Genomic DNA, 368,305 nt, shown 5'->3' on the forward strand with positions numbered 1-368,305 from the left:
TGAGGTTTTAGCAACTAAAGGTGTAATTACCCAAAATACAGGTTATTAATATTAGATAGTTAGTTATAGTTTGATTGAAAAAGCCTTACTAAATTTAATTTAGTAAGGCTTTTTAGTATATAATAATTAGGTTAATAAAGCTATTTATTTAACCTTCTTTTGTAGTTTGGCAGTATCAGAAAATGTATTGATAACAATTTTTGGATTTTGATATAAATAGATAGAACTCGAGCCAGAGGCATCAATGGTAATGTTTTCTAAAACCTCTAAATGTGCATCGCTACTTATATTGCAAACTACATTACAGGTGTTTATAGTGAAGTTTTTTCCGTTAAACTCGGTATTATTATCAAGCTCTATTTTTGCTGCTTTGCTAGATCCTTCAATATTAGCATCGGCACGCTGGTATAGTGTAGCAGCAAGCTGAGATGAGTTTATAAGAGCCTCGAGTTTGCTATATCCACTCATGGTTAGAGAGCAGTTTTCGGTTGTTAAATTTAATTTTACTTTAGATTTATCATCAGTATCAACATTAAAATTATTAGATTTAATGGTTAATCCAGCTTTAGATGATCCTCTTGTTTTTAAAGAACCATCATTAAGTTCTATGGTTGAAAGCGATAATATTTCTGCATCATCAGTAGTTACAATGTGTTTTAAAGCATCGTTATAAGTTACTTTTATTTTTAGTTTCTTTTTTGATGTAATTTTTATGGTTTTATTAAATGTAAGTACACTATCAATAACTTGAAACTCTAAAAATTCATGTAGATTCTCGTCGGTTTCAATTTGTACGTAAGGGTTTTTATCGTAAATAACTTCAATTTCAAAATCTTCATCAAGTGCAATGGTATGGAAGGTTTCAATATTGGTTTGTTGTATAGTAACATTTCTGTTGCCTTTAATTTTTTCGGTGTTTTGGGCATTACATACCGAAAACGAAAAAGTGCTAATAAAAAGCAGAGTGAGGAATTTATTCATTATGTAAACAGATTAATTGTTATGCTTTTAATACTTATTAGACTACTAAAAGTAAAAAAAGTCACTAACAAATATAAAACAAAAACCACTCCAAACTTTTATTATAAAAGCTTGGAGTGGTTAAAAAATAGTTGGTTGTTGTTTAAGGTTTATTTTTGCTTAATGCTTCCAGAGGCGCTATCGCTTTTATCAACTTTTTCGGGGTTGCCATAATATTTAATATCGCCGCCACTTGTAGCTTTAGCGGTTAGTGTTTTTGATGTGTTTACAGTAATATCTGCACCGCTAGTTGCTTTAACATCGCTAAATTTTGCCATTAAATCTGCGGCTTTAATATCGCTTCCGCTTGTGGCTTCGGCAACTAATTTATTGGTTTTTCCAGAAATTGTTAAGTCGCTACCACTAGTAGATTTACAATTTAATATTGTGGTATTTACATCAAGTTTCATATCGCTTCCGCTGGTAGATTTTAAATCTAGTTGTTCGGCTTCAATAGTGTTTGTAGAGTAAACATCGCTTCCGCTAGTAGATATTATACTAGAAATAGTTTTAAAGCTAACGTGTACTTTTTTCGATGTGGCTTTACCAATGTTTTCTTTAGTATGAATTCTTAAAACACCATCTTCAATTTCGGTTAAAATAAGGTCGTGTAAATTTTCATCGGCTTCAATACTAATGCTTGTGTTGTTGCTTTGTGTTAGGTAAACATCTAAACCTTCGGTAGCTTTAATACTTGAAAATGTTTCGGTAAGTGTTCGGTTTTCTGTAATTACGTTTCCGTTTCCTCTAGCGCCTGAGTTAATATTCATGTCGAAGTTACACGAAAAAAGCGTTAAGCTTAATACGGTTGCGATAATAAATTTAATTAATGTGGCCATGATTTTTGTTTTTTGATGATTATTTTGTTGCTCAAATATCTAAACTTTGGTTGTGTTCGATTAATTTAAATACCCGAGTTGTTATATTTTATAACTGAATTGTTAATTTTCGGCTTCTATAATTTCTACGCCGTCAGAGTTAATGTTTACTTTTATTTCGTGCGATTCTGCTTCAACACCATTTTCATTTATTTTTAAGCTACCATCTTCAGCATTTATTTCTACTCCATCGTCATTAATTTTTAGTTTAGAGGTATCAATATTTACATCAAAATCTTCGTCTGGGCAATCTAAGCATTCAGAATCTTCATTTAATATTTTAATAAAATGGTTGGTATAATCTCTAGAAACAATATTTCCATCGTAAGTTCTGTAGTGTAAATGGTTTTTAGTTGTATTGTTAAAATATGCTACAGAGTTTTCGGGTAAATAAAGTACAACATCAATTTGTTGGTCGCTAAATTTATTATTAGGGTGGGTTGTTAAATAAGAATCTAGTATTAATGTATTGTTTTTAATATCAAAATTGTAATTTATATTTTTAGCACGTTCAATAGCTTTTTCGTAATCTCTGCCGTCGGCTCTTTTTCTTATAGCTATTTTAGCTACAGAATCGGTTGTAGATTTTACAATTATATCTACATCAGATGAGTATAACACCTTGTCGCCATTATCATTATAAGCTAACTTAAATCTGTCGTGGCGGTAGCGGTCTGCGTTAAAGTTATCGTTACCCGCCATTTTAATATTTAAAGTATCATTAGCAGTAATGTGTAATTCTGTTTTTTCGGTATAGATTTCTTCAAAAGCATGTTCGCTAGCTTGTCTTATACCAATTACAACTAGAGCTATCATAGAGAATAGCCATAAGCCAAGTAAAGAGAATTTAGCAATATTGCCAATAGACTTTAAATTGTTAATTAAAATTTTTAATCCTAAATAAAACAAGAAAAAGAAAGGAATGCCAATAGCAAAAAATGAAAATAATGAGACTAACCAGATAGGGGTTTCACCAGTATTAGCAATCTCAACAAAGTCTAACCCAGGGATATGAATTATATCTGCAACACCTAATGAAAACAGACCAATAATTAGTCCTATTAAAGCAGAGGCACCAACAATAATAAGTAAAACCCCAATAAACTTGGCAAATATTTTAAAGAAAAACATAAAAATATCGCCAATAGTATCAAAAAAAGTTCTTGACGAAGATTTTATAGAGTTACTCGTTTTTTTTACATCTACACTTTTTGCGGCATTCGATACCGAGTCCGATACATTTTTAGCGACATCGCTTACTGTTTCTGTAACAGATTCGAATCCATCTTTAATTTTTTTTTCAATGTTACTAATATTAACAGGCTCGCCTGTCATCATTATTTTTTCGGCAGTAGTTTTAGCTTCAGGTACTAATACCCAAAGTAAAATATAAAGTAAAAATCCAGTTCCTGCACCAAAAATTAATAAAATCCATGCTAAACGAATCCAAATAGCATCAATACCAAAGTAGTGTGCCAATCCAGACGATACCCCGCCAATGTAAGAGTTATCTGTATCTCTAAATAATTTTCTAGATTTTGATGATTTAGCTTTGTAAGTAGGCTGAGGTTCGTCCTCAAAAATCTCGTCATCAACAAGATAATCTTCCGGTTGTCCCATAATAGAGATAACTTCATCTACTTCTTTAATACGTATAACTTGTTTGTCGTGTTGCACGCGCTCGGTAAAAAGTTCGGCAATACGAGCTTCAATATCTGCTATAATTTCAGATTGACCCTGAGAGTCTGTAAACGAACGTTTTATAGCCTCCAGATAGCGTTGCAATTTTAAGTATGCATCTTCATCAATATGAAAAAATATACCTGCTAAATTTATGTTGACTGTTTTATTCATTTTTTTGTTGTTTTTTGGCTTGTTACTATTGTTACTGCATTATGTAATTCACTCCAAGTAGTGTTTAATTCTTTTAAAAATAATTTACCGGTTTCGGTTAAACCGTAGTATTTTCTTGGCGGTCCGGAGGTAGATTCTTCCCATCTGTAATTTAAAAGACCAGCGTTTTTAAGTCGTGTTAATAACGGATAAATAGTACCTTCAACTACCAGCAATTTGGCGCCTTTTAAGGTGTCTAGAATTTCTGCTACATAAGCATCTTCGTCTTTCAAGACCGATAATATGCAGAATTCTAATACGCCTTTACGCATTTGTGCTTTAGTGTTTTCTATCTTCATATTCTTAAGCGTTTAAATGTTGTGAAACTGTTCATTTTTTGATTGATTTGATTGATGATTATTTTGATGAAATGTTATCTTCTTTTATGGCGTTACCACAAGGGTCGGGCTTTACGTTACAAGTCCTCGCACCTCCTACGTCGGGCTGTGGGCTATCCACTACAATCCCTAACGCGTGTAAACCAGCCAACTTTATACATATTTAATATTGTTTATTTTAAAAAATTAATAGTAAACGGGTACCTATAATCTTGCCCATCTCTAGCCTTTAAACTAGCATTAACTATTAAGGCTAACTCTATAATAAAACCAATAACGGCAAGCACCCCTAAAGCACCACCTATATATAGCAATGGCGAAGGTTTACCTATATTAATATGGAAACTCTCAAAACCATTAAAATCTATAAAGTCAATACCATTAAAAATTTTAAAAATAAAAAACGGAATAGTTATCGTACCTAAAATTATAGCATACAAAAACACACTTATCTGGAAATTAATAATTTGTTTACCGTGGTTGTCAACAAATTCACTTTTATCTTTATTAGCAAGCCATAATACAATAGGCCCAATAAAGTTTCCAAACGGAATAAAGAATCTGCTAAACGTAGATAAGTGAATAAATGTGGCAATGTTTTTTTGATGATTACTTAACATGATTTTTTTTTGATTGATTAAAGCATATAATAGTTTCTTATGCAAATATATGTCTAAAAACAGGTACTTTGTTACGCATAGTACTAAAAATTAACAAAAAATTAACATTTACAAATGTGTAATAATTTTATAACTTAGTGAAAAATTAAAATATATAAAATGACGTTAACACCAAGAAAACTAAATACTTATACAATGTTTAAGCTGCCATCGGCATATTTTTGTGGTATAAGAACAAAACATATTGATAATGAGAAGTGTATAGTAGGTGTTAAACATAAATGGATAAACCAAAACCCATTTAAATCTATGTTTTGGGCCGTGCAAGGTATGGCTGCAGAGTTTTCTACTGGTGCCTTAATGATTAGTAAAATTCAAGCCTCAGGTAAGCGAGTTTCTATGCTAGTAACATCAAACAATGCCACATTTACAAAAAAAGCGACAGGGAAAATAAAATTTACATGTAACGATGGTAAAGCCATAGATGAGGTTTTAAAAAAAGCTATCGAAACCGGAGAAGGCCAAACGCTATGGATGCAATCTATAGGTGTAAACGAGCAAGGCGTTGTAGTATCTACGTTTAACTTCGAGTGGAGTGTTAAAGTAAAAAGTTAGTTTACAGTCTTAGTATCTAATAATTTATGTTATACTTTCGGTCTTGATACCTTTACACGATAATTTTTTTAAACAGTCTAACTATTTGGAATTAGTTTTTTTCGAATTTGGAGTTTTTTAAATATATGTAACAAAATCTATAATAAAACAACATATAGGCAAGCAATCCATTTAACCTAAACCTTTTAAACATGACAGCACACGAGATAGATTATAGAATATACGGCGAAGAAATGCAATACGTTGAAATAGAATTAGACCCGCAAGAAGGCGTTGTAGCCGAGGCAGGCAGTTTTATGATGATGGACGATGGCATTAAAATGGAAACCATTTTTGGAGACGGATCCCAAAAAGACACTGGGTTTTTAGGTAAAATTCTTGGCGCAGGAAAACGTATTCTTACCGGCGAAAGTTTATTTATGACCGCTTTTTATAACGATCTTGTAGGTAAACGTAATGTATCATTCGCATCGCCCTATCCAGGTAAAATTATACCAATAGATTTAACACAGTTTGGTGGTAAATTCATTTGTCAAAAAGATGCTTTCTTATGTGCAGCAAAAGGCGTAAGTGTAGGTGTCGAATTTTCAAAAAAACTTGGAAGAGGCTTATTTGGTGGCGAAGGTTTTATTATGCAAAAACTAGAAGGCGATGGTATGGCGTTTGTGCATGCTGGCGGAACCATGGCAAAAAAAGAATTAGCAGCTGGAGAAACGCTTAGAGTAGATACAGGTTGTATTGTTGGTTTCGACCAATCTGTAAATTACGATATCGAATTTGTAGGAGGTATTAAAAATACTGTATTTGGTGGCGAAGGCTTATTTTTTGCAAAGCTCCAAGGACCAGGAACAGTATTTGTACAATCGCTTCCGTTTAGCAGATTAGCAGGACGTGTTTTAGCTAGCGCACCTAGAGGAGGCGGAAAAGATAAAGGCGAAGGTAGTATTCTTGGAGGATTAGGAGATTTACTAGATGGCGATAATAGGTTTTAACAGTAATAAAATTATATAAATAAAAAAGGTTGTGTTTTTTAACGCAGCCTTTTTTATTTTAGCTGTAAATTGACGTTAATTGTCAAAAATATTTTTCAGTTGAAAATAAAATGGCTCCCTTTTTTAGTACTTTTTATTAGTGTTATTAACGCTTCTGTAATAGCGCAAAATAAAGCAATAGAATCTTATGCAAAGTATATCGACTCTGCCAATAATCATATAGATAACCGGCCTAAATTAGCCAGTACATTTTTAGATTCAATTCCAAAACCTATAAACCAAAACATTACAGGTAAAATAGCAGATTATTACTATTTAAAAGCTGTAATTAGTAATCAACTCAATCAACAAGCAGAAGTTTATCATTATAATATTTTGGCACTTAAACATGCCGAAAAAGAAGAAAAGTATGATATAGCTGGTTCTGCTTCTTTAGAGTTGTTTTACAACCTGTATTTAGTTCGTAAAGATTCGGTGGCTTTCGATTACTTAAAAAAAGCCCAAAAGTTTTATAACCTAGAAAATGATCAAAACGGACTAACGGAAGTTATGCAAATGGGAGCTTTTGTCGAGTTCTACAATAATAATTACAAAAAAAGTAATGCCTTAATTGAATCAAAACTAGATCACTATAAATCTATAAAAAGTGATCAGTATTATTATATGTACGCGTTATATATGCTAATTACTAATTACATTCATTTAAATGATGAGTTAAACTACAGCGCTTACTTCAATAAATTTAAAAACTTAGAACATGATACTACTATATCGCCATATCTTTATAAAAAGCATAAGGTTACTTTGTATAATAGTATGGCAGAGCGATATCTAAACAATAAATTGCTGGTTTCGGGACAGTTATATCTTAATAAAGCTGGTACTATGCGAGCATATATGAACGATTCTGATATAGAAGATTTTTATAAAAACCATATTACTTACTTCAATATTTCTAATAATTTAAAGATGAAAAGTAATTATATCGATTCATTAAAAATTTTTCAACAAAACTTGATTCATGAAACTGTTGATGCCAGTTTTAATATTAATGAATCCTTAATTGAAACGGTTCAAAGTTTAGAAGAAGAAACAGATAAGAAATATGCTAACAGGAATTGGATCATAATTTTGGTTGTGTTGTTACTTGGTTTTGTAGCTTTTGTTTTGGCGCGATATAAACACATCAAAAACCTTTTAAACGATTTTTCTAAGCGAAAAGAAGAATATTCATTTCTTCAAAATAATCATGAAAGATTAAAAGTGAAACTTAAAGGAATGGAAGGTTATCTTTCAGATGTAAAAAAAGAAATAAAAAATATTTCAAGAATTAACGATAAAAATAATCAGCACTACCGTGTTAAGGAATTGTATAAAAATCTACATCATAATTCTGCAACATTACTGTCAAAAAGTGAAAATCATTTAGAGCTAATCTGCGACCTTAATGTCGAGTTTTTTAATGAGCTATCCAATAAGCATCCTAATTTAAATGCATCAGAAGTTATTACTTGTTACTACCTGTTTATGGGTTTTAAAAGTAAAGAAATAGCGGTTTTTTTAAATACTTCAACTCGAGCAATAGAAAGTAAAAGATATCGTATTTCAAACAAGTTAGATGTCAAATCGCTAGGTTTAAATCTAACAGATTATTTAACTAATTCCTTTCAGTTAGAGGTTGATAGTTAAAATAACGTTTTAAAAAAGCTTGTAACCCCTTGTGTTTATTATTACGTGTGGTAAGTGCGTAGTTTAATGTAGTTATTGTATTCCTAATCTTATTCATATTTGTGGAAACATTAATTTACTATAAATATGAAAAATTTCTATGTTCTTGGGTTAGCTTTATTTTTCTCAATTTCAGCGTTCGGGCAGGACGATAAGAGTTGGACAAAAATGGGAACAAGTAAAAAAGAAACGTTTTACGACGTAAAAACAAAGTTTAATAAATATTGGAAAAATAAAACGCCACAAAAAGGACAAGGCTATAAAATTTTTAAACGTTGGGAAAATCAAATAGAAGATAAAATTTACCCTTCAGGAGATATGTCTTTACCTGCTAATACATATCCTAATTTCATATCGTGGCAAAAAAAATATAATGATAATTTAGCTAAAAATGCAAATAGCCAAAAGAACGCCTTAATAGCAACTTCAAGTTGGGTTTCTTTAAACCAAAATGCTATTGCTTCAGGGTACGATTCTGGTTCAGGAAGAATAAACTTTGTAACCTTCGATCCTATTAATCCTTCAACAACAATGTATGTTGGCGCACCAGATGGTGGCTTATGGAAAACAACCAATGGCGGAACGTCTTGGACAACTAACACAGATTATTTGCCAATTATAGGTTGTTCAGGTTTAGTTATAGACCCTAACAATACACAAGCAATGTATTTAGCAACAGGAGATAGAGAGAGCGACCGAACAAGTATTGGTGTAATGAAATCTACAGATGGTGGTGCAAACTGGAATACAACAGGATTGGTTTGGACAGTTGGTACTAGTGGTGTTGCAGATAATTATAGAATTTCAAAAATTGTGATGGATCCAAATAATGCACAGGTTATGATGGTCTCTACCGATGGTGGCGTATTTAGAACTACCGATGGTTGGGCAAGCAGTACTTTAACAACACCTTTTGTAGAAGCGTTTAGCGATATTGAATTTAAACCAGGGAATTCTAATGTTGTTTATACTGCTAGTACAGATGGTTCTGCTGGTTATATTTATAAGTCTACTGATAATGGGGTAACTTGGGCTACAGCTACTGGAATTCCAACGTCAGATGTTCAAAGGATTGAATTAGCAGTTACTGCACATGATAATACTTATGTTTATGCTATTGTTGGGAATAATGATGGAGGTCTTAAAGGCGTTTATAAATCTACAGATAGTGGAGATACGTTTTCATTAGTTTATGAAACTACGGCAAGTACTCCTAATATTTTGCACTCTGATGCGAATCCACCTGCTTCCCCTACCGAAGGTTGGAACGGTGGTCAAGCATTTCATGATTTAGCTATTGTGGTTTCTCCTGTTGATAAAAATAAAATAACTATTGGTGGTATTAACCAATGGCAATCTACAAATGGCGGTACAAGTTGGACACGTATAACATCGTGGTTAGGTTTTAATCCAGACTATCCTGATAGTAATAGAGATCCAGAGCCATATATTCATGCAGATATTATATATATTGAATATATGCCAGGTGGAAACAATACAACCTTTTTTACGACTTGTGATGGTGGTATATCTAAAACTACAGATGATGGTGCTACTTGGACGGATATTACAGCAAATATAGCAGTGGGGCAACAAACTAGTATCTCAACATCTGCAACAAATCAAGATATTTTCTTTGCTGGATTGCAAGATATTGGTTCTTTAAAATATAATAATGGAAGTTGGACAGTATTAAGCGGAGGTGATGGAGAAGACGGATTTTTTGATAGAGTTGATGCTAACAGCGAATTTATAGTGTCATCTACCACAAATGGACAGTTTTTTTATACTACAGATGGTGGTGTTACTTCTAATGATATTCCGTGGGATTCTCATCCATACCATATGTTTCCTGATGGTTCGGAAACAGAATGGTTTAGTCCTATTCATCAAGATCCAAGTAATGCCGACCTTGTTTATTTAGGAGGAAGACCATTTTTATATAAATCATCAGATTTGTTTTCGGCAGCTTCAAGTGGTACTGCTTCTTTTGAAAAAACAGGAACTACAGCGCCAAGTCCTGGGGCAAAAAATATTTTAAGATTTGAAATTGCGCCTAGTAATAATTCAATTATCTATGTAATTAAAGAAAATATAATTTCTAAATCTACAAACGCTGGATCAACTTGGAGCGATATTTCATCAGGATTGCCAGTTAGCCTAGCTAAATTGAAGAATTTAGCAATTTCTAATACAGATGAAAATAAAGTATGGGTAGTGTTTTCTGGATATGCAGATGGTGAAAAAGTTTATAAAACTACAGATGGTGGTGCCAATTGGATAAATATGTCTAACGGGTTGCCAAATATTCCAATGAATACGGTGGTTTATAGAAATGATAGCGTGAACGATGAGATTTATGTTGGTGCAGATTTAGGAGTATATGCTATCGATAATCAGATAGCTTCTGCTGTTCCTTTTTTAACTGATTTGCCAAAATGTGCAGTTCAAGATTTGGAAATATTTTACACATCTTCAACTACAGGAAAACTTAGAGCAGCTACTTACGGAAGAGGTAGTTGGGAAACAGATTTAAGTAACTCTACACTTACAGCACATCATGTTTCTTTTACAGACACAAATGCGCCAATTTTATATCCAAACCCAGTATCAAATGGTATTTTAAATGTTAAACTATCAAATACTGATAGCGCAGAGTATTATGTGTACAATTTGATAGGAGAACAGGTGCTTAAAGGGGAGGTTAATACATCTAATGCTGTGATATCACTACAAGATAAATCTGCTGGAGCTTACATATTAAGAATGATTAGTAAAGATAAAATATATACCCAAAAAATTATAGTAAAGTAGTTAATGACTAGTATTGTATAGTGCATCTAAAAGCCTAAAATTAAAATTTTAGGCTTTTTGTTTTGTGTTAATTTTATGTAAAATTGTTTTTGTTGATTAATTTTTCACTAATTTAGACAGGAATTAAGCAAAAGCCTATTAAACAAATCTACTATTATCAAAACCCTTAAACCTTAACACAATCATGGCAAGAGCAATGCTAGAGTATACTAAAACTGTACTTAATAAAGTTAGTTTTGACGCTACGTTGTTTTGCAAAGAAGTACAAAAGGCACTACAAAGATTATTGCCTTACGAGATTGAAGAGCTTAAAATTTATATTCATTCTCTTGTACAGCAAAACCCGGAGCTAAACCAATGTTTAATCTATTTAAAACAATAACAAGAAGCGACTTAAAGGTCGCTTTTTTATTTTAACATAATTTGGTACACGTATTTAAAAAAAGCATTTAAAAGTTATTTATCTTTGCATTCTATATTTTTAAAAATTGAAAAAGCTATCCATTTTTATACTATTACTTGCCTTTACTATAAAGCCAATATATAATTTGTGTTTTTTAGCTTACTACCAATTAAACATAGAATATATAACCGAAGTATATTGCGTAAATAAAGAAAAAATTGAATTAGCCTGTAATGGTAAATGTCATTTAGCAAAGCAATTACAACTTGAAACTAAATCTCAAGAAAAGGATAATGCATTTAAAATAACTTCAGAAGTTTTCTCATTAGTTTTTTTCGAAAATCTTTCAAATTTTACGATTAATACGAATCTACCATTATTGGATAAAAGAGTTAAACACCTATATAATCAAAGTTATAGTTATAGTTTTAATTATAAGTGTTTTAGACCTCCAATGTGTTAAAATTTTTTCCAGATAAAGCTATTCAGCTTTAAAATTTAAAATATTTTACAACAATTTAAGCATACGCATAAATAAGCGACTTGTGCTTAAAACTTATACAAACAAATGAAATTCTTAAAATTTACATTTGCGCTTTTGTTATGCGCAATAATAGTGTCATGTAGTTCAGACGACGATAATACAAATAATTTAACAGGACAAACAGGTAACCTAGTTTTAAAATTCGATAACGGAGTAGAAGATCAAGACTTTATTTTTGGTACATCTTACAGTAAATCAAACAACGAGTCTTTTAAACTTGAAACCTTAAAATATATAATAAGTAATATTCGTTTAAAAGATACAGACGGTAATATATATATGTATCCCTCAGAAAAAAATGCCTTTATAGTTAATGAAGCAAAAGGAAATACGGCAGGCGAAATAAAGGTGACTTTAAGCGGTATAGATGCCGCAAATTATACCGAAATTACTTTTGGAATAGGTATAGACCAAGAGCGTTTTGCTTTAGGAGCAGAAGGACAAGGCAATTTTTTAACCGAAGCCGAAACAGAAGGTATGTTGTGGAGTTGGGCAACAGGTTATAAATTTATAAGGCTAGATGGTACATACTCTACAAGTACATTAACAGACGAAGGGTTAAACCTTCATATGGGAAGTGTAGGAACCTCTTTAGATAATTATAAAGAAACCACTTTAAGTTTACCAAATAATGTATTGGTAAGAGAAGATAAAACACCAGAGGTGCATATTAAAGCAGATATTATGAAGGTATTTAATGGTGTAACTTCTGTTAACTTTGTAGATGGTTACGATCAAGTTCATGTTGATGAGGTTGAAACTCCAATTATTGCAGCAAATGTAGCGTCTATGTTTTCTGTACACCACGTACATAACGAATAAATTTAATAAAGTCCATTGACAAGGAAAGCTTTTCAATGGACTTATTTTCTTATGAAAAAAATAATTTTAATTATTGTAACACTTGGTGTTGTTGGATGCTCTAAATCATCAGATATTAATACGTATGTTCCAGTACCGTTAGAGGTTGAGTTACCATTAAACTTCCCAGAAATAGTCTATAATTTGGATAATAACCAAGTTACCGAAGCTGGTTTCGAACTTGGTAAAAAACTATTTTACGAAGGTAAATTATCGGCTAATAATGCCATACCATGTGCCTTTTGCCATGAGCAAGCCTTTGCTTTTACGCACCATGAACATACAGTAAGCCATGGTTTAAATGGTGGTATAGGTAGAAGAAATGCGCAGCCTATTCAAAATTTAGCTTATCAATCAGAATTTATGTGGGATGGCGCAGCTACTCATTTAGATTTGCAACCTATTATACCACTAACAAGCGATGTAGAAATGGGAGAAACTCTAAGTAATGTAATTGCAAAATTAAAGGCAGATAATTATTATAAAAGCCAATTTGAAAAAGCATTTGAAAACGGCGAGATAAATAGTGAAAATATGCTAAAAGCTTTATCACAATTTATGATTATGATGGTGTCGTCAAACTCAAAATACGATAAATATGTAAGGCAAGAGGATAATGTAACCTTTAATCAAACCGAATTGGATGGGCTAAAAACTTTTAAAAATAAATGCGCTACATGCCATGCAACCGATTTGTTTACAGACCAAAGTTATAGGAATACAGGATTGCCCGTTAACCCTAAAATAGATGATGTTGGACGTTTTGCCATTTTTGAAAACCCCAACGATTTATATAAGTTTAAAGTACCAAGCCTAAGAAATGTAGAAGTTTCTAAACCTTATATGCACGACGGAAGATTTTCTTCTTTAAATGCGGTATTAAACTTTTATAGCTCTGGTGTGGTAGAAAATGGTGGCGATGTTGATGCTGTTTTAAAAAGAGAAGATGGTAGCCTGGGTATAACACTAACAGAATATGAAAAAGAAAGCCTTATCGCTTTTCTGAAAACACTAACAGATAATGAATTTTTAACAGATGAAAGATTTTCAGAATTTTAAACAATACATATTAATATTTACGTTATTGCTATCTGTATTCACAGTACATGCACATAATATAGACCCGCCATGCGAAACACATGTTTATAAACCATTAAGTCCAGCCTGCGATTTGTGTGGCTGCTCTACAAGTAGCGGTAGTTTTGGTTTTGGTACTTTAAGTAATGCTAATTTTATTGGTTTGCGTTACATTTATCAAAATTTCGAGTCTAAAGACGGTATTTTTAATAATTCGCCAAAAAGTGAAGAGACTTTTAATAATTACCAGCTTTGGGCACAATTGCCAGTAAATAATTCTTTTTATGTAAGCTTAAATGTACCTTATCAAGATTTAAGCAGAAAACGTGTAAACCAAAACACCGAGAACTTAAATGGTATTGGAGACGCTAGTGTAATAGGCTGGTATAAGCTAAAATTTTATAAAAAAGAAAGCGACTCGTTAACATATAGTACCGAGCGCGAACCGTCAGGTCATTCCATTCAATTTGGTTTGGGTGTAAAATTACCAACGGGCAAGTTTGAAGAAGCCTTAGCCAATAATGTAAACCCTGGTTTTCAAGTAGGAACAGGAAGTTTTGATGGCATTTTTTCTTTAGGTTATAATTATGGTACCAATAAGTTTGGAGTAAATACACTAGTAACTTACTATGTAAAGGGCGAAAATAAAAATGAGTATCAGTTTGGAAATCAGTTTAGTTATGCTACAAACTTTTTTACTATGTTTCCTAAACAAACTTATAATATCATGCCTTTTGTTGGGGTTTCTGGCGATATTTATAACAAAATAAAGCAATACGGAGAAACCTTAAAAGATACCCATGGCAATATTGTAAATGCAACCATAGGGTCTGAGCTGGCTACAGAAAAATTTATTTTTGGAGCACATTATACTTTACCCATTTCTCAAAATTTATTTGGTGGTAATGTAGAATCTAAAAACAGGTTTTCTTTGTATGTTAACTTTGCCTTATAATGGCATTAATAAGCCTTTTACTTTTTTGGTAAAGGGCTTATTATTTTAACATTTTGAAAAGCAATAGCGCCTCTAATAATACCAGAAATAACATCTTGTAGGGCTTCTATAATTTGCATTTTCAATTCGCTTTTATGGTAAATTATACTAACTTCTCGTGCAGGTGCAGGCTCGTTAAAATAATGTAAATGTTCTTTTTCTTTAATATCTAGGGTGTGTAAATAAGGTAGAAGCGTCATGCCTAAGCCTTCATCAGAAAGTTTAACTAAAGTTTCTATACTACCACTTTCTAGTTGAAATTTATCATCGGCATGGTTTTTAAATGCTTTACATAAATTAATAACGCCATCTCTAAAGCAATGTCCATCTTCTAGTAATAGCATGTCGGCTACATCTAAATCTGAAACTTCAATTTTTTTGTTGGTATGTAAGCGATGTCCTTTAGGAATGTAGCTTACAAAAGGCTCGAAATATAGTACGCGCTCTTTAATGTTTTCGTCTTCTAAAGGTGTTGCGGCTATTGCAGCATCTAAATGCCCATCTTTTATTCTGGTTATTATTTCTTCGGTAGTAAGCTCTTCTATTTTAAGTTTAACTTTTGGATGTTTTTTTATAAAACTTTTTAAAAACATAGGAAGTAAAGTTGGCATTACCGTAGGTATAATACCAAGTTTAAATTCGCCACCAATAAACCCTTTTTGTTGGTCTACAATATCTTGTATACGGTACGATTCGTTTACTATATTTCTAGCTTGGGTAACAATTTTTTTCCCTACTTCGGTAAGTTCTATTGGTTTTTTACTGCGGTCGAAAATTTGAACATCGAGTTGGTCTTCAAGTTTTTGAATTTGCATACTTAATGTTGGTTGCGTTACAAAACATTTTTCTGCAGCTTTGGTAAAGTTTTGGTTTTCGGCAACTGCCAAAACATAATATAATTGGGTAATAGTCATTGTTATCAATTTAGGCTATAAAAATATAAAAACTATCAATAAAATTTATAGAATTAAGCGTTAATTATAAAATAAATTTGTGGTACCAAATAAATATATAGATTATGATAACACTAAATAGTATTGGTTTAGATACCAACAAAACAAAAGATGTAGCAGCCGATTTAAATAATTTGTTAGCAAATTTTCAAATATATTACCAGAATTTACGCGGCATACATTGGAATATTAAAGGAAAACGTTTTTTCGATTTGCATGTTAAGTTTGAAGAGCTTTATACCGATGCTAACATAAAAGTAGATGAAATTGCAGAGCGTATATTAACTTTAGGAGAAACACCATTGCATACATTTAACGATTATTCTGCTAAAGCACAGGTACCAGTTGGCAAAAATGTATCTGAAGATGAGAAAGCAGTTAAATTAATTGTAGATTCTCTTACCGAATTATTAAAAATTGAAAGAGAAATTTTAGATAAATCTGGTGATGCTAATGATGAAGGTACAAATGCTTTAATGAGCGATTTTATTACCGAGCAAGAAAAAACGGTTTGGATGATGAAAGCTTGGTTAAGTTAAACCGTCTAAATTAAAGAATTAAGGTTAGTTTTTACGATTTACTACTGATTACTAGCTAATTAAAGCAATCATGAAAATGGTTGCTTTTTTTATGCTGTGTTGTAACGAACTGTTTAAACCAAATTAATTTTAGTTGATTTTGTAAAAAAAATCAGCTAAATTAGTTTGCTGTAGGATATGAAACATTAAAATAATTTTGTGGCTATAAGCTATTAATTAAAATTAACAATATGAAAAAAGCAAGTAGATTATTAAGCATCCTTATTTATTTTTTAGTTTTCAATATTGGAAATGCGCAAGGCCGACCTGAAACTAAGTTTGATACTCCTTATGGTAATAACCAAGAGATAGGAACTTATGTAACTATTAATGGAGCAAAAATATACTATGAAGAATACGGGAAAGGTAAACCTCTTTTACTAATACATGGTAATAGTGGCGATATAGCATCTATGGGTAATCAGATTGAATATTTCAAGAAAAAATATCGTGTGATTGTAGCAGATGGTAGGGGACATGGTAAATCGGAGTTGAAAACAGATTCTTTAACTTATACCCAAATGGCAAAAGATTGGGAGGGACTTATAAACCATTTAAAATTAGATTCTATAAATGTAATAGGATGGAGTGATGGTGGAATTATTGGCTTAATGATGGGAATTTCTTCAAAACATAATTTCAATAAAATGGTTACAATGGGCGCAAATTTAAGACCAGATACTACTGCTGTTAATTCTTGGGCAATTACTGAAGTTTCAAAAATGATGGATTTTATTGAATATAAAATTCAAGTTAAGGACACAGCTAAACCTTGGAAACTGGGGAAACAAGTTGTTGGGTTATTGTTAAATCAACCGAATATTGAAACATCTGAATTATCGAAAATAAAAGCCAAAGTATTAATTATGGCTGGCGATAAGGATGTTATTAAAAATGAACATTCGGTTGAAATATTTGAAAATATTCCTAACGCTCACCTTTGCATTATGCCTGGGGAAACTCATTTTACACCTAGAGAGAATCCAGATTTATTCAATAAAATAGCTGACAATTTTTTGTCTAAACCTTTTATTAGACCAGATTCTAATTTTACTAAAGGAAAAAACTAACTGTAATTAAGAAAAATAAGTTATAAAAAGTATAGCAGAATTTAATATTATTTAAATGAAACACAGGTAAGGGTGTTTTATTGTTACGGTTTTAACACATAGTTTAATGTTGTTAAATTTTTGTTTTTATAACTAGCTTTATGAAAAATAGATAAGCGAACCTCTAAAAAAGGAAAGCCAACTTTAAATTAAATACATAGGTTAGCAAATAAACTTGCGTTAGGGATTGAACGGCGTGTTTGAGCTCCCCGACGTAGGAGGGAGCGAGTAGTGAAAGCCCGACCCTTGTGGTAACGCCATAATTAAAAAGTGTTTTTTATTGTTTTAAAGTAACCCTCGGGCTTTTATTTCTAGGTATTTGTTTATGGTATTTATGGTTAGTTGTTCGGGGGTTGTAAGAATTGAGTGAATACCGTATTTTTTTAATTCGTTTACTATAAGGCGTTTTTCGAATGCAAATTTTTCGGCTATTACTTTGTTGTATACTTGTTCTGTTGTTTGGGCTTTATTATGTATAAGCGTATTTAATTCTGTGTTTTTAAAGAATATAACAACCAGCATGTGGTTTTTTGCAATGGCTTTTAAGTAGGGGAGTTGGCGCTCTAAACCGTCTAGAGTTTCAAAATTGGTATACATTAAAATTAAGCTTCGGTGCGTTATATGTTTTTTTATATTGGTGTATAATCTGCTAAAATCGCTTTCAAAAAAATCTGTTTTAATATTGTAAAGCGCTTCTAGAATTAATTGCATTTGCGTGCTTCGTCGTTCTGCAATTACAACATTTTCTATGCGTTTTGAAAAAGACAACATGCCTGCTTTATCGTGCTTTTTTAAAACCACATTACTTATAACAAGTGAAGCATTAATGGCATAATCTAAAAGGCTTAAGCCATTAAAAGGCATTTTCATAATCCTGCCTTTATCGATAATGGAATATACGGGTTGCGATTTTTCGTCTTGAAATTGATTTACCATTAATTGGTTTTTCTTAGCTGTAGCTTTCCAATTTATGGTTCGTAAATCGTCTCCTAAAACATAATCTTTTATCTGCTCGAACTCCATGGTATGTCCTAAACGGCGTACTTTTTTTAGGCCGTATTCTAATGCATTTTTATTAATGTTTAGTAATTCGAATTTTTTAAGTTGCTTAAAACTTGGGTAAGTTGGTACCATATTGCCACTTTGAAAAGTGAATCTTTTAGCAACTATGTTTAAAACCGAAGATGCGTAAACATTTAAACTACCAAAATAATATTCGCCACGCTCGGTTGGTTTTAAATTGTATTGAATGGTTTTTTGTTTTCTGGTAAAAATTTTGTCTTTTATTTTAAAATCGCGTACTTGAAATTGTTCTGGTATTTCATCTATAACTTCAAGGTAAATAGTAAATGGATAATTGTTATTAATATGGATTGATACTTGATTTTTATCGCCATTAGAAAACTTATCGGGTAAAACCCGCGAAGCTTCAATTTTATTTTTTCCAATGAAAACAATTAGAAAATCTAATATAAAAAGCAGTATTAAAACTAAAATAGAGAGCTGGGCAATATTAAAAAGTATAGGAATAAAATAACTTAACGCAAATAATACAACAATGCCAATGCCTGCATAAAAAAAAAGGGGTTGTATGTAGAAGGGTTTAAAGCGTTTCAAATTTTGTTAAAGTTAAAGCTGAATATTTACCTAGGTATCTCAACAGTTTCAATAATTTGTTTTATAATTTGTTTACTTGAAACACCTTCCATTTCACGCTCTGGCGTTACAATTACTCTATGATGCAACACAGGAATTGCTGCACGCTTAATATCTTCTGGTGTTACAAAATCGCGACCACTCATGGCAGCAAATGCTTTACTCGATTTTAATATGGCTATGGATGCTCTTGGTGATGCGCCTAAATATAAAAATTGATTACTTCTGGTGGCCACAATAAGTTGTGCTATGTATTTTAGTAAATGCTCTTCTACCAAAACTTGCGATACTAAATTTTGGTATTCAGTAATTTGTTTTGCTGTTAAGAACGATGTGATTTTATCGGTTTTTACTTTGTCTTTCAGCTCGTGTTCTCTAGATAGAATTTCTATTTCTTCTTCTAGATTTGGGTAGTCGACATCTATTTTAAAAAGGAATCGGTCTAATTGAGCTTCTGGTAATCTGTATGTTCCTTCTTGTTCTACAGGGTTTTGGGTTGCTAAAACCATAAAAGGTGAATTTAGAAAAAACTTGTTGCCATCAATAGTAATTTGTTGTTCTTCCATAACTTCAAATAAGGCTGCTTGGGTTTTAGCTGGTGCTCTATTAATCTCGTCAATAAGAATCATGTTAGAGAAAATAGGGCCTTTTTTAAACTCAAATTCCGAATCTTTAAGGTTAAAAACCGATGTTCCTAAAATGTCGCTTGGCATTAAATCTGGGGTGAATTGAATTCTGCTAAAACCAACACTTAACGATTTTGCTAAAAGTTTGGCTGTTACTGTTTTTGCAACACCAGGAACACCTTCTATTAGCGAATGTCCTTTGGCTAAAAGCGAAGCAATTAGCATATCTACCATGTCTTTTTGTCCTACAATTACTTTACCAATTTCTTGTTTTATTTTATTAACACTTTCTTGAAGTTCAGATAAATCTAAGCGGTTTTTAAACTTTAAATCATCACCATTAGTTAACGCGCTATCATCAATTGATGATACTACGCTTTCTTGTTTTGGTAAAAAATCTTCGTGGGTTTTGTCTTCGTTCATAATTATTTTGAATAAAATGCTTCTATATATGTGTTAAGTTTAATGAGGTTTTCTTCAGTAAACTCCTTTTTTTGTCTCATTAAATTAATGTAATTCACAACTGGTTTTACATTGTCTTTTTTCTTGCCGGTTTTTGTGGCTAGCTTTTCTATAAAATTGTCGTCTAACACATTGGTGTTTAAATTTAAATCGCGACGTATTTTTTCTAAAAAGTACGTTATTTTTTTGTCAATGAGGTTTTTATGGTCTTTAGTATCAAAGTAGAGGTTCGATACGGTTTTAACAAAGGCTATTGTAGTGTTTTGTAAAGGTTTAATAATTGGTATTATGCGTTGGCGACGTTTGGCATTAAATATCATAAATAAAATACCAAAAACTATAGCGGTATACCATGCCCATTTAAAGGGTAATTGTTCTAGAAACCAACTTAGGTTCGATTCTTTTTCAACATTGCCATTATAACCTGTTTGTATTTTTGTATAAGAATCGAAATATACATCGTTATTTGGTAGATACGATAATGCACCTTCAATATATTTATATCGGTTGTCTTTTAAAATGTGGTAATTGGTAAAGGCTTTGGGTTCTAGATGAAGATAAATATTACCATGACCAAACGGAACTTTTAAAAAATTAATATGTTTATAGTCAATTTTAGAGTGCCCTAAAACGGTGTGTTTTAAAGTATCGAAATCAGAGAAATACTGGTCGCTCGTATTTTTATCAAGTTTTATGTTTTTAATATTAAGATGCTTTAATGATAAATATGAAATACTATCTTTTTCGTTTTTAATATAATCTACACTAATATTTAATGTGTCATGAATTTTTTGTGGAAAGTAATAATCTGAAATAAATAGTGTATTTCCAGCATCAACAAAACTTAATAATTCATCAATAGAATCGTCTTCTAAATAATCGGAATTTCCAATAATAATGTAACTACCCTTAGCAATATGCTCGCCAAAGCCATCTTTAGAGTTTGCATTTAAATAACTAGCAGGTTGGTGGTAAACGGTTCTTACCTTATAATTTTTAAATAGTTTAGGCAGTTCTTTGTAAAGCACGCTTACTCCGTAAGGTTTATTACTTTTTTCGTTAAAAGACTCTTCCCAGTCTATGGTTTTGGTGTGTTTAGTGCCAATAACAACAGCGGTTGTAATTACTAGAGCAACAAGAATTATAAGTACAGGGAAAATTTTCTTCATTATTTAACCTGTTTTAAAAAGCTAGAAAAATTATGTTTAGCCTTGTTGTACTTGTCGGTATTTAAAGGAAACTCGCCATACCAAATGTAATTGTATAGATAAGACGTATAGGCAAAATCTTTACTAAAGGGCTTGTTGCTTACCTCGTTTAAGTATTCATTATTGGTTTTATCATCTTCAAATTTTATATGTTTTTTTAAGCTTAGTGTTTTTAAAACAAGAAGGTAATAATACCTAATAGCAAGCCTATAATCATTATTGTTTTCGGCTTTTGTTATTAGGATATAAATATCTGTGTTTTCAATATTATTGGCTGTTATCTCGTGGTAATTGGCAATAGGTTTACTTTTATTGCGTGTAAATAAGTTAGAGCCTCCTTCGTTAATTAAAATGTAAACTAAAAAAACTACAGCTAAACCAATGGCTAAGTAAAATAACCATTTGTAGGGGCCAAAATTAATATTTAAATAGTCTTTGTTGTTTTGTTCTTTACTATAAACTTCGCCTTTTTTATAATCTTCATAATTACCAGAACCTTTAGGAGTGTTTGATGTTATTTTTTTACCCTCATAGTTAAACGTACTACTGTTATAGCGTTCTTTAAAATCATCGTCAAAAGCTCTGTTATATTTAGGGTTTTGTATTGTGCTTGTACCAAAAGATACCCGTACACAACAAAGTGTTAAGAATAAAAAAAAGAATATATGTAAACGATTTATTTTCAAATATACGACGGACTTAAAATAGAGGTTTTACTAATTTTTTTCAGGATTTTATGCGGGTAAATTAAATAATAATAGCTAATAATACTTAGCGTTATTAAAATAATACCAACCGATAGCCAATGCGGCATAACATTAGAATAGCGAGTAATAAAACCTTCTAAAAAGCCAGCAGCAAAAGTAAAAGGGAATGTGCTAATTAAAATTTTAATACCAGTTTTAGCCCCTATTTTAAACGATGTGTATCTAGAATGTGTTGCAGGAAACAAAATGCTAGCGCCTAAAATTAAACCGGCAGCACACTCAATAACAATAGCAAAAATTTCCATAGCGCCATGAATCCAGATACCGCGAACACTTTCCCATAACACCCCTTTTTCGTAAAAGAAATATTGAAAAGAACCTAGCATAATACAGTTTTTAAACATAATATAAAGTGTGCCAATACCCAGAAAAACACCTAAAACAAAAGCAATAATACCAACCTTTAAATTATTAATAGTTATGCCAATAAAGCTACCCCAATTACTCCCGCTTTTGTATACAGCAACAGGATTACCAGCTTCTATGTTTTCTAAAGACATGTTTACGTAGTTATCACCCAAAACCGAGCGTACAAATTCCCCATCGTTAGCTGCCGAGATAGCCCCAATAAATGTAAAAGCAGAAAAAATGATAAAAGCTATATAAATAAATTTTCGGTATTGGTAACAAATTAAAGGCACTTCGGTTTTCCAAAAAGAAATTATTCTATTGGTATCCGTACTTTTTGTTTTATATATTTTTTGGTAAGCATTAGCAGATAACTGGTTTAAATAAGCAATAACCTTACTTTTAGGGTAATAAGTTTGCGCATAAGCCAAGTCGTTTATAACATGTATATATTGCGAGGCAAGTTCATCAGGATTGTTAAAATCATTATTAACAATAGCTTTTTCAAAACTCAACCATTTTTCCTTATTTTGCTTAATAAATGCAACTTCCCTCATATATTTGATAAAATAAATTATAAAATGTCAGAGTTACAAATTAACACGACTCAAAATGTGAAAATAACATTTAAAGCCGCAGGCGCAGGCGAACGGTTGTTAGCATTTTTTATAGACACAGCCATAAAAATAGGCTACATGTTAGTTTTAAATCAGGCATTTGGCGCGTTCGATAACATGGATCAATGGTCGCAAATAGCCATAAACACCATGTTAAGTTTTCCAGTTATGTTTTACTCTTTAGTTTTAGAGTCGGTATTACAAGGGCAAACCTTAGGCAAGCGTATTTTAAAAATACGAGTAGTAAAAATAGATGGCTATCAAGCCTCGTTTTCAGACTATGTAGTGCGCTGGTTTTTCAGAATAGTCGATGTTTATATTCTCGGGCTAGGCTTTTTCATTATGTTATTTAATAAAAAATCGCAACGTTTGGGCGATATGGCAGCAGGAACCGCTGTAATAGGATTAAAAAACAAAGTAAACATAAGCCACACGATTCTAGAAAATTTAAAAGAAAACTACAAGCCCACCTATCCAAACGTTATAAAACTATCAGACAACGATGCCAGAATAATAAAAGAAACATTTAGTGTAGCAAAAACAACAAAAGACTACCAAACATTAATTAAATTGCGCCAAAAAATAATAGAAGTTGTAGGTATAAAACACGTAAAACAAAATAGCGATATAGCGTTTATAGATGTTATATTAAAAGACTATAATTTTTACACCCAAAATATGTAAGTTACACCCATTAATATGATATTTTAAAATTAAATTTTAGGGCGTTACCACAAGGGTCGGGCTTTCGGCAGTCGCTTTTTTGTGTTGCATAGGTGCAACAACACAAAAAGAGCTTCAACAAATGCCTCAATCCCTAACGCAAAGCACAAGAAAATTAACAGAATAACAAAACCATTATGTTTTATATCATAGATATTTTAGGAACCGTTGCATTTGCCATTTCGGGGGTATTAATAGCAATTAGTAAAAAAATGGATCCATTCGGAATTCTCATTATAGCCTTTGTAACCTCGGTTGGCGGAGGCACTTTACGCGATTTACTTATAGGAAATACACCTGTAGGTTGGATGAAAGATATCACATACGCATACGTAATATTAGGTTCGGCAATAGCAGCAATAATTTTTAAAAGTAAAATTAATTATTTAAGAACTTCGCTCTTTTTGTTCGATACCATAGGAATTGGCCTATATACATTAATAGGTATTGAAAAAGGGCTACAAGCAAACTTGCACCCCTTAATTTGTATAGCTTTAGGAACCATGACCGCTAGTTTTGGCGGAGTAATACGCGATATACTATGCAACGAAATTCCAGTTATTTTTAGAAAAGAAATTTACGCAACAGCCTGTATTTTAGGAGGTGTTACTTATTTTGTTTTGCGCGAATTTCCAATACAAAACGATTATGTTTTTATAATCGCAGGCATTGTTGTTATTCTAGTTAGGTTGCTAGCCGTAAAGTTTAAAATAGCATTGCCAACAATATATACAGAAAGTAAAACGTAGTTTATTAAATTAGTTAATCAATAATTTCAACATTTCTAATAAAAATATTTTTGTCTGGCCAGTCGCCATCATCCGTTTCAACAGCAGCAATTTTATCAACCACACTCATACCACGAATAACATGCCCAAAAATAGTGTAATCGCCATCTAAATAATGAGCACCACCTTTTTGGCAAACAATAAAAAACTCATAAGGCGAAGCCAGTTTGTGTGGATTTCTAATTTCGCTACTAGGCATAGAAATAACACCACGGTCGTGTTTGTAACCTCGTTTAGTATCGGGAGGTAGTAAATATTTTCCAATATACGATCGCTTTCTAGCCGTTTTAACATCATCACTATTTCCGGCTTGAATCATAAAATTATCAATCACCCTATAAAACTGCGTATCGTTAAAATACCCTTGTTTAGTAAGCCATATAAAATTCGATCTATGAAACTTAGTATCCTTATAAAGTAAAATATCAATCTCGCCAAAATCGGTTGTTATACGTACCTTATTCTCTTTGTGGTGTTTGTCGTACTCTAGAAAAAACTCCATAGCGCTTTTAGAGTTTAACTTCGGGAATTCGCGTTTAGGTTCTTCATTGGTAACCACCTTAACCTCCTTTTTAATAGGTTTTTCAACTTCTATTTTAGACGTATTTTTCTTTTTAGTTTGTTTATCTTCACAATTTAGAAGTAACACAAAAAAACAGAAAAATAATACGGCACGCATAGACTATGGAATTTGAAAAGTTTTTAAAATCAGTTTCAAAAATAAAAAATATACCACTACCAGCCGAAACATCGCACTTTAAAATGGTGCCACCATTTCGTCAAGAGCTATTAAAAAAGCAAGGCAATGCAATTAAACAAGCCAAGCAAGCAGGCGTTTTGGCATTATTTTATCCGAACAAAAATAATCAAACCACATTTATTTTAATATTAAGAAATACTTATAAAGGAGTACATTCTGCGCAAGTAGCTTTTCCAGGAGGTAAGTTAGAAACGCAAGACGCCTCATTACAAGACACCGCATTAAGAGAAACTTTTGAAGAGGTTGGAGTACCTATCGATACGGTACAAATTGTACAAAAAATATCGCAAGTTTATATCCCGCCAAGTAATTTTTACGTGCAACCTTTTATAGGAATTACTCCTAATACACCAAAATTTATTAAACAAGATAAAGAGGTAGAGGCGCTAATAGAGGTAGATTTAGAGCACTTTTTAGACCATAAATCGTTAATGTCAAAAAAAGTAAAAACATCTTATAGTGTTGAGGTAGAGGTGCCTGCGTTTAAATTAAACAATTATGTAGTTTGGGGGGCAACCGCCATGATGTTAAGCGAAATTAAAGACTTGCTAAAACAACTCTAGTTTTACTACATTTGTAACCTAACCAATTTTGACGCGTGATTTTATGGGATTGTTTAAAAAAAATCCATTTGGGCATATACTATTTTTAAAAAAATGGTTAATTAGAATTTTAGGGGTTATGACGCATAGGCGTTTTCGAGGGTTTAACGAATTGCAAATAGAAGGCTCAGAAATTATTAAAGATTTACCAGATAAAAATGTATTATTTATATCAAACCATCAAACCTATTTTGCCGATGTGGTATCTATGTTTCACGTATTTAACGCTAGTTTAAGTGGTCGAACAGATTCTATAAAAAATGTAGGTTACCTCTGGAATCCTAAATTAAACATTTATTATGTGGCAGCAAAAGAAACCATGAAAGCTGGTTTATTGCCTAAAATTTTAGCTTACGTAGGATCGGTAAGTATAGAACGCACATGGCGCTCTGAAGGTAAAGATGTAAAACGCCAAGTAAGAATGAGCGACATATCTAATATAGGCAAAGCTTTAGATGATGGTTGGGTAATTACCTTCCCGCAAGGAACAACAACACCATTTAAACCCATTAGAAAAGGCACAGCACATATTATTAAACGTTACAAACCCATTGTTGTTCCTATAGTTATAGACGGATTTAGGCGCTCTTTTGATAAAAAAGGATTAAGAATAAAAAAGAAAAATATACTTCAAACCTTCGAAATTAAAGCACCTTTAGAAATTGATTACGAAAACGAATCTACAGACGAGATTGTAAAAAAAATAGAATATGCCATAGAGCAACATCCTTCGTTTTTAAAAGTAATTTCACAAAAAGAGTTAGCTGCTCAAGAAGCGTTAAACAAAGAAAGAGAATGGTAAAAAAATAATTTATTTCTCATTTTCAATTTAATGTTTCTTTCATGTCAATTACAAAAACAAATAAATTACTATTTGAAAACTTAAAGACATATTTTGGTTACGATAGCTTTAGGTCTAACCAGCAAAGTATAGTCGAGACCGTTTTAAATAAAAAAGACTGTTTAGTAGTTATGCCAACAGGAGGCGGAAAATCTATATGTTTTCAGCTTCCGGCATTAATGTTTAAGGGTGTAACTATTGTTATTTCGCCATTAATTGCCTTAATGAAAGATCAAGTAGATGGCCTAAATGCTAATGGTATTTCGGCATCTTATTTTAATAGTAGCCAAACCCCAGAGCAGCAATCTATAATTATAGATCGTGTAGTAAAAGCCAACTTAAAATTACTTTATGTAGCTCCAGAAAGTTTATCAGGTATTCAAAATATATTAACAGAAACTTATGTTAGTTGTGTGGCTATAGACGAGGCACATTGTATATCTTCTTGGGGGCACGATTTTCGGCCATCCTATCAGCAATTAGGCTTTTTAAAAGCCACGTTGCCTAATACACCAATAATTGCGCTTACAGCTACAGCAGATAAAGCAACTAGAAACGATATTAAAAATCAACTTCGTATTGAAGATTCAGAGCAATTTATTTCATCTTTCGATAGGCAAAATATAGCTCTAGAAGTAAGACCAGCAAACAATAGAATTTCTCAAATAGTTAAATTTATAAAACAAAGACCCAACCAGTCTGGAATTATTTATTGTTTAAGTCGAAAAACAACCGAGAAATTGGCCGAAAAATTAAAAGCAAATAACATTCCAGCAAAAGCCTATCATGCAGGTTTAAATTTCGATAAACGTACTAAGGTTCAAGAGTCTTTTGTTTTCGATAAAACACAAATAGTTTGTGCAACTGTGGCTTTTGGAATGGGAATAGATAAGTCTAACGTGCGCTGGGTAATTCATTATAATATGCCTAAAAATATTGAAGGCTATTATCAAGAAATAGGCCGTGGAGGACGCGATGGGTTAAAAGCACATGCGCTACTATTTCATAGTTACGCCGATGTTATTCAATTGCGAAATTTTATAAACGGAACATCTAACGAAGAATTTCAAATTGCGAAATTAGACCGAATGAAGCAATTTGCAGAAGCAACCACCTGTAGGCGTAAAATACTTTTAAGCTATTTTGGCGAATTGTTAGCTAATAATTGTGGTAATTGCGATGTTTGTAACAATCCGCCTCAGTTTTTTGATGGAACTATTATTGCACAAAAAATCCTTTCTGCAATTTATCGATTAAAAGAAAAGGAAGCAATGGGAATGGTTATAGATGTGCTTAGAGGATCTCAAAATGCTACCGTTTTAGAAAAAAACTATCAAAACATTCTCACCTTTGGTGTAGGAAAAGAAATTTCTTGGAAACATTGGCAACATTTTATTATTCAGTTAATAAATCAAGGTTATTGCGAAATAGCATTTCATAAGCATAACGTCTTGCAGTTAACCGAATTCTCAAACCACGTGTTGTTTAACGGTGCAAAAGTAGCTTTAACAAAACCTGTTAATGTTCCAGATATAAAAACTGCAGCTAAAGAGAAAACAACAAAAATAAAAGAGGATAAAGTTAAGGCAAGAAAGCGTTTAACAGCCGATAGCTTGTTTGAACGTTTAAGGTTGTTACGCTATAAAATTTCTCAAGAAGAAAACATACCAGCGTATTTAGTGTTTAGTGATGCAACATTAAAAGAGATAGAGCGAGAACGTCCATTAAGCGAACCAGATTTTTTAAGTATAAGCGGTGTGGGGCAACGTAAATTAGAAGTGTATGGAGATGAGTTTATAGCAGAAATTAAACGCTTTATGGACGATAAATTACAGAAGCCTAAAAAGAAAAACACCACTCTAGTAACTTACCAGTTGTATAAACAAGGTAAATCTATAGAAGAAATATCTATGGCGCGTAAATTAGCAATAACAACCATATACTCGCATATAGCCAAATTATATAGTTCAGGAAAAGACATTAATATTTTCGATTTTATATCTAAAAGCGATGTACAGGCTGTTAAAAAAGCCAAAGCAAAACTAGATTCGCCAAAAGCATTGCGCCCTTATTTTGAGTATTTCAATGAAGATATGGACTATTTTAAAATACGATTAGCACTTAGTGTCGTTGAAAAAGATTAAGTCCCATTTTTTAGTTAATAACTCTTAATAATTCTCTTTTAAAATCGGCATCAAAAGTTATATTTTGCATCTCTATTTTAAGTTACATAAATGAAAGTTTGTATTGCCGAAAAACCAAGTGTTGCCCGCGAAATTGCTACTGTATTAGGAGCAAATACGAAGCGCGAGGGATATTTTGAAGGCAACGGGTATGCCGTAACTTACACGTTTGGGCATTTATGTACACTTAAGGAGCCTGTAGATTATAAGCCCTATTGGAAAAGCTGGGATTTAAATAATTTACCCATGCTACCAGAAAAGTTTGAGGTTAAAGTAGCATCAAACTCAGGAATAAAAAAACAATTTAATATAGTAAAAAGTTTATTTGATAAAGCCGATGTTGTTATAAACTGTGGCGATGCAGGGCAAGAAGGAGAACTTATACAGCGTTGGGTAATTAATGAAGCAAATTATAAAGGCAAAGTGCAGCGCCTCTGGATTTCTTCACTTACTACCGAGGCTATTAAAGAAGGATTTCAGAATTTAAAACCAGCATCAGATTACGATAATTTATATTATGCCGGATTTTCTAGATCTATAGGCGATTGGTTATTAGGTATAAATGCAACAAGGTTATATACCGTAAAACATGGTGGCTACAAGCAAGTGTTGTCGGTTGGGCGCGTACAAACCCCAACTTTAGCCATGGTTGTAAATAGGTTTAAAGACATAGAAAACTTTAAACCGCAACCTTATTGGGAATTGCAAACGCTATATAGAGAAACACTTTTTAGTTATGAAGATGGGCGTTTTCTTAAAAAGGAAGATGGCGAAGCTTTAGCGAGCAAAGTAAAAGAAAGCGATTTCGAAATTAAATCGATTACTAAAAAGAAAGGAAAAGAATACGCACCTAAATTATTCGATTTAACAGGCTTACAGGTGTATTGTAATACAAAATTTGGGTTTTCGGCAGACGAAACTTTAAAAATTGTACAAACCTTATACGAACGTAAAGTAGTTACTTACCCAAGAGTAGATACCACATTTTTACCTAACGATGTATACCCAAAAGTGCAGGGAATTCTCCAGAAATTAACAAATTATGCCGTACTAACACAGCCACTTTTAGGAAAAAAAATAAAAAAGTCTACACGCGTTTTTAACGATAAAAAAGTAACCGACCACCATGCCATAATACCAACCGGCATGCAAACCAATTTGCAATATAACCAGCAACAGGTTTATAATATTATTGTAAAACGATTTATAGCGGTGTTTTATGACGAGTGTATCGTATCGAATACCACAGTATTAGGGCACGCAGCAAAAGTTGTTTTTAAAACAACAGGAAAAGAAATTCTTGAAAAAGGATGGCGCGTTGTTTTTGAAAACCCCGAGAAAAAAGAAAAAGAATCGGGTATTTTACCAACTTTTGAAAAAGGAGAAAAAGGTCCGCACGAGCCTTCGTTTTTAGAAAAAGAAACCAAGCCACCAAACCAGTATACAGAAGCATCGTTATTGCGTGCCATGGAAACTGCCGGAAAACAGGTTGACGATGAAGAGTTACGAGATTTAATGAAGGAAAACGGTATTGGCAGACCATCTACACGAGCCAATATTATTGAAACACTTTTTAGAAGAAAGTATATAAAGCGAAATAAAAAACAAGTATTGCCTACAGTAACAGGAATACAATTGATTGATACCATTCAAAACGACTTATTAAAATCGGCAGAGTTAACAGGCTCGTGGGAAAAGCAATTAAAAGATATTGAAAAAGGCGAGTTTAGTGCTGGTGCTTTTATTAAAAACATGAAGCGTATGGTTGATGCTTTAGTGTACGAAGTACGAAGCGAAACCAAACGCGCCAATATATCGCATGCAGCTACAGTAAAAAAACGAGCAGCAAAAGTAGAAGCCAAAAAAAATGCTGGCATTACTGCAGAAACCTGCCCTAAGTGCAAACAAGGGCAAATTATAAAAGGAAAAACAGCGTATGGTTGCAGCCAATATAAATTGGGTTGTAATTTTGTTATGCCGTTTAGTTTTGCTGGTAAAAAAATATCAGAAAAGCAATTTATACGATTGCTTAAAAAAGGCTCTACAGTTAATTTAAAAGGGTTTAAAACCAATGCAGGTACAGTTGAAGGTTTGTTAAGATTTGATGAAAATTTTAAACTGAAATTAGAACCTAAGCAAAAGGTTGTAAAAACTAACCCCGATGAGTTAATTTGCCCTAAATGTAAAAAAGGAACTGTTATAAAAGGAAAAACAGCTTATGGGTGTACAGCTTATAAGTCGGGTTGCAATTTTAAAGTTACTTTTAATGAAGTTAGAACAAAAATGAACGGGCAAACGCCTACAAAAGAATTGGTTTATAGTATTTTAAATGGAAGCCTGTAAAACCAAACATAAGCATTTTAAAATATTTAAACCTTATGGGTATTTAAGTCAGTTTGCCAGTAACGACTCCAAGCAACAATCTAAAAAGTTTCTTGGCCGTTTGTATAATTTTCCAGAAGGTATTATGGCTATTGGTAGGTTAGACGAAGCATCAGAAGGGTTATTGTTACTTACTACAAATGGAAAAACGAGTGCGCTAATAAATAGCCAAAAAGTTGAAAAAGAATATTATGCGCAAGTAGATGGTAGTATTACCGAAAACGCTATAAAACAACTGCAAGACGGTGTTGGTATTACGGTTGATGGTTTAGCGTACAATACAAAACCTTGCAAGGCTTTTAGATTAAATACTATTCCAGATTTACCAAAACGTGCTAAAAAAATACGAGACGATAGGCATGGCCCAACCAGTTGGTTGTCTATTACTTTAACAGAAGGTAAGTTTAGGCAAGTAAGAAAAATGACTGCCGCTATTGGTTTTCCTACCTTACGGTTGGTGCGTGTTAGAGTAGGAGATTTTACAATTAATAACATGCAAGCTGGCGATGTTGTTGAGGTTTTTAAACTTGAAGTTTAAAACGGTATATTCTTAAATTCCAATTCTAGCCGATTAGTTTTTTGCCATTAAGGGCAAACGTAATTTAGAAAAGTATTTAATTTTGTAAAAAAAACAAACTAATTTCGTTTATCTCTATATGTAAGAAATTGAAATGATTTTATGTTTGTAAATCTTTTGTACACAAGCATCTTAAATGCCAACAGAGCAGCTAAGCACATTTCATTTTGCTTGTGCTTCAGAAAACAAAAAAGCTTGCCTTTTCCCATCGCTGATTGAAAATAAAAACTAAAAGTTGATATAAAAATCGCAATTTATTTTTACATTTGCTAAAAATGGGTCAAATGACAAGTTTCGGAAATTATATCAAGACAGAAAGGGAAAAACGAGAATGGACTCAAACCGAACTCGGAACAAAAATAGGAATCAATACAAGTGCGATTTGTAGAATTGAAAATGGAAGTCAAAAATTCAGCAAATCGAAATTGAACAAACTCGCTGAATTATTCCAAACTGATTTACAAATAGTTACTGACTTATATTTTGCTGACAAATTTGTCAAAGAAGCATTAAAGTATAAATGCTCTGAATCAATTTTTTCAGTAGCAGAAGATACCGCTAACTACTACAGAAACGTCAATGTAAAACAAGGAAAATTAGAATTATGAAAAAACCATTAACATACATCAGCCTTTTTAGTAGTGCTGGAGTTGGATGCTATGGCTTCAAACTTAATGGTTTTGAATGTATTGCTACTAACGAGCTGCTTACTAAAAGACTTAAAATACAATCTTTCAACAATAAATGTAAATACGATAGTGGATACATTGATGGAGATATTACCAAACAAGAAGTTAAACAAAAACTTCTTAATGAATTAAAGTATTGGCAAGAGAAACATAAAATTAAAACACCAGATGTTTTAATAGCAACACCACCTTGTCAAGGTATGTCTGTTGCTAATCACAAAAAAAATGACGAAATATCAAGAAATTCTTTAGTTGTTGAATCAATAAAATTAACAAATAAGATTCTACCAAAGTATTTCGTTTTTGAGAATGTTCGAGCATTTTTAAATACTACATGTACAGACATTGATGGAGTTATAAAACCAATAAAAGAAGCAATTAAATATAATCTTGGAGGCAATTATAATATTTTATACAAAATTGTAAATTTCAAAGAATATGGTTCTAATTCAAGTAGAACAAGAACATTAGTTATTGGAGTAAGAAAAGATATTCCAAACATAACACCCTATGATATATTTCCGAAAAAGCAAAAATCAAAAACTTTACGACAGCTAATTGGAGATTTACCATCATTAACAGAAATGGGAGAAATTTCAAATGACATTTTTCATTCTTATCGAGAATTTGACCAAAGAATGCTTCCTTGGATTGAAAATTTAGAAGAGGGTCAATCAGCATTTGAAAATTCCGAGCCTGAAAGAATTCCTCACAGAATTATTAACGGAGAAGTTGTTTATAATAAGAGTAAAAATGGAGATAAATATGCTCGTTGGTATTGGGATAAAGAAGGTCCTTGTGTTCATACAAGAAATGACATTTTAGCAAGTCAAAATACGGTTCATCCATCAGATAATAGAGTTTTTTCAATAAGGGAATTAATGAGAATGTTATCTATTCCAGAGTCTTTTGAATGGTCGCATTTTAAGATTGGTAAACTTAATGAGTTTGCAGAATTAGAGAAAAAAGCTTTTTTAAAAAAGGAAGAACTTAATATAAGACATTGTTTTTGTTTGGGCGTTTCCCTAACGGGTCGGGCTTTCCGTTCCAATCTTTTGCTCGTTCCTCACAATAGGATTTCCTCTACAATCCTTAACGCATACAGACAAGTAGCTTAAATATGGAAGAAGAGGAATTAAACAAAGAAGATAGACAATCAGAAATAATGAATCTAATCGGTTACGGATTAGCGAAATTTGATTTGGCTTTCACAAATGAGTTTGGATTTAATACAAAAACATCCTTTAACAAATATATTGTTCAATTAGGTTTAGCTAAAACTGAAAAAGCTGTATCTAATCGTCAAGATAGTTTTGACCCTTATTTTGATAATGGCAGAAAAGGATGGTGGCAAAGAAATCAACGAGAGCATATAAAACTTTTTATTGATAGTTTATTTGGTACTGAAGATGCCAAATCATTTGCAAATATTGTTAAATTGTTTATTAAGAATACAGATAAGAAATTGATTTTGCCTACTCAAGAAGTGCAACCAATTGTTAAATCTAAATTCAAGCAACTTCAAGAAACAGGAAATGAAGCTGAATTCTTTTTTATGAGCAATTATAAGTCAATCTCGACTTTTGAAAATGGATTGTTAGAAGATGCTAGACTATGGGGAGATGGTTACGATTTTCAAATTCAGTTAACTGAAAAATTTGTTTTAGCCGAAGTTAAAGGTGTTAGAAATAAAAATGGAGCAATTAGAATCACTCAAAATGAGTTTGATAAAGCAGAAGAATACAAAGATGATTATTACCTTATCGTAGTGAGTAATCTTTCAAAAACACCAAAATTGAATGTAATTGATAATCCACTAAAAAACTTAAAATTCAATCGTAAAGAATTGAGTTCGGTTCAAATAAACTATCATACTAAACATTTAAATTGGTAAATTATGAAAGGCAAAACTATGTACGGTGTTGAGCATTGTTACTATAACAATGGTCGTTCAACATATGAAATTTTTGAGAGCAAAAAACAAGCTGAAAATTTTTGTAATAATGCTTCAAATTGGAAAGAGGATAATTTTCCTCTCTTTGTTTTTAAAGCAAATTTTAATCAAGATTTGATTTTCAAAGAAGAAAATGGGAGTTGGAATTATGATGATTTTGGTAATACAATTCTTGGCAATTATAAAGTCATTCAAATGATAAATAAAGAAATTTACGAAGAACTATATCGTTCTTAAAAAAAATCTTTATTCAATAGAAAGTTACGCCAGATGTTATATCTGTTGTTTCTGAATGTGTGTTAGAGTTTTTAGGAGATGATACAGAAAAAGAATTTACAAAGAATGATATTTGGCATTCAGATTATGCAAGTGAAATAATCCCAAGTACTTTTAACAAACCAGCTTTAAATGAGCCTAAAGCTAAAAAAGAATATAATAAATTCTTTAATCAACCTTTGAGAGCTTTAGCTTACGGAAAAGTATTAGAGTTAGAAAAAAGAGGAACAACAAATTATTTTAAAGTTCTAAGAATAGATATTCTAAATTTCATAGCTTCGAGAGAAAGAAATGCAATCATCTATTTAAATAAATATTTGCAAAAGATTATTGCAGATAGTAGTTTAACACCTGCATTTGATGACTTCTTTGAAAAACAAAATAAGAATTCATTAAACAATTTAAGACATACATTACATACGTTTTTGATTGACAATACGGGTATAAATCGACCTGATGAACCACCAAGAATTTATAATAAAATAATCAACATTCTAGCTTTTAACAAAAAAGTAAAAGGAACAATAAAAGGTTCTATTTCAAAAATAATATTGCCTATTGAGGAAATTAGATATAACCGTGTTAATTGGAGAGATGTAGGAAAAGATAAATCGATAACTAGACAAGAGTTTTCAAAATTACTAGAAAAAGAAAGTGACTTAACTGGGTTCTACAAGTATAGTGTACAGAAAGCAAAAAAATTTGTTAGAAAACTACATCAATTTAGTGAAATACATAGGTTTGAACAATATCCTGGTTTACAAGCTCACCATATTTTTATGGAGAGTGAGTTTCCACAGATTGCAGATTCACCTGAAAACATAATTGTTTTAACACCAAATCAACATTTTTATCGAGCGCATCCAAACAATAAAACATCTGTAATTGATAAAAAATATCAGACAATTTGTTTAATATCGAAATTAGACTCGATTGAGATTAATAATCGTGCTGGTCAAATTGATTATTCGCTTGAAGAATTTGTGAACGTACTGAACGTTGGATTTGAGACTGATTATTTTAATATTGGAATGGATTATGAAGAGATTAAACATCAAATTATGAATCACATATAAATCAAGGTTCATGCGAATTAAATAATATATAACGTAAAACCAAGCTGAAAAGTAAAAAGCACTATACATAACAATGTGTATGAAAAATAGCGATTTTTGGTACTTAAACGAAAATAAATAAACATAAAAAAGGTTTGTATTTGCTAAATTAGTTATTGAAACCCACAACTATTCATACACAAAACACAGCAAGTAAATCTTCAAAAAAAAGAATGAGATAGTTTAAAAAGGAAATCTAGCAAGTAAACCCGCGTTAGGGATTGCAGCGGCATCCTTTTTTGCCATTAAAAGCAAAAAAGATATAGCGTAAAGCCCGACCCTTGTGGTAACGCCCAAATATTTAAACTTCTAATTTTTTAAGTTCTTTATAATTTCTGTTTAGTCGTTTTAATAGAATACCATAAATTAACCAATAGAAAAGCAGAAGTACACCAATGGCTAACGCTAAAATTAAAATGGTTACCATAATTATTACGGCGTAAAATTTAAATACCTCGCCGTTGGCAGATGCTGTTGCCAATTCGCTTGTAAAATTTGGGTTGTGGTTAAAAGCATAAAATGCACCTATGCAAGCGCCAATAACTAATGATGCTAGGTTGAAAGCTACATAATATTTAACAGTACGGCGTGTTTTTATAATGCTTTCCATTAGGGTTTTAGAGTTGTCTGTAACAGAAATACGCTTGTAGTTTTTATAAAATAAAACAAAAAAATACATTAAAACGCTATATGTAATAATTGTAATTGGTATTAGTATATGGTCTATATCTAACTCGTCCATTTTACCAGAATATGCGCTTCCTTTTAATAGAAAGGATAAACCAATCCAAAAGGCAAACTCTAGAAGGCTTATAATGAATATCCACTTTACAATGGATGACGATTTTTTTAAAATCATCTTATAAATTTCGTCGTAAGACAGTTTAGGGTACTTGCTTTCGCCTTTATTCCAGTCTTTTTTTAATAAATCTAATTCATCCATAATGTTACGGATTTAATATGGTTTTAAGCTTGGTTTTTATCCTGTTCATTTTCACGCGGGCATTTACTTCGCTTATACCTAATGTTTCGCTAATTTCTCTATAGTCTTTGTCTTCTAAATACAAGAAAACTAATGCTTTTTCAATGTCGTTTAGTTGGTGTACGGCTTTGTAAAGCACTTTTAGTTGTTGTTCTTCGGTGTCGTCATACTCTTCTGCTTTTATTTTAAATTCTACACCGGCATAATCTTGTGTGTTTATTGTGCGTTTCGATTTTCGGTAAAGTGTTATTGCCGTATTTAATCCAACACGATACATCCAGGTACTGAATTTTGCATCGCCACGAAATTTGGGGTATGCTTTCCAGAGTTGAATGGTAATTTCTTGAAATAAATCATTATGGGCATCATAATTATTGGTGTACAAACGGCAAACTTTGTGCACTATATTTTGATGCTTTTCTAATAATTCTACAAAACTATGTTCTAGTTCTTTATTCAATGGTATGGTTTAGTTACTATAGTATGTAGTTAATTTTTTTAAAATGTTACATAGATATGAAAATAAATTTAAAAATAGGGTATTTTCAATTCGTCATGTAAAATTTACAGTTCGGTAACTAAGAGTTTTTAAAATTAAAATGGTGCAGCATTTTTGTTCTGTTAATACGAATTTAATAAAAACAATCAATCAAAAATCGAACAGTAAAATTTAGTTAATCATGAAAAAAATAGTTTTCATTCTTATCGCTTTAATTAGTGTTAAAGTATCTGCACAAACCGTAATTAGCGGGAAAGTTTTAAATTTAAAAAATGAACCTATAGAGGGCGCAAATATTTATTTAGAAGGAACTTATGATGGTAGCACATCTGGTACTGATGGTACATTTTTATTTGATACTACAGAAACAGGAACACAAACCTTAGTGGTCTCGTTTATGTCTTACGAAACTTATACAATGGTAGGCGATGTGTCGTTTATGAATGCTGTAACGGTAAAACTTCGAGACGATGTAAGTACTCTAGATGCTGTTGTGCTTTCGGCAGGAACATTTTCGGCGGGCGATAATAGTAAAGTAAGTGTATTAAAACCGCTAGATGTAGTAACTACAGCAAGTGCACTAGGCGATTTTGTTGGTGCTTTGCAAACATTGCCAGGAACCACAACCGTGGCCGAAGATGGTAGGCTGTTTGTACGTGGTGGTGGTGCCGACGAAACTCAAATTTTTATTGATGGTATTCGTGTATTTACCCCATATACGCCTACAACTAATAATGCGCCTACAAGAGGCCGTTATTCGCCTTTTTTGTTTGATGGTATAACCTTTTCTACAGGTGGCTATTCTGCCGAGTTTGGGCAGGCTTTGTCTAGTGTATTGCTTTTAAATACTATTGATGAGCCAGACCAAGAGAAAACCGATATTGGTATTATGAGTGTTGGAGCAACGCTAGGAAATACTCAAAAATGGAATAAAAGTTCGTTAAGTGTTAATGCTTCGTATATTAATTTAGAACCTTATAATGCTATTTTTAAAAATAGAAACGATTGGATAAAACCTTTTGAAACCCTATCTGGTGAAGCTGTTTTTAGAAAGAAAACCAACTCGGGTTTATTTAAATTGTATGGTGCTTTTGATGCATCTAGTTTCGAATTGATTCAAGAAGATATTAACCAGCCTGATGGCGCATATTTTAAATTAAATAACAATAACTTTTATTTAAATGGCTCGTATCAAGGCGTAATAAACGATACATGGTCTGTTTTTGGAGGCTTAAGTTATACACATGCTAATAATAATTTAAATATTGTTGAAAGCGATATTGATAACACCGAAAACTCCATTCATACTAAGGTAAAGTTTAAAAATAGAATTAGTAACAGACTGAAACTGTATTTTGGAGCAGAATATTTTGCTACCAATTTTGATGAAACTTACCAAGACCAAACTATTAATAAAACAAACTACGGTTATAGCAACAATATAGCCGCCGCTTTTGCCGAAGCCGATATTTTTATTTCGAAAAATTTAGCCTTTAAAGCAGGGTTGCGAGGTGAGTACAGCGAGCTGTTTAAAGATTTTAATGTAGCCCCAAGATTATCTTTAGCCTATAAAACAAATAATAAAAGTCAAGTATCTTTAGCCTATGGAAATTTTTACCAAAACCCAACAAGTAATATTTTAAAGTTTAATAAGGCTTTAAAAGCCGAAAACACATCGCATTACATACTAAATTATCAATATAATGCAGATAGGAAGATATTTCGAGCAGAAGCTTATTATAAAAAATATAATAACTTGGTAAAATACAATACAGAATTTGCAAGTTTTGATAGTGATTATAATAACAATGGTAATGGTTTTGCAAAAGGTGTAGATTTATTTTGGCGAGATAGTAAAAGCATTAAAAATTTCGATTATTGGTTAAGTTATTCATTTTTAGACACCAAACGAAATTATCAAAATTACACCGCTAAAGCCCAGCCTAATTTTGCAAACACACATAATTTATCTGTAGTGGGTAAATATTGGATAGATAAGTGGCGCAGTCAAGTAGGTGTAAGTTATGCCTATGCTTCGGGCAGAACGTATACAAACCCTAATACAACAGGTTTTTTAAATGAAAAAACAAAAGCTTTTAATAGCTTAAGCTTAAATTGGGCATATTTAATTAGCCCGCAAAAAATACTGTATGCTTCTGTAAATAATGTATTAGGTTTTAAAAATATTAATGGCTACCAATATGCAAATGCCCCAGATGTAAACGGAACGTTTAACAGACGTGCTTTGCAACCAGCAACCGATCAGTTCTTTTTTATTGGTTTCTTTTGGACCATTAGCGACGATAAAAAAAGTAACCAACTTGATAATTTATAATACGTTTGCATAATATTCTATTAATTAATAGTTAGTAAAAAGCACAGTTTAATTAAACTGTGCTTTTTGTTTTGTGTATTATAAAATGATTTTTAGAGGTTTTATCAATATTAAAATTCTAAATCGGCCACTAAATCAAAATCATCATGAATGGCTTTGTCTTTAAGTCCATCAAAGAAACTAGCAGAGCCATATTTTACACCAAATTTAGTTCGGTCTATTTTTAAAGCGGCATTCGCTTTATTACCATTAACAGAAATATTTAATGTTATAGATTCTGTTTTGCCTTTAATAGTTATATTTCCTGTAACTTGATAAGCATTTTTTTTAGAAGCCTTTACTTTTGTAAAAACTAAAGTTGCTGTCGGGAAATTTTCAACACCAAAAAAATCGTCAGATTTTAGGTGTCCTTCTAGTTTGCCTTTATACTCGCCTTCTAAGTCTGTACAAGCCATACTTGTCATGTCTATTACAAATTTACCGCCTGTTAATTTGTTGTTATTAAAAATTAAGTGTCCAGACTTAATATTTATAATACCTTCATGAGAACCGGTTACTTTATAACCTTTCCAAACAACTTTACTGCTTTCGGTTTTTATTTCTTTTTTTTCTTCTTTAGTGTTTGTAAAAGATAGTGTTAAAATAGATACAATAGCAACAACCACTATGTTTTTAATTGAATTTTTCATTTTTATTAATTTAAAATTTGTTTTGCAAAATTCTAAAACAATATAGCTAATTAAAATAAAGAAGATTAAGAAATGATGTTAATCTAGTTTAATATTTATTGCGTTTTAGCAATTTGGTTTTTAATTTTACTTAGAAATTCTTTAGTAATACCAAGGTAAGAAGCAATCATGTATTGGGGCACGCGTTGGTCTATTTTAGGGTAGGTTTCTTTAAAAATAATGTAGCGTTCTTTAGCAGAAAGGCTAAAGTTTCTAATAATTCGTTTTTGTGATGCTACAAAAGCACGTTCAACAATTTTTCTAAATAGTCGTTCTAGTTTTGGGATTTTAGCATATAATTCCTCAAAGTTATCAAAAGTAAATTGAATAAGCTCTGTGGGTTCTAAAAACTGCACATTAAAATCGGCAGGAGATTGAGTTATAAAACTCCCCAAATCTGAGGCCCACCAATTTTCAATAGAAAACATAATAATATGCTCCATACCATTATTATCCATATAAAATGTTTTTGTACACCCCGAAATAATAAAATTAGCACTTCTGCATACATCGCCTTGTTGTACTATATATTGGTCTTTTAAGTATTTTCTATATGTAATTTTAGATAGTAAAAAGGCTTCCTCTTTAGCAGTTAACTTTATGTAATTATTTATATAATCTAAAAAAGGTTTGCTATGCATAAACTAGGTTTAACTGAAATCTGAAAAAAATAAATAGTGTATAACGAAATTATACTTTTTTAATCATTAAATCAAGCTACGCAAACTTACATTAAAGCATGCCATTTTGGTGTTTGTAATGTGTTGTAAATTGATAGGCAGATTTTTTATTGTGATATGACAAATGTCATAGTAGTTTTTATCATGATATGATAATTTTGAGTAATGAAATTAAGATGATTAATTCAATCAATTAAAACTAAATGTCATGGAAGCAAAAAAAAATCCAAACCTAGAAATAGGACGAAATAGCAGCATTTATTTTGCTATTGGGCTAAATATAATGCTGTTTTTATCTTGGCAAGCTTTAGAATACAGAACTTACGAAAAAAACGATATAACCATTGATTTTGTTGAAATGGAGAGTGAGTTTGAAGAAGAAATTCCAATAGTAAACACAAATACACCGCCGCCACCGCCACCACCAGCTGCCGTGGTTCAGGAGTCTATACAAATAGTAGATGATGTAGAAGAGGTTGAAGAAACCGTTATTGAAAGTACCGAAATAGGGCAGGATGATGCCGTTGAAGAGCGCATTATTGATGTTACAGAGGTAGAGGTTGAAGAGATCGAGGAGGATGTTCAAGTCGCTTTTGCTGTAATTGAAGATGTGCCTGTATTTCCGGGTTGCGAGGGGCTTTCAAAACAAGCAACTAAAGATTGTTTTCAGAAAAAAATGCAAGAACATGTTGCTGCTAATTTTAATTACCCCCAAACAGCCTTAGATTTAAGAATTCAAGGACGAGTATCAGTAGTATTTATTATAGATAAAACAGGGCATATTACAGGAATAAGATCTAGAGGTCCAGATAAAATTTTGCAAAACGAAGCCGAACGTATTATTCGTATTTTGCCTAAAATGAAACCAGGCTTACAACGCGGGAAACCTGTAAAAGTAGCTTACGCTGTGCCTATTTTTTTCAAATATCAAGAAGGCTAATTAGTAAAATTAAAATTATGTGTGGGGAAAAGGTAGTCTAAATTTTTTTTAGGCTGCCTTTTTGTTTAATTCCAATGTTTTACCGCATCGTTGTGTAAAATTACTTTCCTAAAATCTTTTGGTTTTTTATGGTTCATTAACTTTATGCCACCACTTTGTTTAATAAGTTTTTCAAAATTATTTTCGCTGGCATTATATAAAGCTTTGTTTTTGTAAGTTGTTATTAATATAAAGCTATAAGGTGTTTTTGGGGTAGATTTAGTTTCTAAAAGGTTATAACTTTCTATATATCCTTGTTTTATGGCCTTAATGCGTAATTGTTCCCAATTGTTTTGGTAATAAAATAAGGCTTCAGTTTTGTTGTTGTTTAAAACTTCAACATAATCTATCATAGACAGGTTGCTGGTTTGGCTATAACTAAAAAACGATATTAATAAAACAAATAAGAGCAAAGTGTTTTTCATGAGTATTTATTTAAAATAAGTTTCAATTTAAACAATTGATACTTTAAAATATAAGGGTTTAACATTTCAGCAACAAAAAATAACAGTTCGGTAAATTGGTTTTTAAAAACCTTTATTACTGTTAGATATTTGTTTCATCAATAAAAAACAAACACTTATGAAACATTTTATTTTAATTGCAACATTATTAATTTCTAGTTTGGTAACCGCTCAAACTAATTATGAAAAAGGGATGCAAAAAGCTTTTGATTTATGGACAAAAAATGAACCTGTAGAAGCTGCAAATTTATTTGAACGTATTGCAAAAGCAGAACCCGATAATTGGCTGCCACCTTATTATGCGGCGCAAATTAATATTCTTTATAGTTTTGGGTTGAAAGATGAAGAAAAGCTGTCTGCTCAATTAAGTAAAGCACAAGACTTAATAAACGATGCTACAGCCATTTCAAAAGAAAACCCAGAGATAATGGTTTTGCAAGCGTTATTACATACGGCTTGGGTGGCTTTTGATGGTGCTACTTATGGCATGACATTGTCTGGTAAAGTTGTAGAAATTTATACAAAGGCAGGCATGTTAGATCCAGAAAATCCAAGAGTTGTTTACTGTAAAGCCGAATGGGATATTGGCGGAGCAACATATTTTGGGCAAGATACTACGCCGTTTTGTAAAGAACTTGACCGCGCCTTAGAACTTTTTGCTAACTTTAAACCAGAAACACCTTTTTACCCTAATTGGGGTGCAGACCGAGCAAAAATGCTTGCTGAGTCTTGTGGAAAGTAAAATTAAATAGAACTTATAATTATTATGACTAAATCGACTAAAAATATTATTATAACCTTTATAATAGGCTGCATAGTTTTTGTAATTGGCAATTTATTATCTGGAGGTTTCGATTTTAAAAATGTAAACGATTTTTTAGTCGATTTTGGTTTTTATCAATTGTATGCTTTTGTGCTGGGGTATTCCAATATGTTTTTTTTCGATTATATGGAAACCAGACCATGGAAAAAGAAAAGCAGTATTAAACGTATTGTTATAGGTATACTAGGCGCAACTCTTATAACCTTAATTGGGTTGTTTGTGTTAAGAGCTTCAACTTATATAGTTTATGGCGGAACATTTAGTCAATTTATAGAAAATGAAAAATTTAAGCATTATCAATTTGGCTTATTGGTTACATTAGTAATAGTTGTTATTTTCCATTTTGTATACTTTTATAATAGGTATCAACAAAATAGGATTAAAGAACAAAAGGTAATTGCTGGTACGGCAAGTGCTAAGTTTGATGCTTTAAAAAATCAATTAGATCCGCATTTTCTTTTTAATAGTTTAAATGTTTTAACAAGTTTAATAGAAGAAAATCCGGTTAGCGCTCAGAAATTTACAACATCACTATCTAAAGTGTACAGATATGTTTTAGAGCAAAAAAATAAAGAATTGGTTACTGTAAATGAAGAGTTGCAATTTGCAAAAACATATATGTCTTTACTTAAAATGCGGTTTGAAGACAGTATTGTTTTTTCCATGCCTGAGCAAGCCATAAATCCAGAGGCCAAGGTCGTGCCATTATCATTACAGTTACTTTTAGAAAATGCTGTAAAGCATAATATGGTAACCTCTAGTAAACCTCTTACTATTAAAATTTATGAAAACCAAGGCAACTTAGTTGTAGAAAACAATTTGCAACCCAAACAAATAGTAAAAAAGAGTAGCGGCGTTGGGTTAAGTAATATAAAACAACGTTATGGTTTATTAACCAATAAAAAAGTAAATATAAACAAAGAAGCAAACCGTTTTGCTGTAGCAATACCTATGCTTACTAAAAAAATATCAGTCATGAGAACAGAACAAACCACATCAAAATTAGACGACAGTTATGTGCGAGCACTAAATTATGTAGACGAGCTTAAAGGCTTTTATTATAGCTTAATATCTTACTGTTTAGTTATTCCTTTTTTAATTTTAATTAATTATAAAACCTCATGGGATTTTCAATGGTTTTGGTTTCCTATGTTTGGTTGGGGTATTGGGTTAACTATACAAGCTTTTAAGGTATTTGTAAACGATGGCCCTTTAGGAAGAAGTTGGGAAAAACGCAAAATGGAAGAGTTTATGAATGATGATAAAAACAACTGGGATTAAAAACAAAGATTATGGAAAAATTACCAGATTTAGAAACCGAAAAAAAATACGAAAGAGCACGAAAGCGTATAGCCAAAATAAAAGGGTTTTATCAACATTTACTTGCTTATTGCTTGTTTACTCCTTTTACAATTTTTATAAATTATAAAACTTATTGGGATTATAAATGGTTTTGGTTTTCGGTAATAGGATGGGGCATAGGCTTAGCAATTCATGGCTTTGTGGTTTTTATGCATAAAGGTAAGCTAGGTAGCCAATGGGAAGCGCGTAAAATAGAAGAATTAATGCGTAAAGACGAACACAAATGGAATTAACTTTTAAAATTATGGAAACAAATAAAATAGAATTATATAATACAAAAGAGCATGAAAAAGAACAAGCTTATGCTCGAGCAAAAAAACGAGTAAACGAGCTAAAAGCCTTTTATTGGCATGCCTTTTGGTATATTGCAGTTAATGTTTTTTTAATTAGCATAATTGTTTTAAACGGTGGTAGTTTATGGCATTTTGGAACGCTTTCTACGGCCATTTTTTGGGGTATTGGTTTAGGATTTCATGCGTTAAGCGTTTTTGGTAAAAACTTAGTATTTAGCAAGTCTTGGGAAGAAAGGAAAATTAAAGAATACATGGATAAAGATAAAAAACAATGGAAGTAATTATTATTGAAGACGAAAAACCATCGGCAAGGCGTTTACAGCGTATGCTTAAAAATTTAGATTTAAATGCCGAAACCATGTTGCATTCTGTTGAAGAATCTATACAATGGTTCCAAGATAACAAGCATCCCGATTTAATATTTCTTGATATTCAGTTAAGTGATGGTTTGTCTTTCGAGATTTTCGAAGCTATCGAAATAAAATCGGCCATTATATTCACAACAGCTTATGATGAGTATGCGCTTAAGGCTTTTAAGTTAAATAGTATTGATTATTTACTAAAACCTATTGACGACGACGATTTGGCTATTGCTGTAGAAAAATATAAAGCACGAGCGCCGCAAAAGCAGGCAGTAACACTCGATTTTAACGATATAAAAAAGCTGTTAGTAAACCCATTAGATAGAGCGTATAAAAAACGATTTTCGGTAAAAGTAGGGCAACATTTAAAACTTATAAATATAGACGAAATAGAGTGTTTTTTTAGCGAAAATAAGGGCACATACTTACATACAACCGAAGGTAGAAACTATCTTTTAGATACAACCTTAGAGCATTTAGAAAACGAGTTAGAACCTCAAACTTTTTTCCGTATTAATCGCAAGTTTTTTGTAAACATTAATGCTATAAAGGATATGGTAAGTTATACCAATTCGCGTTTACAAATAAAGTTGAATTCTTATAACGAACAAGATGTTATTGTAGCTAGAGAACGTGTAAAAGATTTTAAAGGCTGGTTGGAATAATAGGCTATAATTAAATTTAATACAGAGTTTAAATAGCTAATTTTAATTCCATATTTTGTTCGATTTGGTTAAGATAATAGGAGATTTATCGGTTATTAATATGGTTTGTTCGTGTTGGGTAATATAACCTCCTTTGTTTCCTACTAAAGTCCAGCCATCGCTTAATTCTAAAGCAACTGTAGATTTTGTAGCGATAAAAGTTTCAATAGCTACTGTAGTGTTTTTTTTAAACCTTTCTTTATTGGTTTTAACACGGTAATTTAAAATGTTTTCTGGGGCTTCATGTAAACTTCTTCCAACACCATGACCTGCTAAGTTTTTAATAACCTTATAGCCGTATTTTTTTGCTTCTGTTTCTATTAAATATCCAATATCAGATATTTTTACACCACCTTTTATATTGTAAATAGCTTTACGTAAAATGTTTTTGGAAGCATCAACAAGAGGTTGATGGTTGTAAATGTCTTTACCAAGTACAAAAGAGCCTCCATTGTCAGACCAAAACCCATCAAGTTCTGCAGAAACATCAATGTTTATTAAATCTCCTTCTTTAAGTATTGTTTGTTTTGAAGGAATGCCGTGAGCAGCTACTTTGTTTAAACTAATACATGTATAACCAGGAAAACCATACGTTTCATACGGGGCAGATTTAGCACCATAACTTTTTAAAATTTCGCCACCGTATTCATCTAATTCTTTTGTAGACATACCAACTTTTGCATATGCTCTCATTAATTTTAGTGTAGTTGCAACAACCTCACTAACTTTTTTCATTCCTTCTAATTCAGATGCTTTTGTTATTGACATTCGGATGTGTTTTATGCGAATATATTATTTCTTTAATAAATACCTTTTTATGTTTTATAAAATTAAGAGTTGTAATGCTATTTTTTAGCAAGTCTTCTCATAACTACCCATTGTTTAAGCATATCTCTAGAGTCTTGTGCTGGGTAGCCTAAAACTGTAGCTCCGGCTTTAACATCGCCAACTACTCCAGAACCAGCGCCAACAGTAGCTCCAGAGTGAATGGTTGTGTGGTCTTTTATAGAGGCAGAGCCACCAATAACAACACCATCACCTAAAGTTACAGAGCCAGCAAGACCACTATGCCCTGCCATAATGCAAGAGCGCCCCATAACGCTATTATGTGCTATTTGTACTAGGTTGTCTATTTTGCAGCCATCACCAACTATGGTACTGCTAAATTTGGCTCTATCAACACAAGAGTTTGCACCAATTTCAACATAATGCCCTATAATAACATTTCCTATTTGAGGTATTTTTGTTAACCCATTACCATCGTCGCTAGGTCTGTAACCAAACCCATCGGCTCCAATACTAACATTGGTATGGAATATACAGTAGCTGCCAATAATACAGCGTTCTCTAATAACGGTGCCAGACCAAGCTATGGTACTGTTACCTATTATAGTTTCGTCAAAAATACAAACATTTGGGTATAGCGTTACATTATTTCCAAGTTCAACATTTTTACCTATATAGCAATTGGCCCCAATTTTGCAGCCACTACCAATTTTAGCAGTTTTGTGTATTACTGCTGTTGGATGAATATCGGTTTCAAAAACAGGAGCAGGCGGATTAAATAACTCTAAAACTTTTGCCATAGCCAAATCTGCATTTTTTACTTTAATTATAGCTCGGTTTTCACCAGGTTCTATGTCTAAGTTGTCATTTACTAATACCGCGCTTGCCTTAGACTCTGGCCAGTATTTAAGATATTTGCTACTTCCTATAAAAGTAATGTGGTTTGGTGTAGCGTTTTGTAGTTGTTCTGGGCCTTCAATGCATTGCGTAGTGTTGCCAATTAATTCACCTTTTAAAAGGTTATTAATTTGCTTAATAGTGTAAGATATCATGTAAATGGTTTAGTTAGTGTAATTGTAAAGCTAATAGAAAAAAAATAAAAATTAGTGTTTTTTACTCATCAATTCTATTTTCATCAAATGCAGAAGGTAGTAATTTAGGAATAAATTTTACAACTAAGGGTAATAATAATGCACCGCCAGGAAGTAAAAAAATAGCGAGACTGGGTATAGATTTAAAAATATCTAGAAGTTGTTCTTGTACTTTTTTCTGTTCGTCTTTATTTAAATCTCTAACGGTAGATTGTGTAAGTAAAACCATAAGCTCCTTACTGTCTTTTAACTCTTGGTATAAACGTTTGCTGTTCCTGCTAATAAGTTTATTAACCATTTTACTAGAGTTATTGTAAAAACTCTGTACAACGTTTTTAGAGCTTAAAAGGGCTATGTTGTTTTTATTAACGGTATAAAATTTATTGACAACTTTTATAGATTTGTGAGTTTTTGTAATACTTAAATTTAAATCGTTACCAAGCTTTTCTAAAAAATGTTGTTCTTCAATATCAATCATTTGGTCGCTCCAAGTGGCCATGCAAGCAATGTCTAGTATATAATATTTTTCAAGTTTAGTTTGTACGTTTTTAATCGCTTTATTATAGCCTAGAGGTGTGTTGTTTTGGTAGCGTAAGGACGATTCGAAAAGTTTAATTAAACTATCATCGTATTTACTTTTTATTTCTTTAGCGTTTAATACGTCTAGAGAAATTGATGTAATTGATGCTTCAATTTTTTTTAAATACTTTATAACTAATATATTTTTGTTTTCTATAAAAGTTTTATAAGCTAAAACATCTACAAATAAAAGTGCATTTATAATAAAGTAATTAAAGTTTTTGGTAAGTACATTAGCATCAATTTGAATACGTTTATGTATTATTTTTTCTAATTGCTCTTCAGATTTATTGCCGCCTAATAAACCTTGAAGAAATGATGTTTTAATAGAATCGATACTTTTGTAAAAGTTAATAACGCTTTCAATAAAAGGTACTTCGCATTTGGCATTACTATGGGTATAAAAAAGAGCTAAGCATAAATTTGTTTTACATAATTCTTCTTCTGTCAAGTCTTTTTTTAAAACAACTTGATTTACAACATCTAAATTGCTGCCATAAATAAAACCGCAAGACCTTAAAGATTCATAAAAAATATCTTCATTGTATTTTAAAAAGCGATCATTTTTGGCAATCTCTTTAAGTAGCTTTTTTATCCAACCAGAAGATGAAGGGTTCATAACTTAAATTTCATAATAGAATGTAAAATTAAACTTTTAACTGAATAAACAAGTTCTTTTTTCTTTAACATAATTTTAACAAAACCGCTATTTCTTTTTTTTCGTAGGTATGGCAGAGAGTGAAATTAACAATAACAAAAATCTCAAAAACATGAAGAATTTAAAAAGAACATTAGGAATTGGAGTAATAGCGGTAGCTAGTTACTTTATTATTGCTGCAGATCATATTGATGCACCAGCAGTACAAGGCGGTAATAGTGATATTACAGACTTTTATGCCTTTCAAGGTGAAGATACAGATAATTTAGTTTTTGTAGCAAATTTACAAGGCTTGTTAAGCCCAATGAATACTGGATCTGCTACGTTTAACGAAAATGTATTAGTAGAGTTTAATATAGATACCAATCAAGATAATATTGAAGATTTGGTAATTCAAGCCATTCCTAGAAATGGAAAAATGTATTTCTTTGGTCCAGTTGCACCATCTCAAACAGGTTTAAATAGTACCATTCAAACCAGTTCTACAGTTGGAGGTGTTGTAGATATAACTGCTTATGGCGAAGCTGCAAATATAGCAACGGTAGGTGGCATGACCTTTTTTGCAGGCCCTAGAGACGACCCATTTTTTATGGACTTTACAAGATTTACTCAAATTTTAACACCAGGTGATGACGATGGCGATGGCGAAGAGGAAACAGGTTTTTTACCAGAAGGATCGGCAACCGATACTTTTGCAGGCACCAACGTTATGTCTATTGTTGTAGAAGTGCCAAAAGCTATGATTGGTGGCTCGGGTAAAATTAATACTTGGGTAGAGTCTAAAAGAAAATAATTGAAATTAACCTTATTTAAACTATATAATTATGAAAAATATAAAAATATTAACCTTGGTGTTAACCGCTTCGCTAATGGCATTTAACTGTACAGATAATGATGATAACGATAATGTTGCCATGTTAGGCCCAGACTTTTCAGGAACATACATGCAAGAAGACCAAATGGGTAGACCTGCAGTAAATACCGTATTTAATGCAAGTGCAGATAAAGATGCATTTAATGTAACAGAACCATCTGCCCAAAACGCAGCATTTCAAAGTAAATTTGAAGCTAATTTATTAGGTTTAAGTCCAGCTTATGCAGATGGCGGATTAAATGCACTTGGGCAAGATGCAGCAGCATTTACAGGGCTTTTAGCTACCGATGTTTTAAACGTATCTCTAGATGGCAAAACCACTTTTTATGATGGTGAACCTGCAAACACACTTTCGGGTAGAGCTTTAGCCGATGATGTTATTACCGTAGAATTATTGTTAATTTTTGGTGGCGAAGATTTTTCTGAAAACCCAGGATTGTCTAATGATAATGTGAGTGCAAATGATAAAGACTTTTTAATATCATTTCCTTATTTAGCTTCCCCTCATTAGAAGTTAAATATGACTTCTGAAATATGATGTAAATCGTATTTCAGAAGTTTTTAAAATCAAACAAACATAAAAACATTACACACATGAAACATCACACACATATCGTATTTATCTTTTCTTTATTGCTTATAGTAAGTTGTAATAAAAAGGATAAGCAAATAACAAATACAGCAGATTATTCTAAATATATAGCACAAGTAGATAACGAGATGTTGCAAGTTGTTAAAGAGGATTTTAAATTCTGGGAAAAAAAGCTAGAAAAAGATCCAATACAATTTCCTTATTTAGCTAAAGCTGCAGCATCTCAATCTCAAATTTTTAACAAAACAGGAAATATTAAAGCTTTAATTAAAGCCGAAACTTTGTTAATTAAATCTAATAAGGCTACACAATATAATAACGCTGGTTATTTAAGGGCTTTGGCTAGAAATTATGTGTCTCAGCATAGATTTAAAGAAGCACTAAAACTTTTAAAAAAAGCAGAAACCAATGGCGAAGGTTTAAAAGGAACACAAAAAATGTTGTTTGATGTACATTTAGAATTAGGACATTTTAATGAAGCTAAACAATATTTAGAAAAAATAAGAAGAAAATCAGATTTCGATTATTTAATCCGATTATCAAAATGGGCAGATCATAAAGGTAATTTAGAAGCAGCCATAAAGTATATGGAGCAAGCAAAAAATATTGCCGAAGCATCAAACGTACCAGCAACAAAACAATGGGTGTATACTAATTTAGCAGACTATTATGGTCATGCAGGAAAAATTAAAGCTTCTTATAATCATTATTTAAAAGCTTTAAAGTTAGATCCAAACAATGCTTATGCCAAAAAAGGCATTGCATGGATTGTATATTCTTACGAGAAAAACCCAGATCAAGCCCTTTATATTTTAAATGAAATAAATAAAACATACAATGCCCCAGACTACCATCTTTTAAAAGCAGAAATAGCAGAGTTTAAAGGCGATTTAGATTTAAAAGATAAAGAGTTAGAATTATATTTTAAGGCTGTTAAAAATGCTAAATATGGTGTTATGTATAATGCATACAATGCTTTACTGTATGCAGAAAATAAAAAACAAACAGCAAATGCACTAAAGCTTGCAAATGTTGAAATTGAAAACAGACCAACACCACAGTCTTACGATTTGTTAGCGTGGACTCATTTTAATCATGGCGATGTAAAAGAAGCATTAAAAATTATAGAAAAGCATGTGGTTGGAAAAACCTCAGAGCCAGATGTGTTGTTTCGTATAGCACAAATATATAAAGCAAATGGTAAAACAAATCAAGCTAAACAGTTAAAAGAAGAATTACTTGAAAGTGTTTTTGAGCTTGGACCACTTATGGAAGCTGAAATAAAGAATATATAAAATGTTTGGTTTGTTTTTAGAAAACCTTATTGAAGTTTTGATATTTTGAGGGTTTTTGTTTGATTGGAAGTGCTTGGTTACAGAAATGTAATGGAGCACTTTTTTTATTCAATAAATACAGATTCTAAGGCTTCTGCAAATGCATCCATTTTTACTCCAGATTTATTGGTTAAAACAGCTATAACTAAACCTTCTTTTGGGTAAATTAATAGTACCGTAGAGGCACCAACACCACCACCTGTGTGGTAATACTTGTAAGTGTTGTTTTTGGTAAAATTAACAGAAAAACCAATGCCATAACCAGTAGATTTTCCAGATTTTAATTTTTGTGGAGTTAGTATTTTAGACAATGCTTTTTTAGATACTGTTTTAGGCAAGATGATTTCTTCTCCAAATTTAATTAAGTCTTCAGAGGTTGATAAAAAGCCTCCGCCAGCTACCTTATACTCATTGGCTACAGGCGTAGAAAGTTTACGTTTTGCTCTGTAGAAATGAGTTGTATTTGGGTTGTTTAATTTAGAATCATCTAACATTGTGTTAGTCATACCCAAAGGGTTAAAAACTGTATTTTTAACTAAATTATTAAAATCTGTTTGGGCTGCTTTTTGCATTATTTCGCTAAGTAAAACATAGCCAAAGGTGTTATAAGAAAATTGAGTTGATGGTTTAAATAACAGCGAGTCGTTTTTAAATAAATTTAAACCTTCGGTTATCGACATTTTTTTGTTTAAAGTAAACTCATTGCCTTTGTAATGCCTTATGCCAGCTAGATGCCCGCCTAATTCTTTAATATTAAAATCGTAAGTGTTCTTGGGGTAATTTGGTAGGTAATTATAAATACTATTATTTAAGTTAATAGTGTTATTATCTACAAGTTTAGCAAGAGTTAAAGCTGTAATAGATTTTGAAATACTTGCAATTCTAAAAAGTGTTTTATTGGGTTCTACTTTGGTTCTTGGTTTTCTTTTAGCATAACCAAAACCTTCAGACCAAATAAGTTGTCCTTTTTTAGAAACAGAAATAGACATTCCAGGAATACCTTGTTGTCTTAAAAACTTTTTAGCTTTTTTTCTTGCGGTTTTTATTTTATAATCTGTTGTGTTGGTATTAAGGTTAAACCCAACAGAAGTTAAAAAAAGTATAAGCGAGGTTAATAATGTTTTCACAGATATAATAAATATTTTTTTCTAGTATTTTTAAAATTTTCTAATTCAGTTTTCCAAGAGGCTTTAATCTCGTTTTCGGTTAAACCAGCTTCAATTTGTTGTTGTAGTTTATGGGTTCCTGCATGTTTTGTAAAATTATCGGTGTTAAAAAACAACGATTTGTCAGTTGCGTTTTGGTAGGCTTCAATAATCCATTTAAGTGTCATACCATTATTTAAAACGTCATCTTTTAAATCTTTACCATAACAAATGGAATTTTTATGTTTTGGGTGTTTAGCACCAAAGTTAGCTATAGGCGTATAGTTAAATTTATACACTTCTTTATTTAAAAAGGGTGCGCCAAATCTTTGAAATTGAAACTCTGTTCCACGCCCAGCATTTACATTAGTGCCTTCAAATAAACCAAGACTAGGGTATAGTTTTATAGATTGGTCGTTAGGTAAATTGGGAGACGGCCTTATAGCCAAACTATAAGGCGTATTATGGGTGTAATTCTTAATAGTAATAATATTTATATTGGCCGTTACCCCATTTTTTAGCCATTTTTCGCCATTAATCATTTTTGCATATTCTCCAATAGTCATACCATGCACTAAAGGAATAGTATGCATACCTAAAAAACTTCTATTTTCAATTTCTAAAGTAGGTCCATCAATATAATGCCCATTTGGGTTAGGTCTATCAAATATTAAAACAGGTATATTTTGTTCTGCACAAGCTTCCATAATATAATGTAGAGTCGAAATATAGGTGTAAAACCTAACACCTACATCTTGTATATCGAATATAACAATATCTAAATCAGTAAGTTGCTCTTTAGATGGTTTTTTGTTTTTTCCATAAAGAGATACAATTGGTAAATTGGTTTTAGTGTCTATACCATCTTTAACCAGTTCGCCAGCATCAACTTTACCTCTAAAACCATGCTCTGGCGAGAATACTTTTTTAACATTAACGTTTAGCGATATTAACGAGTCTACCAAATGCGTATAACTAGTATTAGTCTTAAAAATAACAGACGTTTGGTTAGCAATAATGCCAACACGTTTCCCTTTTAAAATGGGTAAATAAGCAAGGGTTTGGTTAGCTCCAACCACAACCATGCTGTCGGTTTTAACAAGCTTTACAATTTCACTTTCGCTATTCATGGTATTTTTTGCTTTAGAAGCACAAGAAATCATGACTAAAACAAATAATAAAACTGTATTTTTGAAAATATTAAATCTCATAGAGTATCTTTTGAATTACGAGTTTTTTATAGCTAAACGCATTATTGGTAGTAAAGCGTATAAAAGTAGCATATCGGCACCAATAATAAAAATTGGTATTGCGGCAATTGCTATAGGTATTATAGTTATGATGGTAACAGTAGCTATAAGTTTAGGCTTGCAGCAAAAAATACGCGATAAAGTTGCAGCGTTTAATGGGCATGTAACCATTACAAATTACGATAGTAATAACTCTCAAGAAAGTGTACACCCAATATCTATACATCAAGATTTTTATCCAGATTTTAAAGCTGTAAAAGGTATAAAGCATGTGCAAGGAGTAGCATCAAAATTTGGAGTTATTCGTACCGAAACCGATTTTGAAGGCTTGTTTTTAAAAGGTGTAGGCGCAGATTATAATTGGAGCTATTTTAAAAATTTTCTTGTAGAAGGCCAATTACCCGATTACACAAAAAAAAGAAACGAAAATGTTTTAATCTCTAAATACCTAGCAAACCGATTAAAATTTAAAGTAGGCGATAAGTTCCAGATGGTTTTTGCTAAAAACGACCCCGAAAAACTCCCCAACATTATAACATATACCATTTCCGGAATTTTTAACTCGGGCTTTCAAGACTTAGATGCCCAATACCTTATAGGCGATATTCGTCATTTACAACGCATTAATCGTTGGGAAAAAGATCAAATAGGCCATTTCGAGGTTTTTATAAATAATTATAACGAACTACAAGAAAAAGGCACACAAATACACCAAAATATATCATCGTTACTAGATTCGCAAACCATAACAGACAGGTATGCTTCCATATTCGAATGGATTAAAATTTTCGATAAAAACACCTACGGCATTATAGGTATTATGATATTAATAGCAGGGTTTAATATGGTAACCGCATTACTAGTTTTAATTCTAGAACGTACCAATATGGTAGGTGTTTTAAAAACACTAGGAAGCAGTAATTGGAGCATCAGAAAACTATTTTTATACAACGCCTCTTACCTTATTCTATTAGGCCTGTTTTGGGGAAATGTATTAGGTTTAGCACTCCTATTTGCACAAAAATATTTTAAATTTTTCCAGTTAAACCCAAGTGTTTATTATGTAACAGAAGCCCCAGTATATATAAGTTTAGGGTATATATTAGCATTAAACATAGGCACGTTAATACTCTGTTTACTTATGCTGCTATTGCCATCGTACATTATTACAAAAATAGCGCCAGTAAAGGCAATACGTTTTAATTAGTATTTTTTTTGGGCGTTACCACAAGGGTCGGGCTTTCACTACTCGCTGCCTTCTAAGGTCGGCGAGCTCAAACACACCGTTCAATCCCTAACGCACATAATAACTAACTTTTAACATTTATCAACGGGCTTTTTAGTACTTTTGAAACATTATAAAAAACTATGGATTACGCAAAAAACATACTAGAAACAATAGGCAATACGCCATTGGTTAAGCTTAATAAACTAACACAAGATTTACCGTGTTTAGTGCTTTCAAAATATGAAACCTTTAACCCAGGAAATTCTACAAAAGACAGAATGGCTTTAAAAATGATAGAAGATGCCGAAGCCAACGGAAACCTAAAACCCGGAGGTACCATTATAGAAGGAACATCTGGAAATACCGGAATGGGCTTAGCCTTGGCAGCCATTGTAAAAGGTTATAAAATGATTTGTGTAATAAGCGATAAGCAAAGTAAAGAGAAAATGGATATTCTTCGTGCTGTAGGCAGTAAAGTTGTAGTTTGCCCAACTAATGTAGAGCCCGAAGACCCAAAATCGTATTATTCAACCTCAAAAAGATTAGCCGAAGAAACGCCAAATTCGTGGTATGTAAACCAATACGATAACCCTAGTAACGCTCTAGCACATTACGAAAGTACAGGCCCAGAAATATGGAAACAAACCCAAGGAAAAGTAACACATTTTGTAGTTGGAGTAGGTACAGGCGGAACCATTTCTGGTGTAGGTAAATATTTAAAAGAGCAAAACCCAAACGTTAAAATTTGGGGTATAGACACCTACGGGTCGGTATTTAAAAAATATCACGAAACAGGTATTTTTGATGAAAACGAAATATACCCATACATAACAGAAGGTATAGGAGAAGATATATTACCAAAAAATGTAGACTTTAGTGTTATTGATGGTTTTACAAAAGTAACCGATAAAGATGCTGCTATCTACACGCAAAAATTAGCCAAAGAAGAAGGCATGTTTCTTGGTAATTCGGCAGGAGCAGCAATAAAAGGATTGTTACAATTAAAAAAACATTTTACGAAAGACGATGTGGTAGTCGTACTTTTTCACGATCATGGAAGTCGTTATGTAGGTAAAATGTTTAATGACGAGTGGATGCGAGAACGTGGTTTTATAGAAGACAATATAACTTCGGCAGCAGATTTGGTTGCAAGCCACTCAGAAAAAGGATTGGTTACAGTAAAAACAGAAGAGCTCGTATCTCATGCCATAGAACGCATGAAGGCACATAAAATATCGCAAATTCCAGTAGAAGATTCAACAGGTTTTGTAGGTGCTATTGATGAGGCCGATTTGTTAAGAAAATATATTGAAAACAAAGACATATCCAACTTGCCCATTAAAGACGTTATGCATAAACCATTCCCGATAGTAGAAAAGCATGTGCCAATAGAAGATATTTCAAAATTATTTAATAAAGAAAATAATGCAGTTCTTGTTAAGCTAGAAAATGGTAAATATCAAATTATTACAAAGTACGATATTATTAGTGCGCTGTAAATAGCTATTAGTTATTTAATGCATAATTTAAATGTGTTGTTTATGGCTTAAAATTGGTAAAGCAGTATTTTATTTTTACATAAGTTCATCATTATTATAAGCTAAATTAATTCTTTACAAAAATCTACTGTTATTACTAGTTGGCTATAATCTGACCAAAAAATCGCAAATGGGAATATTTGACTTTTTCAAAAAGAATAAAGAAGAGACTGAAAACAGGAAAGCAGAAATCCGAATTTTAGAAAAACCTGATTTTACACAAATTGACATTGAAAAATTGGAGGATTATTATGATTGGACGTTGAATTATGGAAAGCGGAAATTGAACTTGGATTTAAACTTTGAAACCGAGTCGACAAATCAAGCTGAATTAAATCAAATTATAGAATTCGTAAAAAAGATACCTGAATTTGATAACCAAAATTGGAATTACATAAAATCGGACTTTGAGCAAGACGTTAGTATGACATCAGACTATCTGAATTTTTATCTTGACGAACTTGATGAAAGTGAATTAAGTGGAATTATTGACTTGAAAAATCGAAAAAAATCGAGGAATAGTCTTTTAATGGAACAACTGAACTTAATAAGAGTTGGAATTTATCCACAAGCTTCTTATTTCGCAACATTTGACTATTCGATTGACATTGACGGAGAACCTTGCAATCAGCTTTTAGTTTTGAATATTAACCAAGATGGAACTTTAGACTATATAACGTGGGAAAGTTGAGAAGACTACAGCTAACAATGTATAACCGCAATTACGGCGGATTCGACTACGTCAGAATCCACTCGGAATTGCTAACGTCTGTGCTAAACCGAAAAATTTACGTACTTTAATCCGTAACTGACGGTTATACGAAACCGTTGTGTTTAATTATAACCCGTCCTGAATAAAGGTTACATAATTTTAAACATTATGTATAAAATGTACTTGCTATTAGCTAGATTGATTGTAAAAGCAACGTAATTACTCATAGCTGAAATGGCTATATATCTTTGATTGTAGATAGTAAAGCTAAATTAACCAGCACTAACAACACCCAAAGTGTATAATTGATTCATTGTTGGTGTTGGGCTTCCGCCAGCAGGCTCTAAAGTAATACCAAAAGCTTCACTTTTATTTGGGTTTTGTATTTCGAATATTTTATTAGTATCGGTGCTAAAACTATCAATAGTTCCTAAACTGGTTGGTGTTAAAGGTGTTAATGTTAACGACCAAACTTGGTATACTTTGCCTTCTGGTGGGGTTGGTAATCCTTGAGCATCTAAAAAAATACGGTCGGAGTTTTTGTCCCAATACACTTTGGCGTAAGTATTAGTAAAATTGCCTTGACCAGCCAATGGTACTTTAGTAATATTATCATCACGTAAAACACTTATTAAAACGTTAGCTTCATCTAAACTGTTTTTAGAGTTTGCTATTTGTGTTTCTAATAAATCTTGTTGTGTTTTAGAAATTTGAATTTCAGATTGCAATTCGTTGTTTTGGTTTGTAGTCCATAACAAGCCAGCCGCTAATATAATTGATGCTGCCCAACCCGTATAAGTTATCCAATTGTATTTAGGTTTAGCTATAGAAACAACTTTAGTATCATTATTATTAAAGCCTAATACATGTTTAATGCGTTGTAATATATGATTGTTGTCTCTTTGCGATGTAGAAGCTGTTAGTTTTACTATGGCAGCTTCAATTTCTAAAACTTCTTGTAAAATTTCAGGATGTTTTTGCATAAGCGTGTAAACCTCTTCATTTTCTTTTTCAGAGAGTGTTCCTGCTACGTATAGCTCTAATATTCCAGATTCTATGTATGTCTTTATATCCATGTTAATTTAATACCATGTTTCTAAGTTCTTGAATACAATTTCTATTTCTTGTTTTTATTGTGCCTATGGGCATATCAAGAGTTTCAGATGCTTCACTTTGCGTATATCCTTTAAAGTATAATAATTCAATAACTTCTTTACATTTTTCGGCAAGTTTACCAACAAATTTTTTAATACCAATGGCATCGGTTTTATTGTCTAAATTTTCATTGCCTTCAATAATATCTACGAAGAAATCTGAGTTGAGGTTTTGTTTCGTATTTTTAAATGCTTTTGATCGTGTTTTATCAATAGCAGCGTTTCTAGAAATATTTAAAATCCAAGTAAAAAATCTACCTTTTTTAGCGGAGTAGCTATCTGCTTTATGCCAAGCTTTAATAAAAACATCTTGCATAACTTCTTCAGCAATATCATGGTCTCTTACAATATTGTAAATAACACCATGCATGCTATCGCTATACATATTGTATAGGGTTTCAAACGCTTTTTCGTCTTTATTCTGAAAATTTTTTACAAGAGTTTCTAGTTGCATTTATTAATGCTTTTCTTTTTATAGATTTTTGGTGAAGTTAACTTTTTATTTTTTTGAAAACAAAAAATACTAAGTATCAAGACAAGGTTTCTAAATGCTTAACTAGGTTTTTAATCATGGTTACGCCTTTATTTAGTTGGTCTTTTGCAATAAATTCGTTGGCTCTATGGGCTTGTTTTATAGATCCTGGTCCGCAAATAATACTTTCGAAGCCCGCATTGGAAAAATGGCCAGCTTCTGATGCGTAAGAAACAGTACTCCATTTATAGTTTCCTGTTATTTTACCTATTAGTTTTACGGCTTCAGATGTTTCGTTGGTATTTAAGGCTGGAACTATAGGGTGGTTTTCAACCACATCAATTTTAAAGTTAGGAAAAATAGAGCGTTGTAGTGTTTCTCTGTTTGTACAGTAGTTTAATAAATCTTGGTGTAGTTGGTTGGCGTTATCTTGAGGTAAACAACGAATGTCTATAGATAGAGTAGCTTTGTTTGCAATGATGTTGGCGGCAATACCACCATTTAAGGTGCCAACATGCAATGAGGTGTGTGGTGGTGTAAAGCGTTTGTCTTTACTAGTTTGTATCAGGTTGTTCATTTTCTCTTCTGCCCAAAGTACTATTTTTGCTGCTTCGTGTATGGCACTTACTTCTTGTTTTATACGGCTGCTGTGGCCTTGCGAAGCGTTTATAGTAATATCTAATATATGAATGCTTTTTTGCCCAATAATAGGTTGTAGCATTGAGGGTTCTCCTATTATGGCAAATTTTGGTGTTTCAGAATATGTTTTTTTTATATTCTTAATAAGAGCTTCGGCGGCTAAACAACCAATTTCTTCATCATAAGTAAAAGCAAAATAAATGGGTTTTTGTAGTGTAGTTTTTGTCATTTGCGGCAAAACCGATAGGCAACAGGCCAGAAAACCTTTCATGTCGCAACTACCTCTTGCGTATAAATTTCCGTCGTTTTTATCAACCAATTTAAACGGATTGGTAGCCCAAGGTTGTTCGTTTACGGGAACCACATCGGTATGGCCAGAAAGAATAACACCGCCATTATTTGCAGGCCCTATTCTACAATGTAAAGATGCTTTGGTATGAGTTTCATTAGGAACTAACGTCGTGGCAATACCAAAGCTTTCTATGTAATTTTTAATCCAATTAATAATTTCTAAATTACTATCGCCACCTAAAACAGGAAATGATACTAATTTTTCAAGAATTTGTTGGGCGGTCATCAAAGGATTTTAGTTTTTTCTTAAATAAGTACTTACTTCTATAGCAACATCCTCCCAAGTTTTACTAACACCATCTGGACCTTTGTGCAAATCAAAACATACTTTGTTTAAAGCTTCTAGGGCGTTAAGGGCATCCCAGTCTTTTAAATTCATAACACCATTTAATGTAACACGTCTTTCTTCTGTAATTTTAACATCTAAAGGTAAGTTGTTAGTAACCCCATTCATTGTTAAAGTTGCTATATAGTTGTTGTTAGTAACTTTAATAGTACCTTTAATAAATTCTGTATCTAGCATAGAACCAAAAAACGATTCTTTAATTTTGGCATCTCTTGTGTTAGTAGCATCATTAGTAAATAAACTACTTATTGGGATAGAGAATTTTAAATTGTTTAAGGCTTCTTGAGCTGTAGAACCAGACTTAGCATCAAATTTTATTAATTTAAATATGCCTCCAACCCCTTTCTTTTCTGTTGTTTTATAGGCAGTCCATGTAATAGATGTTGCTTCGGGTTTAACTACAAATTTTTTTGTTGTAACTACTTTTTCTTCTGTAGCTTTAGTGTCTTTTTTATTGTTTTTGCAAGCAACAATTAAGGTTAATGCTAATACTAAAAAGCTAATTTTTTTCATTTCGATTATCGTTTTTTGAAGTGTTTTTTTGGGTTTAAAATACTCTTGAAAGGTAATGAATATTAATAAAACTACAAGCATGGATATGATATATGTCATATTTTAAAATAAACTATTGGTATAATTTTGACTTATAATTATCAGGTATGTTAAAATCATTAGTAAATAAGTATAATATTGCTGGTCCGCGTTATACCAGTTACCCAACAGTTCCGTATTGGAATAACGAGACCTTTTCTTTAAAAAACTGGAAAACTTCTTTAATACAATCTTTTAAGGAAAGTAATGCTAACGAGGGGATAAGCCTTTACATTCATTTACCATTTTGCGAAAGTTTATGTACGTTTTGCGGATGTAATAAGCGCATAACAAAACAACATAGCGTAGAGTCTCCTTATATAAAAGCCGTTTTAAAAGAGTGGCAATTGTATTTAGAGTTGTTTAATGAAAAACCAATTATAAAGGAGTTGCATTTAGGTGGAGGTACACCAACTTTTTTTAGTCCAGAAAACTTAAAGCATTTAATACTCGAAATATTAAGAAGCTCTGAATTAGCAGATAATTACGAATTTAGTTTCGAGGGGCACCCAAATAATACAACACGAGAACATTTACAAGCTTTGTTTGATGTTGGTTTTAGGCGTGTAAGCTACGGTGTGCAAGATTATAATGAAACTGTACAAAAAGCAATACATAGAATTCAACCATTTGAAAATGTAGAACGTGCTACCAAATTGGCTAGAGAAATTGGGTATACATCTGTTGGCCACGATATTATTTTTGGTTTACCATTTCAAACCTTAAAGCATGTAGAAGATACTATTTTAAAAACAAAGGCATTATTGCCAGACAGATTAGCATTTTATAGTTATGCTCATGTACCATGGATTAAAGGAAACGGGCAACGAGGGTTTAATGATGATGATTTACCTACAGCAGCATTAAAACGAAACCAATACGAATTGGGTAAAGCATTATTAGCCAAAGTGGGCTATAAAGAAATAGGAATGGATCATTTTGCATTAACCACAGATGCGCTTTATAAATCTATGGGAAATGGAAAATTACATCGCAATTTTATGGGGTATACGGCTTCTAAAACTCAATCTATGATTGGTTTAGGAGTATCATCAATTAGTGATAGTTGGTATGGTTTTGCCCAAAATGTAAAAGGCATAGAAAGTTATTATAACCTGTTAAAAGATGATATTATACCGGTTTATAGGGGGCATATTTTAAATGAAGAAGATCTTGTAATACGTAAGCATATACTTAATTTAATGTGTCAATTTAAAACAACTTGGACAAAAAATAGCCTTTATTTTAACGATTTACCAGATGTTTTAATACGCTTAAAAGAAATGGAAAAAGATAAGTTGCTCCAAATCTATTCTAACTCCATTGAAGTAACAAAAAAAGGACAGCCATTTATTAGAAATATATGTATGGCTTTTGATGTGTTATTGCAAAGAAAAAAACCTAACACACAGTTGTTTTCTATGACTGTTTAAAAATTTAATTATGAAAAAAATTATTATACCTATCGATTTTTCTGAGCATTCTGAATATGCTTTAAAAACAGCAGCTAAAATGGCAAAACAATATAATGCCGAATTATTAGCATTGCATATGTTAGAAATGTCTGATATTATGCTGTCTGCTTCAAACGGGTTACAAAACCAAAAAACAGCTTATTTTCTTCAATTAGCACAACAACGATTTGAAGATTTTTTAAAGAAAGATTACCTGAAAAATGTAAAAGTAACCCCTATAATTAAACATTTTAAAGTATTTAGCGAAGTTAATGATGTTGCTTTTAAGCATGATGCCGATTTAATTGTAATGGGTTCGCATGGTACAAGCGGATTTAAAGAGTTTTTTATAGGTTCTAATACAGAGCGTGTTGTACGTAATGCAAACATTCCTGTATTAGTAGTAAAAAATAATGTTAACGATATTAATTTTAATGTTGTTGCCTTTGCTTGCGATTTTGCAGAAGATACCATTAAACCATACTTAAATGCAGTAAAAATGTTTAATAAGGCTAATACTAAAATGTATTTGGTACATGTTAATTTGCCTAACGATAGGTTTAAAAGCTCTTTAGAAATAGAAAAGAAAGTGGTTAACTTTTTTACAAAAGCCGAAAAAAAACTGGATAAAATGAAGGATGTGCATTACGTATCTGATTATACGGTTGAGGAAGGACTTTTAAATTGTGCTAATAAAATAGGAGCCGATTTAATTGTTGTGCCTACTCATGGCAGAAAAGGATTAGCGCATTTTTTTGAAGGTAGTATTGGCGAAGATGTTGCAAACCATTCTACATTACCTGTTATGACCTTTAAGATTTAGATGATGATGCTTTTTTTTGTATTCTAAATTTAAAATTTAGTTAAACGTAATTTCAGAAAGAGCTAAAACATTAAATAAATTAGCTTTTGTTTTAAAAAAGCTATTTTCAATATCAATAGCTTTAAGCTTGGCATCAATTAATTTAGATTCTCTAGAGTTTACTAAAAAGAGAGAGCTTTCACCCAAAAAGAATTTACGTTCTTCGGCTTTTAGTAATTTAGAATAATCATTTACAATAGTTTTAGTATACAAATTTTGTAAAGTGTAAGAGTCTAATTCTTGATGAATCGCATTTATTTTGTTTTTAAGACGTATTCGTGTGTTTTTAATATCAAATTCTGTGTCTTGTAGCTTTATTTTAGCTAGTTTTAAATCGCCACGCTGCTTTCGTAAAAATAGCGGAAAACTTACATTTAAGCCACTTTTATAAGCAGATGTACTAAACGATCTGGCCACCTCTGGTGTTTGCGATAAAAAGTTATATTGTAAATCTATTTGTGGTAATAAATTATTTTGCTTTAAACGTTTTTCAATAGTCAAGCTTTTAAATTTATAGTTTAGCGATTGTAATTTTGGGTGGCTTTCTATTTTAAAACTCTCAATATCTAAATCGGATGTGTTTAAAGTTGAGTTTATGGTTTTAATTGTATTAATGTCTGGAATAATTCCTTCTTTAATTTCAATTGGTGTATTATTATTCAACCACAGGTAATTTGATAATTCTAAAGATGATTTTATAAATTTTACTCGAGATTTTTCTAAATTTAGTTTTCTATTATTTAAAGCTATTCTTGCTTCTAGAGTATCGATAGCTGGTTTATCTCCAGTCTCGAAACTTTTTTTAATACCGTTAAAGCGTATTTCTACATTGGCTAAAAATGCCTCGTAAACACGTTTTTCATTATAAGATTTTAACCAATTAAAATAACTAACAGTAGCTTGATATAGAATGTTGTTAATTAATAGTTTTCTGTCTGATTGAGCTTGTTTTATATATAAACGAGACTGTTTTAATATAGCCATGCGTTTATTAGTTAATAAGCCTCTAGCTACAGGTATAGAAATGCCAGCGCTATATAATCCATCTGTGGGAACAGAAGATTCTGGATTTAAGTAATTGCCTGTGTTTTCTTCAAAGTTTCCTTTTAATTCTATACCAAACCAAGTTGGTATTTTAAACGAGGCATTTAGTTTGTTGTAATATTCTGTGTTTTTAAATTTTTTTCTATCGTAATCAATTTCCAATTTAGGATCAAAAGCACCACGCGCTTTCATTAGTTTTGCTTCACTTTCGTTAATTACTAAATGGGCTTGTTTTACTATAGGGTGAAAAGATTTTACATAGCCTAAATACTCAGAAAGTGTTATGACTGAGGTCGAATCCTGAGCTGATAGTAAGCTGCTAAAAACGATTAGGATATATAATATTGGGGTTTTCATTTTATTCTTTTTTTTGGTTGTTTTTAGCGCTTTTAGGCTGATAATAATTTGGCGGAAAACTGTTTATTTGACGCCATAACTCAAACCAAATTGCAACGTCTTCTAGCAATGCAATAGTTTTTGCGCCAGATCCTACACGAATAGCTTCTGGCCATTTGTAATCTGTTTCGTCTGGAGCTAAAAGAACTCTGTATTTTCCGTTATCACTTATAAAGCGTTCAATAGCCATTACTTTTGCTCCGTAAGTTCCGTAAGAAGCGTTTGGCCAACCACTAAAAACAATAGCAGGCCAGCCATCAAATTGTACACGTACTTTTTCTCCTATATGTAATAATGGTAAATCTATAGGTCTTACATAGGTTTCTACAGCAAGATCTATGTGAGCAGGCATTATTCCAACCAACTCTTCGCCTTCTTTAAAAGTAACTCCAATACCTCCTTTTAAAACCTTATTTATATAACCGTCTTGTGGGGCAGTTATATATAATAAATTGTTACGTCGTTTATAATTTGTTGATGCATTTTCTAGTTTTAAAACTTGAGCTTCGGTATCAAAACCACTAGATTGTGCCGTATACATATCGCTTTCGGCCTTAGAAATTTTATCGGCATACGAGGCATTGGTTCTAGACAATTCTAAACGAGCATTAATAACCTCGTTTTTACTTGCTAAAAATTTGTTTTCTTGCGATATATATTTAGCTTGAGATTCCTGTAGCTTAAGCCGTTTTTCTTCAACATCTTTAACAGCTTTTAAACCTTCTTTTTGCAATGTTTCTATTCGGTTAAATTGAGTTTCTGCTATTTTTAAATTGGTTTTTGAAGCTGCTAGGTCTATACTATCACTTTTTACTTTTAATTTAGATTGTAATAGTTTGTTTTTGCTTTGTTCTAGCTTTAATTGCTGCTCATTTTTTAAAGCAGAAATTTGCCTCTTTAATGCTTTTACTTTTTCTTGATAAGCCGCTACCGATTGTGTTTTAGACTTAATTTGGTTGTTGGTACGCTCAACCAACCTATCATCAAAATAATCACTTTTTATTTCAGATATTCTTAAAATAGTATCGCCTAGCTTAACTTTATCGCCTTCTTGAACATACCAAGCTTCAATACGTCCAGGTATTTGCGATTGTATATGTTGCGGGCGTTGGTTAGGTTTTAAAGTGGTTACTATACCTTGCGCAGTTATATTTTGTGTCCATGGTAAGAAAAGTACAATTACAAGTATTATGGCAGCAATAAGTAAAAATCTATTAAAGTATTTGTAATACTTGATATTCATGATTTTTTTACCAGATTTATACGTTGCTAAATCTACATTTTTGTTTAGTTGATTGTTTGATATATTTAGCATAGCTTAAACGGTTTTAGATTTAACTTTTCCCTTTTTTAGTGTAATTATTTCGTTACATCTATCCATCCATACAGAACTAAAACTTACTACAATAAGTGCCCAAGGTCTATCTTTATGTGATAAATAATCTACGATAGCTTTTGTTTCTTGTCTGTTAAATCTATCAAGAGCGTCTTCAAGTATAAGGACTTTAGGTTTTTTTAAAATGGCACGTGCTAAAACTATTTTTTTAGATAAAGAATACGACATTTGTTTGCCTCCAGGGTATAGTATTGTATTTAATCCCTCGGGTTGTTCTCTTAAATAGGATTTAAGTCCTACGATGTCTAGTATTTTATAAATTTCTTCATCAGAAATATTAGGGTTCGAAAATGTTAAATTCTCTCTAATTGATGCTTCAAAAGGGCTTTCATCAGATAAGGATAAGCCTAATTGAGAACGATAAAAATTTAAGTGCAAACTACTAATAGACATGTTGTTAACGTAAATATGTCCACCTGTAGGTTCTATAACACCCGCAATTAATCGTAATAATGTCGATTTTCCAGAGCCACTTTCGCCTTTAATTAAAATTCTGCTTTGCGAATCTATTCTTAACGAAATATCTTTTAAAATGTGTTTGTCTCTATTGTTAATTTCGAAAGCAACATGTTCTAATTCAATTTCTAAACCTTTATTAAAATGTGGGGTTTCTCCTGTTTGACTTTCTAAATCTTTATCTACTATTTGTCCAATTTTTTCTAAAGATGTTAACGTATCATAAAAAGCTTCTAAACCTAGAATTAATTTTTCAACCGATGCAATTACTAATAATATAATAATTTCTGCAGCAACAAACTGCCCAATATTCATTTCTTGATTTAAAACTAAAGCGCCTCCTATTAATAATAAACTAGCGGTTACAATAACTTTAAAACTTATCATTTGTATGTATTGTAGCATTAAAACTTTAAAATGACTTTCTCTTGCTTTTAAATAATTATTTACTAGATCATCATTTTTATTAATGCCTAAACTTGTACTTCCAGATAGTTTAAAACTAATTAAAGAGCGTGCTATTTCTTGAATCCAATGCACTACTTGGTATTTTTTTTTAGATTCGTTTAAGCTTGTTATTAGTCCTTTACGAGCTGTGAATTTAAAAACAATAAAAATTAGCCCTAAAAGTAAAAGCCCGAATATGATAAAAAACGGATGATAAAATGATAGCAAAATAAGAGCAAATAATATTTGTAAAATGGCCGCAGGTACATCAATTAATATTTTTGATAAACTTTTTTGAATGGTTAGTGTATCGAAAAATCTATTTGCTAACTCTGGAGGGTAAAAGTTATGTAGTTCCGACATTTTAATTTTTGGAAAACGATACGAAAATTCAAATGAAGCTCTTGTAAAAATACGTTGTTGTATAGTTTCAATAATGCGTAATTGCATAAGGTGTAATGCGCCAGAAAAAGCAACACCAATGGTTACAATTATAACTAAAATAACCCACGAGGTAGATATTTGTGCACCTTGTATTAAATTAATAATGGCTTGAATACCAAGTGGTAACGAAAGTGCTACTAAACCAGCAAATATGGCATAATAAAAAATTTGAAGAATGTCTCTTTTTTCTAATTGGAGTAACCCTAGTAAGCGCTGCCAAGGCGTTTTTTGTATGTTTTTCATTGTTATACTTTAAGCGTGTTAAGTACTACGTTTTTTATAAAGTCGGTTGGGGTAATATTATTATTACAATCTGTAATGGATATAAAATGGTCTTTTAAATAATGTTGATGCAAACTAGCTTCTAATATAGTACTTGCTAAGCTAGATGAGTATTTGTAGCTTGGATTTATTATCTTAATAATATCTCGTAAGCGGTAAACAATACGTTTGTATATAATAAAATAACCATCTTTGTTTTCTTGATCTACCTCTTTAGTAAGAAAAGATTTAGAGTTTTCATTTATTATAATTTTATTTAAAATTACCTCATTGATATGTGAGTAATTAGAGTCTTCCTTTACTGTTCTTGTTACAATTTCTATGGCTTTTTCAATTTTAGCTTCAGGTTGTAAATTGTGAGTTTCAAAAACTAACTGGTACTCAATCCAAGCCCAATACCAAGAAGATAAGTAAAGCAAGAGTTTATGTTTACTTTCAAAATACCTATAAATAGAACTCTCGTTAGAACCAATTGTACTTCCTAATTTTTTAAAAGTGAAAGATTCAAACCCAATTTCATCAATTAAAACGATACTGTGTTCTATTATTTTTTTTCCTAGACTTGATGATTCAGGATCTTTTAAATATATTTTTTCTGGTACAGTAATTTTTATATTAGAAAACAATTTATCCATTACTAATAAGTTTATTTGCAAAAATAATAGTATTACTATTAATAATGAATATAAAGCTATTGATTTTGTCAATACAAATAATCAATAAATATTATAGTTTAGAATTTATAAAAGGTAATTAATGATTTTAATGACAATCTAATCCGTTAGAAACCAGATTGTAAACTGGAGCAGGAGAGAGGTAGGGTATACCTAAGCCTAAACCTCGAATAATAAATAAAGCTCCTATAATAATAACAAAAACAGGAATAATGTTTTGAATGTGTTGCCTTGCTTTACCCTTTAATACGTGGCTAAAATAAATGGCAGTAGTCATTAACGGTATTGTGCCTAAACCAAAAACAACCATATACAGAACACCGTTTGTGGCATTTCCGCCAGCCATAGCAGCAAACAAAGCCATATAAACTAAGCCACAAGGTAAAAAACCATTTAAAAAGCCAATAGTTAAAAAAGTATCCATGGTTTTCCTTTTAAACGCAGTACCTAAAGCCAATTTTACTTTATAGATAATTTTATAAACAGGTTTAGAAAAGTTGTATTTGTTAAATGTTTTTTGAGGAGTAATAACTATCAAAATCATTAAAACCCCAATAATTATAGATAGCTGTTGTTGAAAACCAAAAATAGACAAACCCTTGCCAATAAGTCCAAACACTAACCCTATTAGACTGTAAGCAAAAAGTCTGCCTATATGATAAATTGTAATTTGATATGTTTTTTTAACAGCATTTGTACGGTCTACAGGCAGCATAAAAGCAATAGGCCCACACATGCCTATGCAATGAAAACTACCCAATAAGCCTAATATAAACGCCGAAAAAAGCATGTTAATAATTTATAGATTCTTTAAATAAATAAGATTTTCCGTTATATTGCCAATCTATTTTTATGTTCCAACGACCATCTACCAAACGATTGTCAGGTATGAGCAAATTTGAGTTAGACAACGAGATAGCAGTCTCAAAGTCTAGTTGTTTGTTAGATGGTCTGTATAGGAACAATTTTCCCTTAATGTTTTTGTAATCAAGTGTTTCAGGGAATTTAATTAGTAACCCGTTAGTTGTTTTTTTATAGCTAATATTTTCAATTAAAGTTTTAGTGTTTTTTAGCTTATTAATATCATTTTGGTATTGTAATTCATCAGCATAATAATTATCGCTAACCAAATCATGATCGTATTTGTTATTTACATTCATCGTTATAATAAAATACATGATAAACGAAATAAACCCAATAAATGCCATTACTATCCCAGTTCCCCAATTAAATTTCATAACTCCTAATGTTTTATTTTTAATTTTTTTTATGGCATTACCCTGCGGGTCGGGCTTTTTGCTATATCTTTTGCGAAAAAGCAAAAGGATGCCGCTTCAATCCCTAATGCACTAATTTGCCAAAGCTATTTTTACTCTTTTTAGCTTCTGTTTTTATTTGTAACTACGAGGGCCTAAAAAATTAGCCGTAGTGGTTTCAATTAACTTATTATCTTTATAAACACCAATTTTAATTTTATTTCTATCGCCAGATAAAGCTGCATTATTAATTTCAATAAATAAGGTGCCTTCTGCAATACCTTGGCTTGGTACAATAAAATTATCGCTTGTCGATACGAGTTTTAAAGTTCCTTTATGGGACATTAATTTAAAACTTACGTTTTCAATATCTGTAGTTGTTTTATTTACCAATTTATATGTAAATACATTGCTAATAATGTTGTTTTCTTTATGTTCGTATAGTTGCCCTGGTAATCGTAAAACGTTAGCCTCAACATCGTTTCGTAAAAATAGCATGCCAATAAGTAGCCCTGTTAAAATTGAAAGTACAGCAATGTAACCTTTAATTCTAGGGGTTAATTTAAAAGGTGCTTTTTTTTCTATATTTTCTTCGCTAGCATACCGTATTAAGCCTTTAGGTAAATTAATGCTTTCCATAATATGGTCGCACTCATCAATACACGCCGTACAGTTTACACATTCTAACTGTGTGCCATTTCTTATATCTATACCAGTTGGGCAAACGTGTACACATTGCATACAGTCTATACAGTCGCCATGGCCTAAAGCATCTCGATTTTCGTTTTTTCTAAATTTTTTTCTACCATTTTCTGCCTCACCACGTTTATGGTCGTAAGCCACCACTATAGATTTTGTATCTAATAATACACCTTGTAACCTGCCGTAAGGGCAAGCTATTATACAAACTTGTTCTCTAAACCAAGCAAAAACAAAGTAAAAAACAGCTGTGAATATGAGTAACGAAATTAAAGTACTCATGTTTTTGGTAGGCCCTTGTAATATGTAATCTATTAATTTATCGCTACCAATTAAATACGCTAAAAAAACATTGGCAATAATAAACGAGATAATAAGAAATATGGTGAATTTAAGTCCTTTTTTTCTAATTTTTTCGGCATTCCAGTTTTGTTTTGCTAGTTTGCGTTGTTTGTTTCTGTCGCCTTCTATCCAATACTCAATACGCCTAAAAACCATTTCCATAAAAATGGTTTGTGGGCAAATCCATCCGCAAAATATTCTACCAAACGAAACCGTAAAAAGCGCGATAAAAATAACGCCAATTAGCATAGAAATTACAAATAAATGAAAATCTTGTGGCCAAAACGGAAACCCAAAAATATTAAAGCGGCGTTCTATTACATTAAACATTAAAAACTGATTACCGTTTATTTTAATAAAAGGCGATAGTAATAAAAAGGCTAATAAAAAATAACTTACATACTTTCGGTATTCATAGAATTTGCCGTTAGGTTTTTTAGGAAACACCCATGCACGTTTACCATCTTTAGTAACAGTACTAATCGAGTCTCGAAATGTTTCGTTTTCTGGAGTTTCCATTTTGCTTTTGTTTTCTACAAGGTTTCTGGAACCTTGTAGGTATTTGTTATTAGTTTTTTATAGACCTACAAGGTTTTAAAAACCTCGCAGGTCATGAAAAATAGTTTAGTTGATAAAGTGCTATTAATCAGTTTTACAATTAGTTTGCAGTAGGAGTATCTTCAGTTTCACTAACCCAAATGTCACCTTCTGCAGGTTTCGGTTTAGCTGGTGTTGTACCTTGAAAACTCAATACATAACTGGCAACTTGAGCCATTTCAGAAGGTTTAAGTTGTGCTTTCCAAGCAATCATCCCTTTTCCAGAGCGCCCACCTTCAGATATGGTTTTAAATACATTTTTAACGCCACCGCCTAATATCCAATGCTTATCGGTTAAATTAGGGCCAATACCGCCGCCGCCATCGGCCATATGGCAGGCTACACAATTGGTTTCAAAAATAGTTTTACCTGCACTTAAATCGGCAGTATCTGTTAATAGCGTTACTGTATTAAAATCTACTAAATCTTTAGCGGTTTTCTTGTATTCTTCTAAAGCTATTCTAGCCTCGGCAAGTTCTGTTTCTAACTCATCAATTTGATTGGCTCCATCAAAAACATGATATTTTAATAGATAAATGGCAGCAAATATTATTGAAATATAAAAAGAATATACCCACCACGGTGGTAAGTTATTATCTAGCTCTTTAATACCATCGTAACTGTGGTCTAGAATAATTTCGCCTTCTTGCTCAATAGGTTTAGAACCCAAAAGTTTTTTATAGGTTTCTTTTATCCATGTTAGTTTTACCGATTTTTCTTTCTCGGCTATAAAGCGTGCTTTTGCTTCTTTATCTAATTTTTGAAGCATTACATTTTCTAGTGCACCAACTATAGCTTCAATAGCAATAAGTATTAATAATACAAGAAGTAAAAAAAGTAATACGGTAGGATATTCAATAAAAGCTGGTTTTTCTCCAGAATCTATAAAGAATTCTACAGCACCAAAAATAATAAAGAAAGCTACAGGAACACGAACCCAGGATGGTATTAAATTTCGCATGATATATTGTCGTTTTGGTTGTCTAATGGTATGTTGCTTACGTTTTTTATGTACTCTTTTTTTGCAGTAATAACCCACCAAAATAGAAATACAAAAAAGGTAAAGAATATAAGTAGAGATATCATAGGATATATTTCTATTCCTGTAATGCTCTCCATATGGTTTTTTACAAATTTTAGCATGGTTGTTGTTTTTAAAGTTATTATTGGTTAGTGTTTTGCTAATCAATAACGGTATAGTAATTAGTTAGTTTAGTTGTTGCTCTGGTTTAACATGTATATCTGTGCCTAGTCTTTGTAAATAGGCAATAAGGGCAACAATTTCTCTATTTTTCATTTCTATAAATTCTTCGCCATTATCAATAGCATATTGTTTATCGGCTTTATAGGTTTTAGCAAAATCTGGGTCGGCATGTAGGTTTTCCTCAATTTTAGCACCTTGATCTAGCATACTTTGTTGAGCGTTGGCTATATCGTTTTCGGTATATGGAACGCCTAAGGTTATCATGGCCTCCATTTTAGCTTCGGTCATCGATTTATCTAACTTGCTGCTTTTACCTGTAATTAACCAAGGGTATCGTGGCATGATGGAGCCCGACGAGGTGCTTTGCGGATCGTACATGTGGTTAAAGTGCCAATTATCTGAATATTTTTCGCCAATTCTATGTAAATCGGGTCCGGTTCGTTTGCTTCCCCAAAGGAACGGATGATCGTAAACAAACTCTCCAGCTTTAGAGTATTCTCCATAACGTTCTACTTCACTTCTAAACGGACGAATCATTTGCGAGTGGCAACCCACACAGCCTTCGCGTATGTATATATCGCGTCCTTCTAGCTCAAGTGGTGTATAAGGTTGCACACTTGCAATAGTTGGAATGTTAGATTTTACCATAATAGTTGGTACAATTTGAATAATACCGCCTATTAAAATAGCTACAGTAGCTAATATGGTTAGTTGTATTGGGCGTCTTTCTAGCCAAGTATGCCAACCTTCGTTTGCAGTACGTTTTTTTGTTACACGTTCTAGTGCTGGAGCTTCGGCTAATTCATCTTGAACTTTACTACCGTTTTTAACAGTAATAATAATGTTGTAAACGAGTATAAACATTCCAAGAATGTAAAGCGATCCGCCAATGGCACGCATCCAATACATAGGCATGATTTCTGTAACGGTTTCTAAAAAGTTACCATAAACTAATGTGCCATCAGGATTAAATTGTTTCCACATGCTGGCTTGGGTAAACCCAGCAACATACATAGGTAAAGCATATATAATAATACCTAAAGTGCCTAGCCAAAAGTGAAGATTAGCTAAACCTAAAGAGTATAGTTTTGTTTTGTATAATCGTGGTATTAAGTAGTAAATAATACCAAAAGCCATAAACCCATTCCAGGCTAAAGCGCCAACGTGTACGTGTGCAATAATCCAATCGGTAAAGTGAGCAATGGCATTTACGTTTTTAAGCGATAGCATTGGGCCTTCAAACGTAGCCATTCCGTAGCCAGTAATAGCAACAACCATAAATTTTAAAACAGGGTCTGTACGTACTTTATCCCAAGCGCCTCTTAATGTTAAAAGCCCGTTTATCATTCCGCCCCAAGAAGGCATTAATAACATAACAGAAAAAGCAACACCTAAATTTTGAGCCCATTCTGGTAAGGCTGTGTATAATAAGTGGTGTGGTCCTGCCCAGATGTAAATAAATATTAACGACCAGAAATGCACAATAGATAATCTATAAGAGTAAACAGGCCTATTGGCAGCTTTAGGTACAAAATAATACATTAAGCCTAAAAATGGCGTGGTTAAAAAGAAAGCTACTGCATTGTGGCCATACCACCATTGCACTAAAGCGTCTTGAACGCCAGCGTAAACCGAGTAACTTTTCATACCGCTAACAGGTAATTCTAAACTATTAAAAATATGAAGTACAGCAACCGTAACAAACGTGGCAATGTAAAACCAAATGGCTACATATAAGTGGCGTTGTCTGCGTTTTAATATGGTCCAAATCATATTTACCCCAAAAACAACCCAAATAAGAGCTATGGCAATATCGATAGGCCATTCTAATTCGGCATATTCTTTCGATGTGGAATAGCCAAGAGGTAGCGAAATAGCTGCGGCAACAATAATAAGTTGCCAACCCCAAAAGTTAATATTGCTTAACAAGTCGCTAGCCATTCGGGTTTTTAATAAGCGTTGTAGCGAATAATAAATACCAGCAAACATGGCATTACCCACAAAAGCAAATATTACAGCATTGGTATGTAATGGCCTTAATCGACCAAAACTAAGCCACGAAATGCCATCGGTTAAGTTTGGGAATAAAAATAAAAAAGCTAGTAGCAAACCTACTGCCATACCTACAACACCAAAAACTATAGTGGCGTAAATAAATTTAGTAACGATTTTATTATCGTAATGAAACTGTTGCATTTTCATAGTTCTAATTTGTTATTCTTCTTTGGTTAGTATCGTTTTTTCTGGTTTCTCTTTAATTAATTCGTCATCAAATAATATGCGTACAGATGGCGTATAGCCATCATCAAATTGTCCGCTTTTTACCGCCATTATAAAAGCTACAAAAAAGCCAATGGCTACTATAATGCTTATAGTTAATAAAATATATATAACACTCATACCTACTTGAAGTTATGGTTCAAAAGTACCTTTAAGCTTATTTTTAAAATATGATATTTATCATGTTTCATTATTTTGTTAGTTTTTGTTTGAGTGGTATTATAAGTGGCGAGCTTTTATTTAACTCTATTTTATATTAAGGTGTTTATTAACATAAATGTTTTGTTACAAGTTTTGGTAGTTTAATGTTGGGTTTTTTAAGCCATTTTTAACGTCGTTATCTGCAAAATTCAGTTTTGTTATCACTTTAATTTTTGTCCTAAAACATTTGTGCAAATTGTAGTAAATATTACAATACTAATAGAGCTTAGAGGCATTAAAATGGCTGCGATTACAGGAGCTAATTGCCCAGTAACTGCAAAATAAAGCCCAATACTGTTGTAAATAAAAGACAGTAAGAAGCTCCATTTTATAATTTTAATGGCCCATTTAGAAGCTTTAATAAAACTATTAAGCTTATTAAATTTTGTAGCATCTAAAATGGCATCGCAAGCAGGCGAAAACACATTTACATTTTCTGAAATGGCTATGCCAACATTACTTTGTGCCAAGGCACCAGCATCGTTTAAGCCATCGCCAACCATTAAAACCTTTGCGCCAGAGTTTTGGTGGTGCTTTATGTACTCTAATTTATCTTCAGGTTTTTGGTTGAAAAATAGTTTGGTTTTAGCTGGTAATAGTTTGGTTAAGTTCTCTTTTTCGCCAGGATTATCGCCAGAGAGAATAACCAAATCATAATCTTTTTTTAGCTTATTAAAAAGTTTAGAAAGTCCTTTTCTATACTTGTTATAAAAAGTAAATTTACCTTTGTAAGTATTATTGGTACTTACATGAACAGCCGTATTTAATGTTGGTGTTTCGGTAGTTAAGCCAACAAAAGCCGCAGATCCAATTTTTATAGAATTTTGGTTGTGTTTAGCAGTAATACCTTTACCAATATGCTCTTTGTAAGCATCTAAAGTTACAATATTGTTTTTGGCTAAAAGTGTGTATAAAGACCGGCTTAATGGATGGTTAGAGTTACGTAAGGTGCTTGTTAATAAAGCCTCTTCATCATTAGTAAATTTGTAACCATTATAAGTAATAGCGGTTTCTTTATTGGCTGTAATAGTGCCAGTTTTATCGAAAATAATGGTGTTAATGGTAGCTAATTGCTCAATTACCGAGGCATTTTTGGCATAAAACCTTTGTTTTCCAAAAATGCGAAGCATATTGCCAAATGTAAAAGGCGCGGCTAAAGCAATGGCGCATGGGCAGGCAATAATTAAAACTGCAGTAAAAACGTTTAAAGCCTTAGCAGAATCTACAAATAACCAATATCCAGTTGTAATTAAAGCAATGCTTAAAATAATAAAAGTAAATTTTTTACTTATGGCATTTGTTAAGTTTGTAAAGCTGTCTTCTTTATTTTTATTAAATACATCGTTACTCCAAAGCTGAGTTAAATAACTCTGTTTTACAGTTTTTAAAACATCAACTTCAATACTGCCATTTAATTGTTTTCCGCCAGCAAAAAGTTTGTCGCCAGATTGTTTAGAAACCGTTTCAGATTCGCCAGTAACAAAGCTATAATCAATACGTGCTTCACCTTTAATTAAAATACAATCAACAGGAATAAGTTCTTCATTTCTAATTAAAAGACGATCTCCTTTTTTAATATCATATACTTGGATGGATGATTCTTTGTTATGAGCTTCAATTTTGGTTATTCCAATTGGGAAGTAAGATTTGTAATCACGCTCAAAAGACAAAAAGTTATAGGTTTTTTGCTGAAAAAATTTACCAAGTAATAAAAAGAAAACTAAACCAGCCAAACTATCAAAAAAGCCAGTACCTATATCAAGCACAATTTCTGCGGTACTTCTTAAAAATAACACCGAAACACCCAAGGCTATAGGAACATCGATATTTAAAAGTTTTGTTTTTAAACCTTTATAGGCAGAAGAAAAATAATCTTGCGAACAGTAAAAAACAACAGGCAACGAGAAAGCAAACATAAGCCACCTAAATACATGTTTATATTGTTCTAACCAAAACTCGGTAGACTGAAAGTATTCTGGAAAAGATAAAAACATGATGTTGCCAAAGGCAAAACCTGCTACACCTAATTTGTAAATTAGGCTGCGGTCAACATTTTTTTTACCAACCGAATAATCGTCCAAACTAATAAAAGGTTCGTAGCCAATACTGTTTAATAGTATTACAAGGTTTTTTAAAGAAATGTTTTCAGATTGGTAATTTATGCGTACTGTTTTTTTTCCAAAATTTACTATTGAAGCATTTATAGAAGCATGTAGTTTGTTTAAATTTTCAAGTATCCAAATACAAGAGCTGCAATGAATATGAGGAATATAAAGTGTTACTATTTGTGTGTTTTTATCATTAAAATCTAATAAACTTTCAACAATTTTAATGTTGTCTAGAAAGTTATATTTACCTTCAACCTCTTTAGGCGTTGCACCTGGAGCGTGTTGTAAATCGTAATAACACGTTAAATTGTTTGCAGAAAATATGTCGTATACCGTTTTGCAACCGTTGCAACAAAACGATTTGTTATCATATTTTATTTCAGAAATTGTAGAATCTAATCCACAATGGAAACATGTTTTATGTTCCATAATATTTGCTCATTTATACCTGTTGCAAAAGTCTAAAATGAACCCAGTATTAAATATGATATTAGTCATGTTTTGTATATTTTTACATCTTACAGAGAAAAATATACTTGAGTTTAAATTTAAGATATTCATAATAAAAAAAGATGTTTCAGAACGATAAAGATGTGTTTAATGTGCTTTTTGAGGCCGTATCAGAAGGCGTTATTGTTGTAGATAAAAACCAGAAAATTGTATCAACAAATAAATCTGCAGAGCAAATGTTTGGTTATACAAAACAAGAATTGCTTCATGCACACCTTCATGTTTTAATACCACAACAATACCACGGTAATCACGGTGCCCATTTTGATGGCTTTATGAAACATAGAGAAAGCCGACCAATGGGGCGCGGTAGAGATTTATATGGAGCTCATAAAAACGGACATGCTTTTCCTGTAGAAGCAGGGTTAAACCCGTTAGAAATTAACGGAGAAACCTTTATAATGGCTTTGGTTATAGATATTTCTATTCGAAAAAAACAAGAGGCAGAGCTACAGGAACTTAATAACGAGCTAGAAAAAAAAGTAAAATCGCGCACCCAAGAGTTAAGTACAATTGTAAAAGAGTTACAGATTGTTAACAATGAGCGCGATATTGAGATTAAAAAAAGAATTGAAGCTCAAAATAAAATTAGTAATGCTCTTAAAAAAGAAAAAGAACTTAATGAGCTAAAAACTAAGTTTTTATCTTTGGTGTCGCACGAATTTAAAACACCTTTAAGTGGTATATTAACTTCGGCTATGTTGTTAGGAAAGTACAAATTAGCCGAGCAACAAGAAAGAAGAAATAAACATATAAAAACCATTACCGATAAAGTTCATTATTTAAACAATATTTTAAACGATTTTTTATCTATTGAAAAATTAGAAACAGGAAAGATAAATTATAAATACAGCAGCTTTAAATTAAGCAAGGTTATAGATGAGGTTATTTATAACGCGAATATGCTTTTAAAGGAAGGTCAAAAAATAAATTACCCTGAGAATATTGACGAGTTTTCACTTTATCAAGATGAAAAAATTGTTGAATTAGCCCTTTCTAATTTAGTACATAACGCTATTAAATATTCGCCAGAAAACACAATTATAAATATTAAAATCACACAAAATAATAACGACACTACCTTTGTAATATCTGATAATGGAATAGGGATTCCTAAATCCGATCAAAAACAAATATTTAACCGTTATTTTAGAGCAGAAAATGCCTTGTTAACTCAAGGCACAGGTATAGGACTAAACATTGTTAAAAGCCATTTGGAAAATTTAGGTGGAACCATAAGTTTTTCTAGTGAAGAAAATAAAGGAAGTACATTTATAATTACATTAAAAAATAAAGCTGAATAATGAAAAGAATATTATTAATTGAAGACGATACTATTTTAAGAGAAAACACAGCCGAATTATTAGAACTATCCAATTATAATGTAACAACAGCTCCTAACGGTAAAGCAGGTTTAGAAACTGCGTTAAACACTATTCCAGATATTATTGTATGCGACATCATGATGCCCGAACTAGATGGTTATGGCGTTTTAGAGGGCTTAGCTAAACATGAAAACACAAGGTATATCCCATTTATTTTTCTATCTGCAAAAACAGAACGTAAAGATGTTAGAAAAGGAATGGATTTAGGAGCCGACGATTATATTACCAAACCGTTTGATGAAAATGAGTTAATAAGCGCTATAGAAAGTAGATTAGCCAAAGCTGCTATTTTAAAAGATATTAGAGAAAAAGCAGAAGACCATATCGAGGCAGAAGACGATATTAGAACCTTAAACGATCTTAAAAATTTTTTTGATGATAATGGCGAAACTATTACGTTTAATAAAGGTGCAGATATTTATGTAGAAGGAGACCACTCCAATACCATTTATTTAATTGAAAAAGGTTTAGTAAAATGCCATAAACTAGACGAACAAGGAAAAGATTTAACAACAGCATTGCATAAAGAAGACGATTTATTTGGTTACACATCGTTTACACAAAATACAACTTACAAAGAAACCGCCACAGCCATTCAAGATACCACTTTATTAGGTATTTCTAAAAATGAACTTAAAAGTGTGCTAAATAGTAACCATAACGTAACCCTAGAACTTATACAATTATTAAATGAAGATTTGGTTGGGGTAAAAGACCAATTACTCCAAATGGCTTATAGTTCGGTTAGAAAACGCACAGCAACTACTATTTTAAAATTCGCTGAAAAATTAAATAGAAAACCAGAGCAATTTATTAGAATTTCAAGAAACGATTTGGCTAGTGTTGCTGGTATAGCAACCGAAAGTTTAATACGTACATTATCTCGTTTTAAAGACTTAGGGATTATAGAAATTGAAGGCCGAAATATTAAAATTCTAGATATCGAGCAGCTTCAAAACATAGAATAGGCTTTTTAAAATATACCTTAAATATGATTTTGGTCATATTTCAGTACATATCATACTTATAAATTTGTGGTTTAGTCACTTACTATAAATATGAAAAATATTTTAATACCTACAGATTTCTCTGATAATGCATGGAATGCTATAGCGTATGCTGTAAAATTTTTTGCTAAATCGTCTTGTAGGTTTTACTTGTTACATGTAAATACTCCAAATAAAAATAGAGTTGCCCTAATCGATAAAAATGCGTCAATAAAATTAAACAAAACTCTAAATAAAATAAAAACCGATTTGCCTAAAAGTAATAGGCATAGATTTTTTACAATTTTAGATAACAATTACCTAATAAAATCTATTAGAGATCAAGTAGAAGAAAAACAAATAGATTTTATTGTAATGGGAACCAAAGGCGCATCAGATATTAAACAAATACCTTTAGGTAGCAATACGGGCAATGTTATTACAAAAGTGCCATGTTCGACACTTGTAGTGCCAGAAAACGCAAAATATTCCGAGCTAAAAGAAATAGCATTTCCTACAGATTTTTTAACGTTATACACGCCAAATACATTAAGCAATATTGCAAACATAGTTGCAGAAAATAAAGCATCAGTTAGAGTATTACACATTAAAAATTCGAAAGCGGTTTTAAATGAAGAACAACAAGAAAACAAAGCTTTTTTAGATGACTATTTGGGGTATAATGAGCATAGTTTTCATTTTTTAACAAATACCCAAATTGAAAACCAAGTTCAGCGTTTTGTAGAAAATAAGCATGTTAATTTAATAACCATGTTAGCTAAAAACTTAAACTATTTTCAAAAAATATTATTCCATCCTACCATACCAGAAATTAAATATTATACAGATATTCCATTTCTAGTGTTGCATTAAATACTAAAAGTGTTGCTAATTTAAAATAACCACGTTAAAATTATGAGTAAGTGCGAACAATGTATTATTAAACAATTTAATTCGTTAAAATCTTTAACTAAAAGTGAATTGGTTCGTATATCGGCATGTAAAACATCAAAAGTTATAAAAAAAGGTGAAGTTATTTTTGAAGAGGGCGAAACCTTAAATGGTGTGTATTGTGTAAAAGATGGTATTTGTAAACTCTCTAAGTTAAGTGAAAACGGAAAAGACCAAATTGTAAAAATGGTTGTAAAAGGGCAATTGTTGGGTCAGCGCTCGCTAATTAGTAATGAGAGCTCAAACTTACAAGCGGTTGCTTTAAATGATATGGAAGTTTGCTTTATTCCTAAAAATGAAATTATTGCCGATCTTAAAAAAAATCCTAAATTTTCTTTTGATGTGTTACAAGATATGGCTCACGATTTAAAAGAAGCCGACGATATTATTGTTAATATGGCGCAAAAATCTGTAAAACAACGTTTGGCAGAAACTTTAATTTATATTCATGATAATTTTGGTGAAAACCCAGATGGTACTTTAAGTGTATTATTATCTCGCGAAGATTATGCAAGTATTGTTGGTACAGCAACAGAATCTGCAATACGTGTACTTTCTCAGTTTAAAAAGGAAGGTTTAATTTCTACCGTTGGTAAATTTATAAAAATAGAAAACATATATGGTTTAAAACGTGTAGAGTAAAACTCTGCTTAAATAAATATTTAAACAGAGTATCTCTAACGTTTTTTTAATGTACTTGTTTGTAGGTATTTGTTGGTTTAAATGGACTTAGTTTCAAACTTTCCATTTCATTTTTATAGGTGCTCCACGTTTTATTAAAAAAAGTGTTGGTTTTATTAACACCATCGTTTAATGCGTTTTCGGCATGTTTAATTAGCGTTTTTTCGGTTGAGGTCAACCCGTTTTGTCTAGTCCTAACATAGCTATTTGCTAAACTTAAACGGGTGCTTACTGTAGGTAGTGGATTTCTAATAATACCTTGTCGTTTATCTTCTTTACCTAAAAATAAATTAATTACAGTATCTATTTCTTTTACTATATTTTTAGAAGCTTCAATTTGAGTTTTATATTTTTCTTTATTTAAAGTTTCTAAATCAGATTTATATTTTTTAGCAATGCTTTTACTTTCTGCTAATTGCTTAACCATATCGGCCATGAGTTGATACATAGATTCTATATGCTTTGAGGCATCATATAATTCATTAATAGTTTCTGAAGATTTATTTAATCGAGGATCGTTCTCAACTGTAATGAATTGTTCTGAAACTTGATCGCCAAAATATAATTTTATTTTATATGTTCCAGCTTTTACACGAACACCACTAGGTTCGTTTTTCGGTTTATTAATAGTTCTAGATGCTCTGTCGGCTCCCTTTTCTGTTAAATTCCAACTCCATTTGTGTATTCCAGTTTGTTTAGGTGCTTTTTGTTTTAATGTTCTAATTAAGCGCTCTCCATCATAAATTTTCATAGTTATAGAGTCCCATTTTATAGTATTATTTTTAACAGAGGAATCTGGCGTGTTTTTAGTTTTTGTTAAATCTTCGTTGTTTTTACTTTCATCATCCTTTAGGCTTTTTTCTTTTTCATTAATAGTTATATAATATGGTATTTGAGCACCGTATTTTCTGTTTTCGCCATGATATATAGCATCGGCACCAAAACGGCTTCCTGTTGGTTGTTGGTAGGCTGCCAAGTAAGCTGTTGAAGGTTTAAAAAGTTCTAACTTATTGTTTAATACTGCTTTGTTTTTAGCAATGGCTCGTAATGGACGAATATTGTCTAAAACCCAAGCTGCGCGACCAAAGGTTCCAATAATTAAATCGTGTTCTCGAGGGTGAATTACTAAGTCTTTTACAGAAACCGTTGGGAATCCTTCAGTCCATTTTGTCCAAGTGTTTCCTGCGTTAATAGATATGTAAAGTCCATCATCAGTTCCTAGAAATAGTAAGTTAGGGTTTTCAATATCTTCAACTATCGATAGCGTATAGCTTTCAACATCATTTTCGTTAACAATACGCTCCCAAGTTTTACCATAGTTTTTTGTTCTGTAAGCATAAGGTGTATAATTAAAGCGTCTGTAATCATTAGCAATTAAAAGTGCTTCGCCTTTGTTTTTGTTTGATGCTTTTATTTGCGGAATCCAACTGCCTTCTGGCAAGCCCTTTATATTTTTTGATACATCTGTCCAGTTGTTTCCGCCATCTTTAGTAATGTGTACTTTGCCGTCATCTGTACTAACCCATAACACATTTTTTTCTACGCTAGAGGGCTCAATAACTAAAATAGTACAATGGTTTTCGGCTCCTGTAGCATCAATAGTTAAGCCACCGCTTTCGCTTTGTTTTAATTTTTCAGGGTTATTGGTTGTTAAATCTTCAGAAATGATAGTCCATGTTAAACCTTTATCAGTAGATTTATGTACAAATTGGCTTCCAAAGTAAATGGTGTTATTGTTAAAAGGGTCAATATTTATTGCCGAATTCCAATTAAACCTAAGTTTTACATCTGGGTTTGGGTGTGTAGGTTTTACACTAAAATTATTACCCGTTTCAGAATCGTAATAACTTACATAACCTTGCTGGCTCATAGACCAACCAAAGCGTGCGTTGTTTTTATCTGGAACCACATCAAAACCATCACCAAAACTAATTTCTTGCCAATAAGAATTTCTAATGCCTTGAGAGCGCCAAACGTAAGCAGGACCTTTCCAAGAACCATTATCTTGCATGCCGCCATATACATTGTAAGGAGTTTCGTTGTCTACATTTATATGGTAAAACTGTGCCACAGGTAGGTTGCCAATAAAACGCCAAGTTTTGCCGCCATCTTTAGTTATGTTTAAGCCGCCATCGTTACCATCAATCATAAAATTTCCGTTGTTAGGATGTATCCACCATGCATGATGGTCTGGATGTACGCCATTATTTGCACCATAGGCAGGCATAAGTTGAGAAAAGTTTTTTCCGCCATCTTCACTAACATTAACATAAGTAAAAACGCTATATACACGGTTTTCGTTTTGCGGATCTACATAAATTTCAGAATAATAAAAAGGACGGTTTCCAATATCACTTTTATCATTTATTTTTTTCCATTTAAAACCTCCATCTTCACTTTTATATAGTGCATTTTTTTTAGCTTCAACTAAAGCATAAATTGTATTGGGTTTGTTTGCAGCAATAGCAACACCAATACGCCCTAGATCTCCTTTTGGGAAACCATCGTCTTCACTAACTTTTTTCCATGTATGCCCTCCATCATGTGTAATATGTAACCCCGAACCTGCACCGCCAGAATTAAAAAACCAAGGTTCGCGTTTATGTTCCCACATGGCAGCAATTAGCTTGTTTGGGTTTGTTGGGTCCATTATTAAATCGGCAGCACCAGTTTTATTATTAGCAAATAGTATATTTTTCCAAGTTTTGCCACCATTTATTGTTTTAAATACGCCACGTTCAGAGTGTTCTCCCCATGGCGAGCCTATAGCAGCAACATAAACTATATTTGGGTTTGTAGGGTCTATAATAACACGATGGATATGTCGTGTTTTTTCTAAGCCCATAAGCGTCCAGTTTTTACCGCCATCTAAAGAGCGGTATATACCATAACCACCATTTAAACTATTTCTAGGGTTGCCCTCTCCAGTTCCTGCCCAAATTACACTAGGGTTAGATTGCTGAATGGCTACTGCACCTATAGATGCCGTAACTTCTTTATCGAAAACGGGTTCCCATTTTATACCGCCCGATGTAGATTTCCAAAGACCGCCAGAGGCTGTGCCAACATACATAACATCTGGGTTGTTATGTACAACATCAATTGCCGTAACTCTACCAGACATGCCTCCTGGTCCTATATTTCTAGGGTGCATGTTTTTTAAAATATCCATAGATAAGTTTTGGCCAAATGTTGTTATTGTGGCTAGAAGAAAAAGAAGATAAAATGATTTTGTCATGGGTTGTTAATTTTGGCTTGAAAAATAAAAAAAACTTATTGTAGTATTATTTAAATAGTTGTTAATATTTATTAGTGAATTACTAAAGAATTGTTTTTTTTATGATGATTTAGATGGAATATGAATTTCTTGTTATAAAGTTTAAGAAAACTTTTGCGTTTTTTTGAAGATAAATAATTTGAAATTTTAAAAGAAATAATGATTAAGGGAACATTGAGTTTTTACAATACCTACCAAGTATCTCTATTTTTAATATTGTTTGCACATAGCTCTATTATTTTTTCTATGCGTTTTGCTTTTGTGTGTTCTCGTTTTGCTTGATTTAACCAATATAAGTATCCTTTTCTGTAGGAAGGTGCAAAGTTTTTAAAGTTTTTATAAGCTACAGGGTTGTTATTAAAAGCGGTTTTTAAGTCTGCCGGAATAATGCCTTTTTCAACTTGATCTAATGCAGACCAGCTGCCATTTTGTTTTCCTATTTTAATAATATTTAGCCCAGCTTCATGCATTAATCCTTTTTCGGTTAATGTTTTTATATATTTTTTATTTAGAGCGCTCCACACACTTTTTGGGTTTCTTTTGCAAAAGTATTGACGCCGTTTACCGTTACCTAAACTTTTTACTGTAGAATCTATCCAACCATAACATAGTGCTACTTTTACAGCTTCTTCCCATCGCATGGAGGCTTCTTTATTTTCAACTTTATAAAAAATTAAATAAACTCCATTGTTATTATCATGGTTATTGTGTAACCAAGTTCGCCATTCTTTAGGTGTTTTAAAATAGAGTTCTGGGGTTTCCAAACGGTTATATTTTATTTGATTCTACATAAAAATCTTTATCTATTTCGAAACTTTCAATTTTAGAATCTAAATTTATGTTATTCCATTCGGCTTTAGGGAATAACCATTTTTCTTGGTTGTTAATTTTAATTTGAATGGGCATATCAAAACCGTTAACAATGTTTGTCCATCTATATTTTAAGGTTTTGTTTTTTATAGAGTACTCTAATGTTGGAATTTTTATGGTTCTTAAATATTGATTAAAAAACTCAGTTAAATCAATACCGGTTTCTTTAGAAATAAAGTTTTCAATTTGTTGCGTGGTTACAGTTTTATGGTAAAATTCAACGTTCATTTTGCGCAGTATTTTTCGCCATTTTTCATCATCTTCAATAAGTTGTCTTAGTGTATGTAACATATTGGCGCCTTTGTAATACATGTCTCCAGAGCCTTCTTCGTTAACATTATAATGCCCAATTATTGGTTTGTCGTTTTTTATGTTAGAACGAGTTCCTATAACATATTCGGCTGATGCTTCTTTACCAAAATGATAATCTAAATATAAGTTTTCGGAATAGGCTGTAAAGCTTTCATGAATCCACATATCGGCAATGTCTTTATTTGTTATGTTATTGGCGAACCATTCGTGTCCGGCTTCATGTATAATAATAAAATCGAATTTTAAACCCCAGCCAGAACCAGATAAGTCGTTACCTAAATATCCGTTTTGGTAGCCGTTACCATAGGTTACGGAGCTTTGATGTTCCATACCTAAATAGGGGGCTTCTACAAGTTTAAAACTATCTCTATAAAATGGATATTGACCAAACCAATGCTCGAAAGCTTTTAGCATCATAGGTACTTGTTTAAATTGTTCTTTAGCTTTTTCTAGGTTATAGCTTAATACATAATAATCTAAATCTAAATTTCCTGCCATACCATCATAAACTTCAGAGAAGTTAACATAATCGCCAATATTTATGTTTACACCATAATTGTTTATTGGGTTTTTTACTACCCAATGAAAAGTTTTTGTATCTCCAATACGTTCAACAAGTCTAAGTCTACCATTGGATACGTTTGTTAGCTTACTAGGTACATTTACGCTAATTTTCATACTATCAACTTCATCATACATATGGTCTTTACACGGCCACCAGACACTAGCGCCTAAACCTTGACAAGATGAAGCTATAAAATGATTTCCGTTTTTGTCTTTTTTCCAAGAAATTCCACCATCCCAAGGCGCACGTACAGCTTCTTTTGGGTGCCCTTCATAATATACTTCTAAATTATTTATTTCATTAACATTTTGGTTGTCTAATAGTGAAATGAAATGCGCATTACCATCATGTTTTATATTTAGTGTTTTGCCATTTTGTACGGCTTTTAACAATTGCATTGGTGGTTGTAAATCAATTTGAAGTACAGAATCTTGCTTTAATACTTTGTACTGAATAGTGTTTTTTCCAGAGATAAACTTTTTTTCTGGATCGACTTTTATATCTAAATGGTAATAGGTTAAATCCCACCATTCGCGTTCTGGTGTAATACTGCCTCGTAAAGTATCCTGCCTTGTAAAAGTATTTTTTTGAGTTAACAGGCTTTGTGCGCTTAAAGCGTTGAATGATAATGATAAAGTGAAAAATACTAGTGCTCGTAGCGTTTGTTTAAACATGCTGTAAAATTTTGTTTTAAAAATAGTCAAAAAAAAACGCCTCGAAAATTAATTCGAAGCGTTTTTTAAAAAATTGAATTAGTCACTCTTCAATATTGTCCTGTTTTAATTAAAAACAGTACTTGTTTTCTGCTTTAACTTTTTCAGCTATTTCTATACGTAAATCTACAATATCTGGATAGTTAGTGTATTTTGTAAAACGCTTTAGCCCCATAAGTAACATGCGTTGCTCATCGCCTTCGGCAAATGAAATTATACTTTCTTTTCCTTTTTCTTCTACAATATCTACTGCATGATATAAATATAATTTTGCCATAGCAATTTGTGCAGATTGCTCTTTTTCGCTAGTACGTTTTACGTTTTTCTCTGTTCTTAATATAGCAGACTCTGCCATATATATTTCAATTAAAATATCTGCGGCTGCAATTAACAGTTGTTGATGGTCTTCTAATTTAGGACCGTATTTTTGAACAGCACCACCGGCTACCATTAAGAAGGTTTTCTTTAGTTTCTTAATCATTTCTTTTTCTTCAGAAAATAATTCAGAATAGTCTGGTGTTTCAAACGAAGGAATACCCATTAACTCTTCCTGTACTTTTTGTGCAGGCCCTAATAAATCAACATGACCTTTCATAGCTTTTTTTACAAGCATACCAACGGCTAACATTCTGTTAATTTCGTTTGTTCCTTCATATATTCTAGCTATACGTGCATCTCTCCAAGCTGCTTCCATTGGTGTTTCTTCAGAGAATCCCATGCCACCAAAAATCTGAATACCTTCATCGGCAGCATTTTGTACATCTTCTGAAACGGCCACTTTAAGAATAGAACATTCTATGGCGTATTCTTCTACACCTTTAAGTTCTGCTTCTTGATGAGAGTTTCCAGCAGCTTCGCGTAAAGCAATTCTATCTTCAATATTTTTAGCGGCTCTATATGTTGCAGATTCGCCAGCATAAGCACTAGTTGCCATTTCTGCTAATTTTGTTTTAATAGCACCAAAATCTGCAATTGGTGTTTTAAATTGTTTACGTTCGTTGGCATAATTTACTGCTGTGCTTAAAATTCTTCTTTGAGAATCTAAACAAGCTGCAGCTAATTTAATACGCCCAACGTTTAATGCATTCATGGCTATTTTAAAACCTTCGCCACGACCAGCTAGCATATTTTCTGCTGGTACTACGGTATCGTTAAAAAATACTTGACGTGTTGATGATGCACGAATACCTAATTTGTGTTCTTCTTCGCCTAAAACAATACCGTTTGGATTTGCTGCATCGTACTCTACTATAAAACCTGTTATATTTTTATCGTCTTCAATACGAGCAAAAACAATCATTAAACTACAGAATCCTGCATTTGAGATCCACATTTTTTGACCGTTAATTTTATAGGTTTTGCCATCTGCAGATAGTTCGGCTGTTGTTTTTCCAGAATTAGCATCAGATCCTGCTCCTGGTTCGGTTAAACAATAAGCACCAAACCACTCGCCAGAAGCTAATTTAGGTACATATTTTTGTTTTTGTTCTTCTGTTCCGTAAAGTGTAATTGGCATGGTACCAATTCCTGTATGCGCGCCAAATGCCGTGCTAAAAGATCCTGTTCCAGAAGAAATATAATCGCAAGTTAATACGGTTGATACAAACCCCATTCCCATTCCGCCATAAGCTTCAGGAACAGCAACGCTTAAAAAGCCCATATCTCCTGCTTTACGCATAACGTCTTCTGTTAAAGCGTAATCTTTAGCTTCAAAACGTGTTTTGTGAGGTATAATTTCTCTATCATTAAATTCCATTACAGAATCTTTCATCATGTTTTGTTCTTCAGAAAAATCTTCTGGAGTAAACACATCTTCACAATTTGTTTCTTTTACTAAGAATTGACCTCCGCGAAGGATATCTTTTTCTGTTGCTTCCATTTTTATTGTATTGTATTAAGTTTTTTAGTTTAAAAATTCGAATATTCCACAAGCACCTTGACCCGTACCAACACACATGGTTACAGCACCATATTTGCCTTTCATGTCTTGCTTACGCATTTCATCAAAAAGTTGTACAGATAGTTTTGCTCCTGTGCATCCTAATGGATGTCCAAGTGCTATGGCACCCCCGTTTACGTTAATGATATCTGGGTTTAAGTTTAATTCTCGAATTACTGCTATAGATTGTGAGGCAAAGGCTTCATTTAATTCAATAAGCGATAAATCGTCTTGTTTTAAACCTGCTTGTTTTAATGCTTTTGGAATGGCTTTTACTGGGCCTATTCCCATAATGCGAGGTTCTACACCAGCTGCTGCATAGTTAACCATTCTGGCAACGGGCTCTAAACCTAGTTCTTTTACCATGTCTTCACTCATTACCATTACAAATGCTGCTCCGTCACTCATTTGTGAAGAATTTCCGGCAGTTACGCTTCCGCCTGCTGCAAAAACAGCTCTTAGTTTAGCTAAGGCTTCTTTGTTAGTTCCTTTACGTGGCCCTTCATCTTTAGTTACAGTATAAGACTTAGTTGCTTTTTTTCCGTTGGAATCGATATAGGTTTGTTCTACTTCAATTGGAACAATTTGATCTTGAAAACGATTTTCGGCTTGTGCTTTTAATGCTTTCATGTGCGAGTTGTAAGCAAATTCATCTTGATCTTCTCTAGATACTTTAAATTGTTTTGCTACAGCTTCGGCAGTATTACCCATGCCCCAATAATAATCTTCATGCCCAGCTTTTACAATGGCATCATAATTTAATTCGGGTTTAAAACCAGTCATTGGAACACTACTCATACTTTCTGCACCTCCAGCTATAATACAATCTGCCATACCAGCTTGAATTTTTGCTGTAGCCATTCCTATGGTTTCTACACCAGATGAGCAAAATCGATTTACAGTAACTCCAGGAACATCAATAACATTTAACCCCATTAGAGAGATTAAACGGGCCATGTTTAATCCTTGAGAACCTTCTGGCATAGCATTGCCAACTATAACATCGTCAATACGTTTTGGGTCTAGATTTGGCAATTCCTTCATCATATATTTGATGGTTTCGGCAGCCAATTCATCGGTTCTTTTAAAACGGAACACGCCTTTTGGTGCTTTACCAACTGCGGTTCTGTATGCTTTTACTATATATGCTGTTTTCATATTTTATGCTTTTGGCTAGTAGCTTTTGGCTATTAGCGTCTAAAAATTATACATTATAACTACCCCTAGCTAAAAGCTAAAGGTTAATTGCTTAGTAATTTTTAATTACGTAACGGTTTTCCTTTGGTTAACATGTGTTGAATTCTTTCTAACGTTTTACGTTCTGTACAAAGCGAAAGGAAAGCTTCTCGTTCTAAATCCAATAAATATTGTTCGCTTACTAAAGTAGGCTCAGATAAATCGCCACCAGCCATAACATAAGCTAGTTTGTTTGCAATTTTCATGTCGTGTTCGCTTATATAATTAGAGTCTTTCATAGAGTCGGTTCCTACTAAAAACATACCTAAAGCTTGTTTACCAAGTACTTTTACATCGGTACGTTTTACGGGTTGTGTGTAGCCAATGTCTGCCATTAATTTGGCGTGTTGTTTTGCAACTGCTATTTGGCGATCTTTATTAACTACAACGATATCTTTACCTTTTTGTAGGACTCCTAAATCAAAGGCTTCGTAAGCAGATGTTGATACTTTTGCCATTCCTATTGTTAAGAAATATTCTTGCAATGTATTTAGTTGTACATCTCCTTTTCTAAAAGTGTCTGATGCTCTTAAAGCCATTTCTTTAGATCCTGCACCACCAGGAATTACGCCAACACCAAACTCTACTAATCCCATATATGTTTCGGCTGCGGCTACAACTTTATCGGCATGCATTGATAGTTCGCAAGCGCCACCTAAAGACATACCGTGTGGTGCCGATATTGTTGGAATAGAGGAATAGCGCATACGCATCATGGTGTCTTGGAAGTATTTAATGGCTCCGTTAAGCTCGTCATATTCTTGTTCTGCAGCCATCATGAAAATCATTCCGATATTTGCACCAACAGAGAAGTTTGCACCTTGGTTACCTACTACTAATCCGGCAAAATCTTTTTCGGCTATATCGATGGCTTTATTTAATCCTGCAAGTACATCGCCGCCAATAGTATTCATCTTAGATTGGAATTCTACATTAAGTATGCCATCGCCTAAATCTTCAACAACAACACCAGAGTTTTTAAATACTTCGTTAGATTTTCTAATGTTGTCTAATATGATAAAGCTGTCTTGACCTGGTATTTTTTCTTGAGATTTTTTAGGAATATCGTAAGCGTATGATGCTCCATTTTTTACTGTATAAAATGATGAGCTTCCAGATGCCAACATATCGTTTACCCAAGCATTTGGTTGTAAGCCTTCTGCTTTCATGATTTCTATTCCGGCTTCAACACCAATGGCATCCCATATTTGAAAAGGACCGTGTTCCCAACCAAAGCCAGCTTTCATGGCATCATCAATTTTATATAAATCGTCTGTTATTTCAGGAATTCTATTTGATACGTAAGCAAATAATGCAGCAAAACTTTTTCTGTAAAACTCTCCTGCTTTATCTTTTCCTTTTACTAGTACTTTAAAGCGATCTACTACTTTATCAATAGATTTTGTTAATTCTAAAGTGGCAAACTTTGCACGTTTTGATGGACGATATTCTAATGTATTTAAGTCTAACGATAAAATTTCTTTTTTACCATCAGCCGAAACGTGTTTTTTGTAAAAACCTTGACCTGTTTTGCTACCTAACCATTTATTCTCCATCATTGTATTAATGAAGTTAGGTAATTTAAAAAGCTCTAAACGTTCGTCATTAGGGCAGTTTTCTCTTATTCCATTTGCTACATGAACTAGTGTGTCTAGTCCTACAACATCTACAGTTCTAAAAGTTGCAGATTTTGGGCGTCCAATTACGGGGCCAGATAGTTTGTCTACTTCTTCTATTGTTAAATCTAAATCTTTAACAGTATGGAATAAGCTTTGAATACTAAAAATACCAATTCTGTTTCCTATAAAGGCAGGTGTATCTTTTGCTATTACAGAGGTTTTGCCTAAGAATTGTTCTCCATATCCGTTTAAAAACTCTAAAACCGATTGGTCTGTTTTTGGACCAGGAATAATTTCAAATAATTTTAAATAACGAGCAGGGTTAAAAAAGTGAGTACCACAGAAATGTTTTTGAAAATCATCTGAACGGCCTTCGCTCATAAATTTAATAGGAATACCCGAAGTGTTACTTGTAATTAAGGTGCCAGGGGTTCTATATTTTTCTAGTTTTTCGAAAACTTGCTGTTTAATATCTAAACGCTCTACAACAACTTCCATAATCCAATCGACATCTTTTACTTTTGCAATATCGTCTTCAAGGTTTCCGGTTGTAATTCGTTTTGCAAAGCTTTGATGATAAATAGGAGAGGGCTTAGATTTTAAAGATGCTGTTAAGGCTTCATTTACTAGTCTATTTCTAACTGCTTTGTCTTGTAAAGTTAAGCCTTTGGCTTTTTCTTTGTCATTTAATTCTCTAGGCACAATGTCTAACAATAAAACATCAACACCTATGTTGGCGAAATGGCAAGCAATACCGCTTCCCATAATTCCTGAGCCAATAATGGCTATTTTTTTAATTCTACGTTTGCTCATTTTTTAACTATCCGTTTGATTGTATATTTTTTTATTACAAACCATATCATTAATAACTTCGGCTACTTCGTAAAAGTGTTTTAATTTTTCTTTCGAAATATTACTTTTAATAGCTTCATTAAATAACAATACTTTTTCTTTTGAGTATTCTCTTTTTTCTAAACCAAAATTGGTAAGACTTATTATTACACCACGACCGTCATTAGGGTTTGGCCTTCTGGTTATTAGCCCTTTTTTTTCCATGGTTTTTAATATTCTGGATAAACTAGTAGCTTCCATACCCATTTTTGGACCTAATGCAGTTGATGGGGTGCCTTTTTCTCGGTCTATACTTAGTAGAGTAAAACCAGTTGCCATAGTGCTTCCAAATTTTAAAGCTTCTTCGTTATACATTTTTTGAACCGCTAACCAAGTGGTTCTTAATATGTAATCTATGGTTTTGTCTTTCATATATTTTTGTTGATGAGTTCAAATATATGAAAAATTTATTATGCATGCATAATAAATTTTAAAAAAAATAGCTTATTTGTATTGTTTATATTTTTTTAGGAATGAGTTTTAAGATGGCCTATAAATTTTTTCAATTAATTCTGAATACATGTTTTTAATTATGGCTCTTTTCATTTTCATGGTTGGTGTAAGGTGACCAGAATCTATAGACCAAATGTCTGGGGTTAATTCAAAACGTTTAATTTGTTCCCATTTTCCAAACTTTTTATTACAGGCATCAACTTCTTTTTGAATTCTAGCTTGAATGATTTCTGAATTGCAAATGTCTTCGTATGAGTTTTCTATAGATAGTTTTTTTCGTTCTATCCATTCTTGAATAAATTCGAAATTAGGCTGAATTAATGCGGCTGGCATTTTTTCGCCTTCGCCAATAACCATTATTTGTTCTATGAAGCGAGATTGCTTAAGTTCGTTTTCTAGAAGCGTTGGGATTATATATTTTCCTCCAGAGGTTTTAAACATTTCTTTTTTACGGCCAGTAATTTTTAAGAAACCATCGGCATCAATTTCTCCTTTATCGCCTGTATGAAAATAATTGCCAGTCATTACACTTTCTGTTTTTTCTGGGTCTTTATAATAGCCTAGCATTACGTTTGGTCCTTTTATTAATATTTCTCCATCATCTGCAATTTTAACTTCTACATTGTTAATTGGAATACCAACACATCCTACTTTAAACATGTTATCTGCATATTTACCTACAGATACAACAGGAGATGTTTCTGTTAACCCGTAACCTTCCATAACTTGCATACCAGCTGCCGAAAAAATTCGTGTTAGGCGAGGTTGTAGTGCTGCGCTACCAGATACCATAGTATGCAGCTCGCCACCTAGTGCTTCTCTCCATTTACTAAAAATAAGTTTGTTGGCTATACTAAGTTTTAACTCATACCATGCCCCATTTTTTTTATAAGGTTCCCATATTTCTCCTAAACTTACTGCCCAATAGAATAAGGCTTTTTTTATGCCTGTTAATTCTTCGGCTTTAGCCATAATTTTATCATAGACTTTTTCTAGTAACCTAGGCACAACACTCATCATGTTAGGTTTAATTTCTTTAGCATTATCTCCAATTTTATCTATGGCTTCTGCATAATATATAGAGTTGCCAGCATATTGATAAACGTATATTAATACACGCTCAAAAACATGGCATATAGGTAAAAAGCTTAAAACTTTTGTTGTTGTACCTTCTTTAAAAGGCACTCTTGGAGAGCTGTCTAGCGCATTACTAGTTATATTCCAATGAGATAGCATTACGCCTTTTGGTTTTCCTGTGGTTCCTGAAGTGTATATAATGGTTGCTAAATCTGATGGTTTAACATCGTTTTTTCTAGCTTCAACTTCGTCTTGGTTTAGTGTGTCTTTGCCAAGTTCTAATAATTCAGAATAGTGCTTGCAGCCATCAATTTTGTTAAATGAGTAGACTTCTTTAATAGAAGTATTCTTTTTTACTTTATTTACTTTCTCTAAAACTTCTTCGTCTGAAACAAAGCAATAAATAGACTCGCTATGATTTAAAACATACTCATAATCTTCGGCACTTATTGTTGGGTATATTGGAATGTTTTGTGCACCAGTTTGTAGTATGCCAATATCCATAATATTCCATTCGGTTCTATTTGTGGTAGAAATTAAAGCAATTTTATCGTTTTTATTTACACCAAGTTTTAATAATGCTCTACTTATTGCATTTGCTTTATCAATATATTCTTGCGTAGATGTTTTTATCCACTCGCCATTATACTTTGTTACTAAAGCTGCATTGTTAGGGTTGTTTTTTAACTGGTGGTAAGGAAAATCGAATAGTCTAGTTACTTCTGTCATTTTTACTTTTTCATTAGTAGGATGCAAAGTATGAAATATAATCAGAATTTCAAATAATATAAAAAAAGGAGCTAAACTTTATGGATAGCTCCTTTTTATTATTAGATTTTTGTAAAATATTTAATTTCAATAGGTTTAACGTTTGTAATAAACATTTATCCTATGCTTTTAAATCTATTATTTTTTTATCAATTTTTTTACAGCTGTTCTATTATTTGTGTAATCTTCAATTTTTACTACGTAAATACCAGAACTTAAGGATTTTGTTGAAAATGCATTGTTTTTAGTTTCTAAAACAGCTTTTCCTAGTGAATTATAAATGGTGATTGTTGACACATTAGAGTTAACGTAAACCATATTAGAGGTTGGGTTAGGGTACATTTTAAAATCTTTTTCTAGACTTAAATTGGTGTTGCTTAATGTGCTTGTTATTGGAAATGTATAGGTTTCTGTATTGCTTCTTGTCCAGTTAGAAATATCTAAAATAGCTGCTTGTAGTGCGCTTTTTTCTAAAGTCATGTCGCCAGAGTAATAGCCGTTATCGTAGTGGATTGCTCCGTATTCAACCTCGTAGCCTGTTGCAGGGTCTTCTGAAGCAGAAGAGGTGAATTGGCATGTGGTTAGTGTGGCATCCCAAGCACCGTCGTCGTAATGTATGGAAGCAAGCATGTTAGCAGATGTAACTTGGTTGCTACCATTAATTGTGCCTTGAAACGCATGTACAGCTTCTCCGCCACTTGAAAGACTCATAGCATAATTTTGACCTTGTGGGTTAACTACAACAGCTACTGTGCCTATATTGCTTGTGGCACCACTTACACCATCAATTCTTACTCGAATTACTAATTGACTTCCAGCAGTAACAGTACTGGTTGCGGTCCATTTTACCATGCCATCGCTAACGGCTCCGTTATTTCCTGTATCAGAAGGGCAACCATTATTTGCGTTTTGTTGAAAGTAAGGTGCCGAGTTTCCTGTGTAGCCCATATCGGTAAAGTAGATTTCTGTACCTACTGTTACAGGTTCTAAAAATAAAATATTAAACTCATCGGCTGTTGGTGATCCAGCAGGATCGGCGTTAAGCCCCACAAACATAATATCTCCAGGGTTTAATGTGGTTTGTGCAAATGTAAATGCTGTATAACAGCATAAAAGTGTAAGTAGAATTTTTTTCATAATTAAAAAGGGTTAAATTTTTTCAAATGTAAGAAAAAAATGCGAAAAAATCCGCATTTAATCTGTGTTAAATGCGGATTTGTCGATGTTTTTAAGGTTGTGTAAATATTTTAATTTTTATAAAGTAAAATATTTATTATTTGTTTTCAATCCAAAGTCTAGCATTTATAAAGGCTTCAAGCCAAGGCGATACTTCGTCTTTTCGTCCTTCTGGGTAATTTGCCCAATTCCATTGGAAAGTAGAACGCTCTATATGTGGCATGGTTACTAAATGGCGTCCTGTTTTATCACACATCATGGCTGTGTTAAAATCTGATCCATTTGGATTGTGCGGATAGTTTTCATAGCCATATTTTGCAACAATATGATATTTGTCTTCTGTATATGGTAAATTAAATTTTCCTTCGCCATGCGAAATCCAAACACCTAATGTCGATCCTGCAAGTGTAGAAAGCATAACAGAATTGTTTTCTTGTATTTTTACTGAAGTAAATGCGCTTTCGTGTTTTTGCGAGTTGTTGTGAAGCATTTTACCATGAACTTCGTGGTCTGGATTAATCTCTTCTAACTCCATGAATAATTGACAACCATTACAAATACCTACAGATAAAGTATCTTCTCTTTTAAAGAAATTTTTAATGGCTTTATTGGCTTTATCATTATATTTAATAGCGCCTGCCCAACCTTTTGCAGAGCCTAAAACATCTGAATTAGAAAAACCGCCAACAGCACCTAGAAACTGAATGTCTTCAAGGGTTTCTCTGCCTGTTATTAAATCTGTCATATGAACGTCTTTTACATCGAAACCAGCTAAATACATGGCATTTGCCATTTCGCGTTCAGAGTTACTTCCTTTTTCTCGAAGTATAGCAGCTTTTGGTCTTGTTCCTGTATTTTTAGCGAGTTTTCCTGTAAAATGTTTAGGGAAAATGTATTGTAAAGGTTGGTTTTTATAATTATTAAAACGAGTTTTTGCTAAGCCATTGGCTGTTTGTTTTTCGTCTAATAAATATGATGTTTTATACCAAATATCACGTAAACGCGAAACTGTCATGGTAAAAACTTCTGCATGGTTTATAAGGCTTAATGTGTCGCTTATAGTTACTTTACCTATGTTGAAAAATTCTATATTAGCTTCAGATAAAACGTGTTCTATAGAGTTGTTTTTAGCTTGAATTACAATTCCTGAGTTTTCGGCAAATAATAATTTTAATGAATCTTTTTCGTTTAAAGCTGTAACATCTAGTTCTGCTCCTAAATTATTATCGGCAAAACACATTTCTAAAAGGGTTGTAATTAATCCGCCAGAAGCCACATCGTGTCCAGCAATAATTTGTTCGTTTTTTATTAAATTTTGAATGGTGTTAAATACGGTTTTAACATAGGCAGCGTCTTTTACATTAGGGGTTTCTTTACCAATTTTATTTAGTACTTGAGCAAAAGAGCTTCCTCCTAATTTAAAATTATCTTGCGATATGTTTAAGTAATATATATCACCACCGTTTTTATTAAACACAGGCTCTACAACTTTTGAAATATCGTTGCAGTTGGCTGCCGCCGAAATAATTACTGTGCCTGGAGAAATAACATCTTCATTAGGATATTTTTGTTTCATAGAAAGAGAATCCTTTCCTGTAGGTACATTAATTCCTAAATCTATTGAAAATTCCGAAATGGCTTGAACGGCTTCGTATAAACGCGCATCTTCACCTTCGTTTTTACATGGCCACATCCAGTTAGCAGATAGAGAAACCGATTTTAATCCATCTTTTAAAGGTGCCCAGATAATATTGGTTAACGATTCTGTAATAGAGTTTCTGCTTCCAGCAATTGGGTTTATTAATCCTGAGATAGGAGAGTGGCCAATAGAAGTTGCTATGCCTTCTTTGCCTTTAAAATCTAGCGCCATAACACCAACGTTGTTTAGTGGTATATGCAAAGGGCCAACACATTGTTGTTTTGCTACTTTACCACCAACGCATCGGTCTACTTTATTTGTTAGCCAATCTTTACAAGCTACTGCTTCTAGTTGAAGTACTTGGTCTAAATACTTATAGAAATCGTCAGAGTTGTAAGTAACATTGCTATAGTTTCTTTTTACAGTTTTATCGGTCATTACAGTTTTTGGCGAGCTACCAAACATATCTGCCATGGCTAAATCCATAGGTTTATTGCCTTTGGTTTTAGATTGGAAAGTAAATCGGTTGTCGCCAGTAACATTGCCTACTGTGTACATTGGCGAGCGTTCGCGTTCTGCAATTTTATTAAGTGTTTTAATGTGCTTTTCTGCAATTACTAAGCCCATGCGTTCTTGCGATTCGTTACCAATAATCTCTTTGTCAGAAAGTGTTGGGTCGCCTACAGGAAGCGCATCTAAATCTATTTTTCCGCCAGTATCTTCAACCAATTCTGATAAACAGTTTAGGTGTCCACCTGCACCATGATCATGAATGGAAACAATGAAGTTCTCATCACTTTCAACCATGCCACGAACAGCATTAGCAGCTCGTTTTTGCATTTCGGGGTTAGAGCGTTGTACGGCATTTAGTTCTATGCCAGAAGCAAAGGCACCAGTATCGGCCGATGAAACTGCTGCACCTCCCATACCAATACGGTAGTTTTCGCCTCCTAGAATTACAATTTTATCGCCAGTTTTCGGTGTGTCTTTTATGGCTTGGTTTTGTTTGCCATAACCAATACCACCGGCTTGCATAATTACTTTATCGAAACCAAGTTTTCTGGCATCTTCTTCGTGCTCGAAAGTTAAAACAGAACCACAAATTAAGGGTTGCCCAAATTTGTTACCAAAGTCTGAAGCGCCGTTTGATGCTTTAATTAAAATATCCATTGGTGTTTGGTATAGCCAATCGCGTTCTGCAACACCATTTTCCCAAGGGCGGTTTTCTTCTAATCTAGAATAAGACGTCATGTATACGGCTGTACCTGCTAATGGTAAAGAGCCTTTTCCTCCAGCAAGTCGGTCTCTAATTTCGCCACCAGAACCTGTTGCAGCACCGTTAAATGGCTCTACAGTTGTTGGGAAATTGTGTGTTTCTGCTTTAAGCGAGATTACAGAATCAAAATCTTCAGTCGTGTAATAGTCTGGAATATCGGCACGTTTTGGAGCAAACTGTTCTACTTTAGGGCCTTTTATAAATGCCACATTGTCTTTATATGCCGATACAATATCGTTAGGGTTTTGTTTCGATGTTTCTTTAATTAATTTGAAAAGTGATGTTGGTTTTTCTTCTCCATCAATTACAAAAGTTCCATTAAAAATTTTATGGCGACAATGTTCTGAATTAACTTGAGAGAATCCAAACACTTCAGAGTCGGTTAATGGTCTGCCTATTTTTTTTGAAACACCTTCTAAATAATCAACTTCTTCATCACTTAAAGAAAGGCCTTCTTGCTTGTTGTAAGCGGCAATATCTTTAATGTTTAAAATAGGTTCTGGCTGAATATTTATAGTGAATGATTCTTGATTTAGCCCATTAAATTTTTCAGAAATCATGGGGTCGAAACTGCTATAATCTTCACTTACAGTTTTAAACTCTTCAATCCGGATAATGTTAGAAATTCCCATGTTTTGGGTTATTTCTACCGCATTGGTACTCCAAGGCGTAATCATGGCGGCACGAGGTCCAATAAAAAAAGCATCTAGCGATGCTTGTTCAATTTTAGGCTGGTTGCCAAAAAGCCATGTTAATTTAGAAATAGTTTCAGTTGATAATTCTTTTGTTGTTTGAACAGCAAATACTTTGCTGGTTACGTTTCCAAAGAAATGAATCATTGTATCTAGATTTGTTAGTTTAATGAAAGTGCAAATTTACTTTTTTTAAGTGTAAATTCATCTAAATATGTTATCGAAAATTTTGAGTTATTCAAGAGTTTTAAACATAAAAAAAAGCGACTTCTTGAAGTCGCTTTTGGTTTTTATATTGGTTTATTGTTTTTTCTTTTCTAATAAAGCCATGTAAAACCCATCGAAACCAGAAACGTGTGCTAATACTTTTTTGTCTTTTATTAAAGTGAAGTTTGCACCGGCTTCAGACTTTAAAAAGGTTTCTACTTGGTTTTGATTTTCTGATGGTAATACAGAGCATGTTGCGTATACTAATTTGCCGCCATTTTTCACCATTTTAGAGTATTGCTGTAATACTTCTTGTTGGGTAATTCTAATACGGTTTAAAAATTCGGGTTCTAGTTTCCATTTAGCATCTGGGTTTCTGCGTAAAACGCCTAAGCCAGAACACGGCGCATCAATTAATACACGGTCTGCTTTGTTGTGTAGCTTTTTTATGGGCTTTGTTGAGTCTATAACTTTTAAATCGACATTATGTACGCCATTACGACGCGCTCTTACTTTTAGTTTTTTTAGTTTGCTTTCGTAAATGTCCATGGCAACAATTTGCCCTTTGTTTTGCATTAATGAGGCAATATGTAAGGTTTTACCACCTGCGCCTGCACAAGTATCTACAACTTTCATGCCTGGAGCTACATCTAGAAAATCGGCTACTAATTGCGATGATGCATCTTGAACTTCAAATAATCCGTTTTTAAAAGCATCAGTAACAAATACGTTGGCGCGTTCTGTAAGTTTTAATGCAGAGTTGTAACCTTTAATAAACTCGGTTTCAATACCAACATCGGCTAAAATGTTTTGTAGGTTTTCTTTAGTTGTTTTAAGTGTGTTTGTTCTTAAAATAACATCGGCTTGTTGGTTTTGCATGGCTATCTCTTTGGTCCATTTGCTTTCTCCTAGTTCGGCTAAACCAACTTCATCAATCCAGTCGGGAATAGATTCTCTTAGCTTTCTAATTTGCGAAAGTTCATCAAACCTACCTTTAATTCTTCTTAAAGGGGTGTTTTCAAAATATTTCCAATCTGGTAGTTTTATGCCTTTTAGTGTAGCCCAAACAGCAAACATACGCCACAAGTTATCACGGTTATAAGGTGCTTTAACTTCTGCTATTTCTGCATAAAGGCGTTTCCAACGTACTATATCGTATGTGGTTTCTGCAACAAAACCACGATCGCGAGATCCCCAGCGTTTATCTCGTTTTAGTAATTGTTGTATTACTTTATCGGCATATTTGTCTTCGTTAAATATTAAGGTTAAGCCGTCTATAACTGCAAAGCAGAGGTTTCTGTGTAATCGCATGATGTTTTTATTGAAGGTGCAAAGGTACGTTTTATATGTTTAATTGTTAATTTGTTTATGCGTTTATAAATGTATTTTTTGTTAATGATTTTTGTACGGAATACCTTAGCTTTTTAATAAAAGTTAGATTGTTTATTTGTAAAGCTTTTCTATTTTTATGAAAAATTAAAATATATGAAACTCTTTAAGTTATTATTTTTATCTGTTGTGTTGTTGTGTTCTTGTGGAAAAAAAGAAGTTTTAAAAAAAAGACAAATTGATGAAGTTGAAATAAAAACAATACTACAAGATTCTTTATTGAATGTAAGAGCTTTAGAAATTGTGAGGTCTGAATTTGATATTCCAGTATATTTAACTTCAAATGGTAAATTTGGAATGTTGTTACCAAAAGCAGCCTTTAAACATATAGATTCTTTAAAAGATAAAACGGTTTATAATCATATAGTAAATTTATCGACAGATCCTCTTAAATTGAATTTTAGAGCTATGGCTATTAGAAAGGATAAAGGTTTTGGAATTACCATTGGTAATCCTGCTTTGATATATAGTTTAGATGCCGATTTTGAAAAAAATAAGATTGTTTATCAAGAGCATCATCCTAAGGTGTTTTATGATGCTATGGAATTCTGGAATGACGAGGAGGGCATTGCTATTGGAGATACAACCGACAAGTGTTTAAGTGTATTAATTACCCGCGATGGCGGAAATACTTGGGCTAAATTATCTTGCGATGAATTGCCTGTTGGTATAGAAAACGAAGGTGCGTTTGCGGCTAGCGATACTAATATTGCAATAGTTGGAGAAAGTACATGGGTAGCTACAAATACGGGGCGCGTATACTTTTCGCCAGATAAAGGAAATACTTGGCAGGTTTTTGATACACCAATTGTAAAAGATAAAGAAACCGAAGGCATCTATTCGATTGATTTTTACGATGCTTTAAATGGCTTTGCTATAGGTGGCGATTATACTAAGCCCGAATTAAACTCGGCTAATAAAATACGAACTCAAGATGGTGGCAAAACTTGGCAACTAGTAGCGCAAAATAAAAATCCTGGATACCGAAGTTGTGTGCAATATATTCCGGGTAAAAAGGGTGAAGAGCTTGTTGCTGTTGGTTTTAAAGGTATTGATTTTTCTAATGATTCGGGTGAAACATGGAAGCATTTATCTGACGAGGGATATTATACGATACGTTTTTTAAACGATTCTGTTGCTTATGCTGCTGGTGCAGGAAAGGTTTCTAGGCTTACTTTTAAATAATAAAAAAAAGAGAAAAATTAATTTTTCTCTTTTTTTCGCTTTTTATATTCGTCAAACATTTTTCGTTTAAAATCCTCTTCCGCAACTTTAAATAAGATTATTTTTTTGGGAGATAAGATTTTTAATAAATTTTTAGAAAAACGTATTCTTAATTCATGCATATTTGTTTCGGCATTATTTAGTTTTTGTAATAATTCTTTTGCCTTTTCATTGTTTAAGTTGTCTAGGTTGCTTTTTATTTCTTTTCTAATGTTTTTTATTTCATTATGCCTAATGGAATAATAGGCTTTTTCGTATGCATTATAAACTGGCCAAAACTCTTGGGCTTCTTTGGCTGTTAAGTCTAATTTTTCTGTTAGAAATGATACTTTTAAAGATTTTATTTGTTCTCTGTTTTTATGTTGTGCTGTTAGGTTAAATGATATTAACAGCAGTATTATAGGGAGTAATGTTTTCATTTTTAAGTTTTTTTATTCTATTAATAATGCTTCAATGTCGGCATTGTCAATTAGGTATTCTTTTATATTGTCTTCATTTAAATTATAATCTACAATATTATCTTCTTCAATTATTTCGTTGTTAAATAAGGAAGCTAATTCGTATGAGCTTAAGTTTTCGTTTTCTATGTAGCTTTCAACAGTTTCAATGTCTAAACCATCAAAAGAGTGTTTGTTGTTAAAAATAGATAAATTAAATAATAATAATATAGCTGCAGCAATGCTAGATAAATAAATAATATTTTTTTTGTTGATTAACGGAATTACTTTAGCGTTGTTTTTATTTATAGTATTGTTTAAAATGTTTTGGTTAAGCGATTCAAAATAATTGTCTGGTACTTTAAATCCAGAATCTTTAATTTCATCTAATGGGGTTTTAGTGTTTAGTTTATCAAATATTTTATTATCAAACGATTCAAAATAATTTTTAGGGCTTTTAAAACCTGATGAATTAATATGATGTAATTTTTTGTTTTTCATTTTTTTTACTGTTACTTATTTGACTTAAATGAAACCGAAAGGTTTAATTTTGAGTTAAATAGGCTTCAATTTTTTTTACTGCAATATGGTATGATGCTTTTAAAGCGCCTTCGCTAGTTTCTAGTATTTCTGATATGTCTTTGTATTTTAAATCTTCAAAATATTTCATGTTAAATACTAATTGTTGTTTTTCTGGTAATGTTGCTATGGCTTGTTGCAACTTTAATTGAATTTCATCGCCTTCAAAATAAACATCAGAAGTTAAATTGTTTATGGTTAGTTTTTGTACTTCTTCATTACTTATTTGTAGACGTTTTGCTTTTTTGTTTATATAGGTTATAGATTCGTTTGTTGCTATTCTATACATCCATGAAAATAATTTACTATCGCCTTTAAAGTTATCTATATTTTTAAAAATTTTTATAAATGTATTTTGTAGTACATCATCTGTATCGTCGTGAGATTTTACAATGTTGCGTATATGCCAATATAAGCGTTCTTTATAAAGGTTTAGTAACACTTTAAAAGCTTGGTTTTTATGGGTTTTAGATTTTAGCTGTTCTAAGAGCTGTTCTTCATTAATCACTAACAATTGTTTTCTCTTTAGACTATTAAATATACTAAAAGTTTAATGGTTTTTTTGTTGTTTTTATCTGTTTTTTAAGAGGTTGATTTTTAGAGAGTTATTTGTTTTGTTATCGATGAAATGTAATTTAATTACGATTAAGTGTATTTTTTCTTGTAGGATAAAGTTTTATGTTTTATGTTTGTAACAGAAACCTACTTATGTTGTTAGTCGTCCCCATGTCTAACAAAAACTAAAAAAAAAGGATAGAAGTCCCCAAATTCTATCCTTTTTTGTATTTCAATGTATATGTTATTTAGTATTTATTCAAAGCTTTGCATATCTACTAGTTTTTTATAAACGCCTTTTTTTGCAATAAGGTGGTCGTGTTGTCCTTGTTCAACAATTTCTCCTTTATTTAGAACAACAATATTGTTTGCATTTTGAATTGTTGAAAGCCTATGTGCTATAACTATTGATGTTCTGTTTTTCATCATGTTATTTAAAGCTTCTTGAACCACACGTTCGCTTTCGGTGTCTAAGGCAGATGTTGCTTCGTCTAAAATTAAAATTGGTGGGCTTTTTAGCACGGCTCTGGCAATGCTTAGTCGTTGTTTTTGGCCTCCTGAGAGTTTATTGCCTGCGTCTCCAATATTTGTATTTATACCTTCAGGTAAATCTTTTACAAATTCCCAAGCATTTGCAATTTTTAAGGCTTCTATAATTTCTTGATTTGTTGCTTCTGGTTTACCTAATTTTAAATTATTTGCTATGCTTTCATTAAATAAAATAGCATCTTGGGTAACAATACCGAGTTGTTGCCTTAGCGAGGTTGTGGTTAAATCATTAATATTAGTGCCATCAATTAATATATTTCCTTTGCTAACGTGGTAAAAGCGTGTTATTAAATTGGCAATTGTAGATTTTCCGCTACCAGATTGACCAACTAATGCTACTGTTTGCCCTTTAGGAATGGTTAACGAGAAATCTTTTAAAACATACTCGTCTTCGTATTTGAATGATATGTTGTTGAAGTCTATTTTGTTATTAAAATTTGTTAATTGTATAGCGTTTGGTTTATCTTTTATAGGGTTTGGCGAGTCTATAATTTCTTGAATACGTTCTGCAGCAGCTCCTCCTTTTTTAATATTATATATGCCTCGCGTTATAGCTTTTGCAGGCGTAAGAATATTATAGGCTAGGCCCAAATAAACTAAAAATGTGCTACCTTCTAAGTCTGTATTTGAATGGCCTGTTAATATTAAATTACCGCCGTACCATAGAATGCCGGAAATCATGAAAATACCTAGGATTTCGCTTGTTGGTGATGCTAAATTTTGACGGTTTAATAGTTTATTTGAAAAATTATAAAACCTATCGGTTGATGCTTGAAACCTTTTATAAAATATTTCTTCTGCATTAAACCCTTTAATTATGCGTAAGCCTGTTAATGTTTCTTCTAAAGTAGATAGAAAAACACCTTGTTCTTTTTGTACCCGTCCAGATTTTCGTTTTAAACTTTTTCCTATTCTTGAAATTATAAATCCCATTATTGGAATAAAAATAAATACAAATAATGTTAATTGCGTGCTTATGTACAGCATTGCAACTATAGTAAAAAGTATGGTTAGGGGTTCTCTTACCATGAGTTCTAGAACAGGTAAAAAAGAGTATTGAAGGTCGTTAACATCGCCTGTAACACGAGCTATAATATCTCCTTTTTTTTGTTCTGAAAAGAAGGATAATGGGAGTTCTACCGTTTTTTTGTATACTTGATCGCGTATGTCTTTAATAACTCCATTTCGTAAAAAAACTAAAAAATAATTGGCTAGATAGCCAGCTATGTTTTTAAGAATAAACATAGATATAATTAAACCTATTACAAATACCAATGCTTTTGCTTTATCTCCGCCAGTAAAAATATCCATTTGATAGATGAGGTAGTTTTCAGCAAAATCGTCAATATTATTAAGTCCGGTATATTCAGGTATAGAATTTGGTACTTTTTTTTCTTTGTCGAAAATAACATCAAGCATAGGCTTTAATGCAATAAAAGAAAGTGTACCAAATAAAGCATAAAACACGTTAGAAATAACGTGTCCTATAGCATAATTCTTATAAGGTTTAGCGTACCTTAATATATTTGTAAAGTGGCTCATTAAATGAGATTCATGTCTTTTAAAATGGTTTCGGCTTTAGAGTCTAAAGTAGTTTCTGTGGTTTTAAAGTTTTCAATAGAATCTAATTTAGAATTTACACTCACATAAAATTTTATTTTAGGCTCTGTTCCACTTGGTCTTAAAGCTACTTGGCTTCCGTCTTCAGTATAGTAAATAATAACGTTAGATTTTGGTATGTCTAGCGCGGTGTTTTTACCTGTAAGCATATCTTTTGAGGTTGCAGAATCGTAATCTTCAATTTTTACAACTTTAGATCCATTAACTATTTTAAGAGGGTTTTCTCGAGCATCTGTCATCATTTGTTTAATTTCTTCAGCACCTTCAATACCTTTTTTAGTTAATGCAATTAATTTTTCTTTATAGCATCCATGTTCTACATAAAGTTTAACAAGTTCGTTGTAAAACGAGCTGCCGTTAGATTTGGCTATTGCTGCAATTTCGCAAGCTAATAACGTAGAGGTAACAGCATCTTTATCTCTTACAAAATCGCCTACCATAAAACCAAAACTTTCTTCGCCGCCACCAATAAAGTTAAGCTCTGGATAGTCTTTTATTAGTTTTGCAATCCATTTAAAACCGGTTAAAACAATTTTGTTTTCAACTTGGTAGGCCTCGGCAAGTTTTGTAAGCATAGGTGTAGATACTATAGTGGTTGCTATAAATTCTTTTCCTTTTATTTTATCTTCAGATTTCCATTTTTTTAATAAGAAATCTACCATCATTACCATGGTTTGGTTACCGTTTAGTAATTGTAGGTTTCCTTCAGAATTTCTTACTGCAACACCTAATCTATCACAATCCGGATCGGTGCCAATAACAATATCTGCGTTTTCTTTTTCGGCAAGCTCTAAAGCCATTTTTAGAGCTGCAGGTTCTTCGGGGTTAGGCGATTTAACTGTTGGAAAACCGCCATCTGGTACTTCTTGTTCTTTTACAATTGAAACGTTTTTGTATCCGGCACGTTTTAAAGTTTCAGGTACAGCAGTTATTGATGTTCCGTGTAGCGATGTGAAAACAATTTTTAAGTTGTTTTTAGCTTGTTGGGTTGCTCCAACACTTCCGTTTTTAACAGATGCATTAATAAAGGTATCATCAACTTCTTTTCCAATGTAGTGTATTAGATTGTTGTTGGCTTCAAATTTTATGTTAGAGTACTCGATGTTGTTAATTAGGCTAATTACCTCACCGTCATGAGGTGGTACTAACTGCCCGCCATCTTGCCAATATACTTTATAACCATTATATTCTGGTGGGTTATGCGATGCCGTTAAAACTATACCGCAATGGCAATTTAAATGTTTAACAGCAAACGATAACTCTGGAGTAGCTCGTAAATCTTCAAATAAATACACTTCAATACCATTAGCCGAAAATACATCGGCAACAACTTTTGCTAGTGTTTTACTATTATGTCTACAATCAAAAGCAATTACAGCTTTAGGTGTTTCATTTGGAAATTGTTTATGCAAATAGTTGCTTAGGCCTTGTGTGCTTTTTCCTAGTGTGTATTTGTTTATACGATTTGTGCCAACGCCCATGATACCTCTCATTCCGCCAGTTCCAAACTCTAAATCTTTATAAAAACTTTCTTGAATGTCTTTAGGGTTATTAGCAATACTGTTTTTAATAGTGGTTTGCGTATCTTCATCAAAAGTAGGTGTTAGCCATGAGTTAATTCGGTCTAAAATCTTCGGATCAATGTGTATCATATTGTCAGTTTTATAGAAACAAAAATAAGAAATTCATTACTTGTTAAAGCTTGTATTTAGGTTAATTTTAAAGAAGTTAACTATAAATTAGATTCTTCTTTAATTTGGTATCTTTTTTTATCTGTTTTATTACGTAAAATGAGTTCTCCTAAGAATCCTGCAACAAAAAATTGTGTTCCAATAATCATTGTAGAAAGAGCTATGTAAAATTGTGGTCTTTGGGTTATTAGTCTTCCTGTAGGGTTTAAAAATAATTTATCTATGCCTAAGTAAGCAGCAAAGGTGAAGCCTATGGCAAACATAATAAACCCTAAAGCGCCAAATAAATGCATAGGACTTTTGGCAAAACGCGATAGAAACCAAATGGTAATTAAATCTAAAAAGCCGTGTATAAATCTATTCATGCCAAATTTTGTTTCTCCGTATTTTCGCGCTTGGTGTTGCACAACTTTTTCTCCAATTTTGCTAAAGCCGGCATTTTTAGATAAAACAGGAATGTAACGATGCATTTCTCCATTAACATCAATGTTTTTAACAACATCTTTTTTGTAAGCTTTAAGGCCACAGTTAAAATCATTTAGTTTAACACCAGATGTTTTTCTGGCAGCCCAATTAAATAGTTTCGATGGAATGTTTTTGCTAATAACAGAGTCGTAACGTTTTTTTTTCCAACCAGATACCAAATCGTAACCGTTTTTGGTAATCATATTGTAAAGTTCAGGGATTTCATCTGGGCTATCTTGCAAGTCGGCATCCATGGTAATTACTACTTGACCTTGAGCTTTATCGAACCCAGCGTGTAAGGCTTGCGATTTTCCAAAATTTCTTAAAAAGCGTATGCCTTTTACAGATTTATTTTTACTTGAAAGATGCGAGATTATTTGCCATGAATTATCAGTACTACCATCATCAATAAATATAATTTCATAAGAAAAATGATTGGATTGCATAACGCTTGCAATCCAATCATATAATTCGGTTAAAGATTCGTCTTCGTTTAGTAGTGGTATAACTACAGATATATGCATTTAGAATAATTTCAAAATAATATTCAAAAATACAGAAATTATGCTTGTTCTGGGTTATTTTTTTTCATTACTGCAGCTACAATTAGCCCAACAACACTAAACCCTATTAATTGAAAAACTAAAGATTGTAAGGCATTACCAATAGCAAACATGTTACCTTGAGCTTCCATTTTTTCCATAGTTTCATCAATAACTTCTACAGGAACATTGTAAGCTTCTAAGCGTTCTAACTGCGAATTAATTACTTTTTCTTGTAGTTCTGCGGCAGCTTCAGGATCAATAACATTAAAAATAATAATGCTAACAACGGCACTAATTATTAAGCCTATTAAAATGGTAATAAAGTAAGAGGTAAACGCATTTTTAAAACTTAAAAAGCCACCATTAGCTTGCTTTGACTTAACAACCGAAATGATGCCAAAAACAATAATCATAGCTAATAAGCATAAGCCAAACCATATTTTTGTATATAAATCTAGGTTAACAGCGTAAGCCATTACGGTTATTAAAGCTAAAGTTATACCTAAATAAAGACCGTAATTTGTAGCAATAGATTTTAAAGATTTTTCCATAATATTTTAATTAATTTGTTAGTTGTACAGTTAGTAACCAAAGATAGTAAAACGTTACATTTGAAAACAAAATAAAAAATAATAAAAAGTATTGTAGGTTTGTAAAAAATACTTAAATTTGCACTCCAAAATTGAAAGTAATAAAAAGCATATAGCGATGAGAAAAGGTATACATCCAGAAAATTATAGAATAGTAGCATTTAAAGATATGTCTAATGACGATGTGTTTTTAACAAAATCTACTGCAGTTACTAACGAAACTCTTGAAGTTGATGGTGTAGAATACCCATTAGTGAAAATGGAGATTTCAAGAACATCTCATCCATACTATACTGGTAAATCTAAATTAGTAGATACTGCTGGTCGTATAGATAAGTTTAAAAACAAATATGCTAAATTTAAAAAATAAATTTAGCCAAAAAAAGATATTAAAAAAAGCCTTTCTATGTAGAAAGGCTTTTTTATTTTTACAAGAATCAAAATGTTAATTTAAGTTTCTGACTATAAAACAGTTGGGATTTATAAACCTTTAACTTTAATAATGAATTATATTCTTTTTGATGGACCATCGCGTAACAATTTGTTACCATTTACCTTTACAAGACCAGTAGCAGATATTCGAATAGGAATTTTAACCATAAGAGAAAAATGGGAAGCCTATTTAAAAACGACTACAACAACAGTTACAGAAGATTATTTATCAGATAAATACCCAATGGTGGAAATGGAAGAAAACATTATGATTAATGCTTCTTTTCTTCCTAATATAGCATTGGTTGAACTTATAAGCGATTTAAAAGCAAATCAAGCCATTTTTAAAGGTGAAGATGTTATTGCGTTTTATGCAACCGAAGAGCAAGATGATATAGATTTTGAAAAATATCAGGCCATAGAATTTTCTGAAGACATTATTAAAATAGAAAATACTTGGGATATTTTTTCTAAAAATGATCAAGCTATAAAGCACGATTTTGCACTTATAACCAAAGATAAAATCTCGCAAGCTATACCAAAAAGTAATAACACAATAGCGCCAGAAAACATATTTATAGAAGCAGGTGCTAAATTAGAGTATACAACATTAAACGCTAGTACAGGCCCAATATATATAGGTAAAGATGCAGAAATTATGGAAGGCTCTGTAATAAGAGGACCTTTAGCTCTTTGCAATAATGCAGTAGTTAAACTAGGCGCTAAAATATACGGGCCAACTACTATTGGACCCTACAGTAAAGTATGTGGCGAGGTAAGCAACTCTGTTATTTTTGGTTACTCCAGTAAAGGGCACGATGGCTATTTAGGAGATTCTGTATTGGGTGAATGGTGTAATATTGGTGCAGGTTCCAATAATTCAAACTTAAAAAATAACTACGCTCAAGTAAGGTTGTGGGATTACAAAACCGAAGGATTTGCAAAAACAGGATTACAATTCTGTGGTCTTATGATGGGCGATCATAGTAAATGCGGTATAAGTACAATGTTTAACACCGGTACAGTAATAGGAGTAAACGCTAATATTTTTGGTAGCGGATTTCCACGAAACTTTATACCAAGTTTTAGTTGGGGAGGTAGTAATGGCTTTACAACATACCTAACCAAAAAAGCATTCGAAGTAGCCCCAATAGTAATGGCAAGACGTAATGTTGAGTTTACAGATCAAGATAAAGCCATTTTAGAACATGTATTTGAAGAAACAAAAAAATATAGAAGAGATTAAAATTTGGGCGTTACCACAAGGGTCGGGCTTTACGTTGCAAGTCCTCGGTCGTTCCTCCCTGTGGGCTTTTCACTACAATCCCTAACGCACTTGTTTGCTATTGGTAATGCATTACAAGCTTTCTTTTTATTTTCTATTACATGTTTTTAAAAAATAAATGGCAAAAACTAGAAATTGTATTGAAGGATGTAATTGACTATATTGGAAAAAACACAAAAGAGATTTAAATCTTTTTAACAAACCTTAAATCAAGTAAATTAATAGGGTTTGTACCTAAACCAGTTACATTTTTTTGCGTAAAACGCACTACCTCATCATAAAATAGTGGTACCATAATAGCATTTTTCATAGCCAAAGAATCTATAGAGGTATAAAGGCACTTACGTTTTTCAATGTTTGTAATGGAAAAAGATTTATTGTATAAACTATCAACAGTTTTGTTTTTAAAATGAAAATAATTAGAGCCATCAGGAGCAAAATTTTTACTATAAAAAATAGATAAATAATTTTCGGCATCTAAATAATCTGCCACCCACGAGCTTCTAAACATATCTACCTTTCCGTTAGATCTGGCGGCTCTTAAGGTAGCTTCAGGCATTACATCAACAATTATATTAAGTCCAACTTTTTCAAGTTCACGCTGTATAAATTCGCAAAAGCTTAAATAGTTGCTCGATGTTACCAATGTTATTTTTGGGTTTGTAATTCCGCTTTCAATTTTAAATTGTTCAATCAATTGTTTTGCTTTTTCAGGCTTATATGTATAGCCAATAGATTTATGGTGCCCAGGAAGCCCAATTGGAATAAAACCACCATTTGCAGGGTTGCCAATTCCATTTCGCAAATAAATCATCATTTTTTTTCTATCAAAACCATAATTTATAGCCTGCCTTATTAAAACCGATTGCGTTTCTGGAGTTTTAGAGTCTAGGTAAAACCCTAAATACTCGGTGTTTAAATATGGGCCTCTAAGCATATTTACGGTTTTGGTGTATTTATCTCTAAGTTTACCATTAGCCGTAAGTAATTCATCTTTATACGATGCATCTAGTCCAGATAAATAATCAATATTACCTTGCGCAAATTGTAAAAACTCACTTTGTTTATCTGGTAAAAAAGTTAGCGCTACAGCTTCTAAATACGGTAGTTGGTTTCCTTGGTTATCGGTTTCAAAATAGTTTTCGTTTTTTCTTAAAACAAGTTTAATATTTTCTTCCCAACGTTTAAATTTAAATGGCCCTGTTCCTATAGGGTTTGCTCTAAAATCAGAGCCGTAATATGCTGCAATTTCTTTTGGTATTACAGAGCAGTACTTCATACTTAATAATCCAATAAATGCAGGAAAAGGCTGCGTTAAATTAATTTCGAAAACCGTATCGTTTATCGCTCTAAAATTATCAACATGATTTAAAACCCAACTTCCTGGAGCAGCAATTTTATCATCTCTTAAACGGTTTAGGCTATAAGTAAAATCGTTTGCAACAACAGTTCTGGTAGAGTCTTTGCCAAATAATTTGTGTTTATGAAAGTATACGTCGTTTCGTAAATTAAAAGTGTATGTTTTTCCGTTATTCGAAATTTCCCAATGTTTAGCAATTGATGGTAGTATATTTAAATCTTTATCCAATTGAACCAAACCATTAAATAATTGATTACAAACCGAGTTGTCTTGTAATGTTCTTGAAAAAGCAGGATCTAAGGTGTTAATATTAGCAAATTCATTATACCTAAAAACAAGATGGTCTTTATTGGTATTTAAATTGTTATTACAAGATAAAAGCGAAAAAATAATACAATATACTGATAAGTAGATGGTTATTTGTGTAGTAGGCGATTTTATCATGTAACTTATTAGTTGTAAATTTGCAATCTTTTAGTCAAAGAAGGTAAATATAATGAGTTTTCTGGCTACACGGAAATGAAAATACAATGAATAAAAAAGTCGCATTTTATACGTTAGGCTGTAAGCTTAATTTTTCTGAAACCTCTACCATCGCAAGACATTTTAACGATGAAGGTTTTGATAGGGTAGATTTTTCTGAAAAAGCAGATATATACGTAATAAATACTTGTTCGGTTACCGAGAATGCAGACAAACGTTTTAAAACTATAGTAAAGCAAGCCCAAAAAGCAAATCCTAAAGCCTTTGTAGCAGCAGTAGGTTGTTATGCACAATTAAAACCACAAGAATTGGCAGATGTAAATGGTGTAGATTTGGTGCTTGGAGCTACAGAAAAATTTAAAATAACCGATTATTTAAACGATCTTTCTAAAAACGATTTTGGCGAAGTACACTCATGCGAAATTGAAGATGCCGATTTTTATGTTGGTAGCTACTCGATAGGAGATAGAACCCGAGCCTTTTTAAAAGTACAAGATGGTTGCGACTATAAATGTACGTATTGTACAATTCCTTTAGCACGCGGTATTTCAAGAAGCGATACCATGGCTAATGTTTTAAAAAATGCTATAGCCATTTCTAAGCAAAACATAAAAGAAATTGTACTTACAGGTGTAAATATTGGCGATTATGGTAAGGGGGAGTTTGGTAATAAAAAGCACGAACATACTTTTTTAGACTTAGTGTCACAGTTAGATAAAGTAGAAGGCATAGAAAGATTAAGAATTTCTTCTATAGAGCCTAATTTACTTAAAAATGAAACGATCGATTTGGTTTCAAAATCTAGGGCTTTTGTGCCTCATTTTCACATTCCGTTGCAATCTGGAAGTAACGATATTTTAAAAAAAATGAAACGCCGTTACATGCGCGAATTATATGTAGATCGTGTAAGCAAAATAAAAGAAGTTATGCCACATGCTTGTATTGGTGTTGATGTTATTGTAGGATTTCCTGGTGAAACAGACGAACATTTTTTGGAAACCTATAACTTTTTAACTCATTTAGATATTTCGTATTTGCATGTGTTTACTTATTCTGAGCGCGATAATACAGAAGCCGCAGCCATGGATGGTGTCGTGTCTAAAAACGTTAGAAGCAAACGAAGTAAAATGCTACGTGGTTTGTCTGTTAAAAAACGTAGAGCTTTTTACGAAAACCAAATAGGAACAACAAGAACCGTGCTTTTTGAAAGTGAAAATAAAGAAGGGTATATTCATGGATTTACAGAAAACTATGTGAAAGTAAAATCGCCATGGAATCCAGAGCTTGTTAATACGCTGCATCAAGTAGAACTAACACAAATAGATGATGATGGATTAGTAAGATTCGAGTTTAAAAAAGTGTTTTCAAGCTAAAAAAGCATATTTTTTTTACTAATAAACCTTGAATTTTAGCCATTTGCCTTATTTATTGTGTGTTAACCACTTTTCGTATTTATTTTTATAGGTGATTAATTATGCCCCTGTTATGAATAAATTGTTTTTTAAATTTTGTATGTTATGTGTATTAGCTTTTTTTGCTAGTTGTACTTCAGACGATACATCTCATTCAGATAACGCTTCAATTATAGGCGTATGGAAGCTATCTGCTTGGAATGTAGATGAAGGATTCGATATTAATAATGATGGCATAGCAAATACAAATCTTTTAAACGAAATAGATTGTTCTCGAAACGAAACCCTTTTTTTTGATGATAAAGGAGTCGTGTCTTTAAATACTACTTTTAGTCCAGACATAAGTATTGCTTTGTTAAATCAAGAATCGCCTAAATATCACTTTAATGTAGAATGCGATACAGAAGGAATAATAAGTTTAGCAGCTTCTTATTCTGTAAATGATTCTGTTGTTTTAATTGGAGAAAGTGAAGCTACAATTAAAGACGGTAAAATATCGTTGGTTTTTAAAGATAAAATTAAAATTTATAATCAAGGTTTTTCTCAAGTTATTGATGCTAAAGATTTAACTTTAGTTTATGTTAAACAATAACCAAAATAAAGTATACAAAAAAACCGAAACTAAATAGTCTCGGTTTTTATATATCTAAAAAGTAGTTAGAGATGTTATATTCTAACACCAACAGGTAGCATGCGTTTATACTTTCTGTTGCTTCTTACAAATTTAGCAATTTCAGGAGATGTAGGCATAACACTTAGGTTACGCGATTCAATTTCTTCAAAAACAAGAGCTAAAAATTCTTTCTTAAAACTATCGTCAGTAACACCTTCAGGAATTATTAGTTTGGTTAAAAATATCTTTCTTTCTTGTAAAGAGTATTCAATTATTGCTAAATCATTATCAACTTTAATTTCAAATTGACGTAGAAAATCGTTGTCAATTAGTTCTGCAGCTTCAACCATGTTATTTTTGTTTTAAATCTAAGGAAATTAAAAATAGTGAACACTATTTCAATAACTTTGTGCAAAAGTACAAAAAATAATTGTTAGATTAAAGTTAATTTATGGTTAATGCCTTATGAGTCAAGAGATAATACATGTTTATTTTATGCCAGGTATGGCAGCTAGCCCAAAAATTTTCGAATACATTAAGTTGCCAGAAAATCAATTTAAAATACATTTATTAGAATGGATGATACCGTTAGATAATGAAAAACTAAGCGATTATGCATTAAGGCTTTCTAAAAGTATAAAGCATAGCAATATTGTTTTATTGGGTGTGTCGTTTGGCGGTGTTTTGGTTCAAGAAATAAGTAAACATATTAAGGTAAGAAAACTTATTATAGTTTCTAGTGTTAAATCTATGTACGAATTACCAAAAAAAATGCTTTTGGCTAAAACAACAAAAGCTTATTTGTTGGTGCCAACACAGTTAGCAAGTAAGGTAGATGTTTTAGAAAAATATGCTTTTGGCGAAACCATTACCAAACGATTAGAGCTTTATAAAAAATACTTATCAGTTAATAATAGTAAATATTTAAGCTGGGCTATTAAAGAAATGGTTTGCTGGAATCAACTAGCTTATCGGTCAGATATAATACATATACATGGCGATAAAGATGCTGTTTTTCCTATTAAGAATATAAAAAAATGTATTGTTATTAAAAACGGAACGCATATTGCAATTATCAATAAGTATAAATGGTTTAACGAAAATTTACCTAAGCTAATTTTAGGTAACTAAACTATTATTTTTTAATTTTATAAAAAACGTATTACTATGAAAATTATACAGAAAGGATTGGCATTTGTTGGGTTATTAAGTTTATGTACCTTATTTATATATGCGCTCCAAGACGCACCTACAGATGAAAATTTCGAAACTAAATTAATAAACGATTATAATGTTTATGCGCTTCAAGTTCCAGATGATTTAAATTTTGCAGGCGAAGCAGTGCCGCTTAAAAACCCAGATATTTTAGAACGTATGGATAGAGAATTACTAGTTAATACGTATTGGCAATCCAATGGGTTATTAATGTTTAAGCGTTCAAAAAAATATTTTCCTGTAATAGAACCCATTTTGGCTAAACATGGTGTTCCAGACGATTTTAAATACTTAGCTGTAATAGAAAGCGGTTTAACCAATGCTGTTTCTCCAGCAGGAGCAAGAGGTGTTTGGCAAATAATGCCAGCAACAGGGAGAGAAAACGGATTGGAAGTAAATAAAAATGTTGATGAGCGTTATCATTTAGAAAAAGCAACGGAAGTGGCTTGTAAATATTTATTAGAAGCCAAAGCGAAATTGGGTTCTTGGACTTTGGCCGCCGCCGCATACAATGCAGGAAACGCAGGAGTTTCTAGAAGATTAAGAGAACAGGGTGTAACTAATTATTACGATTTGCTTTTAGGAGAAGAAACCGGACGTTATTTGTTTAGAATTATAGCTTTAAAAGAAATACTTTCAAACCCTAAAAAATATGGTTTCAATTTTAGAGAAAAAGATTTATATGCAAATATCCCAACTTATAGAGTTGAAGTAGATACAGCAGTAACAGATTTTACACAGTTTGCACAACGTTTTGGTATAAACTATAAGCTATTAAAGCTTCATAACCCTTGGTTAAGAGAACCGCATCTTAATAATAAATCTAGAAAGCAATATTATGTTGAAATACCTAAAGAAGGGTATTATTCGGTAAATTAACTATTAATTTACCTTCCGCGTCTTTTTTGAGATCTAACAGAAGCACCAGCCCCATAGTGTTGTGTTGGGCCAACAGCTTGTTTCATGTTTTGCTTCATCATTTTAATTTGGTCGGTCAACATGCCTTGTTTGTCAAGCTTTTGTGCTTCACTAAGTAATTTTTGCGCTTCCTGTTTTCTTCTTTTAGAAAAAGCAATACCAGCTAAGTTTAATTTAGCCATAGCTAAATCATGATCCATAGATAAGCCTAAAGAAATCGCTTTCTTAAAATATTTTTCAGCTTCATTCATGTTATCTTGCGATACCATAATGCCATGTAAATAATTATAATATCCTTGTTGTTTGGTTACTAAAGCAGATTCAGGGTTTTTAATTTTGTTTAACCATTTTTTTGCACCATCAAAATCTTGTTTTCTTAACCTTAAAAAGGCTAAAAGAATAAATTCATTTTTAAAATAAAGAAATATAAAAATTAAAGATAAAAATAAAAGGGCAATACCATTGCCAATATAGCCTTCTGTAAATTGATAAATAGCAAAAGCAATAATTCCAGCTGCTATAATTAGTTTTATAATTTTATTGTACATATTTTAAATTTCAATTAAAAAAATAAGGTTTTCTACTTAAATAAACCGTTTTAACTTTAGTTAAGATTGCAAAGAAACTAAAATTTTATTGAAATGTAAATACAGATATTTAACAAAATAATTGATAAGTCTAAATATATAGAGGTCTAACAAACGTTTTTTAAACTTTAAAAATATTTTAAATTTTTTTTAAAAAATGATTTGCAAAATCATAAAGGCTTTGTATATTTGCCCTCGGTTTTAACGAAGCCATTTATTTTAAAATTACAATTCAGATTTAAAGATATAAGATAATGAGTAAAAGAACATTTCAGCCTTCTAAAAGAAAGAGAAGAAACAAACACGGTTTCAGAGAAAGAATGGCTTCTGCTAACGGTAGAAAGGTATTAGCACGTAGAAGAGCTAAAGGAAGAAAAAAATTATCTGTGTCAACTGAAACTAGACATAAGAAATAATGATTAACAATTGTTGATAACTAAAAGGTATTACTTAACGGTAATGCCTTTTTTTATATCTACTGATTACTATTTTTGCAACACATTAAAACACAACATAATAAAGAGTAAAAATGCCGAAAAATCCAAAACTAAAATCGATATTAATTATTGGCTCAGGACCTATAGTAATTGGGCAAGCATGTGAATTTGATTATTCTGGATCGCAATCCTTAAGATCGCTTAGGGAGGACGGTATAGAAACCATACTAATAAACTCCAATCCTGCAACAATTATGACCGATCCATCTATGGCCGATCATGTATACTTGTTGCCGCTTACAACTAAATCGATAATTAAAATCTTAAAAGAACATCCTCAAATTGATGCAGTTTTACCAACAATGGGAGGCCAAACGGCATTAAATTTATGTATCGAAGCAGATGAAAAAGGTATATGGAAAGATTTTGATGTAGAATTAATAGGTGTTGATATAAACGCCATAAATATTACAGAGGATAGAGAGCAGTTTAGAGAGCTAATGGGAAAAATAGGTGTTGGTATGGCGCCACAAGCTACAGCAACATCATTCTTAAAAGGAAAAGAAATAGCCCAAAAATTTGGTTTTCCACTATGTATTAGGTCTTCGTTTACATTAGGTGGAGCCGGAGCAGCCATTGTTTATGAAGAAGAAGATTTTGATAGATTATTACGTCACGGATTAGAGGTTTCTCCAATTCATGAAGTCATGATAGATAAAGCCATGATGGGATGGAAAGAGTATGAGCTAGAGCTACTTCGTGATAAAAACGATAACGTAGTTATTATCTGCTCTATTGAAAATATGGACCCAATGGGTATTCATACAGGCGATTCTATTACTGTTGCGCCAGCCATGACATTAAGCGATTCTACATACCAAAAAATGCGCGATATGGCTATTAAAATGATGCGTAGTATTGGAGATTTTGAGGGTGGATGTAACGTACAGTTTGCAGTATCGCCAGACGAAAAAGAAGAAATTATAGCTATAGAAATTAACCCTCGTGTATCGCGTTCTTCAGCATTAGCAAGTAAAGCAACTGGATATCCTATTGCAAAAATAGCAACAAAATTAGCTATTGGTTATACTTTAGATGAATTAGATAACCAGATCACAAAATCTACTTCGGCATTATTCGAGCCTACTTTAGATTACGTAATTGTAAAAATACCACGTTGGAATTTCGATAAGTTTGAAGGTTCAGACAGAACATTAGGTCTGCAAATGAAAGCAGTAGGAGAGGTTATGGGTATTGGGCGTTCGTTTCAGGAAGCGTTGCACAAAGCCACACAATCATTAGAAATTAAAAGAAATGGTTTAGGAGCAGACGGTAAAGGTTATAAAGATTATAACCAAATTATAGATAAACTAACGCATGCTTCTTGGGATAGAGTATTTGTAATCTATGATGCAATTGCTATGGGCATTCCTCTAAGCCAGATTTACGATATCACAAAAATAGATATGTGGTATTTAAAGCAATACGAAGAATTATTCCAGTTAGAGAAAGAAATATCTAATTATACTATTGATACATTAGATAGAGACTTATTACTTGAAGCTAAACAAAAAGGGTATGGCGATAGGCAAATAGCCCATATGCTAGGTTGCTTAGAAAGCCAGGTATATAATAAGCGCGACGAGTTTAATATTCAGCGTGTATTTAAACTTGTAGATACTTGCGCTGCCGAGTTTAAAGCACAAACGCCATACTACTATTCAACCTTTGAAAGCGATATGGAAACCGCAGACGGTAACCGTTATGCCGATAACGAAAGTGTTGTAAGCGATAAAAAGAAAATTGTTGTACTTGGTTCTGGACCAAATAGAATTGGTCAAGGAATTGAGTTTGATTATTGCTGTGTTCATGGTGTATTAGCTGCGGCCGAATGTGGTTACGAAACCATTATGATAAACTGTAACCCAGAAACGGTTTCAACCGATTTTGATACAGCCGATAAGTTATATTTCGAGCCTGTATTTTGGGAACATATCTACGATATTATTCGCCATGAAAACCCCGAAGGAGTTATTGTGCAATTAGGTGGCCAAACGGCATTAAAATTAGCAGAAAAACTAACTAAATATGGTATGAAGATTATAGGAACTAGCTTTGAATCTCTTGATTTAGCTGAAGATAGAGGTAGTTTTTCTAGATTATTAAAAGAACATAATATTCCTTATCCAAGATTTGGAGTAGCCGAAAATGCCGATGAAGCTTTAGCATTAGCTGATGAATTAGATTTCCCTATTTTAGTAAGACCTTCTTATGTTTTAGGTGGGCAAGGCATGAAAATAGTAATTAATAAAGAAGAATTGGTTGAGCATGTTGTAGATTTATTACGCAAAATACCAAATAATAAACTATTACTAGATCACTACTTAGACGGTGCTATTGAAGCAGAAGCCGATGCTATTTGTGATGCCGATGGCAATGTATACATTATAGGTATAATGGAACATATTGAGCCATGTGGAGTACACTCAGGAGATTCTAATGCCACCTTACCAGCATTTAACTTAGGTAATTTGGTTATGCAACAAATTATAGATCATACAAATACTATAGCAAAAGCTTTAAACACAGTAGGCTTAATTAACATACAGTTTGCTATTAAAGACGATACGGTTTATATTATTGAAGCTAATCCTAGAGCCTCTAGAACGGTGCCTTTTATTGCAAAAGCTTATAAAGAACCTTATGTAAATTATGCTACAAAGGTAATGTTAGGCGAAAAGAAAGTAACAGATTTTAATTTTAATCCGCAATTAGAAGGCTATGCAATTAAGCAACCTGTATTCTCGTTTAATAAGTTTCCTAATGTAGATAAACGATTAGGCCCAGAAATGAAAAGTACTGGTGAAAGCATTTTATTTATTGATGATTTAAAAGATGATGCATTTTACGATTTATATTCAAGACGCAAAATGTATTTAAGTAAATAATAATTATATCTTTAAATAAAAAATCCCGCTATTAGCGGGATTTTTTATTTAGTATAAAGTAAAAATGCTAAGACTCAAATAATTCAATAGAAGCATTTTGTGTTTTAAGTAGTTCAATATGTTCTTCAATTTTAAATTCAGACGAGTTAAACCTTGAAGACCTTGTTCTTGTTTGTTCTTGTCTAGCAATACTTCTTGCAAAGCGCCTTACACTTTGTACGCTATCTAGAATTAAACCAGGAACTGGCGCACTTTTACCATCTTTCCCTATAGCAACCATAGTAAAATATGATGAGTTACAATGTTTAACTTTACCGGTTTGTACGTTTTCAGATTCTACTCGAAGCCCAATTACCATAGAGGTTCTTCCTGTATAATTAACAGAGGCTTTAAGTGTAACCAGCTCGCCAACTTCAATAGGATTTAAAAAATCGACTTTGTTAACAGAAGCGGTAACACAATAGTTTCTAGAGTGTTTTGATGCGCAAGCAAATGCTATTTGATCCATTAAGTTTAGTATATGGCCTCCGTGTATTTTTCCACTAAAATTAGAGTGAGAAGGCAACATGAGTTCTGTAATCGATACTTGAGAATCTTTGGCATGTTTAAACATGAATCTTGATTTAAAAAAAATTAATATTAACCTCTAAAATAGCAATATATTTTCTGTTAGCTTAAGTGCTAACTTTATTTTTGTTGACTTCTAAAATATTTTAATTAAAAAAGTAGTTTTAATAATTATTTAAGTTTGAATTGTTAAAAAAGCAAACAAGTAAGTCGTGTAACGGTGCATTATATTTAAATTTATATGTCATTTTCGGCACGTTTAACAATAGCTTCTGGAAGCGATTTTTTTGCTTTAGCTCCCATTTTTTTTAGTTTTTCAACACTTGTAATTAGGTTTCCTCTACCTTCAAATAGCTTATTCATTGCCGAGTTGTAATCTACTTTCGAGGCGTCAATTTTTTTGCCAACACCAATTAAATCTTTCATTAAGCCTTCAAATTTGTCATATAAATTCCCTGCTTGCTTAGCAATTTCAATAGCGTTGCGTTGTTGTTTTTCGTTATTCCACATACTATCAATAGTACGTAGTGTAGCTAAAAGAGTTGATGGTGTAACGATAACAATATTTTTTTCAAAAGCTTTGTTGTAAATCGTATTGTCTTCATTTACAACAACAGCAAAGGCAGGTTCTATAGGGATAAATAACAATACAAAATCGGGTGATTCTATATCGTATAAATCTTGATAGTTTTTTTCAGATAGTTGGTCTACATGCCTTCTTATAGAGTTAACATGGGCTTTTAAAAATTTAGGTTTATCATCATCGTCAGCATTTACTAATCGTTCGTAATCTGTTAACGATACTTTACTATCAATTATCATTTTCTTACCATCGGGCAAATTTAAAACTACATCTGGCAATACTCTAGAGCCATCATCTTTAGTAAAGCTTTGTTGTACAAAATACTCTCTGTCTTTTTCTAAGCCAGATTTTTCTAAAACACGTTCTAAAACCAATTCGCCCCAATTACCTTGCATTTTACTATCACCTTTTAAAGCTCTAGTTAAATTGGTGGCTTCTTTTGTCATTTGTTGGTTTAAGTCTTTTAAACCTTTAAGTTGTTCTTCTAACGAAGAGTGCATTTTAACACTTCGCATTTGAGTGTCTTCTACTTTTTTCTCGAAAGTTTGTATTTTTTCTTGAAGCGGATTTAATATGCTTTTTATGTTTTCTTTATTTTGCTCGGTAAACTTATTCGATTTTTCTTCTAGAATTTTATTTGCTAAAAGCTCAAAATCTTTACGTAATTGTTCTTGTCGCTCTTCAAGTTCTTTATCTTTTTTTAGGCTTAGTTGTTGAAGGTTTTGGTATTCTGAGTTTTTTCTTGCTAGTTCTGTATTTAAAAAATCTTTTTCTCTTCTAATGTCTTCGCGTTCGTTTTCGGTTTTTAATATGCTTTGGCGTAGCTCTTCAATTTGGTTATTAAAATTTTCTTGTTGTTTTTCTTTTTCGGTTTGATGTGAAGATTTTAACTCGTCTATTTGAAGCTGAAGGTTAGTATTACGCTCTTCAAGTGTACTTTGTTCGCTTTTACTTTTAAGTTTTGTGAAAACCATGCCTAAATAACCGCCAATGGCTGCTGAAAATAAAATGGAAATGATAAGAATAAGACTGTCGTTCATGTATAAAAAGGTATATAGCCAAAGATAAATTTTTAGTTTTAATTTTGGTTACAGATTAAAGAAGTTTTGTTATTGTATTAAAATGTTTACTTTTTTACCCTAAAGCTTCCTATACTTTTATCAAAAGCAATTAAATCTTTAGGAAATAAAGTTTCAAATATTCCATTTTTAATCAAGTTAATAGGGGTGTTAGAAACCACTTTGTTATTAGTCATAACAATTAAATTGTCGCATAATTGAATAGCTAAATCTATTTCGTGCGATGAAAATAAAATGGTTTTATTGGTTTCTTTAGCCAATTTTTTAAGCAGTTTTAAAATATAGGCTTTGTGGTACATGTCTAGATGTGTGGTTGGCTCATCTAAAATAATTAGTGATGTATCTTGTGCTAAGGCTCTAGCAATCATTACTTTTTGTAATTGCCCATCGCTAAGCTCAAAACATTTTTTGTTTTTTAATTTAGTAATATTGGTTTGCTCTAAAGCTAAATTAACAGCATTAACATCTTGTTTATATAAGTTGCCAAGCCAGTTGGTATAAGGTTGTCTGCCTAATGCTACCAACTCGAAAACCGAAAGGTTTTTTGAGGCTACTTGTTCTGTTAAAACTAAGCTCAGCACTTTAGCTAAATCTATGGGGTTGTATTCTAAAATGTTTTTATTGTTAATTTTAATTGTACCACTTAAAGGCTTTTGTACATGGGTTAATGTGCGTAAAAGTGTCGATTTTCCTATGCCATTTGCACCAATTAAACCAACTAATTCACCTTTTTTTAATTCGATATTTATATTTGAAGCAATATAGGTTTTAGTTTTTTTTGAAGTATAACCAATAGATAAGTTGTTGGTTTTAATAATAATATGTTTGCTAGGATTTTCCATATTAAAATACCATTTTTTGTTTTCTAACCAATAGCCAAATAACAACAGGTGCACCAATTAAAGCAGTAATGGCATTAATTGGTAAAGTGTAATCGCTATTTGGTAATTGAGCAATGCTATCGCAAATAAGCATAACAATTGCACCAAGTAAAAAAACTGCAGGGATTAAAGTTTTATGGTTTGATATGTTAAAAACCTGCCTCGTTATATGCGGTATGGCTAATCCAATAAAAGCAATAGGGCCTGTAAAAGCTGTAATTGTCCCGGCAAGTAAGCTAGTTGAAATAATAATTAATAATCGGCTTTGTTTTATGTTAAGTCCTAGGCTTTTGGCATAGTTTTCTCCTAAAAGCAAGGTGTTTAATGCTTTTATTGATGCTATAGCCAAAATAATTCCTATGCTGTAAATAGCTATTAAAATACCAAGGTCTTTCCATGATAAATTACCAAGACTACCAAAGCCCCAAAATACATATTGTTGTAATTGCTCTGCAGAACCAAAAAAGGAGAGTACACTAACAATGGCTGCTGTTAAACTAGCAAACATAAGTCCAATTATTAATATAGCCATGGTGTCTCTTACTTTAATAGATACCATTAAAACAGCAAATAAAACTAAAAAGCTGCCTAAACTTGCAGCTAATACTATGCCCCATTTAGATATTGCGAGCGTAGAAAGTATACCGCCAAATATACCCGAGCCTAAAATAACTAATGCAACACCTAAGCTAGCACCAGAACTTATGCCTAATACAAAAGGGCCAGCTAATGGGTTTCTAAATAAGGTTTGCATGAGTAAGCCAGAAATACCTAAGCCAGAGCCTACAATAACTGCGGTAAGTGCTTTTGGTAACCTGTAATTAATTATTATATACTGCCAGGTTTCTTTTTCGGTAGGGTTACCAATAATACTGTTAATAATAGCTTTTAAAGGAATAGATACAGAACCTAAACTAATATTTACTAAAAAGCAAGCTATTAAAATAGCAATTAATAGCAAGAATGTAATTTTATATGTATTGTTTTTATTCGACAATTATTCTAAAGGTTTAAAAAAGTAGGGGGTGTAATTGTTTAATAATTCTGGATGACAAATTTTTATAATATCCTTTAAAACTAAATCGGGCCTTGTCATGCCTAATTCGTAATACAAAACACCACCGGTGGCTCCTGTTGTATTTGTAAAAGAGTATATGTTTTTATTTTTATAAGCATCAAAAAGCGTATGGTTTTCGTTATTATTTTTTAAAGCTTTTAAACTGTTGTAGTTTGATGGACTAAGCCAAATATCTGCTTTTTTTGCTTTAACAAAAACCGATTCGAAATTTAATTTTAAACTCCCAACTCCTTTAGTATTTTGCCATAAGTAATTTACGTTGGCATCTTTTAAAAACTGAGCTTCTGTGCTTGTACCATTTGGTAAATACCATACATCGCTATGCATGGCACCACTTAAAACACTTGGCTTGCTTTTTATGTTTTTTGCTAATTGTTTAGCTTCTAAATAGTTTTTTTCTATAGAGTTAAAAATAGAATCGGCTATTTTTTCTTTATTATATAGCGCACCAAAAAATTTAATCCATTCGGCTTTTGCTAGCGGCGAGCTTTCAACCCAATCGCCATTAAACATAACAGGAATACCAGATTTTTTTATAGTTTCTAAAGAACGATTGTTGCCATCAATGCCAAAGCCTATAACTAAGTTAGGATTTAAATCTAAAAGTACTTCGGTATTTAAGCCTTCATTTTTACCAATTTCTCTAACGCTTCCGTTATCAATTAAGGATCTTATTTTTTTAGAAGAAATATAATCTGTTCCGGGAAAAGCTACAAGAGTTTCTGCTACGCCTAAAAGCTCTAAAGCAGGAATGTGTGTTGTAGATGTAACAACTATTTTTTTTATAGGACTAGTAATTATACCATCAAATTCATCTTTTAAAAATGAGGTTTTTGCTACATTTTTTTGATTAATTAATACGTAACGGTATTTTTTTTCGGCTTTAGGCCATGGTTTTATAATTTCTATAATTTTGTAGTTGTTATGTTGTATAACATTAAAACCTTTGGCATATTTTAGTGCTAAGCTTCTAGTTGTATTATTTTCTTTTAATTGTTTTGCGGATTCATTTTTACACGAAAAACTTAGGAGTGTAATAATTATAAAAATGTATTTTTTCATAATTTAAAATTTAATTCGTTTTCAAAAGTAGTATTATTTAATGTTTTTAATGAAAGATTAAACAAAATGTTTACTTTTGCACCGAAATTTGGTTTTATTCGGTTTTAATCGAATAAATTAAAAGGGAATCTGGTTAAATTCCAGAACTGTTCCCGCAACTGTAAGCTATAAAGCTTCATGTTAAACTTCAAAGTCACTAAAGGTTCATCTTTGGGAAGGCAAACATGAAGACGCAAGTCAGGAGACCTGCCATTTTCATCATCTAAAAACAACTCTCGGGTAAAGAGTTTATAAGATTATGAGATATAACTATATAACATGCTACTGTTTATTGTTTTGCTTTTGCCATTTTGCACAAGCTCAGTTAGACTCTATCCAAAAGTTAGACGAAGTTATTGTAAGCGATAGTAAATTAAAAAAATATATTTCTGGAGTTAAAATAGAAATATTAAAAGATTCTATTATTAACAAAAATGGAACGTCGTTAACCAATTTATTAGCTTTTAACTCTAACTTATATTTTAAAGAAAACGGGTATGGCATGGTTTCATCGCCATCGTTTCGTGGTACTAGTGCCTCACAAACGGCTGTGGTTTGGAATGGAATTAATATTAATTCGCAATTAAATGGGCAAACCGATTTTAATACTATAAATACATTAAATTATAGTTCTATTGCAGTAAGAAGCGGCGGCGGAAGCGTACAATATGGTACAGGAGCCATTGGTGGTAGTATTCATTTAAACAATCGTTTAAATTTTACAAATCATTTCGAAACAGATATTATAACTGGTTACGGCAGCTTTAATTCTAAAAAAATAGGGCTAAAAACCTCTTGGGGTAATAAACTATGGACCGGTAATATTGGTGTAGCTTATGTAGACTCAGACAACAATTACAAGTATTTAGGAACCAATATGGTTAATGAAAATGGAGCATTTAATAACTTAAACTTAAATGTTAATTTAGGTGTATTTATTTCAAATAAAGATGTTTTAAAACTTTATAACCAAAGCTATGCCGGAAATCGTAATTTTTCGGGCACATTAGTTGGGCCTTCTAGAAGTAAATATGAAGACGAAAATTATAGAACCATGTTAGAATGGTCTAGAATTTCAGGAAAGTTTACCTCTAAGCTAAAAGTGGTTCATTTGCATGAATTATTTAAATATTTTGAAAATAAAGATAAAGAGGCTTTTAGTTTAGGTAAAGTAAATACATTATTAATAAACCATAATTTTAATATTCATTTTAATAATAAACTACAATTAAAAACCATTTTAGAATATTCTAATGCTAAAGGAAAAGGCGATAGTTTTAATGAGCCGGTAAGAAACATATTTTCTACTACTGTGTTGCTTAATCATAAACCTAATAACTTATTAAGTTATGGCATTAATCTAAGACAAGATTTTATAACAGGACATGAGAGACCCTTTGTATTTTCTGTTAATGCAGATTTAGATTTATTTGAACATTATAAAATTCAAATAAACGGCTCTAAAAACTACCGTATACCCACTTTTAACGATTTATATTGGGAACCAGGAGGTAATTTAAACTTAGTACCAGAATCATCTTATCAAATAGATTTAGGGCAACAGTTTAATTACAATAACTTTAATATTAAATTAAATGGTTATTACATTAATACAAAAGACATGATTCAATGGCTACCAGATACTACCGGCACGTGGTCGCCAATAAATGTTGGAGAAGTTGCTAGTTACGGTGCCGAGTTAGAAGTAAAATCGCATTACAACATTAACAAGCATCAATTTAATTTCTCTGGGCATTATTCTTATACCATTTCAGAAAATTTAGAAACTAAAAAACAACTTATTTATGTGCCATATCATAAAGGAAATTTAAATATAGCATATCATTATAAAGAGGCTACAGTATATTATCAGCATGTATTTACCGGAGAAGTTTTTACCACAGAAGATAACATTAAAGGAAGATCTACATCTTTAAAAAGTTTTGATGTAGGAAATATAGGGTGTAATTATACGCTTTTTAAAAACACAAAAAATAAATTAGAAACAGGAATTGTAATAAAAAACATTTTTAATGAGATTTATGAAAATGTAGCTTTTAGACCAATGCCAAACAGAAATTTTAATATTCAACTTAATTATAAATTTTAATAAATAGAAAATGAAGAGAATTATTTTATCAATTTTATCCGTGTTTATTTTATCTTGTTCTAGCGATGATGACGGTGGTGTACAGTTGCCTTTAGGCGATTACGATAACGGTATTTTAGTTAGTGGAGAAGGCGGACCATCGTCTGTGTCTTATATCTCTGATGATTACTTAACCGTAGAAAACGAAATTTACTATAACGTAAATAACGAAAACTTAGGCGTATATTTACAATCTATAGGTTTTAACGACAATTTAGCGTATATAATTACAGATAATGCTAATACGATTACTATAGTAAATAGGTACACATTTTTAAAAGAAGCTGAAATTACAACAGGTTTATTAACACCAAGGTTTATTACTTTTTTAAATGGAAAAGGATATGTAACAAACTGGGGCGATGGTACCGATGCAACTGATGATTTTATAGCTGAAATAGATTTAAACACAAATACAGTTACAGATACTTTTTCTGTAGATGAAGGTCCAGAACGTATTTTAGCAAAAGGTGATAATTTATATGTATCACATAAAGGTGGTTATAATATTAATAATATAATTTCTGTAATTGATACTGCCGATAATAGTATTGAAACCATTACTGTTAATGATGCACCAGATGAAATGGCTTTAGATTCTAACGGAAACTTAGTTGTTTTATGTAGTGGTGATAATAGAACTTGGATGAGCGATTTTGTTGAAACAGCTGGTTCTATAACAAGAATTAACACAAGTAATGATACGGTTATATCTACAAATGAGTTTCCATTAGGGTCTCATCCAGGGTTAATGGCACATGATAATGGTGCTGCCTATTATGTTTTAAGTAATAAAGTTTATAAGCTAGACGATAACGATACCACATTACCAACAGCATCTGTTCTAGATTTAACAGCAGGGTACGCTTATGGTCTTTCTGTAAATAACGATAAGTTATACGTAACCGATGCAAGTTTTACTGGCCAAAGCGAATTATTAATTTATAGCTTAGATACCGCTACACTTATAAAATCTTTTGATGTAGCCTTAGGAGCATCAAAAATTTATTTTAACTAAAAAAATAAAGAGTTTTTGTTAGCAGAAAACATTTTTTAATAAATGTTGCACGCTATTACAGAATATTTAAATAACAAAATAAGAAAACAGTTGCGCATTGTAACTGTTTTTTTTACACTCAATTTTAAAAAAAAATGAAACAAAATTACTTTTTTAAAGCAGTTTTACTGCTAATTAATTTAACCATAAATGCACAATCTTATGCGCCACCAGCAGGCGAAGATGGTACAACAGCTATTCATAGAGATGACAATGTTTTTATATCGTGGGCAACAGGTGCAACTATAGTTCGTGGTCCTCAAGATATAACCAACCCTACTGGGCCTTATGCCAATGTAGGCGTTGCAGAAAATGCCATTGGTAAATCTAATGGGCAAATAGTTAGTCTTGGTGATGGTGGAATAGCAACTTTAACTTTTAGCGAACCAATTACGAATAACGACGGATTTGATTTTGCTGTTTTTGAAAACGGTTTTAGTAATACTTTTCTAGAGTTAGGTTTTGTTGAGGTAAGCTCTAACGGAACAGATTTTTTTAGATTTCCGTCGCATAGTCAAACGCAAACCAGTACACAAGTAGGTGGTTTTGGTAGTATTGATGCAACTTATATTAATAATTTTGCAGGAAAATATAGAGCAAATTATGGAACACCTTTTAATCTAGAAGATATTACCGATAATGCATTATTAAATAAAAATGCCATTACGCATGTTAGAATTATTGATGTTATTGGTACAATTAACCCAGAGTACGCAACTTACGATAGTTATGGGAATATAGTTAACGATCCTTATGCTACACCTTTTGGCTCTTCTGGATTCGATTTAGATGCCGTTGGTGTTATAAATGATATGACATTGAGTATAAAATACAATGTAAATAAAAATGCTTTAAAGCTATATCCAAATCCAGCAATATCAACATTTCAAATACCAGATATTGGTGTTTTAGAAATTTATACAATTTCTGGGCAATTAATTTTAAGAAAGCACTTAAAATTTAAACAAACTCCTGTACAAATAAATCAGTTACATGCTGGAGTTTACATGGTTAAGTTAATTAATGCTAAAGGCGTGTTTAGCCAAAAGCTAATAAAAAAATAAGCTTAATTTAATGGCGTTTAATAAACCGATTACCCATAAATTATTGTGGTTAATAGGTTTTGTTATTCAGGAATTAAATCGCAATACCAAACGCCATATTTTTCTGCATCGTTTATACAAACAGAATCGTTATTGGTTTTTGGCGTATCGTACTCACGATAAATTTTTTCACCAATAGAAAATGAGATGGGATTATTAAATATAGGGCCATCAAAACAAAAGGTATGAAACTCGCCATTTTCACCGCAAGGATCTACACCATCAGGTAAGTTGTTTATAAAGTTTTTATCTATAACAGTTCCAACAAAATCTTCATTAAAATATTTAGAATTTGCACAAACTATAATGGTTTTAAAACCTAAATTTAAAAACTCGTTTAAAAGTGCTTTTGAGTCTTGTTTCCAAAGCGGAAATATAGCTTTTATGTTTTGTTGCGCAAGTTGTTGTTCTCTATAAGTTCGTAAATCTTCAAGAAAAATATCTCCAAATACTGTATGTGTGAAACCTTCTTTTTTTAATCTAGAAATAGTTTCTGTCATTTTTTGTTCATAGAGTTCCATGCTTGGCATTTCAGGAAGTTCTATTAAACTTGCAGGAATATTAATAGCGTTGGTTTGAGCTATTAATAGTTCTTTTCTTAAGCCGTGCATAGATACACGATTATAATGACTATTTATAGTAGTTATTAATTCTTTTACCGTGTAGCGCTGATCTTGTAATATATGGTATAAGGCTAAGGCCGAATCTTTTCCAGAACTCCAGTTAAAATAGGTTTTTAACTTATTCAATTGTTAAGTTTTTAAGTAAATTTGTTGGTATTTGTTTGTTGGAATACATGCCTAAGCCCGAAGGAATGTTTTCTTTACTGAAATGCGTAAACTTAATTTTGCTTGTTTTTTGCGATATAAAACGACCAGAATTTGTAATATTAGCAATTGCTGCTGCAAGTAGTGGTTCGTCTTGGTTGCCAAGTACCCCCATATTGTTTATATCTTCGGGTAGTAAAATATTAGGTTCTAAACCATTAAAATAATCGGTTTTTCCATTTACATTAAGCGATTTGTATATTAAAGGGAGCATGGCGTAGGTGTGCCCAGGGTTAGCGCCTTGCCTTCTATAATTAGGAGAATCGTAAATAATAGTCGAAGCTTGATATTTACCTCGTGTTGCTGTGCCAATTTGCACAACGTCTATATACGGTATTAGTGAATTTATAACTAACTCGCTAGCAGAAGCGCTGTAGTATGAGGTTAAAATATAAACCTTAGGCAATTGTAAACTATTTATTGATGCACCATCGTAGTTATCTATAAATCTATTTATAAGCGATTCTGGGTTTTGGTCTTCTAAGGCAGATTGAAACTCAGAGTTCCATTGTTCGGTACTAAAAACATCTCCAGTAAATTGTCCTGTTATTAGGCTAGACAATAAAATAGCTGTACTTACAGAACCCCCAGAATTATAACGTAAATCTAAAACTAACTCGTCTATACTAGAGCTTTTAAATGTGTTAAAAATACGGTTTAATTCGCCATCAAAAGGACTTGTAAAGCCATTATACATTAAATAACCTATTTTTTTGCTTTCTATATCTAAAATAGTATTTTTAAATATGGGATTTTCTGAGTATTGAGATTTGTTTAAGGTAACAGTTTCTGTGGTTTCATCAATAAAATCGTCTGTAGTATCATTAGGTGTAGCGTTGTCGTTATAGCTACCAAAACTTATGGTGTAGCTACTTGGGTTTGTAAGTTGTAAACGGTTAGTATTTGTGAGTTGTACGCCATCAACAGCATAAAAAATATCACCTCGTTTAACACCTTGGCTTTCTGCACTTGTATTAGGTAATACATGTGTTACTATACCGTACCTGTTTGTGCTCGAAGAGGGCATTTCGAACTCTAAAAACTCCATACCGTTACTTATTGATACGCCATCTAGAGCTTGCTCTAGGGCAATATAATTACTAAAAAGCCTACTAAACCTATCTACAGTTTCAGGTTGGTATCTAAGATTTTCAAATAAACTTGAAGGCGAAGAAAAGCTGTTTAAATAATTGACGTACTCGGTATTGTTTGAAAAACGATTGTTTGCTAAATCCGGCACATCATCTTTATATAGATAATATATATTTAAGCCTTTCCAGATAAAATCGTTTATATCTCTGCCTGTTACAGAAATATCGTCATTATCTTCAAAACAACTAGTAAAAAATAAGGCGGCAAAAATTAGTATTAGGGCATATAGGTTTTTCATGTATTGCAATTTTGTATAAGTAGTCTGTAAAACCCTAAAATTACTTACATTATTGTGTATTTCCTATTCTTCATTAAAAATATAACTATATGTTAGCAGTTTTGCTGTATTTAGACAGGTATCTCGCATAATGAAAATGGATTGCAACAGAACATTTATAGTCATAAATTAAAATAAAAACGAAAGAATAAAAGCCTTATTTTTTTAGGGTTACGCTCAATTTTTAATTGTTTTTTTATTTGTATTGTAACAAAACAAATACATGCTCGTCGTAATATTAAATAGCCGTAACTAAGCTGTTTTTTTAAACCAAACCAAAATGACTCAAAAGGAGTTTTTAAATATTGTAATGCCTTTTAAAGATAAAGTATTTCGTTTAGCGAAACGATTATTGGTATCTACAGAGGAAGCCGAAGATGCAACGCAAGAAGTGTTACTTAAGCTGTGGAATAATAAGCTAAAAATGGCTGAGTATAAAAATGTTGAAGCGTTTTCGATGACTATGACAAAAAATTATTGTTTTGATAAATTAAAATCGAAACAAGCACAAAATTTAAAAATTGTACATAGTAATTATGAAGAAAAGAATACACCTTTACAAAAACAGGTTGAATTAAATGATAGTGTAAGTTGGGTAGCAAAAATTATAGAAGAGTTACCAGAGCAACAAAAAATGATAATTCAGTTAAGAGATATAGAAGATTATGATTTTGATGAGATAGCTAAAATGCTAGACATGAATAATACAGCAGTAAGAGTAGCCTTATCAAGAGCCAGAAAAACAATAAGAGAAAAATTAACAAATACACATAGTTATGGTGTTAAATAATATAGAAAAGTTACTAGAAAAGTACGAAAACGGAGAAACATCGCTTAAAGAAGAGCAGCAGTTAAAAAACTATTTTTCGCAAGAAACTGTAGCGCCACATTTAGAGATTTATAAGCCCATGTTCGCATATTTTTTGGTAAACAAGCAAGAGCAATTTACTAAAGACGTTCCATTAAAAACGAAAATAAATTTTAAATACAAATGGATTTCTGTCGCAGCAGTAGCGGTGCTTATGCTAGGGTTTTATTTTGGTACTTCAATAGGTCAAACAGACTTAGGTACTTATAACGATCCAGAATTGGCTTTTAATGAGTTTTCGAAATCTATGGAAATGATTTCTTCTAAATTCAACAAAGGCGCATCAACAGTTAGCTATCTTGGTGAAGTAAATAAAGGTACTTCAACTTTAGGATATCTTAACGAAGTAGAAAATACTACAAGTATAATTTTTAAAAAGAAATAATTAAAGTACCGAGTTTGTTTTCGGTGTAAAAAGAACTAAATAATGAAATTAATTAAATTAAAAACAAGAACGATGAAAAATAAATTAATAATATTAGTAATAGCCATTATGTTAATGCCTTTTACTGGAATGGCGCAAAAAGATGTATTTGAAAAATATAGTGATAATGCAGATGTTACTTACGTATCCATTAAACCCAAAATGTTTCAAATGATAGCCAAAATGGGTATTAATGTAGACGATGCCGAGGCTAAAGCTTATATGGATATGGTGCAAAGTATTACTAGTTTTAAAACTATTGTAACAGATAATAAGGTAATTTCTGCCGATTTATCAAAATGGGTAAAATCGCGCTCTGGAGGTTTAGAAGAATTAATGGAGGTTAAAGACGATGGTAGCGAGGTAAAGTTTTATGTTAAAGAAGGTAAAGATGCAGACCATGTAAAAGAACTTTTAATTTTTGTAAATGGCATTGATAAAATGATGGACGATAAAATTGAAATTAATGGTAAAGAGCGTAAAATTGAAACCGTTGTAGTATCGTTAACTGGAGATATAGATCTTAATCAAATATCAAAACTTACAGATAAAATGAATATTCCAGGAGGGCAGCATTTAGAAAAAAACAAATAAAAACAAAACATCAATCATGCAACGAACAATCAAATTTCTAGCATTTGCATTTTTTACCACAGTTATATTAGCAAGCTGTGGTAATAATGCTAGTTTGCAACATTATTATGTAGATAACCAAGAATCTAAAAATTTTATTTCGCAAGATTTGCCATTATCAATGGTCGAGATTGATAAATCTAATTTTACAGACGAGCAAAACGAGGCCTATAACTCGGTTAATAAATTAAACTTTTTAGGATATAAGGCTAACAAGAATGATATCGAGGCTTATAATACCGAAATTGCAAAAGTAAAAACTATTTTAAGCGATAGTAAGTATAACGATTTAATGGAGTTTAGCGATAAAGGCAATAAAATATACGTTAAGTATATAGGTAACGATGATGAAGCAGATGAGGTAGTTGTTTTTGGTAGTGCTAAAGAAATGGGGTTTGGTATCGTTAGAATATTGGGCGATGATATGAATCCTGAAAAAATGGTTACTTTAATTAATGCCATGCAAAAAGCTAATATTGAAGAAGACCAAATAGAAAATATTATGAATTTTTTTAAATAATTTATAGTAATTATGTTAATGTAAAAAGCTTCCTAAATAGGAAGCTTTTTTTATTTGTTTAAAAAAGAAAAAGAATTTTATTCTTGATTGTCTTTTTTTGAATTAGATTTTGAATAAAAAATATTAATTACAATAGTAAAAAATATAATAGTTAAAATTGTTAGTATAACAAAATTGTCTAGAATATCAAGTATCCCAAAAACAAAAATACTAACAGCCATAACCCCTGTAAGCACTAAAGAACTTTTGTTATCTAACAACATAGGTTTAAAATTATATACCAGTATAGTTACTAGGTGTAATACGTTTTAATTCGTCTTTTATTGTGTTTGAAACTTCTAAGGTATCAATAAAATTTGAAATAGAATCTTGATTTATTTTAGTGTTCGTTCTAGTTAAACCTTTTAAAGCCTCATACGGGTTTGGATAGCCTTCGCGACGTAAAATGGTTTGGATAGCTTCGGCAACAACAGCCCAATTGTTCTCTAAATCTTCGGCAAATTTACTTTCGTTTAAAAGTAATTTGTTTAAGCCTTTTAAAGTCGATTTAAAACCAATAAGTGTATGCCCAAAAGGTACACCAACGTTTCTTAAAACGGTACTATCTGTTAAATCGCGTTGTAATCTAGAAACAGGTAGTTTAGCCGAAAGGTGCTCGAAAATAGCATTGGCTATACCTAAGTTACCTTCAGAGTTTTCAAAATCTATAGGGTTTACTTTATGCGGCATGGCAGAGCTACCAACTTCGCCTGCTTTAATTTTTTGTTTAAAATAATCCATAGACACGTAAGTCCAGATATCTCTATCTAAATCTAGAATAATGGTATTAATACGTTTTAGAGTATCAAACAAAGCTGCCATGTGGTCGTAATGCTCAATTTGCGTAGTCGGGAACGAGTGTTGTAAGCCTAATTTTTCTTGTACAAATTGGCTACCAAATGCTTTCCAATCAATATCTGGATAAGCAACATGGTGCGCATTAAAATTACCCGTTGCACCACCAAATTTGGCAGCACTTGGTATATCGTTTAATAAATTAAATTGCTCTTCTAGACGAACCACAAAAACTTCAATTTCTTTACCTAAGCGTGTTGGCGATGCTGGTTGCCCATGTGTTCTAGCTAACATAGATACATTTGCCCAGTCTTTAGACAAGTCTTTTAATTTTTCTAGAACTATTAAATATTCAGGTACATAAACTTGGTTCATAGCTTCTTTAATACTTAAAGGAATAGCCGTATTGTTTATGTCTTGAGAGGTTAAACCAAAATGTATAAATTCTTTGTATTGCGATAGGTCTAAGGCGTCAAATTTTTCTTTTATAAAATATTCAACAGCTTTTACATCATGGTTGGTAACGCTTTCAATTTTTTTAATGGCAAGCGCATCATCAGCCGAAAAATCTTTGTAAATGGCTCTTAAACTATCAAAAACAGAGGTGTTAATAGATTCTAGTTGAGGTAAAGGAATTTCGCAAAGCGCAATAAAATATTCTATTTCAACTAAAACACGGTATTTAATTAAGGCTTCTTCAGAAAAATATGGAGCCAATTCACTTACTTTACTTCTGTAACGTCCATCTATAGGCGATATGGCGTTTAATGCTGATAATGACATAATTTATGTTTGGTTTTTTGAAGTTGCAAAGATAGAATTTTTACACCGAAGACCGAATATTGAGGATAGAAGTTTTTATGATTTATGTTTCTTTATTTTTTTTAAAATTTGCCTTGCTCTTGCTTTAAAAGCTGCACTTTGTTTGGTGAAATCTTCTTCTAAAATACGGGCTAGTTCTGGGTATACCCAATCGTATTCTTTTCCAAATAAAAAAAGTGTGGTCATACTGTATGCTTTTGGTGCTACTTTTTCATCATTAATCATGTAATCAAAACAGTTTTCTATAATCCGTTCTTTGTGAGTTGTTGTTAATACATGCTTAATTTTGTTGTCTATTTTAGAGGTGTATGCCTTTGCTAAAAACTCACAAATTTTAGCAACAGGCCTAACTGCAGAGTCTAAATGTACTTTATGCATGTTTTTTGTAAACACCTCTAAATAAGGTATTATAGTTTCTATATTGTGGTTACACATAAATTCGAAAACCCAAGCGGCCCTTGGCGATATTTTGTCATTAACCATAAAAAGAATATCTAGTAACTTAGGAATTAATTCTGGGTTGTTTTGCATTAAATGCGCATAATACAAACGTTTTTCTCGCGAGTGGTTAACGTAATTTAATTCGTTGTAAAGTTGTTCTGTAGTCAAAAGGATTTCTTATTTTTATACAATAAAAGTATTAAAATGAAGATTATAAAAAAAGTTATAATTTTATTGCTTATTGTATTTGTAATAGCACAATGTTTTGGTCCAGATAAAAATGAAGGGCATTTAACATCAATTGAAGCTTTTATGGCAGAGACTAACCCGCCCGAAGATGTAAAAGTTATTTTAAAAGAGGCATGTATAGATTGCCATAGTAATGTAACCAAATACCCTTGGTATTCTAAAATTACGCCTATTAATTATTGGCTGGACGACCATATTAAGCATGGTAAAAAACATTTTAATTTATCTAATTGGGACGGTAACTCAACCAAAAGGAAAGATCATAAATTTGAAGAGCTTATAGAAATGGTTGAAGCCAAAGAAATGCCTTTAAATTCGTATACTTGGATGCATAGTGAAGCAAAACTTACCGATAAACAAATAAAAGCTGTTATAGATTGGGCTAAAATGGTACGATTAAAATATGCTCTTGAACCTAAGCCAGAATAATCATTTAATAACTACAACATATTATAATGCTTAAGCAGTTGTTAATTATAGGCTTTGTTTGGCCAGAGCCTAAAAGTTCTGCTGCTGGTTGTAGAATGATGCAGCTTATTGCGTTTTTTCAACAACAAAATTATCAAATAACATTTGCAAGCCCTTGTGCTAAAAGTGATAATGCCTTTAATTTAAAAAGCATAGGTGTTTATCAAGCGTCTATAGAGCTAAATAGCACTTCATTTGATAGTTACGTGAAAGAGTTAAACCCCGATGTTGTATTGTTTGATAGGTTTATGATGGAAGAACAATTTGGTTGGCGTGTGTCTGAACAATGCCCCAATGCGCTTAAAATTCTAGATACAGAAGATTTGCATTGCTTGCGTAAAGGACGCCACCAAGCATTTAAAGCCGAAAAACCATTTGATGATTCATATTTATTTAGCGATATAGCAAAACGAGAAATAGCAAGTATTTATAGAAGTGATTTGAGCTTGATTATTTCTGAAGCAGAAATGGATATTTTAAAAAATAAGTTTAAAATAGACCAGGCATTATTGGTGTACTTGCCGTTTATGTTAGATTCTATTACAGAAGAACAAATAAATAAACACTCTAAATTTGAAAATAGGAACCATTTTATAACCATCGGAAATTTTTTGCACGAACCCAATTATAATGCTGTTTTATATTTAAAAAATACAATTTGGCCCTTAATAAGAAAACAATTACCAAAAGCCGAATTGCATGTGTATGGGGCTTATGCGTCTCAAAAAGTAAACCAGTTAAACAATACAAAACAAGGGTTTTTAATTAAAGGCTTTGCAAACCATGTAAGCCAGGTTATGCAAGACGCTAAAGTATGTTTGGCACCTATTAGGTTTGGTGCTGGTTTAAAAGGAAAGTTAATAGATGCCATGATTAATGGAACACCTTGTGTTTTAACAAGCATTGGTGCAGAAGGTATGTTTGGCGCTTTAAAGCCCAATGGCTTTATTGAAGACCATCCTGAAATATTTGCTAATAAAGCTGTAGAGTTGTACAAAAATGAAACATTATGGTATAGTTTTAAGGATAACGGATTTGAAATTATAAATAAACGTTTTAATAAAGAAGAGCATCAAAACAATTTTTTAAAATCTATTCTTAATACACAAGCTAACCTTAAAGCACACCGCCAAAATAACTTTACGGGATTAATATTACAGCATCATATTATGCAAAGCACGAAGTTTATGAGTAAATGGATTGAGGCTAAGAATAAAAATTAAATTGTTTTTAGTAATTCTATTGCTTTTTTAACGCCAGTTGTTGCATTTTCGGCAATTACGGTTAAATGCGCTTTACTATCCATATTGGGTTTCGGGTCAATAAAAAATATTGGTGTGTTTTCTGGAACATAATGCATTAAGCTGGCTGCTGGGTAAACTTGCATGGAAGTACCAATTATAATTAAAATATCTGCGGTTTCGCAAACGTTAACGGCTGTTTCAATCATCGGGACATCTTCGCCAAACCAAACAATATGAGGTCTTAATTGGTGCCCCATTTCGCATAAATCGCCTAAAACTAAATCGGTTTTCCATTCTTTAATATTGTTGGCATTATTGGTGCTTCTAACTTTTAATAATTCGCCATGTAAATGAATTATATTAGTGCTGCCAGCGCGTTCATGTAAATCGTCAACATTTTGAGTAATGATAGTAACTTTATAGTTTTGTTCTAATTCTGCTAAGTGAAAATGAGCTTTATTAGGTTTTACTTCAAATAACTGTTTTCTACGTTGGTTATAAAAGTTTAAAACCAATTCTGGGTTTGTAGCAAAGCCTTGAGGTGTAGCAACTTCCATAACATCGTGCCCTTCCCATAATCCATTAGCATCTCTAAAGGTTTTTATGCCACTCTCGGCACTTATTCCAGCTCCAGTAAGTACAACTATGTGTTTCATTTAATTTTAAAAAAAGGGTGTTTGTTCAAATATACTAAGTATGTATTATTTAGCATAGAGATAAAAAACTTTCTTAATTTTGAAGTATGATAGATTTAAAACTCTTAGAACATTTAGAAACTTACCTTACCGAACATAGAAAAAACCGTTTTGCTAAAGTTTTGTCTCAACGCACAAAGCATTTTACGGTTGCTACTGAAGATGTTTACCAGCTCCATAATACTAGTGCAGTTATACGAAGTTGCGATGTTTTTGGTATTCAAGAGGTTAATATTGTAGAAGAGCGAAACTCTAAACGCATTGATAGGGAAATTGCAATGGGGGCTCAAAAATGGGTAGATTTAAATAGGTACCAAAGTGTAAAAACTTGTATAAAAGATTTAAAGCGTAAAGGGTATCAAATTGTAGCAACAACGCCACATACAAACGATTGCGAGTTGTATGATTTTGATGTAGCAAAAAAATCTTGTTTTTTCTTTGGTAGAGAAACCGAAGGCTTATCTCAAGAGGTTTTAAATGAAGCAGATTGTTTTTTAAAAATACCCATGGTTGGTTTTACAGAGAGTTTAAACATATCGGTTTCTGCGGCTATAATTTTACAACATGTTACATCTAAGCTTAAAAAAACAGATGTGAGTTGGCAATTAACGAAACAAGAAGTAATTGATAAACGTTTAGATTGGTGTAAAAAAACAATTAAAAGCTACGATGAGATTATTGAACGTTTTTATGAAAGTGAGTAGCTAACCGCGTTAGGGATTGCAATGTAAAGCCCACAGCCCGACAACGGAGGTGCGAGGACTTGCAATGTAAAGCCCGACCCTTGTGGTAACGCCCTAATAATTATTTTAAATTTTTCTGCTTCGGCCTCTGCTTAGTAGTTTGTATTCTTCGTAGCATTCGCTTATGGCATCTAGTATTTGTAAGTCGTTTGCAGTTTGTATAAAGCCTTTAGAGTAGTTGCATTGGCTTACAATTTCATCTAAATCTACGCGTTCTACTTGTAATAAAACGGTAAGCATTTCTCTATCAAAACGAGAGGCTAATAGGTTTCTAATCTCATCGTCTTGTTTCATTTTTTTTAGCTTTCTAAGCTCGTTTGGTTTTTTGCCAAACATGCGGTGTAAGAAGTCTGCAGGATTAAAAATAGAGCCAATAACTTTGGTTAGCCCCGATTTTTTACTGGCTTCGTAACCAGAACCTTGAAGCCCCGATATGCTATATCTGTAATTGGTGTTAATATCTGGTACTTGCTTAATGTCTACTTCTAAATAGCCTGTAAGTTTTAGTTGGTTTACAACAACTTCTTCTAGTGCTAATGCTAATTCGGTTAATTCTATTTTAGAGCTTCCAAATTTTAGCCAGTCGTTAGTAACACGAACTTTAATAGATTTAAAACCTAAATACGAAAAGTGTAGCGTATCGTTAGCTTTTGCAGAAATACTAAACTCGCCTTTTTTATTAGTAGTTGTACCTATAACTTGGTTTAGGTTAACGATGTTTACACTTTCTAGAACAGAAGCATCGGCCGAGTTTATTACAACCCCTAAAACCTTATCTGCTTCTTGGGCTATAGATATAGCAGAAGTTATAAGTAAGGTAAAAAGTAAAATGTAATGCTTCATAAGTTAAATTTCCATACCAAAAGTAATAAACAAAACGGCATTAATTGCCGTTATGTTTTATTTTGACTTAAAATTAACAAAAAAGTTTAAGCTTATCGTCTAGAACGTCTAGGCCTAGAGTTGCCAAAATCGTTATTTTCTGAACGTCTTGGTTTAGATTTTCCTTCGTTTCTGCGTCTGTCACTTCTGTTACCAGAAGCGCCTTTTTTGTCGTCACGTCTTCCGCCACGTCTGTCGTCGCGTCGTTTTCCGCCATCGCGTTTTTTGCCACGTCTATCTCCGCGTCTGCCACCACCACGATTTTCAGATACTTCTACGTTTACAAAACGGCCTTCGTGTTTAAAGTCGGTAAAGTGTGCTAAAACTTTCTCTTTTAATTCGTTTTCGGTGTTAAAAAACGAGAAACTGTCTTTAGTTTCAACTTTAAAAATATCATCTCTACCTAGATTTAGCTGTTCTTTTAAAAAGTCTTTAAGCTTCATCCAGTCAAAACCATCTTTTCCTCCAACATTAATAAAGTATCGTGTAGAGTTTCCGCCACCTTTACGGCCTTCACTACTATCAAACGAACCTTCGTCAATGTTTAAGTTTTTTGCTTTTTGGTAGTAATTATAGAAACGTGTAAACTCAACGGAGAAGAATTTTTTAATTAGTTCATCTTTATCAGTATCTGCAAAAAGTTCATTTATGTTATCTAAATGCTTATCAATTTCGTGGTTTATTTCGGTGTTATGAATTTTATTGGCAAGCGACATTAATTGTACTTCGCAAATGCTGGCACCATCAGGAATATCTTTTTTATCAAATTGGCGTTTAATAATGCGTTCAATGCTTTTTATTTTACGCACTTCGCTTTTTGAAACAATAACCATAGAAACGCCTGTTTTACCTGCACGACCGGTTCTACCAGAGCGGTGCGTGTAGGTTTCAATTTCATCTGGTAATTGGTAGTTTATTACGTGTGTAACATCATCAACATCAATACCACGAGCTGCAACATCGGTAGCAACAAGCATTTGTATTTGTTTGTTTCTAAACGATTTCATGACTATATCACGTTGGTTTTGACTTAAATCGCCATGTAATGCGCCAGCGCTATACCCATCTTCAATTAATTTTTCGGCAACTTTTTGCGTGTCGCGTTTTGTTCTACAAAAAATAACCGAAAATATATCTGGGTTTGCATCCGATAGGCGTTTTAAGGCTTGGTAACGGTCTCTTGCATTTACTAAATAATATTCATGCGATACATTAGTTGTGCTTTCGTTTTTATTACCAACGGTAATTTCTTGTGGGCTATCCATAAAGTTTTTAGCAATTCTTGCTACTTCTCTTGGCATAGTTGCAGAAAATAACCACGTGTTTTTATCTGCTGGTGTATGCGATAAAATATCGGTAATATCTTCTTTAAAGCCCATGTTTAACATCTCATCAGCCTCATCTAAAACCGAGTATTGTATTTTAGAAATATCAACCAATTTACGGTTAATCATATCTTTCATACGCCCAGGTGTAGCTACTATAATTTGAGCACCACGTTTAATTTCGCGAGCTTGGTCTGTAATGCTAGAGCCACCGTAAACGGCAACTACATTTAAACCTTTACAGTATTTACCATACAATTTCATTTCGTTGGTAATTTGTAAACAAAGCTCTCTGGTTGGCGATAAAATTAAACCTTGTGTGGTTCTGCTTGCCACATCAATTTTTTCTAACATCGGGAAACCAAAGGCAGCAGTTTTACCAGTTCCGGTTTGTGCTAGTGCTACCAAATCGGTTTCAGAGTTTAATAAAATTGGGATTGCTTTTTCTTGAACTTCACTAGGTTTTACAAAACCTAAATCTGTAATAGCTTGTAATAGGTCGTTATTAAGACCTAAATCTTGGAATGTGCTCATTCTTGTTTTATGTATGCGATTTAATTATGTAGTGTTACATAAAGAAGCGAATCGACATACTTAACCTAAACTTCCTGTAACACATCCTCACTCTGAGGAATTTAAACTCTTTTATTTTTCGAGTTTCAAGCGGCAAAGATACATTTTTATTTTTAACTAAATTTTTAATTCTTTTTTGGGCGTTTTAACACGCTTTACGCTGTATCTTTTTTTCGTGCCTCAAAAAAGGATGCCGCTTCAATCGTTAACGCAAATAACAAACTGTTTTTTGTTTTTTATTTAATAAGTGTAATCATTTTATTTAAAATAGGGTTTCTGTTATCTTTATTCCAAACCAATGACAATGTAGTGCGTTGCGAAATTTTATTTAGCTCTATAAATTTTATATTCTGGTTGTTTGCTGTTTGTAACGATTTTGGAACAATAGAAATACCAAAGTTGTTTTCAATTAGTTTATAAATAGAACTGGCATGAATAGTGTTATGCGCAATGGTTGGATTAAAACCGTGAGCATCAAAAATTTGCATTACTTTTTCAAAATACGAAGCACTATATTTAGGATCAAACAAGATAAACGATTCGTTTTTAAACTGTTTTAAACTTTTAAATGTGTTTTGGTTTATAGTATGGTTTGCAGGAAGTGCTAAACAAAAGGGTTCTTTTAAAACAGGTAATATGTAAAGCGATCGTGGTACTCTATCTAATCTTACAAAACCCAAATCAATATCGCCAGAAATTAAGCTGTCTATTTGGTCTTGATTATCCATCTCTTTTAAGCCAAAATGTATATTGGGCGTTTCTTTATTTAGTTTAATTAATAATTCTGGAATAATTTTTTGCATGGCAGACCCAACATATCCAAATTTTAAATAACCCTCAATACCGTTGTTTAATAATTTTGCATGATTAAAAATAGCGTCTAAATTTTTTAAACTTCTAGTTAATTCATCTTTAAGGTATTGCCCTGCTTGAGTTAATTCTACCTTTCTGTTGTGGCGCTCAAACAGTATAATGCCTAAATCGTCTTCCATTTGTTTAATTTGCCTGCTTAAACCTGGTTGCGAAATAAATAATCTTTCGGCAGCTCGCCTAAAATGTAACTCTTCGGCAACAGCAATAAAATATTTATAATGTCTTAGTTCTAATTGATTACTCATAGTTATCAATAGGTGTGTTAAATGGTCTTTTAAAGCATTAAAAATAATAATAACTTTGATGGTATAAAAACAAAATCGAAAATGATTTTTAAATACGGTATAGATAACTTAACGGTTAACAAAGTAATAAATATAGCACGTGGTAATTTAAAAACTATAATTACTACTGAAGCTAGACAAAATATTATTAATTGTAGGCAAAAAGTAAATGCCATGGCAAATGGTAATAAAGCTGTGTATGGTATAAATACTGGTTTTGGCCCATTATGCGATGTGCAAATTACACCCCAAGAAACAAGTAAGTTACAAACAAACCTATTAATTACTCATGCCGTAGGTGTAGGGCAACCTATTAATAGTGAGCTTTCTAAAATAATGATGATTTGTAAAGTACATGCTCTATGTCAAGGTTATTCTGGTGTTAGTTTAGAACTTATAGAGCGTATTTTATATTTTATTGATCATAATTTGTTGCCCGTCGTGCCAGAACAAGGTTCAGTAGGTGCATCTGGAGATTTAGCACCATTATCACATTTGTTTTTGCCATTAATTGGCGAAGGTGAATTTTGGGAAAATGGAACAATAAAAACTGCTAAACAGGTATTGCAAGCGCATAGTTTAACGCCATTAACCTTAAAAGCTAAAGAAGGTTTGGGTTTAATAAATGGTACACAATTTATTCTAGCACACACCATAGTTGGTTTAAAAAAAATGGAATATTTACTTGATTTGGCAGATGTTTCTGGCGCTATGAGTATTGAAGGCTATCAAGGAAGTTTTTCTCCTTTTAAAGACGAGTTGCATAGAATTAGACCTTTTAAAGGCACTATAGAAGTGGCAGAGCGTATGTTTATGTTATTGTATAAATCGCAAAATGTAAATTCGCATGAAAATTGCGGGCGTGTACAAGACCCTTACTCCATGCGATGCATTCCGCAGGTACATGGGGCTTCCAGGAATGCCTATTATCATTTAAAAGAATTGGCAGAAATAGAAATGAACTCCGTAACAGATAATCCTATTGTATTAAGTGATACAGAGGCTATTTCTGGAGGTAATTTTCATGGACAACCTTTGGCTATGGCTCTAGATTATGGATCAATAGCCGCAGCAGAATTAGGAAATATAGCAGACCGAAGATGTTACTTATTACTAGAGGGTAAGTTTGGGTTACCAAGATTACTAACCGCAAGCGGAGGCTTAAATTCCGGTTTTATGATACCGCAATATACAACTGCAGCGTTGGTTACAGAAAATAAATCGTTGTGTTTTCCGCCTTCGGCCGATAGTGTTCCAACATCACTCGGACAAGAAGATCATGTTTCTATGGGAAGTATTTCTGGTAGAAAATTTAATCAAATATTAGAAAATTTAGAAAAAATTTTGGCTATAGAGTTAATGTATGCCGCACAAGCCTTAGAGTTTAGAAGGCCAAATACGTTTTCTGATATTATTGAAGAAAATTTCAAAATTATAAGAAGTAAAGTCGATAAACTGGAAGACGATAGAGTTTTAAAAGATGATATTAATGCTATGATTAAATTGGTTAAAAATCAAGCTTTCAACTTAAGATAAAAAAAATGACGTTTAAAGAACAGATATTACAAGGTATACCTTCTGCTTTGCCAGAAAAAAAAGCATACCCTAAACATATAAATAGGGCACCTAAAAGAAAAGATATTTTAAGTGAAAAAGAAAAGCAATTAGCAATAAGAAATGCATTAAGATATTTTCCCAAAGAGTGGCATGAAGAATTAGCCGTCGAGTTTGCTCAAGAATTAAAAACTTTGGGTAGAGTGTATATGTATAGATTTAAACCAGAGTATAAAATATATGCAAGAGCAATTGCCGAATATCCATCAAAATCCTCTCAGGCTGCAGCTATTATGTTAATGATTCAGAATAATCTCGATCCAGCTGTAGCTCAACACCCAGAAGAATTAATAACTTACGGCGGTAATGGAGCTGTGTTTCAAAATTGGGCTCAATACTTGGTAGTTATGCAATATTTGGCCACCATGACAGATAAACAAACGTTACATATTTACTCTGGGCATCCTATGGGTTTATTTCCATCATCTAAAAACGCACCAAGAGTTGTTGTTACTAATGGTATGATGGTGCCTAATTATTCGTCGCCAGACCATTGGGAAAGGTTTAATGCATTAGGTGTAACACAATATGGGCAAATGACGGCGGGTTCGTTTATGTATATTGGCCCACAAGGCATTGTTCATGGAACAACAATTACTGTAATGAATGCGTTTAGAAAAATACTGCCTAAAAATGAAAATTCTAAAGGAAAAATATTTCTAACAGCAGGGTTGGGAGGTATGAGTGGTGCACAACCTAAAGCAGGAAATATAGCTGGATGTATAACCGTTTGTGCAGAAGTAAACCCAAAAGCAGCTAAAAAGAGGTATGAACAAGGTTGGGTAGACGTATTGATAGATGGTATTAACGATTTAGTTGTTAGAGTGCAACAAGCACAACAGAAAAATGAAGTGGTATCTATAGCCTATATAGGTAATGTAGTTGAAGTTTGGGAGCGTTTTGATGAAGAAAATATTTTTATTCATGTTGGCTCAGATCAAACATCACTACATATTCCCTGGACAGGAGGTTATTACCCTGTAGGAATATCGTATGAAGAGTCAAATAGACTAATTAGAGAAGCGCCAGAAGTTTTTAAAATAAAAGTTCAAGAGTCTTTAATTAGGCATGCTAATTCTATAAATAAACATACTAAAAAAGGCACATATTTTTTTGATTACGGTAATGCGTTTCTTTTAGAAGCATCAAGGGCAGGTGCAGACGTAATGACAAAAAATGGTATCGATTTTAAATACCCGTCTTATGTTCAAGATATTTTAGGTCCCATGTGTTTCGATTATGGTTTTGGTCCGTTTCGTTGGGTATGTACTTCTGGAAAACTGGAAGATTTAGATCGTACAGATAAAATTGCAGCTAATGTTTTGCAAGAAATTATGGAACAGGCTCCAGAAGAAATAAAATTGCAAATGCAAGACAATATAACTTGGATTAAAAATGCAAAACAAAATAAAATGGTTGTAGGTTCTCAAGCTCGTATTTTATATGCCGATGCCGAGGGGCGGGCAAAAATAGCAGAAGCTTTTAATAAAGCTATTGCATCAGGTAAAATTGGACCAGTTGTTTTAGGAAGAGACCATCATGATGTTAGCGGAACAGATTCGCCTTACCGAGAAACTTCTAATATTTACGATGGTAGTAAATTTACAGCCGATATGGCTATTCATAACGTTATAGGCGATAGTTTTAGAGGAGCTACTTGGGTTTCTGTGCATAATGGAGGTGGTGTTGGCTGGGGCGAAGTTATAAACGGAGGTTTTGGCTTACTACTAGACGGTAGCAAGAAAGCAGAAGAGCGTTTAAAAAATATGTTGTTTTACGATGTTAATAATGGCATAGCAAGACGAAGTTGGGCTAGAAATAAAGAAGCTATATTTGCTATTAAGCGAGAAATGAAAAGAACACCTAACTTAAAAGTAACAGTACCTAATTTAGTTGAAGACAGTTTATTAAACAATTTATTTTAATGGTAACTTTATTTAAAAATATAAAAGAACTTTTACAAGTAAGAATAGCTCCTGTTTCTTTTGTATCTGGTAAGGAAATGAATTTGCTTCCTTCTATAAAAAATGCATATTTGCTTGTTAAAGATGGCTTAATTTCAGATTTTGGTTCAATGCTTGATTGCCCAGAAGTAAATGGTAACGTTATTGATGCAACTGGAAAAATGATTTTACCCTCATGGTGCGATTCTCATACCCATATTGTTTATGCTGGTAACCGAGAAGCAGAATTTGTAGATAGAATTAATGGATTGTCTTATGAAGAAATAGCTAATCGAGGTGGCGGAATTTTAAATTCTGCTAAAAAACTTCAAGAAACTCCCGAAGATGTTTTATATAAGCAAAGTAAAACACGATTAGAAGAGGTTATGCAATTGGGTACAGGCGCTGTAGAAATTAAATCGGGGTATGGATTAACAAAAGAAGCCGAATTAAAAATGCTTCGCGTAATAAAAAAACTTAAAGCAAATTATCCAATAGAAATTAGATCTACCTTTTTAGGCGCGCATGCTGTTCCTGAAAGCTTTAAAGGGAATAAAGCTGGGTATTTAAAATTATTAATAGAAGAGGTTATTCCTGAGGTAGCAAAACAAAACTTAGCAGAGTATATTGATATTTTTTGTGAAACGGGGTATTTCTCGGCAGCAGATACCGAATTAATTTTAAAAGCAGGCGAAGTTTATGGGTTAACCCCTAAAATTCATGTCAACCAATTTACCGCTATTGGTGGTGTGCAAGTAGGAGTAAAATATAAGGCGCGTTCCGTAGACCATTTAGAAGAAATGCGAGATTTAGATATTGAAGCTTTAAAAAATACCAATACAATGCCTGTAGCTTTACCAGGATGCTCGTATTTTTTAAGTATACCGTATACTCCAGCAAGAAAAATGATTGATGCTGGATTGCCAATAGCATTAGCAACCGATTATAATCCAGGTTCGGCGCCATCTGGTAATATGAATTTTGTAGTGTCTGCAGCTTGTGTAAAAATGAAAATGACACCCGAAGAAGCTATAAATGCAGCTACCATAAATGGTGCTTATGCAATGGGTTTAGAAAGTAAATTAGGCTCAATAACAAAAGGCAAGCAAGCTAATTTAATTTTAACTAAACCACTAACGTCTTATGGTTTTATTCCATATGCGTTTGGTAATAATCAAATAGAACAGGTGTTTGTAAACGGTAAACCTGTTTAAGTATTATTTTCTTAAATTTTTAATACGTTGCAAAAGTGTAGGGTGCGAATAATGCATAAACACATAAGCTGGGTGTGGGGTTAAATTGCTCAGGCTATTTTTCGATAGTTTTTTAAGCGAGGTTATTAGTGGTTCGCCTTTATATGTATTTTTAGCATAATCATCTGCTTGGTATTCAAATTTTCTAGAAAACATATTCATAATTAAACCTGTAACCTCAGAAATAGGCGAGTAGAGTAATCCAAAAGCAATTAACCCAATATGAAAACTCGGAGTTTTAACTCCCAAAGCTCCCGATAATAGAGGGTTAGATATAAACAGCGATAAAATAAAAAGTGTTAAACCTGTTAATAGAATTGATGCAAATAAATTAAAAATAATGTGTTTCTTTTTGTAATGTCCAACTTCATGAGCTAAAACAGCAACAATTTCGTCGTCATTTAAATCATTAATTAAAGTATCGTAAAGTGTAACACGTTTTTCGCTTCCAAAGCCAGAAAAATAAGCATTTGCTTTTGTGCTTCTTTTAGAGCCATCAATTACAAAAATTTTATCCAATTTAAAACCTACTGTTTTGGCATAGGCCGAAATTTTATCGCGTAGTGTACCGGCTTCCAAAGGAGTTTGTTTATTAAAAAGTGGTACAATAAGTTTAGAGTAAAACATATTCATAAACAAAGTAAAAACAGCAACCAATGCCCATGCGTATAGCCAAAAATATTTTCCGGTGGCTTGGTAAAACCAAATAATTAAAGCTAAAATGCTACCACCAACAATAGCCATCATAAACCAACCTTTTATTTTATCTAAGAAAAATGTTTTTAGCGTTGTTTTGTTAAAACCAAATTTTTCTTCAATTACAAAAGTACTGTAATACGCAAAAGGTGTTGTTAAAATATCGCTACCAATCATAATAATACCAAAAAATATAAGGGCTGTAATTATGGGGTTTTCGCTATAACTTCTAGCTATGTTGTCTACAAATTGAAAGCCATTAAACCATAAAAAGCCTAAAGTTAGTAGTATAGAAAACGTTGAGGTTAGTAGTCCAAATTTATAATTTGTAGCTTTATAATTTTGCGATTTTTTATATTCGGCTTCGTTATAAACATCTTGTAAATCTTTTGGTAGCTTATCGTTAAAGTGTTTTGCATTTAAGGCGTCAAGAATTTTATCAACTATAAAATTGATAATAATTATACCGGTAATAATATAAAATAGGGTAGTAGCTGTCATTATGTTTATTTAAAATCACGTTGTCTTTTAGCTTCAAAAATAAGAATACCAGCAGCAACCGATACGTTCATAGAATCAATTTCGCCTTGCATGGGTATAATAATATTTTTAGTGGCATGTTTACGCCACTCATCGCTTAATCCAGTAGCTTCTGTGCCTACAACAATGGCTGTTGGTTGGGTGTAATCTTGCGTGTGGTATTGTACCGATTCTTGCAAAATAGCACTATAAATATTTATGTTTTTAGCTTTTAGAAATTCAATAATTTCGCTTGTAGTTCCGGTAGCAATTTGATTTGTAAATATACACCCTACGCTAGACCGAATAATATTAGGGTTATATAAATCTGTTTTTGGGTTAGCAATAATCACGGCATCAATATTAGCGGCATCAGCAGTTCTTAAAAGTGCTCCAATATTTCCGGGTTTCTCTGGTGCTTCGGCAATTAAAATTAAAGGGTTTTTATTTTTAAATTTTAAATTGTTTAATTGGTCTTTTTTAGAATTTGCAACAGCTAATAAACCTTCAGTTGTACCTCTGTAGGCTAATTTTTGATAGACTTCTTTAGAGATTTCAATAATATTAAGTGGCTGCGAGCCTAAATTGCTTAATTGCTCTGCCGAAAATAATTCAGGGTAAAATAAAACCGTTTCAAGCTTATATCCGCCTTTTATGGCGAGCGAAATTTCGCGAACACCTTCAATTAAAAAGGTACCTGTTTTTTTTCGTTCACGCGATTTGTCTTTTAACTGTGCAAGTTGTTTTATAAATGCGTTTTGTGGACTAAATATTTCTTTCATAAAAGTTATGCAAAAGTAATTGTTTTTATTGTAATGATTATCTGTTAACTTCGTCAAAGATTAAAATCATTTTAAAAATATTTATGAAAAAAATTATTCTTTTAGCTTTAGCAATTTTAATTTTTGCTTGTAAAAACAAAGCAAACCCTAACATTAATTATAAAGAAGAAACTTTAAATGTAACAACAAGTTTTTATCCAGAAAACATTTCGAAAGTATTTAAAGCGCATGGTGGTTTAGATAAGTGGAATACCATGAAAATGTTAGAGTTTACCATGCAAAAACCAGAAGGCATCGAGGTAACAACTACAAATTTAAAAAACAGAAAAGCATTGATAGATATGCCAAATCATACTATTGGTTATAATGGAGAAGATGTTTGGTTAAAAAATAAAACAGAAGATGAATATAAACTTTATGGCGGAAATCCAAGATTTTACTATAATCTTATGTTTTACTTTTATGCCATGCCATTTATTTTGGCAGACGATGGTATTGTTTACGAAGAAGCAAAGCCTTTAGTTTTTGAAGGTGTTACATACCCAGGGATTAGAATTTCTTATGAAAATGGTATAGGTGAATCATCGGACGATGAGTATGTTTTGTATTACAATCCAGAAACTTATAAAATGGAATGGTTAGGTTACACAGTAACTTTTTTCTCTAAAGAAAAAGGTAAAGAGCTTCATTTTAGACGTTATAATAACTGGCAAGAAATTAATGGTTTATTACTTCCAAAAACGATTGAGAGATATAAATATGAAAATAATTTGCCAACAACCGTACATAGCGAAAATGTATTTTCTAACGTTAAGCTTTCAACAGAAAAGCCAGAGGCAGACATTTTTGAAGCTCCAGCTGGAGCAACAATAGTTGAATAGAAAGATAATTTGATAAAAAAAAGAGCTTTGTAATTTTATAAAGCTCTTTTTTTTATTAATTGTTATACTTTTCAGAATATCGTTTCCAAAGTTTAGTTTGGTGTGTTTCAAGACTTAACAATCTGCCGTCTATAAAGGCATGTGTAATAATATTGGTACGCATATCTAAAGCATCGCCTTCACTAATAAATAGCGTAGCACTTTTTCCTTTAGTTAGGCTTCCGTAGTTGGCATTTATGCCTAGTATTTTGGCAGGGTTTAGTGTAATTAATTTTAAAGCTTCTTCTTTTGTTAATCCATTAGCTACAGTTGTGCCTGCATAAAATGGTAGGTTTCTAGAATTCATACGTTCCATTCTTCCTCCGGCAGCAACTTGCAAGGCAACGAGTACATTGTTATCTACTAAAATTTTCGCTGCTTTAAATGGTAAGTCATAATCATCATCATCATGCGATGGCCTAGAGTGTACACGTTGTAATAAAACAGGAATGTTATTTTGCGCTAATAAACGAGTTACTTTATAGGCTTCTTGCCCTCCAACAATTACCATATTTTTAATATGGTGTTGTTTAGATAGGTTAATGGCATCTGTAATGCCTTTTTCGTCGTTTACGTTTATATATAGCGTTTTAGTGCCTGTAAATATACCATGTAAAGCTTCAAAGGGTAGGTTGGTTGTTGGTTTATTTCCGTAGTTATAGGCTTTACTTTCTTTAAAATAGTTAGCTATTTCTAGTACTTGATCATTATATTTTTTGTTAGGTTTAAGCCCTGGGTCTTCGCCAAGCCACCAACGACCACTTGTAAAGCTATTTGGCCATGTTAAATGAATTCCGTCATTTGTTTTTATAGCAGCGTCTTCCCAGTTCCATGCATCAAATTGTACAATAGAAGAGGTGCCAGATATACGACCACCACGTGGAGTAATTTGCCCAATAAGTACACCGTTTGGACGCATAGATTCTACAATTTTTGATTCGGCATTATAAGCAATTAAGCTTCTTATATGCGGGTTCATTAGCCCTAATTCAGAATCATCATCTGTTGCTTTTACAGCATCAATTTCAACTAAGCCTAATGTCGTGTTTGGAATTATAAATCCGGGGTAAACATGTTTGCCATTTGCGTTTATAACATGCATGTCGTTTAAGTTTACTTTTGCAACGTTTAAGTTTGCTACGGTTTCTATTTTTCCTTTTTTAACTATAATTAAGCTTTCTTCAATAACGTTTCCGTTGCCAATATGTGCTGTTGCTCCTATAATAGCAAAATCTTTTGTTTGTTTATTGGCGGGTGTTTGCTGCGCATTTATTACGAATACACACAACATAAATACTGGTAATAATATTAATTTTAATGTTTTCATTGTTTAAATTTTTAATGTTGGTGTTCGTTATCCATGGTGTCGCAATGTAAATCTTCTTTAATTTTCTTTTTTATGGGTTGCGTTTTTAAGCCTTTGTTTTTTGCTTGCAACATCATATTAATAAGTGCACTTTTTTCTTCTTTTATATTTTTACGCTTTATTTTGTCTTGTTCTATATCAAAATAGGTAGCGCCTTCAATAATTGTTTTTTCGGCTTTTGCGTAAATTGATAAGGGGTTGTTGGACCATAAAACGACATCGGCATCTTTACCAACTTTAATACTTCCTACACGATCGTCTATATGTAATAGTTTTGCAGGATTAAGGGTTACAAATTTCCACGCGTCTTCTTCGCTAACACCGCCATACTTTATCGATTTTGCAGCTTCTTGATTTAGTCTGCGAGACATTTCGGCATCATCACTATTAATGGCTACGGTTACTCCCGCATTGTGCATAATGGCTGCATTGTACGGAATAGCATCGTTTACTTCGTATTTATAAGCCCACCAATCGCTAAAAGTAGAGCCTCCAACACCATGGTTTTTCATTTTATCGGCAACTTTGTATCCTTCAAGAATGTGTGTGAAAGTGTTAATGTTAAAATCGAATTTTTCGGCAACTTTCATTAGCATGTTAATTTCGCTTTGTACATAAGAATGACAAGAAATAAAGCGCTCTTTGTTTAATATTTCGGCGAGCACTTCAAGCTCTATATCTTTTCTATATGGTTTGCCACTTTGCTTTAATGTATGGTAAGCTTTTGCTCTAGTAAAGTAATCTATATAAACTTGTTCTACACCCATACGCGATTGTGGAAAACGAAGGTTTGTTCTATAACGGGTTTGTTTTACGTTTTCACCTAAAGCAAATTTTATAAATTTAGGGCTGTTTTTGTAAATTAAATGATTTGCCGTTTCACCCCATTTTAACTTTATAATTGCAGAACGCCCTCCAATTGGATTGGCAGAACCGTGTAGGATTTGTATAGAAGTAACGCCGCCAGCTAGATTTCTGTAAATATTAATGTCGGTTTCATCAATAACATCTTCAATAGATACTTCTGCGGAAGAATTTTGTCCGCCTTCATTAACCGAAAGTGCTGCAATATGCGAGTGCTCGTCTATAATACCAGACGTTAAGTGTTTGCCTAATGCATTTATAATTTTAGCGTTTTTAGCAGTTAAGTTTTTACCAATTTTGGCTATTTTTCCGTCTTTAATTAATACATCGGTATGTTTTAATATGCCTTCCTTTTCATTGGTCCAAACGGTAGCGTTTTTAAAAAGTATGGTTTCTGCTTGAGGTAATTCTTTAAAACCATAAGCATTGTTTGGAAATGTTATAGGGAAAACATTGTTTAATTCTTCATCTTTACCTTTATCGTCGTTTTTGGTATCTAATGGTTTTTTGTTAGTTATTGCTTTGGCGCTAAAAGGTACTTCATTCCCATTAAGTAAAATGGCTTTACCGTTTAAGTTTTTATTTTCATCAACACGAGCAACCACTCTAATAAAATTTTGTTTTGTAGAGTCGGCGGTTGTGAAGCTAATATTTACCCAATTGGCATGATAAGATATAGTCGAGCCTCGTAATTTTTCGTTAGAAGTAATTTTTGATTTAAGCTTGTTTGATTTTTTGCTAATATCCATAGAATAAGAATTACCAGAAAGTAAAAACTCGTAATTTCCAGTTATATCTTTAGTATTCATATTCTCGATTATTGTTTGGTGGCCTTGTACCCAATTTTCAAACAACGTGGTTTTTTTATCAAAAATATCGCCAGAAGTAATTAAAAAGTTAGCCAGACTACCATTTTTTAACGAGCCAATTATGTTTTGTTTGCCTAATATTTTAGCGGGGATAGTGGTTAAGGCTTCTAAGGCTTTTTCTGTAGAAAGCCCATTTTTAATGGCTTTTTGAAGATTAGATTTAAAATCTTTTACCGATTTTAAATTATGTGTAGTTAAAGCAAAGTTTATATGGTTATCGGCAAGAATTTTTGGGTTAGATGGTTTTTGATTCCAAGCTCGCATATCTGCTAGAGATAAATTTGAAGTTAAAAAGGTGTTTTCAACATCATAAGCTTTAGGGAAATTTATAGGAATAATTAGAGACGCATTTGTAGCTTTAATGCTTTTAATACGTTCGTACTCGTCGCCGCCTCCAAGAATAACATATTGTATGCCATGCGCATCTCCAACTTTATCTGCTCTTAAAACATTTGCTCTGTTTCCAGCATCAAAAATTTGTACTAAATGTTTATTTTTATTTAGAGCTTCTATGGATAAGTCTTTGGTTTTAACTTGGCCTTTAACATACCAATCTGCATCTAAATATAATTGGCGTAGTAAAGCCATGCTCCCCATTATTGAGCTTGGGTAAGATTGCCTTGAAGTTACGCTTTTTGAAAGGGATAGATACTGAGCCGAATTTTCATCTAAAACTCTGGTTGCGTTACCATCGTGTTTATTTAAAGCAACAAGCATACCGCTACCTCTTACAATACCGTCTTGAATATGAGTATTTACAACACCAAAACCAGCTTTTAATAAATCTGAAGCTAGTTTAGAATCGTAATTAAAACTATTAATAGCTTTGTTTTCGGGCATTACATGGTCGTTCCAATAATATCCAGTTCTGCTTGCATCATATTGCGGATTATTAGAACTGCTTGTTTTTCGTTTTGGCTTTTCAATACCAAAGCTGGAATATATATCTATAAAAGAAGGGTAAATGCTTTTTCCAGAAACATTAAAAATTACTGCGTTTTCTGGAATGTTAACCGAGTTTCCAGAAGCTATAATTTTACCATCTTTAATTAGTAATGTGCCATTTTCAATAATTTGATTAGGCGTTACAAATATTTTAGCGTTTGTAAATGCTGTGTAATTGGTGTTTTTTGTTATAACGCCATCATTTTTAGGAAAATATTCTTGTGCTTCAGAAAATATGCCGCACAAAAGCATGAGGAATAAAAATTGCTTTTTAATCATTATTAGTGTTCGTTAAAAGTTATCTCGTTAAATATAGAAATTAAGAATTCAAAGAGATTAAATTAAGTTTTTTTTAACACTAAAGCGGGGTGTTGTTAGTTTCCAAATAATTTACAATAAGTGCAACTACATAATTATAACTTTGCATGCCTTTACTTTGGTTGTTGGCCTTTAAAAAGTTTCCGTAAAAAGATTTAAATAATGGTTCAATAGGGTTTTGGTGCGCTTCCCAAAACTCCCGAACCTCTTTGTAGTTTTTTAAAATACCTGTGTTAACAGTTTCTATAACAGATTCGTAAATCGCCTCATCGCGTCTGTAAATTTCATTTAAACAAAAGCGTAAAGCAAAAGTGTTTCCTGTATATTTAAAATAAATGTTATCATGGTTTATTGTGGCTAAAAACCCAATAAAATTAGCCTCGTTTTCGGCAGCATAACCTAATTGGTGTGCAATTTCATGTGCAGACGTTGTAGGGAATTTGTAACTAGGAATAAGTCCATCAACCTGCGCTTCGTTAGTTAATGGGTTTAAATAACCACTAAACCCCATATAGGTTAAAGGATAGCTGTAAACCGATTTTTTTAAACTTTTTGGAGTATACTCTAAATGCGGAAATTTATTTTTTAGCTTATCGTAACCAGCCGGAACCATTTTAAAAATGTCACTTTTGCGAAACGGAATATCAACTTTTACAGTATCATTTTTAGTAATTTCAAAATGTAATGTGTTCGATGCTTTAATAAGTTTTTTTGTAACGTTAACCAACTGCTCTGTTGTGTAATCATGCTCTAAATTTAAATTTTTATGTAGCGGTAGTCTATAATAATTTAATCCCCAAAATAAATGAAACGCGCCATAAATAATAGCGCCAGCCGCAAACACATCAATTAACCAGTTTTTGGTGTCTTTTCGCAACCGTTTACGGTTTTTGTAAACCCATTTAATTATTAAAATACCAGCAAAAGTATAAACCAAATCGCCAAACGAAAACGGCAACCAACCCAATAAAAATCTAGACATTTTAGAAATTAACGGGTACAATCCATTGCTATAATATAACTCTACAAATTCTGGGTAAAAACCAAGTAACTTAACTATTAAAAATTGCGGAACTATCGATAAAGCCACAATTATTTTATTCTTATTCAGCATCTTTCAAAAGTAATAAAAATTTGAACCCTATTGCAGTTCTATATCAATAAAGGTTTCTTCCTGCTTTCCGTTATATCTTTTTATCGTGCCTCAAAAAAGGATGCCACTTCAATCAGGAGTAGCAGCCAAATTCTGTGCCTTTTTACTACCTTTGCAAAATCTAAAAAGACATTATGAACTCAGAAATAAGACAACTACAACCACAAGCACTTTGGAATAAATTTGCCGATTTAAATGCCGTGCCACGACCATCAAAAAAAGAAGAACGTGTTATAGCTTTTATGAAAAAATTTGGAGAAAACCTTGGTTTAGAAACCATCGAAGACGAGGTAGGCAATGTTATTATTAAAAAGCCAGCAACCGCAGGTATGGAAAATAGAACAACCGTAGTTATGCAATCGCATTTAGATATGGTACATCAAAAAAATGGCGATACTGTTTTCGATTTTAATACTCAAGGCATAGACATGTTTATTGAAGGCGATTGGGTAAAAGCAAAGGGAACAACACTAGGAGCCGATAATGGTTTAGGCGTTGCAACCATAATGGCTATTTTAGAAAGTACAGACATACCACACCCAGCTATAGAAGCCTTATTTACTATAGATGAGGAAACCGGAATGACTGGAGCTATGGGGTTAAAAGGAGGGTTGCTTTCTGGCGGTATATTATTGAATTTAGATACCGAAGAAGATAATGAAATAGGTGTAGGTTGTGCAGGCGGAATCGATGTAACAGCAAAAAGAACTTACATTGAAGAAGATACACCAGAATTTAAAATAGGCTATAAAATTTCTGTAAAAGGATTACAAGGCGGACATTCAGGAATGCAAATTCACGAAGGTTTAGGAAATGCTAATAAAATTATGAACCGTATTTTGTTTGATGGTTTTGAGAATTTTGGATTGCGAATTTCTGAAATTGATGGCGGAAGTTTACGTAACGCAATTCCTAGAGAAAGTAATGCTATTGTGGCTATAGATGCCATTCATGAAGATGCCTTTTTGCTAGAAGTAGCATTATTGTCTACAACCATAAAAAAGGAATTAAAAACTATGGAGCCCGATTTAGATATTAGTGTTTCTAAAATCGATACACCAAACAAAATTATGGATTTAGGCGTGCAAGAAGGGTTAACCAGAGCCTTGTATGCAGCACTAAATGGTGTGTATAGAATGAGTGCCGATATTCCAGAGCTTGTAGAAACATCAAACAATATAGCAAGGGTAATTGTTAAAGATGGGCATATTAAAATAGGTTGCTTAACACGATCTTCTGTAGAGAGTTCTAAAATGGATTTGGCTAATACGCTACGTGCCACTTTCGAATTAACAGGTTGTGAAGTGGAACTTTCTGGTGATTACCCAGGGTGGACACCAAATATGGATTCGCCTATTTTAAAAGTTATGGAAAAGTTATACCAAGATTTAAATGGCGAAAAACCTCATGTAGCTGCTTGCCATGCCGGATTAGAGTGCGGTATTTTAGGGCAAAATTATCCAAATATGGATATGATTAGTTTTGGGCCAAATATTAAAGGAGCCCACTCACCAGACGAGAGAGCTCAAATATCTTCTGTTAAAAAATATTGGAATTTTGTTTTAGAGGTTTTAAAAGAAATCCCAAAACTCAACTAAACAAAATGCGTTTTAACGATAAAAATTGCTATTAATCGATTTTTTTATGTAAATTTGATTATGATATCATTAAAAATATAAAAAGTATTATTTGTGTGAAACATAAATTAAGCACCCAAACTGCCTCTAAAAAGAAACATTTAAAATAATACTTTTATATTTTTTTGATAGTTTTTTATCTATTAATCTAGTTGTTTTGAGTATACAATTTTGCCGTTAAAAATAGTCATTACTATTTCTGTGTTTAATATGTTGTCTTCATTTACAGTCATTAAATCTTGATTGTAAATTGTAAAGTCGGCTAGTTTGCCTTTAGTAATAGAGCCTTTTATATTTTCTTCAAAAGCACCAAAAGCAGCATCTAACGTATAAGATTTTAAAGCTTGCTCTCTTGTCATTTTTTGTTCGGGTTCGTAACCGTTTATTGGTGTTTTGTTAAGCGTTTTTCTGCTTACGCTTGCATAAAAACTAGCAATAGGGTTTATAGGCTCAACAGGTACATCGGTACCGTTAACAATTGGAATGCCTGTTTTTAGTAAGGCTTGCCACATGTAAGCGCCTTCTTTTATGCGTTTTTCTCCTAAGCGGTTAATGGCCCATGGTCTATCGGAAGATAGGTGTATGGCTTGCATGGCTGGGATAACTTGTAGTTGCGAGAATCTTGGAATATCGTCTGGATGTAAATGTTGGGCATGTTCAATTCTAAACCTGTGGTTTTTTGCTAGCTCTGGTAATGTGTTTAATGCATATTCGTATCTGTCAAGAATTTCTCTATTAGCACGGTCTCCAATAGCATGCGCACAAACTTGAAAGCCATGTTTTAAACCATTTAAAGCGGTTTCTTTTACAAAATTCATGGGTAGAGTTTCGTGGCCTAAATGTTCTGGTCTGTCGGCATAGGGTTTTAAAAGCCAAGCGCCTCTAGAGCCTAGTGCTCCATCGCAATTTAGTTTTACAGATCGTATGGTAAATAGGTGGTTAGGGTCTATCATTGGGCCTTGTTTGTACCAGCTATTAAGTAGTTCTTTATCCCAACCGGTTAACATGGCATAAATTCTTGTTTGCATTTTTCCCTTTTGCTTCATGCTTTTATAAAGTTCTATAGTTTCTTTTGGTATGCCAGCATCATGAAAACTTGTTATACCGTTTTTGTGGCATGCTTGCACGGCTAAATCAAAAGCTTTAATATCGGTTTCTTGAGTTTTTTCTGGAATATGCCGGCTAATTAATGATTGCGCACGTTCGTTAAAAATACCAGTAGGTCTACCAAATTCATCTAGAATAACTTCGCCGCCTTCTATTTTAAAATTTTTAATGCCTTCTTTGGCTAAAACCTGTAAGCCAGCAACTTCCATAGCTTTAGAGTTTGCAAAGCCAGCATGTCCACTAGCATGGCTTAGGTATACAGGGTTGTTAGGCGATACCTCACTAAGCCTATTGTGTGTTTGGAAACCTTTTACCATTTCTGTGGGTAGAGAATCCCATTTGCTTTGGTGCCAACCTCTGCCAATTATCCATTCGCCAGGTTCTGCTTTTTTTACGCGCTCTGCAACGGCATCAATAATATCTTGGTAGCTTGTTGTGTTTATTAAATTTAGGTTTAATTCGTTGTAACCTAAACCCATAAAATGTCCATGACCTTCTATTAAGCCCGGTGTCATGGTTTTGCCTTTTAAATTAATAAGTTTTGTTTGTTCATTTTTAAATGTTTCTGCTTCGGCAAGATTCCCAGCAAAAATAATGATGTTGTTTTTTATAGCAACAGCTTCGGCATTAGGAGTAATGGAATCTACGGTGTAAATAGTGCCTCCGTAAATAAGTGTTGTTGCGTATTCTTTTTTAGGATTTGAGCAATTAAAAAAGAAGAGTAGTGTAATTGAAATGGTTACTAAATGTAAATATCGAAATTTCATGGGTTTAAGTTTAGACCATTAAATTACAATTATTTAGTTAGCATTTAAGTTATTGTTTAGTTTTATTAACTTAGTTTGTGTTTGAATATTAAAAAAAGGCAACATGCTATATGTTGCCTTTCTTAATTAACAAATTAAAAATTATTTATCGAGTACAAGTTCTCTAGTTTCAACAACTATGGTTTCTTTGGTTTCAAATTGATTACTTGTATTTTTTTCTCCACCAGCTTTTAAAGCGTTTTCGCCTGCAAAATAAGTTTTGTGAGCATCGCCTAGGTCTGATCCTGCCATGCGTTGGTGTTTTACACAAGATACCCCTTTTCTTATTTCTTGCCTTTGTACACCTTTTACATAAGCAAGCATACCTTCGTTTCCGAAGTACCCTTCGGTTAAATCATTCATATGTAACGCTGTAGTATGATATGTTGGCAATGTGATTAGATGATGAAAAATACCAGCTTGTGTTGCGCCATCTTTTTGAAATGTTTTAATTTTTTGGTCGGCACGATAGCTTAATTCTGAGTTGTCGTACCTTGCATCCATTAAATTATTTCTGTCGTAAGCAGTCATGTTTTCTCCTTCTAGTAGCATATCATCGTAAGCTTGATTACGGAAATTTAAAGTCCAGTTAAAAGATGGCGAATTATTATAAACTAATTTTGCGTTGGGTACAACTTCTTTAACTCTGTTTACCATGTGTGCAATTTGTTTAATATTAGGTGTTGGGGTTTCTATCCATAATAAATCGGCACCATTTTGTAAACTAGTTATGCAGTCTAGCACCACACGGTCTATGTTAGAGCCTTCTTTAAATTTATATAACCCATTTGCTAATCGTACTGGTCGTACAAGCTTACCATCTCTTTTTAGAAGAACATCGTCTTCTTTCGCATTGTTAACATCAATTTCTTCTGCATCAATAAATGCTAGATATTTTGATGCTAAATCTCCTGGGTTTTTACTAACAGGTAGTTTTTGTGTTAATCCGGCACCTTCAGAGTCTGTTCTAGCTACTATTATACCATCATCTACACCTAATTCAAGAAAAGCATATCTAATAGCATTTAATTTAGCTATGAAATCTTCATGCGGAACGGTTACTTTTCCGTCTTGATGCCCACATTGTTTAGCGTCTGAAACTTGATTTTCTATTTGAATGGCACATGCGCCAGCTTCAATCATTTTTTTAGTAAGTAAATAAGTAGCTTCTTCATTACCAAAGCCCGCATCAATATCTGCAATAATAGGAACTATATGTGTTTCGAAATTATCGATTTGCTCTTGTACATCTTCGCCGTTTTCCAGTTTTTTAAATAAATCATTCAACTCAATAGCATCAGCTTGACGTAAAAAATCATAAATTTCGCTTATTAAAGCAGGAACTGCTGTTTTTTCATGCATAGATTGGTCTGGTAGTGGTCCAAACTCAGAGCGTAATGCGGCAACCATCCATCCAGATAGGTATAGGTATCTTTTATTTGTAGTTTTATGGTGTTTTTTTACAGCAATCATTTTTTGTTGAGCCACAAAACCGTGCCAGCAGCCTAGCGATTGTGTGTAGTTTGATGCGTTGGCATCGTATTCTGCCATATCTTTTCTCATTATGGTTGCAGTATATTTAGCAATATCTAAGCCCGTTTTAAAACGATTTTGAGTTACCATTTTAGCTGCATTTTCAGGGTTTATTGCATTCCAAGTATTGCCATATTTTGCTTTTAGATCTCTTACAGTTTGTAGAGCAGAACTGTAATTGCTTTGTGCTAAATTTTTCATAATTTTGTTTTTAATTGTTAAAATTTTTCAAGGTTTTGATAATTTAGTCTCGCAATCTATTGCAGTAGTTGCGAGACATTTTTTTTATATAAATTGATAAGCTGGAAGTGTTAAAAATTCTTCAAATTCATCAGCGGTTACTAGTTTTTTAAATAGATTTATAGCTAGCTTAAATTTGGTGTTTTCAATTTTATCTTGCCCAACTTCAGTAATAATTTTTTCAATTTCGTCATTAAAAATACTTTCAAAAAGTGTTTTTGTAAAGTTGCTGCCATCTTCAAGTTTAACTTCGTTTTTTAGCCATTGCCAGACTTGCGTTCTTGATATTTCGGCTGTTGCTGCATCTTCCATAAGGTTGTATAGGGCAACAGCACCATAACCACGTAGCCAAGCTTCGGTGTAAAGAATACCAACATTAATATTTTTTCTAACACCTTGTTCTGTTACTGTGCCTGTTGGTATTTCAACTAAATCTTGCTCTGTAATATTAACATCATCTCTGGTAACATGCATTTGGTTTGGTGTTGGCATGTGTTTGTTAAACTCATTCATGGCTACTTCTACTAAAGCTGGGTGTGCTACCCATGTGCCATCATGGCCATTTTTAACTTCACGTTCTTTATCTTTGCGTACTTTTTCTAGGGCAAGTATGTTGGCATACTCGTCGTTTTTTATTGGTATTTGTGCTGCCATTCCGCCAATAGCTAGAATGCCTCTTTTGTGGCAACGTTGTATTACAAGTTTAGAGTAAGCATCCATAAACGGGGTTGTCATGGTTACTTGATCTCTGTTAGGAACTACAAAATTATTGTGGTTTCTAAATTTTTTGATATATGAAAAAATATAATCCCAACGTCCACAGTTTAAGCCTACTATATGGTTTTTAAGTTCAAAAATTATTTCGTCTAATTGAAAACTAGCTGTTATAGTTTCAACCAAAACGGTAGCTTTAAAAGTGCCGTTTGGTATTTTTAAGTATTGTTGTGCAAACTCAAAAACTTTATTCCACCACCTTGCTTCTAAATAGTGTTCTAATTTAGGTAAGTAGAAATAAGGTGCTGTACCATTTTTTAGCATTGTTTTTGTATTATGAAATACATATAAACCGAAGTCTACTAAGCTTCCTGATGCCATTTCGTTATTAATAACAATGTGTCTTTCGTTTAAATGTAGGCCTCTTGGTCTTACAATTAATACAGCTGTGTTTTCTTTTAATTTATACGATTTGTTGCGTTTATTATCAATTAAAGATATGGTTTTGTTGTTGGCATCAATTAAATTTTGCTGTCCTTCAATTGTGTTTCTCCAGGTAGGAGAATTACTGTCTTCTAAATCTGCCATAAATGTTTTGGCTCCAGAATTTAAGGCATTGATTATCATTTTTCTGTCTACAGGCCCAGTTATTTCTACGCGTCTGTCTTGTAAATCGTGCGGAATGTTTCCAGCTTGCCAATTACTATTTCTAATCTCTTTAGTTTCGATTGGAAATTCTGGAAACTTACCGTTATCAAAAACTTTTTGTTGAGCTTTTCTGTTTTCTAACAGTTGCACTCTTTCAGAATTAAATTTTTCATGAAGGATAGAAATGAAATCTAATGCTTCGTTAGTTAAAATTTCTGGATAGTAATTATTAACCTCTTTTGAAAAGTTAATTTTCGATTGTTTTAAAAGTGTGGTTTCCATAATACTTATAATTTTATAAGGCAATATTAAAACAAAGTTTTGAAATAAACAAGCGAACGTTCGCAAAAAATTAATTTTCGCCAAAATTGAATGTTCGCAAAAAGTATTATATTTGCTTTATGGAAGAAGATTATATAAAATTGATTTTTGGTTTAAAGCTAAAGCAGATAAGGACAGACAAGAATTTATCGCTGTTTGGGTTGTCTAAATTATCTGGCTTATCTAAATCTTATTTAAACGAAATAGAAAACGGAAAAAAATATCCAAAAACAGATAAAATAGCAATATTGTCTGAAAAATTAGATGTGCCTTACGACCATATGGTCTCTTTAAAATTAGATAAAAATTTAGCTCCAATTGGCGAATTGCTTCAATCTAAAATTCTTAAAGAGATTCCGTTAAACCTTTTTGGTATAAAAGAAAGCGATTTAATAAACATTGTATCTAATGCGCCAGCAAAAGTAAATGCATTTATTAGTACGGTTATAGAAATAGCACAGAATTATAATTTTAGTAGAGAAAGTTTTTTTTTGGCATCTGTACGGTCTTTTCAAGAGGCAAATAATAATTATTTTGAAGATTTAGAAGATGGTGTTTTAAAATTCGCAAAAGCCTATCAGGTAAATTTAAATTTACCCATAACATCAAACGATTTGAAAGAAATTTTAGTTGAAGAGTATGGATATATAATTGAAGATAATGAACTTAATAAGTTTGAAGCTTTAGGTAATTTAAGGTCTGTATTTGTTCCAAAAACAAAAACACTTTTATTGTCTAATGCTATTGATGAGGCACAACGTACTTTTATTTATGCTAAAGAATTGGCTTATAATTTTTTAGATATTAAAGAGCGTTTATATACTTTTCCTTGGATAAAGTTTAAAACTTTTGATCAGGTATTAAATAATTTTTATGCCTCATATTTTGCTGGCGCTTTAATATTGCCTAGCGATAAGGTTAAAGTTCAATTAACTGAAATATTTGAAAAAGATATTTTTGATAAGAGTTTGTTTTTAAGAGCTATAGATTATTTTAATGCTTCTCCAGAGTCTTTTTATCAAAGGTTAACTAATATTTTGCCAAAGGAGTTTAATATTCAAAATTTATTTTTTCTTAGGTTTACACACGAAGCAAAAAGTAATAAGTTTTATTTGAAAAAGGAGTTGCATTTGTCGCACCATCACTCTCCTCATGCTAACGAAAATGATGAGCATTACTGTAGGCGTTGGGTGTCTTTAAAAATGTTGAAAGATATTAGTGAAAATGAAAATACGCACGAGTTTGATGTTCAGATTTCTAATTACGATGATGATGGTATGAAATATTTAGTGTTTTCGTCTGCAACTAAAGATCCTTTTAAGGCTAATTATTACAGGAGTATATCGGTAGGGTTGTTAATAAATAAACAATTGCAACGTAAGATAAACTTTTTAGCAGACCCTAAAATACAAACTCAAAGTGTTGGTGTTACCTGCGAAAGATGTACAGTTAAAGATTGCGACGTTAGGCAAAAACCAGCTGTGTATTTAGAGTTAGAGGAGAAGAATAAGAAAATAGAAATGATAGTTGAGGAATTAAATAACAAGTTTAATGTTTAACTTTTTTAGTAATATATACCTTAAGGTACGGGGTCGTGTCCGCTTTTGCCCCAAGGATGGCAGCTAAAAATTCGTTTTATAGCTAACCAACCACCTTTTAATAACCCGTATTTTTGTAAGGCTTCTTTGCTGTAGTGCGAGCATGTTGGCGTGTATCTGCAAGTAGCAGGTGTTAATGGCGAAATTAAAGTTTGGTAAAGTTTTATTAAAAACAGAAAAGGTGCTATTAGTAGTTTTTTTAGCATATAAGGTGTACTTTTAAGTTAATTAAAAAAACGAAACTATTAGCAATGGTTTTATTTGTAAATTAGAAAAACTAATTTGTTGAAAACGTTGTGCCGTCCTTACCGTCTTTTAGTTGAATGCCAACTTCTGCTAGTTCGTCACGTATTTTGTCAGATAAAGCAAAATCTTTATTTGCTCTAGCTTCTTGCCTTAATCTAATTAAAACATCTACAGCGCCAGAGAGTTTATCGGTTCCAGAATCTGCTTTTGCTGTGTTTTCTAACCCCAATACATCATAAACAAAGTTATTTATGGTGCTTTTTAAAAGGTTTAAATCGTTGGAAGTTAGTGTTTCTACGCCTTCTTTTATTTGGTTAATATATTTGGCGGCTTCAAATAAATGCGCAATTAAAATTGGTGAGTTAAAATCGTCATTCATAGCATCGTAACATTTCTGTTTCCATGCCTGTATGTTAATTGATGATGTTGCTGAAGTTTTTAAATCATTTAAAAGATTAACAGCGTCCATTAATCTATAAAATCCTTTTTCGCTAGCAAGTAAACCATCATCGGTTAAATCTAGTATGCTTCTGTATGATGATTGTGCGTTAAAAAATCGAATAACACTTGGGCTATATGCTTTACTGAAAAACTTGTTATTTCCAGATAGTAACTCGTCTGGATTTACTGTGTTTCCTGTGCTTTTAGACATGCGTTGCCCGTTAAGTTCTAACATGTTGGCATGCATCCAGTAATTTACAGGGCTAACACCAATTGCAGCTTCGTTTTGAGCAATTTCACACTCGTGATGCGGAAATTTTAAATCCATACCACCTCCGTGTATATCAAATTGTTCTCCTAGGTATTTGGTGCTCATGGCTGTACATTCTAGGTGCCAACCCGGAAAACCATCGCTCCAGGGCGAAGGCCAACGCATTATGTGTTGCGGTTCTGCTTTTTTCCAAAGCGCAAAATCTTGCGGGTTTTTTTTATCGCTTTGCCCGTCTAAGGTTCTTGTATTATGAATTAAATCTTCAAGTTTACGCTTGCTTAAAACTCCATATTCATTCGATTCGTCATATTTATGTACGTCAAAATAAACCGAGCCATTCACTACATAAGCAAATCCGTTTTTAATAATTTTATTAATTAATTCTATTTGTTCTATAATATGTCCGGTTGCAGTAGGCTCGATGCTTGGTGGTAAAAAATTGAAGGTTCTTAACACATTGTGAAAATCTACAGTATAGCGTTGAACCACTTCCATTGGTTCAATTTGTTCTAAACGCGCTTTTTTAGTTATTTTGTCTTCTCCAGCATCGGCATCATTTTCTAAATGTCCAGCATCGGTTATATTTCTAACATACCTAACTTTGTAGCCTAAATGCTTTAAATATCTAAAAATCATATCAAAAGACATAAAGGTTCTTACATTTCCTAAGTGCACATTACTGTATACTGTTGGGCCGCAAACATACATGCCAATATGGCCTTCGTTTATGGGTTTAAAAAGTTCTTTTTTTCCTGTAAGAGAATTATATATTTTAATTTGATTTGATTGATATAATTGCATTTTAGACGGATTGCTAAGTTGTTAATTTGGGATTAGATTATTAAAACGTTGTATCTAATTTAATGTAGTCAAGAAATTCGCGGCGAGTGGCCATATCTTTAAATTTACCACCAAATTCTGAGGTAACCGTGCTACTTTCAATATCTCGAATACCTCTAGAGTTTACGCAAAGGTGTTTGGCATCAATTACGCAAGCAACATCTTTAGTGCCTAAAACGTCTTGAAGTTCTCTAACAACTTGAATAGTTAAACGCTCTTGTACTTGAGGGCGCTTAGCAAAATAATCTACAATACGATTCATTTTAGATAAACCAACTACGGTTCCGTTTGAGATGTATGCTATATGTGCACGACCAACTATAGGTAATAAGTGGTGTTCGCAAGTTGAGTATACTGTTATGTTTTTTTCGACAAGCATTTCGCCATATTTGTATTTGTTGTCGAAGGTAGAAGCGCTTGGTTTCTTGTCGGGGTTTAGGCCTCCAAAAATTTCATTAACAAACATTTTTGCAACACGGTTTGGCGTGCCTTTCAAGCTATCGTCTGTTAAATCTAGACCAAGGGTTTCCATTATATGGCGTACATCGTCTTTTATGATGTCTATTTTTTCTTCATTGTTTAATTTAAAGGCATCATGTCGCATTGGTGTGTTTTCAGATGTACCAATATGCTCGTCTCCTAATGCATCAAAATCTTCTATATTACTATCAAAAGCCATGATTAATAAGTCATAAATTTAGTTTGCAAAGATAAGCATTTCACTTTTTGTTAGGCTTTTTGTTTGCAAATAATTAATAATCTGTTTTTAGTCTTTAAAACGGGGTAGAAATTACATGAAAAAAAAGCTTGAATTTTTAATTCAAGCTTTTAAATATTTGTACAAGCTTAAAACTAAATATTAAAACTTAATGATAGTGTTATGTTAGAGTTTTCTTTATTTATAGTTGCGGTATCAATTAAGCCAACGTTGTATAGTGGTGTTTGGTCTGTGCGTTCCCATTTGTCGTAAGTAACATCTAGTTTTGTGTTTCCAAAATTATAGCCAAGCCCTAACGAGAAACCAGTTAAATCTCCAACGGTTATGCCGTCTTGGTATGGGCTTTCTTCAAAACGGTAGCCGCCTCTAAAACTAAATTGCTCGTGCTTATATTCTGCACCAAAACGGTAAGTTGATGCATCTGTTAAAACATCGTTAATTCCGGCATTTACATTGGTATAATCAGATTCTGGGGTGAACTTAGTGTTGCCATAATTTTTTTTAGAATAATCAAAACTAATTAGGCCTTGTTTAGCAAAAACGTAGGCTAAACTTCCTGTAATTTTTGCTGGCGTTTGTAGTTTATACCTTGGGTAAATGTTAACGACATCGCTAATAAAAGATATGTCTGAGTCTGCTTGGTTAGAATTAATATATTGTGTGGTTTCTTCTTCTATGGTGTACCATGTTGGAGAATCGTAAGTTAGTCCAACTCTAAATTCTGATGATAGTTTCATGATTCCTCCTAGTTGAAAAGAAAAACCGTTTCCTGTAGTAGATAGGTTGTTGTCGAAATCAATAAAGCTTATATTGCCTCCATTGTCATTATCTTCTTGTAATGATGTGGTGCGTTGGTAATCTATAAAATGTGAATTTAAATTAATACCTATATATAAGTTGTCATTGTATTGGGCGGCTAGGTTAAATGATATTTTTCCATTATACCCTGTGCTTGCATACAGGTAGTCATGATCAAAAGTACCATCTACTAAATTAGAAAAATAGGTGGTGTTTTCGTCATCATCAGCATCTGGTTCTAGAACAAAAGCTTGATAGCCTAAAAAGGCTTGTTGGTGCCCAAAGCCAAATACGTTTCCTATATCGGCATAAGCATCTTCAATAAACTCGCCATCTAATAGAGAGATATCGCCTAATCTTACACCATTGGCGTAGTTTAAGAAGTAAAGATCGATAGATTGGTTGTTGGTGTTTGTGCCAACGGCATTCCAAACATCGTTATAATTGTTGGTTCTATCGTAAGCAATGCCTAATGTGAATTTTCTCCAAGGCGAATCGTTATTTCTGTTTGAAAACACAAAAGCGGCACCACCTTGATTAATGTCGAAGTTTGATGTGTTTGTGTTTGTTGTTCCATTAAAATAGTTTGTAGTGTTTTCTAAATCTACATTTGAGCCTGTAAAAGATGCATGGCTTCTGCTAAAAACAGCTGATCCTGCAGGGTTTGCACTTACGGCACTCATATCGCCACCTAAGGCGCCAAAAGCTCCACTTAATGCTCTGTAACGCGCTGTACCTTGAATTTCGCTTTGCGAAAACCTAACAGCATCACTTATATCTTGCGCGTAAATTGTAGACATAGATAGTAAACCTATGAATAGTAAATTTAACTTTTTCATATATATTTTTTTTCTTTTTATAAAATTTTAAGATTAACGTCTTCTTCCGCCACTAGAAGAAGATCTTGAACTACTTCCAGAACTTCGGCTGCTGCTAGATGATCTAGTTGCAGAGCTAGATCGAGATGAGCTTCTGCTAGGTGCATAGCTTCTGTTGTTGTTAGATGATGATCTTCTTGCAGAGCTTGAATTAGAGCTGCTTCTTGTTGGTTGTCTATAAACTGTGCTTGAGCTTCTTCTTGCTGTTGAGGATGAAGATCTGGCCGTAGAATTTGTAGATGGCGTTCTTGTTATTGTTGATCGTCTTGTAACACCAGAAGATGTACGCGTACCATTAGAATTGTAGGTTCTTCTATTTACTGTAGATGTGTTGTTTACACTCCCTCTTCTAGATGTGTTATATTTTGATGTTGCTCTACTTGAGTTAACAGAGCTACGTCTACTTAGGTTACTGTTAGTGCTTCTCGAGTTACTAGCGTAGCTATTGCGTCTACTATTATTATATGAAACTGCCCGTCTATTGTAGTGGTTTCTATTGTAAAAGTTTCTGTTGTAATAACCTCTATTATAGTAGCCTCTGTTATAGCCCCAGCCATTATAAAATGCAATTCCGCCGTAATAACCACCATAATAAGGAGGACACCAAAATGGATTGTAAATTCCGCCATAGCCCCAATTATTCCAGCCATTATAGTAACCGCCAAAGCCCCAGTTATTCCAACGGTTCCAGTTGTTCCACCCGTAACCATAGCCAAAGCCTGCATTCCAACCCCAATTGTTCCAGCCCCAATTGTTCCAGCCGTTATCTATATAGTTAATGGTTATATTGTTGCTGTCTTGCCCCCATCCGGCATAGCCTTGGTAGTTGTTTTGTATTGAGTCATTTTCGATGTAATTATCGCTTTCGTAAGCATCTATATCGGTAAAAATTTCATCACCAGCATAAATGTTTTCAGATTCTATAGATTTTGTTTTAAAATAGTTTTTATAGTAATTACTATTATTGTTATTAGGTGTTTTAACAACTGTTTCGTGGTATTGAGGCTGCGGTTCATCACCATATATCCCATCGCTATCCATACCAACATATTGGTAAGAGCCACAAGAAACTAAGCCAAATAGTAAACCAAGTAGGGCTACAAATGGCACTTTTTCTTTTAAGTAGTTGTTAAATTGCATATCTCTATAATTTTATTGTTGAACATAACAAAAATAGTTAGTTTTGCTAAACTATTTTTATATTTAAAGTAGTTACAATATTTATGCCAAAACACAGATATGAGCAAAAAACTTACTAGTAGAGCAGAAGATTATTCAAAATGGTATAACGAATTGGTTGTTAAAGCAGACTTGGCTGAGAATTCGGCGGTAAGAGGATGTATGGTAATCAAGCCTTATGGTTATGCAATTTGGGAGAAAATGCAAGCAGAATTAGATAGAATGTTTAAAGAAACGGGTCATCAAAACGCATATTTTCCGCTTTTTGTTCCCAAAAGTTTGTTTGAAGCCGAAGAAAAAAATGCCGAAGGTTTTGCTAAAGAGTGTGCTATTGTTACACATTATAGGTTGCAAAACGATCCAGATAAAGCTGGAAAATTACGCGTAGATCCTGAAGCTAAGTTAGAAGAAGAGCTTATAGTAAGGCCAACAAGCGAAGCTATAATATGGAATACTTATAGAGGATGGATACAATCGTATAGAGACTTACCTATTTTAGTAAACCAGTGGGCTAATGTGGTACGTTGGGAAATGCGTACACGTTTATTTTTGCGTACAGCCGAATTTTTATGGCAAGAAGGGCATACGGCACATGCAACAGAAACAGAAGCTATAGATGAAGCTAAACAAATGAATAATGTATATGCTACATTTGTTGAAAATTTTATGGCAATTCCGGTTGTACAAGGTTTAAAAACCGAAAGCGAACGTTTTGCAGGTGCAGTAGAAACTTTTTGTATTGAAGCATTAATGCAAGACGGAAAAGCTCTACAGGCAGGGACGTCACATTTTTTAGGTCAGAATTTTGCTAAGGCATTCGATGTAAAGTATGCTAATAAAGAAGGCAAACAAGATTATGTTTGGGCAACTTCTTGGGGTGTTTCTACACGATTAATGGGGGCGTTAATTATGACGCATAGCGATGATAAAGGTTTAGTGTTGCCTCCAAATTTAGCACCTAACCAAGTGGTTATTGTACCTATATATAAGAATGAAGAGCAGTTTAATGCTATTTCTGAAGTAGTAGATGGTATTATAAAGAGTCTTAGAAGTAAAAACATAAGTGTTACATTTGACAAAAGAGATACATTAAGGCCAGGTGCTAAATTTGCTCAGCATGAATTGCAAGGTGTACCTTTAAGAATAGCTATTGGAGCAAGAGATTTAGAAAACGGCACCGTAGAGTTAGCTAGGCGAGATAATTTAACCAAAGAAGTAGTAGCTTTAGATGGTTTAACAGGAAAGGTTGAAGCTTTATTAAAAGAAATTCAAGAAACCTTATTTAATAAAGCCTTAGATTTTAGAAACGAACATATTACCGAAGTAGATACCTTTGAAGATTTTAAAAATGTGTTAGAAAATAAAACAGGATTTATTTCGGCGCACTGGGACGGTACTAATGAAACTGAAGAAAAGATAAAAGCGTTAACTAAAGCAACAATTAGATGTATTCCTTTAGAAGGAAAAGTAGAAGCAGGTAAATGTGTTTATACAGGAAACCCGTCTAAACGTAGAGTATTATTTGCAAAAGCTTATTAAATGGGGCTTGAAAATGAGGTGGTTGTAAATTTTTTTAAAAAAATATTATTTACTTCTTGCAACATTTAAAAATAGTTGTATTTTTGCATCCGCAATGGAAACGTTGTAAGTTTTTTGAAAAGTATTGCAAGTTAAAAAAATAGTTTTTATATTTGCGCTCTCAAAATAAAATGGCCCGTTCGTCTATCGGCTAGGACGCCAGGTTTTCATCCTGGTAAGAGGGGTTCGATTCCCCTACGGGCTACAATTAAAATATTAAGAAAAGAACAAAAATGGCAAATCATAAGTCAGCATTAAAAAGAATTAGAAGCAACGAAGCTAAGCGCTTAACTAATAAGTATCAGCACAAAACAACTCGTAATGCAATTAAAAAATTGCGTGAGTTAACTGATAAGAAAGAAGCTGAGAAGTTGTTTCCTTCAGTAGTATCTATGCTAGATAAGTTAGCTAAGAAAAATGTAATTCATGCTAACAAAGCTGCTAACTTAAAATCTGGTTTAGCTAAGCATGTTGCTGCTCTTTAATAATATTTAAAGTTTAAAATATTTAAGCTTCTCAGAAATGAGAAGCTTTTTTTGTGATTTTTTTTAATAAGATTACACTTTAAAAATATAAATTTGCAATTATTACTTAACCATTTAATATAACTCTTTTGGAAAATAAAAAGGCAATAAAATTAATAGATAAAATTCTTAACAACCTTGATGAAACTGGAATTAATACAGATACATTGATTGATGATATTAAGGAATTAAGAACATATGCTTTAGAGGAGCAAATTCCTTTAGTTGTGAAAGTGCTAAGATTGACTTATGAACATATTGAAGAAACAGAGTCTTTTATGATTCCTGTGCTTGATGATGAGCCAATTGATGAAAGTGAAGATGTTGTTGTTAATGATGAGGTTGAGCCTATTGAAAGTCTTAAGTATGTTATTTCTCTTATGAAAAACTTAAACAATAAGGGTAATATTGCCGATTTAAAGGAGTATAGAGATCTTTTAAATAATTATTAGTTTTAATTATAAGAGATATGTAGTGGTAAACTACATATCTCTTATAAAATTTAAAGCCTTTGCGATATTTTTTGCCAAGGCTTTTTTTATTGCATTATATTTTAATTAATGTTGTGATGTTGCGTTAGGGATTGAAGCATTTGTTGAAGCTCCCCGACGGTAGGAGGGAGCGACTGCTGAAAGCCCGACCCTTGGGTAACGCCAAAATTTTAAATACAAAAAAGCCTTAACATAATTGCTAAGGCTTTTTCTAGTTTTGAGTTAGTTATATTTAGTTTGCCGTCTACACGGGAATGGTAAAATTAACCATTCATTGATATTAAAAATTCTTCGTTATTTTTAGTTTGTTTGAAACGATCGTTTATAAATTCCATAGCCTCGACAGGGTTCATGTCGGCAAGGTATTTACGCATTACCCACATACGTTGTACGGTTGCCTCGTCTAATAAAATATCGTCGCGGCGTGTGCTTGACGATGTAAGGTCTATGGCTGGGAAAATTCTACGGTTAGATATTTTTCTGTCTAACTGAAGTTCCATATTACCAGTTCCTTTAAACTCTTCGAAAATAACTTCGTCCATTTTAGAGCCTGTTTCTGTAAGCGCTGTTGCAATTATAGTTAATGAGCCACCATTTTCTATATTTCGAGCTGCACCAAAAAATCGTTTTGGTTTATGTAATGCATTAGCATCTACACCACCACTTAATATTTTTCCTGATGCTGGTTGTACCGAGTTGTAAGCTCTTGCTAAACGCGTAATAGAATCTAATAGGATGACTACATCGTGGCCACATTCTACTAAACGTTTTGCTTTTTCAAGAACGATATTTGCAATTTTTACATGTTCGTGAGCTTCTTTGTCAAAGGTAGAAGCGATAACTTCTCCTCGAACATTACGTTGCATATCGGTTACCTCTTCTGGGCGTTCGTCAATTAATAAAATCATTTGATAAACTTCAGGATGGTTTGCTGCTATGGCATTTGCAACATCCTTTAGTAGCATGGTTTTACCTGTTTTTGGCTGCGATACAATCATACCACGTTGGCCTTTACCAATAGGTGCAAATAAATCCATAATTCGCGTAGAAATTGTGCTTTGACGTTCTGCGATGTTGAATTTTTCTTGCGGAAATAATGGTGTTAAATGCTCGAAAGATACGCGATCTCTTACTACATTTGGGTTTTGTCCATTAATTTTTCTAACTTTTATTAAAGGGAAATATTTTTCGCCTTCTTTTGGTGGTCTTACATTACCTAATACGGTATCTCCAACTTTTAAGCCAAATAAGCGTATTTGCGATTGCGATACATAAATATCGTCTGGCGATGATAAATAATTGTAATCTGATGAACGTAAAAAACCATAGCCATCTTGCATGATATCTAAAACACCTTCGCTTTCTATAATGGCATCGAACTCGTAATCTGGCTCGCGGTAGCGGTTTCTATTGTCTTTGTTACCTCGATCAACATTACCATTTTTTTGGTTTTTATGCTGATTTTTGTTTTGGTTATTATTTCTTGGGTTTGGTTTTTTATTGTTGTCGTTTTGAGGCCTTGGGTTTGGTTTGTGTACAGGCTTTTTTTCTTCTTTGTTTTGTTGAGGTTCTGTTTTTGGAGCTGGTTTGGTTTCGGTTTTAGCTTCAGGTTTCTTGTCTGTAGCTTTGTCGTTACTTGGGGTTTGCTCGTTTTTAACAGGTTTTTTTACACGCTGTCTAGGTTTTCTAGCAGGTTTTTCGGTTGCCTTTGGTTCGGTATTAGTCTCTGGGACTACAGCTTTTATTGCTTTTGGGTCGGCAGCTTGTTGATCTAGTATTTGGTAAACTAAATCTAATTTTTTCATTGAACGGTACTTAGGGATATTCAGTTTTTTTGCAATCTCCTGTAAATCAGTAAGTTTTTTTTCTTTTAATTGTGAAATTTCAAACATTTATGTTTAATTGGATATTTTATTTGAATACTAACTTGAGTTATTCTGAAAATGATTTTTTTAAAACCTTGAAGAATTAACCGCTTGTATTTGCGGCTGTTGTGAATTATTACTGCAATAATACAACTTTATTTTATTTTTTTACATTTATTCTGCTATTTTTGCGTTCTAGTTATAAAAAAAGATGTTACAACGTATTCAATCTATATACCTTTTATTGGCTGCCGGCGTATCTGCGGGGTTAATTTTTGTATTCCATTTATGGATTACAGATAAAGGGATAAGCGTATTTGCAAAGGATGATTTGCTTTATTTAGGATTGTTTTTTGGCTCGGCTATATTATCGTTAATATCTATATTTATGTATAAAAATAGGAAGTCTCAATTTGTTATGGGGCGACTTAACATCATATTAAACTTTATTTTATTAGGATTTTTCGTGTATCAATCACTAAATATATCTGGAGAGACGGCGGTTTCTGAGAAAGGTATTGGGATGCTTCTCCCTATTGTTTCTATCGTGTTATTAGCATTAGCTAATAAGGCCATCAAAAAGGATGAAGAGCTTGTAAAATCTGTTGATAGGTTGCGTTAAAACCTTATATCTTAGTAGTATTAGTGCGTAAAAACCCAAAGTGTAAACTTTGGGTTTTTTATGTTTAAAATTTTATGTAAAAAAAGCCTAGATATAATCTAAGCTTCTATATTTTTAAAGCTAGAAACTATTTTATTTCTACTAACTCTAAATCGAAAGTTAAATCGTGTCCAGCTAATGGGTGATTGGCGTCAACAATAATATGGTCTTCTTTTACTTCAGCTATACGAAACTGTACTTCTCTACCATTTTCGTCTTTAGAGGCTAATCCCATGCCTACTTCTGGAGCCATATCTTGTGGTAATTGTTCTTTTTTAACGTCGTAAAATAATTCTTTTCTTACCTCACCATAAGCTTCGGCAACTGGAATATTAATGGTTTTCTTTTCGTTTACTTCCATAGAAATAATACCTTTCTCAAAACCAGGAATAAGCATACCTTGCCCTAAAGTTACCTCAAGTGGTTCGCGCTCTAAAGAACTATCAAAAACTTGCCCGTTTCCTAATTTTCCTGTGTAATGTACTCTTACTGTGTCGTTTTCTTTTACTTGACTCATAAATAATAATCTATACTGTTTTTATGGCGCAAAACTACAATTAATAAAGCGAAATTGTGTTCTTTTTTAAGTATTTAGGTTTTGGAGTTTATTCGTTTATTTTTTGCTAAATTCTATAACTTCTAAATTGTCAATTTTTTTGCCATCAATGGTAAAGCGTAACATTGTTCTAACCTTATGGAACCCATGTTTGCCAACCGCACCAGGATTCATGTGTATTAGGTTTAGTTTTTTGTCTGGCATAACTTTTAAAATATGAGAATGCCCACAAATAAATAATTTAGGAGGGTTTACTTTAATGGTTTGGCTAACGCGTAAATTGTATTTTGGAGGGTAGCCGCCAATGTGTGTAATCCAAACATCTACACCTTCGCACATAAAACGGTTGTGTTCAGGAAATTCTAGTCGTACTTGCGAGTCGTCAATATTACCATAAACAGCACGTAGTGGTTTTAAAGCTTTAATGGCATCTGTAACTTTTAAATCGCCTATGTCGCCTGCATGCCAAACTTCATCGGCTTGTTTAACATACTTTAAAATGTCATTATCGATATAGCTATGTGTATCAGATAAGAGTAATATTTTGGTCATGTATAAGTGTTATAAGTAACGTTGTAAAGTTATTTATATTTATTTAAAAATGTTATAAAGTTACATAAGAGTTGCATATTTGATAGTGTGTAAATAAATAACGAAATTGCTATACTTATTAATAAAGAAATAAATGATTTCTGCTATGTTAAAATTTAAAAGGTTTCTTAAAAACCTTGGTCCTGGATTATTATTTGCTAGTATGGCTATTGGCACATCGCATTTAGTATTATCTACAAAGGCTGGAGCTCAATATGGTTGGTTTATGGTTATTCCAATTATTTTGGCTAATGTTTTAAAATATCCTTTTTTCGAGTTTGGTATTAGGTATACAAATGCAACAGGAAAAAGTATTATAGAAGGATATAATAATAGAGGTAGGGGTTATTTGTGGCTATATGCTTTTATTACATTAATAACAAACATTGCAACACCAGCAGCATTATGTGCTGTAACGGCAGGGCTTTTTATAAATCTTTTTGAAATTAAAAGCCTGTCTCTTGCTAGCATTGCGGTTTGCTTGTTTACACTTAATAGTATTATTTTAATTGTAGGTAAGTATAAATTATTAGAGGTTACTTTAAAATTTTTAATACCAATTTTGTTTATAGCATTATTAGTAACTATCATGCTTGTAATTAAAGCAGGACCAATACCTCCAATAGTAAACTTTGAGCCTCCTAATTTTTTTGATGCGTTAGGTGTTTTATTTCTAATTACATTAATAGGCTGGATGCCTACAGCGGTTGAAGCTAGTAGCTGGTTAAGTTTATGGAGTGTTGAAAAATATAAAACGGATAAGAGTAAACCGCCTTTAAAGGAAGCTTTGCAGGAGTTTAATACGGGGTACATTTTAACAGCTTTACTTGCAATTTTCTTTTTAGTTATTGGTTGTATGACGCTTTATGGTTCTGGTACAGAGTTAAGTAGTAATGCAGTAACATTTGCAGATCAAGTTGTAAGTCTTTTTACTACACATATTGGTAATTGGGCTTATGTGTTTATTGCAGTATCTGCTTTTGCAACAATGTATAGCACTTGTTTAACCCAACATGATGCGGTTTCTAGAGTTGGTATAGATATTATTAGGTTATTACTTAGGAAACAAAATGCGTATTCTGAAAAAAAGCATTACGCTTTTGGTATAATAATTATAGCAATAGTTAGTATTGTTGTGTTGTATACTTTAAAAGCTAATATGGGATTAATTTTGGCTATAGCAACCGCTACATCGTTTGTTTTAGCTCCAATAGTAGGTTATATGAATTTAAAAAATGTAATGAGTAATGATGTTTTAATTGAAGATAAACCTAAAAAAGGATTACAGTTTCTTACTTATGTTGGAATATTTTTTCTGTCGTGTTTAGCTATTTACTATGGTTGGATTTTAATTGTTAACTAACGTGATAATTGACGTATGGAGCGTTAGGGATTGAAGCATTTGTTGAAGCTCCCCGACCTTAGGAGGGAGCGACTGCTGAAAGCCCGACCCTTGTGGTAACGCCCAAATTAAAACATAATTTAATATATAATTAAGATGCTTACTTTTTTAGAGAATTTAAATCTAGTTATCTTTGTGGTTTTATAAAACAAAGGTATTGCGATATTTTATAGAACTTTCTTATAATGGGAAAGCTTATCATGGGTGGCAAAATCAGCCAAATGCTATAACTGTTCAAGAGGTTGTAGAGTCGGGTTTAACAACTATTTTGGGAGAAACAATGGCTATTATGGGGGCAGGACGAACTGATGCTGGCGTTCATGCTACACAAATGTTTGCGCATTTTGATACCAATATTGTTTTTAATATACCAAATTTAATTTTTAAACTTAATTCTTTTTTACCTGTAGATATTGCAATTCGAGATATTTTTAAAGTAAAACCCGATGTGCATGCGCGGTTTCATGCTGTAAGCAGAGCTTATGTTTACCGTGTGGCTGTAAAAAAAAATGTATTTACTTTCGAGAGTAGTTATGCCGTAAAACAACCTTTGGATGTCGAGAAAATGAATAAGGCTTCGAAAATTTTATTAGACTATAAAGATTTTCAATGTTTTTCTAAGTCGCAAACCGATGTAAAGACGTATTATTGTGATATTATGAAGGCCGAATGGATTGTTGATGGAGACGAGCTAAAATTTGAAATTAAGGCTAATCGTTTTTTAAGAAATATGGTACGCGCCATTGTAGGAACCATGATTAATATTGGTTTAGGTAAAATTACGGTTGAAGCATTACACGATATTATAAAATCTAAAAATAGGAGTGAAGCTGGTTTTTCGGTTCCGGCTCATGGATTATATTTAACCGATATTGAATACCCAAACAATATAAAATTGTAAATGAGTAAAGCAAAAGAAAGCATATTTGATTTTAAACTTTTTAAGCGCCTCTTTGAGTATATAAAACCCTATAAAGGTGTGTTTTTTAGCCTTATTTTACTGGTGGTTTTATTGGCTGTTTTTAGTGCAGCAACACCATATATAACCAAATATGCTATTGATGATAGTATTACAAATAAAATTGAAAAAGATTTTTTGTATTACATAATTTTAATGTTTGCAGTTTTAATTTTGCAAACTGTTTTTCAGTTGTTGTTTATTTACTATGCAGCCTGGCTAGGACAAAACTTGGTTAAAGATGTACGTGTAAAATTGTTTGACCATTTACTGCGTTTTAAAATGAAGTATTACGATAACTCGTCGGTAGGTGTTTTAATAACACGTGCTGTAACAGATATGGAGCGTATTGCCGATATTTTTGGACAAGGTTTATTTATGATTTTTAAAGACCTATTAACTATGGCTGTAGTTTTTGGGGTAATGGTATTTCTTAATTTTAAATTAAGCTTAATTGTTTTTATTATGATGCCATTGCTGCTTTATGCTACACGTATATTTCAAAAATATATGAAAAAAGCTTTTGAAGAGGTAAGAACAGAGGTTTCTAACTTAAATAGTTTTGTGCAAGAGCGCCTAACGGGTATGAAAATTTTACAACTCTTTACGCGCGAAACTGTAGAGTATAATAACTTTAAAGCCATTAACGAACGCCATAAAAAAGGTTGGGTAAAAACAGTTTGGTATAATTCTATATTTTTTCCGTTGGCCGATTTATCGTCATCTATAACCATTGGTCTAGTGGCTTGGTATGGTGGTTTAAATGTAGTGTTGCAAAATAGTGCAGTATCGCAAGGCGATTTGGTTGCCTTTATCATGTTTGTACCTATGTTATTTAGACCTTTAAGGCAAATAGCCGATAAATTTAATACCTTACAAATGGGTATGGTTGCTGCAACACGTGTATTTAAAGTCATTGATACTACATCTCAAATTGATGATTTTGGTACTCAAGTTCCAGATTCGTTTAAAGGCCGTATTAAGTTTGATAATGTTTATTTTAGCTATGTAGAAGATGAAGCGGTTCTTAAAGGAATTTCCTTTAGTGTGAATGCAGGCGAAACCGTTGCTATAGTTGGTGCAACAGGAGCAGGAAAATCTACAATTATTAATTTGCTAAATCGTTTTTATGAAATTGGCGATGGTGTAATTTTAATTGACGATACAAATATTAAAGATGTAACTTTAGCATCATTAAGAGCTCAAATCGCTGTAGTTTTGCAAGATGTGTTTTTATTTGCAGATACTATTTTAAATAACATTACACTAGAGCATCCGGAAATAACCGAAGCGCAAGTACAAAAAGCCGCTAAAGATATAGGAATTCATGATTTTATAATGTCCTTACCTAATGGCTATCATTATAATGTAAAAGAACGTGGTATTATGTTGTCTTCTGGCCAGCGTCAATTAATTTCTTTTTTACGTGCTTATGTAACAAACCCAAGTATTTTGGTGCTAGATGAAGCAACATCATCTGTCGATTCGTATTCTGAGCAACTCATTCAAAATGCAACCGATAAAATTACTAAGGGTAGAACATCTATTGTTATAGCACACCGTTTGGCAACCATAAAGAAAGCCGATAAGATTATTGTTATGGATGCTGGTAAAATTGTAGAACAAGGCACACATAACGAGTTGCTTAAAAAGGAAAACGGATTTTATAGAAACTTATACGAAGTACAATTTTTACAAGAAGAAGTAGCGTAATAAAAAATTAAAAATAGCTTATTATTAAATAAATAACTGTTACTGCTGCAGAAAATATAGTTACCGCTAGTATTGATAATATAGAGTATGATAAGCCTCGAAAGAAACTTGAAATTACAGTAATACTATAAAGTCTTTTGTATAGATATACCATATAGAAAAGCATGGGTATAGATAAGTAAGTTGAAAGATTATTGTAATTTACGCCAAAAGGTAATGATACAATAACAATAAAAAACGATACGAAATAGAGTTGAGCAGAAGCATAAGAAACAATAACAAAATGTTCTGCAGTATTGTATTTTTTCGAATCTATAAATACAAACCTAGAAATTAAGGCATAAAGAGGTATAGAAATTATGGTTATTAAACCTTGGTAATCATAAATGTATTTCATTAAAGTTTCTAGACTAAACCTTCCATCTTGAGTTTCTTTTACTAACGAAATATTTAATAATTCTGGGTAGAATTGTTTTAATATAAAAAATTGTAACCCAATTAATGTTAATGTTAACCCAAGGTATGGTATGGCATTAACATATATTTTTCTAAAGCCATTTATATAACCATTTATTACTTTTTCGGGATTTGTAAATAAGGAGATAAAGGTGTTTATTAGTTTGTTATCTATACTTAAAAAATCGTTTATAAAGCTTAAAATAAAAGATTTTACAGTTAGTCTATTAAAAATTATTTTTTCACCGCAATAAGAACAGAATATGTTTTGTGGTGTTGCTGCTTTATTACAGTTCCTGCAAACCATTATGCTAAATCGGCTTTAATTATAGTGTTTAGCTCGCTAGAGTCTTCAAAAACAACAAATTCTCCATCTTTAAAGTAAGAAATATGTCCAGTTTCTTCGCTAACAACCAACGCTAAGGCATCGGTTTTTTCGGTTACACCAATAGCGGCTCTGTGTCGTAAACCAAAACGTTGCGGAATATTTTTCTCATTATTAACTGGCAAAATTACACGAGTTGCTTTTACAATATTATCGCTAACTATTATAGCGCCGTCATGTAGTGGGCTATTTTTAAAAAAAATACTTTCTATAATGGGTTGCGTAACTTTAATATTCATTTCGTCGCCCGATTGAGTTAAGAAATCTAAATTGTTGTTACGCTCAAAAACAATAAGTGCCCCAGTTTTAGACATACTCATTTTATTACAGGCAGAGATTATAGCGTCTACATCGGTTTCATCATTACTTTCTGTTTTTAAAAAGTTTATTTGTTGGAAAAATTTACGACGTCCGCCAATATTTGTCGATCCAACCATGAGTAAAAATTTCCTGATTTCTGGCTGAAAAACCACTATTAAAGCAATAATACCAACCTTCATAAAGCCACCAAATATACTGGTAAGCAGTTCCATGTTTAAAAAATCGGTAAGCATCCAAGCACCATAAATAATTATGATGCCTATAAAAATGTTTATAGCTACGGTACCTTTTATAAGCCTATAAACATAGTAAAGTAATAAGGCTACTAATATTACATCTATAACATCTACTGCAGTAAATTTTAAAAGGTCTTTAAAAATGTCCAATGGTGATGGGTTTTGGTAAATTTAAGAAAATAAGGTTAATTAGAAATAAATTCGTTTTCAGATATTGTTATGTATTTCCAATTTAATTTTGATAAATGAGATTTTACTGTAATATAATCTTGAAACGATATATTTGAGTTAAAGTTAATAAATACAGGTAATTCGAATTCAGAATTTAATTCTTTTAATTTTTTATTTAAGTTAGAAATGCCAAACGGAGCTTCAATTTGGCTATGGCCTTCTTCAATTAAGCTAAGGTGTATATCATTTAATGTATTTACATAAATAGTACCTATTAATTGTTGTTTTTTATTGTGTTTAAAATAATCTGGCTCATCTTCAATATGGTAACTTATATTTGTAAACTCCATAAAGCCTAAGTTGTTTATAAGAGTATCATTACAAGTAAAGTAATTTTTAGCGTTTTTGTTTTTGTGACTCGAATTTGCCTTTTTACTTTGTAAGTATTTTATATGTGGTATAGCCTGTTTTAAGGTTAGCCGCTTATCAACATTAATTAACCAATTTGTGGTGCTTATTAGGTTTTTCCTGTTTAATTCAACACTATCCGTTTGGGTTTCATCATAAAATAAATAAGCATGGGAGAGGTCTTTTATATCCGTAATTTCAGATTTGCTTACTTCTGGTAATTGTAATATTTTTTTATTTCTGCAAGAAAATATAAAAAGTATGGTAAAAGCTAAAATGAAGTATTTCATATTGTATTATCGATTTAAAGATTCAATTAACTTAATACACTCAACAGCTTCTTTTACATCATGCACTCTTAAAATAGAGGCGCCTTTTTGTAGAGCAACAGTATTTAAAACCGATGTGCCGTTTAGGGCCTCCTGTGCAGATGTGTTTAGTGTCTTGTAAATCATCGATTTTCTAGAAATACCAATAAGCATAGGGTTTTCTATAGTTTTAAATAATTCAAGTTTGTTTAATAATTCAAAATTTTGTTCTAAGTTTTTAGCAAATCCAAATCCTGGGTCAATAATCATATCGACAATGCCTAAAGCTTTGGCAGCAGCTATTCTTTCAGAAAAATAAAATAAAATATCTTTTACTAAATTACTGTAGTTTGTTTGTTGTTGCATGGTTTTTGGAGTACCTCGCATGTGCATCATAATATAAGGCACATGTAAGTTAGCAATGGTTTGTAACATATTTTTGTCTAGTAATCCGGCAGAAATATCGTTAATTAAACAAGCGCCAGCAGCTATACATTGTTTAGCAACTTGACTTCTAAAGGTATCAATAGAGAGTAAGGTTTCTGGAAACTCTTTTAAAACCAATTCAATAATTGGAATAATACGTTTTAACTCTTCCGATTCGTTAACATGGTCGGCATTTGGTCTAGAGCTATAAGCGCCAACATCAATAAAAGTAGCACCTTGTTTAAGCATAAGTTCTACGTGGTTTAAAACTTGGGCTTTATTTTTATAAGTGCCACCATCATAAAAAGAGTCTGGAGTTATATTTAAAATCCCCATAACTTTTGGCGACGATAAATTAATAAGTTTGCCTTTGCAATTAATTGTCATTTAAACAGTTTTGTATGGTGTTGGTATATGGTTTAAAACTTTAAACCATAAACCTTGAAGGTTTTAATTATTTATGCGAAATTTACGCAAAATACAATTTATAAATGCAAGATACTTCAAAACAATATGATGCAGTAATAGATACGTGCAAAAGTTTATTTATTAAGAAAATGAGTGATTATGGAAGTGCATGGCGAATATTGAGGTTGCCTTCATTAACCGATCAAATATTTATAAAAGCGCAACGTATTAGAGGGCTACAGGAAAACGAAGTTCAGAAGGTAGATGAAGGGCAGGAAAGCGAGTTTATAGGTATTATTAACTATTGTGTTATGGCACTTATACAGTTAGAAAAAGGAGTTGTACAGCAGCCAGACATGTCTACGGAAGAGGCTACAAAATTATACACAGAAAAAGTAGCAGTTACCAAGCAACTTATGGAAAACAAAAATCACGATTATGGCGAAGCGTGGCGCGATATGCGGGTAACTAGCTTAACCGATTTAATTTTGCAAAAGCTTTTAAGAGTGAAACAAATAGAAGATAATAAAGGAGAAACATTGGTTAGCGAAGGTATTGATGCCAATTATCAAGATATGATTAATTATGCCATTTTTGCTATGATTCTTTTAAACAAAAGTAAGTAAAGGTAATTATGAAAGCATTAGTAGCAATAAGCAGAGTTCTTGTAGGCGTATTATTTATTTTTTCGGGGTTTATAAAACTTAACGATCCACTCGGGTTTTCGTATAAATTACAAGAATACTTTAGTCCAGATGTATTAAATATTTCGTTTTTAGAGCCTTATGCTTTAATTATATCGGTGTTTGTTGTGGTTTTCGAGGTTGTTTTGGGTGTGTTTTTACTTATTGGTTACAAGCCTAAGTTTACGGTTTGGAGTTTGTTAGGAATGATTGTGTTTTTTACTTTTTTAACCTTTTATGCGGCCTATTTCGAAAAAGTAAAAGATTGCGGATGTTTTGGAGACTTTTTAAAACTAGACCCTTGGGAATCTTTTGGTAAAGATGTGGTGTTGTTAATTTTTATAGTCATTCTTTTTGTAGGAGTAAAGCATATAAAACCCGTATTCGGAAAGTTACAAACCACGGTTTTAGCATTGTTAGGTTTTATAGTTAGTTTATGGTTTGGTTATCATGTGTTAATGCATTTGCCATCTATAGATTTTAGAGCTTATGCTATAGGGAAAAATATAAAAGAAGGAATGCAAGTTCCAGAAAGCGCCCCAAAACCAATACAAGAATATAGCTGGAAGTTTAAGGTTAATGGCGAAGAAAAAATTATTAAAACCAATGGGGCTTACCCAGCAGTTAATGGCGATTTTGTTAGTGTAGAAACTAAAGTTATACAAGAAGGCTATACGCCACCAGTAGTCGATTTTTCTATAGAAAGTAACGACGAAGATTTAACAACACATTTTCTAGAACAAGAAAACTTAATAGTTGTAGTATCTTATAGTTTAGAAAGTATCGAACAAGCAGGCGCATTAAAGTTAAAAGCACTACAAGAACGCGCAAGAAAAAATAATTATCAAATTATAGGGTTAACAGCCTCTGGCGAAAGTACTAAACAACGCATAAACGAAGCTTATAATATTAATTTTAACTGGTATTTATGCGATGAGAAAGCCTTGAAAACAGTAGTACGATCTAACCCCGGTATTTTAGAATTAGACAAAGGTCTTGTACAACAAAAGGTGCATTGGAATGATATTAATGATTTAAAATTGCCTAAAGTTGAAAAAATACCCGAGCCAAATAAAGTTAAAGACACCATAGCGTATTTTGTAAATGGAGAAACTTCTACAAAACAAGATGTCGAAGCCATTAATCCAGAACGTATTGAAAGTGTTAGCGTTATTAAAGATTCTATTCAGATAAAAGAAATGAATATTAAAAACAACACTACATTTACAGGAATTATAGAGGTAAAACTTAAAGAAGAATAACTAATTCTATTAATAACTAACAACTGATAAGCTATTTACTAAATAAAATTTTTTATGCCCTACTCACATTACTTGGAGTAGTAACCGTTATATTCTTTTTGTTTAGTGTACTGCCTGGCGACCCAGCACAAATGATGATGGGGCAGAATGAAGATAGTGAACAGCTTGCTATTGTGAAAAAAAAATATGGCTTCGATAAGCCCATAAGTACACAATATTTCTATTACTTAAACGATTTATCACCTTTATCATTACACACAAATAACCCAGAAGATTATACGTTTTTAAACCCAGAAAAATATAGGGCAAAAAAACTGTTTACAATAGGAAATGTAACTACAGTAATAAAGCAACCCTATTTAAGAGAATCGTTTGCAAAGCAAGGTAAACGTGTTAGTCAAGTATTAACAGAAACTTTACCAAATACTTTTGTGCTAGCCGTATCTGCCATAATAATAGCTATACTATTGGGCATTTTATTAGGTGTTGTTTCTGCTTTGTATAAAGATAAATGGTTAGATAAAAGCATACAAATATTTAGCACCTTAGGTATGAGTATACCCTCGTTTTTTAGTGCTATTTTATTCGCTTGGTTTTTTGGTTATGTATTACACCAATATACCAATTTAGAAATGACGGGGAGCCTATACGAGCTAGACGATTTTGGAGAAGCCATGCACATTAAATGGAAAAACCTCATATTACCAGCAGTTGTGCTAGGTATTCGCCCGTTAGCAGTAGTTATACAACTTATGCGAAACTCTTTACTAGAAGTTTTTAATCAAGATTATATAAGAACAGCCAGAGCAAAAGGGTTAAGCGAATTTCAAATAATAAAAAAGCATGCTATAAAAAATGCATTAAACCCTGTGGTTACAGCAATTTCTGGTTGGTTTGCATCAATGCTAGCTGGTGCTGTATTTGTAGAGTATATATTTGGTTGGAACGGATTAGGAAAAGAAATTGTAAACGCCCTAAACACTCTAGATTTACCAATAATTATGGGTTCGGTATTAATTATAGCGGTCATGTTTATAATAATCAATATTTTTGTAGACTTAATCTATGTTTGGTTAGACCCTAAAGTAAAATTAAAGTAGCTTTTTTAGTAGGAGCTCTCTTCAAGCCAAAAACATACACATGAAAAAACAAATTTATACACTCGCATTATTTTTAATCTTATTAAGCTGCAATTCTCAAACCCCAACACAGTTTTCAGAAAAGGCATTAAACGATACTTTTTTAAATTTAGAAGACACATCTGTAACACTAAAAGAAATATTAAATACACATAAAGGAAAAACTATAGTTATCGATATTTGGGCCTCATGGTGTAGTGATTGCATAAAAGGTATGCCAAAAGTAAAAGCATTGCAAAAGCAATTTCCAGATGTAGCTTATGTGTTTTTATCTTTAGACAAAACAACAGACTCTTGGAAACGCGGTATAAAAAAGTATAATGTAAAAGGTAATCATTATTATTTGCCAAATGGAAAAGATTGCGATTTTGCAAATTTTGTAAATATTAGTTGGATTCCTAGATATATGGTAATAAATAAGGCTAACGAAATCGTTGTATTTAATGTTATTGAAGCTAATGATGATAAGTTGATAGAAGCATTAAAAAATTAGTTATTTTTGTTTAACAGCAAAAAATAAATAATTAAAATAAAACAACCTTTTAAGTTAAAATAAAGGTTTTCAAAACATTATGAGAAAACAAATTGTAGCCGGAAACTGGAAAATGAATAACGATTTATCACAAACCGAATCGTTAATTACGGCATTAAAAAAGCAAACCAAAAAAACCGATGCCGAAGTTATGATTGCCCCAACAGCAACCAATTTATGGCAAGCATATAACGCTCTAAAAGGCACTCAAATAGAAGTTGTTGCACAAAACATGCATTTTGCCGAAAGTGGCGCATACACCGGAGAAATTAGTGCAAGTATGTTAAAAAGCATAGGTGTAGAAACTGTAATTTTAGGACATAGCGAACGCCGCGAGTATTTTAACGAAACAGACGAGTTATTAGCAAAAAAAGTAGATGCCGCTTTAACAAAAGGTATGCGTGTTATTTTTTGCTTTGGAGAAGAACTTGCCGACAGAAAAGCAGGAAAAGAAGAAACCGTAGTTGGCAATCAAATAAAAAATGCACTATTTCACTTAGGTGCAGCCGCATTCCAAAACATAGTTTTAGCCTACGAGCCAGTATGGGCAATAGGTACAGGCGAAACCGCAAGCCCAGAACAAGCCCAAGATATGCATGCATTTATTAGAACCACTCTAGCAGAAAAGTACGGAAACGATATCGCAGACGAGGTATCTATACTTTACGGAGGCAGCGTAAAACCAGCAAACGCCGAAGAGATTTTCTCTAAACCAGATGTAGATGGAGGGTTAATAGGTGGTGCATCACTTAACGCAGAAGATTTTTTTGCCATAGTAAACGCATTTTAAAAAAATAAAAATAATAAGGGCGTTACCCCGAAAAAAAATCGGGGTCGCGCTTTCCATTACAAGTCCTCATTATCCCGATAAAAAATCGGTATAACTGCGGGCTTTTCATTTCAATCCCTAACGCGGGCATATCCGCCAAAAAAATAAACAAAAACCATGTCAAATATCATCTATATTGGTTATTACTTTAAAGTAAAACCCCAACAACCAGCCGTAGAAATTCTTATAGCAGAATTAGGATATGCAGGTTTTGAAAGCTTTGTAGAAAATGAAGACGGTGTTACAGCCTATATTCAAAAAGAAGAATGGCATGATGCTATTCTTAATGACATACAAATACTAAACTCAACCGAGTTTGATATTACATACACCTTTGAAGAGATAGAACAAACCAACTGGAATGCCGAGTGGGAAAAAAACTTTAATCCCATTGTAGTTGATAATGCTTGTGCTGTGCGTGCATCATTTCACGATAAATTCAATACAGAATACGATATAATTATAGAGCCAAAAATGAGTTTTGGTACCGGACATCATGAAACCACACACATGATGATTCAGCATATACTAAAAAACAATTTTACTAACAAGTCTGTTTTAGATATGGGTTGTGGTACCGGTGTATTAGCCATTTTAGCCGAGTTAAAAGGAGCAAAACCTATAGACGCAGTAGATTACGATAATTGGTGTTACCTAAACAGTTTAGAAAATGTAGAACGTAACCATTGTAAAAATATTACAGTAATTGAAGGCGATGCATCGGTTTTAAAAAATAAATACGACATTATAATAGCCAATATAAATCGTAATATCTTAATGCAAGATATGGCAACTTATGTATCCTGTTTAAATAAAAATGGCATGCTATTTTTAAGCGGTTTTTATAATGATGATATCCCAATGATTAAAAAAGAATGCGAAAAACATTTGTTAAAATTTGAAGAAAAATTAGAAAGAAACAATTGGGTTTCATTAAAATTTTTAAATTAGTACTGTATTTAATCCCCAAAGGTTATAAAAATTATGAGTGCAAAAGAAAAAACATCAGAAGAATTATTACTAGAAGAATCTGTATTAACGCAAAATGAGATAGTATTGTTTAATGATGATGTAAACACCTTTGATCATGTTATAGAAACTCTTATTTATGCTTGCGAGCATACAGCAGAACAAGCAGAGCAATGTGCAATTTTAGTACATTACAAAGGAAAATGTACAGTAAAAACAGGCGAGTATAAAGATTTAAAACCACGCTGTTCTATGCTTTTAGATGCTGGTTTAAGTGCAGAAATTATATAAAATAAAGAAGACGATAATTTAAAAAAACAGAGCTCTTAAATTTTAAAATTTAAGAGCTCTGTTTTTTACTTTAAGGCTAAAGCGTTGTAGGGCAAACAAAATTAGATGTAGGTAAATCACTTTTTTTAATAGCACCAAAACCGCCTGCAACATCAATTAAATTGTTAAAACCTCTAGCTTTTAAGATTGATGCAGCAATTACAGAACGATAACCACCTGCACAATGTATATAGTAAGTTTTGGTTTTATCAATAACATTCATGTTATCGTTTATAAAATCTAAAGCAAAATGCTGCACTTGATTTCCTAAAAGATGTTCAGATTTATATTCGCCATCTTTTCTAACATCTAACACATTAATATTCTTGTTTTTGTAATCGTTAGAAAACTCGTTAACAGTAATTGATTTTATGGTTTCAATATCTTTTCCAGCTTTTATCCAAGTTGCTATACCGCCTTTTAAATATCCTAAAGTATTATCGTAACCCACACGAGATAATCGTGTAACCGTTTCTTCTTCTCTTCCTTCAGGAGTTACTAAAAGTATAGGTTGTTTTAAGTCTGTAATTAATGCTCCAACCCAAGGAGCAAACCCGCCATTAATACCAATAAAGATGGAGTTAGGTATATGGGCTTTAACAAATTCTTCTTGTGTTCTAACATCAAGCACTAAGGCATCTTCGTTATTGGCTATGGCTTCAAACGCAATAGCAGTTAAAGGTGTGTCTCCTTGTTTTAAAACGGTTTCAAAGGCATTGTAGCCAGATTTGTTCATCATAGCATTTTTTGCAAAATACTGTGGTGGTGGTGCTATACCATCTAAAACTTCTTTTACAAATTCTGCTTTTGTCATGTTAGCTCTTAGGGCATAATTTGTTTTTTTCTGCTCGCCTAAAATGCCAACAGTTTCTTTGCTTAAGTTTTTTCCGCATGCCGAACCTGCACCATGAGCAGGATATACTATAACATCATCTGGAAGTGTCATTATTTTTTCCCTTAAAGAATCAAAAAGCATAGCGGCTAAATCTTCTTTAGTTAAATTAGATTTTATTGCTAAATCTGGCCTACCAACATCTCCTAAAAATAAAGTGTCTCCAGAGAAAATGGCATGTTTTTTTCCATTTTCATCTAAAAGCAGATATGTAGATGATTCTAAGGTGTGTCCAGGTGTATGTAACACTTTTATAATAACATTTCCTAGTTTAAATTCTTCATTGTCTTTAGCAGCATGAATATCATAATCGGTTTCTGCACCAGGACCAAAAATAATTTTAGCGCCTGTTTTTTTAGCTAAATCAACATGCCCAGAAACAAAATCTGCATGAAAATGTGTTTCAAATATATATTTAATTTTAGCATTTTCTTTATTTGCTTTATCTACATATTGTTGTGTTTCACGCAACGGATCTATAATGGCTACTTCTCCATTAGATTCTATATAATAAGCACCTTGTGCTAAACAACCTGTATAGATTTGTTCTATTCGCATACTTTTATTTTTATTTCTGTAAAAACCGAAAAGGGTTTTGGCTTTCTGTTTTAACGTACCAAAATTACAAAACCTTATTGTTTTAGTTTGTAACTAATATTACATTTAAAACTATTTTAACTCTTTGTAAAAAATGTATATGGCCATAATTATAACAAAGTAACCAAAGCTCTTTTTTAATTTTTTACTGCTTATAAATTTAGAAAGGTAAACACCTATAATAATACCTAATATAGAAATTAAGGTAAATGTTAATAGAAATACCCATTCGATACTTAATGTTTGAATATCGCCAATAAAACCAATAAGCGAATTTATTGTTACTATGATTAAGGATGTGCCTACAGCTTTTTTCATAGGGATTTTTGCCCAAATAACTAAAGCAGGTACATATAAAAAGCCTCCTCCGGCTCCAATAATGCCTGTTATAGTGCCAATAATTAACCCTTGAGAAAAGGTTTTGTAATATGGTTGTGTTTTTGCTGTTGGTTGTTCTTTTTTTCTATTTTTAATCATGGATATTGATGCAAAAATCATGATGATGGCAAAAAAAATCATGATTCCCATGTCTTTTGAAAGGGTAAAACTACCAAAGGCTAGTAAAGTGTCTGGAATACCAGGCACGAGATAGCGCCTAGATAAATAAACAGCAACAAACGAAGGAAAAGAAAAGGCAAGTCCTGTTTTAAAATCGACAAGTCCTTTTTTATGTTTTTGGTAGGTACCAACCATAGATGAGGTTCCAACTACAAAAAGAGAATAGGCTGTTGCAACTACGGGATTATATCCTAAAAGATAAACTAAAAGAGGTACCGTAAGTATAGAGCCTCCACCACCTATAAGCCCTAAAACTAAACCAACAATTAAGGCGCCAATGTAGCCTAAAATTTGGGTTGCATCCATTTAGTGTGGTAATTTGTTTTTTAATAGCCCGTAAATAAAAGTGCCTAGTATTGCGGCAGCTATAACAATAATCATGCTCCAAATACCTGTTCCTAATAATATATACATGGGGCCTGGACATGCGCCTATAAGTGCCCAGCCTAGTCCAAAAATAATGCCGCCAATTATGTACCTTATTACACCGTTGTCTTTTTTTGGAACAAAAATATTTGCGCCTTTTATGCTTTTTATATAGCCTCTTTTTGATACTTGTAAAAACAGAATGCCTGTGGTAATGGCTGTGCCTATTATACCATACATGTGGAAGGATTGAAATCTAAACATTTCGTAGATACGATACCACGAAACGGCTTCTGATTTTACTAAAACAATTCCAAAAAAGATACCTACAAATAGAAATTTTAAAGTTTTCATAAATTTTAAAAGATTAGTGGTAAAATAAAGTTAGCCATAATTAATCCGCCAATAAAGAAGCCAATAACGGCTATTAATGATGGTTTTTGTAAGCTGCTTAATCCTGTAATAGCATGCCCAGATGTGCATCCGCCAGCATAACGTGTTCCAAAACCAACTAATAGGCCGCCTATTACTAATATTAGTATGGCTTTTGGCGATTTTAAGGCGTTAATGCTGTACATTTCGTTTGGTACTAAGGTTGTTCCTGGGGTTTTAAAACCCATATTTTGTAGTTCTATTACGGTTGTTGGGTTTAAATTTGTGCCATTATTGTTTGATAGGTGATTTACTGCAATGTAGCCTCCTATTATGGCGCCTAGAACTACAGTTAAATTCCATAGTTGGTTTTTCCAGTTAAATTTAAAAAAGTCTGCAAATTTACCAGCTCCAGCTATAGAACACATGGTACGAAGGTTTGATGACATGCCAAAGGTTTTGCCAAAATAAAGTAGTAATGCCATGACTAAGGCTATTAACGGGCCAGATACGTACCATGGCCAAGGGTTTAAAATAAATTCCATGCTTTTTAATTTTGTTGCGAATTTATGTTTATACTTTTTAAGTTATTGTAATAAATGTTACTTAAATTGTATAGACTGTTTTTGGGTTTGACCAAATTTTGGCGGATATGCGCGCTAGGGATTGTATTGGAAAGCCCACAGCCCGACGTAGGAGGTGCGAGGACTTGAAGAGGAAAGCCCGACCCTTGGGTAGCGCCCAAGTTTTTTATAGAACTTCAATTTTATTTCTGCTAAGCTTTATTTTTTTTTCGTTTTCTAGTTGTTTTAGTAGTCTTGATATAACGACTCTAGAGGTGTGTAGGTCTTCGGCAATTTCTTGGTGTTTTATAATGATGGTTTTGGTGTTGTGGAGTTTGGTTTTATGGATAAGGTGTTTGTGTAGTCGTTTATCCATTTTCATAAAAGCTAGGTTGTCTATGGCTTCTAGCATTTCGTCGAAACGAGTTTGGTAGCTTTCTAAAATAAAGTTTCGCCAGCTTGAATTATTATGAAACCAGTTTTGCATGTATTGTACGGGTATCATGATAAGTGTTGAGTCTTTTTCGGCTACGGCTCTAATTTTGCTTTTTGTTGTGCCCATGCAACAGGTTAGCGACATGGTGCAGGTTTCGCCTGCTTCTAGAAAGTATATAAGGAGATCGTTACCGTTAGCATCTTCGCGAAGTATTTTTATGTTGCCGCTAAGTAATAATGGTATAAATTTTAAAGTTTGATTTGTGTCTATAATAATATCGTCTTTTTTAAACGAAGCTATTTTGCCTATCGTTTGAATTTCGTTAATAAGCGAATCGTCTAAAATATTTTTGAATTTTTCTTGAAGCAGGGGTGAAATCATACTCAAAAATAATGATTTTAAAAATTACTAGAAATTTTTGGTTAGGTTTTAATAAAAAATGTATATTTGCACCCACGAAAAAAGGCCTCGTGGCGCAACTGAATAGCGCACTTGATTACGGCTCAAGAGGTTATAGGTTTGAATCCTATCGAGGTCACTAGTAAAATCAAAGCTTCCAAGAGATTGGGAGCTTTTTTGTTTTTATCATTTGCACAATATTTGCATTGTTTTACAGAATTACTATTACTTAATTCTCATAAATTGAAATATTCCAAAATAAGCAAAAAGCGATAAGAGATTCTGTAAACCTTTGAACTTTTATATTTTTTAGATTTGAAAATGTGATTTTCGTTTCATAAAAATAGTTATGTTTATTTTCATCAGAAATTATTTTCTCTAAGTTATAATCTTTGCAATAAAATGAATCTAAAATTTTAATAAGAGATTTTTTCATCATTTCAGTTTCTGCTATTGATATATTACCTACAATTAATGTACAACTATAATTATTCATTTTTTATAAATTACGATTCTAATGGATTTTTATTTTTTATACATTCTCCATGCATCTCTTAACTGATCTGTGGTATTAGACGTGGTATAAGTTGGAGCCATATTGTTTCTATCAAAAGTCAACTGCGGATAAGTAACAAGAGAAACCCCATTTGAAATATTATACTCAAGAGTTTCCTGGTTTATATTTTCTGCTTCAATAATTTCTATTAAATCATCAATGAATGTATTTCTAATAGCATGGCACATTAATCTTAGATCGGATGAATCAACGTTTTTATTGAGAAATGATTCAAATGCTACAGCTAAATACTCGACTTTTAATAACGAGTCACTTTGCTCCAAAGTAGTAAATAATGCATCTCCAAATTTCACCCTTCTTTTTTCATCTTCACGCGATTCTTTAATAAGTAAATCTTTCTGATTTTTATCAATTTCGCCTATATTTTCAATGAATTTTTTAACTTTGTTCAAATAAGCCTTATCTCTTAAGCTTATAACACCTTTGATTATGTTTAGTGATGTTCCAATAACAGGTATTTCTTTTAAAACACTATTTTCAAGTAGTGAATCAAGTAATATTTCCCCACCATCACTTAAAATGTTTTTAATGCTCTCGTCCATTATTAGATGTTTTTGAAATCTTAAAGTTAAAGTAAAATTTTTTATACAGAGCCTAATTTTAATCCAAAGCAGCATGAAACCAGAAGCTACTATAAAATTAATTGAAAGCATGGAGGCTAACGCAAACCGTTTATTAAATGATATTGCGATTTTGAAAGCGGAGTTGTCTGGTGGTTCGGACAACTCTAATTTAAAACCTTCAGCTTTGTCAAATAAGCATAAAGAACAACTTATAGCAAACCGAAAAAAGAATAGGTTAAAAAAATAATTCTATAGGAATTAAATTAAGAAAGTCACATAAATCAAGCTAGAGTTCCACATCCGTGCTGTCATCATACGACTTAATATATTTTTATATTTCAGTATCTAAATTAGAATACTTATCTAATTGTCTACCACCTGCAAAAGGCCTAATTCCTATCACTTCAGTAAAATTAGGGTCAAAAAGAACCTCAACGAAAAACTTATCTATTGCATAACAAGTTAAATATTCGTCCTTAGTAATTAGCTTTCCTATAAATACTCCTTTGGCTTTGATGGTGTTAAGTTTAACACCCATATCTGCATAAAAAAAATCTTGTAATGTCATTTTGGGTTATATTATGTGATTCTCTGCAAAAGAAAAACAAGAATTTTCGGTTAATATAATATGATCTAACACATTACAATCAAATATACTAAGCGTTTTCTTTATTTTTTCTGTAGTTTGTTTATCAGTTATACTTGGTTTTAAATTACCAGATGGATGATTATGTATCAATATAACTCCTGTTGCAAGAGATTCAACTACGTATTTAGCAATAATTCTAGTATCTACAATTGTTCCAGTAATACCACCTTGACTAATTTTCACATATCCAATAGTGTTATTTGAATTATTTAAAAGTATCATAAAAAAAGATTCATAGATAGTTAGATCATCATGATAGAATTGTCTAGCAAATTTCTCAGCTATGGCACTACTAGTTATTTTTGTTTTATTAAAACTGCTCTTAGATCGTTTTAACTTTAATTCTGGAATTGTGGTTTTGTATGTTTTCATAATAATTATACTTATGGGTTTAATATTGTTCTGTAAATATAACGTATAAATATAATGTAAAACAAATTTTATTAAACTTTTTTGTATAATTATATTTTTGTTATTAAACTTTTATGTATAACTTTGATGTAAATAATTTAAAGTATGCTAAGAATTAAAAAAATACTAAAAGAACAAGGAAAAACCCAAATCGATTTAGCAAATGAATTATCGGTTTCTCCAATAGGACTTAATAAAATGATAAATGGAAATCCTACTTTAGAAACCTTGCAGAAAATTGCAAATGTTTTAAATGTTGAGGTTGTTGATCTATTTAATCATAAGAACAATGATAACGTAGAAACAATTTACGCACTACGAGAGGGAGTTTATGTTCCAGTCGGAGAACTAAAAAAGTAGTATGAATATTATAAAAAAAGGGGAGAAGCTTACTATTGATTTATTGCAAGCTGAATTATTAATGACCATTTTTAAACTCAAGACTGAAAGTATTTCATTTGAAAGTGTATTAGAGTTTGCAAATATTGCAGATGATTTAAATAAAAGCAACTTAGAATTTATTGAAGGTATTTCAAAGTTAAATCCTAAATATCATTACCCGGATATTAATTATTTTCTAACGGATGATCTTGATGAAATCAAGCTAAAAATTAATCAGAACATTGAGCACGTTGAAAAAATACGTGAACACATAAAAAAAATGAGGTAATAGAACGCATCTGTTACCTCGGGTATCTGGCATAACGTATTTAAACGGCTGCTAATGCAAATATAATTATTATTTCTTTGGATATTTTTTAGTAATGTTACCTTTTTTAACATAGAAATAATTAGGTGTTTCCCATGATTTTTCGGCTTCCTCTCGCTCTTTTTTATAGCCTTTGAATTCTTCTTTAAAATCCTGTCTTAATTTAGATATTTCTTCAATAATATTTTCATTTTTTAATGATGCCTCTTCTTTGGATTTTTCAGCCTTAACGGTTACATGGTTTACATGGCGTACCACTTGCATAGTGGTTTTTCCTGTGTTTGGAACGCTATATTTTTGTTTTAAATAGTGTTCTAAACTCATTCCACCTTGTGAATCGTTTATCATGGCATCCAGAACATCACTATATTTTCGTTGTTGTTGTTTATTGGCTACATACACTTTCTCACCATCTTCAAACTCTGCCACACGCTCGCCTGTTTTAGAGTTGTATAAACCAAAACCGCTTTCCTCGTGGGTTGGTCCATTTAAAGATAGAGCACCTTCTTTTAAACCACGTCTAAACTGTTGGCCTTTACCTATGGCTTGAAATGCTTTTACTTTTGCTATAGCAAATGCTCCAAACATGGCGGCAATTGCTGCAACCGCAATGGGTACACCGAAAGGACCACCTTGAGCAGTTGCAAAAGCAAAAATATTTGTAGCAGAAGTTATCATGTTACCCAATTGGCTAACGGTTTGTTGTATAAAATCAGCTTTTGCAAATTTAGCCTTTTGCTTTTGCGCTCTTTCAAGCTCTTCTTCTTCTTTAGCTTTTTGAGCTTTTAAGGCTTCTAATTCTTTTTGTCTAGCATCATAATTATTGGCATAACCATCTTCATACAATTGCTTTTCGCGTTCAGCTTCTTCTTCTACTTTATCAATACTCTCTTCGATATCATCAATTTTTCTTTTACGCTCTTCAATTTCTAAATTGTTTATTTCTTTTAATGATTCATAAACAGAAAATGCAGCTGAACCGAGGGCTTCCATGAACTCTCCATTTGCTCCAAAAACAGAACCTATTCCTTTAAATACAGTTTGAAAGCTAGTTTCCATATCTTTGAATGCATCGCTAATATTAGAACCAATATCAACTTTACTTATTTCGCTGATTTCATTACCAACTTCTTTAAGCGCTCCAACTGTTTTAAGTATTTCGGCTGCGGTTTCTTCACCAAAGGTTTCGGCTAATTTCTGCCCTGCTTCTTTTAATTCGTCTGGGTCAACACTTGTTTGTAAGGTGTTAATGAGTTCGTCAAAAAGCGATTTATCTCCAACCGTTTTAATACCATCTTGATAGGCTTTTATGGAAGCTTGTAAATAGTTTTCTTCTAGCACCAATAACTGTAACTGTTTTACTTTTTCGTTATCGATAATATCTTTGGCGTTGTTTTGATAAATTTCTAAAATACTATCTGCAATCTCCTTTTGCCTATCTACTTGATCCAGGTTGGTGTCAATATCGAAATCTTGAAGCTCTTGTTGTTCAGCTCCAACGGTTGTATTAATTTTAATTTCTAAATCATACTTTTCAAACTCATCATTGGTTTGATTGATTTGTTTTTGAAGTTCCTCGCGAATGCCTTTCCATTTATCCTCTATGTTTTTGCGCTCAATTACAGCAGATGCATCATAAGCACTTGCAACCGCTGTTAATGCCTTAAACTTCACCTTTTCACGTTCAGCATCATATTTAGCATCTATTTCAGAAAGACTTTTGTTAAGTTCTTCATAGGCCAAACCATTTTCAGTATTATAAAGCTTATTGAATTCTGCTCTAATTTTAGCTTTTTCAGTTTCACTTGCTTTTAAATTGGCAATACGCTGTTCAAAAGATTCCTTTTCATCTTCTAGCCTTTCGGTTAAAATTGTTTTTTCGCGCTCTCTATCATTGTCAATCAGCTCAATTTTTAACTGTTGCTGTGCTTTAATTAATTCATCAAGTAATGAAGAAACCTTTTTTGAAGTATTTCCTGAAGCATCACCAACAATATTAAACTGTTTGGCTAATGCAGCGAATCTATTTTCTAAATCTCCAGATGATTCTATTGTTGAATCAATAACACCGTTTTGCTCTCTAAGGTTTTTTAACCCTACTTGAATAGCTAATGAGTAATTTGATATTGATTTTTCAAACTCTTCTTGACTTGGTAAGCCAATAATTGCTAATATACTTTCTTCGGTTATTTTATTTTGAGTTGTAGTTTCAACTCCAAACAAACTGTAAAAACTATTGAAAGCATCATCTGAAAAATTTTGAATATCATCAAATACGCTTAAACTTGCTCCAGTTTCTAGTTTAAATATATCCTCTCTAAGTTTCTTAGTTTTTTCTAAAGCTATTTGATAGGTGGCCTCTGCCTGTGCTTTAAGGCTTAAATACTGCACATACTTATCTCCGTTACTGATTATTCTTTGCTCAAGTTCTTCATAATCTTTAGCAGAGCCTAAAGTATCTCCAAAAGATTCATTGAAATCATCAACGGCTTTTTGTTTTTGATTAAATGATAAACCACCGTCCTTAACTCTTTTGTTTAGTATGGTTAATTTAGATATCTGCTCACCATACAAGTCGTTAGCCTTCTCATTTACTTCTTTCATGCGCTCAGTTTCATCGCTGGTAATACCGATAAACTTTGCCACATCTTTCCAATGTGTAACCAATAATGCTACAGCTCCAACAATTAAACCAATACCTAAAAGCTTTGTAGCTGCTGCAAGTCTAGTTGTAGATTTTGCACTTGCATCTGTAGCAATAGCGTACTGTTTTTTAACGACCGCTAAAGCTTTACTAGCAATAGTATCTTTTTTAGCAACCTCCGCTTGAATAGCTTGTAATCCATTAAGTAAGGCTAATGCTCCATTAAGTTTTACAAGTGTTTTTTGTAAATCTTCTCCACCAGATCCAAATAATGCTTGTGCGCCTTCTGCAGCAGCAAAAACACCAACCACTCCATTAACGGCTCCAATAAGATTATCTAAACCAGCAGTAGATGATGATGCTCTGTTAAGTTCGGCATTGGTTTCTTTTAATGCAATACTATATTCTGTAGCTTTATCTTTAAGCTCTTCGTATCTGACGCTTCCTCGCTCGCCTTCAAGTTCTAGTTTTACAAGTTCGTCTTTTACTTTTCGTAAATCTGTAGCTAATGAAACATTTTCTTTTCTAACATCTTTTAATTGAAGTTTATAATCTTCAAGGGCTACCTTTTCTTCATTGAGCGCCTTTTTTGCAGCTTCTCGTTCTGAAATTAAATTAGCTTGTTGTTGTCCTGGGGCTGTACTAGAAATTCGTTTATCAGATTCTTTTACAAAATCCTCGGTGCTTTTTATATTTAGTTGAGTTTCGCGAATCTTATTATTAATATCATCTAATGAACCAACCACGCCCACAGAAGCTTGTTTCATCTTGTCATCAAAGAAATCGACTAAGACGTTTAACGTTCCAAAATCATCTTCAACATTGGCAAGTTTTGAAATGAGTGTATCGATATCATCAACCGAAAGGTTAAGATTTTCAATAGCGCTCATATCTTTTGATAGTGTTTTTATTAAACTATCAAATTCCTTTAACTCCTTAGAATCAAAAGCATCTTTATTTTTTGTTGCTAAAGTTTGAAATTTTTTATCGAGTTCGGTAATCGCTTTTCCCTCTGCAGCGACCTGACCGATTTGAGATTTAACCGCTTTGTTTAGTTTATTGTAATATTTAACAGTATTGTCGGTGTACTGTTGTGCAGTTTTATTGGTTAACTCAATATCTTGACGGTGCTGTTCCCAAAGTTGGGAATGGTCTTTAAATTGATTGTCTGCTTTACTTAAATCAAGAGCGACCTTGAATAATACCTCATCTGAAGCCATGGCGAAATAGTTTTAAATTAATAAAATGTTTGCCATATTGTTGAACCTGGTCCAGCTCCTGATAGAATGTAAATTTAATGAATGGTTTTACCAGTCATCATCTTTTGAGCCGTTGAGCATATCATTTAATAAATTAGATATCGAGTTTTCAATAGCTTCTTTGTATGGTAAAGCAGCAAGGTTTTTCCTTGGTTTACCGTTCTTTTTGAAAAAATGTAGAGGTGTTACTTCAAATCCTTTTTCACTAATCACTTCAGTTTTTGTTAAACCTAATAATCCAAATTCATGGTTTATTCCAAATTCCGATATGAATAAAACAGTTGTTTTTACTCTATTATCTTTAAATTCAATCTCAATTTCTGGTACAATTATCATTTCCTCGCACCATTCACCCATATTTTTCCAGCAATATTTTAATCTATCTTGAAATTGAAACTTTAGATATTTATTTTCAACTTCAGATATAACGCAATTACCTAATTGATTACAATTTTTAATAATATATTCCTTAGAAATTCTAAAAGTAGAATCTGCTTTTTTTTGGGTTTGAATGATCGTTGAGGTAAATCCGTCTGCGGTTATCTCGAATCTGTCCTGTGAATAAGACATTAGCGGTATAAGTAATATTAAAATATATTTCATGCTATTCTTGATTTTCATCTAGTTTTCGTTCTTTGATTACCATAGTAACTTTTGCCATACTTGAATCCATGCCTTTGGCGTTTAATTCGACTGGCTGAGTTCCTTTTCCGTCGATTTGCTCCATAATTAATTGTAAAGCTTTTATGCTGTCGGTTCCGCGTTGAGATAAAGCCCAGGAGTTTAGCTTCATAGCTAATTGCATTTCGGTTGGTAGTTTTAGCTTAACGTTCCCGTTTTTATAAACTCGAATCACGTTCTTTTTCGGTATAGTGATTTCCCCATTAGCTTGTAAAAGTTCTTGGAGTTGCTTTTTAATAGATGGTTTTCTGCCACCCTTAATAGTGTCCTCTGGTCTTTTATCAAAGCCATTCGTATTTGCTTTATTTCCAAAATTTTTAATCATTACGAGTGTTTTTTGAGTGGTTTAGTAAATTTACTCATTAAATTTATATTTTTGCATTGTCGGTAACGACATGAGCCAATTTATTGGCAGATGGGTAAGCGGATTTGTTCTTCTTACCCTTTTTTGTTTTGATCATAATTTGACGTCAATAAAATCTTTATGAGGAACTTAGAAAAAGAACTCAATGAATTCTTTTTATTTAAAATCCTTCATTTTGCTCCTTTGTTATTTTTTGATAATGACCTTTTTTTAGTCGCATTATAGTTCCCATTAATAAACCATATTCTAGTATTCGATCACCCGTCTGTATGCTATAGCCATTTTTAACTACTACTGATATTAGGTCTTTTCTAGTGAAATCCTTTTTTACTTTTTCAATAAATAAATCGTGTGATAACATGTTTTATGTTTTTTTTGTTGTGTGTATTCGTATTTTAGTTTCTCCGTGGTTGTTTTCCAGATTCGTAAGAATCAGGTGCTGGTGCTTGATTATGTCTCTCTTTAGCATCATTCGCATTTGAAACCCATTGAATCACGTAGCCTTTAAACCTGGGCATAAGTTCTAGAGCATCAAAATTTATTTTACCTTGAGCTACTTCAAGTTCCATTTTTGCGTTAAACGAATCAATCAGTTTTTTTGAATCTGGTATCTGGTTTTTATTTTGCATCCACAATACATCAAGTTCAGATTGTTTTTCTTTTTTCAAAATATCAATCGCGAGAAAAACCTTTTCACTTTCTTTTTTATTATCATTATCTTTTTCATTGTCACTATCATTGTCACTATCATTGTCACTATCGGGTTTTTTGGGTTTTACTGGGTTTGTATTTAACCCATTGGGTTTTTTTTCTTTAGACGGACGCCCTCCTTTTTTTCCATTTTCTCTGTTTCTTTCACATATTTTATTATACTTGTTATCATCACGCTCAAATTGATTTTTAAAAGGTATAAATATAGCTTTCATTAGACCTTTCAATTCATAATTCATACCGCTATGATATGCTCTAATTGCATCAAATAGTGCTGCTTTTTGTTCAGTTGTTAGTTCGTCCAAAACATCCAGACTATCCAAATGCAGTACAAATGATTTTTTATTTAATTCCATTTTGAAGTTTTTTATTTACGAATTTGTTAAACCAATTATAGAACTCTTCAAAAGTTCTAACGATAATATAAATACCTCCAGCTTGCTCAATTTTATCTTGATATGCTTTTTGTTCCTTACTTTGGTATCTGTCGCCTGTGGCTTTACATTTAATCTCAATCTTTATTGATTGGCCCTTAATCGTTGCAGATATATCCGAGGTTCCAATTTGCTCAGTTCCTTTTATCCAAGTAACACTTCCCACAGTACGCTGACGACCTATAATGTCTGTAACCGTTTTACGATTATCTAATTGTCTGCCCATGGAATTAACTCTCTCAGCTTGAAATCCATTTAAATTAATCCAATCTATGACGCATTTGGTTAAGCCGTTCGAAGTTTTATCTGTGTATTTAGGTTTAGGTATTGCGTATTTAGGAACAGATGGATGATTAGCTTTTAAATTATCCATAGCAAGCTCTACCAGTTTCTTTATGGCTATGTTATTCATCATCAAAAAGGTTTAACTGGTTAATTTTGGAGAGCCTAAAAAATTCATTTGGGTTTGTGCTTAAAACATGTGCAAAATTGCTCGTGTAAGGGCATACCATTTTATTAAAAGATTGTACTAAAAGGCCTTTTGTTTCTGCTTTTCGCTTATATCTGCATGCTCCTTCAACTGGGATATTTAAAGCTACACAAATAGCTTTTTTGGTAGTAGTTACATGTTTCAGTCCAATATTGAATAATTGCTCCTGGTTATATTTTTCTATAAGTTCTGGAAATTTTAATCCGGTACCTTTTTCTACCTTTTTCCTAATATAGTATAGCACTAATTTCTTATCTTCGTCTTGTCTATTATTGAAGCTGTTATTTGGTTTATTTTCCATTTGGCAGCTTTCTTTTGTTTGACAGATAATCTTCAGTTTCAGATTTTATTTCAGAATTAGATTTTATTTTACCTTGTGACAGGTAATCATCAATCTCAGTTCTTTTAAAGTACCATTTCTTTCCATCCTTATAACCTGGGATTTCTCCATTAGCAAGTTTTATGTATAATGTTGCTTTGGAAGGTTTCTGTGGCATGTAATCACAAAGCTGATCTAGATCTAACCAAATGCTGCACTCTGTTTTAATATCTGATGTGACTTTTGTGTCAAGTAATAAATTTTCAATATTTCTCAAGCGCTCGTCTATTGCTTCGAATGGATTATTCATTTTGAAGCTCCTCCCTAGCTTTTAATTTTTTATCGATATAATTTTTATCGAATAAAAAACCTTTTGAGTGATGTGGATTTAAAGGAGTTAGTTTTCCTTCTCTAATTAATCGTTGAATGTTTCTTTGTGTACAAGCAAATAATCTTGATACGTCTTTTGTGTTTAGAAGTTTTTGGGTTTGTGACATAACCGTAAAGTTTATGTGAAACAAATTATTTAACTCCGTAAAATTGTTGAGCGACGGTACTGCTCCAGTGTAGATGCTTTTCGAGTGTCTAAAACTCCAGACCGTTTTAAAAAGGAACAGACAAACCTCCTGTGTAGTTACACAAAAGTAAAGATTATTTTATTTTAGTGAAGCTAAACAGGAGAAATAATTATTAACATCTATTGTTAATAAGAGTTTAATGTTTGCTTTAAAAGTCCATTAACTGATTTGCAAATTCTTTTTTTGCATCATCTTCAAACCCAGCAAAATAATTTTTTGTAACGCTGAGGTCGCTATGGTTTAAAGCCTCACTTATAAATTCCATGCTTGCACCTTTACGCAATGAATTAGTCGCAAAGGAGTGTCTTGCCCAATAAGAAGATAAATCGCTTGGTAAGTTGTTTCTTTTGGCTACTCTTTTAATATGGTCGTTAATGTATCGAGTGAAGTTTTTAATCTTCTTGTATTGGATTGAGCTATCATCTTTTTGACTAACAATATTAAACACATATCCATTTTTACTTTTGTTACCATGTTCAGAAATAATGTTTTTTGTAAAGTCTGTTAAATAAATTGTTATGGTCGTTTTTTCAGCTGTTTTGTCAAAGGTTTTTGCTCTGTAATAAGTAAAGCTATCATCTTTAATATCGGAGTATTTTAGTAATGCAATATCTTTTAAATTCATTCCATTACAGGCGTAACTAAAAAACCAAAAATCTTTGGCTTGTCTTTCGTTGTTATTTTCAACCTCAGCTTCAAACAATGTTTTGAGCTGTATAGAGTTTAATGCCTTTTTTACTTTTTTAGTTCGTGGAATTTTGTATTGATTTTTACCAAAAGGATAAATGTCTTTGCTAATATCATTTGCTTCAATAGCATTGTTGAAAATAGCTCTTAGTGTTCTAATGTATATTGCTATTGTAGTATAGCTTTTACTTTTAGCAACCATGAATTTTTGATAATTATTTAGCCAATCAACCGTAATGGTATCAAATGTAAGTTTTTCAATAGGGAAGTTGTTTTTTTGCTTGCTATATTCAGCTAATGAGTTAAGTGTATATTTATAACTTTCAGCCGTTCCAATTTTATCGTTTTTAGTGTTTTTTTGAATCGCTAAATTGAAGTGATATTGTACATTGTTTTTGTCTGAAGATTTTCTGAATAATTTAGTTTCAAACTTTGCAAAATCAAAAACGGTCATTTCTTTTGCTTCATCATTAGCTCTGTTTTCAATTGCTTGAAGTTTTAATCGCATTTCGTTATTAGAACCTCTTAAATTTTTGTTCTCTGGATTTATCCAAATAGTTTCAAACTCTTTAGCTGTTAAGTCAATATCTATAGAATAGCGCTTTACTTTTTTATTGAACTTATTATAAACCCTTAATTTAATTGGATATTTTCCATTATCCTTTTGTCTCCTTTCGTCTAGTACGATAGAAATATTACAATTCATTGTCTATTGTTTAAATCTAAAAATAACCATTTGCACAGGTTTTCACAATATTTGCACAAAAAAGATATTAATAACATATCAAATAGATAATAATAAATAGTTAGTATCTTTGGGTTGAATGGAGGTTTTATTAGTGTTTGCCTAATATTTCGCTAATAAGTAAACAATATAATTCTTGATTACGGCTCAAGAGGTTATAGGTTTGAATCCTATCGAGGTCACTACAAAAATTAATAAAAGCAAGCTATATTTTTAGCTTGCTTTTATTTTTTTGTATAAAAATAAATGCTTTTTTTGTGTATTTCCTAAGTAATTAGAGGTTGTATTTAAAAAACAAGACTGAAAACAGAGCCTTGGCCTTCTATACTTTTTACTATAATTTTACCTTTATGTAGTAGCATTATTTGTTTACATAAACTTAGGCCTATACCGCTTCCGGTTGTTTTGCTTGTAAAGAATGGAACAAATATGTTTTCTAATATATCTTGCGGAATACCAGATCCGTTATCGAATACTTTTATTAAAATATTTCTATTTGGGTTTTGTGTTGCTGCAACTTTAATTTCTGCGTGGTTTTGGTTTTTACAGGCATCAACAGCGTTTAGTATAAGGTTTATTAATACTTGTTCTATTAAATGTGTATCGATATCTAATTCTAATTTAGGGCGCGCGGTTGTAAATTCTATATTTATATTTTTTGCTTTAATGGAGGGTTCCATTAGTAATTTAATGTTATTAAATAAGTCTGAAACTTTTACGCGTTGTAGGTTAAGGTGGGTTACTTTGCTTAAACTTCTATATGTTTTTGCAAATTTTAAAAGTCCTTCACTACGGTTTTTTATTGTTTTTATTCCAGAATTAAGGTCTTCTAATTCTAAATGAGATTCGTTTGGTTTTTTAATTGCAGCTTGTAAATTATTTTGAAGCGTATCTGCTAAAGATGAAATGGGTGCAATAGAGTTCATGATTTCGTGAGTCATTACACTTAATAGTTTTTTCCACGACTCAGATTCGTTTTTGTTTAAAGTATTATCAATGTCTTGTATAACAATTAATTTAAAGGCATCATCATCAACTTGAAAAATAGTGTCTGAAATTAAAATTTTTATACTTTCATTTTGTAATGCAATGGAGATAGAATTGGGTTCTCTGTGATAAGTTTCGAATATGGTATTAAATAGTTCGGGCTTTCTATTTTCTATAAATCTAATATTTTTAAATGATGGCACATCTAGAATGTCGCTGAAAGAATCATTACTCCAAAGAACATCGCCAGATTCTAAATTATAAGCTATTATACCTATGTCTACCATTTCTAAAATTTTTTGAAGGTAAACGTATTGTGCTTGGTTTTTGGTGTTAATTTCTTTTATGGTTCTATTAATTTCATTAAAACCTGTGTAAAGAAATCTAATATCTTTTGGGCCTCTATCTTCTGGAAACCATCTTGAGAAATCTCTATATTTTACAGCTTCAAAAAAATCGTTAATAGCCACAAAACGGCGTTTTATAAACGTATAGGTATTTATTATAATGTAAAAAGTAGCTATGCTTACAAGTACTGTATATGTGTCTTTGTTGTTGTTAATGCAATAAATTAAGCCAAGTATGGCACTTATAAGAATAAAAATTCTAATAAAAAGGTGAAATATGTATGCTTTATAGTTCATGCTTTTCTAATCTTCTGTATAAAGCAGCTCTTGTAATACCTAATTCTTTGGCAGATTTAGAAACATTTCCTTTGTTTTTTTCTAGAACAGTAAGAATGGCATTTTTTTCTAACTCGTCTAGATTTAAGCTAGATGTTGTATTGTTTGTTGTAGAGGTTGGACGCTCTATAGAAGAAAAAACTAAGTCTTCAGGTTTTAAAACGCTACCATCTGTCATAATAACAGCACGTTCTAAAACATATTGCAGCTCTCTTACGTTGCCTGGAAAATCATGATTTTTTAATTTTTTAATAAAGTCTGCATCAAATGAAAAAGGGCTTTTATTGTATTTTTCGGCGTAAATTGAAACAAAATGGTGTGCTAGTTCGGTTATGTCTTTGCCACGATTTCTTAGTGGAGGTACAATAATATCGACGGTATTAATTCTGTAAATTAAATCTTTTCTAAACTTTTTCTCGTCTGCCAGTATTTTTGGGTCTATGTTTGTAGCACAAATTAACCTTATATCTATTGGAATGGCATCGTTAGAGCCTAAAGGTGTAACTAGTCTGTTTTGTAAAACAGTTAATAGTCTTACTTGTTGGCTTAAACTAATATTACCAATTTCATCTAAAAAAAGAGTGCCACCATTAGCGGCTTCAAAGCGTCCTTTTCTGTCTTCTCTAGCATCAGTAAAAGCGCCTTTTTTGTAGCCAAATAATTCGCTTTCAAATAATGAGGTTGTTAGTGCGCCAACATCTACTTTTATAAAAGGTTTGTTTTTTCTGTTAGAATTATCATGAAGTGCTCTAGCAATTAGGTCTTTACCGGTTCCGTTTTCGCCAAGAACAAGTACATTAGCATCAGTAGGGGCAACTTTTTTTATTTTTAAAAACACATCATTCATAACATCGCTATTGCCTATAATTTGCGAGTTGTTAGTATTGAGCGTTTTATTTTGCGAACCTTTAGATTTTTTACTGTTTAGTATAGTGGTTATTGTGTCTATAATTTTTTGGTTCTTCCAAGGTTTCATTAAAAAATCTGAGGCTCCTTCTTTTAATCCTCTAATTGCTAAATCTATATCGGCATAGGCTGTCATTAAAATAACAGAGGTTTCTGGTTTTTGCTTTTTAATTTTATTTAACCAAAAAATACCTTCGTTACCTGTATTTACTAAGCCATTAAAATTCATGTCTAAAATTATGATATCATAATTAGCACGTTCAATTTGCGAGGTTATATTACTAGGATTTTTTTCGGTTACTACTTGTTTTACAAGAGGTTTAAGTAGTAAGCGTAACGCAGTAAGTACGTCGGCATCATCATCTATAACTAATATTGAAGCATTTTTTAAAACCATCAATACAATATTACAATAATATATTCAGCTTAAAAAGTTTCAATTTCTAAAATATTTATAGAATAAAAAAGTGTGCATTATCGAACAGAAAGTGTACCAAAATCGAACACTTTTATTTTAACTTAAATTTTTAATTAGCTGAAAATCAATATTTTGTGTTTATGGCATCATCTTCACTATATAAATAATGTAATTAAAAATATAAAAATGGACGTTCCTATTGAAAAGAAAAAATATTCAAGTAAAAAACTAGGCGTTATTGCGGGTGCTTTAGCAATTATAGTTTTAATAGTTTATGTTATTATACAAACCTCTGGCGGTTCTAAATTAAGTGTTGAAAAAGAGCGTGTAGCAATACATAAAGTGAATAAGGCTGTATTTCAAGAAAATATACCAGTAAATGGGATTGTTTTGCCAATAACAACTATATACTTAGATGCTTTGGAAGGCGGAAGGGTTGAAGAAAAATTTGTTGAAGATGGCGCTATTTTAAAACAAGGCGAACCCATATTAAGGTTATCTAATACAGATTTAGAGTTAAGCTTAGTAAACCAAGAAACATCGGTTTATAACTTACTTACACAAATGCAAATTTCGCAAAATGCTGCACGACAGAATACGATTAATAGGCAAAATCAATATACAGATGTTGAAAATAATTTGATTGAAGCCAAACGTATTTACGATTTAAACACAAGATTGTATGAAAAAGGCGCAATAGGTAAACAGGATTACGATTCGTCTAAAAATAATTACAATTACCAAGTAGAGCGCATGAAGCTTGCAAAACAAGTATTAACGGAAGATTCTATATCTTCTAAACTAGAACTTAGCCAAGCTAAAAGTTCGTATTCTAGAACCCAAAGTGCCCTAGAGCTTATGCGTAAAAAAGTAGGCGATTTAGTGGTTCGTGCTCCTATTGATGGCCAGTTAACATCGTTAGATGCAGAAATTGGGCAATCTATAAGTAAAGGTACTCGGTTAGGACAAGTAGATGTTACTAGCGGTTATAAAGTAAGAGTGGATATAGATGAACATTACATTTCTAGAATTTATAATGGACAAACCGGAACCGTAACATTAAATAATAAAACTTACACTTTAATAATTAAAAAGGTTTTTACACAGGTTACTAGTGGTCGTTTTCAGGTAGATATGCAGTTTAAAGGAGATGTGCCGGAAGGAATAAGAAGAGGGCAAAACTTACAAATTAGAGTAGCATTAAGTGCAGAAAAGGAAGCGTTATTAATAGCTAAAGGCGGTTTTTTTCAAAAAACAGGAGGTAATTGGATTTTTAAAGTTAGTGAAGATGGGAATACAGCCTATAAGGTTAATATTAGGTTAGGAAGCCAAAATACAGAGTATTATGAAGTTTTAGAAGGTTTAAATCCTGGCGATAAAGTTGTTACATCAAGTTACGATTCGTATGGAGAAACCGAAGAACTTATTTTAAAATAAAATAGATACCAACCAATAAAAAAATAAAACAATGATACAGATTACAGATTTAGAAAAATTTTATAAAACCGAAGAGGTGCAAACCATTGCTTTAAATAAATTATCTTTTAATGTTAAAGAAGGCGAGTTTGTTGCTATTATGGGGCCTTCTGGTTGTGGAAAATCTACATTATTAAACATTTTAGGATTGTTAGACGATCCAGATGGAGGGAGTTTTGTATTTAACGGCACAGAAGTAGCAGGTTATAATGAGCGCAAACGCTCTGAACTACGTAAGCATAATATAGGATTTGTATTTCAAAGCTTTAATCTTATAGACGAACTTACGGTTTTTGAAAACGTAGAGTTGCCATTAATTTATACAGGTGTAAAACCAGCACAACGTAAAAAACAAGTAGAAGCAGTTTTAGAGAAAATGCAAATTATGCACCGAAGAAACCATTTTCCGCAACAATTATCTGGAGGCCAACAACAACGTGTTGCTGTTGCTAGAGCTGTGGTTAATAACCCTAAATTAATTCTTGCCGATGAGCCTACAGGAAATTTAGATAGTACTAATGGTAATGAAGTTATGGATTTATTAATAGATCTTAATGAGGCAGGAACAACAATAATAATGGTAACACATAGCGAGCATGATGCCAAGTATAGCCACAGAATTATAAGAATGTTAGATGGACAAAAAGTAACAGAAAACATTTTAACATAATTAAGAATCATCAATCAATCAATCAATCAATCAGGCAGAGTCACTTCAGTATAAAACTAATCAATCAATAAAAAATACTGAAGTGGTACTGCTACATCAATCAAAAAAGCGAACATTAATATAAAAAACCATGCTTAAAAATTATTTCAAAATCGCGTTTAGAAATCTTCTTAAAAACAAGGTGTATTCATTTATAAATATATCTGGCTTAGCAGTAGGTATGGCAGCAACCATGATGATAGGTTTATGGATTGCAGATGAGTTAAGCTATAATAACCATTTTAAAAACAAAGAGACTATAGCCCAAATATATCAACATCAAACAAGTAATGGAGACATTAGTACAGGACCTGCTATACCAAGACCATTAGAGTTAGCTTTAAAAGAAAAACATAACGATAATTTTAAACATATTGTTATGGCATCGTGGGAGCAACCTAGATACTTAAAATTTGGAGATATTAATATTTATACTCCAGGTAATGCTATGCAAGAAGCTGCTCCAGAATTATTAAATCTTGAAATTATAGCTGGAGTTCGTAATGGCTTAAAAGAAAAAAATTCCATTATGCTTTCTGAGGATTCTGCAAAAAAGTTGTTTGGCGAAAATGCCGCAGTTGGTAAAATAATAAAAGTAAATAATGAGGACGATTTAATGGTAACGGCTGTTTATAAAAACATACCAGTAAATAATACGTTTAGAGACATGGAGTATATAATACCATGGAAGCATTACGTAACCACACAAGAATGGATAGAAAACGCTGAAACATCTTGGGGAAATAATTCGTTTCAAATGTTTGTTCAAATTAATAGTAATACGACTATGGAGCAGGTAACATCAAAAATAATTGATGTTAAAAAGAACGAAAGCCAAGAAACAGCAGAGTTTAACCCTCAAATATTCTTGTTTCCAATGAAGGACTGGTACCTTAGAAATGATTTTGAAAACGGCATTCAGTCTGGCGGACGTATAGAAAATGTATGGTTATTTGGAATTATTGGGGTGTTTATCCTCTTATTAGCCTGTATTAATTTTGTAAATTTAAGTACAGCTCGTTCAGAGAAAAGAGCTACCGAAGTAGGTATTAGAAAATCTATAGGCTCAAAACGTGGGCAATTAATATTTCAGTTTTTAAGTGAGTCTTTTATAATTGTTGTATTATCATTTGTGTTTGCTATTGGTATTGTTTTATTGTTTTTAAACGGGTTTAATAATTTAGCAAGTAAAGCAATTACTTTTCCGTGGGTAAGTATTCAATTTTGGTTAACAGCTTTTGTGTTTATAATAATAACTGCATTTTTAGCAGGCAGTTATCCAGCTTTATATTTATCGTCATTTAACCCAGTAACAGTATTAAAAGGCACATTTAAGGCAGGGCGTTTTTCGTCATTACCTCGTAAAATTTTAGTGGTAACTCAATTTACCGTCTCTATAGCATTAATTATAGGCACATTGGTTGTTATGAACCAAATACAATATAGTAAAGACAGACCAGTAGGGTATAATAAAGAAGGATTAATACAAATTCCAGTTATGAGTAGTGAGTTTTCTGGTAAAGCAGAGCTTATGCGAAATCAATTTATTGCCTCAGGTGGCGCTCTAGAAATGGCAACAACAAGCAGCCCAACTACAAGTGTTTGGTCTAATAGATCTGGGTATACTTGGGATGGCAAATCAGTTGGATTTCAAGAAGATTTGGCCTACACAAGTGTGTCTTACGAGTTTGTTGAAACTTTGGGTGCAAAAATTATTGAGGGGCGTGGTTTTTCAAGAGACTTTCCAACAGATTCATTAGGCGTAATTCTTAATAAAACAGCCGTTGAATATATGGGAATTAAAAACCCTATTGGGAAATTTATACGTGACTCCGATCCTGATGTTGAAAACCAAATGGAACCTTTAAAAATTATAGGTGTTATTGACGATATAATAATGCAATCGCCATATAGTCCTGTAAAGCAATCTATGTATGTGTTTGAGAGATTTGGTAATGCTAGTTTTTATAATTTAAGATTAAATCCAGAAAAAAGTACTGCCGAAAATTTAGACATTATAGAAAATGTATTTAAGCAAAATTTTCCTAATACACCTTTCGATTTTCAGTTTGTAGATGAAGAGTATGGGAAAAAATTTAGATCAGAAGAGCGTATAGCTAGTCTAGCAAGTGTATTTACGGGCTTAGCCATTTTTATTAGTTGCTTGGGGTTATTTGGGTTAGCATCGTTTGTGGCAGAACAGCGTACTAAAGAAATTGGTGTAAGAAAAGTGTTAGGAGCATCTATTAGTCAATTATGGTTATTACTTTCTAAAGATTTTATTACGCTTGTGGGTATAGCGCTTTTAGTGGCTTCGCCGTTGGCTTATTATATTATGGGACAATGGTTGCAAAAGTTTAGTTATCGTACCTCTGTAACATGGGATGTTATTGCAATAGCTTGTTTTGGAGCCTTAATTATTACACTTATAACAGTAAGTTTTCAAGCTATAAAAGCAGCGACATCTAACCCCGTAAAATCATTACGTACAGAGTAATAGTTATTAATAAACAATAAAGTAAACCGTAAATCTTAAAAATTATGCTTATAAATTATTTTAAAATAGCGTGGAGAAGCATAATGAAAAACAAAGCTTTTTCAATTATAAATGTAATAGGGCTAACCATTGGTTTAAGTGCTTCGTTTGTTATAGGTTTAATGATCTATTACGATTCTACTTTCGATACATTTCATAAAGATGGTAATCGTATTTATAGAGTAGTAACAGATTACAAAAGCCCAGAAGGCGTATTTTATAATGGAGGTGTAACTTTAGCATTAAAGGATGCCATTTCAAATAATTCTAATCTTGAAACCATAAGCGAGTTTTATGAAGAAAGACCAGCAAAAGTTGAAAACAAATCTAACGGTTTAGAGTTTAAATGGCCAGAATTTGTGATATACGCTGATGAGGCATACTTTAATATATTTAATTATAATTTTATAGCAGGCAATAAAACCAATGCATTGGCAAACCCAGGCAATGTGGTATTAACAAAAACAAGAGCAGCCAATTATTTTCCTAATTTATCGCCATCTCAAATTATTGGTAAAACATTAGTTTATAACGATTCTATTAATATAACAGTAACAGGAATTGTTGAGAATTTTAAGTCGCGTACAGATATTATTTTTCAAGAGTTTATTTCGCACCCTACTTTATTGCAAACAGATAGAAGAGAGGAAATTATCGAAAAAAAATGGGGAAGTACAAACTCTGCATCCCAGCTTTATGTTAAACTTAATAAAGCAGGAAATTTAAAAGCAGTACAAAAGCGTTTGGATGATTTGGCTACAGAGCACACATCTGAAAGTGATAAAGCATTTGGACAATCTAGAAATTTTTATCTACAACCCTTAAACGATATCCATTTTAATGAGAATTATGGCATTTACGATTGGTCCAAAGGTCAAGCCAGTAAATCGTTATTAGCAAGTTTGGCACTAGTAGCTTTGTTTTTACTGCTTTTAGGCTGTATTAATTTTATTAATTTAAACACAGCACAGGCAACACAACGAGCTAAAGAAATTGGTATTAGAAAAACATTAGGAAGTTCTAAGAAACAACTTATTACTCAATTTATGGGCGAAACTTTTTTGCTTGTTTTATGTTCGGCAATTTTATCTTTAATACTTTCAAAATGGCTAATTAATGTGTTTTCTGATTTTGTAGCAGAAGATTTAAACTTACAGCTACTTAAAAACCCTTTAGTTATATTAGGTATAGTATTGTTATTAATAATAGTTACATTTTTGTCTGGTTTTTATCCAGCGTTAGTACTTTCAAAATTTAATACGGTTTCGGTATTAAAAAATAATATTTCGGTTGGACAAAAAAAGGTAAAGCTTAGAAAATATCTAACGGTATTTCAGTTTACCATTGCTCAAGTTTTTATTATTGCCACTTTGTTAGTAAGTAAGCAAATTAACTTTTTACTTAGTAAAGATATGGGGTTTAAAACCGATGCTGTAGTATCTGTTTATAGCCCTCGAAATGAAAGAGAATTGTTTAAAAAACAATTATATGCCGAAAAATTAAGAGCCATTCCCGAAATTAAAAGTTTAAGTATTGGCGGCAACCCTCCAGCATCATTTTCTACAAGTACAACTAACGTTACCTATGTAAATGAAGGAGAAACAGTAAAAACAGAGTTACAATTTCTATATGGAGATGAAAAATATATCGATTTATTTGAGTTAAAATTATTAGCAGGAAGAACACTTCGTAACGATACTGTAAGAGAATTAGTTATTAACGAAACCTTTAGTAAAATATTAGGTTTTAAAACACCAAATGATGCTTTAGGAAAAACTATAGATCTTAACAATAGCAATGTGCCAATTGTAGGTGTTATGAAAGATTTTTACCAAAGATCTTTAAAAACAGGAATTAAGCCTATGGCGCTTCGTGGCGATTGGTTTCGCGATAGGTATAGCCAATTTCAAGCTGTTCACATAGCATTTCAAAATACAGCATCAACACATTTAAAGGAAACATTATTAAAAATAGAATTAGCTTATAAATCGGTTTATACTGAAAATGATGATTATAGGTTGGAGTTTATGGACCAAACTATTGCCAAGTTCTATAATCGCGAACAAAAAATATCAAAACTACTAAACTGGTCTACAGGTTTATCAATTTTAATAAGTTGCTTAGGTCTTTTAGGCTTAGTAATATACACTACAAATCGTCGTGTAAAAGAAATAGGGGTTCGTAAGGTTTTAGGAGCTTCGTTATTAGAAATAAATGCACTTTTATGTAAAGAGTTTTTAATTCTTGTAGCCATCGCATTTGTTATAGCGGCACCACTAGCATGGTTAGGTATTAATAATTGGTTACAAGATTTTGCATATAAAACAAGCCTTAGTTTTTGGGTGTTTCTTTTAAGCGGCTGTGCCATGATTTTATTTGCATTATTAGTTATAAGTATTAAAACGTTTCAAGCAGCAAACACTAATCCTGTAAATTCATTACGTTCAGAATAAAACACAAAAATGCAAGTGTTCGGTTTTGAACAAAGAGTGTATCATAATCGAACATATTTATTTTGATTAATTGGTCTAATCATTTGGTTTGTAGATTTTTAAGTGTTTGGCATCATCTTGTTAGTATTGTGTATAGAGAAAAACAAATATTTACTAAAATCAAAAAAAAATAAAAAATGATTTTAAATTATATAAAAATAGCATTCAGAACTTTATTAAAAAATAAAGGGTATAGTTTTTTAAATATTTTTGGTTTAGCCATAGGTATTACTTGCGCTAGTTTAATTTTTCTTTGGGTAGAAGACGAGTTAAGTTTTAATGCAAATTTTGAAAACCAAGAGCATATTTACTTTGTTTCTACACACCAACAGTATGAAGGCGAGTGGCGAACATTTGGTTCTACACCTGGCCCATTAGCTAATGCCCTAAAAACAGAAATACCAGGGGTTAATAAAGCATCTAGAACAAGGCAAGACGAGCTTTTGTTTACAGTTGGCGATAATGGTATTACTAAATCTGGCCGTTATGCCGATAAAGATTTTTTAGACATATTTAATCTTAAATTTATTGAAGGTCGTTTAAGCGAGGCTTTTACTAATCCAGAAGCTATTGTAATTACTCAAACAACTGCAGAGCAACTTTACGGAAAAAACACAAAAGTTGTTGGAAAAACATTAAAAGTTAATAATTCCGATAGTTACTTAATTACTGGAGTTATTGAAAATTTACCTAAAAACGTAACCTATTCTTTTGATTGGTTGGCACCGTTTGAAAGGTTAGCAAATGGTAGAGAGTGGATGCAAGAGTATGATAGCTTTTTTGCAGACACTTTTGTAACATTAACGCCAGAAGCTAATTTTAAAACCGTAGATGCGCAAGTACGTAAAATTTTAGAGAAAAAAACTGGCGAAAGCGACTCGAAAGCTTTTTTGCATGCTATGGAAAATTGGCACTTAAAAGACCGTTTTGAAAACGGAATTCAGGTTGGTGGTCGTATTACTTATGTACGTTTATTTACAATAATTGCCTTAATAATTTTGCTTATTGCATGCATAAATTTCATGAATTTGTCTACCGCCCGTAGCGAAAAAAGAGCTAACGAGGTTGGTGTACGAAAAGCAATGGGGTCTGGCCGATCTCGATTAATAATTCAATTTATATCCGAAGCTTTAATTCTTGCTTTTATAGCAACCTTAGTAAGTGTAATATTATTATTTATTTTATTGCCTCAGTTTAACTTACTTATCGATAAAAATTTAGTCTTAGGGTTAACCAAACCAATGCATGTAGTTAGTTTGGTATCAATATCTGTACTTTGCGGAGTATTCGCTGGGTTGTATCCTGCTTTTTATTTATCTGCATTTAAGCCCGTCGAGGTTTTAAAAGGCTTAAAAGTAACCCAAGGATCTGCAACATTTATTAGAAAAGGACTTGTAGTTGGCCAGTTTGCCGTTTCTATTGTTTTTATAATCTGTACCATATTGGTTTATCAACAAATACAGCATGTAAAAAACAGAGACTTAGGTTATAGCAAAGACCAACTGTTAACTATGGATGTTAACGGAACTATAATTGAAAAATTTTCGACAATTAAGCAAGACTTAATAAATACAGGAGCTATTATAAATGTAGGGTTATGTAATTCTGAAATTTTAAATGGAGGAAATAATGGCTCAGGATTAGAATGGGCGGGAGGAACCAATACTGAAGATATATTAATCTCATTTAGGTATGTTAATGCCGGATTTTTAGAAACAACGGGAATGAAACTTATAGAAGGACGTGGGTTTAGCGACAATATAGCTAAAGATAGCTCTAGTGTTTTAATAACCGAATCGTTTGCAAAATTAATGGGTAATGGTAGTGCTATAGGAAAACAAATAAGCCGTGGCGATACTTACACCGTTGTTGGTGTGGTTAAAGATTATTTGTATGGCGATATGTATGGCCAAAGCGATCCGGTTTTGTTTTTTAACTATTTAGGAGAATCAAGATATATGTATTTAAAAACGAACCCCAAAGTAGCCACTAATGTTATGTTAGCCAAAGTAGAAGCTGTAATGAAAAAGCACAACCCAGCTTTTCCTTTTAAATACACATTTGCAGACGATACTTTTAATGCTAAATTTAAAAGCGAACAATTAATAGGGAAACTTTCTCAGCTATTTGCCTTGTTAGCTATTCTTATTTCTTGTTTGGGACTTTTTGGTTTAGCAGCTTATACAGCCGAACAACGAAGTAAAGAAATTGGAGTGCGTAAAGTTTTAGGGGCTAGTGTTTCTGGAATTGTAAAATTATTATCAAAAGATTTTTTAAAACTTGTTGTTTTATCCATTTTAATAGCCATACCAGTAGCGTGGTTTGTTATGCATAGCTGGCTGCTAGATTATGCATACCGTATAGAAATAAATTGGTGGGTTTTTGTTATTGCAGGATTGGCAGCAATATTAATAGCATTGCTTACTGTAAGTTTTCAAGCAATAAAAGCAGCATTAGCAAACCCAGTAAATAGTTTAAAAGCCGAATAGTTAATTATTAAATATAAAAGCATGAAAAGTATAAAATTTATAGTGCTAGTTGTTGTAAGTCAATTTGTAATGGCTCAAAAAAAAGTAAATGTCGAAACTTATAATAAAGTTATTATAAGCCCACATATAGAAACCACTTTTGTACAAGGAAACCAAGAGTCTGTTACAATAATAAAAAATACGACAACCCATAATAAAGTAAACATAGAAGTTAATTCTGGTACATTACGTGTTTATTTAGATGGTGCTAAAGAAACTACCAAACATAAAAAAGTTGTTAAAAATGGTATTACAACTAAAGTCCCTATTTATAAAGGTAAAGTATTAACAATTCTTGTAACATATAAAAATTTAGACGAGCTTTCTTTAAGAGGAGAGCAGCAAACTATTTGCAAAAGTTTACTAGAAAACGAAATATTTAAACTTAAAATTTACGGCGAATCTAAGGTAGTTTTAAATGCTGTTAAAATAGAAAAGTTTAATGCAAATATTTATGGGGAAAGCGAGCTAATTATAAAAAAAGGATTAATAAACACCCAAAATATAACAGCTTATGGCGAAAGCGAAATTAACCTTTTAGAGGTCGAAAATAAGGTTTCTAAGTTAAAAGCTTATGGTGAAGCTCAATTTTATATTCAAGCTACTGATAAAATAAAATTTACGGCTTATGGCGAAGCTAAATTACAATATAAAGGTTCTGCTATAATAAGTAAAGGTATAAGTTTTGGTGATTCAGAAATTTCTCAAATAAATTAGTGGTTAATAAGAAATAAATTCATGATTAATAAAATATTAAAATTAAGCCAAGCCACTCGCGAGGTTAGCTCAGGAAGTAAAAAAATTAAGCTGTTAGATACCATAAATTTAACGGTTAATGAAGGCGAGTTTATATCATTAATGGGACCATCTGGCTCAGGAAAATCAACACTGTTAAATTGCATAGGTATGCTTGATAATTTTACAGATGGAGGTTATACTTTTTTAGGCGAAGCAGTACATAGCATGAAAGAGAGAAATAAATCTAAACTTTTTAAAGAGTATATAGGCTTTGTTTTTCAGTCGTATCATCTTATTGATGAGTTAACCGTTTACGAAAATATAGAAACACCATTGCTTTATAAAAATGTTAAACATTCAGAACGAAAGGCGTTGGTAGCAGACATGTTAGATCGTTTTAATATAGTAGGAAAAAAGGATTTGTTTCCTAACCAATTAAGCGGCGGCCAACAACAACTAGTTGGTATAGCAAGAGCTTTAATAGGTAAGCCTAAATTAATATTGGCAGATGAGCCTACAGGAAATTTAAACTCGAAACAAAGTGAAGAAATTATGCAAATATTTTCGCAGTTAAATAAAGAAGGCGTTACCATTATTCAAGCTACGCATTCTGAAAAAAATGCAGCTTACGGCTCTAGAGTTATAAATTTACTAGACGGTAAAATAGTTTCATAAAAATAAAATAATCATGATATATAAATTTATAATATATATAATAATTACACTATTAAGTGTTGTTGGTTATGCACAAAATACACTTAAAAAAAGTTACACATTAAACGAGTGTATTAATTTAGCTATAACACATAATTTAGATTTTAAATCGGCAAATTTATCGGCAAATTCTGCTAAAATAAATTATCAACAGTCTAAAGCAAATTTATTACCAAATATTAATGGTAATTTTAATTTAGGCGTGAATGATGGTAGAAGTATAGACCCTTTTACAAACGATTTTATAAACCAAGAATTAACATTTTCTAATCTAGGTTTAAGCTTAGATGCAACTATATTTAATGGTTTTAGGTTGTTAAATACCTTAAAGCAAAATCGTTTAAATAATAAAGCATCAAAATTAGAACAAGAAGCTGTTAAACAAAATTTAGTGTTAAATGTAACCTTAGCATATTTACAAGTTTTAAATGCAGAAGCTATTTTAAAATTAAACAAAGCTCGTTTAGTGGCTACAAATAAGCAGCTTAAAATTCAAGAAAATTTTTATAAGAATGAGTATGGTAATCCGGCAGATTATGCCGATATATTGGGACAAGTTGCCAACGATGAAACGAGTATTTTAGAAGCAACAACTGGCTTAAATAATGCAAAACTTAATTTAGCACGTCTATTAAATGTAGCTCCCGAATTTGGAGTTAATACAGAAGGTTTTATTTTAGATTTTAAAACTTACAATTTCTCGGCAAATGAAGTGTATAATGAAGCCATACAAAGTTTAGCTACATTTAAAGCTAGAACATTACGTATTGAGGCTGCAAAAAAGGGTGTTAGTGTAGCAAAAGCACAGTTTACACCAGAAATATCAATATTTGGAGGTGTAAACACCAATTACTCGAGTGCAGCAGAAACTTTTACTTCTACAGGATCTAGTTTTATAGAAAATGGCGATTTTGTAACTGTAAATGGCGATGATTTACCAGTAATGACTGCTAATGAAACTTTTTTGGCCAATAAAATTAGTTATAACGACCAGTTAGATAATAACTTAAATACTGTTATTGGTCTAGCTGTAAATGTTCCATTGTTTAACGGGTTTAGAGCAAAAAATAATGTTAAGTTAGAAAAAATTAAAGTTGAAGAATCTGTATTAGAATTGGAACGCACACACCAAGATGTTAAAAATGCTATTGCACAAGCACATTTTGATATGGAAACGATATTAAAGCGTCATGAAAGTTTAAAAAAACAGGTTAAAGCCTATCAAGAATCGTATCGTATAAACGAAATAAGATTTCAAAACGGAGTGTCTAATTTTTTAAATTTTATATCAAGTAAAAATAATTTAGATAATGCCGAGGTTAATTTAATTAATGCTAAATACGAGTATTTACTAAGAGTTAAAATTTTAGATTATTACCGAGGAAATAATATGTAGCAATTGCTGTAAAGCTTTGGTGGTATCTTATAAACTGTGTAAAGGTGTTTTTTACTCAATACATTTTAACTTATCTATAAAAAACTCTTTGTAATCTATAAAATTAATTTCTTTATACCCTTGGGTACCTCTAAGCACAATAGATTTTATTGGCGAACTTTTTAAAATTTCAATTTGTGTATTAGTTAATCTGGCTTTAAAAAGAAAAGTGTCGCCACATTCAATATCCCAAGAGTGGTAAAAGGCTATGGTTCGATTGTTTTCTAGAGTTACTTTTACACTAGATCTTTGGTTTGGTAAATATGAAGCACAACCTAAATCGCCTGTATAGTTAAAAAATACATTTTCTTTTCTGCTTTGTTTATATAGCTCTACAGTTAAGTTATTGCTTAAACTATAAGGTTCTGTTCTTATAGTAGTTATATTATAGAATCGGTCGTATTCGTTAATTTGATAATGGCATGAATCTCTAAACTTTTTTCTTTCTAGCAGAGCTTCTTTCTTTTTTTCTTCTTCAGCATTAACTGTCAAGGTTTTATTTTCTTGAGCTATAACTTTGTTTTTTCTTAAATCTTCAAGCGCTTTTCTTTCTTGTTCTATAATTTTCGCAATCGAATCGTTCTGTCTTTTTAATTCTTGCAGTTGTTTTGCTTCTTGTTCTCTTACTTTTACAATCGAATCATAGCGTTGTTTCTCTAGGAGTAGTTTTTGTTGTTCGGCTTTTAGCGCGTTATTCGTTCTATTTTTTGCTAAGGCTTCTTTATTTGCTTTTACAACAGAGTCATTTCTTTTTTTAAGCAATTCTAAAGCTTTCTCCTGAGCTAATGCTGCTAATTTAATAGAATCGTTAATACGTTTTTCTTCTAAAAGTCTATTTTGCTCTTTAACAGCCTGAGCCAAAGAGTCTTTTTTTCTTTGTGCAATACGTTGAGTTTTTAAAGCCTGTTCTGCTTTAGCAATCGAATCGTTTCGTTTTTTTAGTTCTAGTTTTTTTCTAGCTTCTTTTTTAGCATTGACAATAGAATCGTTAATGCGTTTTTCTTCTAAAAGTCTATTTTGCTCTTTAACAGCCCGAGCCAAGGAGTCTTTTTTTCTTTGTGCAATACGTTGAGTTTTTAAAGCCTGTTCTGCTTTAGCAATCGAATCGTTTCGTTTTTTTAGTTCTAATTTTTTTCTAGCTTCTTTTTTAGCATTGGCAATAGAATCGTTAATGCGTTTTTCTTCTAAAAGTCTATTTTGCTCTTTAACAGCCTGAGCCAAGGAGTCTTTTTTTCTTTGTGCAATACGTTGAATTTTTAAAGCCTGTTCTGCTTTAGCAATCGAATCGTTTCGTTTTTTTAGTTCTAGTTTTTTTCTAGCTTCTTTTTTAGCATTGGCAATAGAATCGTTAATGCGTTTTTCTTCTAAAAGTCTATTTTGTTCTTTAACGGCCTGTGCAATAGAGTCTTTTTTTGCTTGTTCAATACGTTGTAATCTTTGAGTTTCTTTAGCTTTAGCAATCGAGTCGTTTCGTTTTATTTCTAAAAGTTTTCTTTGTGCCTCGGCTTCAATTTTTGCTATAGAATCTAATCGCTTCTTTTCAATAAGGTCAAATTTTTCTTGTGCTTTTCTGGCAATTGCTTCAGCTTTTTCTTGTCTTAGTTTTCTGGCCTGAATTGCTTTTTCGCGTTGTTTTTCTTCATGATCAAAATAAAGATCCATCATTTGTTCATTAACAAATAAGTATTGATCGTTAACATAGCCAACTATATCTTTAAGTTTAACTTTATAAGTATAGTTGCCTAAATAGGCTGTTACAATACATTTTTGGTTTTCTTTAAATTCTGCTATAGGTTCAGATGTTTTTTTTTCTGTTGGATATAAATTTCCATCCTGAGAGAATTTTGCAGAAATATTAGCTTCTTGCGAAATTAGTTGTAAGGTGAAGCTTAAAAATATTAATAATGGATAAATATGTTTAACCATAGGTTTTAGATTTGAGGGGCTTTTGTATTTTAATGTTGTAAATGTAATATATGAAAAAATTAAATTACAAAAATTAAGCCGAAATGCTAATTTTACCTATTAACCTAATGCGTTTTTAGTTATAAACCATCTCCAGCCTATAATTGCCATTTGCAGTTTAGTGGCTTTAGATAAATCTAATCGTTTTTTTGAATAACTTGGTAAAATAACTTTGTTAACCTTAGCTAAAAATTTGAAAACTTGCTTTTTCACTTTAAAAATTTATTTGATTACAAAAATATAAAACTTATTCTAGACTAAGTTTTATATGTTTTTTTGTTTATAAAAGTGATAATATAAAAAGTATTATATCAATTATAAGTTTAGCAAGTGCAATCATATTTTTTTGGTTTTAAAAGTTAGTAAATGTGGTTAATTATCTTAATGTTTTTTGAAGATATGTATTTACTAATATGCTTACCAAATAGTTTTGTTTAAATCTGTGATTTTGAATGCTAATTTGTAAGTGTAATTATAAAATTGATTTCGATGTGTTTGTGACTTGTTTTAAATAAGTGTTATATTTATGCTTAAAAGGTTATTTTTGTTTTAATTTGTAATAATTATAGAGGGTTTTTCTTGTTGTTTTTATAACTCTAGGGGCTTTTTATGTTCTTTATTCGTTTTTTTGTGTTTTCTATCTGTTTTATTCTATTTGCTATAAAAAAAAGACACTTACTTAAAAGTGTCTTTCTTGTACTAGATTTATTTTTTCTTATTCGTTTTTGGTAGTTATTTCTACAACACCATCTTTAGCAGCTTCGCCATGTTTTTTAATTGCGGCTTCGCCTTTGTACACATTCATGCTTTTTATGTTATTTTTATTTAAGGTTTTAATGTCTTTTTTCGTTGCTATTTTACCGTTTATAAAATACAAAGGTTCTTTGTTGCTATCTGTTTTTATAATAAACTCGTTTTTGTTATCTCCGTTTTTGTTTGTTTTTATTTTAAAAACTTTTTCTGGAGCGTCCGATTTTATAATCGTAATGTCTTCGGTTGTGTATGTATCATCTTCATCATCAACTACAATTTCTATAATGCCATTTTCGTCATCACTTTTTATAACTTCAACAGTTTTAATTATTTTATGCTTCTTATCATTGTTTGTAGTAAAGTGTATGGAATCTCCGTTAACTTCATAAATGGTATTGTCTTCATCATCAGAAATAAATATGGCGCTTTTATTATTTAATGATTTTTTTATCTCATGTACTACTATATCGTCGTTTTTATCTTTTATTACATAAGTAATGTTATTGTTTTTTACGTTTGCATTTCCTATTGAAATGTTTTTACCACCCTTTTCAAAAGCTATTTTTATTGGGCTTATGGCTTCATCAGAATTTAAATTGAAGCTTGCATTAGAATTTTTAGCATGGGCTTCAATTTTAATGGATGTAATATTTCCATCGGCATTTCGTTTAATTCCTTTTATTTTTAAAGTTACTCCGTTTTGTTTTAATTTTTCTTTTAGGTTTTCAAATTCGGTATTGGTTGTTTTTTTTGTAATTATAAAAGCTTTAATATCTTTTTTGGCAATAGTATTTTTATTACCGGTTTTAGTGTTTGTGCTAGACTCTAAGCTAATGTTTGGTACTATGTTATTTATCGGGTTTGTTTTTTCTACATAAACTTTTTTGGTATTAAAGCTCATTAAAAATATAGCCAATACAGGTATGGCAAGGGCATATTTAATTAGATTAATTTTTTTTGATTTTGTTTTTTGTAACATAACGATTCGTTTTTTGATTAATGAATTATAAAAATTGTTGCTTAATGCCAATTGATGAGTTGGCACACTCGTTTTAAGTAAAGTGTATTGATAGGTTTTTTTGCAAACCATGCTGTTTAATGTATCGCGGTCTGCTAGAAACTCTAAGTTTTGTTTTAAGTTTTTGTTGTATAGCCACATAAACGGATTAAACCATAGCGCTATGCATGCTAATTGTGTTATTAAAATATCTATAGTATGATATTGTTTTGCGTGCGTTTTTTCGTGAGCAATTATTTGTTGTAGTTCTGCTTTGTTAAAATGTTTGGGGTTGTAAACAATCCATTTAAAAAATGAAAATGGCGAAATGTTTTTCTGTGTTTCAATAAAAGTATATTTACCTCGTTTTATTTTTTTATTCTCAAATAATATAATACCTAATGATGCGAGTTGAAAGCAAAACTTAAAAACAAAAAATAAAACCCCTAAGCTATATATTAATAACAATATATCTTTAAGTTCTAAGTTTGAGTTATTTTGTGTTGTTATAGCATTTTTAAATGTTAAATTACTGGTGTTAATAGGTGTGTATTCTATATAAATAGGTATAACAATTACTGGAAGTATTACAGCTGCTAATATGCCAACTAATAAAAACCATCTGTTGTGAGAAAAAAAGGTGTCACGGTGTAATAGTAAATTGTATAGCCCATAAAAAATAATAATAATAGCGCTAGATTTAAGTAAGTATTCCATAACTATTCATTTTTTTCAATAAGTTTAATAATCTCTTTAAGCTCATCGACGCTTATTTTTTCTTCTTTTGCAAAAAACGAAACTACATTTTTGTAAGAGTTGTTAAAGTAGTTGTTTATGGCTAGATTCATAAACCCTTTTCTGTATTCTTCTTTTTTAATAATAGGGTAGTACTGGTGCGTTTTTCCGTACGCATTATATGCTACATAGCCTTTGTCTTCTAAATTTCTTATTATTGTGGAAAGTGTATTATAGTGAGGTTTATCGTTTTTTATTTGTGCAAGTACATCTTTTACAAAAGCTTTTTCAAGTTTCCATAAAATATGCATAATCTCTTCTTCTTTATTTGTTAGTTTTTCCATTTAATTGGTTCTTGTAGCTTTTAATGTCTTAAGGTTTTTTACCTAATACAAACGTATAACTATTTTTATAGTTACACAACTAAATAAATAGTTATTTAACTAAATTTTAAGTTTTCAAAAAAACTTTTCACTTTTAGTATTTCACTTTTTAGTTTCAATTATCTTCGCAAAAAAAATGTTTTATGAGTATTGTTTGGGTTATTTTAGGTTTCATTTTGTTAGTGATAGGAGGTGAGTTTTTGGTGCGTTCGTCTGTAGCCTTATCATTTAAGTTTAATATTTCTAAAATGGTAATAGGCATGACTGTGGTATCGTTTGCTACATCGGCACCCGAATTATTGGTAAGCTTACAAGCGGCACTATCAGGATCGCCAGCAATAGCCATTAATAATGTTGTGGGTTCTAATATTGCTAATATAGCTTTGGTATTAGGTGTTACGGCCATGGTTGGCGCAATTGCAGTTGATAAATCGTTTTATAAACTTAATTGGCCGGTTATGATGGTGTTTTCTATAGTTTTATATTTCTTTTTAAAGAATGATCATGTTTTAACGGCAATAGAAGGAGCGGTACTATTTATTGGTTTAGTAATATTTTTATTGGTGTTAATAAAGAATGCGAAGCAAGATGTTGAGGTTGAAGATGTTGATGATGCATTATCTACAGTCTCAAATTTTAAAATAGGACTTTGGTTATTAATAGGGGCAGCATCGTTATATTTTGGTAGCGAGTGGTTGGTTGATGGATCTAAAGAAATAGCACGGGCAGTTGGTGTTAGTGAAGCTGTAATAGGAGTGTCTTTAATTGCTATAGGGACTAGTGTACCAGAATTAGCCGCATCGGTTATTGCAGCGGCAAAGCAAGAAAAAGCCATTTCGTTAGGCAACTTAATAGGCTCTAACATATTTAATATAGCTTCGGTTTTGGGTTTAACAGCCTTGGTAAAGCCAATACCTGTAACCGAGCCGCAAATTTTATCGAGCGATATTTTTTGGATGCTTGGTTTCTCGGCTGTTTTAATACCTTTAGTTTTTCTTCCAAAGCGTTTGCAAATTAGTAGAATGAAAGGATTCTTTTTAGTAATTTGTTATGGTGTGTTTATGTTTTTGGTATTTGCAAAGGATAAGTTTTAATTTGTTGTTATTAGAAAAATACAATAAAAAAACGCTAACATTTTTTATGTTAGCGTTTTTATTTTATGAACAAACTGATACTAAAATAATTATATTTTAGCCGATTTAACAGTCTTAATAATTCTTCCTGCAATTTTATAAGGATCTCCGTTAGATGCTGGACGTCTATCCTCTAACCAGCCTTTCCAACCTTTTTCTACAGTAATAATAGGAATACGGATTGATGCACCTCTATCAGAAACACCATAAGAGAAATCTGTAATAGCAGCAGTTTCATGATCACCAGTTAAACGTTGGTCGTTAAACTCTCCGTAAACTTCAATATGTTCTTTAACAACTGGACGGAAAGCTTCGCAAATTGTTTCGTAAGTTTCCTTAGATCCGCAAGTTCTTAATGTTGTGTTAGAAAAGTTTGCGTGCATACCAGAACCATTCCAATCCATATCTTTACCTAATGGTTTTGGGTGGTACTCAATATAGTAACCATACTTTTCTGTTAAGCGGTCTAGTAAATATCTCGCTACCCATATTTCATCGCCTGCTTTTTTAGCACCTTTAGCAAATAATTGGAATTCCCATTGTCCAGAAGCAACTTCTTGGTTAATACCTTCAAAGTTTAATCCAGCATCAATACATAAATCTGCATGTTCTTCAACTAAATCTCTACCATGTGTGTTTTTTCCACCAACAGAGCAGTAGTACATACCTTGTGGCGCAGGGTATCCTCCAACTGGGAATCCTAATGGTAATTGCGTTTTAGTATCCATAATGAAGTACTCTTGCTCAAAACCAAACCAAAAATCATTATCATCATCATCAATAGTAGCTCTACCATTAGAAACGTGTGGTGTTCCGTCGGCATTTAATACTTCAGTCATAACTAAATATCCGTTAATTCTATCTGGATCTGGGTAAATAGCTACAGGTTTTAATAAACAGTCTGAAGATCCTCCTTCTGCTTGTCTTGTTGAAGATCCATCAAATGACCAATTTCCTAACTCTTCTAAAGTCCCTTTAAAGTTTTCATGTTCTTCTACCTTAGTCTTGCTTCTCAAGTTTTGAGTTGGGTAGTACCCATCTAACCAAAGATATTCTAATTTAATTTTTGCCATAATGAATATTTTATATAATTGAAATATTGATAATAATGTTACAAATATATATTTTTATATTTTTACTTTAAATTTATAGGGGGTGTTTTAGTAAATAAGCATGTTATTTTTATTTATACCCTAGTTTTTTAAGGTATATTTTAAAAAAAGATGATTTTTTTGTGAAAAAACTGAAAAAAGCATAAAAGAGGTGGTTAATTTTAAGGATATATTACAAAACCTCATTATTTTTGCCTTAATATTAATTATCAAATATTTCAAAATAAGATGTCTACATTAAGATTTCATGCCATAAAAGAATCGCTTAAATATAAACCTGTTTTAGTTGAAGAAAATCAGCGACGATCAGATTTATTTGGTAAAAATGTTTTTAATGAAAGCACCATGCGTCATTATTTAACCAAAGATGCCTTTGTAGGAGTAACAAATGCTATTCAATTTGGAAAAAAAATAGATAGAAGCATTGCAGATCAGGTAGCATCATCAATGAAAGATTGGGCCTTGTCAAAAGGCGTTACACATTATACGCATTGGTTTCAGCCATTAACAGGAACTACAGCCGAAAAGCATGATGCATTTTTTGAAACTGTTGAAGGAGGTTTGGCTATCGAAAAATTTGATGGAAATCAATTGGTACAACAAGAGCCAGATGCATCTAGTTTTCCAAATGGAGGCATCAGAAATACTTTCGAAGCTAGAGGATATACTGCCTGGGATCCTACCTCGCCAGCATTTATATACGGTACAACACTTTGTATACCAACTATATTTGTAGCGTATACTGGCGAAGCTTTAGATTATAAAACACCACTTTTAAGAGCGTTAAATGCGGTTGATAATGCTGCAACAGCAATTTGTAAATATTTTGATAAAAATGTAAAAAAAGTAACCTCTTCTCTTGGTTGGGAGCAAGAGTATTTTTTGGTTGATAAAATGATGGCTGCAAGTAGGCCAGATATAGCATTAACAGGACGAACACTATTGGGGCACTCGGCAGCAAAAGGCCAGCAGTTAGACGATCATTATTTTGGAGCCATTCCTAACAGAGCATTAAATTTTATGCGCGAATTAGAAACCGAATGTATGTTATTGGGTATCCCTGTAAAAACTAGGCATAATGAGGTTGCACCTAACCAATTTGAGTTAGCTCCAATTTATGAAGAAGCTAATTTAGCTGTAGATCATAACGCACTATTAATGGATGTTATGGGGCGTATTGCAGCAAAGCATAATTTTAAAGTATTGCTACATGAAAAACCATTTGCAGGCGTAAATGGTTCTGGAAAACACAACAACTGGTCGCTATCTACAGATACTGGTGTTAATTTATTATCACCAGGAAAAACACCAATGAGTAATCTGCAATTTTTAACCTTTTTTATAAATACAATAAAAGCGGTACATAAGCATGAAGCGTTATTAAGAGCCGCTATAGCATCAGCAAGTAACGATCACAGATTAGGAGCAAACGAGGCGCCTCCAGCAATTATATCGGTATTTATTGGCGAGCAGTTAACTAAGGTTTTAGAAGAGTTAGAAGGGGTAACAAAAGGAAAACTATCACCAAAAGAAAAAACCGAATTAAAACTAAATGTTGTAGGTAAAATACCCGATGTTTTATTAGATAATACCGATAGAAACAGAACATCTCCTTTTGCATTTACAGGAAATAAATTTGAATTTAGAGCCGTAGGTTCCTTAGCAAATTGTGGTAACCCAATGACGGTTTTAAACACCATAGTAGCCAAACAGTTAAAAGACTTTAAAGTAGAAGTTGATGCCTTAATAAATAAAAAAGACTTAAAGAAAGACGAAGCTGTTTTTAACGTACTAAGAGAATACATAAAAGAATCTCGAGCCATTCTATTTGAAGGTAATGGTTACGGAGCCGAATGGGAAAAAGAAGCAAAAAAACGTGGGTTAAGTAATAACAAAACAACACCAGAAGCATTAAAAGCCAGAGTGTCTAAAGACACCATTGCATTGTTTGAAGAAATGCATGTAATGAGTAAAATTGAAACCGAGGCACGTTACGAAATCGAGCTTGAAGCATACATTATGCATATTCAAATAGAAAGCCGTGTTTTGGGCGATATTGCACGTAATCATATCGTACCAACTGCCGTAAAGTACCAAAATATATTAGTAGAAAATGTACGCGGATTAAAAGAAATTTTCGAAGAAAAATACAATAGCGTATCTAAAGAGCAAATTAATTTAATTGAAGATATTTCAAATCATATAGAAGGCATAAATGCCAATGTAACTAAAATGATTGAGGCAAGAAAATTGGCCAACGAAATTAAAGATATTGAAAAAAAGGCGCTAGCATATTGTAATAAAGTAAAACCGCTATTTGATGATATTCGTTACCATTGCGATAAATTAGAATTGCTGGTGGACGACGAAATTTGGCCGCTAACCAAGTACAGAGAAATGTTGTTTACAAGATAGATTTTTACATGGGCGTTACCACAAGGGTCGGGCTTTACGCTATATCTTTTTGCTAAAAGTCTTGTGTTTATTTTTAAAGTTTAAATAATAACCTAATATCTAGTTTAAAAAAGGGTGTAGTTAAAAACTTTGCAAAAAGGATGCCGCTACAATCCCTAACGCAAGTGTTTGCTAGCTAAGTTTTAACAGTTAAATACTTTTATTTCTTTTAAAATTTAATAGAGCAAAAATAAGCCCAAATAACAAACAAAATTTGTAACGGAATTCGAAACCACAAATAAGCAAGACCATTACCATTAAACGTTTCTTTTTGGTAGTTTATATTATTTATAGAAGCATAAATATTTGCAGGTAGCATAAGTAAAAGGAAAATAATAAGTGCCCATCCAGATATAACTTTTAATTTAGGAGTTAAAAGACCTATAGCCAGTAAAATTTCAAAAATTCCTGTTAGGTAAACAACGTTTTCTTTAAAAGGTATAAACTTAGGTATCATCATAGTCATGCCTTTTGTGTATATAAAATGCCCAATAGCTGTAAATATAAGCATTATAGACATTGCAATTCTGGCAGATAACGCAAAGCTAAACTCCTTTTTTATAAATTTAATTACAAAAAGCGATAAAATAAACGTAGATAAAAGTATAATTAAAGGTTTCATATTTTTATAAAAATTAGTAAAATACAAAGGTTAAAAAACAATAAGCAAAAAAAATGAACCCAAGTTAATTAATGCGCTTTCTTATTCTACTTAAAGCCTGCGGCGTAATGCCAATATACGAAGCGATGTATTTTAAAGGTATTTGTTGTAATAATTTTGGCCTATTTAAGAATAGGTCTAAATACCGTTCTTCAGCCGTTTTATTTAGTAAAGAAATTTCTCTTTTAGATTTTATTAAAAACATCTTTTCGGCCATTTTTCTTCCAATAATATTTCCGTTTTGTGTGTTTTTATAAACATCTTGCAAATCGTTATTAGAAATTTTCCACAAGGTGGTTTCAGTTAACGTTTCAATTTGGTATTCAGAAGGACTTTGTGTTAAAAAAGAATCATAGGCAGTAACAAATTCATTTTCAAATAAAAAACCAAACGTTAAATCTGATGCTTCTCGAGGAATATAAAGTCTAACTATGCCTTTCGAAATAAATGATAAATAATTTTCAATCTTACCAACCTCTAGTATTGTAGTGTTTTTTTTAAGCTTTACTTTTTTTAGTTTAGAGGCAAATAATTCCCAGTCAGAATCGTTCATTGGAGAAATATTGTCAATAAACTTTCTAATATTGTTCATGTAATGGTGTTTTCTTATAATTTATTTAGTGTTAAAATGGTATTATACATTTTTTTAAAATTCTAAACATTCCCAAAGTCGTCATAATACGTATAATCTCCAATAATGATGTTTAGGGTTTTGACGATGTTTTTGTTATACCTTTTCATTAGTTATCTTTAACTTTTGTATTGTTGTTTGTAAATTTGTTTGTTGGTTTTGAGTGTTATTTCTTTACGTGTTAAGTAACTAATTTAGTAAATAAAATCGAATAGAATATTCTGCGGGATTATTAGTAAGTATATTAGAACTAGGTAACTAATTATAAAAATTTAAGGTTATTGTCAATTATTTTTACGGATGTTAATTGAAAGTGTAAAAGAGAGGGCAAAGATTAGTATACTTTATGAAGCTTAAGGCTTAAAAAAATACGGGTAACTTCCTCTCTTTTTTTTACTTAAATAAGGCTCGGTTCTGAGAGACGTTTTGGGGCAAAACTTCCCTTTACCTACTGGACGAATAAAAGTTGAGTGTCTTGATTTTATTTTTTTAGGTTAAATATTAGTTTTCTTCTATCAATTTCATAATCATTTTTCTTCCTTCTAAATCAAGTTCTTGTTTTATAAGTTTTCTGGTTAGTATATCAATATAATATGTCATTAAAGCATTATTATTTGAAATATCATCTGTAGTTTCAACTTTCCATACCTGTTTTAATTTTCCGTTATATTTTATAGCTATTTTTTCTGTACTTTTTATTGTTGCTGAAATTACACCAACACTTGATTTTGGATTATAGTCAAAAATTGAGATAGTTTTTGAGTAACCATTTTTTAGAGGAAGAAACCTTAATAGTTGTGGGTAAAAATTACTATCAAAAAAAGGCTTATTAGTGTATTCTAATATTTTAGTTTTGGTATTGGTTTGTTTATCTAAATAATACCCAGTTATTTTATCATCAAATTTTAAAACCATGTCTCTTTGTTGATTGCATGAAGAATGATAAATAGGCTTAAAATTTTTTGCATTAACTATAGTGCTATCTACCCATTTATTAGGTGATTGTTTCATAACTACAGTCGTTGTAATAATAACTCTGCTTTTATTTTTTTTAACATCTGTATAGATATCTCCGATTTTAATTTTGGTTGAATCCCTTACTATAAACCAAGACATTTTTGAAGTTTCAGGTTTAAGCAAATGTGTGTTAGCAGGATTATTTTGAGGACTTAATGATTGGTTTTGACTGTTTGTTTGTATAGAAAATCCAAGAGTGAATAGTAAAAGGTAAATTGTTTTTTTCATTTTATATAATTGATTTTTAACTCCAAACTCCAGTACTTGCAGTTTGTTTAGCAAAGGTTTTAAAATCTGTAGCTGGTTTTCCTAATACTTTAACAATGTCGTTAGATATTGTTTGGTTATCTGGGTTGCCTAATACTTCTTTAAATAAATAACCAAAAAGCCAAACATAAGCATCTGGTAACCCTGCTTTGTGCATACCATTCTTAAATTCTTCAATAGAAATAGGTGTAAATTGAATTGGCTTATTAATGGCTTTAGCAATAATTTCAACAACTTCTTTAAAAGTTCTTTTTTCAGGCCCCGTAACGGTTATGGTTTGTCCGTTATAAGAGTCATCTAGCAGTACTTTTGAGACTACATCTGCTATGTCATTTACATCTACAAATGGAATTTTAGCATCTGGCATTGGTAAAGCAACCGTGCCATTTAGTATAAACTCTAAAAATGCCCCTTCACTAAAGTTTTGATTAAACCAAGAGGCTCTAACTAGTGTGTAGTTTAATCCAGAGTTTGCTACAATATCCTCACAAGCCTCGGCTTCAGTTTCTCCTTTACCAGAAAGCAATACTACTTTTTTTAAACCAGCCTTTAAGGCTTTTTTAGTAAGTTTAGTAATTGCATCTCTAGAGCCTGGAACAGCTAAATCGGGGTAATATACAATATACGCTCTATCTATATCTTTTAAAGCCAAAGTATATGTTTCTGGGTTTTCCCAATCAAATACCGGGGTTGTCTTTCTACCAACAACTCTTACATTGTGTCCAGATTGTGTTAAATTTTCTGCTACTCGGCGACCGGTTTTTCCAGTTCCTCCAATAACTAAAATGTTTTCTGATTTCATGTTCTATAATTTTAAAGTTTTTTAATTACTATGTTTTTATTTGTTGTATATAAGCCCTATTAATAATAAAGCAAAGGATGCGAAAGAGGCTACGGTTCGTTGTATGTGCCAACGGTTCCAAGGGTGTTCAAATTTAGTTCTAAGTTCTTTGAGCTCGACTACCGAAAGGTTTTCTAAAGCCGTTTTATCTAGTAGCTCATTTAGCGGTACGTTTTTAAATATTGTAATAAGGCCAATCCCCAAGAAAAATAAAATTGCAGCCATAGTAAATGACCAGAATGTTGTTGGGTGTGCATTACGATGTAAATAGGTATTTATGAATAAGAGTATTACTGGTCCTAAGAATACAACAAGAAAACTAGGGTTGATGATGGCACGATTTATAGCCTGAAATGAATGTAAGAACTCAAAATCACTCAATCTACCAATACCCGGTGTTATGGCATTGGACCACGTAAAACACAAACCTGCCGTTAACCCAGTAAATAAGATGCTTAGCAGCAATACGATAATTTTAATGTTTATTTCCATTTTTATTGTTTTTTATTTTGGTTAATGCAGTAGTAAAGAATTTTTATTGTTGCGTTTTTTATTGGTTTATTACAATACAAAACTTACAATGATTGTTATTATTAGTTTTACTAAGAATATCATAGCGCTACTTTTTTTAGTCTATACGTGCCGTAGTTTAGTACGATTAAATAGAACATAACTATAATGATATAAAACATTGGATCGCTAAAAAAAACAGAATAACCACCTCCTGTAGGTATAATGAATACAGGTATTGTAATTATGATATCCAATAAAGTGACAATAAGAATAAAGGTTAGTGCTAATGCACTTGGTTTCATTTGTCCTTTTTGATAAAACAAATGCGTTCCTAAACAAGCACTTGGAATAATTGCTAATACAAGTGCTATGTTAGACTGTAGTTCTAAGTTTTCGATTATTGGAAAATTAAAAGAAAGCAAATAAATGCTAACCATTAAAACCCATACTAAAGTGCCGAAAACAAAACTAAATATTCTGTCGGTTGTCATAATCTTTGTTTTTAAATTATGACACAAATTTATAATCACTCCTAATCAGGTATTTATTCTAAAAGAAGTATGATTTGTTCGAAAAGTGCAAGAGTCCATTAATAAGATATTCAAGTTTTTAATTACTTGATTTCATAGAAGCTAATTTCTTTTAGTTTCTTATTACTTTAAATAAATATGCTTATTTAATTTGACTAGGTCGATAGCCAAATTTTTTTGCAAAAGCATTAGAAAAGGAACTTAGGCTTTCATAGCCAACTTGCCATGCGGCTTCTTGTACTGTGGCTTCTCTTTCGCGAATAAGTTTATGCGCCGAAGTAAGCCTTTCATTTTGAAGATATTTAAAGACGGGTACTCCAAAAATAGCTTTAAACTCTTTTTTAAGTCTGGTAGTATTAAAACCAATGGCCTTAGAAAGTTCAGAAAGAGAAGGTGGATTATCCAAATTTTCTAATAATATATCTTTTGCCTTATTTAATTGTTTTCTGTGTTGTGGTTTTGAAGCTTCCCCTTGTTTTATAGCAAGTTGGCCAAAAAAGTGAGATAATAAAGCAGTTATTTGACTTCTGAAGAACATCATTTTTGTCTTCCCAGAATAATTATTTAAGAAAAAAGCATCTAAAATATTTTCCATTTCTGGTGTCATATAGAAACTTGGTCCGTTTACATAACTATCTTTAGGGTTTACCAGTTCTTGTAATAAGTCAGAAAACAACTCTCCTTCTTGATTTGGTAACTGTTCTAGGTTTTTTAGTTTAGTAGCAACAACGATACATTTTAGATTCTTATTTGGGCTTACTATATGCTCAAACTCTACTTGTTCGTCAGCATAAAAAGAGAGAGAGAGCCCTTTAGTGTATTGAAAGTCTTTTTGATTTTGACCATATTTTACAGTTAAGTCTACATTTCCAGAACCATAAAAAGCAACACCTATTATGGGGTCATCAAAACGACACGAATCAACTTCTACTTTGGTAGAATTGGCTTCTTCTACCAAAATTATAAAGTCATTCATATGTATAAAATCACGTGTCATCGACAATCGTATATTAAAAAAAATAAAGTTAAAGAAAATATGTGAAATTTACTGTAAAGTCTATATTGTTATATGAGTCAACTTAAAATTCGGAGTTTTAATCACTATAATATTACTTTGAAGTTTTTATCTGTAACAAGTAGAGTCATACAAGCAATACAACAATATAATGATGTATAAAAGTATTCATAGTCATTATGCGCAAAATGAGTTGTCAATGCGCCAATTGCGAATGGCAATAACCATAAAGTTGATAGGTTTTTAGCTTTATGCATCCAAAACCCAATAACCAAACCAATGACTCCCAACAGTTCGCCATAACCAATAGATAAAGTCCATGTTTTTCCGAAACCAAAATTGCTCATGTTTTCCATCATACTTTCCTTTTGGAAAACTTTAAAAAGGCTTGCATAACCAAATGCATAGATTAAGTATCCGTATGCTATCCAATGTGAAACTTTTACTAAATTTTTCATAATGTTTAAGATTTAAAATTGTTTATAAAGTGCTTCGGTAATACACACCGAAAGATGTTTGTTTTATAGGGTTAGACCCATATAGGTCAAAGTCTAAACCAATGCCTAATTGATGCCCATTGAATGATAGTCCTGTACGTAATTGCTGAAAACTTCTTGAATGCGTTTTAAACTCGTCCCAAACCGTTAAGAATTGTCCATTTATCCAAAGAGATATCTTGTTGTTGATGGGGGTGTTGTATTGAAATTGAGCAGCAACTTCGGCATAACTAGCATTTTTTTGTTCAGAATGGGCTATGGTAGGAATAATAACAAATAGCAATTGTGAGCTTTTTAGGGTGAACTTTGCTGACAAACGCTCAGAATACCCAGAAAAACTATTGTAATATAAAGATGGTCCAATGGCAATATACTTATTAAGATTCCAAAATAAAGTTGGTTGCACACCTGCTTCATCAAAGACTTGGTTTTGTTCATCTCTAAATTTTTGAAAGAACGCTAGTGTGTTAATGCTGAGGGTTTTACTCTTATTAATGGTATAACTAGAGTATAATGTGAAATCTGTTTTATCAAAACCAGAAAACAGTTCTACTTGAGTAAATTGTGCTTGCAAATAGTTGGCAAACCCAATAGTTAATAACGAAGCTATGAGAATTGTTTTTTTCATGCCTCAAAATTCCAAAAGGAACACATGAAAAAAAATGAACTAGTTTAAGACTTTGGTGTTCTATTGACTTTTGAAATAATTTTACTCATAAACTCTGGCGTAATGCCAATATAAGCTGCTAAGTCTTTTTGGGTAATTCTATTGATAATATGTGGGTATTTCTTTTTGAATTCGATATATCTTTCTTCAGCGGTTAAAGAGATACCAAGGTTAGAACGCCTAATATAGCTTATGAGCGACCTTTGATATAATATGCGATAGAATTTTTCAAATTTGGGTATTTCTTGAAGCAGTAAATCGTAGTTAGCCCTAGAGATGCCTAGTAATTCTGAGTCTTCAGTAGCTTTAATAAAATAATGTGATGGTTGCTTGGTTATAAAACTTGCCATATCGCCTGTCCAATAATCTTCAACCGCAAACATAGAAATATGTGGTGCGCCATCTACATCTAAAGTATATACTTTTAAGCACCCCTTGGTAATGAAGTACTCATACTTTGTAATATCTCCTGCTTGCATTAAAAATGCCTTCTTCTGTACTTTTATTGCTGTAAGCAAAGACATATACTTTTGCTTTTCTAACTCGGTTAAATCGATAAACCTGGCTATGTTTTTGAGTATTAATATGTGTGATCTTTTATGATTCAATTAAGATATTATTTGAATTTATTATATACATCAGTTATTCAAGGTATTTTATTATGTTTTGTAATATTCTTAAATATAATTAGTCGCTAGTTTAAGTACTAAAGTTAGCAAATATAAAAGATAAAAAGCCTGAGAAGATTGGCAATTATTTTGCTAAGAAATCTGTTTATGAATTATATCCATTGTAGCCTGCTGGCTTTTTATTCAGAAAACACCTCTTTGTTGTTAGAAAATGATTTGAATTCTAATGGATTTCCACTAAAGTCAAAAACAAACATTGTCATTTGTTCTCCTACTTTTCCCTTGTATCTTGTTTGTGGTTTAACTACAAAATCAATCTTTTCAGATTCTAATTTCTCTTGAATTCTAATAAAAGTTTTTTTATCCAATAAACACCCGAAATGAGGTATTGGTACGCTTATTCCATCTACTTTTCCACAATAATCTAATTTAGGAAAATCATTACTTACGTGAGCAGATAGTTGATTGTCGAAAAAGTTAAAATCAATCCAAGATTCGGTTGATCTTCCTTCTTTACATTCTAAAATGTCTATATAGAATTTTCGGGTAGATTCAATGTCTTTTACTTTAAAAGCGAAGTGAAATGCACTCATAACATTAATTTTTTTGTTCGGTTTGTAGGTAACTTGTTTGAGCAACTAATTTAGTAAACAAAAATGAGTGTAATGAAATTACGTATGGATTTTTCAAGTAGGCGAGAACTAGCAATTAATTATACATGTTGTTGTGTGTAGTGTTTTTTATAATATTTTTCTCCATTTATAGTTTGCTTTAGTCAGAATCTCTTTAATGATAGCATTAAACTTTTTTAAAGCAATGTCATTCGTTTTAAAGCTTTGTCCGATAATGGATTCGTATTTTTCAATTCCGCTATCCGTGACGAATTCCAATTTAAATTGTCTTGGGTCTTGAAGATCAGAAAATCCGAGTAATTTATTTGGCTAGCTCTTGTCAAAATCGGCAATCAATTCGGTTATTGAATTATAAGAATTACAGTCAATGCTTTTCTTTGAAAGCATTTTGTTTGAGTTTTTAACAAAATCCACAAGCTCTTTTTTTTCAAGTCTAACGGAAGAAATATAGCAGTCCTTTGCGCTTTTTTGTCAATTCAATTTTCAGGTAAGCAAATTCGTTGTTATAAGGATGTTTATATTCTAAAGTAACTTTTTTTATCTCCTGTCCGAAAGAATTCAGAAAGCAGAAAAAGAGCAGAAAATTTAAAATTATATATCTCATTTTCTTGATTTGATACATTACACACAACGTTTAGTATATGAAAAGTAGGCGATTTCGAAGCACAAAACTTTCGGTTAAGCAAGAACTTTGATACGAGCTAAAACCGTTGATATTATTACTGTTTCGCCTATTTTTTATATACATTGTTGTACTGCGTTATTATTGGATTTGCTGGTATTTCCTTCTTCGTTTTTCAAAAGCGATTTCTCCACCTTCAAGGATTTGACAAATTTTTGAATTAATCAATTGATTCTCTAAACTGCCCGAAACATAATTTAATTCTCCGTCTAAATTTGAGGCAACAATTACTTGTTCCGCATCAGCGTTTACAACTAAATTTGCATTATGTGTTACAATAATTACTTGTCTATATTGTTTCAATTCCTTGAATAAGGATATTAAATTCTGCATTATAAACTCATTATCTAAATCATCCTCTGGCTGGTCAAATATGATTGGTTTAGAAAATGCTTCTGTTGCAAGCATCATTTTTAAATAGACCGTTCCTTTTTGACCAACTGAAATTTTATTTAAATCTTTTCCTTTGTATTTAAGAATTGGGAATACTTTTAAATACTGTTTACGTTCAGATTCTTTAAAGAATATATTTTTAAGGGTTTTACTATGAATGTTGTCGCTTTCATAAAAACCTTGATATTTGGTTTTTAGAAAGGCATAAAAGGAATCTAAATTGGTAATCTCAAACGCATTTTTTTGTGCCTCTATATTCCCTTTGATTCTCCATTTTGCACCATCTATGGAATGATAGATTAAGCTGTAAAATTTTTCAATGTCAAAATCTATTTTGACCTCTATTTCAAGGTCTGTTAGTAGATTTTTCATAATAGCTTTTTGAGAAGGATTTAATCTTTCTTTAGAATCTACATCTTTGAATTCATCCCAATTTTTTACCAATTCAGAAACTTGTGATTCATAGTCTGCCTTAATTTTATCAATAAGCGAATTATGTTCTGAGTCTGAAAAGAATATCTTCTTTTTAAGTTTCGTTAATTGTTCGCTTTTTGATTTAGAAACTGCAATCTTCTCGCGTATTTCTGATAGGTTTTTCTGAAATTTATCTATGTCGTTCAGTAATGTTGTTAAGTCACCTTTATAGTCTTTAAATTCTTCTTTTACAGCTGAAATAATAACAGAAATATTTTCAACCTCTTTTTGTAATTCAGCCTTCCAAGCAACTATTTCATCAAATTGTTTCTTTAAAGTATTTAATTCAATTAGTGAGATTTTCGAGGCCTCACCGTTAATCCTACTGATTTCTTGATTCAGTTCCTCAATTGAATTATTTAGGCTTATCTCTAATTCATTTAATTCTTTTAGTTTAGAGTTTAAATTGTTTCTGTTCCTAAGGTTTTCAGAGTATTTTTCTAATTTATCTTTATTTTCACTTGTTGTAATATTGCTTATAAAATCATTAATCGCTTTTTCTTGACTTTCTAAATACTCGATTGAATTGATTAGATTACCTTCTTCATCTTTTGCACCAAAAAACCGATTCAATTCGTGGAAATTTTGTAACGCATCTAATATTTGTTTATCAAGTTCCTTGTCAAATTCTGGTTCTTTTAGTTGCGCAAGTTTTCTTATAGAATTAGCAAGTTGAAATTGTTTGTCCTTTTTCTCTACTAAAGTTTTTAAACGCCCTTGATTTATATAAATAAACTCTACTGCTTTTTTGTCTTCGGTTAGGTCAAAATTTATTATGTCATCTTCTGACTGGTTGGATTTATGGTATGATAAATTTACTTCTCCATTTTTATTAAAAACTCCTTCCTTTGAATGTTCTTGACCTATGAAGCTACTGGCTACATAATCCGTAAGCATACTTTTACCTTCTCCACGACCACCAATTATAGTAACTAAGTTTTGATTTAATGGAATGCCTTCATTTTGTAAAAAGTTTAAATCATCTTCGTCTTGAAAGACACTCAAATTACTTTTAAACTTAATGTTAGAAATGTAAGGTTTGTCAAATTCAAGAATTGGATTTTTATCAGAAATTTTGATTCTTTCCTCTGGTTCATAAAGAATTTGTATTAATCCGTCAAAAGTTGGGTCAGCTTTAATCCAACAATACCTATTATCATCAGGATTGAATATTTTGTCGTTTGAATGAGCGTCACAGCCGTGAAAGCAAGGTTTTAACGACCCACATTTTCGTATTACTGTTTGTTCATCATCAGCACTTTTACCTATAAAATAATTTCTATCTCTTTCGTTTGACGAGAATATTGCATCTGAAAATTGGTATAAACTTTGGCGAGTAGCATCTAATTGTGATTCATTTTTATTAATGAAAAAATCTTCGTGTTTTACAATCCCTGTAACACCATCAGTACTCTTATTGGAAGCTATAATTATTGTGTTCTCTTTTAGTTTTCGGTCATTTTTAAATATTGAATCGAGTGAATCTAATGTAATTACAAATTGCTCGACACCTTTTTTATATGCTGTTTCTTCATCCAATGTTTGATTATTAGAATGGTCTTTCCCAAACCTTATCAGTTCTTGTTTGGTTGCCGAATAACTGCTGTTTGAATTTGTGAACTTGAGTTTTGCTAAAAATCTTGTTTCAATTTCAGAATCTATTTTATTATTAAAAATACAATGTAAGTTGATTGGTGTTGCAGAACCTGTCACAGGCAAAACTCTTAACTCAATATTTGGTAAAACAAGGTCAAATGATTTTGTTATTTTCTCGTCCGTTTGTAATTTTTTAAATTTGAAGTAGTTTTCAATACTGAAATAATCCGTTATTCCAAGTACAGAAATTTCTTTGTTAGAATCATTAATTGAAGTAACATAATTATCCCATTTCTCTTCAAGAGTTGCACCTGTAAACTGGTCGTTCTTTTTCGTTCCTGGTGTGTGGATATGTAAATCCCAAATTCTCCATTCAGAACCTTTAGGGTAATTATTACTCATATGTTCAATTTTTCTTTAATGCAGTACAACACGTTATATAATAACTTTTATTACATATATCCTGTAAATATGTTAGGGTGTAATAGGTGTTTGTTTGTTGTTATTCTGTAAATATAGTTAATTTTCTTACGTAATTAAAGCGTTTTTATATTGGTTTAAAACCCGTTAATAAAACATCTGTCATATTTTAATTAATGCCCATTAATTTTAAAATATTACTTTACTTTTGCAATACAATACAACATTATGAGTCAAGAAGTTTCTAAACGTTATGCGCAACGAGGTGTTTCGGCATCAAAAGAAGATGTACACAATGCTATTAAAAATATAGATAAAGGATTATTCCCAAAAGCATTTTGTAAAATAGTTCCAGATTATTTAACCAATAACGATGATTATTGTTTAATTATGCATGCCGATGGTGCAGGAACAAAATCGTCTTTAGCATATATGTACTGGAAAGAAACTGGCGATATTTCGGTATGGAAAGGTATTGCACAAGATGCCTTAATTATGAATATTGACGATTTACTTTGTGTTGGAGCTACAGATAATATTATGTTATCTTCAACCATAGGACGGAATAAAAACTTAATTCCGGGCGAAGTGCTTTCTGCAATTATTAACGGCACAGAAGAGTTGCTGCAAGATTTAAAATCTTTTGGAGTAACCATACATTCTACAGGTGGCGAAACGGCCGATGTTGGCGATTTGGTAAGAACCATAATTGTAGACTCTACAGTTACAGCCCGAATGAAACGTACCGATGTTATAGATAATGCAAACATTAAAGCTGGCGATGTTATAGTTGGTCTAGAAAGTTTTGGGCAAGCCACTTACGAAAAAGAGTATAATGGCGGCATGGGAAGCAATGGGTTAACGTCTGCGCGTCACGATGTGTTTAATAAATATTTAGCAGAAAAATATCCAGAAAGTTTCGATGCCTCGGTTCCAGAAGCTTTAGTGTATTCGGGCGGCGTTAAACTAACCGACAGTGTTAATAATTCTCCTATCGATGCTGGTAAGTTAGTACTGTCTCCAACACGAACCTACGCACCAATAATTAAAGAAATATTATCGAAATATAATAGCAATACTATACATGGTATGGTGCATTGTTCTGGCGGAGCGCAAACTAAAATTCTTCATTTTGTCGATCAGTTTCATATTGTAAAAGATAATATGTTTCCAATTCCGCCGCTTTTTAAATTAATACAAGAACAATCAAAAACAGATTGGAAAGAAATGTATCAGGTATTTAACTGTGGGCATAGAATGGAGCTTTATGTGTCTGCAGAAATAGCAGAAAATATTATCGAAATTTCTAAGTCATTTAATGTAAATGCTAAAATAATTGGTAGAGTAGAAGCATCAAAAGCCAAAAAACTTACAATAAAATCGGAGTTTGGAGAGTTTAATTATTAATTATTTTTTAATTTCATTAAAACGGAATAGTTTTTGATGTTAAAAATATTTTTAAATTAACCAAACAATTATGAAGTATTTACTGTTATTTTTAGTGTCCCTCTGCTTTCTATTTTCAAATGCTCAGCCCGATTCACTTTTCATAAAAGAAAAAAAAGAAAAATATAAAGGGCCACAATGGAAACAAAAAAATAAAGCCACAGTAGATATAAATCAAGTATCTTTTACCAATTGGAATTCTGGTGGTAGCACGTCTATATCTGGGTTATTAGGGTTGGTATCTTCATTTAATTATAGCGATAAATTTTTTAATTGGAAAAATAACGTATCTGTTCGTTATGGTATAAATAAACAAGAAGCAAGAGAAACTAGAAAAACAGACGATTTGTTCGAGCTTAACTCTAATGTAGGGTATAACCCAGATGGAGAGTCTAATTGGTTTTATTCGGCAAGATTAAATTTTAGAACCCAATTAACTAACGGATATAATTATCCAAATAAAAACGAACCCATTTCAAGATTATTAGCGCCTGGTTATTTGTTTTTTGGAGGCGGAATGGAATACGGTAAAAATATAGATAAGGTATCTTTTTACTTTTCGCCATTAACCTTAAAAGCAACTATTGTTTTAGATGAAGACCTCGCAAACGCAGGCTCTTTTGGGGTTACTCCAGCAGTTTTAGATGACGATGGAAATGTTATTATTCCTGGCGAACAATTTAGAAAAGAAGTAGGAGTTTTAGTTACCAATAGCTATGAAATGGAGCTAATTGAAAATATAAACCTAAAAAATCAAGTAAGTTTATATTCCGATTATGTGAATAATTTTGGTAACCTAGATTTAGATTGGAGAATCGATTTCGATTTTAAAGTAAACTCGTTTGTTAGAGCAACCTTAGGCTCGCATATAAGATACGATGATGATGTGAAAACTCAAGTGCCAACAGAAGTAGAAGGCGAGTTTGACGAAGCAGGAGCCAAAGTGCAATGGAAACAGTTTTTAGGTGTTGGCTTTGCTGTAGATTTTTAATCGTTTAAGTAAACTCTTTTAAAATTATTAAAAAAGGAATACTTAAAATCAAGTCAACAATAAATAATAAAGTAAATAATTTTATTGCAGGTACACCCAATTTTTTATAAAAAAGCAATTTGCGTTTTGCATGTGTTTCGTTAAAAACATGCCATAATAAAAACACTAATAATAGTTTAGAAGCCACAATAAGACTTACATTAAACTTCAAAAAAGAAAATACCATATTAATAATTAAAGACCAGATTATAAAAGGTCTATAAAACAATAATATGGATAACAGTTGTTGCATAAGTATCTAGAATAACGATAATTGTTTAAAAATATTTTCAATTAACCCACATTACTAAGGTGTGCAGCCTTTATAAATTCATAAATTATCGTATTTTTGATTTCCAATTAAAAAAGGCAGATGTTAGAGAAATTACAAATAGTAAAACAACGATTTGATGAGGTTAGCGATTTAATAATCCAACCCGATATTATTAGCGACCAAAAACGTTACGTAGCACTAAATAGAGAGTATAAAGACTTGCGAATTCTTATGGAAAAACGCGAGCAATATATAGAACTTACCAATAATTTGGCCGAGGCTGAAGAAATAATTGCAGATGGAAGTGATGCCGAAATGGTAGATATGGCTAAAATGCAATACGATGAAGCTAAAGAAGGTATTCCTGCGCTAGAAGAAGAAATAAAAGTACTATTAATACCAAAAGACCCAGAAGATTCTAAAAATGCAGTGGTAGAGTTACGTGCCGGAACTGGTGGAGATGAAGCTAGTATTTTTGCAGGAGATTTATTTAGAATGTATACCAAATATTGCGAAAGCAAAGGCTGGAGAGTTGATACTGTAGATTTTAGTGAAGGTACAAATGGAGGATTTAAAGAAATTCAGTTTGAAGTTTCTGGAGAAGATGTTTATGGTACGTTAAAGTTTGAAGCTGGTGTACACCGTGTACAACGTGTACCACAAACCGAAACGCAAGGCCGTGTACATACAAGTGCAGCAACAGTAATGGTGTTTCCAGAAGCCGAAGAGTTTGATGTAGAAATAAACCCCAAAGATGTAAGGATAGATTTTTTCTGTTCGTCTGGTCCAGGAGGGCAATCGGTAAACACCACATATTCTGCCGTAAGATTAACACACGAACCAACAGGTTTGGTGGCACAATGTCAAGACCAAAAATCGCAACATAAAAATAAAGAAAAAGCATTTAAAGTATTACGCTCGCGTTTATACGATTTAGAGCTTGCCAAAAAAATGGAAGAAGATGCTGCTTTACGTGGCACCATGGTAACAAGTGGAGATAGAAGTGCTAAAATTAGAACCTACAATTACCCTCAAGGGCGTGTAACCGATCATAGAATTGGATTAACACTTTACGATTTATCTAACATTGTAAATGGCGATATTCAAAAAATTATTGATGAATTACAATTAGCCGAAAATACTGAAAAGTTAAAGGCTAATAATGATGTAATTTAAAACTTACTGCGTGACTACACAACAACTTGTACAGGAAATTAAAAAAAAGAAATCCTTTCTTTGTATTGGATTGGATGTCGATTTAAATAAAATACCAAAGCATCTTTTAAACGAACCCGATCCTATTTTTGCTTTCAATAAAGCTATAATAGATGCTACACATCATTTATGTGTTGCCTATAAGCCAAATACAGCATTTTACGAGGCTTATGGCTTAAAAGGATGGCAAGCTTTAGAGAAAACAATAAACTATTTAAACGAAAACCATCCAGAAATATTTACTATAGCTGATGCTAAACGTGGCGATATTGGTAATACTAGTACCATGTATGCCAAGGCTTTTTTTGAAGATTTAGCTTTCGATTCGGTTACTGTTGCTCCATATATGGGGAAAGATTCTGTTGAGCCATTTTTAGCTTTTAAAGATAAGCACACTATAATGCTAGCCTTAACATCAAACCAAGGCGCATTCGATTTTCAAACTAAAGAAATTGATGGAAAAGAAGTGTATAAACAGGTATTAGAAACCTCAAAATCTTGGGATAATGCCGAAAACTTAATGTATGTAGTAGGCGCAACTAAAGCCGAGTATTTAGCAGATATTAGAACTATTATTCCTAACAGTTTTCTATTGGTTCCGGGCGTTGGCGCTCAAGGCGGAAATTTACAAGACGTTTGTAAATATGGTATGAATAATGATGTAGGGCTGTTAATTAATTCTTCAAGAGGTATTATTTATGCTTCTAATGAAAATGATTTTGCTAAAGCTGCAGCCCATAAAGCAGAAACACTTCAAAAAGAAATGGAAGCCATTTTAGGGTAATAACATCTATTAAAATGAAGATTTTTAAAGATCAGTTAGAAAGAACACTTCATTTTAATAAAACACCAAAACGCATAATTTCATTAGTGCCAAGTCAAACCGAGTTACTTTGCGATTTAGGTTTAGAGGCTAATTTAGTTGGTGTTACCAAGTTTTGTGTGCATCCGCACCATATTAAAACAAAGGTTATGGTAGTTGGTGGTACCAAACAAATTAACCTTGATAAAATAAAGGCTTTGCAACCCGATATTATTCTTTGTAACAAGGAAGAAAACACAAAAGAGATTGTTGAAGCTTGTCAATTAATTTGCTTGGTTCATGTTTCAGATATTTTTAATATAGAAGATAGTTTGGAGCTTATTTTACAATACGGAGCAATTTTTAATACAGAACCTTTAGCTAAAATTATTGTAAATAAAATTAAAAATGAAGCTGAGAAATTTAATGTCTTTATTAAGCATTATAACAGCTTAAATGCGATGTATTTTATCTGGAAAAATCCGTGGATGGTTGCAGGAAATAATACTTTTATTAATTATTTATTAGCGTTAAATAAGTTTAATAATGTGTTTTTAAATAAAGCACGTTATCCAGAAATTAACCTAAATAATACTGAAGAAAATAGGCGTGTAGAGGTTATATTCCTTTCATCAGAACCTTTTCCGTTTAAAGATTCTCATAAAAAGGAGTTGCAAGAAATATTTCCCAATGCAACTGTAATGTTGGTTGATGGCGAAATGTTTTCTTGGTATGGCTCTAGACTTACTAAAGCTTTTGCTTATTTTAAAAAGCTGCGTTTAAATCTTCAGAAAAATCTATCTTACTAGTATCGTCAACAAAGTTAGCAATACGCTTTTCTAATTCTTTCAAACTAATTACTTTACTTAAGTTTGGTTTTATTTTACCAACTCTACAAAATTGTGCGTTCATAACATTCTCTTTTTTATACTTAAAGTACGTATAATTAGCTCGTTTAGATGTAATTGAAACGTTAAAGAATTATTAAATAAAGTGTAATGTTTTGTTCTGTATTTTGGTATAAAAAAACCGAATAAAAATATTCGGTTTAACATATTTTGTATTTGGTTTTTAATCTTGAAGTGCAAATACTTTTTTTAGTAAATCTGTGGTTCTAGACGATAGTTTTGTTCTTATATCTTTTTCTTCAACAGCAATCATGGTATAAACACCTTTTAAAGCTTCGCCTGTTACATAATCTGTTAAATCTGGGTTTACATTGTTGGTAAAAGGAATACTGTTGTATTTATTAATTAAGTTGTTCCAAATTTTATCTGCACCAACTTTACTAAATGAGTTATTAATAACAGGATTAAATTTAGCATAAAGAGCATCTTTAGTTTTTAATGTTAAATATTGAGTGGCAGCATCATTATTTCCTAATAAAATATTTTTAGCATCATTAAAAGTAATCCCTTTTACAGCATCAATAAAAATGGGTGTTGCTTCTTTTACGGCATCTTCGGCAGCTCTATTAAGCACCTTTAAACCTTCGTCTGCTAATTTGTTTAAGCCTATATCTCTTAGGGCTTTATCAACTTTTCGTAGTTCTTCGGGCAATAATATTTTAACCAATTCATTTTTAAAAAAACCATCTTTTTGTGTAAGTTTAGTAACTTGTTTATCTATCCCGAAGTCTAGTGCTTGCCTTAAACCAGAAGCTATTTCTGTATTGCCAATGGTGCCACCTTGTGGTAGTTGGTTTACAACTTGTTGTAGCTCTGCACAAGCGGTTAAATTTAGTATTAAAAAAACAGCTAAAAATTTACGTATCATGATTTTGGGTTTTATATTTAAGCAAATATATATTTTGTTTGCAAAACAAATTGTTATTAAAGTTATATTTATTAAAATACTATTTTAGCACAATACTTGTTAAGTATTTGGCAATATAATTAAGCTTTTAAGTATCTATTAAAATGAAATTTCATAAAATTACGTTCTATTTATTATGGTTTTTAAGTTCGGTGTTTACATACGGACAAATAAATATTTCAGAATCCATTCAACCTTCGGCTATAGCTAAGCAAGACAGTAATAAGCTTTATTTTATAGATTTTTGGGCCACTTGGTGTGGACCATGTATTCATGTGTCAAAATACTTAGAGACTTTGCAGGAGCAGTATCCTAATAATTTTTATGTTCTTTCATTAACTAAAGAAAGCCCAGATTTAGTAAAGCGTTTTATGTTAAAGCATCCATCTAGATTGGCTGTTGCTATAGATTATGAAGGCGAAACGTTTAAAAAAAATAGCATAAGAAGTTTACCATACGGAATATTGTATAATGCTAATGGAGAAGAATTATGGAAAGGACATCCGGCAGATTTAAAAGGCTATCAAATTGGTGGTTTTTTGAATAAGAATCCCAAAAGTATTGGTGTTTCAGATATAATTAAGTTAAAAACTTATGAAAAAATTGAGGTGGTTGAAGCTCCCGAACAAGAGGAGGATTTTAAAATAATACCTCTTAATTTAATTGAAGATAATAGTAAACTAAGCATTGAAAAACATACATCTTATTTAGGAATTAAAGGGAATTTAAAAGCCATTTTGGCTTATACATTAAATGGTCATGAAAATCAAATTAACATCCCTGACGATTTAAATAAACCATACGAAATGCGCTTTAAATTAAATTCTCGTGCTTATTTTGATAAAACAAAAACGGTTTTAAAAAAATTAAGATTAAAACTTAATGATAAAGAAATAGAAGGGCAAGCACTAGTGTTTAATATTAAAGAACCCCGTTTTTGGGATGATAAACAAATTAATTGGGGACCAGATACGCCTAGATTTTTAATTGGCGATTCTGAAATACAAGCCGATAATGTGAGTTTAGAAGAAATAAAATACAAGCTTATAAATTTGTTGGACTTGCCAATAGTTATGCAGCACGAAAATATTGATGTAAAGCGTTTGCACGATTGGGATATACATTATAAGTATTTTGATTTAATGGTGTCTGGAATGTGGGATAGTTATGGTATTGATGTTGTTAAACAAAATGTAAAATATAAGCAGTATGTAATAACTAAAAGAGGCTTTTTTTAGAGGAGGGTTGTATGTTATTATTAAGAAGTTTTAATACATAAGTCTGTTTAATGTGCTAATAGAAAGTGCATTGTTAAAATAAAAAAGCCTGTGAAATTATTTCACAGGCTTTTAAATAATTATAAATGATTTATAGTAAAAATCGAATTAGTTTTGTAAAACTCTAAATTCGGTTCTTCTATTTTTTTGGTGTTGGTTTTCAGAACACTCAACGCCATTAGAACAACGGTTTACTAATCTAGTTTCACCAAATCCTCTAGCCGATAAACGACTTCTAGAAATCCCTTTAGATACTAAGTAGTTTACAACAGAATTTGCACGTTGTTGTGATAACGACATGTTAAAATCATCATTACCTCTAGAGTCTGTATGAGACATTAACTCAATATTTACAGGCTTGCTGTTTAATAAAGGTAATAAAGTTTCGTCTATAATTTTCTTTGAAGCAGGAGTAATACGCGCGCTACCTAATTCGTAAAAAATTGGTAAAACGTTAGCATCAAATAATCCGCAATCAACTTCTTCCCAAGTCGTAATTCCACCTTTTTTAGCTAAAACAGTTCTTGTAACAGTTTGCGATTTTGCAGGCACAGTTACGCTTCTTGTAGTAGCAGAAGTAGCTAATACTTGGCGCTTAATTGTAGCATACTCAGCTGGAATATCAATTTGATCCATACGCGCTGGAGTTTTAACTACTTTTTTAGTGTAAGTTCCAGAAACTTCCCTAACAGGTGTGTTTGTTACAGTAGCATCTTTAGCTAAAGTAGTAAAAGATACGTCTCTGTATTGTGCTGGATATCCAACAAAACAAGCCACCATACAATCTTCTTTGTTTGGAGAGTCACAAGCAGTTTCTTTGTATTCCCATCCAGAAGTAGCTGGGTAAGTTTCAAACGTTCTTGAGTTTGTGCCAAAAGTAGCAGGAATAATGTTTAAATCGCTTCTTCCTTCTTTTTTTGTGTAAGGAACTTCTACAGTTTCGTATACAGCAGGAACATATACTAATTTTTTAGATGCTTCTTTAATAAGTACACGTTCTTCAACAGTTTTGTATGTTGCAGGTACAATCTCTAATTTTGTGTAAGCAGGATAAACTTCTATTGTTTCTTGAACATCTTTAAACTCATCTTTAGTAATACACTTTACATAACATTTTCCTGGTTCTGGGCTTGACGGTAAGTTTTGAGCTTTAGCAAAACCTAGACCTAATAAAAAAGTTAGGCTTAAAAATAAATTTGTTTTCATAAAAATTAAAATTTAGTTAATGGTTAATATTTCCACATTTGTAAGACACACAAAAAATGGATTGGTCACAATATTAACAAATGTTAATGGTAAATTTTATTCTATGAACATTAAAAAACCTTAAAATAAAGGTTACGAGAAGATAACTGTTTTGTTATTAAATACCATTACTTTTCTGTCTGCATGTAGTTTAACGGCGTTTGCTAAAACAATTTTTTCTAAATCTCTACCTTTAGTAATTAAATCTGTAATAGCGTGTGCATGAGTTACTCTTGTTACATCTTGTTCTATAATAGGGCCAGCATCTAACTCTTCAGTAACATAATGGCTGGTGGCTCCAATAATTTTTACACCACGTTTATAAGCAGAATGATAAGGTTTTGCGCCAACAAAAGCAGGTAAAAACGAATGGTGAATATTAATAATTTTATTGGGGTATATATTAATAAGTTTGCTAGAAATTATTTGCATGTATCTAGCTAGTACTATAAAATCGATGTTATGTTTTTGTAAAAGTTCTAGCTGTTTATGTTCTGCTTCTGCTTTGGTGTCTTTTGTTACAGGAATATGGTAAAACGGAATTTTAAAACTATCGGCTATTGGTTTTAAATCTAAATGGTTGCTTATTATAAAAGGAATTTCTAAATTTAATTCTCCAGAGTTGTAACGTCCTAATAAGTCGTACAAACAATGGTCGTATTTAGAAATAAATAAAGCCATTTTTGGCTTTTTTTCTGAAGAATAAATTCGCCATTTCATTTCAAACTTATCAGCTAAATCATTTTTAAAAGCAGATTTAAAGTTAATTGTAGAAAAAGATTTTAAAGCAAACTCACTTTCTAAACGCATAAAAAAGATATTCTGCTCTCTATCTACATGTTGGTCTATATAAACAATATTGCCACCAGATTTAGCTATAAAGTTGGTAACAGAAGCAATTATATTGGGTCTATCTTTACAGTGTATTAAAATGGTAATTTTGTTCATAAAATGAATGTTATTTTGCGCTAAATTTAGCTTAAAATTGATACAAGCAATAGCTAAGATTTAAATTTTATATAATTTGCTGTAAATAGGGTAATTTTTTGAATATTTCGTAAATTGCGCTACTAAAATTCAATAATCTTTACGAATGAACCAACAGGCACCATACAAACCAAAGTATAAAGTTAGAATTGTAACCGCAGCATCTCTTTTCGATGGGCACGATGCTTCAATTAATATTATGCGTCGTATTATTCAGGCAACAGGTGTAGAAGTTATTCACTTAGGGCACGATAGAAGCGTAGAGGAGGTTGTAAATACGGCCATTCAAGAAGATGTAAATGCCATATGTTTAACCTCATACCAAGGGGGGCATAACGAATACTTCAAATATATGTTTGATCTTTTAAAAGAAAAAGGAGCCGAGCATATTAAAATTTTTGGCGGCGGTGGTGGTGTTATTTTGCCATCAGAGATAAAGGCATTAATGGCGCATGGAATTTCTAGAATTTATTCGCCAGATGATGGTAGAGAAATGGGATTGCAAGGCATGATTAACGATTTGGTTAAACAATCTGATTTTGCTATTGGAAATGAATTGAATGTTGATGTGAAATCACTTAAAAATAAAAACCCTAAAGAGATAGCACGAGTTATTTCGGCGGCCGAAAATTTTCCTGAAAAAGCAAAACAAACTTTAGATGATATTCATGCTAAAAATAAAACATCTAAAACTCCTGTATTAGGAATTACAGGAACAGGTGGCGCAGGAAAATCTAGTTTGGTTGATGAGCTGGTAAGGCGTTTTTTAATCGATTTTCCTGAGAAAACGGTTGGTATAATTTCGGTCGATCCTTCTAAAAGAAAAACAGGAGGTGCTTTATTAGGTGATAGAATTAGAATGAATTCTATAAACAATTCCAGAGTATACATGCGTAGTTTAGCAACTCGACAATCCAATTTAGCATTATCTAAACATGTTAACGAAGCTGTAGAGGTTTTAAAAGCAGCAGAGTACGATTTAATTATTCTTGAAACTTCTGGTATTGGGCAATCAGATACCGAGATTATAGAACACTCTAACGTGTCATTATATGTGATGACACCAGAATTTGGTGCAGCAACACAATTAGAAAAAATTGATATGCTAGATTTTGCCGATTTGGTGGCTATTAACAAGTTTGATAAAAGAGGCTCTCTTGATGCTTTACGCGATGTAAAAAAACAATACATGCGTAACAATAACCTTTGGGACATTCCGCAAGAAAAGTTGCCAGTTTATGGCACTATTGCATCGCAATTTAACGACCCAGGAATGAATACCTTGTATAAAGCGGTTATGGATACTTTGGTAGAAAAAGCAAATTCTACATTAAAATCGGCTTTCAATATTTCAAGCGAAATGAGTGAAAAGATTTTTGTAATCCCACCATCGCGAACACGTTATTTATCTGAAATTGCCGAAAATAATAGAACCTACGATAAAAAAGCTTTAGAACAAGTAGAAGTAGCTCAAAAACTTTATGGTATTTATAAAACTATTGAATCTGTTGCTCATGTTACACCAGAGTTAGATAAATCTGGAATTAACGACAATATTTTAAAGCAAGTAAAAACAGAAAATACAGATTTTACAAAATTGCTTATAGCAGAATTCGATAAAGTAAAACTAAATTTAAACCCTTATAATTGGGAAGTCATTATAGGGTGGAATGAAAAAGTGAATACGTATAAAAATCCTATATATTCATTTAAAGTTAGAGATAAAGAAATAAAAATTGAAACCCATACAGAATCGCTTTCGCATACTCAAATACCTAAAGTAGCGCTTCCAAAATACCAAGCATGGGGCGATATTTTAAAATGGTGTTTACAAGAAAATGTTCCTGGAGAGTTCCCATATACATCTGGTTTGTATCCGTTTAAAAGAACTGGCGAAGACCCCGCAAGAATGTTTGCAGGCGAGGGTGGACCAGAGCGAACAAATAAACGTTTTCATTACGTAAGTGCAGGGCTTCCTGCTAAGCGTTTATCTACAGCTTTCGATAGTGTTACACTATATGGAAACGACCCAGATTATAGACCAGATATTTACGGTAAAATTGGAAATGCAGGAGTTTCTATTTGCTGTTTAGATGATGCAAAAAAATTATATTCTGGTTTTAATTTAGCGCATGTATTAACATCGGTAAGTATGACCATTAATGGGCCAGCACCAATGTTACTTGGTTTTTTTATGAATGCCGCTATCGATCAGCAATGCGAAATTTATATAAAAGAAAATGGTTTAGAAAAAGAGGTAGAAACTAAAATAGCTAAGCTTTATAAAGATAAAGAACGCCCAAAATACAATGGTAATTTGCCAGAAGGTAATAACGGTTTGGGCTTATTACTTTTGGGTGTAACTGGCGATCAGGTTTTACCAGAAAATGTTTATGCCGAAATAAAAAAGAATACCATTGCTCAAGTAAGAGGAACTGTTCAAGCCGATATTTTAAAAGAAGATCAAGCTCAAAACACTTGTATTTTTTCTACCGAATTTGCTTTGCGATTAATGGGCGATGTTCAAGAATATTTTATTGAAAATAATGTACGTAATTTTTATTCGGTTTCTATATCTGGATATCATATAGCCGAGGCAGGAGCTAACCCAATAACACAATTAGCACTAACTTTATCTAATGGGTTTACTTATGTAGAGTATTATTTAAGTCGCGGTATGGACATTAATAAATTTGGGCCAAACCTGTCGTTTTTCTTCTCTAACGGAATCGATCCAGAATATGCCGTAATTGGGCGTGTAGCAAGAAAGATATGGGCAAAAGCCATGAAGCATAAATACGGGGCAAATGCCAGAGCCCAAATGCTTAAATACCATATTCAAACCTCAGGTAGAAGTTTGCATGCTCAAGAAATAGATTTTAACGACATTCGTACAACTTTACAAGCCTTATATGCTATTTACGACAACTGTAACTCGCTACATACAAATGCATACGACGAGGCTATTACTACACCAACCGAAGAGTCTGTACGTCGTGCTATGGCCATTCAGCTTATTATAAATAAAGAATTAGGGCTTGCTAAAAACGAAAATCCTATACAAGGCTCTTTTATAATAGAAGAGTTAACCGATTTAGTAGAAGAAGCTGTGTTGTTAGAATTTGATAGAATTACCGAGAGGGGCGGTGTTTTAGGAGCCATGGAAACCATGTATCAACGTTCTAAAATACAAGAAGAAAGTTTATATTACGAAACATTAAAGCATAACGGAAAGTTTCCAATTATAGGTGTAAATACATTTTTAAGTAGTAAAGGCTCTCCAACAGTTTTGCCGGCCGAAGTAATTAGAGCTACAGAAGAAGAAAAAGAAAATCAAATTAAAACTTTAAAAAACCTTCATAAAACCAACAATACTGAAGCGATGTTAAAAGCATTGCAAAACAAGGCTGTTAATAACGAAAATATTTTTGAAGCCTTAATGGATGTATGTAAAGTATGCTCACTAGGGCAAATTACTAGTGCTTTGTTTGAAGTAGGCGGACAGTATAGAAGAAACATGTAACCTTATTGTGCTAACCTATTTTTTAATTAAATAGGTTACGCAACCATTTTAAGATTTAATCATCTTTAAATAAAACTTATATCTTAAAAATGAAAAGTTACTTAATTATATTATCCATTCTATTAATGTTTGGGTGCTCGTCTGATGATAGTAAGCCAACTACAAATACTAGCCTTATTGGAAAATGGAAATTAATAGAGCAATACTTTGATCCGGGTGATGGTAGTGGAGATTTTCAAACTGTAGAAAGCCAGAGAATTATTGAGTTTTTTAATGATGAAACTGTTAAAATAAATGGCGATTTCTGTTTTATGTCTTCAGAAATAGGAGATGTAGAAACAGGTGTATTTACCGTTACAAGTGATGAGGTATCCGATACAACCTTTGATGGCGAAATAACTCCAGATACATGTGGCTCAGGTAATGTAAAAGTATTTTTTAACTTGCAAGCCAACGGAAGTTTAGTGCTTTGGTTTTCTTGTATAGAAGGTTGTGCTCAAAAATTTAAGAAAATTTAGTGGCAATTATAAAGTAAGCATCCATGTGCTTTGTAACTTCTTAAACTTTTTTAATTCACTTCGTAAAATTGGTAAAAAGTCTTTACCGTTACTGTTAGAGCGCTCTAATCTATAAGAGTTTTTATAAAGTTTGTTTGTAAGCTTTTTTAAAGACGCAATATGTCTATGCTTTCTATCAGAATAACGAGCCCTTTCTGCATTTAAAATTTCAGGAACTAACGAAACCGATTGCTGAATTATATCTCCAGAAAAGTAAATATTGTTGTCTTCAGAACCGTCTGGTTTTAAATGAGATAGGTCTTGGTTTAAGTATGTAGATATGCTTTGCGATAAGACAAAAATCTCTAATGCCTTCTTATAAACCGGTAAATCCGATAGATTTGGTGGGGTATTGTGTAACATAATCTTTTTCTAATAGCTTTTATACCAAAATTACTCACAAGAAATTATTTTTTACTTTAGATTTTAAGGTAAAAATGTATATTTGATTTAATTTTTAATTATTTTTAGTTAATTTTCTTTTAAATGAGTGTAGATTCAATAAATACAAAGATTTTAAAGTGTTTACAACAAAATGCAAGACTGTCTAATGCCGAAATTGGTAGACAAGTCGGCATAAGTTCGCCCGCAGTTTCAGAGCGTATAAAAAAAATGGAAGATCTTGGTATTATTGAAGGCTATAATACAATTGTATCGCCTTATGAATTGGGTTATCAATTTAAGGCTATAATAACTTTGCGTGCTTTTATGGGAAAATTAAAACCCTTTTTAGAAAAAGTAAAAACTTACGATGAGGTTATTAATTGCTACCGCATAACTGGCGATGAGAATATTGTAATGGAGGTGGTTTTAAAAAATCAAAAACACTTAGAGGCTTTTATAGATCAGCTTATTAGTTATGGCGAGTCTAAAACTCAAATTGTTTTGTCTAGAGTTGTAAAACAGAAAGAGGTAATTCCAATAAAATAATGCCATATTTTATAAAAATACCCGTTTCTGTTTTTTACTAAAAGCTTAATTATTTATTATCATTTTCTTTTAATTTTAAATGGCTTTTTAAAATAAGTAATAAAAGTATACAAAGCCCTCCAATTAGAGTAATCATATACCAAGTATTATCAAAACCCCATCCATCAACCATATGCATACCTGTTTTATGGCCAAATATATGAGCCATAGAAAAAGCTATAGAATATAACGCCATATATTCACCTTGATTGCCCTTTTTTGCACGGTCTAAAGCAAAAGCATTAGAAAAAGGGAAGGCAATCATTTCTCCAATAGTCATTAAAAACATACCAATAATTAATATGCCAGACCAGGCTGTTAAATTTAAAATAATAAAGCTTAATGTTGTTAATAAAGCGCCAACTAGCATAAGTTCTGTTTTAGAAAACTTACTGTTTTCCAGCCATTTAATTAAGGGCATTTCTAAAAGAAAAATTAAAAATCCGTTGGCACCTAAAAGTAAGCCTATATCAAGCTCAGATAATACATGTACTTCTCTATAGTATATTGGCATGGTAGAGAAATATTGTAAAAAGATAACACCAAATAAAAACATAGCAACTAAAAAAATAACAAAAGCCTTGTCTTTATATGCCGAATCTGGATTGTTTACAACAATATTGTCTAAAACCTTGGCCTTTTTAGGGTTTAAAACCATAAATAGTACAAGCGTTGCTAACATACAAGTAATACCATCTACCCAAAATAACCCTCCATAACCTAAAGTTGTAATAATAATACCGCCAACGGCTGGCCCGGCAGAAAACCCAAGGTTTATAGCTAACCTAATTAATGTAACACTACGTGTTTTATTTTCTGGTTTACTGTATGCACTTAAGGCCACAAACATTGCAGGGCGAAACATATCTGCTACAAGCATAACTAAAAATATGCCTAGGCATAGCCCGTAAAACGATGTTAAAAACTGTAACGCTATAAATAAAATACCCGTACCAACAAGGCTCCTAACCATAACTTTATAATAGCCAATAGTATCGGTTAGTTTTCCGCCAAGCCAAGACCCAGCTACAGAACCTAAGCCAAAACACATCATTATAGAACCTACATTGCTTAACGAAAATTTTAAATCTTCGGTTAAATACAATGATAAGAAAGGGATAACCATTGTGCCAGCTCTGTTTATTAACGTTATTAAAGCTAGCCACCAAACTTCTGTAGAAAGGCCTTTAAATGTGTTTAGGTAATTGTTAAATAATGTTTTCATGAGTTTAGGTTTGTTTATGCTACATGTTTTAATTAATTAGAATTTGCTTTAAAAATAAAAAGTCCGACGGTGAAGTCGGACTTTTTAATATTGTAATATGTTATATAAATATCACCACAATATATAATGAGCCCAACGCCTTGTTTTTACACAAGAGGTAAATTGCTTTTTATAAATAATGGTGGTATTACGCATTTTTAATTCTTTTAAAGTTCAAATCTAGTTAAAATAAATTTAACTTGTATTTTTACAATGATAAATTTTTAAAATGAAGAAAATAATTTTTGCATTAAGTATAGGTTTTATGCTGTTTTCTTGCGGCACTAACTTCCAGAGTTTTTATAATAACCATAAGGCCGATGTAGGAACAACATCTTTTCAAGTGCCTAATTTTATGAAGGCTGTTTTAAGTAATATATCGCCAGAGGTTAAAAATGCTGTTGGCAATATTACAGATTTTAAATATATAAAGTTTCAAAACATAAATGCCTTAAAACGTAATAACTTAATTACCGAAATGAATGCCGTTACTCATAGCGGTTATACCGATGTGTTTAGAAAAAACGAATTGGAGCACACACGAATTATTTCGGTTAAAGAGTTAGGGGCAATAGTAACTGATGCTATTATTTTTAATAGTACAGAAACAGAAACTACGGCGTATTATTTACAAGGACATTTTAATCCTGAAAAAATTAAATCGTTTGCCAATGAAGATGCTTTTAATACATTTTCAAATAATTTAATGCAATCGTACCAAACAAACCTTAATCCATCTTTTAATCCTAGTAATTAAAATGAAACATATTATACTAATAACTTTACTTTTTATAACGTTATTTGGCTGTGCTCAAAATAAGCGCCCAATACAAGGCGAAACAGAGTTTCAACGCGAAATTAATGCTAATTATAAAGATGCTAGTAAATCGCCCTTAAAAAACAAAGACAGGAGAAATTTTGAAGGTTTAGATTTTTTTAAGTTTGATTCTACTTATATTGTAAAGGCTAATTTTAAAAGAACACCAAACGAGAAAACTTTTAGAATGAAAACCACAACAGACCGACGCCCAATATATGTTAAGTACGGAGAGTTAACGTTTAGTTTAAAAGGCGAGCAGTTTAAACTTAGTATTTACCAAGACCAAGAATTAATTAAAGAGGAAGATTTTGAAGATTATTTGTTTTTGCCTTTTTTAGATGAAACTAACGGTTTAGAAAGTTATGGAGGTGGCCGTTACTTAGATGCTAAAATACCTAAAGGCAACACCATGGTTATAGATTTTAATAAAGCTTACAACCCTTATTGTGCTTATAACGATAAGTATTCTTGCCCAATAGTGCCAAGAAAAAATTACCTAAAAACTAGAGTAGAAGCTGGTGTTAAAGCTTTTAAGAAATGATGTGTTTTTGAAGAATTTTTTTTAACGCTTTTGTATACGATTTTAAGTACGTACTTTGTTGGCAAATGTTTTTTAAAGGTAATAATTGAAGAATAGTTCAACAAAAACACTAAGAATAATACTTGATAAGGCTGTTAAATTAGATAAACGTTTTAATTTAAATGTGTTTGCAAATGCGAACCATAGGCATAGTAGACCGCAAATTGATAAGATTATTGTTCCATACAAGGGCACTATGCTGTTAAAAAGGCCTATTTTATTAAAAAGAGGATCTAGCAAAGCCGTAAATCCAAAGAGAGCTAAAGCGAAATTCGTCTTTTTATGTTCTATAAATAGGTAATAGCTTGCTATTAAAAGTTCGATACTTATGGCTAAAGGGCCAAATTGGTTATAGTATTCTCTTTTAAAATATGCCTCAAACCCCTGAGGGAATTCAATCTTTAATATAAAGGCAATACTTAAAGTAACTCCAACAATTAAAAGTAATAATGAAATAATTTTTCTTTTTTTCATAAGTTCTTTCTAAATGGTTACAATGTTTAACAGATATACATCATTTTAGTGATTTAAAACCGACGATAAACGAAGTTAGCAGATTTTTTTTCCAAAATCAAGTATTTATTTAACTAAAAAAAGCCCTGTAAAAACAGCTAAAAAACCTATAATAAAGCTGGCAATGGTGTATATGGCAAAGCTAGTAAAATCGCCAGATTTTAAAAAGATATGGTTTTCGTAAGCAAAGGTAGAAAAGGTTGTAAAACCACCGCAAAACCCAGTAGCAAGTAATAAAGTGTGGCTTTGTGTAAGTGTGTTGTTTTTTGCTGCTAAACCTAGAATAATACCAATTAGAAGGCTGCCTAAAATATTAGCCACAAAAGTGCCGTAAGGTATTCCAGTTTGGGCATTGTTTAAATACTTACCAATAATATAACGTAGTATGCTACCCAAACCGCCGCCTAAAAAAACCAATATTAAATTTTTCATTTATTATTTAATTGGAATGTATATTTCGGTAATCCAATTTGCTGGGTTAGGAACGTTGCCTGGGTCGTTTGTATAAATTTCAAAAGGTTTTAAACTAGATTGTTCCATATTGTTATTAGCTAAATAGGCCATAGTGGCTTCCCAAGCTTCAGGAAGATTGGTGTAATTTCCTTTTAAAGTCGTTTTTAATACTTTGGTTTTTGGTGTATAACCACATAAAATTTCGCTGGTTCTGTCTACATTTATTTTATCTCTTACAGGTATTGCGTTACTCATTATAACGCTGCCATTTTCGGCATTCATTTCGTTATAAATAGTAAAAGGCATGCCATTGGTAATAATGTTATTTTGCGCCATGTAGCCCATGATTTCGCCAAATTGCTTGCCTATTATCTGGCTAATATTGGCACTTGTTGCAGCGGTTGTTTTGTACATGTAAAAACCACCACCATATTCTGTCTCACCATTAATTTTTATGGTATAGACTTTCATACTTTCTTGCACAATGCTGTCTAGTTTTTCTAGGCTTCGCTCATAATGCGGAGCAATTTGTTTTTCCATGCCTCCCATAAATGTGGCGAATGCTTTAAAGCCAAAAGGTAAATCTTTACCAGAAATGGTCCATGTTGTATTTGTTGTTCCGTCCTTGTTAGGCTTAAAATTCCAAGTTACTTGAGAGGGCGGAAAATCGGCAAATTGCATTTGTTGGGTTATGCTTTGGTTTGGTGTTGTAGCTAGGGTTTTCATGGTACCAATGCCATCTTGATCTTCCCAAGAATACGAACCACCAATACCTTGTGTTTGTTCTGGAAGCATAATTTTCATATCTGGGTTTGCTTCTGCCCAAGAATTCCAAGCTTCCCAGTTTTTAAAATCAATAACATTATTATAAACTACTGGTGCAGGTGCTTTTATAGTTCTGGTTCTGCTAACTTCAAACTCGTTTGGTTGCACAGCAATATATATTGCAAGGCCAATTATAGCAATAAGTAATAAAAATAAGATGTATTTGAGAGCTTTCATTCCTTTAATTTGAAAAATTATACAGAATCAAAGATAATGATTTTTAAATCTAAAAATGATTAGTTAAAAAAAGCCTTACAGAATATAGTAAGTAATAATTTTATAGAGACAAAAAATGATTTGTATTTAAAGTTAAATAATTGAAGTGTAAATAATGTAATAAAACTTTAAAATTAAGGCTCGGTTTTTTTATTTACGCTAAATACTAATAGGATTAAATTAACAACTATAAGAGCACTAATAATTAATATTAAATTCATTTTAGTATGGATTAGTTATTTAATAGATGCATAGTTTATAAAAAGGTTGCGTGTAAAATTGTTCTTATTTTTTATTTTGGACTTAAATTGTTAAGCATGGCGTATTCAATAAGTTTTCCTTTACCAACAAGTCCTAATTTTTTACGAATATTTTTTCGGTGTGTTTCTATAGTTGATACTTTTAAGCTTAAATTTTTAGCAATGTTTGCTGTGTTAAAACCTTTTCCTATGGCTTGTAAAATTTGTAATTCTCTTTTAGTTAAAGCGTTTATATTGTTTAATTTTTTTGAATCAATTTTATTAAATAACGCAATGTAAGAGTTAATATATGTTTTGTTTTTAGTTATAGATTTAGTAGCTTTTAGTATGGTTAAAATATCTTGGTCTGATAGTTTTTCGCCCTTTAACTTAATATCATTTATGGTATTTAATATATTTTTTAAAGCTGTCATATACGATTACTAATTATGTAGCAATTTAAATTTTTAATGTAAACTAAAAAATCCCCATAGATGGGGATTTTTTTACTTTTTTTATTTTAACACTTATTGGTATAAAGGTAATTTTAAACCTACGTAAACATCTGTTGTTTTTGATGTGTCTGTAAGTAAGTTGGTTAGTACAGAACCAGATCCAACCATTAAAGGCCCTATTCTAAAACCGCCACCCCAAGCAAAATCTCCGTATTGCCTAAAGCTAACAGGTGTGTATAAACTAAACCATTTGGTTTCTAAACGTGGCGATATAGTAACAGAGTTTATAATGTTGTTGCTATTAGCTGCATTTTTTTTAACTAACGATAGGTTGGTTTGTAAACTAACATATAATTTGTTTTTTATATGATAATCTGCAAGAAAGTGAAATGCAGTTGGTAGGTTTATTTTTTGCGCTATAGTTTCTTCTGTGCTCGTGTAATTGTTATCTAAAAAGTCTTCGGTGTCTTCATCAAAAGTAGAGGCATCAGCGGTTCCGTTTAGGTCGTACGTTGTTACCACACTTTCTTTATAATCTATAGATCCTATGTCTGTAATAGATACTCCAATTTTTAATTTGTATTTGTTGTGTTTTCTGGTCACAGAATCTAAATTAACATTTGGTCTATGTTCGTATGTAAAACCTATATCTGCGCCAAAACCAGCAGTTAAGTTTTTAAATTCAATATCATCATTATCAAAATCTTGACTTATGCCATATTTTAACTCTCCTGTAGTGGTTAAGGTTTCGTTTGTAGCGTTGTATTGCCCTGTAAAGCTCGGACTGTTTAAAAACACTCCACCTGCACCTTGTAAATATTTAATGGTTACACCACCTTTTAAAAAGTTTTTTTCTTTATCTAAAAGTACTCGTCCATATACTAAACCAATTTCGGCCCAAGCATGTATTGTACCCGATAAGTTTTTAGAGTTAAAATCGAAGTCTTCCCCAATATCAAAATTATCGGAAATGTTTTCGTAAAGTTCTCCGCTAATATTATTAATGTTAAAAAAGGCTCTAATTCTGCTTACTACACCAATACTGCTTTTAGAAGATAGGTTAAACATAAACGAAGGACCTAAAATATCTGCATTTAAAAAGAAGTTATTAGCATCAGAAGGGAATTTTTCGGCATCAGATTCAAAATCAAAACCACCATCAGATTTTATTACATCGCTTACATTAATTCCAAAATAATCGCTACCTCCAAAAACACTTGCAGACAATAAATTGAAATCTGATTTAAGTCTAGAGTCTACAACATTGGATGGGTTTGAGGTTAATCCATGCACTCCCGAATAATTATCTACAGCGTAACCTATATAGCTTTGGGCGATTACTTGTGTAGCACCAATTAAAAGTAATAGTAAAAATAGTTTATAATTTAAGTTTTTCATTTTATATGGTTTGGTTGTTAATAGCTTTCAAACATACAATAGAACTTTTTGTTAAAAAATCCCCAGTACTGGGGATTTTTTTTATTCTATTTTCTTATGATATTATGTTACTCGATTTTTTCAGAAAAGTAATCGGAATCATGTATAAGTCTACCTGTGTTATTTTCTATATAAACACTTTCAATATCTCCTTTGTCATCTAGCATCATTAAAGCAAATTGATAGTTTTTTATACCAGTTTCTGTTATTATACCAGAAATGGCAAAAGCTGTTTCGGCAGTATATGTGCCTATTTGTGTTGTGTTTTTTAAGTAAACAGAAAAATTATTGTCGTTTCCAGCTACAAAGGAACCGTAACCAACATCAACTTGAGAGCCACCACTTCCATTAAAATCAATGGTAAGTTCGTTATTGTCTTGATTTGAAAAGGTAGAGGTGTAATCGGCAAAGCTTTTTCCAATAGATTCGCCAGGAACGGTTGTGCCTTGTAAAATAAAAGGACTTGAAAAATAGGTGCCTTCAATGTTTGGAGGGTTTGCTCCTTCGTTAATAACAAAGCCTAAATTTTTTAACGAAGTTACTAACTCTGGAGAGAAGAAATCTTCAAGGGCTTTTGTTGATCCGTCAAATTTTTCAGGATCAGAATCGTCCGAACTATCATCTGTACTACAAGAAAATGCAAGCGTAAATAATAGACAGGTAAAAAAGATTTGTTTAAATTTTTTCATGGTTTTTGTTTTATTGTTAATAGCTAATCAAACCTAGATAAATATGATGCATAAAAAAATCCCCAATACTGGGGATTCTTAAGCTGTTGGTCGAAAAGTTTATCGATAAAGTGCGAATTTTTAATTTCTATTCTTTAATAATACGTTTTGTTATTATTTTTTCTTGGTTTTTAATTTGAAGTAAATACATACCAGCGTTTAAGTTGTTAATATCAATTACCGTTATTTCAGATTGCAATTTTAGGTTTAAAATTTGTTTTCCAGTTATATCCATTAATGTAGCGTGTTCTGCCTGCGTATTGTTTAATTTAATTTTTAGAACGTTTTTTACTGGATTTGGGTAGATTTTAATTTTATTAGTATCATTTTTATCGATGTTTAATGTACCAACATTAAGTGTAATAGGTTGTCTTTTTATAGTTAAGTCGGGTATGTCTGGATTTGTTATTTCGCAATGGTATATACCGCTATCGCTTATTTGTGCATTGTTAATTGTATAACTGCTTGCTGTAGCACCAGAAATAAGTATATTGTCTTTAAACCATTGGTAGGTATTAGCTGCATATATAGATTTTGATGTGTTTGATTTTGATGTTGAAGGCGTATCTGTTATAGTTAGAGTTATGCTGTTGCCTATAGAAGTGCTTACTTCTTCAGCTTCATCCATAGTATATTGTGGAGAATAATAGCTGAAATTGTTCCAACTATATTGTAAGTTTTTGTATGCTTCAAATTGTTGAATAAAGTCATTAGGATTAAAATAATTACTACTAATATTAAGCCAATTTAAATTTGGTAAGGTTGTAAAATCTGGTAAGGTGCCACTAAATTGATTAAAACTAATATCTAAAAATACTAGATTGTTAAAGGTTGTTAGAAATTCTGGCACATTACCAGATAGTTTATTGTTCCATAACCAAAAACCGCTTAGTTTTGTTAAATTAGAATAAGAATTGGGTATTTCTCCAGTAAAATTATTGTCTTCAAAGCTTAAAAGTCTAAGTTCTGTTAAGTTCCCAATGGACTCGGGTAAGGGACCACTTATGTTATTTCCTAGGTAAAAAGATAGCCACTCTAGACCTGTTAAATTTCCAATTTCGGTAGGTAAAGTACCTGTTAAGTTATTGTTTTGGAAGTTGAGTTCTGTAATCTTATTGCCATTAGTTGTTACACCATACCAAGTAGATATAGGTTCGTTTGATAACCAGTTGGTGTTGTTAGTCCAATTATCTCCGTTTGTACTATTGTAAATTGCAATTAAAGCATCTTTTTGAAGTTGAGAGATTTCACCTTTTATGTTAATGGTATTTCGTTCGATAATTAAATCTGGAATACTCGCGCTAGTAACTTTGCATGTATATAAATCCATGTCAGATTCTGTTAAAGTATTTATTGTATAATCTTTACTATTTGCATCTACAATTACATCATCAGTATTTGTGTAATAACTTTTTCTTTTCTTATACCATTGGTATTGTACATTGGTGCCTAGAACCTCTGTTATACTTAGTGAATAATTATTTCCAATTACACCATCAATAATAATAGCACTATCCTTAAGATTTTGATTTTGGTAGTTAAATTCTGCAATGCTTTTATTACTGGTATAATTTGTTTCTAAATCTAGAAAAGAAAAGTCATTATTAAATACAAGTAGCTTATTTATATTGTTTAATTGCCCAAAATCTGGAAGTTCTCCGTTTATGTTGTTTCTCGAAACATCTATTTCTTCTAAATGAGAAAGTGTTTCTAAACTTGTGGGTATTGTTCCTATTAGGTTATTACGACTTAAAGATAAGGTAGTTACTCTATTGTCTTTTATCTGTATACCGTACCAAGAACTTAATGGTTTTGTAGTATCCAACCAATTGGTGTTGTTATTCCAATTATCTCCGTTTGTACTATTGTATAAAGCCACAAGAGCATTGTAGTCTGGGCTGCTTGTTGGAACTTCGGAGATTTTAAAATAATTACTCCAAATTTCTAAACCAGGAACCAAAGTGCTGTTTACGTTATAATAGTAAAACCATTTGTAATCGTCTGTGTTATTAATTGTTATGTTTAATTCTGAAGAGTTTGTAAGAAAACCTCCGTCACTTCCATCGGCATTTACTCTATACCAATTATAAGTATTTTGGCTTCCGCTAGCATTTGTATTTAATGTTTGTGTACTTCCTATTTCTGCTGAAAATTCTGTATACTCTCCAATAGTTTTTTGAGGTGTGTAAATAAGTTGAGTTACATTGTTTTGGTAGCTGGTAAATTCATTTTCAAAGTCACCAAATTGAAAATAATTATTATCAAAAGTAAAAACAAATAGATTTTGATTTGTAAAATCTGGAAGTGTTCCGCTAAAATTGTTAGTGCTTAATCCTAAACGGGTTAAGTTAGGTAAACTTGTAAGTGCATTAGGTACATTACCAGATAATTGGTTGTTTGCAAGATCTAGCCAGTTTAATGCTTGTAGATTTGCTAATTGAATTGGAATGTTGCCAGATAAAAAATTATAAGCTAAGTCTAAAAATGTTAATTTAGTTAAATTGCCTAAATCTTCTGTAATAGTTCCTGTTATAGAGTTTGATCTAAAATTTAGCCTTTGTAATTCAGATAACCCATCTACGATATGAGAGACAACTCCTGTTAAATTATTGTTAGGTAATTCAATACCTGTAACCCTGCCATTGGTTTCTGTAATTCCATACCAACTAGAAAGCGGTTTTGTAGTATCTAACCAATTGGTGTTGTTAACCCAGTTTAGTCCATTTAGAGCATTATAAGTTGCAACAAGAGCATTATAATCTGGGTGTGTACTAACATTAATATTTCCACAGTCTGGAATTCCATCACTATTGTAATCGGCATATGTAGGGTCTTCCATTAGAGAAGATTCATAAAATTTAATTTTGTCTACAACCATATCTGTAGTAGATAAACCAAACTCTAAACGCAATCTGAATTTATTACTTGAATAATTACTAAAATCTGCATAAAAATTTGTTAATTCTATGTAAGACCATGATTCTGTAAAATTGTAATAATTATTAAAGTGCCTATAAACACCATTTTCGTCTATAAGCACCCATCGTAACGCATCGCCATCAACATTACCAATTCGTTTAACAGGAATTGTAAAATTGTAAGCAACACCTTCTTCTAAGGTAAAAGCTTCAGAGTATATTACATGATTTTCAAATACACCTGCATTTGGAGCTGTAATGTATAATGATTTATTACCATGTAAAACGTCATTAGGCTCTTCGTTTATTGAAAAAAAAGATTGATTTTGAGGGATTGTCCATCCAGTAAAATTAGACTCGAAACTTAAATTTCCTATTTTAGATGAAGCTTGAGAGATGCATGGGTCTATACAATCTACAACTCCGTCGCCATCAGAATCTACATTAGAACCCGAAGGACATTGCCCGTAAGTAGAAGGTATTTGAATTAAAATTAAAAAGCAGAAAAGAAGTAATAACTGTTTCATAACGAGAGGGTTTTAGAAAATTAATTAATAGCTTCTCAAACTTAATAAATGCATTAAAGCCAAAAAATCCCCAATATTGGGGATTTTTTGGCTTTTGGTCGAAAAAAATATCGGTAAACGGTTGGTTTATAGCTTATTGTTTAATTATGCGTTTGTTTAAGGTTTTATGTTTTGTATATAGCCTTAGTACATAAATGCCTTTTGGAAATTCTGAAATATCTATGCTTTTTTGGGGTGAATTAATTTTTGAAATTTGTTTGCCTGTAATATCAATAATCTCAATAGTCTCTATGATTTCTTTTGAAGATATATGTATTTTATTTGAAGCTGGAATAGGGTAAATGTTTAGGTTTAAATCTTTTTTAGTTGTAGGTACAGATAATGTGCTTTCATCTATTTTAAATAACCAATAGTCGGTATTTCCAACTGGTGCTTCTGTGTTGTCTCCAGAAAGATCGTTAACAGAAGCTACAATTACATAGTTACCGTCGCTAGTTGGTATTATTTGTTCTGGATATTCTGTGGAGTTGGTTCCAAAGGTTTTATCTGCAATTACATTGCCACTAGCATCAAGCTCTATTACCCAAATGTCGTTACTATTACTATCTTCTGTTTTATCGCCAGAAGTGTTGGATAGGCTTTCTGCGGCAAAGATAAAGCCGCCTCCTGCTTTTTCAAAGCCATACGGAACATACTCATCGTTAGAACCTCCAACAGAGTTTTGCCATTGTATAGCACCTGTATTGTCAATTTTTATAAACCATAAATCTGTGCCTCCATTTGTGTTTTCGGTTTTTTCTCCGCCAATTCCAGAGTCTGTATCGCCAGCTAGAAGGTAACCGCCGTCGCTAGTAGGAATTAAATCGGTAAGAATACTAGCTGAAGATGATGAGCCACCATAGTTTTTTTGCCAATCTATAGTATTGGTGTTACTTAATTTTACAACCCAATAATCTTCATTATTACTAGTATTTACTGTTTTATCTCCAGATATTCCAGACTCGGCAATAATACCAATAATATAACCGCCATCTGGGGTTAATTCTAACCCTATAGCTTCTTCATCGGCATCGCCGCCTAAAGTTTTATCCCAAATTAAAGTGCCGGTACTTGTGGTTTTTATAATCCAAGCATCGCTAAACCCTCTTGAGTTTTCAGATTTATCGCCAGATGTGTTAGATGCAGAATCGCCAGAAATTATTAAATCGTTTGTTGATGTTTCGCTTATTGTAATAGCATAATCATCGTCAGAGCCACCTATGGTTTTGTCCCAAAGCACGGTTCCGGTATTATCTATTTTAACAATCCAAAAATCGAAACCGCCTTTTGAGTTTTCAGATTTATCACCAGAAATATTAGAGTTGGATCCGCCTACTATAACAAAGTTGCCATCGGCAGTTTCAATGGCAGTTGCTGGGTAATCATTACCACTACCTCCAAGGGTTTTATCCCATTGTACAACACCAAGATTGTTTGTTTTAACAATCCAGAAATCGGCAGCGCCTTTTGAGTTTTCAGATTTATCGCCAGAAATATCAGATTCGGATAGACCAATAAGTAAAAAACCCCCATCAGAAGTATTTATAACATCTTCAATATCATCATAGGTATTTCCTCCAATAGTGTTTTGCCAAATTATTTGTGCTTCAATGTTGAAAGAAGTACATGCTAGTAATGTAATAAAAAGTAGTAGTTGTTTCATAATGAGAGTTTTTAAAGATTAATTAATAGCTTCTCAAATTTAGCAAATGTAGCAACGCAAAAAAATCCCCAGTATTGGGGATTTTTTTATAAGTGTAATTAAATTTTTATTTTAAATTGTTGATTTATAGTTTTTAATGAAGTTGGTTAATATTGTGTTTAGTTGTTTTGGTGTATCTGTTTGCGGGCTGTGTAATGCGTTTTTTATAAGTAAAGGGTTTTTGCCCCAAAGCATAGGGATATTTAGAGTTTTTATATAGTTTGTGTTTATAAGTGCATCATTTTCCCCTACAATTATTGCTATGGGAATGGTTGTTTTTTCTAAAATATCGACTTCGTTTAGCATATCTCCATTTTCAATAGAGGTGGCTAAATGTTCTCTAAATTTTGCATCGGTATTTTTAATATCTTTTTTTGCTATTGAAGAGTTTGTTGTTAGGCTGTTGGCAAAAAGACTTATTTCTTTATCTGTTAAATCTTTTTTAAAGAGTAAACTCATTAATGCGTTTGGTAAGTATGCATTAGCAATGTTTAGAGGTATGCTTACAGGCGATGCTGCTATAATGAAAGCACCAATACAATGCGATAATTTGGGTAGGGCTTGTATGGTAAAATGTCCTCCTAAAGAATGTCCTACAATAATATAGTTTTTAAGCTGTAATGTATTACAAAAAGTAGCCAAAGTATTTATAAATAAAGGTATAGAATAGTTATTAACAGAAGCAGATTTGCCATGCCCAGGCAAATCTAAAGCGATAAGTCTGTATGTGTTTAACTCAGTATTATTTAGTTGGTTGTTGTAGCTTTTTACGCTTTGCGAGTTACCATGCACAAAAACAATGGTAATTTTAGATTTACTCTCGTTATCTAGATAAGCTATTTTTATGTTGTTTATTATTTGCGACTTGTTTTTCATTTTAATTTATAAGTTATAGAACACCTATTTTAATACAAAACTCTATAAGCTCATTAGCATTATGGCAGTTACTTTTTTTTAGAATGTTTTTTCGGTGAGAATAAACTGTATGCTCGCTAATAAAAAGTTTTTCTGCTATGGATTTTGTGTTTATTTGGCTGGAAATTAGTTTGATAATTTCTTCTTCTCGAGGCGTAAAAAAGGTTGTGAACTCTTTATACACTTCTTGTTTAAAAGCTTCTTGTTCTATATGTGGGGCATTAAATTCCCATTGCACAGTATTTGAGTTATCAAAAAATGAAATGTCTGTTAATAAAGATAGATTGCTTTTCATTTTTCCATTTGTAGTAGCTTCAAAAAGAGATGATTGTCTTAATATTTTAGCGTATGTGTTATCTTTTTTTCTAAACCTGTAAGTTAAATTAAGCGAGCTGTTTTCTAAACTATAGCATGTGCTATTTGTAAGATGATTTACTACGGCTTGAGTTATCCTTTTAATTAAGTTTAAATCTTCAGGGTGTGCAATACTTAATATGTTTTCTAAGTTAAATTCTTCTTCAGAATAGCCTAATATTTTTTCTATATCACGTTGATACGAAATTTTTGCATCTTGCCAATCGATAACATATAAGCATTGCTTAGCATTAAGAGGGAAGTTTTCAATGTTTGAAAAATCGTTTTTATGAAAATCTAATGTTTTTAATTTTGAAGCAATTTCATTAATAAAATTAGAGTTGGTTTTAATCATAGTTTTTGAGAGAATCTTGTTGGCTATTAATATTTAATTAATGATTATTATTTTTTAAAAATGTTATTGTTTAAGTGAAAGGTAATAGAAATAAATGGGTTTACCCTATAATAATCGGTATTTAATTCGTTAAACGGAATTTCTTGATCTACAATTTGGTTTTTTAAATACTGACTGTTAAGTCTAAGTTGTTTGTGCATTGCTATTCCGCCCGTGATAATAAAATTTTGAGCAAATGCTTTTGAAATACCTGCAAAGGCGGTAACGTTTTCTAAGTCGATGCCAAAACCGCCAGAAGGTATCCAAGCTTTTTCGTTTTTTAAATTTAACACCGAAAACATCATAACAGGTATGGCTTTGTATTGTTCTTGGCTGCCACCTTTGCTTATTATAAATTTATCGCCATCCGCAATAGTTCTATAGGTATCTGCTTTTACTAGTTTAACGCCCGATATTCCAAACGATGTTATCCATTTGCGTGTTTTAATTGTGGTGTAAATTCTTTTTATTTTTTTGAATATTTTGTCTGGGTTTTCTTTTTCAATGACATAAATGGTAACTTCTACTTCTGTATTGCGCTCTAGTTTAAATGATTCATATTCTGGGGTGTATGAGCATATTTTTTTTTCTTTATTCTCTTGAGATACATCAATTTTTGGGTATTCTTTAAATGTTTTATTAATTGTAATATTCAATTTATATTTTTTACATTCAAAATCGCCTTTCATTTTTAAGGTGTAATCTCCTTCATTTAACGTTTTTGTAAGTTTTTCTACTTTGGTATTTAGGTTTAAATTTAAAGTAGTTTGACTGTAAGAGCTAATAGATAAAACTAAAAAAATAATAATTAATCCAGATTTTTTCATTTTGTTAAAATTTGTTTTTTATAGAATTAAAGGTTTAAAAAAAATAAACACAGAACCATACCCAATATTAGGTATCTGTTAAAACTTGTATTTTTTTTCTAAGGCATAGCGCATTAATTCTCCTTTTCCTTGCAAACCTAGTATACGAACCATGTTTTTTCTATGTGTATCTACAGTATGTATACCAATAAATAACAAATCGGCAATTTCTCTTGATGTTTTTCCTTGTCCAATAAGTTCGAGTATTTGAATTTGACGTTTGGTTAAAACTCCTTTTGCTTTGTTGTTATTTTTAGAACTTAAAGCATTGGTGTTTATGTTAGCATCAAAATATGTTTCGCCTCTTGCCACAGTTAAAATGGCAGTATGTACCTCTTTTAAAGTTGAGTTTTTTAATATATAGCCAGAGGCTCCTGCATCTAACATTTGCTGGATGGCTTCTATCTGCTCAAACATAGTAAAAGCTAGTATGTTAATGTTTGGGTGGTTTTTCTTGATTTGTTTTGTAGCTTCAATACCATTAATTTTAGGCATCCTTATGTCTGTTAAAACAACATCTGGTTGTTTTTTTTCGATAATTTTTAATAGCGCTTCACCATCGTTTGCCGTACCAACAATTGTAATATTATCTTCAAACTCTAAGTGTAACTTTATACCATCAATAAGCGATTGATGATCTTCTGCAATGGCTAATCGTATCATATTGGTATATCTATTATTATGGTTGTGCCTTTATTAGGTTCGGATTCTATGGTCATTTTTCCATTTAAATGCTCTACGCGTTTATCAATGCTACTTATACCCATGCCTTTATTTTTGGTGGTTACTTGGTTAGGGTTAAAACCTTTGCCGTTGTCTTCTATCATAATATTTAAAGTATCGTCATGATTTGTTAAATGGATAGTGCTTTCGGTAGCTTGGGCGTGTTTTATTACATTGGTTATAAGTTCTTGAATAATTCTAAAAATAGTTAGTTCTAAGCTATTTTCTAATCGGTTTTCTAATCCATGGTCAATTACATCGACTATAATTTTGTTTGATACAGAGATTTTGTCTGCCATATTTTGTACCGCTTTTAACAGGCCTTGTTTTGCAATTACACCAGAATTTTTGGTGTGTGCTATAGAGCGAATTTTTTGGTAAGCCTCGTCTAAGAGTATGTTGGTTTTATCGAATAACTCTGGGGTTTGTTTGTCTTTTAAAACATTAAAGTGAAGTTTAACAGTAGCCATTAGCCCGCCTAAATCGTCATGTAAGTCGTTAGCAATACGTTGACGCTCTTTTTCTTGGCCTTCTATCATGGCATCAATACTGGTTAATTCTTGTTCTTTTAGTACAGTTGCAAGTTTTTGTGTTTGTAAGGCTTTTTCTTGTTCGGCAAGTTTTTGTTTTTTTCTGGTATTTTTTTGAATTAGAAAAGCTGTTATGCTTCCAAAAAATATAATAAGTAAAGCACCAAAAAGTAAGTTTCTGTTTTGTTTGCGTTTAGATTCGCTTTCTAAATTATCGGCTCTAAGTTTTTCGTTATCGTATTGCTCTTTAATATTAGCGATTGATATTTTATGTTCATCAGCTTTAAGGCTATCTGATAGTTTTACATAATCCAAAAGGTATTTATATGCCTGTTTATGGTTTCCAATATCATTATTTAGATGTGCCAGGTTTTCTTTAATGTATATATTATTAGAAATAACATTAAAATCTAGAGGTAAACTGTCTGCCATCATATAGTAATTAATGGCTAAGTTATTGTTGTTAGCTTTTCTCCAAGCGCTACCAATATTTAAAAAATTAGAAAATTTTTCGTTATTGGTTTTTAAAAATTTAGACTGTTTTTTAAAATAGTAAATAGCCGAGTCTGGTAAATTTATTTCTTCGGTATAAGTGCTCCCTATATTGTTATAAAGTAAAGGAAGTAAAATACTATCGTTTTTATTAAAGTTGAATTTTAAAGCCGTTTTGTAGCTTGTTAAGGCTTTTTTTCCGTGGCTTCTTAATAAATAATAATTACCATTTAAAAAATGATATCTAATGATATAAGATTGCGAATTATATTTTATAGCATTTTTATATAGTAGGTCTAAATATTCTTTATTGTATGGGGTGTCGGTTTTGTAATTATAGGTTTGAGATAATTGTTCTAAACTTTTAAGTAACGTTAAAGTATCGTTTTCTTTTTCAGATAGTTTATAAGCATTATGATAAAAATAAAACCTTAACGAATCATTATCAATTCGTTTATAATAAAAGCCTTTTAAATAATTAAAACGACTAAGCTTTTTGTTTTCTAATAGTTTCGCGTTATTAAATTTATTTAAATAAGCGTTAACAGAATCGTTATTGTTAGTTTTTATGTAATAAATAAATGATAACCAGTTTTTTTGAAACTCGTTTTTAGTGAGCGCTATATTGTTTAGCAATTTCGTGTTAGAATAACTTTTTTTAGTATAAAAAAAAGTAGAATCGCTTTGTTGGGAGTAACAAAGCGATTTTATTAAAATAATTATAGAAATACAAAACTTTAATTTCACTTAAATATAGGTGTTTGTTATTTTTCATCAGTTAGTAAACTTCCATCTGTTCCAAGTACTAACGATGTTTTATGTTTTTCTGTAAATCCTCCTTTGCATTCAATAAAGCTTTCAACAGTTATTTCATCAGAATCTTGGGCTAAATGTACTTGATATTTAATAGTAGTAGTTTTTTCATTACACGCTATGTTTCCGCTTTTAATTCTTAAAGTAATTAGATTGTTCACTTGGCTAACAACTTTTACCATGTTTTTTTTAGTTCCTTTTAAAACTCTTAAATCTAAGTAAGCAATACCATTTTCAATTTTTGAATTTTCAATACCAACAGACTCTCCAGATTTATCAAGGCTTCTTTGGTCTATTCGTTGTATTTTCTTTTTCCTTTTTTTTAGTTTTGTTTTACACTTGTCTAATTGTGTTTCGCACTTTGTGCATTTATGCTCTTCATTACTGTTTTTATTACTTTTATTGTCTTTACAACTAAAAACAGTAATTAATAAGACTATTAAAATGAGTGCTGAGTAGTTTTTGGCTTTTCTCATCATATTAAAATAATTATTGGTTAGTAAACAAAACTCCATAAAAAAGGAGTGTAAAAACATACCCATTAACAGGTATATTTATCTATTAATTTAGATAAATCAACTTTTTAAAAAACTAAAATCTAGACAAAATGCAAATAAAACCGAAGTAAGGGTGTTATAAGTGCAGGAAAGTATGTTAAAATTTAACGTTTACAGCTAAAACTAAAAGTTTACTTAAAGAAAAACTTAATAGCCGAAATAAATAAAATAAAAGAGATAAAAGCAATTAAAACCCATATGCTTCCTTTGTAAAAACGTTTATGTAATTTTAAATCTTTACGGTAAGTATAGGTAATTACAATAGCAAAGACTATGAAGAATATAATTCCGAAAATGATTTGACCTTTACTAAACATATAATTACTTTTATGCAAATTTAAAGAAAACTTAAATGATTTCCTTAACCATAGAAATGAAAAATATAATATTATGAAAAATAAAATTGAAGCTGTAAAAGCATTTCATACTGCATTTAAAATAGGACATAGAGAAACGCCAAAAGCCAATTTAGGTATAGATAAAAATACATTGCGTTTTAACTTAATGAAAGAAGAAAACGAAGAGTATTTTGAAGCAGCAAACAATAACGACTTAGTAGAGGTTGCAGATGCTTTAGGAGACATGCTATACATTTTATGCGGTACCATTATAGAACATGGCATGCAGCATAAAATAGAAGAAGTTTTTGAAGAAATTCAACGAAGCAACATGAGTAAACTAGGGGAAGACGGTCAACCTATATACAGAGAAGATGGTAAAGTTTTAAAAGGACCTAACTATTTTAAGCCAAATATTCAATCTATATTAGAGAAATAAAAAAAAAGCAGCCAAATGGCTGCTTTTTTTATCAAATTATTTAACTGCATAACGCCATCCAAATGGGTCTTCAGCTTTATTTGTTTGTATATCGGTTATACGCTTTTTTAAGAAACTAGCGTAAGTTTTATCAAGTTTAGGTAATTCGTAATCTGCATCTTGGTAACCAAAACCATCAATAGGCGATATTACCGCAGCAGTACCGGCACCAAACATCTCTTTAAGCGAGCCATTTTTGGCAGCTTCAACAACCTCACTAACAGTTATTTTTCTAACTTCAACAGGAATACCTTCGGCTTCAGCTAATTCAATAATACTTTTACGCGTAATACCATCAAGAATTCTATCACTTGTAGGACCTGTAATTAAAGTATCATTAATACGAATAAAAATATTCATGGCACCAGCTTCCTCAATATATTCATGCGTATTATCATCAGTCCATATAACCTGTTGGTAGCCTTTTTCTATAGCCAATTGCGTTGGGTAAAATTGCCCAGCATAATTACCGCCAGCTTTAGCAAAACCAACACCACCATTAGCAGAGCGCGAGTATTTTTCTTCAATTAAAACTCTAACTTCTCCTGCAAAATAAGCACCAGAAGGCGCTGTGCAAATTATAAATTTGTACTCATTAGCAGGCGATGCATGAAAACCATTACCAGAAGCAAAAACAAAAGGTCTTATATATAAAGAACTTCCATCTTTTTTAGGAATCCAATCCTTATCAACCTCAAGCAAAGCCTTTAAGCCATCCATAAAATAATTCTCAGGAAGTTCGGGTATAGCCAAACGTTTAGACGAAATGTTTAAACGCTTAAAATTATCTAAAGGACGAAATAACCAGACATTTTCATCGGTATCTTTGTAAGCCTTCATGCCCTCGAAAACAGATTGCCCATAATGAAAAATTTTGGCAGACGGATCTAAAACAATAGGTTGGTAAGGCTTTACCTTAGGTGCTTGCCATTTACCATCTTTAAAATTACATTCCAACATGTGATCAGAAAAAACATGCCCAAATTTTAAATTGTCAAAATCTACGTCGTTGATTTTAGAAGTTTCAGTCTTTATAACCTCTATATCGTTGATAATAGTATTCATAAGTCTAGTTATTTGTAAGTACAAATTTAAAGAAAAACGTTTTTAAAAAAGCGCTATATTTACAGAAATCGTTTAAAATTGAAATATTTGTACCATGAAGTCAATAACCTTAGTAATTCTATGCGTTTTAATGTTAAATTCTTGTAAGAATAAAAGTCAAGAACCAACAAAAGCACCAGAAAAAGCAGAAAAAATAGCATACGCCACATTTGGAAAGCAAATTATAGCAACCGATGCCGTACAGGCAAGCTCTATGGCAGCACACTATAAAACCATGAAAGTTGGCGACAGTATAGACTCGAAAATGATAGCACAAGTAAATAGCGTATGCCAATCAAAAGGTTGCTGGATGCGATTAAACCTAGATACCCAAAACGAAGTTATGGTAAAATTTAAAGACTACGCATTTTTTGTGCCCAAAGACATAGCGGGTAAAAACGTAATAATAAATGGTAAAGCATTTGTACAAGAAGTATCTGTCGATGAGCAACGCCACTATGCTGAAGATGCAGGAAAATCTGCCGAAGAAATAGCCCAAATAACCAAACCAAAACGCACCTACTCATTCCAGGCCGATGGCGTACTAGTAGCTCAATAAAGCCAAAACACGCACAAAACAATTAAGGGCGTTACCACAAGGGTCGGGCTTTCACTACTCGCTGCCTCCTAAGGTCGGCGAGCTCAAACACACCGTTCAATCCCTAACGCGGGCAAGTTTGCAAAAACCAGTATAAAACCAATACAAAGTAAAAATACAAGAAAAGCCATTACATGAAACGCGACATTATTATAACAGCCGATGGCTCTACAACCATACAAATTCCCGAATGGAACGAACAATACCATTCCAAGCACGGCGCCATACAAGAAGCCTATCATGTATTTATAAAGCACGGTTTACAATATTATACCCAACTCCTACAAAACCAAAGCAAGCAACAAGAAATTAATATACTAGAAATAGGTTTTGGTACAGGCCTAAATGCATTTATAACCGTAATCGAAGCCCAAAAATTAAAACAAAAAATAAATTATAGCGGAGTAGAAGCCTACCCAATTTCAAAAGCAGAAATACAAGCTTTAAATTACTCAAAAACATTAAAGGTAGAGAAAGGCGATAAACTATTCCAAAAGCTTCATAACACAACATGGGAAATTGCACATAAAATAAATTCCAGTTTTATATTAACAAAGCAGCAACAATTTTTTTCAGAAATTAACCAAGTAAACACATATAACATTATATATTTTGATGCTTTTGGAGCCCGGGTACAACCCGAATTATGGACAGAAACTATATTTAAAATAATGTATAACGCTTTAAAGCCCAAAGGCATTTTAGTAACCTACTCAGCAAAAGGCAGCGTGCGCAGAGCCATGCAAACCGTAGGCTTTACTGTAGAGCGATTACCAGGACCTCCAGGAAAACGCGAAATGCTAAGAGCAACAAAGTAACGTTATAAAAATAAAAGTTTACTTTTTTAAATTTTATCTTAAAAACCGTTTGTTTTATTATGTTTTCTGTTAAACCTTACATAAAACCCTAGTAAAGGCAGTAAGCATTTTGTAACTTTAAATAAAAAAGAAAATGCGTGTTTTAATAACAGGAGCAACAGGGTTAGTAGGGCAAGAAATCGTTAAGCTCTGTCAAGAGTCAAACATAAAAGTTAACTACTTAACCACAAGTAAATCTAAGCTTATACAAGAAGAAAATTATAAAGGGTTTTATTGGAACCCAAAAACAAACGAAATAGACACAAATTGTTTTACAGGAGTAAATACTATAATTCATTTAGCAGGAGCAACCGTATCTAAACGATGGACCACTGGTTATAAACAAGAAATTATATCTAGCCGAAAAAACACAACAGCCTTGTTGGTTAATAGCTTAAAAGCTATAAACAATCATGATGTTAAGCAAGTTATTTCAGCAAGTGCTATTGGAGTTTATCCAGACTCGTTAACTAATTATTACGACCAATCTCATACCCAGATTAGTGCTTCATTTTTAGGGCAAGTAGTCGCAGCTTGGGAAGAAGCTGTAAACGCATTTTCTATACTTAACATTGCGGTATCAAAAATTAGAATAGGATTAGTATTGGCAAACAACGGAGGCGCACTAACAGAAATAGTAAAACCAGTAAAGTTTGGTTTTGGGGCCGCTTTTGGTAGCGGTAAGCAATGGCAATCTTGGATTCATATTCATGATTTGGCAAACATGTTTTTATACGTTTTAAAATATAAATTAAAAGGAGTTTACAACGGTGTTGCGCCAAATCCAGTAACAAATACCGAGTTAACCAAAACCGTTGCAAATGTGTTAAATAAACCTTTGTTTATGCCAAATATTCCAAAGTTTTTTATGAAATTAATTTTAGGCGATATGCATGCTTTATTATTTGAAAGCCAGCGAGTAAGCTCGAAAAAAATAGTAGATAAAGGCTTCTTTTTTAAGTATAATTATTTAGAACCCGCTTTAAATAGTTTATTAAAATAATCTGTTTTTTTTAATTAAGTATTAAATTAAAGAGCAGCTATTTAATGTATATAGTTAGTTATAAGCTTTAATATTTTATTCTGTAATTAATTTTGTAAGTACTTGTTTAAAAGTATCTATTGGTTGTGCTCCTGTAATGGCACTTTTTTTGTTAAAAACTATAGTAGGTACAGAGTTAACACCCATATTTTTCCATTGGTTTTGTATGCTTCTTACTTTATAGCGAGCATCTTCGTTGTCTAGTTTTGCTAATGCTTCATCGGCATTTAAGCCAACAGTTAAAAGAGCTTGTTTTAAAATGTTTCTATCCGAAACGTCTTTTCGTTCACTAAAAAAAGCTTTAGTTAACGTCATTTTTAATTCGGTTTGCTTGCCAAAATCTTTAGCATAATCTAGTAAAATGTGAGCGTCAAAGGTGTTTACCATGCGCATTTCATTAAAATAATCGAATTTAAAACCTAAGCTTTCGCCAATATCTGCCATGTGTTGTTGCGATGCTTTTTGTTGTTCTATGGTTGCTCCATATTTTTCAGAGATATGTTCGGTTACATTTTGCCCTGTCTTTGGCATATTTGGGTTTAACTCAAACGGTTGCCATTCTATATCTATTTGGTTTTTAAAGCCTAATTCTGCTATGGCTTTTTCTAAACGTTTATAGCCAATGGTACACCAAGGGCATACAACATCGGATACAATATCTATTTTTATTTTTTCTTTCATTTATAATATGTTTTTAAGGTGTTTTGCAATTAATAAACCTTCCGAAATATACGGAAGGTTTATAGCTATCAATCAATATATGGTTAATTAATATATTTTAAACCACATTCTCTTTAGACCATGCAAACTTTTTAAAAGGTTCATCCACAGATGTATTAGCAATATGGTTTACATAGTTACTAATTGTTTTTTGAGATAAGCCTAAAATAATATCTAGCACATGTTTTTCTTGATATCCAACGGCATAAAATGCATCTAAATCGTTTTGAGATACATGCCCACGGTTTTTAACAATAGTTAATGTCATGTTTCTTAATGCTTCTAGTTTTTTATTTTCTAATGGTGTTTCATTTCTTAAAGCATTAGTAATATTGTCGTTTACCTTCATCATTTTAGCTATTCCTGTATGAGCAGGAACACAGTAATGGCAAGCATGCTCTACGTTAATAGTTTGCCATACTACAGTAAGCTCTTCTTCGTTAAAGGCAGACTGTGTAAATAACTCATGTAATGTTTGGTAAGCTTCTAGTATTTGTGGAGAGCTTGCTAATACACCGTGTAAGCCAGGTATCATTCCGTATGCTTTTTGAGATTTTTCTAATAAATGTTTACTGCCTTCTGGAGCCGTTTCGTTGTTGTGCACTTTTAATGTTGTCATAATTTTCTTTTTTTATTAATGTTAATTATTTCTAAACAATCGTTTAGTTATTGTGTAAAAAAAATGTTTAAATGTTTTTAAACGTTAATTCAATATAATCTTCTATTTCTTTTTGTGTGTTTACTCGAGCAGCAGCTGCTAAACCATGTTTTGCTAAAAGTAAATAGTTAGCTTGTTTTAAAACGGTATCTTTATCTTTTGTTGTATCCATTTGTAACTTTTCTATAATAATAGATTTTAAATTATTCATAAAAGCATGCATTTGTTTATTAATTAATTCATCTTCTATTTCAGAAAATTCATTGTATGTATTGGTTACAAAGCATCCTTTTAAATGACCTGTTTTAAAATTAGATTTTATAGAATCATAAAAAAACTGTTTAATATCTTCAACGCCACGTGTTCCGTTTTTAAAAGTATCAAAAGTTGTTTTTACTAACAATTTATATTTTTTTAAACTTTCTAAAAACAAACCGTGTTTGTTGCCAAAGCTAGAATATATAGAAAACTTATTTATGCCCATTTCTTTTTCAAGCATTTGCATAGATGTAGCTTCGTAACCATTTGCCCAAAATAGGTGCATAGCTTTTTCTACTACGTCGTCTTCATTATATTGCTTTTTTCTAGCCATTATTTTTAATTACAAGACAAAACTAAACAATTGGTTAGAAACAAAAAAGGCTTTAACAATATTTTGTGTTTTATGGTAAGTAAATGAGATAAAAAAAGCCACCTCGTTTATACAAAGTGGCTTTAAAAATAATATGTTTTGTTAATTACGACTGTGCAGCAGCTTTAACAGAAACTTTTAACTCCATATCGTCATTAATAAATTTATCGCCTAAATTATCAAAAATAGATTTAGAGCCATATTGTACATTCCACTTTGTTCTGTCTATAGTAAAGGTTTCACTTGTAAGCGAAATGGTACCGTTGTTATTAGTAATGGTAACAGGAAAAGTAACGTTGTTTTTAACTTCTTTAAGAGTAAGGTTACCAGAAAGCATTGTTTTTCCATCAACTTCTTCTATGCCTGTAATAGTAAATCCGGCGCTAGGGTATTTTTCAACATCAAAAAAGTCTTCATTTTTTAAATGCCCAGCAAGATTAGCATTCCCCTCATTATCTGCAGGAATATCTAAAACGGTTATAGAATTCATGTCAATAATAAATGTTCCACCAACAACTTGTCCGTTAGTTACATCAAGTACACCACTTTCAATATTAATAATTCCGTTGTGCGAACCTGTAGGTTTAAACCCTTTCCATTCAATAGTAGAAGCTTTGGTGTTTACAGCATAAGCGTTACTGTTTACGGTTTCTTTAACTTCTTCAGCCGCTGTTGTTGTAGCTTCTTTAGCCTTGTCTTTACATCCAATAACGGTTAAGCTTAAAGCCGAAATAAATAAAATTGTTGCAAAATTCTTTTTCATTTTAAAATATATTAGTGTTTGTTGTGTAAAATTAGTCAATCATAATCAAAAAAAAAATAAAATTATTTAATGACATTATGACATTTTTATAATATTGGCAGTACTTTTGCCAACTTAAATTTAAGATTGAAAAAATTGAATTTACCATGAGTAAAAAAGATAAAAGCGATATAGAAAACGAACAAGTAGAAGCCACTAAAGCGGAAACTGTTGAGGTTGAAGAGCAAGTTGAAGACGAGCTAACTAACGAAGAAAAGCTTGAAGCCGAAGTAAAGCAAGAAAAAGATAAGTTTTTACGTTTGTTTGCCGAGTTTGAAAACTATAAAAGACGTACAGCAAAAGAGCGTATAGAATTATTTTCTACAGCTAGTGAAGATGTTATGAAAACTTTATTACCTGTTTTAGATGACTTTGAGCGTGCATTAACTCATATAGAAGACGATAAAGAAGCTGAAGAATTACGTAAAGGTGTATTGTTAATTTACCAAAAACTAATAAAAACACTAGAACAAAAAGGCCTAAAACAAATGGAAGTTAATAAAGGCGATGTGTTTAATGCCGATAACCACGAAGCCATTACACAAATTCCTGCACCTTCTGATGATTTAAAGGGTAAAATTATTGATATAGTTGAAAAAGGATACCTTTTAGGAGAAAAAGTAATTCGTTTTCCAAAAGTAGTTATAGGGCAATAAAATTAAGACATGGCTAAAAGAGATTATTACGAAATATTAGGTATTAGTAAAGGCGCAACTGCTGCAGAAATTAAAAAAGCTTACAGAAAAAAGGCTATAGAATTTCATCCAGACAAAAACCCAGATGATAAAGACGCAGAAGCAAAATTTAAAGAAGCCGCAGAAGCTTATGAAATTTTAAGCGACGAAAATAAAAAAGCACGTTACGACCAATATGGGCACCAAGCATTCGAAAACGGCGGTGGCGGTTTTGGCGGCGGCGGCATGAATATGGACGACATATTTAGCCAATTTGGAGATATTTTTGGCGGCGGCGGCTTTGGTGGTGGTTTTTCTGGATTTGGCGGCGGCGGTGGCCAACGTCGAGTAAAAGGCAGTAACTTGCGTATACGTGTAAAATTAACTTTAGAAGAAATTGCTACAGGTATAGAGAAAAAAGTTAAAGTAAAACGTAAAATACAAGCCCCAGGTACAACATATAAAACCTGCTCTACATGTAACGGTTCTGGGCAAGTAACTCGTATAGCAAACACCATTTTAGGACGAATGCAAACCTCGGCGCCATGTAATGTATGTGGTGGAGCTGGACAAATTATAGATAAAAAACCTAGCGATGCAGATGCACAAGGCTTAAAAGTTGCAGAAGAAACCGTATCCATTAAAATACCAGCAGGTGTTGTAGATGGTATGCAACTTAAAGTTTCTGGAAAAGGTAACGAAGCTCCAGGTAATGGCATTTCTGGCGATTTAATAGTGGTAATAGAAGAAGAAGTACATGACAGATTACAACGCGAAGGCGACAATTTGCATTACGATTTATATGTAAGTTTTCCAGAAGCTGTTTTAGGAACATCAAAAGAAATTGATACTGTTACAGGAAAAGTACGCATAAAAGTTGAAGCCGGAGTACAATCTGGTAAAATTTTACGCTTACGCGGAAAAGGTATACCAAGCATAAACGGATACGGAAAAGGCGATTTATTAGTACACGTTAATGTTTGGACACCAAAAACACTTAACAAACAACAAAAAGAATTTTTTGAATCTATGCAAGAAGACGAGCATTTCTCGCCAAAACCAGAAAGTTCAGATAAATCGTTTTTCGAAAAAGTAAAAGATATGTTTTCTTAAAAAAAACATCATAATACTTGTAAAATCCACTTTGTAAAGTGGATTTTTTTTGAGCTAAAAAGAAGAAAATTAGCAGTTTTGCTATAAGTAAAGAAAAAAAAACTATATTTGAATATCACTAAATATATTTTAGTGATAATTTTTCTTTTTCATAGCAATTTTTTTCCCATCCTTAATTTTTTTTGAGGGTGGGTTTTGTTTTTTAAATAAGTATTATACTATCAAAAACATTATAACGTTGTGTTTTAGCTAGTTTTTAAATAAAGCTTATCTAAATTTATAACGCAATTAATACTTAAAGCATTAAGCTACTAGCCTAAACATTTAATATATTTACCACAAAATACCCAATTAAAAAACAAGAATGAATAACTTATTAGAAGTTAATAATGTGTCTAAATATTTTGGAGACTTTAAAGCTTTAAATAACGTGTCTATTTCTATACCAAAAGGTAGCATTTTTGGTTTATTAGGCCCAAATGGAGCAGGAAAAACCACACTTATACGTGTTATAAACCAAATAACTATGCCAGATTCTGGAACGGTTATTTTAGATGGCGAGCCTCTTAACCAAAAACATATTATGGATATAGGTTACTTGCCAGAAGAGCGCGGTTTATATAAATCTATGAAAGTTGGCGAACAGGCCATATATTTAGCACAATTGAAAGGTTTAGGGAAAGCAGAAGCTAAAAAACGCTTAAAATATTGGTTTAACCGTTTAGAAATTGGAGATTGGTGGGATAAAAAAATTCAAGAACTATCTAAAGGGATGGCTCAAAAAATACAATTTGTAGTAACCGTACTTCACGAACCTAAATTGTTGATTTTTGATGAGCCTTTTTCTGGATTCGACCCTATAAATGCTAATTTAATTAAGGACGAAATTTTAAGGCTACGCGACAATGGAGCAACCGTTATATTTTCAACTCATCGTATGGAGTCTGTAGAGGAGTTGTGCGATGATATTGCTCTAATTCATAAATCAAATAAAATATTAGATGGCAATTTAATAGATGTAAAACGTCAATATAAAATAAACACCTTCGAGGTTGGTATAAGAACCGATAATAAGTCTGTTTTAAAGCAAGAGTTGTCTGAAAAATTTAGCGTGTCTAAAGCCAATTTTAAAACCCTTGAAGAAGAGCTTAAGCTAAACATAAAACTGCAGCAAGGCGAATCGTCAAACGAGTTATTAAACTATTTAACCCAAAAGGGTGAAGTGTCGCATTTTGTAGAGCTTATTCCAAGCGTAAACGATATTTTTATTCAAGCTGTTAATAATAGTTAATTTTATGAATCATTTACCACTTATTATAAAACGCGAATACTTAACAAAGGTTAAAAATAAGTCGTTTATTATAATGACATTTTTAAGCCCATTTATATTTATAACCTTTATTGCTATTGTAGCATATTTAGCAAATTTAAATAGCGATAAGGTTAGGGTAATTTCTATTTTAGATGAGTCTGGATTAGTTAAAAATGTATTTGAAAACTCAAAAAACACATCTTATAACTATCTTTCAGGAATGACGTTAAGCGATGCAAAAGCATTAGTGCAAGAAAGTGAAGGCTATGGTTTATTATACATATCAAAAGTTTCAGAAGGAACTTTAAAATCTAAAAACTTAACATTTTATTCAGAAGAATCACCATCGTTAACCTTAATTTCTAATATAGAAAGCGAAATTCAATCAGAGTTAACACTTCAAAATAGAATAAAAGAAGGTATAGATGTAGAGAAACTAAAAGCTTCAATAGTAAATATTGAAATTAATCAAGAAAGCTTTGAAGGCGAAAAAACATCAAAGGTAGATAGTGTTGTAAAACTTATTTTTGGAGGCGCAGCAGGTTATTTACTATTTATGTTTATTATAATTTACGGTAACATGATAATGCGAAGTGTTATTGAAGAAAAAACCAGTAGAATTATCGAGGTTATAATATCATCTGTAAAACCTGTGCAACTTATGTTAGGTAAAATTATAGGAACCTCGTTAGCAGGCATTACACAGTTTGTTATTTGGTTAGTTTTAGGAAGTGTTTTAATGACCGTAGCTTCGTTAATACTGGGTATAGATATTGCGCAAATGCAAACCCCACAACAACAATTAGTAGAGCAAGCTATGGAAAACCCAGAAATTAGTACCCAAATTCAAAATATATTTACGGCATTTTTTAATTTACCATTGGCTAATTTAATTATAGCTTTTATATTGTTTTTTGTTGGCGGCTATTTACTTTATAGCTCGCTATATGCAGCTATTGGAGCGGCTGTAGATAATGAAACCGATACGCAACAGTTTATGTTACCTATAATTTTACCACTTATTTTAGCCGTTTATATTGGTATATTTACAGTAATAGAAGATCCTCATGGTACGGTTTCAACCATATTTTCGTTTATACCATTAACATCACCTGTAGTTATGCTTATGCGAATTCCGTTTGGAGTTCCTATATGGCAACAAATATTATCTATATTAATATTAGTAGGAACTTTTATGTTTACCGTTTGGTTTGCAGCTAAAATTTATCGAGTTGGTATTTTAATGTATGGAAAAAAGCCAAGTTATAAAGAATTAATAAAATGGATTAAATATTAAAATGCAAGATCAAGTAAAAAACCAAATAGAAGAGCAGGTTAATAAAGTAGAGCATGCCATTACAGAAAGCTCGCTTTGGGAAAAAATTATAGCGTTTCTTGATTTTAAAATTATAAATTTTACAACAGGAACAGGTGATAATGCTCATGATATTGTATTAAAAGTTAAGTATTTATTGTTAGTAGCAATTGTTTTAATTGCAACAACTTATTTTTTACGATGGATAAGACGAATTGTAACCAGAAACATGCCTATAGATGATAAAGCTAAGTTTACTACCGTCTTTTCGTTTGCCAGATGGATTATATACCTAATAGTTATACTCGTTGTTTTCGATTCTATAGGAATAAATGTTACAGCAATTTTTGCAGCTTCTGCAGCCTTATTAATAGGTGTTGGTTTAGCCCTGCAAACCCTTTTTCAAGATATCATTTCAGGAATATTTATATTAATAGATCAATCGGTTCATGTAGGCGATATTATTGAAATTGATGGAAAAGTAGGGCGTGTAGAGGAAATAAAATTAAGAACAACTCGCGCTGTTACTATAGATAATAAAGTTTTGGTAATACCTAACCATTTGTATTTAGAAAACAGTTTGTATAACTGGACACAAAATGGGTCTAGTACAAGAGAGTCGGTTTCGGTAGGTGTGGCATATGGTAGCGATGTGCAATTGGTTAAAAAACTATTATTACAGGCAGCAAGCACACACCCAAATGTACTTACAGAGCCAGAGCCAACAGTAGTTTTTACCAATTTTGGAGAAAGCTCGTTAGATTTTAAAATAGTATTTACTATTAATGATAGTTTTAAAGCTCAATTCCCTAAAAGTGATATCCGTTTTGAAATTGATAGGCTATTTAGAGAAAATAACGTATCTATTCCATTCCCTCAGCGAGATATTCATATATTTAATACCAACAAACCATAAAACTAGGCTTGTTTATATGAATGAATTAAAATAACATTAACTTTATTAATAAAAATTGCGTTATTACAGGTTGTAATATAAACCTAAGTAAAAAGATGAAGAAAGAACTAAAATGGATTGTTATAAGTTATATGTTCTTTATCTTTCAAATATCTAATGCTCAATTAACAGACTTAGCACGATTAGAGTACTCTTTTATTCCACAAAGTAATTCAGAAGACCAGTATACTAGATTAAGAGCGCTTTTAAATTATCCTGTAAAAATAAAAACAGATAATTATTTAATTTTAGGAGCCGAGTATAATAGTATTTTTCTTAACCTTGAAGATAATTATCCGTTTAATACATCTGCATTAAAAAGAATTCATGTTATAGACTTAAATATAGGGTATACTTTTAAATGGAATAAAAAATGGCGATTTGGTGTAAAATTTAATCCAAGAATAGCCTCAACTCTTACAAAATCATTAACTTCCGACGATTATTTTATGAACGGCGGTGCTTTTTTTATAAATGATAGAACAAAAGATGAAAACCTAAAACGACCATATCGTTTAATTTTAGGATTAACCTATAATGCCACAACAGGATTGCCATTTCCTTTACCTTTTGTAAGTTATTATAGAGCCATAAACCAACAATGGAGCTTTAATGTAGGAGTACCAAAATCTAATATAAAGTATACATTTAATAAAAGGAATAACGTTCAGGCATTTGTAGGACTAGATGGATACTTGGCACACTTGCAAGAACCAACAGTAATTAATGGGCAAAATGTAGAACATATTTCATTATCTGTAGCCATAGGAGGATTTGGGTACGAATATTGCTTTACTAAACATTTAGTAGCCTATATGTATACAGGTTATACATTTAGACTAAATAATGTTTTACGAAATAAAAATAGAGATGAAGTTTTTAAATTAAATGATTTAAATGCGTTTTATTTAAGAACAGGACTTAAATTTAAAATATAACTATGTCAAAAATTTTAGTAATTGAAGATGAAGCAGCGATAAGACGTGTGCTTGTTAAAATTCTTTCAGAAGAAAACGATGCTTATAAGGTTGATGAAGCCGAAGATGGTTTGTTAGGTATTGAAAAAATAAAAAACGACGATTTCGATTTAGTACTTTGCGATATAAAAATGCCAAAAATGGATGGCGTTGAGGTATTAGAAGCTGTTAAAAAAATAAAACCCGAAATACCTATAGTTATGATTTCTGGTCATGGCGATTTAGATACGGCCGTAAACACAATGCGTCTTGGTGCTTTTGATTATATATCGAAACCACCAGATTTAAATAGATTACTAAATACCGTTAGAAATGCATTAGATAGAAAAGAATTAGTAGTCGAAAATAAAATACTAAAGAAAAAAGTAAGTAAAAAATATGAAATGATTGGAGATAGCGCAGCTATTTCTCAAATAAAAGATATTATTGATAAGGTAGCACCAACCGATGCACGTGTATTAATTACTGGACCAAACGGAACAGGAAAAGAATTAGTAGCACATTGGTTACACCAAAAAAGTGAACGTGCAAAAGGTAATTTAATAGAAGTTAATTGTGCTGCCATACCATCAGAGTTAATAGAAAGCGAATTATTTGGTCATGTAAAAGGTGCATTTACAAGTGCCAATAAAGATAGAGCCGGTAAGTTTGAAGCGGCCAATGGCGGAACCATTTTTCTTGATGAAATAGGCGATATGAGCTTGTCTGCACAGGCCAAGGTTTTACGTGCCTTACAAGAAAGTAGAGTGCAACGCGTAGGCAGCGATAAAGATATTAAAGTAGATGTTCGCGTTGTTGCAGCAACCAATAAAAATTTAAAAAAGGAAATAGAAGAAGGGCGTTTTCGAGAAGATTTATATCACAGATTGGCTGTTATATTAATAAAAGTACCAGCCTTAAACGATAGAAGGGAAGATATACCATTATTAGTAAAACATTTTTCTGGAAAAATAGCGAATGAGCAAGGAACTGCTAAAAAAGAGTTTTCTGATGCCGCAATAAAACTGCTTCAAGAATACGATTGGACGGGTAATATTAGAGAACTTCGTAATGTTATAGAGCGTTTAATAATACTTGGCGGAAAAGAAGTAAGCGAGCAAGATGTAAAATTATTTGCTAGTAAGTAAAAAAACAAAAGCGTTTTATAACATTATTTTGTGTTGTAAAACGCTTTTATGTTTTATTGGCACGAGTTTAAAGCTTTTAAATAATTTGATGCCAAACGTTTAAAGTTGTTTTTGTAGAAACTTTTTATTTGCTCAATACTTTTTGTAGAAACATCTTCTATATTCGAAAAATCGTTTATTGTTTCATAATTACAATTACATAAATTTAAAACCTCGTTATACGCTTTAATATTTGAGGTTAGCGCATGGTTGTAAGTAGTAATTAACTGCTCTTTTTTTAGCTGTAATGCTTCCTGTTCTTCTTGGGTTAAAACCTGTTGCTGTTCATTATTAATATTGGTTGTGTTGTTATTTGTATTATAAACAGCAAAAGCACATTCGTCAATTTTTATAACACTTTCTTTACTAATAGCTTTAGCACGTTTTACAAAAAAACGTCCATCTTCAAAAGTTTTGGCAGTTTCAACCTTAGTTAATAATTCAATGCCTTTGTTGGCTAAATTTAGTGCGTTTTCACAATTACAAGCTATTAATGAAGCTTTTGAAAGTTTAAACGATTCCACAGATCTGTTGGCATAATATTTTAAATGGCTAATATTATTAGACTCATAAGCATCTTTAACATGCGAATAGGCGTTAACAAGGTAAGCATTAGCATCTTCACAATTAGATTGTCCATAAGTGTAAAAGGTAACCATTAAAAGGTATAGTAAGAAGTTGTTTCTCATAAGTATTGGCGGTTAAGTTTTTAGTTTCGGGTAAGCGAATGTAATAAAAACATGACAAAATACTATACCGTTTGTCGAAATTGATATATTACATTAATTTGTGTTGTTTTATATTTTCAATAAACGTGTCTATTCTAAGTTTAACTTCTTCGTTTATCAAATCGTTTTCAATATAAGTGTGAATATCGCCTAAGTAATTCATGCCTAAATAATTTGCAGACTCTATAAAAGGCATAGTAAATCCAGCTTTTAAATCGTCATGATTACTAGAGCTAACCATGGCCATATTTTTGCCTCGTAAAAGTCTACCAGTATCTTTATGTATTCTAATGAGATCCGAAATTCTATCAAAAAACACTTTTAAAACACCACTCATACTGTACCAATATACAGGTGTAGCAAAAATTATGGTGTTGTATTTATTTATAACATTGGTAATTAATTCAATAAAATCGTCATCTTGATTTTTGTATTCGTAATCGTAATGTCCAATATTTTTAGTATACAAATCAATAACATCAAAACCATTATTGTTAGCTATGTAATTTACAATTTTACTGGTATCTCCATGGCTTCTAGAGCTTCCCTGTATAATTACAGTCTTATTCATAATTTAAAGTTTTTATACAAATGAACAATTTTTAAGAGTCAGAAAGCCAGGTTTTAAATAGAAACAATTAATGTTAAGGATGATAAAATTGATGGCATTTTTATATATTTAATCCAGAAAAATTATACGTATGGATAGCTACAAAGTAACTTCAAGCATAGAGCTTAAAAACACGCAAACAAAAGTTGTAATAGATGATGCCGAAAAAGCACTTAAAAAGGTTAGAAAACAACTAGGAAAACTTCAAGATACCATATACGCACATGGTAAGTATGCAGTATTAGTATGTTTACAAGGTATGGATACGGCTGGTAAAGATAGTTTAATACGCGAAGTGTTTAAAGATTTTAATGCCAGAGGTGTTGTTGTACACAGTTTTAAGGTACCAACAGAGCTAGAATTAAAACACGATTATTTATGGCGCCATTATATTGCGCTTCCTGCTCGAGGAAAATTTGGAGTTTTTAATAGAACACATTACGAAAATGTATTGGTTACTCGTGTACACCCAGGATATATTATGGGCGAAAATATACCAGATGTTCAATCTGTAGATGATGTAAACGATGCCTTTTGGGATAAACGTTTCGAGCAAATAAATAATTTTGAAAAACATATTGCAGAAAATGGCACACTAATTTTTAAGTTCTTTTTAAACCTATCAAAAGAAGAACAAAAAAATAGACTTTTAAGGCGTTTACGTAAGCAAGAAAAAAATTGGAAGTTTTCTCCAGGCGATTTAAAAGAGCGTAAGCTATGGGATAAATATCAACATTGTTATGAAGATGCTATAAATAAAACATCAAAACCACATGCGCCTTGGTATACAATACCTGCCGATGATAAACCTTCTGCAAGGTATTTAGTTGCTAAAATTTTATTTGATACTTTAAGTGCGTATACAGATATTAAAGAGCCTGAATTAGATGATGATATTAAGGCTAATATAGAATTATATAAGCAACAACTTAATAACGAGAAATAGATCGGTTTTTATATTAAAATAAATCTATTTAAATACGATGATTTAGTTTTAGTCCCGAAATTAGTTTTGTATGTATTAACACAAATTTAAGTTTAAACTTAGTAAATAACTTTTAAGGAAACAGTATCTTTAAGCATAAATATATACGTATGAGGATTTTTAAAATTACAACAGTTTTATTTTTAATTATTTTAGGTTTAAACGTATCTGCACAAACCGATGAAGAGGTTATTAAAACCATTTACAAACAAACATTAACCAACGGAAAAAGTTACGATTGGTTAAACCATTTATCTAATCAAATTGGTAGTAGGTTATCTGGTTCGTTAGGAGCAGAGCGAGCCGTTGTTTACACTAAAGAAGAGTTAGAAAAATTAGGTTTAGATAAAGTTTGGTTACAACCTGTTATGGTTCCAAAATGGGTTCGAGGCGCAAAAGAGTTTGCTTATATAGAAACCGAACCAGGAAAAACTACTAATGTAAATATTTGTGCTTTAGGAGGCTCTGTAGCTACACCAGCACTTGGTTTAAAAGCCGAAGTTGTAGAGGTTAAAAATTTTGAAGAATTAAAAGCTCTTGGATCCGAAAAGATAGAAGGAAAAATAGTGTTTTATAATCGCCCAATGCAAGCCGATTTAATTCATACATTCGAGGCTTATGGAGGTTGTGTAAACCAACGTTATATGGGAGCTGCAGAAGCTATAAAGTATGGTGCAGTAGGTGTTATAGTACGTTCTATGAATTTACGAATGGACGATTTGCCACACACAGGAAGCATGACATACGATAACCTGCCTGTTAATAGACGCATCCCCTCGGCTGCTATAAGCACAAACGACGCCGAATTATTAAGTACTATGTTAAAGCTAGATAACACAATTAAATTTTATTTTAAACAAAGTTGTAAGCAATTAGCCGATGTGCAGTCGTATAATGTTATTGGCGAAATTACAGGAAGCGAATACCCAAATGAATACATGATTGTTGGTGGGCATTTAGACTCTTGGGATTTGGGCGACGGTTCGCATGACGATGGCGCGGGAGTTGTACAATCTATGGATGTTTTACGTTTATTAAAAGAGTCTGGTGTTACCCCAAAACGAAGCATAAGAGTAGTTTTGTTTATGAATGAAGAAAATGGTTTGCGTGGTGGAAAGAAGTATGCTGAAGTAGCAAAACAAAAAAACGAAAACCATGTATTTGCTCTAGAAAGTGACTCGGGTGGATTTACACCTCGTGGTTTTAGTTTTGATTGTACCGATGCTGCTTTTCAGCAAGTATTAAGTTGGAAACCATTATTTAAACCTTATTTAATTCATTATTTTGAAAAGGGCGGAAGTGGTGCCGATGTAGGCCCGTTAAAAACAGAAACTAATGTATTAGCAGGATTGCGCCCAGACTCGCAACGTTATTTCGATCATCATCATGCAAGTAACGATACGTTTGATGCTATTAATAAACGCGAACTAGAACTGGGAGCTGCAACCATGACATCGTTAATTTATTTGTTCGATAAATATGGCGTTAATCCAATTTCTAATAACACTTCAATAAAAGATTAAATTATAATAAACATAAATGAAAACATTTTTCTCGTTATTTGCCTTAATAATATCAACATTAGTTATGTCTCAAGATGAAGCTAAATGGCCTTTTTATGAAATTCCTGATAATCCTGAAATATATACAACAGGAACAGTAGCCGCAAGAATGATTGATGGCTTAGGCTTTAGATATTATTGGGCTACCGAGGGGTTAAGAGCTGAAGATTTAAGTTATAGAGCAAGTGAAACTGGAAGAACTTCAGCTGAAACGATCGAGCATCTTTATGGGCTTTCAAAGTTTATTAGAAGTAGTGTTTTAAAGGCTAATAAAGACGAAAATAATACTGAATTAACCTTTCAAGAAAAGCGTAAGCGTACACTTGTAAACTTAAAAATAGTGTCTGATGCACTTAGAGATTTAGAAACTCCTTTTAATCTTGAAAGTACCGAAATTCCTTTTTGGAATATAATTAATGGACCCATTTCTGATGCTTTATGGCATTGCGGACAAGTAGTTATGTTACGGCGCGCTTCTGGAAACCCTTTTAATTCTAAAGTAAGTGTTTTTCAAGGAAAATTACAACAATAGCTTATTTTGTTTCTATAATTTTATATTAAGTTTTTCTTTTTTAAAAATTTAATCAAGAAAAATATAATACTCAAAATTATTATGGTAGTAGCTGTAATTGCCATTTCGTTTCCTGAAAGATTCGATAAAAAATAGATTATAATTCCTATGGACAATACAGGAACTAAGAAACCTCCTGATATTTTAAAACTATCTTTTTGTTCCTTTTCAGATTTTCGTAATTTAATTACCGCAAGTGCTACACCCATGTAAAGCATAAGCATAGAACTACTTGCTATAATAGCTAGTTGCTCAAAACTTCCAGAAACTGCAAGTAAAAAACCAATTGTTGCGTAAACAAAAATAGCTATATACGGCGTAGCAAAAGATTTATGAATTTTCGATAATGCTTTAATAGGAATAACATGGTCTCTAGAAAGCGCATAAACTACTCTTGGGCTATTTAAAATAGTACCACTCATGTAACCAAACATAGAAATTACGGCGCCAATTATTAATAAAAGATAGCCAAAATTACCCAGAACTACCTTAGCGGTTTCTGCTAATGGAGCTGCTTTAAAGTTTGGGAGATTACTACCTAAAACACCTTGTGATACGGTTTGAATTAAAACATAAACAATTACAACGGTAGTAATGCTAATTAAAATAGCCCTTGGAATAGTTCGTTTTGGGTTTTTTACTTCGCCTCCAACAATAATGCCGGTTTCGCAGCCTTGAAAAGCAAAAAATAGTATTAAAGAGGTTTCACCTAGAGTTTTTATACTAGGCATATTATCAATATATAAATTGCTAAAGGAAACGTCTTTAAAACCAATTAAAATTAAAAGGAATAATGGTGTTAATTTAATTAAAGTGTTAAATTTTACTAAACCAATACCTTGTTTTAAACCTATTATATTAATGTAAACTAAACCGTAAAAAAGAACAAAAAGAAAAATAAATCTTGGCCAGCCGCTAGCAAGTATAGGGTAAGTAGAGCCTATTACATTGACTAAGGCGTTAGATACTGCAGCATCGGCAAATAAATTGCTTCCAATAGCAAAAAAACCAGCTAAAAAACCTGGGTAATTACCAAAGGCTGTTTCAATATATGTATAAGGTCCGCCTGTAGTGGTTACTTTGCTTCCTGCTTCTGCAAAGCAAAGCATAATCATAGCCATAAGTAATCCGCAAAAAAGATAGGCTATTATACTAGCAGCCCCCATATAACTGGCAACAATTGCAGGTAAAACAAATATTCCAGATCCTATAATAATATTTATAATATTGGCAGATAAACCAAGTACACCAACGCGCCTTTTTAAGCCTTCGTCTTTTTTTATCATTTAATTGTTTTTATAAGTAGCTTAACCACCATTTGTTTTTGTTGTTTGCTTTATAAATCATATATTTTTTACTCGGAAAGTATAGAAAAACAATAACACCTATCCAAACTAAATATACAACAAAAAGTGAGTAACCATAGTTTATAAGTTTGGCATTTACAAAAACATCTTTTGTTAAAACCATATGTTCCCAATTACCGCCAAAAATTAGTATACCTAAAATAGCTAAAATATGAATAACAAAAACGTGTAGGAAGTAATAAAATAATGGAACACGACCAAAAACTAGAAAGAAATCTGTTACTTTATTTTTAGTGTTCTCTACGGCATATAAAAATAGCAAAGCGGGGCCAAGCGTAATTAATATATAAACAAAAGAAGGCGGGTATTTTGTGATGCTAAAAAACGATAAAATTGTTTTTGTTGTTGTGGTTTGTATTTCCCATGGAACTAAATCGCCATATATATTTAAGCCACGAATTACAAAAAACAATAACGTTGCTAAAAGCCCTAAATATAAGAGCCATTTTTTTCTTTTAGCCGTATTAAAGTCTGTTTTGTATAAAGAGCCAAAACAATATCCTAAAATAATAACTCCAACCCAAGGTATAATTGGATATACAAAAGCAACCATGGTGCCACCATCCATAATTACAAATTGTTGTTGGTGTAAAATGTACCAAATTATAGATTTAATACTTGTGCCCTGCATAACAATACCATCAAGTAGGTTGTGGCAAGACACTAAAAGAAATCCTAATACTAATACGACTTTAAAAGGTAAATAAATGATGAACGATAAAAGCACCATACACAACCCAATAGCCCAAATAACTTGAAGAATAATAAAGCTATAAGTTACATCAAATTTCCATAAAAAGTTGTTTACAACAAAGGCTAAAATAATAAGCCAAATACCTCTAGTTAGAAGGAATTTAAATAATTCAGGTTTTGTTTTTTTGCTACCATACAAGTATGCCGATGTGCCGGCTAAGAAAATAAAAACAGGAGCACAGTAATGTGTTATAAACCGTGTGAAAAATAAAAATGGAGTCGTGGTTTCTAAATTTGTTGGGTCTGAAAAAAATGATCCGTAATGAAAATAATCTCTAACATGATCTAGAGCCATTATAACCATTACTACACCTCTTAAAATATCTATAGATTCAATTCGGTTAGATTTTATTGGTACCATTCTTAATGTTATAAATTATTAAAATTGAAAATATATAAATTGTTCACCACTTCCTTGAGCAATAACCATTAAGAAAAACATAATAGCCCATATAATGCCTAAAATCCAGGCGGGAGTTTTTAAAGATAATTCTTTTAAGGAAGAATTCCGCATAAGCCAATGACAAATAATTGTTGAAGCTAATCCAAGAGTTATAGCGGTGATTAATTATTGTTTTAATTGCATGTTGGTTAGCTTTATAGGTTAGTAATTTTAATGGTGATTTTGTACTATACATAGCTTTTTATTATGTTATAATCATTTTTAAAAAGGTTTAAAATGTCTATTGAAGGTAGCTTTTCTGGTTTGTTTAGTCCGCTAGCTTTTAGTATTTTAGACATGTTTTGAGCTTTTTTATGTTTCCAGAATGTAACTTTTGTAATTCCAATAGCATAAATCTCATTTTTGTGTTTAAAGGTGTGGCTGTGGTATACCCATTTATTGTCCCATCCTTCTACGTTTAGTGTAATGCTAAATTTTGACCATCGTTTAAGTGGTTTTTTGTAAATAATTTTTTGAGAAGCAATAACAGGAAATAACCCTTTTTTAAATGTATTATTATAGAGTTTTGATCGAAAAAGAATTTCAAACCGTATAAAATCCATGTAATAGAAATATTTGGAGTTGGCCATATATTTAAGCGAATCGCAATCTAAAATGCTTACCCTTCTGTGTCTTGTTAAGTTGGCATCTAAATTTACTTTTTTCCAAAAAAACTTCGCTCCAACATATAAGTATAGCATATGTAGCCAATAATATATCATAATTTAAATGCATTTGTTGGTTAATTGGGCTTGTGCGCTTCTAACTCTATTTCTATTAAAAATTCTGGTATAGCCAATTCTTTTACACCTAACCAAGATCCTGTTGGAAAATGGTTTTTATAAATTTCGGTTCTATATCCAGCATGTTCTAAAAATTTAGGCATGTTTGTAGTAAAAATATTTTCAACAACAACGTCGTTAAAAGAGCAACCAAAATGGGTTAATATTTTATTTAAATCTGCATAGCAATTTTTCATTTGTTGCTCTAAATCATTTATAGCTGTTGGGTTTCCTTTGGCATCCATGCTAACTGCACCCGAAATTTTAATTGAATTGCCTATTTTAACAGCGTGCGAGTACCCGTAAGCTTTTTCAACTTCTGGTCGTAATAAAAAATACTCTGGTGTTTCATTTTTAATTGAGATTTCTTGTTCTGTATCTATAGGTGTTGTTTTTACTTGTTGGTTACAACTTTGAGTTATAAAGGTTATTATAACACACAGTAATGCTATTGTTGCTGGTTGGTAGTTGTAATTAATTAGTGTTTTCATGTTTTGTTTAATTTAAAGGATAACTAGCTATTTTGTTATAAACCAAAGGACAGCAATAAGTAGTTAAGGCTGCCTTTTGGTTTAATTAGGTTGGTTATTTTTCGCTTAAAAGGGCTTGGCTATAATAAATCATTTCGCCAGTTATTTTTCCATCGGCATCAAAGCTATGACTTAGGTGCATTGGAACTGCAAGCTCTTTTTTGTCTGATTTTCGTATTAAATGAAAGTTCCACCATGATAATACTTCTCGGCCATCGCCCATTTCGTATTCTAGGTAATCAGGATACCCAATCATATCAATACTTACTAACTCAAAGTCTTCTAAAAATTTTTCTCTTATTGGTTTTATTTCAGTTTTTGTTTTCGATTCACCAAATTTTTGATGAATATTACTAAATCTGGCATTATCACTATAATAGCTTAAGCACTTGTCTACATCTCCATTTTCATAAGCATATATAACTTTTCTTATTGTATTTATATTATCGTGATGATTGTATATGGTGCCATTGGTTCTGTTTACAAAACTAGCGCCTACTTCATCAAAAATACTTTCGTTGCTATAACTAATAACAGTTTGTATTTTGTTGTTTTTGTTTACAACATAAAGTCTGTGAACTGGCATATTAACTTTAACACCTGTTTTTTTGTGCATCCCTTTTATGTCTTCCCAGGTTTGTACCCAAACGATATCTTTTTGGTTGTCTTCTTTATACTCAATTGCATCGGGATATGCGCCTTTTGTTCTAGATATTGAAAAATAGTCTAATGCCTTGTTCCAACCTACTGCACTACCAGAAAAAGATGCTTTATTCTGGCCTTTTGGTTTTGTGGTTGTGCCTACACCGTTATAAGATTTAAAATCTTCGGCCAAATAACTTGATACTTTTGTAGAGTCGCCAGCTACAAATGCTCTTGTCATGGCTTCTACTGTTTCAATTGCTGGATGATCGATATATACGGTTCCATTTGGTTTTTTTTGCCCAAAAGACAGCATGCTAGATAGAGCAAGAACGAATACTAATACTTGATTTTTCATTGTTTAGGATATTTATGGTTAATTAATTTGTTATTTATAGTTATTACATTTTAGTTTGAATATTCATTTAGAGTTTTTTGAACCGATTGAAATGGTAACCCTAGGTCGTGCTCTGCTAATTGGTTTTGATAAATTATTTTAGCGACATGTTTTGGTTGCTGATTATTTAGCATTAGTGTAACATCTGAAACCGGGTAGCTTTCGCTACTTAGTAAGTAGTTTTTTCCGTGTAATCCAGATATTGTTGCAGTTTTATAAACGCCCTCTGCAACGTCTTTTACATTTACAATGGCAAAATCTACGTCTTGATCATAAAACATTTGAATAAAAGGGTTGGGTGCTATTTTTTCTTTAAATAAAAATTGTAAACTTGTAGATGTCGAGTCTTCTCGATTAGAAAGCGATTTTCCCATAACCATTACAGGCGATACGCTAGTTATCTCGAAGTCTAAATTTGGATGCGTTTTAATAAATGTATTGACTGTTTGGTTGGCTATAAATTTGGCTTGTGCATAGGGGTGACTTTCTGTACTTGTAAACGGAATACTTTTTTCGTTAAAGCTATCGTTACTCGTTTTTCCATCTGCTGGTAATGGAAAGTTAGTATTCCATGCGGCAACAGATGCTATAAAAACAACTTTATGTATACTTGGTGTATTATTAACAACCTCTAAAAAGTTTTCGGTGCCTTTTATTGTAGGGTTAAAAAGTTGGGTTTGTGGATTTTTTACATCTAATTGAAATGGTGTGCCTCCATGAATAACAATGTCGCAGTCTTTTACAAATTCTTGTAATTGGTTTTTGTTTTCTACATTAAGCTCACTAATATGTAAGTTTTCGGTGTAGTTAAGCTTCATTAAGTGTTCGTACTTGCTTTCGTTTGAAATATTGGTTGTAGATACTTTTACTTCAAAATTACTTTCTAAAAATCGTTTTGTTATATAGCTACCTATAAAACCTGCGCCTCCTATAATACCTACTTTTTTCATAATTAGATTGTTTTTAGATAATTAAAGTAAACATTGGTAATAGTTAGAGAGACTAACGTGTTTTCAAATAATTTAAAAGGAATACTATTACCAATGTTTTACTTTTTAGTTTGATTAATTGTTGTTTATTTAGCTTTAAAAACCTTGTAGCTTATGCTTATAAATAAGCCATGAGGTTTATGGTTGGTTATTTTTAATGCGCTAAAAAATATATTCTTGCTCTACAAACCTTTGTAGGTTTAGTAAATTGAATTAGGGGAGTAATTATGATTCTAAATAACTGATAATCATTGGTAAAAAAAAGTTGTTTAGGACGAAAGTGATGTTTTATTGTCCGAAACTATCTTTTAACTTATCTAAGCTTTTTTATTGGTTTAGGCCTCTTATATGGTTTGTAATCTATTGAGTAATTCTTCTTTTAAAGATTTACTTACGGGAATGGCTTTTTTAGCAATTACAATATGGCTAGTTGCTACTTCATCAATTTGAGAGAGATTTACTATAAATGAGCGATGCACTCTTATAAAGTGTTGTTGAGGTAGTTTTTCGTCTAGATCTTTTAGTGTTATTACCAATAAATACTCTTTTATTTTAGAGTAAATACGGCAGTAATTTCGTTCTGCTTCAATGTATAAAATATCCTTAATATTAACGCGTACCATTTTTTCAGAATGTCTTACAAAAATGCTGTCGCTTAAAATAAAAGGTGTAGTTTTTTCTACTAGAGGTTTATTTGTTTGTTTTTCGGTTTTAATTCTATTTACAGTTAATTCTATAGCACGTTCTAAATCTAATTTTTTAAACGGTTTAGAGATAAAGGCGTATGGGTTTGTAACTTTTGCTCTGTTAAAATGGGCTTCATCGGCATTAGCTGTTAAATAAATAATAGGAATATTAAATGTTTTTTGCATGATTTTAGCAGTTTCAATACCATCAATATTTCCTTTTAAATTAATATCTAAAAGTAAAATGTCTGGTTGATGCTGCTCTATATGCATTAAGGCTTCTTCGCCTCTAGTAACCAAGCCTGTTACCTCATAACCTAGCGTAGTAAGCTGTAATGATATGTTTGCAGCAATAATCATTTCATCTTCAACAATTAATATTTTAGTTTTTGCATCCATTAAGCCGCGTTATTTAATTTAAAATGAAAAAACACAGATGTACCATTTAACGAACTTTCTTTCATTTCTCCATTAAGTTGTTGGGTTAATAGTTTTATAAGCTGCGAACCAAAGCCAGTACCTCTTGGTTTTAATTGTTTTGTTTTGCCTACACCATTATCAATAACTTTTAAGGTTAATGTTGCTGGGTTTGGTTTTAATAAGCTTATGGATATATTGCCTTTTGTGTTTTTAGGAAATGCATATTTTAAGGCGTTTGTTAAAAGTTCGTTTACAATTAAACCTATGGGTACTGCTGTGTCTACATCTAATTCTAGGCTATCCATTGCATATTCAATTTTTACTTTATTATCAGCATTAAACGTGTCTAAAATACCTTCGCCTAGATTAAGGAAGTAATCTTTCATTTCTACACTTCCTAAATTTTTACCTTGATATAATTTTTGGTGAATAATGCCCATGGATTGAACTCGGTTTTGACTAGCAATCATTGCATCTTTCGTTGTAGAGTCTTCTAATTGTGCAGATTGTAATGCTATTAAGCTTTTAACAAGCTCTAAATTATTTTTTACACGATGATGTATTTCTTTAAGTAGCAATTCGTTTTGCTTATTTTTTGCAGCCAATAGTTTATTGGTTTTTGCACGTGCCAAATAACTTCTATAGCCAAAAAACAAAAAGGCTAATAGCAAACATGCTACTCCAATACTTAACCATTTTACAAGTTTTTGTTGGGCAAGTTGCGTTTTTTGAACCGCTATAGTGCTTTCTTTCTTCTCAGTTTCATATTGGGTTAATAAATTAGACATGGTTTTGTCGCTCTCTATTTTTGCAGTACTATCACGCATAACTCTGGCCTTTTTTTGGTACTCTAATGCCAATTGATAATTGCCTAATTTTTCATAAATAGTACTTACGTGCCCATAGTTTTCAGTAAGGTTAGCTAAATCGTTATTGTTTTCTTGATGCGTTATGGTTTGCAATTGATATTTTAGTGCTTCATTAAAATTGCCTTTTAAAAGGTTTACTTCGCCTAAATTGGCAACAACGGTTGTTGATGCATTTTTGTAATTTGTTTGTTTAGCTAATTCTAGTACTTTAGTGTAGTCTGATAATGCTTCATCATAACGCCCTAATCGTTTTAATGCATTGCCGCGATTATTCATAAAATCGCACATACTCATTGGGTTGAAACCTAGTTTTTTTGCTAGGTTTAATGCTTTATCAAAATAGATAAAGGCATCTTTAGGGTTGCTCATTGCAATTGTGGCATCACCTGCATTTGTGTAGCTGTAAACTAACTCGGTATTCAAATTGTTTTCTTTACAAAAAGCTATGTTTTTTAATGCATACTCTAAAGCCTCGTTGTATCGTTCTTGTCGGCATAAATCTTCAGAAATTCTAGTGTTAGCACCAGCAATTCCTGCTTTGTTATTTATAGATTCCATAAGTTTAAGCGCTTTTAAATCGCATTGCATAGCGCTTTCTATATTACCTCCTTTTTTGTAAACCCAACCTATTTTAAATAGGGTAGTGGCTTGTCCTTTTTTGTTATCTATATTTAGGTATTGATTGTAAGCTTTGTTAAAGTGGTAGGAGGCAGAGTCTAACTCTAGCAAGTTTGCATGAATTCTGCCTTTCATTTCATTAAAAACGGGTTGCCAAATTTTATTTTGGGTTTTATTAGCAAGATTTACAGCGATTTGGGCATGCAATTTTGCTTTTTTAAAATCTATATCTGAAGCTTTAGATACAATTGTATTTAAAAGTTCAAGCTTTTTTTCATCTTTTGTTTCTTTTGAAAGTAAAAGGTTAAGGCTGTCTATTGATGCGTTTTGAGAATAAGATAATTTAAAACAAAGCAATAAGCAATAAACTGCGGTTTTAAAACTAAAAACGGAATTAAAAATTGAATTTGGCATAAAGTCTTTTTTAATTATTTAAAAAGACTTAGGGATTACCTATAAAATTATATAAAATTTAGAGTATTAACAAATATTTTGAGTAAATGTATTTTGAAATAATAAAATGATTAGTTTTCGTTAATTTTTTTTGAAGCTTTTTCTGCTTTTATTAGTTTTTGTTGTTGCTTAATGGTAAGAGTACTTCCGTCATGGCTCCAGCCAGGTGCGGCAAAGGCATACATGAATTTATGATACCAGTTTTTAGATTTTTTCATATCGTTCCATATATCTTTATATTCATGAGTTAAGATAATTAATGGATTGTATGAGTTTGGCGCTTTTGTAACGCCGTATTTTATATCAATAGATTCATCTAATTCTTTCCATGTGCCAAACATTTTATCAAAAATATTTAAGAAGCCACCATGGTTTTTATCCATGTATTCTAAATTTTGAGCATGATGTACTTGATGCATGGTGTGGGTATTAAATATTTTTTCAATAATTCCCATTTTTGGAATAAATACCGAGTGTAATTGAAACTGCCATAAGGCTTCAATACCAAGACAAACAACAAGCATTTCTGGAGGGAAACCAATAGCAGGAATCCACATGTAAAAAAATGGTTTGTAAAAAATGGTAAACCATCCGTTTCTTACGGCGGTTCCTAAGTTAAAGTTTTCAGAAGAATGATGTACAATATGTGCTGCCCATAAAAACCTAACATTATGGTTTTGCCTATGAAACCAATAGTAGCTAAAATCGTCTGCTAATTGGCATAATAGCCATATATACCAAGCATACCCAAAAGATTCCCAGCCCATAATGTTTGTTCTAACACCATCTATAATTGGGTTAAATAGATTATAAATAAAATTAAACAATACTATGGCGGCAATTGTTTTTGTAAGGGGAGCTATAATGGTTGAACCGATGCCCATGGTAAGACTTGCGGCTAAGTCTTTCCATTCATACAAATCCTTTTTGTCTTTATGGTGTTTGCTATATGATAATTCTAGTAAAATGAAACCAAGAAAGCAAGGTACACCATAAACCAGAGGGTTTGTAAAATCCATTAAATATTGAGTTTTTTCAAAAATAGGAGGTTTTTATTATTAAACTAAACTATGTGGCATTTATTTCAAATAAAAAAGGCTTTAAAACAAACTTATGTTTTAAAGCCTTTTTTTAGTTTATATAAAAACAATTATTTAGCTAATGCAGTTTCCTTTTTTGATTTAAAGTCTACTTCTATTTGATTGTTTAAAATATCGTTAAACGTTTCTCTTTTTCTAATCAAATGCGCTTTATTATTATACCATAATACTTCGGCTGGTCTATATCTAGAGTTGTAATTACTAGCCATAGAGAAGCAATAGGCACCGGCGTTTTTAAAGCTTAAAATATCACCTTCATTAATTTCATTAATACGTCTGTTATTTCCAAAAGTATCGGTTTCGCAAATGTAGCCTACTACAGTATAAAAACGTTCTCTACCTTTAGGGTTTGATATGTTTACTATATCATGATGAGAACCATAAAACATAGGACGAATTAAGTGGTTAAAACCAGAATCTATTTGTGCAAAAACTGTCGATGTTGTTTGTTTTACAGCGTTTACTTGAGTTAAAAAACTACCCGATTCGCTTACTAAAAATTTGCCAGGCTCAAAAGCAAGAGTTAAATCTTTACCGTAAGATTTACAAAACTCGTTAAACCTTGCCGATAGTTTTTTACCTAATTCTTCAATATTGGTTTCAATATCTCCTTGCTTATAAGGTACTTTAAATCCAGAACCAAAATCTATGAAATCTAAATTTTTAAATTGTTTAGCGGTATCAAACAATATTTCGCTAGCGTATAAAAATACTTCAATATCTAAAATATCACTACCTGTATGCATGTGAATTCCGTTTATTGTCATTTTAGTATTTTCAACAATACGTAATATATGTGGTATTTGATGGATTGAAATTCCGAATTTAGAATCTATATGCCCAACAGAAATGTTTGCATTTCCGCCAGCCATAACATGAGGGTTAATACGAATACAAACAGGTGTTTTAGGGTGTTTTGTACCAAACTGTTCTAAAATAGAAAGATTATCAATATTTATTTTTACACCTAGTTTTGCAGCTTGTTCAATCTCGTCTAAAGATACCCCGTTTGGAGTATATATAATTTGATCTGGCGAAAAACCAGCAGCTAAACCTAGTTTAACTTCTTGTATAGATACTGTATCGATACCAGAACCTAACGATTTTAAAAATTTTAATATTGAAATGTTAGATAAAGCTTTTACAGCATAATTTATCTTTAACTTTTTTACACCTTTAAAAGCTGTAGTAAGTCTTTTATATTGGTGTTCAATTTTCTCAGCATCATAAACATATACTGGACTTCCAAAATCTTGTGCAATTTTAAGCAACTGATTATCTAACATAGTTATTTAAATTTTTTTCAAAGATATTTCTTTGCCTCAAAAAAAAAATAAAAAAATAAAAAATATATCAAATTAAACATTTTGTTAATTATTTAACAAGTGCTGAGTAGTAAATTAATTTATATAAGTTTTAATAAATAAATATTAGGGTAAGTAAACGCTATTATTTACATTTGTGAATCTTAAAACAGAAGCAATATTATGAATTTACACGAATACCAAGGTAAAGAAATATTAAGCAGTTTTGGCGTACGTATCCAAAGAGGTATTGTTGCTCAAAATGCAAACGAAGCAGTAGCAGCTGCAAAGCAATTAACTAGCGAAACAGGAACAAGCTGGCATGTTATAAAAGCACAAGTGCATGCAGGAGGTCGAGGAAAAGGCGGAGGCGTTAAGCTTGCTAAAAATTTACAAGAAGTAGAAGAAATTGCAGGGCAAATAATAGGTATGGATTTAGTAACGCCGCAAACTTCTGCCGAAGGTAAGCGTGTACACCAAGTTTTAGTTGCCGAAGATGTATATTACCCAGGAGAAAGTGAAACAAGTGAGTTTTATGTATCCGTTTTATTAAATAGAGGTACAGGTCGTAACATGATAATGTATTCTACTGAAGGAGGTATGGATATTGAAACTGTTGCAGAAGAAACCCCACATTTAATATTTACAGAAGAGGTTGATCCTGCGGTTGGTTTAATGCCATTTCAAGCAAGACGTGTTGCTTTTAACTTAGGTTTATCTGGCGTAGCATTTAAAGAAATGACAAAATTTGTTACTAACCTTTATACAGCTTACGTAAAATCTGATTCGTCTTTATTTGAAATTAATCCCGTTTTAAAAACAAGCGATAATAAAATAATGGCTGTTGATGCTAAAGTAACTATTGATGATAATGCATTATACAGGCATAAAAATTATATTGATTTACGCGATGTACGTGAAGAAAGCGCTATTGAAGTTGAAGCCGGAGAGCTTGGTTTAAATTACGTTGATCTTGATGGTAATGTTGGATGTATGGTAAATGGAGCTGGTTTAGCTATGGCAACCATGGATTTAATTAAACAAGCAGGAGGTGAGCCAGCTAACTTTTTAGATGTTGGAGGTACTGCCGATGCTGCACGTGTTGAAGCTGCATTTAAAATTATATTAAAAGACCCAGCTGTAAAAGCTATTCTTATAAACATATTTGGAGGTATTGTACGTTGCGATCGTGTTGCCCAAGGTGTTATTGATGCTTATAAAAACATGGGTAATATTGAAGTGCCAATTATTGTACGTTTACAAGGTACAAATGCAGATATAGCAAAAGAACTAATTGATAACTCAGGACTAGATGTAATGAGTGCAACAGAGTTTCAAGAAGCAGCAGATAAAGTACAACAAGTATTATCTTAAATTAAAGTATAAATACTAAGTTTAGTATTTTAATTTTATAAAAAAGAGCAACATTTATTTGTTGCTCTTTTTTTGTGGTAATTTTTCAATCTTTTTAGGCATTGGGCCTCTAAGATGAATAACCAAACCATTTAAAAAATTCCTCAGAATTTGATCGCCACACTCCATGTATTTTGGGTGGTCTTCTCTTCTAAAAAAAGCACCAAGCTCGCTTTTAGAAATTCTAAAATCTACAAGGGCCAATATTTTTACAATATCATCATCCCGTAGTTTTAAAGCTACTCTTAGCTTTTTTAATATATCATTATTTGTCATAGCTTTTATTTAATGGCTTTTAGCATGTGCATTTCATCGATTTTAATCCTTAACATTATCGTAACTAACGTTTAACAATCTTGTGCAAAGATACCTTAAAAGTTGAAATTTGAAATTTAAAACATGAAATAGATTTTTTGACGTAAGCAGTTGATTTTTAGGTTTTTGTGTTGATTGTTTTTGTTTGGGTTAATAATTTTAAAAAAGATGAAAAGTAAATTTGTTAGTTGAAAAAAAATAATTCTTGACGAAGTAATTGAATTTAACGACTAAATACCTACTGTTTTTCGATAAGATACATTATATCTACGATTATTTATAGCCTCTTCTGTGTAACTTTATATAGTAATTAATTTATCCCTAAAGAAAACCCTTAAAAATGGTAAATAGAGTAGAAAAATTGAGCCTTTTATCAGAAATGATAGCTTTTGCTAAACACGATAAAGACATTAAAAGATTAGAATATAATTTTTTATTAGGTGTGGCAAAACAGTTAGATATTTCTAGAGAAGATTTTGAGTATTTATTGGAAAATCCAGTAACATATACACACTTAAAATCTCATAGCGAACGCATAGTTCAGTTTCATAGGCTTGTTTTATTAATGAATATTGAACAAGAAAACAACTATGATAATAACTCTACTGGAGTTATAAAGTTATACAACTTTGGTTTAAGAATGGGGCTTAGCCACGAATCTATTACTAAAGTTTTGTATTTAATGGAAAGCTTTCCTAATAAAATAGTACCTCCAGATGTGTTGATAGATATTTTTAAAACACAATATAACTAAGACCTACTTTTTTTAGATTTACTCTAAAAGAACAAATATAATAGTGTTGATTATAATTTACTCAAGTAAATTAATGAAAAGCTAGAAGTGTTTATACTTTTAGCTTTTCTAATTTAGTTTGGTAGTTTTTAATTTCATCTCGTAGTTTTGCTGCTACAATAAAGTCTAGTGCTTTTGCAGCTTCTTCCATAAGCTTTCGTTTTTCTCTAATTTTCTTTTCAAGTTCGGGTTTGCTTAAATATTCGCTTTCTGGCTCGGCTGCTTTTAAGGCTTCAAGTTCGTAACTATATGTACTTACAGAGTTTTTAGAAAGTACGTTGTCTAAACTTTTATTTAAAGCTTTAGGTGTAAGGTTGTGTTTTGTATTGTAAGCTATTTGTTTTTCGCGTCTATATTCGGTTTCGTCAATGGTTTTTTGCATGCTTTTTGTAATCTTATCGGCATACATTATAGCTTTACCATTTAGGTTTCTGGCAGCTCTACCAACTGTTTGTGTTAAAGAACGAGCAGAACGTAAAAAACCTTCTTTGTCGGCATCTAAAATAGCAACTAACGATACTTCTGGTAAATCTAAACCTTCGCGTAGTAAGTTTACACCAACAAGTACATCAAATAAACCTTTACGCAAATCTTGCATAATTTCTACACGCTCTAAAGTATCTACATCGCTATGTATGTAGCGGCACCTTATTTGTATTCTGTCTAAATATTTGGTTAATTCTTCTGCCATACGTTTAGTAAGTGTAGTTACTAAAGTACGTTCGTCTTTTTCAACGCGTAGTTGTATTTCTTCTATTAAATCATCAATTTGATTTAAGCTGGGACGTACTTCAATAATGGGGTCTAATAACCCAGTAGGACGAATAACTTGTTCTACATACACACCATCGGTTTTTTGTAACTCGTAATCTGCTGGTGTAGCACTTACGTATATAACTTGGTTTTGAAGCATTTCAAACTCTTCAAATTTTAATGGTCTGTTGTCCATGGCTGCAGGTAATCTAAAACCATATTCTACTAGGTTTTCTTTTCTGCTTCTATCTCCACCATACATGGCATGTACTTGAGAGATAGTAACATGGCTTTCATCTACAACCATTAAAAAATCGTCTGGAAAGTAATCTAATAAACAAAAGGGACGTGTACCAGGTAATCGGCCATCTAAATAACGAGAATAGTTTTCAATGCCCGAGCAATAACCAAGTTCACGAATCATTTCTAAGTCAAACTCCGTTCGTTCTTTTAGGCGTTTTGCTTCTAGGTGTTTTCCAATATCTTTAAAATAGTCGTGTTGCTTTACTAAATCGTCTTGAATGTCTTTTATAGCGTTTTGTAAAACATCTGGCGACGTTACAAACATGTTTGCAGGATATATGTTTAGCCTATCATATTTTTCTACAACTTCATTGGTTTGTATGTTAAAAGATTCAATGTCTTCTATTTCATCTCCAAAAAAGTGAATTCTAAAAGCATCATCAGCATAACTAGGAAACACGTCTACAGTATCTCCTTTTATTCTAAAATTACCGTGTTTAAAATCTAATTCGGTTCTAGAGTATAAACTTTGCACGAGTTGGTGTAATAGTTTTGTTCTTGAAATTACTTGATCTCTCTCTAAGGTAATTACGTTTTTTTGAAACTCAATTGGGTTTCCAATACCATATAAACAAGATACAGAGGCAACAACTAAAACATCTCGTCTACCAGAAAGCAGAGATGATGTTGTGCTTAATCTCATTTTTTCAATTTCTTCGTTTATAGATAAATCTTTTTCTATATAAACTCCAGATACGGGAATATAAGCTTCTGGTTGATAATAATCGTAATACGAAACAAAATACTCAACAGCATTATTTGGAAAAAACTGTTTAAACTCAGAATACAGTTGTGCGGCTAATGTTTTATTATGTGCTAAAACTAATGTTGGACGTTGCACTTCTTTAATAACATTGGCAACGGTAAATGTTTTTCCAGAGCCTGTTACGCCAAGTAGTGTTTGGTACTTTTCATTTGAGTTAATGCCATTAACAAGTTGTTTTATAGCTTCTGGCTGATCTCCTGTTGGTTTAAATTCCGATTCAATTTTAAACTGCATATTCCTAAAAAAACCTAAAGTAATTATTAAATGTCTAAATTACTTAAAGTTGATGGAATTTGAAATTTAACTAATATAAATTTAGGCTTTAACGTTTTAAAGTAAAGTGCCCAGAAAATGTTCTGCCATCTTCTAAAAAAACTTTAAACCAATAATCGTCGTTTAATAAAATGTTTCCGTTAAAAGTACCATCCCAGCCAGCATCTTGCACTAATAATTGTTTTATTAATTTTCCGTAGCGATCAAAAATTAAAACGGTACTGTTTGGTTGAATACGGTTGTCTATACCTTGAATTTTCCAAACATCATTAATACCATCACCATTAGGTGTAAAATATTTTGGATAGCCAATAACAGAGATGTTTAGTGTTGAAACTCCGCAAATATTATCTTTAACATGAATGGTGTAAAAACCAGGTTTTATATTATTAAAAAAAGGTTCTGTTTGATAATTTATAAGGGTAGAGCCTTCTTCTTGTAAAGCGTATTCATAATTACCCATGCCCAAATTAGTTGGGTTAATGGTTACAGAGTTATTTTCAGAAAGGTCAATTATGCTTACATCGTTATGGGTTATAGTTGCTTTTTCTGATGCATCAACAAATATAGTTTGAGTTTTAGAGCAATTACTACCATCGGTTTTTGTAAGCGTAATGCTGTAGGTTCCTGGAATAGAAACTGATATGTTGCGGTTGTTCGATACAAATTGATTAACGGTTGTGCCATCTATGCTTGTCCATAGCCACTCGTAATTAAAAATTTCTGTAGGGTTTGCTTCAAAAGGTTCTAGGTTAATTGAAAATGTAGGATCGGACGAGCAAACAAGCCTTGGTGTATCTACAGTAAATTCTGGTAAAGGATTTACGGTTAGGTTTATAGTGGTATTAGCTACACACTCTAAATTGTTTGGGTTTACAACTTTTACATTAATAGTTTGATTTCTAGAATTTAAAGGGTTTGGTAAGCTTGGTTGATTGAGCAATAAGTTTCCGTTTTCATCGCTATAATCATAATAAATTTCCATGCCAATTTGTGAGCCTAAAATGGTACTTGTGTAGGTTGAGGTATTAAATGGGTATAAGCCATCATTATCAACGTCGCTAGAACTTCCGTCGCATACTATCTGGTCCGGAATAGAGTTTGCAAATGGTTGTTTGTTTACTGTAAAGGTGACGTTAGTTTCATCGTAACATGGCCCGTCTGGTGCTGTAGTTGTATTGTTTGTAACACGAATGGTTATAGTTTGTGTTGCTGTTATAAATGGGTTTGGTAAAGGGCTTGGTAAGGTATCGCCGTTTTCGTCAAAATATGAAACTGTAAAATTGGCTGGGTTTTGGGTGCCTAATACATCGGTTTCTATTTGCGAGGTATTAAATGGGTATTCGCCATCTTCATCATCATCACATTGATTATTTATTGTAACAGTATTTGCTACAGGTAAGGGTTCTACATTTAATAAGATATGTGCTCCTAAGCCTAAGCAATCATTAGAGATGGCACTATCTATTCTAACATAAATATATTGCGAATCAGGATAGCCTATATTTCTATAATTTGAAGGGTCTGTAATTTCATTAATTTCGGCTAAAGCATCAGTTTCATTTCTGTAATAACGCGGTGGTAAAATGGTTTGTCCAGGAGGAATAAAGCTAGTTATAGTTGCAGAAACACTACTAAAGTTGAAGCTAGCAATACCATCTCTGTTGTTATTGTTAGAATTGTCGTTACCATTTATATCAAGAAAATCGTCGCATTGATTAAAGTTTACAATAAAAGATGACGGGACTACGGTTGTAGAGACATTAAGTTGTATTTGCGCCACAGAAGCACAACCTAAAGCAGATTCTATTCTAGCCCAAACAGTATCTGAACTTATTGTTCTGTTTTCGAATGTTGTTGGATTGTTAATGTAATTTGAACTTGCAGTATCTCCAGATATAGCTGCTGCTTCTGTTAAAAAATATGTAAATATTTCGTTTGTAGCGTTTGTAGATATTTTATTATTAGCCTCGGTTAAATTGAAAGGGCTAAAACCTAAAGTGGCTAAATCATCATCGTCGCATTGTATTAAAACAACGGGAGAATTTACAATTGGTAATGGGTTTACAGTTAATTCAATTTCATTAGAATATAAACCGCAACTATTCCCATTTCTGTCTATCTTAACTCTATATTTATAGGTGTTAAAAGATAATGGCGTGTTTAAAATACTTAAGCTTGTTGATTGTGAGTTATTATAATTAATGTTATCTGTTATTGTATTCCAATTAACACCGTCTGTATTTACTTCCCATTGGTAGGTCTCGGCTTCGGTTGATGCCATAGTAATTAGCGTATTTGATGCTTGACATACTATGGTGTTTGTTGGTTGAGTTGTAATAGTTAAAGGTGCAGAAATAAGATAATTGGTGTTTGGTATTGTATATCCATCGGTGGCATTGTTAACCATTCCTAATGCATTTGTAGTCGCTAATGTGTTGCCTAAAATGGCATCGTTATTTGCATCATAAAAACCAGCTTCAATAACATCGTTACAACCATCATTATCGCTATCGGAATCTAAATATGAAAATATAGTATCATTATCTAAATCGTTTAGTGTATAACCTATTTCATTACTATCTGGTGTGGTTTCTGCATTATCTGCCCATCCATTAGTGCCATAAGTTGGGCCGTCTTCAATGCCATTTAAATCGGTGTCCGACAAGGTGCCTAATTGGCCAGTTTCTATTAAATCGAAAATACCATCGTTATCACTATCTAAATCGTAAAAGTCTAAAACGCCATCATTATCGGTATCGATAGGTGTGTGTGCTTCGTTAAATACATCATCTAAACCATTTAAATCGGTATCGGTAAAAGATAAAGCAATTAATTGCCCTTGGTTTTCTATGTGGTCTGGAATACCATCATTATCACTATCTAAATCAAAAGCATCTTTTATGCCATCTATATCATTATCATTTTTAAAACAGGTAAGCGATAAGATGCCTGAAAAAATAGAATTTGAAGCATTGTTTTCTAAATAATGAACAAATGTAAAGCCTTCAACTTGATTGGCTAAAAATTCATAAGGTGTTGTGCCAGTTGGAGTAGGGTTGAATTTAAAATGTATTTCTGAACCTGAAATTTGTGTAACTCCAGTTTCAAAAACACCATCAAAATTAGAATCTATTAAAAGCCTATCGTCAGGGTCTAATAGTGTAATGTTTTTGTTTACTGGTAAAATTTTAGCCACAAAAAATTCATTATTAATAGTTGTGTGTGTTACCGCAATATCTTCTGAAAACTTAACATTTACAGGTTCAGAGAATGTTAAAGCGTAAGTGTTGTCTCCGTTTGTGGTTGCAGGAATATTACTAGTTATGTTTCCTGTATTTGATAGGGTAATAGAACTAGTTCCGGCACTTACACGATTTATAGTGATATTATCTGTTGCTATGGATGTATCTGTGGTTCCGTCTTGAAACCTTAGTATTGGCGGTCTTGTGTTTGATAAATCTAGGGTTACATTGCCTTTAGATTCTGTACAGTTTAATATACCGTCATTATCATTATCAATATCAATATTATCAATTATACCATCATTATCTCTATCGTCTGGGCAAACGCTAATGGGTATTTCAATAGATTCTAACTCTTCGCCTGTACAAGTAATTATACCTATTAATTTGTATTTTCCAGGTAATGTTGGTGTAATGGTTGAGGTGGTAATCATTAAGTCAATAAAACCTGTGCCAGAGCCATCATCGAACAACCATTTAAAACTATCGAAACTTTGCGTGTTTGCAGCTTCGAGAGTTATGTTTGGTATACAGTTTCCTAGGGTAGCAAATTGCGCATCAAAATTTATTTCGGGTGCCGAGGGAAATCCAGAATAGAAACTTCCTGAGGTTGCAGAGCCGTTGTAATTAAAATAAGCGCAATACAGTTCATCATCACTTTGTACAGCAATATTGCCATTTAGTCCTTTTACTTTATAAGTAATATAATCTGGTTTTCCATCAACAGGGTTTGGTGCTACTCCAATGGGTGCGCCATTAATTGTTATGGTTGCTCCAACTTTGGTTACAACTGTTATACCGCCAGAATAATTGGTGCTACCAATGTTATTTATGTTAGCTATATTGTCTAAATTTCCACGTGTTTCGCAGCTTAATGGTGGTACAAAAAATAAACCTTGATTGGCTTCATTAGGTGTGCCACTATTTCCTAAACCTCCAACACCTTGGTAAGCAAAAACAGGTTGTGAAGTTTCTACATACATATTTCCGTTTGCATTATATTGGTGTCCTTCAATGACATAATATTCACCTGCGTTTATGGTGGTAACAGATGCATTTCCGTTAATACTTATTGTTGTGTTATCGGTATGCGCTACAATTAAAATGTTTTCCCAAGCATTATCGCCATCGCCTTTTACAAAAATATATTCTGTTCCTATTTTGGTTACATCTACAATCTGGTCTATCCCGTAATCTCGCCCATTACCTGTGCCAAAACTACCATTGGTAGAGCCACAATTTACTACAATGGGTTTGTTTGCTTCTATTAAGCATCCTATTAAACCATCTTGGTTAACCGTTGCTTCATTGCAATTTGTTGCTATAGTATAGCTTTCGCCTTCGTTTAAGGTTGCATTTATTGGTGTTGTTCCTGTATAATTTTTTATGATTAATCCGGCCGGTAAATTACTAAAGTTAATTTGTGTATTATCTTCAGTAGCCATTACCGATACAAAATTTAAGTAATTGTCTTGTGGGTTGCCGTTAGTATAACTTCCTACTCTAAAAGTATGGCCAAGAGCAGAAAGCCCTTTACTAACTAAGGCGCCAGCTTGTGCGCCACCTCCAGCATTCATTCTTACAGAAACATAAATGGGAGCTTCGGCTTCGATTATAAAACCTCTGTCGTTAACAATTTTGCTGGTTTCTGTTGATGGGATAAATAATTGGCCATTACCAGATCCAATAGCAATTTGCTCTGGCGTAGTATTAGATACTGTACCTGTAATATAACTTGTAGCTGGTAAGCCAACGGGTATAATGGTATAAGATATATTGGTTTTACTTGGGGTTGATAAGTATATGTATTGGTCTTCTGCATTAGCATTTCCAAGTGCAGAGCTGGTTAATGGCGGGATATAATGTTTTTTACTTAATTGCGAATAGCCTTTAAAACTAAATGCTATAATTAAAATATATAAAACTAGTTTTAGGGGTTGTTTTTTAGCTATTACACCAAACATAGGGATAAATATAATTTAAAGTCGAAATACTAAAATATGTTATTTTAATAATATTTGACTTAAATAATCCCTAAAGGTTTAAATTATAAGTTAAAATACTAAAAAATATATTTTTTATAAGTGTGTTTACCTTTTTAAAGCAAAATGTCCTCTAATATTGAATGATTCGCCATTTTGAATAATATCAGCAGAAAACCAATAATCATCAGAGGGCATGTTTTGGCCGTTATATGTACCATCCCAGCCAGTAGAATTATAAGGGAGCATTTTTATTAGTTTACCATGTCTAGTGTATATGTAAACTACCGTGCCTGGTAATTGGTCTGCTCCAATTATATGCCAAGTATCATAAACATTATCGTTATTAGGTGTTACAAATTTTGGAATGTCAAAAACAAAAACTTCTTTTGATACATCCATACAACCATTTAAATCTCTAACAGTAACAATGTGTTCGCCAAAAGCCACGTTATTAAATATATTAGAGTTTTGAGGTTCTCCGCCATCTAAAATAAAAACATAATCTCCAATTCTTGAATTATCAATTTCTACAGTAATGCTATTAGGGTCGGCAAAATGAACCGTTGGAGTTACTATTATTTCTGCTTCATCAGAAGGAATAACAACAAAATTGTGCGTATAAGAACAATCGTTTCCTATAACATTGGGTCTAGTAACGGTTACAAAGTAGTTTCCTGCATTTGCGGGGCTAATTGTTATTTGGTTAGTGGTTTCGCCTGTAGACCATAAATAGGTGTCTCCTGCAATTCCAGTATCTGCTATAACGGTTACTGGTAAATCGTTACAAAGTGGTACAATTTCGTTTATTGGAACTATAGGTAAAGGATTAATTCTTAAATTAAATTGGGTAACACTAAAACATCCTGTATTGTTATTTTCGAGTCTTGCAAAAATGGTTTCGCCATTGGTTGATGTATAGATGTTTGGTAACGCATTGGTTTTTGTTTCGGCATTATCTATAACATCATAAAAAGTAATGTTGAAATTTGAAGGGTTTAAACTTCCTAATATAATGTTGTTATTGGCTGTTAGGTTGAAATTTAGCATACCATCATAATCATCATCACAATCAACTAAATCTGGTGGTGTGTTTGCTATGGGGTTTTCATTTATTTGTAAGTTAAAAGATGTTATTATAGCGCAACCAGATGTAATATCTGAAACTCTAATAAAAATTTCGTGGTTGCTAGATGTATAATTAAATGTATTACTTAAAGGAGACACGTTATTTTCTGCATCATTTTGGTTGTTGTGATACGAAATATTGACTGCCGAAGTATCATCAACAACCATGGTGTTTACTTGAGATAAATCATAGGTGTCTGTGTCGTTATCGCAAATAGAAATTGTGCCAATAGTATGTATTGAAGGTGGTAAGTTAACAAAAAGGTTTACAGGTATTATGCTAAAGCAACTTGTTAGGTTGTTTGCTACTTTTATGTAAATTGTTTTGGCGGTAGAGTTGAAACTTGACGGATTAGTAATTTCGTTACTATTGTCCAGCCCGTCGTTATGATTTATGTCTGATAATTCGTTAAAATAATTTAACGATAAATTGCTTTTTACACGATCTAATACCTCAAAGTCGGCAGTTTGTGTGTCTATATTATAATAGGTTAAATCGAAAATTGCAATACCATCAGAAGCTGCTGCGCATTGGGTTAAAGAAGGCGAACCAACATGTACATCTGGGGCAGCAACAATGTTTATACCTAGTTCTTCTACAACATAGCAAAACGAAGCACTGCTTTCTATTCTAACATATATACTTTGTGGGTTACTAACATTGGTATATGTGTCTGGTAAAGGGCTATCGTTTTCTTCGGCTTGTTGAGGTGTTAAATGAAATGTGATGTTTAAAACATCTGGCGATGTAGCTTGAATTTCATTAGCTTTTTCAACTAGATTAAATTCGTTTATACCATCGTTACTAGAATCATCACAAACTAAAAAATCTACTATAGGATCGTAAATAGGGTCTGGGGCAACTTGAATTTCAATAGAACTAGTGCTGTAACATGTAGCATCTGTAATGTTTTCGACTCTAACATATATTGTTTTTGAGTCTGAGTTATATGCAGAAGTTTTATCTATAGCGTTTGATAAGTTACCATTTAGGGCATCAATTTCGTTTTCAAAATAATATACTTCTTTACCAGTTTGGCCGTTAAGTACAGCATCATCGGTTTCAATGAGTATAAAATCGGCAAAATTATCGCCATCATCTTCGCAAACTTGAAACAGAATGTCTGTTGGTATTATTGGTAATGTATTTATTATTGCTTCAAATGAAACTATAGAGTAGCAACCAGTACCACTAACAGCATCTTCAACTCTAATGTATATGGTTTGGGTGTTAGAATTGTATGTGCTTCTTTCTGAAACCGGTATGGCATTTGCAAGGACATTGTTATCGGCATCATCAAATGAAGTGAATACATCTATGGTTAAACCTGTTCTGCTTGTTACGGCTTCATCAATTTTATCTTCAAGATTTATTATAGAAAAACCGTCTTGGTCGTTATCACAAATAACTTCGTTTGAAGGATTTGTGCTTGAAGGCGCAACTAAAACTTCAATTTGAAATGGATTTACAGTAGAGCATCCTGAATTTATACTTTCTATACGAGCATATAAAGTTTCAATTGGATTTGTATTATTATAAAAAGGTGGAAGTTGGTTTGCGGTGTTATTATTTTGTGCATCTGCATCATTATCAAAATAAGTAACAGTAAAATGAGGGTTTCCTCCTGTTATTGTTTCGTCTAACGATGCTAATTCTATACTGGCTATACCATCATCATTATCATCGCAATATGGAATTACAACATTACCAAATAATAGAATAGGGTTAACTAGTAATGTAATTTCTGTACTTTCTATACAGCCTCCGTCTTCTATTGTGATGTATAAGGTTTGCGGGCTTACAGCGGCATAAGGCAAGGTTTTGTCTAGGGCATTAACACCATTGTCTCTATCGGTTTCATCTTCGTAAAAGGTTACTGTTATATTATTTGGTAAATCGTTAGCGATAAAGGTTTCAATTGTATTCAAATCAAAATCTAGCGTGTCTGTACTATCATCATTGTTGTCACAAAGCGCAAAGTCGCCAGTATCTGTTCCTGTTAAAAGTAAGTTGGTATGAATTTCAAAAGGAACAATGGTTGCACAGCCAGTTGTATCATCTTCAATTCTTAAATATATGGTTGCAGAACCAGGTTCTATAATAGCGTTTGTGTATTGGTAATTTGTTTCGTCTGCAATAGCATTAATATTCATTTGGGCATCATCAAAAGTGGTATGAAATGTTGTGGAAACTCCTGTTAATCCGTTTAAAATGCTACTAATAACTTCAGTCAAATCAAAAGTAGCTTCGCCATCTAAATCTCTATCGCAAGCATCAAGATATTGGGTGTCTCGGTTTACTGTTGGGCTAACAGTTACTTCAACATTTAACTCGGTGGTTGTAATGCATCCTGTTGTAGTATCTATTACTCTTACATATACCAATTCATTTGGTGTATTGGTGTTTATATATGGAGTTGGTATTGGGTTGTTGCCAGTACTAGCGTCTAGTGGGTTATAATGGTAGGATACAACCAAATTGGTTTGTCCAGATGTAATTTCGTTGTCCTTTTCGGTTAAATCTATAACAGCATACCCATCTGGAGAATCATCGCCATCGCATACTTGTAGTGGTGTAGGATCTACTATGCTAGGAAGCGGGTTAACAATTAAGTTAAAAGTCGTGTAAGAAAAGCAATTACTATCAGAATCTTGTACTCTAACAAAAATGGGTTGCGGATTTAATGTATTTGGTATAGGTGTAGTTATTGGGTTAATGTTTAACCTTGCTTCGTTATCTGAGTAATGGTAACTAAATATGTAGTTGGTAAATGGCGCATTTGCAATAACTTCGGAGTCTTTTGTTGATAGATTGAATATTTCGGTTCCATCGCCACTAGAATCGTCGCATAATTGGTAATCGGTTATTGGAGGCATAGGTTCTTCTGTGTTAAGAACCACTTCAATTTCATCTTCTTCAACACAGGTGGTGCCATTTACAGGAACTGAAGCTTCAACACGATATGTACCATCTTGTACTGCAGTATAGGTAGGGCCAACCGCGCCAGTTATTAAAACGTTATTTAAGTACCAAGCATAAGAGATAAGTGGGTTTTGTAAATCTGCATCTAATGTTGCAGAACTTGCACAGGTGGTTATATCTTCTCCTAAATCTAGAACTCTAAAGCTATCGCCTTCAATAAATACAGCCGAATCATAGGTGCCATCTGTTTGGTCGGCAATTATTAATTTTATATGATATGTAACATTTGGTTGTATGGTTCCAGATGCTGTTAAAACCGTAGTTCTTCCGTTGTAATTGGTGTCGCCTAAATTATAACCTTGAAAGTATTCGTCGTTTTCGGCAGGGCAAACACCAAAAATTTCGTCGTGTATGGTATTTGTATTTACTGGAATTGTTGTGCCTGGTATTATAGCTATGTTTTGGTATGGGTCTGTTGTGCCAGCTTCTCTGATAAGAAAAACGAAACCATCTGAAAACTGACAAGGGTTAATACCCGAATATTCTTCTGATGCTAATAGGTAATTAAATTGAAATTGATTTGAAATCGATACAAAATCGAATTCTATTGAGGTAGCGTTAACGGTATTTGTAATGCCTAAAGCGGTTTCTAAATCTGGGTCTGTTCCCCATGTTGTAGAGCCTTCGCTTAAGGTTGGAGTTCTTACTGAGTTTCCTCCAGATGCAGCTCCTCCAGTAGATAACATAATCCCGTTTTGAAAAGGGAAATTAGAGCTAGCTCTTTCAAAATAAGCATAACTTGAAAAACCACTTGAAGCCCCGTTTACTGATGAGCTTATGTTAGTAATATCGACACAGCCATTTACTAAATTGTTTTCTATAAGGGGTTGTAAACCTACAGTATCGTCAATCGATATTTGTTGAGAAAACACAAAATTAATATTGAAAAAAATTATAAGTAATATGAAGTAAATACATCTCATAACTTGTAGGTGTTTTCTAGTTTGTTCATTAATAGCTAAATATTACAATTAGTTGGGGCTAATTGATTGCGAAAAGTAGATATTATTTGGATGAAATGCAAAATATATCGGATAAAATGCATTTTATTCGATGTTCTGCATTTTTGACTTAGTTAATTAATGAAAAATGATTTTTATAAACTCTGCCATCTTGAAGTTTTACAGAAAACCAATAATCGTCTGCAGGTAATATTTGTCCATTAAAATATCCATCCCAACCAGGTTCTGTTGGTAATATTTGTTTTAATAACTTTCCAAACCTATCAAAAATATGAATCTTTGAGTTGGGTTGAAATAAACTAGAAACTCCTAAAACTTGCCAAGTATCATTTACACCATCGTTATTAGGGGTGAAAAACTTAGGGAATCCAATAACAGAAACAGGTTTGTTTACAGTTCCACAGTCGTTTTTAATATCTCTTACTAATACATTGTAAATGCCTGGGTATACGTTTTCAAAAAAGTTACTGTCTTGATAGGGTTTAATGGTATTATTATTTTCGTCGGTAAGGCTATATTGATATGTACCTTCGCCAGACACAAAAACGGTTATAGTGTTATTTTGGGTGGCATCGGTTACATTAAATGCTGGTGTTTCGAAACTAGCAATGTTTGAAGGATCTACGGTTATTGTTCTAGTTTTTGAGCAGTTATTTCTATTTGTAATCGTTACTGTATAGGTTCCTGGAGCGTTTATTGTGGTTTCGTAAGCAGTATCGCCATTAGACCAATTGTAGGTATAATTACTTGGAATGTCGTTTCGTATTGCAGCATCAATTGTAATTGTGTCAGGAAAATTATTTAAACAATAGTATGTTAAATCTTCGGCTTTAACATCAGGTAAAGGAAAAACATATAAGAAAACTTGACTTATGCCGAAGCAATTATTGTCATTTTCAACTCTGGCATAAATAGTTTGCGAGTATGGGGTAGTATTGGTGTATGTTGTGCTTAGAGGGTTTTGTTCTAAAACAGAATCGTTAAAAGTTGCATAATAAACAATATTTAATCCGCTTGGTAACCCACTTATAATATCAGTATTAGCATCTGTTAAATCAAAAACGTGTAAGCCATCTTCAATACCATCATCATCACAGTTAGTTAGAAATGCATTGTTAGAGTCTGTTGCAGTAACATCTAGTGTTAATTGAGAATTGCTAGTACACCCTGTTAAGTTATTTATTACTTCTACATATATAATTTGAGGGTTTATATTGTTATTAAAAGAATTGCCATTTACCTCGTTGTTTTTTTCAGTATCTGTGTAAAACTTTATGGATCTATCAGAAAAACCGCCAGTAAGTAACTCGTTAACTTCTGTTAAGTTAAATAGAGTTAAACCATCAGCCAAGCCATCTTCATCACATTGTATAAGTGTGTAATCAAAACTATCTGGTGCTTCGTTTACTATTAAATTTAAAGATGTAATACTTCGGCAGTTTGTATTTGAAACTTCTTCAATTCTAATAAATACTTCTTCTAAGTTAGGTGTAGAATTATAATAAGAATTTGGAATTTCACCTGTACGGTTTTCGGCATCAGATAAAGAGGTATAATAAAAAATATTGAAATTTGATGGATCTTGTCCTCCTAGAATTTCGTTGTTTTTCGATGATAAATCAAAAATTACACGGCCATTTTTATCATTTCCGTCATCTAAATTATCGCATAGTATAAAGTCTGATGGTTCAATATAATCTGGGCCTAAGACAACATCTAACTGAAATTCTGTTAATTCAAAACATCCTGTAACATCGTTTGTTATTCTAGCGTAAATAGTTTGTGGATTTCGTATGTTTCTATATGTATTTGGTAGTGCATTAATGCCAATATTAGCATCGCTTGCAGATTCATGATAGGTTACAGTAACATTTGTTTGATTTCCAGTGATGGGAATGGTATTATCTCCAATATTAAAATTAGAAAAACCATCTGGAGGTGTTGTGGTATCATCATCACATTTTTTAAAGTTCAGAGGTGTTCCTGAGGTTCCAGATTCATCAGAAGGAGGCTCTGAAAATGTAGCTGTTCCTGTCCATTCTAAACTAAACGGGCTATTGCCAATTGGTCTGTCTATAACTATAAAATAGGTTTCTCCAGCAAGTACATCAAGCCATTTTACAAAGCTGTTACCATTAGGGCCAGGACCTTCAGTAGTGTCGGTTTCAGAGCCGTTCATTCCTGTTAAATTACTTCTTAGTCCAGCTGCTTGAGGATTTGTGGTAGAACATCTAATAGTATTGCCTACATTGCTACAATCTACATTAGGGCCAAAAACAAAGAAGTCGTAATCTTCGGTAATGTTAGTGCTATTGGGGGTAAGTGTAAAACCTAAAGTGCCATCTGAAATTAGTGTGACTTGTAGCCATACACTATTGTTTTCATTGCTAGAGCACGAGTCGTTAAACTCTCGTATGCCAGAGCCATTTACATCTAGGTTAATATCTGAATTTCCGCATGCTATAACTGCGTTTGCACAATCTGTAGGTGCTTGAGCTAATGCGTAACCTGAAATTAATATTATAATTGTTAGAAGTGTTGATTTTACAAAAGATTTCAAAGGATTAATATTTAAGTGTAAAATGATTTTTATAAACTCTGCCATCTTGAAGTTTTACAGAAAACCAATAATCGTCTGCAGGTAATATTTGTCCATTAAAATATCCATCCCAACCAGGTTCTGTTGGTAATATTTGTTTTAATAACTTTCCAAACCTATCAAAAATATGAATCTTTGAGTTGGGTTGAAATAAACTAGAAACTCCTAAAACTTGCCAAGTATCATTTACACCATCGTTATTAGGGGTGAAAAACTTAGGGAATCCAATAACAGAAACAGGTTTGTTTACAGTTCCACAGTCGTTTTTAATATCTCTTACTAATACATTGTAAATGCCTGGGTATACGTTTTCAAAAAAGTTACTGTCTTGATAGGGTTTAATGGTATTATTATTTTCGTCGGTAAGGCTATATTGATATGTACCTTCGCCAGACACAAAAACGGTTATAGTGTTATTTTGGGTGGCATCGGTTACATTAAATGCTGGTGTTTCGAAACTAGCAATGTTTGAAGGATCTACGGTTATTATTCTAGTTTTTGAGCAACCATGAGAGTTTGTTACAGTAACAGTATAAATTCCAACTTCATTAATTTCTGTTTGATAATTGGTTTCTCCATTAGACCAATTGTAGGTATAATTACTTGGAGAGTCATTTATTACAGAGGCATCTATTGTGATGGTATTTGGGAAGCTATTTAAACAATAATATACAAAATCTTCGGTTTTAATATTAGGTAATTCATGCACAGTTAGTAATACATCACTAATACCATAGCAGTTGTTTGCATTTTCTGCACGCGCATATATGGTTTGAGAATAAGGTGTTGTGTTTGTATAGGTAGGTGCTAAGCTGTTGGTTTCTAAAAGGGCATCGTTATAAGTTTCATAATACGATACGTTTAATCCTGTAGGCAATCCATTAAATATAATGGCATCGGCATCATTTAAATTAAAGGTATGTAAACCATCTTCAATTCCATCATCATCACAGTTTGTTAATTCGGCATCATTAACATCGGTAGTGCTTACTTCTAAAGTTAGTTCTGAAAAACTGTTACAACCAGAAATATCATTTATAACTTCAACAAATATGGTTTGTGGGTTTGTGGAGTTAATAAATGCATCACCATTAACTTCATTAAGTCTAGCTGCGTCTAAGTAAAATTTAGTGGATCTATTAGGAATATTTCCTGTTAAAACATTGTTAGCTTCATTAAGGTTAAAATAGGTAATGCCGTCTGTAGTGCCATCTTCATCACATTGTAATAAATTATGGTTATAGGCTTCTGGGTTTGGTGTAAAATTAACAAAGGCTTGTCCTTCTAGAATACAGTCTCCGTTATTAGGTTCTATTATAACTTCATAATGCCCAGCATTAAATATATATAAATTATTGCTGGTTTCAGGTAAAGGGGTTCCATTTAACGACCAAGAATAAGTGGCTCCAGAAATATCATCAGCTACTAAGGTGTATGAGCCACCATCACAAATATCTAAATTAATTGAGCTTTTACCATTTTTAATAATATCTATTTCTGTATTGAAAAATGATGAAATAAAAGGAGGTAGACCTTGTGAAGAGTTAAAAGGCGATAAGTTTACCGCATTATGGTTGTAATTACACGCTGCACCAATTTCATTTGGGTTTTCTATAGCGCCTAGAAATGGTAATCCTTGAGTATACGTTGCACTTAAAGCTCTGTAAATTTTACCGTTTGGGCCTAGTTGTAAACCGCCTCTGTACAGTTGCCTATTATCTACAACAAATGCAGAGCCAGTAACATCTGGATCTGCAAGGTTGTATTGTATTAGTTGAGATCTATGATTTGATAAAATTTCATTATTAGCAGGGTTGCCAAAATCGAAAAAATCATTGGATGCGCTAACATAAAGTAAATTACTGTTTGGAGAAAATTCTAGGCCGTAAGGCACATTAGCCGAACCTGTTATGGGTAGTGGTTGTTGGTTACTAACTATACCTGTAGTAGTATCAAAATCATAAAGATACAAGCCATCGCTAGTATTGGCGCATGCCATTTTTGTTCCATCTGGCGAAAGTTTTAAATAGCCTCTAACATCGTTTACGCTTAATCCGAATGTTGATGATACTGGTGTTGTATTAACTCCACTATCACTTACTTCAAATGCATGAAAGGTGTTGTAATTATCGCTAATTCCGTCTGGAGACGAGAATGTTATAACCCATATAGCTTCTGTAACGCAGTCTTTTAAAACAGCGGTAATTTTTTCGGTACATTCTTGTAATAAGTTTATGTTTTTAGATGTAACGGCACCTAAACCGCCATCAAGAGTAACATCTATTTCAGAAAAGTTTAAGCCTAAGTGGGGTTCGCCACTTCCGTGGTTATCAACTGTAAAAACATAATATATATTGGCATCGTTTGGTTTTGGTACTATTATGGCAGACTGTGTGCTTGATGGGTCGCCAAATAAGTTTGTACCATTGCTCATTACATCATGATTTTTATTCCATACTGTTATCCCATCTGTATAAAACAATAAGTCGCCATCTTGATCTGAAATAGAGGTGCAGCCTTCAAAAGTGTTAATTTTTCCATCACTTAAGGCCGAAACGGTATTATCTCCTAAATCGAATTTTACACCACTATTATAGCCAAAATACCAAGTAGAGGCTTCGTTTTGCGAATAAATTAGTAGTCCAAACAGACTAAAAATTGCGAATAATACAGTTTTTTTCATTTTTTAGTAGCAATAGCTACCAAAGATATTATAAATCTCGCTTTTTTAATAATCTATACGATAAAAAGATAAATAGTGCTGTCCAAGCTATTACAATTACAAACTCATATCCGTGTACAGCATAATCGTATGTTAATTCTGCTTTGTCTGGAAATTTTGAAATTGCAATTCTTTGAAAAGGCTGATCTATTAATTTATACATGGATTTTAAAGGAAAGAAGTTTTGAACTTTTTCGGCAAAAGCACCATCAGACTGCCAAGCAATTAAGCCAAACAATATCCATTCTAGAATGAATAAAATAAATAAAAAGGCAAGGGCAAAAGCAGAACGTTTTACAAGCATACCAAAAAATAAACACAAACTAAAAAAGCCAATTAATTTTATAAAATAGGCAAAAAGAAATTCGATTTCTCTAAATATTATTGAAGCTTCATTATAGCTTGAGTAATATAAACCAATACAAAAAGAAATTAAGGCTATTAGTATGGTAGATACTAAAGAAAAGAAAACAATAGTGTAAAATTTTGATAGTATAAATTCCTTTTTACTTAAACCATCAATAAGGTTTTGCTTAATGGTTTTGTTACTGTATTCGTTGCCAATCATGCTAACTACTACAATGGCAAAAAAGAACTTAAATTGAGAAGCAAAAAAAGTTGTTAAATGCCAAATAATTGGAAAGTTAAAAATACCTAGTTCGCCTAATTCTAATGTGAAAAAACCAAAAACGTTAATTTTTAAAGACGAAAGTAGTATAACAAAAAAAGGTAAAATAAACGATACGAATATGAGTATTTTACTGGTTCTGTTAAGTAATAGCTTTTGTAATTCTAAATTTAAAAGTCGTAACATTCTGGTTAGTTTTGGTTGTTATCGGTTAATTGTAAAAATTGCTCTTCTAAACTTTCTTTACGTTGTACTAAATGGGTTAATATTATGCCTTTTTGAAAAAGTAGGCTATTAAAATCATCAGATTTCATAGGTTCATTTAAAAAAGCTGTAACTAAATGATCTTGAACTTTTATTTTTCCAAAAGATTTATGATTTTCTAATAAGTCTATTAATTCATCTTCTTTATTAGATTTAAGCTCGAAAAATCCATGGCTAGAAATCATCTCATCAACACGACCAGAATATAGTTTTTCGCCCTTACGAAGAACTACAACATGAGAGCAAACTTTTTCAACCTCGTCTAATAAATGCGATGCTAGTAAAATAGTAGTGCCTTTAGCTGCAATTTGTTTTATAATTTCTCTAATTTGATGAATACCTTGCGGATCTAAACCGTTTGTAGGCTCATCTAGAATTAAAATTTCTGGATCGTTTAGTAGGGCAGAAGCAATAGCTAAACGCTGTTTCATGCCTAAAGAGTAGGTTTTAAACTTACTGTCTTTACGCTCTAAAAGTCCTACGATTTCTAATTTTTCGTCAATTTTATTAAAATCTACATCTTTAATCTTACAAACCAATTTTAGGTTTTGTGTAGCTGTCATGTAAGGGTAAAAGTTAGGCCGTTCTATAATAGCTCCTACCTTTTTTAAAGCATCGTGTGTTGAGGTTTTACCATCAAACCAATAAAAATCGCCTTCGGTTTTGTTTACTACATTAAGCACAATACCTAAAGTTGTAGACTTTCCGCTTCCGTTAGGCCCTAAAATACCATAAACATTACCTTTGTTTATGGTGAAAGAAAGATTTTTTACTGCTGTTAAATACCCAAATTTTTTGGTTAAATTATTAATTGTAAGTATAGAGTCCAAGCTATAGTATTTTTGTACTAACTAAAAAGCCAGCAATGGTTAGTTATTTAAGTATGACGATTGTCTTTAATTTTTGTTACATGTATAATAATAAAAACATTAAATTTGAATAAGCTGAAAAATTTATGCAAGATTTAAAAATATCGAAAAAAAAGCCGTCGTTTCCAATAACACCTAAGTTACACAATTACCTTTCTGAATATAATAGGAATATAAAAATACCTATTTTTTATGATGATTTGTTACGGTTTCAAGGCTCTGTTGTAGTGTATGATAAGGAAGATAATGATACTTTATGGATACGCGTTTATTATAATGATTATGAACGTGAAGAAATAGATGCTGCACTTAAAAAAGTATATACCATTTTTCATTCTGATGGAAATGATAGTGTTTTGCCTTTTTTAAATGTTGATGCAGTAGATTTTTGCACCTTTGGAAATTCTAAGCCATTTAGAATTAAAATTAGAAATATTTTAAATGATAATTACACCTATTTTTATGTAAAAACTGCTGATGCTTCTCGTGTTTATGGTTTAGAATTAGAGCACATGCTATCGCCATATAATTTAAATTTTTTAGTGTATAAAAATACGTTAATTGAAGAGCATATTGCTGGAATTCCTGGAGATGAGTTTATAAAGAATTTTTTACCAAAATGCGACAAATCTGAAAAGTCTCAAATAGCCAAAGAGTTTGTAAAGTTTAATGAGCGTTGTATGATTAGGCTTTTAGGTGATATGCGTTCGTATAATTATGTTATTGTACCAACTCACGATTTTGATCATGTGGTGTATAAGATTAGAGCTATAGATTTTGATCAGCAATCTTACGAGGGTAAATTAAATATTTATAGGCCTCAGTTTTTTAAAGAGAATTTAAAAATGGTTGAATTGGTTTCTACAAGTATGCAAAAACTGTCTATAGATCAATATAAAACCGAAGAGCGTTCTATTTTAGTAAAACGTCTTAAAAGTTTTCATGGCAGAATTGAGCTTTTAATAGAGTGTATGGAAAACGACTCTATTTCAAATGCCGATAATATAGACTTATTAAAATATAAGATTTTTGAGTATACTCAAGATGTAAAGTTTAAACGCTGCGAGAATATGGGGCAAATATTAAGGCAGGCGTTAGAGTATTTAACTAGAAATTATGAAAATGTAAACTTGGAAAATTTAAGACAAAAATGAAATTTTAATTCCAGTTTTCGTTAAAATCTAAATCTTCATAATCATCTACATCTATGCCATCTTCAAACTCGTTATAAATGTCGTCTTCATCGGCTTCAAATTGTTTTTCTGGAGCCGTATCTGGAACTTGACCTTGAACAAACATTAGGTTTGGGTAATCATGCCCTTCGGTTTCGTCTACAATTTCAGCCAATTCAACATAAAAAGTCCACATACTCATAAAGTCGTAAACGTAAATTAATTTAGTTTGAGCTTCATGTACAACAGTATCTAAAGCTGTTTCATTCATTAAACGTGCAGAACCATCGTCGCTTAAATCAAAAAGAGAAATTTCTTCGCCTTGCTCCCAAGTATCGTTACTTATATAAAACGATGCCATTTCACTACCATCAAAACCAAATGACTGTGTAATAATATTATGTAAATCTTCAAGCGTATCTGTTTCGCGAATTTCTAAATCACGGAAAATATCTTCTTCGGTATCATTATCTAAAATAACTCTAAATCTGTAAACCATTATAATATAAAATTGGTGCGCAAAGTTAACCTATTTATCTTATTTACTAAAGCGATGTAAAGTAAATGTCATGGCGCTTAAAAGAAAAAATGCACCTATTTGATGTGTTACTCCTAGCCATACTGGTACTTGTAATATAATTGTTAAAACCCCAAGTATAAATTGTATACCAACTAAAATTAACAGAGCGTTTATACCTTTTGATTGATATGGGGTAAGCTTTACTTTTTTTGATTTTAAGTAAATTGAAATAATAAAACCAACGACAATAAAGGCTAAAATTCTATGCACAAACTGTACACCACTTTTACCTTCTATAAAGTTTTTATAAACAGGGGTTTGCTCAATATAAACGGTTTGGTGTATAAATTTGCCTTCGCTCATTAAAGGCCAATGGTTGTGTATAAAACCTGCATCTAAACCAGCAACAAAAGCACCGTAAATTATTTGGAGTAGTAAAATGGCCAAGCTCCAACGTACAAGGTTTCTAAAAGGTTTGTTTATGTATTTTTTGTTAGGAAACATTAAATCTAATGCTACCCAAAAGGTGTAAGCAAATGTTATAAAGGCAGTTGTTAAATGCGCTGCTAACCTGTAATGGCTAACGTCTGGATTATCTACTAAGCCGCTTTTAACCATATACCAGCCTAAAAAGCCTTGAAAGGCTCCTAAGCTTAGAAGAATGATAGCTTTTTTTATAGTAGGCTTGGTAAGTTTTTTTGTTGTTAAAAAATATAAAAACGGAAGTATAAATATTAAGCCAATAAACCTGCCAATAACACGGTGCAACCATTCCCAAAAATAAATATCTTTAAAGTCTTGTAAAGAAAAGTGATTGTTAAGCTTTTGGTATTCGGGGTATTGTTGGTATAGTTTAAAGGCGGTTTCCCATTCGGCATCATTCATTGGCGGTATGGTACCCGAAATTAATTTGTAATTTGAAATAGACAAACCAGAGTGTGTTAACCTAGTAATGCCACCAACAACAACCATGATAAATATAAGAAGGCATCCTGTTAATAGCCAGTAAATTACTTTTTTGTTATCCTTTTTCATGTTAGGTAAGTTCTTTTTTAAAACAGATGCTATTAGCCATATTTTTATATTGCCCGTAATTTGGTATAACTTTATAATTCATTTTTTTGTAAAAGGAAACGGCATCTTTTTGTCTTTTTCCTGTTTCTAGAATACATGCGTTAAAACTTAATTCTTCAGACCAGTTTTCTAGTTCGGTTAAAATTTTAGAAGCAACACCTTTTCCGCGCGCATTGGTTTTTGTATACATGCGCTTAATTTCTGTTGTTGTATTATTAAAGCTTTTAAAAGCCCCACACCCAATAGGGGTTTGGTTATTATATGCAATTACAACATGCTTTAAAACATCTATGTTGTTGTATTGATTGTAAAAGTCATGGTCATCGCCATCAACAATTTTTAAGTAGCTATTTAAAGCTTCAACAAGACTTATAAAATCTTTGTTTTTCGAGTTTGTCCTAACAAGCTTAATCATGATTTTGAGTAACTTTAAGTCCTAAAGCTTTGCCTTTTTTTAGCATTAATTGGTAAGCAGCATCATATTCGTTAGGGATATCGCCTTCAAGTATGGCTTCTTTAATGGTTTCTTTTATAATACCAATTTCGCGTGATGGTTTTAAGTTAAAGGCGGCCATTATTTCTGCTCCAGAAACGGGAGGTTGGAAGTTTCTAACATGATCGCGTTCTTCTACTTCGATAATTTTTTCGCGTACAATTTTAAAGTTATTATGGTATTTTTTAAACTTCTTTGGGTTTTTGGTTGTTATATCGGCTTCACATAACGTCATTAAATCATCTACATAATCACCAGCATCAAAAACTAAACGGCGCACAGCAGAATCTGTTGCTATATCATTGGCTAAAACAATAGGACGAGAGCTCATATATACCATTTTTTGAACAAATTTCATTTTATCATTTAATGGCATTTTTAATCTTTTAAATAGTTTGTAAACCATTTTAGAGCCTTCAAATTCATGTCCATGAAAAGTCCATCCTACTTTTTTGCTAAATTTTTTGGTTGGCGCTTTTCCTATATCGTGTAATAAGGCAGCCCATCGTAACCATAAGTTATCTGTATTTTTAGCAATATTATCAACAACTTCTAAGGTGTGATAAAAATTGTCTTTGTGGCGTTGGCCTTCAACTTCATCAATACCTTTTAGTGCTGTTAATTCTGGTAAAATATGTTTTAGTAACCCCGTTTTTTCTAATAATAAAAAGCCTTTTGATGGTTTCTTACTTTCTAATATTTTATTTATTTCGGTTATTTTACGTTCGTTAGTAATTATTTTTATACGCTCGTTATTGTTTGTAATTGCTTCAAGCGATTTTTCTTCAATAGTAAAATCTAATTGTGTAGCAAATCTTATGGCGCGTAACATGCGTAAAGGATCGTCGCTATAGGTAATATCTGGGTTTAATGGTGTTTTAATTATTTTGTTGTTTAAGTCTTGTATGCCATTAAAGGGGTCTAATAATTCGCCAAAACTATTTTTATTAAGGTTTAAAGCAAGTGCATTAATAGTAAAATCTCTTCGGTTTTGGTCGTCTTCTAACGTGCCAACTTCAACAGACGGGTTTCTGCTGTCTTCGGTGTAAGATTCTTTTCTAGCACCAACAAATTCAATTTCTATATCATTATACCTTAGCATAGCCGTACCATAAGTTTTAAAAACCTGTACTTTGGGGGTGTTAGGTAGGTTTTTGGCAACTTGTTTGGCTAGCGTAATGCCATTGCCAATAGCAACCACATCAATATCTTTTACTTGGCCTCTTTTTAATATATAATCGCGAACAAAACCTCCAATAACATAAGACTCTAATTGAAGTTCTTTTGCAGATTGAGATATAATTTTAAATATTGGGTTTTGTAAAGCGTCTTTGTAATTCATTGATGATTTTTGAGGTATTACTCACGTATAATCTTAACAATACCATTGTTGCTTAATTTAATAATTGAAGGTGGTTTTGAAAAGGTTTTTTCGTGGTGCAAATTTACAACATAGTCTACACCTTTTAAAATTGCTGGTGTAATTTCTTTAAATGATTTTAGTGGTTTTTGTTTATCTGTGCTGGTTGTTATTGTTGCTATTGTTCCATTTAATTTTCTTGTAAGCCAGTAGCAAAAATCATTGTCTGGAATTCTTATGGCTATACTTCCATCATTAGCTATAAGGCTTAATGTAAGGTTTTGGGCCTCATCGTAAATAATGGTTGTTGGTTGGTCTGTAATTTCTAGAATGTTTAATGCGGTGCTTGGTATTTGCTTTACGTATTTTTTTAGCATTCTCTCATCCGGTACTAAGCAAACAAAATGATTAGTATTTTTACTTTTATTTAATGTTAGTATTTTATTTACGGCTGTTTGGTTTGATGCATCGCAACCTATAACCCATTCTGTATCTGTTGGAAAAAGTATAATGCCTCCTTTTTTTAGTATTTGTAAAGCTTTGTTTATTTCGGCTTGCATCATTTTGTATAATTAAATATTTTTTAGTTTTTCAAATTTAAGACATATTGAATGTGCTAAAAAATCTGATGCTATTTATAACCGTTAGAAAACCACTTGTTAGAGGTTCGAAATTTGAAGTATTAATTGTAATGGTTAGAATACAATTGTATTATATTTCGAGATAATTAAAGACTTTTTTAGAAAATTGAATATTAATTTCTCTGCACTCTTCTAAAACGCCAGAATACGCTTTGGCTTTATGTAAATCGTGCTTAAAATTGTTAAACGAAGTAATTACTGGGGGGTATTTAAAATCGAAAAATTTCGATGAATTTGGAACTGCAAGTACTTTTTTTCCTAGTAGCATAGACCAATACATGGCATGATAACTATCTGTTACAATGGTATTCGATTTTCCAATAAAGGAAATTATATCTTCTAGATTGGTTGTGTTCGATGTGGATGGGTAATTTTGTAGCTTGTTTAAAATCTGTTTGTTTTTAATTGTTTTTTTATGATAGATTATTCCAATTTCTTGAGTCTCGTTAAATGCATTATTAAAAATGGGGTGCATACAACTTACACAAGGAACCCAAGTGGCTTTCATACTATAATCGCGTACACCTGCTAATCCAAATTTATTGATGTCTATATTGTATGACGAAATAGACCCAAATTCATTTTTGTTTTTTGAGTTGTGTCCAACTCCCCAAAGCACGGTTTTTTTGCCTTTGGCTTTAAGCTGTTCAAAAAGGTGTAGTTGTTTATCAAAACTACCTCGATTTAATAGGCCACCGCCTCCTATAATGAGGGCGTTGTTTGTAATTTGGTTAATCCAATTATTGGTCACAACATTGTTAAGGCTCTTGTAATCAAAAATATCTAATTGTTTGTCTTTTAAAGGGGCGAAATATAAATGCGGAGCACAAAAGTAATCTCCAATATTTCTGTTGTCTATTCTATGAATATTTACTACAGATTTGTTTTGCTGTTCTGAGGTAAGAATAGTTTTTATGGTTCTTCTTTTTTTTATGTTACGCTTAACCGAGGTTATTATTTTTTGCATTTTATTAATGTATTAAAATATTATACTTTTAAATATGCTTTTGCTGCATCATCCCAATTAAAACTTGTAGCTTTTTTAGCTATCTTAGATTAATGATAATCTTGTTTTTTTTAATGTTTGCATCGATGTGTGTTTCTAAAAATAAAACTAAACAAAATATATTTATTTATTGATTTTATTGAAAGATAATGTAACTAGTTGTAATTTTGTACCATGAATAGCGTATTAAATAAACAATTTATTTCGGAGAAATCTAAGCTAGAAACGTTTATCTATAACTTTGAAGAGGAAGGAGTTCAACTTGGAAAAGCAGATAGAAATACTATTAAATGTTTTAACCTAAATGGTTTAGAAATTAATATAAAGTCATTTAAGGTTCCTAATGTAATTAATAAAATTGTTTATCGATTTTTTAGAAAAAGTAAAGCACAACGCTCTTATGAGTATGCTAATAAATTAACCAATTTAGGTGTAGGTACACCACAACCAATAGCTTATTACGAGTTTGTGTCTCCTTTTGTATTTAAAAATAGCTATTATATAAGTGAGCATATTAATTGCGATTTAACGTATAGAGAGCTTACAACTAACTTTAATTACCCAAATCATGAAGCCATTTTGCGAGCTTTTGCTAGGTTTACATTTAATCTCCATGAGAAAGGAATCCATTTTTTAGATCATTCTCCTGGCAACACTTTAATAGAAATAAAGCATGGAGGTTATAAATTTTATTTGGTAGATTTAAATCGTATGGAATTTAAGCCTTTAGATTTTGAAACACGAATTAAAAATTTTGCGAAACTGACAATTCATAAGGAAATGGTTGAGGTTATGAGTGATGAGTATGCAAAATGCTCAGGTGTAGAGTATTCTAAAGTTTTTAACCTTATGTGGAGTGAAACTGAAGCTTTTCAGGCTAGGTATCATAGAAAAAGGCGTATGAAAAATAAAGTTAAATTCTGGAAATCAGCTCGTTAATTTTTTTAATTCTTGATATCTAAAACGAACACCATAGGCACTTAAATAACAAATTTGGAAGCCTTCTTTACCATCTAATATACCTAATCTTAAAATGTAGTTAGTAAAGAATTTAATTACTGGACGTATATGTAAATTATACACGTTTGATTTTTTGCCTTTGGTATACAGTTCTAGAGCTTTTAATTTTGCATAATGCTCCATTTTAGATTTGTAGTGGTCGGCACTATCAAAGCAATAATGTAACATGTAGTTTTTTAATATTTTGCTTTTGCCAACAACCTTAGGCATTTCATGTACAATTTTATCTTCTATATATTTTACATTACCTTTTTTAAATAAGCGGTAAGTTGTATCAGTTTGAAAACCACTAAAACGAATTCTTTTCTTTTTGAAAAAATAAAGGCGTTTTACTAAAAAGGCAGCGGTGCCATTATTATTATTATTATTATTATTATTATTATTTATTTCGTTAAGTATTTCATTTTTTAATGGATTAGGAATACGCTCATCTGCATCAATAAATAATATCCAGTTATGAGTGGCTTGTTGTAAGGCAAAGTTGCGTTGGTCTGCAAAATTTTTAAATTCTCGTTGAATAACTTTGACATGGTTAAAACCAGAAAGCTTCTCAAAAGTTCCATCTGTGCTAAAAGAATCTATTACAATAATTTCATCAGTAAAATCAATATTTTTAATAACATTTGTAATATGGTTTACTTCATTGTAAGTAATCATTAATGCGGAAACTTTGCGATTTTGGATTTTCAAAATAATATGAAGGTATTAATTTATGATTGGTAAAAATAGTTATTTTTGCTACAATGAAAACATTAGATATATCAGTAATTATTAGTACGTATAATAATCCTAGTTGGTTAGAAAAAGTACTTTGGAGTTATGAGTTTCAAACTTTTAAAAGTTTTGAAGTTGTAATTGCCGACGATGGATCTAGTAATGATACAAAACAACTTATTACTCGTATTAAAAACGAGGTTAGTTACCCAATTCAGCATATTTGGCATGAAGATAATGGTTTTCAAAAAACTATAATATTGAATAAGGCTACAGTAGCTAGTAAAGGTGAATATTTAGTTTATACAGACGGAGATTGTATTGCTAGAAAAGATTTTTTACAAGTTCATGTTTCTAACCGAGAGCCTGGGTGTTTTTTGTCTGGAGGGTATTTTAAGTTACCTTTATTAATTAGTCAAGAAATATCTAAACAAGATATACAGGGACAACGTTGTTTTAATATAGAGTGGTTAAAAAATCGAGGTTTAAAATCGTCTTTTAAAAATAATAAAATTACATCTAAAGGGTTTAAAATGAGATTTTTAAACTTGGTTACGCCAACTAGGGTAACATGGAATGGACATAATTCTTCAGGTTATAAAAAAGATATTATTGCAGTAAACGGTTATGATGAAAGAATGCAATATGGAGGAGAAGATAGAGAGTTAGGGGAGCGTTTAATTAATTTTGGAATAAAACCTAAACGTGTAAGGTATAATGCTATTTGTTTACATTTAGATCATGAAAGAGGTTATGTTGAACCCGAAATGATAAAAAAGAATTTAGTAATTCGTAAGTACACCAAATTAAATAAAGTTATTCAAACCCCTTTTGGAATTAACAAAAGTGAATTTTTATGATAATAATTAAAGAGACAGATTATATAGCCGAAGGCTTAGCTAGAAAGTGTTATTATCATCCTAATAACGCTAATTTGTGTATTAAAATTGGCAAGCCAGAAGTAGAAAGAAAACACCTTTACAAAGAAATAAATTATTACAAAAAAATAAAAAATAAAAAAATATCAAAGTTTGATTATCAATTTTATGCCAAATATCATGGTGAAATAGAAACTAATTTTGGAGTCGGTTTTGTTTACGATTTAATAAAAGATGAAAACACAGAAACTATATCTTTAACGTTGCGGAACTATTTAATGATGAAAAATGCGCCTTTTAAAGATGCTGTTTTTAAAAAAGCAATAAATCGCTTAAAAGCACAAATGATAAAGCATAAGGTTTTTGTTGGAGACTTAAGAGCTAGAAATATTTGTTGTAAAGTGTTGAAAGATAATAGTATTGAACTAGTAGTTGTAGATGGTTTGGGGCATAGAGATTTTATCCCAATAGCAGATTGGTTTAGTGTTTTTGCTAGAAAAAAAATAGAGCGAAGGTTTTTAAAATCTAGTTTTTGTCCATTATCAAAACTAAGGCGTTTAAAAGAATAATTTTACTACTACTTTTTGCGCTGTAAATTCAAAAACACCTTGAGTTTAGGTATTATTAAATTAGGTGAAAAAGCATTGTAAGCATTCAATACTTTTTTCTTAATCTCGATTGTTGAAGCTGTGTTATAAAGTTCGGGTTTTACATCTTTTAAATGGATAGAAACGTGACTTGTATCATTATCAAACATATTCCAGGCTTCTTTAATTACCCAAGGTGAGAAAATAGTAAATGTGTCTATATTTAAGGCTTTAGCCATGTTTATTGCTCCACCTTCGTTACCAATTACGGCATTACAATGTTTAGTAATAGCTATAAATTCTCTTAAGCTTTTACCAAAAACATTAAATAATACATGTTTTTGTGTTTCGGGTTTGCAAAAATTTAAAATAGCTAAGGCGTCTTCTTTTTGTTTAGGAATATAATTAAATAAAATTTGCCCACCATTGTTTTTTGCAATTATGTCAATTATTTTCGCCATATATTCAAATGGGTAGGTTTTGTTTTTTTGACTACCTAAAACACTAATCATAAATAGTGGCTCAGAGAGGTCAACATTATTTTTAATCAAAAAAGTTTTAGATTCTTCAATTTCTTTTTTTGTTAAATAAATTTTAGGTCGAAATATCTTTGGTTTATTTTTTAAAATTGGCTCCAAGAGTTGTAATCTGTTTTCAATTGCTAAGCCAGCATCTGTTTTGGGTTGTGAAGCTTCATTAAATGTATAAGAATATATAAAAGAACTATACCATTTGTGTTTTGATATTTTTACTTTAGCCGAAGATAAATATGTAATAAAATTACTCGAAAATTTAGAGTAAACATCAATAACTACATCATATTTGCTAGACTTAATTTGCTTGGCAATAGTATAAAGAGCTTTTTTACTTTTTTCTTCTTCATTGGTAAAAAAAATAAAGTTGCTTATAAATGGGTTGTTTTTAACAACAGGGTAAGTATGCGTATTTATTAAATAGTCTAATTGAGCGTCAGGATATTTTTGGCGAAGCGCTTCAAACAGTATACTGCTTGTAAGTACATCTCCAATCATTTTTTGTTGTATTATTAAAATTTTCATCCTAGCATCAAATTACAAACAAAAAATTCCAAATTCCAACTTTTAACACGTTGGAATTTGGAATTTAGTTATTGGTTAAAAACTACACAGCAACACTATGCTCACGTAAAGCATCGTTAAGCGACGTTTTCTTATTCGTACTTTCTTTTCGTTTTCCAATAATTAAAGCACAAGGCACATTATAGCTTCCAGAAGGGAATTCTTTAGCATAACTGCCAGGAATAACTACAGATCTTGCTGGTACAACACCTTTATATTCTTTTGGCTCATTGCCAGTTACATCAATAATTTTTGTGCTCATGGTTAATACAACACCGGCACCTAAAACAGCTTCGGTTTCTACACGAACACCTTCTACAACAATACAACGACTACCAATAAAGGCATCGTCTTCTATAATAACAGGAGCAGCTTGTAAAGGCTCTAAAACACCACCAATACCAACGCCACCAGATAAATGAACATTTTTACCAATTTGAGCACAGCTACCAACTGTAGCCCAAGTATCAACCATAGTGCCTTTGTCTACATAAGCACCAATGTTTACATAACTAGGCATTAATATGGTACCTGAGGAAATATATGCACCATGGCGAGCAACAGCATTAGGTACAACTCTAATTCCGCGTTCAGCAAAGTTTTTCTTTAAAGGGATTTTGTCATGATATTCAAAAATACCAGCTTCTAAAGTTTCCATTTTTTGGATAGGAAAGTATAAAACAACAGCCTTTTTTACCCATTCGTTAACTTGCCACCCATTGGTAATAGGCTCTGCAACTCTTAACTCTCCTTTGTCTAGTAAATCTACTACGTTTCTTATAGCCGAGATAGTGCTTTCTTCACTTAAAAGCGACCTATTATCCCACGCTTTTTCTATGATTTGTTTTAATTCCGTCATTCTATTATAAAATTTTTGGTAAAGATAATAGCTATCATTTAAAATGACATTGAAATAGACATAATAATAAACGCTTTTCTATAAGAAATATGCAATTTTTTAGCTTGCTTTTTATAGGGAAAATATGCACTTTATCTTTTTGTCTATTGTGGCACAGGATGAAATGCAAAGAATAGTGTTTTTTGTCGGTTTTATTGTGTTTTTCAACTGTTTATCGGTAAAAATAAGGCCGTTCTCTAGTAATCGAAAATACGTGATGTATAACTAATTTTTTCTTAGTGAAGTTGCTTCTCGATATATATTTGAACCATCGAAACAACGATAAACTTATGAAAACGAATTTTTACACATTATTAATTTTATTATTTTCTTTCTCTTTTGCGCATGCACAAAGCACTTCTAAAGTTATAGAGATTGAAACTAATAAAACTGTTTCTGTTTCTAACGAAACTGAAATGGCTTCTGTAATTGCAGAGATTAATACGATTAAAAAAAACGATTCATTATTAATTGATGCTTCTAAAGTAAACGAAACAATGGCGCGTAGTTCAAGCGATATTAGAATTTACCTAAACCGTAAAAGAAAAGTTAGTAACATCAATTTAGTATTTAAAGAAATAAATAAAGCTACTAGAGCTTAATACAATAATGTTCAAGTATTAATAATTAAGGTTAACTATTAAGAAAGGCTATCCAAAAAAGGATAGCCTTTCTTGTTTTAAAAAGCTATTTTTACAAAAAAAAATATGGCAAGAGTTTTAGCAATAGATTTTGGTACAAAAAGAACTGGTATAGCCGTAACCGATGAGTTACAAATAATTGCCTCGGGGCTTACAACTGTTAATACAAACACATTAATAACCTTTTTAAAAGATTATATAAAAAAGGAAAATGTTGAATTGTTTTTAATAGGAGAACCAAAGCAAATGGACAACTCTGCTTCAGAAAGTGAAATTCATATAAAAAAGTTTATAGAAAAGCTAGAAAAAGCTATACCCAATATACCTATTAAACGTGTTGATGAGCGATTTACCTCTAAAATGGCATTTCAAACCATGATAGATAGCGGTTTAAAAAAGAATAAAAGAAAAAATAAGGCGCTTATAGATGAAATTAGCGCCACACTTATTTTACAAAGCTACTTATATGCCAAATAGTTAATATCAAAAAAGAATAATTTTTTGTTAAATACGAGGCAAAAAGTATAAGTGTTGTATTTTTGCAAAGATTAATAAAGCAAAGCATGATTTTACCTATAGTAGCCTACGGCGACCCCGTTTTAAAAAAGAAAGCCAAAGAAATTACAAAAGACTATCCAAATTTCGATACGCTTTTAGAAAATATGTTTGAAACCATGTATAATGCTTATGGTGTTGGTTTAGCTGCACCGCAAATAGGTTTGCCAATCCGTTTATTTTTAGTTGATACCACACCGTTTTCTGACGATGAAGGTTTGAGCAAAGAAGAACAAGAAGCACTAAATGGTTTTAAGCGCGTTTTTATTAATGCCAAAATTGTTTCAGAAGAAGGCGATGAATGGGCTTTTAACGAAGGCTGCTTAAGTATACCAGATGTTAGAGAAGATGTATTTAGAAAACCCAACATTACAGTTGAATATTTAGATGAAAACTTTAAACCTCATAAAGAATCGTTTGATGGCCTTAGAGCAAGAGTAATTCAACATGAATACGACCATATAGAAGGTGTGCTTTTTACAGATAAGCTATCTAGTTTAAAAAAGCGATTAATTAAAGGGAAACTCACTAACATATCTAAAGGAAAAATAAATATTGACTACAGAATGCGCTTCCCAGACCAAAAAAAGAGAAGATAATATTTGCAATACAATAATAAACATTTGATATTTGCGCCTTTCAAAAAATAATTTATGAGTTTAGAAAAAGTCATTTCAATTTCAGGAAAACCAGGTTTGTATAAATTAATAACGCAAACACGTGGTGGTTTTGTAGCAGAATCATTAATTGATAAAAAACGCATCTCTGTAAGCATACAAAATAATGTAAGTGTATTAAGCGAAATAGCAATATATACATTAACTGAAGAGATACCTTTAAGTCAAGTTTTTCAAAATATTAAAGAAAAAGAAAATGGCGAAAAAACATCGGTAAAACCAAAAGATAGTAAAGATAAACTAGAAGAGTATTTCTTTGAAGTTTTACCCGATTATGATGAAGATAGAGTTTATGCTAGCGATATTAAAAAAGTAGTTCAATGGTATAACTTATTACAAGAGCATAATATGCTAGATTCTTTAACTAGTAAAGACGATGAAAAATCATCGGATGAAGAAGAATAAATATTTCGACAATAAATAAAAAAACCTCCTAAACCATAGGAGGTTTTTTTGTGGATTTATGTAAGTATAACCTATGTAATGCGACTTTTTAAATGCTAACATAATTATTAAACACAATGAAATCTCTTTGGTATTTCGACGATGTAAACCTTTTTAAAGTACTTTGCCCTCATAAATTTAAAACCTATAAAAAAAGTCATGATTTTGATGCTTACAAAAAGAAAGACTACATTTATTTTGAAGACGATTCTGCAAACAAAGTATATCTCATAGAAAAAGGAAAGGTTAAAATTGGATATTATAGTGAAGACGGTAACGAAGTTGTAAAAGCTATTTTAACTCGAGGTGAAATATTTGGCGAAACAGCTATCTTAGGAGAATTAAAGCGTCAAGAATTTGCACAATCTATAGATAATAATACAAGTATTTGCCCTGTTGGGGTAACAACAATACATGATTTAATGCGAAAAAACCAAACCTTTACTTTAAAAATATATAAAGTTATAGGCTTTAGACTTAAAAAGCTTGAAAGACGTTTACAATTGCTATTATTTAAAGATGCTAAAACAAGACTTTTAGAGTTTTTAGACGAATTATGCTCAGACTACGGGTACGATTGTGAGAAAACAGGCGATAAAGTTATTCAGCATCCTTATACACAAAAAGATATAGCCTCGTTAATAGGAACATCAAGACCAACATTAAACATTCTTTTAAACGAGTTAAAAGATGAAAAAGTTATAGAATTTACAAGAAAACAAATAAGAATTCATCATAAAACAGCGTAATGTTAGATAGCTAACATTTTAAAATTTAAGCATGGTATATTTTTGAAGTATTAAACTTAAAAAATATAAACTATGATTAAAAAAATGATTTTAGCAGTAATAGCATTAGGAATTTTTGCTACTTCTTGCAGTAATGATGACGATGGAAACGAAAGTTCTAGATTAAACTTATCTATAGATGGATTGGAAAATTTAGGAAGCAATTTCGTTTACGAAGGATGGGTTATTGTAGATGGTAACCCTATATCAACAGGAATATTTACAGTAGATGATAGCGGTAACCTATCTGAAACAAGTTTTCAACTAGCTAAAGAAACTCTCGATGCTGCTACTAATTTTGTGTTAACCATAGAGCCAGCTGTCGATCCAGATCCAGCACCAGCCAAAACAAAACTTTTAATAGGAGGTTTTTCAGGAAATTCTGCTGCTCTAAGTTCTAACGGAATTGTTGCAGATTTTGCTTCGGCATCGGGAAAGTATATTTTAGCTACACCTACAGATTCTGATATGACTAACGAAGCAAGTGGGGTTTGGTTTCTAGATAACTCTACAGGAAGTGCTGTAGCCGGATTAGATTTACCTACACTTTCTGATGGATGGAAATACGAAGGTTGGGTGGTTTTTGATGGCGTGCCAGTATCTACAGGTACTTTTTTAAGCCCCGAAATGGCAGACGATAATGCTTCAACTTCTTCTTTTAAAGGAACAGAAGGAGATGGCCCAGGATACCCAGGTGAAGATTATATAATGGGAACAGCAGCAGGAATTACATTTCCAACAGATTTAAAAGGACGTACTATTGTAATCTCTGTAGAACCAAGCCCAGATAATAGTGCTGCGCCTTTTACTTTAAAGCCGTTAGCTCATGTTGTACCAGATAATGCGGCAAATCATACAACTATTTCAATGGGAACAGGACCTGTATCTAGTTTGTCGGGTATAGTTACCAGATAATATTAAAATTGTTTTGTTAAATTTAGGGTGCAATTTCTATATTGAAATTTGCACCCTAATCTATATATGTAAATGGCATTGAATAAAAGAAAAATAAAGAATATTATATTTTTTGTATTAATTGGGTTAGTATTAATACCGCAAACCCGTAAACCTATACAGGTTTTTCTGCATAAAACCTTAGCTGTTTTTAGTCCATCTGTACTTGATAAGGCAAACCAAAATAAACTTGAAGATTATAACTGGAAGTTAAAAAGTATTAATGGAGATATTTATAATCTAGAAAAGCAAGCCAAGGGTAAAGTAGTATTAGTTAATTTTTGGGCAACTTGGTGTCCGCCATGTATCGCAGAAATGCCTAGTATGGAGTTGTTGTATGAAGATTATAAAAATGATATGGAATTTGTTTTTGTTTCAAACGAAGATTTTTCGGTAATACACAAGTTTATGGCTAAAAATGATTACTCGTTTAAAGTATATAATCCTTTAACTAAATATCCAGAGGGTTTTAATGTATCTAGTATACCTCGCACATTTTTAATAGATAAAGAAGGGAATGTGGTAATAGATAAAACAGGAGCTGCTAATTGGAATAGTGAAACAGTTAGAAAAACAATTAATACTTTATTGAAATGATTTGTATCTAGATTTTAATACATCAATAATAAATAAATTTATTAGAATAAGAGAAAAGGCATAAACAGCATCTTCTATAGGAATGGTAAATATTCTAATATTTAAATTTTCTAAATTGTTATACCAAACCACTTCGTTTTTAATAAAACTTCCTGTAAGTATACCATTAACAATAAAAAAAGGAATTAGCATAACTATAAACGTAAGGTAATAATTAGATAGTAGTTTAGTACTATTATTAGCAACAACGATTAGTAGAATAGATGCTAAAGAAAAATTTATAAACGTATACCATTTACTGTAGTTGTATATTGATATTAAAATAAATAGAAAACTAAAAATATAACTTATAGTTTTTGTTACTTTGTTAGTAAGCTTTAAGCTAGGGAAATACAATAGCAAAGCATAATGTGTAAATACACAAGCATAAGGAATACAAATAAAAAATAACCACTCTTCAATAGGAAGATAAAATAATTTGTTGCCTAAAAAATAAGAGTCGTTAAACCCCCAAAAGCCTTTTTTTGTAAAAATTATATCCCAAGGTATAAAAATTAGCATACTAATTAGCAGGCTAACAAATAAAGGTTTCCAGAGTTTATAGAATTTTATTTTTGGATGGAAACTAAAAATAAAAGGGATAATTAATGAACCTAAATTTAGTAACAGATATAAATAATTCATCTGTTATTTTTTAAAATATTTAAAAGGAACAACTAACATTCCAAAACACTCACCATCTTCTTTACCTAAGTGCTTATGGTGCATTTTATGGGCTCTTCTTACACCTTTTGCATACCAATTATTTGCATTTCTAAATAGCTTAAAACGTTGGTGTATAAAAATATCATGAACTAAAAAATAAGATAATCCATATACAAAAATACCCAACCCAATGGGTAGGCCTGCCCAAAAGCTAGTATGTTTCCAAAGTAAAAAGAAACCTATGCTAATTACGGCGTAAAATATAAAAAAGGCGTCGTTGCGCTCAAACCAACTATCATGATCTTTGTGGTGATGGTCTTTATGTAAATTCCATAATATGCCATGCATAATGTATTTATGTGTAAACCAAGCCATAAACTCCATAAAGAGAAATGTGCCTAAAAAAATTAGAATCCAATATATAGTATGCATAACTTAAAAGTTACATTAAATTTAATTGATATTTTACATAACTACGCATTAAAAGTTCTATTTTTTTTGGGTTTGAAACGCGTATTCTAGAATCTTTAATTTTAAGAGCTGGCGTACGTTTTAGCTTTTTTAATAATTGTTTGTAATATCTATAAGCCATAAAAACGCCAAATTTGGCTTCTATAGGTAGTTTTTTAATACCGTTAAGCCCTTTTTTAAAATCTGTTTCAATGTCTTCAATAATATTTTGTTTAGCGGTTTCATTTAGGTTTTGTAGGTCGGTATTGGGGAAGTATGTTCTTTGTAAACCTTCAAAATCGGCTTTTAAATCTCTTAAAAAATTTACTTTTTGAAAAGCCGACCCAAGTGCCATTGCTGTATCTTTAAGCTCTTCATATTTTTTAATATCTCCATTAACAAAAACTTTTAGGCACATTAAACCTACAACATCGGCAGATCCATAAATGTACGCTTTATATTCTTTATTTGTTAAATATGTAGTTTTATGTAAATCTAATCGCATACTATTCATAAAAGCTTCAACAAGCGATTTATCAATATTGTATTTATGAAAAGTATGTTGAAACGAATTTAAAATAGGGTTTAAACTAATTTTATGTTTTAATGCCAACTCTAGGTCTTCAGCAAATTTATTAAATAGTGTTTCTTTATCATAATCATGAAATGAGTCTACTATTTCATCAGCAAACCTAACAAAACCATAAATATTATAAATATCACATCGAATTGTTTTGTATAGCATTTTAGTAGCTAATGAAAATGATGTACTATATGTTTTTGTAACAAGTTTGCTACTATTATAAGAAACGTTATCAAATAGAGATTTCATGTTATTTTGTGGTGTTTAATTACTAAATCTGCTACTAATTTTCCTGATATTAATGATGGAGGAACTCCAGGCCCAGGAACTGTTAATTGACCGGTAAAAAATAGATTGTCTACTTTTTTACTTTTTAATTTGGGTCTTAAAAAAGCGGTTTGTAATAAAGTATTTGCCATGCCATAAGCATTACCTTTATATGAATTGTAATCGTTTATAAAATCGTTAATACAAAAACTTTCTTTAAATATAATATTATTTCTAACAGTTTGCGAGGTTAGTGTTTCAAGTCTATTAATAATTTTATTAAAATAAGTTAATCTTAATTCTGGTGTGTCTTCAATTCCTGGTGCTAGTGGAATTAAAAATATGCCTGCTTCGTTACCTTCTTGGGCAGCATTACTATCTGTAATACTGGGAAAACTTGCATAAAAAAGAGGGTTTTCTGGCCATTTTGGGTTGTCGTAAATGGCTTCGGCATGCACATCAAAATCTACGTCAAAAAATAGGGTATGATGATTTACATTTTTTAGCTTCTTATTAAAACCAACGTAAAATAGGAGAGAAGAAGGAGCAAATGTTTTTTTATTCCAATAGCTTTCAGAATACTGTCTTAAAGATTTATTTAATAGTGTTTCTGTATGATGGTAATCTGCTCCGCTTACTATAATATCGCTTTTATATGTTTTTCCGTTCGATTTAATGCCTATTGCTTTTCTGTTATCTACGATTATTTTGTCTACGGGGTTTTTAGTTTTTATTTTAACACCTAGTTCTGTAGCCAGATTTTTAATTGCTAATATTACTTCATACATGCCTTTTTTTGGGTGAAATGTTCCTAATCCAAAATCGGCATAATTCATAAAACTATAAAATGAAGGTGTGTCGCTTGGTTTTGCGCCTAAGAATAGTACAGGAAATTCTAGAATTTTTATTAGTCTATCATTTTTAAATTGTTTTCTTACGTCTTTTTTTATAGTGCTAAAAAACTGATTTATTTTTTTTATGGTGGCAGGTGTGATAAGCTCTAGCGGTGACACTCCAGGGTTGTACACTAGATCTTTAATGGCTATGTTGTAATTTCTTTCTGCCGTTTTAATAAACTGCTCAAGTTTAATAGAGCTGCCTTGCTCTTCTTTTTCAAAAGCTTTTTTTATTTTATCAAGTGTATCTTCAATAGTAATATAATCGTTTACACCAAAGTATACACTATAAGCGGGGTTTAACTTTTCTAGCTTATAATAGTCGGAAGGTTTTTTATTAAAATCAGAAAAAAAACGTTCAAAAACATCTGGCATCCAATACCATGTTGGTCCAATATCAAAAGTAAAACCATTTTTTTTTAGTTGTCGCGCTCGACCTCCAATGGTATCGTTTTTTTCAAAAACAGTTACATCGTAACCAGCTTTAGCTAAGTAGCAAGATGCTGCTAGAGATGAAAATCCAGAGCCAATAATATTTATAGATAATTTCATAATGTTTAACAAATATACAAAAAAGTTAAACAAAAATAAAATATTTATAAATCTTTAACCAAATTTTCTATTGAGCTAAAAATTGTAACCTTTTTGTTTTCAATCTCTAAATTAGAATTTATGAATTTGTTTCCTAGTAAAAATAAGTTTGTGTTTTCTTTTTTAAGAAGTAAGTTATTAAAATTAATAATATAATTAACTATATCTTTTGTCTCTGGATAAACTGTAAAATAGGAAACAAAGGTAACTTGGTTAAAAAATTCAAGTAAATTAGTTAGGTTTTCCATGGGGATGCTTTCGCCTAAAAAAATTGTATGATAGCCTTTACTTCGTAATTGATAGTTTATAAAAAGGAGCCCTATGTCATGAATTTCTTTTTCTGGAAGAAATAGTACAAAGGTTTTAGAGTTTGGTTTAATATCTAAAAATTCAATTTGTTCTATATTTAATAATATTTTTTGTTTTATAAGTGTAGATATAAAATGCTCGTGTGCGGGAGTAATGGTATTGGTTTGCCATAACAAACCTATATCTTTTAATAGAGGAAGGAATACAGAATAAAAAATTTCACTAAATGTTATCTGTTTTAAAAGGTTATTATATGTATTGTAAAATAAAACTTGATCAAAATTAATCATGGCCATTTTTAAAGCATTTATGGCGTAATTATTTGTATTAAGTTTAGTTGCTAATTCTTTTACCAGAGTTTCTATTTGTTTTTCTTCAAGATCGGCAATTTTAGAAATTTTATAACCATTATTATTTAAGTAAGTTATGTTTAGGAGTTTTTGTAAACTTTCTAAGCTGTAATTTCTAATATTAGTATCCGATCTGTTTGGGCTAAGTAAATTATAGCGCTTTTCCCATATACGTATAGTGTGCGCTTTTATTCCTGTAAGGTTTTCTAAATCTTTAATACTAAAGTTTATTTTAATATTGTTCATTAAAAACGTGTTTAAGTTAAACAAAAGTATGTTTTTTTTCTTATTAATATATAATTAGCGAAAAAAATATTGAAAAATAAGGCTGCGAATGTAGTTGCATTTGTACTATTAAGTAATTGTGCGCACGAGAAGATTCGAACTTCCACATCCTAAACGGATACTGGCCCCTCAAGCCAGCGCGTCTACCAATTCCGCCACGTGCGCATAAATGAAGTGAGTAAAAATAAAAAAAGTTAAGCAATATTGCTTAACTTTTTTCTTGTGACCGGGCTGGGGCTCGAACCCAGGACCCTCTCCTTAAAAGGGAGATGCTCTACCAACTGAGCTACCAGGTCATTATTTCAAACTAACATTGTGTACTTGTTGTTAGCGGGTGCAAATATAGAACCTATTTTTAATTAAACAAGGGTTTTTTTAAAGATTTTTTTGTTTTTTTGCATCGGCAATACGTATGTTTTTAATAATCAATTTGTAACGAAAAAAATGATCATAGTATTAATTGGGTATATGGCTTCTGGAAAGACGTCAATTGGAAAGAAATTAGCAAGAAAATTAAATTATGATTTTCTAGATTTGGATGATTACATAGAAGAAAAAGAAAATTTAACGGTTAAAGAGATATTTAAAACTAAAGGAGAAATATATTTTAGAAAACAAGAATCTATAAATCTAAAGGCCTTATTAGCATCAGAAAACAATACAATTTTATCTGTAGGAGGCGGAACACCTTGTTATAGCGGTAATATGGATGTTATTTTAGCTGCTCAAAATGTTGAATGTGTATATTTAAAAGCAACTTTGCCTACTTTAGCCAATAAATTGTTACTTAAAAAAGCAAAGCGCCCCTTAATATCTCATATAGAAACTATAGAAGAAATGACCGAGTTTATAGGTAAGCACTTATTTGAACGCGCCCAGTTTTATAATCAGGCAGAAATAAAAGTATCTATTGATAATAAAACTAAGGGTGATGTTGTAGAAGATATAATTTTAAAACTATTCTAAAACGGCCTTAAAATCTTTACCTTCTAAAACAACATCAACATGTTCGTGAAGAGAAGTAGATAACGAAATACCCTTAAAATCTGCTTTTACAGGGTATTTTTTATGGTTTCTGTTTACCAAAACAGCCGTTTTAAATTGTTTTAAAGGCACATTTAAAAAATGTTTAACACCATATATTAATGTGGTACCCGAGTTTAAAACATCATCAATAAGCACAATAGACTTGTTTTTATATTCTGTTTCAGAAATTGAAGTTTTAACCTCCTGCCAAGGATTTTTTTTATCAATACTAACTTTACACAGAATTGGAGTTATATCTGATATTTTTTGAAGCACAGTTTTTAACTTCTTAGCCAAAACATAGCCATTCTTATCAATGCCAGCAAGAATAACTTCCTGTTCATCTACATTACTTTCGTAAATTTGAAAAGCAATGCGTCTAATTTTATGGTTAATTTCGTTATGATTAAGGATAACATTAGTCTTAACAGTCATAAATTATAATTGTAAAATTAAAATATAAAATTACTCATTTTCATCTTTATATTCATCAATATCTCTTCTATCTTTTTTTGTAGGTCTTCCAGAGCCTTTTTTTCTATAATAATCTTTAGAATATTTTAAAAGTTCTTTAGCTTCAAATTGTTCTTTTGGGGTAGTATCTGTTCTATAAATATCAACCAATTTAGCACCAACTCTACTCTCAGGAATATCGTTAACTTTCAATTTATAGTTTATTTGGTCTTTTCTTAGCTGTATAATATCCATTGGGTAAACTTCTCGGCTTGGTTTTACCACTTCATCATTTACTCTTACTTGCCCTTTTTTACAAGCTGTTGTAGCAAGGGTTCTTGTTTTGTAATACCTAATACACCATAAATACTTATCTACTCGCATACATTTTATTGTAAAAACTACGTTAATGTTATTGCGCAAGAATACATTAAAATTGTATCTTGCAGCCTCAAAAATAAGGAATAATGAGTTTAAGAAAAATTGCATTTTTAATATTAAGTTTTGTATTAGTTTTTTCTGCATGTAAAAAAGATGATGATGGAGGAGAAGATATTATTGTTGTAGAGATAAGAGACAGAACAGAACAACAAGTAATTGATAACGATTCTTTAGTAGGTTATTTAGAAACGCACTATTATAATTCTAGTGCATTTATAGATAATACAGATCCTAGCATATCTGAATTAATAATAACCGAACTAGCTGAAGGTGAAACTGTACCTGAAGGGCATACACTTTTAAAAGACGATATAGAAACACATAACTTGGTTTATCAAGATACCGATTATAAATATTATATTTTAAGATTAAATCAAGGTGGCGGTACAGATAAGCCAACATTTGCCGATACTGTAAGAGTTAATTACGAAGGTTCTACTCTAGATGGAAATGTGTTTGATAGTAAAGTAAACCCTATTAATATAGATTTGGTTGAAACTATAAGCGGTGTATATGGCTGGGTAAAAGTTTTTCCGCAGTTTAATAGCGCTGTAAGTTTTGATGAAAACGGAGACGGAACCGTAAATTTTGTAAATCATGGAGTTGGAGTTATGTTTATGCCTTCTGGGTTGGCTTACTTTTCTAATGCACAAACAAATATTCCATCGTACTCACCATTAATATTTAAGTTTGATTTGTTACAAGTTTTTGTAAATGACCATGATAATGATGGTGTGCCTTCGTATATGGAAGATTTAAATAATGATGATAATTATAATGTGAATTTTGATGATTTAACAGATGAAACTGATGATGATACAGATGGAGATGGAAATCCAGATTTTACAGATATCGATGATGATGGAGATGGCGTATTAACAATTAATGAAGATTTAAATAACGATGGCGATCCAACAAATGATATTGGCGCCAATGGAATTCCTAACTATTTAGATCCAGAAGAAACAACAGCTAAAGAAAATAATTAGTTCATTTATTTTATAACCAAAAAACCTCGCAAAAGCGAGGTTTTTTGGTTATAAAATAGTTTTTAAGAGTTTATAATAAAATAGATAAACTTAAAATTAATTGATCAGGCCTTGTGTCTAGTCTATTTGTATTTATACCATTGTTACCTAAAAAAGTTGCCTCATTATCACTAAAACCACGTTCGTATCTTAGGTCAATTCCTAACTTATTAAAATTAAGTCCAATACCAAAGTTTAAACCAACAGAAAAATCATCTTCAACATCATTTATAGCAATACCATCAAATTCAGAATCTAAGATATATTGTAACGATGGGCCGCCAAATACACTAAGAGGACCTAAAACTTTAACACCAACCAAGAGCGGCGCATCTAGTTTTTGCATTTTAAAACTATCATCATCATAATCACTTTTCGTACTAGTGTAAACAACCTCAGGTCTAAAGTAAACTTGGTTTCCTATTTTGCCAAATACCCCTATGTGGTAACCAACATTGCGGTCTGGATTTTTGTAGTTGTTGTTAATAGATTCAAAATAATCGCCATTGGCATTGTAGTTTAAACCGCCTTTTAAGCCAAAACCTTGTGCTGTTTGTGCCATAGTAATTGATGGGATAGCCATGGCAATAATTAAAATAAAAAATAAATTTCTCATAATGTTCGTTTTTTTAGATTTCATTAACAATATCAAAAACGTTGCCAAAAGTAATTTATTTTCTTTTTAATACAATCAATTTCATATTTCAGTTAATTATCTTTGCCGTTATATATTGAAGATTAATGAAATTTGAATTATTAGCAAAAGATGCTCAAAGTAAAGCTAGAGCAGGAAAAATAACTACAGATCATGGTGTTATAGAAACACCAATATTTATGCCAGTAGGAACTGTAGCAACAGTAAAAGGAGTGCACCAACGAGAGCTTAAAAATGATATAAACCCAGATATTATTTTAGGAAATACATATCATTTATACTTACGCCCTCAAACCCCTATTTTAGAAAAAGCAGGCGGATTACATAAATTTATGAATTGGGATAGAAATATTTTAACCGATTCTGGAGGGTATCAAGTATATTCTTTATCTGCAAATAGAAAAATTAAGGAAGAAGGCGTAAAATTTAAATCGCATATAGATGGAAGCTACCACACATTTACACCAGAAAATGTTATGGAAATTCAACGTTCTATAGGTGCAGATATAATAATGGCTTTTGATGAATGTACGCCATACCCGTGCGATTATAACTATGCAAAACGATCAATGCACATGACACACCGATGGCTAGACAGGTGCATTAATCATTTAGAAAAAACACCCTTAAAGTATGGTTATAACCAAGCTTTTTTTCCAATAGTACAAGGGAGTACTTATAAAGATTTACGAAAACAATCAGCCGAGTATATAGCAAATGCAGGAGCCGTTGGTAACGCAATAGGAGGGCTGTCGGTAGGAGAGCCAGCCGAAGAAATGTATGCCATGACCGATGTGGTTTGCTCTATTTTACCAGAAGATAAGCCCAGATATTTAATGGGTGTAGGTACACCAATCAATATTTTAGAAAATATTGCGTTAGGTGTAGATATGTTTGATTGTGTTATGCCAACACGAAATGCAAGAAATGGTATGTTATTTACTGCACACGGAACTATAAATATTAAAAATTTAAAGTGGGCAGACGATTTTTCTCCTATTGATGAAATGGGAATTACCTTTGTTGATACCGAGTATAGTAAAGCTTATTTAAGACATTTGTTTACCGTTAACGAGTTGTTAGGTAAGCAAATAGCAACAATTCATAATTTAGGATTTTATTTATGGTTGGTTCGCGAGGCAAGAAAACATATATTAGCAGGAGATTTTAATACCTGGAAAGATAAAATGGTAAAACAAATGAATAATCGTTTGTAAGTTTATAAATGAAGATTTTAGATTGGTACATATTAAAACGCTATCTGTTTACATTTTTCATGATGTTGCTATTGTTTATTCCAATAGGAATAACGGTACATTTAGCCGAAAAAATTGGTAAAATATTAGAAAACGAAGTGCCTTTAAATGAGGTGCTAGTATATTTTTTAGATTTTACAATTTACTTTGCACATTTATTATTTCCTTTATTTTTGTTCTTATCGGTTATTTGGTTTACCTCCAAATTAGCAAATAATACAGAAGTTATAGCCTTTTTAAGTTCTGGTGTTTCATTTACTCGTTTTTTAAGACCATACATGATTGGAGCTACAATTGTAGCAATTTTAGCCATTATTCTTGGGTTATTTCTAGCACCAAAGGCAAGCGAAGGTTTTAACGATTTTAGTTATAAATACTTTAAAAAGGGAAGAAGTGCCGTAGAAAACACAAATGTATTTAGGCAAATAAACGATCAAGAAATTATTTATGTAAGTAACTTTAATGTAGGAAACAATGTTGGAAACAACTTTACCTTAGAACATTTTGAAGATAATAAACTTAAATACAAAATTACAGCCAATAGTATTAGGTATATACCAAAAGACACCATTTATAGGTTAATAAATTATGTGAAAAGAGATATAGGAGAGCATGAAGACAAACTTGAAATAGAAAGAAGAAAAGACACACTATTTTCATTTGATGTAGACGATTTAATACCTGTAATTTATGCTGCCGAAACAAAAATGTATGGCGAGCTAAAAGAATTTATTGATAAAGAAGAAGCCAGAGGCTCATCAAACGTAGGGCGCTTTAAGCTAGTTTTATACAGAAAATGGAGTTTACCAGTATCTGTATTTATCTTAACCATTATTGCTGTAGCAGTATCTTCTAAGAAAAGGCGTGGTGGTATGGGCGTAAACTTAGCAATAGGTATTTGTATAGCTATGGTGTTTGTTTTCTTCGATAAAATTTTTGGAGTTATGGCAGAACAATCAGATTTTAACCCCATAATTGCAGTATGGTTTCCTAATATCATTTTTGGTATTTTAGCAGCCTATATGTTGTACAATGCCAAACGATAAATTAAAAAACTATATACACCTTCACTTTTTAGTTTTTATAGCAGGTTTTACAGCTATTTTAGGTGAACTTATTACAATAAAAGCAATACCTCTAGTTTGGTTTAGAATGGTAATCGCATCTATTTTAATGTTTATATATATTAAAATAACAAAAATTAAATTAAAAATTAATTTTAAATCGATTATAAGGCTAGCCATTGCAGGAGTTATTATAGCATTACACTGGATAACATTTTTTGGAGCAATAGATGAGTCTAATATATCAATAACATTAGCCATGTTTTCTACAGGCGCCTTTTTTGCTTCGTTTATAGAGCCTATTATTTACAAACGAAAAATTATTTGGTACGAAATTCTATTTGGGCTTATTGTAATATTAGGTGTTGTTATTATTACACAAAGTGAAATTAAATATTTAATTGGAATTGTTTTAGGAATTTCTTCAGCCTTTTTTTCGTCCTTATTTGCAGTTCTTAATGGTAGTTTTTTAAAAAAACACACAGCAACAGTTATTTCTTTTTACGAATTTTTAAGTGGCGTACTCTTTATTTCTATTTATATTTTATGTTTCGGAGAAGGTTTTTCAAAAACATTTTTTAGTATAAGTCTATCAGATTTTTGGTATTTATTCATACTTGCATCAGTTTGTACAGCCTATGCTTTTATAGCATCAATATATATAATGAAATCAATTAGCCCATATACTGTAGTTTTAACCTACAATTTAGAACCTATTTATGGGATTATTATGGCAATAATGTTATTTCCAGAAAAAGAAAAAATGACCGCATCGTTTTACTACGGCGCCATTATAATTATAAGTGTTGTACTTTTAAATGCTATTTTAAAAAATAGTAAAAAATTAAAAAAAAATACTTCACTATCTTAAACAAAATAAAATATGTAGTTTTGCATACTAACTAAAATTTAATAGCCTAAATAGAAATTCTTATGGAATACTTAGAATTTGAACTCCCAATAAAAGAATTAGAAGAACAATTACAAAAATGTAAAGTAATTGGAGACGAAAGTGATGTAGATGTATCTGAAACCTGTAAGCAAATTGAGAAAAAGTTAGTAGCTACTCAAAAGGAAATATATAAAAACATTACACCATGGCAGCGCGTACAACTTTCTCGCCATCCAGAAAGACCATATACACTAGATCATATTAAAGCCATTTGTGGTAAATCTTTTTTAGAATTACATGGCGACCGAAACTTTAAAGACGATAAAGCTATGATTGGTGGACTAGGTAAAATTGGCGACCAAAGTTTCATGTTTATCGGTCAGCAAAAAGGATATAATACCAAAACTAGACAATATAGAAACTTCGGGATGGCCAATCCAGAAGGTTACAGAAAAGCATTGCGCTTAATGAAATCTGCAGAAAAATTTGGAATTCCTGTAGTAACACTTTTAGACACTCCAGGAGCTTATCCAGGACTAGAAGCCGAAGAACGCGGACAAGGCGAAGCCATTGCAAGGAACATTTTAGAAATGACACGCTTAAAAGTGCCCGTAATTACAATAGTAATTGGAGAAGGTGCCTCTGGTGGAGCCTTAGGAATAGGTGTTGGAGATAGAGTGTTAATGTTAGAAAACACTTGGTACTCTGTAATTTCTCCAGAATCTTGCTCCTCTATACTATGGCGTAGTTGGGAATATAAAGAACAAGCTGCCGAAGCTTTAAAGTTAACAGCTTCAGACATGAAAAAGTTAAAATTAGTAGATGGTATTATTAAAGAACCTATAGGCGGAGCGCACAGAGATAGAGCAAAAACATTTAAATCTGTAAGCGATGCTATTGTTAAGAATTACGAAGAACTTAAAAAGTTATCACCAACAGATTTAGTATCTCAGCGCATGGAAAAATATGCGCAAATGGGAGTTTTTAAAGGATAACCCTTTTAAAACAATAAATTTTAAAAAAAACTGAAGTATAAAACTTCAGTTTTTTTATGCTTATTCACAATATTATAAACTTATTAACAGTTGAATTGTTAACGATTAGTGAACATACAATAGCTAATAAAACAAAAAACAACTTTCTTTTTAATTACTTTTGTAGTTATGAAACAACCTAACCAAATACAAGGCTATAAAGTTGATAAAAGCACTATTATCAATCTAGAAAAAGGAAAAATACCACCGCAAGCTATTGATTTAGAAGAGGTTGTGCTTGGTGCAATGATGATTGATAAAAAAGGAGTTGATGAAGTTATAGACATTTTAAGTGCCGAAGCTTTTTATAAAGAAGCGCATCAACATATATTTGAGGCCATATTTCAGTTATTTGAAAATAGCGAACCAGTTGATTTATTAACCGTTTCAACACAATTAAAGAAAAATTCTAAACTAGAATTGTCAGGAGGCGATTTTTACCTCATTTCTTTAACTCAAAAAGTATCATCTTCAGCACATATAGAATTTCATGCACGTATAATTCTTCAAAAATTTATACAACGTAGTTTAATAAAAATTTCAAGCGAAATTATTGAAGAAGCTTATGATGAGACTAAAGATGTATTCGATTTATTAGACCATGCCGAATCAAAACTATACGAAGTAACTCAAGGAAATATAAAAAAATCCAGCGAAACGGCACAAGAATTAGTAATACAAGCTAAAAAGAAAATTGAAGAAATTTCAAATAAAGAAGGTTTAAGCGGTATTCCTACAGGATTTACTAAATTAGATAAGTTAACCTCTGGTTGGCAACCATCAGATTTAATTATTGTTGCTGCTCGTCCAGGTATGGGTAAAACAGCATTAACCTTATCTATGGCTAGAAATATTGCTGTAGACCAAAATATGCCTGTAGCTTTTTTCTCTTTAGAGATGGCATCTGTGCAGTTAATAACCCGTTTAATATCTAGTGAAACAGGATTGTCTTCTGAAAAATTAAGAACCGGTAAACTTGAAAAACACGAATGGGAACAACTTAACGTTAAAGTAAAAGGCCTTGAAAAAGCACCATTGTTTATTGATGATACACCGTCACTTTCAATATTCGATTTAAGAGCTAAAGCTCGACGTTTATCATCGCAGCATGGCATAAAGCTAATAATGATTGATTATTTGCAGTTAATGACAGGTGGTAGTAGTCATGGCGGTAACCGTGAACAAGAAATTTCTATGATTTCTAGAAACTTAAAAGCTTTAGCAAAAGAGCTCATGGTACCTGTTATAGCATTATCGCAATTATCTCGTGCGGTAGAAACTCGTGGAGGTAGCAAACGCCCGTTATTATCAGATTTACGTGAATCGGGAGCTATAGAGCAAGATGCAGATATTGTTAGTTTTATTTTTAGACCAGAATATTATAAAATTGATGAATGGGACGATGAAGAACGCTCTTCTACAGAAGGTCAAGCCGAATTTATTGTAGCAAAACACCGTAATGGAGGTTTGGAAAATATTCGTTTAAAATTTATTGGGCATTTAGGTAAGTTTGATAATTTAGAAGATTTTGATTCGCCATTCGAGTTTCATTCAAAAATGAATGCCGCCGCTAACGATGATACCTTCAAGGCAGATGATTTTAAGGCTAGCCCAGATCAAGCATTTGGTAGTGCGTTTAATGATGACGATGATAACGAAGTCCCTTTTTAATAGATTAAACTCCTGTTAAATACATGCTATAAAAACTAAATTTTAATTACCTTTCGGGTAATTAATAAACATTTTGTCTTTTCTAAAAGAATGGGTGTAAAAAATGTTGTAAAGTTTTATTTCTATTGAAAAACATAATTATAGGATTGCTGTTTATTTGTATGGGATTTTATTCTCATGCTTCGTACATTCTAATTCCTATGGATGTAGAATATCAAAAAAACCATTTAAAAGCCTATGGGTTAACTTACTGGACGTTAAGTAAAAATTTAAAAGTTAAATGGTTACTTAATTATAAAGGAGGTTCTTTTTTATTACCAGATACAAGTGCAATTCAAAAAGAGTGTCAAATACGAGGCGTTTCATTTGAGATAATTTCAAATGCTAAGGCAGAAAGTATATTAGAAAATATAGCTAGCCCTAGCCAAAATATGGAAGCTGTAGTATTAGAAAAAGCTCCAAAAATCGCTGTTTATACACCAAAAGGAAAACAACCTTGGGATGATGCTGTTACTATGGTTTTAAAATATGCCGAAATACCTTATGAAACAGTTTACGATGAAGAAGTTTTAAATGATGGATTATTACTTTTTGATTGGTTGCATTTACATCATGAAGATTTTACAGGACAATACGGAAAATTTTATGCTCAATATCGAGCATCCTCTTGGTATATAGAAGAGAAGAAAGCTGCAGAAAAACTAGCCAATGAGTTAGGGTACAATAAAGTTTCTGAAGAAAAACTTGCTGTAGCATTAAAAATTAGAGATTATGTTGTTGGAGGAGGTTTTATGTTTGCCATGTGTAGTGCAACAGATAGTTTTGATATAGCCTTGTCTGCAGAAGGTATTGATATTTGTGAACCTATGTTTGATGGAGATGGGAGTGATGCTGGTTATCAAAATAAAATTGATTATAGTAAAACGTTTGCATTTTCAAATTTTATATTAGAAAGAAGCCCTAAGGTTTATGAGTTCTCTTCTATAGATATGACTAGAAAAAGAGTAATACCTAAAACAACAGACTATTTTTCATTAATGGAGTTTTCGGCAAAATGGGATCCTATTCCTACCATGCTATGCCAAAATCATACCGCATTAGTTAAAGGTTTTATGGGGCAAACAACATCATTTACTAGAGCAGAAATTAAATCTAATGTGTTAGTAATGGGAGAAACAAAAATTAATGGCGAAGCAAAATACATTCATGGTATTAAAGGTAAAGGCTTTTTTACGTTTTATGGAGGCCATGATCCAGAAGACTACCAGCATAGAGTAGGCGATGCAAAAACCGAATTAGATTTACACCCAACATCTCCTGGTTACCGTTTAATATTAAATAATGTATTGTTTCCAGCAGCAAGAAAGAAAAAACAAAAAACCTAACTAAATTTTTCCTTTTGCTTCAATTACTTTTTCTAAAATAATTTCTACTCCAAAATCATCATTACTTTTTGTGCCGTAATTTGCAGTATCTTTAGCATTTTGGTGGGCGTTTTCCATAGCAAAACTATATTTAGATTGTTGTAACATACTTAAATCGTTATTATAATCGCCAAAAGTTAAAGTTTCGTCTTGCGAAATATTATAATCTTTTTGGAGTTTATTTATGGCATAGCCTTTATTAGCTATATTTTGAGAAATATCAAGCCAGTTTTTGCCAGAAACTTTAACATCAAAATTATTATCCAGATCCTTAAAATAAGGATATAAATAAGTCTCAGAACTTTCTTTATGATATAAAGCAATTTTTATAATATCTTCCTTTATTTCATCTATACTGTTTATTATCGAATTTTTAGGATAAAACTCGGTAATTAATTTTATTAAATCTAGGTCTAACGATTTTATATAAGCTTTATTTTGAGTACAAAAAACAACATCAATACGTTTTAATTTGTTTAAGCCATCAATAATTTTACACATGTTGGTTTTATTAATATGTGTAGTAAGTAGCACTTTGTTATTTTTAACAATAAGGCCACCGTTTTCGGCAACAAAAATAATATCGTCTTTTATTGGGTGCAATTTTTCTAATATGCTATAATATGGTCTGCCACTAGCTGCAGCAAAAATGATATTATGCTTTTTTAAATTTTTAAATACATTGAAAAATCGCTGGCTTACCTCATGGTTAGAGTTTAGTAAAGTGCCATCCATATCGGTAGCTACTAACTTTATTTTTGATAAATCCATTTACAGGAGTCTAAATTTTAATATGCAATTTACAGTTTTTTATGCTTTAATACGTTATACTAATATTAAGTGTTATTTAGCTATGTTTTATTTATATCAAGTAATTTTAATATGATAAATTGTTTAAGGGTAAGCTCAATTATTTTTTAATATGCAGGCAACAATCTTACAAATAATTAATTTGCAACAATGGTTTCTACTTGAAAAGTATATATAAATCCGTCGGTTCCATTTCCTGTAGATGTGTTATTTTGGTTAATTGTTAAAATGTTTCCAGAAACTTCAAAACTACCTAACTCTATATCATCTATAATTAAATAAGTTGTATTGTTTTCTTCTAGAACAGAAAAACTATAAGTGCCCGAATCTAAACTATCTTCAATGCTATCATCTGTATTTTTATTGTTAACAACCAAGGTTTCGGTTTCATTGTTAAAACTCCAGGTTATAACATTAGTTTCAAATTGTTCGTTTACACCCGCAATACCACCTGTAACTTTAACTAAGTGCCATAAATATTTTATTTCTTGAGGTGTCGCGTTATCATTATCATTTAATGAACAACTTGTCATTATTAATATGCAACTTAAAATTATTAATATATTCTTTTTCATTATCTAAAAAATTAAAGATTAGGCTTTATATTTAGATGTTGAAACTAAATAAAGGTTGCGTATTTTTTATAATCTTTATTTTATTGACAAATACAAATCATATGAAATTTTATCAGCAAGAAATACAGCTAAGCTCTTATTCTAGAGGTTTTCACTTAATTACCAATGAAATATTAAAAGGATTACCAGAAATAAGCCAGATAAAGGTTGGGCAGTTGCAAGTATTTATTAAGCATACATCTGCAAGTTTAACCATTAATGAAAACGCCGATTTTACTGTAAGAGCAGATTTTGAAAGTCATTTTAATAAAATGATTCCAGAAAAAGCATCATATTATACACATACTTATGAAGGAGCAGATGATATGCCTGCGCATATTAAATCCTCTTTATTAGGGGCTTCTGTACAAATACCTATTACTAATGGAAAATTAAATTTAGGTATTTGGCAAGGAATTTATTTATGCGAGCATAGAAATTATGGAGGAAGTAGAGCTTTGGTTATTACAGCCTTTGGGGTATAATAATTAAGTAAAACTTATTCGCTTATCTTTTATATAACACAAAAAAATCCGACTCTTTCGAATCGGATTTTAAAATTAAGCGAATAATATGTTTTACAATAGGCTAAGCGCCTTATTTTACTTTATCAATTACAGCTTTAAAAGCTTCAGGGTTATTCATTGCTAAATCTGCTAAAACCTTACGGTTTAATTCAATGTCATTAGCTTTTAATTTCCCCATAAATTGAGAATAAGATAAACCATGTTCTCTGGCTCCAGCGTTAATACGTGTAATCCATAATGCACGGAATGTTCTCTTTTTATTTCTACGGTCTCTATACGAGTATTGCATCGCTTTATCAACCGCATTTTTTGCTACTGTCCAAACGTTTTTACGTCTTCCAAAGTAGCCTTTTGCTTGTTTTAGAACCTTTTTTCTTCTGGCTCTTTTTGCTACAGAATTTACTGATCTTGGCATAATTTTAAATGTTTTTTGTAGTAGGCGGCCAATAGTTTTATTGACACTTTTATTGAGCCTAACTCCAGGGTTTATAAATTGTTTTAACCGATTAAAACAAATGTTACTTTAAACGCATCATTGTTTTAATGTTATCCTCATCTGCTTTATGTACTAAACCATCATGAGTTAACTTAAGCTTACGCTTTTTAGATTTCTTTGTTAAGATATGACTCTTAAAAGCGTGCTTTCTTTTAATCTTACCAGTACCTGTAAGCTTAAAACGCTTTTTAGCACTAGATTTTGTTTTCATTTTAGGCATTTCTTTTCCTAGTTTTTAATTATTTCGCTTAATTATTTTTTGTACTGAGTTTAGTCTCAGTATTCTATTATTTAATACTTAACTTTTATGGTAAAATAAGCTTTAAGTATTTGTTGTCTATTTTTTTGGAGCAATAAACATAGTCATACGTTTACCTTCTAATCGAGGCATTTGTTCAACTTTTCCAAACTCTTCAAGGTCTTGTGCTAATTTTAACAACAAAATTTGCCCTTTTTCCTTAAAGATTATAGAGCGGCCTTTAAAAAATACAAAAGCTTTTAGTTTTGCACCTTCTTTTAAAAACTTCTCGGCGTGTTTCTTTTTAAATTCATAATCATGGTCGTCTGTATTTGGACCAAAACGAATTTCTTTTATTGTAACTTTAGTAGCCTTAGCTTTTAAAGCTTTATCACGTTTCTTTTGTTCGTAAAGAAACTTCTTGTAATCCATAACCTTACAAACAGGTGGATCAGCGTTAGGAGAAATTTCGACTAAATCTAGCTCTTGTTCGTTTGCTATTCGCATAGCATCACCTTTGGTATAAATACCTATTTCTACATTGTCTCCTACAAGACGTAGCTTTTGTGCTGTAATCTTAGAGTTAATCTTGTGTTTATCCTCTTGTGAAACCCTTCTAGGTTGCTGTCTTCTTCTAATTGCTATGGCTTTATGGTTTTAAATTAAACTTATTTTTTAAAACGATTTTAACGTTTTTTTAATGTCTTCTTTTATTATTTTAGAGAATTCTTCTACAGTAATCATGCCTAAATCGGCTCCTCCATGTTGTCTTACAGAAATTTTACCTTCTTGTTCTTCTTGCTCCCCAATAATAATCATATATGGGTGTTTCTGCATTTCGGCTTCCCTAATTTTCTTTCCTATAGTCTCATTTCTATGGTCTACAAGGGCGCGAATTTCGTCATTTTCTAGCAAATTTAAAACTTTTTCGGAGTATTTTTCATATTTCTCGCTAATTGATAATATAATTGCTTGAGTAGGCATTAACCATAACGGGAAATTTCCACCAGTATGTTCTAACAATAAAGCGACAAAACGCTCCATACTTCCAAATGGTGCTCTGTGAATCATAATAGGTCTATGAGACTCGTTATCACTACCTTTATAACTTAAATTAAAACGCTCTGGTAAATTATAATCTACTTGAATTGTACCAAGTTGCCAACGTCTACCTAAAGCATCTTTAACCATAAAGTCTAATTTAGGACCGTAAAAGGCTGCTTCGCCTTCTTCAATAACATAATTTAAACCTTTATCTGTAGCTGCATTTATAATGGCTTGTTCTGCTTTTTCCCAATTAGCAACATCTCCTATATATTTGTCGGGGTTTTTAGGATCTCTTACAGAAACCTGAGCGGTAAAGTTTTCAAACCCTAAAGAGCCAAATACATAAAGTACTAAATCAATAACATTTTTAAACTCTTCATCTAATTGCTCTGGTGTGCAAAAAATATGTGCATCATCTTGAGTAAAACCTCTAACACGAGTTAGTCCATGTAGTTCGCCACTTTGCTCATATCTATAAACCGTACCAAATTCAGCATAACGCACAGGTAAATCTTTATAACTCCATTGGAAATTATTATAAACTTCGCAATGGTGTGGGCAGTTCATTGGTTTTAATAAAAACTCCTCATCTTCTTTAGGTGTTGTAATTGGTTGGAAACTGTCCTCACCATACTTGGCATAATGCCCAGATGTAACATAAAGTTCCTTTTGCCCTATATGCGGCGTTACTACCATTTCGTAACCAGCTTTTTTCTGCGCGGCTTTCAGGAAATTTTCTAAACGTTCACGTAATGCAGCGCCTTTAGGTAACCATAAAGGCAAACCTTGGCCAACTTTTTGCGAAAAAGTAAATAATTCTAGTTCCTTACCTAATTTTCTATGGTCACGTTTTTTTGCTTCTTCAAGTAAAGCTAAATACTCAGTAAGTTCCTTTTGCTTAGGGAACGAAATACCGTATACTCGAGTTAATTGTGGCTTGTTTTCATCACCACGCCAATAAGCACCCGCAACACTTAGTATTTTAACAGCTTTAATTATTCCTGTGTTTGGTATGTGTCCTCCACGGCATAAATCAGTAAATGTAGAATGGTCGCAAAAAGTAATTGCGCCATCTTCTAGATTTTCAATTAATTCGGTTTTAAATTCATTATCCTTATATAAGGACAGGGCATCAGTTTTTGAAACAGATCTCAAACTAAAGTCATGTTTGCCTCGGGCAATCTCTAACATTTTAGTTTCAATAGTTTTAAAATCCTTTTCAGATACATTATGTTTACCAAAATCAACATCATAATAAAACCCATTCTCAATGGCAGGGCCTATTGTAAGCTTAGCGCCATCATATAGTTCCTCTATAGCTTGCGCTAAAACATGCGCGCTACTATGCCAAAAGGCTGTTTTGCCAGCATCATCTTTCCAGGTGTATAAAACTAACGAGCCATCGGTGGTTAATGGAGTAACAGTTTCTATAGTTGTACCATTAAAGTTAGCCGAAATTACATTTCTAGCAAACCCTTCACTAATGCTTTTAGCAACATCCATTGGCGTAACGCCTTCATCAAACGTTTTCACGCTACCATCTGGTAAAGTAATATGTATCATAAATAAATTTAAATTCAACTGCAAAGATAAACGTATAAACAAATTCCACAATATATAATTAAGTATAATTTTACTTCAATCCGCTTTGGGTTGGTATGGGATTTCTTTTTATAGAGCAAGGTCAAAATATATTAAAGTAATATTATATAAAATAAGTTAGTGGGCGTTCCCTCGAGGGTCGGGCTTTCACTACTCGCACCCTCCTAAGGTCGGGGAGCTCAAACATGCCGTTCAATCCCTAACGCGGTTTAGAGGCATGTTTTAAACTATATAATAAGAGTAAGTATAAGTTAAAGAATATAAGTTCAAAAGACCATCACAGCAAGAATATAACCTATAATAAGAGTATACTCTACAAGTAAGGCGTAATTCTATATAAAGAAAGAAAGCAAAAAGCATAGGATAAAATAAGGAGGAAGTCTATAAAAGAAAAGAAATAAAGGATAATCGTAG

Annotated in this window: 341 protein-coding genes, 4 tRNA genes and 1 riboswitch (1 of these 346 cut by a window edge); of the genes, 144 read left to right on the forward strand and 201 right to left on the reverse strand. The window is 31.9% G+C overall.

Annotated features, from left to right (window positions below; genetic code table 11):
- On the forward strand, positions 1-49 hold the final stretch of the coding sequence (locus ACNG5D_RS03755) for a RagB/SusD family nutrient uptake outer membrane protein (RefSeq protein WP_418182150.1). 1,289 nt of this gene lie to the left of the window's left edge; 49 of the gene's 1,338 nt are visible here — the last part of the coding sequence; its start codon lies beyond the left edge, outside the window; its stop codon occupies positions 47-49.
- Between the two features lie 95 nt (positions 50-144).
- On the opposite strand, the gene ACNG5D_RS03760 is transcribed toward ACNG5D_RS03755, so the two are convergent.
- The 6 genes from ACNG5D_RS03760 to ACNG5D_RS03785 all read right to left on the reverse strand — a co-directional run bounded on the left by ACNG5D_RS03760 (position 145) and on the right by ACNG5D_RS03785 (position 4,749).
- Complete coding sequence (locus ACNG5D_RS03760) at positions 145-981, reverse strand: GIN domain-containing protein (protein ID WP_418182151.1); 837 nt, start codon at positions 979-981, stop codon at positions 145-147.
- Positions 982-1,130: 149 nt separating this feature from the next.
- Entirely contained in the window at positions 1,131-1,859 is a 729-nt protein-coding gene (locus ACNG5D_RS03765) for a head GIN domain-containing protein (RefSeq protein ID WP_418182152.1), read from the reverse strand.
- A 102-nt stretch (positions 1,860-1,961) separates the two neighbouring features.
- On the reverse strand, positions 1,962-3,752 hold the full coding sequence (locus tag ACNG5D_RS03770) for a PspC domain-containing protein (protein ID WP_418182153.1): 1,791 nt from the start codon (positions 3,750-3,752) through the stop codon (positions 1,962-1,964).
- Positions 3,749-4,090 (reverse strand): PadR family transcriptional regulator, encoded by a 342-nt coding sequence (locus tag ACNG5D_RS03775; protein ID WP_418182154.1) that lies wholly within the window; start codon positions 4,088-4,090, stop codon positions 3,749-3,751. Before ACNG5D_RS03775 ends, ACNG5D_RS03770 begins: the two co-directional genes overlap by 4 nt.
- A 58-nt stretch (positions 4,091-4,148) precedes the next feature.
- Positions 4,149-4,280 (reverse strand): hypothetical protein, encoded by a 132-nt coding sequence (locus ACNG5D_RS03780; RefSeq protein WP_418182155.1) that lies wholly within the window; start codon positions 4,278-4,280, stop codon positions 4,149-4,151.
- 22 nt (positions 4,281-4,302) lie between these two features.
- Positions 4,303-4,749, reverse strand: coding sequence for a DUF4870 domain-containing protein (locus ACNG5D_RS03785; protein ID WP_418182156.1), 447 nt, complete (start codon positions 4,747-4,749; stop codon positions 4,303-4,305).
- 159 nt (positions 4,750-4,908) lie between these two features.
- Here ACNG5D_RS03785 and ACNG5D_RS03790 point away from each other — a divergent pair, with 159 nt between their 5' ends.
- The 9 genes from ACNG5D_RS03790 (at position 4,909) to ACNG5D_RS03830 (ending at position 14,738) form a co-directional block, all read left to right on the forward strand.
- Positions 4,909-5,364, forward strand: coding sequence for a DUF4442 domain-containing protein (locus tag ACNG5D_RS03790; RefSeq protein WP_418182157.1), 456 nt, complete (start codon positions 4,909-4,911; stop codon positions 5,362-5,364).
- A gap of 191 nt (positions 5,365-5,555) precedes the next feature.
- Complete coding sequence (locus ACNG5D_RS03795) at positions 5,556-6,356, forward strand: TIGR00266 family protein (RefSeq protein ID WP_418182158.1); 801 nt, start codon at positions 5,556-5,558, stop codon at positions 6,354-6,356.
- A 99-nt stretch (positions 6,357-6,455) separates the two neighbouring features.
- Complete coding sequence (locus ACNG5D_RS03800) at positions 6,456-8,045, forward strand: helix-turn-helix transcriptional regulator (protein ID WP_418182159.1); 1,590 nt, start codon at positions 6,456-6,458, stop codon at positions 8,043-8,045.
- 126 nt (positions 8,046-8,171) lie between these two features.
- On the forward strand, positions 8,172-10,898 hold the full coding sequence (locus ACNG5D_RS03805) for a T9SS type A sorting domain-containing protein (protein ID WP_418182160.1): 2,727 nt from the start codon (positions 8,172-8,174) through the stop codon (positions 10,896-10,898).
- 184 nt (positions 10,899-11,082) lie between these two features.
- Positions 11,083-11,280 (forward strand): hypothetical protein, encoded by a 198-nt coding sequence (locus ACNG5D_RS03810; protein ID WP_418182161.1) that lies wholly within the window; start codon positions 11,083-11,085, stop codon positions 11,278-11,280.
- A gap of 106 nt (positions 11,281-11,386) precedes the next feature.
- Positions 11,387-11,764 (forward strand): hypothetical protein, encoded by a 378-nt coding sequence (locus ACNG5D_RS03815; RefSeq protein WP_418182162.1) that lies wholly within the window; start codon positions 11,387-11,389, stop codon positions 11,762-11,764.
- A 105-nt stretch (positions 11,765-11,869) separates the two neighbouring features.
- Complete coding sequence (locus ACNG5D_RS03820) at positions 11,870-12,667, forward strand: MbnP family protein (RefSeq protein ID WP_418182163.1); 798 nt, start codon at positions 11,870-11,872, stop codon at positions 12,665-12,667.
- A gap of 51 nt (positions 12,668-12,718) precedes the next feature.
- Positions 12,719-13,765, forward strand: a complete 1,047-nt coding sequence (locus ACNG5D_RS03825) for a cytochrome-c peroxidase (RefSeq protein ID WP_418182164.1) — start codon at positions 12,719-12,721, stop codon at positions 13,763-13,765.
- On the forward strand, positions 13,743-14,738 hold the full coding sequence (locus ACNG5D_RS03830) for a transporter family protein (RefSeq protein WP_418182165.1): 996 nt from the start codon (positions 13,743-13,745) through the stop codon (positions 14,736-14,738). The genes ACNG5D_RS03825 and ACNG5D_RS03830 overlap by 23 nt, the downstream gene beginning before the upstream one ends.
- 17 nt (positions 14,739-14,755) lie before the next feature.
- Here ACNG5D_RS03830 and ACNG5D_RS03835 read toward each other — a convergent pair whose 3' ends face one another.
- The gene (locus ACNG5D_RS03835) at positions 14,756-15,691 is read right to left on the reverse strand and encodes a hydrogen peroxide-inducible genes activator (protein ID WP_418182166.1); all 936 of its coding nucleotides are present in this window, start codon (positions 15,689-15,691) and stop codon (positions 14,756-14,758) included.
- Positions 15,692-15,798: 107 nt separating this feature from the next.
- Between ACNG5D_RS03835 and ACNG5D_RS03840 the strand changes: the two genes are divergently transcribed.
- Together ACNG5D_RS03840 and ACNG5D_RS03845 are read left to right on the forward strand one after the other, a co-directional pair.
- Positions 15,799-16,269: a Dps family protein gene (locus ACNG5D_RS03840; RefSeq protein WP_418182490.1), complete on the forward strand. Its 471-nt coding sequence runs from the start codon at positions 15,799-15,801 to the stop codon at positions 16,267-16,269.
- A 230-nt stretch (positions 16,270-16,499) separates the two neighbouring features.
- A complete protein-coding gene (locus tag ACNG5D_RS03845) occupies positions 16,500-17,378 on the forward strand; it encodes an alpha/beta fold hydrolase (protein WP_418182167.1) in 879 nt (292 codons plus the stop codon).
- A gap of 324 nt (positions 17,379-17,702) precedes the next feature.
- On the opposite strand, the gene ACNG5D_RS03850 is transcribed toward ACNG5D_RS03845, so the two are convergent.
- The 5 genes from ACNG5D_RS03850 to ACNG5D_RS03870 are packed head-to-tail and all read right to left on the reverse strand — an operon-like array spanning position 17,703 to position 23,041.
- Positions 17,703-19,034, reverse strand: a complete 1,332-nt coding sequence (locus ACNG5D_RS03850; RefSeq protein ID WP_418182168.1) for a DUF58 domain-containing protein — start codon at positions 19,032-19,034, stop codon at positions 17,703-17,705.
- A gap of 26 nt (positions 19,035-19,060) precedes the next feature.
- Positions 19,061-20,122 carry an AAA family ATPase gene (locus ACNG5D_RS03855; protein ID WP_418182169.1) on the reverse strand — a complete coding sequence of 354 codons (1,062 nt, stop codon included), beginning with the start codon at positions 20,120-20,122 and terminating at the stop codon, positions 19,061-19,063.
- Positions 20,123-20,124: 2 nt separating this feature from the next.
- Positions 20,125-21,330 carry a DUF4350 domain-containing protein gene (locus tag ACNG5D_RS03860; RefSeq protein WP_418182170.1) on the reverse strand — a complete coding sequence of 402 codons (1,206 nt, stop codon included), beginning with the start codon at positions 21,328-21,330 and terminating at the stop codon, positions 20,125-20,127.
- Positions 21,330-22,055, reverse strand: a complete 726-nt coding sequence (locus ACNG5D_RS03865) for a hypothetical protein (protein WP_418182171.1) — start codon at positions 22,053-22,055, stop codon at positions 21,330-21,332. Before ACNG5D_RS03865 ends, ACNG5D_RS03860 begins: the two co-directional genes overlap by 1 nt.
- Positions 22,052-23,041 carry a stage II sporulation protein M gene (locus ACNG5D_RS03870; RefSeq protein WP_418182172.1) on the reverse strand — a complete coding sequence of 330 codons (990 nt, stop codon included), beginning with the start codon at positions 23,039-23,041 and terminating at the stop codon, positions 22,052-22,054. Before ACNG5D_RS03870 ends, ACNG5D_RS03865 begins: the two co-directional genes overlap by 4 nt.
- Before the next feature lie 24 nt (positions 23,042-23,065).
- Here ACNG5D_RS03870 and ACNG5D_RS03875 point away from each other — a divergent pair, with 24 nt between their 5' ends.
- Positions 23,066-23,785, forward strand: a complete 720-nt coding sequence (locus ACNG5D_RS03875) for an RDD family protein (protein WP_418182173.1) — start codon at positions 23,066-23,068, stop codon at positions 23,783-23,785.
- A 176-nt stretch (positions 23,786-23,961) separates the two neighbouring features.
- Positions 23,962-24,573, forward strand: coding sequence for a trimeric intracellular cation channel family protein (locus tag ACNG5D_RS03880; protein WP_418182174.1), 612 nt, complete (start codon positions 23,962-23,964; stop codon positions 24,571-24,573).
- Positions 24,574-24,586: 13 nt separating this feature from the next.
- On the opposite strand, the gene ACNG5D_RS03885 is transcribed toward ACNG5D_RS03880, so the two are convergent.
- Positions 24,587-25,291: a peptidylprolyl isomerase gene (locus ACNG5D_RS03885; protein WP_418182175.1), complete on the reverse strand. Its 705-nt coding sequence runs from the start codon at positions 25,289-25,291 to the stop codon at positions 24,587-24,589.
- A gap of 5 nt (positions 25,292-25,296) precedes the next feature.
- Here ACNG5D_RS03885 and ACNG5D_RS03890 point away from each other — a divergent pair, with 5 nt between their 5' ends.
- The 10 genes from ACNG5D_RS03890 to ACNG5D_RS03935 all read left to right on the forward strand — a co-directional run bounded on the left by ACNG5D_RS03890 (position 25,297) and on the right by ACNG5D_RS03935 (position 35,952).
- Positions 25,297-25,935, forward strand: a complete 639-nt coding sequence (locus ACNG5D_RS03890; protein ID WP_418182176.1) for an NUDIX hydrolase — start codon at positions 25,297-25,299, stop codon at positions 25,933-25,935.
- Positions 25,936-25,978: 43 nt separating this feature from the next.
- A complete protein-coding gene (locus tag ACNG5D_RS03895) occupies positions 25,979-26,776 on the forward strand; it encodes a lysophospholipid acyltransferase family protein (RefSeq protein WP_418182177.1) in 798 nt (265 codons plus the stop codon).
- Between the two features lie 41 nt (positions 26,777-26,817).
- The gene (gene recQ, locus ACNG5D_RS03900; protein ID WP_418182178.1) at positions 26,818-28,959 is read left to right on the forward strand and encodes a DNA helicase RecQ; all 2,142 of its coding nucleotides are present in this window, start codon (positions 26,818-26,820) and stop codon (positions 28,957-28,959) included.
- Between the two features lie 90 nt (positions 28,960-29,049).
- Positions 29,050-31,341 (forward strand): type IA DNA topoisomerase, encoded by a 2,292-nt coding sequence (locus ACNG5D_RS03905; RefSeq protein WP_418182179.1) that lies wholly within the window; start codon positions 29,050-29,052, stop codon positions 31,339-31,341.
- Complete coding sequence (locus ACNG5D_RS03910) at positions 31,328-31,918, forward strand: pseudouridine synthase (protein WP_418182180.1); 591 nt, start codon at positions 31,328-31,330, stop codon at positions 31,916-31,918. The genes ACNG5D_RS03905 and ACNG5D_RS03910 overlap by 14 nt, the downstream gene beginning before the upstream one ends.
- A gap of 314 nt (positions 31,919-32,232) precedes the next feature.
- Positions 32,233-32,565, forward strand: coding sequence for a helix-turn-helix domain-containing protein (locus tag ACNG5D_RS03915; protein WP_418182181.1), 333 nt, complete (start codon positions 32,233-32,235; stop codon positions 32,563-32,565).
- Positions 32,562-33,764, forward strand: a complete 1,203-nt coding sequence (locus ACNG5D_RS03920) for a DNA cytosine methyltransferase (RefSeq protein WP_418182182.1) — start codon at positions 32,562-32,564, stop codon at positions 33,762-33,764. The genes ACNG5D_RS03915 and ACNG5D_RS03920 overlap by 4 nt, the downstream gene beginning before the upstream one ends.
- A 2-nt stretch (positions 33,765-33,766) precedes the next feature.
- Positions 33,767-34,540, forward strand: coding sequence for a protein NO VEIN domain-containing protein (locus tag ACNG5D_RS03925; RefSeq protein WP_418182183.1), 774 nt, complete (start codon positions 33,767-33,769; stop codon positions 34,538-34,540).
- Between the two features lie 3 nt (positions 34,541-34,543).
- Positions 34,544-34,837 carry a hypothetical protein gene (locus ACNG5D_RS03930; protein ID WP_418182184.1) on the forward strand — a complete coding sequence of 98 codons (294 nt, stop codon included), beginning with the start codon at positions 34,544-34,546 and terminating at the stop codon, positions 34,835-34,837.
- A 59-nt stretch (positions 34,838-34,896) separates the two neighbouring features.
- The gene (locus tag ACNG5D_RS03935) at positions 34,897-35,952 is read left to right on the forward strand and encodes a hypothetical protein (RefSeq protein ID WP_418182185.1); all 1,056 of its coding nucleotides are present in this window, start codon (positions 34,897-34,899) and stop codon (positions 35,950-35,952) included.
- A gap of 340 nt (positions 35,953-36,292) precedes the next feature.
- Here ACNG5D_RS03935 and ACNG5D_RS03940 read toward each other — a convergent pair whose 3' ends face one another.
- Entirely contained in the window at positions 36,293-36,934 is a 642-nt protein-coding gene (locus ACNG5D_RS03940) for a hypothetical protein (RefSeq protein ID WP_418182186.1), read from the reverse strand.
- A 4-nt stretch (positions 36,935-36,938) separates the two neighbouring features.
- Entirely contained in the window at positions 36,939-37,433 is a 495-nt protein-coding gene (locus ACNG5D_RS03945; RefSeq protein WP_418182187.1) for an RNA polymerase sigma factor, read from the reverse strand.
- Between the two features lie 220 nt (positions 37,434-37,653).
- Here ACNG5D_RS03945 and ACNG5D_RS03950 point away from each other — a divergent pair, with 220 nt between their 5' ends.
- On the forward strand, positions 37,654-39,807 hold the full coding sequence (locus ACNG5D_RS03950; RefSeq protein WP_418182188.1) for a TonB-dependent receptor: 2,154 nt from the start codon (positions 37,654-37,656) through the stop codon (positions 39,805-39,807).
- A 110-nt stretch (positions 39,808-39,917) separates the two neighbouring features.
- Here the strand turns inward: ACNG5D_RS03950 and ACNG5D_RS03955 are convergent, their stop codons facing one another.
- Entirely contained in the window at positions 39,918-40,496 is a 579-nt protein-coding gene (locus tag ACNG5D_RS03955; protein ID WP_418182189.1) for a YceI family protein, read from the reverse strand.
- Positions 40,497-40,591: 95 nt separating this feature from the next.
- Positions 40,592-41,176: a Crp/Fnr family transcriptional regulator gene (locus ACNG5D_RS03960; RefSeq protein ID WP_418182190.1), complete on the reverse strand. Its 585-nt coding sequence runs from the start codon at positions 41,174-41,176 to the stop codon at positions 40,592-40,594.
- Between the two features lie 247 nt (positions 41,177-41,423).
- On the opposite strand from ACNG5D_RS03960, the gene ACNG5D_RS03965 reads away from it, so the two are divergent.
- Positions 41,424-42,155, forward strand: coding sequence for an energy transducer TonB (locus ACNG5D_RS03965; protein ID WP_418182191.1), 732 nt, complete (start codon positions 41,424-41,426; stop codon positions 42,153-42,155).
- Between the two features lie 65 nt (positions 42,156-42,220).
- Here the strand turns inward: ACNG5D_RS03965 and ACNG5D_RS03970 are convergent, their stop codons facing one another.
- Positions 42,221-42,619, reverse strand: a complete 399-nt coding sequence (locus ACNG5D_RS03970; protein ID WP_418182192.1) for a hypothetical protein — start codon at positions 42,617-42,619, stop codon at positions 42,221-42,223.
- Between the two features lie 157 nt (positions 42,620-42,776).
- Between ACNG5D_RS03970 and ACNG5D_RS03975 the strand changes: the two genes are divergently transcribed.
- Genes ACNG5D_RS03975 through ACNG5D_RS03995 form a run of 5 tightly spaced genes read left to right on the forward strand, consistent with a single transcriptional unit; the run spans position 42,777 to position 46,163 of the window.
- A complete protein-coding gene (locus ACNG5D_RS03975; protein WP_418182193.1) occupies positions 42,777-43,400 on the forward strand; it encodes a hypothetical protein in 624 nt (207 codons plus the stop codon).
- A gap of 24 nt (positions 43,401-43,424) precedes the next feature.
- The gene (locus ACNG5D_RS03980) at positions 43,425-44,762 is read left to right on the forward strand and encodes a histidine kinase (RefSeq protein ID WP_418182194.1); all 1,338 of its coding nucleotides are present in this window, start codon (positions 43,425-43,427) and stop codon (positions 44,760-44,762) included.
- A gap of 11 nt (positions 44,763-44,773) precedes the next feature.
- Positions 44,774-45,076, forward strand: coding sequence for a 2TM domain-containing protein (locus ACNG5D_RS03985; RefSeq protein ID WP_418182195.1), 303 nt, complete (start codon positions 44,774-44,776; stop codon positions 45,074-45,076).
- A gap of 11 nt (positions 45,077-45,087) precedes the next feature.
- Positions 45,088-45,417, forward strand: a complete 330-nt coding sequence (locus ACNG5D_RS03990) for a 2TM domain-containing protein (RefSeq protein ID WP_418182196.1) — start codon at positions 45,088-45,090, stop codon at positions 45,415-45,417.
- Entirely contained in the window at positions 45,408-46,163 is a 756-nt protein-coding gene (locus tag ACNG5D_RS03995) for a LytR/AlgR family response regulator transcription factor (RefSeq protein WP_418182197.1), read from the forward strand. The genes ACNG5D_RS03990 and ACNG5D_RS03995 overlap by 10 nt, the downstream gene beginning before the upstream one ends.
- Positions 46,164-46,205: 42 nt before the next feature.
- Here ACNG5D_RS03995 and map read toward each other — a convergent pair whose 3' ends face one another.
- The 3 genes from map to ACNG5D_RS04010 form a co-directional block, all read right to left on the reverse strand.
- Complete coding sequence (map, locus tag ACNG5D_RS04000) at positions 46,206-46,970, reverse strand: type I methionyl aminopeptidase (RefSeq protein ID WP_418182198.1); 765 nt, start codon at positions 46,968-46,970, stop codon at positions 46,206-46,208.
- A 77-nt stretch (positions 46,971-47,047) separates the two neighbouring features.
- Positions 47,048-48,040, reverse strand: coding sequence for a UDP-3-O-(3-hydroxymyristoyl)glucosamine N-acyltransferase (gene lpxD / locus ACNG5D_RS04005; RefSeq protein ID WP_418182199.1), 993 nt, complete (start codon positions 48,038-48,040; stop codon positions 47,048-47,050).
- 61 nt (positions 48,041-48,101) lie between these two features.
- A complete protein-coding gene (locus ACNG5D_RS04010; protein ID WP_418182200.1) occupies positions 48,102-49,277 on the reverse strand; it encodes an LETM1-related biofilm-associated protein in 1,176 nt (391 codons plus the stop codon).
- Positions 49,278-49,428: 151 nt separating this feature from the next.
- On the opposite strand from ACNG5D_RS04010, the gene ACNG5D_RS04015 reads away from it, so the two are divergent.
- From ACNG5D_RS04015 to ACNG5D_RS04025, 3 genes are all read left to right on the forward strand, one after another.
- On the forward strand, positions 49,429-50,109 hold the full coding sequence (locus tag ACNG5D_RS04015; RefSeq protein WP_418182201.1) for a DUF4331 family protein: 681 nt from the start codon (positions 49,429-49,431) through the stop codon (positions 50,107-50,109).
- Positions 50,110-50,140: 31 nt separating this feature from the next.
- Positions 50,141-50,701 (forward strand): DUF4331 family protein, encoded by a 561-nt coding sequence (locus tag ACNG5D_RS04020; RefSeq protein WP_418182202.1) that lies wholly within the window; start codon positions 50,141-50,143, stop codon positions 50,699-50,701.
- An 83-nt stretch (positions 50,702-50,784) separates the two neighbouring features.
- Positions 50,785-52,077: a tetratricopeptide repeat protein gene (locus ACNG5D_RS04025; RefSeq protein WP_418182203.1), complete on the forward strand. Its 1,293-nt coding sequence runs from the start codon at positions 50,785-50,787 to the stop codon at positions 52,075-52,077.
- A 104-nt stretch (positions 52,078-52,181) separates the two neighbouring features.
- On the opposite strand, the gene ACNG5D_RS04030 is transcribed toward ACNG5D_RS04025, so the two are convergent.
- On the reverse strand, positions 52,182-53,243 hold the full coding sequence (locus ACNG5D_RS04030) for a serine hydrolase domain-containing protein (protein WP_418182204.1): 1,062 nt from the start codon (positions 53,241-53,243) through the stop codon (positions 52,182-52,184).
- Positions 53,240-54,472, reverse strand: a complete 1,233-nt coding sequence (locus ACNG5D_RS04035; RefSeq protein WP_418182205.1) for an exo-beta-N-acetylmuramidase NamZ family protein — start codon at positions 54,470-54,472, stop codon at positions 53,240-53,242. Before ACNG5D_RS04035 ends, ACNG5D_RS04030 begins: the two co-directional genes overlap by 4 nt.
- A gap of 10 nt (positions 54,473-54,482) precedes the next feature.
- Between ACNG5D_RS04035 and ACNG5D_RS04040 the strand changes: the two genes are divergently transcribed.
- The 3 genes from ACNG5D_RS04040 to ACNG5D_RS04050 all read left to right on the forward strand — a co-directional run bounded on the left by ACNG5D_RS04040 (position 54,483) and on the right by ACNG5D_RS04050 (position 57,968).
- Positions 54,483-55,718 carry an ABC transporter permease gene (locus tag ACNG5D_RS04040; protein WP_418182491.1) on the forward strand — a complete coding sequence of 412 codons (1,236 nt, stop codon included), beginning with the start codon at positions 54,483-54,485 and terminating at the stop codon, positions 55,716-55,718.
- A gap of 161 nt (positions 55,719-55,879) precedes the next feature.
- A complete protein-coding gene (locus tag ACNG5D_RS04045; protein WP_418182206.1) occupies positions 55,880-57,238 on the forward strand; it encodes a pyridoxal-phosphate dependent enzyme in 1,359 nt (452 codons plus the stop codon).
- A gap of 169 nt (positions 57,239-57,407) precedes the next feature.
- Positions 57,408-57,968 (forward strand): DUF2004 domain-containing protein, encoded by a 561-nt coding sequence (locus ACNG5D_RS04050; protein ID WP_418182207.1) that lies wholly within the window; start codon positions 57,408-57,410, stop codon positions 57,966-57,968.
- A gap of 293 nt (positions 57,969-58,261) precedes the next feature.
- Here the strand turns inward: ACNG5D_RS04050 and ACNG5D_RS04055 are convergent, their stop codons facing one another.
- The 4 genes from ACNG5D_RS04055 to ACNG5D_RS04070 all read right to left on the reverse strand — a co-directional run bounded on the left by ACNG5D_RS04055 (position 58,262) and on the right by ACNG5D_RS04070 (position 61,464).
- Positions 58,262-59,065, reverse strand: a complete 804-nt coding sequence (locus ACNG5D_RS04055) for an anti-sigma factor (RefSeq protein WP_418182208.1) — start codon at positions 59,063-59,065, stop codon at positions 58,262-58,264.
- Between the two features lies 1 nt (position 59,066).
- Complete coding sequence (locus ACNG5D_RS04060) at positions 59,067-59,597, reverse strand: RNA polymerase sigma factor (RefSeq protein ID WP_418182209.1); 531 nt, start codon at positions 59,595-59,597, stop codon at positions 59,067-59,069.
- A gap of 76 nt (positions 59,598-59,673) precedes the next feature.
- Positions 59,674-60,831 carry an acetylornithine deacetylase gene (gene argE / locus ACNG5D_RS04065; RefSeq protein ID WP_418182210.1) on the reverse strand — a complete coding sequence of 386 codons (1,158 nt, stop codon included), beginning with the start codon at positions 60,829-60,831 and terminating at the stop codon, positions 59,674-59,676.
- Positions 60,832-60,840: 9 nt separating this feature from the next.
- The gene (locus tag ACNG5D_RS04070) at positions 60,841-61,464 is read right to left on the reverse strand and encodes a YceI family protein (protein ID WP_418182211.1); all 624 of its coding nucleotides are present in this window, start codon (positions 61,462-61,464) and stop codon (positions 60,841-60,843) included.
- A 146-nt stretch (positions 61,465-61,610) separates the two neighbouring features.
- Here ACNG5D_RS04070 and hemN point away from each other — a divergent pair, with 146 nt between their 5' ends.
- Complete coding sequence (hemN, locus tag ACNG5D_RS04075) at positions 61,611-62,975, forward strand: oxygen-independent coproporphyrinogen III oxidase (protein ID WP_418182212.1); 1,365 nt, start codon at positions 61,611-61,613, stop codon at positions 62,973-62,975.
- Between the two features lie 10 nt (positions 62,976-62,985).
- Positions 62,986-63,819, forward strand: a complete 834-nt coding sequence (locus ACNG5D_RS04080; RefSeq protein ID WP_418182213.1) for a universal stress protein — start codon at positions 62,986-62,988, stop codon at positions 63,817-63,819.
- Between the two features lie 36 nt (positions 63,820-63,855).
- On the opposite strand, the gene ACNG5D_RS04085 is transcribed toward ACNG5D_RS04080, so the two are convergent.
- The 12 genes from ACNG5D_RS04085 to ACNG5D_RS04140 form a co-directional block, all read right to left on the reverse strand.
- On the reverse strand, positions 63,856-65,259 hold the full coding sequence (locus tag ACNG5D_RS04085) for a TolC family protein (protein ID WP_418182214.1): 1,404 nt from the start codon (positions 65,257-65,259) through the stop codon (positions 63,856-63,858).
- A gap of 1 nt (position 65,260) precedes the next feature.
- Positions 65,261-66,613: an HlyD family secretion protein gene (locus tag ACNG5D_RS04090; protein ID WP_418182215.1), complete on the reverse strand. Its 1,353-nt coding sequence runs from the start codon at positions 66,611-66,613 to the stop codon at positions 65,261-65,263.
- 3 nt (positions 66,614-66,616) lie between these two features.
- Entirely contained in the window at positions 66,617-68,284 is a 1,668-nt protein-coding gene (locus tag ACNG5D_RS04095) for a peptidase domain-containing ABC transporter (protein ID WP_418182216.1), read from the reverse strand.
- A gap of 2 nt (positions 68,285-68,286) precedes the next feature.
- On the reverse strand, positions 68,287-68,958 hold the full coding sequence (locus ACNG5D_RS04100; RefSeq protein ID WP_418182217.1) for a TetR/AcrR family transcriptional regulator: 672 nt from the start codon (positions 68,956-68,958) through the stop codon (positions 68,287-68,289).
- A 127-nt stretch (positions 68,959-69,085) separates the two neighbouring features.
- On the reverse strand, positions 69,086-69,787 hold the full coding sequence (locus tag ACNG5D_RS04105) for a sulfite exporter TauE/SafE family protein (RefSeq protein ID WP_418182218.1): 702 nt from the start codon (positions 69,785-69,787) through the stop codon (positions 69,086-69,088).
- Position 69,788: 1 nt separating this feature from the next.
- The gene (locus tag ACNG5D_RS04110; protein ID WP_418182219.1) at positions 69,789-70,235 is read right to left on the reverse strand and encodes a FixH family protein; all 447 of its coding nucleotides are present in this window, start codon (positions 70,233-70,235) and stop codon (positions 69,789-69,791) included.
- A gap of 153 nt (positions 70,236-70,388) precedes the next feature.
- Positions 70,389-71,813 (reverse strand): cytochrome c oxidase accessory protein CcoG, encoded by a 1,425-nt coding sequence (gene ccoG / locus ACNG5D_RS04115; protein WP_418182220.1) that lies wholly within the window; start codon positions 71,811-71,813, stop codon positions 70,389-70,391.
- A 139-nt stretch (positions 71,814-71,952) separates the two neighbouring features.
- Positions 71,953-72,852, reverse strand: coding sequence for a cbb3-type cytochrome c oxidase N-terminal domain-containing protein (locus ACNG5D_RS04120; protein WP_418182221.1), 900 nt, complete (start codon positions 72,850-72,852; stop codon positions 71,953-71,955).
- Complete coding sequence (locus tag ACNG5D_RS04125) at positions 72,840-73,034, reverse strand: CcoQ/FixQ family Cbb3-type cytochrome c oxidase assembly chaperone (protein ID WP_418182222.1); 195 nt, start codon at positions 73,032-73,034, stop codon at positions 72,840-72,842. The genes ACNG5D_RS04120 and ACNG5D_RS04125 overlap by 13 nt, the downstream gene beginning before the upstream one ends.
- A 64-nt stretch (positions 73,035-73,098) precedes the next feature.
- On the reverse strand, positions 73,099-75,297 hold the full coding sequence (ccoN, locus tag ACNG5D_RS04130) for a cytochrome-c oxidase, cbb3-type subunit I (RefSeq protein ID WP_418182223.1): 2,199 nt from the start codon (positions 75,295-75,297) through the stop codon (positions 73,099-73,101).
- Positions 75,298-75,309: 12 nt separating this feature from the next.
- A complete protein-coding gene (gene ccoS / locus ACNG5D_RS04135) occupies positions 75,310-75,495 on the reverse strand; it encodes a cbb3-type cytochrome oxidase assembly protein CcoS (RefSeq protein ID WP_418182224.1) in 186 nt (61 codons plus the stop codon).
- Between the two features lie 242 nt (positions 75,496-75,737).
- Entirely contained in the window at positions 75,738-78,113 is a 2,376-nt protein-coding gene (locus ACNG5D_RS04140) for a heavy metal translocating P-type ATPase (RefSeq protein ID WP_418182225.1), read from the reverse strand.
- Between the two features lie 143 nt (positions 78,114-78,256).
- On the opposite strand from ACNG5D_RS04140, the gene ACNG5D_RS04145 reads away from it, so the two are divergent.
- The 4 genes from ACNG5D_RS04145 (at position 78,257) to ACNG5D_RS04160 (ending at position 82,158) form a co-directional block, all read left to right on the forward strand.
- Entirely contained in the window at positions 78,257-79,498 is a 1,242-nt protein-coding gene (locus ACNG5D_RS04145; RefSeq protein WP_418182226.1) for an ATP-binding protein, read from the forward strand.
- A complete protein-coding gene (locus ACNG5D_RS04150) occupies positions 79,498-80,547 on the forward strand; it encodes a response regulator (RefSeq protein WP_418182227.1) in 1,050 nt (349 codons plus the stop codon). The genes ACNG5D_RS04145 and ACNG5D_RS04150 overlap by 1 nt, the downstream gene beginning before the upstream one ends.
- A gap of 90 nt (positions 80,548-80,637) precedes the next feature.
- The gene (locus ACNG5D_RS04155) at positions 80,638-81,438 is read left to right on the forward strand and encodes a universal stress protein (protein WP_418182228.1); all 801 of its coding nucleotides are present in this window, start codon (positions 80,638-80,640) and stop codon (positions 81,436-81,438) included.
- A 42-nt stretch (positions 81,439-81,480) separates the two neighbouring features.
- The gene (locus ACNG5D_RS04160; RefSeq protein WP_418182229.1) at positions 81,481-82,158 is read left to right on the forward strand and encodes a Crp/Fnr family transcriptional regulator; all 678 of its coding nucleotides are present in this window, start codon (positions 81,481-81,483) and stop codon (positions 82,156-82,158) included.
- Positions 82,159-82,204: 46 nt separating this feature from the next.
- On the opposite strand, the gene ACNG5D_RS04165 is transcribed toward ACNG5D_RS04160, so the two are convergent.
- The 11 genes from ACNG5D_RS04165 to ACNG5D_RS04215 form a co-directional block, all read right to left on the reverse strand.
- On the reverse strand, positions 82,205-85,435 hold the full coding sequence (locus tag ACNG5D_RS04165) for a WD40/YVTN/BNR-like repeat-containing protein (protein WP_418182230.1): 3,231 nt from the start codon (positions 85,433-85,435) through the stop codon (positions 82,205-82,207).
- A 230-nt stretch (positions 85,436-85,665) separates the two neighbouring features.
- On the reverse strand, positions 85,666-86,238 hold the full coding sequence (locus ACNG5D_RS04170) for a YdeI/OmpD-associated family protein (RefSeq protein ID WP_418182231.1): 573 nt from the start codon (positions 86,236-86,238) through the stop codon (positions 85,666-85,668).
- A 4-nt stretch (positions 86,239-86,242) separates the two neighbouring features.
- A complete protein-coding gene (locus ACNG5D_RS04175) occupies positions 86,243-87,895 on the reverse strand; it encodes a M1 family metallopeptidase (protein ID WP_418182232.1) in 1,653 nt (550 codons plus the stop codon).
- Positions 87,896-88,004: 109 nt separating this feature from the next.
- On the reverse strand, positions 88,005-89,813 hold the full coding sequence (locus tag ACNG5D_RS04180) for an acyl-CoA dehydrogenase family protein (RefSeq protein WP_418182233.1): 1,809 nt from the start codon (positions 89,811-89,813) through the stop codon (positions 88,005-88,007).
- 24 nt (positions 89,814-89,837) lie between these two features.
- Positions 89,838-91,031, reverse strand: a complete 1,194-nt coding sequence (locus ACNG5D_RS04185) for an acetyl-CoA C-acyltransferase (RefSeq protein ID WP_418182234.1) — start codon at positions 91,029-91,031, stop codon at positions 89,838-89,840.
- A 101-nt stretch (positions 91,032-91,132) separates the two neighbouring features.
- Positions 91,133-93,541 carry a 3-hydroxyacyl-CoA dehydrogenase/enoyl-CoA hydratase family protein gene (locus ACNG5D_RS04190; RefSeq protein WP_418182235.1) on the reverse strand — a complete coding sequence of 803 codons (2,409 nt, stop codon included), beginning with the start codon at positions 93,539-93,541 and terminating at the stop codon, positions 91,133-91,135.
- A gap of 3 nt (positions 93,542-93,544) precedes the next feature.
- Positions 93,545-93,991 carry a MarR family winged helix-turn-helix transcriptional regulator gene (locus ACNG5D_RS04195; protein ID WP_418182236.1) on the reverse strand — a complete coding sequence of 149 codons (447 nt, stop codon included), beginning with the start codon at positions 93,989-93,991 and terminating at the stop codon, positions 93,545-93,547.
- 108 nt (positions 93,992-94,099) lie between these two features.
- Positions 94,100-95,878 (reverse strand): AMP-dependent synthetase/ligase, encoded by a 1,779-nt coding sequence (locus ACNG5D_RS04200; protein ID WP_418182237.1) that lies wholly within the window; start codon positions 95,876-95,878, stop codon positions 94,100-94,102.
- A gap of 177 nt (positions 95,879-96,055) precedes the next feature.
- Positions 96,056-97,054: a T9SS type A sorting domain-containing protein gene (locus ACNG5D_RS04205; protein ID WP_418182238.1), complete on the reverse strand. Its 999-nt coding sequence runs from the start codon at positions 97,052-97,054 to the stop codon at positions 96,056-96,058.
- Between the two features lie 136 nt (positions 97,055-97,190).
- Positions 97,191-100,847 carry a phosphoribosylformylglycinamidine synthase gene (gene purL / locus ACNG5D_RS04210; protein WP_418182239.1) on the reverse strand — a complete coding sequence of 1,219 codons (3,657 nt, stop codon included), beginning with the start codon at positions 100,845-100,847 and terminating at the stop codon, positions 97,191-97,193.
- Between the two features lie 153 nt (positions 100,848-101,000).
- A complete protein-coding gene (locus ACNG5D_RS04215; protein WP_418182240.1) occupies positions 101,001-102,218 on the reverse strand; it encodes an RsmB/NOP family class I SAM-dependent RNA methyltransferase in 1,218 nt (405 codons plus the stop codon).
- Between the two features lie 174 nt (positions 102,219-102,392).
- On the opposite strand from ACNG5D_RS04215, the gene ACNG5D_RS04220 reads away from it, so the two are divergent.
- Positions 102,393-103,481: a WD40/YVTN/BNR-like repeat-containing protein gene (locus tag ACNG5D_RS04220; protein WP_418182241.1), complete on the forward strand. Its 1,089-nt coding sequence runs from the start codon at positions 102,393-102,395 to the stop codon at positions 103,479-103,481.
- 17 nt (positions 103,482-103,498) lie between these two features.
- Here ACNG5D_RS04220 and ACNG5D_RS04225 read toward each other — a convergent pair whose 3' ends face one another.
- The 7 genes from ACNG5D_RS04225 to ACNG5D_RS04255 form a co-directional block, all read right to left on the reverse strand.
- Complete coding sequence (locus ACNG5D_RS04225) at positions 103,499-103,939, reverse strand: sensor of ECF-type sigma factor (protein WP_418182242.1); 441 nt, start codon at positions 103,937-103,939, stop codon at positions 103,499-103,501.
- Positions 103,940-103,951: 12 nt separating this feature from the next.
- Positions 103,952-104,458 carry a hypothetical protein gene (locus ACNG5D_RS04230; RefSeq protein ID WP_418182243.1) on the reverse strand — a complete coding sequence of 169 codons (507 nt, stop codon included), beginning with the start codon at positions 104,456-104,458 and terminating at the stop codon, positions 103,952-103,954.
- A gap of 43 nt (positions 104,459-104,501) precedes the next feature.
- Positions 104,502-105,044, reverse strand: a complete 543-nt coding sequence (locus ACNG5D_RS04235; RefSeq protein ID WP_418182244.1) for an RNA polymerase sigma factor — start codon at positions 105,042-105,044, stop codon at positions 104,502-104,504.
- Positions 105,045-105,346: 302 nt separating this feature from the next.
- The gene (locus tag ACNG5D_RS04240; RefSeq protein ID WP_418182245.1) at positions 105,347-107,182 is read right to left on the reverse strand and encodes an ABC transporter ATP-binding protein; all 1,836 of its coding nucleotides are present in this window, start codon (positions 107,180-107,182) and stop codon (positions 105,347-105,349) included.
- Positions 107,182-108,912, reverse strand: a complete 1,731-nt coding sequence (locus ACNG5D_RS04245) for a phospho-sugar mutase (RefSeq protein WP_418182246.1) — start codon at positions 108,910-108,912, stop codon at positions 107,182-107,184. Before ACNG5D_RS04245 ends, ACNG5D_RS04240 begins: the two co-directional genes overlap by 1 nt.
- A gap of 80 nt (positions 108,913-108,992) precedes the next feature.
- A complete protein-coding gene (locus ACNG5D_RS04250) occupies positions 108,993-109,940 on the reverse strand; it encodes a glycosyltransferase family 2 protein (RefSeq protein WP_418182247.1) in 948 nt (315 codons plus the stop codon).
- Positions 109,941-109,978: 38 nt separating this feature from the next.
- Positions 109,979-110,512 carry a DUF4199 domain-containing protein gene (locus ACNG5D_RS04255; protein WP_418182248.1) on the reverse strand — a complete coding sequence of 178 codons (534 nt, stop codon included), beginning with the start codon at positions 110,510-110,512 and terminating at the stop codon, positions 109,979-109,981.
- A 157-nt stretch (positions 110,513-110,669) separates the two neighbouring features.
- Here ACNG5D_RS04255 and ACNG5D_RS04260 point away from each other — a divergent pair, with 157 nt between their 5' ends.
- Both ACNG5D_RS04260 and ACNG5D_RS04265 read left to right on the forward strand, forming a co-directional pair.
- Positions 110,670-110,921 (forward strand): type B 50S ribosomal protein L31, encoded by a 252-nt coding sequence (locus ACNG5D_RS04260; protein ID WP_418182249.1) that lies wholly within the window; start codon positions 110,670-110,672, stop codon positions 110,919-110,921.
- A gap of 132 nt (positions 110,922-111,053) precedes the next feature.
- Positions 111,054-112,229, forward strand: coding sequence for a GlmU family protein (locus ACNG5D_RS04265; protein ID WP_418182250.1), 1,176 nt, complete (start codon positions 111,054-111,056; stop codon positions 112,227-112,229).
- Between the two features lie 223 nt (positions 112,230-112,452).
- Here the strand turns inward: ACNG5D_RS04265 and ACNG5D_RS04270 are convergent, their stop codons facing one another.
- On the reverse strand, positions 112,453-114,072 hold the full coding sequence (locus ACNG5D_RS04270) for an ABC transporter substrate-binding protein (protein WP_418182251.1): 1,620 nt from the start codon (positions 114,070-114,072) through the stop codon (positions 112,453-112,455).
- 86 nt (positions 114,073-114,158) lie between these two features.
- On the opposite strand from ACNG5D_RS04270, the gene mtaB reads away from it, so the two are divergent.
- Together mtaB and ACNG5D_RS04280 are read left to right on the forward strand one after the other, a co-directional pair.
- Positions 114,159-115,484 (forward strand): tRNA (N(6)-L-threonylcarbamoyladenosine(37)-C(2))-methylthiotransferase MtaB, encoded by a 1,326-nt coding sequence (mtaB, locus tag ACNG5D_RS04275; RefSeq protein ID WP_418182252.1) that lies wholly within the window; start codon positions 114,159-114,161, stop codon positions 115,482-115,484.
- Between the two features lie 139 nt (positions 115,485-115,623).
- Positions 115,624-116,115, forward strand: coding sequence for a hypothetical protein (locus ACNG5D_RS04280; RefSeq protein ID WP_418182253.1), 492 nt, complete (start codon positions 115,624-115,626; stop codon positions 116,113-116,115).
- A 74-nt stretch (positions 116,116-116,189) separates the two neighbouring features.
- Here ACNG5D_RS04280 and ACNG5D_RS04285 read toward each other — a convergent pair whose 3' ends face one another.
- Entirely contained in the window at positions 116,190-116,486 is a 297-nt protein-coding gene (locus ACNG5D_RS04285) for an N-acetyltransferase (RefSeq protein WP_418182254.1), read from the reverse strand.
- A 115-nt stretch (positions 116,487-116,601) separates the two neighbouring features.
- Here ACNG5D_RS04285 and ACNG5D_RS04290 point away from each other — a divergent pair, with 115 nt between their 5' ends.
- A complete protein-coding gene (locus ACNG5D_RS04290) occupies positions 116,602-117,267 on the forward strand; it encodes an alpha/beta hydrolase family protein (RefSeq protein WP_418182255.1) in 666 nt (221 codons plus the stop codon).
- Between the two features lie 36 nt (positions 117,268-117,303).
- Positions 117,304-118,230: a lytic transglycosylase domain-containing protein gene (locus ACNG5D_RS04295; RefSeq protein ID WP_418182256.1), complete on the forward strand. Its 927-nt coding sequence runs from the start codon at positions 117,304-117,306 to the stop codon at positions 118,228-118,230.
- Positions 118,231-118,238: 8 nt separating this feature from the next.
- Here ACNG5D_RS04295 and ACNG5D_RS04300 read toward each other — a convergent pair whose 3' ends face one another.
- Complete coding sequence (locus ACNG5D_RS04300) at positions 118,239-118,817, reverse strand: tetratricopeptide repeat protein (RefSeq protein WP_418182257.1); 579 nt, start codon at positions 118,815-118,817, stop codon at positions 118,239-118,241.
- A 293-nt stretch (positions 118,818-119,110) separates the two neighbouring features.
- Here ACNG5D_RS04300 and rpmH point away from each other — a divergent pair, with 293 nt between their 5' ends.
- Together rpmH and carB are read left to right on the forward strand one after the other, a co-directional pair.
- Positions 119,111-119,272 carry a 50S ribosomal protein L34 gene (gene rpmH / locus ACNG5D_RS04305; RefSeq protein ID WP_042495769.1) on the forward strand — a complete coding sequence of 54 codons (162 nt, stop codon included), beginning with the start codon at positions 119,111-119,113 and terminating at the stop codon, positions 119,270-119,272.
- A 113-nt stretch (positions 119,273-119,385) separates the two neighbouring features.
- Positions 119,386-122,241 (forward strand): carbamoyl-phosphate synthase large subunit, encoded by a 2,856-nt coding sequence (carB, locus tag ACNG5D_RS04310; RefSeq protein WP_418182258.1) that lies wholly within the window; start codon positions 119,386-119,388, stop codon positions 122,239-122,241.
- Positions 122,242-122,308: 67 nt separating this feature from the next.
- Here the strand turns inward: carB and ACNG5D_RS04315 are convergent, their stop codons facing one another.
- The 5 genes from ACNG5D_RS04315 to ACNG5D_RS04335 form a co-directional block, all read right to left on the reverse strand.
- A complete protein-coding gene (locus ACNG5D_RS04315) occupies positions 122,309-122,854 on the reverse strand; it encodes an acyl-CoA thioesterase (RefSeq protein ID WP_418182259.1) in 546 nt (181 codons plus the stop codon).
- A gap of 191 nt (positions 122,855-123,045) precedes the next feature.
- Entirely contained in the window at positions 123,046-124,431 is a 1,386-nt protein-coding gene (locus ACNG5D_RS04320) for a DNA recombination protein RmuC (RefSeq protein WP_418182260.1), read from the reverse strand.
- Positions 124,432-124,517: 86 nt separating this feature from the next.
- Complete coding sequence (locus ACNG5D_RS04325) at positions 124,518-125,312, reverse strand: ABC transporter ATP-binding protein (protein ID WP_418182261.1); 795 nt, start codon at positions 125,310-125,312, stop codon at positions 124,518-124,520.
- A gap of 1 nt (position 125,313) precedes the next feature.
- A complete protein-coding gene (locus ACNG5D_RS04330; RefSeq protein WP_418182262.1) occupies positions 125,314-126,348 on the reverse strand; it encodes a FecCD family ABC transporter permease in 1,035 nt (344 codons plus the stop codon).
- A complete protein-coding gene (locus tag ACNG5D_RS04335; RefSeq protein WP_418182263.1) occupies positions 126,349-127,491 on the reverse strand; it encodes an ABC transporter substrate-binding protein in 1,143 nt (380 codons plus the stop codon).
- A 72-nt stretch (positions 127,492-127,563) separates the two neighbouring features.
- Positions 127,564-127,759: riboswitch (cobalamin riboswitch) on the forward strand.
- A gap of 30 nt (positions 127,760-127,789) precedes the next feature.
- Here ACNG5D_RS04335 and ACNG5D_RS04340 point away from each other — a divergent pair.
- The 3 genes from ACNG5D_RS04340 (at position 127,790) to ACNG5D_RS04350 (ending at position 131,800) form a co-directional block, all read left to right on the forward strand.
- Positions 127,790-129,640: a TonB-dependent receptor plug domain-containing protein gene (locus ACNG5D_RS04340; RefSeq protein ID WP_418182264.1), complete on the forward strand. Its 1,851-nt coding sequence runs from the start codon at positions 127,790-127,792 to the stop codon at positions 129,638-129,640.
- Between the two features lie 10 nt (positions 129,641-129,650).
- Complete coding sequence (locus tag ACNG5D_RS04345) at positions 129,651-130,697, forward strand: DUF5074 domain-containing protein (protein WP_418182265.1); 1,047 nt, start codon at positions 129,651-129,653, stop codon at positions 130,695-130,697.
- Positions 130,698-130,831: 134 nt separating this feature from the next.
- Positions 130,832-131,800: a T9SS type A sorting domain-containing protein gene (locus ACNG5D_RS04350; RefSeq protein WP_418182266.1), complete on the forward strand. Its 969-nt coding sequence runs from the start codon at positions 130,832-130,834 to the stop codon at positions 131,798-131,800.
- A 62-nt stretch (positions 131,801-131,862) separates the two neighbouring features.
- Here the strand turns inward: ACNG5D_RS04350 and ACNG5D_RS04355 are convergent, their stop codons facing one another.
- On the reverse strand, positions 131,863-132,588 hold the full coding sequence (locus tag ACNG5D_RS04355) for a Dph6-related ATP pyrophosphatase (RefSeq protein WP_418182267.1): 726 nt from the start codon (positions 132,586-132,588) through the stop codon (positions 131,863-131,865).
- Positions 132,581-134,056 (reverse strand): S41 family peptidase, encoded by a 1,476-nt coding sequence (locus ACNG5D_RS04360; RefSeq protein ID WP_418182268.1) that lies wholly within the window; start codon positions 134,054-134,056, stop codon positions 132,581-132,583. The genes ACNG5D_RS04355 and ACNG5D_RS04360 overlap by 8 nt, the downstream gene beginning before the upstream one ends.
- A 319-nt stretch (positions 134,057-134,375) precedes the next feature.
- On the opposite strand from ACNG5D_RS04360, the gene ACNG5D_RS04365 reads away from it, so the two are divergent.
- Genes ACNG5D_RS04365 through ACNG5D_RS04380 form a run of 4 tightly spaced genes read left to right on the forward strand, consistent with a single transcriptional unit; the run spans position 134,376 to position 136,540 of the window.
- Positions 134,376-134,885: an RNA polymerase sigma factor gene (locus ACNG5D_RS04365; RefSeq protein ID WP_418182269.1), complete on the forward strand. Its 510-nt coding sequence runs from the start codon at positions 134,376-134,378 to the stop codon at positions 134,883-134,885.
- On the forward strand, positions 134,872-135,348 hold the full coding sequence (locus tag ACNG5D_RS04370) for a hypothetical protein (protein WP_418182270.1): 477 nt from the start codon (positions 134,872-134,874) through the stop codon (positions 135,346-135,348). Before ACNG5D_RS04365 ends, ACNG5D_RS04370 begins: the two co-directional genes overlap by 14 nt.
- 42 nt (positions 135,349-135,390) lie before the next feature.
- Entirely contained in the window at positions 135,391-135,981 is a 591-nt protein-coding gene (locus ACNG5D_RS04375; RefSeq protein WP_418182271.1) for a DUF4252 domain-containing protein, read from the forward strand.
- A gap of 16 nt (positions 135,982-135,997) precedes the next feature.
- On the forward strand, positions 135,998-136,540 hold the full coding sequence (locus tag ACNG5D_RS04380; protein WP_418182272.1) for a DUF4252 domain-containing protein: 543 nt from the start codon (positions 135,998-136,000) through the stop codon (positions 136,538-136,540).
- 273 nt (positions 136,541-136,813) lie between these two features.
- Here ACNG5D_RS04380 and purB read toward each other — a convergent pair whose 3' ends face one another.
- Together purB and ACNG5D_RS04390 are read right to left on the reverse strand one after the other, a co-directional pair.
- Positions 136,814-138,157 (reverse strand): adenylosuccinate lyase, encoded by a 1,344-nt coding sequence (gene purB / locus ACNG5D_RS04385; protein ID WP_418182273.1) that lies wholly within the window; start codon positions 138,155-138,157, stop codon positions 136,814-136,816.
- Between the two features lie 75 nt (positions 138,158-138,232).
- Positions 138,233-138,805 carry an adenylosuccinate lyase gene (locus ACNG5D_RS04390; protein ID WP_418182274.1) on the reverse strand — a complete coding sequence of 191 codons (573 nt, stop codon included), beginning with the start codon at positions 138,803-138,805 and terminating at the stop codon, positions 138,233-138,235.
- A 36-nt stretch (positions 138,806-138,841) separates the two neighbouring features.
- On the opposite strand from ACNG5D_RS04390, the gene ACNG5D_RS04395 reads away from it, so the two are divergent.
- Entirely contained in the window at positions 138,842-139,315 is a 474-nt protein-coding gene (locus ACNG5D_RS04395) for a heme-binding domain-containing protein (RefSeq protein WP_418182275.1), read from the forward strand.
- Between the two features lie 26 nt (positions 139,316-139,341).
- Positions 139,342-140,577, forward strand: coding sequence for a glycosyltransferase (locus ACNG5D_RS04400; protein ID WP_418182276.1), 1,236 nt, complete (start codon positions 139,342-139,344; stop codon positions 140,575-140,577).
- Here ACNG5D_RS04400 and ACNG5D_RS04405 read toward each other — a convergent pair.
- Positions 140,574-141,254, reverse strand: coding sequence for an SIR2 family NAD-dependent protein deacylase (locus ACNG5D_RS04405; RefSeq protein ID WP_418182277.1), 681 nt, complete (start codon positions 141,252-141,254; stop codon positions 140,574-140,576). The two genes, ACNG5D_RS04400 and ACNG5D_RS04405, sit on opposite strands and share 4 nt — an antisense overlap.
- A gap of 86 nt (positions 141,255-141,340) precedes the next feature.
- Between ACNG5D_RS04405 and ACNG5D_RS04410 the strand changes: the two genes are divergently transcribed.
- Positions 141,341-141,997: a TrmH family RNA methyltransferase gene (locus tag ACNG5D_RS04410; RefSeq protein ID WP_418182278.1), complete on the forward strand. Its 657-nt coding sequence runs from the start codon at positions 141,341-141,343 to the stop codon at positions 141,995-141,997.
- Positions 141,998-142,102: 105 nt separating this feature from the next.
- Here ACNG5D_RS04410 and ACNG5D_RS04415 read toward each other — a convergent pair whose 3' ends face one another.
- The 3 genes from ACNG5D_RS04415 to ACNG5D_RS04425 form a co-directional block, all read right to left on the reverse strand.
- The gene (locus tag ACNG5D_RS04415; RefSeq protein ID WP_418182279.1) at positions 142,103-142,879 is read right to left on the reverse strand and encodes a carboxypeptidase-like regulatory domain-containing protein; all 777 of its coding nucleotides are present in this window, start codon (positions 142,877-142,879) and stop codon (positions 142,103-142,105) included.
- 92 nt (positions 142,880-142,971) lie between these two features.
- Positions 142,972-144,777 (reverse strand): DEAD/DEAH box helicase, encoded by a 1,806-nt coding sequence (locus tag ACNG5D_RS04420; protein WP_418182280.1) that lies wholly within the window; start codon positions 144,775-144,777, stop codon positions 142,972-142,974.
- Positions 144,778-145,052: 275 nt separating this feature from the next.
- Positions 145,053-145,934 carry a LysR family transcriptional regulator gene (locus tag ACNG5D_RS04425; RefSeq protein WP_418182281.1) on the reverse strand — a complete coding sequence of 294 codons (882 nt, stop codon included), beginning with the start codon at positions 145,932-145,934 and terminating at the stop codon, positions 145,053-145,055.
- An 81-nt stretch (positions 145,935-146,015) separates the two neighbouring features.
- On the opposite strand from ACNG5D_RS04425, the gene hutH reads away from it, so the two are divergent.
- The 3 genes from hutH to hutI are packed head-to-tail and all read left to right on the forward strand — an operon-like array spanning position 146,016 to position 150,744.
- Complete coding sequence (hutH, locus tag ACNG5D_RS04430) at positions 146,016-147,509, forward strand: histidine ammonia-lyase (RefSeq protein ID WP_418182282.1); 1,494 nt, start codon at positions 146,016-146,018, stop codon at positions 147,507-147,509.
- 5 nt (positions 147,510-147,514) lie between these two features.
- Positions 147,515-149,512, forward strand: coding sequence for a urocanate hydratase (locus tag ACNG5D_RS04435; RefSeq protein WP_418182283.1), 1,998 nt, complete (start codon positions 147,515-147,517; stop codon positions 149,510-149,512).
- Positions 149,512-150,744: an imidazolonepropionase gene (gene hutI, locus ACNG5D_RS04440; protein WP_418182284.1), complete on the forward strand. Its 1,233-nt coding sequence runs from the start codon at positions 149,512-149,514 to the stop codon at positions 150,742-150,744. Before ACNG5D_RS04435 ends, hutI begins: the two co-directional genes overlap by 1 nt.
- A 3-nt stretch (positions 150,745-150,747) precedes the next feature.
- Here the strand turns inward: hutI and ACNG5D_RS04445 are convergent, their stop codons facing one another.
- Together ACNG5D_RS04445 and ACNG5D_RS04450 are read right to left on the reverse strand one after the other, a co-directional pair.
- Entirely contained in the window at positions 150,748-151,980 is a 1,233-nt protein-coding gene (locus tag ACNG5D_RS04445; protein WP_418182285.1) for a M48 family metallopeptidase, read from the reverse strand.
- 5 nt (positions 151,981-151,985) lie between these two features.
- Positions 151,986-152,780, reverse strand: a complete 795-nt coding sequence (locus tag ACNG5D_RS04450; RefSeq protein ID WP_418182286.1) for a TrmH family RNA methyltransferase — start codon at positions 152,778-152,780, stop codon at positions 151,986-151,988.
- Positions 152,781-152,863: 83 nt separating this feature from the next.
- On the opposite strand from ACNG5D_RS04450, the gene ACNG5D_RS04455 reads away from it, so the two are divergent.
- Positions 152,864-153,661: a DUF6503 family protein gene (locus ACNG5D_RS04455; protein ID WP_418182287.1), complete on the forward strand. Its 798-nt coding sequence runs from the start codon at positions 152,864-152,866 to the stop codon at positions 153,659-153,661.
- A gap of 55 nt (positions 153,662-153,716) precedes the next feature.
- On the opposite strand, the gene ACNG5D_RS04460 is transcribed toward ACNG5D_RS04455, so the two are convergent.
- The 3 genes from ACNG5D_RS04460 to ACNG5D_RS04470 all read right to left on the reverse strand — a co-directional run bounded on the left by ACNG5D_RS04460 (position 153,717) and on the right by ACNG5D_RS04470 (position 159,152).
- On the reverse strand, positions 153,717-155,027 hold the full coding sequence (locus ACNG5D_RS04460) for an amidohydrolase family protein (protein WP_418182288.1): 1,311 nt from the start codon (positions 155,025-155,027) through the stop codon (positions 153,717-153,719).
- Between the two features lie 11 nt (positions 155,028-155,038).
- Entirely contained in the window at positions 155,039-158,023 is a 2,985-nt protein-coding gene (locus ACNG5D_RS04465; protein ID WP_418182289.1) for an amidohydrolase family protein, read from the reverse strand.
- Positions 158,024-158,102: 79 nt separating this feature from the next.
- Entirely contained in the window at positions 158,103-159,152 is a 1,050-nt protein-coding gene (locus ACNG5D_RS04470) for a DUF3810 domain-containing protein (protein ID WP_418182290.1), read from the reverse strand.
- 197 nt (positions 159,153-159,349) lie between these two features.
- Here ACNG5D_RS04470 and ACNG5D_RS04475 point away from each other — a divergent pair, with 197 nt between their 5' ends.
- The gene (locus ACNG5D_RS04475; RefSeq protein WP_418182291.1) at positions 159,350-160,813 is read left to right on the forward strand and encodes an aminoacyl-histidine dipeptidase; all 1,464 of its coding nucleotides are present in this window, start codon (positions 159,350-159,352) and stop codon (positions 160,811-160,813) included.
- 182 nt (positions 160,814-160,995) lie between these two features.
- Here ACNG5D_RS04475 and ACNG5D_RS04480 read toward each other — a convergent pair whose 3' ends face one another.
- The 3 genes from ACNG5D_RS04480 to aceB form a co-directional block, all read right to left on the reverse strand.
- Entirely contained in the window at positions 160,996-162,726 is a 1,731-nt protein-coding gene (locus tag ACNG5D_RS04480; RefSeq protein WP_418182292.1) for an amidohydrolase, read from the reverse strand.
- Positions 162,727-162,867: 141 nt separating this feature from the next.
- Positions 162,868-164,499: an isocitrate lyase gene (locus ACNG5D_RS04485; protein WP_418182293.1), complete on the reverse strand. Its 1,632-nt coding sequence runs from the start codon at positions 164,497-164,499 to the stop codon at positions 162,868-162,870.
- Positions 164,500-164,583: 84 nt separating this feature from the next.
- Positions 164,584-166,182 (reverse strand): malate synthase A, encoded by a 1,599-nt coding sequence (aceB, locus tag ACNG5D_RS04490; RefSeq protein WP_418182294.1) that lies wholly within the window; start codon positions 166,180-166,182, stop codon positions 164,584-164,586.
- Positions 166,183-166,301: 119 nt separating this feature from the next.
- Here aceB and ACNG5D_RS04495 point away from each other — a divergent pair, with 119 nt between their 5' ends.
- Positions 166,302-167,780: a helix-turn-helix domain-containing protein gene (locus ACNG5D_RS04495; protein ID WP_418182295.1), complete on the forward strand. Its 1,479-nt coding sequence runs from the start codon at positions 166,302-166,304 to the stop codon at positions 167,778-167,780.
- A 20-nt stretch (positions 167,781-167,800) separates the two neighbouring features.
- Here ACNG5D_RS04495 and yidD read toward each other — a convergent pair whose 3' ends face one another.
- From yidD to ACNG5D_RS04520, 5 genes are all read right to left on the reverse strand, one after another.
- A complete protein-coding gene (yidD, locus tag ACNG5D_RS04500) occupies positions 167,801-168,025 on the reverse strand; it encodes a membrane protein insertion efficiency factor YidD (RefSeq protein ID WP_418182296.1) in 225 nt (74 codons plus the stop codon).
- A 71-nt stretch (positions 168,026-168,096) separates the two neighbouring features.
- Positions 168,097-169,578, reverse strand: a complete 1,482-nt coding sequence (gene cysS / locus ACNG5D_RS04505) for a cysteine--tRNA ligase (RefSeq protein ID WP_418182297.1) — start codon at positions 169,576-169,578, stop codon at positions 168,097-168,099.
- A gap of 40 nt (positions 169,579-169,618) precedes the next feature.
- Positions 169,619-170,296, reverse strand: a complete 678-nt coding sequence (gene folE, locus ACNG5D_RS04510; RefSeq protein ID WP_418182298.1) for a GTP cyclohydrolase I FolE — start codon at positions 170,294-170,296, stop codon at positions 169,619-169,621.
- Between the two features lie 173 nt (positions 170,297-170,469).
- On the reverse strand, positions 170,470-171,972 hold the full coding sequence (locus ACNG5D_RS04515) for an OmpP1/FadL family transporter (RefSeq protein ID WP_418182299.1): 1,503 nt from the start codon (positions 171,970-171,972) through the stop codon (positions 170,470-170,472).
- Between the two features lie 33 nt (positions 171,973-172,005).
- Complete coding sequence (locus ACNG5D_RS04520; protein WP_418182300.1) at positions 172,006-173,151, reverse strand: hypothetical protein; 1,146 nt, start codon at positions 173,149-173,151, stop codon at positions 172,006-172,008.
- Positions 173,152-173,250: 99 nt separating this feature from the next.
- Between ACNG5D_RS04520 and proS the strand changes: the two genes are divergently transcribed.
- From proS to ACNG5D_RS04540, 4 genes are all read left to right on the forward strand, one after another.
- Positions 173,251-174,729: a proline--tRNA ligase gene (gene proS, locus ACNG5D_RS04525; protein ID WP_418182301.1), complete on the forward strand. Its 1,479-nt coding sequence runs from the start codon at positions 173,251-173,253 to the stop codon at positions 174,727-174,729.
- A gap of 172 nt (positions 174,730-174,901) precedes the next feature.
- Positions 174,902-174,973, forward strand: a tRNA-Glu gene (locus ACNG5D_RS04530).
- Positions 174,974-175,001: 28 nt separating this feature from the next.
- Entirely contained in the window at positions 175,002-175,253 is a 252-nt protein-coding gene (rpsT, locus tag ACNG5D_RS04535) for a 30S ribosomal protein S20 (protein WP_418182302.1), read from the forward strand.
- Between the two features lie 128 nt (positions 175,254-175,381).
- A complete protein-coding gene (locus ACNG5D_RS04540) occupies positions 175,382-175,744 on the forward strand; it encodes a hypothetical protein (RefSeq protein ID WP_418182303.1) in 363 nt (120 codons plus the stop codon).
- 302 nt (positions 175,745-176,046) lie between these two features.
- Here ACNG5D_RS04540 and rho read toward each other — a convergent pair whose 3' ends face one another.
- A complete protein-coding gene (gene rho / locus ACNG5D_RS04545) occupies positions 176,047-177,675 on the reverse strand; it encodes a transcription termination factor Rho (RefSeq protein WP_418182304.1) in 1,629 nt (542 codons plus the stop codon).
- Positions 177,676-177,859: 184 nt separating this feature from the next.
- Between rho and ACNG5D_RS04550 the strand changes: the two genes are divergently transcribed.
- Positions 177,860-178,270, forward strand: a complete 411-nt coding sequence (locus tag ACNG5D_RS04550) for a DUF4293 domain-containing protein (RefSeq protein ID WP_418182305.1) — start codon at positions 177,860-177,862, stop codon at positions 178,268-178,270.
- Positions 178,271-178,397: 127 nt separating this feature from the next.
- On the opposite strand, the gene ACNG5D_RS04555 is transcribed toward ACNG5D_RS04550, so the two are convergent.
- Together ACNG5D_RS04555 and ACNG5D_RS04560 are read right to left on the reverse strand one after the other, a co-directional pair.
- Positions 178,398-178,826, reverse strand: a complete 429-nt coding sequence (locus ACNG5D_RS04555) for an FKBP-type peptidyl-prolyl cis-trans isomerase (protein ID WP_418182306.1) — start codon at positions 178,824-178,826, stop codon at positions 178,398-178,400.
- Between the two features lie 96 nt (positions 178,827-178,922).
- The gene (locus tag ACNG5D_RS04560) at positions 178,923-179,417 is read right to left on the reverse strand and encodes a metallophosphoesterase family protein (RefSeq protein WP_418182307.1); all 495 of its coding nucleotides are present in this window, start codon (positions 179,415-179,417) and stop codon (positions 178,923-178,925) included.
- A 145-nt stretch (positions 179,418-179,562) separates the two neighbouring features.
- Here ACNG5D_RS04560 and ACNG5D_RS04565 point away from each other — a divergent pair, with 145 nt between their 5' ends.
- The 3 genes from ACNG5D_RS04565 (at position 179,563) to ACNG5D_RS04575 (ending at position 183,529) form a co-directional block, all read left to right on the forward strand.
- Positions 179,563-180,819, forward strand: a complete 1,257-nt coding sequence (locus ACNG5D_RS04565) for an Nramp family divalent metal transporter (RefSeq protein ID WP_418182308.1) — start codon at positions 179,563-179,565, stop codon at positions 180,817-180,819.
- 196 nt (positions 180,820-181,015) lie between these two features.
- Complete coding sequence (truA, locus tag ACNG5D_RS04570; RefSeq protein WP_418182309.1) at positions 181,016-181,759, forward strand: tRNA pseudouridine(38-40) synthase TruA; 744 nt, start codon at positions 181,016-181,018, stop codon at positions 181,757-181,759.
- Positions 181,760-183,529 (forward strand): ABC transporter ATP-binding protein, encoded by a 1,770-nt coding sequence (locus ACNG5D_RS04575; RefSeq protein ID WP_418182310.1) that lies wholly within the window; start codon positions 181,760-181,762, stop codon positions 183,527-183,529.
- Positions 183,530-183,536: 7 nt separating this feature from the next.
- Here ACNG5D_RS04575 and ACNG5D_RS04580 read toward each other — a convergent pair whose 3' ends face one another.
- From ACNG5D_RS04580 to folP, 4 genes are read right to left on the reverse strand one after another with little or no spacing between them, the layout of a single operon-like run.
- Positions 183,537-184,292, reverse strand: a complete 756-nt coding sequence (locus ACNG5D_RS04580) for a DUF3667 domain-containing protein (RefSeq protein WP_418182311.1) — start codon at positions 184,290-184,292, stop codon at positions 183,537-183,539.
- Complete coding sequence (gene cdaA / locus ACNG5D_RS04585; RefSeq protein ID WP_418182312.1) at positions 184,292-185,077, reverse strand: diadenylate cyclase CdaA; 786 nt, start codon at positions 185,075-185,077, stop codon at positions 184,292-184,294. The genes ACNG5D_RS04580 and cdaA overlap by 1 nt, the downstream gene beginning before the upstream one ends.
- A gap of 35 nt (positions 185,078-185,112) precedes the next feature.
- Positions 185,113-185,796 (reverse strand): hypothetical protein, encoded by a 684-nt coding sequence (locus ACNG5D_RS04590; RefSeq protein WP_418182313.1) that lies wholly within the window; start codon positions 185,794-185,796, stop codon positions 185,113-185,115.
- A gap of 6 nt (positions 185,797-185,802) precedes the next feature.
- Positions 185,803-186,627, reverse strand: a complete 825-nt coding sequence (gene folP, locus ACNG5D_RS04595) for a dihydropteroate synthase (RefSeq protein WP_418182314.1) — start codon at positions 186,625-186,627, stop codon at positions 185,803-185,805.
- A gap of 104 nt (positions 186,628-186,731) precedes the next feature.
- Between folP and ACNG5D_RS04600 the strand changes: the two genes are divergently transcribed.
- The 7 genes from ACNG5D_RS04600 to ACNG5D_RS04630 all read left to right on the forward strand — a co-directional run bounded on the left by ACNG5D_RS04600 (position 186,732) and on the right by ACNG5D_RS04630 (position 192,353).
- Positions 186,732-187,274, forward strand: coding sequence for a DUF1599 domain-containing protein (locus ACNG5D_RS04600; RefSeq protein WP_418182315.1), 543 nt, complete (start codon positions 186,732-186,734; stop codon positions 187,272-187,274).
- A gap of 8 nt (positions 187,275-187,282) precedes the next feature.
- Positions 187,283-188,593 (forward strand): BT_3928 family protein, encoded by a 1,311-nt coding sequence (locus ACNG5D_RS04605; protein WP_418182316.1) that lies wholly within the window; start codon positions 187,283-187,285, stop codon positions 188,591-188,593.
- Between the two features lie 23 nt (positions 188,594-188,616).
- Positions 188,617-189,693, forward strand: a complete 1,077-nt coding sequence (locus ACNG5D_RS04610; RefSeq protein ID WP_418182492.1) for an ABC transporter permease — start codon at positions 188,617-188,619, stop codon at positions 189,691-189,693.
- Positions 189,694-189,733: 40 nt separating this feature from the next.
- Positions 189,734-190,225 (forward strand): TlpA family protein disulfide reductase, encoded by a 492-nt coding sequence (locus ACNG5D_RS04615; protein WP_418182317.1) that lies wholly within the window; start codon positions 189,734-189,736, stop codon positions 190,223-190,225.
- Between the two features lie 79 nt (positions 190,226-190,304).
- Positions 190,305-191,054, forward strand: a complete 750-nt coding sequence (gene tpiA / locus ACNG5D_RS04620) for a triose-phosphate isomerase (protein ID WP_418182318.1) — start codon at positions 190,305-190,307, stop codon at positions 191,052-191,054.
- A gap of 156 nt (positions 191,055-191,210) precedes the next feature.
- The gene (prmA, locus tag ACNG5D_RS04625; RefSeq protein ID WP_418182319.1) at positions 191,211-192,044 is read left to right on the forward strand and encodes a 50S ribosomal protein L11 methyltransferase; all 834 of its coding nucleotides are present in this window, start codon (positions 191,211-191,213) and stop codon (positions 192,042-192,044) included.
- A 33-nt stretch (positions 192,045-192,077) separates the two neighbouring features.
- Positions 192,078-192,353 carry an ATP-dependent Clp protease adaptor ClpS gene (locus ACNG5D_RS04630; RefSeq protein WP_418182320.1) on the forward strand — a complete coding sequence of 92 codons (276 nt, stop codon included), beginning with the start codon at positions 192,078-192,080 and terminating at the stop codon, positions 192,351-192,353.
- A gap of 76 nt (positions 192,354-192,429) precedes the next feature.
- Here ACNG5D_RS04630 and ACNG5D_RS04635 read toward each other — a convergent pair whose 3' ends face one another.
- From ACNG5D_RS04635 to ACNG5D_RS04655, 5 genes are all read right to left on the reverse strand, one after another.
- A complete protein-coding gene (locus tag ACNG5D_RS04635) occupies positions 192,430-193,842 on the reverse strand; it encodes an MBL fold metallo-hydrolase (protein WP_418182321.1) in 1,413 nt (470 codons plus the stop codon).
- A gap of 111 nt (positions 193,843-193,953) precedes the next feature.
- Positions 193,954-194,745 carry a sulfite exporter TauE/SafE family protein gene (locus ACNG5D_RS04640; protein ID WP_418182322.1) on the reverse strand — a complete coding sequence of 264 codons (792 nt, stop codon included), beginning with the start codon at positions 194,743-194,745 and terminating at the stop codon, positions 193,954-193,956.
- The gene (locus ACNG5D_RS04645) at positions 194,746-195,159 is read right to left on the reverse strand and encodes a DUF6691 family protein (RefSeq protein ID WP_418182323.1); all 414 of its coding nucleotides are present in this window, start codon (positions 195,157-195,159) and stop codon (positions 194,746-194,748) included.
- Positions 195,160-195,164: 5 nt separating this feature from the next.
- The gene (locus ACNG5D_RS04650; RefSeq protein WP_418182324.1) at positions 195,165-195,722 is read right to left on the reverse strand and encodes a YeeE/YedE family protein; all 558 of its coding nucleotides are present in this window, start codon (positions 195,720-195,722) and stop codon (positions 195,165-195,167) included.
- A gap of 205 nt (positions 195,723-195,927) precedes the next feature.
- Entirely contained in the window at positions 195,928-196,557 is a 630-nt protein-coding gene (locus ACNG5D_RS04655; protein ID WP_418182325.1) for a Crp/Fnr family transcriptional regulator, read from the reverse strand.
- 83 nt (positions 196,558-196,640) lie between these two features.
- Between ACNG5D_RS04655 and ACNG5D_RS04660 the strand changes: the two genes are divergently transcribed.
- Positions 196,641-196,714: transfer RNA gene (locus ACNG5D_RS04660), tRNA-Arg, on the forward strand.
- A gap of 90 nt (positions 196,715-196,804) precedes the next feature.
- Here ACNG5D_RS04660 and ACNG5D_RS04665 read toward each other — a convergent pair.
- Entirely contained in the window at positions 196,805-197,071 is a 267-nt protein-coding gene (locus tag ACNG5D_RS04665; RefSeq protein WP_418182326.1) for a hypothetical protein, read from the reverse strand.
- Between the two features lie 29 nt (positions 197,072-197,100).
- Complete coding sequence (locus tag ACNG5D_RS04670) at positions 197,101-197,694, reverse strand: hypothetical protein (protein ID WP_418182327.1); 594 nt, start codon at positions 197,692-197,694, stop codon at positions 197,101-197,103.
- 73 nt (positions 197,695-197,767) lie between these two features.
- Between ACNG5D_RS04670 and ACNG5D_RS04675 the strand changes: the two genes are divergently transcribed.
- The gene (locus ACNG5D_RS04675; protein WP_418182328.1) at positions 197,768-197,962 is read left to right on the forward strand and encodes a hypothetical protein; all 195 of its coding nucleotides are present in this window, start codon (positions 197,768-197,770) and stop codon (positions 197,960-197,962) included.
- Positions 197,963-198,046: 84 nt separating this feature from the next.
- Here the strand turns inward: ACNG5D_RS04675 and ACNG5D_RS04680 are convergent, their stop codons facing one another.
- Together ACNG5D_RS04680 and ACNG5D_RS04685 are read right to left on the reverse strand one after the other, a co-directional pair.
- Positions 198,047-198,283, reverse strand: a complete 237-nt coding sequence (locus ACNG5D_RS04680) for a hypothetical protein (RefSeq protein ID WP_418182329.1) — start codon at positions 198,281-198,283, stop codon at positions 198,047-198,049.
- Between the two features lie 6 nt (positions 198,284-198,289).
- Positions 198,290-198,736: a JAB domain-containing protein gene (locus ACNG5D_RS04685; RefSeq protein WP_418182330.1), complete on the reverse strand. Its 447-nt coding sequence runs from the start codon at positions 198,734-198,736 to the stop codon at positions 198,290-198,292.
- A 144-nt stretch (positions 198,737-198,880) separates the two neighbouring features.
- Here ACNG5D_RS04685 and ACNG5D_RS04690 point away from each other — a divergent pair, with 144 nt between their 5' ends.
- The gene (locus ACNG5D_RS04690; protein WP_418182331.1) at positions 198,881-199,135 is read left to right on the forward strand and encodes a helix-turn-helix domain-containing protein; all 255 of its coding nucleotides are present in this window, start codon (positions 198,881-198,883) and stop codon (positions 199,133-199,135) included.
- A 1-nt stretch (position 199,136) separates the two neighbouring features.
- Positions 199,137-199,445, forward strand: coding sequence for a hypothetical protein (locus tag ACNG5D_RS04695; RefSeq protein ID WP_418182332.1), 309 nt, complete (start codon positions 199,137-199,139; stop codon positions 199,443-199,445).
- A 69-nt stretch (positions 199,446-199,514) separates the two neighbouring features.
- Here the strand turns inward: ACNG5D_RS04695 and ACNG5D_RS04700 are convergent, their stop codons facing one another.
- The 12 genes from ACNG5D_RS04700 to ACNG5D_RS04755 all read right to left on the reverse strand — a co-directional run bounded on the left by ACNG5D_RS04700 (position 199,515) and on the right by ACNG5D_RS04755 (position 211,369).
- Positions 199,515-203,348, reverse strand: a complete 3,834-nt coding sequence (locus ACNG5D_RS04700; protein ID WP_418182333.1) for a hypothetical protein — start codon at positions 203,346-203,348, stop codon at positions 199,515-199,517.
- Positions 203,349-203,435: 87 nt separating this feature from the next.
- Entirely contained in the window at positions 203,436-203,990 is a 555-nt protein-coding gene (locus tag ACNG5D_RS04705; protein ID WP_418182334.1) for a hypothetical protein, read from the reverse strand.
- A 1-nt stretch (position 203,991) separates the two neighbouring features.
- Entirely contained in the window at positions 203,992-204,393 is a 402-nt protein-coding gene (locus ACNG5D_RS04710; protein ID WP_418182335.1) for a hypothetical protein, read from the reverse strand.
- Between the two features lie 199 nt (positions 204,394-204,592).
- Positions 204,593-204,793: a hypothetical protein gene (locus ACNG5D_RS04715; RefSeq protein ID WP_418182336.1), complete on the reverse strand. Its 201-nt coding sequence runs from the start codon at positions 204,791-204,793 to the stop codon at positions 204,593-204,595.
- A 34-nt stretch (positions 204,794-204,827) separates the two neighbouring features.
- Positions 204,828-205,499: a DUF6291 domain-containing protein gene (locus ACNG5D_RS04720; protein ID WP_418182337.1), complete on the reverse strand. Its 672-nt coding sequence runs from the start codon at positions 205,497-205,499 to the stop codon at positions 204,828-204,830.
- Entirely contained in the window at positions 205,486-205,989 is a 504-nt protein-coding gene (locus ACNG5D_RS04725) for a hypothetical protein (protein ID WP_418182338.1), read from the reverse strand. The genes ACNG5D_RS04720 and ACNG5D_RS04725 overlap by 14 nt, the downstream gene beginning before the upstream one ends.
- Positions 205,982-206,368 carry a hypothetical protein gene (locus ACNG5D_RS04730; protein ID WP_418182339.1) on the reverse strand — a complete coding sequence of 129 codons (387 nt, stop codon included), beginning with the start codon at positions 206,366-206,368 and terminating at the stop codon, positions 205,982-205,984. Before ACNG5D_RS04730 ends, ACNG5D_RS04725 begins: the two co-directional genes overlap by 8 nt.
- Complete coding sequence (locus ACNG5D_RS04735) at positions 206,358-206,696, reverse strand: helix-turn-helix domain-containing protein (RefSeq protein ID WP_418182340.1); 339 nt, start codon at positions 206,694-206,696, stop codon at positions 206,358-206,360. The genes ACNG5D_RS04730 and ACNG5D_RS04735 overlap by 11 nt, the downstream gene beginning before the upstream one ends.
- A complete protein-coding gene (locus ACNG5D_RS04740; RefSeq protein ID WP_418182341.1) occupies positions 206,689-206,883 on the reverse strand; it encodes a hypothetical protein in 195 nt (64 codons plus the stop codon). Before ACNG5D_RS04740 ends, ACNG5D_RS04735 begins: the two co-directional genes overlap by 8 nt.
- A gap of 229 nt (positions 206,884-207,112) precedes the next feature.
- Positions 207,113-208,357 (reverse strand): phage integrase SAM-like domain-containing protein, encoded by a 1,245-nt coding sequence (locus tag ACNG5D_RS04745; RefSeq protein ID WP_418182342.1) that lies wholly within the window; start codon positions 208,355-208,357, stop codon positions 207,113-207,115.
- Positions 208,358-208,683: 326 nt separating this feature from the next.
- Positions 208,684-210,027 (reverse strand): sensor histidine kinase, encoded by a 1,344-nt coding sequence (locus tag ACNG5D_RS04750; protein WP_418182343.1) that lies wholly within the window; start codon positions 210,025-210,027, stop codon positions 208,684-208,686.
- Entirely contained in the window at positions 210,017-211,369 is a 1,353-nt protein-coding gene (locus tag ACNG5D_RS04755) for a sigma-54-dependent transcriptional regulator (protein WP_418182344.1), read from the reverse strand. Before ACNG5D_RS04755 ends, ACNG5D_RS04750 begins: the two co-directional genes overlap by 11 nt.
- Before the next feature lie 207 nt (positions 211,370-211,576).
- On the opposite strand from ACNG5D_RS04755, the gene ACNG5D_RS04760 reads away from it, so the two are divergent.
- The 8 genes from ACNG5D_RS04760 (at position 211,577) to ACNG5D_RS04795 (ending at position 223,979) form a co-directional block, all read left to right on the forward strand.
- Positions 211,577-212,827 (forward strand): efflux RND transporter periplasmic adaptor subunit, encoded by a 1,251-nt coding sequence (locus tag ACNG5D_RS04760; RefSeq protein ID WP_418182345.1) that lies wholly within the window; start codon positions 211,577-211,579, stop codon positions 212,825-212,827.
- Positions 212,828-212,858: 31 nt separating this feature from the next.
- Positions 212,859-213,536 (forward strand): ABC transporter ATP-binding protein, encoded by a 678-nt coding sequence (locus tag ACNG5D_RS04765; protein WP_418182346.1) that lies wholly within the window; start codon positions 212,859-212,861, stop codon positions 213,534-213,536.
- Positions 213,537-213,666: 130 nt separating this feature from the next.
- On the forward strand, positions 213,667-216,072 hold the full coding sequence (locus ACNG5D_RS04770) for an ABC transporter permease (protein WP_418182347.1): 2,406 nt from the start codon (positions 213,667-213,669) through the stop codon (positions 216,070-216,072).
- Between the two features lie 44 nt (positions 216,073-216,116).
- Positions 216,117-218,564, forward strand: coding sequence for an ABC transporter permease (locus tag ACNG5D_RS04775; protein WP_418182348.1), 2,448 nt, complete (start codon positions 216,117-216,119; stop codon positions 218,562-218,564).
- 176 nt (positions 218,565-218,740) lie between these two features.
- The gene (locus tag ACNG5D_RS04780; RefSeq protein ID WP_418182349.1) at positions 218,741-221,092 is read left to right on the forward strand and encodes an ABC transporter permease; all 2,352 of its coding nucleotides are present in this window, start codon (positions 218,741-218,743) and stop codon (positions 221,090-221,092) included.
- 21 nt (positions 221,093-221,113) lie between these two features.
- Entirely contained in the window at positions 221,114-221,848 is a 735-nt protein-coding gene (locus ACNG5D_RS04785) for a GIN domain-containing protein (protein WP_418182350.1), read from the forward strand.
- 21 nt (positions 221,849-221,869) lie between these two features.
- The gene (locus tag ACNG5D_RS04790; protein ID WP_418182351.1) at positions 221,870-222,544 is read left to right on the forward strand and encodes an ABC transporter ATP-binding protein; all 675 of its coding nucleotides are present in this window, start codon (positions 221,870-221,872) and stop codon (positions 222,542-222,544) included.
- A 13-nt stretch (positions 222,545-222,557) separates the two neighbouring features.
- Positions 222,558-223,979, forward strand: a complete 1,422-nt coding sequence (locus ACNG5D_RS04795; protein WP_418182352.1) for a TolC family protein — start codon at positions 222,558-222,560, stop codon at positions 223,977-223,979.
- 51 nt (positions 223,980-224,030) lie between these two features.
- Here ACNG5D_RS04795 and ACNG5D_RS04800 read toward each other — a convergent pair whose 3' ends face one another.
- The 4 genes from ACNG5D_RS04800 to ACNG5D_RS04815 form a co-directional block, all read right to left on the reverse strand.
- Positions 224,031-225,944 carry a hypothetical protein gene (locus ACNG5D_RS04800; RefSeq protein ID WP_418182353.1) on the reverse strand — a complete coding sequence of 638 codons (1,914 nt, stop codon included), beginning with the start codon at positions 225,942-225,944 and terminating at the stop codon, positions 224,031-224,033.
- A 99-nt stretch (positions 225,945-226,043) separates the two neighbouring features.
- Complete coding sequence (locus ACNG5D_RS04805; RefSeq protein WP_418182354.1) at positions 226,044-226,196, reverse strand: SsrA-binding protein; 153 nt, start codon at positions 226,194-226,196, stop codon at positions 226,044-226,046.
- A gap of 502 nt (positions 226,197-226,698) precedes the next feature.
- A complete protein-coding gene (locus tag ACNG5D_RS04810; RefSeq protein ID WP_418182355.1) occupies positions 226,699-228,450 on the reverse strand; it encodes a M56 family metallopeptidase in 1,752 nt (583 codons plus the stop codon).
- A 2-nt stretch (positions 228,451-228,452) separates the two neighbouring features.
- Positions 228,453-228,812 carry a BlaI/MecI/CopY family transcriptional regulator gene (locus ACNG5D_RS04815; RefSeq protein ID WP_418182356.1) on the reverse strand — a complete coding sequence of 120 codons (360 nt, stop codon included), beginning with the start codon at positions 228,810-228,812 and terminating at the stop codon, positions 228,453-228,455.
- A gap of 182 nt (positions 228,813-228,994) precedes the next feature.
- Here ACNG5D_RS04815 and ACNG5D_RS04820 point away from each other — a divergent pair, with 182 nt between their 5' ends.
- Entirely contained in the window at positions 228,995-229,945 is a 951-nt protein-coding gene (locus ACNG5D_RS04820; protein ID WP_418182357.1) for a calcium/sodium antiporter, read from the forward strand.
- Positions 229,946-230,034: 89 nt separating this feature from the next.
- On the opposite strand, the gene ACNG5D_RS04825 is transcribed toward ACNG5D_RS04820, so the two are convergent.
- Positions 230,035-231,057, reverse strand: a complete 1,023-nt coding sequence (locus ACNG5D_RS04825) for a glutamine synthetase beta-grasp domain-containing protein (protein ID WP_418182358.1) — start codon at positions 231,055-231,057, stop codon at positions 230,035-230,037.
- A 267-nt stretch (positions 231,058-231,324) separates the two neighbouring features.
- Between ACNG5D_RS04825 and ACNG5D_RS04830 the strand changes: the two genes are divergently transcribed.
- Positions 231,325-233,511, forward strand: a complete 2,187-nt coding sequence (locus tag ACNG5D_RS04830) for a glutamine synthetase III family protein (protein ID WP_418182359.1) — start codon at positions 231,325-231,327, stop codon at positions 233,509-233,511.
- A gap of 208 nt (positions 233,512-233,719) precedes the next feature.
- On the opposite strand, the gene ACNG5D_RS04835 is transcribed toward ACNG5D_RS04830, so the two are convergent.
- The 12 genes from ACNG5D_RS04835 to ACNG5D_RS04890 form a co-directional block, all read right to left on the reverse strand.
- Entirely contained in the window at positions 233,720-234,172 is a 453-nt protein-coding gene (locus ACNG5D_RS04835) for a DoxX family protein (protein ID WP_418182360.1), read from the reverse strand.
- 64 nt (positions 234,173-234,236) lie between these two features.
- Positions 234,237-234,803, reverse strand: a complete 567-nt coding sequence (locus tag ACNG5D_RS04840; RefSeq protein WP_418182361.1) for a Crp/Fnr family transcriptional regulator — start codon at positions 234,801-234,803, stop codon at positions 234,237-234,239.
- 540 nt (positions 234,804-235,343) lie between these two features.
- Positions 235,344-236,087 (reverse strand): DUF3108 domain-containing protein, encoded by a 744-nt coding sequence (locus ACNG5D_RS04845; RefSeq protein ID WP_418182362.1) that lies wholly within the window; start codon positions 236,085-236,087, stop codon positions 235,344-235,346.
- A 16-nt stretch (positions 236,088-236,103) separates the two neighbouring features.
- Entirely contained in the window at positions 236,104-236,928 is an 825-nt protein-coding gene (locus ACNG5D_RS04850) for an NmrA family NAD(P)-binding protein (protein ID WP_418182363.1), read from the reverse strand.
- A 36-nt stretch (positions 236,929-236,964) separates the two neighbouring features.
- Positions 236,965-237,432: an anthrone oxygenase family protein gene (locus ACNG5D_RS04855; protein ID WP_418182364.1), complete on the reverse strand. Its 468-nt coding sequence runs from the start codon at positions 237,430-237,432 to the stop codon at positions 236,965-236,967.
- A gap of 146 nt (positions 237,433-237,578) precedes the next feature.
- Positions 237,579-237,971, reverse strand: a complete 393-nt coding sequence (locus ACNG5D_RS04860; RefSeq protein WP_418182365.1) for a hypothetical protein — start codon at positions 237,969-237,971, stop codon at positions 237,579-237,581.
- A 181-nt stretch (positions 237,972-238,152) separates the two neighbouring features.
- Entirely contained in the window at positions 238,153-239,007 is an 855-nt protein-coding gene (locus ACNG5D_RS04865) for a helix-turn-helix domain-containing protein (RefSeq protein ID WP_418182366.1), read from the reverse strand.
- Positions 239,008-239,111: 104 nt separating this feature from the next.
- A complete protein-coding gene (locus ACNG5D_RS04870; protein ID WP_418182367.1) occupies positions 239,112-239,483 on the reverse strand; it encodes a DoxX family protein in 372 nt (123 codons plus the stop codon).
- A gap of 22 nt (positions 239,484-239,505) precedes the next feature.
- Positions 239,506-240,150: a hypothetical protein gene (locus tag ACNG5D_RS04875; RefSeq protein ID WP_418182368.1), complete on the reverse strand. Its 645-nt coding sequence runs from the start codon at positions 240,148-240,150 to the stop codon at positions 239,506-239,508.
- A gap of 44 nt (positions 240,151-240,194) precedes the next feature.
- Entirely contained in the window at positions 240,195-240,797 is a 603-nt protein-coding gene (locus ACNG5D_RS04880) for a Crp/Fnr family transcriptional regulator (RefSeq protein ID WP_418182369.1), read from the reverse strand.
- A gap of 200 nt (positions 240,798-240,997) precedes the next feature.
- On the reverse strand, positions 240,998-241,411 hold the full coding sequence (locus ACNG5D_RS04885) for a VOC family protein (protein WP_418182370.1): 414 nt from the start codon (positions 241,409-241,411) through the stop codon (positions 240,998-241,000).
- Between the two features lie 802 nt (positions 241,412-242,213).
- The gene (locus ACNG5D_RS04890; RefSeq protein WP_418182371.1) at positions 242,214-244,997 is read right to left on the reverse strand and encodes a TrlF family AAA-like ATPase; all 2,784 of its coding nucleotides are present in this window, start codon (positions 244,995-244,997) and stop codon (positions 242,214-242,216) included.
- Between the two features lie 246 nt (positions 244,998-245,243).
- Between ACNG5D_RS04890 and ACNG5D_RS04895 the strand changes: the two genes are divergently transcribed.
- The 5 genes from ACNG5D_RS04895 (at position 245,244) to ACNG5D_RS04915 (ending at position 250,591) form a co-directional block, all read left to right on the forward strand.
- Positions 245,244-246,422, forward strand: a complete 1,179-nt coding sequence (locus ACNG5D_RS04895) for an AIR synthase related protein (protein WP_418182372.1) — start codon at positions 245,244-245,246, stop codon at positions 246,420-246,422.
- A 70-nt stretch (positions 246,423-246,492) separates the two neighbouring features.
- Positions 246,493-247,452, forward strand: a complete 960-nt coding sequence (locus ACNG5D_RS04900; protein ID WP_418182373.1) for a DUF3078 domain-containing protein — start codon at positions 246,493-246,495, stop codon at positions 247,450-247,452.
- Positions 247,453-247,864: 412 nt separating this feature from the next.
- Positions 247,865-248,941, forward strand: a complete 1,077-nt coding sequence (prfA, locus tag ACNG5D_RS04905) for a peptide chain release factor 1 (protein WP_418182374.1) — start codon at positions 247,865-247,867, stop codon at positions 248,939-248,941.
- Between the two features lie 10 nt (positions 248,942-248,951).
- Positions 248,952-249,764, forward strand: coding sequence for an orotidine-5'-phosphate decarboxylase (gene pyrF / locus ACNG5D_RS04910; RefSeq protein WP_418182375.1), 813 nt, complete (start codon positions 248,952-248,954; stop codon positions 249,762-249,764).
- A gap of 14 nt (positions 249,765-249,778) precedes the next feature.
- Positions 249,779-250,591, forward strand: coding sequence for an ABC transporter substrate-binding protein (locus ACNG5D_RS04915; protein ID WP_418182376.1), 813 nt, complete (start codon positions 249,779-249,781; stop codon positions 250,589-250,591).
- On the opposite strand, the gene ACNG5D_RS04920 is transcribed toward ACNG5D_RS04915, so the two are convergent.
- Positions 250,548-250,694, reverse strand: a complete 147-nt coding sequence (locus tag ACNG5D_RS04920; protein WP_418182377.1) for a hypothetical protein — start codon at positions 250,692-250,694, stop codon at positions 250,548-250,550. The genes ACNG5D_RS04915 and ACNG5D_RS04920 overlap by 44 nt on opposite strands.
- A gap of 159 nt (positions 250,695-250,853) precedes the next feature.
- Positions 250,854-251,558 carry a DUF4197 domain-containing protein gene (locus ACNG5D_RS04925; protein WP_418182378.1) on the reverse strand — a complete coding sequence of 235 codons (705 nt, stop codon included), beginning with the start codon at positions 251,556-251,558 and terminating at the stop codon, positions 250,854-250,856.
- A 143-nt stretch (positions 251,559-251,701) separates the two neighbouring features.
- Between ACNG5D_RS04925 and ACNG5D_RS04930 the strand changes: the two genes are divergently transcribed.
- The gene (locus ACNG5D_RS04930; protein ID WP_418182379.1) at positions 251,702-252,835 is read left to right on the forward strand and encodes a TlpA family protein disulfide reductase; all 1,134 of its coding nucleotides are present in this window, start codon (positions 251,702-251,704) and stop codon (positions 252,833-252,835) included.
- Between the two features lie 147 nt (positions 252,836-252,982).
- Here the strand turns inward: ACNG5D_RS04930 and ACNG5D_RS04935 are convergent, their stop codons facing one another.
- Positions 252,983-254,080 (reverse strand): OmpA family protein, encoded by a 1,098-nt coding sequence (locus ACNG5D_RS04935; protein ID WP_418182380.1) that lies wholly within the window; start codon positions 254,078-254,080, stop codon positions 252,983-252,985.
- A 132-nt stretch (positions 254,081-254,212) separates the two neighbouring features.
- A complete protein-coding gene (gene purU / locus ACNG5D_RS04940) occupies positions 254,213-255,067 on the reverse strand; it encodes a formyltetrahydrofolate deformylase (protein WP_418182381.1) in 855 nt (284 codons plus the stop codon).
- A 145-nt stretch (positions 255,068-255,212) separates the two neighbouring features.
- Between purU and ACNG5D_RS04945 the strand changes: the two genes are divergently transcribed.
- Together ACNG5D_RS04945 and ACNG5D_RS04950 are read left to right on the forward strand one after the other, a co-directional pair.
- Positions 255,213-258,629: a methylmalonyl-CoA mutase family protein gene (locus ACNG5D_RS04945; protein ID WP_418182382.1), complete on the forward strand. Its 3,417-nt coding sequence runs from the start codon at positions 255,213-255,215 to the stop codon at positions 258,627-258,629.
- An 89-nt stretch (positions 258,630-258,718) separates the two neighbouring features.
- Complete coding sequence (locus ACNG5D_RS04950; protein ID WP_418182383.1) at positions 258,719-259,147, forward strand: hypothetical protein; 429 nt, start codon at positions 258,719-258,721, stop codon at positions 259,145-259,147.
- A gap of 6 nt (positions 259,148-259,153) precedes the next feature.
- Here the strand turns inward: ACNG5D_RS04950 and ACNG5D_RS04955 are convergent, their stop codons facing one another.
- A complete protein-coding gene (locus ACNG5D_RS04955; RefSeq protein WP_418182384.1) occupies positions 259,154-259,549 on the reverse strand; it encodes a hypothetical protein in 396 nt (131 codons plus the stop codon).
- A 123-nt stretch (positions 259,550-259,672) separates the two neighbouring features.
- On the opposite strand from ACNG5D_RS04955, the gene ACNG5D_RS04960 reads away from it, so the two are divergent.
- Positions 259,673-260,116, forward strand: a complete 444-nt coding sequence (locus ACNG5D_RS04960) for an Lrp/AsnC family transcriptional regulator (RefSeq protein ID WP_418182385.1) — start codon at positions 259,673-259,675, stop codon at positions 260,114-260,116.
- A gap of 49 nt (positions 260,117-260,165) precedes the next feature.
- On the opposite strand, the gene ACNG5D_RS04965 is transcribed toward ACNG5D_RS04960, so the two are convergent.
- Positions 260,166-261,380, reverse strand: coding sequence for an MDR family MFS transporter (locus tag ACNG5D_RS04965; protein ID WP_418182386.1), 1,215 nt, complete (start codon positions 261,378-261,380; stop codon positions 260,166-260,168).
- Positions 261,381-261,648: 268 nt separating this feature from the next.
- Here ACNG5D_RS04965 and ACNG5D_RS04970 point away from each other — a divergent pair, with 268 nt between their 5' ends.
- Together ACNG5D_RS04970 and ACNG5D_RS04975 are read left to right on the forward strand one after the other, a co-directional pair.
- The gene (locus ACNG5D_RS04970) at positions 261,649-262,176 is read left to right on the forward strand and encodes a DUF4252 domain-containing protein (RefSeq protein WP_418182387.1); all 528 of its coding nucleotides are present in this window, start codon (positions 261,649-261,651) and stop codon (positions 262,174-262,176) included.
- Between the two features lies 1 nt (position 262,177).
- Positions 262,178-262,780, forward strand: a complete 603-nt coding sequence (locus ACNG5D_RS04975) for a DUF1684 domain-containing protein (protein WP_418182388.1) — start codon at positions 262,178-262,180, stop codon at positions 262,778-262,780.
- 72 nt (positions 262,781-262,852) lie between these two features.
- Here the strand turns inward: ACNG5D_RS04975 and ACNG5D_RS04980 are convergent, their stop codons facing one another.
- The 14 genes from ACNG5D_RS04980 to ACNG5D_RS05045 form a co-directional block, all read right to left on the reverse strand.
- Positions 262,853-263,293 carry a hypothetical protein gene (locus ACNG5D_RS04980; RefSeq protein ID WP_418182389.1) on the reverse strand — a complete coding sequence of 147 codons (441 nt, stop codon included), beginning with the start codon at positions 263,291-263,293 and terminating at the stop codon, positions 262,853-262,855.
- A gap of 105 nt (positions 263,294-263,398) precedes the next feature.
- Positions 263,399-263,764 carry a fluoride efflux transporter CrcB gene (crcB, locus tag ACNG5D_RS04985; protein WP_418182390.1) on the reverse strand — a complete coding sequence of 122 codons (366 nt, stop codon included), beginning with the start codon at positions 263,762-263,764 and terminating at the stop codon, positions 263,399-263,401.
- 3 nt (positions 263,765-263,767) lie between these two features.
- Complete coding sequence (locus ACNG5D_RS04990) at positions 263,768-264,787, reverse strand: SRPBCC family protein (RefSeq protein ID WP_418182391.1); 1,020 nt, start codon at positions 264,785-264,787, stop codon at positions 263,768-263,770.
- Positions 264,788-265,118: 331 nt separating this feature from the next.
- Complete coding sequence (locus ACNG5D_RS04995) at positions 265,119-265,499, reverse strand: helix-turn-helix transcriptional regulator (protein ID WP_418182392.1); 381 nt, start codon at positions 265,497-265,499, stop codon at positions 265,119-265,121.
- Positions 265,500-265,592: 93 nt separating this feature from the next.
- Positions 265,593-266,918, reverse strand: a complete 1,326-nt coding sequence (locus ACNG5D_RS05000) for a DUF5723 family protein (protein WP_418182393.1) — start codon at positions 266,916-266,918, stop codon at positions 265,593-265,595.
- Between the two features lie 107 nt (positions 266,919-267,025).
- Positions 267,026-267,646: a hypothetical protein gene (locus ACNG5D_RS05005; protein ID WP_418182394.1), complete on the reverse strand. Its 621-nt coding sequence runs from the start codon at positions 267,644-267,646 to the stop codon at positions 267,026-267,028.
- 127 nt (positions 267,647-267,773) lie between these two features.
- Positions 267,774-271,130, reverse strand: a complete 3,357-nt coding sequence (locus ACNG5D_RS05010) for a T9SS type A sorting domain-containing protein (RefSeq protein ID WP_418182395.1) — start codon at positions 271,128-271,130, stop codon at positions 267,774-267,776.
- Positions 271,131-271,263: 133 nt separating this feature from the next.
- Complete coding sequence (locus tag ACNG5D_RS05015) at positions 271,264-272,832, reverse strand: T9SS type A sorting domain-containing protein (RefSeq protein WP_418182396.1); 1,569 nt, start codon at positions 272,830-272,832, stop codon at positions 271,264-271,266.
- Between the two features lie 111 nt (positions 272,833-272,943).
- A complete protein-coding gene (locus tag ACNG5D_RS05020; RefSeq protein ID WP_418182397.1) occupies positions 272,944-273,747 on the reverse strand; it encodes an alpha/beta fold hydrolase in 804 nt (267 codons plus the stop codon).
- Positions 273,748-273,760: 13 nt separating this feature from the next.
- The gene (locus tag ACNG5D_RS05025) at positions 273,761-274,495 is read right to left on the reverse strand and encodes a LuxR C-terminal-related transcriptional regulator (protein ID WP_418182398.1); all 735 of its coding nucleotides are present in this window, start codon (positions 274,493-274,495) and stop codon (positions 273,761-273,763) included.
- 47 nt (positions 274,496-274,542) lie between these two features.
- Entirely contained in the window at positions 274,543-275,361 is an 819-nt protein-coding gene (locus ACNG5D_RS05030; RefSeq protein WP_418182399.1) for a hypothetical protein, read from the reverse strand.
- 78 nt (positions 275,362-275,439) lie between these two features.
- The gene (locus tag ACNG5D_RS05035; RefSeq protein WP_418182400.1) at positions 275,440-276,063 is read right to left on the reverse strand and encodes a response regulator; all 624 of its coding nucleotides are present in this window, start codon (positions 276,061-276,063) and stop codon (positions 275,440-275,442) included.
- On the reverse strand, positions 276,060-277,781 hold the full coding sequence (locus tag ACNG5D_RS05040) for a tetratricopeptide repeat-containing sensor histidine kinase (protein WP_418182401.1): 1,722 nt from the start codon (positions 277,779-277,781) through the stop codon (positions 276,060-276,062). The genes ACNG5D_RS05035 and ACNG5D_RS05040 overlap by 4 nt, the downstream gene beginning before the upstream one ends.
- Before the next feature lie 128 nt (positions 277,782-277,909).
- Positions 277,910-278,437, reverse strand: coding sequence for a hypothetical protein (locus ACNG5D_RS05045; protein WP_418182402.1), 528 nt, complete (start codon positions 278,435-278,437; stop codon positions 277,910-277,912).
- A 468-nt stretch (positions 278,438-278,905) separates the two neighbouring features.
- On the opposite strand from ACNG5D_RS05045, the gene ACNG5D_RS05050 reads away from it, so the two are divergent.
- Positions 278,906-279,292 carry a pyrophosphohydrolase domain-containing protein gene (locus ACNG5D_RS05050; RefSeq protein ID WP_418182403.1) on the forward strand — a complete coding sequence of 129 codons (387 nt, stop codon included), beginning with the start codon at positions 278,906-278,908 and terminating at the stop codon, positions 279,290-279,292.
- A gap of 36 nt (positions 279,293-279,328) precedes the next feature.
- Here the strand turns inward: ACNG5D_RS05050 and ACNG5D_RS05055 are convergent, their stop codons facing one another.
- The gene (locus ACNG5D_RS05055) at positions 279,329-280,396 is read right to left on the reverse strand and encodes a branched-chain amino acid aminotransferase (protein WP_418182404.1); all 1,068 of its coding nucleotides are present in this window, start codon (positions 280,394-280,396) and stop codon (positions 279,329-279,331) included.
- 94 nt (positions 280,397-280,490) lie between these two features.
- Here ACNG5D_RS05055 and ACNG5D_RS05060 point away from each other — a divergent pair, with 94 nt between their 5' ends.
- The 3 genes from ACNG5D_RS05060 (at position 280,491) to ACNG5D_RS05070 (ending at position 282,893) form a co-directional block, all read left to right on the forward strand.
- Positions 280,491-280,994, forward strand: coding sequence for a DUF4920 domain-containing protein (locus ACNG5D_RS05060; RefSeq protein ID WP_418182405.1), 504 nt, complete (start codon positions 280,491-280,493; stop codon positions 280,992-280,994).
- 173 nt (positions 280,995-281,167) lie between these two features.
- Positions 281,168-281,851 carry a tRNA (5-methylaminomethyl-2-thiouridine)(34)-methyltransferase MnmC2 gene (mnmC2, locus tag ACNG5D_RS05065; protein WP_418182406.1) on the forward strand — a complete coding sequence of 228 codons (684 nt, stop codon included), beginning with the start codon at positions 281,168-281,170 and terminating at the stop codon, positions 281,849-281,851.
- A 133-nt stretch (positions 281,852-281,984) separates the two neighbouring features.
- Positions 281,985-282,893, forward strand: coding sequence for a TIGR01777 family oxidoreductase (locus tag ACNG5D_RS05070; RefSeq protein WP_418182407.1), 909 nt, complete (start codon positions 281,985-281,987; stop codon positions 282,891-282,893).
- 75 nt (positions 282,894-282,968) lie between these two features.
- On the opposite strand, the gene ACNG5D_RS05075 is transcribed toward ACNG5D_RS05070, so the two are convergent.
- The 4 genes from ACNG5D_RS05075 to ACNG5D_RS05090 all read right to left on the reverse strand — a co-directional run bounded on the left by ACNG5D_RS05075 (position 282,969) and on the right by ACNG5D_RS05090 (position 285,704).
- Positions 282,969-283,613: a DsbA family oxidoreductase gene (locus ACNG5D_RS05075; protein WP_418182408.1), complete on the reverse strand. Its 645-nt coding sequence runs from the start codon at positions 283,611-283,613 to the stop codon at positions 282,969-282,971.
- Between the two features lie 97 nt (positions 283,614-283,710).
- On the reverse strand, positions 283,711-284,271 hold the full coding sequence (locus ACNG5D_RS05080) for a carboxymuconolactone decarboxylase family protein (RefSeq protein ID WP_418182409.1): 561 nt from the start codon (positions 284,269-284,271) through the stop codon (positions 283,711-283,713).
- Positions 284,272-284,338: 67 nt separating this feature from the next.
- Positions 284,339-284,902 carry a TetR/AcrR family transcriptional regulator gene (locus tag ACNG5D_RS05085; protein ID WP_418182410.1) on the reverse strand — a complete coding sequence of 188 codons (564 nt, stop codon included), beginning with the start codon at positions 284,900-284,902 and terminating at the stop codon, positions 284,339-284,341.
- Positions 284,903-285,047: 145 nt separating this feature from the next.
- Positions 285,048-285,704 carry a YceI family protein gene (locus ACNG5D_RS05090; protein WP_418182411.1) on the reverse strand — a complete coding sequence of 219 codons (657 nt, stop codon included), beginning with the start codon at positions 285,702-285,704 and terminating at the stop codon, positions 285,048-285,050.
- Between the two features lie 146 nt (positions 285,705-285,850).
- On the opposite strand from ACNG5D_RS05090, the gene ACNG5D_RS05095 reads away from it, so the two are divergent.
- The 7 genes from ACNG5D_RS05095 to ACNG5D_RS05125 all read left to right on the forward strand — a co-directional run bounded on the left by ACNG5D_RS05095 (position 285,851) and on the right by ACNG5D_RS05125 (position 293,216).
- Positions 285,851-286,399: a nucleotide exchange factor GrpE gene (locus ACNG5D_RS05095; protein WP_418182412.1), complete on the forward strand. Its 549-nt coding sequence runs from the start codon at positions 285,851-285,853 to the stop codon at positions 286,397-286,399.
- Between the two features lie 9 nt (positions 286,400-286,408).
- On the forward strand, positions 286,409-287,530 hold the full coding sequence (gene dnaJ / locus ACNG5D_RS05100) for a molecular chaperone DnaJ (RefSeq protein ID WP_418182413.1): 1,122 nt from the start codon (positions 286,409-286,411) through the stop codon (positions 287,528-287,530).
- A 364-nt stretch (positions 287,531-287,894) separates the two neighbouring features.
- Positions 287,895-288,821, forward strand: a complete 927-nt coding sequence (locus tag ACNG5D_RS05105) for an ABC transporter ATP-binding protein (protein ID WP_418182414.1) — start codon at positions 287,895-287,897, stop codon at positions 288,819-288,821.
- A 4-nt stretch (positions 288,822-288,825) separates the two neighbouring features.
- Positions 288,826-290,139 (forward strand): ABC transporter permease, encoded by a 1,314-nt coding sequence (locus ACNG5D_RS05110; protein WP_418182415.1) that lies wholly within the window; start codon positions 288,826-288,828, stop codon positions 290,137-290,139.
- Between the two features lies 1 nt (position 290,140).
- Positions 290,141-291,073, forward strand: coding sequence for a mechanosensitive ion channel family protein (locus tag ACNG5D_RS05115; RefSeq protein WP_418182416.1), 933 nt, complete (start codon positions 290,141-290,143; stop codon positions 291,071-291,073).
- Positions 291,074-291,168: 95 nt separating this feature from the next.
- Positions 291,169-292,050 carry a DUF6268 family outer membrane beta-barrel protein gene (locus ACNG5D_RS05120; RefSeq protein ID WP_418182417.1) on the forward strand — a complete coding sequence of 294 codons (882 nt, stop codon included), beginning with the start codon at positions 291,169-291,171 and terminating at the stop codon, positions 292,048-292,050.
- A gap of 2 nt (positions 292,051-292,052) precedes the next feature.
- Positions 292,053-293,216 carry a sigma-54-dependent transcriptional regulator gene (locus ACNG5D_RS05125; RefSeq protein WP_418182418.1) on the forward strand — a complete coding sequence of 388 codons (1,164 nt, stop codon included), beginning with the start codon at positions 292,053-292,055 and terminating at the stop codon, positions 293,214-293,216.
- Between the two features lie 53 nt (positions 293,217-293,269).
- Here the strand turns inward: ACNG5D_RS05125 and ACNG5D_RS05130 are convergent, their stop codons facing one another.
- Positions 293,270-293,944, reverse strand: coding sequence for a hypothetical protein (locus ACNG5D_RS05130; RefSeq protein ID WP_418182419.1), 675 nt, complete (start codon positions 293,942-293,944; stop codon positions 293,270-293,272).
- An 88-nt stretch (positions 293,945-294,032) separates the two neighbouring features.
- The gene (locus ACNG5D_RS05135) at positions 294,033-294,554 is read right to left on the reverse strand and encodes a flavodoxin family protein (RefSeq protein WP_418182420.1); all 522 of its coding nucleotides are present in this window, start codon (positions 294,552-294,554) and stop codon (positions 294,033-294,035) included.
- Between the two features lie 130 nt (positions 294,555-294,684).
- Between ACNG5D_RS05135 and ACNG5D_RS05140 the strand changes: the two genes are divergently transcribed.
- The 3 genes from ACNG5D_RS05140 (at position 294,685) to ACNG5D_RS05150 (ending at position 297,672) form a co-directional block, all read left to right on the forward strand.
- Positions 294,685-295,539 carry a PPK2 family polyphosphate kinase gene (locus tag ACNG5D_RS05140; protein WP_418182421.1) on the forward strand — a complete coding sequence of 285 codons (855 nt, stop codon included), beginning with the start codon at positions 294,685-294,687 and terminating at the stop codon, positions 295,537-295,539.
- A gap of 149 nt (positions 295,540-295,688) precedes the next feature.
- Entirely contained in the window at positions 295,689-297,101 is a 1,413-nt protein-coding gene (locus ACNG5D_RS05145) for a M20/M25/M40 family metallo-hydrolase (protein WP_418182422.1), read from the forward strand.
- Positions 297,102-297,117: 16 nt separating this feature from the next.
- On the forward strand, positions 297,118-297,672 hold the full coding sequence (locus ACNG5D_RS05150; RefSeq protein WP_418182423.1) for a hypothetical protein: 555 nt from the start codon (positions 297,118-297,120) through the stop codon (positions 297,670-297,672).
- Positions 297,673-297,692: 20 nt separating this feature from the next.
- On the opposite strand, the gene ACNG5D_RS05155 is transcribed toward ACNG5D_RS05150, so the two are convergent.
- From ACNG5D_RS05155 to lysA, 10 genes are all read right to left on the reverse strand, one after another.
- Positions 297,693-298,997 (reverse strand): APC family permease, encoded by a 1,305-nt coding sequence (locus ACNG5D_RS05155; RefSeq protein ID WP_418182424.1) that lies wholly within the window; start codon positions 298,995-298,997, stop codon positions 297,693-297,695.
- Positions 298,998-299,007: 10 nt separating this feature from the next.
- The gene (locus ACNG5D_RS05160; protein WP_418182425.1) at positions 299,008-300,192 is read right to left on the reverse strand and encodes an acetyltransferase domain-containing protein; all 1,185 of its coding nucleotides are present in this window, start codon (positions 300,190-300,192) and stop codon (positions 299,008-299,010) included.
- 269 nt (positions 300,193-300,461) lie between these two features.
- Positions 300,462-300,995 carry an acyl-CoA thioesterase gene (locus tag ACNG5D_RS05165; RefSeq protein WP_418182426.1) on the reverse strand — a complete coding sequence of 178 codons (534 nt, stop codon included), beginning with the start codon at positions 300,993-300,995 and terminating at the stop codon, positions 300,462-300,464.
- 20 nt (positions 300,996-301,015) lie between these two features.
- Positions 301,016-301,546, reverse strand: coding sequence for a RidA family protein (locus ACNG5D_RS05170; RefSeq protein ID WP_418182427.1), 531 nt, complete (start codon positions 301,544-301,546; stop codon positions 301,016-301,018).
- 94 nt (positions 301,547-301,640) lie between these two features.
- Positions 301,641-302,585, reverse strand: coding sequence for a nuclear transport factor 2 family protein (locus ACNG5D_RS05175; protein WP_418182428.1), 945 nt, complete (start codon positions 302,583-302,585; stop codon positions 301,641-301,643).
- 50 nt (positions 302,586-302,635) lie between these two features.
- Positions 302,636-303,574: an NAD-dependent epimerase/dehydratase family protein gene (locus ACNG5D_RS05180; protein WP_418182429.1), complete on the reverse strand. Its 939-nt coding sequence runs from the start codon at positions 303,572-303,574 to the stop codon at positions 302,636-302,638.
- Between the two features lie 383 nt (positions 303,575-303,957).
- The gene (locus tag ACNG5D_RS05185; RefSeq protein ID WP_418182430.1) at positions 303,958-304,698 is read right to left on the reverse strand and encodes a LytR/AlgR family response regulator transcription factor; all 741 of its coding nucleotides are present in this window, start codon (positions 304,696-304,698) and stop codon (positions 303,958-303,960) included.
- The gene (locus ACNG5D_RS05190) at positions 304,698-306,620 is read right to left on the reverse strand and encodes a tetratricopeptide repeat-containing sensor histidine kinase (protein ID WP_418182431.1); all 1,923 of its coding nucleotides are present in this window, start codon (positions 306,618-306,620) and stop codon (positions 304,698-304,700) included. The genes ACNG5D_RS05185 and ACNG5D_RS05190 overlap by 1 nt, the downstream gene beginning before the upstream one ends.
- A gap of 110 nt (positions 306,621-306,730) precedes the next feature.
- Complete coding sequence (locus ACNG5D_RS05195; RefSeq protein ID WP_418182432.1) at positions 306,731-307,678, reverse strand: sterol desaturase family protein; 948 nt, start codon at positions 307,676-307,678, stop codon at positions 306,731-306,733.
- Positions 307,679-307,809: 131 nt separating this feature from the next.
- Positions 307,810-309,045: a diaminopimelate decarboxylase gene (gene lysA / locus ACNG5D_RS05200; RefSeq protein ID WP_418182433.1), complete on the reverse strand. Its 1,236-nt coding sequence runs from the start codon at positions 309,043-309,045 to the stop codon at positions 307,810-307,812.
- Positions 309,046-309,246: 201 nt separating this feature from the next.
- Between lysA and sucC the strand changes: the two genes are divergently transcribed.
- Complete coding sequence (sucC, locus tag ACNG5D_RS05205) at positions 309,247-310,437, forward strand: ADP-forming succinate--CoA ligase subunit beta (protein WP_418182434.1); 1,191 nt, start codon at positions 309,247-309,249, stop codon at positions 310,435-310,437.
- A 54-nt stretch (positions 310,438-310,491) separates the two neighbouring features.
- On the opposite strand, the gene ACNG5D_RS05210 is transcribed toward sucC, so the two are convergent.
- Positions 310,492-310,752: a DUF1456 family protein gene (locus ACNG5D_RS05210; protein WP_418182435.1), complete on the reverse strand. Its 261-nt coding sequence runs from the start codon at positions 310,750-310,752 to the stop codon at positions 310,492-310,494.
- A 379-nt stretch (positions 310,753-311,131) separates the two neighbouring features.
- Here ACNG5D_RS05210 and ACNG5D_RS05215 point away from each other — a divergent pair, with 379 nt between their 5' ends.
- Positions 311,132-311,545, forward strand: coding sequence for a TerB family tellurite resistance protein (locus ACNG5D_RS05215; protein WP_418182436.1), 414 nt, complete (start codon positions 311,132-311,134; stop codon positions 311,543-311,545).
- A 91-nt stretch (positions 311,546-311,636) separates the two neighbouring features.
- Here ACNG5D_RS05215 and uvrB read toward each other — a convergent pair whose 3' ends face one another.
- From uvrB to ACNG5D_RS05250, 7 genes are all read right to left on the reverse strand, one after another.
- Positions 311,637-313,640, reverse strand: coding sequence for an excinuclease ABC subunit UvrB (gene uvrB / locus ACNG5D_RS05220; RefSeq protein ID WP_418182437.1), 2,004 nt, complete (start codon positions 313,638-313,640; stop codon positions 311,637-311,639).
- An 88-nt stretch (positions 313,641-313,728) separates the two neighbouring features.
- Positions 313,729-318,888, reverse strand: a complete 5,160-nt coding sequence (locus ACNG5D_RS05225) for a T9SS type B sorting domain-containing protein (RefSeq protein ID WP_418182438.1) — start codon at positions 318,886-318,888, stop codon at positions 313,729-313,731.
- Positions 318,889-319,014: 126 nt separating this feature from the next.
- Entirely contained in the window at positions 319,015-323,889 is a 4,875-nt protein-coding gene (locus ACNG5D_RS05230; protein WP_418182439.1) for a choice-of-anchor L domain-containing protein, read from the reverse strand.
- Between the two features lie 199 nt (positions 323,890-324,088).
- Positions 324,089-326,539 (reverse strand): T9SS type B sorting domain-containing protein, encoded by a 2,451-nt coding sequence (locus ACNG5D_RS05235; protein ID WP_418182440.1) that lies wholly within the window; start codon positions 326,537-326,539, stop codon positions 324,089-324,091.
- A gap of 4 nt (positions 326,540-326,543) precedes the next feature.
- Positions 326,544-329,261, reverse strand: a complete 2,718-nt coding sequence (locus ACNG5D_RS05240) for a T9SS type B sorting domain-containing protein (protein WP_418182441.1) — start codon at positions 329,259-329,261, stop codon at positions 326,544-326,546.
- Positions 329,262-329,289: 28 nt separating this feature from the next.
- The gene (locus ACNG5D_RS05245) at positions 329,290-330,114 is read right to left on the reverse strand and encodes an ABC transporter permease (RefSeq protein WP_418182442.1); all 825 of its coding nucleotides are present in this window, start codon (positions 330,112-330,114) and stop codon (positions 329,290-329,292) included.
- Positions 330,115-330,119: 5 nt separating this feature from the next.
- Positions 330,120-331,022, reverse strand: a complete 903-nt coding sequence (locus ACNG5D_RS05250; protein ID WP_418182443.1) for an ABC transporter ATP-binding protein — start codon at positions 331,020-331,022, stop codon at positions 330,120-330,122.
- Positions 331,023-331,147: 125 nt separating this feature from the next.
- Here ACNG5D_RS05250 and ACNG5D_RS05255 point away from each other — a divergent pair, with 125 nt between their 5' ends.
- Positions 331,148-332,215, forward strand: coding sequence for a hypothetical protein (locus ACNG5D_RS05255; protein WP_418182444.1), 1,068 nt, complete (start codon positions 331,148-331,150; stop codon positions 332,213-332,215).
- Positions 332,216-332,219: 4 nt separating this feature from the next.
- On the opposite strand, the gene ACNG5D_RS05260 is transcribed toward ACNG5D_RS05255, so the two are convergent.
- From ACNG5D_RS05260 to ACNG5D_RS05285, 6 genes are all read right to left on the reverse strand, one after another.
- Positions 332,220-332,732 carry an IS1096 element passenger TnpR family protein gene (locus ACNG5D_RS05260; protein WP_418182445.1) on the reverse strand — a complete coding sequence of 171 codons (513 nt, stop codon included), beginning with the start codon at positions 332,730-332,732 and terminating at the stop codon, positions 332,220-332,222.
- A 39-nt stretch (positions 332,733-332,771) separates the two neighbouring features.
- Positions 332,772-333,788, reverse strand: coding sequence for a COX15/CtaA family protein (locus ACNG5D_RS05265; protein WP_418182446.1), 1,017 nt, complete (start codon positions 333,786-333,788; stop codon positions 332,772-332,774).
- A gap of 1 nt (position 333,789) precedes the next feature.
- Positions 333,790-334,242: a GNAT family N-acetyltransferase gene (locus tag ACNG5D_RS05270; protein WP_418182447.1), complete on the reverse strand. Its 453-nt coding sequence runs from the start codon at positions 334,240-334,242 to the stop codon at positions 333,790-333,792.
- Complete coding sequence (locus ACNG5D_RS05275; protein ID WP_418182448.1) at positions 334,235-335,662, reverse strand: CCA tRNA nucleotidyltransferase; 1,428 nt, start codon at positions 335,660-335,662, stop codon at positions 334,235-334,237. The genes ACNG5D_RS05270 and ACNG5D_RS05275 overlap by 8 nt, the downstream gene beginning before the upstream one ends.
- Before the next feature lie 17 nt (positions 335,663-335,679).
- Positions 335,680-336,243 carry an L-threonylcarbamoyladenylate synthase gene (locus ACNG5D_RS05280; RefSeq protein ID WP_418182449.1) on the reverse strand — a complete coding sequence of 188 codons (564 nt, stop codon included), beginning with the start codon at positions 336,241-336,243 and terminating at the stop codon, positions 335,680-335,682.
- A gap of 148 nt (positions 336,244-336,391) precedes the next feature.
- Complete coding sequence (locus ACNG5D_RS05285; RefSeq protein WP_418182450.1) at positions 336,392-337,288, reverse strand: polysaccharide pyruvyl transferase family protein; 897 nt, start codon at positions 337,286-337,288, stop codon at positions 336,392-336,394.
- Between the two features lie 213 nt (positions 337,289-337,501).
- On the opposite strand from ACNG5D_RS05285, the gene ACNG5D_RS05290 reads away from it, so the two are divergent.
- Entirely contained in the window at positions 337,502-338,266 is a 765-nt protein-coding gene (locus tag ACNG5D_RS05290; RefSeq protein WP_418182451.1) for a lipopolysaccharide kinase InaA family protein, read from the forward strand.
- Here ACNG5D_RS05290 and ACNG5D_RS05295 read toward each other — a convergent pair.
- Positions 338,255-339,004, reverse strand: coding sequence for a glycosyltransferase family 2 protein (locus ACNG5D_RS05295; protein WP_418182452.1), 750 nt, complete (start codon positions 339,002-339,004; stop codon positions 338,255-338,257). The genes ACNG5D_RS05290 and ACNG5D_RS05295 overlap by 12 nt on opposite strands.
- Before the next feature lie 86 nt (positions 339,005-339,090).
- On the opposite strand from ACNG5D_RS05295, the gene ACNG5D_RS05300 reads away from it, so the two are divergent.
- Together ACNG5D_RS05300 and ACNG5D_RS05305 are read left to right on the forward strand one after the other, a co-directional pair.
- Positions 339,091-339,921: a glycosyltransferase family 2 protein gene (locus ACNG5D_RS05300; protein WP_418182453.1), complete on the forward strand. Its 831-nt coding sequence runs from the start codon at positions 339,091-339,093 to the stop codon at positions 339,919-339,921.
- Positions 339,918-340,508 (forward strand): YrbL family protein, encoded by a 591-nt coding sequence (locus ACNG5D_RS05305; RefSeq protein WP_418182454.1) that lies wholly within the window; start codon positions 339,918-339,920, stop codon positions 340,506-340,508. The genes ACNG5D_RS05300 and ACNG5D_RS05305 overlap by 4 nt, the downstream gene beginning before the upstream one ends.
- A gap of 8 nt (positions 340,509-340,516) precedes the next feature.
- Here ACNG5D_RS05305 and ACNG5D_RS05310 read toward each other — a convergent pair whose 3' ends face one another.
- Both ACNG5D_RS05310 and ACNG5D_RS05315 read right to left on the reverse strand, forming a co-directional pair.
- Positions 340,517-341,584 carry a glycosyltransferase family 9 protein gene (locus tag ACNG5D_RS05310; RefSeq protein WP_418182455.1) on the reverse strand — a complete coding sequence of 356 codons (1,068 nt, stop codon included), beginning with the start codon at positions 341,582-341,584 and terminating at the stop codon, positions 340,517-340,519.
- Between the two features lie 82 nt (positions 341,585-341,666).
- Positions 341,667-342,482, reverse strand: coding sequence for a 2,3,4,5-tetrahydropyridine-2,6-dicarboxylate N-succinyltransferase (locus tag ACNG5D_RS05315; RefSeq protein WP_418182456.1), 816 nt, complete (start codon positions 342,480-342,482; stop codon positions 341,667-341,669).
- A 329-nt stretch (positions 342,483-342,811) separates the two neighbouring features.
- Between ACNG5D_RS05315 and ACNG5D_RS05320 the strand changes: the two genes are divergently transcribed.
- The 7 genes from ACNG5D_RS05320 (at position 342,812) to ACNG5D_RS05350 (ending at position 347,177) form a co-directional block, all read left to right on the forward strand.
- Positions 342,812-343,123, forward strand: coding sequence for a hypothetical protein (locus ACNG5D_RS05320; RefSeq protein WP_418182457.1), 312 nt, complete (start codon positions 342,812-342,814; stop codon positions 343,121-343,123).
- Positions 343,124-343,228: 105 nt separating this feature from the next.
- Positions 343,229-343,639, forward strand: coding sequence for a Holliday junction resolvase RuvX (gene ruvX, locus ACNG5D_RS05325; protein WP_418182458.1), 411 nt, complete (start codon positions 343,229-343,231; stop codon positions 343,637-343,639).
- Positions 343,640-343,725: 86 nt separating this feature from the next.
- A complete protein-coding gene (gene def, locus ACNG5D_RS05330; protein WP_418182459.1) occupies positions 343,726-344,316 on the forward strand; it encodes a peptide deformylase in 591 nt (196 codons plus the stop codon).
- A gap of 54 nt (positions 344,317-344,370) precedes the next feature.
- Positions 344,371-344,799 (forward strand): DUF5606 family protein, encoded by a 429-nt coding sequence (locus ACNG5D_RS05335; protein WP_418182460.1) that lies wholly within the window; start codon positions 344,371-344,373, stop codon positions 344,797-344,799.
- A 116-nt stretch (positions 344,800-344,915) separates the two neighbouring features.
- Entirely contained in the window at positions 344,916-345,587 is a 672-nt protein-coding gene (locus ACNG5D_RS05340) for a Crp/Fnr family transcriptional regulator (RefSeq protein ID WP_418182461.1), read from the forward strand.
- A gap of 72 nt (positions 345,588-345,659) precedes the next feature.
- Complete coding sequence (locus tag ACNG5D_RS05345) at positions 345,660-346,541, forward strand: hypothetical protein (RefSeq protein ID WP_418182462.1); 882 nt, start codon at positions 345,660-345,662, stop codon at positions 346,539-346,541.
- A 72-nt stretch (positions 346,542-346,613) separates the two neighbouring features.
- Positions 346,614-347,177, forward strand: coding sequence for a TlpA family protein disulfide reductase (locus ACNG5D_RS05350; protein WP_418182463.1), 564 nt, complete (start codon positions 346,614-346,616; stop codon positions 347,175-347,177).
- Here ACNG5D_RS05350 and ACNG5D_RS05355 read toward each other — a convergent pair.
- The 7 genes from ACNG5D_RS05355 to ACNG5D_RS05385 all read right to left on the reverse strand — a co-directional run bounded on the left by ACNG5D_RS05355 (position 347,166) and on the right by ACNG5D_RS05385 (position 351,909).
- Entirely contained in the window at positions 347,166-347,861 is a 696-nt protein-coding gene (locus ACNG5D_RS05355) for a lycopene cyclase domain-containing protein (RefSeq protein WP_418182464.1), read from the reverse strand. The two genes, ACNG5D_RS05350 and ACNG5D_RS05355, sit on opposite strands and share 12 nt — an antisense overlap.
- 3 nt (positions 347,862-347,864) lie before the next feature.
- Entirely contained in the window at positions 347,865-348,314 is a 450-nt protein-coding gene (locus ACNG5D_RS05360; RefSeq protein ID WP_418182465.1) for a sterol desaturase family protein, read from the reverse strand.
- A 10-nt stretch (positions 348,315-348,324) separates the two neighbouring features.
- Positions 348,325-349,164: a phytoene/squalene synthase family protein gene (locus ACNG5D_RS05365; RefSeq protein ID WP_418182466.1), complete on the reverse strand. Its 840-nt coding sequence runs from the start codon at positions 349,162-349,164 to the stop codon at positions 348,325-348,327.
- Positions 349,161-350,630: a phytoene desaturase family protein gene (locus tag ACNG5D_RS05370; RefSeq protein ID WP_418182467.1), complete on the reverse strand. Its 1,470-nt coding sequence runs from the start codon at positions 350,628-350,630 to the stop codon at positions 349,161-349,163. Before ACNG5D_RS05370 ends, ACNG5D_RS05365 begins: the two co-directional genes overlap by 4 nt.
- A 44-nt stretch (positions 350,631-350,674) precedes the next feature.
- Complete coding sequence (locus ACNG5D_RS05375) at positions 350,675-351,574, reverse strand: MerR family transcriptional regulator (RefSeq protein WP_418182468.1); 900 nt, start codon at positions 351,572-351,574, stop codon at positions 350,675-350,677.
- Positions 351,575-351,693: 119 nt separating this feature from the next.
- Positions 351,694-351,778: transfer RNA gene (locus tag ACNG5D_RS05380), tRNA-Leu, on the reverse strand.
- 58 nt (positions 351,779-351,836) lie between these two features.
- A tRNA-Lys gene (locus ACNG5D_RS05385) sits at positions 351,837-351,909 on the reverse strand.
- Positions 351,910-352,057: 148 nt separating this feature from the next.
- On the opposite strand from ACNG5D_RS05385, the gene ACNG5D_RS05390 reads away from it, so the two are divergent.
- A complete protein-coding gene (locus ACNG5D_RS05390) occupies positions 352,058-352,579 on the forward strand; it encodes a shikimate kinase (RefSeq protein WP_418182469.1) in 522 nt (173 codons plus the stop codon).
- Here ACNG5D_RS05390 and ACNG5D_RS05395 read toward each other — a convergent pair.
- Positions 352,571-353,074 carry a phosphoribosyltransferase domain-containing protein gene (locus ACNG5D_RS05395; protein ID WP_418182470.1) on the reverse strand — a complete coding sequence of 168 codons (504 nt, stop codon included), beginning with the start codon at positions 353,072-353,074 and terminating at the stop codon, positions 352,571-352,573. The genes ACNG5D_RS05390 and ACNG5D_RS05395 overlap by 9 nt on opposite strands.
- A gap of 30 nt (positions 353,075-353,104) precedes the next feature.
- Positions 353,105-353,476, reverse strand: coding sequence for an RNA-binding S4 domain-containing protein (locus ACNG5D_RS05400; protein ID WP_418182471.1), 372 nt, complete (start codon positions 353,474-353,476; stop codon positions 353,105-353,107).
- An 83-nt stretch (positions 353,477-353,559) separates the two neighbouring features.
- Between ACNG5D_RS05400 and ACNG5D_RS05405 the strand changes: the two genes are divergently transcribed.
- The gene (locus ACNG5D_RS05405) at positions 353,560-354,522 is read left to right on the forward strand and encodes an FKBP-type peptidyl-prolyl cis-trans isomerase (RefSeq protein WP_418182472.1); all 963 of its coding nucleotides are present in this window, start codon (positions 353,560-353,562) and stop codon (positions 354,520-354,522) included.
- A 70-nt stretch (positions 354,523-354,592) separates the two neighbouring features.
- Here the strand turns inward: ACNG5D_RS05405 and ACNG5D_RS05410 are convergent, their stop codons facing one another.
- Positions 354,593-355,177, reverse strand: a complete 585-nt coding sequence (locus ACNG5D_RS05410; RefSeq protein ID WP_418182473.1) for an outer membrane beta-barrel protein — start codon at positions 355,175-355,177, stop codon at positions 354,593-354,595.
- Between the two features lie 125 nt (positions 355,178-355,302).
- On the opposite strand from ACNG5D_RS05410, the gene tgt reads away from it, so the two are divergent.
- From tgt to ACNG5D_RS05440, 6 genes are all read left to right on the forward strand, one after another.
- Positions 355,303-356,433, forward strand: a complete 1,131-nt coding sequence (gene tgt, locus ACNG5D_RS05415) for a tRNA guanosine(34) transglycosylase Tgt (protein ID WP_418182474.1) — start codon at positions 355,303-355,305, stop codon at positions 356,431-356,433.
- Between the two features lie 8 nt (positions 356,434-356,441).
- Positions 356,442-357,518 (forward strand): LptF/LptG family permease, encoded by a 1,077-nt coding sequence (locus ACNG5D_RS05420; protein ID WP_418182475.1) that lies wholly within the window; start codon positions 356,442-356,444, stop codon positions 357,516-357,518.
- Positions 357,505-358,407 carry a DMT family transporter gene (locus tag ACNG5D_RS05425; RefSeq protein ID WP_418182476.1) on the forward strand — a complete coding sequence of 301 codons (903 nt, stop codon included), beginning with the start codon at positions 357,505-357,507 and terminating at the stop codon, positions 358,405-358,407. Before ACNG5D_RS05420 ends, ACNG5D_RS05425 begins: the two co-directional genes overlap by 14 nt.
- 62 nt (positions 358,408-358,469) lie before the next feature.
- Positions 358,470-359,423: an acetyl-CoA carboxylase carboxyltransferase subunit alpha gene (locus tag ACNG5D_RS05430; protein ID WP_418182477.1), complete on the forward strand. Its 954-nt coding sequence runs from the start codon at positions 358,470-358,472 to the stop codon at positions 359,421-359,423.
- Positions 359,424-359,591: 168 nt separating this feature from the next.
- Positions 359,592-361,133 carry a replicative DNA helicase gene (dnaB, locus tag ACNG5D_RS05435; protein WP_418182478.1) on the forward strand — a complete coding sequence of 514 codons (1,542 nt, stop codon included), beginning with the start codon at positions 359,592-359,594 and terminating at the stop codon, positions 361,131-361,133.
- Between the two features lie 200 nt (positions 361,134-361,333).
- Positions 361,334-362,518, forward strand: a complete 1,185-nt coding sequence (locus ACNG5D_RS05440; protein WP_418182493.1) for an asparagine synthetase B — start codon at positions 361,334-361,336, stop codon at positions 362,516-362,518.
- Here ACNG5D_RS05440 and ACNG5D_RS05445 read toward each other — a convergent pair whose 3' ends face one another.
- Both ACNG5D_RS05445 and ACNG5D_RS05450 read right to left on the reverse strand, forming a co-directional pair.
- The gene (locus ACNG5D_RS05445) at positions 362,519-363,328 is read right to left on the reverse strand and encodes an HAD family hydrolase (protein ID WP_418182479.1); all 810 of its coding nucleotides are present in this window, start codon (positions 363,326-363,328) and stop codon (positions 362,519-362,521) included. It abuts the gene before it with no gap.
- Between the two features lie 176 nt (positions 363,329-363,504).
- Positions 363,505-363,942, reverse strand: coding sequence for a hypothetical protein (locus ACNG5D_RS05450; protein WP_418182480.1), 438 nt, complete (start codon positions 363,940-363,942; stop codon positions 363,505-363,507).
- Between the two features lie 101 nt (positions 363,943-364,043).
- Here ACNG5D_RS05450 and ACNG5D_RS05455 point away from each other — a divergent pair, with 101 nt between their 5' ends.
- Entirely contained in the window at positions 364,044-364,466 is a 423-nt protein-coding gene (locus ACNG5D_RS05455; protein WP_418182481.1) for a secondary thiamine-phosphate synthase enzyme YjbQ, read from the forward strand.
- A gap of 112 nt (positions 364,467-364,578) precedes the next feature.
- Here the strand turns inward: ACNG5D_RS05455 and rplT are convergent, their stop codons facing one another.
- The 4 genes from rplT to thrS all read right to left on the reverse strand — a co-directional run bounded on the left by rplT (position 364,579) and on the right by thrS (position 367,852).
- The gene (gene rplT / locus ACNG5D_RS05460; protein ID WP_136479789.1) at positions 364,579-364,923 is read right to left on the reverse strand and encodes a 50S ribosomal protein L20; all 345 of its coding nucleotides are present in this window, start codon (positions 364,921-364,923) and stop codon (positions 364,579-364,581) included.
- Between the two features lie 103 nt (positions 364,924-365,026).
- A complete protein-coding gene (gene rpmI / locus ACNG5D_RS05465; RefSeq protein WP_067150881.1) occupies positions 365,027-365,224 on the reverse strand; it encodes a 50S ribosomal protein L35 in 198 nt (65 codons plus the stop codon).
- A gap of 117 nt (positions 365,225-365,341) precedes the next feature.
- Positions 365,342-365,887: a translation initiation factor IF-3 gene (infC, locus tag ACNG5D_RS05470; protein WP_418182494.1), complete on the reverse strand. Its 546-nt coding sequence runs from the start codon at positions 365,885-365,887 to the stop codon at positions 365,342-365,344.
- 30 nt (positions 365,888-365,917) lie between these two features.
- Positions 365,918-367,852 carry a threonine--tRNA ligase gene (gene thrS, locus ACNG5D_RS05475; protein WP_418182482.1) on the reverse strand — a complete coding sequence of 645 codons (1,935 nt, stop codon included), beginning with the start codon at positions 367,850-367,852 and terminating at the stop codon, positions 365,918-365,920.
- Positions 367,853-368,305: the final 453 nt, after the last annotated feature.

Origin of the sequence: Algibacter ulvanivorans, assembly GCF_048381495.1 — a bacterium.
In the GTDB taxonomy this organism is placed as follows: domain Bacteria; phylum Bacteroidota; class Bacteroidia; order Flavobacteriales; family Flavobacteriaceae; genus Algibacter_B; species Algibacter_B ulvanivorans.

What these genes read in the sequence shown, in the direction of transcription:
- ACNG5D_RS04290 (WP_418182255.1), top strand. Translation starts at nt 116,602, where the DNA reads ATGAGTCAAGAGATAATACATGTTTATTTTATGCCAGGTATGGCAGCT.
- ACNG5D_RS04670 (WP_418182327.1), bottom strand. Translation starts at nt 197,694, where the DNA reads ATGGACGAGAGCATTAAAAACATTTTAAGTGATGGTGGGGAAATATTA.
- ACNG5D_RS05075 (WP_418182408.1), bottom strand. Translation starts at nt 283,613, where the DNA reads ATGAAAGAAAAAATAAAAATAGATATTGTATCCGATGTTGTATGCCCT.
- dnaJ (WP_418182413.1), top strand. Translation starts at nt 286,409, where the DNA reads ATGGCTAAAAGAGATTATTACGAAATATTAGGTATTAGTAAAGGCGCA.
- ACNG5D_RS03930 (WP_418182184.1), top strand. Translation starts at nt 34,544, where the DNA reads ATGAAAGGCAAAACTATGTACGGTGTTGAGCATTGTTACTATAACAAT.
- ACNG5D_RS05365 (WP_418182466.1), bottom strand. Translation starts at nt 349,164, where the DNA reads ATGAAATCTCTATTTGATAACGTTTCTTATAATAGTAGCAAACTTGTT.
- ACNG5D_RS05210 (WP_418182435.1), bottom strand. Translation starts at nt 310,752, where the DNA reads ATGACAAATAATGATATATTAAAAAAGCTAAGAGTAGCTTTAAAACTA.
- ACNG5D_RS04280 (WP_418182253.1), top strand. Translation starts at nt 115,624, where the DNA reads ATGTTATGTGTATTAGCTTTTTTTGCTAGTTGTACTTCAGACGATACA.
- rplT (WP_136479789.1), bottom strand. Translation starts at nt 364,923, where the DNA reads ATGCCAAGATCAGTAAATTCTGTAGCAAAAAGAGCCAGAAGAAAAAAG.
- ACNG5D_RS04840 (WP_418182361.1), bottom strand. Translation starts at nt 234,803, where the DNA reads ATGAACAATATTAGAAAGTTTATTGACAATATTTCTCCAATGAACGAT.
- thrS (WP_418182482.1), bottom strand. Translation starts at nt 367,852, where the DNA reads ATGATACATATTACTTTACCAGATGGTAGCGTGAAAACGTTTGATGAA.
- ACNG5D_RS05370 (WP_418182467.1), bottom strand. Translation starts at nt 350,630, where the DNA reads ATGAAATTATCTATAAATATTATTGGCTCTGGATTTTCATCTCTAGCA.
- ACNG5D_RS04215 (WP_418182240.1), bottom strand. Translation starts at nt 102,218, where the DNA reads ATGCGATTACACAGAAACCTCTGCTTTGCAGTTATAGACGGCTTAACC.
- ACNG5D_RS05270 (WP_418182447.1), bottom strand. Translation starts at nt 334,242, where the DNA reads ATGATTAAGCTTGTTAGGACAAACTCGAAAAACAAAGATTTTATAAGT.
- ACNG5D_RS04325 (WP_418182261.1), bottom strand. Translation starts at nt 125,312, where the DNA reads ATGGAAAATCCTAGCAAACATATTATTATTAAAACCAACAACTTATCT.
- carB (WP_418182258.1), top strand. Translation starts at nt 119,386, where the DNA reads ATGCCGAAAAATCCAAAACTAAAATCGATATTAATTATTGGCTCAGGA.
- ACNG5D_RS04870 (WP_418182367.1), bottom strand. Translation starts at nt 239,483, where the DNA reads ATGAAAAATTTAGTAAAAGTTTCACATTGGATAGCATACGGATACTTA.
- ACNG5D_RS05080 (WP_418182409.1), bottom strand. Translation starts at nt 284,271, where the DNA reads ATGACAACATTAAAAGTGCACAACAACGAAACGGCTCCAGAAGGCAGT.
- ACNG5D_RS04320 (WP_418182260.1), bottom strand. Translation starts at nt 124,431, where the DNA reads ATGAACGACAGTCTTATTCTTATCATTTCCATTTTATTTTCAGCAGCC.
- ACNG5D_RS04815 (WP_418182356.1), bottom strand. Translation starts at nt 228,812, where the DNA reads ATGGAAAAACTAACAAATAAAGAAGAAGAGATTATGCATATTTTATGG.
- ACNG5D_RS05425 (WP_418182476.1), top strand. Translation starts at nt 357,505, where the DNA reads ATGCCAAACGATAAATTAAAAAACTATATACACCTTCACTTTTTAGTT.
- ACNG5D_RS03875 (WP_418182173.1), top strand. Translation starts at nt 23,066, where the DNA reads ATGTCAGAGTTACAAATTAACACGACTCAAAATGTGAAAATAACATTT.
- ACNG5D_RS05395 (WP_418182470.1), bottom strand. Translation starts at nt 353,074, where the DNA reads ATGACTGTTAAGACTAATGTTATCCTTAATCATAACGAAATTAACCAT.
- ACNG5D_RS05420 (WP_418182475.1), top strand. Translation starts at nt 356,442, where the DNA reads ATGAAGATTTTAGATTGGTACATATTAAAACGCTATCTGTTTACATTT.
- ACNG5D_RS03880 (WP_418182174.1), top strand. Translation starts at nt 23,962, where the DNA reads ATGTTTTATATCATAGATATTTTAGGAACCGTTGCATTTGCCATTTCG.
- ACNG5D_RS04715 (WP_418182336.1), bottom strand. Translation starts at nt 204,793, where the DNA reads ATGTTATCACACGATTTATTTATTGAAAAAGTAAAAAAGGATTTCACT.
- ACNG5D_RS04025 (WP_418182203.1), top strand. Translation starts at nt 50,785, where the DNA reads ATGAAACATCACACACATATCGTATTTATCTTTTCTTTATTGCTTATA.
- ACNG5D_RS03820 (WP_418182163.1), top strand. Translation starts at nt 11,870, where the DNA reads ATGAAATTCTTAAAATTTACATTTGCGCTTTTGTTATGCGCAATAATA.
- ACNG5D_RS04680 (WP_418182329.1), bottom strand. Translation starts at nt 198,283, where the DNA reads ATGACATTACAAGATTTTTTTTATGCAGATATGGGTGTTAAACTTAAC.
- ACNG5D_RS03990 (WP_418182196.1), top strand. Translation starts at nt 45,088, where the DNA reads ATGGAAACAAATAAAATAGAATTATATAATACAAAAGAGCATGAAAAA.
- ACNG5D_RS04765 (WP_418182346.1), top strand. Translation starts at nt 212,859, where the DNA reads ATGATACAGATTACAGATTTAGAAAAATTTTATAAAACCGAAGAGGTG.
- ACNG5D_RS04865 (WP_418182366.1), bottom strand. Translation starts at nt 239,007, where the DNA reads ATGACACGTGATTTTATACATATGAATGACTTTATAATTTTGGTAGAA.
- ACNG5D_RS03950 (WP_418182188.1), top strand. Translation starts at nt 37,654, where the DNA reads ATGAAAAAAATAGTTTTCATTCTTATCGCTTTAATTAGTGTTAAAGTA.
- ACNG5D_RS05305 (WP_418182454.1), top strand. Translation starts at nt 339,918, where the DNA reads ATGATAATAATTAAAGAGACAGATTATATAGCCGAAGGCTTAGCTAGA.
- ACNG5D_RS04100 (WP_418182217.1), bottom strand. Translation starts at nt 68,958, where the DNA reads ATGGATAAATTGTTTTCTAATATAAAAATTACTGTACCAGAAAAAATA.
- ACNG5D_RS03775 (WP_418182154.1), bottom strand. Translation starts at nt 4,090, where the DNA reads ATGAAGATAGAAAACACTAAAGCACAAATGCGTAAAGGCGTATTAGAA.
- ACNG5D_RS04705 (WP_418182334.1), bottom strand. Translation starts at nt 203,990, where the DNA reads ATGAAATATATTTTAATATTACTTATACCGCTAATGTCTTATTCACAG.
- ACNG5D_RS04990 (WP_418182391.1), bottom strand. Translation starts at nt 264,787, where the DNA reads ATGAAAGCTCTCAAATACATCTTATTTTTATTACTTATTGCTATAATT.
- ACNG5D_RS05150 (WP_418182423.1), top strand. Translation starts at nt 297,118, where the DNA reads ATGAAAACATTTTTCTCGTTATTTGCCTTAATAATATCAACATTAGTT.
- ACNG5D_RS04190 (WP_418182235.1), bottom strand. Translation starts at nt 93,541, where the DNA reads ATGAGCAAACGTAGAATTAAAAAAATAGCCATTATTGGCTCAGGAATT.
- ACNG5D_RS05260 (WP_418182445.1), bottom strand. Translation starts at nt 332,732, where the DNA reads ATGGTTTACAGATTTAGAGTTATTTTAGATAATGATACCGAAGAAGAT.
- ACNG5D_RS04080 (WP_418182213.1), top strand. Translation starts at nt 62,986, where the DNA reads ATGAAAAAAATTATTATACCTATCGATTTTTCTGAGCATTCTGAATAT.
- ACNG5D_RS04265 (WP_418182250.1), top strand. Translation starts at nt 111,054, where the DNA reads ATGAATTATATTCTTTTTGATGGACCATCGCGTAACAATTTGTTACCA.
- ACNG5D_RS04415 (WP_418182279.1), bottom strand. Translation starts at nt 142,879, where the DNA reads ATGAAGCATTACATTTTACTTTTTACCTTACTTATAACTTCTGCTATA.
- ACNG5D_RS04495 (WP_418182295.1), top strand. Translation starts at nt 166,302, where the DNA reads ATGGAAGAAGATTATATAAAATTGATTTTTGGTTTAAAGCTAAAGCAG.
- ACNG5D_RS04445 (WP_418182285.1), bottom strand. Translation starts at nt 151,980, where the DNA reads ATGACAGCTACTACCCTATTTTATATTATTACCGGTATAATTATTATC.
- cysS (WP_418182297.1), bottom strand. Translation starts at nt 169,578, where the DNA reads ATGCAATTATATCAATCAAATCAAATTAAAATATATAATTCTCTTACA.
- ACNG5D_RS04650 (WP_418182324.1), bottom strand. Translation starts at nt 195,722, where the DNA reads ATGGAATTTATTTTAAACCCTTGGCCATGGTACGTATCTGGCCCGTTA.
- ACNG5D_RS03915 (WP_418182181.1), top strand. Translation starts at nt 32,233, where the DNA reads ATGGGTCAAATGACAAGTTTCGGAAATTATATCAAGACAGAAAGGGAA.
- ACNG5D_RS04295 (WP_418182256.1), top strand. Translation starts at nt 117,304, where the DNA reads ATGAAAATTATACAGAAAGGATTGGCATTTGTTGGGTTATTAAGTTTA.
- ACNG5D_RS04925 (WP_418182378.1), bottom strand. Translation starts at nt 251,558, where the DNA reads ATGATACGTAAATTTTTAGCTGTTTTTTTAATACTAAATTTAACCGCT.
- ACNG5D_RS03760 (WP_418182151.1), bottom strand. Translation starts at nt 981, where the DNA reads ATGAATAAATTCCTCACTCTGCTTTTTATTAGCACTTTTTCGTTTTCG.
- ACNG5D_RS04980 (WP_418182389.1), bottom strand. Translation starts at nt 263,293, where the DNA reads ATGAAAAAAAGAAAAATTATTTCATTATTACTTTTAATTGTTGGAGTT.
- ACNG5D_RS04945 (WP_418182382.1), top strand. Translation starts at nt 255,213, where the DNA reads ATGAACCAACAGGCACCATACAAACCAAAGTATAAAGTTAGAATTGTA.
- ACNG5D_RS05160 (WP_418182425.1), bottom strand. Translation starts at nt 300,192, where the DNA reads ATGGTACCAATAAAATCTAACCGAATTGAATCTATAGATATTTTAAGA.
- ACNG5D_RS05240 (WP_418182441.1), bottom strand. Translation starts at nt 329,261, where the DNA reads ATGAAAAAAACTGTATTATTCGCAATTTTTAGTCTGTTTGGACTACTA.
- ACNG5D_RS03845 (WP_418182167.1), top strand. Translation starts at nt 16,500, where the DNA reads ATGAAAAAAGCAAGTAGATTATTAAGCATCCTTATTTATTTTTTAGTT.
- ACNG5D_RS04395 (WP_418182275.1), top strand. Translation starts at nt 138,842, where the DNA reads ATGAAGATTATAAAAAAAGTTATAATTTTATTGCTTATTGTATTTGTA.
- map (WP_418182198.1), bottom strand. Translation starts at nt 46,970, where the DNA reads ATGTCAATAACAAAAGCATCTGAATTAGAAGGAATGAAAAAAGTTAGT.
- ACNG5D_RS04775 (WP_418182348.1), top strand. Translation starts at nt 216,117, where the DNA reads ATGCTTATAAATTATTTTAAAATAGCGTGGAGAAGCATAATGAAAAAC.
- ACNG5D_RS04825 (WP_418182358.1), bottom strand. Translation starts at nt 231,057, where the DNA reads ATGGCAAAAATTAAATTAGAATATCTTTGGTTAGATGGGTACTACCCA.
- lysA (WP_418182433.1), bottom strand. Translation starts at nt 309,045, where the DNA reads ATGTTAGATAATCAGTTGCTTAAAATTGCACAAGATTTTGGAAGTCCA.
- ACNG5D_RS05300 (WP_418182453.1), top strand. Translation starts at nt 339,091, where the DNA reads ATGAAAACATTAGATATATCAGTAATTATTAGTACGTATAATAATCCT.
- purU (WP_418182381.1), bottom strand. Translation starts at nt 255,067, where the DNA reads ATGAACAAAATTACCATTTTAATACACTGTAAAGATAGACCCAATATA.
- uvrB (WP_418182437.1), bottom strand. Translation starts at nt 313,640, where the DNA reads ATGCAGTTTAAAATTGAATCGGAATTTAAACCAACAGGAGATCAGCCA.
- ACNG5D_RS05180 (WP_418182429.1), bottom strand. Translation starts at nt 303,574, where the DNA reads ATGAAAAAAGTAGGTATTATAGGAGGCGCAGGTTTTATAGGTAGCTAT.
- dnaB (WP_418182478.1), top strand. Translation starts at nt 359,592, where the DNA reads ATGAAACAACCTAACCAAATACAAGGCTATAAAGTTGATAAAAGCACT.
- ACNG5D_RS04015 (WP_418182201.1), top strand. Translation starts at nt 49,429, where the DNA reads ATGAAGAATTTAAAAAGAACATTAGGAATTGGAGTAATAGCGGTAGCT.
- ACNG5D_RS05035 (WP_418182400.1), bottom strand. Translation starts at nt 276,063, where the DNA reads ATGATACGATTAGCCATTGCAGAAGATCATCAATCGCTTATTGATGGT.
- ACNG5D_RS04580 (WP_418182311.1), bottom strand. Translation starts at nt 184,292, where the DNA reads ATGGTTTGCAGGAACTGTAATAAAGCAGCAACACCACAAAACATATTC.
- ACNG5D_RS05105 (WP_418182414.1), top strand. Translation starts at nt 287,895, where the DNA reads ATGAATAACTTATTAGAAGTTAATAATGTGTCTAAATATTTTGGAGAC.
- ACNG5D_RS04730 (WP_418182339.1), bottom strand. Translation starts at nt 206,368, where the DNA reads ATGGAAAATAAACCAAATAACAGCTTCAATAATAGACAAGACGAAGAT.
- ACNG5D_RS04695 (WP_418182332.1), top strand. Translation starts at nt 199,137, where the DNA reads ATGAATATTATAAAAAAAGGGGAGAAGCTTACTATTGATTTATTGCAA.
- ACNG5D_RS04850 (WP_418182363.1), bottom strand. Translation starts at nt 236,928, where the DNA reads ATGAAATCAGAAAACATTTTAGTTATTGGAGGAACTGGAAAAACCGGT.
- ACNG5D_RS05045 (WP_418182402.1), bottom strand. Translation starts at nt 278,437, where the DNA reads ATGATGAGAAAAGCCAAAAACTACTCAGCACTCATTTTAATAGTCTTA.
- ACNG5D_RS03965 (WP_418182191.1), top strand. Translation starts at nt 41,424, where the DNA reads ATGGAAGCAAAAAAAAATCCAAACCTAGAAATAGGACGAAATAGCAGC.
- ACNG5D_RS03910 (WP_418182180.1), top strand. Translation starts at nt 31,328, where the DNA reads ATGGAAGCCTGTAAAACCAAACATAAGCATTTTAAAATATTTAAACCT.
- ACNG5D_RS04365 (WP_418182269.1), top strand. Translation starts at nt 134,376, where the DNA reads ATGACTCAAAAGGAGTTTTTAAATATTGTAATGCCTTTTAAAGATAAA.
- ACNG5D_RS04790 (WP_418182351.1), top strand. Translation starts at nt 221,870, where the DNA reads ATGATTAATAAAATATTAAAATTAAGCCAAGCCACTCGCGAGGTTAGC.
- ACNG5D_RS05005 (WP_418182394.1), bottom strand. Translation starts at nt 267,646, where the DNA reads ATGAAAAAATTTAAACAAATCTTTTTTACCTGTCTATTATTTACGCTT.
- ACNG5D_RS05320 (WP_418182457.1), top strand. Translation starts at nt 342,812, where the DNA reads ATGAAAACGAATTTTTACACATTATTAATTTTATTATTTTCTTTCTCT.
- ACNG5D_RS04220 (WP_418182241.1), top strand. Translation starts at nt 102,393, where the DNA reads ATGAAACTCTTTAAGTTATTATTTTTATCTGTTGTGTTGTTGTGTTCT.
- yidD (WP_418182296.1), bottom strand. Translation starts at nt 168,025, where the DNA reads ATGCTAAAAAAACTACTAATAGCACCTTTTCTGTTTTTAATAAAACTT.
- ACNG5D_RS05055 (WP_418182404.1), bottom strand. Translation starts at nt 280,396, where the DNA reads ATGAATACTATTATCAACGATATAGAGGTTATAAAGACTGAAACTTCT.
- ACNG5D_RS04555 (WP_418182306.1), bottom strand. Translation starts at nt 178,826, where the DNA reads ATGAGTCAAGTAAAAGAAAACGACACAGTAAGAGTACATTACACAGGA.
- ACNG5D_RS03920 (WP_418182182.1), top strand. Translation starts at nt 32,562, where the DNA reads ATGAAAAAACCATTAACATACATCAGCCTTTTTAGTAGTGCTGGAGTT.
- ACNG5D_RS04105 (WP_418182218.1), bottom strand. Translation starts at nt 69,787, where the DNA reads ATGCTTTTTTCGGCGTTTATATTAGGCTTATTGGGTAGTTTTCATTGC.
- ACNG5D_RS04450 (WP_418182286.1), bottom strand. Translation starts at nt 152,780, where the DNA reads ATGAAAGAAATATTTAGTCCACAAAACGCATTTATAAAACAACTTGCA.
- ACNG5D_RS04655 (WP_418182325.1), bottom strand. Translation starts at nt 196,557, where the DNA reads ATGATTTCACCCCTGCTTCAAGAAAAATTCAAAAATATTTTAGACGAT.
- ACNG5D_RS04560 (WP_418182307.1), bottom strand. Translation starts at nt 179,417, where the DNA reads ATGACCAAAATATTACTCTTATCTGATACACATAGCTATATCGATAAT.
- ACNG5D_RS05030 (WP_418182399.1), bottom strand. Translation starts at nt 275,361, where the DNA reads ATGAAAAAATCTGGATTAATTATTATTTTTTTAGTTTTATCTATTAGC.
- ACNG5D_RS05430 (WP_418182477.1), top strand. Translation starts at nt 358,470, where the DNA reads ATGGAATACTTAGAATTTGAACTCCCAATAAAAGAATTAGAAGAACAA.
- rpmI (WP_067150881.1), bottom strand. Translation starts at nt 365,224, where the DNA reads ATGCCTAAAATGAAAACAAAATCTAGTGCTAAAAAGCGTTTTAAGCTT.
- crcB (WP_418182390.1), bottom strand. Translation starts at nt 263,764, where the DNA reads ATGAAAAATTTAATATTGGTTTTTTTAGGCGGCGGTTTGGGTAGCATA.
- ACNG5D_RS05450 (WP_418182480.1), bottom strand. Translation starts at nt 363,942, where the DNA reads ATGAAAAAGAATATATTAATAATTTTAAGTTGCATATTAATAATGACA.
- ACNG5D_RS05190 (WP_418182431.1), bottom strand. Translation starts at nt 306,620, where the DNA reads ATGCCAAATTCAATTTTTAATTCCGTTTTTAGTTTTAAAACCGCAGTT.
- ACNG5D_RS05455 (WP_418182481.1), top strand. Translation starts at nt 364,044, where the DNA reads ATGAAATTTTATCAGCAAGAAATACAGCTAAGCTCTTATTCTAGAGGT.
- ACNG5D_RS04240 (WP_418182245.1), bottom strand. Translation starts at nt 107,182, where the DNA reads ATGAGCCACTTTACAAATATATTAAGGTACGCTAAACCTTATAAGAAT.
- ACNG5D_RS04860 (WP_418182365.1), bottom strand. Translation starts at nt 237,971, where the DNA reads ATGACAACCGACAGAATATTTAGTTTTGTTTTCGGCACTTTAGTATGG.
- ACNG5D_RS04400 (WP_418182276.1), top strand. Translation starts at nt 139,342, where the DNA reads ATGCTTAAGCAGTTGTTAATTATAGGCTTTGTTTGGCCAGAGCCTAAA.
- ACNG5D_RS04140 (WP_418182225.1), bottom strand. Translation starts at nt 78,113, where the DNA reads ATGGAACATAAAACATGTTTCCATTGTGGATTAGATTCTACAATTTCT.
- ACNG5D_RS05115 (WP_418182416.1), top strand. Translation starts at nt 290,141, where the DNA reads ATGCAAGATCAAGTAAAAAACCAAATAGAAGAGCAGGTTAATAAAGTA.
- ACNG5D_RS04090 (WP_418182215.1), bottom strand. Translation starts at nt 66,613, where the DNA reads ATGCTAAATATATCAAACAATCAACTAAACAAAAATGTAGATTTAGCA.
- ACNG5D_RS04360 (WP_418182268.1), bottom strand. Translation starts at nt 134,056, where the DNA reads ATGAAAAACCTATATGCCCTAATACTAATTTTTGCCGCCTTATTTTTT.
- ACNG5D_RS04350 (WP_418182266.1), top strand. Translation starts at nt 130,832, where the DNA reads ATGAAACAAAATTACTTTTTTAAAGCAGTTTTACTGCTAATTAATTTA.
- ACNG5D_RS04995 (WP_418182392.1), bottom strand. Translation starts at nt 265,499, where the DNA reads ATGACAGCTTTAAAAAATATATTAAATACCATAAATGATATTAAGTTA.
- ACNG5D_RS05000 (WP_418182393.1), bottom strand. Translation starts at nt 266,918, where the DNA reads ATGAAAAACTTAAATTATAAACTATTTTTACTATTACTTTTAATTGGT.
- ACNG5D_RS05135 (WP_418182420.1), bottom strand. Translation starts at nt 294,554, where the DNA reads ATGAATAAGACTGTAATTATACAGGGAAGCTCTAGAAGCCATGGAGAT.
- ACNG5D_RS03885 (WP_418182175.1), bottom strand. Translation starts at nt 25,291, where the DNA reads ATGCGTGCCGTATTATTTTTCTGTTTTTTTGTGTTACTTCTAAATTGT.
- rpsT (WP_418182302.1), top strand. Translation starts at nt 175,002, where the DNA reads ATGGCAAATCATAAGTCAGCATTAAAAAGAATTAGAAGCAACGAAGCT.
- ACNG5D_RS05355 (WP_418182464.1), bottom strand. Translation starts at nt 347,861, where the DNA reads ATGAATTATTTATATCTGTTACTAAATTTAGGTTCATTAATTATCCCT.
- ACNG5D_RS04195 (WP_418182236.1), bottom strand. Translation starts at nt 93,991, where the DNA reads ATGAAAGACAAAACCATAGATTACATATTAAGAACCACTTGGTTAGCG.
- ACNG5D_RS04875 (WP_418182368.1), bottom strand. Translation starts at nt 240,150, where the DNA reads ATGAAAAAAACAATTCTCATAGCTTCGTTATTAACTATTGGGTTTGCC.
- ACNG5D_RS04760 (WP_418182345.1), top strand. Translation starts at nt 211,577, where the DNA reads ATGGACGTTCCTATTGAAAAGAAAAAATATTCAAGTAAAAAACTAGGC.
- ACNG5D_RS04480 (WP_418182292.1), bottom strand. Translation starts at nt 162,726, where the DNA reads ATGAAATTTCGATATTTACATTTAGTAACCATTTCAATTACACTACTC.
- ACNG5D_RS05295 (WP_418182452.1), bottom strand. Translation starts at nt 339,004, where the DNA reads ATGATTACTTACAATGAAGTAAACCATATTACAAATGTTATTAAAAAT.
- ACNG5D_RS03855 (WP_418182169.1), bottom strand. Translation starts at nt 20,122, where the DNA reads ATGAACGAAGACAAAACCCACGAAGATTTTTTACCAAAACAAGAAAGC.
- folP (WP_418182314.1), bottom strand. Translation starts at nt 186,627, where the DNA reads ATGACAATTAATTGCAAAGGCAAACTTATTAATTTATCGTCGCCAAAA.
- ACNG5D_RS04970 (WP_418182387.1), top strand. Translation starts at nt 261,649, where the DNA reads ATGAAGAAAATAATTTTTGCATTAAGTATAGGTTTTATGCTGTTTTCT.
- ACNG5D_RS04675 (WP_418182328.1), top strand. Translation starts at nt 197,768, where the DNA reads ATGAAACCAGAAGCTACTATAAAATTAATTGAAAGCATGGAGGCTAAC.
- mnmC2 (WP_418182406.1), top strand. Translation starts at nt 281,168, where the DNA reads ATGAAACGCGACATTATTATAACAGCCGATGGCTCTACAACCATACAA.
- ACNG5D_RS05085 (WP_418182410.1), bottom strand. Translation starts at nt 284,902, where the DNA reads ATGGCTAGAAAAAAGCAATATAATGAAGACGACGTAGTAGAAAAAGCT.
- ACNG5D_RS04300 (WP_418182257.1), bottom strand. Translation starts at nt 118,817, where the DNA reads ATGTACAATAAAATTATAAAACTAATTATAGCAGCTGGAATTATTGCT.
- ACNG5D_RS05440 (WP_418182493.1), top strand. Translation starts at nt 361,334, where the DNA reads ATGGATGTAGAATATCAAAAAAACCATTTAAAAGCCTATGGGTTAACT.
- ccoN (WP_418182223.1), bottom strand. Translation starts at nt 75,297, where the DNA reads ATGAAAATGCAACAGTTTCATTACGATAATAAAATCGTTACTAAATTT.
- ACNG5D_RS04465 (WP_418182289.1), bottom strand. Translation starts at nt 158,023, where the DNA reads ATGATTAAAAAGCAATTTTTATTCCTCATGCTTTTGTGCGGCATATTT.
- tpiA (WP_418182318.1), top strand. Translation starts at nt 190,305, where the DNA reads ATGAGAAAACAAATTGTAGCCGGAAACTGGAAAATGAATAACGATTTA.
- ACNG5D_RS04060 (WP_418182209.1), bottom strand. Translation starts at nt 59,597, where the DNA reads ATGCAACTAGAAACTCTTGTAAAAAATTTTCAGAATAAAGACGAAAAA.
- ACNG5D_RS05280 (WP_418182449.1), bottom strand. Translation starts at nt 336,243, where the DNA reads ATGATGCAAGCCGAAATAAACAAAGCTTTACAAATACTAAAAAAAGGA.
- rho (WP_418182304.1), bottom strand. Translation starts at nt 177,675, where the DNA reads ATGTTTGAAATTTCACAATTAAAAGAAAAAAAACTTACTGATTTACAG.
- ACNG5D_RS04260 (WP_418182249.1), top strand. Translation starts at nt 110,670, where the DNA reads ATGAGAAAAGGTATACATCCAGAAAATTATAGAATAGTAGCATTTAAA.
- purB (WP_418182273.1), bottom strand. Translation starts at nt 138,157, where the DNA reads ATGTCATTATCAGCATTAAACGCCATATCGCCTATAGATGGACGTTAC.
- ACNG5D_RS05400 (WP_418182471.1), bottom strand. Translation starts at nt 353,476, where the DNA reads ATGCGAGTAGATAAGTATTTATGGTGTATTAGGTATTACAAAACAAGA.
- ACNG5D_RS04755 (WP_418182344.1), bottom strand. Translation starts at nt 211,369, where the DNA reads ATGGTTTTAAAAAATGCTTCAATATTAGTTATAGATGATGATGCCGAC.
- proS (WP_418182301.1), top strand. Translation starts at nt 173,251, where the DNA reads ATGAGCAAAAAACTTACTAGTAGAGCAGAAGATTATTCAAAATGGTAT.
- aceB (WP_418182294.1), bottom strand. Translation starts at nt 166,182, where the DNA reads ATGGAAACCACACTTTTAAAACAATCGAAAATTAACTTTTCAAAAGAG.
- ACNG5D_RS04185 (WP_418182234.1), bottom strand. Translation starts at nt 91,031, where the DNA reads ATGAAAACAGCATATATAGTAAAAGCATACAGAACCGCAGTTGGTAAA.
- ACNG5D_RS05215 (WP_418182436.1), top strand. Translation starts at nt 311,132, where the DNA reads ATGGTAAATAGAGTAGAAAAATTGAGCCTTTTATCAGAAATGATAGCT.
- ACNG5D_RS04915 (WP_418182376.1), top strand. Translation starts at nt 249,779, where the DNA reads ATGAAGATTTTTAAAGATCAGTTAGAAAGAACACTTCATTTTAATAAA.
- ACNG5D_RS04410 (WP_418182278.1), top strand. Translation starts at nt 141,341, where the DNA reads ATGATAGATTTAAAACTCTTAGAACATTTAGAAACTTACCTTACCGAA.
- ACNG5D_RS04520 (WP_418182300.1), bottom strand. Translation starts at nt 173,151, where the DNA reads ATGCAATTTAACAACTACTTAAAAGAAAAAGTGCCATTTGTAGCCCTA.
- sucC (WP_418182434.1), top strand. Translation starts at nt 309,247, where the DNA reads ATGAATTTACACGAATACCAAGGTAAAGAAATATTAAGCAGTTTTGGC.
- ACNG5D_RS04615 (WP_418182317.1), top strand. Translation starts at nt 189,734, where the DNA reads ATGAAAAAACAAATTTATACACTCGCATTATTTTTAATCTTATTAAGC.
- ACNG5D_RS03830 (WP_418182165.1), top strand. Translation starts at nt 13,743, where the DNA reads ATGAAAGATTTTCAGAATTTTAAACAATACATATTAATATTTACGTTA.
- ACNG5D_RS05245 (WP_418182442.1), bottom strand. Translation starts at nt 330,114, where the DNA reads ATGTTACGACTTTTAAATTTAGAATTACAAAAGCTATTACTTAACAGA.
- ACNG5D_RS03940 (WP_418182186.1), bottom strand. Translation starts at nt 36,934, where the DNA reads ATGGATGAATTAGATTTATTAAAAAAAGACTGGAATAAAGGCGAAAGC.
- ACNG5D_RS05185 (WP_418182430.1), bottom strand. Translation starts at nt 304,698, where the DNA reads ATGGATGCAAAAACTAAAATATTAATTGTTGAAGATGAAATGATTATT.
- ACNG5D_RS04780 (WP_418182349.1), top strand. Translation starts at nt 218,741, where the DNA reads ATGATTTTAAATTATATAAAAATAGCATTCAGAACTTTATTAAAAAAT.
- ACNG5D_RS04420 (WP_418182280.1), bottom strand. Translation starts at nt 144,777, where the DNA reads ATGAGCACATTCCAAGATTTAGGTCTTAATAACGACCTATTACAAGCT.
- ACNG5D_RS05445 (WP_418182479.1), bottom strand. Translation starts at nt 363,328, where the DNA reads ATGGATTTATCAAAAATAAAGTTAGTAGCTACCGATATGGATGGCACT.
- ACNG5D_RS04405 (WP_418182277.1), bottom strand. Translation starts at nt 141,254, where the DNA reads ATGAAACACATAGTTGTACTTACTGGAGCTGGAATAAGTGCCGAGAGT.
- ACNG5D_RS04435 (WP_418182283.1), top strand. Translation starts at nt 147,515, where the DNA reads ATGACGTTTAAAGAACAGATATTACAAGGTATACCTTCTGCTTTGCCA.
- ACNG5D_RS04085 (WP_418182214.1), bottom strand. Translation starts at nt 65,259, where the DNA reads ATGAAAACCCCAATATTATATATCCTAATCGTTTTTAGCAGCTTACTA.
- ACNG5D_RS04635 (WP_418182321.1), bottom strand. Translation starts at nt 193,842, where the DNA reads ATGCGAATAGAACAAATCTATACAGGTTGTTTAGCACAAGGTGCTTAT.
- hutH (WP_418182282.1), top strand. Translation starts at nt 146,016, where the DNA reads ATGATTTTTAAATACGGTATAGATAACTTAACGGTTAACAAAGTAATA.
- ACNG5D_RS04830 (WP_418182359.1), top strand. Translation starts at nt 231,325, where the DNA reads ATGTCTACATTAAGATTTCATGCCATAAAAGAATCGCTTAAATATAAA.
- ACNG5D_RS04370 (WP_418182270.1), top strand. Translation starts at nt 134,872, where the DNA reads ATGGTGTTAAATAATATAGAAAAGTTACTAGAAAAGTACGAAAACGGA.
- ACNG5D_RS04335 (WP_418182263.1), bottom strand. Translation starts at nt 127,491, where the DNA reads ATGAAAAAATACATTTTTATAATTATTACACTCCTAAGTTTTTCGTGT.
- ACNG5D_RS04475 (WP_418182291.1), top strand. Translation starts at nt 159,350, where the DNA reads ATGAACTCAGAAATAAGACAACTACAACCACAAGCACTTTGGAATAAA.
- ACNG5D_RS05335 (WP_418182460.1), top strand. Translation starts at nt 344,371, where the DNA reads ATGAGTTTAGAAAAAGTCATTTCAATTTCAGGAAAACCAGGTTTGTAT.
- ACNG5D_RS04010 (WP_418182200.1), bottom strand. Translation starts at nt 49,277, where the DNA reads ATGAACCCTTCATCTTCTGGTTGGATAAAAAAGCTACTTAAAGAGATT.
- ACNG5D_RS04575 (WP_418182310.1), top strand. Translation starts at nt 181,760, where the DNA reads ATGAGTAAAGCAAAAGAAAGCATATTTGATTTTAAACTTTTTAAGCGC.
- ACNG5D_RS04455 (WP_418182287.1), top strand. Translation starts at nt 152,864, where the DNA reads ATGAAAAAAATTATTCTTTTAGCTTTAGCAATTTTAATTTTTGCTTGT.
- ACNG5D_RS04230 (WP_418182243.1), bottom strand. Translation starts at nt 104,458, where the DNA reads ATGAAAAACAAAAAATTACATCATATTAATTCATCAGGTTTTAAAAGC.
- purL (WP_418182239.1), bottom strand. Translation starts at nt 100,847, where the DNA reads ATGATTCATTTCTTTGGAAACGTAACCAGCAAAGTATTTGCTGTTCAA.
- ACNG5D_RS05265 (WP_418182446.1), bottom strand. Translation starts at nt 333,788, where the DNA reads ATGAAAAAGGATAACAAAAAAGTAATTTACTGGCTATTAACAGGATGC.
- ACNG5D_RS04110 (WP_418182219.1), bottom strand. Translation starts at nt 70,235, where the DNA reads ATGAAATTTAATTGGGGAACTGGGATAGTAATGGCATTTATTGGGTTT.
- ACNG5D_RS05345 (WP_418182462.1), top strand. Translation starts at nt 345,660, where the DNA reads ATGATTAAAAAAATGATTTTAGCAGTAATAGCATTAGGAATTTTTGCT.
- ACNG5D_RS04375 (WP_418182271.1), top strand. Translation starts at nt 135,391, where the DNA reads ATGAAATTAATTAAATTAAAAACAAGAACGATGAAAAATAAATTAATA.
- ACNG5D_RS04120 (WP_418182221.1), bottom strand. Translation starts at nt 72,852, where the DNA reads ATGCGAAATTTAATACCATCCTGGGTTCGTGTTCCTGTAGCTTTCTTT.
- ACNG5D_RS03785 (WP_418182156.1), bottom strand. Translation starts at nt 4,749, where the DNA reads ATGTTAAGTAATCATCAAAAAAACATTGCCACATTTATTCACTTATCT.
- ACNG5D_RS04740 (WP_418182341.1), bottom strand. Translation starts at nt 206,883, where the DNA reads ATGTCACAAACCCAAAAACTTCTAAACACAAAAGACGTATCAAGATTA.
- ACNG5D_RS03790 (WP_418182157.1), top strand. Translation starts at nt 4,909, where the DNA reads ATGACGTTAACACCAAGAAAACTAAATACTTATACAATGTTTAAGCTG.
- ruvX (WP_418182458.1), top strand. Translation starts at nt 343,229, where the DNA reads ATGGCAAGAGTTTTAGCAATAGATTTTGGTACAAAAAGAACTGGTATA.
- ACNG5D_RS04950 (WP_418182383.1), top strand. Translation starts at nt 258,719, where the DNA reads ATGAAAAGTTACTTAATTATATTATCCATTCTATTAATGTTTGGGTGC.
- ACNG5D_RS05170 (WP_418182427.1), bottom strand. Translation starts at nt 301,546, where the DNA reads ATGAAAACACTAATTAATTACAACTACCAACCAGCAACAATAGCATTA.
- ACNG5D_RS04835 (WP_418182360.1), bottom strand. Translation starts at nt 234,172, where the DNA reads ATGAAACCTTTAATTATACTTTTATCTACGTTTATTTTATCGCTTTTT.
- ACNG5D_RS04070 (WP_418182211.1), bottom strand. Translation starts at nt 61,464, where the DNA reads ATGAAAAAAATTAGCTTTTTAGTATTAGCATTAACCTTAATTGTTGCT.
- ACNG5D_RS03980 (WP_418182194.1), top strand. Translation starts at nt 43,425, where the DNA reads ATGACTAAATCGACTAAAAATATTATTATAACCTTTATAATAGGCTGC.
- ACNG5D_RS04645 (WP_418182323.1), bottom strand. Translation starts at nt 195,159, where the DNA reads ATGAAAACTTTAAAATTTCTATTTGTAGGTATCTTTTTTGGAATTGTT.
- argE (WP_418182210.1), bottom strand. Translation starts at nt 60,831, where the DNA reads ATGACCGCCCAACAAATTCTTGAAAAATTAGTATCATTTCCTGTTTTA.
- ACNG5D_RS05275 (WP_418182448.1), bottom strand. Translation starts at nt 335,662, where the DNA reads ATGAATTACAAAGACGCTTTACAAAACCCAATATTTAAAATTATATCT.
- ACNG5D_RS04250 (WP_418182247.1), bottom strand. Translation starts at nt 109,940, where the DNA reads ATGCATATATCTGTAGTTATACCACTACTAAACGAAGACGAATCTTTA.
- ACNG5D_RS04700 (WP_418182333.1), bottom strand. Translation starts at nt 203,348, where the DNA reads ATGGCTTCAGATGAGGTATTATTCAAGGTCGCTCTTGATTTAAGTAAA.
- hutI (WP_418182284.1), top strand. Translation starts at nt 149,512, where the DNA reads ATGGTAACTTTATTTAAAAATATAAAAGAACTTTTACAAGTAAGAATA.
- ACNG5D_RS05290 (WP_418182451.1), top strand. Translation starts at nt 337,502, where the DNA reads ATGAATAGCGTATTAAATAAACAATTTATTTCGGAGAAATCTAAGCTA.
- ACNG5D_RS04820 (WP_418182357.1), top strand. Translation starts at nt 228,995, where the DNA reads ATGAGTATTGTTTGGGTTATTTTAGGTTTCATTTTGTTAGTGATAGGA.
- ACNG5D_RS05285 (WP_418182450.1), bottom strand. Translation starts at nt 337,288, where the DNA reads ATGCAAAAAATAATAACCTCGGTTAAGCGTAACATAAAAAAAAGAAGA.
- ACNG5D_RS04965 (WP_418182386.1), bottom strand. Translation starts at nt 261,380, where the DNA reads ATGAAAACATTATTTAACAATTACCTAAACACATTTAAAGGCCTTTCT.
- ACNG5D_RS04565 (WP_418182308.1), top strand. Translation starts at nt 179,563, where the DNA reads ATGTTAAAATTTAAAAGGTTTCTTAAAAACCTTGGTCCTGGATTATTA.
- def (WP_418182459.1), top strand. Translation starts at nt 343,726, where the DNA reads ATGATTTTACCTATAGTAGCCTACGGCGACCCCGTTTTAAAAAAGAAA.
- ACNG5D_RS04205 (WP_418182238.1), bottom strand. Translation starts at nt 97,054, where the DNA reads ATGAAAAAAATTCTACTTACACTTTTATGCTGTTATACAGCATTTACA.
- ACNG5D_RS05010 (WP_418182395.1), bottom strand. Translation starts at nt 271,130, where the DNA reads ATGAAACAGTTATTACTTCTTTTCTGCTTTTTAATTTTAATTCAAATA.
- ACNG5D_RS04050 (WP_418182207.1), top strand. Translation starts at nt 57,408, where the DNA reads ATGGGAATATTTGACTTTTTCAAAAAGAATAAAGAAGAGACTGAAAAC.
- ACNG5D_RS03895 (WP_418182177.1), top strand. Translation starts at nt 25,979, where the DNA reads ATGGGATTGTTTAAAAAAAATCCATTTGGGCATATACTATTTTTAAAA.
- ACNG5D_RS03870 (WP_418182172.1), bottom strand. Translation starts at nt 23,041, where the DNA reads ATGAGGGAAGTTGCATTTATTAAGCAAAATAAGGAAAAATGGTTGAGT.
- ACNG5D_RS05015 (WP_418182396.1), bottom strand. Translation starts at nt 272,832, where the DNA reads ATGAAACAACTACTACTTTTTATTACATTACTAGCATGTACTTCTTTC.
- ACNG5D_RS04690 (WP_418182331.1), top strand. Translation starts at nt 198,881, where the DNA reads ATGCTAAGAATTAAAAAAATACTAAAAGAACAAGGAAAAACCCAAATC.
- ACNG5D_RS04180 (WP_418182233.1), bottom strand. Translation starts at nt 89,813, where the DNA reads ATGGAAGCAACAGAAAAAGATATCCTTCGCGGAGGTCAATTCTTAGTA.
- ACNG5D_RS04725 (WP_418182338.1), bottom strand. Translation starts at nt 205,989, where the DNA reads ATGAATAACATAGCCATAAAGAAACTGGTAGAGCTTGCTATGGATAAT.
- ACNG5D_RS05410 (WP_418182473.1), bottom strand. Translation starts at nt 355,177, where the DNA reads ATGAGAAATTTATTTTTTATTTTAATTATTGCCATGGCTATCCCATCA.
- ACNG5D_RS04155 (WP_418182228.1), top strand. Translation starts at nt 80,638, where the DNA reads ATGAAAAATATTTTAATACCTACAGATTTCTCTGATAATGCATGGAAT.
- ACNG5D_RS04600 (WP_418182315.1), top strand. Translation starts at nt 186,732, where the DNA reads ATGCAAGATACTTCAAAACAATATGATGCAGTAATAGATACGTGCAAA.
- ACNG5D_RS04150 (WP_418182227.1), top strand. Translation starts at nt 79,498, where the DNA reads ATGAAAAGAATATTATTAATTGAAGACGATACTATTTTAAGAGAAAAC.
- ACNG5D_RS03835 (WP_418182166.1), bottom strand. Translation starts at nt 15,691, where the DNA reads ATGACTATTACCCAATTATATTATGTTTTGGCAGTTGCCGAAAACCAA.
- ACNG5D_RS04885 (WP_418182370.1), bottom strand. Translation starts at nt 241,411, where the DNA reads ATGAGTGCATTTCACTTCGCTTTTAAAGTAAAAGACATTGAATCTACC.
- ACNG5D_RS05120 (WP_418182417.1), top strand. Translation starts at nt 291,169, where the DNA reads ATGAAGAAAGAACTAAAATGGATTGTTATAAGTTATATGTTCTTTATC.
- ACNG5D_RS05020 (WP_418182397.1), bottom strand. Translation starts at nt 273,747, where the DNA reads ATGAAAAACAAGTCGCAAATAATAAACAACATAAAAATAGCTTATCTA.
- recQ (WP_418182178.1), top strand. Translation starts at nt 26,818, where the DNA reads ATGTCAATTACAAAAACAAATAAATTACTATTTGAAAACTTAAAGACA.
- ACNG5D_RS05360 (WP_418182465.1), bottom strand. Translation starts at nt 348,314, where the DNA reads ATGCATACTATATATTGGATTCTAATTTTTTTAGGCACATTTCTCTTT.
- ACNG5D_RS04735 (WP_418182340.1), bottom strand. Translation starts at nt 206,696, where the DNA reads ATGAATAATCCATTCGAAGCAATAGACGAGCGCTTGAGAAATATTGAA.
- ACNG5D_RS05175 (WP_418182428.1), bottom strand. Translation starts at nt 302,585, where the DNA reads ATGAAAAATCAAGTATTAGTATTCGTTCTTGCTCTATCTAGCATGCTG.
- ACNG5D_RS04590 (WP_418182313.1), bottom strand. Translation starts at nt 185,796, where the DNA reads ATGAAATACTTCATTTTAGCTTTTACCATACTTTTTATATTTTCTTGC.
- folE (WP_418182298.1), bottom strand. Translation starts at nt 170,296, where the DNA reads ATGGCTTTTGATAGTAATATAGAAGATTTTGATGCATTAGGAGACGAG.
- ACNG5D_RS04960 (WP_418182385.1), top strand. Translation starts at nt 259,673, where the DNA reads ATGAGTGTAGATTCAATAAATACAAAGATTTTAAAGTGTTTACAACAA.
- ACNG5D_RS04605 (WP_418182316.1), top strand. Translation starts at nt 187,283, where the DNA reads ATGAAAGCATTAGTAGCAATAAGCAGAGTTCTTGTAGGCGTATTATTT.
- ACNG5D_RS04785 (WP_418182350.1), top strand. Translation starts at nt 221,114, where the DNA reads ATGAAAAGTATAAAATTTATAGTGCTAGTTGTTGTAAGTCAATTTGTA.
- ACNG5D_RS05340 (WP_418182461.1), top strand. Translation starts at nt 344,916, where the DNA reads ATGAAATCTCTTTGGTATTTCGACGATGTAAACCTTTTTAAAGTACTT.
- ACNG5D_RS04175 (WP_418182232.1), bottom strand. Translation starts at nt 87,895, where the DNA reads ATGTTTAAACAAACGCTACGAGCACTAGTATTTTTCACTTTATCATTA.
- ACNG5D_RS05050 (WP_418182403.1), top strand. Translation starts at nt 278,906, where the DNA reads ATGAAAAATAAAATTGAAGCTGTAAAAGCATTTCATACTGCATTTAAA.
- ACNG5D_RS03795 (WP_418182158.1), top strand. Translation starts at nt 5,556, where the DNA reads ATGACAGCACACGAGATAGATTATAGAATATACGGCGAAGAAATGCAA.
- ACNG5D_RS05375 (WP_418182468.1), bottom strand. Translation starts at nt 351,574, where the DNA reads ATGAACAATATTAAAATAAACTTTAGTATTAAAGATTTAGAAAACCTT.
- ACNG5D_RS04055 (WP_418182208.1), bottom strand. Translation starts at nt 59,065, where the DNA reads ATGGATATAAAGACATACATAGAATCTGGAATATTAGAGCTATACGTA.
- ACNG5D_RS04895 (WP_418182372.1), top strand. Translation starts at nt 245,244, where the DNA reads ATGAGTCAAGAAGTTTCTAAACGTTATGCGCAACGAGGTGTTTCGGCA.
- ACNG5D_RS04750 (WP_418182343.1), bottom strand. Translation starts at nt 210,027, where the DNA reads ATGAACTATAAAGCATACATATTTCACCTTTTTATTAGAATTTTTATT.
- ACNG5D_RS05390 (WP_418182469.1), top strand. Translation starts at nt 352,058, where the DNA reads ATGATCATAGTATTAATTGGGTATATGGCTTCTGGAAAGACGTCAATT.
- ACNG5D_RS05405 (WP_418182472.1), top strand. Translation starts at nt 353,560, where the DNA reads ATGAGTTTAAGAAAAATTGCATTTTTAATATTAAGTTTTGTATTAGTT.
- ACNG5D_RS05095 (WP_418182412.1), top strand. Translation starts at nt 285,851, where the DNA reads ATGAGTAAAAAAGATAAAAGCGATATAGAAAACGAACAAGTAGAAGCC.
- ACNG5D_RS04845 (WP_418182362.1), bottom strand. Translation starts at nt 236,087, where the DNA reads ATGAAAAAAACAATTTACCTTTTACTATTCACTCTTGGATTTTCTATA.
- ACNG5D_RS04160 (WP_418182229.1), top strand. Translation starts at nt 81,481, where the DNA reads ATGAGTAAGTGCGAACAATGTATTATTAAACAATTTAATTCGTTAAAA.
- ACNG5D_RS04285 (WP_418182254.1), bottom strand. Translation starts at nt 116,486, where the DNA reads ATGGTTGAAGCTGCAGAACTAATTGACAACGATTTTCTACGTCAATTT.
- ACNG5D_RS05165 (WP_418182426.1), bottom strand. Translation starts at nt 300,995, where the DNA reads ATGATATATTATTGGCTACATATGCTATACTTATATGTTGGAGCGAAG.
- ACNG5D_RS04900 (WP_418182373.1), top strand. Translation starts at nt 246,493, where the DNA reads ATGAAGTATTTACTGTTATTTTTAGTGTCCCTCTGCTTTCTATTTTCA.
- ACNG5D_RS04245 (WP_418182246.1), bottom strand. Translation starts at nt 108,912, where the DNA reads ATGATACACATTGATCCGAAGATTTTAGACCGAATTAACTCATGGCTA.
- ACNG5D_RS04485 (WP_418182293.1), bottom strand. Translation starts at nt 164,499, where the DNA reads ATGAAAAATTTAGCACAAAGCAATTACAGTTCTGCTCTACAAACTGTA.
- ACNG5D_RS05315 (WP_418182456.1), bottom strand. Translation starts at nt 342,482, where the DNA reads ATGACGGAATTAAAACAAATCATAGAAAAAGCGTGGGATAATAGGTCG.
- ACNG5D_RS03860 (WP_418182170.1), bottom strand. Translation starts at nt 21,330, where the DNA reads ATGAAGAAAATTTTCCCTGTACTTATAATTCTTGTTGCTCTAGTAATT.
- ACNG5D_RS04955 (WP_418182384.1), bottom strand. Translation starts at nt 259,549, where the DNA reads ATGTTACACAATACCCCACCAAATCTATCGGATTTACCGGTTTATAAG.
- ACNG5D_RS04920 (WP_418182377.1), bottom strand. Translation starts at nt 250,694, where the DNA reads ATGAACGCACAATTTTGTAGAGTTGGTAAAATAAAACCAAACTTAAGT.
- ACNG5D_RS05155 (WP_418182424.1), bottom strand. Translation starts at nt 298,997, where the DNA reads ATGATAAAAAAAGACGAAGGCTTAAAAAGGCGCGTTGGTGTACTTGGT.
- ACNG5D_RS03925 (WP_418182183.1), top strand. Translation starts at nt 33,767, where the DNA reads ATGGAAGAAGAGGAATTAAACAAAGAAGATAGACAATCAGAAATAATG.
- ACNG5D_RS03960 (WP_418182190.1), bottom strand. Translation starts at nt 41,176, where the DNA reads ATGCATAGCAAACCTTTTTTAGATTATATAAATAATTACATAAAGTTA.
- ACNG5D_RS03995 (WP_418182197.1), top strand. Translation starts at nt 45,408, where the DNA reads ATGGAAGTAATTATTATTGAAGACGAAAAACCATCGGCAAGGCGTTTA.
- tgt (WP_418182474.1), top strand. Translation starts at nt 355,303, where the DNA reads ATGAAATTTGAATTATTAGCAAAAGATGCTCAAAGTAAAGCTAGAGCA.
- ACNG5D_RS04345 (WP_418182265.1), top strand. Translation starts at nt 129,651, where the DNA reads ATGAAGAGAATTATTTTATCAATTTTATCCGTGTTTATTTTATCTTGT.
- prfA (WP_418182374.1), top strand. Translation starts at nt 247,865, where the DNA reads ATGTTAGAGAAATTACAAATAGTAAAACAACGATTTGATGAGGTTAGC.
- ACNG5D_RS04890 (WP_418182371.1), bottom strand. Translation starts at nt 244,997, where the DNA reads ATGAGTAATAATTACCCTAAAGGTTCTGAATGGAGAATTTGGGATTTA.
- ACNG5D_RS04685 (WP_418182330.1), bottom strand. Translation starts at nt 198,736, where the DNA reads ATGAAAACATACAAAACCACAATTCCAGAATTAAAGTTAAAACGATCT.
- ACNG5D_RS04515 (WP_418182299.1), bottom strand. Translation starts at nt 171,972, where the DNA reads ATGAAAAAGTTAAATTTACTATTCATAGGTTTACTATCTATGTCTACA.
- ACNG5D_RS04225 (WP_418182242.1), bottom strand. Translation starts at nt 103,939, where the DNA reads ATGAAAACATTACTCCCTATAATACTGCTGTTAATATCATTTAACCTA.
- ACNG5D_RS04770 (WP_418182347.1), top strand. Translation starts at nt 213,667, where the DNA reads ATGCTTAAAAATTATTTCAAAATCGCGTTTAGAAATCTTCTTAAAAAC.
- ACNG5D_RS05195 (WP_418182432.1), bottom strand. Translation starts at nt 307,678, where the DNA reads ATGGATTTTACAAACCCTCTGGTTTATGGTGTACCTTGCTTTCTTGGT.
- ccoS (WP_418182224.1), bottom strand. Translation starts at nt 75,495, where the DNA reads ATGAGTGTTATATATATTTTATTAACTATAAGCATTATAGTAGCCATT.
- ACNG5D_RS05060 (WP_418182405.1), top strand. Translation starts at nt 280,491, where the DNA reads ATGAAGTCAATAACCTTAGTAATTCTATGCGTTTTAATGTTAAATTCT.
- ACNG5D_RS03985 (WP_418182195.1), top strand. Translation starts at nt 44,774, where the DNA reads ATGGAAAAATTACCAGATTTAGAAACCGAAAAAAAATACGAAAGAGCA.
- ACNG5D_RS05310 (WP_418182455.1), bottom strand. Translation starts at nt 341,584, where the DNA reads ATGAAAATTTTAATAATACAACAAAAAATGATTGGAGATGTACTTACA.
- ACNG5D_RS04145 (WP_418182226.1), top strand. Translation starts at nt 78,257, where the DNA reads ATGTTTCAGAACGATAAAGATGTGTTTAATGTGCTTTTTGAGGCCGTA.
- ACNG5D_RS05070 (WP_418182407.1), top strand. Translation starts at nt 281,985, where the DNA reads ATGCGTGTTTTAATAACAGGAGCAACAGGGTTAGTAGGGCAAGAAATC.
- ACNG5D_RS04800 (WP_418182353.1), bottom strand. Translation starts at nt 225,944, where the DNA reads ATGGTTAAACATATTTATCCATTATTAATATTTTTAAGCTTCACCTTA.
- ACNG5D_RS05110 (WP_418182415.1), top strand. Translation starts at nt 288,826, where the DNA reads ATGAATCATTTACCACTTATTATAAAACGCGAATACTTAACAAAGGTT.
- ACNG5D_RS05140 (WP_418182421.1), top strand. Translation starts at nt 294,685, where the DNA reads ATGGATAGCTACAAAGTAACTTCAAGCATAGAGCTTAAAAACACGCAA.
- ACNG5D_RS04975 (WP_418182388.1), top strand. Translation starts at nt 262,178, where the DNA reads ATGAAACATATTATACTAATAACTTTACTTTTTATAACGTTATTTGGC.
- ACNG5D_RS03905 (WP_418182179.1), top strand. Translation starts at nt 29,050, where the DNA reads ATGAAAGTTTGTATTGCCGAAAAACCAAGTGTTGCCCGCGAAATTGCT.
- ACNG5D_RS03955 (WP_418182189.1), bottom strand. Translation starts at nt 40,496, where the DNA reads ATGAAAAATTCAATTAAAAACATAGTGGTTGTTGCTATTGTATCTATT.
- ACNG5D_RS04020 (WP_418182202.1), top strand. Translation starts at nt 50,141, where the DNA reads ATGAAAAATATAAAAATATTAACCTTGGTGTTAACCGCTTCGCTAATG.
- ACNG5D_RS04745 (WP_418182342.1), bottom strand. Translation starts at nt 208,357, where the DNA reads ATGAATTGTAATATTTCTATCGTACTAGACGAAAGGAGACAAAAGGAT.
- ACNG5D_RS05125 (WP_418182418.1), top strand. Translation starts at nt 292,053, where the DNA reads ATGTCAAAAATTTTAGTAATTGAAGATGAAGCAGCGATAAGACGTGTG.
- ACNG5D_RS04810 (WP_418182355.1), bottom strand. Translation starts at nt 228,450, where the DNA reads ATGGAATACTTACTTAAATCTAGCGCTATTATTATTATTTTTTATGGG.
- ACNG5D_RS04935 (WP_418182380.1), bottom strand. Translation starts at nt 254,080, where the DNA reads ATGAAAACAAATTTATTTTTAAGCCTAACTTTTTTATTAGGTCTAGGT.
- ACNG5D_RS04795 (WP_418182352.1), top strand. Translation starts at nt 222,558, where the DNA reads ATGATATATAAATTTATAATATATATAATAATTACACTATTAAGTGTT.
- ACNG5D_RS04035 (WP_418182205.1), bottom strand. Translation starts at nt 54,472, where the DNA reads ATGAGATTTAATATTTTCAAAAATACAGTTTTATTATTTGTTTTAGTC.
- ACNG5D_RS05090 (WP_418182411.1), bottom strand. Translation starts at nt 285,704, where the DNA reads ATGAAAAAGAATTTTGCAACAATTTTATTTATTTCGGCTTTAAGCTTA.
- ACNG5D_RS04270 (WP_418182251.1), bottom strand. Translation starts at nt 114,072, where the DNA reads ATGATAAAATCGCCTACTACACAAATAACCATCTACTTATCAGTATAT.
- ACNG5D_RS03825 (WP_418182164.1), top strand. Translation starts at nt 12,719, where the DNA reads ATGAAAAAAATAATTTTAATTATTGTAACACTTGGTGTTGTTGGATGC.
- ACNG5D_RS04930 (WP_418182379.1), top strand. Translation starts at nt 251,702, where the DNA reads ATGAAATTTCATAAAATTACGTTCTATTTATTATGGTTTTTAAGTTCG.
- ACNG5D_RS04550 (WP_418182305.1), top strand. Translation starts at nt 177,860, where the DNA reads ATGTTACAACGTATTCAATCTATATACCTTTTATTGGCTGCCGGCGTA.
- ACNG5D_RS04720 (WP_418182337.1), bottom strand. Translation starts at nt 205,499, where the DNA reads ATGGAATTAAATAAAAAATCATTTGTACTGCATTTGGATAGTCTGGAT.
- ACNG5D_RS05350 (WP_418182463.1), top strand. Translation starts at nt 346,614, where the DNA reads ATGGCATTGAATAAAAGAAAAATAAAGAATATTATATTTTTTGTATTA.
- ACNG5D_RS04125 (WP_418182222.1), bottom strand. Translation starts at nt 73,034, where the DNA reads ATGCTAAAATTTGTAAAAAACCATATGGAGAGCATTACAGGAATAGAA.
- ACNG5D_RS03890 (WP_418182176.1), top strand. Translation starts at nt 25,297, where the DNA reads ATGGAATTTGAAAAGTTTTTAAAATCAGTTTCAAAAATAAAAAATATA.
- ACNG5D_RS04095 (WP_418182216.1), bottom strand. Translation starts at nt 68,284, where the DNA reads ATGAAAAACATACAAAAAACGCCTTGGCAGCGCTTACTAGGGTTACTC.
- ACNG5D_RS05145 (WP_418182422.1), top strand. Translation starts at nt 295,689, where the DNA reads ATGAGGATTTTTAAAATTACAACAGTTTTATTTTTAATTATTTTAGGT.
- ACNG5D_RS04460 (WP_418182288.1), bottom strand. Translation starts at nt 155,027, where the DNA reads ATGAAAACATTAAAATTAATATTATTACCAGTATTTATGTTGTGTGTA.
- ACNG5D_RS04200 (WP_418182237.1), bottom strand. Translation starts at nt 95,878, where the DNA reads ATGACAGAAGTAACTAGACTATTCGATTTTCCTTACCACCAGTTAAAA.
- ACNG5D_RS03970 (WP_418182192.1), bottom strand. Translation starts at nt 42,619, where the DNA reads ATGAAAAACACTTTGCTCTTATTTGTTTTATTAATATCGTTTTTTAGT.
- ACNG5D_RS03770 (WP_418182153.1), bottom strand. Translation starts at nt 3,752, where the DNA reads ATGAATAAAACAGTCAACATAAATTTAGCAGGTATATTTTTTCATATT.
- ACNG5D_RS04340 (WP_418182264.1), top strand. Translation starts at nt 127,790, where the DNA reads ATGAGATATAACTATATAACATGCTACTGTTTATTGTTTTGCTTTTGC.
- ACNG5D_RS04165 (WP_418182230.1), bottom strand. Translation starts at nt 85,435, where the DNA reads ATGACAAAATCATTTTATCTTCTTTTTCTTCTAGCCACAATAACAACA.
- prmA (WP_418182319.1), top strand. Translation starts at nt 191,211, where the DNA reads ATGTCAAATATCATCTATATTGGTTATTACTTTAAAGTAAAACCCCAA.
- ACNG5D_RS04255 (WP_418182248.1), bottom strand. Translation starts at nt 110,512, where the DNA reads ATGGAAAAATCTTTAAAATCTATTGCTACAAATTACGGTCTTTATTTA.
- ACNG5D_RS04315 (WP_418182259.1), bottom strand. Translation starts at nt 122,854, where the DNA reads ATGTTTAAACATGCCAAAGATTCTCAAGTATCGATTACAGAACTCATG.
- ACNG5D_RS05255 (WP_418182444.1), top strand. Translation starts at nt 331,148, where the DNA reads ATGCAAGATTTAAAAATATCGAAAAAAAAGCCGTCGTTTCCAATAACA.
- ACNG5D_RS04665 (WP_418182326.1), bottom strand. Translation starts at nt 197,071, where the DNA reads ATGAATAATTATAGTTGTACATTAATTGTAGGTAATATATCAATAGCA.
- lpxD (WP_418182199.1), bottom strand. Translation starts at nt 48,040, where the DNA reads ATGATATCTTACACTATTAAGCAAATTAATAACCTTTTAAAAGGTGAA.
- ACNG5D_RS04640 (WP_418182322.1), bottom strand. Translation starts at nt 194,745, where the DNA reads ATGGATGCAACCCAAATTTTAGGCTACATTGGCGCCTTAATTGTTGGT.
- ACNG5D_RS04630 (WP_418182320.1), top strand. Translation starts at nt 192,078, where the DNA reads ATGAGTGCAAAAGAAAAAACATCAGAAGAATTATTACTAGAAGAATCT.
- ACNG5D_RS04710 (WP_418182335.1), bottom strand. Translation starts at nt 204,393, where the DNA reads ATGATTAAAAATTTTGGAAATAAAGCAAATACGAATGGCTTTGATAAA.
- ACNG5D_RS05025 (WP_418182398.1), bottom strand. Translation starts at nt 274,495, where the DNA reads ATGATTAAAACCAACTCTAATTTTATTAATGAAATTGCTTCAAAATTA.
- ACNG5D_RS05130 (WP_418182419.1), bottom strand. Translation starts at nt 293,944, where the DNA reads ATGAGAAACAACTTCTTACTATACCTTTTAATGGTTACCTTTTACACT.
- ACNG5D_RS04380 (WP_418182272.1), top strand. Translation starts at nt 135,998, where the DNA reads ATGCAACGAACAATCAAATTTCTAGCATTTGCATTTTTTACCACAGTT.
- ACNG5D_RS03805 (WP_418182160.1), top strand. Translation starts at nt 8,172, where the DNA reads ATGAAAAATTTCTATGTTCTTGGGTTAGCTTTATTTTTCTCAATTTCA.
- ACNG5D_RS04045 (WP_418182206.1), top strand. Translation starts at nt 55,880, where the DNA reads ATGGATTACGCAAAAAACATACTAGAAACAATAGGCAATACGCCATTG.
- hemN (WP_418182212.1), top strand. Translation starts at nt 61,611, where the DNA reads ATGTTAAAATCATTAGTAAATAAGTATAATATTGCTGGTCCGCGTTAT.
- ccoG (WP_418182220.1), bottom strand. Translation starts at nt 71,813, where the DNA reads ATGGAAACTCCAGAAAACGAAACATTTCGAGACTCGATTAGTACTGTT.
- mtaB (WP_418182252.1), top strand. Translation starts at nt 114,159, where the DNA reads ATGAATAAAAAAGTCGCATTTTATACGTTAGGCTGTAAGCTTAATTTT.
- ACNG5D_RS04425 (WP_418182281.1), bottom strand. Translation starts at nt 145,934, where the DNA reads ATGAGTAATCAATTAGAACTAAGACATTATAAATATTTTATTGCTGTT.
- ACNG5D_RS03975 (WP_418182193.1), top strand. Translation starts at nt 42,777, where the DNA reads ATGAAACATTTTATTTTAATTGCAACATTATTAATTTCTAGTTTGGTA.
- ACNG5D_RS03765 (WP_418182152.1), bottom strand. Translation starts at nt 1,859, where the DNA reads ATGGCCACATTAATTAAATTTATTATCGCAACCGTATTAAGCTTAACG.
- rpmH (WP_042495769.1), top strand. Translation starts at nt 119,111, where the DNA reads ATGAGTAAAAGAACATTTCAGCCTTCTAAAAGAAAGAGAAGAAACAAA.
- ACNG5D_RS05225 (WP_418182438.1), bottom strand. Translation starts at nt 318,888, where the DNA reads ATGTTTGGTGTAATAGCTAAAAAACAACCCCTAAAACTAGTTTTATAT.
- ACNG5D_RS03810 (WP_418182161.1), top strand. Translation starts at nt 11,083, where the DNA reads ATGGCAAGAGCAATGCTAGAGTATACTAAAACTGTACTTAATAAAGTT.